This window comes from Mesorhizobium sp. M2D.F.Ca.ET.226.01.1.1, from assembly GCF_004022705.2.
Taxonomy (GTDB): Bacteria; Pseudomonadota; Alphaproteobacteria; order Rhizobiales; family Rhizobiaceae; genus Mesorhizobium.
This window is the reverse complement of record NZ_RZOY02000003.1, coordinates 1-448,079: the sequence shown is the minus strand read 5'-3', so window position 1 is coordinate 448,079 and position 448,079 is coordinate 1. Positions and strand designations below refer to the sequence as shown.

Annotated in this window: 429 protein-coding genes, 4 tRNA genes and 3 pseudogenes (1 of these 436 running past the window's edge); 196 read left to right on the top strand and 240 right to left on the bottom strand. The window is 63.8% G+C overall.

The genetic code is table 11. The features are described from left to right. The 7 genes in view from EN869_RS09575 to EN869_RS09545 are tightly spaced (at most 46 nt apart) and all read right to left on the bottom strand, a layout consistent with a single transcriptional unit that may run on beyond the window. Window positions 1–541, bottom strand: the 5' portion of a protein-coding gene (locus EN869_RS09575; protein WP_127225595.1) for a cytochrome c oxidase subunit 3. 65 nt of this gene lie to the left of the window's left edge; 541 of the gene's 606 nt are visible here — the first part of the coding sequence; it begins with the start codon at window positions 539–541; the stop codon falls past the left edge of the window. After that, window positions 538–2,514: a cytochrome c oxidase subunit I gene (gene ctaD, locus EN869_RS09570; RefSeq protein WP_127225596.1), complete on the bottom strand. Its 1,977-nt coding sequence runs from the start codon at window positions 2,512–2,514 to the stop codon at window positions 538–540. Before ctaD ends, EN869_RS09575 begins: the two co-directional genes overlap by 4 nt. Beyond that, window positions 2,511–3,524 (bottom strand): cytochrome c oxidase subunit II, encoded by a 1,014-nt coding sequence (gene coxB / locus EN869_RS09565; protein ID WP_167506999.1) that lies wholly within the window; start codon window positions 3,522–3,524, stop codon window positions 2,511–2,513. The genes ctaD and coxB overlap by 4 nt, the downstream gene beginning before the upstream one ends. Continuing rightward, window positions 3,521–4,054, bottom strand: coding sequence for a c-type cytochrome (locus EN869_RS09560; protein WP_127225597.1), 534 nt, complete (start codon window positions 4,052–4,054; stop codon window positions 3,521–3,523). The genes coxB and EN869_RS09560 overlap by 4 nt, the downstream gene beginning before the upstream one ends. Continuing rightward, complete coding sequence (locus tag EN869_RS09555; protein WP_245489417.1) at window positions 4,051–4,854, bottom strand: substrate-binding domain-containing protein; 804 nt, start codon at window positions 4,852–4,854, stop codon at window positions 4,051–4,053. Before EN869_RS09555 ends, EN869_RS09560 begins: the two co-directional genes overlap by 4 nt. A gap of 46 nt (window positions 4,855–4,900) precedes the next feature. Beyond that, complete coding sequence (locus tag EN869_RS09550; RefSeq protein WP_127225599.1) at window positions 4,901–6,775, bottom strand: methanol/ethanol family PQQ-dependent dehydrogenase; 1,875 nt, start codon at window positions 6,773–6,775, stop codon at window positions 4,901–4,903. Then, window positions 6,772–7,494: a heme-binding protein gene (locus tag EN869_RS09545; RefSeq protein WP_127225987.1), complete on the bottom strand. Its 723-nt coding sequence runs from the start codon at window positions 7,492–7,494 to the stop codon at window positions 6,772–6,774. The genes EN869_RS09550 and EN869_RS09545 overlap by 4 nt, the downstream gene beginning before the upstream one ends. Window positions 7,495–7,843: 349 nt before the next feature. Here EN869_RS09545 and EN869_RS09540 point away from each other — a divergent pair, with 349 nt between their 5' ends. Next, window positions 7,844–8,896, top strand: a complete 1,053-nt coding sequence (locus EN869_RS09540) for a hypothetical protein (RefSeq protein ID WP_127225600.1) — start codon at window positions 7,844–7,846, stop codon at window positions 8,894–8,896. A gap of 7 nt (window positions 8,897–8,903) precedes the next feature. Here the strand turns inward: EN869_RS09540 and EN869_RS09535 are convergent, their stop codons facing one another. Then, on the bottom strand, window positions 8,904–9,206 hold the full coding sequence (locus tag EN869_RS09535; protein ID WP_127225601.1) for a helix-turn-helix transcriptional regulator: 303 nt from the start codon (window positions 9,204–9,206) through the stop codon (window positions 8,904–8,906). A gap of 114 nt (window positions 9,207–9,320) precedes the next feature. Between EN869_RS09535 and EN869_RS34340 the strand changes: the two genes are divergently transcribed. Continuing rightward, window positions 9,321–9,470 carry a hypothetical protein gene (locus tag EN869_RS34340; protein WP_167498474.1) on the top strand — a complete coding sequence of 50 codons (150 nt, stop codon included), beginning with the start codon at window positions 9,321–9,323 and terminating at the stop codon, window positions 9,468–9,470. Between the two features lie 320 nt (window positions 9,471–9,790). Here EN869_RS34340 and EN869_RS09530 read toward each other — a convergent pair whose 3' ends face one another. After that, window positions 9,791–10,393 carry a dihydrofolate reductase family protein gene (locus tag EN869_RS09530; protein ID WP_127225602.1) on the bottom strand — a complete coding sequence of 201 codons (603 nt, stop codon included), beginning with the start codon at window positions 10,391–10,393 and terminating at the stop codon, window positions 9,791–9,793. 156 nt (window positions 10,394–10,549) lie between these two features. Then, complete coding sequence (locus EN869_RS09525) at window positions 10,550–11,713, bottom strand: MFS transporter (protein ID WP_167506998.1); 1,164 nt, start codon at window positions 11,711–11,713, stop codon at window positions 10,550–10,552. 461 nt (window positions 11,714–12,174) lie between these two features. On the opposite strand from EN869_RS09525, the gene EN869_RS09515 reads away from it, so the two are divergent. Together EN869_RS09515 and EN869_RS09510 are read left to right on the top strand one after the other, a co-directional pair. Next, window positions 12,175–13,206, top strand: coding sequence for a PLP-dependent aminotransferase family protein (locus EN869_RS09515; RefSeq protein ID WP_167506997.1), 1,032 nt, complete (start codon window positions 12,175–12,177; stop codon window positions 13,204–13,206). Between the two features lie 410 nt (window positions 13,207–13,616). Continuing rightward, complete coding sequence (locus tag EN869_RS09510; protein WP_127225606.1) at window positions 13,617–14,330, top strand: pentapeptide repeat-containing protein; 714 nt, start codon at window positions 13,617–13,619, stop codon at window positions 14,328–14,330. 701 nt (window positions 14,331–15,031) lie between these two features. Here EN869_RS09510 and EN869_RS09505 read toward each other — a convergent pair. Continuing rightward, window positions 15,032–15,121 (bottom strand) — tRNA-Ser (locus tag EN869_RS09505). Between the two features lie 456 nt (window positions 15,122–15,577). On the opposite strand from EN869_RS09505, the gene EN869_RS09500 reads away from it, so the two are divergent. The 4 genes from EN869_RS09500 (at window position 15,578) to EN869_RS09485 (ending at window position 18,394) form a co-directional block, all read left to right on the top strand. Continuing rightward, complete coding sequence (locus EN869_RS09500) at window positions 15,578–16,273, top strand: hypothetical protein (RefSeq protein ID WP_127225607.1); 696 nt, start codon at window positions 15,578–15,580, stop codon at window positions 16,271–16,273. Between the two features lie 84 nt (window positions 16,274–16,357). Next, window positions 16,358–16,684, top strand: a complete 327-nt coding sequence (locus EN869_RS09495) for a hypothetical protein (RefSeq protein WP_127225608.1) — start codon at window positions 16,358–16,360, stop codon at window positions 16,682–16,684. Between the two features lie 199 nt (window positions 16,685–16,883). Next, window positions 16,884–17,873, top strand: a complete 990-nt coding sequence (locus EN869_RS09490; protein WP_127225609.1) for a BMP family ABC transporter substrate-binding protein — start codon at window positions 16,884–16,886, stop codon at window positions 17,871–17,873. Between the two features lie 65 nt (window positions 17,874–17,938). Next, on the top strand, window positions 17,939–18,394 hold the full coding sequence (locus EN869_RS09485) for a GNAT family N-acetyltransferase (protein ID WP_127225610.1): 456 nt from the start codon (window positions 17,939–17,941) through the stop codon (window positions 18,392–18,394). Here the strand turns inward: EN869_RS09485 and EN869_RS09480 are convergent. Continuing rightward, window positions 18,389–18,802, bottom strand: coding sequence for a hypothetical protein (locus tag EN869_RS09480; RefSeq protein WP_127225611.1), 414 nt, complete (start codon window positions 18,800–18,802; stop codon window positions 18,389–18,391). The two genes, EN869_RS09485 and EN869_RS09480, sit on opposite strands and share 6 nt — an antisense overlap. A 21-nt stretch (window positions 18,803–18,823) precedes the next feature. After that, a complete protein-coding gene (locus EN869_RS09475; protein ID WP_112096518.1) occupies window positions 18,824–19,033 on the bottom strand; it encodes a SlyX family protein in 210 nt (69 codons plus the stop codon). Window positions 19,034–19,326: 293 nt separating this feature from the next. Between EN869_RS09475 and EN869_RS09470 the strand changes: the two genes are divergently transcribed. The 6 genes from EN869_RS09470 to deoA are packed head-to-tail and all read left to right on the top strand — an operon-like array spanning window position 19,327 to window position 25,537. After that, entirely contained in the window at window positions 19,327–20,859 is a 1,533-nt protein-coding gene (locus EN869_RS09470) for an ABC transporter ATP-binding protein (protein ID WP_127225612.1), read from the top strand. Next, window positions 20,856–21,995: an ABC transporter permease gene (locus tag EN869_RS09465; protein ID WP_127225613.1), complete on the top strand. Its 1,140-nt coding sequence runs from the start codon at window positions 20,856–20,858 to the stop codon at window positions 21,993–21,995. The genes EN869_RS09470 and EN869_RS09465 overlap by 4 nt, the downstream gene beginning before the upstream one ends. Window position 21,996: 1 nt before the next feature. After that, window positions 21,997–22,968 (top strand): ABC transporter permease, encoded by a 972-nt coding sequence (locus tag EN869_RS09460; RefSeq protein ID WP_127225614.1) that lies wholly within the window; start codon window positions 21,997–21,999, stop codon window positions 22,966–22,968. A 60-nt stretch (window positions 22,969–23,028) separates the two neighbouring features. Continuing rightward, complete coding sequence (cdd, locus tag EN869_RS09455) at window positions 23,029–23,421, top strand: cytidine deaminase (RefSeq protein WP_127225615.1); 393 nt, start codon at window positions 23,029–23,031, stop codon at window positions 23,419–23,421. Continuing rightward, a complete protein-coding gene (locus EN869_RS09450) occupies window positions 23,418–24,221 on the top strand; it encodes a purine-nucleoside phosphorylase (RefSeq protein WP_127225616.1) in 804 nt (267 codons plus the stop codon). The genes cdd and EN869_RS09450 overlap by 4 nt, the downstream gene beginning before the upstream one ends. After that, window positions 24,221–25,537: a thymidine phosphorylase gene (deoA, locus tag EN869_RS09445; protein WP_127225617.1), complete on the top strand. Its 1,317-nt coding sequence runs from the start codon at window positions 24,221–24,223 to the stop codon at window positions 25,535–25,537. The genes EN869_RS09450 and deoA overlap by 1 nt, the downstream gene beginning before the upstream one ends. A gap of 7 nt (window positions 25,538–25,544) precedes the next feature. Here deoA and EN869_RS09440 read toward each other — a convergent pair whose 3' ends face one another. The 3 genes from EN869_RS09440 to EN869_RS09430 form a co-directional block, all read right to left on the bottom strand. Continuing rightward, complete coding sequence (locus EN869_RS09440; protein ID WP_127225618.1) at window positions 25,545–26,111, bottom strand: TIGR02281 family clan AA aspartic protease; 567 nt, start codon at window positions 26,109–26,111, stop codon at window positions 25,545–25,547. 204 nt (window positions 26,112–26,315) lie between these two features. After that, window positions 26,316–26,945, bottom strand: coding sequence for a uracil phosphoribosyltransferase (gene upp, locus EN869_RS09435; RefSeq protein WP_112096510.1), 630 nt, complete (start codon window positions 26,943–26,945; stop codon window positions 26,316–26,318). A 161-nt stretch (window positions 26,946–27,106) separates the two neighbouring features. Further along, window positions 27,107–28,081: an adenosine deaminase gene (locus EN869_RS09430; protein ID WP_127225619.1), complete on the bottom strand. Its 975-nt coding sequence runs from the start codon at window positions 28,079–28,081 to the stop codon at window positions 27,107–27,109. Window positions 28,082–28,249: 168 nt separating this feature from the next. On the opposite strand from EN869_RS09430, the gene ubiE reads away from it, so the two are divergent. The 3 genes from ubiE to coaBC all read left to right on the top strand — a co-directional run bounded on the left by ubiE (window position 28,250) and on the right by coaBC (window position 32,204). Further along, a complete protein-coding gene (ubiE, locus tag EN869_RS09425) occupies window positions 28,250–29,026 on the top strand; it encodes a bifunctional demethylmenaquinone methyltransferase/2-methoxy-6-polyprenyl-1,4-benzoquinol methylase UbiE (protein WP_127225620.1) in 777 nt (258 codons plus the stop codon). Window positions 29,027–29,084: 58 nt separating this feature from the next. Beyond that, the gene (ubiB, locus tag EN869_RS09420; RefSeq protein WP_127225621.1) at window positions 29,085–30,659 is read left to right on the top strand and encodes a 2-polyprenylphenol 6-hydroxylase; all 1,575 of its coding nucleotides are present in this window, start codon (window positions 29,085–29,087) and stop codon (window positions 30,657–30,659) included. A 72-nt stretch (window positions 30,660–30,731) separates the two neighbouring features. After that, entirely contained in the window at window positions 30,732–32,204 is a 1,473-nt protein-coding gene (gene coaBC / locus EN869_RS09415) for a bifunctional phosphopantothenoylcysteine decarboxylase/phosphopantothenate--cysteine ligase CoaBC (RefSeq protein ID WP_210213835.1), read from the top strand. 8 nt (window positions 32,205–32,212) lie between these two features. Here the strand turns inward: coaBC and EN869_RS09410 are convergent, their stop codons facing one another. Both EN869_RS09410 and EN869_RS09405 read right to left on the bottom strand, forming a co-directional pair. Beyond that, the gene (locus EN869_RS09410; RefSeq protein WP_127225622.1) at window positions 32,213–32,578 is read right to left on the bottom strand and encodes a VOC family protein; all 366 of its coding nucleotides are present in this window, start codon (window positions 32,576–32,578) and stop codon (window positions 32,213–32,215) included. A 120-nt stretch (window positions 32,579–32,698) separates the two neighbouring features. Beyond that, a complete protein-coding gene (locus EN869_RS09405; protein ID WP_127225623.1) occupies window positions 32,699–34,024 on the bottom strand; it encodes an aspartate aminotransferase family protein in 1,326 nt (441 codons plus the stop codon). 95 nt (window positions 34,025–34,119) lie between these two features. Between EN869_RS09405 and EN869_RS09400 the strand changes: the two genes are divergently transcribed. Continuing rightward, window positions 34,120–34,977: a LysR family transcriptional regulator gene (locus tag EN869_RS09400; RefSeq protein ID WP_127225624.1), complete on the top strand. Its 858-nt coding sequence runs from the start codon at window positions 34,120–34,122 to the stop codon at window positions 34,975–34,977. On the opposite strand, the gene EN869_RS09395 is transcribed toward EN869_RS09400, so the two are convergent. From EN869_RS09395 to EN869_RS09355, 9 genes and pseudogenes are all read right to left on the bottom strand, one after another. Continuing rightward, entirely contained in the window at window positions 34,921–36,435 is a 1,515-nt protein-coding gene (locus EN869_RS09395; RefSeq protein WP_127225625.1) for an MFS transporter, read from the bottom strand. The two genes, EN869_RS09400 and EN869_RS09395, sit on opposite strands and share 57 nt — an antisense overlap. An 89-nt stretch (window positions 36,436–36,524) precedes the next feature. Then, window positions 36,525–37,007, bottom strand: a pseudogene (locus EN869_RS09390) (DUF992 domain-containing protein). Between the two features lie 88 nt (window positions 37,008–37,095). After that, window positions 37,096–37,572 carry a DUF992 domain-containing protein gene (locus EN869_RS09385; RefSeq protein WP_127225626.1) on the bottom strand — a complete coding sequence of 159 codons (477 nt, stop codon included), beginning with the start codon at window positions 37,570–37,572 and terminating at the stop codon, window positions 37,096–37,098. A gap of 169 nt (window positions 37,573–37,741) precedes the next feature. Then, the gene (locus EN869_RS09380; protein ID WP_127225627.1) at window positions 37,742–38,320 is read right to left on the bottom strand and encodes a DUF4274 domain-containing protein; all 579 of its coding nucleotides are present in this window, start codon (window positions 38,318–38,320) and stop codon (window positions 37,742–37,744) included. A 144-nt stretch (window positions 38,321–38,464) separates the two neighbouring features. Continuing rightward, window positions 38,465–39,316: a tetratricopeptide repeat protein gene (locus EN869_RS09375; protein WP_127225628.1), complete on the bottom strand. Its 852-nt coding sequence runs from the start codon at window positions 39,314–39,316 to the stop codon at window positions 38,465–38,467. A gap of 131 nt (window positions 39,317–39,447) precedes the next feature. After that, on the bottom strand, window positions 39,448–39,714 hold the full coding sequence (rpsU, locus tag EN869_RS09370) for a 30S ribosomal protein S21 (RefSeq protein WP_042639546.1): 267 nt from the start codon (window positions 39,712–39,714) through the stop codon (window positions 39,448–39,450). 171 nt (window positions 39,715–39,885) lie between these two features. After that, complete coding sequence (locus EN869_RS09365) at window positions 39,886–40,278, bottom strand: SET domain-containing protein-lysine N-methyltransferase (RefSeq protein WP_127225629.1); 393 nt, start codon at window positions 40,276–40,278, stop codon at window positions 39,886–39,888. Between the two features lie 107 nt (window positions 40,279–40,385). Further along, window positions 40,386–41,144 (bottom strand): SDR family oxidoreductase, encoded by a 759-nt coding sequence (locus EN869_RS09360; RefSeq protein ID WP_127225630.1) that lies wholly within the window; start codon window positions 41,142–41,144, stop codon window positions 40,386–40,388. 103 nt (window positions 41,145–41,247) lie between these two features. Then, entirely contained in the window at window positions 41,248–41,589 is a 342-nt protein-coding gene (locus EN869_RS09355) for a YrdB family protein (RefSeq protein ID WP_245489401.1), read from the bottom strand. A gap of 230 nt (window positions 41,590–41,819) precedes the next feature. Here EN869_RS09355 and EN869_RS09350 point away from each other — a divergent pair, with 230 nt between their 5' ends. The 5 genes from EN869_RS09350 to EN869_RS09330 all read left to right on the top strand — a co-directional run bounded on the left by EN869_RS09350 (window position 41,820) and on the right by EN869_RS09330 (window position 47,312). Then, complete coding sequence (locus EN869_RS09350; protein ID WP_127225631.1) at window positions 41,820–43,073, top strand: sarcosine oxidase subunit beta; 1,254 nt, start codon at window positions 41,820–41,822, stop codon at window positions 43,071–43,073. Between the two features lie 72 nt (window positions 43,074–43,145). After that, window positions 43,146–43,442 (top strand): sarcosine oxidase subunit delta, encoded by a 297-nt coding sequence (locus tag EN869_RS09345; RefSeq protein ID WP_127225632.1) that lies wholly within the window; start codon window positions 43,146–43,148, stop codon window positions 43,440–43,442. Then, window positions 43,439–46,432 carry a sarcosine oxidase subunit alpha gene (locus EN869_RS09340; RefSeq protein ID WP_127225633.1) on the top strand — a complete coding sequence of 998 codons (2,994 nt, stop codon included), beginning with the start codon at window positions 43,439–43,441 and terminating at the stop codon, window positions 46,430–46,432. The genes EN869_RS09345 and EN869_RS09340 overlap by 4 nt, the downstream gene beginning before the upstream one ends. Beyond that, window positions 46,425–47,009 (top strand): sarcosine oxidase subunit gamma, encoded by a 585-nt coding sequence (locus tag EN869_RS09335; protein WP_127225634.1) that lies wholly within the window; start codon window positions 46,425–46,427, stop codon window positions 47,007–47,009. The genes EN869_RS09340 and EN869_RS09335 overlap by 8 nt, the downstream gene beginning before the upstream one ends. 84 nt (window positions 47,010–47,093) lie before the next feature. Next, the gene (locus EN869_RS09330; protein ID WP_127225635.1) at window positions 47,094–47,312 is read left to right on the top strand and encodes a hypothetical protein; all 219 of its coding nucleotides are present in this window, start codon (window positions 47,094–47,096) and stop codon (window positions 47,310–47,312) included. Between the two features lie 87 nt (window positions 47,313–47,399). Here EN869_RS09330 and EN869_RS09325 read toward each other — a convergent pair whose 3' ends face one another. The 6 genes from EN869_RS09325 to EN869_RS09300 all read right to left on the bottom strand — a co-directional run bounded on the left by EN869_RS09325 (window position 47,400) and on the right by EN869_RS09300 (window position 51,748). Next, window positions 47,400–47,627 (bottom strand): DUF680 domain-containing protein, encoded by a 228-nt coding sequence (locus tag EN869_RS09325; protein ID WP_127225636.1) that lies wholly within the window; start codon window positions 47,625–47,627, stop codon window positions 47,400–47,402. A gap of 163 nt (window positions 47,628–47,790) precedes the next feature. Then, entirely contained in the window at window positions 47,791–48,435 is a 645-nt protein-coding gene (locus EN869_RS09320) for a TetR/AcrR family transcriptional regulator (protein WP_127225637.1), read from the bottom strand. A 117-nt stretch (window positions 48,436–48,552) separates the two neighbouring features. Next, the gene (locus EN869_RS09315) at window positions 48,553–49,329 is read right to left on the bottom strand and encodes an SDR family oxidoreductase (protein WP_127225638.1); all 777 of its coding nucleotides are present in this window, start codon (window positions 49,327–49,329) and stop codon (window positions 48,553–48,555) included. Window positions 49,330–49,331: 2 nt separating this feature from the next. Then, entirely contained in the window at window positions 49,332–50,369 is a 1,038-nt protein-coding gene (locus EN869_RS09310; protein ID WP_127225639.1) for a phosphotransferase, read from the bottom strand. Next, window positions 50,366–50,851 (bottom strand): MaoC family dehydratase, encoded by a 486-nt coding sequence (locus EN869_RS09305; RefSeq protein ID WP_281015764.1) that lies wholly within the window; start codon window positions 50,849–50,851, stop codon window positions 50,366–50,368. The genes EN869_RS09310 and EN869_RS09305 overlap by 4 nt, the downstream gene beginning before the upstream one ends. Window positions 50,852–50,932: 81 nt before the next feature. After that, window positions 50,933–51,748, bottom strand: coding sequence for an SDR family oxidoreductase (locus EN869_RS09300; RefSeq protein ID WP_127225641.1), 816 nt, complete (start codon window positions 51,746–51,748; stop codon window positions 50,933–50,935). Between the two features lie 120 nt (window positions 51,749–51,868). Here EN869_RS09300 and EN869_RS09295 point away from each other — a divergent pair, with 120 nt between their 5' ends. The 6 genes from EN869_RS09295 (at window position 51,869) to EN869_RS09270 (ending at window position 57,706) form a co-directional block, all read left to right on the top strand. Continuing rightward, window positions 51,869–53,110, top strand: coding sequence for an acyl-CoA dehydrogenase family protein (locus EN869_RS09295; RefSeq protein WP_127225642.1), 1,242 nt, complete (start codon window positions 51,869–51,871; stop codon window positions 53,108–53,110). Between the two features lie 5 nt (window positions 53,111–53,115). Further along, a complete protein-coding gene (locus tag EN869_RS09290; protein WP_127225643.1) occupies window positions 53,116–54,153 on the top strand; it encodes a zinc-binding dehydrogenase in 1,038 nt (345 codons plus the stop codon). Window positions 54,154–54,539: 386 nt separating this feature from the next. Continuing rightward, complete coding sequence (locus EN869_RS09285) at window positions 54,540–55,529, top strand: glycosyltransferase 87 family protein (protein WP_245489400.1); 990 nt, start codon at window positions 54,540–54,542, stop codon at window positions 55,527–55,529. Continuing rightward, entirely contained in the window at window positions 55,522–56,490 is a 969-nt protein-coding gene (locus tag EN869_RS09280; protein WP_127225645.1) for a glycosyltransferase family 2 protein, read from the top strand. The genes EN869_RS09285 and EN869_RS09280 overlap by 8 nt, the downstream gene beginning before the upstream one ends. After that, complete coding sequence (locus tag EN869_RS09275) at window positions 56,487–57,299, top strand: ChbG/HpnK family deacetylase (RefSeq protein WP_127225646.1); 813 nt, start codon at window positions 56,487–56,489, stop codon at window positions 57,297–57,299. The genes EN869_RS09280 and EN869_RS09275 overlap by 4 nt, the downstream gene beginning before the upstream one ends. Then, entirely contained in the window at window positions 57,296–57,706 is a 411-nt protein-coding gene (locus EN869_RS09270) for a GtrA family protein (RefSeq protein ID WP_127225647.1), read from the top strand. The genes EN869_RS09275 and EN869_RS09270 overlap by 4 nt, the downstream gene beginning before the upstream one ends. 196 nt (window positions 57,707–57,902) lie before the next feature. Here EN869_RS09270 and EN869_RS09265 read toward each other — a convergent pair whose 3' ends face one another. Then, window positions 57,903–58,727 (bottom strand): MurR/RpiR family transcriptional regulator, encoded by an 825-nt coding sequence (locus tag EN869_RS09265; protein ID WP_127225648.1) that lies wholly within the window; start codon window positions 58,725–58,727, stop codon window positions 57,903–57,905. Window positions 58,728–58,873: 146 nt separating this feature from the next. Between EN869_RS09265 and EN869_RS09260 the strand changes: the two genes are divergently transcribed. The 13 genes from EN869_RS09260 (at window position 58,874) to EN869_RS09200 (ending at window position 73,474) form a co-directional block, all read left to right on the top strand. After that, window positions 58,874–59,692, top strand: coding sequence for an N-formylglutamate amidohydrolase (locus EN869_RS09260; RefSeq protein ID WP_127225649.1), 819 nt, complete (start codon window positions 58,874–58,876; stop codon window positions 59,690–59,692). 21 nt (window positions 59,693–59,713) lie between these two features. Further along, window positions 59,714–61,255, top strand: coding sequence for an amino acid permease (locus tag EN869_RS09255; RefSeq protein ID WP_127225650.1), 1,542 nt, complete (start codon window positions 59,714–59,716; stop codon window positions 61,253–61,255). A gap of 82 nt (window positions 61,256–61,337) precedes the next feature. Beyond that, window positions 61,338–62,708 (top strand): glutamine synthetase family protein, encoded by a 1,371-nt coding sequence (locus EN869_RS09250; protein ID WP_127225651.1) that lies wholly within the window; start codon window positions 61,338–61,340, stop codon window positions 62,706–62,708. Window position 62,709: 1 nt separating this feature from the next. Beyond that, the gene (locus tag EN869_RS09245; protein ID WP_127225652.1) at window positions 62,710–63,072 is read left to right on the top strand and encodes a hypothetical protein; all 363 of its coding nucleotides are present in this window, start codon (window positions 62,710–62,712) and stop codon (window positions 63,070–63,072) included. 17 nt (window positions 63,073–63,089) lie between these two features. Beyond that, a complete protein-coding gene (locus EN869_RS09240; RefSeq protein WP_127225653.1) occupies window positions 63,090–64,475 on the top strand; it encodes an aldehyde dehydrogenase family protein in 1,386 nt (461 codons plus the stop codon). 18 nt (window positions 64,476–64,493) lie between these two features. Continuing rightward, window positions 64,494–65,666: an iron-containing alcohol dehydrogenase gene (locus EN869_RS09235; RefSeq protein ID WP_127225654.1), complete on the top strand. Its 1,173-nt coding sequence runs from the start codon at window positions 64,494–64,496 to the stop codon at window positions 65,664–65,666. A 244-nt stretch (window positions 65,667–65,910) separates the two neighbouring features. Beyond that, window positions 65,911–67,017 carry an ABC transporter substrate-binding protein gene (locus tag EN869_RS09230; RefSeq protein ID WP_127225655.1) on the top strand — a complete coding sequence of 369 codons (1,107 nt, stop codon included), beginning with the start codon at window positions 65,911–65,913 and terminating at the stop codon, window positions 67,015–67,017. A gap of 145 nt (window positions 67,018–67,162) precedes the next feature. Then, on the top strand, window positions 67,163–67,999 hold the full coding sequence (locus EN869_RS09225) for an ABC transporter permease subunit (protein ID WP_245489416.1): 837 nt from the start codon (window positions 67,163–67,165) through the stop codon (window positions 67,997–67,999). Continuing rightward, the gene (locus tag EN869_RS09220) at window positions 67,996–68,787 is read left to right on the top strand and encodes an ABC transporter permease subunit (RefSeq protein ID WP_127225657.1); all 792 of its coding nucleotides are present in this window, start codon (window positions 67,996–67,998) and stop codon (window positions 68,785–68,787) included. Before EN869_RS09225 ends, EN869_RS09220 begins: the two co-directional genes overlap by 4 nt. A 15-nt stretch (window positions 68,788–68,802) precedes the next feature. Further along, window positions 68,803–69,867, top strand: a complete 1,065-nt coding sequence (locus tag EN869_RS09215) for an ABC transporter ATP-binding protein (RefSeq protein ID WP_127225658.1) — start codon at window positions 68,803–68,805, stop codon at window positions 69,865–69,867. A gap of 181 nt (window positions 69,868–70,048) precedes the next feature. Next, the gene (locus EN869_RS09210; RefSeq protein WP_127225659.1) at window positions 70,049–71,602 is read left to right on the top strand and encodes a sodium:proton antiporter; all 1,554 of its coding nucleotides are present in this window, start codon (window positions 70,049–70,051) and stop codon (window positions 71,600–71,602) included. Between the two features lie 113 nt (window positions 71,603–71,715). Then, window positions 71,716–72,621 (top strand): endonuclease/exonuclease/phosphatase family protein, encoded by a 906-nt coding sequence (locus EN869_RS09205; protein WP_127225660.1) that lies wholly within the window; start codon window positions 71,716–71,718, stop codon window positions 72,619–72,621. A 7-nt stretch (window positions 72,622–72,628) separates the two neighbouring features. Continuing rightward, on the top strand, window positions 72,629–73,474 hold the full coding sequence (locus tag EN869_RS09200) for an EamA family transporter (RefSeq protein ID WP_127225661.1): 846 nt from the start codon (window positions 72,629–72,631) through the stop codon (window positions 73,472–73,474). 78 nt (window positions 73,475–73,552) lie between these two features. On the opposite strand, the gene EN869_RS09195 is transcribed toward EN869_RS09200, so the two are convergent. From EN869_RS09195 to EN869_RS09130, 14 genes are all read right to left on the bottom strand, one after another. Next, window positions 73,553–74,800 carry an MFS transporter gene (locus EN869_RS09195; RefSeq protein WP_127225662.1) on the bottom strand — a complete coding sequence of 416 codons (1,248 nt, stop codon included), beginning with the start codon at window positions 74,798–74,800 and terminating at the stop codon, window positions 73,553–73,555. 94 nt (window positions 74,801–74,894) lie between these two features. Beyond that, on the bottom strand, window positions 74,895–75,212 hold the full coding sequence (locus EN869_RS09190) for a Dabb family protein (protein WP_127225663.1): 318 nt from the start codon (window positions 75,210–75,212) through the stop codon (window positions 74,895–74,897). Window positions 75,213–75,222: 10 nt separating this feature from the next. Further along, window positions 75,223–76,851: a choline dehydrogenase gene (locus EN869_RS09185; protein WP_127225664.1), complete on the bottom strand. Its 1,629-nt coding sequence runs from the start codon at window positions 76,849–76,851 to the stop codon at window positions 75,223–75,225. A 6-nt stretch (window positions 76,852–76,857) separates the two neighbouring features. Beyond that, window positions 76,858–77,619, bottom strand: a complete 762-nt coding sequence (locus EN869_RS09180; RefSeq protein WP_127225665.1) for a 3-ketoacyl-ACP reductase — start codon at window positions 77,617–77,619, stop codon at window positions 76,858–76,860. Beyond that, a complete protein-coding gene (locus tag EN869_RS09175) occupies window positions 77,616–79,115 on the bottom strand; it encodes a GMC family oxidoreductase (RefSeq protein ID WP_127225666.1) in 1,500 nt (499 codons plus the stop codon). Before EN869_RS09175 ends, EN869_RS09180 begins: the two co-directional genes overlap by 4 nt. A 5-nt stretch (window positions 79,116–79,120) precedes the next feature. Then, window positions 79,121–80,236: an ABC transporter ATP-binding protein gene (locus EN869_RS09170; protein WP_127225667.1), complete on the bottom strand. Its 1,116-nt coding sequence runs from the start codon at window positions 80,234–80,236 to the stop codon at window positions 79,121–79,123. Window positions 80,237–80,257: 21 nt separating this feature from the next. Further along, window positions 80,258–81,202 carry a carbohydrate ABC transporter permease gene (locus tag EN869_RS09165; protein ID WP_127225668.1) on the bottom strand — a complete coding sequence of 315 codons (945 nt, stop codon included), beginning with the start codon at window positions 81,200–81,202 and terminating at the stop codon, window positions 80,258–80,260. Next, complete coding sequence (locus tag EN869_RS09160; protein ID WP_127225669.1) at window positions 81,199–82,158, bottom strand: sugar ABC transporter permease; 960 nt, start codon at window positions 82,156–82,158, stop codon at window positions 81,199–81,201. Before EN869_RS09160 ends, EN869_RS09165 begins: the two co-directional genes overlap by 4 nt. 129 nt (window positions 82,159–82,287) lie before the next feature. Continuing rightward, the gene (locus EN869_RS09155) at window positions 82,288–83,541 is read right to left on the bottom strand and encodes an ABC transporter substrate-binding protein (RefSeq protein WP_127225670.1); all 1,254 of its coding nucleotides are present in this window, start codon (window positions 83,539–83,541) and stop codon (window positions 82,288–82,290) included. A gap of 58 nt (window positions 83,542–83,599) precedes the next feature. Next, window positions 83,600–85,111: an aldehyde dehydrogenase family protein gene (locus tag EN869_RS09150; protein WP_127225671.1), complete on the bottom strand. Its 1,512-nt coding sequence runs from the start codon at window positions 85,109–85,111 to the stop codon at window positions 83,600–83,602. A gap of 10 nt (window positions 85,112–85,121) precedes the next feature. After that, window positions 85,122–85,898 carry an enoyl-CoA hydratase/isomerase family protein gene (locus EN869_RS09145; protein WP_127225672.1) on the bottom strand — a complete coding sequence of 259 codons (777 nt, stop codon included), beginning with the start codon at window positions 85,896–85,898 and terminating at the stop codon, window positions 85,122–85,124. Further along, the gene (locus tag EN869_RS09140; RefSeq protein ID WP_127225673.1) at window positions 85,891–87,492 is read right to left on the bottom strand and encodes an acyl CoA:acetate/3-ketoacid CoA transferase; all 1,602 of its coding nucleotides are present in this window, start codon (window positions 87,490–87,492) and stop codon (window positions 85,891–85,893) included. Before EN869_RS09140 ends, EN869_RS09145 begins: the two co-directional genes overlap by 8 nt. Beyond that, complete coding sequence (locus tag EN869_RS09135) at window positions 87,489–88,505, bottom strand: Gfo/Idh/MocA family oxidoreductase (RefSeq protein WP_127225674.1); 1,017 nt, start codon at window positions 88,503–88,505, stop codon at window positions 87,489–87,491. The genes EN869_RS09140 and EN869_RS09135 overlap by 4 nt, the downstream gene beginning before the upstream one ends. Next, the gene (locus EN869_RS09130; RefSeq protein ID WP_127225675.1) at window positions 88,502–89,545 is read right to left on the bottom strand and encodes a LacI family DNA-binding transcriptional regulator; all 1,044 of its coding nucleotides are present in this window, start codon (window positions 89,543–89,545) and stop codon (window positions 88,502–88,504) included. Before EN869_RS09130 ends, EN869_RS09135 begins: the two co-directional genes overlap by 4 nt. Before the next feature lie 244 nt (window positions 89,546–89,789). Here EN869_RS09130 and EN869_RS09125 point away from each other — a divergent pair, with 244 nt between their 5' ends. The 5 genes from EN869_RS09125 (at window position 89,790) to EN869_RS09105 (ending at window position 96,063) form a co-directional block, all read left to right on the top strand. Further along, on the top strand, window positions 89,790–90,944 hold the full coding sequence (locus tag EN869_RS09125; RefSeq protein WP_127225676.1) for a dihydrodipicolinate synthase family protein: 1,155 nt from the start codon (window positions 89,790–89,792) through the stop codon (window positions 90,942–90,944). Between the two features lie 75 nt (window positions 90,945–91,019). Continuing rightward, window positions 91,020–92,108, top strand: a complete 1,089-nt coding sequence (gmd, locus tag EN869_RS09120) for a GDP-mannose 4,6-dehydratase (RefSeq protein WP_127225677.1) — start codon at window positions 91,020–91,022, stop codon at window positions 92,106–92,108. 11 nt (window positions 92,109–92,119) lie between these two features. Beyond that, window positions 92,120–93,088 (top strand): GDP-L-fucose synthase, encoded by a 969-nt coding sequence (locus tag EN869_RS09115; protein ID WP_127225678.1) that lies wholly within the window; start codon window positions 92,120–92,122, stop codon window positions 93,086–93,088. Then, window positions 93,075–94,520, top strand: a complete 1,446-nt coding sequence (locus EN869_RS09110; RefSeq protein WP_245489399.1) for a hypothetical protein — start codon at window positions 93,075–93,077, stop codon at window positions 94,518–94,520. The genes EN869_RS09115 and EN869_RS09110 overlap by 14 nt, the downstream gene beginning before the upstream one ends. Before the next feature lie 121 nt (window positions 94,521–94,641). Beyond that, a complete protein-coding gene (locus tag EN869_RS09105; RefSeq protein WP_245489398.1) occupies window positions 94,642–96,063 on the top strand; it encodes a hypothetical protein in 1,422 nt (473 codons plus the stop codon). 4 nt (window positions 96,064–96,067) lie between these two features. On the opposite strand, the gene EN869_RS09100 is transcribed toward EN869_RS09105, so the two are convergent. After that, complete coding sequence (locus tag EN869_RS09100; RefSeq protein WP_245489397.1) at window positions 96,068–98,200, bottom strand: alginate lyase family protein; 2,133 nt, start codon at window positions 98,198–98,200, stop codon at window positions 96,068–96,070. Between the two features lie 501 nt (window positions 98,201–98,701). Between EN869_RS09100 and EN869_RS34335 the strand changes: the two genes are divergently transcribed. Next, the gene (locus tag EN869_RS34335; RefSeq protein WP_167506996.1) at window positions 98,702–98,995 is read left to right on the top strand and encodes a DUF1330 domain-containing protein; all 294 of its coding nucleotides are present in this window, start codon (window positions 98,702–98,704) and stop codon (window positions 98,993–98,995) included. 61 nt (window positions 98,996–99,056) lie between these two features. Here the strand turns inward: EN869_RS34335 and EN869_RS09090 are convergent. Together EN869_RS09090 and EN869_RS09085 are read right to left on the bottom strand one after the other, a co-directional pair. After that, window positions 99,057–99,131 (bottom strand) — tRNA-Val (locus EN869_RS09090). Window positions 99,132–99,361: 230 nt separating this feature from the next. After that, the gene (locus tag EN869_RS09085) at window positions 99,362–99,724 is read right to left on the bottom strand and encodes a response regulator (protein WP_006199474.1); all 363 of its coding nucleotides are present in this window, start codon (window positions 99,722–99,724) and stop codon (window positions 99,362–99,364) included. A 164-nt stretch (window positions 99,725–99,888) separates the two neighbouring features. On the opposite strand from EN869_RS09085, the gene EN869_RS09080 reads away from it, so the two are divergent. Together EN869_RS09080 and hisN are read left to right on the top strand one after the other, a co-directional pair. Next, window positions 99,889–100,830, top strand: a complete 942-nt coding sequence (locus EN869_RS09080) for an N-formylglutamate amidohydrolase (RefSeq protein ID WP_127225681.1) — start codon at window positions 99,889–99,891, stop codon at window positions 100,828–100,830. Between the two features lie 356 nt (window positions 100,831–101,186). Then, window positions 101,187–101,960: a histidinol-phosphatase gene (hisN, locus tag EN869_RS09075; RefSeq protein WP_127225682.1), complete on the top strand. Its 774-nt coding sequence runs from the start codon at window positions 101,187–101,189 to the stop codon at window positions 101,958–101,960. A gap of 81 nt (window positions 101,961–102,041) precedes the next feature. Here hisN and EN869_RS09070 read toward each other — a convergent pair whose 3' ends face one another. Then, entirely contained in the window at window positions 102,042–102,329 is a 288-nt protein-coding gene (locus tag EN869_RS09070) for a hypothetical protein (RefSeq protein WP_127225683.1), read from the bottom strand. Window positions 102,330–102,620: 291 nt separating this feature from the next. Beyond that, a complete protein-coding gene (locus EN869_RS09065; protein WP_127225684.1) occupies window positions 102,621–103,577 on the bottom strand; it encodes an alpha/beta hydrolase in 957 nt (318 codons plus the stop codon). Window positions 103,578–104,094: 517 nt separating this feature from the next. Here EN869_RS09065 and EN869_RS09060 point away from each other — a divergent pair. Next, a complete protein-coding gene (locus EN869_RS09060; RefSeq protein WP_095817091.1) occupies window positions 104,095–104,562 on the top strand; it encodes an Hsp20 family protein in 468 nt (155 codons plus the stop codon). Window positions 104,563–104,708: 146 nt separating this feature from the next. Here the strand turns inward: EN869_RS09060 and EN869_RS09055 are convergent, their stop codons facing one another. Further along, a complete protein-coding gene (locus tag EN869_RS09055; protein ID WP_127225685.1) occupies window positions 104,709–105,602 on the bottom strand; it encodes an MBL fold metallo-hydrolase in 894 nt (297 codons plus the stop codon). Between the two features lie 21 nt (window positions 105,603–105,623). Continuing rightward, window positions 105,624–106,673: a low specificity L-threonine aldolase gene (locus tag EN869_RS09050; protein WP_127225686.1), complete on the bottom strand. Its 1,050-nt coding sequence runs from the start codon at window positions 106,671–106,673 to the stop codon at window positions 105,624–105,626. A 490-nt stretch (window positions 106,674–107,163) separates the two neighbouring features. Between EN869_RS09050 and gltB the strand changes: the two genes are divergently transcribed. Together gltB and EN869_RS09040 are read left to right on the top strand one after the other, a co-directional pair. Continuing rightward, window positions 107,164–111,900, top strand: a complete 4,737-nt coding sequence (gltB, locus tag EN869_RS09045; RefSeq protein ID WP_127225687.1) for a glutamate synthase large subunit — start codon at window positions 107,164–107,166, stop codon at window positions 111,898–111,900. Between the two features lie 196 nt (window positions 111,901–112,096). Continuing rightward, complete coding sequence (locus tag EN869_RS09040) at window positions 112,097–113,551, top strand: glutamate synthase subunit beta (protein WP_127225688.1); 1,455 nt, start codon at window positions 112,097–112,099, stop codon at window positions 113,549–113,551. Window positions 113,552–113,608: 57 nt separating this feature from the next. Here EN869_RS09040 and EN869_RS09035 read toward each other — a convergent pair whose 3' ends face one another. Together EN869_RS09035 and EN869_RS09030 are read right to left on the bottom strand one after the other, a co-directional pair. Beyond that, window positions 113,609–114,826, bottom strand: coding sequence for a DUF459 domain-containing protein (locus EN869_RS09035; RefSeq protein WP_127225689.1), 1,218 nt, complete (start codon window positions 114,824–114,826; stop codon window positions 113,609–113,611). A gap of 104 nt (window positions 114,827–114,930) precedes the next feature. Beyond that, window positions 114,931–116,151 carry a lytic murein transglycosylase gene (locus EN869_RS09030; protein ID WP_127225690.1) on the bottom strand — a complete coding sequence of 407 codons (1,221 nt, stop codon included), beginning with the start codon at window positions 116,149–116,151 and terminating at the stop codon, window positions 114,931–114,933. A gap of 257 nt (window positions 116,152–116,408) precedes the next feature. On the opposite strand from EN869_RS09030, the gene galU reads away from it, so the two are divergent. Beyond that, the gene (galU, locus tag EN869_RS09025; protein WP_127225691.1) at window positions 116,409–117,314 is read left to right on the top strand and encodes a UTP--glucose-1-phosphate uridylyltransferase GalU; all 906 of its coding nucleotides are present in this window, start codon (window positions 116,409–116,411) and stop codon (window positions 117,312–117,314) included. A 162-nt stretch (window positions 117,315–117,476) separates the two neighbouring features. On the opposite strand, the gene EN869_RS09020 is transcribed toward galU, so the two are convergent. Then, complete coding sequence (locus EN869_RS09020) at window positions 117,477–119,285, bottom strand: outer membrane beta-barrel protein (protein ID WP_127225692.1); 1,809 nt, start codon at window positions 119,283–119,285, stop codon at window positions 117,477–117,479. Window positions 119,286–119,445: 160 nt separating this feature from the next. On the opposite strand from EN869_RS09020, the gene EN869_RS09015 reads away from it, so the two are divergent. Further along, window positions 119,446–120,447 carry a KpsF/GutQ family sugar-phosphate isomerase gene (locus EN869_RS09015; RefSeq protein ID WP_127225992.1) on the top strand — a complete coding sequence of 334 codons (1,002 nt, stop codon included), beginning with the start codon at window positions 119,446–119,448 and terminating at the stop codon, window positions 120,445–120,447. Between the two features lie 49 nt (window positions 120,448–120,496). Here EN869_RS09015 and EN869_RS09010 read toward each other — a convergent pair whose 3' ends face one another. From EN869_RS09010 to EN869_RS08960, 11 genes are all read right to left on the bottom strand, one after another. Continuing rightward, window positions 120,497–120,961, bottom strand: a complete 465-nt coding sequence (locus EN869_RS09010) for an NfeD family protein (RefSeq protein ID WP_127225693.1) — start codon at window positions 120,959–120,961, stop codon at window positions 120,497–120,499. Between the two features lie 26 nt (window positions 120,962–120,987). Beyond that, window positions 120,988–121,938, bottom strand: a complete 951-nt coding sequence (locus EN869_RS09005) for an SPFH domain-containing protein (RefSeq protein WP_127225694.1) — start codon at window positions 121,936–121,938, stop codon at window positions 120,988–120,990. A 135-nt stretch (window positions 121,939–122,073) separates the two neighbouring features. Then, window positions 122,074–123,138, bottom strand: a complete 1,065-nt coding sequence (hemH, locus tag EN869_RS09000) for a ferrochelatase (protein ID WP_127225695.1) — start codon at window positions 123,136–123,138, stop codon at window positions 122,074–122,076. Between the two features lie 144 nt (window positions 123,139–123,282). After that, window positions 123,283–125,355: a bifunctional UDP-sugar hydrolase/5'-nucleotidase gene (locus EN869_RS08995; protein WP_127225696.1), complete on the bottom strand. Its 2,073-nt coding sequence runs from the start codon at window positions 125,353–125,355 to the stop codon at window positions 123,283–123,285. Window positions 125,356–125,545: 190 nt separating this feature from the next. Continuing rightward, window positions 125,546–125,920: a hypothetical protein gene (locus EN869_RS08990; protein ID WP_127225697.1), complete on the bottom strand. Its 375-nt coding sequence runs from the start codon at window positions 125,918–125,920 to the stop codon at window positions 125,546–125,548. 86 nt (window positions 125,921–126,006) lie between these two features. Continuing rightward, complete coding sequence (locus EN869_RS08985) at window positions 126,007–127,452, bottom strand: homospermidine synthase (RefSeq protein ID WP_127225698.1); 1,446 nt, start codon at window positions 127,450–127,452, stop codon at window positions 126,007–126,009. A gap of 132 nt (window positions 127,453–127,584) precedes the next feature. Continuing rightward, a complete protein-coding gene (locus EN869_RS08980; RefSeq protein ID WP_127225699.1) occupies window positions 127,585–128,520 on the bottom strand; it encodes a DUF3445 domain-containing protein in 936 nt (311 codons plus the stop codon). Window positions 128,521–128,559: 39 nt separating this feature from the next. Continuing rightward, a complete protein-coding gene (locus EN869_RS08975) occupies window positions 128,560–129,222 on the bottom strand; it encodes an aminotransferase class IV family protein (RefSeq protein ID WP_127225700.1) in 663 nt (220 codons plus the stop codon). Continuing rightward, window positions 129,171–130,316, bottom strand: a complete 1,146-nt coding sequence (locus EN869_RS08970; RefSeq protein WP_127225701.1) for an aminodeoxychorismate synthase component I — start codon at window positions 130,314–130,316, stop codon at window positions 129,171–129,173. The genes EN869_RS08975 and EN869_RS08970 overlap by 52 nt, the downstream gene beginning before the upstream one ends. Window positions 130,317–130,473: 157 nt before the next feature. Beyond that, on the bottom strand, window positions 130,474–131,178 hold the full coding sequence (locus EN869_RS08965; RefSeq protein WP_127225702.1) for a proton-conducting membrane transporter: 705 nt from the start codon (window positions 131,176–131,178) through the stop codon (window positions 130,474–130,476). A 349-nt stretch (window positions 131,179–131,527) separates the two neighbouring features. Then, the gene (locus tag EN869_RS08960) at window positions 131,528–133,363 is read right to left on the bottom strand and encodes a M3 family oligoendopeptidase (RefSeq protein ID WP_167498476.1); all 1,836 of its coding nucleotides are present in this window, start codon (window positions 133,361–133,363) and stop codon (window positions 131,528–131,530) included. A gap of 159 nt (window positions 133,364–133,522) precedes the next feature. On the opposite strand from EN869_RS08960, the gene EN869_RS08955 reads away from it, so the two are divergent. From EN869_RS08955 to EN869_RS08945, 3 genes are all read left to right on the top strand, one after another. Next, entirely contained in the window at window positions 133,523–135,070 is a 1,548-nt protein-coding gene (locus EN869_RS08955) for a sigma-54 dependent transcriptional regulator (protein ID WP_127225703.1), read from the top strand. Window positions 135,071–135,449: 379 nt separating this feature from the next. Further along, the gene (locus EN869_RS08950; protein WP_127225704.1) at window positions 135,450–137,306 is read left to right on the top strand and encodes a DUF882 domain-containing protein; all 1,857 of its coding nucleotides are present in this window, start codon (window positions 135,450–135,452) and stop codon (window positions 137,304–137,306) included. Between the two features lie 86 nt (window positions 137,307–137,392). Further along, a tRNA-Gln gene (locus EN869_RS08945) sits at window positions 137,393–137,466 on the top strand. Window positions 137,467–137,484: 18 nt separating this feature from the next. On the opposite strand, the gene EN869_RS08940 is transcribed toward EN869_RS08945, so the two are convergent. Further along, window positions 137,485–138,378: an AraC family transcriptional regulator gene (locus tag EN869_RS08940; protein WP_127225705.1), complete on the bottom strand. Its 894-nt coding sequence runs from the start codon at window positions 138,376–138,378 to the stop codon at window positions 137,485–137,487. A 169-nt stretch (window positions 138,379–138,547) separates the two neighbouring features. Here EN869_RS08940 and EN869_RS08935 point away from each other — a divergent pair, with 169 nt between their 5' ends. Beyond that, a complete protein-coding gene (locus EN869_RS08935) occupies window positions 138,548–139,297 on the top strand; it encodes an SDR family NAD(P)-dependent oxidoreductase (RefSeq protein WP_127225706.1) in 750 nt (249 codons plus the stop codon). A gap of 9 nt (window positions 139,298–139,306) precedes the next feature. Here EN869_RS08935 and EN869_RS08930 read toward each other — a convergent pair whose 3' ends face one another. Then, window positions 139,307–139,945 (bottom strand): 2-dehydro-3-deoxy-phosphogluconate aldolase, encoded by a 639-nt coding sequence (locus EN869_RS08930; RefSeq protein ID WP_127225707.1) that lies wholly within the window; start codon window positions 139,943–139,945, stop codon window positions 139,307–139,309. A gap of 149 nt (window positions 139,946–140,094) precedes the next feature. Here EN869_RS08930 and EN869_RS08925 point away from each other — a divergent pair, with 149 nt between their 5' ends. The 3 genes from EN869_RS08925 (at window position 140,095) to EN869_RS08915 (ending at window position 142,880) form a co-directional block, all read left to right on the top strand. Then, on the top strand, window positions 140,095–141,027 hold the full coding sequence (locus tag EN869_RS08925; protein WP_167498477.1) for a rhodanese-related sulfurtransferase: 933 nt from the start codon (window positions 140,095–140,097) through the stop codon (window positions 141,025–141,027). 117 nt (window positions 141,028–141,144) lie between these two features. Beyond that, complete coding sequence (locus EN869_RS08920; RefSeq protein ID WP_127225708.1) at window positions 141,145–141,876, top strand: tellurite resistance TerB family protein; 732 nt, start codon at window positions 141,145–141,147, stop codon at window positions 141,874–141,876. A gap of 242 nt (window positions 141,877–142,118) precedes the next feature. After that, window positions 142,119–142,880, top strand: coding sequence for an SDR family oxidoreductase (locus tag EN869_RS08915; RefSeq protein ID WP_127225709.1), 762 nt, complete (start codon window positions 142,119–142,121; stop codon window positions 142,878–142,880). A gap of 12 nt (window positions 142,881–142,892) precedes the next feature. Here the strand turns inward: EN869_RS08915 and EN869_RS08910 are convergent, their stop codons facing one another. Then, window positions 142,893–144,077: a pyridoxal phosphate-dependent aminotransferase gene (locus tag EN869_RS08910; RefSeq protein WP_127225710.1), complete on the bottom strand. Its 1,185-nt coding sequence runs from the start codon at window positions 144,075–144,077 to the stop codon at window positions 142,893–142,895. 83 nt (window positions 144,078–144,160) lie between these two features. Between EN869_RS08910 and EN869_RS08905 the strand changes: the two genes are divergently transcribed. The 4 genes from EN869_RS08905 (at window position 144,161) to denD (ending at window position 147,139) form a co-directional block, all read left to right on the top strand. Next, complete coding sequence (locus EN869_RS08905; RefSeq protein ID WP_127225711.1) at window positions 144,161–144,847, top strand: GNAT family protein; 687 nt, start codon at window positions 144,161–144,163, stop codon at window positions 144,845–144,847. A gap of 67 nt (window positions 144,848–144,914) precedes the next feature. After that, window positions 144,915–145,904: a cation diffusion facilitator family transporter gene (locus EN869_RS08900; RefSeq protein WP_127225712.1), complete on the top strand. Its 990-nt coding sequence runs from the start codon at window positions 144,915–144,917 to the stop codon at window positions 145,902–145,904. Between the two features lie 51 nt (window positions 145,905–145,955). Further along, on the top strand, window positions 145,956–146,162 hold the full coding sequence (locus tag EN869_RS08895) for a hypothetical protein (RefSeq protein WP_127225713.1): 207 nt from the start codon (window positions 145,956–145,958) through the stop codon (window positions 146,160–146,162). A gap of 2 nt (window positions 146,163–146,164) precedes the next feature. Continuing rightward, a complete protein-coding gene (gene denD, locus EN869_RS08890) occupies window positions 146,165–147,139 on the top strand; it encodes a D-erythronate dehydrogenase (RefSeq protein WP_127225714.1) in 975 nt (324 codons plus the stop codon). A gap of 35 nt (window positions 147,140–147,174) precedes the next feature. Here denD and EN869_RS08885 read toward each other — a convergent pair whose 3' ends face one another. The 4 genes from EN869_RS08885 to EN869_RS08870 form a co-directional block, all read right to left on the bottom strand. Next, a complete protein-coding gene (locus EN869_RS08885) occupies window positions 147,175–148,380 on the bottom strand; it encodes a nickel/cobalt transporter (protein WP_245489396.1) in 1,206 nt (401 codons plus the stop codon). 103 nt (window positions 148,381–148,483) lie between these two features. Further along, window positions 148,484–149,152, bottom strand: a complete 669-nt coding sequence (locus EN869_RS08880; protein ID WP_127225716.1) for a DUF1007 family protein — start codon at window positions 149,150–149,152, stop codon at window positions 148,484–148,486. Window positions 149,153–149,332: 180 nt separating this feature from the next. Beyond that, window positions 149,333–150,232, bottom strand: coding sequence for a LysR family transcriptional regulator (locus tag EN869_RS08875; RefSeq protein WP_127225717.1), 900 nt, complete (start codon window positions 150,230–150,232; stop codon window positions 149,333–149,335). 2 nt (window positions 150,233–150,234) lie between these two features. Further along, window positions 150,235–151,431, bottom strand: coding sequence for an amidase (locus EN869_RS08870; RefSeq protein ID WP_127225718.1), 1,197 nt, complete (start codon window positions 151,429–151,431; stop codon window positions 150,235–150,237). Between the two features lie 539 nt (window positions 151,432–151,970). On the opposite strand from EN869_RS08870, the gene odc2 reads away from it, so the two are divergent. Together odc2 and EN869_RS08860 are read left to right on the top strand one after the other, a co-directional pair. After that, on the top strand, window positions 151,971–153,104 hold the full coding sequence (gene odc2, locus EN869_RS08865) for an ornithine/lysine decarboxylase (RefSeq protein WP_127225719.1): 1,134 nt from the start codon (window positions 151,971–151,973) through the stop codon (window positions 153,102–153,104). 93 nt (window positions 153,105–153,197) lie between these two features. Continuing rightward, window positions 153,198–153,908 (top strand): N-acetyltransferase, encoded by a 711-nt coding sequence (locus EN869_RS08860; RefSeq protein ID WP_127225720.1) that lies wholly within the window; start codon window positions 153,198–153,200, stop codon window positions 153,906–153,908. A 60-nt stretch (window positions 153,909–153,968) separates the two neighbouring features. Here the strand turns inward: EN869_RS08860 and EN869_RS08855 are convergent, their stop codons facing one another. From EN869_RS08855 to EN869_RS08840, 4 genes are all read right to left on the bottom strand, one after another. After that, window positions 153,969–154,253: an SCP2 sterol-binding domain-containing protein gene (locus tag EN869_RS08855; RefSeq protein ID WP_040997164.1), complete on the bottom strand. Its 285-nt coding sequence runs from the start codon at window positions 154,251–154,253 to the stop codon at window positions 153,969–153,971. 196 nt (window positions 154,254–154,449) lie between these two features. Next, a complete protein-coding gene (locus EN869_RS08850) occupies window positions 154,450–154,980 on the bottom strand; it encodes a hypothetical protein (RefSeq protein WP_127225721.1) in 531 nt (176 codons plus the stop codon). A 55-nt stretch (window positions 154,981–155,035) separates the two neighbouring features. Continuing rightward, on the bottom strand, window positions 155,036–155,452 hold the full coding sequence (locus EN869_RS08845; protein WP_127225722.1) for a hypothetical protein: 417 nt from the start codon (window positions 155,450–155,452) through the stop codon (window positions 155,036–155,038). An 8-nt stretch (window positions 155,453–155,460) separates the two neighbouring features. Continuing rightward, a complete protein-coding gene (locus EN869_RS08840; RefSeq protein ID WP_245489395.1) occupies window positions 155,461–156,030 on the bottom strand; it encodes a rod-binding protein in 570 nt (189 codons plus the stop codon). 347 nt (window positions 156,031–156,377) lie between these two features. On the opposite strand from EN869_RS08840, the gene EN869_RS08835 reads away from it, so the two are divergent. From EN869_RS08835 to EN869_RS08795, 9 genes are all read left to right on the top strand, one after another. Then, complete coding sequence (locus EN869_RS08835; RefSeq protein ID WP_127225723.1) at window positions 156,378–156,638, top strand: acylphosphatase; 261 nt, start codon at window positions 156,378–156,380, stop codon at window positions 156,636–156,638. A 162-nt stretch (window positions 156,639–156,800) separates the two neighbouring features. Continuing rightward, a complete protein-coding gene (locus EN869_RS08830) occupies window positions 156,801–157,451 on the top strand; it encodes a Rieske 2Fe-2S domain-containing protein (RefSeq protein ID WP_127225724.1) in 651 nt (216 codons plus the stop codon). Further along, window positions 157,448–158,293 (top strand): aromatic ring-hydroxylating dioxygenase subunit alpha, encoded by an 846-nt coding sequence (locus EN869_RS08825; RefSeq protein WP_127225725.1) that lies wholly within the window; start codon window positions 157,448–157,450, stop codon window positions 158,291–158,293. Before EN869_RS08830 ends, EN869_RS08825 begins: the two co-directional genes overlap by 4 nt. Continuing rightward, a complete protein-coding gene (locus EN869_RS08820) occupies window positions 158,290–158,949 on the top strand; it encodes a glutathione S-transferase family protein (RefSeq protein ID WP_127225726.1) in 660 nt (219 codons plus the stop codon). The genes EN869_RS08825 and EN869_RS08820 overlap by 4 nt, the downstream gene beginning before the upstream one ends. A 1-nt stretch (window position 158,950) precedes the next feature. Beyond that, on the top strand, window positions 158,951–160,330 hold the full coding sequence (locus EN869_RS08815) for an amidohydrolase (protein WP_127225727.1): 1,380 nt from the start codon (window positions 158,951–158,953) through the stop codon (window positions 160,328–160,330). Between the two features lie 33 nt (window positions 160,331–160,363). Further along, the gene (locus EN869_RS08810) at window positions 160,364–161,458 is read left to right on the top strand and encodes a BMP family ABC transporter substrate-binding protein (protein WP_189341230.1); all 1,095 of its coding nucleotides are present in this window, start codon (window positions 160,364–160,366) and stop codon (window positions 161,456–161,458) included. A gap of 2 nt (window positions 161,459–161,460) precedes the next feature. Continuing rightward, window positions 161,461–162,984, top strand: a complete 1,524-nt coding sequence (locus EN869_RS08805) for an ABC transporter ATP-binding protein (RefSeq protein WP_127225729.1) — start codon at window positions 161,461–161,463, stop codon at window positions 162,982–162,984. Then, window positions 162,981–164,081, top strand: coding sequence for an ABC transporter permease (locus tag EN869_RS08800; RefSeq protein WP_127225730.1), 1,101 nt, complete (start codon window positions 162,981–162,983; stop codon window positions 164,079–164,081). Before EN869_RS08805 ends, EN869_RS08800 begins: the two co-directional genes overlap by 4 nt. Further along, window positions 164,078–164,989 carry an ABC transporter permease gene (locus EN869_RS08795; RefSeq protein WP_127225731.1) on the top strand — a complete coding sequence of 304 codons (912 nt, stop codon included), beginning with the start codon at window positions 164,078–164,080 and terminating at the stop codon, window positions 164,987–164,989. The genes EN869_RS08800 and EN869_RS08795 overlap by 4 nt, the downstream gene beginning before the upstream one ends. 148 nt (window positions 164,990–165,137) lie before the next feature. On the opposite strand, the gene EN869_RS08790 is transcribed toward EN869_RS08795, so the two are convergent. The 3 genes from EN869_RS08790 to flhA are packed head-to-tail and all read right to left on the bottom strand — an operon-like array spanning window position 165,138 to window position 168,363. Next, window positions 165,138–165,521 carry a hypothetical protein gene (locus EN869_RS08790; RefSeq protein WP_127225732.1) on the bottom strand — a complete coding sequence of 128 codons (384 nt, stop codon included), beginning with the start codon at window positions 165,519–165,521 and terminating at the stop codon, window positions 165,138–165,140. Window positions 165,522–165,526: 5 nt separating this feature from the next. Next, window positions 165,527–166,279 carry a flagellar biosynthetic protein FliR gene (gene fliR, locus EN869_RS08785; protein WP_127225733.1) on the bottom strand — a complete coding sequence of 251 codons (753 nt, stop codon included), beginning with the start codon at window positions 166,277–166,279 and terminating at the stop codon, window positions 165,527–165,529. Then, window positions 166,276–168,363: a flagellar biosynthesis protein FlhA gene (gene flhA, locus EN869_RS08780; RefSeq protein ID WP_127225734.1), complete on the bottom strand. Its 2,088-nt coding sequence runs from the start codon at window positions 168,361–168,363 to the stop codon at window positions 166,276–166,278. Before flhA ends, fliR begins: the two co-directional genes overlap by 4 nt. 120 nt (window positions 168,364–168,483) lie before the next feature. On the opposite strand from flhA, the gene EN869_RS08775 reads away from it, so the two are divergent. From EN869_RS08775 to EN869_RS08765, 3 genes are all read left to right on the top strand, one after another. After that, a complete protein-coding gene (locus EN869_RS08775; protein ID WP_127225735.1) occupies window positions 168,484–168,783 on the top strand; it encodes a putative quinol monooxygenase in 300 nt (99 codons plus the stop codon). A 137-nt stretch (window positions 168,784–168,920) separates the two neighbouring features. Continuing rightward, window positions 168,921–170,702 (top strand): chloride channel protein, encoded by a 1,782-nt coding sequence (locus EN869_RS08770; protein WP_127225736.1) that lies wholly within the window; start codon window positions 168,921–168,923, stop codon window positions 170,700–170,702. A 50-nt stretch (window positions 170,703–170,752) separates the two neighbouring features. Then, a complete protein-coding gene (locus tag EN869_RS08765; protein WP_127225737.1) occupies window positions 170,753–172,138 on the top strand; it encodes an FAD-binding oxidoreductase in 1,386 nt (461 codons plus the stop codon). A 12-nt stretch (window positions 172,139–172,150) separates the two neighbouring features. Here the strand turns inward: EN869_RS08765 and EN869_RS08760 are convergent, their stop codons facing one another. The 31 genes from EN869_RS08760 to EN869_RS08610 all read right to left on the bottom strand — a co-directional run bounded on the left by EN869_RS08760 (window position 172,151) and on the right by EN869_RS08610 (window position 200,512). After that, the gene (locus tag EN869_RS08760; protein ID WP_127225738.1) at window positions 172,151–173,794 is read right to left on the bottom strand and encodes an MFS transporter; all 1,644 of its coding nucleotides are present in this window, start codon (window positions 173,792–173,794) and stop codon (window positions 172,151–172,153) included. Window positions 173,795–174,021: 227 nt separating this feature from the next. Next, entirely contained in the window at window positions 174,022–174,288 is a 267-nt protein-coding gene (fliQ, locus tag EN869_RS08755; protein WP_127225739.1) for a flagellar biosynthesis protein FliQ, read from the bottom strand. Between the two features lie 17 nt (window positions 174,289–174,305). Beyond that, on the bottom strand, window positions 174,306–174,713 hold the full coding sequence (gene flgD, locus EN869_RS08750) for a flagellar hook assembly protein FlgD (RefSeq protein ID WP_127225740.1): 408 nt from the start codon (window positions 174,711–174,713) through the stop codon (window positions 174,306–174,308). Window position 174,714: 1 nt separating this feature from the next. Beyond that, on the bottom strand, window positions 174,715–175,152 hold the full coding sequence (gene flbT / locus EN869_RS08745) for a flagellar biosynthesis repressor FlbT (protein WP_127225741.1): 438 nt from the start codon (window positions 175,150–175,152) through the stop codon (window positions 174,715–174,717). Continuing rightward, on the bottom strand, window positions 175,149–175,496 hold the full coding sequence (gene flaF / locus EN869_RS08740) for a flagellar biosynthesis regulator FlaF (protein WP_127225742.1): 348 nt from the start codon (window positions 175,494–175,496) through the stop codon (window positions 175,149–175,151). Before flaF ends, flbT begins: the two co-directional genes overlap by 4 nt. A 31-nt stretch (window positions 175,497–175,527) precedes the next feature. After that, the gene (locus EN869_RS08735) at window positions 175,528–176,577 is read right to left on the bottom strand and encodes a flagellar hook-associated family protein (RefSeq protein ID WP_127225743.1); all 1,050 of its coding nucleotides are present in this window, start codon (window positions 176,575–176,577) and stop codon (window positions 175,528–175,530) included. 3 nt (window positions 176,578–176,580) lie between these two features. Next, window positions 176,581–178,032, bottom strand: coding sequence for a flagellar hook-associated protein FlgK (gene flgK / locus EN869_RS08730; protein WP_127225744.1), 1,452 nt, complete (start codon window positions 178,030–178,032; stop codon window positions 176,581–176,583). A gap of 29 nt (window positions 178,033–178,061) precedes the next feature. Beyond that, on the bottom strand, window positions 178,062–179,318 hold the full coding sequence (locus EN869_RS08725; protein ID WP_127225745.1) for a flagellar hook protein FlgE: 1,257 nt from the start codon (window positions 179,316–179,318) through the stop codon (window positions 178,062–178,064). A 211-nt stretch (window positions 179,319–179,529) separates the two neighbouring features. Further along, a complete protein-coding gene (locus tag EN869_RS08720; protein WP_127225746.1) occupies window positions 179,530–180,198 on the bottom strand; it encodes a response regulator transcription factor in 669 nt (222 codons plus the stop codon). A gap of 220 nt (window positions 180,199–180,418) precedes the next feature. Continuing rightward, entirely contained in the window at window positions 180,419–181,009 is a 591-nt protein-coding gene (locus tag EN869_RS08715) for a lytic transglycosylase domain-containing protein (RefSeq protein WP_245489394.1), read from the bottom strand. After that, the gene (locus tag EN869_RS08710) at window positions 180,939–182,300 is read right to left on the bottom strand and encodes a flagellar hook-length control protein FliK (RefSeq protein WP_127225747.1); all 1,362 of its coding nucleotides are present in this window, start codon (window positions 182,298–182,300) and stop codon (window positions 180,939–180,941) included. The genes EN869_RS08715 and EN869_RS08710 overlap by 71 nt, the downstream gene beginning before the upstream one ends. Then, the gene (locus EN869_RS08705) at window positions 182,297–183,730 is read right to left on the bottom strand and encodes a chemotaxis protein MotC (protein ID WP_127225748.1); all 1,434 of its coding nucleotides are present in this window, start codon (window positions 183,728–183,730) and stop codon (window positions 182,297–182,299) included. The genes EN869_RS08710 and EN869_RS08705 overlap by 4 nt, the downstream gene beginning before the upstream one ends. Continuing rightward, on the bottom strand, window positions 183,727–185,148 hold the full coding sequence (locus EN869_RS08700; RefSeq protein ID WP_127225749.1) for a MotB family protein: 1,422 nt from the start codon (window positions 185,146–185,148) through the stop codon (window positions 183,727–183,729). The genes EN869_RS08705 and EN869_RS08700 overlap by 4 nt, the downstream gene beginning before the upstream one ends. Continuing rightward, entirely contained in the window at window positions 185,145–185,768 is a 624-nt protein-coding gene (locus EN869_RS08695) for a hypothetical protein (RefSeq protein WP_127225750.1), read from the bottom strand. The genes EN869_RS08700 and EN869_RS08695 overlap by 4 nt, the downstream gene beginning before the upstream one ends. Window positions 185,769–185,771: 3 nt before the next feature. Then, window positions 185,772–187,430 (bottom strand): flagellar basal-body MS-ring/collar protein FliF, encoded by a 1,659-nt coding sequence (fliF, locus tag EN869_RS08690; RefSeq protein WP_127225751.1) that lies wholly within the window; start codon window positions 187,428–187,430, stop codon window positions 185,772–185,774. A 174-nt stretch (window positions 187,431–187,604) separates the two neighbouring features. Further along, a complete protein-coding gene (locus tag EN869_RS08685) occupies window positions 187,605–188,675 on the bottom strand; it encodes a flagellin (RefSeq protein WP_127225752.1) in 1,071 nt (356 codons plus the stop codon). Window positions 188,676–188,934: 259 nt separating this feature from the next. Beyond that, window positions 188,935–189,930 carry a flagellin gene (locus EN869_RS08680; RefSeq protein ID WP_127225753.1) on the bottom strand — a complete coding sequence of 332 codons (996 nt, stop codon included), beginning with the start codon at window positions 189,928–189,930 and terminating at the stop codon, window positions 188,935–188,937. Between the two features lie 219 nt (window positions 189,931–190,149). Beyond that, window positions 190,150–190,881 carry a flagellar type III secretion system pore protein FliP gene (fliP, locus tag EN869_RS08675; protein ID WP_127225754.1) on the bottom strand — a complete coding sequence of 244 codons (732 nt, stop codon included), beginning with the start codon at window positions 190,879–190,881 and terminating at the stop codon, window positions 190,150–190,152. After that, complete coding sequence (locus EN869_RS08670) at window positions 190,878–191,372, bottom strand: flagellar basal body-associated FliL family protein (protein WP_127225755.1); 495 nt, start codon at window positions 191,370–191,372, stop codon at window positions 190,878–190,880. The genes fliP and EN869_RS08670 overlap by 4 nt, the downstream gene beginning before the upstream one ends. 18 nt (window positions 191,373–191,390) lie before the next feature. After that, a complete protein-coding gene (flgH, locus tag EN869_RS08665) occupies window positions 191,391–192,089 on the bottom strand; it encodes a flagellar basal body L-ring protein FlgH (RefSeq protein WP_127225756.1) in 699 nt (232 codons plus the stop codon). Further along, window positions 192,086–192,652 carry a MotE family protein gene (locus tag EN869_RS08660; protein ID WP_245489415.1) on the bottom strand — a complete coding sequence of 189 codons (567 nt, stop codon included), beginning with the start codon at window positions 192,650–192,652 and terminating at the stop codon, window positions 192,086–192,088. The genes flgH and EN869_RS08660 overlap by 4 nt, the downstream gene beginning before the upstream one ends. Window positions 192,653–192,702: 50 nt before the next feature. After that, the gene (locus tag EN869_RS08655; protein WP_245489414.1) at window positions 192,703–193,791 is read right to left on the bottom strand and encodes a flagellar basal body P-ring protein FlgI; all 1,089 of its coding nucleotides are present in this window, start codon (window positions 193,789–193,791) and stop codon (window positions 192,703–192,705) included. A gap of 149 nt (window positions 193,792–193,940) precedes the next feature. After that, window positions 193,941–194,465, bottom strand: coding sequence for a flagellar basal body P-ring formation chaperone FlgA (gene flgA, locus EN869_RS08650; RefSeq protein WP_127225759.1), 525 nt, complete (start codon window positions 194,463–194,465; stop codon window positions 193,941–193,943). 3 nt (window positions 194,466–194,468) lie between these two features. Beyond that, the gene (gene flgG / locus EN869_RS08645; RefSeq protein WP_127225760.1) at window positions 194,469–195,257 is read right to left on the bottom strand and encodes a flagellar basal-body rod protein FlgG; all 789 of its coding nucleotides are present in this window, start codon (window positions 195,255–195,257) and stop codon (window positions 194,469–194,471) included. A 9-nt stretch (window positions 195,258–195,266) separates the two neighbouring features. Then, complete coding sequence (locus EN869_RS08640; protein ID WP_127225761.1) at window positions 195,267–195,596, bottom strand: flagellar hook-basal body complex protein FliE; 330 nt, start codon at window positions 195,594–195,596, stop codon at window positions 195,267–195,269. After that, window positions 195,596–196,012 (bottom strand): flagellar basal body rod protein FlgC, encoded by a 417-nt coding sequence (gene flgC / locus EN869_RS08635; RefSeq protein WP_095817159.1) that lies wholly within the window; start codon window positions 196,010–196,012, stop codon window positions 195,596–195,598. Before flgC ends, EN869_RS08640 begins: the two co-directional genes overlap by 1 nt. A gap of 2 nt (window positions 196,013–196,014) precedes the next feature. Next, window positions 196,015–196,395 (bottom strand): flagellar basal body rod protein FlgB, encoded by a 381-nt coding sequence (flgB, locus tag EN869_RS08630; protein WP_127225762.1) that lies wholly within the window; start codon window positions 196,393–196,395, stop codon window positions 196,015–196,017. An 85-nt stretch (window positions 196,396–196,480) separates the two neighbouring features. Continuing rightward, on the bottom strand, window positions 196,481–197,269 hold the full coding sequence (locus tag EN869_RS08625) for a hypothetical protein (RefSeq protein WP_127225763.1): 789 nt from the start codon (window positions 197,267–197,269) through the stop codon (window positions 196,481–196,483). Beyond that, window positions 197,250–198,656, bottom strand: a complete 1,407-nt coding sequence (gene fliI, locus EN869_RS08620; RefSeq protein ID WP_127225764.1) for a flagellar protein export ATPase FliI — start codon at window positions 198,654–198,656, stop codon at window positions 197,250–197,252. Before fliI ends, EN869_RS08625 begins: the two co-directional genes overlap by 20 nt. A gap of 4 nt (window positions 198,657–198,660) precedes the next feature. Further along, a complete protein-coding gene (gene flgF / locus EN869_RS08615) occupies window positions 198,661–199,383 on the bottom strand; it encodes a flagellar basal-body rod protein FlgF (protein ID WP_127225765.1) in 723 nt (240 codons plus the stop codon). Window positions 199,384–199,390: 7 nt separating this feature from the next. Then, a complete protein-coding gene (locus tag EN869_RS08610) occupies window positions 199,391–200,512 on the bottom strand; it encodes a DUF1217 domain-containing protein (RefSeq protein ID WP_127225766.1) in 1,122 nt (373 codons plus the stop codon). Between the two features lie 147 nt (window positions 200,513–200,659). Between EN869_RS08610 and motA the strand changes: the two genes are divergently transcribed. From motA to EN869_RS08580, 6 genes are all read left to right on the top strand, one after another. Beyond that, window positions 200,660–201,535, top strand: coding sequence for a flagellar motor stator protein MotA (gene motA / locus EN869_RS08605; RefSeq protein WP_112096303.1), 876 nt, complete (start codon window positions 200,660–200,662; stop codon window positions 201,533–201,535). Between the two features lie 70 nt (window positions 201,536–201,605). Next, window positions 201,606–202,508, top strand: coding sequence for a FliM/FliN family flagellar motor switch protein (locus EN869_RS08600; protein WP_245489393.1), 903 nt, complete (start codon window positions 201,606–201,608; stop codon window positions 202,506–202,508). Between the two features lie 30 nt (window positions 202,509–202,538). Next, entirely contained in the window at window positions 202,539–202,919 is a 381-nt protein-coding gene (gene fliN / locus EN869_RS08595; RefSeq protein ID WP_127225768.1) for a flagellar motor switch protein FliN, read from the top strand. Window positions 202,920–202,962: 43 nt separating this feature from the next. Further along, window positions 202,963–203,988, top strand: a complete 1,026-nt coding sequence (locus EN869_RS08590) for a flagellar motor switch protein FliG (RefSeq protein ID WP_127225769.1) — start codon at window positions 202,963–202,965, stop codon at window positions 203,986–203,988. A gap of 24 nt (window positions 203,989–204,012) precedes the next feature. Beyond that, window positions 204,013–205,095, top strand: coding sequence for a flagellar biosynthesis protein FlhB (gene flhB, locus EN869_RS08585; RefSeq protein WP_127225770.1), 1,083 nt, complete (start codon window positions 204,013–204,015; stop codon window positions 205,093–205,095). Between the two features lie 17 nt (window positions 205,096–205,112). Then, window positions 205,113–205,550, top strand: coding sequence for a hypothetical protein (locus tag EN869_RS08580; RefSeq protein ID WP_127225771.1), 438 nt, complete (start codon window positions 205,113–205,115; stop codon window positions 205,548–205,550). A gap of 62 nt (window positions 205,551–205,612) precedes the next feature. On the opposite strand, the gene EN869_RS08575 is transcribed toward EN869_RS08580, so the two are convergent. The 4 genes from EN869_RS08575 to EN869_RS08560 all read right to left on the bottom strand — a co-directional run bounded on the left by EN869_RS08575 (window position 205,613) and on the right by EN869_RS08560 (window position 209,248). Beyond that, window positions 205,613–206,380 carry a helix-turn-helix transcriptional regulator gene (locus EN869_RS08575; RefSeq protein WP_127225772.1) on the bottom strand — a complete coding sequence of 256 codons (768 nt, stop codon included), beginning with the start codon at window positions 206,378–206,380 and terminating at the stop codon, window positions 205,613–205,615. After that, window positions 206,377–207,087 (bottom strand): helix-turn-helix transcriptional regulator, encoded by a 711-nt coding sequence (locus EN869_RS08570; RefSeq protein ID WP_127225773.1) that lies wholly within the window; start codon window positions 207,085–207,087, stop codon window positions 206,377–206,379. Before EN869_RS08570 ends, EN869_RS08575 begins: the two co-directional genes overlap by 4 nt. A 434-nt stretch (window positions 207,088–207,521) precedes the next feature. After that, window positions 207,522–208,553: a histone deacetylase family protein gene (locus tag EN869_RS08565; RefSeq protein ID WP_127225774.1), complete on the bottom strand. Its 1,032-nt coding sequence runs from the start codon at window positions 208,551–208,553 to the stop codon at window positions 207,522–207,524. A gap of 41 nt (window positions 208,554–208,594) precedes the next feature. Further along, window positions 208,595–209,248 carry a TetR/AcrR family transcriptional regulator gene (locus EN869_RS08560; protein WP_127225775.1) on the bottom strand — a complete coding sequence of 218 codons (654 nt, stop codon included), beginning with the start codon at window positions 209,246–209,248 and terminating at the stop codon, window positions 208,595–208,597. A 251-nt stretch (window positions 209,249–209,499) separates the two neighbouring features. Between EN869_RS08560 and EN869_RS08555 the strand changes: the two genes are divergently transcribed. The 8 genes from EN869_RS08555 (at window position 209,500) to EN869_RS08520 (ending at window position 220,079) form a co-directional block, all read left to right on the top strand. Further along, window positions 209,500–211,167: an amidohydrolase gene (locus EN869_RS08555; protein WP_127225776.1), complete on the top strand. Its 1,668-nt coding sequence runs from the start codon at window positions 209,500–209,502 to the stop codon at window positions 211,165–211,167. 141 nt (window positions 211,168–211,308) lie between these two features. Next, window positions 211,309–212,403 (top strand): ABC transporter ATP-binding protein, encoded by a 1,095-nt coding sequence (locus EN869_RS08550; RefSeq protein ID WP_127225777.1) that lies wholly within the window; start codon window positions 211,309–211,311, stop codon window positions 212,401–212,403. Further along, a complete protein-coding gene (locus EN869_RS08545) occupies window positions 212,403–213,323 on the top strand; it encodes an ABC transporter permease (protein ID WP_127225778.1) in 921 nt (306 codons plus the stop codon). The genes EN869_RS08550 and EN869_RS08545 overlap by 1 nt, the downstream gene beginning before the upstream one ends. Continuing rightward, on the top strand, window positions 213,316–214,113 hold the full coding sequence (locus EN869_RS08540; protein ID WP_127225779.1) for an ABC transporter permease: 798 nt from the start codon (window positions 213,316–213,318) through the stop codon (window positions 214,111–214,113). The genes EN869_RS08545 and EN869_RS08540 overlap by 8 nt, the downstream gene beginning before the upstream one ends. A gap of 21 nt (window positions 214,114–214,134) precedes the next feature. Further along, window positions 214,135–215,169: an extracellular solute-binding protein gene (locus EN869_RS08535; protein ID WP_127225780.1), complete on the top strand. Its 1,035-nt coding sequence runs from the start codon at window positions 214,135–214,137 to the stop codon at window positions 215,167–215,169. Window positions 215,170–215,237: 68 nt separating this feature from the next. Beyond that, on the top strand, window positions 215,238–216,434 hold the full coding sequence (locus EN869_RS08530) for a serine hydrolase (RefSeq protein WP_127225781.1): 1,197 nt from the start codon (window positions 215,238–215,240) through the stop codon (window positions 216,432–216,434). Between the two features lie 30 nt (window positions 216,435–216,464). After that, window positions 216,465–217,643, top strand: coding sequence for a serine hydrolase (locus tag EN869_RS08525; protein ID WP_127225782.1), 1,179 nt, complete (start codon window positions 216,465–216,467; stop codon window positions 217,641–217,643). 117 nt (window positions 217,644–217,760) lie between these two features. Continuing rightward, a complete protein-coding gene (locus tag EN869_RS08520; RefSeq protein WP_127225783.1) occupies window positions 217,761–220,079 on the top strand; it encodes a Tex family protein in 2,319 nt (772 codons plus the stop codon). Here EN869_RS08520 and EN869_RS08515 read toward each other — a convergent pair whose 3' ends face one another. After that, window positions 220,080–220,991 carry a LysR family transcriptional regulator gene (locus EN869_RS08515; protein ID WP_127225784.1) on the bottom strand — a complete coding sequence of 304 codons (912 nt, stop codon included), beginning with the start codon at window positions 220,989–220,991 and terminating at the stop codon, window positions 220,080–220,082. Between the two features lie 105 nt (window positions 220,992–221,096). On the opposite strand from EN869_RS08515, the gene EN869_RS08510 reads away from it, so the two are divergent. The 9 genes from EN869_RS08510 to EN869_RS08470 all read left to right on the top strand — a co-directional run bounded on the left by EN869_RS08510 (window position 221,097) and on the right by EN869_RS08470 (window position 234,893). After that, window positions 221,097–222,293, top strand: a complete 1,197-nt coding sequence (locus tag EN869_RS08510) for an acyl-CoA dehydrogenase (protein ID WP_127225785.1) — start codon at window positions 221,097–221,099, stop codon at window positions 222,291–222,293. A gap of 106 nt (window positions 222,294–222,399) precedes the next feature. Continuing rightward, a complete protein-coding gene (locus tag EN869_RS08505) occupies window positions 222,400–225,753 on the top strand; it encodes a transglutaminase family protein (RefSeq protein WP_127225786.1) in 3,354 nt (1,117 codons plus the stop codon). 6 nt (window positions 225,754–225,759) lie between these two features. Next, complete coding sequence (locus EN869_RS08500; RefSeq protein ID WP_127225787.1) at window positions 225,760–228,171, top strand: circularly permuted type 2 ATP-grasp protein; 2,412 nt, start codon at window positions 225,760–225,762, stop codon at window positions 228,169–228,171. Between the two features lies 1 nt (window position 228,172). Beyond that, window positions 228,173–229,057, top strand: coding sequence for a transglutaminase family protein (locus EN869_RS08495; RefSeq protein ID WP_127225788.1), 885 nt, complete (start codon window positions 228,173–228,175; stop codon window positions 229,055–229,057). A 67-nt stretch (window positions 229,058–229,124) separates the two neighbouring features. Further along, entirely contained in the window at window positions 229,125–229,994 is an 870-nt protein-coding gene (locus EN869_RS08490; RefSeq protein ID WP_127225789.1) for a glycosyltransferase family 2 protein, read from the top strand. A 206-nt stretch (window positions 229,995–230,200) separates the two neighbouring features. Next, the gene (locus tag EN869_RS08485) at window positions 230,201–231,292 is read left to right on the top strand and encodes a DNA topoisomerase IB (RefSeq protein WP_127225790.1); all 1,092 of its coding nucleotides are present in this window, start codon (window positions 230,201–230,203) and stop codon (window positions 231,290–231,292) included. A gap of 111 nt (window positions 231,293–231,403) precedes the next feature. Beyond that, window positions 231,404–231,778: a YciI family protein gene (locus EN869_RS08480; protein ID WP_127225791.1), complete on the top strand. Its 375-nt coding sequence runs from the start codon at window positions 231,404–231,406 to the stop codon at window positions 231,776–231,778. Further along, window positions 231,775–233,049, top strand: coding sequence for an RNA polymerase sigma factor (locus tag EN869_RS08475; RefSeq protein ID WP_127225792.1), 1,275 nt, complete (start codon window positions 231,775–231,777; stop codon window positions 233,047–233,049). Before EN869_RS08480 ends, EN869_RS08475 begins: the two co-directional genes overlap by 4 nt. Window positions 233,050–233,378: 329 nt before the next feature. Further along, window positions 233,379–234,893 carry an aldehyde dehydrogenase family protein gene (locus EN869_RS08470; RefSeq protein WP_127225793.1) on the top strand — a complete coding sequence of 505 codons (1,515 nt, stop codon included), beginning with the start codon at window positions 233,379–233,381 and terminating at the stop codon, window positions 234,891–234,893. 44 nt (window positions 234,894–234,937) lie between these two features. Here EN869_RS08470 and ugpC read toward each other — a convergent pair whose 3' ends face one another. From ugpC to EN869_RS08440, 6 genes are all read right to left on the bottom strand, one after another. Next, on the bottom strand, window positions 234,938–236,014 hold the full coding sequence (ugpC, locus tag EN869_RS08465; protein ID WP_127225794.1) for a sn-glycerol-3-phosphate ABC transporter ATP-binding protein UgpC: 1,077 nt from the start codon (window positions 236,012–236,014) through the stop codon (window positions 234,938–234,940). Continuing rightward, entirely contained in the window at window positions 236,001–236,939 is a 939-nt protein-coding gene (locus EN869_RS08460) for a PfkB family carbohydrate kinase (RefSeq protein WP_127225795.1), read from the bottom strand. Before EN869_RS08460 ends, ugpC begins: the two co-directional genes overlap by 14 nt. After that, window positions 236,939–237,955, bottom strand: a complete 1,017-nt coding sequence (locus tag EN869_RS08455; protein WP_127225997.1) for an SIS domain-containing protein — start codon at window positions 237,953–237,955, stop codon at window positions 236,939–236,941. The genes EN869_RS08460 and EN869_RS08455 overlap by 1 nt, the downstream gene beginning before the upstream one ends. A 2-nt stretch (window positions 237,956–237,957) precedes the next feature. Next, on the bottom strand, window positions 237,958–238,803 hold the full coding sequence (locus EN869_RS08450; RefSeq protein ID WP_127225796.1) for a carbohydrate ABC transporter permease: 846 nt from the start codon (window positions 238,801–238,803) through the stop codon (window positions 237,958–237,960). Further along, complete coding sequence (locus EN869_RS08445) at window positions 238,803–239,687, bottom strand: sugar ABC transporter permease (RefSeq protein ID WP_127225797.1); 885 nt, start codon at window positions 239,685–239,687, stop codon at window positions 238,803–238,805. The genes EN869_RS08450 and EN869_RS08445 overlap by 1 nt, the downstream gene beginning before the upstream one ends. 87 nt (window positions 239,688–239,774) lie before the next feature. Beyond that, window positions 239,775–241,013, bottom strand: coding sequence for an extracellular solute-binding protein (locus EN869_RS08440; RefSeq protein WP_127225798.1), 1,239 nt, complete (start codon window positions 241,011–241,013; stop codon window positions 239,775–239,777). Between the two features lie 222 nt (window positions 241,014–241,235). Between EN869_RS08440 and EN869_RS08435 the strand changes: the two genes are divergently transcribed. Beyond that, a complete protein-coding gene (locus EN869_RS08435; RefSeq protein WP_127225799.1) occupies window positions 241,236–242,438 on the top strand; it encodes an ROK family transcriptional regulator in 1,203 nt (400 codons plus the stop codon). A gap of 14 nt (window positions 242,439–242,452) precedes the next feature. Here EN869_RS08435 and EN869_RS08430 read toward each other — a convergent pair whose 3' ends face one another. Next, a complete protein-coding gene (locus EN869_RS08430) occupies window positions 242,453–243,304 on the bottom strand; it encodes a hypothetical protein (RefSeq protein ID WP_245489392.1) in 852 nt (283 codons plus the stop codon). 120 nt (window positions 243,305–243,424) lie between these two features. Beyond that, the gene (locus EN869_RS08425) at window positions 243,425–244,291 is read right to left on the bottom strand and encodes a hypothetical protein (RefSeq protein WP_127225801.1); all 867 of its coding nucleotides are present in this window, start codon (window positions 244,289–244,291) and stop codon (window positions 243,425–243,427) included. A gap of 493 nt (window positions 244,292–244,784) precedes the next feature. Here EN869_RS08425 and EN869_RS08420 point away from each other — a divergent pair, with 493 nt between their 5' ends. The 3 genes from EN869_RS08420 to EN869_RS08410 all read left to right on the top strand — a co-directional run bounded on the left by EN869_RS08420 (window position 244,785) and on the right by EN869_RS08410 (window position 247,274). Then, window positions 244,785–245,618 carry a GNAT family N-acetyltransferase gene (locus tag EN869_RS08420; protein WP_127225802.1) on the top strand — a complete coding sequence of 278 codons (834 nt, stop codon included), beginning with the start codon at window positions 244,785–244,787 and terminating at the stop codon, window positions 245,616–245,618. Window positions 245,619–245,725: 107 nt separating this feature from the next. Beyond that, window positions 245,726–246,496, top strand: coding sequence for an SDR family oxidoreductase (locus EN869_RS08415; protein ID WP_127225803.1), 771 nt, complete (start codon window positions 245,726–245,728; stop codon window positions 246,494–246,496). 22 nt (window positions 246,497–246,518) lie between these two features. Next, on the top strand, window positions 246,519–247,274 hold the full coding sequence (locus EN869_RS08410; RefSeq protein WP_245489391.1) for an SDR family NAD(P)-dependent oxidoreductase: 756 nt from the start codon (window positions 246,519–246,521) through the stop codon (window positions 247,272–247,274). Between the two features lie 75 nt (window positions 247,275–247,349). Here the strand turns inward: EN869_RS08410 and EN869_RS08405 are convergent, their stop codons facing one another. The 3 genes from EN869_RS08405 to EN869_RS08395 all read right to left on the bottom strand — a co-directional run bounded on the left by EN869_RS08405 (window position 247,350) and on the right by EN869_RS08395 (window position 250,469). Then, on the bottom strand, window positions 247,350–248,165 hold the full coding sequence (locus EN869_RS08405) for an oxidoreductase (protein ID WP_127225805.1): 816 nt from the start codon (window positions 248,163–248,165) through the stop codon (window positions 247,350–247,352). Window positions 248,166–248,233: 68 nt separating this feature from the next. Then, a complete protein-coding gene (gene fabF / locus EN869_RS08400; RefSeq protein ID WP_127225806.1) occupies window positions 248,234–249,517 on the bottom strand; it encodes a beta-ketoacyl-ACP synthase II in 1,284 nt (427 codons plus the stop codon). A gap of 349 nt (window positions 249,518–249,866) precedes the next feature. Next, window positions 249,867–250,469, bottom strand: a complete 603-nt coding sequence (locus EN869_RS08395; protein ID WP_127225998.1) for a TetR/AcrR family transcriptional regulator — start codon at window positions 250,467–250,469, stop codon at window positions 249,867–249,869. Window positions 250,470–250,555: 86 nt separating this feature from the next. Here EN869_RS08395 and EN869_RS35470 point away from each other — a divergent pair. Continuing rightward, window positions 250,556–250,895, top strand: a pseudogene (locus EN869_RS35470) (efflux RND transporter periplasmic adaptor subunit); the annotation flags it as partial. Between the two features lie 79 nt (window positions 250,896–250,974). Then, the gene (locus EN869_RS08385; protein WP_210213834.1) at window positions 250,975–252,375 is read left to right on the top strand and encodes an RsmB/NOP family class I SAM-dependent RNA methyltransferase; all 1,401 of its coding nucleotides are present in this window, start codon (window positions 250,975–250,977) and stop codon (window positions 252,373–252,375) included. Window positions 252,376–252,468: 93 nt separating this feature from the next. Here the strand turns inward: EN869_RS08385 and EN869_RS08380 are convergent, their stop codons facing one another. Both EN869_RS08380 and EN869_RS08375 read right to left on the bottom strand, forming a co-directional pair. Continuing rightward, window positions 252,469–252,969: a GFA family protein gene (locus EN869_RS08380; protein WP_127225807.1), complete on the bottom strand. Its 501-nt coding sequence runs from the start codon at window positions 252,967–252,969 to the stop codon at window positions 252,469–252,471. A gap of 703 nt (window positions 252,970–253,672) precedes the next feature. Continuing rightward, on the bottom strand, window positions 253,673–255,010 hold the full coding sequence (locus EN869_RS08375) for a YcaO-like family protein (RefSeq protein ID WP_127225808.1): 1,338 nt from the start codon (window positions 255,008–255,010) through the stop codon (window positions 253,673–253,675). A 63-nt stretch (window positions 255,011–255,073) separates the two neighbouring features. On the opposite strand from EN869_RS08375, the gene EN869_RS08370 reads away from it, so the two are divergent. After that, window positions 255,074–256,804, top strand: a complete 1,731-nt coding sequence (locus tag EN869_RS08370) for an adenylate/guanylate cyclase domain-containing protein (RefSeq protein ID WP_127225809.1) — start codon at window positions 255,074–255,076, stop codon at window positions 256,802–256,804. A 12-nt stretch (window positions 256,805–256,816) separates the two neighbouring features. Here the strand turns inward: EN869_RS08370 and EN869_RS08365 are convergent, their stop codons facing one another. After that, window positions 256,817–257,395: a hypothetical protein gene (locus EN869_RS08365; RefSeq protein ID WP_127225810.1), complete on the bottom strand. Its 579-nt coding sequence runs from the start codon at window positions 257,393–257,395 to the stop codon at window positions 256,817–256,819. Window positions 257,396–257,560: 165 nt separating this feature from the next. On the opposite strand from EN869_RS08365, the gene EN869_RS08360 reads away from it, so the two are divergent. Together EN869_RS08360 and EN869_RS08355 are read left to right on the top strand one after the other, a co-directional pair. After that, window positions 257,561–258,904 carry a S8 family serine peptidase gene (locus tag EN869_RS08360; protein ID WP_127225811.1) on the top strand — a complete coding sequence of 448 codons (1,344 nt, stop codon included), beginning with the start codon at window positions 257,561–257,563 and terminating at the stop codon, window positions 258,902–258,904. Then, a complete protein-coding gene (locus tag EN869_RS08355; protein ID WP_127225812.1) occupies window positions 258,895–260,013 on the top strand; it encodes a DUF1501 domain-containing protein in 1,119 nt (372 codons plus the stop codon). The genes EN869_RS08360 and EN869_RS08355 overlap by 10 nt, the downstream gene beginning before the upstream one ends. A gap of 384 nt (window positions 260,014–260,397) precedes the next feature. Here the strand turns inward: EN869_RS08355 and EN869_RS08350 are convergent, their stop codons facing one another. Continuing rightward, window positions 260,398–262,431, bottom strand: coding sequence for a YgiQ family radical SAM protein (locus EN869_RS08350; RefSeq protein ID WP_127225813.1), 2,034 nt, complete (start codon window positions 262,429–262,431; stop codon window positions 260,398–260,400). 67 nt (window positions 262,432–262,498) lie between these two features. After that, window positions 262,499–262,699: pseudogene (locus EN869_RS35030) on the bottom strand (efflux RND transporter permease subunit); the annotation flags it as partial. A gap of 81 nt (window positions 262,700–262,780) precedes the next feature. Between EN869_RS35030 and EN869_RS08340 the strand changes: the two are divergent. Together EN869_RS08340 and EN869_RS08335 are read left to right on the top strand one after the other, a co-directional pair. Next, complete coding sequence (locus tag EN869_RS08340; protein ID WP_127225814.1) at window positions 262,781–263,437, top strand: L,D-transpeptidase; 657 nt, start codon at window positions 262,781–262,783, stop codon at window positions 263,435–263,437. A 9-nt stretch (window positions 263,438–263,446) separates the two neighbouring features. Further along, window positions 263,447–263,959: an OmpA family protein gene (locus EN869_RS08335; RefSeq protein WP_127225815.1), complete on the top strand. Its 513-nt coding sequence runs from the start codon at window positions 263,447–263,449 to the stop codon at window positions 263,957–263,959. Window positions 263,960–264,184: 225 nt separating this feature from the next. Here EN869_RS08335 and EN869_RS08325 read toward each other — a convergent pair. Beyond that, window positions 264,185–264,261, bottom strand: a tRNA-Met gene (locus EN869_RS08325). Window positions 264,262–264,515: 254 nt separating this feature from the next. Between EN869_RS08325 and EN869_RS08320 the strand changes: the two genes are divergently transcribed. Next, complete coding sequence (locus EN869_RS08320) at window positions 264,516–265,481, top strand: Gfo/Idh/MocA family oxidoreductase (protein ID WP_127225816.1); 966 nt, start codon at window positions 264,516–264,518, stop codon at window positions 265,479–265,481. 74 nt (window positions 265,482–265,555) lie between these two features. On the opposite strand, the gene mnmA is transcribed toward EN869_RS08320, so the two are convergent. Beyond that, a complete protein-coding gene (gene mnmA, locus EN869_RS08315; protein WP_127225817.1) occupies window positions 265,556–266,746 on the bottom strand; it encodes a tRNA 2-thiouridine(34) synthase MnmA in 1,191 nt (396 codons plus the stop codon). A 254-nt stretch (window positions 266,747–267,000) separates the two neighbouring features. Between mnmA and EN869_RS08310 the strand changes: the two genes are divergently transcribed. Beyond that, window positions 267,001–267,276 carry a DUF1153 domain-containing protein gene (locus EN869_RS08310; RefSeq protein ID WP_006203587.1) on the top strand — a complete coding sequence of 92 codons (276 nt, stop codon included), beginning with the start codon at window positions 267,001–267,003 and terminating at the stop codon, window positions 267,274–267,276. A 69-nt stretch (window positions 267,277–267,345) separates the two neighbouring features. Here EN869_RS08310 and EN869_RS08305 read toward each other — a convergent pair whose 3' ends face one another. Then, the gene (locus EN869_RS08305) at window positions 267,346–268,272 is read right to left on the bottom strand and encodes an NADP-dependent oxidoreductase (RefSeq protein ID WP_127225818.1); all 927 of its coding nucleotides are present in this window, start codon (window positions 268,270–268,272) and stop codon (window positions 267,346–267,348) included. 91 nt (window positions 268,273–268,363) lie between these two features. Here EN869_RS08305 and EN869_RS08300 point away from each other — a divergent pair, with 91 nt between their 5' ends. Further along, window positions 268,364–268,765 carry a helix-turn-helix domain-containing protein gene (locus EN869_RS08300; protein WP_127225819.1) on the top strand — a complete coding sequence of 134 codons (402 nt, stop codon included), beginning with the start codon at window positions 268,364–268,366 and terminating at the stop codon, window positions 268,763–268,765. 85 nt (window positions 268,766–268,850) lie between these two features. Here the strand turns inward: EN869_RS08300 and EN869_RS08295 are convergent, their stop codons facing one another. Then, the gene (locus tag EN869_RS08295) at window positions 268,851–269,228 is read right to left on the bottom strand and encodes a flagellar export protein FliJ (protein WP_127225820.1); all 378 of its coding nucleotides are present in this window, start codon (window positions 269,226–269,228) and stop codon (window positions 268,851–268,853) included. Window positions 269,229–269,676: 448 nt separating this feature from the next. Here EN869_RS08295 and ctrA point away from each other — a divergent pair, with 448 nt between their 5' ends. After that, window positions 269,677–270,372 (top strand): cell cycle two-component system response regulator CtrA, encoded by a 696-nt coding sequence (gene ctrA / locus EN869_RS08290; protein ID WP_006203583.1) that lies wholly within the window; start codon window positions 269,677–269,679, stop codon window positions 270,370–270,372. A 70-nt stretch (window positions 270,373–270,442) separates the two neighbouring features. Here the strand turns inward: ctrA and EN869_RS08285 are convergent, their stop codons facing one another. Continuing rightward, window positions 270,443–270,811: a response regulator gene (locus EN869_RS08285; protein ID WP_127225821.1), complete on the bottom strand. Its 369-nt coding sequence runs from the start codon at window positions 270,809–270,811 to the stop codon at window positions 270,443–270,445. 222 nt (window positions 270,812–271,033) lie between these two features. Continuing rightward, window positions 271,034–271,663 carry a histidine phosphotransferase family protein gene (locus tag EN869_RS08280; protein WP_127225822.1) on the bottom strand — a complete coding sequence of 210 codons (630 nt, stop codon included), beginning with the start codon at window positions 271,661–271,663 and terminating at the stop codon, window positions 271,034–271,036. 383 nt (window positions 271,664–272,046) lie between these two features. On the opposite strand from EN869_RS08280, the gene EN869_RS08275 reads away from it, so the two are divergent. Both EN869_RS08275 and EN869_RS08270 read left to right on the top strand, forming a co-directional pair. Next, complete coding sequence (locus EN869_RS08275) at window positions 272,047–272,583, top strand: EipA family protein (protein WP_245442297.1); 537 nt, start codon at window positions 272,047–272,049, stop codon at window positions 272,581–272,583. Between the two features lie 139 nt (window positions 272,584–272,722). After that, window positions 272,723–273,865, top strand: coding sequence for a hypothetical protein (locus EN869_RS08270; protein WP_127225824.1), 1,143 nt, complete (start codon window positions 272,723–272,725; stop codon window positions 273,863–273,865). 48 nt (window positions 273,866–273,913) lie between these two features. Here EN869_RS08270 and EN869_RS08265 read toward each other — a convergent pair whose 3' ends face one another. The 6 genes from EN869_RS08265 to EN869_RS08240 all read right to left on the bottom strand — a co-directional run bounded on the left by EN869_RS08265 (window position 273,914) and on the right by EN869_RS08240 (window position 278,657). Then, window positions 273,914–274,711 (bottom strand): RNA methyltransferase, encoded by a 798-nt coding sequence (locus EN869_RS08265; protein ID WP_127225825.1) that lies wholly within the window; start codon window positions 274,709–274,711, stop codon window positions 273,914–273,916. 53 nt (window positions 274,712–274,764) lie between these two features. Beyond that, window positions 274,765–275,103 carry a metalloregulator ArsR/SmtB family transcription factor gene (locus EN869_RS08260; protein WP_127225826.1) on the bottom strand — a complete coding sequence of 113 codons (339 nt, stop codon included), beginning with the start codon at window positions 275,101–275,103 and terminating at the stop codon, window positions 274,765–274,767. 159 nt (window positions 275,104–275,262) lie between these two features. Continuing rightward, window positions 275,263–276,033 carry a HugZ family protein gene (locus tag EN869_RS08255; RefSeq protein WP_127225827.1) on the bottom strand — a complete coding sequence of 257 codons (771 nt, stop codon included), beginning with the start codon at window positions 276,031–276,033 and terminating at the stop codon, window positions 275,263–275,265. 36 nt (window positions 276,034–276,069) lie between these two features. After that, window positions 276,070–277,257, bottom strand: a complete 1,188-nt coding sequence (locus tag EN869_RS08250) for a CaiB/BaiF CoA-transferase family protein (protein ID WP_127225828.1) — start codon at window positions 277,255–277,257, stop codon at window positions 276,070–276,072. 5 nt (window positions 277,258–277,262) lie between these two features. Continuing rightward, window positions 277,263–278,024, bottom strand: a complete 762-nt coding sequence (locus tag EN869_RS08245) for a 3-hydroxyacyl-CoA dehydrogenase (protein WP_127225829.1) — start codon at window positions 278,022–278,024, stop codon at window positions 277,263–277,265. A gap of 27 nt (window positions 278,025–278,051) precedes the next feature. After that, on the bottom strand, window positions 278,052–278,657 hold the full coding sequence (locus EN869_RS08240; protein WP_127225830.1) for an N-acetyltransferase: 606 nt from the start codon (window positions 278,655–278,657) through the stop codon (window positions 278,052–278,054). Window positions 278,658–278,947: 290 nt separating this feature from the next. On the opposite strand from EN869_RS08240, the gene EN869_RS08235 reads away from it, so the two are divergent. Next, the gene (locus EN869_RS08235) at window positions 278,948–279,934 is read left to right on the top strand and encodes a glutathione S-transferase family protein (protein ID WP_127225831.1); all 987 of its coding nucleotides are present in this window, start codon (window positions 278,948–278,950) and stop codon (window positions 279,932–279,934) included. A gap of 108 nt (window positions 279,935–280,042) precedes the next feature. Here the strand turns inward: EN869_RS08235 and EN869_RS08230 are convergent, their stop codons facing one another. After that, entirely contained in the window at window positions 280,043–280,525 is a 483-nt protein-coding gene (locus EN869_RS08230) for an ABZJ_00895 family protein (protein WP_127225832.1), read from the bottom strand. 65 nt (window positions 280,526–280,590) lie between these two features. Next, window positions 280,591–281,094 carry an NUDIX domain-containing protein gene (locus EN869_RS08225; RefSeq protein ID WP_127225833.1) on the bottom strand — a complete coding sequence of 168 codons (504 nt, stop codon included), beginning with the start codon at window positions 281,092–281,094 and terminating at the stop codon, window positions 280,591–280,593. Between the two features lie 170 nt (window positions 281,095–281,264). Here EN869_RS08225 and EN869_RS08220 point away from each other — a divergent pair, with 170 nt between their 5' ends. Next, complete coding sequence (locus tag EN869_RS08220; protein WP_127225834.1) at window positions 281,265–282,197, top strand: metallophosphoesterase; 933 nt, start codon at window positions 281,265–281,267, stop codon at window positions 282,195–282,197. On the opposite strand, the gene EN869_RS08215 is transcribed toward EN869_RS08220, so the two are convergent. From EN869_RS08215 to leuA, 4 genes are all read right to left on the bottom strand, one after another. Next, window positions 282,187–282,807: a hypothetical protein gene (locus EN869_RS08215; RefSeq protein ID WP_127225835.1), complete on the bottom strand. Its 621-nt coding sequence runs from the start codon at window positions 282,805–282,807 to the stop codon at window positions 282,187–282,189. The two genes, EN869_RS08220 and EN869_RS08215, sit on opposite strands and share 11 nt — an antisense overlap. Before the next feature lie 73 nt (window positions 282,808–282,880). Continuing rightward, a complete protein-coding gene (locus tag EN869_RS08210) occupies window positions 282,881–283,684 on the bottom strand; it encodes an alpha/beta fold hydrolase (RefSeq protein ID WP_127225836.1) in 804 nt (267 codons plus the stop codon). Window positions 283,685–283,972: 288 nt separating this feature from the next. Then, window positions 283,973–285,754, bottom strand: coding sequence for a tetratricopeptide repeat protein (locus EN869_RS08205; protein WP_127225837.1), 1,782 nt, complete (start codon window positions 285,752–285,754; stop codon window positions 283,973–283,975). A 195-nt stretch (window positions 285,755–285,949) separates the two neighbouring features. After that, window positions 285,950–287,689: a 2-isopropylmalate synthase gene (gene leuA, locus EN869_RS08200; protein WP_127225838.1), complete on the bottom strand. Its 1,740-nt coding sequence runs from the start codon at window positions 287,687–287,689 to the stop codon at window positions 285,950–285,952. Between the two features lie 431 nt (window positions 287,690–288,120). Between leuA and EN869_RS08190 the strand changes: the two genes are divergently transcribed. The 3 genes from EN869_RS08190 to EN869_RS08180 are packed head-to-tail and all read left to right on the top strand — an operon-like array spanning window position 288,121 to window position 290,382. Next, window positions 288,121–289,287, top strand: a complete 1,167-nt coding sequence (locus EN869_RS08190) for an ATP-grasp domain-containing protein (protein WP_127225840.1) — start codon at window positions 288,121–288,123, stop codon at window positions 289,285–289,287. 4 nt (window positions 289,288–289,291) lie between these two features. After that, window positions 289,292–290,068, top strand: a complete 777-nt coding sequence (locus tag EN869_RS08185; protein ID WP_127225841.1) for an alpha/beta hydrolase-fold protein — start codon at window positions 289,292–289,294, stop codon at window positions 290,066–290,068. Then, complete coding sequence (locus tag EN869_RS08180; protein ID WP_127225842.1) at window positions 290,068–290,382, top strand: nuclear transport factor 2 family protein; 315 nt, start codon at window positions 290,068–290,070, stop codon at window positions 290,380–290,382. Before EN869_RS08185 ends, EN869_RS08180 begins: the two co-directional genes overlap by 1 nt. A gap of 66 nt (window positions 290,383–290,448) precedes the next feature. Here EN869_RS08180 and EN869_RS08175 read toward each other — a convergent pair whose 3' ends face one another. Continuing rightward, on the bottom strand, window positions 290,449–291,978 hold the full coding sequence (locus EN869_RS08175; protein ID WP_127225843.1) for an MFS transporter: 1,530 nt from the start codon (window positions 291,976–291,978) through the stop codon (window positions 290,449–290,451). Window positions 291,979–292,123: 145 nt separating this feature from the next. On the opposite strand from EN869_RS08175, the gene EN869_RS08170 reads away from it, so the two are divergent. Continuing rightward, on the top strand, window positions 292,124–293,011 hold the full coding sequence (locus EN869_RS08170; RefSeq protein ID WP_127225844.1) for a LysR family transcriptional regulator: 888 nt from the start codon (window positions 292,124–292,126) through the stop codon (window positions 293,009–293,011). Window positions 293,012–293,034: 23 nt separating this feature from the next. Here the strand turns inward: EN869_RS08170 and EN869_RS08165 are convergent, their stop codons facing one another. From EN869_RS08165 to EN869_RS08145, 5 genes are all read right to left on the bottom strand, one after another. Then, complete coding sequence (locus EN869_RS08165; RefSeq protein WP_127225845.1) at window positions 293,035–293,799, bottom strand: SDR family NAD(P)-dependent oxidoreductase; 765 nt, start codon at window positions 293,797–293,799, stop codon at window positions 293,035–293,037. 37 nt (window positions 293,800–293,836) lie between these two features. After that, the gene (locus tag EN869_RS08160) at window positions 293,837–294,940 is read right to left on the bottom strand and encodes an AbrB family transcriptional regulator (protein WP_127225846.1); all 1,104 of its coding nucleotides are present in this window, start codon (window positions 294,938–294,940) and stop codon (window positions 293,837–293,839) included. Between the two features lie 70 nt (window positions 294,941–295,010). Continuing rightward, complete coding sequence (locus tag EN869_RS08155) at window positions 295,011–295,322, bottom strand: putative quinol monooxygenase (protein ID WP_127225847.1); 312 nt, start codon at window positions 295,320–295,322, stop codon at window positions 295,011–295,013. Between the two features lie 51 nt (window positions 295,323–295,373). Continuing rightward, complete coding sequence (locus EN869_RS08150) at window positions 295,374–296,147, bottom strand: SDR family oxidoreductase (protein WP_127225848.1); 774 nt, start codon at window positions 296,145–296,147, stop codon at window positions 295,374–295,376. A gap of 82 nt (window positions 296,148–296,229) precedes the next feature. Further along, window positions 296,230–296,664 (bottom strand): DsrE family protein, encoded by a 435-nt coding sequence (locus EN869_RS08145; protein WP_127225849.1) that lies wholly within the window; start codon window positions 296,662–296,664, stop codon window positions 296,230–296,232. 98 nt (window positions 296,665–296,762) lie between these two features. On the opposite strand from EN869_RS08145, the gene EN869_RS08140 reads away from it, so the two are divergent. Then, window positions 296,763–297,863 (top strand): hypothetical protein, encoded by a 1,101-nt coding sequence (locus EN869_RS08140; protein ID WP_127225850.1) that lies wholly within the window; start codon window positions 296,763–296,765, stop codon window positions 297,861–297,863. A 36-nt stretch (window positions 297,864–297,899) separates the two neighbouring features. On the opposite strand, the gene EN869_RS08135 is transcribed toward EN869_RS08140, so the two are convergent. The 5 genes from EN869_RS08135 to EN869_RS08115 form a co-directional block, all read right to left on the bottom strand. Beyond that, window positions 297,900–298,829 carry a cation diffusion facilitator family transporter gene (locus EN869_RS08135; RefSeq protein WP_189341229.1) on the bottom strand — a complete coding sequence of 310 codons (930 nt, stop codon included), beginning with the start codon at window positions 298,827–298,829 and terminating at the stop codon, window positions 297,900–297,902. Window positions 298,830–298,860: 31 nt separating this feature from the next. Further along, the gene (locus tag EN869_RS08130) at window positions 298,861–301,050 is read right to left on the bottom strand and encodes an anthranilate synthase (protein ID WP_127225852.1); all 2,190 of its coding nucleotides are present in this window, start codon (window positions 301,048–301,050) and stop codon (window positions 298,861–298,863) included. A gap of 296 nt (window positions 301,051–301,346) precedes the next feature. Next, entirely contained in the window at window positions 301,347–302,519 is a 1,173-nt protein-coding gene (locus EN869_RS08125) for an MFS transporter (protein WP_127225853.1), read from the bottom strand. Between the two features lie 117 nt (window positions 302,520–302,636). Then, the gene (locus tag EN869_RS08120; protein ID WP_127225854.1) at window positions 302,637–304,013 is read right to left on the bottom strand and encodes an FAD-containing oxidoreductase; all 1,377 of its coding nucleotides are present in this window, start codon (window positions 304,011–304,013) and stop codon (window positions 302,637–302,639) included. After that, window positions 304,010–304,471 (bottom strand): DUF4126 domain-containing protein, encoded by a 462-nt coding sequence (locus EN869_RS08115; protein ID WP_127225855.1) that lies wholly within the window; start codon window positions 304,469–304,471, stop codon window positions 304,010–304,012. Before EN869_RS08115 ends, EN869_RS08120 begins: the two co-directional genes overlap by 4 nt. A 194-nt stretch (window positions 304,472–304,665) precedes the next feature. Between EN869_RS08115 and EN869_RS08110 the strand changes: the two genes are divergently transcribed. Continuing rightward, window positions 304,666–305,223: a sugar O-acetyltransferase gene (locus EN869_RS08110; RefSeq protein WP_127225856.1), complete on the top strand. Its 558-nt coding sequence runs from the start codon at window positions 304,666–304,668 to the stop codon at window positions 305,221–305,223. On the opposite strand, the gene EN869_RS08105 is transcribed toward EN869_RS08110, so the two are convergent. Beyond that, a complete protein-coding gene (locus EN869_RS08105) occupies window positions 305,210–306,187 on the bottom strand; it encodes a helix-turn-helix domain-containing protein (RefSeq protein ID WP_127225857.1) in 978 nt (325 codons plus the stop codon). The genes EN869_RS08110 and EN869_RS08105 overlap by 14 nt on opposite strands. Window positions 306,188–306,314: 127 nt before the next feature. Between EN869_RS08105 and EN869_RS08100 the strand changes: the two genes are divergently transcribed. Next, window positions 306,315–306,956, top strand: coding sequence for a cysteine hydrolase family protein (locus EN869_RS08100; protein WP_127225858.1), 642 nt, complete (start codon window positions 306,315–306,317; stop codon window positions 306,954–306,956). A 395-nt stretch (window positions 306,957–307,351) separates the two neighbouring features. Then, window positions 307,352–308,665: a hypothetical protein gene (locus tag EN869_RS08095; RefSeq protein WP_127225859.1), complete on the top strand. Its 1,314-nt coding sequence runs from the start codon at window positions 307,352–307,354 to the stop codon at window positions 308,663–308,665. A gap of 67 nt (window positions 308,666–308,732) precedes the next feature. Here the strand turns inward: EN869_RS08095 and EN869_RS08090 are convergent, their stop codons facing one another. The 8 genes from EN869_RS08090 to EN869_RS08055 form a co-directional block, all read right to left on the bottom strand. Then, window positions 308,733–310,412, bottom strand: a complete 1,680-nt coding sequence (locus EN869_RS08090) for a formate--tetrahydrofolate ligase (RefSeq protein ID WP_127225860.1) — start codon at window positions 310,410–310,412, stop codon at window positions 308,733–308,735. Window positions 310,413–310,730: 318 nt separating this feature from the next. Then, entirely contained in the window at window positions 310,731–311,855 is a 1,125-nt protein-coding gene (locus EN869_RS08085) for a DUF2333 family protein (protein ID WP_127225861.1), read from the bottom strand. 105 nt (window positions 311,856–311,960) lie between these two features. Next, on the bottom strand, window positions 311,961–313,259 hold the full coding sequence (locus EN869_RS08080; protein WP_127225862.1) for a DUF6638 family protein: 1,299 nt from the start codon (window positions 313,257–313,259) through the stop codon (window positions 311,961–311,963). Between the two features lie 225 nt (window positions 313,260–313,484). Beyond that, window positions 313,485–315,395 carry an AAA family ATPase gene (locus EN869_RS08075; RefSeq protein ID WP_127225863.1) on the bottom strand — a complete coding sequence of 637 codons (1,911 nt, stop codon included), beginning with the start codon at window positions 315,393–315,395 and terminating at the stop codon, window positions 313,485–313,487. A 24-nt stretch (window positions 315,396–315,419) separates the two neighbouring features. After that, complete coding sequence (locus tag EN869_RS08070; protein ID WP_127225864.1) at window positions 315,420–316,568, bottom strand: hypothetical protein; 1,149 nt, start codon at window positions 316,566–316,568, stop codon at window positions 315,420–315,422. Between the two features lie 136 nt (window positions 316,569–316,704). Next, the gene (locus tag EN869_RS08065) at window positions 316,705–317,793 is read right to left on the bottom strand and encodes a hypothetical protein (RefSeq protein ID WP_127225865.1); all 1,089 of its coding nucleotides are present in this window, start codon (window positions 317,791–317,793) and stop codon (window positions 316,705–316,707) included. Window positions 317,794–318,068: 275 nt separating this feature from the next. Next, window positions 318,069–318,458 (bottom strand): cytochrome c family protein, encoded by a 390-nt coding sequence (locus tag EN869_RS08060; protein ID WP_127225866.1) that lies wholly within the window; start codon window positions 318,456–318,458, stop codon window positions 318,069–318,071. Window positions 318,459–318,575: 117 nt separating this feature from the next. After that, complete coding sequence (locus EN869_RS08055) at window positions 318,576–319,433, bottom strand: LysR substrate-binding domain-containing protein (RefSeq protein WP_127225867.1); 858 nt, start codon at window positions 319,431–319,433, stop codon at window positions 318,576–318,578. 99 nt (window positions 319,434–319,532) lie between these two features. On the opposite strand from EN869_RS08055, the gene EN869_RS08050 reads away from it, so the two are divergent. Next, on the top strand, window positions 319,533–320,429 hold the full coding sequence (locus EN869_RS08050) for a DMT family transporter (RefSeq protein WP_127225868.1): 897 nt from the start codon (window positions 319,533–319,535) through the stop codon (window positions 320,427–320,429). Window positions 320,430–320,435: 6 nt separating this feature from the next. Here the strand turns inward: EN869_RS08050 and EN869_RS08045 are convergent, their stop codons facing one another. Beyond that, window positions 320,436–321,047 (bottom strand): thymidine kinase, encoded by a 612-nt coding sequence (locus EN869_RS08045; RefSeq protein ID WP_127225869.1) that lies wholly within the window; start codon window positions 321,045–321,047, stop codon window positions 320,436–320,438. Between the two features lie 248 nt (window positions 321,048–321,295). Between EN869_RS08045 and EN869_RS08040 the strand changes: the two genes are divergently transcribed. The 5 genes from EN869_RS08040 (at window position 321,296) to EN869_RS08020 (ending at window position 327,813) form a co-directional block, all read left to right on the top strand. Beyond that, window positions 321,296–322,231: a choline ABC transporter substrate-binding protein gene (locus EN869_RS08040; protein ID WP_127225870.1), complete on the top strand. Its 936-nt coding sequence runs from the start codon at window positions 321,296–321,298 to the stop codon at window positions 322,229–322,231. A gap of 201 nt (window positions 322,232–322,432) precedes the next feature. Next, the gene (gene choW, locus EN869_RS08035; protein ID WP_127225871.1) at window positions 322,433–323,287 is read left to right on the top strand and encodes a choline ABC transporter permease subunit; all 855 of its coding nucleotides are present in this window, start codon (window positions 322,433–322,435) and stop codon (window positions 323,285–323,287) included. Further along, a complete protein-coding gene (gene choV, locus EN869_RS08030) occupies window positions 323,284–324,465 on the top strand; it encodes a choline ABC transporter ATP-binding protein (protein ID WP_127225872.1) in 1,182 nt (393 codons plus the stop codon). Before choW ends, choV begins: the two co-directional genes overlap by 4 nt. Window positions 324,466–324,574: 109 nt before the next feature. After that, window positions 324,575–326,608 (top strand): autotransporter outer membrane beta-barrel domain-containing protein, encoded by a 2,034-nt coding sequence (locus EN869_RS08025; protein ID WP_127225873.1) that lies wholly within the window; start codon window positions 324,575–324,577, stop codon window positions 326,606–326,608. Between the two features lie 167 nt (window positions 326,609–326,775). Continuing rightward, window positions 326,776–327,813 (top strand): MBL fold metallo-hydrolase, encoded by a 1,038-nt coding sequence (locus EN869_RS08020; protein WP_127225874.1) that lies wholly within the window; start codon window positions 326,776–326,778, stop codon window positions 327,811–327,813. A gap of 14 nt (window positions 327,814–327,827) precedes the next feature. On the opposite strand, the gene EN869_RS08015 is transcribed toward EN869_RS08020, so the two are convergent. Then, window positions 327,828–329,900 carry a transcriptional regulator gene (locus EN869_RS08015; protein WP_245489390.1) on the bottom strand — a complete coding sequence of 691 codons (2,073 nt, stop codon included), beginning with the start codon at window positions 329,898–329,900 and terminating at the stop codon, window positions 327,828–327,830. 170 nt (window positions 329,901–330,070) lie between these two features. On the opposite strand from EN869_RS08015, the gene EN869_RS08010 reads away from it, so the two are divergent. Both EN869_RS08010 and EN869_RS08005 read left to right on the top strand, forming a co-directional pair. Continuing rightward, window positions 330,071–331,156 carry a PLP-dependent cysteine synthase family protein gene (locus tag EN869_RS08010; protein ID WP_127225875.1) on the top strand — a complete coding sequence of 362 codons (1,086 nt, stop codon included), beginning with the start codon at window positions 330,071–330,073 and terminating at the stop codon, window positions 331,154–331,156. Between the two features lie 83 nt (window positions 331,157–331,239). Then, the gene (locus EN869_RS08005) at window positions 331,240–332,718 is read left to right on the top strand and encodes a pyridoxal-dependent decarboxylase (RefSeq protein WP_127225876.1); all 1,479 of its coding nucleotides are present in this window, start codon (window positions 331,240–331,242) and stop codon (window positions 332,716–332,718) included. A gap of 20 nt (window positions 332,719–332,738) precedes the next feature. On the opposite strand, the gene EN869_RS08000 is transcribed toward EN869_RS08005, so the two are convergent. From EN869_RS08000 to EN869_RS07990, 3 genes are all read right to left on the bottom strand, one after another. Next, a complete protein-coding gene (locus EN869_RS08000; RefSeq protein ID WP_127225877.1) occupies window positions 332,739–333,113 on the bottom strand; it encodes a YciI family protein in 375 nt (124 codons plus the stop codon). A gap of 94 nt (window positions 333,114–333,207) precedes the next feature. Further along, the gene (locus EN869_RS07995) at window positions 333,208–334,617 is read right to left on the bottom strand and encodes an ATP-binding protein (RefSeq protein ID WP_127225878.1); all 1,410 of its coding nucleotides are present in this window, start codon (window positions 334,615–334,617) and stop codon (window positions 333,208–333,210) included. Next, window positions 334,614–335,330, bottom strand: a complete 717-nt coding sequence (locus EN869_RS07990; protein WP_112126752.1) for a response regulator transcription factor — start codon at window positions 335,328–335,330, stop codon at window positions 334,614–334,616. Before EN869_RS07990 ends, EN869_RS07995 begins: the two co-directional genes overlap by 4 nt. Before the next feature lie 237 nt (window positions 335,331–335,567). On the opposite strand from EN869_RS07990, the gene EN869_RS07985 reads away from it, so the two are divergent. From EN869_RS07985 to clpS, 4 genes are all read left to right on the top strand, one after another. Beyond that, entirely contained in the window at window positions 335,568–335,876 is a 309-nt protein-coding gene (locus EN869_RS07985; protein ID WP_127225879.1) for a hypothetical protein, read from the top strand. Window positions 335,877–335,914: 38 nt separating this feature from the next. After that, on the top strand, window positions 335,915–336,214 hold the full coding sequence (locus EN869_RS07980) for a hypothetical protein (RefSeq protein WP_127225880.1): 300 nt from the start codon (window positions 335,915–335,917) through the stop codon (window positions 336,212–336,214). A 152-nt stretch (window positions 336,215–336,366) separates the two neighbouring features. Beyond that, entirely contained in the window at window positions 336,367–336,693 is a 327-nt protein-coding gene (locus EN869_RS07975; protein ID WP_189341226.1) for a hypothetical protein, read from the top strand. A 128-nt stretch (window positions 336,694–336,821) separates the two neighbouring features. Then, window positions 336,822–337,127, top strand: coding sequence for an ATP-dependent Clp protease adapter ClpS (gene clpS / locus EN869_RS07970; protein WP_127225881.1), 306 nt, complete (start codon window positions 336,822–336,824; stop codon window positions 337,125–337,127). Between the two features lie 175 nt (window positions 337,128–337,302). On the opposite strand, the gene EN869_RS07965 is transcribed toward clpS, so the two are convergent. Genes EN869_RS07965 through EN869_RS07950 form a run of 4 tightly spaced genes read right to left on the bottom strand, consistent with a single transcriptional unit; the run spans window position 337,303 to window position 344,149 of the window. After that, window positions 337,303–339,390 (bottom strand): hypothetical protein, encoded by a 2,088-nt coding sequence (locus tag EN869_RS07965; RefSeq protein ID WP_127225882.1) that lies wholly within the window; start codon window positions 339,388–339,390, stop codon window positions 337,303–337,305. Window positions 339,391–339,393: 3 nt separating this feature from the next. Continuing rightward, window positions 339,394–342,213, bottom strand: coding sequence for a DUF4159 domain-containing protein (locus tag EN869_RS07960; RefSeq protein ID WP_127225883.1), 2,820 nt, complete (start codon window positions 342,211–342,213; stop codon window positions 339,394–339,396). Next, the gene (locus EN869_RS07955) at window positions 342,210–343,145 is read right to left on the bottom strand and encodes a DUF58 domain-containing protein (protein WP_127225884.1); all 936 of its coding nucleotides are present in this window, start codon (window positions 343,143–343,145) and stop codon (window positions 342,210–342,212) included. Before EN869_RS07955 ends, EN869_RS07960 begins: the two co-directional genes overlap by 4 nt. Continuing rightward, a complete protein-coding gene (locus tag EN869_RS07950) occupies window positions 343,145–344,149 on the bottom strand; it encodes a MoxR family ATPase (RefSeq protein ID WP_127225885.1) in 1,005 nt (334 codons plus the stop codon). The genes EN869_RS07955 and EN869_RS07950 overlap by 1 nt, the downstream gene beginning before the upstream one ends. Window positions 344,150–344,304: 155 nt before the next feature. On the opposite strand from EN869_RS07950, the gene EN869_RS07945 reads away from it, so the two are divergent. The 3 genes from EN869_RS07945 to EN869_RS07935 are packed head-to-tail and all read left to right on the top strand — an operon-like array spanning window position 344,305 to window position 346,846. Beyond that, on the top strand, window positions 344,305–344,949 hold the full coding sequence (locus tag EN869_RS07945) for a DUF1285 domain-containing protein (protein WP_127226001.1): 645 nt from the start codon (window positions 344,305–344,307) through the stop codon (window positions 344,947–344,949). Further along, a complete protein-coding gene (locus EN869_RS07940) occupies window positions 344,949–345,581 on the top strand; it encodes a CoA pyrophosphatase (protein WP_127225886.1) in 633 nt (210 codons plus the stop codon). The genes EN869_RS07945 and EN869_RS07940 overlap by 1 nt, the downstream gene beginning before the upstream one ends. Continuing rightward, window positions 345,578–346,846, top strand: coding sequence for a CCA tRNA nucleotidyltransferase (locus tag EN869_RS07935; protein WP_245489389.1), 1,269 nt, complete (start codon window positions 345,578–345,580; stop codon window positions 346,844–346,846). The genes EN869_RS07940 and EN869_RS07935 overlap by 4 nt, the downstream gene beginning before the upstream one ends. Window positions 346,847–346,870: 24 nt before the next feature. Here the strand turns inward: EN869_RS07935 and EN869_RS07930 are convergent, their stop codons facing one another. The 5 genes from EN869_RS07930 to hemF form a co-directional block, all read right to left on the bottom strand. Further along, the gene (locus EN869_RS07930; protein ID WP_127225888.1) at window positions 346,871–347,851 is read right to left on the bottom strand and encodes a S8 family serine peptidase; all 981 of its coding nucleotides are present in this window, start codon (window positions 347,849–347,851) and stop codon (window positions 346,871–346,873) included. Window positions 347,852–347,932: 81 nt separating this feature from the next. Continuing rightward, on the bottom strand, window positions 347,933–348,511 hold the full coding sequence (locus EN869_RS07925; RefSeq protein ID WP_127225889.1) for a hypothetical protein: 579 nt from the start codon (window positions 348,509–348,511) through the stop codon (window positions 347,933–347,935). 277 nt (window positions 348,512–348,788) lie between these two features. After that, complete coding sequence (locus EN869_RS07920) at window positions 348,789–348,974, bottom strand: DUF1059 domain-containing protein (RefSeq protein WP_095766497.1); 186 nt, start codon at window positions 348,972–348,974, stop codon at window positions 348,789–348,791. A gap of 236 nt (window positions 348,975–349,210) precedes the next feature. Next, window positions 349,211–349,471, bottom strand: a complete 261-nt coding sequence (locus EN869_RS07915; RefSeq protein ID WP_127225890.1) for a DUF1344 domain-containing protein — start codon at window positions 349,469–349,471, stop codon at window positions 349,211–349,213. A gap of 247 nt (window positions 349,472–349,718) precedes the next feature. Continuing rightward, a complete protein-coding gene (hemF, locus tag EN869_RS07910; RefSeq protein ID WP_127225891.1) occupies window positions 349,719–350,633 on the bottom strand; it encodes an oxygen-dependent coproporphyrinogen oxidase in 915 nt (304 codons plus the stop codon). A 121-nt stretch (window positions 350,634–350,754) separates the two neighbouring features. On the opposite strand from hemF, the gene EN869_RS07905 reads away from it, so the two are divergent. Next, the gene (locus EN869_RS07905; RefSeq protein WP_042639873.1) at window positions 350,755–351,012 is read left to right on the top strand and encodes a hypothetical protein; all 258 of its coding nucleotides are present in this window, start codon (window positions 350,755–350,757) and stop codon (window positions 351,010–351,012) included. A 3-nt stretch (window positions 351,013–351,015) separates the two neighbouring features. On the opposite strand, the gene soxR is transcribed toward EN869_RS07905, so the two are convergent. Continuing rightward, window positions 351,016–351,459 carry a redox-sensitive transcriptional activator SoxR gene (soxR, locus tag EN869_RS07900; RefSeq protein WP_127225892.1) on the bottom strand — a complete coding sequence of 148 codons (444 nt, stop codon included), beginning with the start codon at window positions 351,457–351,459 and terminating at the stop codon, window positions 351,016–351,018. 208 nt (window positions 351,460–351,667) lie between these two features. Next, window positions 351,668–352,126 (bottom strand): tRNA (cytidine(34)-2'-O)-methyltransferase, encoded by a 459-nt coding sequence (locus tag EN869_RS07895; protein WP_127225893.1) that lies wholly within the window; start codon window positions 352,124–352,126, stop codon window positions 351,668–351,670. Between the two features lie 446 nt (window positions 352,127–352,572). Here EN869_RS07895 and EN869_RS07890 point away from each other — a divergent pair, with 446 nt between their 5' ends. The 5 genes from EN869_RS07890 (at window position 352,573) to EN869_RS07870 (ending at window position 359,139) form a co-directional block, all read left to right on the top strand. Next, window positions 352,573–352,989 carry a hypothetical protein gene (locus EN869_RS07890; protein ID WP_245489388.1) on the top strand — a complete coding sequence of 139 codons (417 nt, stop codon included), beginning with the start codon at window positions 352,573–352,575 and terminating at the stop codon, window positions 352,987–352,989. A 27-nt stretch (window positions 352,990–353,016) separates the two neighbouring features. Next, on the top strand, window positions 353,017–354,891 hold the full coding sequence (locus tag EN869_RS07885) for an ABC transporter ATP-binding protein (RefSeq protein WP_127225895.1): 1,875 nt from the start codon (window positions 353,017–353,019) through the stop codon (window positions 354,889–354,891). 154 nt (window positions 354,892–355,045) lie between these two features. Further along, entirely contained in the window at window positions 355,046–356,938 is a 1,893-nt protein-coding gene (locus tag EN869_RS07880) for an ABC transporter ATP-binding protein (protein ID WP_127225896.1), read from the top strand. Continuing rightward, complete coding sequence (locus tag EN869_RS07875) at window positions 356,935–358,818, top strand: ABC transporter ATP-binding protein (RefSeq protein ID WP_127225897.1); 1,884 nt, start codon at window positions 356,935–356,937, stop codon at window positions 358,816–358,818. The genes EN869_RS07880 and EN869_RS07875 overlap by 4 nt, the downstream gene beginning before the upstream one ends. 9 nt (window positions 358,819–358,827) lie before the next feature. Beyond that, a complete protein-coding gene (locus EN869_RS07870; RefSeq protein ID WP_127225898.1) occupies window positions 358,828–359,139 on the top strand; it encodes a DUF6665 family protein in 312 nt (103 codons plus the stop codon). Between the two features lie 11 nt (window positions 359,140–359,150). On the opposite strand, the gene EN869_RS07865 is transcribed toward EN869_RS07870, so the two are convergent. Further along, window positions 359,151–359,495: a cupin domain-containing protein gene (locus EN869_RS07865; RefSeq protein ID WP_127225899.1), complete on the bottom strand. Its 345-nt coding sequence runs from the start codon at window positions 359,493–359,495 to the stop codon at window positions 359,151–359,153. A gap of 312 nt (window positions 359,496–359,807) precedes the next feature. Between EN869_RS07865 and petA the strand changes: the two genes are divergently transcribed. The 5 genes from petA to EN869_RS07840 all read left to right on the top strand — a co-directional run bounded on the left by petA (window position 359,808) and on the right by EN869_RS07840 (window position 364,147). After that, window positions 359,808–360,368: a ubiquinol-cytochrome c reductase iron-sulfur subunit gene (petA, locus tag EN869_RS07860; RefSeq protein WP_112126775.1), complete on the top strand. Its 561-nt coding sequence runs from the start codon at window positions 359,808–359,810 to the stop codon at window positions 360,366–360,368. Window positions 360,369–360,384: 16 nt separating this feature from the next. Further along, a complete protein-coding gene (locus EN869_RS07855) occupies window positions 360,385–361,686 on the top strand; it encodes a cytochrome b N-terminal domain-containing protein (protein ID WP_127225900.1) in 1,302 nt (433 codons plus the stop codon). Between the two features lie 27 nt (window positions 361,687–361,713). Next, a complete protein-coding gene (locus EN869_RS07850; protein ID WP_127225901.1) occupies window positions 361,714–362,571 on the top strand; it encodes a cytochrome c1 in 858 nt (285 codons plus the stop codon). A gap of 142 nt (window positions 362,572–362,713) precedes the next feature. Beyond that, window positions 362,714–363,409 carry a phosphatase PAP2 family protein gene (locus EN869_RS07845; RefSeq protein WP_127225902.1) on the top strand — a complete coding sequence of 232 codons (696 nt, stop codon included), beginning with the start codon at window positions 362,714–362,716 and terminating at the stop codon, window positions 363,407–363,409. A 192-nt stretch (window positions 363,410–363,601) separates the two neighbouring features. Further along, window positions 363,602–364,147, top strand: coding sequence for an adenine phosphoribosyltransferase (locus EN869_RS07840; protein ID WP_127225903.1), 546 nt, complete (start codon window positions 363,602–363,604; stop codon window positions 364,145–364,147). Between the two features lie 164 nt (window positions 364,148–364,311). Here EN869_RS07840 and EN869_RS07835 read toward each other — a convergent pair whose 3' ends face one another. Together EN869_RS07835 and EN869_RS07830 are read right to left on the bottom strand one after the other, a co-directional pair. Further along, window positions 364,312–364,782, bottom strand: a complete 471-nt coding sequence (locus tag EN869_RS07835) for a MaoC family dehydratase (RefSeq protein WP_127225904.1) — start codon at window positions 364,780–364,782, stop codon at window positions 364,312–364,314. Further along, window positions 364,779–365,240 carry a MaoC family dehydratase gene (locus EN869_RS07830; protein WP_127225905.1) on the bottom strand — a complete coding sequence of 154 codons (462 nt, stop codon included), beginning with the start codon at window positions 365,238–365,240 and terminating at the stop codon, window positions 364,779–364,781. Before EN869_RS07830 ends, EN869_RS07835 begins: the two co-directional genes overlap by 4 nt. Window positions 365,241–365,318: 78 nt before the next feature. On the opposite strand from EN869_RS07830, the gene EN869_RS07825 reads away from it, so the two are divergent. Then, complete coding sequence (locus tag EN869_RS07825; protein ID WP_127225906.1) at window positions 365,319–365,525, top strand: hypothetical protein; 207 nt, start codon at window positions 365,319–365,321, stop codon at window positions 365,523–365,525. Here the strand turns inward: EN869_RS07825 and corA are convergent. The 4 genes from corA to EN869_RS07805 form a co-directional block, all read right to left on the bottom strand. Then, on the bottom strand, window positions 365,522–366,496 hold the full coding sequence (gene corA / locus EN869_RS07820; protein WP_127225907.1) for a magnesium/cobalt transporter CorA: 975 nt from the start codon (window positions 366,494–366,496) through the stop codon (window positions 365,522–365,524). The genes EN869_RS07825 and corA overlap by 4 nt on opposite strands. A gap of 165 nt (window positions 366,497–366,661) precedes the next feature. Then, the gene (ychF, locus tag EN869_RS07815; RefSeq protein ID WP_127225908.1) at window positions 366,662–367,765 is read right to left on the bottom strand and encodes a redox-regulated ATPase YchF; all 1,104 of its coding nucleotides are present in this window, start codon (window positions 367,763–367,765) and stop codon (window positions 366,662–366,664) included. Window positions 367,766–367,857: 92 nt separating this feature from the next. Further along, complete coding sequence (pth, locus tag EN869_RS07810; protein ID WP_127225909.1) at window positions 367,858–368,577, bottom strand: aminoacyl-tRNA hydrolase; 720 nt, start codon at window positions 368,575–368,577, stop codon at window positions 367,858–367,860. A gap of 25 nt (window positions 368,578–368,602) precedes the next feature. Further along, a complete protein-coding gene (locus EN869_RS07805; RefSeq protein ID WP_127225910.1) occupies window positions 368,603–369,247 on the bottom strand; it encodes a 50S ribosomal protein L25/general stress protein Ctc in 645 nt (214 codons plus the stop codon). A 350-nt stretch (window positions 369,248–369,597) separates the two neighbouring features. Between EN869_RS07805 and EN869_RS07800 the strand changes: the two genes are divergently transcribed. Then, window positions 369,598–370,239, top strand: a complete 642-nt coding sequence (locus tag EN869_RS07800; protein WP_127225911.1) for a glutathione S-transferase family protein — start codon at window positions 369,598–369,600, stop codon at window positions 370,237–370,239. Window positions 370,240–370,297: 58 nt separating this feature from the next. On the opposite strand, the gene EN869_RS07795 is transcribed toward EN869_RS07800, so the two are convergent. Then, window positions 370,298–370,741, bottom strand: coding sequence for a MarR family transcriptional regulator (locus tag EN869_RS07795; RefSeq protein ID WP_127225912.1), 444 nt, complete (start codon window positions 370,739–370,741; stop codon window positions 370,298–370,300). A gap of 148 nt (window positions 370,742–370,889) precedes the next feature. On the opposite strand from EN869_RS07795, the gene EN869_RS07790 reads away from it, so the two are divergent. Further along, a complete protein-coding gene (locus EN869_RS07790) occupies window positions 370,890–371,747 on the top strand; it encodes an alpha/beta hydrolase (protein WP_127225913.1) in 858 nt (285 codons plus the stop codon). Window positions 371,748–371,829: 82 nt separating this feature from the next. Here the strand turns inward: EN869_RS07790 and EN869_RS07785 are convergent, their stop codons facing one another. Then, the gene (locus EN869_RS07785; protein WP_167506993.1) at window positions 371,830–373,059 is read right to left on the bottom strand and encodes an MFS transporter; all 1,230 of its coding nucleotides are present in this window, start codon (window positions 373,057–373,059) and stop codon (window positions 371,830–371,832) included. Between the two features lie 112 nt (window positions 373,060–373,171). Here EN869_RS07785 and EN869_RS07780 point away from each other — a divergent pair, with 112 nt between their 5' ends. Both EN869_RS07780 and EN869_RS07775 read left to right on the top strand, forming a co-directional pair. Next, on the top strand, window positions 373,172–374,041 hold the full coding sequence (locus EN869_RS07780; protein WP_127225914.1) for a helix-turn-helix transcriptional regulator: 870 nt from the start codon (window positions 373,172–373,174) through the stop codon (window positions 374,039–374,041). Between the two features lie 106 nt (window positions 374,042–374,147). Continuing rightward, entirely contained in the window at window positions 374,148–374,708 is a 561-nt protein-coding gene (locus tag EN869_RS07775; protein ID WP_127225915.1) for a dihydrofolate reductase family protein, read from the top strand. Here EN869_RS07775 and EN869_RS07770 read toward each other — a convergent pair. The 6 genes from EN869_RS07770 to lgt form a co-directional block, all read right to left on the bottom strand. Then, entirely contained in the window at window positions 374,705–375,640 is a 936-nt protein-coding gene (locus EN869_RS07770; RefSeq protein ID WP_127225916.1) for a ribose-phosphate pyrophosphokinase, read from the bottom strand. The two genes, EN869_RS07775 and EN869_RS07770, sit on opposite strands and share 4 nt — an antisense overlap. Before the next feature lie 174 nt (window positions 375,641–375,814). Beyond that, window positions 375,815–376,441, bottom strand: coding sequence for a hypothetical protein (locus tag EN869_RS07765; RefSeq protein ID WP_127225917.1), 627 nt, complete (start codon window positions 376,439–376,441; stop codon window positions 375,815–375,817). 55 nt (window positions 376,442–376,496) lie between these two features. Further along, the gene (locus tag EN869_RS07760) at window positions 376,497–377,648 is read right to left on the bottom strand and encodes a Xaa-Pro peptidase family protein (RefSeq protein WP_127225918.1); all 1,152 of its coding nucleotides are present in this window, start codon (window positions 377,646–377,648) and stop codon (window positions 376,497–376,499) included. Beyond that, complete coding sequence (gene pgeF, locus EN869_RS07755) at window positions 377,648–378,436, bottom strand: peptidoglycan editing factor PgeF (protein WP_127225919.1); 789 nt, start codon at window positions 378,434–378,436, stop codon at window positions 377,648–377,650. The genes EN869_RS07760 and pgeF overlap by 1 nt, the downstream gene beginning before the upstream one ends. Before the next feature lie 100 nt (window positions 378,437–378,536). Then, a complete protein-coding gene (locus tag EN869_RS07750; RefSeq protein WP_127225920.1) occupies window positions 378,537–379,604 on the bottom strand; it encodes a class I SAM-dependent methyltransferase in 1,068 nt (355 codons plus the stop codon). Further along, complete coding sequence (gene lgt, locus EN869_RS07745) at window positions 379,601–380,488, bottom strand: prolipoprotein diacylglyceryl transferase (RefSeq protein WP_127225921.1); 888 nt, start codon at window positions 380,486–380,488, stop codon at window positions 379,601–379,603. Before lgt ends, EN869_RS07750 begins: the two co-directional genes overlap by 4 nt. A 130-nt stretch (window positions 380,489–380,618) precedes the next feature. Here lgt and EN869_RS07740 point away from each other — a divergent pair, with 130 nt between their 5' ends. The 3 genes from EN869_RS07740 (at window position 380,619) to EN869_RS07730 (ending at window position 382,117) form a co-directional block, all read left to right on the top strand. After that, the gene (locus EN869_RS07740) at window positions 380,619–380,921 is read left to right on the top strand and encodes an accessory factor UbiK family protein (RefSeq protein ID WP_127225922.1); all 303 of its coding nucleotides are present in this window, start codon (window positions 380,619–380,621) and stop codon (window positions 380,919–380,921) included. A gap of 317 nt (window positions 380,922–381,238) precedes the next feature. Next, entirely contained in the window at window positions 381,239–381,739 is a 501-nt protein-coding gene (locus EN869_RS07735) for a YbjN domain-containing protein (RefSeq protein WP_127225923.1), read from the top strand. Window positions 381,740–381,757: 18 nt separating this feature from the next. Further along, window positions 381,758–382,117, top strand: a complete 360-nt coding sequence (locus EN869_RS07730) for a tRNA-binding protein (RefSeq protein WP_127225924.1) — start codon at window positions 381,758–381,760, stop codon at window positions 382,115–382,117. 143 nt (window positions 382,118–382,260) lie between these two features. Here EN869_RS07730 and EN869_RS07725 read toward each other — a convergent pair whose 3' ends face one another. Together EN869_RS07725 and EN869_RS07720 are read right to left on the bottom strand one after the other, a co-directional pair. Further along, complete coding sequence (locus EN869_RS07725; protein ID WP_127226003.1) at window positions 382,261–383,283, bottom strand: glycosyltransferase family 1 protein; 1,023 nt, start codon at window positions 383,281–383,283, stop codon at window positions 382,261–382,263. A 225-nt stretch (window positions 383,284–383,508) separates the two neighbouring features. Further along, window positions 383,509–384,924, bottom strand: coding sequence for an ATP-binding protein (locus EN869_RS07720; protein WP_127225925.1), 1,416 nt, complete (start codon window positions 384,922–384,924; stop codon window positions 383,509–383,511). Window positions 384,925–385,312: 388 nt separating this feature from the next. Here EN869_RS07720 and EN869_RS07715 point away from each other — a divergent pair, with 388 nt between their 5' ends. After that, on the top strand, window positions 385,313–386,815 hold the full coding sequence (locus EN869_RS07715; protein ID WP_127225926.1) for a winged helix-turn-helix domain-containing protein: 1,503 nt from the start codon (window positions 385,313–385,315) through the stop codon (window positions 386,813–386,815). Window positions 386,816–386,847: 32 nt separating this feature from the next. On the opposite strand, the gene EN869_RS07710 is transcribed toward EN869_RS07715, so the two are convergent. After that, the gene (locus EN869_RS07710) at window positions 386,848–387,567 is read right to left on the bottom strand and encodes a response regulator transcription factor (RefSeq protein ID WP_040989639.1); all 720 of its coding nucleotides are present in this window, start codon (window positions 387,565–387,567) and stop codon (window positions 386,848–386,850) included. Further along, entirely contained in the window at window positions 387,554–388,081 is a 528-nt protein-coding gene (locus EN869_RS07705; protein ID WP_027169932.1) for a MarR family transcriptional regulator, read from the bottom strand. Before EN869_RS07705 ends, EN869_RS07710 begins: the two co-directional genes overlap by 14 nt. 259 nt (window positions 388,082–388,340) lie before the next feature. On the opposite strand from EN869_RS07705, the gene EN869_RS07700 reads away from it, so the two are divergent. The 3 genes from EN869_RS07700 to EN869_RS07690 all read left to right on the top strand — a co-directional run bounded on the left by EN869_RS07700 (window position 388,341) and on the right by EN869_RS07690 (window position 390,494). Further along, window positions 388,341–389,234, top strand: coding sequence for a branched-chain amino acid aminotransferase (locus EN869_RS07700; RefSeq protein WP_127225927.1), 894 nt, complete (start codon window positions 388,341–388,343; stop codon window positions 389,232–389,234). Window positions 389,235–389,379: 145 nt separating this feature from the next. Next, window positions 389,380–389,688, top strand: coding sequence for a hypothetical protein (locus EN869_RS07695; RefSeq protein WP_095817307.1), 309 nt, complete (start codon window positions 389,380–389,382; stop codon window positions 389,686–389,688). A gap of 164 nt (window positions 389,689–389,852) precedes the next feature. After that, window positions 389,853–390,494, top strand: a complete 642-nt coding sequence (locus EN869_RS07690; protein WP_127225928.1) for an MBL fold metallo-hydrolase — start codon at window positions 389,853–389,855, stop codon at window positions 390,492–390,494. Between the two features lie 220 nt (window positions 390,495–390,714). Here the strand turns inward: EN869_RS07690 and EN869_RS07685 are convergent, their stop codons facing one another. The 3 genes from EN869_RS07685 to EN869_RS07675 all read right to left on the bottom strand — a co-directional run bounded on the left by EN869_RS07685 (window position 390,715) and on the right by EN869_RS07675 (window position 392,003). Continuing rightward, entirely contained in the window at window positions 390,715–391,125 is a 411-nt protein-coding gene (locus EN869_RS07685; RefSeq protein ID WP_127225929.1) for a BA14K family protein, read from the bottom strand. Window positions 391,126–391,341: 216 nt separating this feature from the next. After that, entirely contained in the window at window positions 391,342–391,554 is a 213-nt protein-coding gene (locus EN869_RS07680) for a cold-shock protein (RefSeq protein ID WP_006202521.1), read from the bottom strand. A gap of 236 nt (window positions 391,555–391,790) precedes the next feature. Continuing rightward, window positions 391,791–392,003, bottom strand: a complete 213-nt coding sequence (locus EN869_RS07675) for a cold-shock protein (protein WP_006202520.1) — start codon at window positions 392,001–392,003, stop codon at window positions 391,791–391,793. 532 nt (window positions 392,004–392,535) lie between these two features. On the opposite strand from EN869_RS07675, the gene EN869_RS07670 reads away from it, so the two are divergent. Beyond that, complete coding sequence (locus EN869_RS07670; protein WP_127225930.1) at window positions 392,536–394,170, top strand: sulfotransferase; 1,635 nt, start codon at window positions 392,536–392,538, stop codon at window positions 394,168–394,170. A gap of 282 nt (window positions 394,171–394,452) precedes the next feature. Here EN869_RS07670 and EN869_RS07665 read toward each other — a convergent pair whose 3' ends face one another. The 8 genes from EN869_RS07665 to EN869_RS07630 all read right to left on the bottom strand — a co-directional run bounded on the left by EN869_RS07665 (window position 394,453) and on the right by EN869_RS07630 (window position 403,142). Further along, window positions 394,453–394,806 carry a DUF1428 family protein gene (locus EN869_RS07665; protein WP_127225931.1) on the bottom strand — a complete coding sequence of 118 codons (354 nt, stop codon included), beginning with the start codon at window positions 394,804–394,806 and terminating at the stop codon, window positions 394,453–394,455. 103 nt (window positions 394,807–394,909) lie between these two features. Continuing rightward, entirely contained in the window at window positions 394,910–395,326 is a 417-nt protein-coding gene (locus EN869_RS07660) for a glyoxalase/bleomycin resistance/extradiol dioxygenase family protein (protein WP_127225932.1), read from the bottom strand. 172 nt (window positions 395,327–395,498) lie between these two features. Further along, window positions 395,499–395,681, bottom strand: coding sequence for a hypothetical protein (locus EN869_RS07655; RefSeq protein WP_095817313.1), 183 nt, complete (start codon window positions 395,679–395,681; stop codon window positions 395,499–395,501). Between the two features lie 90 nt (window positions 395,682–395,771). Further along, entirely contained in the window at window positions 395,772–396,161 is a 390-nt protein-coding gene (locus EN869_RS07650; protein ID WP_127225933.1) for a nuclear transport factor 2 family protein, read from the bottom strand. A 132-nt stretch (window positions 396,162–396,293) separates the two neighbouring features. Beyond that, window positions 396,294–397,820 (bottom strand): ABC-F family ATP-binding cassette domain-containing protein, encoded by a 1,527-nt coding sequence (locus EN869_RS07645; RefSeq protein WP_127225934.1) that lies wholly within the window; start codon window positions 397,818–397,820, stop codon window positions 396,294–396,296. A 285-nt stretch (window positions 397,821–398,105) separates the two neighbouring features. After that, a complete protein-coding gene (locus EN869_RS07640) occupies window positions 398,106–398,441 on the bottom strand; it encodes a hypothetical protein (RefSeq protein ID WP_127225935.1) in 336 nt (111 codons plus the stop codon). A gap of 43 nt (window positions 398,442–398,484) precedes the next feature. After that, a complete protein-coding gene (gene uvrB, locus EN869_RS07635) occupies window positions 398,485–401,580 on the bottom strand; it encodes an excinuclease ABC subunit UvrB (protein WP_127225936.1) in 3,096 nt (1,031 codons plus the stop codon). Window positions 401,581–401,885: 305 nt separating this feature from the next. Then, the gene (locus EN869_RS07630) at window positions 401,886–403,142 is read right to left on the bottom strand and encodes a hypothetical protein (protein ID WP_127225937.1); all 1,257 of its coding nucleotides are present in this window, start codon (window positions 403,140–403,142) and stop codon (window positions 401,886–401,888) included. Window positions 403,143–403,293: 151 nt separating this feature from the next. On the opposite strand from EN869_RS07630, the gene EN869_RS07625 reads away from it, so the two are divergent. Continuing rightward, window positions 403,294–404,337 carry a CapA family protein gene (locus EN869_RS07625; protein ID WP_127225938.1) on the top strand — a complete coding sequence of 348 codons (1,044 nt, stop codon included), beginning with the start codon at window positions 403,294–403,296 and terminating at the stop codon, window positions 404,335–404,337. Window positions 404,338–404,417: 80 nt separating this feature from the next. After that, window positions 404,418–405,389 (top strand): DUF3137 domain-containing protein, encoded by a 972-nt coding sequence (locus EN869_RS07620; protein WP_127225939.1) that lies wholly within the window; start codon window positions 404,418–404,420, stop codon window positions 405,387–405,389. Window positions 405,390–405,392: 3 nt separating this feature from the next. On the opposite strand, the gene EN869_RS07615 is transcribed toward EN869_RS07620, so the two are convergent. Together EN869_RS07615 and EN869_RS07610 are read right to left on the bottom strand one after the other, a co-directional pair. Continuing rightward, complete coding sequence (locus tag EN869_RS07615; RefSeq protein WP_245489387.1) at window positions 405,393–405,971, bottom strand: DUF2314 domain-containing protein; 579 nt, start codon at window positions 405,969–405,971, stop codon at window positions 405,393–405,395. A 102-nt stretch (window positions 405,972–406,073) separates the two neighbouring features. Then, window positions 406,074–406,589 (bottom strand): hypothetical protein, encoded by a 516-nt coding sequence (locus tag EN869_RS07610; RefSeq protein WP_127225940.1) that lies wholly within the window; start codon window positions 406,587–406,589, stop codon window positions 406,074–406,076. Between the two features lie 846 nt (window positions 406,590–407,435). Between EN869_RS07610 and EN869_RS07605 the strand changes: the two genes are divergently transcribed. Continuing rightward, a complete protein-coding gene (locus EN869_RS07605) occupies window positions 407,436–408,374 on the top strand; it encodes a diacylglycerol kinase family protein (RefSeq protein ID WP_127225941.1) in 939 nt (312 codons plus the stop codon). 73 nt (window positions 408,375–408,447) lie between these two features. On the opposite strand, the gene EN869_RS07600 is transcribed toward EN869_RS07605, so the two are convergent. The 4 genes from EN869_RS07600 to EN869_RS07585 all read right to left on the bottom strand — a co-directional run bounded on the left by EN869_RS07600 (window position 408,448) and on the right by EN869_RS07585 (window position 412,674). Then, a complete protein-coding gene (locus EN869_RS07600) occupies window positions 408,448–409,365 on the bottom strand; it encodes an NAD(P)-dependent oxidoreductase (protein WP_127225942.1) in 918 nt (305 codons plus the stop codon). After that, window positions 409,362–410,576 carry a mandelate racemase/muconate lactonizing enzyme family protein gene (locus tag EN869_RS07595; RefSeq protein ID WP_127225943.1) on the bottom strand — a complete coding sequence of 405 codons (1,215 nt, stop codon included), beginning with the start codon at window positions 410,574–410,576 and terminating at the stop codon, window positions 409,362–409,364. Before EN869_RS07595 ends, EN869_RS07600 begins: the two co-directional genes overlap by 4 nt. Further along, complete coding sequence (locus EN869_RS07590) at window positions 410,573–412,189, bottom strand: GMC family oxidoreductase N-terminal domain-containing protein (protein WP_127225944.1); 1,617 nt, start codon at window positions 412,187–412,189, stop codon at window positions 410,573–410,575. The genes EN869_RS07595 and EN869_RS07590 overlap by 4 nt, the downstream gene beginning before the upstream one ends. A 110-nt stretch (window positions 412,190–412,299) precedes the next feature. Then, window positions 412,300–412,674 (bottom strand): VOC family protein, encoded by a 375-nt coding sequence (locus tag EN869_RS07585; protein WP_127225945.1) that lies wholly within the window; start codon window positions 412,672–412,674, stop codon window positions 412,300–412,302. Window positions 412,675–412,815: 141 nt separating this feature from the next. Between EN869_RS07585 and EN869_RS07580 the strand changes: the two genes are divergently transcribed. Then, entirely contained in the window at window positions 412,816–413,211 is a 396-nt protein-coding gene (locus EN869_RS07580; protein WP_042646168.1) for an acyl-CoA thioesterase, read from the top strand. 488 nt (window positions 413,212–413,699) lie between these two features. Here the strand turns inward: EN869_RS07580 and EN869_RS07570 are convergent, their stop codons facing one another. Then, window positions 413,700–414,068, bottom strand: a complete 369-nt coding sequence (locus EN869_RS07570; protein WP_127225946.1) for a helix-turn-helix domain-containing protein — start codon at window positions 414,066–414,068, stop codon at window positions 413,700–413,702. A gap of 90 nt (window positions 414,069–414,158) precedes the next feature. Between EN869_RS07570 and EN869_RS07565 the strand changes: the two genes are divergently transcribed. The 9 genes from EN869_RS07565 (at window position 414,159) to EN869_RS07530 (ending at window position 419,774) form a co-directional block, all read left to right on the top strand. Next, complete coding sequence (locus EN869_RS07565; protein WP_127225947.1) at window positions 414,159–414,764, top strand: NADPH-dependent FMN reductase; 606 nt, start codon at window positions 414,159–414,161, stop codon at window positions 414,762–414,764. A 240-nt stretch (window positions 414,765–415,004) separates the two neighbouring features. Beyond that, window positions 415,005–415,370, top strand: a complete 366-nt coding sequence (locus tag EN869_RS07560) for an avidin/streptavidin family protein (protein WP_127225948.1) — start codon at window positions 415,005–415,007, stop codon at window positions 415,368–415,370. Window positions 415,371–415,502: 132 nt separating this feature from the next. Then, on the top strand, window positions 415,503–416,051 hold the full coding sequence (locus EN869_RS07555) for a helix-turn-helix domain-containing protein (RefSeq protein ID WP_127225949.1): 549 nt from the start codon (window positions 415,503–415,505) through the stop codon (window positions 416,049–416,051). Beyond that, on the top strand, window positions 416,048–417,142 hold the full coding sequence (locus tag EN869_RS07550; RefSeq protein ID WP_127225950.1) for an HlyD family secretion protein: 1,095 nt from the start codon (window positions 416,048–416,050) through the stop codon (window positions 417,140–417,142). Before EN869_RS07555 ends, EN869_RS07550 begins: the two co-directional genes overlap by 4 nt. Before the next feature lie 7 nt (window positions 417,143–417,149). Next, window positions 417,150–418,709, top strand: coding sequence for a DHA2 family efflux MFS transporter permease subunit (locus EN869_RS07545; RefSeq protein WP_127225951.1), 1,560 nt, complete (start codon window positions 417,150–417,152; stop codon window positions 418,707–418,709). An 11-nt stretch (window positions 418,710–418,720) separates the two neighbouring features. Further along, entirely contained in the window at window positions 418,721–418,843 is a 123-nt protein-coding gene (locus EN869_RS35465; protein WP_281015791.1) for a hypothetical protein, read from the top strand. Window positions 418,844–418,903: 60 nt separating this feature from the next. Beyond that, entirely contained in the window at window positions 418,904–419,164 is a 261-nt protein-coding gene (locus tag EN869_RS07540) for an autotransporter-associated beta strand repeat-containing protein (RefSeq protein WP_127225952.1), read from the top strand. Further along, window positions 419,101–419,367 (top strand): hypothetical protein, encoded by a 267-nt coding sequence (locus EN869_RS07535; RefSeq protein WP_167498485.1) that lies wholly within the window; start codon window positions 419,101–419,103, stop codon window positions 419,365–419,367. The genes EN869_RS07540 and EN869_RS07535 overlap by 64 nt, the downstream gene beginning before the upstream one ends. A gap of 221 nt (window positions 419,368–419,588) precedes the next feature. Continuing rightward, complete coding sequence (locus EN869_RS07530) at window positions 419,589–419,774, top strand: hypothetical protein (protein WP_127225954.1); 186 nt, start codon at window positions 419,589–419,591, stop codon at window positions 419,772–419,774. Between the two features lie 120 nt (window positions 419,775–419,894). Here the strand turns inward: EN869_RS07530 and EN869_RS07525 are convergent, their stop codons facing one another. Together EN869_RS07525 and EN869_RS07520 are read right to left on the bottom strand one after the other, a co-directional pair. Continuing rightward, on the bottom strand, window positions 419,895–421,190 hold the full coding sequence (locus EN869_RS07525; RefSeq protein WP_127225955.1) for a glucoamylase family protein: 1,296 nt from the start codon (window positions 421,188–421,190) through the stop codon (window positions 419,895–419,897). A gap of 116 nt (window positions 421,191–421,306) precedes the next feature. Continuing rightward, entirely contained in the window at window positions 421,307–422,617 is a 1,311-nt protein-coding gene (locus tag EN869_RS07520; RefSeq protein WP_127225956.1) for a hemolysin family protein, read from the bottom strand. Window positions 422,618–422,871: 254 nt separating this feature from the next. On the opposite strand from EN869_RS07520, the gene EN869_RS34330 reads away from it, so the two are divergent. Then, the gene (locus EN869_RS34330) at window positions 422,872–423,048 is read left to right on the top strand and encodes a hypothetical protein (protein WP_167498487.1); all 177 of its coding nucleotides are present in this window, start codon (window positions 422,872–422,874) and stop codon (window positions 423,046–423,048) included. 31 nt (window positions 423,049–423,079) lie between these two features. On the opposite strand, the gene EN869_RS07515 is transcribed toward EN869_RS34330, so the two are convergent. The 4 genes from EN869_RS07515 to EN869_RS07500 all read right to left on the bottom strand — a co-directional run bounded on the left by EN869_RS07515 (window position 423,080) and on the right by EN869_RS07500 (window position 426,431). Continuing rightward, window positions 423,080–423,787: an LssY C-terminal domain-containing protein gene (locus EN869_RS07515; RefSeq protein ID WP_127225957.1), complete on the bottom strand. Its 708-nt coding sequence runs from the start codon at window positions 423,785–423,787 to the stop codon at window positions 423,080–423,082. A gap of 125 nt (window positions 423,788–423,912) precedes the next feature. Beyond that, window positions 423,913–424,743 carry an extensin family protein gene (locus EN869_RS07510; protein WP_127225958.1) on the bottom strand — a complete coding sequence of 277 codons (831 nt, stop codon included), beginning with the start codon at window positions 424,741–424,743 and terminating at the stop codon, window positions 423,913–423,915. Between the two features lie 137 nt (window positions 424,744–424,880). Continuing rightward, window positions 424,881–425,972 (bottom strand): extensin family protein, encoded by a 1,092-nt coding sequence (locus EN869_RS07505; protein WP_245489386.1) that lies wholly within the window; start codon window positions 425,970–425,972, stop codon window positions 424,881–424,883. Between the two features lie 33 nt (window positions 425,973–426,005). Further along, window positions 426,006–426,431 (bottom strand): DUF3775 domain-containing protein, encoded by a 426-nt coding sequence (locus tag EN869_RS07500; protein ID WP_127225959.1) that lies wholly within the window; start codon window positions 426,429–426,431, stop codon window positions 426,006–426,008. Window positions 426,432–426,609: 178 nt separating this feature from the next. On the opposite strand from EN869_RS07500, the gene EN869_RS07495 reads away from it, so the two are divergent. Together EN869_RS07495 and greA are read left to right on the top strand one after the other, a co-directional pair. Further along, the gene (locus EN869_RS07495; protein ID WP_126081704.1) at window positions 426,610–427,143 is read left to right on the top strand and encodes a tetratricopeptide repeat protein; all 534 of its coding nucleotides are present in this window, start codon (window positions 426,610–426,612) and stop codon (window positions 427,141–427,143) included. Window positions 427,144–427,404: 261 nt separating this feature from the next. Then, complete coding sequence (greA, locus tag EN869_RS07490; protein ID WP_027168132.1) at window positions 427,405–427,878, top strand: transcription elongation factor GreA; 474 nt, start codon at window positions 427,405–427,407, stop codon at window positions 427,876–427,878. Between the two features lie 254 nt (window positions 427,879–428,132). Here the strand turns inward: greA and waaC are convergent, their stop codons facing one another. From waaC to rfaD, 3 genes are read right to left on the bottom strand one after another with little or no spacing between them, the layout of a single operon-like run. Continuing rightward, window positions 428,133–429,119 (bottom strand): lipopolysaccharide heptosyltransferase I, encoded by a 987-nt coding sequence (gene waaC / locus EN869_RS07485; RefSeq protein WP_127225960.1) that lies wholly within the window; start codon window positions 429,117–429,119, stop codon window positions 428,133–428,135. Next, window positions 429,116–430,123 (bottom strand): lipopolysaccharide heptosyltransferase II, encoded by a 1,008-nt coding sequence (gene waaF / locus EN869_RS07480; protein ID WP_127225961.1) that lies wholly within the window; start codon window positions 430,121–430,123, stop codon window positions 429,116–429,118. The genes waaC and waaF overlap by 4 nt, the downstream gene beginning before the upstream one ends. After that, complete coding sequence (rfaD, locus tag EN869_RS07475) at window positions 430,096–431,046, bottom strand: ADP-glyceromanno-heptose 6-epimerase (RefSeq protein WP_127225962.1); 951 nt, start codon at window positions 431,044–431,046, stop codon at window positions 430,096–430,098. The genes waaF and rfaD overlap by 28 nt, the downstream gene beginning before the upstream one ends. Window positions 431,047–431,339: 293 nt before the next feature. Here rfaD and EN869_RS07470 point away from each other — a divergent pair, with 293 nt between their 5' ends. The 5 genes from EN869_RS07470 (at window position 431,340) to EN869_RS07450 (ending at window position 435,200) form a co-directional block, all read left to right on the top strand. Further along, window positions 431,340–431,669, top strand: a complete 330-nt coding sequence (locus EN869_RS07470; protein ID WP_210213832.1) for a thioesterase family protein — start codon at window positions 431,340–431,342, stop codon at window positions 431,667–431,669. A 61-nt stretch (window positions 431,670–431,730) separates the two neighbouring features. Next, a complete protein-coding gene (locus EN869_RS07465; RefSeq protein WP_127225963.1) occupies window positions 431,731–432,363 on the top strand; it encodes a LysE family translocator in 633 nt (210 codons plus the stop codon). Window positions 432,364–432,513: 150 nt separating this feature from the next. Then, window positions 432,514–433,998: a D-glycero-beta-D-manno-heptose-7-phosphate kinase gene (rfaE1, locus tag EN869_RS07460; RefSeq protein WP_127225964.1), complete on the top strand. Its 1,485-nt coding sequence runs from the start codon at window positions 432,514–432,516 to the stop codon at window positions 433,996–433,998. Between the two features lie 7 nt (window positions 433,999–434,005). Next, a complete protein-coding gene (locus tag EN869_RS07455) occupies window positions 434,006–434,578 on the top strand; it encodes an SIS domain-containing protein (RefSeq protein ID WP_127225965.1) in 573 nt (190 codons plus the stop codon). Next, on the top strand, window positions 434,571–435,200 hold the full coding sequence (locus EN869_RS07450) for an HAD family hydrolase (protein ID WP_127225966.1): 630 nt from the start codon (window positions 434,571–434,573) through the stop codon (window positions 435,198–435,200). Before EN869_RS07455 ends, EN869_RS07450 begins: the two co-directional genes overlap by 8 nt. Window positions 435,201–435,265: 65 nt before the next feature. On the opposite strand, the gene EN869_RS07445 is transcribed toward EN869_RS07450, so the two are convergent. Next, entirely contained in the window at window positions 435,266–435,742 is a 477-nt protein-coding gene (locus EN869_RS07445) for an Lrp/AsnC family transcriptional regulator (protein WP_127225967.1), read from the bottom strand. A 250-nt stretch (window positions 435,743–435,992) separates the two neighbouring features. Between EN869_RS07445 and trxB the strand changes: the two genes are divergently transcribed. Both trxB and EN869_RS07435 read left to right on the top strand, forming a co-directional pair. After that, on the top strand, window positions 435,993–436,967 hold the full coding sequence (gene trxB / locus EN869_RS07440; RefSeq protein WP_127225968.1) for a thioredoxin-disulfide reductase: 975 nt from the start codon (window positions 435,993–435,995) through the stop codon (window positions 436,965–436,967). Window positions 436,968–437,039: 72 nt separating this feature from the next. Continuing rightward, a complete protein-coding gene (locus EN869_RS07435) occupies window positions 437,040–437,936 on the top strand; it encodes a LysR family transcriptional regulator (protein ID WP_127225969.1) in 897 nt (298 codons plus the stop codon). A 6-nt stretch (window positions 437,937–437,942) separates the two neighbouring features. On the opposite strand, the gene EN869_RS07430 is transcribed toward EN869_RS07435, so the two are convergent. The 3 genes from EN869_RS07430 to EN869_RS07420 form a co-directional block, all read right to left on the bottom strand. Further along, window positions 437,943–438,440 (bottom strand): isoprenylcysteine carboxylmethyltransferase family protein, encoded by a 498-nt coding sequence (locus tag EN869_RS07430; protein ID WP_127225970.1) that lies wholly within the window; start codon window positions 438,438–438,440, stop codon window positions 437,943–437,945. A gap of 892 nt (window positions 438,441–439,332) precedes the next feature. Beyond that, window positions 439,333–441,381: an elongation factor G gene (locus EN869_RS07425; protein WP_127225971.1), complete on the bottom strand. Its 2,049-nt coding sequence runs from the start codon at window positions 441,379–441,381 to the stop codon at window positions 439,333–439,335. A gap of 219 nt (window positions 441,382–441,600) precedes the next feature. Beyond that, on the bottom strand, window positions 441,601–443,130 hold the full coding sequence (locus tag EN869_RS07420) for an EAL domain-containing protein (RefSeq protein ID WP_127225972.1): 1,530 nt from the start codon (window positions 443,128–443,130) through the stop codon (window positions 441,601–441,603). 308 nt (window positions 443,131–443,438) lie between these two features. On the opposite strand from EN869_RS07420, the gene EN869_RS07415 reads away from it, so the two are divergent. Next, window positions 443,439–443,834 carry a cupin domain-containing protein gene (locus EN869_RS07415; RefSeq protein WP_127225973.1) on the top strand — a complete coding sequence of 132 codons (396 nt, stop codon included), beginning with the start codon at window positions 443,439–443,441 and terminating at the stop codon, window positions 443,832–443,834. A gap of 63 nt (window positions 443,835–443,897) precedes the next feature. Here EN869_RS07415 and EN869_RS07410 read toward each other — a convergent pair whose 3' ends face one another. Next, entirely contained in the window at window positions 443,898–445,100 is a 1,203-nt protein-coding gene (locus EN869_RS07410; protein WP_127225974.1) for a pyridoxal phosphate-dependent aminotransferase, read from the bottom strand. Between the two features lie 200 nt (window positions 445,101–445,300). Between EN869_RS07410 and EN869_RS07405 the strand changes: the two genes are divergently transcribed. The 3 genes from EN869_RS07405 (at window position 445,301) to EN869_RS07395 (ending at window position 447,785) form a co-directional block, all read left to right on the top strand. Beyond that, on the top strand, window positions 445,301–446,203 hold the full coding sequence (locus tag EN869_RS07405; protein ID WP_127225975.1) for an EAL domain-containing protein: 903 nt from the start codon (window positions 445,301–445,303) through the stop codon (window positions 446,201–446,203). Next, the gene (locus EN869_RS07400) at window positions 446,200–447,057 is read left to right on the top strand and encodes an EAL domain-containing protein (protein WP_127225976.1); all 858 of its coding nucleotides are present in this window, start codon (window positions 446,200–446,202) and stop codon (window positions 447,055–447,057) included. The genes EN869_RS07405 and EN869_RS07400 overlap by 4 nt, the downstream gene beginning before the upstream one ends. 116 nt (window positions 447,058–447,173) lie before the next feature. Beyond that, a complete protein-coding gene (locus EN869_RS07395) occupies window positions 447,174–447,785 on the top strand; it encodes a glutathione S-transferase family protein (RefSeq protein WP_127225977.1) in 612 nt (203 codons plus the stop codon). Window positions 447,786–448,079: the final 294 nt, after the last annotated feature.

Sequence of the window (448,079 nt, the reverse complement as noted above, 5' to 3'; positions counted from 1 at the left end):
CCCAGTAGAAGACATTGTCGCCGACGTCGCCGAAGCGACGGCCGCTATAGCCATGATGCGTGAACATCAACACCGTCAGGACAATCGTGTCGCCGACATCGGTGATCAGATGCGTGGTGTGGAGACCAAGCAGCACCCAGAGCATCGAGCCGTAGGCGTTCGTGTCCCAGTAGATGTTCAGTGCCGGAAACTCGAACCAGCGCACGACAAAAGGTGCGAGGCCGAGCAACGACATCACCACCATGCCGATCCGAACCGGCCCCATGGAGCATTGCTTGGCGTAGCGGTTGAGGATGTGGTTGGGCACCAGGCTGACGATGAGAAGCAGCGTCACGATCGTTCCCGGCCAATGATTGGGCGCCGGGGCGCTCAGGCGCCAGTCGGGCCACAAGGTCGCGAGATAGAGGTAGGCTCCGGCGGCCAGCGCGAAGCCCATGCCTTCCAGCGCCATGAAGCCGAGCGTGCCCCACCACGTCGGGCTGCGTGGGCCAAGTCCAAAGGTCGGGAGACCGGCAAGATCGATGGCAGGACGCTGGTTCATTCCTCGTCCTCCGGATCGCCCTTGGGCCAGAACCAGCCGACCAGGGTGACGGCGATCGGCGCGGCCCCCCAGACGATCGCCCAGGGCGTGAAGATCGAGTAGAGGAAGGTGGCGCCGACGGCGATCGCAGCCAACAGCGGCCAGATCGACGGCGTCGCCGATTTTTCGCGGATGTCGGGATAGGCTTCCGCCACGGTGGATACGAGCAATTCGCGAACGTCGACGCGAAGCCCGGTCGCGACGGGAAGCGCCCCGCGTTCGGCCCAGAGCGGCTCGACATTCGTCACGACCGGAATGCGAGCGAAATTGTAGCTGGGTGGTGGTGAGGACGTCGCCCATTCAAGCGTGCCGGCATCCCAGGGATTGTCGCCAGCGGTCGCGCCCCTTAGCGCGCCATGGACCAAGTTGAAGGCGAACAGCACGAAGCTCAGGAAGAAGAGCACCGCGCCGGCGCTTATGAAGAGATTGATGTTGCCCCAGCCGAGCTCGGCCGGATAGGTGTAGACCCTGCGCGGCATGCCCCACAGCCCGACGATATGCATCGGGAAGAAAGCCGTGTTGAAGCCGATCATCGCCAGCCAGAAATGCCAGCGTCCCAGGCGCTCGCTCATCATGCGTCCGGTGATTTTGGGGAACCAGAAATAGGCGGCCGCGAGCAGCGGAAAGACCGAGCCGCCGATCAGCACATAGTGGAAATGGGCGACGACGAAATAGGTGTCGTGCACCTGGAGGTCGAGCGGCACGGAGGCGAGCATGACGCCGGTGAGGCCGCCGATGACGAAGGTGAAGAAGAAGCCGAAGACGAACAGCAGCGGCGTGCGGATCACCGGTCTGCCGTCCCACAGAGTGGCCAGCCAGCAGAAGATCTGAACGCCGTTGGGGATGGCGATCAACATGCTGGACGCGGTGAAGAAGCTCGCGCCAAGCTTCGGCAGCCCGGTCGCGAACATGTGGTGGACCCAGAGGCCGAACGACAGGAAGCCGACCGCGATCAGCGACAGGACCAGCCCGAGATGGCCGAAGGCCGGGCGGCGGGCGAAAGCAGGAATGATCGCCGAGACCATGCCCGTCGCCGGCAGGAAGATGATGTAGACTTCGGGATGGCCGAAAAACCAGAACAGGTGCTGGAACAGAAGCGCGTCGCCGCCCTCGGCCGGGTTGAAGATATGCGTGCCGACGAGCCGGTCGAGGATCAGGAACGTCGAGGTGATCATCACCGCCGGCATCGCGAAGACGACGACGAAGGAAGTGACCAGGAGGGCCCAGACATAGAGCGGGATCTTGTCCAACGACATGCCTGGCGCGCGTTGCTTGAACACCGTCACGATGGTTGCGACGGCGACTGCCAACGAGGACACTTCGGTATAGGTGATCATCTGCGCCCAGACGTCGGCGCGCTTGCCTGGACCGTATTCCGGCCCGGACAGCGGCACATAGGCGAACCAGCCGACATCCGGCGCCATCGCAAGGGCGAAGGACACCCAGGCGAAGAGGCCGCCTGAGACATAGATCCAAAAGCTGAAGGCGTTGAGACGGGGGAAGGCGATGTTGCGGGTGCCGACCATCAACGGGACCAGATAGATGCCGGTCGCCTGTACGATGGGCACGGCGAACAGGAACATCATGGTGACGCCGTGCATCGTGAACAGCTGATTATAGAGATCCGGACCGACGAGCCCGCGCTGCGGGCCCGAGAGCTGGATGCGCATGACAACGGCGTTGAGCCCGCCCAGACACAGAAAAAGGAAAGCGGTGATCAGGTAACGGCGTGCGATGACCTTGTGATCGACGCTCGACAGCGCGCCGATGATGCCGGGAGGCGTCCGCCACGTCCGCGTAAGCCAGTGATGCAGGCTGGCGTCGTCCATGCCGGTGTCGCGCGGCCCGTCATGCTCGGGTGCTATATCGCCTTTTGCGGACGCTTCGCGCTCCGACGGCAGATCACGTTCGCTGGTGAGGTCCGCGCTGCTCATTTCAGCCCCTCGAGATAGGCGACGATGGCGTTGAGCTCGTCGCCGCTCAGATCGACCACCGGCATATGCGAGCCGGGCTTCACGCCCTGTGGGTCGGCGATCCAGGCAGCGAGATTGCCGCGGCTCATCGCCAATGTTCCGGCCGCAAGCGTCTGCCGACTGGCGACATGGGTGAGATCGGGCGCGACCGTTCCGCCCGCGGGCGTGCCGCCGATCTTGTGACACATCACGCAGGGGCGTTTCAGGAAGAGGTTCTCGCCGGCCTTGGCCTCGTCGCTCGTTGGAGCCGCGGCCGGCTGCAACTGGTCGTTCCACCAGGCGTCGAACTTTGCGCGCGGCTCGGCGATGATGAAGGTGCCCATATTCGCGTGCTGCGCACCGCAGAATTCGGCGCATTGGCCGCGGTAGACGCCGGGCTTGTCGGCCTTAATGTCGAGCACATTCATTCGGCCGGGAACGAGGTCGAGCTTGCCGGACAGGCTTGGAACCCAGAAGGAGTGGATAACGTCGGTCGAGGTGAGAAGAAGCCGCACAGGTTCGCCGGCGGGAATATGGATCTCGTTCGCCGTGGTCAGGATGCGGCTCGGCGTGGCATCCTCGTAGCGCACCTCCCACCACCATTGATGACCGGTGACGCGAATGGTCAGCGCGGCGTCCGAGCCGATCGCCGCAAGCGTCCTGTTGGCGAAGAAGCTGAGCAAGGTCAGCCCGACCAGGATCACGGCGGTCAGCCCGACGGCAATCATCACCGCGCGCAGCTTGCGATTGTCGGCGCCGGCGTCGAGCACGAGCGGGTCGATATGCAGCCGCGAGCGCATCGTCAGTGGCACGGCAAGGGCGATCATCACCAGCGCCCACACCACCGCGCACAGCCCGGTGAAAAACCAGATCAGCCATGCGAGTTCGCTCGCCGCCGGGCCTTTGGGGTCGAGCGCCGACTGCCAGCCTGCGCATCCCTGAAGCAACAGGGTGATTGCCGTAGCTAACGCAATCGATGCGAGGCGTTTCACGGCGACTTCCCCAGCGTGGCGGCATCCGGCATGCGGTTTTCGGATGGATGCACCATCATGTCGTCATTGCGCGACGGCGCGGCTGAGGAGGGCGCATTCCCGCTCAAGGAGCGAACGAAGGCCGCAAGCTCCCAGATCTGGTCGTCGGGGATCTTGTCGCGGAAGCTCGGCATGCCGTTCGGACGGCCGTCGCGGATCGTGGCATGGATGCTTTCCATCGAGCTGCCATAGATCCACTTCTCGTCCATCAGCGCAGGGCCCATGCCGCCGCCGCCATTGGCATGGCACCCCGAACAGTTGAACCAGCCGAACAGGCGCTTGCCTTCGCTCAGATGAAAGGCGTTGGCCTCGAAGCTCGCCGCTTTGTTGTCCGCGGGGGACGGCCGCTGCCCACCAGGTTCCAGCGTTGTCACCGGGATCGGCTGCTCGCCTGAGCCGAGCGCCGATTGCGGGCGCGTATCCCGCTCTTCGCGCTGGCAGGCAGCAAGGGCCAGTGATGCGGACAGGAGCAGCGCGACGACCGGCCTCATCGCACTGGGCTCCCGGAGGCATCGAGGCGCGGCACGCCATATTGAGCCAGCAAGGCGTCTATCTCGGCCTTGTGCCTGGCCAAGGCTGCGTTCACATCGCCACGCAGCGCGTCGTCCTCGCGGCGCACGCCCATTGAGATGTCGTAAATCATGGGCAGTTGCGGGCCGTCTACGCGCGGTGTGACCGGCGTGATGCGCAGCGGCACCTTCTGCTTCTGGGCGAAATAGCCGGCGAGCGGACCCCAGACCACTGCGAGATCGATCTCGCCGTTCGCCACCGCATCGACGATGCGCGCCGGCGGATTGGGAGCAGCGTAATCGCCGTAGACGGGATAGCCGATGAGATGCCCGACGATGCCGCGGCGGCCAAGCGCCCGGACAGGAGGCGAGTTGGCGCCGTCGTCGCCGATGAGCTGAACGCCGATGCGCAGGCCGCGCAGCCGCGGGTCGTTGAAGGAGGTCACGTCAGGGCCGTCCTGGCGCGTCACGAAGACATAGGAGGACCGGTAGTAGGGCGTGGTGGTGCGCAGCATTTCGAGATTGGCAGGCGTGCCGGGCACGAGATCGCAAAGCCCGGCCTTCAGTGTGTTGCGCACGAAGCCGCGGCGCTGCGCCCACCAGGTGTAAGTGAGCTTGGCGCCAAGATCGTCGGCGACGATCTCGGCGATCCTGTTCTCGAAGCCCTGACCGGCCGCGTTGGAAAAAGGTAAGTTGTTCGGGTCGGCGCAGACCCTGAGCTCACGAGGGCCAGCCGTCGCCGGCAGGATCAGCAAGGCGAGCGCGGCGATGCCGAGCGCCATGCGCGTGAGCAGCTTCTCGGCCACGCCGTGGATCAAGCCGAGCACATCAGGGCAGACGGAACACATAAAGCGTGCCTCCCGCCGTGGTCGTGTTCTTCAGGTCCTTCATGACATTGACGAACCCGAGCGCGGCCGTGGCATCGCGCGGGTCGAGGTCGCCCGACACGATGGCGCCTGCCCAGCCGCCGACGCCGGATAAGATGGCCACATATTGGTGGCCGTCCGGGCCGCGATAGGTGATGGGTTGGCCGATGATGCCGGACGAGGTCTTGAACTGCCAAAGCAGGTCGCCGGTCTTGGCGCTCACCGCCTTGAACCAGCCTTCCATCGTTCCGTAGAAGACCACATCGCCGGCGGTCACGACCGCGCCGCTCCACACGGGGAAATTCTCCTTGAGGCTCCAGGCGGGTTTTTCGGCGGCGATATCCCAAGCTGTGAAGGCGCCGCGATTGCCGCCTGGCCCGGGGATCATGCGGACGTTCATTCCGACATAGGGCGTGCCGGCGATGTAGTTCACCTCGACGCCCTCTTCGTCCATGCACAGATTGTTGTGCGGGATGTAGAGCAGGCCGGTCTTCGGCGAAAAGGCGGAAGGCTGCCAGTCCTTGAGGCCCGAGGCGGTCGGGCAGATGTCGCGGACAACCTTGCCGGTACCCGTCAGCTTGTCGGGGTTTTCTATCAGGCGGCCGGTCTTGAGGTCGACGCCCTTGCTGGAATTAACGGGGCCATAAGGTTTTGCGGACAGGACTTCGCCGGTCGTCCGGTCGAGGACGTAAAGATAGCCGTTGCGTTCCGGGCGGACGAGCACCTTGCGCGGCTTACCCTGCCAATTCATGTCGAGCAGGACCTGCTCGTTGATGCCGTCATAATCGTGAAGATCGTGCGGGGTCCACTGGTAGAACCATTTCGCCGCTCCGGTATCGGCATCTCGGGCAAAGATGCCTGACGTCCATTTGTTGTCGCCGGGCCGCAAGTCGGGATTCCAGGGACCGGGATTACCGGTGCCGTGGAAGATCAGGTTGAGATCCGGATCGTAGGAAATCCAACCCCACATGTTGCCGCCACCGATCTTCCAGGCTTCCGGCGGCCATGTCGTGACGCCGAGGTCCTTGCCCTTGTCCATGTCGTAATGCGGCTTGAAGTCGGGTCCGATCAGCACCTCCTTGTCGGGGCCGGTATTGTAAGCCGTCCACACGACATGACCGTCGCCGGCGTCGAGCGCCTTGACCCAGCCGCGCACGCCCATCTCGCCGCCGGAATTGCCGACCAGCACTTTGCCCTTCACCACCAGCGGCGCCATGGTGATGGTCTCGCCAATATTGATATTGGCGATATGGGCGTTCCAGATCGGCTGGCCGCTGTTCGCGTCGAGCGCGATGGTGTGGCCGTCGAGCGTGTTGAAGAAGACGCGCCCGTCCGCAAAGGCCGCGCCACGGGTGACCACGTCGCAGCAGGCCACCCCTTGCGCGGCCGGTTCGGGGTTGGGCTCGTATTTCCATTTCATCGGCGCGCCGGGCTTGGAGAGGTCGAGCGCGTAGACGATGTTGGGAAATGGCGTCACGATATACATTGTGTTGCCGATAACCAGCGGCGCCGCTTCCTGGCCCTTGTTCACCCCGGTCGAGAAAGTGAAGGCGACCTGCAGGTTCTTGACGTTGCCCTCGTTGATTTCGGCGAGCTCGCTATAGCGGGTCGAGGCGTAGTTCTTGGCCGGCATCGTCCATTGCCCGTCATCGGGCGGTGCGGCCGTGGCAGGCGGAGAGATCGCAGGTGCTGGCGGGGGCTGTGAAGCGGCCGTCAGCAAGGGCGCGCAGACCAGCAGCGTGGCAGTAAGAACGCCAAAATGTTTTCGAGATGCCGGCGCGCGGTCGGTACATACCGGGTCACCGCAGAATGCTGCAAGTTGCGTTGCTTGCTTCATTTCGGCGTCGAACCTCCGACGCCGGCACCGATTTCCGCCGCAATGTCGGCCTCGTGGCCGGCGCAAAGCGGATGACCCCAGCCGGAGGCGCTTTTTCCGCCGGGGTCGAGATCGTAGATGATGGCGTCCTTGCGATTGGGATTGACGCCCGCAGGAACCTTGTCGAAGCCGAGGGCTGCGCGAACGCGCCAGGCAATATTATGATCGGCGCAAGAGGAATCGCCGCTGACACCGAGGCCACCGACAATGGCCTTGCCGTCGTACAGAGCCAGGCCTCCGCCGAACACGACGAGGCCTCCGATCGGCTTGCCGACCAGCGGGTCACTGGCGCTCCCAAACGTTTTCGGGTCGCCTGCGTAAGCCGCTGCCCCGTTGACGGGGTTGGTGGCCTGCAGACCGAACAGCGGCCCTCCGGGCTGCACCCCGGCATAAAGATTGGCTGTCGAAAGCGCCATGTTCGTCAGGCTAAGCCCATTGGCCGTGTTCGCTTTCTCGGCCGCAATCAGCCGGCTGCCCGGCCACTGCGCGTCGACCGTCGGTCCACTGAAGGCAACCGCGCAAATGGTGCCGTCGCGCGCAACGATCGCTGCCCATTCATTGGTCTCGAAGCCGCCATTGGCGGGGCCGCCGCTTGGCTTGACATTGGCCTTCAAGGCCGAGAGCAGCTTGTCGTGATCGGTCGGGCAGGGCGCCTGGGCCCGAGCAGTGCCTTGCTGCATCGAGCCAAACGCCAAGACAAGGAGGCCCAGAGCTAGTGACAAAAACCGACGATGAGCCATGACCTGAAAACGTTTGTTGATGTTACCGAACTGACAATCGGCCGCTTTGTTCCCCGAACATGGGGAAGGTCTGCACTGACGAGGTTGACTGGCGGAGGCAACTGGACCGAGAGAGGAATCGGACAGAGCCGATCGCGGCTGTTTGATACGCACACCTGTTTGTAACCGTCGCCGGTTTGCGATGTTGCCGTCTCCGGGGCTGAGATGAGCGCTTTCCGCTTCCCTGCGAGTCCGATGCAGCGGAAGGTCAGGATTTCTGAACACAAGACCGATCTGGTCGTTACAGGAGATGCTCGTCGATATCCTGCAGTTCGTCGGTGGCATCCTTCTGGTCTGGTTCACGCTTCGCGACGTCTTTGACACAGTCGTTGTGCCCGGCGAGAGCCGGGCGTCCCTGCGTCTTGCAAGCCGGATGGTGTTCGCCGGTTTGTTCGGGCTGCGCCATACGCGCAGGCCCGGCGCCGCCATCCCGGCGGCGTTCGCGCCTTTCGTGCTGGTAGCGTCCTTCACCGGCTGGATGCTGCTTCTCATTTTCGGTTTCGGGCTGATGGTGGCTGCGCTGAGCGGTTCGTACCGGCCCGCGGTCCCGACTTTCTCACAGGCGGTATTCGTCGCGGGCAGCAGCCTGGTGACGGTCGGCCTCAGCGAAACGGACGCCACCGGTCCTGCCCGTTGGGTCAACATCGCGGCGGGATTCTGCGGCCTGTCGGTCATGACGATGGCCGTCACCTACCTGCTTCAGGTGCAGACCAGCATCGGCAGGCGTGACTCCGGTATCCTCAAGATCACCACTGCGTCAGGCGATCCCCCATCCGCGGTCGCGCTGCTGGAACGCTATGCTTCACTCGGTTGCAAGGATGAGCTGGAACAGGTGCTCGTAAAGGGCAGGGACTGGTGCGCCGAGGTGCTGCAGAGCCATGCAGCGCACCCGTTCCTGATCTATTTCCGATCTCTGGAAACGGTTGCGGGGTGGCCTGCCACACTCGCCGCGTTATTGGACCTTGCGGCCATCATTGAGGCGATCGATGAGCCGAAACTGCGCGGCAAGGCTATCCTGCTGCGTGAGGAAGGGACTCACCTTGCGGACCAGCTGAGCAAATTGCTGCGGCTCGACATCGACCACCCGGAACCCGATAGAGAGGTGCTGCAGCAGGTCCTGGAACGTGCGGCAAGGGCAGGCTACGGAACCCCAAAACCGCCCGGCTTGGAGCGACTGGCCTCGCTCAGGGGACGCTACAGCCCAACTGTCGAAGCCTTGTCGCGTCATCTGGGCAGTCCGCCTGCGCCGCTTCTGCCGAACGACCGCGGTTTGTCACGCGAACAACTGGCGCAGCTTCCTTGAACTGTGCTCACATTTCGCTGTTGCCGATTATCCCTGCTTCGCCCTCGGCGAGATTGGTGACGTGCGAGGTTCTCGATGCCTGCAATCGAACGACCGGCTTGCCGGAGGAGTCCTGTCCGAAAAACACGACGCCGGCGGCCTGAAATACCTGGCGCATCGCAAGCAGCCTTTCTGGCGAGGGAAGATGGCGCCCACGCTCGAATTCGCGAATGCTCGCTTCGCTCAAATCACATTTTGCCCCAAGCCGCACCCGCGGCCAGTTCAACAAGGCTCGGGCGGCCATTACCTGCTCTGGCGTTAGAGGAGCCATCAAACATCTCCACCGCTTCTTGATCCTGGCTCGAACTGAAAGTTCAAGAACATGTTCCATTGCCGGCAAAAGCGGGCGTCAAATACCCTCGGGCCGCTATCATTTGGAACAACGATGATCGTGCATCGTTCGGTGCCGATGAAACAGCTCCTTTCAGATTTCGCGGCAATGGCGCAGCCGGGTTATTGGATCGCCCTCGGGCTTCTCGTCATCCCTTATGGAGTGGGCGTGTTTTTCCTTGTGAGGGTTTGCCACTGTATGTGATTGCTTGGCCACAAAGTCAGTCTCTTTAGGTTCGCCAGACCATACGAGAGAATACGAAGGGAATGGGGCTGGTGAGCCAGCCGCTAACATATTGATTTCTTTATAAAGTGACGACTCTCAGCGACTACCACAGCCGTTGTTTGCCAATGGGTTTCTCTGAATCGCGGCTTTGTGCCTGATGTCGGTCATCCAATCGGCATTGCCGCTTCCCGAAAGCTGCCGTCGCGTGCGAGGGCGTTGAGACATAGCGCCGCTCCCGATAATGCCAGACACGCGGGTGGCGCTGCGAGCTGTGATGCAGACGCTTTCGGCCCCACGTTTCAGCGTGGTGGGGTAGGTGTTGCGCGGGCCCAGCGCTTCGATAGCCGCCCGGCCTGCTGGTCCTCATCCGGAACATAGGTCAGCAGGACGGAGCCGTTGCCGAACACCTTCTGCGCGTCGAGCTTGAGCTTGAGGCTTGCTGGATCAATTGCGTCGTAGAGGTGCTGCCCCTTCCCGACGATGACCGGGATGATCCAGACCTGGATCTCGTCGACGAGATGGTGTTCCAGGAGCGTTCGATCCAGCTTGCCGGTTCCGTACTTGATAAGATCCTTGCCCGGCTGCTGCTTGAGGCGGCGGATCTCCTCGACGACGTCGCCCTTGAGCAGCGTGGCGTTCCAGGTCGTCTCGCCCAGGGTCGTCGAGGCGACGTACTTCGGCATCGCATTGATGCGGTCGAGGTAGGCGTCGTCCCTCACCTGCGACCAGGTCGCCGCGAAAGTCTCGTAGGTGACGCGACCGAACAGGAATGCGTCGTAGCGGTCCAGCGCGGCGAGCGCGTGGCCGCGGCTCTCCGCGTCAAAGTACGACCCGGTCCAGGCCCATGGCGAGCCGACCACCCCGTCTAGCGACATCAGCGTAGTTTCGATCAGCTTTCTCATCTGGAATCCTCCTGTTCAATGAGTGGCTGGCAGTTCATGCGGCGTGACGCGATGCACCGAAGGACATCTTCGGCCCAGCGCTCCAGCGTGGTTGCGGTGGTGTTACGCGGACCCGGCGCCTCTATCGCCCAGCGCGCCATCAATAGCGTCTCACCATTAGGCGATCCTCCCATTCGGCTTCAGAGCGAACAGCATGACGAGCGCGAACAAGGCGGCGGTCGCGGCGAATGCGGCGCTAAAGCCCACCGACGTGGCAAGTGCGGCGACGGCCAGTCCGCCGATTCCCAGGCCTGCATCATAGGCCACGTTCCACAAGGCCCCCGCGCCATCCCGTTGCGAGGGAGCGGCCCGCGACAAGACGTCAGCAACGGTTGCGCTCTGCAGCACGCCGAAGGCCATCCCGCTCAGCAGCATCCCGGTAAGCATCGCGGCTTGGCTGGGGAGGGCCAGGCAGACCGCAGCAAGTGCGCAGCTCGCAAGGCCTGCACCCGTCGGAACCTTTGGCCCATGGCGATCGACGTGCCGGGCAGAGGCCCAGCGGGTGAAGGTGGCGCCAGCACCCTGGGCCAGCAGTCCAAGCATGATCGCGCCACTGCTCGCCTCGGGATGCGCCAGTGGAAGAATGGTGACGGCAGCGCCGACGAGGATTGCGCCGCAGGCCAAGGACGTCGCCGGGATGGCAACGAGGCGCCACGCCGGCATCCTGTTGTCGCCGTCATCATCACGGCTGATATCGACCGGAAGTATGGCGGTGGCCGCGAGTGCGATAACCGCCAGGCCGCTGCCTCCCAAGGCTGTCGCGGACGGACCTAGATGAGAGAGGACCCACGGGCCGAGCGGCACCGCAAGGATTGCCGGAACCGCAGAAGCGACTCCATAGAGGCTCATTGCCTCTGTCCGACGCGAGGGAGGTGCCAACTTGGCCGAGATGCCAGAGGCGGCGACCAGCAACACGCCGAGGGCGACACCGCGGACAAGACAATTGAGGAGAAGCAGTGCAAGCGATGAGGGGAATGCCAGCAGGCAAGCGGTCCCAAGCAGGCCAAGCGCCATCACCAGCGACATTTTGCGACCGAAGGCAGCGATGATCCGTGGCGCGGCAATTTCACCGCCGATGGTGGCCGCCATCAATGCACCCGTCGCATGCCCGGCAGCATCAGCCCCACCAAGGCTCGCCGCATGCGCCGCGATCGCCGACAGAAGCAGGTAGAAGCTGCTCATCGCTGAAAACATGACGCCAGCCATTCCAAGCGTCGCGGCCGTGAAGATCGGCTCTCCAGCGTCCCTGTCCGAATGGATGGTGACTGCGGTGACGGCCATGTCGCTTCTCCTTCGCGGGTGACGAGCTACCGTGTAGCGTGCTACTGGTACAAGGAACATGACCAGTTTGGTGATAGAATTATTGTCCAGTTTGACCGCCGACTTGGCGCTGGAAATCGACCGGCAGGGCAAAGAGAGCCTGGGACACCAAGTGCGCCGGGGGCTGCTCGCGCAAATTCGCGCCGGCAGTCTGCGTCCAGGGGTCGTGCTTCCTTCGACGCGCGCGCTTGCCGCCCAGCTGGGCATATCTCGGCCGCTTATCGTCGACGCTTACGCGCAGCTGGCCGCTGAAGGTTTCCTGATCGTCCGGCACGGTGCTCGGCCGATCGTCGCATCTGGGGCGGCGCGCGTCGCCCCCCCGCTCGAGGAGAAGCCTGAACAGCCGATCCGATACGATCTCCGCCCGGCGATAGGATGTTGGACTCTTCCCGCGCAAAGTTTGGGCCAGCGCCATACGCACTGTGCTCAATGCCATCCCAGCCAACGATCTTGGCTATGGGGATCTTCGCGGAAGCCCGAGGCTGCGATCAGCGCTCGCCGACTATCTTGGCCGGGTGCGGGGACTCGTCGCTGATCCATCTCACATTTTCATCACCAGTGGCTTCACAGAAGGACGGGCATTGGCCTGCCTTGTACTGCGAGCCGTCGGGCTTCGCAGGGTCGCCGTCGAGGATCCAGGTTACAGCGATTGGGTCGCCGTCGACAAAGCGGGGCTCCAGAGGGTGCCCATCCCAGTCGATGAGCATGGAATCGATGTCGATCAACTTATCGCAACGGGTGCGGAAGGCGCATTGATCACGCCCTCACATCAATTTCCGATCGGCGGCGTGCTCAGCGCAAGCCGCCGGCAGCGCCTCGTCAGATGGCTCGCGCAACATGATGGCTATGTGCTCGAGGACGACTATGATGCCGAGTTTCGGTACGACCAAGCGCCGGTCGGAGCGCTGCAGGGTCTTGCAGCGGATCGCGTCATATATGCCGGGACTGCAAGCAAGACGCTCGCTCCGGCACTCCGGATTGGCTGGCTCGTGGTGCCGCCGGAATTGGTGCGGCCTATGGACGCCGAGCTGCGCCGGTGGAAAGAGGGATCTCCCCGGATCGAACAGGATGCTTTGGCCCATCTCCTTCAAACGGGCGCGTACGATCGGCATTTGCGGAAAATGCGGCGGATCTACCGTGGCCGTCGGAAGCACCTTCTCGATTGTCTTGCGGCAGAGCTCCCGGAACTCGAAATCGAAGGCATGGCAGCAGGTCTTCACGTGACATTACGATTGCCCTTCGAACTTACCCGGGCCGACGAAACCCAAATCGTCTCTGGCCTGCGGGAACGGGGATTGGCGACCGAGGGGCTCGGCAGGTACTCACAGACGGCAGAGGGACCGCGTCGTTTGTTCGTTGGTTATGGACGTATCACTGATAGCGCTATTGCCTCCAGCGTGAGGCTCTTGGCCAAGGCCGTTCGGGCAGCGCAGCGACATGAAGTCGGCCCTTAGTTGGATGCGGATCACTGTCGCCGGCCGGGAAGAAATTCTCCGTCAGCGATTGCTCGTTCACGAGAGTGGTAATCCTGTGAAGCACGGCGCTAACGTCCACAATGCAGCGGGAACTTCGGCGCGGACTCCCCGCAATTTCATGGCTGCAATGGTGCGGGCTTTACACAGTAGTGAAGAAACCAGCTTACTTGGGGAGAAGGCAGCGGGTCGCCTTCAAGCTCGCCTGGGTGAGCTTGGTCCGACCACCGCTTTGGAGAGGTAGATGAGCGACGCCCAATAAAGTGTCGGCTGCAATTCCGAGCCGCAATTGTGCAGAAATGCGCCAAATGTGACGGCGCTCGTCACCGTGGCTCGAGTGTCAGCAGATGTGGTAAGGTTGATGGTCGGCGAGTAGGCGAGGTCCAGAAACAATGACTTTGAGACGAACCAGAGCTTACGTCACATCCGGCTTGGTTCTAGCGGTTTGCATTGCATTTGCTTGGCAGAACGCAACCGCCGCTCAAAATTGCGACGCAGCCGCGACGCCCGGCGTCAATTGGCAGGACTGTGACAAAAAGCTTCTCATCCTAAAAGGACAGGACCTGAGCGGGGCGAACCTGATCGGTGTTGATTTCACTTCGACCGACCTCAGGAACAGCAATCTCCTTGCGGCAAATTTTGAGAAGGCAACGCTTGTGCGTGCTTCCCTAGCCGACTCGATCGCCAAAGGCGCCCGGTTCGACAAAATCGAGGCCTACAGGACCGACTTCAGCCATATGGACGCGCAGGGCGCTGTGTTTACGAGCGCCGAAGTGCAGCGCTCGAATTTCCAGGACGCCAATCTGACCAATGTTGATTTCACAAAGGCGGAATTGGGACGAGCGCAGTTCCATGACGCCGATATCAGTGGCAGCCGCTTTTCGTTTGCCAATCTCGCGCGGGCGGACTTCCGAGGAGCGACATTTACCGAGGCGATAGACTTTGACGGCGCTTTTTTCTTTCTGACCCGTATCGAGGGCCTCGATCTTTCCAAATCGGCGGGTCTGTCCCAATGGCAGCTCAACATGGCATGCGGAGACGCCCGGACCGAGTTGCCTTCCGGCTTGACCCGGCCTGAAGATTGGCCGTGTCAATTCCAGGAATAGTTATCGGCAAGCGAACTGCGTAATGCGGCACCCGACAGGGTTCCGGGCCATCTGCTAGCGGAGCAAGGGACGGGTGAACGCGAAGCGGTGTCACATCTACGGACCAAGACGATGACGACATGCGTGACCCGGAGGCCTGTGTCGAAACCTTGCTGGAACGGGTTGCGCAAGCCCCGCAGGCGAGTGCGGTCAAGGTAAGCCCTTGTCGTCCGCTACATGGTCAAGGACGGTGTGAGCCGGGAGTAGCGCTGGTCGGCGCTTGCTCTGGCATTGATCGACATGTCCATTCTAGGCGCGTTCGAGCATAGTTTCCTTACCGATGCCGGATGGGACCATTCTCGCTCGAATTCGTGCGCTATCTGCGACTCGTCGCCGCCATTCTCCAGAGTCGCCACGCGCACTCGAGCATGGGTGCGCAAGGCCGCCTCGGATCGAGGAAAGCATCAGACAATGGGATAAAATAGATCGCGATCGCGACAGTCGGTTCGAATGACCTTACCGAAATCGCCCACATTAACTCCAAAGCAGCCAGACGGCTTCCGGCCCCAAACAGGACGCTGACCACCTCGACGTTCAGCAATGCCATGGCGGACTAGGCGGATTCTTGGCAGTTTGTTACGCGGATTAAGGTCGCTTCGATCTGGAAGCGCTTCAATGGATGATATAAGAGGCTGAAATCATTGATTTATTAGAAAATTTAATGGCGGAGAGAGCGGGATTCGAACCCGCGTTACGGTTTCCCGTAAACACACTTTCCAGGCGTGCGCCTTCAACCACTCGGCCACCTCTCCGTCCTTGACATCTCGCCGGCCGGTTTCGCCGCGCGGGTTGGGGAGATGCTCCCATGGGAAGTCCTTCACGGATATGTGGTGTGCCTTCAACCGGCAGGCAACCCTTCCCTGCACCGCTAGCCGTCTAGGCAAACAGGCGCGGGGCTCATCTAGTCGATCCGAAAGCGAATGCCAAGCCATATCGGCATCGTGGCGACTTTTGCCGCGGATGGCGCGAAGGCAGGGGTGGAAAGGGCGATGCGTTCGAATGATGTGCACAGGCCGCTCGCCGCTGCCGGCGATGCTTGACTTCGGCTCCGGCCGGCTGTCGACTGCGCTAAATCCTTGTTTTCATGCAATCCCGGTTGGAACGGTTGCGAGCTTTCCCTGGAATTGACGGTTCGGTTTTGCAATTCCCGACGGAAGGCGGCTCAGCACTTTCCTGGAGTTGCTTGGGCGAAGGGGCACCGTCCTGAGATGGCATCGATCGATCATCAGCCCGCGGGGCGGCCGGACAGCGGGCTTTCCTTCATCCCGGTAGGCTGGCTCGTCATCGTCATGGGCCTGTCGGCCTATGGCCTGATAGCGAATTGGCGGCTGGTCGGCGACTTCAGCCTGCCGGACAACGTATTCTTCCTCATCTATGGCGGCCTGGTCGGCGGCGTCCTCACCATTTTGTGGGGATTGTACCTGCTTGGCCTTGCCTTCAACCGCTCGGCCCGGTTCCCGCGCCACTACACGATCTGGCAGATCGCCGTCATCATCTGGCTCGTGGTGCGTCAGGCCTATGTGTTTTACGGCTTCGCCTTCTCGGCCGAGGCGCTGGGCTTCACCGTCGCCGAGATCGCCATCGGCCTGCTCTGCATCTACCTCCTGCGCGGCACCGGCGGCGCCGAGACGGTCTACGCCAATCCGGAGACCGAACGGCCGTCGGTCTTCGTCTCGATCCTTGCCGCGCTGCTCGGCATCATCATCGGCGGTGCGGTCGGCGCTTGCGCGGGATTCTTCGCCGGCTCGCTGATCGCGGACCTGACCCATATGAGCTGCTTCGAGGGCGCCTGCGGATTTTTCGCGGCCTTTGTCGGTCTGGGAGGCCTGATCGTCGGAGCCATTGCCGGCGGCCTTTTCGCCGTCTGGCGCGTCAACCGGCGCCGGCAGGCGCCGGCCCATTAATTTCATGGGATCGCGATTGCGCGGGACCTGTGCAGGCTCTATGTCGGTTGCGGGATAGACAGGAGCTTCCCGGGGAGAGCGTCCATGTTGCGTTTCATCTTTCGGCTGGCGGCCATGGTTGCGCTGTCGATTGCCGTGATCATGGCGGTGATCGACACGACACGCTCGGTGGCCGGTTCGTCGCTGGTGATGACGCCGCTCAACGCCAGCTGGCTGGCGGTCTCGCCCGATACCCGCGCGGCCTTCGAGACCTACGTGCGCGCCAAGGCAAGCCCGCTGGTCTGGGACGGCATCATCGCCTGGGTGCTTGCGCAACCCGGCTTCGCGGTGTTCGCGTTGCTTGCCTTCCTGCTCTACGCCATCGGCTACCGGCGCAAGCGCCGCGGCGCAGAATTCGCTCCAAGCCCCTGAAGCTTTTGTTCTGGCACAATTCCGGACGGAAAACCGCTTTTTCCAACAGGTCAAAATTCCACGTGAATTTTGTTTCGCGCCGTGCCAGATTGGCCGCGAGCGGGAGGGGCATACACTCCTGCCTGACGTCGCTTGCCTGCCGGAGAACCGGGCGGGCAGGCGGTGCAAACGGAAAAATAACCGACAGGGTGTGGATCACATGAAACGTATCGTTCTCGGCCTTCTGGCCGCAACCGCAATGGTTCTTCCGGCTTTCGCCGCGGATGTCCAGCCGGCCATCCTTTATGATCTGGGCGGCAAATTCGACAAGTCCTTCAACGAGGCCGCCTATCACGGCGCCGAGAAGTTCAAGACCGAGACCGGCGTCGCCTATGTCGAATTCGAAGTCTCCAACGCCTCGCAGCGCGAGCAGGCGCTGCGTCGTTTCGCCGAGGACGGCCGCAACCCGATCGTGATGGCCGGTTTTGCCTGGGAAGACGCCCTGAAAGCGGTCGCGAAAGACTATCCCGACCTGAACTTCGCCATCATCGACGACGCCGTCGACCTGCCCAATGTCCGTTCGCTGGTGTTCAAGGAGAATGAAGGCTCCTACCTCGTCGGCATCCTGGCGGCGATGGCGTCGAAGTCGAAGAAGGTCGGCTTCGTCGGCGGCATGGACATCCCGCTGATCCGCAAGTTCGAATGCGGCTATGTCGGCGGCGCCAAGTCGGCGGGTGCGACCGACGTCATCCAGAACATGACCGGCGACACGCCGGCGGCCTGGAACGACCCGGCCAAGGGCGGCGAGATCGCCAAGACGCAGATCGATCAGGGCGCCGACGTGGTCTACGCGGCGGCCGGCGGCACCGGCGTCGGCGTGCTGCAGGCTGCGGCCGATGCCGGCAAGCTCGGCGTTGGCGTCGATTCCAACCAGAACGGCCTGCAGCCCGGCAAGGTGCTGACCTCGATGCTGAAGCGCGTCGACGTTGCCGTCTACAACGCCTTCATGGATGGCAAGAACGCTACCTTCAAGGGCGGCGTCCAAAATCTCGGCCTCAAGGAAGGCGGCGTCGACTACGCCATGGACGACAACAACAAGGCGCTGGTGACCGACGAGATGAAAGCCGCGGTCGAAAAGGCCAAGGCCGACATCATCTCCGGCAAGGTCGAGGTGCACGACTATACCACTGACAACAAGTGCCCCTATTGATCGGCAGTTGAGTTAAGGTTTTGAACCGCCGGGCCAACGCCCGGCGGTTTCGTTTTGGAGATGCGATGCAACCGACAATCGAGGCCATGCGCGAAGGCGACGTCGAAGCGATCGCACGGCTTCGGCTCGAGGCCTTCTTTGAAGGCACGGGCCGGACACTCGACGAAGACATGGCCGGGCTGCGCGGGCTGATCGCCGGCGGCGGATTCGAGGCGGCCTTCGTTGCCCGCTATCTTGGCAAACCGGTCGGAAGTTGCCTGCTCGTGCGCGACGAGATCGATTCACCGCACGATCTGACGCCGTGGCTGGCCGGCCTCATCGTCGAGGAGGCCTATCGCCGCAGCGGCGTCGGCACGGCGCTGGTCAGGGCCGTCGAGGACCATGCCGCTTCGGCCGGTGTTGGCAAGCTCTATCTCTACACCTGGCAGGCGCGCGGCTTCTACGAAGCGCTCGGCTGGTCGGCGGCCGAGACCTTCGAACAGGACGGCGCCCCGATGCTGCTGATGTCGAGAAAACTATAGTGTGCCGGCGAGGTAGCCGAGCGCAAAAGCGGCAACCAGCGCAAGCGCAATCACAAACCCCAGCCTGCCGCCAAGGGCGTGCAGGCCAACGCCATAGGGCCTGCGTTGCAGTCGGTGGACGACGACTGGCGGCGGTTCCGACTCGGCCACCGCTAGGCCGGCAAGCCGGTTGTGCATCTGCGGCAATTCGGCAAGCCGTTGCGAGACCAGCTTCCAGCGGGCGTCCTGTCCTTCCTTGGACGAACCGTCGGGATCGAGGGCGCGCAAGCGCTCGGCGAGCTTGAGCACCGTGTCGCGAAAGGCCGGATCGATCTCGAGGTCGCGCTCGGCGCGGGCGCGCTCCCTGTCGTTCATCAGGCCGAAGACATAGTCGCCGGCTCGGGCGACGCGGTCGCTTTCACTGGACATGGCTCTCTTCCCCCATGCTCCTCACCAATGCGGCGGCTTAGTCACCGGCACATCTGGGGCGGTCTGCTCCTCCAATTCAAGGAACCGGTCGGTCAAGGCGGCTAGCTTGCGCTCCATGCGCTCAATCACCTTCCACTGTTCGGCGATCTGGCCGGACAGTTCCTCGATCGTCTTTTCCTGCTCGGCGGCGCGGATTTCCAGCGTCGTCAGCCGGTCGGCGGGTGTATTCATCCGAGGACTTGCTCCCAGCGCCACGGTGCGAATTGCAGCCTCGCCATATTAATGCATGTCGCCCAAAAGTGCGCAGCGGTTTTGGGACAACGACATGCATAAAACAACAACCTATGGCGCGTCGCATGAGACCGTTCAGATGCGACACGCTTGGGCGAATGTGAGGCCCCGGCCACGTTCGAAATTGACAAGCGTGCGGGGATTTGTCGAGAGTGAACGGCCGATTGGCATAAGCGGGGCATCATGCTAGGCATTTTGACCAAGCGATAAAAAAATTAGTGGGAACAGGCTGCATGGCGCAAGCCGCAATCGAGCTCATAGGCATCAACAAGAGCTTTGGCGCCGTGCGCGCCAACCGTGACATTAACCTCGAAGTCGCGCGTGGCACCATCCACGGCATTGTCGGCGAGAACGGCGCCGGCAAGTCGACGCTGATGTCGATCCTCTACGGCTTCTACCAGGCCGACAGCGGTGAAATCCGCGTCGGCGGCAAGCCGGTGGCGATCAACACTTCCAACGACGCCATCGCGCTCGGCATCGGCATGGTGCACCAGCATTTCATGCTGGTCGACAATTTCACGGTGCTGGAAAATGTCATCCTTGGCGCCGAAAACGATCCGCTGTTGAAAAGCAGCATCGCCAAGGCGCGGTCGGAGCTCGACCGGCTGGAGCGCGAATACGGCCTCGAGGTCGATCCCGACGCCGTGATCGAAGAGCTGCCGGTCGGCCTGCAGCAGCGCGTCGAGATCCTCAAGGCGCTCTATCGCGGCGCCGAGATCCTGATCCTCGACGAGCCGACGGGGGTTTTGACGCCGGCCGAGGCCGATCACCTTTTCCGTATCCTCAAGCAATTGAAGGACCAGGGAAAAACGATCGTGCTCATCACGCACAAGCTGCGTGAGATCATGGCCATCACCGACACGGTCTCGGTGATGCGCCAGGGCACGATGGTGGCCACCAGGGTGACGAAGCAAACCACGGTCGGCGAATTGGCCGAACTGATGGTCGGCCGTCGCGTGTTGCTCAGGGTCGAGAAGGGCCAGTCGGAAGCCGGCGCGATAAAACTTTCGGTCAAGAACCTGACGGTCAAGGATTCGCGCGGCGTCACCATGGTCGACAACGTCTCCTTCGATGTGCGCGGCGGCGAGATCGTTGGTATCGCCGGCGTAGCCGGCAACGGCCAGTCCGAGCTGCTGGAGGCGATCTCCGGCATCAGGCATGCGGTGTCCGGGGAGGTGATGCTCGACGGCAAGCCGATCGATCTCACCGGCAAGGCCGATCCCGGCGAATTGCGCGACCGCGGTCTCGCGCATGTGCCCGAGGACCGGCACCATGTCGGGCTGGTGCTCGCCTTCGAGGAGAACGAGAATTCGATCCTCGGCTATCACGACGATGAGCGCTATCTGAAGGGGCTGTTCCTCAACGTCGACGCCATCATGGCCGACGCGAAGGACAAGATCGAGAAATACGACATCCGCCCCGGCAATCCGCGGCTCAAGACAGCCAATTTCTCCGGCGGCAACCAGCAGAAGATCGTGCTGGCGCGGGAAATGGAGCAAGACCCCGGCGTGCTGATCGTCGGCCAGCCGACACGCGGCGTCGATGTCGGCGCCATCGAATTCATCCACAAGCGCCTGATCGCCATGCGCGACCAGGGCAAGGCCGTGCTGGTGGTGTCGGTCGAGCTCGACGAGATCCGCTCGCTCTCCGACCGCATCCTGGTGATGTTTGCCGGCCGTGTCGTCGGCGAGCGCGGGCCGGAGGCGACCGAAGGCGAGCTTGGCCTGCTGATGGCCGGTGTGGAACACCAGGAGGCCGCCGAATGAGCACGCCCTACGCAAAGTTGCCGGCCTGGGCCGATTATGGGTTGATTCCGTTGATCAACCTCTCCGTGGCCTTCATCGTCGCCGGCCTCGTCGTCGTGCTGGTGGGCGAGAACCCGTTTCGCGCCGCCGTCATCCTTGTCGAAGGCGCCTTCGGCAAGGGCACGGGCATTGCGTTCACGCTGTTCTACGCCACGACCTTCATCTTCACCGGCCTGTCGGTGGCGGTGGCTGCGCATTGCAGCCTGTTCAACATCGGCACCGAAGGGCAGGCTTATATAGGCGGCCTCGGCATTGCGCTGGTCTGCCTGAGCCTGGACAGCACGCTGCCCTGGTGGCTGCTGTTCCCGCTTGCCATTGTCGCCTCCGCCGCGTTCGGCGCGCTCTGGGGCTTCATTCCCGCCTATCTGCAGGCCAAGCGCGGCTCGCACATCGTCATCACCACCATCATGTTCAACTTCATCGCGGCCTCGACGATGGTTTATCTGCTGGTCGGTCTGCTGAAGCCCGCCGGCTCGCAGGCGCCGCAGACGCGCAATTTCGTCGGCGGCGCGGAACTGCCGAAGCTCAACTGGGTGATCGAGCTGTTCGGCGCCAAGATCCGCTCGGCGCCGCTCAACATCTGCTTTCTGCTGGCGCTGGTCATGGCCTTCCTGGTCTGGCTTTTGATTTGGCGCACCAAGCTCGGCTACGAGATGCGCACCTATGGCCACAGCCCGAAAGCGGCGCGCTATGCCGGCATCTCGGAAACGCGCATCGTGCTGACCGCCATGATGATCTCGGGCGCGCTGGCCGGCATGATGGCGCTCAACCCGGTGATGGGCGACCAGCACAATGTCGCGATCGATTTCGTTTCGGGCGCCGGCTATGTCGGCATCGCGGTTGCGCTGATGGGCCGGCTGCATCCGGTCGGCATCGTGCTCGCGGCGATCCTGTTCGGCATGCTCTACCAGGGCGGCGCCGAGCTTTCCTTCGAGATGCCGTCGATCACCCGCGACATGATCGTCATCATCCAGGGTCTGGTGATTCTGTTCGCCGGCGCGCTGGAGCACATGTTCCGGCCCTATATCCAGGCGATTTTCGCCTCGTTCAGCCCCAAATCGGTCGGCATGGAAGCGATCAAGGGAAAGGGCGCCTGAGATGGATATCTTCATCGCCATCGTCCAGATCCTTGATTCCACCATCCGCCTGTCGGTGCCGCTGCTGCTCGCTTGCCTTGCCGGTCTCTATTCGGAGCGCGCCGGCGTGTTCGACATCGGGCTGGAAGGCAAGATGCTGGTCGGCGCCTTTGCCGGCGCCTCGGCGGCCGCGGTCTTTCATTCGGCATTCATTGGCCTTGGCATGGCGATCCTCATGTCGGTCGCTTTTGCCATGGTGCACGGCTTCGCCTCGATCACGCATCGCGGCAACCAGATCGTTTCCGGCGTGGCGATCAATTTCATCGCCGCCGGCTCGACGATCATGCTCGGCCAGGCCTGGTTCCAGCAGGGCGGGCGCACGCCGGCGCTGCAGCCGGGCGAACGGTTCGAGGCGATCGTCTGGCCCGGCGCCGACGCGGTCAGAGATGTGCCGATCCTCGGCCCGATCTATTCCGAGCTGATCTCCGGCCATTCCATTCTGGTCTATATCGCCTTCCTGATGGTGCCGTTCACCTGGTGGGTGCTCTATCGCACCCGCTTCGGCCTCAGGATGCGCGCTGTCGGCGAAAATCCGGCCGCCGTCGATACCGCCGGCATCTCGGTCGCCTGGCTGCGCTATCGCGCGCTCATCTGCACCGGCATCCTTACAGGTATTGCCGGAGCCTATCTATCGATGGTGCAAAATGGCGGCTTCGTGAAGGATATGACCGCCGGCAAGGGCTATATCGCGCTGGCGGCGCTGATCTTCGCTAAATGGAGGCCGGTCAACGCCATGTTCGCCTGTCTGCTGTTCGGCTTCCTCGACGCGGCGTCCATTCGCCTGCAGGGCTCACCGCTGCCGGTCATCGGCAAGGTGCCCGCGCAATTCATGCAGGCGCTGCCCTATGTGCTGACCGTGATCCTGCTCGCCGGCTTCATCGGCAAGGCCATTCCGCCGCGTGCCGGCGGCGTGCCTTACGTGAAGGAACGCTGAGGCGGGATTTCGCCCGGCGCCGACCGGCATTTGAACAAGATCGTGGGAGAGAAGTACCGGATGTCGCATGATCTGTTCGAGGCGGCGAAGACGGCGATGGCCAAGGCCCATGCGCCTTATTCGAAATTCCCGGTGGGCGCGGCACTGCGCACCGAGGACGGGCGCGTCTTCACCGGCGCCAACGTCGAGGTGGCGTCTTATCCGGAAGGCTGGTGCGCCGAAACGACGGCGCTCGGACACTACGTCATGGGCGGCGGCGGCAGGATCGTGGAGATCGCTGTATTTGCCGAACGTATGGCCAAATGCTCGCCTTGCGGTGGCTGCCGGCAGCGGCTGGCGGAATTCTGCCGGCCGGACACCAAGCTTTATCTTTGCGACGACACCGGGGTGGCCGAGACCGTGACCATGGGCGACATGCTGCCTTTCGGCTTCAGAGGCGATATGTTGAAATGATGGAAGCACTGGATCATCTGGTCGAAAAGTTGGACGGGCTGGCGCCCACGGCGGCACTCGTGCTGGGATCGGGCCTCGGCGGGCTGGTCGATCAGGTCAAGGATGCCAGGCGCATCTCCTACGCCGAGCTGCCTGGCTTTCCGCGCAGCGGCGTTTCCGGCCATGCCGGCGAGGTGGTTGCCGGGCATTTCGCCGGCACGCCGGTGCTGATGCTGTCCGGCCGCGCGCATTATTACGAGCATGGCAACGCCGCCGCGATGCGTCCGGCACTTGAGGTGCTTGCCGGCATCGGCATCTCACATCTGATCCTGACCAACGCCGCCGGCTCGGTCGATCCCGAGATGGGTCCGGGTTCGGTGATGCTGATCAACGACCACATCAATTTCTCCGGCTCCAACCCGTTGATCGGCGAGCCGAGCGACCGCCGCTTCGTCGGCCTCACCGAGGCCTATGATGCCGGCCTGCGCGGCGCGATCGAAAAGGCGGCGAAGGCGACCGGCACGGCGCTGCATCAGGGCGTCTATATGTGGTTCTCCGGGCCATGCTTCGAGACGCCGGCCGAGATCCGCATGGCGCGCGTCATGGGCGCCAATGCGGTCGGCATGTCGACCGTGCCGGAAGTCATCCTCGCCCGCTTCCTCGGCCTCAAGGTCGCCGCCTGCTCGGTCATCACCAACCTGGCGGCGGGGATGACGGGAGCGGAGCTCTCGCACCAGGAAACCAAGGACATGGCGCCGATCGGCGGGGCGCGGCTGGCGACGATCCTGCGGCGCGTCTTCCAGGACGGTCTGCCCGACTGATGCTGCCGCAGGAGATCATCCGCCGCAAGCGCGACGGCCACAGGCTCTCGACCGACGAAATCGCGGGTTTCGTCAAAGGGCTGACGGCCGGCACCATCTCCGAGGGCCAGGTCGGCGCTTTCGCCATGGCCGTGTTCCTGAACGGCATGAGCCGCGAGGAAGCGGTGGCGCTGACGCTCGCGATGCGCGATTCCGGCGATGTGCTCGACTGGTCCGACCTGCCGGGGCCGGTCACCGACAAGCATTCGACGGGCGGTGTCGGCGACAATGTCTCGCTGATGCTGGCGCCGATCGTCGCCGCTTGCGGCGCCTATGTGCCGATGATCTCCGGCCGGGGCCTCGGCCACACCGGTGGCACGCTGGACAAGATGGATGCCATTCCGGGCTATGCGAGCCAGCCCGACGTGACGCTTTTCCGCAAGACGGTGCTCGAGACCGGCTGTGCCATCATCGGCCAGACCGCCGATCTTGCGCCCGCAGACCGCAGGCTCTACGCGATCCGCGACGTGACGGGCACGGTCGAATCGATACCGCTGATCACCGCTTCGATTCTGTCGAAGAAGCTTGCCGCGGGCTTGGGCTCGCTGGTGCTCGACGTCAAGGTCGGCAACGGCGCCTTCATGGAAAAGTCCCGCGACGCCGTCGCCCTGGCGAACAGCCTAGTCGAGGTCGCCAATGGCGCCGGCTTGAATGCGTCGGCGCTGGTGACGGGCATGAACGAGCCACTGGCCTCGGCCGCCGGCAACGCGGTCGAGGTGAAGAATGCCGCCGATTTCCTCACCGGCCGCTATCGCGACCGAAGGCTTGAGGATGTGACACTGGCGCTGGCCGCCGAGATGCTGCAGTCGGCGGGGCTGGTCTCGTCCAACCAGGACGGCATCAGGCGCGCCACTGAGGCGCTTGCCGGCGGCCGGGCTGCCGCCGTCTTCGGACGCATGGTGACGGCGCTAGGCGGACCGGCCGATTTCGTCGAGAACCCGGAAAAATATTTGCCGACGGCGCCGGTCGAACTGGCCGCGACGTCGGGACAGGACGGGTTCGTCACCGGCATTGCCACGCGCGAGATCGGGCTTGCCGTCGTCGCGCTGGGTGGCGGGCGTACCCACCCGGACGACAAGATCGATCATGCCGTCGGCTTGACTCGTCTGTTGCCGGTCGGCGCCGAGGCGCGCTCAGGCGAGCCGCTGGCGCTGGTGCATGCCCGCACCGACGCGGAGGCCGAAGCGGCTGCCGCCGCCGTGCGTGCCGCATATACGATCGGGGCTTCGAAGCCACCCGCCGAGAAGAGCGTGCTGAGGCGAATACTGCCTCGGTAAAAGCCGGTTACTGCACCAGCAGCAGCGCGCCGTCCTGGACCTGGTATTTCTGCAGGCGCTGCAGGAAGCTCATGCCGATCAGATTGGTCTGCAGCGCCCTGTCGTCGAGCACCATTGCCTGGACGTTGTCGACGGAGATCTTGCCGATCTGCAGATGGTCGAGCGATACCACGGCGGCCTTGATAGCGCCGTTGGCCGTGCTCACCTGACGATTGAAATCGGACGGGTTGAGCGAGATACCGATCCTGCGCGCCGTCGAGGTGTTGATGGCGACCAGCGTCGCGCCGGTGTCGATCATGCCGTCAACCTGGCGGCCGTTGAGCTTGAACTGCGACGTGAAGTGGCCGCGCGCATCGGCGTTGACAAGCACCTGACGGCCAAGCGGCAATGGCGCCGCCGGTTTGTCCGGGACCGAAGCGAGATTGACCTGCGGCTGCGCTTCCGGCGCTGCCGACTGCGAGGCGACTGTCGATTGCACCAGACCGTCCACCAGATGCGGGTTCGCCTGGTAAAGGATCGGGATCGAAGCCGAGGTTCCGGCAAAGATGCCAAGGATGAGAAGCTTGCGCAGCATGGATGCCCCTGGAGCGTGTCACCGTTTCAAGGAAACGTTGAACCGCTCTATCCCTTTGTTTTGGAGCAATTCCGAACGGAAAACCGCTTCACACTTTTTCTGGAATTGCTCCCGAAGGGCGCATCCTTAGATCGACATGGTGTTTTCCGCTTTAACGCGTGCCGGAAGCGTGCCGTTGCGTAAACGTTTGGTAAACGGATGCGCTCACTTTGTTCCGTACATGCGGTCGCCGGCGTCACCGAGGCCGGGCATGATATAGCCCTTGTCGTTGAGTTGGCGGTCGATCGAGGCGGTGAAGATCGGCACGTCCGGATGCGCCTTGGTAAAACGCTCGATGCCTTCCGGGGCGGCAAGCAGGCAGAGGAACCGGATGTTGGTGGCGCCGCGCCCCTTCAGCTTGTCGATCGCGGCGATCGCCGAATTGGCGGTCGCCAGCATCGGATCGACGACGATCACCAGCCGGTCGGCAAGATCGCTCGGCGCCTTGAAGAAATATTCGACCGCTTCCAGCGTGTCATGGTCGCGGTAGAGGCCGATATGGGCGACGCGCGCCGCCGGCACCAGGTCGAGCAGGCCTTCGAGCAGGCCGTTGCCGGCGCGCAGCACCGAGGCGAACACCAGCTTCTTGCCTTCCAGCGTCGGCGCCTCCATTTCCTCGATCGGCGTCTCGATCATGGTCGTTGTCAGTTCGAGGTTGCGGGTCACCTCATAGCCCAGAAGCAGCGAGATCTCGCGCAGCAGCCGCCGGAAGCCGGCCGTCGAGGTCTCCTTCTTGCGCATGATGGTCAGCTTGTGCTGGACAAGCGGGTGGTCGACGACGGTGACGCCCTGCATGATGTGCTCCGACTGGTTCGCAGTGGGTAGTGGTCAGTAGTGAGTAGTGAATAGTGAGCCGATTTGCGAGTCCTCGCCTCGGGGAAAGCTCCGGCCTTCAACCGCTCTATGGGCGCTCCGCCAAATCCACAACTACCGACTGCCGACTACTCCCTACTCACTCACCGCACTTTCGCGTCCAATCGCCCTAGCAGCACCGCCTTGGTCTTCCGGTCGACGAAAGCCGCCTCGATGGCCGTTCTCGTGATGGCGGTGAGCGCCTTGTCGTTCATGGCGAAATGCTCGGCGGCGATATCGTATTCGCGCTTCAGCGAGGTCCAGAAATAGGGCGGGTCGTCGGAGTTGAGCGTCACCTTGCAGCCGCCGGCGCGCAGCGCCGGAAATGGATGGTCGGCGAAGCTGTCGAACACTTTCAGCGCGATGTTGGAGCCCGGGCAGCATTCCAGCACTACGCCCTGGTCTGCGATGCGACGGACCAGGTCCGGGTTCTCGATGGCGCGCACGCCATGGCCGATGCGGGAGGGGCGAATATGATCGAGAGCCGCCTTGACGCTTTCCCAACCCATCAGCTCGCCGGCATGGATGGTGATGCCGAGGCCCGCCTCGCGCGCGATCTCGAAGGCGCGCACATAGTCCTCGAAGTCGCCGATGCGCTCGTCGCCGGCGACGCCGAAACCGGTCACCAGCGGATGGCCGCAGCGGGCCGCGAAGCGCGCGGCCTGCTCGATCGCCTCGACCCCGACATGGCGCACGCCGGTGACGATCATGCGACCCTCGATGCCGGTCTTGGCTTTGGCGCGGGCCATGCCTTCGCCCAACGCATCCGTATAGGCTTTCGGCGAGAGGCCGGCCTTTATCGCGTGGTCTGGCGAGGTGAAGACCTCGGAATAGATGGCGCCGTCGCGGGCCAGGCTGGTCAGGTAATGGTCGGCGAGGCGTGCGTAGTCCTCTTCGGTGCGGAACAGGTCGGAAGCGAAGTCGTAAGCGGCGAGAAACGAGGTGAAGTCGTGCCAGACGAAGGAGCCGTCCTGGATGTATGGCGAAGGGTCCTTGCCATATTTGCGGGCCTGGCTGATGACGAGCTCAGGGGCCGCCGCTCCTTCGATGTGGCAGTGCAATTCGGCCTTCAAAATCATGCGGTCATCCCGTCTGGTATGCTGTTCGCGCACAGATTCTGGCCGGAAAATCATGCGAGGCCTTTCCCGGCCGGGTTTTGAAAGCGCGGCCGAAAACCGCGCCTTGGACAATAGCGTCGGCACCATCGATCGGCTATGGTCCCGCCGGTTTTATGACGGATCAAAATAATGTCAGTTGAGAGAACCACGGCCGCGGGCGGCATGGAAACTTCCTACGGTTTCAGGAAGGTGGGGGAGGGCGAGAAGCAGCCTCTCGTCAACGACGTCTTCCATAAGGTGGCCAATCGATACGACCTCATGAACGATCTGATGTCAGCCGGGTTGCATCGCTTGTGGAAGGACGCGATGGTCGCCTGGCTGAACCCGCCGAAACGGCCGGGCTGGAGAGTGCTCGATGTCGCCGGCGGCACCGGCGATATCGCCTTCCGCATCGTCGAGGCCAGCCAGCGTCAGGCCCATGCCACGGTGCTCGACATCAATGGCTCAATGCTGGCCGTCGGCCGCGACCGCGCCGAGAGGCTGGGCCTTGCGGCAAACACCGACTTCGTCGAGGCCAATGCCGAAGAGCTGCCTTTCGGGGACGACAGCTTCGATGCCTACACGATCGCCTTCGGCATCCGCAACGTGCCACGCATCGAGGTCGCCCTTGCCGAAGCCTATCGTGTGCTGAAGCGTGGCGGGCGATTGCTCTGCCTCGAATTCTCCGAGGTCGAGATGCCGCTGCTCGACAAGGTCTATGAGGCGTGGTCGTTCAACGCCATTCCCAGGATCGGCAAGGCGGTCACCGGCGATAGCGAGCCCTATTCCTATCTCGTCGAATCCATCCGCAAATTTCCCAATCAGCAGAATTTCGCGGCCATGATCACCCGCGCCGGCTTCGGCCGTGTCACTTTCCGCAACTATTCAGGCGGCATCGCAGCCCTTCATTCCGGCTGGAAGCTTTGAGGCAGGATCCTTTGAAGCAGGCCCCTTTGACCAAGGCCCTCTTGAATCAGGATGGGCAATGAGCAGCCTCGCCGCCGCCTTCAGGCTCACAAGGGCCGGCTGGGTGCTGGTTCGTGAGGGCGTCGTCGCGGCGTTGCCGGGCGAGGAACTCTCCGGCATGCCGAAATTCGGCTGGCGCGTGGCGCGGCTTTTTACCCGCCGCCGGGCGCTCAGCTATCAGCGCGGCGACAGGTTGGCGCGCGCGGTGGTGCGGCTTGGCCCCTCCTACGTGAAACTCGGCCAGTTCCTGGCAACTAGGCCCGATGTCGTCGGCAACGACATGGCGCTGGACCTCGCGCTGTTGCAGGACAAGATGCACACCTTCCCGAAGGCTGAGGCGATCCATGCGATCGAAGCCTCGCTCGGGCGCAGAATAGACGATCTCTATGCCTCCTTCGGCGAACCGGTGGCTGCCGCCTCGATCGCGCAGGTGCACAGCGCGGAAGTGGCGCGCGAGGGGGCCACTTCGCGCGTGGCGGTGAAGGTCATCCGACCCGGCGTGCGGCAGCGCTTCTTCCACGATCTCGAAAGCTATTTCCTCGCCGCCCATCTGCAGGAGAGGTACATCCCATCGTCGCGCCGCCTGCGCCCGGTCGAGGTGACCCAGACGCTGGCGCAGACCACCAGGGTCGAGATGGATCTGCGGCTCGAGGCGGCGGCGCTTTCGGAACTCGGCGAGAACACCAAGGACGATCCGGGTTTTCGCGTGCCCGCGGTCGACTGGGAGCGGACCGGCCGCGACGTGCTCACCATGGAGTGGATCGACGGCGTCAAGATGAACGACATCGCCGGCCTTGCCGCCGCCGGTCACGACCTCAAGGCGATCGCCGCCAATCTCATCCAGTCGTTCCTGCGGCACACGCTGCGCGATGGCTTCTTCCATGCCGACATGCATCCGGGCAACCTGTTCGTCGAGGCGAACGGCACCATCGTCGCCGTCGATCTCGGCATCGCCGGACGGCTCGGCAAGAAGGAGCGGCGTTTCCTGGCCGAGATTCTCTACGGCTTCATCGTGCGCGACTATCAGCGCGTCGCCGAGGTGCATTTCGAGGCGGGCTACGTGCCGCGCCAGCACAATGTCTCGGCCTTCGCGCAGGCCATCCGCGCCATCGGCGAGCCTATCCACGGCCAGTCGGCCGATACGATTTCGATGGCCAAGCTTCTGACCCTGCTGTTCGAGGTCACCGAACTGTTCGACATGGCGACGCGGCCGGAGCTGATCCTGCTGCAGAAGACCATGGTGGTGGTGGAAGGCGTCGCGCGCACGCTCGATCCAGCCTTCAACATGTGGAAGACTTCGGAGCCCGTGGTGGGCGACTGGATCGCCGGCAATCTCGGTCCGCGCGGGCTGCTCACCGATGCGCGCGACGGCGCCAAGGCATTGTTGACGCTGGCAAGGCAGGCGCCGGACCTGGCAGCCCGCACCGACCGGCTGTCGCGCGAGATCGACCTGATGGCGGAAAACGGCCTGCGCTTCGACGAAGCGACGGCGCGCGCCATCGGCAAGGCCGAAGCCCGCCACACCCGCTCCGGCCGCGTGGCGCTGTGGGTGATCGCGCTGACGTTGGTCTATATTGCGTGGAAGTTGCTCTGACCGCCAGACAGCTTGCCGTCATTTGATTGCATTGCTATCATTGCATGCGCTATCTGGGGCGAGTGCAATCACATGGCCAGCATCACGATCCGCAATCTCGATGGCGAGGTCAAGGACCTGCTGCGGCAGCTCGCGGCCGAAAATGGCTGCTCGATGGAGGAGCAGGCGCGGGCGATGATCCGCGCCGCGGTCGAAGGCCGGGCGGGGCAGGCCGACCGCATCGGCCAGATCGAGGAGAAGCTGCGCGCGCTGGCAGGCTCGCACGAGCAGGCGTTGCCGGCTGCCGCGATTGCCGGCAAGCCGGGCCCGCGAGGCTCGATGTCGGGCAAGCGCATCCTGCTCATCATCAGCGGCGGCATCGCCGCCTACAAATCGCTCGAGCTCATCCGCCGGCTGCGCGAACGCGCCGCGTCGGTGCGGGTGGTCATGACATCGGCCGCGCAGGAATTTGTCACCACGCTGTCGGTCGGCGCGCTTTCGGCCGATCATGTCTTCACCCAATTATTCGACCGCAATGACGAGCACGATGTCGGCCATATAAGGCTGTCGCGCGAGGCTGATCTGCTGGTGGTGGCGCCCACCACGGCCGACCTGATGGCGAAGCTTGCCAACGGCCATGCCAATGACCTTGCCTCGACGGTGCTGCTGGCCACCGACAAGAAGGTGCTGATGGCGCCGGCGATGAACCCGAAAATGTGGGCGCATCCAGCGACGCGGCGCAACCGCGCCATCCTGCAGAAGGACGGCATCGCCTTTGTCGGTCCCGGCAAGGGCGAGATGGCCGAAAGCAACGAAGCGGGCGAGGGCCGCATGGCCGAGCCGCTCGACATCGTCGCGGCGATCGAGGCGATGCTCGACGAGAAGCTCAAGCCGCTTGCCGGCCGCAGGATCATCGTCACCTCGGGACCGACGCACGAGCCGATCGATCCGGTGCGCTACATCGCCAACCGCTCGTCCGGCAAGCAGGGCCATGCCATCGCGGCCGCACTGGCAAAGCTCGGCGCCGATGTGCGGCTCGTCTCCGGTCCGGTCACCATCGCCGATCCGGCAGGTGTCGCGACCACGCATGTCGAAACCGCGGCTCAGATGAAGCAGGCGGTGGAGAGCCTGTTGCCGGCGGATGCGGCCGTCTTTGTCGCGGCGGTCGCCGACTGGCGCACGGCGAGCGCCGCCGGCGAAAAGATCAAGAAGGTGGCGGGCGAGGGGCCGCCTTCGCTGCAAATGGTCGAGAACCCGGACATCCTTGCGGGTGTCGGCCATCATGCGCAGCGACCGAGCCTCGTGATCGGCTTCGCCGCCGAGACCCAGGACCTCATCGCCAATGCCGAGGCCAAGCTCAAGAAAAAGGGCGCCGACTTCATCGTCGCCAACGACGTCTCGCATGAAAGCGGCATCGGCCCGTCCGGCGTGATGGGCGGGGACCGCAACAAGGTGCGCATCGTCTCCAGGACCGGCGTCGAGGAATGGCCCGAAATGGGCAAGGACGAGGTGGCGGCGCGGCTTGCCGCGCTCATCGCCGAGCGGCTGCTGGCCATCGTCGTTTAGAACGGGGCTTAGCCTTCCTCGAAGAGTTCGATGCAATTGCCGGAAGGGTCCTGGATCACGAGCTGCGAACCGCCAGGGCCGGTCCTCAAGGGCACTCGTATCTTGCAGCCGGCAGCTTCGATCCCGGGCAAGCGCGATTTCAGATCCTCGGTGATCAGGACAATTCGGTTCCAGCCCCCGGCCGAAGGCGTCTCCCCCTCGGCGGTCGGTTGCGCGGCCGACGAGCGAGGGCCGGCAAGCCACAATGTCAGCGATCCGTGCCTGACGATGGCCATTGCGGGTCCGTATTGCGCTATGAGTTCGAACTCCAGGACATCCTTGTAGAAGGCAATCGCTTCCTGAACATCATGGACGAAGTACCGTACGGCGGACATCGGCTATCCTTGCTGTGGGTTTTCCACACAGTAGCCAATCCGCGGGCGAGCGGCAGCATCTAGTTGTTAGAAGCGACATGGATTCGGCTCGCCTGGATGCCGACGCCATCCCCAATAGCCTCATTCGGCGGCGATACCTGGACGGTTCGTGCTCACGGTGGCTTCGATCGCCTCAGCAATGATCTTCAGCCCGAGGTCCAAGTCCTCTTCGGAAATCGTCAGCGGCGGCGCGATGCGGAAGACGCCGCCCATGCCGGGGAGCTTGACGATGTTCATGCTCAGCCCGCGCCGAAATGCTTCCGCGGCAATGGCGGCGCCAAGCTGGTGATCGGGAACCCTGCCGTCCTTGACGATCTCGACGCCGAGCAGGAGGCCACGACCGCGCACGTCGCCGACGCAGTCGTAGCGCTGCTTGAGCCGTGAGAGGCCATCGAACAATCGCGCGCCGAGATGGCGGGCGCGCTCGACCAGCTTTTCCTCCGCCACCACGTCGAGCACGGCCAGGCCGACGGCCGCCGGCAACGGGTCGGAGACATGGGTGGTGTAGAACAGGAAGCCTTTCGCGTGCGCTTCTTCCTCGATCTCAGCCGTCGTCATGACGGCCGACAGCGGAAGGCCGGCGCCGATCGTCTTGGAAAGCGTAAGGATGTCCGGGGTGACGCCGTCACGCTGGAAGGCGAACATATGCCCGGTGCGGCCGATGCCGGTCTGCGCTTCGTCGAGGATCAAAAGCATGCCGCGTTCGCGGCATTTCTTTTGCAGCGACGCCAGATAGCCCTGCGGCAATTCCAATATGCCGCCGCTCGACAGGATCGGTTCGGCGACGAAGGCGGCCAGGCTGCCCGTCGACTGGCTGTCGACCAGATCGAACGCATCGTCGAGCTCGGTCTGCCAATCCAGCGAACCGTCGGCATGCTTGAAACGCGGTCGAAAACTGTTCGGCGCCGGGATGGCGAGCGAGCCGACGGCGGCCGGTCCATACCCCTTGCGGCCGGCGCTGTAGGTCGCGGAGGCCGCGACACCAGTCATGCCGTGCCAGCTCTTCGAAAAAGCGACGATCTCGTGCTTGCCGGTGACCAGCTTGGCCATCCGGATCGCGGCTTCGTTCGATTCCGCGCCCGTCGACAACAGCAGCACCCGGTCGAGTCCCGGCGCCAGCGCCGCAAGGCGCTCGGCAAGCTCGACGACGGGACGGGACAGCATGCCGCTGAACAAATGCGCGACTTGCCCGACCTGGCGGCTTACGGTCGAGACGATCCGGGGATGGGAATGCCCAAGCAGCGCGCTCATCTGGCCGGAGGTGAAATCGAGGATCGCCCGGTCGTCGGCGTCGTAGACGAACGATCCCGCCGCGCGCTCGATGATCGCCGGCTCGAAGCTGCCGCCATAGCGGATCAGATGCTTTCGCGCCGCACTCCAGAAACCCTGGTCCAGATTCTTCGACATCGTCCAACTCCATCGAGGCGTCGGGCAACACATAGCGGCTGGCACGGGTGCAGTAAAATTGATAGTAGTCGGATCCGGATATCAATGGATTTGATATGCAGGCTCCGCTCGATCTCAAGCTCTTGTCGACATTCGTGCGTGCCGCGCATTCGGGCACGCTGAGTGCCGTGGCGGTGCAGGTCGGGCGCACGCAATCCGCCGTGACCATGCAGATCCAGCGCCTGGAGGAAGCGCTTGGCCAGGGCCTGTTTCATCGCAGTGGCAGCGGCGTGCGGCTGACCGGCAGCGGCGAGCGATTTCTGGTCTATGCCGAGCGCATCCTCAAGATCCACGACGAGGCGATCTCGGCCTTTTCCGACAAGGGCCTGCACGGCTCGATCATCTTCGGCAGTCCCGAGGATTATCTGAGCGCGTTCTTCCCGGCGCTCTTGAAGAGTTTCGGCACCATGTATCCCGACGTCGAGATCAAGGTGGTTTCGGCGCCGACAGTCGAATTGCGCACGCTTCTTAACGCACGCCAGATCGACTTGGCGCTCGTTTCCACGCCCGATCAAGGCGATGCACCGGATGTGGTGCGCAGGGAAGCCCTGGTCTGGGTAGGCAGCAGACCCGCGCTGGAGTTTTACGATTTCGGCGACACCGTGCCGCTGGCATTGGCTGCGTCGAACGCCATCGATCATAAGGGTGCCTGCGAGGCCATGGCCCGCGCCGGGCTGCGCTACAAGATAGCCTATGCCAGCAACAGCCTGGCGGGGCTCATCGCCGTCGCGCGCTCGGGTCTGGCGATCAGCGTGATGGCGGAGGAGGCCGTGCCGCCCGATCTCCATATCCTCGGCGCCCCGCTTCCCGCGCTGCCCGGCCTCGGCATCCTGGTCGTCTTCGCCGAGGCGGAACGATTACCGGCGGTCGAGGCGTTTGCCGATCACATCCGGAAGGTTCTCCCCTCGCTTTGAGCCGGCGCCAGCCGCTGGCCTGCTATCCGGCCGCCAGTCCGGCTGGCTCGCCGTCGAAAATATCCGCAGAGCCGCCAGGCAGCCGAAAATGCCAAGCGGGATGAAGGCCAGGAACAGCCAGCCGGCGACGGTCGCGGCGGATTCGCGGCTCGGCCCTTCCGAGAAGCCGCTGGCATTGGCGATGATGCCGGCGACCGCCGCGCCTACGGCATAGCCGATGCGCTGCATGGTCGGCACGGCGGCCGAGGCGATGGTCTGCTCGTCCGGCGCTGCCGACGCGACGATGATGCGGGTCAGGAACGGCCAGGCGACGCCGAAACCGCCGCCCTGCAAAAGGGCGCAGAACAGGATCAGCGGGATCGAGCCGGCTGGGATCGTATAGGCGAAGCCGGCAATGCCGCAGGCAATCATCAGCGCGCCGACAAGGACGATCGACCGCTCGCGCTCCAGCGGAGCATTGGCGACGAGGATCGACAGGATCGACCATGAGATCGACTCGGCGGCGATGATGTAGCCGCTGGTCAGCAGCGGAATGTCATGCAGCGTGGTGAGAAGCAGCGGCCCGTATATGCCGAAGGAACAGGTCGCCACCGAAAAGACGGCGACCATCGCCATGCCGGTGCCGACCGGAAACCGCCACGAAAACAGATTTGACGGGAACAGCCGCGACCGGGGTTTCAGCGCGTCGATCCGGACAAACAGCGCCAGACCGACCAGGCCAAGCGCAAGCAGGATCGACGAGCGCAGCAGGGCGATGTCGACGCCGGCGCTCGCAATCAAGACCACGCTGACGGCAAGGCAGGCGAGCGCGCCATAGGGGAAAGGCGGCGCGGCGCCGCTTGAGGCCGGCGGACGCGACGCGCCGGCGGTGTTGAGAACGGCGAGGCTGGCAATTGCCACCGCGATGCCGCCCAGCGCGAAGACGCCGACCGCCCAGCGCCAGGACAGAAGCTCGACCATGATGGCGCCGATCATCGGGCCGCTGAAGGCGGCGATGCCCCAGATCGCCGACATCACGCCGAATAGCTGCGGCCAGATGTTGCGCGGGAACAGGCGCTCGACGGAGACAAAGGCGAGTGACACCAGCGCGCCGCCGCCAAGGCCTTCGATCAGCCGCCCGGCGAGGAACTGGGTCATCGAGGGTGCAACGGCGCTCACGAGCGCGCCGGCCGCGTAAAGCAGGGCGGCCACCGTCATGTTGCTGCGCAGGCTGACATAGCTGACGAGCCGTCCGGCCGCGGCGCCCGCTGTGATGGCGCCAAGCTCATAGATCGCCAGCGACCAGCCCACCAGTTGCACGCCGTCCAGTTCGCCGACCATCGCCGGCATCACCGTCGCCACCATGGTCTCGTTGGTGGCGTAAAGCAGGATGCCGAGATTGATGAAGCAGAAGCGCGCCAGATCGCCGCTTGCCCACAGCGCCCGCCAGTCGACCTTGTTTTCTGATTTCGCCCTCAAATCAACTCTCCCGATTTGTATCGGGTACGGTCTCTAGGACCTCAACCGCGGTTGAGCTCAAGCGGTATTTTTTCGCCTGTCGCGGGCAGTCAGTTCGCGGTGCTGCGCAGCTGGAATTGGCTGACGCCGATGGCGATGTTGAGGCCGGTCTGAGTCTGGACGCTGAGCGGCTGCAGGGTGAAGGCGTTGCCGGTGCCGCCGACCAGGAGGTTGGCGCCGGCGCCGACCGCGGCGGTCACTTCGGCGCTGGCGCCGACATAGTCTCCGGCAAGCGCCCCCGGGGCATAGATGTTGTTCATGGGCGTCAGCACCAGCCAGCGCATCACGCTCTAGGTGGTGGTGCCGATGTCGAGGCCGTATTTGTTGACGGCGCCGAAATAGGCTTCCGGCGCGAAGGTCTTGTCGGCCGGTGTGAAGGTGCAGCTCAGATCCTTGCTGGAGCCGAAGAAGAAGCCGGTGCCGCCGCCGATGGCGCAATCCAAGACGCCGAGCTCGACGCCGCCGGTCTCCGCTCGAGCCTGTCCGACTAGTGCAACGATCGCGATCGCGGCTGCGGCGATGATCCTCGACATACGTCCCCCCAAAACATGCGGCCCGGAACGGCTACAATGTCCTGTTCCGGGCCGCGCGTATAGGCGGATGTCGTCAGCGGCCGAGCGCTTATTTGTAGGAGTGGACGAGGTCCAGCGAGGCCACAGCGACGGCCAGATTGACGCCGGTCTGCGCCTGGACGCTGAGCGGCTCCAGCATGAAGGCGCCGTCCAGGCCGCCGACCAGGAGATTGGCGCCGCCACCGGTCACGACGGAGGCCTCGGCGTTGACGCCGTAATAGCTGCCGGCGAGGTCGCCCGCCTCATGATGGCGCGTGGCGCCGAGCACTGCCCAGACGAGCTGGCCCTGATGCGTCTGGCCGAGATCGACGCCGAGCTTGGAGATCATGCCGGTGTACTGCTCGGCCGGACCGTGATGATAGGGACGGAAGGTGCAAGCGACGCCCTTGTTCGAGGTGATGACATAGCCGACGCCGCCATCGATAGTGCAATCGAGCGTGCCGAGCCGCAGCGTGCCGGCGCTGACCGGGGAAGCGAGGACCGTGGCGGCAAGCGCGGCAGCGGCACAGGCAAGGGATTTGATCATTGGAAAGGTCCTTTCGCGAAAATTTTGCCCCGGCTTAAACGAGCGAGGTGCGCCGAGCGTTCCGCCGAAAACTTGGCGCGAACATGGCAAAGGTTAACGCGTTGTCATCAGCGGTTAACAAGGCGTGATAATTGCGCAACGGTGCCGGGATGCGAAGGCTCAACAAGGCTTAATGAAGCCAGAGACGCCCGAATGCGGACCGGATTCTGTCGAGCGGGCCTCGGCTTTCCGGAGGCTCCTGATCCGGCAGCTCGATCAGCAGCGTGCCATGGAATTCCTTGGGATAGCGCTCGTAGAAGCCGATATCGTTGACGATCCGCCGGCCGCGAAGCGAGCGCTTCATATCCGGATGCGGCTCCAACGGCGGGTGGGCCAGTTGCCCTGCCTTTTCGACCAGCTCGTCGAAATCCTGCAGTGTGAAATCGTCCACGTCGTAAGCGATCTTCGAACGGACATAGCTTCTGGCGTTGATACGCTGCGCGATGAGCTTCAGCATATCCCAGACAGGGTCCCGGTTGGCGTCCGATCCCCCGTTCTCCAGGGCCATCAGAAGGTACCAGGCCGGCTGCCCCAGCCAGAACATCGTCAAGGCCGTAGCCTTGTCACATTGCGGCTGGCGCGCGATCCAGAACAGCGGGTCGATATCCCAATCCCAGTTGAAGTCGAGCACGGCCCGGTGCCAATCGTCGGGAGAGGCTTTTTCCAGCCAGGCGATCTGCCGCTGGATGCTGTGCTCGTTCTCATCCATCGGGTGCCGGTCCGGTGTTCGCGGATGACCGGCGCTCGCCGGCTTCACCCGCTACCTTGACACGCAATGATTGCGATTTGCCTGCGCCCGGCGCGGCAATTGGAACGATATCGAGGGCCGGCGCGATGAGACGCCGGCTCGCAATCAGCTGGCGTTGGCCCCGGTGCGCGACAGGCCGTCCTTGGCCGGCTGGTAGTTCGGGTCGAGGTGGACCGCCTCGCGATAGGACTTGGCAGCCCTTACCTTGTCGCCGCGCTTTTCGTAGATCAGCGCCTGGTTGGCCCATGCCTCGGCATTCTTGCCGTCGAGCTTGATGGCCATGTTGAAGTCGGAGAAGGCGTTGTCCTCGTCGCCCATCGCCAGATAGGAGAGGCCGCGGCCGTTGTAGGGCTCGGCGGCGTCCGGCGCCAGCGAGATCGCTGTCGAGAAATCCTCGATGGCGAATTTGTGCTGGCCCTGGCTCTGATAGATCAGGCCGCGATTGTGGTAGGCGCGCGCGTCGGTGGTGTCGAGCTGGATCGCCTTCTGAAAATCGTTGAAGGCGTCCTGGGTGCGGCCCGCCTTACGGTAGAGATTGCCGCGACCGATATAGGCGGCGTCGTAATTGGCGTTGATCTGGATCGAGCGGTTGTAGTCGGCGAGGGCTGCTTCCTGGTTGCCGAGGAAGCGCTGGATCAGCGCGCGGTTCGAATAGGCCTGGTAGAAATTCGGATTGAGCTGAATGGCCTGGTTGAAGTCCTTCAGCGCCGCCTGGTACTGGCCGCCGCGGCCATAGGCCGAGCCGCGCACATTGTAGCCTTCCGGATCCTGCGGATTGCGCTGGATGACCGCCGAAAGCGAGGAAATGTTCTCGCTCGAGCCTTGCGCCTTGTCGATGTTGTTGAACTCGCCGGTGGGCGTCGTCTGGCATGCTGCAAGCGTCAGACCCGAAACAAGGGCTGCCGTCAGGGCGAAGCCGCGAAAAGCGGTTCTGCGCTCCACGGTAATAGCGTTCATCTTTGTCCTCACTGCCGCGCCGCCGTCAGTCCGTTCCCTCTCCGAACCGGCTCGAATCTGTAAACAAAAAGGTGGCGGCGATTCCGCATCGCGCCACCTCGGTATCCTTCGAAAAGGACGAAAAATAGGCGTTATGAGCGCGGCGAACGCGGCGCGCCGCCAGCACCGGCCGGAGCCGGACGCGGGGTCATCGGCAGCAGGCCTTCGCGCTGGGCGCGCTTGCGGGCCAGCTTGCGGGCGCGACGCACGGCTTCCGCCTTCTCGCGGGCACGCTTCTCCGACGGCTTCTCGTAGTGACCGCGCATCTTCATTTCGCGGAAAATACCTTCGCGCTGCATTTTCTTCTTCAGCGCGCGAAGCGCCTGATCAACGTTGTTGTCGCGGACGAGTACCTGCACGGGCAATCCTGTCTTCGGGTTTGAAATCGTTAGGCAATCGGCCATAGCCGAGATGCCTCCGCGGCGAGTTGCACCGCGAATTGTGGCGGCTGATAGCAGAATCAGGCTGTCCTGTCCACCGCTGATTGTGCGAACGCGATCAAAAACCGGAACACCGCGCCTGGTTGCGACTCAGCCTTCCGCCGCCACCGGATGGAGGTGCGCGAAATCTTGGAAGAATTCGCCGTAGTCGCAGGTGATTTCCTCGCCGGCTGCGATGTCGCGGATGGCGGTGGCGCCGCCATATTGCGAGAAATCCGTGTTCGGCCGCTCGGCATGGTTCATGAAGCGGCCATTGTCGACCTCATAGACGATGAAGCCGGGCTTATCCGGGCTCGGATAGGCATAGCGGTCGAGCAATTCCCTCAAATGCGGGGGCGCGGCCTCATATTTGTCCTGCGGAATCAGCCGGTCGAAATCGGGATCGAGCCGCCAGATCGAGGCGCCTTTTCGGATCGGCTCGGCGGCGAAGACGCCGACGCCCTCGATGGCGCTCTGGGCAACATAGGTTCTGATCAGCAGCATCGTTCCGGTCCGTTTTCGGCCCGAAAGCAAATCGCGAAATTCAACCGGAATGCAAGGCCATATCGTGAGATTTCAACGGCGAGCATATTTGCAGCCCGCCGAATGCGTCAGGTCCGGTTGATGGAGACGCCGCCATCGGCAAACAGCGCCGTACCGGTGGTGAAGCTCGAGGCGTCCGAGGCGAGGTAGAGCGCGGAGCCGGCGATCTCCTCCGGCTGCGCCATCCGCTTCAAGGCATGGATACCTTCGACGAAAGCGCGCGCCTCGGGCGTGGTGGTCGTGGCGCCGGGCGTATCGGTGCCGCCGGGCAGCAGCGCGTTGACGCGCAGACCCTTCGGACCGTATTCGGCGGCCAGCACCTGCGTCAGCCCGATCAGTCCGGCCTTGGCCGCGGCATAGGCCGCCATGCCCGGCATGCCGGCGGTGTAACCGACGAAGCTCGAGGTGAAGATCAGCGAGCCGCCGCCGCGCTCCAGCATGGCCGGTATCTGATGCTTCGCGGCGAGATAGGCGCTGGTCAGATTGGTGTCCATCGTCTCGTGCCAGGTCGCCGGCGCCATGTCGGGCACGGGCTCCATCACACCGACGGCGCCGGCATTGTTGAAGGCGATGTCGAGGCCGCCGAAACGAACAATAGCGAGCTCGACCAGCGCCTTGGCATAGGCCTCGTCCCGGACATCGCCGGCAAGTGCGGCCGCCGTGCCGCCCGCCGCTTCGATCTCGTCGACGAGGGCGTCGAGCTCGAGCTTGCGGCGCGCCGCGACGACGAGATTCGCGCCCTGCTCGGCGAAGAGCTTCGCCGTGGCGCGGCCGATGCCGGAACTGGCGCCGGTGACGATGGCAACCTTGTTTGTCAGGGTGAACATGTCTCTGCATCCTTCCTTTTCTGCCGAGCTGGCCGGCGGTTGGATGCTTGGTCGCAAATGGCACAGGCCGGAGCCACCCGAAACCGGCAAAGGCGCTGTGGCCCTACTGCCGCAACAGCCAACCCAGCCGGTCCAGCGAGAAGGCGTAGCTGAGGGCGATCAGCAGAGCCATGGCAATGCCGGCGGCCGCGTGACCGGCCAGATAGATTCCAGCGGCGCCGCCGAACAGTATGACGAGTTCCAACACCAGCCGCGCCGCGCCCGGCACAGGAACCGGTGCGCGGCCCGACCGGCTTGGGTCGTCAGGAACCGCGAAGGTTCCCCAAAGCGCAGCTGCAATAAGCGGCAAGGCCAATGAGAGAAGCCAGCGCCACCACCCTTCGGACAGGCTCCAGCCGGCCATGCCAAGCCCGAGCAGCGCCGCAAGTTCCAGCAGAAAGCGCAAGGTCAGATTCCACCAAGCGTTACCCATATCCATCCTCCAGGTCTCGGGACAGCCGGTATGGCTGATTGCCGCCGCGGCTACCAGCCCGGATGTCATCCTTTCGGCATGGCGCAAAGCGGCAAGCGCCGTCGCAAACAGCGCAAGGATGACATCGCGGTTTCGCTAGTGATACACCTCGCGTGACGGGAGAGGCCCGGACCATATCCGCGATTTTTGGCGCGAGGCTTAACGTGAAGAAATACTCGGTATTCGCCATTGCCCGCGAGGCGATGCGCGGCCACAAGGGCTGGGAAGAGCAATGGACCTCGCCTGAGCCGAAAAAGGAATATGACGTCATCATCGTCGGCGCCGGCGGGCACGGTCTGGCGACGGCCTATTATCTGGCGACCGAGCACGGCATCACTAACATCGCGGTGCTGGAAAAAGGCTGGCTCGGCGGCGGCAACACCGGCCGCAACACCACCATCATCCGCTCCAACTATCTCTATGACGAAAGCGCCGGCATCTATGACCATGCGCTGAAGCTGTGGGACGGGCTCAGCCAGGAGCTCAACTACAACGTCATGTATTCGGCGCGCGGCGTCATGATGCTGGCGCACAACGTCCATGACGTGCGGGTCTTCAAGCGCCATATCCATGCCAATCGGCTCAACGGCATCGACAATGAATGGCTGACGCCGGAACAGGCGAAGGAATTCTGTCCGCCGCTCAACATCTCCAAGGAAGCGCGCTATCCGGTGATGGGCGCGGCGTTGCAGCGGCGCGGCGGCACGGCGCGCCACGACGCGGTCGCCTGGGGCTATGCGCGCGGCGCCTCGGCGCGCGGCGTGCACATCATCCAGAATTGCGAGGTCACCGGCATCAAGCGCGCGGCCAATGGCGCGGTCAGCGGCGTCGAGACGACGCGCGGCTTCATCGGCGCCAAGAAGATCGGCGTGGTCGCGGCCGGCCATTCGTCGGTCATCATGAACATGGCCGGCGTGCGCATGCCACTCGAAAGCTATCCGCTGCAGGCGCTGGTGTCGGAGCCGATCAAGCCGGTGGTGCCCTGCGTGGTGATGTCGAACACCGTGCACGCCTATATTTCGCAGTCCGACAAGGGCGAGTTGGTCATCGGTGCCGGCACCGACCAGTACGTCTCCTATTCGCAGACCGGCGGCCTGCACATTCTTCAGCACACGCTCGACGCCATCTGCGAGATGTTCCCGATCTTCACCCGCATGAAGATGCTGCGCTCCTGGGGCGGCATCGTCGACGTGACCCCCGACCGCTCGCCGATCCTGGCGAAGACGCCGGTGCAAGGCCTCTACGTCAATTGCGGCTGGGGCACGGGCGGCTTCAAGGCAACGCCCGGGTCGGGCAATGTCTTCGCGCACACGATCGCGAAGGACGACCCGCACCCGATCAACGCGCCCTTCACGCTCGAGCGCTTCCGTACGGGACGTCTGATCGACGAGGCCGCCGCGGCTGCGGTGGCCCACTGATGATCACTCAGCCGCATTGCGATCAACCGGCCGGCGTGCGCGTCGGTCATGGCAAGTTTTAGGATCACCCAGATGCTTCTCATCCGCTGCCCCTATTGCGAGGAAGAGCGCCCTGAACTCGAGTTCCGCAATGCCGGCGAGGCGCATATCGCGCGGCCGACGAACATTGCCGCCGAGAGCGACGACGATTTCGAGAAATTCTTCTTCATCCGCGCGAATCCGAAGGGCGTCATCTATGAGCGCTGGCGGCACATCCATGGCTGCGCGCGCTTCTTCAACGCGGTGCGCGACACCGTCACCGACAAGTTCATCATGACCTACAAGGCCGGCGAGCCGAAGCCCGCGAAACTGCCTGGAGCCGCGAAATGACCGCCGCATTCCGTATCTCCGGCGCCGGTCGCCTCAGCCAGGCCAGGACGGCCTCCTTCAGCTTCGACGACAAGTCCTACACGGGCATCGAGGGCGATACGCTCGCCTCGGCGCTGCTCGCCAACGGCGTGCATCTGGTCGGCCGCTCGTTCAAGTATCACCGGCCGCGCGGCTTCCTGTCGGCCGGCGCGGAGGAACCGAACGCGCTGGTGCAGATCGTGCGCGACGATGCGCGCAAGACGCCGAATGTGCGGGCGACCGTGCAGGAGCTTTATGACGGGCTGACCGCCAATTCGCAGAACTGCTGGCCGTCGCTCGCCTTCGACATCGGCGCGGTCAACGACCTTGCATCGCCGATGTTCTCGGCCGGCTTCTACTACAAGACCTTTATGTGGCCGAAGTCGGCCTGGAAGAATCTCTACGAACCGAAGATCCGCGCTGCCGCCGGTCTCGGCGTCTCGCCCGAGAAGCCGGACCCGGACCATTATGCCGCGCGCTATGCGCATTGCGAGGTGCTGGTGCTGGGTGGCGGCGCCGCCGGCATTGCCGCAGCGCTTGCCGCCGCCGAAACGGGCGTGCGGGTGATCCTCGCCGACGAGCAGGCCGAATTCGGCGGCAGCCTGCGCTTCGAGAGCGGCGCCAGGATCGATGGCCAGGGCGGCTTTGCGTGGGCTCAAGGTGCGGTCGCGAAGCTCAAGGCGATGGACAATGTGCGCGTGCTGTCGCGCACCACCGCTTTTGGTTACTACGCGCAGAATTTCGTCGGACTGGTCGAACGGGTCAGCGACCATCTCAAGAGCCCGGGCCGTGAATTGGCGCGCGAGCGTCTGTGGCAGGTCCGCGCCAATCGCGTCGTGATCGCGACCGGCGCCATCGAGCGGCATATGGTGTTCGCCAACAACGACCGTCCGGGCGTGATGCTGGCTTCGGCGGCGCGCACCTATCTCAACCACTATGGCGTCGCGGTCGGCAGGAATGTCGGCGTCTATACGGCGAATGACTCCGCTTATGCCGCGGCAATCGACCTCAAGAAGGCCGGCGTCAACATCGCGGCCGTCGTCGACCTGCGCGACAACCCGGCCGGACCGGTGATCGACGAGGCGAGGGCGCTCGGCATTGAGATCAATTTCGGCCGCGCCGTGATCAGCGCCGGCGGCAAGCTGCGCGTCTCCTCGATGACCGTGCAGCCGAAGAATGGCGGCGGTGAGCGCACCGTTCCGGTCGACGCCATCTTGATGTCGGCCGGCTGGACGCCATCGGTGCATCTGTTCTCGCAGTCGCGCGGCAAGGTTGCCTTCAACGACGAGACCAAGCGCTTCGTGCCCGGCACCTATGCGCAGGACTGCGTGTCGGTCGGCGGCTGCAACGGCACCGACGGGCTGGACGCAACGGTCGACGAGGCCTATGCGGCCGGCGCCAAGGCGGCGAAGGAAGCCGGCGGCAAGGCCGGGAAGAGCGCCAAGCCGAAGGTCGATGCCGGCGAGAGCTGCTCGCGCGGCATGCTGGGCGCGGCGCCCGGCGCCGGGCCCGGCACCACGGTCAAGGCTTTCGTCGATTTCCAGAACGACGTCACCGCCAAGGACATCCGCCAGGCGGTGCATGAAGGCATGCGCTCGATCGAGCACGTCAAGCGCTTCACCACCAACGGCATGGCGACCGACCAGGGCAAGACGTCGAACATGCACGGCCTGGCGATCGCCGCCGAGGAACTCGGCAAGCCGATCCCGCAAGTCGGCCTCACCACCTTTCGCGCACCCTACACGCCGGTGACCTTCGGTTCGATTGTCGGTCACGCGCGCGGCGCGCTGTTCGACCCGACCCGGCGCACGGCGACGCATGGCTGGGCCGCTTCGCAAGGTGCGGTGTTCGAGGATGTCGGCCACTGGAAACGCGCCTGGTATTTCCCCAAGGCGGGCGAGGACATGCATGCCGCCGTCAATCGCGAATGCGTGGCTGTGCGCAAGGTGGGCGGCCTGTTCGACGCCTCGACGCTCGGCAAAATCGAGGTGGTCGGGCCGGACGCAGCAAAGTTCATGGAGCTGCTCTACACCAATCCGTGGGAGAAGCTGGAAACCGGCCGCTGCCGCTATGGCATCATGCTGCGCGAGGACGGCTTCATCTATGACGACGGCGTCGTCGGCAGGCTTGCGCCGGACCGCTTCCATGTGACGACGACGACAGGCGGCGCGCCGCGCGTCATGAACCACATGGAGGATTACCTCCAGACCGAGTTCCCGCACTTGAATGTCTGGCTGACCTCGATCACCGAGCAATGGGCGGTGATCGCGGTGCAGGGGCCGAAGTCGCGCGACATTATCGCGCCGCTGGTCGAAGGCATCGACATGTCGGACGAGGCGATGCCGCATATGTCGGTGCGCGAGGGCAAGATCTGCGGCGTGCCGACAAGGCTGTTCCGCATGTCCTTCACCGGCGAGCGCGGTTTCGAGGTCAATGTGCCTGCCGATTACGGCGAGGCGGTGTGGGAAGCGCTGTGGGCCGAGGGCCAGAAGCATGGTGCTGTCGCCTACGGCACCGAAACGATGCACGTGCTGCGCGCCGAGAAGGGCTACATCATCGTCGGCCAGGACACGGACGGCACGGTGACGCCGAACGATGCCGGGCTCGACTGGGCGGTGGGCAAGAAGAAGACCGACTTCGTCGGCATTCGCGGCCTGACCCGATCGGACCTGGTGGCCAAGGGCCGCAAGCAGCTCGTCGGCCTGAAGACCAAGGACCCGAAGGTTGTGCTGGAAGAAGGCGCGCAGATCGTTGCCGATCCGAAACAGCCTATTCCGATGAAGATGATCGGCCACGTCACCTCCAGCTACTGGTCGGAGAATTGCGGTCGTTCGATCGCTCTGGCGCTGGTTGCCGGCGGCCGCGACCGCATGGGGCAGACGCTCTATGTGCCGATGCCGAACGGCACGATCGAGGTGGAAGTCACCGGCATGGTGTTCGTCGACGAGAAGGGAGAACGCCTCAATGGCTAAGGCTGCCGCCAAGACAAAAGCCGCTGCTGCATCCGCTTCCGTCGAACGGCGGCCGGCACTTGCGGGCCGCACGCTGTCGGCGCCGGGCGTGAAAGTGGAGATGCTGCCGCCGGCCGAGCGCATTTCGCTGCGCGCGCCGCAGGCTTCGCTCGCGGCGCTCTCCAAGGCGCTCGGCGTGACGCTGCCGGTCAAGCCGAAGAGCTCGGCGACGAAGGATGGACGCACGGCGCTGTGGCTCGGCCCGGACGAATGGATGATCATCGACGAGGCAGGCAACGATCCGCTCGCCGACTGCGCCAAGATTTCGGCGCTGCATTCGGCGGTCGGCATCTCGCACCGCAATGTCGGGATTTCAGTTGCCGGACCAGCGGCCGCGGTGACGGTCAATTCGGGCTGTCCGCAGGACCTGTCGCTCGACGCCTTCCCGGTCGGTGCTGCCTCGCGCACCATTCTCGGTAAATCCGAGATCGTGCTGTTGCGCACTGCTGCGGATGCGTTCCGTGTGGAGTGCTGGCGCTCCTTCTCGGACTATGTCTTTACTCTGCTGTCGGAAGCGGCAAGCGACGCGGCGAACTGATCTTCACGCTACGCTGTCGGATAGCCGCGCAACCGGAACCATCGCCGGCCCTGTCCGTTTTCGCAGCTTGCGAGGGAGATGCCGATGCCATCCAAACCAGCGCCGAAGTCGCCCAAGAAGACAGTGGCTGTCCGCTCGCTGGAGCAGGAACGGCATCGCGAGATCGAGGAAGAGGAACTCGAGGAAGGTCTCGAGGATACGTTTCCGGCCAGCGACCCGGTGTCGATCACGAGCAGCGCCATCCCTGGCTCGCCCGCCAAGCCGGCTAAGGCCGTACCAGGAACGAAACCGCGCAAGAAATAAGTCTAGGCAGATCGCTCGGGCAACAGGCAAAACGAAAAAGGGCGGCCAAGTGCCGCCCGTTTTCGTTTGAAATCTTACCAGTAGCGCTTACAGGCCGGGCACGAACCACGGGTTGACGTCGATGCCAAGCTTCGGGCTCTTCGGCTGGGTCTTGGCGGTGTCAGCCTTTTCGACCGAACCGGTCGCGTTGCAATCAAGCTTCACATTGGCCTGGATGCAGGCAGCAGGCGCATGCTTGGCCGGCTGGGCGGCGCCAGCAAAGGCGGCACCCGAGAAAGCCAGCACGGCGGCGAGGGTGAGGATGGTCTTCTTCATTTTCCGTCTCCAGCATTTCCGTACATGTACGGCATGACGTACAGATACGGATGACGGGGGCGGAATTCAAGAGGGACTCTGTACGCGTACGTAAAATTTTTTCGAAAATGGGAATTGGCTGCGACGGATCAAGCGACCGGGACTTCGATCACGTCAGAAGTGATCAGCAGTCGACCGGTGTTTCGGTGAGCGGGGGAATGTCCTGCCCCGACAGCGAAGCCACCATGAAATTGCACATGCGCTTCACATAGGCCTCGGGGTCACCGAAAGGATAAAACGGAAAGGTGATCAGCAGTGAGATCGTGCCATGGCCGACGGTCCACAGCATGGTGGCGATCGCGCGCGGGTCGCCCTTGAGCTTGCCGGCGGCCACGCAGGCCTCCACCCGCTTGATCAGCACCTTCATGGCCGGGTTGCCCTCTTCCATGTCCTCGTAGCTGCGGCCTTCCGGCAGCTTGGTCTTCTCGGTCATGAAAACGGTGCGGTATTCGTTGGGGTTGCCGAGGCCGAAGGCGGCGTACTCGGTCATCACCGCCTTGAGCGCCTCGACCGGATCGTCGGCGGGATGTTCCTCGATGCGCCGCGCCAGCGTCTCGAACGCATCCTCGGCGAGCGCGAAGAGGATGTCCTGCTTGTCGGCGAAATAGGAATAGACCGACATCGGCGCATAGCCGACGCGTTTGGCCAGCTTGCGGATCGTCAGGCCTTCATAGCCCTCTTCCTGAACCAGCTTGTGGGCCGCCGCGACGAGTTCCGAGCGAAGCTCTGCCTTCTGTTTTTCGCGGCGTTTCTGAACGCTCAGCGTCAATGCTTGCCTGCCTATGTGATTGGTTGCCTCACAAAATTATATACGCTGTACGGAAACGGACAAGAGAGCGAACTGGTTCCGCTGCGTCCGCTCTTAACGCTTCGTTTCGCGGGATGCTTAGATGGCGCCAATGCCGCCGTCGAGCGCCAGCGTGTGGCCGGTCATGAAGGAATTGGCCGGGTCGGCGAGGAACAGGATGCCGGTCGTGATCTCGTCGACCTCACCGACACGCTTCATCGGCACGCCGCGGGTGAGCTCAGCAAGCGCTTCGGCTTCGGGCGTTCCACTGAAGCGGACGAAGCCGTCGACCATCGCGGTTTTCGTATGCGCGGGGCAGACCGCATTGATGCGAATGCCCTTGCTGGCATATTCCACCGCCGCCGAGCGCGTTAGCCCGACAACGCCGTGCTTGGCGGCAGCGTAAACCGACAGCTTGGGCGCGCCGGAGAGGCCGGCGACCGACGCGATGTTGACGATGACCCCGCCCTTGCCACTGTCCTTGAACTGGCGCTCCAACTGCGGGATCTGGTGCTTCATGGCGTAGAAGACGCCGAGAAGATCGATCTCGACCACGCGGCGCGCTTCCTCGGACGTCACCTGCGGCAGGCGCACGAAGCTGTGCACGATGCCGGCATTGTTGACGGCGATGTCGAGCCGACCGAATTTCTCGACGGCCAGTTTCACGAGATCCTCCGACAGCCTTTCGTCGGCGATGTTGCCCGCAAGGCACGCTGTCTCGGCGTCGAGCGTCGCCGCAAAACCGCCGAGCGCCGGCTCGTCGAGATCGGAAAGCACCAGCCGCGCACCTTCGGCGGCGAAGGCTCTTGCCGCACCACTGCCGAGACCGCCGGTCGCACCGGTGATCAGCACGGTCGCGCTCTCGAAACGGCCCATCCTCAGCGCTCCTTATCGACCAGCTCCACCGCGAGCTCGGCGAGCAGTTTCACCGCCTGGCCGTAGGTCTTGGCTTTCTCCGGGTTGGAGGCATTGCCGTCCAGCGCGCGGCGATAGACGCCTTGGCAGATCGCCGCCAGTCGAAAGAAGGAGAAGGCCAGGAAGAAGGTCCAGTCGCCGATCGCCTCGATGCCGCGCCGGCGGCAGTAGGCGGCGACATAGGCCTCCTCGGAAGGCAGGCCCGCCGCCGCGCGGTCGATGCCGCCGAGGCCGCGAAAGCCCGAGGCATGCGGCAGCCGCCATTGCATGCATTGATAGGCGAGGTCGGCAAAGGGATGGCCAAGCGTCGACAGTTCCCAGTCGAGCACGGCGATGACCTTGGGCTGTTCCTTGGCGAACATCATGTTGTCCAGCCGGTAGTCGCCATGGACGAGCGAGACGCGGCCATCATCGGCCGGCATATGCGTCTCAAGCCAGGCGATCAGCCGATCCATATCGGCGATGGTTTCGGTTTCGGAGGCGCGATACTGGCTGGTCCAGCGGGCGAACTGGCGCTCGAAATAGCTGCCCGGCCTGCCGAAATCGCCAAGGCCCACGGCCTCTACATCAACACCGTGCAAGGCGGCGAGCGTGGCGTTCATAGCGTCATAGACCGCGACGCGCCCGTCATTGCCGGAAACGTCAGGCAGCGACGGGTCCCAGAAGATGCGGCCGTCGAGATATTCCATGACATAGAACATGCGGCCGATCGGCGAATCCTCGCCTGACAGATGCAGCATGCGCGGCACCGGCACCGTCGTCCCGGAAAGCGCCTGCATCACCCGAAACTCGCGATCGACCTGATGCGCGGATTTCAGCAATTGTCCCGGCGGCTTGGCGCGCAATACGTAGCGGCCGCTCGCAGCGGTCAGGAGGTAGGTCGGATTGGACTGCCCGGATTTGAATTTCTCGATCGCTGAAAGCCCGGCAAAACCCGGGACATGCGCTTCGAGATAAGGCGCAAGCGCCGCCAGGTCTAAAGTATTAGCGTCGCCGCTCATGCGGTCTCGGGCTGGCGCTCGAGCAAGGTGAGCGTCAGCCAGCGCGCAGTCAGCGCCGGCTTTTTCGAACCCTCGATTTCGATGGTCACGTCATGCGCCGTCTGCACCCAGCCGGACGGCCTCACCTTCACATCCGCCAGCACGAAGCGGGTGCGGATGCGTGCGCCGGTCTTTACCGGCGCCAGAAAGCGCAGCGTATCGAAGCCGTGATTGACGCCCATCTTGGTGTTTTCGAGTGGCGGCATGGTCTCGAAGGTCATTGCCGACAAAAGCGACAGCGACAGGAAGCCATGCGCGATGGTGCCGCCGAACGGCGTTTCGCGCTCGGCGCGCTCCGGATCGCAATGGATAAACTGGTGGTCGTCGGTGGCATCGGCGAACTGGTCGATCATGCGCTGCGTCACCGTGCGCCAGGGCGACACGCCGACCTCCTTGCCGACGCTTGCCAGAAGCGTATCGAGACTGATCGGTTCCACGCTGATGTCCTCCGCGCCCCCGCCCGGATTGATTGACCGGGCGTCTTATTCCTTGAACCCCGCCCGGATTCCTTGAAACCGGGCGTCTTATTCCTTGAACAATGTCATTCCGTGCTGCACCGACTGGCCGCCGTCGATGGGCAGGATGGCGCCGGTGACATAGCTGCCGGCACGGCTGCACAAATAAAGCGTTGCGCCGGCAATGTCATCCGCCACGCCGATGCGGCCGAGCGGAACATGGTTACCAACATGTTTCGCCCGCTCCTCGGTCGCGGTGGCAAAGGCCGTCATCCGGCTCTGGAAGGGACCGGGGGCGAAAGCGTTGACGGTGATGCGGCGGGCGGCGAACTCGCTCGCCAGCGTGCGCGTCAGATGGTGCACCGCGGCCTTCGAGGCGGTGTAGGAGTAGGCGTCGTCGGCCAGCGGCTGGGTGCCCATCACCGAGCCGAGATTGATCACGCGGGCCGGGTCCTCGTCGCTGGCGGCGGCATCGAGCAGCGGCAACAGCTCCCGGGTCAGGTGGAAGACGGCGGTTACGTTGACGCCGAATACCTTCGCCCAGGCGTGGTAAGGGAACTCCTGCAGCGGCGCGCCCCAGGAAATGCCGGCATTGTTCACCAGGATGTGCAGGCGCTCGGTGCGCGCCTTGACCTCGGCAACGAGGGCGGCGATGCCCGCTTCGCTGGACACGTCGCCGGCAAAGCCTTCGGCCTGGCCTGAGCCGCCGAGCGCGTTCAATTCGTTGGCGACTTTCATGCAATCCTCGCCCTTGCGCGAGGCGATCATCACCCGGGCACCGGCGCGCACCAGCCCGGTCGCCACCATGCGGCCGATTCCGGTCGCCGCACCGGTCACCAGTGCGGTCTTGCCGGTGACCGAGAACAGCTTGTCCAGATAGCTCATCGCATTCCTCCGCATCCTGCCCGGCCGGGGACTCGCCCAAGAACTCGCGTTGACAAGGCTAGCCGAAGTACGGTCATCCTTGCCACGGGTAAAGATTTATCTTCGGAAAGGCCGGAAGCGATGGCGGATATGAATCTCGGCATGACCGAGCGGCTGAAGCTGATCCACCAGCGTGTGGCAGCGATGGTACGCGACGAGATCGCGCCGCAGGGCGAAGAGTTTCTCGCCGAAGTCGGCAAGGACGGCGACCGCTGGGCCTATACGGCCAGGCAGACGGAGATCCTGGAAGGCTTGAAGAGGGCGGCGCGGGAGCGCGGCCTGTGGAACTTCTGGCTGACCGATTCCAAACGCGGCTACGGCCTCTCCACCGTCGAATACGCCTATCTGGCGGAGGAGATGGGCAAGGCGCATCTCGGCGCCGAAACCTTCAACTGCTCGGCGCCCGACACCGGCAATATGGAGGTGCTGGAGCGTTACGGCTCGCAGGCGCAGAAGCGGGATTGGCTGGAACCGCTGCTCGAGGGGAAAATCCGTTCGGCCTATCTCATGACCGAGCCTGACGTGGCGTCCTCGGACGCGACGAATATTTCGATGCGCTGCGAGCGGCAGGGCGGCGATTATGTGCTCAACGGTGAGAAATGGTGGGCTTCCGGAGCCGGCGATCCGCGCTGCGCCATCTACATCGTCATGGTCAGGACCGGGTCGGACGAGGAGCCGCAGCACCGCCGGCATTCGATGATCCTGGTGCCTTCCGACAGCAAGGGTATCACCAGGCTGCGGCCGATGCAGGTCTATGGCGACGACGACGCCCCGCACGGCCATATGCATCTGAGGTTCGACAATGTACGGGTGCCGGCGGCGGACCTGATCCTCGGCGAGGGGAGGGGGTTCGAGATCGCGCAGGGGCGGCTCGGGCCTGGCCGCATCCATCACTGCATGCGCGCCATCGGCCAGGCCGAAATGGCGCTGGAGATGCTGTGCCAGCGCTCGGTGCGGCGCGAGGCCTTCGGCCAGTCGCTGGCCAAGCTCGGCGCCAATTTCGACATCATCGCCGAATGCCGCATGGAGATCGAGATGGCGCGGCTCTTGTGCCTCAAGGCGGCTTGGATGATCGACCAGGGCGATGCCCGCGCCGCCGCGCCCTGGATCAGCCAGATCAAGGTCGTGGCGCCCCGCGTCGCGCTCAAGGTCACGGACGAAGCGGTGCAGATGTTCGGCGCGCAAGGCATCAGCCAGGACACGCCGCTCGCCCGATCCTGGACGCATCTGCGGACGCTCAGGCTGGCCGACGGGCCGGACGCCGTGCACCGGCGGCAGGTGGCGCGCGCGGAACTGAAGAAATACACGCAGGAAAAGGTCTGACAGCCATGACGCTTCCATCGCAAATGCAAGGCCTGCTGCTTGTCGGCGACGGCTACACAAGGACGCCTTCGGCGGCCGCGCTGGAGGCGATGGAGCCTTATCTCCAGCCCGGCAGCATCGCGGTGCCGGCGCCCGGTCCGACACAGGCGCTGATCAAGGTCAGCCTCGCCTCGATCAATCCGTCCGACATCGCCTTCATCAAGGGCCAGTACGGCCAGCCGCGGGTCAAGGGCCGGCCGGCCGGCTTCGAGGGCGTCGGCACTGTTGTCGCCACCGGCGACGACGCCTATGCGAGGAGCCTTGCGGGAAAGCGTGTTGCCTTCGCCACCGGGGTGACAAATTGGGGCGCCTGGGCCGACTATGCCGTTGCCGAGGCCGCGTCCTGCATCCCGCTCATCGACACGGTGCGCGACGAGGACGGCGCCGCAATGATCGTCAATCCGCTGACCGCCTTGGCCATGTTCGACATCGTCAAGCAGGAGGGCGAAAAGGCCTTCATCATGACCGCCGGCGCCAGCCAGCTCTGCAAGCTGATCATCGGGCTGGCGAAGGAGGAAGGTTTTCGGCCGATCGTCACCGTGCGCCGCGATGAGCAGATCCCGCTTTTGAAGGACCTCGGCGCCGCCCATGCGCTCAACGAGAAGGCGACGGATTTCGAGGCAGCGCTGCGCGAGGCGATGAAGGCCGAGCAGCCGCGCGTCTTCCTCGACGCGGTCACCGGTCCGCTGGCTTCGGCAATCTTCAACGCCATGCCGAAGCGCGCGCGCTGGATCGTCTATGGCCGGCTCGACGCCGAGCCGACGGTGATCCGCGAGCCCGGCCAGCTGATCTTCCAGCACAAACGCGTCGAAGGTTTCTGGCTGGCCGAATGGATGCGGCAGTTCCGCGATAGGCTGGGTCCGGCGGTGCTGGAGGCGCAGAAGCGCTTTTCCGACGGACGCTGGTCGACCGACGTCACGGCGGTCGTGCCTCTGGACGAGGCGATGGCGCGGCTGCCGGCCGAGCTCGCCAAGCCCAACGGAAAGGTGTTCATCAGGCCGTAAGCAACCGACGCCGATCGGAGCAATGCCTTTGGACAAAAAACCGTGATCGGCGAGAGGGCGGCGGAAAAATGCCGCGTTCCGCCGTCCTTTGCCCGCGCCGGCAACAGTCACGCTTGGATGTTCTATTTCAATTCGTTGTGATATCTCGCCGGCGCTGAAGGGCTTGGCGGCGATGGGAAAGCCGTCCCGGTCGGAACGCGGGGTGTGCTATGACGGTAACCAAGCCGGTTTTCGACCGTTTGGGGTTTTGGCTGTGGGTCGGATCGTTTCTGGTCGTGCTTGGGCTTGCGTTATGGTCCCCCAATGCGCGTTCGGTGGTCCATATCTACAGGCATGGCAGTGAAGCTTTCCTTGACCGCCAACCGCTGTACCACGTCGAAGTCGCGATGGGATATTTGTACGCTCCCGCCTTCGCCGTCCTCTATGTTCCCCTGCTGAAGCTCGGGCCGTATCTGGGCAATATTTTGTGGCACATACTGGGCTTTTCGGTGCTGACCTTCGCGGCGATGCGTCAGGTGCGCAAGCTCGGCTGCCAGGAGCAGACATGGCTGCTGTCCTTCGGCCTTTTCCTTGCCTTGCCGGTGGCGCTGGCAGCGCTTCGCAACGGCCAGGCAACGATCCTGCTCGCAGGGGCGTGCTGGTTGCTGACGCTGTCGGCACTGGAGGGGCGGCGGGCCGAAACCTTCTTCTGGGCCACGCTTGCGGTCATCGCCAAGCCGACCGCGATCATCATGCTGCTGCTGGCCGGAGCGCTGCGTCCCAGGCTGATACCGGTGCTGGCGCTGGCGGTTCTTTTCGCTTTAGCTATCCCCTACGGCTTTGCGTCTCCCGACTACGTCAACGCGCAATACCATGATTTCTTCCGGATGCTGACTTCCATGACTGTCGATCCAACCGGCCCCTTCATCCCGGCCGATTTCACGGCGCCTTTCACGCGGTTTGGGACGCCGCTTCCCGAAACGGTGATGACGATCGTGCGCGTCGTCGCTGGCCTGCTCACGCTCTGGCTGGTGCTCCAGTTCGACCGCAGGCTGGACCCGGACATTGGCGGCCTCGCCATCTTCCTTATCGCGGCGTTCTATATGTGCGTCTTCAATCCGCGGGTCGAGCAGAACACCTATGCCATGGTGGCGGTGCCCGCCGGCTTGTCCATCGCCCTGCTGTGGCAGGCGAAGGGAGCCGGGACCATGCGCTGGTTTTTGGCAACGCTTCTCTTCGTCACTGGGCTAACCAGCGTCGATCCGCGGCTGCACGATCTTTTCCACCTGTGGTTCCGGCCGATCAGCATCAGCATCATTGCCGGCGTGCTCATCGGCTGGTTCGGGACGCAAGGCAGGCAGAAAATGCCGGCCGCCGGAGTCGTCGCGCATGGCTAAGATGCTCGACGTCATCGCGCCGTTCTTCAACGAGGCCGAATCCGCGATTGCCTTCGTCGGTTTGCTCGACAAGCTCGAAGCGGCAGTGGCGGAGCGTTTCGGCATGACGGTCCGCAAGATCCTCGTCGATGACGGCAGCCGCGACGGCAGCGCCGAGATATTCGCAGCGGCATTGTCGGGCTCCTGGGAGATCGTCCGGCTCAGCCGCAATTTCGGCAAGGAAGCGGCGGTGCTCGCCGGTCTCGATCATTCCCGCGGCGACGTCGTGCTGATCATGGATTCCGATCTCCAGCATTCCATGGACATCAGCCTGAAGATGATCGGCGAACTGGTCGGGAATCCGGAGATCGATGTCGTCTACGCGCAGAACGACCGGCGCGAGGGGAGCTGGCGGCGGAGCCAACTGGCGCGGCTCTTCTACAAGCTGATCAACAGTAGCCAGCGCTTCGATATTCCGGAGAATGCCGGGGATTTCCGCGTCATGCGCGGCGCCGTGGCGCGTGCGCTGACCAGCGTGCGCGACAAGCGTCGCTTCAACAAGGGCCTGTTCGCCTGGGCCGGCTTCCGCCAGAAGGCGGTGCTCTACTCGCCGGAAAACCGCGCCAGCGGCACGTCGAAATGGAGCAGGTTCAACCTGATCGCCTTCTCGCTCGAAGGGTTCACCTCGTTTTCCGTGATCCCGCTGCGCGTCATCAGCCTCATTGGATTGCTGGCGGCGTTTGCGGGTGTCGCCTACGGTGTGAAGGTGCTGTTCGAGGTGCTGTTCTACGGCATCGCCGTGCCCGGCTATCCCAGCCTCATGGTCGCCGTCGTGCTTTTGGGCGGGCTCAATCTGGCGCTGCTCGGCCTGATCGGCGAATATGTCTGGGTCACGCTCAGCGAAAGCAAGGACCGGCCCGTCTACATCGTGCGCGACGTCCTCCACGGCAATGCCGTCGAGCAAGCTGCCCCCGGCAAATGACCCGGTCGATCCGCCTGATCGCCGACGATTACGGGCTGGCGCCGGGCGTATCGAGCGCGATCCTGGAACTCATCGAGCGTGGGCGCCTGACCGGAACCGGATGCATGACCGGTTTTCCCGAATGGGAAGAGGCGGCGGCGCGCATGAGACCCTTTCGCGGACGAGGCGCCGTCGGGCTGCATCTGACCCTCACCGATCAGATCGCTGCGACCGGCCCGTCCAGCCTGGCGCCGGAAGGCAAGCTGCCGGGGCTCGCTTCGCTTGCGCTGCCGGTGCGGCGCGGGCGTATCGACGAACGGGACGTTCACGCCGAGCTCGACGGGCAATATGGCCGCTTCGTCGAGGCGCTGGGCGGCCCGCCCGATTACATCGACGGGCACCAGCATGTGCATTTTCTTCCCGTGGTCCGAAACTGGCTGCTCGCGCGTTTTGGACAAAGCGCGCGCAAGCCGGCGCTGCGAGGCGCCCCCAGTCTCGCCGCCCTGGACGCCAAGATCGCGGCCGTCGCCACTCTGGCCGCCGGCTTCAACAGATCGATGCAACGGGCCGGTTTCAGCGTCATGACGCCGCTTTCCGGAATCTATGACTGGCGGCAGCCGGAGAAATTCGCCTCCACGCTGCGCGCCGCCGTCGATAGCTTGCCCGAACAAGGCGTGTTCATGTGCCATCCGGGCCATGTCGATGAGATTTTGCGCTCGCGCGACCCGATGCAAGGTGTGCGTGAGGTCGAATTTGGCTTCCTAATCTCAGACGATTTCGGCATCAGCCTCGACCGCGCCGGAGCCCGCGTCATGGACGGCGGCGTATGAGCAGTGCCGGCCAGCCGCAGCGTTCGACCGGCGACAAGATCGTCCGCTTCGCCCTGGTCGGGCTGGTCAACACCGGCATCGATCTCACGGCATTCTTCCTGCTGCTCAAGCTCGCGGCGCCGGCCTTGGCCGCCAATGTCGGCGCGTGGTTGGCCGCAGTGCTCTTCTCCTTCGTGGCGAACCGGTTCTGGTCGTTCGAGCGAGACCCGGGCATCCGGCTGCACCATTCCTTCCTGCGCTTCGTCTCGCTGGGAGCGTTGATTTCGCTCGGCGTTTCCAGTCTGTCGATTGCCGTCCTGGCAGGGGCCGTCGGCGTGTGGCCGGCAAAGATCATCGGCGTCGTGATCGCGGCGGTGCTGAACTTCCTGGCGGCACGCTGGTCGATCGAAGGCAAGCTGTTGGGGTGAGTCCAGGGATTTCGCTGCCCGGCCGGCTGGATGTAGGGACCTGATCCATGATCCGCTCATGCCGGACGCGGCAGCGCGACGATGGCGCAGGCGGGCCCCTGTCGGCCAGCCCGATGATGTCGAGATATCGGGAACATGAAGCTGGACTGCCGTCTCGGCCCCAATCCCTGCTGTATTTTCGCGAAGGCCGAAGATCTTATCGCAAGCTTTCGAGGTCCCGGATTCGCTTGGCGCCGGCGGCTTCCAATTGCCTTGTCACGGCGCCGATCAGGGTTTCGGCGACGACGAAGAGCGCGGCGGACGAATCCCAGGCCGATGGCACGGCGGTGCGGCCGGCAATCACATGGCGGGCAAAGCGGGCGATCGGCGACAGCCACTGGTCGGTGAACAGAATGATCTGCACGCCGCGCTGATGCGCCTTCTCGGCAAAGCGGACGAGGCTCTCCTGGTAGCGGCGGATGTCGAAGATCACCAGCACGTCGCGCTTGCCCATATCGATCAGCCGGTCGCGCCAGATGCTCTCTTGGCCGGCAAGGTGGTAGACCTCGGGCTGGATGATGGCGAGGTGAGCGGCCATGTAGCGCGCCAGCGGATCGGTGAAGCGGCCGCCGATCAGGAACGTCTTGCCGCGCCGCTCGGCCAGCCGCGCGGCGATGTCGGCGAGCTGCTTGTCGCTGAGATGCCGGAACGTCTCGCGCAAATTGTCGAGCGTCGCCTCCAGCATCGGCGAGACGGCGCCGCCGGCCGAGCTCGGGTCGAGGGTGCGCGAAGCGGGCGACTGCAATTGCGCCGCCAGTTCGTCCTGCAGCGCCGACTGGAATTCGGGGTAGTTCTGGAAGCCGAGCCTGGCGACGAAGCGCAGGATCGTTGGCGAGGACACGCCGGCCGCGGCTGAGAATTCGGCGACGGTCTTCAGCCCGGTCAAAGGATAGTTGGCGATCAGCGTCTGGGCGGCGCGGCGTTCGCCGGCCGGCATGGTGCCGATGCGGTCGGAGATCAGTTCGGCAATGCTGGAAATCATGGTTTTCCCCCGCCTGTTGACCTGTCGCCGCCGTTTTCCCGAATTCGCGTTTGACAAAGCCGTTTAAACTGTATGAAATCATTCACCGGGACGCAATGAGGCAAAATACGTAACATAAGATACAGCGCTCCCAAGGGGACGGCAGTATGGAGAAAGCACGGCCCGCCAGCCTTGCACCGTCGGAGACCGTAAGGGTGACCAACCCTGGCGGCTCGAGTCCCTTCGTCTTCACCTGCGACCACGCCTCGAACTTCCTGCCCGCCGAATTCGGCACGCTCGGCCTGCCGGCCGAAGACCTTTCCCGCCACATCGCCTGGGATCCGGGCGCGCTTCCCGTCGCCAGCTGCATGGCCGAGGCGTTGGATGCTCCCTTGGTCGAAACTCGCGTCTCGCGCCTCGTCATCGACTGCAACCGGCCGCTCGACGCGCCGGACCTGGTGCCGCCGGTCAGCGAGACGACAGTCATTCCTGGCAATGCCGGTCTTTCCGAGAAACAGCGCGCCGCCCGGGTCGAGCTGTGCTGGCGTCCTTTCCACAACACGATTGCCAATCTCATCGACGAGCGGCTGGCGCGCGGACAGGAAACGCGGCTGGTCTCGGTTCACTCCTTCACGCCGGTTTACAAGGGCAAAAGCCGGCCCTGGCATATCGGCATCATCCATGACGAGGATCGCCGGCTGGCGGCGCCGCTGATATCGGCGCTGCAGCGGCTTGCCGGCGTCACCGTCGGCGTCAACGAACCCTATTCGCCGGCCGACCGCGTTTATTTCACGCTGGAACGGCACGCGCGCTCGCGCGACCTGCCCTGCGCGATGATCGAGATCCGCAACGACGAAATCGCCGGCGAGACCGGGCAGCGGAAATGGGCGGATCTGCTCACCGGCATATTTTCGAATCTGGAGCCCGAGGAGGCCAGGGGCTCCCGACAACGCGCAATGGGAAAGTCAGTACAGTCGGCCAGCTAAGAAATCAAAAGGGGACTTCAAATGGCAGCACCTGATCACACAGACAAATCTGAGGACGTAAAAATCCTTCATAGCATGGGCTATGCCCAGGAATTGGCTCGCCGCATGAGCGGCTTCTCCAACTTCGCCATTTCCTTCTCGATCATTTGCATTCTGGCCGGCGGTATCACGTCATTCCCGCTGGCCATGGGCACCGGCAGCGGCTTCGAGGCGACCATCGGCTGGATCATCGGCGGTCTCTTCGCGCTGGTGGTCGCGGCTTCGCTCGGCCAGATCGGCTCGGCCTATCCCACCGCCGGCGGCCTCTACCATTGGTCCTCGATCCTTGGCGGGCGCGGCTGGGGCTGGGCGACGGCCTGGATCAATCTGCTCGGCCTGATCTTCGTCGTCGCCTCGGTCAATGTCGGCGTCTACCTGCTGTTCCAGGGACTGGTCGCGGGACCGATCTTCGGTTGGGACACATCGACGTGGGGCTTCTGGCAGCAGACGACGGCGGTCGTCATCATCACTGTCACCCAGGGCCTGTTCAACCATCTCGGCATCAAGACGACGACGATGCTGACCGACTTCTCGGGCTACCTCATCCTCGTTGTCGCGGTCGTATTGACGCTGACCTTCCTGATCTGGGGCGCGCATGGCTTCGATCTTTCGCGGCTGACGACCTTCGTCAACACGACCGGTGACCTCGGCGGTGGCTATGTTCCGACGGCCCGCACGGCGTTCGTGGCGTTCCTGATCGGCCTTCTGTATCCGCTCTATACGATCACCGGCTTTGACGCCTCGGCGCACACCGCCGAGGAAACGCACAACGCCCGCGTTGCTGTGCCCAGAGGCATGATCCACGCGGTCTTCTGGTCGCTCGTTTTCGGCTTCGTCATGGCGGTGTCCTTCGTGCTGGCGAGCCCCGATCTGGTGGCAACCGCCAAGGACGGCGGCAATGCCTGGTTCAACCTGTTCAACAACCTGCCGGCGCCGACCTGGCTGAAGTATCTGCTCGGCATCTGCATTGTGCTGTCGAACTATCTGTGCGCGCTGGCCGGACTGACGTCGACCTCGCGCATGATCTTCGCCTTCTCGCGTGACGGTGGCCTGCCGGGATCGTCCTTGTGGAAGCAGGTTTCGCCGACCTGGCGCACGCCGGTGCCCGCCATCTGGCTCGGCGTCGTGCTGTCGATCGCCGCCACGCTCTATTCGCCGGCTTTCGCGGCGCTGGCGGCAGGCTGCGCTCTCTTCCTCTACGTCTCCTACGCCATGCCGGTGGCGGCAGGCCTGCTTGCGGAAGGCAAGACCTGGACCGAGTTCGGCCCGTTCCGTCTCGGCGTCTGGTCGAAGCCTTTCGCCATCATCACCGTGCTCGGCGTTCTTGTGCTGATGTATGCCGGCATCCAGCCGCCCTTCGACATCCTCATCAACTACGCCATCGGACTGATCATCCTGCTGGTTGTCCTTTGGTTCGGTATCGAATCGCGCCGCTTCAAGGGTCCGCCGATCGGTGCCGACATTGCCCGTCGCGCCGCGGAGATCGCGGCCGCGGAAAAAGCCGTCGGCCAAACCGCGAACTAACGACAAGCAATAAGATCCCGGCCGGCGCGAGCCGGCCGGGAGTCTGTTCGACAATCAATTTCAAGCTTAAGGGTGCTAGGGAATGGCCGGGAATTTCTCGTTCGATCAGTTGAAGAAGGCGGTCTCGAATGGCGAGATCGACACGGTGCTGGCCTGCATCGTCGACATGCAGGGCCGGCTCTCGGGAAAACGCTTCCTGGCTCAGTATTTCGTCGATTCCGCGCATGGCGAGACGCATGGCTGCAACTATCTCTTGGCCTGCGACATCGATATGGAGCCGGTGCCCGGCTACAAGGCGGCGAGCTGGTCGAAGGGCTATGGCGACTTCGTCATGAAGCCGGACCTGTCGACGCTGCGCCGCGTTCCGTGGCTGGAGAAGACGGCGCTGGTCATCTGCGACGTGCTCGATCATCACACGCATGAGGATCTTGGACACTCACCCCGCGCGATCCTGAAGAAGCAGGTCAAGCGCCTGCAGGAGCGTGGCTATATCGGCTATTTCGCCTCCGAGCTCGAATTCTACCTGTTCAACGAGACCTACGATTCCGCGCGCAAGAAGCATTGGCAGGGGCTCGATAGCGCTTCGCCTTATATCGGCGACTACCAGATCGGCATCACTTCCAAGGAAGAAGGCGTCATGCGCCGGCTTCGCAACGAGATGGAAGCCGCCGGCATCCCGATCGAGAATTCCAAGGGCGAATGGGGCCCGGGCCAGGAAGAGATCAATGTGCGCTACGCCGAGGCGCTCGACATGGCCGACCGCCACGTCATCCTGAAGAACGGCGCCAAGGAGATCGCCGATTCCGAAGGCAAGGCCATCTCCTTCATGGCCAAGTACAATTACGGGTTCGCCGGCAATTCCAGCCACATCCACAATTCGCTGTGGAGCGCCGACGGCAAGACACCGCTGTTCTTCGACAAGAAGGCTGACTGGACGCTGTCCACGCTTGGCCAGCAGTGGGCGGCCGGGCAGCTCAAATACGCCAAGGAGTTCACCTGGTTCCTGGCGCCCTACATCAATTCCTACAAGCGCTTCCAGGCCGGCACCTTCGCGCCGACCAAGATCATGTGGAGCGAGGACAACCGTACCGCCGGCTTTCGGCTTTGCGGCGAGGGCACCAAAGGCATCCGCATGGAATGCCGTATCGGCGGCGCCGACCTCAATCCCTATCTCGCCTTCGCGGCGCTGATCGCGTCCGGCCTCGCCGGCATCGACGAGAAGCTGGAACTGCAGAAGCCATTCGTCGGCGACGCCTACCAGGCCTCGCGCCTGCCGGAGATCCCGAAGACGCTGCGCGACGCGACCGAGACGCTGGCCAAGTCGAAGATGCTGAAGCAGGCCTTCGGCGACGACGTCATCGAGCACTATGTGCACACCGCCCGCTGGGAGCAGTTCGAATACGACCGCCGCATCACGGATTGGGAGCTGCACCGGGGTTTTGAACGATACTAGGATGGATTGGAGCAAGCGCCATCGCCGCTACGATATGTCGGCAGCAGAATGGGTTACGCTTGTTCCAAATGAACTGGATATCGATGCCGTCGGTCTGTGCCAGGTTATTCCCGTCGGGCGGCACGAATTCGGTCTTGACGGCGAGGACCTTGAGACTTTCACCCGGAAGGCGCTGAAGGGGCTCCTAGCAAAGGGAGCGATCCCGATAACCGGACGGGGCCAAAGCTGGGTCGCAGAGCACAAGTACGGAACAGGGCCGGAAGAGATAATCGAGACTGTCGTGAAGATTTGGCTGTCGAAGGATATGCGCGATCCGGACGTCGGAGACGTCTGGTTCGGCACGACAGCTGTCTTGGAAGAGTGAACTTCAGGAGTGTGTAATTGGAAACGGTCAAACTGAAATCCCCCATCGATGGCTCGATCTATGCCGAGCGTCCGGTCGCAACCGACCAGGCGATCAACGCTGCTGTCGAGCGCGCCAGGGCGGCGCAGGAGAAATGGGCCGAGACCCCGGTCGTCGAGCGCGGCAAATACATGCTGGCGATGCTCGAGGCGCTGGTCGCCATGACCGACGAGATCGTGCCGGAGATCGCCTGGCAGATGGGGCGGCCGGTGCGCTATGGCGGCGAGTTCGGCGGCGTCAAGGAACGCACCAACTACATGGTCGAGATCGCCGAAGCGGCGCTCAAGCCGGTCATGGCCTCCAATCCGAAGGACGGTTTTCGGCGCTACGTGAAAAAGGTGCCGCTCGGCGTCGTGCTGGTGATCGCGCCGTGGAACTATCCCTATCTCACCGCCGTCAACACCATCGTGCCGGCGCTGATGGTGGGCAGCGCCGTCATCCTCAAGCATGCCGCGCAGACGCTGCTGGTCGGCGAGCGCTTCCAGCAGGCCTTCGACAAGGCCGGCCTGCCCAAGGGCCTGTTCCAGAACCTGGTCATGAACCATGCCCAGACCGAGAAGCTGCTCGGCTCGGGCAAGATCGATCATGTCAACTTCACCGGATCGGTCGGCGGCGGCCGCGCCATCGAGAAGGCAGCCGCCGGCACCTTCATGACGCTCGGCCTTGAACTCGGCGGCAAGGACCCGGCCTATGTGCTCCCCGACGCCAAGATGGATCATGCGGTCGCCAATCTGGTCGACGGCGCTTTCTTCAATTCCGGCCAGTGCTGCTGCGGCATCGAGCGCGTCTATGTGCATGAGAAGGTCTATGACGAGTTCGTCGAGGGCTTCATCGCCGAGACCAGGAACTATGTCGTCGGCAATCCGCTGGAGCAGGCGACCACCATGGGGCCGATGGCGCAGGCGCGCTTCGCCGACCTTATCCGCGAGCAGAAGGCCGAGGCGCTGCGCAAGGGCGCGACCGCACACATCAACATGAAGGTCGAGAACGACAAGCCGGGCTCGCCCTATCTGGCGCCGGAAGTGCTGACCAATGTCGATCACCAGATGAGCGTCATGCGCGAGGAAAGTTTCGGCCCGATCGTCGGCATCATGAGGGTGCGCAATGACGAGGAGGCGATCGCGCTGATGAATGACAGCCCCTATGGGCTAACCGCCTCGATCTGGACCCGCGACACCGAGCGGGCGATCACCATCGGCGACCGCGTCGAGACCGGCACGGTGTTCATGAACCGCTGCGACTATCTCGATCCGGCGCTGGTCTGGACCGGCGTCAAGGACACCGGCAAGGGCGCGGCGCTCTCGGCCATCGGCTACGACAATCTGACCCGGCCGAAATCCTATCACCTGCGCGAAACGATCTGACCTTTCGAAAGACAGAAAATGTCCAAGCTGATCTCCAAATGGAACTACCCCACCACCGTCCGCTTCGGCGCCGGACGCATCAAGGAATTGCCTGATGTGCTCAATGCGACGGGCATCAAGCGGCCGCTCTTCGTCACCGATCCGGGCCTGGCCAAGCTGCCGGTCGTCGCATCGACGCTGAAGATCCTCGACGATGCTAAGATCCCGTATGGCGTCTTCTCGGAGGTGAGGCCGAACCCGGTCGAGTCCAATCTCACCGCCGGCATCGCGGTGTTCAAGAAGGGCAAGCATGACGGCGTCATCGCCTTCGGCGGCGGCTCCGCGCTCGACCTCGGCAAGCTCATCGCCTTTCAGGCAGGACAGACCCGGCCTGTATGGGATTTCGAGGATGTGGGAGACTGGTGGACCCGGGCCAATTCGGACGTGATTGCGCCGATCATCGCGGTGCCGACCACGGCGGGCACGGGGTCCGAGGTCGGCCGCGCCGGCGTCATCACCAATGAGGAGACCCACACCAAGAAGGTCATCTTCCATCCGAAGCTTCTGCCGGCAATCGTCATTGCCGATCCGGAGCTGTCGATCGGCATGCCGCCCTTCATCACCGCCGGCACCGGCATGGACGCGCTTGCGCACTGCCTGGAGGCCTATTGCGCGCCGGGCTATCATCCGATGGCCGACGGCATCGCGGTGGAAGGCATCAGGCTGGTGTTCGAGAACCTGCCGAAGGCCTTCGCCAACGGCTTGGACCTCGTCGCACGCGCCCATATGATGAGCGCGGCGGCCATGGGCGCCACCGCTTTCCAGAAGGGGTTGGGGGCCATCCATTCGCTGTCGCACCCGATCGGCGCGCTCTACGACACCCATCACGGCATGACCAATGCGGTGTTCATGCCCTATGTGCTCGCCTTCAACCGCGAGGCGATCGAGGACCGCATCGCCCGGCTCGCCGCCTATTGCGGCATCAAGGGCGGCTTCGACGGCTTCGCCAAGGCGATCATCAAGCTGCGCAAGGAGCTCAAGGTGCCGCATGCGCTGCCCGGCCTGATCAAGGGCCTCGACATGGACAAGAAGCGCAAGGGGCTGATCGCCGACATGGCGGTGGTCGACCCGACAGCCGGCGGAAACCCGGTGAAGCTCACCAAGAAAGCGGCGCTGACGCTGCTCGAAAATGCGATCGCCGGTTCCGTCTGAGAGCCGGCTTTCAATGCCGAGGGTTGAATGAAGATGCGTTCCAGAGGGGAAGGGAGAGGGCAAAAGACAAGGTGACTAACCATTAGCCGGAAAATTAAGTGCGGGCTAATTGCTACAGTCCGTTAAAAAGAGTTAACTTTTTGTGCCGCGGGGCTCGGGTTTCAAAAAGCCTTCATCTGGCTGTCACACGAAAACGATACCCGCATCGCAGGCGCCCTGCGCGCCAGTTCAACGGAGAGAACACATGTTCAAGTTCACGGGGAAAGTGCTTTCCCTCTCGGCCGCGGCGCTCTTCGCGTCGACGGTGATTTCGTCCGCCGCTTCGATGGACGATCTCGTCAAGGCCGCGAAGGCAGAAGGCCAGCTCACTGTCATCGCGCTTCCGCATGACTGGTGCGGCTACGGGGCAGTGATCGACGCTTTCAAGGCTAAATATCCGGAAATCAAGATTAACGAACTCAACCCGGACGCCGGCTCGGGCGACGAGGTCGAGGCGATCAAGGCCAACAAGGACAACAAGGGCCCGCAGGCGCCTGACGTCATCGACGTCGGCCTGTCCTTCGGTCCGACCGCCAAGAAAGACGGCCTGATCCAAGCTTACAAGGTATCGACCTGGGATTCGATCCCCGACAGCGCCAAGGATGCTGACGGTGCCTGGACGGGCGACTACTACGGCGTGCTTTCCTTCGAGGTGAACAAGGACCTGGTCAAGCAATCGCCTACCGACTGGGCTGACCTGCAGAAGCCGGAATTCGCCAACACGGTCGCGCTCGCCGGTGATCCGCGCGCTTCGAACCAGGCGATCCAGGGCGTCTATGCCGCCGGCCTTTCGACGGGCGCGGCCGCTGGCGAAGCCGCCGGAACCGCCGGCCTCGACTTCTTCAAGAAGCTCAACGCCGCTGGCAATTTCGTCCCGGTCGTCGGCAAGTCCGCGACGCTGGCCCAGGGCCAGACGCCGATCCTGATCACCTGGGACTACAACGCCCTTGCCGGCCGCGACACGCTGAAGGGCAACCCGCCCGTCGACGTCATCGTGCCGAAGACGGGCGTCGTCGCCGGCGTCTACGTGCAGGCGATCAGCGCCTTCGCGCCGCATCCGAATGCCGCCAAGCTGTGGCTGGAATACCTTTATTCCGACGAAGGCCAGATCGGCTGGCTGAAGGGCTATTGCCACCCGATCCGCTTCAACGATCTCGCCAAGAACGGCAAGATCCCGGCGGACGTGCTGGCCAAGCTGCCCCCAGCGGAGTCCTATGCGGCGGCCGTGTTCCCGTCGCTCGACGAGCAGGCCAAGGCCAAGGAAGCCATCAGCAAGAACTGGGACGCCACTGTCGGCGCCAACGTCAAGTAAGGCTTGAAATCGACCGGGCGGCCTGTTGGCCGCCCGGCTTTCTCTCGAAGACGGTACCGGGCGCATGACCGATCTCTCGCTTTCAAATCAGTCGATTGCCACCAAATCCGCGCCGCCATCCGAGGCGACCGCATTTCGCTTTCCGATGCAATGGGTCGGCGTCGCGCCCTTCTTCGTCTTCGTCCTGATGTTCCTGATTATGCCCACGCTCTATCTCGTGCTGGGCGCGTTCCAGAGGGGCGATGGGTCATTTACGCTCGACAATATCCTGCAACTGGTGAGCGATCCCTCCATCAGCAATTCCTATTGGGTGTCGATCAAGATCAGCTTCTGGTCGGCCATCATCGGCGCGTTTGCCGGGCTGGCGATAGCGATCGCTATTGTGCGCGGCGGGTTGCCAAGCTGGGTCCGTTCCGCGACGCTGACCTTCTCGGGCGTCGCGTCCAATTTTGCCGGCTTGCCGCTTGCCTTCGCCTTCATCGCGACGCTGGGCCGTGTCGGCATCGTGACCGTGCTGCTACGCGACATATTCAATCTGAACATCTATGCGATGGGTTTCAATTTCCTAACCACCTGGGGCCTCATCGTGGTCTATCTGTTCTTCCAGATCCCGCTGATGATCGTGATCATCGTGCCGGCGATAGACGGCTTGAAGAAGGAATGGAACGAGGCCGCGGCCACGCTCGGCGCCACGCAGTGGCAATTCTGGCGGATGGTGGTGATACCGGTTCTGTTCCCGAGTTTCCTCGGCACCGTCATCCTGTTGTTCGCCAACGCTTTCGGCGCCATCGCGACGGCCTATGCGTTCTCCGGCCCGCAGCTCAACATCGTTCCCATCAAGCTCTACTCGCAGATCAACGGCGACGTGCTGCACAATCAGCAACTCGGCTATGCGATTGCCTTCGGCATGATTGTCATCACCGGGCTGGCGAATGTCTTCTACATCTGGTTCCGGACCCGTTCCGAGAGGTGGCTGAAATGAAGTCGGGCAAATTCTGGGCCTGGGTCGTCTTCGCTATCGGCACGGCCTATTTCTTCATTCCGCTGCTGGCGACATTCGAGTTTTCGATGCGCATGCGGCGCGGCGTCCATTCCTTCGACGCCTATCAGATCGTGCTCGGCGACCCGCGCTTCCAGGCGACCTTCATGTATTCGGTTATCGCCGCGATCTTCACGATCATCCTGGGTGTGCTGATCGTGGTGCCGGCGGCCTACTGGATCCGGCTGCGCCTGCCTCAAATCAGGCCGATCGTCGAGTTCATCACGTTGCTGCCACTGGTCATTCCGGCCATCGTCATCGTGTTCGGCTACATCAGAATGTACGGCTCGAACTCGCCGCTGCCATTCCTGTCCAGCGATCTGGGCGCCAGCGCCCTGCTTGTGATCGGTTACGCGACGCTGGCGCTGCCCTATATGTACCGCGCCGTCGATACGGGCCTGCGCACCATCGATGTCAGGACGCTGACCGAAGCGGCGCAGATCCTCGGCGCCGGCTGGACCACGATCATAACCCGCGTTATTCTGCCCAATGTCCTGATCGCGGTGCTGTCGGGCGCCTTCCTGACCTTCGCGATCGTCATCGGCGAATTCACGATGGCGAGCCTGCTGAACCGCCCGGCATTCGGGCCCTATCTGCAGAATATCGGCGCCAACCGAGCCTATGAGCCGGCGGCACTTGCCATCATCGCCTTCGCCATAACCTGGGGCTGCATGTCGCTGATCCAGATCCTGTCCCGTTTCGCGCCGAAATCGGCGAACCGACCGAATTGACCTGAGAGAAAAGCCATGGCCGAGCCATTCCTGTCCATCCAGCATGTGCGAAAGTCCTACGGCACCAACACCGTGGTGCAGGATTTCAGCCTCGACGTCGAACCCGGCGAATTCGTCTCCTTCCTCGGCCCGTCCGGCTGCGGCAAGACGACGGTGCTGCGCATGGTCGCCGGCTTCGAGGAGCCGTCAGCCGGCAAGATCGTCGTCGGCGGCAAGGACATCACCCGATTGAAGCCCAACCAGCGCAATGTCGGCATGGTGTTCCAGGCCTATGCGCTGTTCCCGAACCTGACGGTGGCGCAGAATATCGCCTTCGGTCTCAAGGTCGCCGGCATGCCCAAGGCGGATTCCGACAGGCGGGTCGCCGAGATGCTCGACATCATCAAGCTGCCGCAGATGGCCGACCGCTATCCCTACCAGCTTTCCGGCGGCCAGCAGCAGCGCATCGCGCTCGCGCGCGCCATCGCGCCGAAACCGAAGCTCCTTTTGCTCGACGAGCCGCTGTCGGCGCTCGACGCCAAGGTGCGCGTGTCGCTGCGCGAGGAAATCCGCTCGATCCAGAAGAAGCTCGACATCACCACCATCTTCGTCACGCATGACCAGGAAGAGGCGCTGTCGATCTCCGACCGCATCGCGGTGATGTATGGCGGCAAGGCCGAGCAGGTCGGCACGCCGTTCGAGATCTACAACCGGCCGGCGACCAAGTTCGTCGCCAATTTCGTTGGCACGCTCAACGTGCTCGAAGGCACGGTGACCGATGCCGGCGCTGGCAGGGTGCGCGTGAACAGCCAGGAGGTTGCGCTGAAGGGCAAGCTCAATGGCTCGAAGTCGGGCGATACGCTGTCGCTGGCGCTGCGCCCCGAGGCCATCTCGCTGGCGCGCCAGCCCGGCCACGACACCAGCCTGTCGGGCGAGATCGCCGAGGTGCATTTCCTCGGCTCGGTCATCCGCGTGCGTGTCGGCATCGGCGGCAACACTGTGTCGCTCGACACCTTCAACAATTCGACGACGCCGCCGCCGGTCGTCGGCGACAAGGCGGATATCTCGTTTTCGTCGGGCGATATGCTGGTTCTGCACTAGGCTATACCGATATTCAGGTGAGGCCGGCCTGCAATCTCGGCACAGCCTCACCAACTGGACTGAAGCTCATCAGGCCAACGCAATGCGCGCATAGCCGGGCAATATCGACGCGCTGGATAAATCAACAGCATCCTTGTCTCAGGGTACTGCCAAGCGCCGTGCTTCGCCGCTACGATAAGCCATGGCCCTGTTCGAACTGACCCTTGTCCTGCTTCTGATCGCCGTCGCGCTGACGGCGCTGTCGCGGCGGTTGGAGATACCCTATCCATCGCTGCTGGCGCTTGCTGGTGTCGGCATCGCCTTCGTGCCGGGGGCGCCGACGATCGAGATCGACCCGGAACTGGCGCTTGCGCTGTTCATCGCTCCGGTGCTCCTCGATGCCGCCTTCGACACCTCGCTGCGCGATCTCCAGCGCTACCGGCTGTCGCTGATCCTGCTGGCGCTCGGCGCTGTCGTCTTCACGGCGGTGGTGGTTGCTTTTGTCGGCTGGACGATGGGCGGCCTGCCGATCGCGGCGGCAATCGCGCTCGGCGCCATCGTCGCGCCGCCGGATGCGGTTGCGGCAAGCGCGGTGCTTAACCAGTTCAAGGTGCCGCACCGCATCACCGCCATCTTGCAGGGCGAGAGCCTGCTCAACGACGCCACGGCGCTGCTGATCTACCGGATCTCGGTCGCGGCCGCTATCGGTTCGCTCGTTTGGCGAGAGGCGGTTCCGGTCATCTTGCTGGCGACGATCGGCAGCGTTTTCGCCGGCTATGTGTTCGGGCGCTTGTCGCTGATCACCTTCTCGCGCATCGAGGATGCGGCAAGCAGCACAGTGGTGCAGTTCGCCGGAACTTTCGCCGTCTGGATCATCGCCGACAAGCTCGGCCTTTCGGCCATCATCACCATCGTCGTCTATGCCATCACCCTCGCGCGCGGTGGACCACGCCGGATGTCGCCCAGACGTCGGGTCAGCACCTACTCGGTCTGGGAGTCGGCGGTTTTCGTGCTCAACGTGCTGGCTTTCGTGCTGATGGGCCTGCAGGCGCGGTCGATCATCGGCCGGCTTTCCGGAGACGGGCAAGGCGAGGCCTTTCTCTTCGCCGCGACGGTACTTGCCGTGGTCATCGTGGCGCGCCTCGTCTGGGTGGCCGGTTACGTGGCGGTCATCCGCTGGTTCGCTCGCGTCGACATCGGCGACCAACCGCTGGACGCGCCGACGTTTCGCGGCGCCGTGCTGGTCGGTTGGTGCGGTATGCGCGGGCTGGTGACGCTGGTCGCCGCCGTCGCCTTGCCTGTCGGCTTCCCTGGCCGCGATCCGATCGTGCTTGCTGCTTTCGCCGTCGTGCTCGGCACGCTGGTGTTGCAGGGCATGACGCTGAAGCCGCTTTTGCGCCGGCTCAACTTTCCGCGCGATACGACCGTCGACCGTGAGGTGGCGCTGGCGCGCGTCGCCGTCATGGAGGCCGCGCTCGACGTGCTCAGCCGCAAGACATCGGCCGCGGCAGCTGTGGTGCGCGAGCAATACGAGGCGCAACGGCGGATCGCCGAGGATCCGGAGCACGCCCAAGCCGCGACCGAATACGACCGGCTTCGCCTCTACGCCATCAAGCGGCAGCGCGACACGCTCGAGGAGTTGCGCAGCAACGGTACGATCGGCGACGAGGCCTATCATCGGCTGGAAGAAGAGATCGACTGGGCGGAACTGGCAGCCGCGCCAGCCGGGACATTCCAGCCGCTGACGACCTATTAGAGGGTGCTGGGTCCGTCGGTTTCCATTGTGGACTATTCCACTTGCCCCCGCGGTCCATTGCAACGCAGCGGGCTGGGCGCTACTGCGGTCATCAGAAGTGAGCCGGTTAATCAATGAAGCTGATCAGCTACAACATCCAGTATGGCTACGGCAGCGACGGGCGCTACGATCTCGCCCGCGCCGCCAGGCTGGTGGACGGCGCCGACATCATCGCGCTGCAGGAAGTCGAGCGGCATTGGCTGCGCAGCAATGAAGACGACCAGCCCGAGAAACTGTCCAGCCTGCTGCCCGACTATTACTGGGCCTACGGCCCGGCCTTCGACATGGACGCCAGCGAGACGCGCGACGGCCGCGTCGTCAACCGCCGGCGCCAGTTCGGCACGATGGTGCTGTCGAAGCTGCCGATCGTCTGGTCACGCCTGCACACGCTGCCGCTGCGGCGGACGGTGAGGCCACTCAACACCCGCAACGCGGCGCTGGAATGCATGATCCGCACGCCGGCGGGACCGGTGCGGGTGCTTTCGCTGCATCTTGCCCATATCGCGGCCGAGGAGCGGCTGGAGCAGATCGACTATCTGCTTGCCGAGCATCGCCATGCGCCGTCCGACGGCGGCCCCTGGAGCGGCGCCGACGATGAGCCGCAGCGCAACTGGTCGAACGGCCAGCCGGAACCGGAAAACCCGCTGGCGGCGATTTGGCTGGGCGATTTCAACATGGAGCCGGGTTGTGCCGAGTACCGGCGCATCGTCGGGAGCACGCCGTACCATCGGGGCGCTGCCTATAGCGACGGTTTCGTCGATGCCGCGGCCGTCGCCGCCGAGCCCGTGGCCGACTTCCACACGCACGAAAAGATCATCGACGGCAGGCTCGCCAAGCGCCGGCTCGACCATTGTTTCGTCGGCGGCATGCTGGCCGATCGCGTGCGCTCGGTCGGCGCCGATATCGGCGAAGTGGCCTCCGACCATTTCCCGCTCAGGATCGACATCGACCTGGAAACGCCGGGTCTTTCTGGCGGATGAACCGGGCATGACGATTTTCGTCTTCCTCGCCGTGCTTGCCGCGGCCGCCATGCATGCGATCTGGAACGCGTTGGTCAAGGTGCATCTCGATCGCTTCCTGTCGATCACGCTGATGACGCTCGGCATGGGATTTGCGGCTCTCGTGGTGCTGCCCTTCGTCGAAGTGCCGAAGGCCGAGGTCTGGCCATTCATCCTCGCCTCGGTTTTCTTCCACATGGGCTACCGGACATTCCTGATCGGCGCCTACAAGGCCGGCGATTTCGCCCAGACCTATCCGCTGGCGCGCGGCACCGCGCCGCTGCTTTCGGCGCTTGGCGGCATGGTCGTGGTCGGCGAGGTTCCTGCACCGCTCGCCATCCTCGGCATCGTGCTTTTGTCGGCGGGCACGCTGGTGATGTCGTTTCGCGGCGGCGTCCATCTCGAACGCTTCAATCTGCGGGCGGTCGGTTTCGCGCTCGGCACCTCGATCTTCATCGCCAGCTACACGCTCTCCGACGGCAGCGGCGCGCGGCTGGCGGCAACCGCGCAAAGCTATGCGGCCTGGCTGTTCGTCTGCGATGCGGCCGGGGCGCTGGTGCTTTGCCTTGCCTTTCGCGGACCGCAATCGCTGCCCGTGCTGGCGCGCGACTGGAAGGCCGGGGTGTTCACCGGCGTGCTCAGCGGCGCGGCCTACTGGATCGTGATGTGGGCAATGACCAAGGCGCCAATCGCCTCGGTCGCGTCGCTGCGCGAGACCTCGATCCTTTTCGCCATGATGATCTCGGTCTTCGCGCTGGGCGAGAAGATGACGGGCTGGCGCGGTGCTGCCGCGCTCAGCATTGTCGCCGGCGTCGTCGCACTCAGGCTCGGATAGAGCGGTCTGCCGTTTCACGGAAACGGCAAACCGCTCTATGTCTTTTTTGTCTTGGCGCAATTCCGGACGGAAAACCGCTCACACTTTTTCTGGAATTGCGCCGACTTCGCGATCCAACACGGTCATCACCTGGCCGCGCTTCTCCGGGCTGAAGCGGATGGCGACGATGATGCAGACGGCGACCACGCCGGCAAAGAGCGCCAGCGCGTAGCCATAGCTGCTGCCGGGCGCCTCGGCGATGCCGGCTTGGTAAGGCCCGCCATAGGAAGCGGCCAGATTGCCGGCCTGGTAGATGAAGCCGGGCAGCGTCGCGCGCACGGCGCCAGGCGAGAGCTCGTTGAGATGTACCGGGATGACGCCCCAGGCGCCCTGCACGGCGACCTGCATGACGAAGGCGCCAGCCGCCAGCATGAAGGGAGTGGTCGAAAAGGCCCAAAGCGGGAGCGCCGGCAGTGCGATCAGGCAGGCCAGCGTGATTGCGTTGATGCGGCCGATCTTCTCCGATAAGGCACCGAAGGCCAGGCCGCCGACGATGGCGCCGATATTGGCGACGATGGTGATCCAGCTCACCGTATGCGGGTCGAAACCGTGCTGCTTCTTCAGGAAGGTCGGATAGAGGTCCTGCGTGCCATGGCTGAAGAAGTTGAAGAACATCATCAGCACCACGGCATAGAGCGCGATGCCCCAGTGCTTCTGCAGCGTTTCGAGCAGTCCCGGCTTCACGTGCTGGCGGGCCTCGACGAAAGCGGGCGATTCCGGCACGTGCGAGCGGATGAAAAGCACGATCAGCGCCGGTGCGAAGCTAAGCAAGAACATTGCGCGCCAGCCGACAGTGAAGTCGCCGATCTTCTGGCCGTAGAGCAGTCCGTAGACGACGGCGGCGAGCAGATAGCCGGCCGGATAGCCGCATTGGAGGATGCCGGAGACCGTGCCGCGGGCGCTTGGGGGAATGGATTCCATGGCAAGCGAGCTGCCAAGGCCCCATTCGCCGCCCATGGCAATGCCGAACAGCGCACGCAGCGCCAGGAAGATACCGAGATTGGGCGAGAAGGCAGCCAAGGCACCGATCACCGAATAGCTGACGATGTTCAGCATCAGGATCGGCTTGCGGCCGTATTTGTCGGCAAGCATGCCGAAGAAGAACGCGCCGATGAAGCGCGTGGCCAAGGTCAAGAACAGTGCCTTGGAGACCGCCGGGACATCAGTCTGGAATTCAGCGGCAATATCGGTGAGCAGGAAGGTTAGAAGAAAGAAATCGAAGGCGTCGAGCGTCCAGCCCAGAAAGGATGCGACTACGGTTTTCTTCTGCTCGCTGGTGAGGTTCAAGGCGGTGCTCCTTTTGCATTCCCCAAAAGGAGCGATATGTTCCGCTGCGGGCAAAAGAGAACGGGGCAGCTGCCGGTTTTAAGCCGGCGGGCGGTCACATTTGCGTCACCTCCAGATCGATGACCATCAGCCCGTCGGTGCCGCCCTTGAGCGCAGCGACCAGACGGGCACCGGCGCGCTGATGCGCCTCGTGCACGAGATAGGCGTCGTGGGCGGCGGCATCGCGGAAATCGATGGTGAAGCCGTGGCCGAAGTCGCGCGCGAACGGCTCCGGGCTGACATTGGCGCTGAACTCCACCTTGCCCATGCCGTCGATGACGGCGCGCAGCGCTTCGAGATCGGCATGGATGGCCGCGTGCTCGGTTTCAGGAACGTCGTCGCGAAAGCGGACGAAGACGCAATGCCGAATCATCTTTGATGCCTCATGCCGCCTGGTTGCCCTTGAACACCGCCGGCGGCAGTGGCTCGCGGCCGAGGATGAGGTCGGCCCCTTTTTCACCGACCATGATGGTCGGCGCGTTGGTGTTGGAGGAGGGCACGCGCGGCATCACCGAGGCGTCGCAGACGCGCAAACCCTCGATGCCGCGCAGCTTGAGATCGGGCGTCACCACCGCCATCGCGTCATGACCCATGCGGCAGGTGCCGACAGGGTGGTGATCGGTCTTGGAGGTGCGGCAAGCATAGTCGATGAGGTCGTCGTCGCTTTGCAGGCTCGGGCCGGGCAGCACTTCGCGCAGCACATAAGGTTGCAGCGCCTTCTGGCGCATGATCTCGCGCGCCAGCCTGAGTCCCTTGATCGACATGTCGCGATCATAGGGGTCGGACCAATAGTTCGGATCGATCAGCGGATGGTCGGCCGGGTCGGCGCTCTTCAGCCGCACCGTGCCACGCGAACGCGGACGCAGGAAGGCCGAATTCAGCGTAACGCCCGGGTTCTTCAGCTTCTCGACGCCGGCCTCGATGCCGGAGCCGAGGCCGAGATGGAACTGGATGTCGGGCGAGGCGGCGGTCGGGTCGGCGTACCAGAAGCCGCCGGTCTCGAAGAGGCTTGAGGCGACGGGTCCATTCTTGAACAGCAGATATTGCAGCCCGGCCCACATGGTGCGGTGCAGCTTGGCGTAGTTGTCGTAGGTATAGTCGCCGGTGCATTCGGCGATGACGAACAGATCGAGATGGTCCTGCATGTTGGAGCCGACGCCGGGCAGGTCATGGACAGGCGTGACGCCGAGCGATTTCAGATGATCGGCCGGACCAATACCCGATTGCATCAAGAGCTTGGGCGAGCCGATGGCGCCGGAGGAGACGATGACTTCGCGTTCAGCGCGCAGGATCGTCTTTTCGCCGCCCGGTTTGTCGACCACCTCGACGCCGATGGCGCGGCCTTTCTCGACGACGACGCGGGTGACCAGCACATCTGTCCTGACCGTCAGGTTCTTGCGGTCGCGTATCGGCTTCAGATAGGCGACCGACGCGGATGAGCGTCGTGCGTTCTTTTGGGTCAGCTGGTAATAGCCGACGCCCTCCTGGTTCGCACCATTGAAATCCGCGTTGAAGGGGATGCCCATTTCCTGGCCGGCGCGGAAATAGGCCTCGCAGATCGGCAGCGGCGAGATCGGGTTGGAGACGCCCAGCGGACCCTGGTCGCCATGGAAATCGTTGGCGAAGCGCTGGTTGTTCTCGGCGCGCTTGAAATAGGGCAGCACGTCGCGATAGCCCCAGCCGGCCAGGCCCTCTTCCTTTTCCCACGCGTCGTAGTCGCGGGCGTTGCCGCGCGTGTAGATCTGCGCATTGATCGACGAGCCGCCGCCAACGACCTTGGCCTGCGTGTACCAGAAGACGCGGTCCTTCATGTGTTTCTGCGGCACGGTCGACCAGCCCCAGGAGGCGATGCCCTTGGTCATCTTGGCGAAGCCCGCCGGCATGTGGATCAGCGGATGCCAGTCCTTGCCGCCGGCTTCGAGCAGCAGGACGGAATTGCCCGGATCCTCGCTCAGCCGGTTGGCGAGAACGCAGCCGGCCGGACCGGCGCCAACAATGATGTAGTCAGCCATTGTTCCTCACAAGCGTGGCACCGAGAGCGCGCCGTCGACATCGATGACCGATCCGGTCGAAAAGCCGAATTTGCCGGAGGCCAGCACTGCAACGACGGCGCTGATGTCGCCGGCCTCGCCCCAGCGTTTGGCCGGCACCAGGCCGCCATCGATCAGCGCGTTGTATTTGGCGGAAACGCTCGCGGTCATATCGGTGCGGATGATGCCCGGACGCACCTCGAACACGCCGATGTTTTCGGCCGCCAGCCGCAGCGCCAGGTTCTTCACCCACATTGAAAGGCCGGCCTTGGAGATGCAGTAGTCGGCGCGCTCCGGCGAGGCCATCGCGGCGCTGACGGAGGTGATGGTGATGATCGACCTGGCCGACCCCGCGGGCGTTGCCAGCATGGCCTTGGCGACGGCCTGGCTGAGAAACACCGTGCCGCGCAAATTGGTATCCAGCGCGCGGTCGAAATTCTCGGGCTTCAGCTCCAGCAGGTCGCCGCGCACGACGGCGCCGATGCCGGCATTGTTGACCAGGCAATCGATGCGGCCGAAGGCGCGCATGGTTGTTTCGACCAATTTCGAATGGCATGTAAGATCGGCGATATCGCAAGCGGCATAGGCAAACTTCGCGCCGCGCCCGGTGATCTTTTCAGCTAGTCCGTCGGCGGGCTTCCCGGCCAGATCGGCGACGAGGATGTCGAAGCCGGCATCGGCCAGCGCCTCGGCGCAGGCGAGCCCTATGCCGCGCGCGCCGCCGGTGACGATGGCTGCCGGGCGGGTCATGCGGCAAGCTCCGTCTTGCGAAGGTAGTCAGCAACCCGCAGCGCCTGCGCTGCGATCGACAGCGCCGGGTTGACCGCGGCGGACGTGGGCAGGAAGCCGCCATCGACAACAAACAGGTTCCGGTGGTCGTAGGCGCGGCAGAAGGGATCGAGCGGCGAGGTGGCGGGATCGTTGCCCATCTTCACGGTGCCGCATTGATGCGAGGGCGTGCGCTTGTCGAAAGGGCGCGAGAGCACAATCGGATAGCCGCAGGCGCGCAGGTTCTCGCGCATCACCTTGGTGAGGCTTTCGAGCGACTGCATGTTGGAGCGGCGCCACTGCATGACGATCTCCTTGCCGTCGACCATGATGCGGCTTTCGGGATCTGGCAGGTCCTCGCACATCAGGTACCAGTCGACCGCGTGGCCGGCCATGAAGTCGAGCACCAATTTCGGCATCGTCTTCACATTGGCCTTGAGCATGTTGCCGTCGATCTTGCCGAGCAGTTGCACATTGCCCAGCGGCTTGCCGCCCTTGCCGTCCGACAGATAGTAGTCGTTGAGCATCAGCGTTTTCTGGTAGACGCTATCGTTGCGGCGGCGCGGATCGATCGCCAGCATGGCGCTCGAATTGTGGTTCATGAAATTGCGCCCGACCTGGTCGGAGCTGTTGGCGAGGCCCTTGCCTTTCGCGGAAGGCGAACGCAGCAGGATCGCGGCCGAGTTGATCGCGCCGGCCGACAGGATGACAAGCTTCGGCGACAGCGTCTTTTGCGCGCCATCTTGCGTGTAGTGGATGGCAGTGATCGATCTGCCGTCCGGAGCGGTTTCCAGCCAATCGACATGGGCGCCGGTTTCGAGGCGGATATCCGGGTCCTTCAGCGCTTCGGTCAACGGGCCGGTCTGCGCGTCTATCTTGCCCTGGCCTGTGTTGGGGAAGGCGTCCCAGCCGGTCTTGCCTTCCTTCAGCCAGGTCTCGATGTCTACGCCAAGCGGCAGCGAGGCAGGGTGCAGGCCGAGGCCCTTCAGTTGGGCGCGGGCGCGCGCGATCGGCGGCTCGTCGGGCACCGGCTTGAAAGCGTAAGGAAGCGAATGGAACGGCTCGGTCGGATCTTCGCCGAGCGTGCCGCGCACTCGAAACAGCTGCTCGGCCTTCGAATACCAAGGTTCGAATTCGTCATAGGAAAATGGCCAGGCCGGCGATACGCCGCCGAAATGTTCGAGCTCGGAGAAATCTTCCTTGCGGTAGCGGATCAGCACCGCGCCGAAGAATTTCGAATTGCCGCCGACATAGTAGTAATTGCCTGGATTGAAGGCCACGCCACCGGCCTCGCGCCACATCTCCTTCGGCCGATAATGCTCGTCGAGGAAGATCGAGCGCGTCGAGCGCGCATGCGGCGTCGCCGGCAGCGGTTCGCCGCGCTCCAGGATAAGGATCGAGGCGCCGCTGCCGGCCAAGCCGGAGGCGATCGTGGCGCCGCCGATGCCGGAGCCGATGATGACGATATCCGGGTTCATGGCCGCTAGAGAATGCGCTTTTCGGTCGCCGGATCGAAGAACACCGCCTTGCTCAGGTTGAAGGCCAGAGGCGTGCTGGTGCCGGGCTGGATCCTGGCATCCGCCCTCAGCCGTGCCACCACGCCCTTGCCGCCGAGATTGGTGACGGCGAAGGTGTCCGAGCCCGCCGGCTCAACCACTTCGATGTGGCAGTCGGCGGTAGCGATCTCGGATCCGTTACGCTCGGCACCTTCCGGATCGGTCAGCGCTTCGGGGCGAACGCCGAAGATGACCTGCTTGTCCTTGAAGGCCGACAGACCAGCTGGCGCGCCGGGCATCGGCAGCACGATCGGCTGGCGCGCCTCGCGGTCGAGCACGACAGAGAGTCCACTGCCATTGGCGTCGATCTTGGCTGGGATCAGGTTCATTGCCGGGGAGCCCATGAAGTCGGCAACGAAGATGTTGGTCGGGTTGTTGTAGATCTCAGCCGGGGTGCCGAATTGCTGCACCTCGCCGTCGCGCATGACGGCGATCTTGGTCGCCAGGGTCATAGCCTCGATCTGGTCATGGGTGACATAGACGATCGTCGTGCCGGTGGTCGCATGCAGGCGCTTGATCTCGATGCGCATGTCGACGCGCAGCTTGGCGTCGAGATTGGAAAGCGGCTCGTCGAACAGGAAGAGCTTCGGGTCGCGCACCAGCGCCCGGCCCATGGCGACGCGCTGGCGCTGGCCGCCGGAAAGCTGGCTTGGCTTGCGCTGCAGGAGATGGCCGATCTGCAGGATCTTCGCCACTTTGTCGATCGCCGCTTGGCGTTCGGCCGCCGGCACGCCGCGCATCTCCATGCCGAAGGCGATGTTTCCCGCCACCGTCATGTTCGGGTAGAGCGCGTAGCTCTGGAACACCATGGCGATGTCGCGCTTCGAAGGATGCAGGTCGTTGATGGCCCGGCCCTCGACGCGGATCTGGCCCTCGGTGATGTTTTCCAGACCGGCAATGGTGTTGAGCAACGTGGACTTGCCGCAGCCGGACGGACCGACCAGCACCAGAAAGCCGCCCTTTTCGAGCTCGACATTGATGCCCTTCAGGATCTCGACATTCCCGAAGCGCTTCTTCAGCCCATCAATTTCCAGAAAAGCCATGGTCGTTCCTTCCGAATGGGATCAGCCCTTGACCGCGCCAGCCATCAGCCCGCGCACGAAATAGCGGCCGGCGACGACATAGACGATCAGGGTGGGGAGCGCGGCGATCATCGCCGCCGCCATGTTGACATTGTATTCGACGACGCCGGTCGAAGTGTTGACGACATTGTTCAGCGCCACCGTCATCGGCATCACGTCGCCGGAGCCGGCATAGGCGGAAGCGAACAGGAAGTCGTTCCAGATGTTGGTGAACTGGTAGATCACCGTCACAACGATGATCGGCAGCGAATTGGGCAGCATGATGCGCCGAAATATCTGAAAGAAGGAGGCGCCGTCGACTTGTGCCGCCTTGATCAACTCGGTCGGGAAAGCTTCGTAATAGTTGCGGAAGAACAGCGTGGTGAAGCCAAGGCCGTAGACCACGTGGACGAAGACGAGATTGACGGTCGAATTGCCAAGGCCAAAATTGAAGCCGGTGGCGTTCTGCAAGGTGACGCCGAAGCGTCCGAGGCTGCCGAGAATGGTCGCCATCGGCAACAGCACCGACTGGAACGGGATGAAACAAGCAAACAGCATCATCGCGAAGACCAGCGTGTGGCCGCGGAAGCGCCATTTGGTCAGCACGTAGCCATTCAGCGCGCCAAGCAGCGTCGAGATCAGCACCGCCGGCACCACCATCTTGATGGAGTTCCAGAAATAGCCCTTCATGCCGACGCAGGTCAGGCCCGAGCAAACTTCGCTCCACGCCTTTACCCATGGTGCGAAAGTCGGCGCATGCGGCAGCGACAGCATGTTGCCGTTCTGGATCTCGTCCATGGTCTTGAACGAGGTGACCAGCATGACGAATAGCGGCATCAGGTAGAAGATCGCGAACAGGGCCAGCAGCCCATAGATGATGACGCGGTTTATCGTTCTGGCGTGCATGCCGCTCGAAGCCTGGCGGGCGGGTGAAGTGATGGCGCTCATCGCGACTTCTCCCTGAGCTCGGAATAGAGATACGGAACAATGATGGCCGTGATGGTCATCAGCATGATCACCGCGCTCGCCGAGCCGACCGCCATCTCGTTGCGCTTGAAGGTGAACTCATACATGAAGTTTGAAGGCAGCCAGGCCGAGCCGCCGGGGCCGCCGCTGGTCAGCGCCACCACCAGGTCATAGGACTTGATGGCCAGATGCGCGAGCACGATGAAGGCCGACAGAAACACGGGCCGCAGCAGCGGAATGACGATGCGGCGGTAGAGCTGGAAGGTGGTGGCGCCGTCGATCTGCGCCGCCTTCATGATCTCGCCGTCGATGCCGCGCAACCCGGCCAGGAACATCGCCATGATGAAGCCCGAAGCCTGCCACACGCCGGCGATCACCACCGTGTAGATGACGAAATCCTTGTTCTTGATCCAGTCGAAGTGGAAGCTCGTCCAGCCCCACTGATGCAGCGTCTGCTCGAGGCCGAGGCCGGGGTCGAGGAACCATTTCCAGGCAACGCCGGTGACGATGAAGGAGAGCGCCATCGGGTAGAGATAGATCGGCCGCAGCACGCCTTCGCCGCGGATCTTCTGGTCGAGCAGGATGGCCAGGAACAGGCCGAGCGCCAGGCAGATCAGGATGTAGAGGAAGCCGAAGATGCCCATGTTGGTGATCGAGGTGTACCAGCTCGATGGCGGGTCGCTCTCGAAGGTCCAGCGCCACAGCCGCTGATAGGCGCGGGCGCCGGTAATGTCATAGGACGGGAACGTCTTTGAATTGGTGAAGGACAGGTAGATCGTCCAGAGGATGAATCCGTAGACGAAGACGATCGTCGCCGCGAAGCTCGGCGCCAGAACGATCTTCGGCAACAGGTCCTGCAGGCGTGACCGGACCGACGCACCGGGATGGGCATCATGCTCCGGGGTCAGCTTGATCTGGGTTTCGGCAACTGTGCTCATCGGCTCATCCAGTACCGGTTAGCGGGAATTGGCCGGCGCGCGCTGCACACCAGGAAGCAATCCCGGATATTGTCTCGACAGGAGACCTCCCCCGCCGAAGCGGGGGAAGTCAATCTATGCCAAAACGCCTTACTTGGCGTCGTCGATCGCCTTAACCAGCTCGGTCACGGCTTCGTCGGAGGACTTGATCTGACCATGGACGAACTTCGACACGACGTCCTTGTAGGCATTGGCGACGGCCGGCGGGGCGCCATAGCCCTGAGCCAGCGAGCCGAACAGCGTGCCGCCTTCATTGGCCTTCTTCAGGTCGGCGATGCCTTTCTTGCCGCAAGCATCGAAGTCGGTGTCCGGCACGTCGGTGCGGGCCGGGACAGAGCCCTTCACCACGTTGAAGGCCGACTGGAAGCTCTTCGACAGGGTCGCGGTGGCCAGCGCCACCTGGGCGGCCTTGCGGTCTTCCGGAACGTTGAACATGCCGAACATGTCGGAGTTGTAGACCACTGAGCCGTCGGTGCCCGGGAAACGGTAGCAGAGGAAGTCGGTGCCCGGGGTCTTGTTGGCGGCATGGAACTCACCCTTGGCCCAGTCGCCCATAACCTGAACCAGCGCGTCGCCCTTGATGACCATGGCGGTGGCGAGGTTCCAGTCGCGGCCCGAGAAGTTCGGGTCGACATAGGTGACGAGCTTGGCGAGGTTGTCGAACGACTTCTTCATCGTATCGGACTTCAGCGAGGCCTCATCGAGGTCGTTCATCGCCTTCTTGTAGAATTCCGGTCCGCCAGTCGACAGCACGACGGAGTCGAACATCGTGGCTTCCTGCCAGTTCTGGCCGCCCAGAGCGAGCGGGATGACGCCGGCAGCCTTGGCCTTGTCGAGCAGGGCGATGAAGTCGTCGAAGGTCTTCGGCTCGGTGCCGCCGATCTTGTCCATCACCGCCTTGTTGATCCACAGCCAGTTGACGGAGTGGACGTTGACCGGAGCGGCAACCCACTTGCCGTCATAGACCGAGAACTTCTGCAGGGCCGCCGGAACCGACTTGTCCCAGCCTTCCTTCTTGGCGGTCTCGGTCAGGTCGCCCATGACGCCGGCGGCTGCGTAGTCGAGCACGGTGTAGCCGAGCATCTGCGAGGCGGTCGGATAGTTGCCGGCCGCGACCATGGCCTTCAGCGCGGTCATGGCGGCGTCGCCGCCGCCGCCGGCCACCGGCACGTCCTTCCAGGCATAGCCTTCCTTGGCCAGATCCTGCTTCAGCACGTTCAGAGCAGCAGCTTCGCCGCCCGACGTCCACCAATGCAGCATCTGCACTTCCTTGACATCCGCGGCGTGCGCCGAGAACGCAAAGCTCGTCGCAAGAGCCGTTCCGATAAGCAGTTTGCGCAACATGTACTACCTCCCTTGTTGCATTCACTTAACCGGCGGGTGTCCGCCGGCGTCTCCCAACTCAGCCGACCCACCAACCGGTGCGCTGGCCGCGATGAAACTGGATAGTCTTTTCTTCGGTATAGTCCTCGACAGCGCGTTTGCCGAGTTCGCGTCCCAGACCGGACTGCTTGTAGCCCCCGAAAGGCAGCTCGGGGTAACCTTCCATGAACGTGTTCACCCAAACCGTCCCCGAACGCACACCACGCGCCACCGACATGCAGGTGTCGATGCTGGCGCTCCACACCCCTGCAGACAGACCATAGGGCGTGTTGTTGGCAATGTGCAATGCCCTCTCAATCGTCTCAAAAGTGAGCACGGACAGCACCGGGCCGAATACTTCCTCACGCGCGATCGCCATATCCTCGCTAACGTTGCGGATGATGGTCGGATCGAGATATTGGCCGGCATTGGAGACAAGCCGGGCGCCGCCGGCAAAAACGTTGCCGCCGTCGGTTTGCGCCGCCGCAACATAGCCGGCTACCTTTGCCGTATGGTCGGCCGAGATCATGGCGCCGACCTTGGTGCGGTCGTCGAGCGGATCGCCGACGCGGACCTTGTCGGCCAGCGACTTGACCGCGCCCAGGAAATCGTCGGCGATCGCCTCGTGCACGATCAGGCGGCTGCCGGCATTGCAGCATTCGCCGGCGTTGAAGAAGCCGCCGAACACAGCGGCATCAGCCGCAGCCTCGAGGTCAGCATCGGGAAAGACGATCTGGCCATTCTTGCCGCCGAGTTCCATCGACACCTTCTTCAGCGAAGCGGAAGCGGCGGCCATGGTCATCTTGCCGACGCGGGTCGAGCCGGTGAAGGAAACCATCTCGACCAGCGGATGGCTGACCATCGGCGCGCCGACATCGGCGCCGAAGCCGGCAAGGACGTTGACGACACCGGCCGGCAGCCCGGCTTCGAGCAGGATGTCGCCGAGCACGAAGGTCGAGGCCGACGTCATCTCGCTCGGCTTGACCACCGCCGTGCAGCCGGCGGCGAGAGCGAAAGGCAGTTTCTGGCTGACGATCAGGAAGGGGAAGTTCCACGGCGTGATGATCGACACGACGCCGACCGGCTCGCGCAGCACCACGCCCAGCATATCGTCGCCAAGATTGGCGTAGCTCTCGCCATGCAGCGTGCGGGCCAGCGAAGCGGCGTAGCGCCAGATGTCTATCGCGCCGCCGATCTCGCCGCGCGCCTGGGCGATCGGCTTGCCGGACTCCAGCGCATCGAGGCGGGCGATCTCTTCCAGCCGAGTCTCGATCAGGTCAGCGGTCTTCAGCAGAACCGCGGCGCGTTCCGACGCCTTCATGCGCGGCCATGGGCCGATTTCGAAAGCTCTGTGAGCGGCCTGGACCGCGGCCTCTACTTCACCCGCATTCGCCTGCGCGTAGCGGGACACCACAAAACCATGGCCGGGGCTGGCGCGCTCGATGCTGCGGCCGTCGCGGGCGTCGACATGCTTGCCGTCGATCAGCAGCTTGTAGGCCTTCGGCGCCTGAGAGGCCTCGGCCGGCATGGCAATGTTGAGCGGTGCGTTCATCGTTTCTTCTCTAGGATCTCGAAAAGGCCGGCTTCTGCTTGGCCTTGAAGGCGCCGACACCGGTTTTCAGGTCGGCGGTGAGCGCGATGAAGCCGCTGGCCAGCGCCTCGGTCGCGGCGGCGTCTTCCTCGCCTTCGGCAACGCCGATCATCAGCTTGGCGGCCTCGGTTGCCAGCGGCCCGCGCTCGGCGATCTTTTCGGCCCAGCTTCTGGCTTCGTCGAAAGCCTTGCCGGTTTCGACGACACGATCGACGACGCCGTGCGCGAGCGCATCGGCCGCCAGGAAAATCTCGCCACCAATCGCCATCCGGCGCACGATCTGTGCACTGAAGCGGCGCACGGCGCGCTGTGTGCCCGACCATCCGGGAACGACGCCGATCGAGGTTTCGGGGAAGCCGAGCTTCACCTGCGTCTCGGCGACGCGGAAATCGCAGGCCGCTGCCAGTTCAAGTCCGCCGCCCAGCGCATGGCCGGAGAGCACCGCGATGGTCGGCTGCCGGAGCCGCCCCAGCCGGTCGAAGACACGGTGGCCGTAGCGCACCCATTGCACCTGAAAATCGGCGGCACTCATCGCACCCCAGGCCTCGACGTCGCCGCCCGCGCAAAAACCCTTGCCTTCGCCACGGACGAGCACGACGCGCACGCCCTCGGCCAGTTCGGCTTCGTCAAGCGCTGCTGCCAGCGCGCGCAGCATCGGGATATCAAGCGCGTTGAATTTCTCTGGACGGCGCAGCGTGACGATGCCGACAGCGCCGTCCCTTTCGAAGGTGACGAGGCGTTCAGCCATGCGCGCCTCCAAGCGAGGCGCCGCCATTGAGCGACAGACCGATCGGCCGGTCCTGATAGAGCGCAACAGGCGTCACCTTGAGGTCATTGGCGACGGCGAGCGGGATCTCGGCCTGCGTCAGCACATCGCGTTCGAGGTCGATGCCGGGCGCCAGTTCCGTCACCATAAGCCCGTCCGGCGTCAGCTTCATCACGCAGCGTTCGGTGACATAGGTGATGTCCTGCCCCTGCGCGACGGCGCGTTTTCCCGAGAAGGAGATATGCTCGACCTCCTCGACCACCTTCTTGACCTTGCCTTCCTGGTCGATGCGGATAGCGCCGTCGGCGAGCGAGAGCTTGGCGCCGGCATTGAAGAAGCCGGAGAAGACGATCTTCTTCGCCCGCGAGGTGATGTCGACGAAGCCGCCGGCGCCGGCAGTGACGTGTGGCCTTGCAGAAAGCTTCGAGACATTGACCGAGCCGTGGCGGTCGATTTGCAGGAACGAGAGCAGCGAGGCGTCGAAGCCGCCGGCCTGGAAATAGATGAACTGGTGCGGCGAGGGCATGATCGCCTCGGCGTTGGAGGCGCAGCCGAATTTGAAGTCGAGCAGCGGCACGCCGCCGACGGCGCCCTGTTCGATCACCCAGGTGACCTTGCCGTGCTGGCCTTCCTCTAAGAGGATGCGCGGCACATTGGCCGAGATGCCGAAGCCGATGTTGACGGCCATGCCGTCACGCAACTCCATGGCGACGCGGCGGGCGATCACCTTCTGGATGTTCATCTCGGGCGTGCGGAAGGTCGACAGCGGCCGGAAGATCTCGCCCGAGATCGCCGGGTCGTAAGGCGTCTGCGTCGTCTGCAACTGATCAGGCGCCACCACGATATGGTCGACCAGCACGCCGGGAACGCGCACGTCATGCGGCTTCAGCGTGCCGTTCTCGACGACGCGCTTGACCTGCGCGATGACGATGCCGCCATTGTTGCGGGCAGCCAATGCCTGCTCCAGGCCGCCCAGATAGGCGCCCTCATGCTCATAGGTCAGGTTGCCGCGTTCGTCGGCGGAAGTGGCGCGGATGATCGAGATGTGGGGCACGATGGCGCGAAAATAGAGCCATTCCTCGCCGTCGAACTGCTGCACCGAAACGATCGGCTCGCTGGCCGCCGCATTCATGGCGCAGCCCTGATGACGCGGATCGGCGAAGGTGTCGAGGCCGACCTTGGTCAGCACGCCCGGACGCTTGGCGGCGGCCTCGCGGTGCATGTCGAACAGGATGCCCGACGGCACGTTGTAGGCGGCGACCGAATTGTCGCCAATCATCTTCCAGATCTGTGGCGGTTCGGACGAGGAGGGACCGGACGGGTAGGAGCCGCACAGCGTGCGCTTCAACAGGCCGGGCTTGGCGAGATGGTCGATGCCCTTTATGCCATACATGTCGCCGGCGGCGATCGGGTGCAGCGTGGTGATATTCTTCGGATGGCCTTCCGCATCGAAGCGCTCGCCGATCGCGGCAAGCACGGCGTCCGGGCAGCCGAGGCCGCTCGACGACGACACCGAGACGACCATGCCGTCCTTGATCAGGCTGGCGGCGTAAGCCGCCGAGACGAGCTTGCTCACGCGAGGCTCCCAAGTTGCGGGTCGATAGCGACGGCCTTGCCGGTCTTCGCGGATTGAAGTGCTGCTTCGGCCGAGGCCAGCGACCAGATGCCGTCGTCGCCGGTGGCGGCAGGCTGGCCTTCGCCGCGGATCGCGGCATGGAACTGGCGCAGCGAACGCGTGTAGAGGTCCTCGCGGTCGAAGTTCAATTCTTCCTCGCCATCGGCTGTGCGCAGCAGCACCGAGCCGATCGGCTTCTGCGTCATCACATTGGTGGCGATGAGCGAGCCTTCCGATCCGTGCAGCTCAAAACCGGTGCCGGCGAATTTCGTCGTGAAGCCCTCATGCGACTGGGCAATCACGCCGGACTTGAAGCGCCAGAGGCACATGGCGCCGTCTTCCAGCCCGCTGCCGGCCATGCCGGCGGATTGCGTGAAAGCGGAGATCTCTACCGGGTCGTCGCCGAGCACGAAGCGCAGCGTGTCGGCGTCGTGCACGGTGATGTCGAGCACCACACCGCCGCCGGCTTCTGGCTTGGTGATGCGCCAGCCTTGCAGGTTTTCCGGCAGGAAGACCGAGTGGAAGACGCGCGCGGCGATCGGCTTGCCGATACGGCCGCTGGCAATCGCCTCGCGCATGGCGCGATGCGTGCCGGCATTGCGCAGGTGATGATTGGTGCCGAAGACGATTCCGGCCGCTTTAGCGGCGGTGACCATCTTGAGCGCATTGGCGCTGGTCAGCGCCAGCGGCTTCTCGCACAGCACATGCTTGCCGGCCTTGATGGCGGCCAGACCCTGTTCAAGATGCAATTCGTTGGTGGTCGAGATGTAGACTGCGTCGATGTCCTCGCTGAGCAGCGCATCGAGGGTCGAGACAGCGACAGATATGTTATTTTCACGGGCGTAAGCCTCGGCGCGCTCGGCGCTCGAGCTCATCACGGCGGCGACCTCGCCATCGGCCTGCGCGCGGATGGCATTGATCATGAATTGCTTGGCGATCGTGCTGGCGCCGATCAGTCCCCATCGCACGCTCATGCCGCGTCTCCCACTTGGCTGTTGCGGTCCGGACCGCTGCTTTCCCGCACGACCAGGCTGACGGCGCCGATATGGTCCTCGGCGCGCGTGGTGCGCGACTGGATCATCTTCAGCATGACGTGAGCGGCGCGCTCGCCGAGGCCCGCCGTGTCGACGGCGACGCTGGTCAGCGCCGGGCTGTAGTGCTCAGCCTCGGCGACATCGTCGAAGCCGACGACAGCAAAGTCCGTTCCAGCTTCCAGGCCGCGCTTGCGCAATGCAAGCATGACGCCGAAGGCGACCGCGTCGTTGAAGCAAAGGGCCGCTGTCGGCGGTTCGGAAATGGCCAGCGCCGTCTCCAGGCAGGCCATGCCGCCCTTACGGCTGGTCTCGCCCTCGACGATCGTCCGGTTGGCAAAAGGGATGGCGAACGCCTCGCAGGCTTCGAGGAAACCGCCCAGGCGCTCCTGATAGACGACGAGGTCGGACGAGCCGCCGAAGAAGGCAAGGCGGCGATGGCCCTTGCGGATCAGATGCTCGGTGGCAAGACAGGCGCCGCGATGGTTGTCGGGCGCGATTGCCGGTATGCGGCTCTCGGGCAGCCTGCGCATGGCGAACACCACGGGCACGCCCGCCGCTTCGATACGTCGGAAAGCGCCAGGCGTCGTGCCGCGCGCTGGCGAGACGATCAGGCCGGCGACGCCCTGCTCCATCATCGATTTCAGCACTTCTTCCTGGCGCACCGGATTCTCCGCCGTGTTGGCGATGAAGGGCACGACGCCCGCCGCCTGGAAGACGCGCTCCATGCCGACGGCAAGCTCGGCGAAGAAGGGATTGGTGAGATCGTTGATCACCATCCCGATGACGTTGGAATGGGCCTTGCGGAGATTGGCGGCGCCGCGGTTGTAGACATAGCCGACATCCTCGATTGCCTTGCGCACCTTGACCGCGGTTTCAGGCCGGATCAGCCCGCTGCCTTGCAGCACGAGCGACACCGTCGACTTGGACACGCCGGCCTCGCGGGCGATGTCCAGGATCGTCGCCTTGGCCCGGCTGGCCATCGTCGTCCCGTCCTCCACGGTTTTTTGAACGAATTTATTGGAACGTTCTAATCACTGTCCGAAATCAGAGTCAATCGTGATTCTGATGAGAAGCCAAAAATTGTTAGGAGCGGTTCAAATCTTTCGACGGCGCAAGGGGTTCCGCATCGCGCTGCAGCTGCCGGCCGGCTCGGATCTCTTGAATCATAAAGGTTCTTGATTTATTGGAACGTTCCAGTTATAGGAGCCGCAACGGGAGAGTTCGATGGACATCATCTTGCCTGCGGAAAACGGCGACCGGATCAGGTACCGGCTCGTCGGCAGACCGGTTGCGCCGAGTGAAGGCGCGTGTTTTTCGCGCATCGCCTATGCCGCGGCCCACGTCGTCGCCGATCCGATCGCGATGACCAATCCGTGGTCGCGGCCAGCGGTCGACTGGGACAAGACTATGGCGTTTCGCCATCATCTGTGGCGGCTCGGCTTCCGCATCGCCGAAGCCATGGATACCTCGCAGCGCGGCATGGGCTTCGACTGGGCGAGCGCCAGGGAACTGATCCGCCGCTCGATCGCCAAGGCCAGGACAGTGCCGGGCGCCGACCTTGCTTCAGGGGCGGGAACCGATCATCTGGCGCCGGCGGCAGCAAAAACGCTTGACGACGTCATCAGCGCCTATGAGGAGCAGTTCGGCTTCATCGAAGGCGAGGGCGGCAAGGCGATCATGATGGCGAGCCGCGCGCTGGCGGCGGTGGCCAAGGGGCCGGACGATTATTTTCGCGTCTATGACCGGATGCTCTCCCAGGCATCGGGCAAGGTGATCCTGCACTGGCTGGGCGACATGTTCGATCCGGCGCTCAAGGGCTATTGGGGCAGCAACGATTTCGACGCGGCGCTCGACACGGTCGTCGCCATCATTGAGCGGCATGCGGACAAGGTCGAGGGCATAAAAATATCGCTGCTCGACGCCGGCAAGGAAGTGCTTCTGCGCGACCGGTTGCCAGAAGGCGTCGTGATGTTCACCGGCGATGATTTCAACTATCCGGAGCTGATCGCCGGCGACGGCAAAAGACACTCACACGCGCTGCTCGGCATCTTCGACGCCATCGCGCCGGTGGCCAACGCCGCGCTGGCGAAGCTGGCCGAAGGCGATCGTGCCGGCTATGACGCGCTGATGGCGCCGACCGTGCCGCTGTCGCGAAAAATCTTCGAGGCGCCGACCGAATACTACAAGGCCGGCATCGTCTTCATGGCCTGGCTGAACGGGCATCAGGACCATTTCACCATGGTGGGCGGCATGCAATCAGCGCGCGGCATATGCCACTACGCCGACATCTTTCGCCTTGCCGATCAGGCCGGATTGCTGGCCAACCCTGACCTTGCCGTCTCCAGGATGAAGACCCTGCTGGCGACAGCAGGCCTCTGAGTCGTCCCCCGGGGATTTGCCTTCCGTCGACAAATCGTATTCGTTTGCCGAAAATAGGCGCGGACGAACAAGGCAATGACTGACAAAGTGGCTGGGGCAGGCAAAGTCGCCCTTATCACCGGCGTGACCGGACAGGACGGGGCCTATCTGGCTGAGCTGTTGCTCGGAAAGGGCTATGTCGTCCACGGCGTCAAACGCCGGTCGTCTTCCTTCAACACCGAGCGTGTCGACGACATGTATGTCGATCCGCATGAGAGCGGCGCGCGCTTCTTTCTGCATTATGGCGATCTCACAGATGCGACCAATCTGATCCGCCTCGTGCAGGAGACGAGGCCGAGCGAGATCTACAATCTCGGCGCCCAAAGCCATGTCCAGGTGAGTTTCGAAACCCCTGAATACACCGCCAATGCCGATGCCTTGGGCACGCTGAGGCTGCTCGAGGCAATCCGCATCCTCGGCCTCGACAAATCGGTGCGCTTCTATCAGGCCTCGACCTCGGAGCTTTATGGCCAGGCGGCGGAAACCCCACAGAACGAGAATACGCCTTTCCGGCCGCGCTCGCCCTATGCGGCGGCCAAGCTTTATGCCTACTGGATCACGGTCAATTATCGCCAAGCCTATGGCCTGTTCGCGTCAAACGGCATCCTGTTCAACCATGAAAGCCCGACGCGCGGCGAAACCTTCGTCACCCGCAAGATCACGCGCGCCGCGGCCTCGATCCACAATGGGCTGCAGGACACGCTCTATCTCGGCAATCTCGATGCCCAGCGCGATTGGGGCCATGCGCGTGACTATGTCGAGGGCATGTGGCGCATCCTCCAACATGGTGAGCCGGACGATTTCGTGCTCGCGACCGGCGAGACCCATTCGGTGCGCGAGTTCGTCGAGCTGGCCTTCGCTGAAACCGGACGAACCATCCGCTGGCAAGGCGGGGGCGTCGATGAAGTCGGCATCGATGAAGCTTCGGGCACGGTGCTGGTGCGGGTCGATCCGCGCTATTTCCGGCCAACCGAGGTTGACACGCTGATTGGCGACGCCACCAAGGCAAGGAACGTTCTGGGCTGGTCGGCCACGGTCACCTTCAGGGACCTGGTGGCGGAGATGGTTCGGACCGACCTGACGCGTGCCGCAGGCGGCGCATGGCGCAGCGGTCGCTCCATTTAGGGATTCGCGCCATGGGCAACAATTTCGATCTCAAGGGAAAGCGTATTTTCGTCGCCGGCCATCGCGGCATGGTCGGCTCGGCGCTGGTACGCCGTCTGGCGGGCGAGGATTGCGAGATCCTGACCGTCGCGCGGAGCGAGCTCGACCTTCTCGACCAGGCCGGCGTGCGCCGCTGGATGGAGGACCGGCGGCCCGATGCGGTGATCATGGCGGCCGCCAAGGTCGGCGGCATTCTTGCCAATGACAGCTTCCCGGTGGATTTTCTTTACGAAAATCTCGTCGTGCAGACCAACGTCATCGAGGCCGCTTTCCGCAGCGAGGTGCAGAAACTTCTGTTCCTCGGCTCATCCTGCATCTATCCGAAACTTGCGCCGCAGCCGATCCCGGAAGACGCGCTGCTCACCGGCCCGCTCGAACCGACCAACGAATGGTATGCCGTCGCCAAGATCGCCGGGTTGAAACTCTGCCAGGCCTACCGGCGGCAATATGGCGTCAATTTCATCTCGGCCATGCCGACCAACCTTTACGGTCCGGGCGACAATTTCGACCTCGACAGCAGCCATGTCGTGCCGGCGCTGATGCGGAAGGCGCATGAGGCCAGGCGTGCCGGCCAAAAAACCCTGCCGGTATGGGGTTCGGGTCGGCCGATGCGTGAGTTCCTGCATGTCGACGACGCCGCAGACGCCTTTGTCTGGCTTTTGAAGAATTATTCCGGCGACAGCCACGTCAATGTCGGCAGCGGCGAGGACGTCACGATCGCCGAGCTTGCGCGGACCATAGTCTCGGTCGTCGGCCTGAGCGCCGAGATCACCTTCGATCCGACGAAGCCGGACGGCATGGCGCGAAAGCTGCTGGATGTGTCGCGGCTGTTCGCGACCGGCTGGCGTCCGAAATACGCGCTGCGCGATGGATTGCAGCAGACCTATGCGTGGTTTCTCGAACATGTCGAAAAGGGCGACATCCGTCTTGGCGCCGACTGATCCCGCTTCGACGCTGATCGCCGCCACCAGGATCGACGGGCTGGGCGGCCGCCTTCTGGCGATGGTAAACGCCAAGGCGCTTGCCGACACCTTTGGTTACCGCTTCGGCTTCACCTGGGCCCGAAGGGGCGCGGGCGAAAAAAAGTTCCACAGCGTCGAGGCCGCCGACAGGATTTTTTCACCTGATTTCATTGAAAGGCATTGGCTTGGCGGAAAGATCAAGACGTCCAGCTTCGGCATTCTCGACGAGGCCGCTCTCGCCGGGCGCAGCCTGGGCGAGGTCGCCAAGGAGAGGAAACTGCGCGGCTGGATCTGCGACGATTTCCGCATCCTGACGCATTATCGCGGCGAACCCACGCAACTCGTCGGCCAGTCAGCAACGTTGCGCAGCTTCAATTATTCAACAGCAGTCAAGGAAGCGATCGACAGCGCCAATGAAAGCCGTTTTCCGGGTCCAACGGCGGCGCTTCACCTGCGCAGCGGCGACATCGTGCATGGCAAATATCGTACGAATCTTGTCTTTGCCGGGAAGGTCATTCCCGCGACCCTTGCCAAGGCGATCGTCTCGGAGCTTTCGCGATTGGGCATGGCGACGCTGCTGATCGGGCAGCATCGCGCGACGCTCGACTATCTGAAGGCCGAGACCGGGGCGATGCTGACCAGCGATTTCGGCGCCGACGCGTTCGCGGACGAGACCCTGAAAGCGTTCTTCGAGATGACGCTGATGGCGCGCTGCCGGCAGATCTACGCGGGACGCAGCATCTACGCCGAGATAGCGTCGCTGATGGGGGATGTGCCCCTCATGTACCCGACCACGCTCCACGACGCGCCGCGAGCAGCCGCGATCATTCTCAACGAATTGAAGAACCACGAGGCGGACTACGATCCGCGCGAAGCCGCCTTCGGCTACCAGTCCGCGTTCCTGGCCATCGAGCAGACCGCTGCCCCCGGCCAGGCGCGCGAGATCCTGGAGAAGGCGCGCGCCCTCGATCCGGACAATGATGCCTATCCGCTGAAGATGGCGTCGGCCTATTTTCGCGAGCGCGACTACGCTTCGGGCGAGGCCATGTTGAAGTCCGTGGTGACGCGGCAATTTCAGGCGCGCCGCAAAATACCGGTGACGATCATGCGGCTGCTTGGAGAGATGATGTCGGACAGATATCCATATGCCGCGGATTTCGCGTTCTTCCATGCCGCCGGCGAAGCAGGCTATCCCTATGCCGCGGCATGTTCGGCCTGGATACTCCAACAAACGGCGACGGATCGGGAAAGGGCGCTGGCGATGGCGCAGCGGACGGTCAATGCCGCTCCGGCGGACCCGATCCTGCGGAAGGTCAGGCAACGCATCCTGCAAGGCAGGAAGCCCCAGTCCGGCCTGGTCGCCAAGGCAAGATGGCGGATCGCCTGGCTGCGTGGACTTGGCGCGAGGTAGTCAGGTCCGCCGCCACAGATACAGAATGGCGAGATCGCGCACCCCAATGAAATTCCAATATCGCGGCGGGCGCGGTATCCAGCCATCGGCAATATGTGCCCGGCATGCAAGGTTGAGACGCTTGAGTGATTTCTCCACGAAGATCTTCGCGGCGACCAGGGAGGATGGCCTCGGAGGGCGTCTGGTCGCGATCGTCAACGCAAAATGCCTCGCCGACAATTTGGGATGCCGTTTCGGCTTCACTTGGAACGGACAATCCGTCGCGGACATGCAATTCCACGCGGTCGACCGGGTCGACAATGTGTTTTCCGCCGGCTTCATCGAGAAGCACTGGCTGGGAGAGGAGATAGACGCGGCCCGGTTCTCCACCCTTGAGGGCACCTGTTTCACCCGCAGGAGCCTCGAGGCAGAAGCCGCCCAATCCGATCTGCAAGGCTGGATCTGCAATGATTTTCAGATCCTGAAATCGCTCCGGCATGGCTGGTTCAAGGCCAGGATGCCGGCCAGCAAGCGGGCCAGATGGAGACATGAGGCGTTCGCCGCGCTCGGCTTTTCCGCGCCCGTGGCGGCCGCCATCGCCGCCGCCAAAAAGCGGTGGGCCTCGCGCCCGATGGCGGCGCTCCATCTGCGCAGCGGCGACATTGTCTATGGCCCCTATCGTTCAAGGCTGGAATTCGGCGAAAAGGCCATTCCCGCGCCGCTGGCCAGGGCGATCGTGTCGAAGCTTGCATCGAAGGGCCTTGCGACCCTGCTTGTCGGCCAGGACCGGGCGATGCTCGCCTATCTGAAATCGGAGACAGGCGCTTTCCTCACCGAGGATTTCGGAGCGAATGAATTCGCCGACGGGACGCTCAGAGCATTTTTCGAGATGGCGCTGATGGCGCAGTGTCGGCAAATCTACGCGGGGAGCAGCGTGTTCGCGACCATCGCCTCGGTGATGGGCGGCGCTCCGGTCCTGAGACCCAAGGCGCTGTTCAATCGACACCGGGCGGCGGGCATGATCCTCGAGGAATTAAAAGCCCGGCAATCCGACTACCATCCGCTGGAGGCGGCGTTTGGCTACCAATGGGCCTTCTATCTGCTGGAAGACGCGATCAGCCCGGCTGAGGCCAGGGAAATCCTGGAAAAGGCCCTGGCGCTCGATCCGCACAACGGTGCCTATGCGCTGAAGATAGCGGCGAGCCATTTTCGCGACAAGAATTATTCGTCGGGCGAGGCGATCCTGAGGCGGTTCATGACCAAGGAGTTCGACGCTTCCGGCGAAGTCCCGACCGAGATCATGAAGCTGCTGACCAGCCGTTCATGGCGCGACTTTGTCATGGCGAACGACTTCGATCTCTATATTGCCGCGGGCAGGGCCTCCCACGCCTATGCAGCCGCATGCGCTGCGCATATCCTTCACGCGGCTCTGGGCAGAACGGAGGCCGCGCTGGCGATGGCCGCCCTGTCATTGCAGGCGGAGCCTGCCAACAGGCTCTTTCAGGAGAATGAGCTGGTGATCCGGTCGGCCATAACGGCAAGGCGCGGTCCGGGAGCAAAATGAGTAATCAAGCCCGCCGCCAGATCCAGAATGGCGGGATCGCGCAGTCCGGATGGAAGACCAGCTTCGCGGCTCCTGGTTGCGAGCCTGCAGGCGCGGCTTGGTCGGGATGATGCCGCGCCAGATCATCCAGCAAGGGCTGGATGCGCTCCCCATCGAATGTTTCGCCGCGGATCGTGGCAAGCGTATCGGAATGTGCCGCTGCCCAGCGCAGGGCCGCGACCAGCCCCTGTCCGTCCTTCGCCCGGTACGCCCAGAGATCGTCGCCGACCGAGGACAGGACTCGCGCCAGCGCCGTCCAGCCCTGCAAGGCAGATAGGGCGTAGTGCCTCGGGCGGGGGCGCGACAGTTCCTCAGGCAAGCGGCCGTCGGCGGCGATCTGGTCCGCTATCCGTTCGCGGGCATAGAGCCCCGCTTTCGCAAGCGCCGCGCCGTCACCCAGGAACGCCGCGATGGCCGCCCGCTGCAGGTCGAAGAAAACGCCGTGGTTGTTCAGCCGGTAGAATTCGAAAATCGCGGCCGGCGCGGTATCCAGCCATTCGCAATATGACCGGAGCCAAGCCCTGAAGGCCTGGCTGTCGCGCGCGTCCAACGCACCGCTTCGCTCGACCAACCTGACGGCATCGAGAAAGAAGTAGAGGTCCGCAAGGTCGAGGATGCCGTATCCTGGACCTTCATTGTTGTCGTGGCCCCATCGCACCTGCGCATAGCGCATATTCGGGTTCATGCTGGTCGCTGGGTCCACGAACCAGGTCCGGACGAGCCCGGCGGCATGACTTGCGTAACGCGGCTCGCCGAGCACGGTCGCCGCCAGGGCAAGCACGGTGGTGTCGTCCAGAACCCGTTGCAGGCGTGTCCGGTCGTAGGCTTCGCTGCCCGCCGAATACAATGCGGTGCCGGGGGCATGTTCGCCGTCGCGCCGGATGAAGGGGAGGCCATCGGGCTTGCGCGGATCGGGCCACCAATAGGGGGCCGGCTGGAAATAGTCGTGCGGGTCGCCGCTCGGGGCACGGCCGCTCTTGTCCATGACGCTGAACGGACCGCGCAGAAGCGCCTGCTCAGCATGGGCGCGCAGCTCCTTTTGGATCTGCAGGTCTTGCCCCTGGCGCGCGGCGGCAAGCCTGTCCTCGTCATAATAGACCAGGCGAGCGGGATCGAGCTTTCGGGCGATCGCGCTCGCATCGCAACGGTCGAGCATGCCGATGATCGCCTCGTCGCGCTGGCCCAGCCGGGCGCGGAAACCGGCACGGCCGATTTCCAGATCCGCACGCCCTGAATCCAAACGGGCAACCCAGCCTGCGTTCTGGAAAAGCCCGGCATCCTCCGCAAGGCGAGCGCGTGGGAAATCCCATGCGTCGTCGCGGAACCGGTCCCATGGTCCCGGGACGCCGAGCCGCCACAGCATTTCGATCTTCGGCCGTCGCCCATAGCCGTATGTTTCGTCGAAGAGCTCGGCCGTATCACTGCGAAAAATGATCTGCGGCTCTTCGTTCGCCTGCGGCGTGAATCCCCCGTCGAGGAGCAGCGCGTTGTCGACGATGCGCGCCATCGGCACGACGACATAGCGAAAATAAGGGTTTTGCCCGGTCGCCGTCCGGATTTGCTGGAAGGCCGGCGCTGTCAGATAGCAATTGCCGTCCCAGGGCATCAGCCACCTGGCACGCGCGCGGGCAATCTCCAGCGCCGCGTTGCGCGCACCGTTGTTGTTCATCACATAGAGGTTCTTGAAGCGCCGCACATGCGTTTCATAACGCGACGCATTCTCTCCACCCGGCCGGTTGCCGGCGTTGGCAAACCTGGATTCGTTTGCTGCCAACGCTTCTGTGTTCCAGGGAATTTGCCGATAGGCTTCGAGCTCGAACGGGATTACTTGAAAGCTTTGACCGCGGCTTTGCAACAGGTCGACGATGCGCGCTTGCTCGTTGGGGTCGACGATACGGTTGACGATCCAGAATTTCTCGCAGTCCGGGAAGGCCGGTTCGTTGTCCAGGATGAACCGGACATTGTCGTATGACTGACCCTTTCTGTGGCGCGGTTCCAGATCGTTGCCGATGATGCGGACGAGCATGAAGCTGTCCTTCACCGGCTCGGATTGCGACGCCTCATAGGCCTTGCGAGCTGCCTCGATGCGCTGTCGCATCAGGAGATTGCGAGCGGCCTTGTTTTTCGCCTGTTCGCGTATCCGGGCCAGGGTGGCAAGCGGCGCGCAGACGTATCGGCCCGCCCGCCGGAGCTCACGATAGACGCGCAACCAGACCGGGCGCTTTTTGCGGCCAGCACTCATGGGCCGAGACTGGCGGTTGGCGGTCCGCTTGCTATGGCCGGCTGACCGAAGAGCTGGGTCTTTGTCGGAATTAGAACGATCCCCCGAATCTGGCCTTGCGTAGCCTTATATTAGGACCGCCCACGTTTCCATTCATCGACGCGCCGCGAATTGGGCTAAGCGGGAATGCAAATGGATCCGAGGCAGGCGAATAACAGCGGCTTGCGTCCTGGCTGCGCCTTGGAATGGCCGAAGACGTCGACATTGCCTGACTCTATCTCGCCTGGACATGAGCAAGTTTGCCACAGGCCATTTGTTGCACATCAGCGGCGGCGCGTTCATGGTGCAGGGCCGCAATCATCAAGGGAGCGCTTCAGCGTGAAGGGATACTGGCTCATCGTCGGAACCGAGATTTCGGACCAGGAGGCACAGGCCGAATACGGCCGGCTCTGGAAGCCGATCGGCGAAAAATACCGGGCACGAACCAACACGACGAAACAGCCGCCTCTGCTGATCGAGGCGCGCGACGCCAAGCGCATGGTCCTGGTGGAATTCCCGTCGCTTGAGATCGCCAAGGCCTGCTACGCCGACCCCGCCTATGAGGAAGCCATGCGCTTCGCGCTCAAGGCGTCGAATCGCGTGCTCGTGATGTTCGAGGGGGATCTCGGGTAACTGCCGTAGGCAGCGCTGCGGAGAATACTGTTGCCAGACGGGGACTGACTTATTGGTTGGATGGTGGGCGTGACAAGGATTGAACTTGTGACCCCTGCAATGTCAATGCAGTGCTCTCCCGCTGAGCTACACGCCCATCCGACGCCGCGCATACACCACTTTTGATCCGGCACGTCAATAGCGGGAATGTGGAAAGACGGCTTCCGTTTGTCGCATCGGCGAAGTGCCTGCCGATGCAAGGCCCGATACGGGCCGGAGGCGCTTAAAGCGCGTCGCGATCTTGCAGATTCGCTCCATGCGCTTTAGCTTTTTGATTTTGCGCATGTCTTCGTCCCGAAACCGGTTACCACTTTCGGGAGACATGCTTTAGGCCGCCTGCAGCATCTTCTCGACCTCGTTGACGAGATCGCGCAGGTGGAAGGGCTTCGACAGCACCTTAGCGTCCTTGGGCGCCTTGGAATCAGGGTTGAGCGCGACCGCGGCAAAGCCGGTGATGAACATCACCTTGAGGTCCGGGTCGATCTCGGTGGCGCGGCGGGCAAGCTCGATGCCGTCCATCTCCGGCATGACGATGTCGGTCAGGAGCAGCGAGAAAGGCTCCTCGCGCAGTCGCTCATAGGCGCTGGCGCCATTGTCGAAATCGCTCACCTGGTAGCCGGCGCGTTCCAGCGCCTTGACGAGGAAGCGGCGCATATCGTCATCGTCTTCCGCCAGCAGAATGCGTGCCATCATGTCCCGTCCGAATCACCCGCCCCAAGCCTGCCGCCGGGCAAGGCCGTTAACCATCCTGTATATGAGGATGCGTCGGTAAACATCAAGTGAATGAAGGGCATCCCACATCCGCTTCGAGGCACGGTTTCGCCGCCTGAAATGCTGGACATGCCGGACGCAAGGTGGCAATTTCAATTCATGATGCAGTGCTGTTTCCTGGTTCGTGCAAATTGAAAACGGCAGCCGAGGATTTTTCGGTCGTTCCACCCTTCGAAATCCGATCGGGCGCCGAACAGCGCGTTCCTTTCCTCTTCAATTCACCGCATAGCGGCCGGCACTATCCGGAGCGTTTCCTGGCCATGGCGCGGCTCGACCGCAACGCCATCCGCCGGTCGGAGGATTGCTATGTCGAGGAGCTTTTCGGCGGCGCTGTGCCGCTCGGCGCGCCGCTGCTGGCGGCCAACTTTCCGCGCGCCTATCTCGACGTCAACCGCGAGCCCTGGGAACTCGATCCGCGCATGTTCGCCGAGCCGGTGCCGTCCTTCTGCAACATCCGCTCGGCGCGCGTCGCCGGCGGGCTGGGCACGGTGCCGAAACTGGTCGGCGAAGGGCTCGACATCTATCCCGGGCGCTTGCCGCTCTCCGAGGCCGTCGGGCGCATCGAAGCGGTGTACAAGCCTTATCACGAGACGCTGAAGCGGCTGCTCACCAGAACGCATGCCAGGTTCGGCTATGCCGTGCTGATCGACTGCCACTCGATGCCGGCCTCGATCCGGGTCGGCGACAATGGCGTGCGGCCCGACTTCATCATCGGCGACCGCTTCGGCATCTCGGCCTCGCCGGCGCTCACCGAAATGGCGATCAGCCTGCTTGTCGGCATGGGCTATACGGTGGCGCACAACAAGCCTTATGCCGGCGGATTCATCACCGAGCACTATGGCAGGCCTGCGCGGCATCTGCATGCGCTGCAGATCGAGGTCAATCGCGGGCTTTACATGGACGAGCGGACGTTCCGGAAATCGGCTGGTTTCGACGCTTTGGCCAACGACTTGACCCGCTTCGCGGCCGACCTGATGTCGATGCCCGACCATCATTTCGTCGATTTGCCGCTTGCGGCCGAATGACGGCGCGGTCGGCGCGCCGAGTTGTTTATACGCAATTCCGGACGGAAAACCGCTTCACACTTTTCCTGGGAATTGCTCGAAAAAAAGACCGCATCGTTTTCACGACACGGTCGAAGTCTAGGGAGGAAACGCCCAAGGAGGGCATGGACAGGAAAACCTGTCCGATGACAAAATTATTGTGCGCCGCACAAATGTCAATCGACATCGGGGTTTTTTAATTCAATATGATGTGGAAACTCCGCTTCGGCGGTTCGAATGTGACATTCAGGCAACAGAAAACGGGCATCTGACGGGTTCTCAGCGCGCCTGTTCTGCAAGAAGCAGCGGCCGACAAGGGCCGCAATGGGGAGAGCGACTTGGACATCAGCATCGATTTCATGCGGCGCATCGCGCATGCGGCCGCCGCGGAGACCTTGCCGCGCTTCCGCAGCCAGGGCGCGGTCACCAACAAGGAGGCGGGGAGCTTCGATCCGGTAACGGAGGCCGATCGCGAAGCCGAACGCGTGATCCGGGCGCTGATTTCCGCCGAATTTCCAGAGCACGGCATCCTCGGCGAAGAGCATGGCAGCGAGAACATCAGCAGCCGGCATGTCTGGGTGATCGATCCGATCGATGGCACCCGCGCCTTCATTTCCGGCATCCCGGTCTGGGGAACGCTGGTCGGGCTGACCGTCGATGGCGAGGCGGTCGCCGGCATGATGTCGCAGCCTTTCACCGGCGAGCTGTTTTATGCCAACGCGTCCGGGTCGCATTTTGAAGGACCCGGCGGTCCGCGCAGGCTCGCCACCCGCAAGACGACCGACCTCGCGCGGGCGACGCTCTTCACGACCACACCCGCCTTGTTCAAGGGTGATGCGCGCAAGCGCTACGACCAGTTCGAGACGAAGGTCCAGCTCGCCCGCTATGGCACCGACTGCTATGCCTTCGCCATGCTGGCGGCAGGCAGCATCGACATCGTCGCCGATCCCGGCCTGAAACCCTACGACATCGTCGCGCTGATCCCGATCATCGAGAAGGCCGGCGGCGTCATCACCACCTTCGAAGGCGGGTCGGCCGAGAAGGGCGGCGACATATTGGCGGCCGCGACGCCGGAACTGCACGCGGCGGCGATGGCGGCATTGCGCGGCTGAGCATCCGGTGGCCCAGGTGCCTGCTCCAATGCCAGTGAGCGGAAACCGCTGCGCAGTTCCTGAACGCCGCAGCGGTCACGGTCAAGCGCGCTCGAAGCGCAGTCCCCACAGGATGAGCGCGAAAGCGATGAGGCCGGTCGGCGCGGACGAATAGGCCACGCCCTTGATCACCGCCTCCTGAAAGGCGCTTCCATGGAAGGCACCGGCCGCCAGCGGCATCGTCTCGTTGCCGGCGCCCCAGAGGCCGGCCATCACATAGGCGGCCAGGATAGCCAAGGCCGAATAGATCAGGAACCAGAACGCGATCCTCGACATCGCGACGCCGAGATCGAGCCTGGGCCATAAAAGGCCCAAGGCAAGCAGCAGCACGCTTTCCAGGCCGCCTAGCGTATGGGCCGACAGTCCGAGCCGGGCGCGGCGAGGTATGGGATCGCAAATCCTTCAAAAGACGTTAGCAGCAGTAGGACGATGCCGATCTGCAGCAGGCGGCGGCCTTGACGTGATAGAGGGTTTGAGATGTCCACGTCCGCTCCCTCGGCCTGTGTCGATTGGTGCGCGACTTCTGGACAGGCTACCTAGTGCTCGACGTTCGAGCGGAAAGAGGCTGGCGGCGACGACGGTCGGTCGAGTGACCGGCGCCCCGTCCCGCTGGTAAGCCGATCAGGGAGCGTCGCCGGTGCCGGGAATGAAGGCGTCGAAGGCGGCGAGAAGCTGCTCGCGATAGATGTCCCTCTCCTGCAGCAACTCGTGCTCGGCCCCGTCGATCATCAGCAGCGAGCCGACGCGCAGTTTCCTGGCATAGGCTTCCACGGCCCTGGTCGAGACCACCCGGTCGGCTCCGGCGGCGACGATCAGCATCGGCACCTGGACCCTTGCCATGAAATCCGGATCGCTGACGGCCTCCGCGGCCGCGGCGGCGGCCTTCAGCCAGCGGATGGTCGGGCCGCCGAGCGCGAGCTGCGGCCAGGCCTCGTATATCCCGACATTGCGCCTGTAGCGCTCCGGGTCCGAGGTCACCTTGTTCACCTCGAAAGGCGGTGGCGATTTCGGCCGTGGGCCGAGCGCGGCATAGAGCCGGCCGAGGCCCAGCGCGCAGAAGACAGCGCAGACGCGCCGCACCGTGCTTATCGAAACCGGCAGATCGGGCACGGCGAGGAAAGGCGTCAGCAGCACCATGCGCCGCACGCGGTTGACCATCGACGGTGAGGCAAGCAGCGCGATCACGGCCCCGGTCGAGTGGGCGAGGATGTAATAGGGACCCCGGCAGTCGGGCAGTACGATCTCCTCGAAGAACTGCTCGAGGTCGCGCGTATAGTCGCGGAAGCTGCGGACATAGCCGCGCTGGGGGTTTTTCAAGAGGCGGCTGGAATCGCCCTGGCCGCGCCAGTCGAGGATGGCGACGCCGAAGCCGCGATCGGCGAGGTTACGGATGGTCTCGAAATATTTCTCGATACATTCGTTGCGCCCGGTCAGCAGAACTACGGTGCCCTGCAGCGGACGGGTAACGGCGGCAAACACGCCGTAGCGGATCTTCTTGCGGTCACGCGTGGTGAAGAAGCCACCCGTCGCATTCTGCGGCGCGGGATTGTCCTCGGTGTGATGGAAAATATCCGTCATTCAGCGCGTCGTTGGTTGTTCCGTGCCCGGACAGGCTAGGGGTCGCCATCGTGATAGACGGGCAGGCAGCAAAAGCAAAGGTGTTGCGGGGATTTACGCGGGGGCCACAAAGGTAAGGCCGGAAGTGCCTGCGGCGCACTTCCGGCCTTTGTCGATCCGGGAGGAAGGGACGATGCACCCGGTTCGGCCTCGTCGCGGCGGGGAAAAGTGGCGCCGCTTGTCTCTTTGTCTTGGAGCAATTCCGGACGGAAACCGCGTCACGCTTTTCCTGGAATTGCTCGAACTTGACCAAAGCCTAGCGCCAAGCGGCTGAACGGATGCCGAAGCGGCGGTTCATCCACCGTTCATGAACGTGGCCGCATTGCGGCCGCCGAAAACACCTTGAAATGCGTTTTTGAGCTTCCCAAATGAGGGTTGCGGCCGCCGATTGTCGGGGTCGCTGGCCTATCCGGATCGCCTTTCGAGGGTTTCGCAGCGGGCCATACGCAAACCATGTTGCTCAACAGGAGAACACATCATGCGTCACGTTGATTTTTCCCCGCTTTATCGTTCGACCGTCGGTTTCGACCGGCTTTTCACCATGCTCGATACGCTCGGCCAGCCCGAGACCGCCCAGACCTATCCGCCCTACAACATCGAGCGCACCGGCGAGAACGCCTATCGCATCTCGATGGCCGTTGCCGGCTTCTCGGAAGACGAGATTTCGATCGAAGCCCACCGCAACGTGCTGACCGTCAAGGGCGAGCGCAAGGAAGAGGGTAATGGCGAGGGTTCCGAGCTGCTCTATCGCGGCATTGCCTCGCGCGCCTTCGAGCGCCGCTTCCAGCTTGCCGACCACGTCGAAGTGGAAGGCGCCACGCTGAAGAACGGCCTGCTCTTCGTCGACCTCAAGCGCAACATTCCCGAGGAGCTGAAGCCGCGCAAGATCGCGATCACCCAGTCCTCGGACAAGGCGAAGCAGATCGAAGCCAAGGCCGCTGCGTAATTCGCGGGGTCATCACAGACAACGTCTCACTCCCGAGACGGAAGCGGCGCCGAGAGGCGCCGCTTTTTATTGTGCCATCGGCAAGAGGGCTTTCCGCCTTTTTAAAGCTGGCAGCGGCGGGTGATGATTGCTCAGCTGCAACGCACCTATTGGCCATTTGCCGCGATCACCGCCTCGACATTCTGCCGGTGAACGGCTTCGTATGGCACGAAGTACTCGGTCGCCGTCGTGGCAAATATGTCGGCGCCGAAGGTCCTCAGATCCTGTTTGGCCAGGTCGGTGTCGTGCCGGCAGGCAAGCAACTTTCGGACATAAGCCTCGGTCGCCGCGATGAGGCTTCTGTCGTAGCCGCCGGCTTCGATTGCTTCCAACGAACCGTGGTTGGGCAGGATCCGCTCGAACTGCCAATCGGACATGCGCTCGAGGTCGAGCAAGTGCGCCGCCAGGCGTTCCGGTTCTGAAACATAAGTGATGGAGTCTTCCAGCGTGTCGCCGGCCAAAAGCAGGCCGGCGTCAGGCATCAGCAGCACGGTGCCGTCATGGCTGTGGATTTCGACCTGACGCAGTTCGACCGGGATCGCTCCGACCGTCAGGCGGAGGCTGTCCTCGAACGTCCTGTTGGGCAGCACCAGCGGCTTGATCGGCGGATTGCCGCCCTCGATCTCGGCCCGGCCGCGTTCGAGCGCCGAGGCGGTGAGGGTATTGGCGATGATCTCGCAATCCTGGAATACCTCATTGCCGGCAATATGGTCGTCATGCCAGTGGCTGAGCACGACGCGGATAGAGGTCACGCCCATCTCTTCGAGCGTTCGCCGGATGATGCGGGCATGAGCCAAGGATATATGCGTGTCGTAGACGAGCGCCTGCGCTCCGTCGACGATCGCGTAGGTGCAGACGCCGAGCGTATAGGCGCCGTCGTCGAGCCAATTCGGCTCGTCCGACCAGATGCGCACGCCCTCGACGCGACCATCATAGAAGCCCAGCACGTTAGGCGCCGGGCGAATCAGCCGCATCGTCGAGCCGAGAGGTGGTCTGGTCATCCGGTTGCCTTCGACCGTCGTTCAGCCAAGCAACTGACCAAGACGGTCGATCTCCTGCGTCGTGGTCGCGAAGCTGGCGACGAAGCGGTAGATCGCTTCATTGTCGCCGAAATGGCCATCAAAACCCTGCGGCACGCCCCATTCATAGAATTTGGCTCCAGCCGCCTGCAGCTTCTCGGCAGTCTCGCGGTTGAGGATCGCGAACACCTCATTGGCCTGCGGCAGCCAGGCGAGCCTGCCGGCCGGCGCGTCCTCGATCGTCTCGGCCAGATGCGCGGCCATCTGATTGGCGTGCCCGGCCATCCGCAGCCACAGATCGTCGGTGAAATAGGCTTCGAACTGAGCCGAGATGAAGCGGGCCTTGGAGAAGGTCTGTCCGGCGCGCTGGCGCAGCAGGCGCAATTCCTTGCCGAAGTCCGGATTGAGGATCACAACCGCGTCGGCCATCCAGCAGCCGTTCTTGGTGGCGCCGAAGGAGATGAGGTCGACGCCGCTCTTCCAGGTCATTTCGGCCGGGCTGACGCCGGTTGCCGCGATCGCATTGGCGAAGCGCGCGCCGTCCATGTGCAGCGGCAGCTTGTGGCGGCGGCTGACCTCGGCGATCGCCTTGACGTCGTCGACGCTATACACCGTGCCGACCTCCGTCGCCTGGGTGACGGTGACCGCCATCGGCTGACCGGCGGGAGCCAGATCCCGGGAGTAACGCTTGATGGTGCGGTCGAGCGCCTCCGGGTTCATGCGTCCCAGCGGGCCCGGCACCGGCGCCGTGCGTGCGCCGCCGGTATAGGAACCCATCGCGCCGAACTCGTCGACATTCATATGCGCCTCGGAATGGCAAAGCGCGATGCCGCCGATACGGTTCAGCCCCGCCATCGAAAGCGCGTTGGCCGCCGTGCCGGTCGCGACGAAGAAGACTTGGACCTCGCGGTCGAAGATCTCGTTGAAGCGGCGATAGACGGCGCGGTCCAGATCGCCGTCGCCATAGGCGGTGGCCGTGCCTGCGGCATGGCGCGAGAGGTTGGCCGAAATATCGGGATGTACGCCCGCCCAGTTGTCGGATGCAAAGAACATCGAGAGGTCCATGTCGTGATTGGCAAAAGCGGCGGGACTTGACCGCTTCGGCTGGCGAAGCGCAAGGGCCAATCCTTGGCAAAGCAGTAAAGCCAGCCGAGCTGCCTGAAAAGCTTGGACTGAAGGTTGCGTTTCCTGCGGCTGTCACGAAATTTTGTGTCGCGACGCCGGCAAGTTTTTTGTGAATCGGTCTTGTGCGGGTGCCAGATTTCTGCCATAAAAAATTTAGGACAGTAGTGCTGTCTTATTTTGTCGCACAAAACAGGCTGGACTGGCGTATCATCGATGCCATTCCGGCCATTGTCGCGAGCGGCGGGTAGACGGCCCGGCTCTGGCCTGTACGATACCGGATGCGAACCGGGCGTATAGCCGTATGGTTCGATGGATTTCGCGAGACGTGCAGCAGGATGAAGGGGAAGCATAGCGCTTCCCAAGGCAAACCAGCGCCCTGAGACAGTCAGGGCCAAGGTGGAGAACGGAGGATAGGACGATGACGGAACTGACGCCATCTGCGATCGACGGCCAGGCCGCGCAGACGAAAGCGGCAGCCGTTAAAAATACCGTCCTGACCAAAGAGCTGCGAACTGCCAACGGCATGGCGGCGCAGGGCCTCTACGATCCGCGCAACGAGCATGACGCCTGCGGCGTCGGCTTCATCGCCAACATGAAGGGCGTGAAGTCACACCGGATCGTCGAGGACGGTCTGGCGATGCTGGAAAACCTCACCCATCGCGGTGCGGTCGGCGCCGACCCGCTGGTCGGCGACGGCGCCGGCGTGCTGGCGCAGATCCCTGACGGCTTCTACCGCGAGGAAATGGCGGCCAAGGGCGTCGAACTGCCGCCGGCCGGCCAATACGGCGTCGGCCACTGGTTCATGCCGCAGGACGCCGCGCTGCGCGCCCATATCGAAGAGATCATCGCCGAATCGGCGCAGTCGGAAGGGCTGCCGCTCCTCGGCTTCCGCGACGTGCCGGTCGACAATTCGTCGCTGTCGAAGGCGCCCGATATCGTCGCGTCGGAGCCGTTCCACCGGCAGGTGTTCATCGGCCGCACGGCCGACATTCCCGACGACGAGGAATATGAGGCGCGGCTCTATCTGCTGCGCAAGGTGATCTCGGGCCGCATCTATGCCGAGAACGACAACAAGGATATCGGCGCCTATTGCGTGTCGCTGTCGGCGCGCACCATCGTCTACAAGGGCATGTTCCTGGCCTACCAGGTCGGCGCCTATTACAAGGACCTCAAGGATCCGCGCTTCGAAACGGCGCTGATCCTGGTCCACCAGCGCTTCTCGACCAACACCTTCCCGTCGTGGAAGCTGGCGCATCCCTACCGCATGGTCGCGCATAATGGCGAGATCAACACGGTGCGCGGCAACAACAACTGGATGGCGGCGCGCCAGGCCTCAGTCGATTCCGAGCTGTTCGGCAACAACATCTCGAAGCTCTGGCCGATCTCTTATGAGGGTCAGTCGGACACGGCGTGTTTCGACAATGCGCTCGAGTTCCTGTTCCAGGGCGGCTATTCGCTCACCCACGCCATGATGATGCTGATCCCGGAAGCCTGGGCCGGCAACAAGCTCATGGATGCCGACCGCAAGGCTTTCTATGAATACCATGCGGCGCTGATGGAACCGTGGGACGGCCCGGCGGCGGTGGTCTTCACCGACGGCCGCCAGATCGGTGCCACGCTCGACCGCAACGGCTTGCGTCCGGCGCGCTACATCGTGACCGATGACGACCGGGTCATCATGGCTTCGGAAGCCGGCGCGCTGCCGGTGCCGGAGGAAAAGATCGTGCAGAAGTGGCGGCTGCAGCCCGGCCGCATGCTGCTGATCGACCTCGCCAAGGGCCGCATCGTCTCCGACGAGGAAATCAAGTCGGAGATCGCGACCAGGCACCCCTACAAGACCTGGCTCGCCAACACGCAGCTCATCCTGGAAGATTTGAAGCCGGTCGAGCCGCGCGCGCTGCGCAAGGATGTCAGTCTGCTCGATCGCCAGCAATCCTTCGGCTACACGCAGGAAGACACCAAGCTTCTGATGGCGCCGATGGCCACCACCGGCCAGGAAGCGGTCGGCTCGATGGGCACCGACACACCGATCTCGGCGATGTCGGACAAGTCGAAGCTGCTCTACACCTATTTCAAGCAGAACTTCGCCCAGGTCACCAACCCGCCGATCGACCCGATCCGTGAGGAGCTGGTGATGAGCCTGGTGTCGTTCATCGGGCCGCGGCCGAACATCTTCGACCTCGTCGGCACGTCGCGCCGCAAGCGGCTCGAAGTGCGCCAGCCGATCCTGACCAATGGCGATCTCGAGAAGATCCGCTCCATCGGCCACACCGAGGACCGTTTCGACACCAAGACGATCGATATCACCTACGGCTCGAACGAGGGCGCCGCCGGCATGCAGGGCGCCATCGACCGGCTCTGCGAGCGCGCCGAGGCGGCGGTCGCCGGCGGCTACAACATCATCATCCTATCGGACCGACAGGTCGGGCCTGACCGCATCGCCATTCCAGCCCTTCTGGCCACGGCGGCGGTGCACCACCACCTGATCCGCAAGGGGCTGCGCACGTCGGTCGGCCTCGTCGTCGAATCCGGCGAGCCGCGCGAGGTGCATCATTTCTGCTGCCTCGCCGGCTATGGGGCCGAGGCGATCAACCCGTATCTTGCCTTCGATACGCTGCTCGACATGCACAAGCGCGGCGAACTGCCGGCTGAGGTCGACGAATATGAGGTCGTCTCGCGCTACATCAAGTCGATCGGCAAGGGCATCCTCAAGGTGATGTCCAAGATGGGCATCTCGACTTACCAGTCCTATTGCGGCGCGCAGATTTTCGACGCCATCGGGCTGAAGTCGGAGTTCGTCGAGAAGTATTTCACCGGCACGGCGACGCTGATCGAAGGCGTCGGCCTGGACGAGATTGCCACCGAGACGCTCAGCCGTCACTCGGACGCCTTCGGCAGCGATCCGGTGCTGCGCAACAGCCTCGAGGTCGGCGGCGAATATATGTACCGCATGCGCGGCGAGGCGCATATGTGGTCGCCCGATGCGGTCGCCAGCCTGCAGCACGCCGTGCGGCAGGGCTCGTGGGACACATTCAAGGATTATTCGGCGCAGATCGACAGCGCGACCGCGCGGGCGCAAACCATCCGCGGCCTGTTCAAGATCAAGCTGGCCGAAGAAACCGGCCGCAAGAAGGTCGCGCTCGAGGACGTCATGCCGGCGGCCGAGATCGTCAAGCGCTTCTCGACCGGGGCCATGTCCTTCGGCTCGATCTCCAGGGAAGCGCACACGACGCTAGCGCGCGCCATGAACCAGATCGGCGGCAAGTCGAACACCGGCGAGGGCGGCGAAGAGGCCGACCGCTATCTGCCGCTGCCCGGCGGCGGCAAGAACCCGGAGCGTTCGGCGATCAAGCAGGTCGCTTCGGGACGGTTCGGCGTCACGGCGGAGTATCTGGTCAATTCCGACGTCATGCAGATCAAGGTCGCGCAGGGCGCCAAGCCCGGCGAGGGTGGACAGCTGCCCGGACACAAGGTCGATGCAACCATCGCCAAGGTCCGGCATTCGACGCCCGGCGTCGGCCTGATCTCGCCGCCGCCGCATCACGACATCTATTCGATCGAGGATCTGGCGCAGCTGATCTACGATCTGAAGAACGTCAACCCGGCGGCCGACGTCTCGGTCAAGCTGGTGTCGGAAGTCGGCGTCGGCACGGTCGCGGCGGGAGTCGCCAAGGCGCGCGCCGACCACATCACCATCTCCGGCTATGACGGCGGCACCGGCGCTTCGCCGCTGACCTCGCTCAAGCATGCCGGCAGCCCGTGGGAAATGGGCCTTGCCGAAACGCATCAGACGCTGGTGCTCAACGGCCTGCGCTCCCGCGTGGCATTGCAGGTCGACGGCGGGTTGCGCACCGGGCGCGACGTCATCATCGGCGCGCTGCTCGGCGCCGACGAGTTCGGCTTCTCGACCGCGCCGCTAATCGCGGCCGGCTGCATCATGATGCGCAAGTGCCATCTCAACACCTGTCCGGTCGGCGTGGCGACGCAGGATCCGGTGCTGCGCAAGCGTTTCAAGGGCACGCCCGAGCACGTCATCAACTTCTTCTTCTACGTGGCGGAAGAGGTGCGGGCGCTGCTCGCCGAAATGGGCTACACCCATATCGACCAGATCATCGGCGACACCGATCTTCTGGAGAAGCGTGACGTCATCCAGCACTGGAAGGCGCGCGGGCTCGACTTCTCCAAGATGTTCTTCAAACCGGAAGCGCCGCACGAGGCGCTGCATTGGACCGAGCGGCAGAAGCACCCGATCGACGACGTGCTCGACCGCAAGCTGATCGAACTGGCGAAGCCGGCGCTCGACGCCAGGCAGCCCGTCACCATCGAGCTGCCGATCCGCAATGTCGACCGCTCCGCCGGCGCGATGCTGTCGGGCGAAGTCGCCAAGCGCTTCAAGCACAAGGGGCTGCGCGAGGATACGATCCAGGTGAAGCTCACCGGCACGGCAGGCCAGTCCTTCGGCGCGTTTCTCGCGCGGGGCGTTTCGTTCGAGCTGGTCGGCGCCGGCAACGACTATGTCGGCAAGGGCCTATCGGGCGGCCGCATCGTCATCCGCCCGCCGGAAGAAGCCAAGATCGTGGCTGCCGACTCGATCATCGTCGGCAACACGGTGCTTTACGGCGCGACCGAAGGCGAGGCCTATTTCGCCGGTGTCGCCGGCGAGCGCTTCGCGGTGCGCAATTCGGGCGTGGCCGCTGTCGTCGAAGGCGTCGGCGACCATGGCTGCGAATACATGACCGGCGGCATCGTCGTCGTGCTCGGCAAGACCGGGCGCAACTTCGCGGCCGGCATGTCGGGCGGCGTCGCCTATGTGCTGGACGAGAAGGGCGATTTCGCAGAGCGCTGCAACATGGCGATGGTCGAGCTCGAGCCGGTTCCGGAAGAGGACGACCTGATGGAGAAACTGCTCCATCATGGCGGCGATCTCGACCATAAGGGCCGCGTCGACGTGTCCGGCGACATGACCAGCCATGACGAGGAACGGCTCTACCAGCTGATCTCGAACCACGTGCATTTCACCGGTTCGGTGCGCGGCCGCGAGATCCTCGACGACTGGCAGAATTTCCGGCCGAAATTCCGCAAGATCATGCCGGTGGAATACCGCCGCGCCTTGATCGAGATGGAACGCATGCGCATGAGCGTGGCGGCGGAATAAGCGTTGGGCAGGCCGGAGAGATGACTTTCCGGCCGGCATCCTCACCAACAATCCTGACCCCGAGAGCATGACCCCGAAAAGTGGGAACCGGTTTTCGGCGAAGGTCATGCTCCAGCAAGGTGCGGTTGCCATGGCGGCCTTATGGGGTTAACGGGTGCGCGACAAAAGCGTGCCTTCGGACAGCAGGGACTGGACTATGGGCAAGGTAACAGGCTTTCTCGAGATCGACCGGCAGGTGCACAAGTACCAGCCGGCCTCCGACCGCATCCGGCATTTCCGCGAATTCACGCTGCCGATGTCGGACAAGGAGGTCGAAAAACAGGCCGCGCGCTGCATGGATTGCGGCATTCCGTTCTGCCACGGGCCGACCGGCTGCCCAATCCACAACCAGATCCCGGACTGGAACGACCTCGTCTACAATGGCGACTGGGGCAGCGCGATCCGCAACCTGCATTCGACCAACAATTTCCCGGAGTTCACCGGCCGCATCTGCCCGGCGCCCTGCGAGGAAGCCTGCACGCTGAACCTCGAGGACATACCGGTCGCCATCAAGACGGTCGAGCAGGCGATCGCCGACAAGGCCTATGAGACCGGCCATATCCGGCCTTATCCGCCGGAGAAGAAGACCGGCAAGCGGGTCGCCGTCATCGGTTCAGGCCCGGCCGGCATGTCGGCGGCGCAGCAGCTCGGCCGCGCCGGCCACGACGTGCATGTCTATGAGCGCGAGAGCCGCCCGGGCGGGCTGATGCGCTACGGCATTCCGGACTTCAAGATCGAGAAGCACTATATCGACCGGCGCATCGAGCAGATGCAGGGCGAGGGCGTCACTTTCCATTGCGGCGTCAATGTCGGCGTCGACATGAAGGTGGCCGATCTCATCGAGGAATTCGACGCCGTGCTCTATTGCGGCGGCTCCGAAACGCCGCGGCCGGCCGGCATCCCGGGCAGTGACCTCAGCGGCGTCTATGACGCCATGCCCTATCTGGTGCAGCAGAACCGTCGCGTCGGCGGCGAACCGATCCAGTCGGTGGCCTGGCCCTCGCACCCGATCATCGCCGGTGGCCAGCATGTCGTCGTGGTCGGCGGCGGCGACACCGCGTCCGACTGCATCGGCACCGCGTTTCGCCAGGGCGCGGTGCGCGTGACGCAGCTCGACATCCGCCCGCAGCCGCCCGAGAAGGAAGACAAGCTCGCGGTATGGCCCTACTGGGCGACCAAGATGCGTACGTCCTCCTCGCAAGCCGAGGGCGCCGAGCGCGAATTCCAGGTGGCGACGCTCGAATTCATCGGTGAGGATGGCCAGCTGACCGGCGTGCGCTGCTGCGAGGTCGACGACAAGCGCAAGCCGATCGCCGGCACCGAGTTCGTCATCCGCGCCGACTTAGCCTTCATCGCCATCGGCTTTGCCGGACCGGCGAGCGACAGCCTGATGAAGGAGCTCGACGGCAAGATCAAGGTCGCCACCGACATCCGCCGCTCGAACAATGTCGCGGCGAACGACCGCGACTACCGGACCAGCGTCGACAAGCTCTATGCCGCGGGCGACGTGCGCCGCGGGCAGTCGCTGGTGGTATGGGCGATCCGCGAGGGCCGCCAGGCGGCCCGCTCGATCGACGAGGCGTTGATGGGATCGACGGTGCTGCCGCGCTGAGACCGTTTGGAAATTCCACACCTGCGGCTCGCCGCAGGTGTTCTCGTTGCGACCAACCTACTGATTGACGCCCGTGGCGGTACCCGGCTGAGCGGCGGCGGTCGCCGGTGGCTTCGGCGGCCAGGTGAAATCGTCGGCGCGGCCGGGTGATGCCGCCGGCGCCTTGCCTTGGACGATCAGTTTTTCGCCGGGTAGATTCGGATCGGCCCTGGTCGGCTGGGTTGCGCCAAGCAGTTCCGTGCCGCCGTCGAGCGACGGGTCGCCGAGCAGCATCGGCGCGGTGCGGTCGACGATGACGGGCGCTGCGGACGGCTTCGACGCCTCGACCGGCTCGCCCGTCGGCGCCGACAGGGTGGTGATGCTGCCGGGCGCCGCCAGTCCGAGGATCTTGGCCAGCGGCTTTTCGGTATAGAAGGCAAGCTTGCGCTTGCCGGCCTTGGTGACGTTGATGCCGTCGTCGGAGCGCAGGCGCACCGGCTGGCCGTTGATGTCGGGGCCGGAGGTGACGAAAGCGCCGCTCTCGTCGACGAAACCGTCCCAGACATCGACGAACTCGCCGCCGTGGCTTTGCGCGACCGAGTGATAGATGTCGTTGAAGGCAAGCATGTCGGAGTTCATCTTCGACACACGGAAAGCCGGCATGCCGACCCACAGGAACGGCACTTTGCTGTCCTCAAGGGCCTTGCCCAGCGCCTCGGTGCGGCGCTCATATTCCTTGGTCCAGTTCTCCGAGCGCGGCTGCTCGCGCACGTCGCCGACCTTCATCTGCTGCCGATCGTTGGAGCCCAGCATGACGATCACGGCGGCCGGCTTCTCGGTCTCGATCAGCGACTTGATCTCGACCGGCCAGTTGTAGACGTCGTCGCGCACGAAGCCGGACGAACCGTTGGCGCGCGCGACGATCCTGACCGCGGGATTGTCGGCAAAAGCGGTGTCCAGGCCTTCGGCGAGCCCGCCCGCCAGGAAATCGCCGACCACCAGCACGACGCGGGCGTCGTTCGTCTTCTCGACAACCGGCGTTTCCGGCTCCGCCGGCGGACGCGGTTTGGCTTTCTTCTTCGGTTTCGGCCTCGGGTTCTCGACTTCGAAGGGCGGCTCGATGCGTTCGCTGCGGCGCGGGAACAGAAGGTCGCGCAGCGACCAGCCATGGCTCTGTTCCTGCGCGAATGCGGGAGTGTGGAAGGCTCCGGCGGCGGTGACGGCAAGCACGGCAAGGGCGAGAATCAGGATCGGCGCCCGGCGAATGCCCTGCCTGATACGCGCGACCGAAACCAAACACCTCTCCATCCCTTGGCGCATGGCTCAAGGCCACGCACAGGTGTGAAGCCGCTCCAGCATCCGTGCCGTCTGTTATAGGATGCCCGGCGCTTCCGCTGGCTCTACTGCTTGCGGAGCCATTTGAGCACTTCCATGCTCGGATAGCCATCCTGGGTCAAGCCGACCTTGGCCTGATAGGCCATGATGGCGGCTTTCGAGCCATCGCCGATCTTGCCGTCGAACTTGCCCTCATAATAGCCGTGCTCGGAAAGCCGCTTCTGCAACTCCTGCCGCTCTTCGAAGCTAAGCTTGGTGAAAGGCCGCTGCCAGTCCTGCACCAGGCCGGAGCCGCCGGCGATCTCATCGGCCAGAAGGCCGACGGCCAAAGCGTATTTGTCGGCGTTGTTGTAGGCCTTGATGACCGAGAAGTTCCTGATCATCAGGAAGGCCGGGCCGCCCCTGCCGTCGGGCACCTTCAGCGTCGCCTTGTCGGTCAGGTTCTTGAACGGCTTGCCGCTGGCCCTGACGACGCCGAGCGCCTGCCACTGGGCGATCGTCTTGGCTCCGCCAGGAAGTTTGCCGGCCGGGATGGTGACCTCATAGCCCCAGGTCTTGCCGGCCTGCCAGCCGTTTTTCTTGAGCAGGTTGGCGGAGGTCGCCAGCGCGTCGGGGATAGAATTCCAGATGTCGCGCTTGCCGTTGCCGTCCATGTCGACCGCATAACGCTGATAGCTGGTCGGGATGAACTGCGTCTGGCCCATCGCGCCGGCCCAGGAACCCATCAGATGGCTCTCGTCGATGTCGCCGGTCTGCAGGATCTTCAAGGCCGCGATCAACTGGGTGCGGGCGTATTTCGAACGTTTCGGATCGCCATAGGCAAGCGTCGCCAGTGAACGGACGACGTTGCGCATGATGTCGTCGCGCTTGAGCGTCTCGCCATAGTTCGATTCCATCGACCAGATGGCCAGAAGGATGTTGCGGTCGACACCGAACCGCGCCTCGATTCGATCGAGCCACGGCTTCCACTTCTTCGCCATCGCCTGGCCGTTGGCCACCGACTGGTCATGCACGCGATTGTCGAAATAATCCCAGGCGGGCGCGGTGAATTCCGGCTGCGTTTGGGCCTTTTCAAGAACGACCGGGTCGGGCTCGATGCCTCTCATAGCCTGATCGTAGACAGCGCCCGAAACGCCGCCCGCGACGGCGGTGGCGCGGAAGCCCGCAACCCACTGGCGAAAGCCGGCATCGGCGAAAGCGGGTCCGGCGGGCATCAGCAAGGCCAGCGTGAGGCCGGCAGCCGTTGCGAGGGCCGTCAGGCGCCTGGCCGTGTTTCGAACCGACATCATTTCCTCCTTCGTCAAATCAGGAAGGATCATTCAACGCCGAACCGGGTTAGTATTTAGTTTACCATAGGTGCCGCGGGGAACGAAAAGAGGTGTCGCCGCTTTTAGCTCTCACATTCAATTCGCCGGTTTCGTAGTCCAACATTCCGGCACGAAAATGATTCCGGCGTGAAAATGAATCCGCCGGGAAAATGTCCGGGGGGATTGCGGAGCACATCGCCGAGCGGATAATTGGCCGAAAACGCAGGGGTGTCAGCATGAAGCGCGTTCGCAAGGCAGTTTTTCCGGTCGCCGGCCTCGGCACGCGGTTTCTTCCGGCCACCAAGGCCATTCCGAAGGAAATGCTGACCGTCGTCGACCGGCCGGTCATCCAATATGTGGTCGATGAGGCGCGCGAGGCCGGCATCGAGCATTTCATCTTCGTGACCGGGCGCAACAAGGCGGTCATCGAGGACCATTTCGACGTCCAGTTCGAGCTCTATGACACGCTCGCCCAGCGCGGCAAGGACGACCAGCTCGCCCGACTGCAGCGGCTGCAGCCGGCGCCGGGACAGACGAGCTTCACACGCCAGCAGGTGCCGATGGGTCTCGGCCACGCCGTCTGGTGCGCCCGCGAGCTGGTCGGCGACGAACCCTTCGCGCTGCTTTTGCCGGACATGATCATGCAGTCGGAAAAGAGCTGCATGAAGGACATGGTCGAACTCTATGCCGAGACCGGCAACAACATCATCGCCGTGCAGGAATGCGACCCGGCCGAAGCGCATAAATACGGCATCGTCGGCCGCGGCGAGGACACCCATCACGGCTTCCGCATCACGAGCATGGTGGAAAAGCCGAAGCAGGGCACGGCGCCCTCGAACCTCTTCATCAACGGCCGCTATATCCTGCAGCCGGAAATCTTCGGCATCTTGGAAAGCCAGGAACGCGGCGCCGGCAACGAGATCCAGCTGACCGACGCGATGCTGAAGCTGGAGAAGCAGCAGCCTTTCTACGGCTATCATTACAAAGGACGCACCTTCGACTGCGGCTCGCCGGAAGGGTTCGTCGAGGCCAATGTCGCCTTCGCGCTGTGGCGCAGTGACATGAATGGAAGCATGGCCGGCGTCATCCGCACGCTGCTGGACGAGGTGCGGCCGGCGGAGCGCCGCGGCGCCGCGTTCTAGCCTATGCCGATATTCAGGTGAGGCCGGTCTGCGAACGGCAGGTTCCTGCGCTTCCGGTGCTCACGTACTTTGAGTACGCTCCGCTCCGGTTCTCGGAACCTACCGTTCTCGTCTCGGCCTGACCTGAATCTCGGCATAGGCCTGGGCCATTGCCACTAATCATCACCGCTGAACCTTCAGCCCAAGATAGACGCTGTTGGCGGTGTAGTCGCGGCCGGGCAGGTTGCTGGTCAGCTTCTCCGTCCTGACCCTTGTGGTAAGGCCGGCATAGCGGTTCAGCCACCATGTCAGGCCGGCTTCGGCGCTGAGGATCATGTCGTGGCCGTCGGAGCCGGTGTAATCGCGCCAATCGAGGCCAAGCGCGGTATTCGCCGTCAGATTGGCGCGGATCTGCCGCTCGCCGGTCAGTCGGCCGGAGTAAAGGATGTCGCCGCTCTGACCCGCCGTCGTCGTGGTTTCGACATTGGTCTTTCCGGTGAGCCCGATGGTGGTGCCGCGCTCGGGCGACCATTTGAGATCCGCATTGATGCTCGGGCCCGCCACGGCCGGAAGGCGGCTGTCGTCAATGGCCTCGCGCAACCAGCCGGCGGAAAACTCGCCGGACAGCTTCTCGCCCATGTCGAGCTCGAGGCCGGCGCGTGCGCCAAGCCTGGTCGAGGATCGCTCGAAGCCATCGGTGTCGACGCGCAAGTCATAGATGCGCCGCCCGGCCTCGACCTCTGTGAAAGGCGTCAGCGCCGGCGATATCTGATAGCCGGTGCGCAAGGTCGCCGTGTAGAGCGTGGAGTCGCGATCCTTCTGCGACACGGTCGTGCCGTTGGAGAGCTCGGCGTCCCCGTAGAAATCATGCGAGACAGCGCCGGTCAGCGCGTAACGCATCTTGCCGACAGTCTTTTCGAGACCGAGGCTGCCGTCCACGGTCTGGCGCAACGGCTGCGAGGTGACGCCAGCGATCGCGTCCGGCGAAGAGGCCGATTCGGGCGCCGCCTCGTAGCCTAGCTTGGCGATTGCGCGCAGTTCGTTGTCGAGATCGACATTGAGCTGGCCTTCGATGCGGCCCTGCGCGTCGTTGATCTTTTGGCCCGAAACAGTGTTGCGGAACTGGCCGTAACCGGTGATCAAGGCCGAATTCTCGCGCCAGTCGGAAGTCGCGGTGAAACGCAGCGCCGTCTCGGACAGGACGGCGGATTTGCCGGTGCTGCTGGCATCGGCATTGGACGTCGCGGTGAAACCCTGCTCGAGCGTCGGGCGGAACAGAAAGGTGCCGATCCTGACACCGGGGGCGGCGAACAGATCGTCCTCGGGCTTGACCTTTTGCCCATCGATCGAACCGGTGCGCTCCTGGCCCGGGTCGAGCTTCTGCCTGTCGACGCTATCGATGGTGACGGCGCGGCGATTGGTATCCGTCTCATCGGTGGCGGTGTCGTCGTTCCGATTGCCGGTGGCGGCGGTCGCGGCCGTGGTCGTGCTGTCCGTCGCCGCGCCCGGCTTCTTCTTGGCCTTTTTCTTGTCGGCGGTCTTGGTGCCGGCCTTGGTGTCCTGAGTGCCAGCCTTGGCGTCCTGAGCGCGCCGCTTCGCCGTCGAAGGCCGGCGCGACTTTGCCGGCGCCGTCGTGTCGGCCGGGGAGGCGTCGGTCGCCTGCGGCTGGTCGAAGATGCTGTCGGCTGTGGCCGCCTGGTCGTCATCCGGAACGGCGCCGGGGCTTGCCGGCTGGTACGTCGTCGGTGCCGTGTCCTGGGCGGCCACGGCCGCGGGCGCATTCTGGCCCTGCGATCCTTGCGCCCGCAACTGCCTCGCCTTGCGCTGCTGGTCGGCGAGGATCGCCGATTCGGAAACCTCGCCGCGCAGCTCGGTTTCCTGGGAAAATGCCGGCGCCGGGCGCAGCATTGCAATGGCGCTCGCCGTCAACAGCAGTGCTGCAACGGCGATGCCCCTTCGACCTATTTTCGTTTCAGGCTGGCCCCCGGACATCGTCACCACTGCTTGCGCGGCGCGGTTGCGCCATACTTACCGAACCGTAAATGCGGATGGTTAACGGAGGGTTGAGACAGACTGCCCGTGCTGCCCGCAAACGAGCGCAACCGGCAATTCCGTTGGACAGGCGGGCGACATGGCGCTAATGGCTTCTGCCATGCATGCGGGGTCCCCAGAAAGAAGGCAGCCGGACAGGCAGGCTGCGATCGAATCGGCGCTGAGAACGGTAGCGACGGAGCAGGCCGGTGTCGCGGCGCTTGGCGCTGCGCTCGCGGACGGGCTGGCCGAGCCGTTCGCCCGTGCCATCGACCTGATTTCCCATATCGAAGGCCGCGTCATCGTCACCGGCGTCGGCAAGAGCGGCCATATCGGCTCCAAGATTGCCGCGACGCTTGCCTCGACCGGAACGCCCGCCTTCTTCGTCCATTCGGCGGAGGCCAATCACGGCGATCTCGGCATGATCGCCAAGGACGACGCCATCATCGCCATGTCGTGGTCGGGCGAGACCAAGGAACTGATGGGTATCGTCGCCTATTCGAGGCGGTTCTCGATCCCGCTGATCGCCATCACTTCCGGGGAGAACTCTGCACTGGCGCGAGCGGCGGACGTTGTCTTGCTGCTGCCGATCGTGCCGGAAGCCTGTCCACACGGGCTGGCACCGACGACGTCGACGCTTCTGCAACTGGTCATGGGGGATGCGCTGGCGATCGCCCTGCTCGAGGCGCGCGGTTTCACGCCCGATCACTTCCGGACTCTGCACCCGGGTGGGCAGCTCGGCGCCAATCTGACACTGGTCTCGGAGATCATGCGGATTGGCGACCAGATTCCGCTGGCCCTGCTCGGCACCAAGATGCCGGAAGCGGTGATGACGCTGTCGCAGAAGAAAGTCGGTTGCGTCTGCATCGTCGATGCCGGCGGCAAACTGGTCGGGATCGTCACCGATGGCGACGTCGCGCGCAATCTGCACCGCAACCTGGCCGACGTCACCGTCGACGAGGTCATGACCCGCACGCCCAAGACGATCGATCCGCAGACGCTCGCGGGCACCGCGATCGCCATGCTCAACGAGCACAATATCGGCGCGCTGGTCGTGATCAAAAACAAAATGCCGGTGGGCGTGGTTCACTTCCACGATCTGCTGCGTATCGGTGCAGCTTAACGCCGAGGATTTTAGGCTGAACCGGCCTGAAACCCCAATCTTTCTCGCCTTAAATTGCCTCGACCGTCAACTCAAGATCGGTATCCGCGGCTCCCGTCACGCGCACCTGCGCGCCGACCGGCAGGTCGGGACCGGAGACGCGCCAGAGCGTATCGCCCAGCCGGATGCGGCCGCGGCCGTTCTTGATCGGCTCGGCCAATGTCGCCGTGCGGCCGACCATCTGCGCGCCGCGGCGGTTGAGCAGCGGCTGGTCGACGCTGCCCTGTCGGCCAACGGCGATCTGCCTGCCGACATAGGCCGAGACCACGGCGAGCACGAGGAAGGCAAGGACCTGGACCTGCCAGGTCCAGAAGGCGGCGTCCCAGATCGTCAGCGACATCGCGCCGATGATGAGGGCCGCGATGCCGATCCACAGCATGAACACGCCGGGCGCCACGACTTCCATCACCAGGAGCACGATGCCGAGAACCATCCAGTTCCACGGGCCGAGTTCCGAAACGATGCGGTCGATCATTGATGGTCTCCCACAGAGTTAGATGATCAGCTGTCGGTCTGCCGCACGACCGGCGGCCGCGAGCCTTGCCGCGGCGTGCCGGAAGAGCCGTCGCCCTTGAAAACTTCGCGGGCTATCTCGCCGATGCCGCCGAGCGTGCCGATCAGCGACGAAGCCTCCAGCGGCATCAGCACCACCTTGCTGTTGGTGGCCGATCCAATCCTGGTCAGCGCCTCGGTGTATTTCTGGGCGATAAAGTAGTTGAGCGCCTGAACGTCGCCCTTGGCGATTGCCTCCGACACCACCTGTGTGGCCTTGGCTTCGGCTTCGGCAGAACGCTCGCGTGCCTCGGCGTCGCGGAAGGCGGCTTCCCTACGGCCCTCGGCCTCGAGGATCTGCGATTGCTTCAAGCCCTCGGCGGCGAGGATCTGGGCGCGCTTGTTGCGCTCGGCGGTCATCTGACGGCCCATCGACTCGATCAGGTTGGCAGGCGGGTTGATGTCCTTGATCTCGACGCGGGTGATCTTGATGCCCCAGGGATGCGCCGCCTCATCGACGACACGCAGCAGGCGCTCGTTGATGGCGTCGCGGTTGGACAGCAGTTCGTCGAGGTCCATCGAACCCATGACGGTACGGATGTTGGTCATGGTCAGGTTCAAGATGGCGTTCTGCAGGCCGGAAACCTGGTAGGCGGCCTGCGCCGCATTGAGAATCTGGAAGAAGGCGATGCCGTCGACGCCGACGATGGCGTTGTCGCGGGTGATGATCTCCTGCGTGGGGACATCCAGCACCTGCTCCATCATGTTCATCTTGGCGCCGATGCGCTCGAAGATGGGGTTGATGATGTTGAGGCCGGGGGTCAGCGTCTTGGTGTACCGCCCGAAGCGTTCCACCGTGTAATTATAGCCTTGCGGCACCGTCTTGATGCCTTTGAAAAGAAGAATGATGACAAGGAAAACAAGGACAATGATTGCAATATCGAAACCGCTAAAGCCCATTTCGTATCTCCCTCAATAGGCACCGACTTCACGGAATCACTTAAGTGTGTTTCCGCAACGTTACAATCAGGTGATCGCTAATATTGGTTAGCAGCGGGTTTTGCGCACCGCTTTCAGGCCCGACAGTGAAGCCGGTCACACCCAGCCGGAAAGCTCGCGCCGCACCAGCGCCTCGACCACGGCCATGCCCTCGGCGCTGTCGTTGAGGCAGGGGATATGGGCGAAATTCCTGCCGCCGGCGTGATGGAAGGTCTCGGCCGCCTCGCGGCCGATCTCGTCCAGCGTCTCGATGCAGTCGACGGAAAAGCCGGGATTGACGATGGCGATCGATTTCACGCCGTCCTTGGCCAGCTTCTCGACGGTGACGTCGGTATAGGGCTGCAGCCATTCCTGCGCGCCGAAACGCGACTGGAAAGTGGTGATGAGCTTGTTCTCGCCCCAGCCGAGCCTCGCCCGTAGCAGCCGCGTCGTTTCAAGGCAGTGCGACCGATAGGGATCGCCCTTGTCGGAATAGGGTTTGGGGATGCCGTGATAGGAGGTGATCACCACTTCCGGCTCGAAATCAAGTGTGGCCAGGTGCTTCTCGATCGAACGTGCCAGCGCCTCGATATAGACCGGTTCGTCATAATAGGGCGGCACGCTGCGGATCGCCGGCGCATGCCTGATCTTCATCAGCGCGCGGAACAACTGGTCGTTGGCGGTCGCCGTCGTCGTCGCCGAATATTGCGGATAGAGCGGAAAGGTCAGGATGCGCTCGCAGCCCTGCCCGACCAGTCTTTGAGCGACGCTTGCCGTCGAGGGATTGCCGTAGCGCATTGCCCAGTCGACCACCACGTCGGGCAGGTCGGTGAGCGCGGCTGCCAGCTTCTGACTTTGAGCGCGGGTGAATGTGCGCAGCGGCGACTCGTTCTTCTCCCGGTTCCAGATCCTGGCATAGTTGGCGCCGGATTTTTTAGGACGGGTGGTCAGCACAAGCCCGTAAAGGATCGGATACCAGATCGCCTTGTTGAGCTCGATGACGCGCGGGTCGGAGAGGAATTCCCTGAGATACCGCCACATCGGCTTGAAGTCGGTGCCGTCGGGCGTACCGAGATTGACCAGCATGATGCCGATCCTGCCCGGTTTGACAGGCGCGGCTTTGGCGGACAGCGGACCGACAGCCTCGGCGGCTTTGGCATCGGTGGGGCTGGCAAGCGTCATGAACGGTCTCCGGTAGCGCCGCGAAACTAGCGATGCCCTGCCGGTTTTCAATGCTGCGTCTGGCCGCACCTTATCGCGTTCGGGCCTGGAAAAGGAACACCCGCCCGGTCGCCCGGGCGGCTGTGATGTAGTTCCGGCGGGAAGTTACTTCGCAGCCGGCGGAATGGTCAGCGTCGCCCCGAGCGGCAGGCGACGCGGCTTATAGTCCTTATTGGCCTCGGAGATGAGTTTCCACTTGGTGGCGTCGCCATAGGCTTTCTTGGCCAGGTCCCAATAGGTATCGCCAGCGGCGACGGTGTGGCTGGTCTCGGCGGGCTTGGCTTCCGCCGGCTTGGCCGGCTCGGCGGTCGGGGCAGGGGCCGGCGTTGCCGGGGCGGCCTCGGCTGGCTTTGCCGGTTCCGCGGCGGGCGCCGCGGGCGCGGTCTCGGCCGGAACGGCTGGTGGCGTACCGGCAATGTCGCTCGAGCCGGAAGGCAGCGCCGGCATCGCGGATTCACCGGTCGCGGGCGCCGCCTCGGCCGGCTTTGCCGGTTGCGCCGCGGGTGCCGGCGCCGTCGCGGCAGGCGCCGGTTCCGCAGGCTTGGCGGGTTCCGCTGCCGCCGTCGTTGCCGCAATCTCGGTGATGCGGCCGTCGAGCTTCGGCGTGTAGGGCCGATGCGTGCCGAGATAATCGGCTACCACCTGCTCGAGGCCTGGGCCGTAGTCATAGGCGTCCGTCGCTTTCTCGGCGAAGACCTTGTAGCCGTCGCCGCCCTGGCGGACGTAGTTGTTGGTGGCGACGAGATACTGCTTGTCCGGTTTGATCGGCGCCCAGGCGCCGTTCTCCATCACCTCGACCGATTTGACGCGGCCGGTATTGGGCGCGACCGATTTATCGAAGGAGTATTTCAGGCCGGCAATCTGCGGGAAACGGCCGGCGCCGTCCTCGATCTGGCTGAGACCGCTTTCGAGGCCCGCGACCAGGTCCTTGCCCGAGATCTTGAAAGTCGCCAGCGTGTTCTGGAACGGCAGTACGGTTAGCACCTCGCCCATGGTCACCGTGCCCTGGTCGATCGAGGCGCGCAGGCCGCCGCCGTTCGAGATGGCGATCTCGACGCCCTGGCCCTTGGTGCGGTCGAGGATGGCGTCGGAGACGAGATTGCCCATCTCGCATTCGCGCGCCCGGCAATTCTCGCGGCTGCCGTCGATCGCCTTGGTGGTCTCGGCCACCTCCTCGTTTTTCAGCGCCTCGATCGGCGCGCCAAGTTCCTTGATGCGGGCAACCACGGCGGGATCGGGCGTGATCGACTTGTCGAGATGGATCGGGGCGCCGCTGGCTTCCTTGACGACGCCGTTGTCGTCGAACACGACCTTGAACTCGCCGAGATATTTCGAATAGGACGCGGCCTGCACCACCGGCACCTTGGAGCCGTCGGGGTTGTCGACCATCGTCGGGTACGGCCCCTCGGCTTTCGGATCGGTGTTCGACAGAAGCGTATGGCTGTGGCCGCCGACCACCACGTCGATGCCCGGGATTTTCGCGATAACGTCCCGCTCGCGCCTGTAGCCGATATGGGTGACCGCGATGATCTTGTTGATGCCCTGCGCCTTGAGCTTTTCGACCTCCGCCGTGATCGACTTGACGTCGTCGGCGATGGCGATGTTCGGACCGGGCGAGGCGAGCTCGGGCGTGTCGTTGGTGACGGCGCCGATGATGCCGATCTTCTGGCCGCCGACCTCGACGACGATCGACGGCTTGAGCTTGCCGGCGGCCCCGGACTTGTCGTTGGGCATGACATTGGCGCTGACGATCGGGAACTTCGCCTTGTCGAGGTACGGCACAAGCGCGGTCTCGCCGTCGTCGAATTCATGATTGCCGAGCGTCACCGCGTCGGGCTTGATCTGGTTGAGGAACTCCTCTTCCACGGCGCCCTTGTAGGTGGTGTAGAACAGCGAGCCCTGGAAGCTGTCGCCGGCATTGAGCAAGAGCACGTTCTGCCCTTCGAGCTTCTTGCGCTCTTGCGCGATCGCGGTGATCAGCCGGCCGGCGCCGCCGATGCATTCGCCCTTGGTCTCCTCTTCGGCCGAACAGGTGGACTCGTATTTGTTGTTGCCTTCGATGCGGCTGTGCCAATCGTTGAAATGCAGGATGTTCAGCGTGTAGTCGGCAAAAGATACGCCGGCCGACAGGCCAAGCGTCGAGGCGGACAGGGCTAGGATGGCGGCAATCTTCTTCATCTTCGTCTCCCGGATAAGCTGACTTCAAGGTGCTTAAAGCGCGCGCTTGACTGGAAAATAACAGTCAGCTCCGGGTCATGTTCACATCGGGTTCCGGCCGATGCAAGCACAAATCAGGGAGATGTTTGCCGGCATAGAAAAAGGACGGCGGCTTGCGCCGCTGTCCTTATCGGATGGATGTCTGCGAGCCTCAGGCCCGACGCGTCAGCACGAAATTCTGGCCGCTGGCGCTGGTGCAGTTGAGCTGGCTGATTGAGACCATCAGGCAGTTGAAGCTGACCGGCGTCTGGCGGATCAGCGAGGTGCCGTGGATCTCGACCGAGGTCGGTCCGGTCATGGTGTAGCTGCCTTCCGACAGCTTCTGGCCTGTGTCGGTGGCGACCGTGGTGAAGTTGCCGGCCGCGAAGGTCGACAGGCCCGTGCCCTTGGCGTCGATCCAGTTGCCCTCGACGCCCTTCGGCGCGGCAGAGGCCGGTGGTTCCGAAGGCCCGGTGGTGGTGCAGGCGGCCGCAGCCAGCAGGCTTGCCGCGGCGCCCGCCGAAAGCAGTTTGCGCGCAATGGTCATTTTTGAAAATCCTCTCCTCAGTCCGCTCCCTTCAATCGCCCGATTTCCGGGCGATTGCAAGGCGGTGAGGGTTGTCAACCTGCCTGCTATCGCACCAGAATGTTGCGGAACTGCCACGGATCATCCTTGTCCAGATCCTCCGGGAAGAGACCCGGCCGGTTATCGAGTGGCGTCCAATCGGTGTAGTAGCCTCTGACCGGCCCGAGATAGGGCGACTGGACTTCGAGGCAGCGCCGGTAGTTCATCTCGTCGGCTTCGACGATGCCGGCTGTCGGATTCTCCAGCGCCCAGACCATGCCGGCAAGCACCGCCGACGTGACCTGCAGGCCGGTGGCGTTCTGATAGGGGGCGAGCTTGCGCGCCTCGGACAGCGACAGCTGCGAGCCATACCAGTAGGCGTTCTTGTCGTGGCCGTAGAGCAGCACGCCGAGCTCGTCGATGCCGTCGACCAGCTCGTTCTCGTCGAGCACGTGGTGGACCGGCTGCGGCTTGCCGGCGGCGCCGAACATCTCGTCCAGCGACAGCAAGGCGTCGTTGCAGGGATGGTAGGCGTAGTGGCAGGTCGGGCGATATTGGACCTTGCCCTTCTTCGAGCGCACGGTGAAGAAGTCGGCGATCGAGATCGACTCGTTATGGGTCACCAGCAGGCCGTATTGCGCGCCCGGCGTCGGGCACCAACTGCGCACGCGCGTGTTGGCGCCGGGCTGCTCGAGATAGATCGCCGCCTTGGAGCCGTGCTTGTGCTTCTTGCCGTTTTTCGGCATCCAGTTTTCATGCGTGCCCCAGCCGAGCTCGGCCGGCTGCAGGCCTTCCGAGATGAAGCCCTCGACCGACCAGGTGTTCCAGAACACGTCCATCGGCTTCGGCTTCTTGGTGCGCTGGGTGTCGCGCTCGGCGATATGGATGCCCTTGACCCCGGCCTTCTTCATCAATTTGGCCCAGCCCTCGCGGTCTTCCTGCGTGGGCTCCGAAAACTCGAGACCGAGATCGGTGGCAAGGTTGACCAACGCCTTTTTGACGAACCACGAGACCATGCCCGGGTTCGCGCCGCAAGTGGAGATCGCCGTCGGGCCGCCCGGCTTGTCATGCTTTTCCTTGATCATCGCCTCGCGCAGCGCGTAGTTGGAGCGGCTGGCATTGTCGGCCGTGGCGTCGAAATAGAAGCCGAGCCACGGCTCGACGACGGTATCGATGTAGAGCACGCCGAGCTTGCGGCACAATTTCATCAGATCGACCGAGCCGGTGTCGACCGACAGGTTGACGCAAAAGCCCTGGCCGCTGCCGTTGGTCAGAAGCGGCGTGAGCAGCTTCTTGTAGTTCTTCTCGGTCACCGCTTCCTGGACGAAAGCGATGCCGCGCTCGTCGAGCAGCTTGCGGTCGGTGTCGAGCGGGTCGATGACAGTCATGCGGGACTTGTCGAACTTGAAATGGCGCTCGATCAGCGGCAGCGTTCCCCGCCCGATCGACCCGAAGCCGATCATCACGACAGGACCGGTGATTTCACCGTAAACGGGCCAGTTTTCATTCGCCATTTTTTCGCACACTCCTTCAAACACGCGCAAAACCGGGCGCCTTTCGCCCGACGGCCAAGCGCTACACCACAGATCATTGTCATAAACCAGCGAAAATCGCCAACCGCAGATCAAGCCGGCTTGGTGGCGTGGTTAAGCCGATCCGGCCATGCCGCCGAGGAATTCGACCAGCCGGTCGCGGTCGGCGGTCAGGCCCTTGTAGTCGAGCTGTTGCTGGTCAAGGGCCAGGAGCTGCTGCGCGAACGAGGCCGCCAGCGCTGCCCGGTCCGGATGCGCATCAAGCGCTTTGAGCGGATCGAGGTGGATGCGGATGGTGAAGAGGATGTCGCGCGACACAGGTAGCTTGCGCAGCGTCTGGCGTTCGACGCGGATGAACGCATGGGCGTTGACGTCGCCGTCGGGGAAGCGGCTCGGGCGGTTCGTGGCGCGGTCGACACGCTCGATGTTGGAGAGCGGATGATAGAGCCTGTCATCCGCCTGGATCGACCAGTTGAAGCGCTCGACTGCCTGGCCCTGCAGCCCGTCGAACATGCGATTGATGAGCTCGGCCGGTCGCGTGCCGGGTCCGAAGCCGGGCACGGGTTCGTGGATGTGTTGCAGCGGCTTGCCGAATTTTTCCTGCAGCGACCAGGACGAGGGAAAGCACAGCGAGCCGGCGGCAAGCCGCCAGCCGCGCTCGTCGCGGCGCATCAGGATCAGGTCTTCCTGCACGAGCAGCGAGGCCCTTGCGAGCGGTGCCTCGCGCAGGGCAGGGGGCAGCCTGTCGGTTGTGTTTCCAAGGCCGGCGACCTCGACGTCAGAGCCTGCACCGCGATGGGTGTGCGGATGGTTCGCCGCAAGATGCGCAACGAGCAGGTCCAGCACCTCGCGCTGAGCGTCGCGGGTGCCGCCTTCCTCGACGAAGACCTTTTCCGGCATTTCCGCATAGAGCCGTTCCTTCTCGGCCAGATGTGGCAGGAGAAATTCATCGACCTCGATCCAGCGGTCGAATTCGAGCGGCTTCAGCCCGATGGTGAAGAGTTTCGAGGACCCGTCATAGGGCGTGTGGGTCGGCTGGCGAACGGTCATGCCTGTTTGGGTGTTATCCAGGTTCAGTCTCCAGCCCGGTCAGCCAAGCCGCGCCGGGATCAGTCCGCGCAGCGAGTTGCCGACGAAGATCGCCTTCGCCGCCTTCAGATCGTCGAAGCTGTAGATCGCTTCCACGGCGCGGCCTTCGTCCAGAAGCGCGCCGCGCAATATTCCAGGCAGCAGGCCGCAGTCGAGGCGGGGCGTGGCGAGCGGGCCTTCGCCGAAATCGGCAAAGAGGTTGGTGATCGTGCCCTCGCAGAGCTCGCCGCGCTCGTTGGCCAAAAGTACTTCGTCGGCGCGGGTCGCGAGATATTCCGCGCGCGCATGCTGGTAAGTCTCGCGACGGCTTGTCTTATGGCGCAGCAGCATGTTGCCTGAATCGAGGCGGATGCGCGCCAGCTGAAGCCGCCAGATCTTGTCCGCGGGCAGCGGTTCGTAGGCTTGAGCGGCGGCTGTCGCCTCGCCATTGCGCTGCAGGGCAAGGCGCACGCGCAAGGCAGTCCCGTGTCCGCTGACGGTGCCGGAAAGCACTTCGCCGATCCACGCGGGATCGCAGGCAAAGCCCAGTTCGGCGGCGGACGCATAAAGCCTGGCAAGGTGCCGCTCGAAGCGCAGGAAGCCGGAGCCCGGCTCCCAGCGCATGGTCTCGATCAGCTCGAAGCCGGCACCGTTCCCGTCGCGAAGCGCGCTTTCAGCAGACACTCCTTATACTCCTCCTCGGCGGTGGAATCGAAGACGACGCCGCCGCCGACATTGTAGACGGCCTCGCCATTGGCAAAGAGCGAGATGGTGCGGATCGCCACTGAAAAGCGCATCCTGCCGCCCGGCGCGATCCAGCCGATGGCGCCGCAATAGACGTCGCGCGGTGCGTCCTCCAGCTCACGCAGAATTTCCATGGCGCGGATTTTCGGCGCGCCGGTGATCGAGCCGCAGGGAAACAGCGCGGCGAAGACCTGGCGGATGCCGATGTCGGGCAGGAGCTTCGCCCGCACGCGGCTCACCATCTGGTGCACGGTCGGATAGGACTCGACGCGGAACAGTTCCGGCACGTCCAGCGTGCCAACCTCGCTGATCAGCGAGATGTCGTTGCGCAACAGGTCGACGATCATCCGGTTCTCAGCCTGGTTCTTCTCGTCGTTGCGCAGGAAAGCCTTCAGCCGCGCGTCCTCGGCCTTGGTCGCGCCGCGCGGCGCGGTGCCCTTCATCGGGTGCGTTTCGATCATGCCCTCGGCATCGATCTCGAAGAACAATTCGGGCGAGCGCGACAGGACGATCGGATCGCCGAGTGAGACCAGCGCGCCATATTTCACCGGCTGGCGTCCGGTCAGCGCGTCGAAGGCGGCGAGCGGATCGCCAGACCATTGCGCCTGGACCGGGAATGTGAGGTTGCCCTGATAGCAATCGCCCTTGCGGATGTGATCGTGAAGGCGCGCGAAACGGCCGGCATAGTCCTCGGCCGACCATGTCGCCCTGGCATCGAAGATCGGACCGTTGCTGGCAAGCCCTGCATTTTGCGGCACCGCCTCTTCGAGCGGCTCGTCGAAGACCCCAAGACAAACCAGCGGCGCGCGGCGGCCTTCGGGCAGCAGCGGCACCAGCTTAGGCTCGAGCAGGTAGCCGGCCTCGTAGGAGAAATAACCGGCCAGCCATTTGCCGGCGTCGGAGGCGACCTGAGCTCGCTCGAGCGCCGGCAGGAACTCCTCCGCAGTGCGCGCGAGAATGATCTCGTGCGGGCGGTCGAACACCAGCTGACGCGCGCTCTCGTCGTTGCGGAAAATGGCTGCGGGCAGGGACATGAGCCTTGAAAGCGGACAATTCAGTCGATCGCTCTATATGGGGGGCCGGCGAGGTGCAATCGAGAGAGCGGCGTCGGGCGGCGCAAAGGCGGTCGTGGCCCAAAAACAAAGATGGCGCCCGTGGGGACGCCGCCTTGCCGCCAACCAGCTTGGTTGCTCAGGTGTTGCTTGCGGTTCCAGCCGTCGGAAACTGCCTGGCAAACTCCGCTTCGTCACCTGCAGCCAGCAATTTTGCCTGCTCGATCCATTTCTCGCGCGCGATGCGGCCGTCGAAATTGAGCACCTCTTCGATGCGCTTGACGTCGGCATCGGTCCAGGCGGCGATCTGCGCGTAGGTGGTGACGCCCTGGGCCTTGAGCAGCTTTTCATTGACCGGACCGATGCCGATGAGGCGGCGCAGATTGTCGGCCCTGCCTGTCGCTGCCTTCGGCGCCGCAGCCTTCTTTGCCGCAGGGGCTGCCGCCTTCTTGGGCGCGGCGGCCCTGGCCGCCGGCTTCGCCGCAGCCGCGGTCTTTGCTGGCGCCGGCTTCTTTGCAGCGGCCGGCTTCGCGGGCGCCGCCTTTGTCGCAGCTGCCGGGGTCGACATCAGCGCCGCCGGCGCCGGCGTGGCGGCCTTGTCGGCGCCAGCTTTGGCGGTCGGCGTGTTGCGTAGCCGGCTTTCGAGATCGGCGCGGGCGCGGCCGCAGGCATCGAGCTCGGCCTTCAACTGATCGGTACCGGCGCGCAGCCTGTCGCGCTCGCTTCGCGTGCGGTCGAGGTCGCCACGCAGACTGTCGAGCTCGCCGCGCAGGCGGCCCCAGATGAACCAGCCAACCAGGATACCCACAACGAACGCCAGGAGCATGTAGAAGAAAGTGCTCATTTCACTCTCCAGTCCGATCTGTCGGCCGAGGCCCGGAAAGGCGAGCTTGCCGAGGATCGTCAAGGTTCCGTGGTCGGAACCGCCGGCTTCAATCGAGCCATCGGCGTTCGGTCTTGTCCGGACCGACGGCCATCATCGCATCCGCCGTGGCGCCGCGACCGGCCATCTCTGGCCTGCGCGATGCGTCCGGCTGAGCTTGGGGCCGGACGCTATCATATGGCTTGTCGAAAGCTAGTTGGAAAATGCGCCGGAGAGTTATTCAAGAACCGCTATTTAGGGCAAGAATAGAGCCTTGCTAATATGCATTCCGGCTAAATTATTGAGGCCGATGCTCGCGCTGTTACTGCCGTCACTTGTCGAGCGCCTCCAACTCGTCGATCAGCGAGCCGATCACGCCGAGGCCGATCTGCCAGAAAGCGGGATCGGTGGCATCGAGGCCGAAGGGCGCCAGTAGCTCGGAGTGGTGCTTCGTGCCACCGGCTCGCAGCATCTCGAAATACTTCTCCTGGAAGCCGCGCTCGGCATTCTGATAGACGGCGTAGAGCGAGTTCACCAGGCAGTCGCCGAAGGCATAGGCATAGACGTAGAAGGGCGAGTGGATGAAGTGCGGGATGTAGGTCCAGAAGACCTCGTAGCCCTCGCGCAGCCTGATCGCCGGCCCCAGGCTCTCGGCCTGCACCTCCAGCCAGAATTCGCCGAGCCTGTCAGAGGTCAACTCGCCATTCCTGCGCTCGGCATGCACCTTGCGCTCGAACTCGTAGAAGGCGATCTGGCGCACGACCGTGTTGATCATGTCCTCGACCTTCTGGGCGAGCATGGCCCTGCGCTCGCGTTTGTCGCCGGTCTGCTCCAGCAGCGAGCGGAAGGTCAGCATCTCGCCGAAGACTGATGCTGTCTCGGCCAAAGTCAGCGGCGTCGAGGCCATCAGCGCGCCCTGGCCGGCGGCCAGCACCTGGTGCACGCCATGGCCGAGCTCATGCGCCAGCGTCATCACATCGCGCGGCTTGCCCATATAGTTGAGCAGCACGTAAGGATGCGCCGAAGGCACGGTCGGATGGGCGAAGGCGCCGGGCGATTTCCCCGGCCGCACCGGCGCATCGATCCATCTGCGATCGAAAAAGCCGCGCGCGATTTCGGCCATGTCCGGCGAGAAGCGCTGATAGGCGGAGAGCACCGTGTCCCTGGCGTCGTCCCAAGGGATCACCGCCTGCGGCGTCTCCGGCAGCGGCGCGTTGCGGTCCCAGTGGTTCATCACCTCCAGGCCGAGCCAGCGCGCCTTCATCGCGTAGTAGCGGTGGGACAGCCGCGGATAGGCCTCGCGCACGGCCGCGGCCAGCGCGTCGACCACGCCGCGCTCGACGCGGTTGGCGAGGTGGCGCGAGTCGGCGATATCCTGGAAGCCACGCCAGCGGTCGGAGATTTCCTTGTCCTTGGCGAGCGTGTTGGTGATGAGCGTGAAGGTGCGCAGGTTCTTGCGGAAGGTCGAAGCCAGCGCCTCGGAGGCCCGGCGGCGCACTTCGCCATCCGAATCCTGTAACCGGTTAAGCGCCGGCTCCAGCGTCAGCTCCTCGCCGTCGATGTCGAAGCGCAGGTCGGTCATCGTCTCGTCGAACAGGCGGTTCCAGGCGCCGCGCCCGGTTACCGACTTTTCGTGGAATAGCTGCTCGACCCGGTCCTCCAACTGATACGGCTTGTCCTTCCTGAGGTCGAGCACCCAAGGCCGGTAGTGGCCGAAGGCCTTGTCGGCGGCAATCGCGCTCTCGATCGCCGCGTCGTCGATCAGGTTGAGCTCGAGCGCGAAGAACAGAAGATGGGCGCTCGCATCCGTCATCTTTTCCTGGACGTCGCCATAGAGCTTGGCGCGCTGCGGATCGGCGGTGTTGCCGGCATAGACGAGGCCGGCATAGGAGACGATGCGGCCGATCAGTTCCTCGAGCGCCTCATAGGCTTGCAGCGCTTCGCCAAGCCGGCCGGCGGCGCCGCGCCCGGCTTCCGCGGCCAGCGTGCCCTTCCAGCGGGTTTCGAAGGCGACAGCGTCGCTGGCGGCCTTGGCGATGTCGCGCTTCAACTCCGGCGCTTCCATGCCGGAATAGAGGTCGGCGAGATTCCACTCCGGCAGGTCGCCAAGCTCCGCCGCGCCCTGTCCGGACGACGCCGCAAGCCGCTGACCAAACATCATGCGCATCAACGATACCTTTTTTGAACCAAGGGGCCAGAATCAAAGGGAAAGGAAAAGCCGGTCAAATCCTAAGGAATTCGTTCACCGGGTTTTTTGAAACCTTATTTAGAACCCTGTGCCAAGATGATCCATGGGGATTTTCTCGGGCGGACAACTCAAACAGTCATGACAGGTTCCATACTCATAGTCGATGACGATCCGGTGCAGCGCCGGCTGGTCGAGGCCGCGTTGACAAAGTTCGGCCACACAGCGATCGTCACCGACAGCGGCAATGCCGGCCTCGAGGTGCTCGACGGACCGAATGCCCGCGAGGTCTCGGTCGTCATTCTCGATCTTGTCATGCCGGGCCTCGACGGGATCGGCGTGCTGAAGGCGATGCGCGAGCGCGCCATCAACGTCCCCGTCATCGTGCAGACGGCTCAAGGCGGCATCGAGACCGTCGTCTCGGCGATGCGGCACGGCGCCTTCGACTTCGTCGTCAAGCCGGCCTCGCCCGACAGGCTGCAGACCGCGATCTCCAACGCGCTCAAGGTCGAGGCCGTCGAGGACGAGATGAAGCGCGCGTCACGGCGGCGCGGCGGCGGTCATCTCACCTTCAAGGACATGATCGCGCGCAGCCCGGCAATGGACCGGGTCATACGCCTCGGCCAGAAAGCGGCCGTCTCCAACATCCCGATCCTGATCGAGGGCGAGTCAGGCGTCGGCAAGGAATTGGTGGCGCGCGCCATCCAGGGCGGCGGCGACCGGCGCTCAAAACCCTTCGTCACCGTCAATTGCGGCGCCATTCCCGACAATCTGGTCGAATCGATCCTGTTCGGTCATGAGAAGGGCTCGTTTACCGGCGCCACCGAGAAGCATACCGGCAAATTCGTCGAGGCGAATTCCGGCACGTTGTTCCTCGACGAGATCGGCGACCTGCCGCTCGATGTTCAGGTCAAGCTGCTGCGCGCGGTCCAGGAGGGCGAGGTCGATCCGGTCGGCGGCCGCTCGACCATGAAGGTCGATATAAGGCTGATCTCGGCCACGCATCGGAACCTTCTGCAGCAGGTCAAGGACGGCAAGTTCCGCGAGGACCTGTTCTACCGGCTGAACGTCTATCCAATCTTCGTACCGCCGCTGCGCGACCGCCGCGACGACATTCCCTACCTGGTCCGGCATTTCATGGAAAAGGTCGCCCCGGCTGATCCGCGCCGCCGCCTTGCCGGCATATCGCCGTCAGCGCTTGCCATGCTGCAGGCTTATGACTGGCCGGGCAACATCCGGCAGCTCGAAAATGCGGTGTTCAGGGCCTCGGTACTGGCCGAGGGCGATGTTCTGACCGAAGAGGAATTCCCGCAAATCCGGGCGCAGGTGGAAGGAACGGTCAATCTCGAAGCCGGACCGGCATCCGCTACCGCCGAGACGATTGCGGATGTGTTTCCGCAGGCGGACGAGACCGTTGCTCATGCAACAGGGCCCGCCTCATCCGAAGGTGAGGCGCCAGCCACGTTGCAGCCGCGTTTCGGCACGCTTCGGGCGCTCGATGAGCGCGGCAATGTGCGGGCGCTGGCCGACGTCGAGCTCGAGATGATCAAGCTCGCGATCGATCATTACAACGGTCAGATGAGCGAGGTCGCCCGCCGATTGGGCATAGGCCGCTCGACGCTCTACCGCAAGTTGAAGGAATATGGCATTGATCCTGAAGCGGGTCGAGTTGACCGGCTCGCCTCCTGATTGGCAAGGCTCGAACCAGCCTGCCCGCGTAAAATCCGAGTCAAAATGTCGCTTTTGAACTGAAAATCCAAGGTTTTCAGCGGTTAGGGTTGCGGCGGATCACGCATTAACGCTAACGGTAACAGATCGTGTTCTGGCCGGGGCCGGATTCTTGATCTAAACCAGCGGTTTACCACGAAATGCTGTGCATCATTTTTGACGGGATATCGCCACGGTGTTACCGCATTTCGGCTTCAATAAACGATGATTAACCATTAGGATCGATATTCGGATGTGAAAGCGACACATCCGTTTGGTCAAGTCCGGGGACAAACGGCAGCCTGCAAGGCCATTTGATTTGAACAAAGTCGAACGACACAAAAACGGGCGGCATTTTCACATGAGCGTCTGGCCGAGGTGGCTGACGTTTGTGATTTTGGCCGTCGGCTTTCTGTCCGCGGCGATGTCAGGCGCCAGGGCGGAAGTTCGCACGCTCAAGCTCTATCACCTGCACACGCATGAAAAGGCCGAGATCGTCTATAAGCGCAATGGTCGCTACGATCCGGAAGGCCTGCGCAAGATCAATATCATCCTGCGCGACTGGCGCCGCAACGAGCCGACGAAGATGGACCCGCGGCTCCTCGACCTCGTCTGGGAAGCTTATCGCGAAGCCGGCGCGACCGATTACATCCAGGTCGTCTGCGGTTACCGCTCGCCGTCGACCAACGCGATGCTGCGTTCGCGCAGCCGCGGTGTCGCCGAGAAAAGCCAGCACATGCTTGGCAAGGCGATGGACTTCTACATCCCCGGCGTGCCGCTGAAGAAGCTGCGCAACATCGGCCTCAAGATGCAGGGCGGCGGCGTCGGCTATTATCCCACCTCCGGCTCGCCCTTCGTCCACATGGACGTCGGCAATGTGCGCCACTGGCCGGGCATCAGCCGTCAGGAACTGGTCAGCCTGTTCCCCAATGGCAAGACGCTGCATGTGCCGAGCGACGGCCGCCCGCTGCCTGGCTATGAGCAGGCTCTGGCCGCTTATCAGGCGCGCAAGGGGGCCGGCACGCCCAATATCGAGCTCGCCAGTGCCGGCGGCTCGACCAAGCGGTCCGGCGGCCTGTTTGCCTGGTTCCGTGGCGGCGGGGCCGACGAGGCCGACGACGACGCCGATGAAAGCGCTCCGGCGCCGCAGCAGAAGGCCGTGACGCAGGTCCAGGTCGCCAGCGCCGCCACGGCCCGCAACAGCAACCTTCCAGGCATCGCGATCGTTTCGCCGAAGGATGCCAAGCGCGCCAACGTCCCGCAGGTCGCGGATGACAGCGCCGACGATTCGGAGCCGCAGCAGGATACGCCCGAGACGATCATCGCCGCGCTGCCGCCCAAGGAAGTCCCACTGCCCGATTTCGCGCCGCGGCCGAAGGTCGATGTCGGCAAGCAGGCGCCGCAGAACGTGCCGTTCGCCATGGCCGATGCCTCGGCGACGACGGAGCAGGCGGTTTCGACGGCGCAGGCACCCGTGCCGGACAAGGTGCCCTTCGGCACAGCCAGCGCGACGGACGCCGCGAACGCCGATCCGGCGCAGGTGGCGGTCAACAATATTCCGCTGCCGACTTGGCGTCCCGACCGCTCGACGCCGGCCGAACTGGCGTCGAAGGATAAGAACGTGCTTCTGGCGCTGGCCGAAACCGCTTCGCAGGACAAGAGCGCGACGGACGCGTTCTCCGTGCTGCCGACCGCCCGGCCACAGCCCGGCAAGCAGGACGAGGTCAAGGCCGTTCTCGAACAAGCCAATGCAACCGTCGAGGCCGGCGGCGCCGGCGCCGAATACCAGCTTGCGTCGTTGACGCAACCGGAACCGCGCTCGGCTTTCAACGACCCGGCGGGCGTCGATGCGGCCTCGCCGCGGCAGGCCATCGCCGCGCTTCCGGCAGGCGCCGATCCGGCACAGGCGATCGGCGGCGGCGTGAAGACGACGCCCAAGGAGTCCAGGGCATCCGCCCACGATCTGAAACCGGGACCGAAGGCCATGGTGGTGGCGACGCCGCCGCAGGCCGCGCGCTGGGCACTGGGCAGCGGCGTCAACATCGCTTCGGTCTCCGACCCGACGACAGCGCCGCGCTATGCCTATAACATCGTGCATACGCCGCCGAGCGAGGTGTATACAGCGGGCTTCCAAACGGATGGCGAGATGCAAGATGCCAGCCGCTTCAGCGGCAACGCGGTCAAGTTCCTGTCGGTCGCCCGTTTCCAGACGAAATAGCGATCCTGCCTGAGACCAAAGCCGCGTTGGACGACGATGCGGCTTTTTATTTTTCGTTCGCGAAGGCCTATTTGACCGGTCGGTTTTCCCGCTTCGTCTAATGGTAGGACAGCGCCCTTTGAAGGCGTGAATCGTGGTTCGAATCCATGAGCGGGAACCAAGGACGGCGCAAGCCGTTTCAGTCGACTTCCAGCGCAGCCGCTTCGCCCCTGGCGAGCAGCCGTGCGGCATCACGCGCGGGCGGCAAGCCGAACTGGCGCGCATATTCCCGACTGAACTGGGAGGCGCTTTCATAGCCGACGCTGAAGGCGACCTGTGCGGCGTTGCCGGGCTGCGCGATCAGCAGATGGCGCGCCTCCAAGAGGCGAAGTTGCTTCTGATACTGGATCGGGCTCATCGCCGTCGCCGCCTTGAAGTGGCGATGAAAGGCGGCGTTGCTCATATGCGAGAGTTCGGCCAGTCGCGACACATTGATCGGCTCGTTGTAATGCGCGCGAATCCACGCGGTGGCGCGGCGGATCTGCGACAGACGGCCGTCGGCGCGCGCCAGCTGACGCAGCTTTTCGCCTTGCGGGCCCTGCAACAGGCGGAACGCGATCTCGCGTTCGAGCAGGGGCGCGAGAACCGGAATGTCGGCCGGCCGGTCGAGCAGCCGCAGCATCCGGCGCCAGGCATCGAGCAACTCGTCATCGACGTGGCTGGTCACGAAGCTGTCGCCATCGAATGCCGGTCCGTGATCGATAAGCAGGCCGGCGATCAGCTCGGTATCGATCGAGAAGGCGACGGCCATGTAAGGCTGCGCGACGCTCGCCTCGATCAGCTGGCTGGTGGCGGGTGTCTCGACAGCATAGACGAAATAGCTGCCGGCGCCGTAGGCAAGCGTGCGGTCGCCGATCAGAACCGTTTTGGTTCCCTGCAGCACGAACAGCGTGGTCGGCTGGCAAAGCTCGGGCAGCGGCGGTGTCGGAACCTCGCTGCGGCCGATCGTAACGCGCGCAATGGCCGTCTTCGTGCGCCGTCCGCGCGCATGGCGGCCGGCGATGGCGATCAATTCCTGAAGCGCTTCGTTCATCGTTTCAGCATTGCCGATCCATCGCGGCCAAGCAACCAAGCGAGGCGCTGACGCGCACCTGGGTGATGCGAGGACGCGCACCTGAGAGGATTAGGCAAGAGGCTGAGAGCTTTTGGCGCGCGACGCAAGGCCGTTGACGTCATCTCTAGGTCTCGAAGGAGACATGGACATGACGACGAGAAAGAACGCGCTGGTGACCGGCGCCAACAAGGGCATCGGCCGTGAGACCGCCCGGCGACTGGCGAAACTGGATTACAAGGTATGGCTGGGTGCTCGCGACGCAGAGCGTGGCGAGACCGCGGCTCATGAGTTGCGCGGCGAAGGGCTGGACATCGAGTGGCTCGCGCTCGACGTCGCCAGCGACGACAGCGTGGCGGCCGCGGCCAAGGTCCTGACGGCGCGTGTGTCCGGTCTCGATGCACTGGTCAACAATGCCGGCGTCGCCCTCGGCTATGTCGACGCGCTCGACGCGGACGGCCGCTACCAACGGTCGCCAAGCCAGGAGGACATCGCGGATATGAAGGCCACCTATGACGTCAACGTGTTCGGGCCGGTGCGGGTTACCCAGGCGTTCCTGCCGCTGCTCGTGGCAACGCCCTCTGCCTGCATCGTCATGGTGAGCAGCTATCTCGGATCGCTGGCGCGGGCGTCCGGCAACAGCCAGTCGCCCAATGTCATGGGCTATGGCAGCTCGAAGACCGCGCTCAATGCCATTACGCTCGCGTTCGCGCGGGAACTCGCGCCGCGCGGCATCATGATCAACGCAGCCGCTCCCGGCTACACCGCGACGGATCTCAACGCGCACAGAGGCGGCCGCACGGTGCAGCAGGCGGCCGAGATCATCGTGCGGCTGGCGACGCTGGAGCCAGGCGGGCCGACGGGCGGCTATTTCGATGAGAACGGCGCGCTGCCCTGGTGAAAGCGCTGGCTACTTTTTGAGCTGGCTCGCTTCGCGCGCCAGCGCTTCGATCTCGTTCCAATTGCCGGCCTTGATGAGATCGTCGGGCGCAACCCAGGAGCCGCCGACGCAGATAACGTTGGGCAGGCTCAGATAGTCGGCGGCATTTTTGGCTGTGATGCCGCCGGTCGGGCAGAATTTCACGTCGGCAAGCGGCGAGGCGAAAGCTTTCAGCGAAGCGATGCCGCCAGACTGCTCGGCCGGGAAGAATTTCAGGAAGCGCAGGCCGGCCTCGCGCGCGGCCATGATCTCGCCGGGCGTGATGGCGCCGGGCAGCAGCGGCACGGGGCTGTCCTTGGCCGCGTCGAGAAGCTGGCTGGTGATGCCAGGGCTGACGATGAACTTCGCGCCGGCGCTTGCCGCTTCGTCGAACTGCCTGGCGTCGAGAATGGTGCCGGCGCCGACAATTGCCTCCTCGACCTCGGCGGCGACGCGGCGGATCGCTTCCAGTGCGTCGGCCGTGCGCAGCGTGATCTCGATGGCCCGCAAACCGCCACCCGACAAAGCGCGGGCAAGCGGTACGGCGTCCGCGACATTGGCGATCTTGAGCACCGGGATAACCGGCTGACCATTGAGAAGCGACAGAAGCTTTTCGGTCTTGCTGGTCATGTGCTGGTCTCCATTTCTTTGCTTTAAACCGATTAGCAGAAGGGTTCGCTCAAGTCCACGAAGCCCGGCGTGTCGCGATGCCGCGCTGCGGATGATGCACCGCCTGAACTTCCTTTGCCTTGAAACCGCTTTGACCACGGTCTAGTGGCATGGCCATGACGACAAAGGAAATTCAGCCCATCCGCGTCGCGGCGCTCTACAAATTCGCGCGGCTCGACGACTACGAGGCCTTGCGCATGCCGCTCGCCGCCTTCTGCTGCCGGCGCGGCATCAAGGGCACGCTGCTTCTCGCGCATGAAGGCATCAACGGCACCGTCGCCGGCAGCGAGGAGGCGATCGCCGGGCTGATGGATCATCTCCAGGCCATCGAAGGCCTTGCCGGACTGGAAGTCAAATACAGCAGCGCCACAGAGATGCCATTCCACCGCATGAAGGTGCGGTTGAAGCGCGAGATCGTCACCATGGGTGTCGAGGATATCGATCCGGCAACCAGCGCCGGCACCTATGTCGCGCCGGCCGACTGGAACGCGCTGATCTCGGATGCCGGCACCGTCGTCATCGACACGCGCAACGCCTATGAAGTCTCGCTCGGCACCTTCAAGGGCGCGGTCGATCCCAAGACCACCAGCTTCCGCGAGTTCCCGGCCTGGGTGGAAGAGCACCGTGAAGAGCTCGAAGGCCGCAAGGTGGCGATGTTCTGCACCGGCGGCATTCGCTGCGAGAAGGCCACGGCCTATGTGAAGTTGCTCGGCCTGAAAGACGTTTTCCATCTCAAGGGCGGCATCCTGAAATATCTGGAGGACGTGCCGGCCGAGGAGAGCCTGTGGCAAGGCGAATGTTTTGTGTTCGACGAGCGCGTATCCGTCTCGCATGGGCTAGCGGAGGGTGAAGCGGAGCTCTGCCGCGCCTGCCGGCATCCGCTGACCGTCGAGGACCGGCTGTCGCCGAAATTCACCGCCGGCGTCTCATGTCCGCATTGTCTTGAAACGCGCTCCGACGAGGATCGAGAGCGCTACGCCGAACGCCATCGCCAAGTGGAACTGGCGCAAGCGCGGGGCGGCAAGCGCCATGTCGGCAGCTAGAGCGGCCTGCGACCGAATAGCCGCGTCGTCATTGTAATGTCGGAGCGCGGGGCCTACGTCTTGCCGGTCCGAAACCCTGCCCGGGCGTATTCGGCCGGGCCAATTCTGGAGGCATTGATGCTCGATCCCAAGAAGCTGCTCGACGACCTTCTCGGCTCGCAAATCCCTGGGACCGGCTCGACCGTGCGCGACAAGGCGGGGCAGGCGGTGCAGATGGCGAAGGACAATCCGCTTGCCGCCGGCGCGCTTGCCGCCGTGCTGCTTGGCACCGGCACCGGCCGGCAGGTGACGGGCGCGGCCATCAAGCTCGGCGGCCTGGCGGCGATCGGCGGCCTCGCTTACAAGGCCTACCAGAATTACAAGGCCGGCAACGCGCCGGCGCAGGCGCCCGCGTCCGGCGAGCCTGAACTGCTCCCGCCGCCGGCCGATACTGCTTTCGATCCCGCGCAGGCGCCGCAGGGCGAGGCCGAGTTCACGCTGACGCTGGTCCGGGCGATGATCTCTGCGGCGAAGGCCGACGGCCATGTCGACGACGAAGAGCGCAAGAAGATCGCCGACAAGCTCAAGCTCGCCGGTATCGGTGCGGAAGCGGAAAAATTCCTGCTTGCCGAGCTCGATAGACCGCTCGATCTCGACACGCTGGTCGCCGACGCCAAGACGGACGCGCAGAAGCTCGAGCTCTACACCGCCTCGCGTCTGACCATCGATCCCGACACGCGTGCCGAGCGCGGCTATCTCGACCTGCTGGCCGGCCGGCTCGGCTTGCCGGACGCCTTGGTCGATCATGTCGAGGCGACGGTTTCAGCGGCGAAGGTGCCGGCCGGGAGCGCGCCCGGTTCGCCGTGGTGAATAGGCATTGGTAAACGCCATCCGGCGACGCCTTGCCGGTCGTTAGTCTCTCGTTAACCCAGCAAGCGCATCATTCTAATCAGTCGGACCGGCTTTTCCTCCTCCCAAGCGCGGTTCAGATCGGGGCGGTCGCCAATGACCGCCCTTTTTGTTGGCCCCTTTCTTTATCGCCAACAGCGGCTTGCCTTGATCCCTGGCATTTGCGATGCCACGTCTTTCCGAGCATGACCGGGAGGACGACGATGACCGCCATAGCTGAGAAGACCGCCATCGTTACTGGAGCCGGCACCGGCATCGGCAAGAGCGTCGCCACGGCGCTGCTCCAGGCAGGCTGGAACACGGTGTTCTGCGGTCGCCGCAAGACAGTGCTGGAAGAGGCGATCGCCGAGGCGGGAAAGACGCAGGCCAAGGCATTGGCCATCGCCTGCGACATCAGCAAGCCTGCCGAGGTCGACGACATGTTCGAGACCGTGCTCGCGGCGTTCGGACGAGTCGACCTGCTCTTCAACAATGCCGGCATGGGTTACAAGTCGACGCTGATCGACGAGATCCCGGTCGAAGTCTGGAACGATGTCGTCGGCGTCAACCTCACCGGCTCGTTCCTGTGCGCCCGCGCGGCCTTCGGCGCCATGCGCCGGCAAAAGCCGATGGGCGGCCGCATCATCAACAACGGCTCGGTGTCGGCCTATGCGCCGCGGCCGGGCTCCGTGCCCTATACAGCGACCAAGCATGCGATCACCGGACTGACCAAGACGCTGGCGCTCGACGGCCGCCCTTATGACATCGCCTGCGGCCAGATCGACATCGGCAACGCGCTGACCGAGATGGCGCAGCCGATGACGGTGGGCGTGCCGCAGGCGAATGGCTCGATCGCCGCCGAAGCGGTGATGGATGTGCAGCGCGTCGCCGACGCGGTGCTGCATATGGCCAGCCTGCCGCTCGATGCCAACGTGCTGTTCATGACGGTGATGGCGACGAAGATGCCGTTCGTCGGGCGCGGATAAGCGCCTGACGGGTCACTTGGTCAAGAACGCCTCGATGCGTTCCAGCGCGCGCAGGATGTTTTCCTCGGAATTGGCGTAGGAGAGCCGGATATAGCCTTCGCCGAGCACGCCGAAATCGGGGCCGCCGATGAGCGCGACGCCGGCATCCTCCAACAGCGCGGAGGCAAGCTTCTTTGCCTTCCAGCCGGTCTTCGACACGTTGGGGAAGGCGTAGAAGGCGCCCTTCGGCGTGATGCAGGAGATGCCGGGGAGCGCGTTCAGCCCTTCGACCACGATCTTGCGGCGGTTGTCGAAGGCACGCATCATCTTCTCGACATCGTCCTGCGGGCCATCGATCGCGGCGATCCCGGCAAACTGGCTGGGCGCGTTGACGCAGGACCAGCAATTCACCGCCAGCTTGCGCACCTTGTCATAGAGATGGGCGCCCTTGTCGCCGTTTGGCCAGATCGACCAGCCCATGCGCCAGCCGGTCATGGCCCAGGTCTTCGACCAGCCATTGAGCACGATCAGACGGTCGCGGATCTCGGGAAAGTTCAGCAGCGAGCAGTGCGTCTCGCCGTCATAGGTCATGACGTCGTAGATCTCGTCGGACATGATGGCGACCTGCGGGTGCTTCTCCAGTCCATTGACCAGCTTCTCGATTTCGGCGCGCGGCGTGACGCCACCGGTCGGATTGGCGGGCGAGTTGAGGATCAGCAGCCTGGTCTTCGGCGTGATCAGCGCCAGCGTCTCGTCGGCCGAGAAGGCAAAGCCGTTCTCCTCGCGCATCGGCACCGGCACCGGCGTGGCGCCGGTGAACTCGATCATTGAGCGATAGATCGGAAAGCCGGGATCGGGATAGAGGATCTCCGTGCCTGCCTCGCCGAACATCAGGATCGCGCAGAACATGGTCGGCTTGCCGCCGGGCAGGATCATCACATTCTCGGGCGAGACCTCGACGCCGGTGGTGGTGAGCGTGCGGCGCACGACAGCTTCGCGGGTGGCCAAGAGGCCGTTTGCCGGCGTGTAGCCATGGTGTCCGTCGCGCAGCGCCTTGATCGCCGCCTCGACGATGTGCTGCGGCGTCTTGAAGTCGGGCTGGCCGATGCCGAGGTTGACGATATCGCGGCCCTGATGGGCAAGCGCGGTGGCCCTGGCCAGCACCGCAAAGGCATTTTCCTCGCCGAGACGGTCGAAGGCCGCGATCGTGTGGAGCATTTTTCCCGTCCCTGTGGTTCTTTCTGTGAGCGAGCGTTTTTGTGACCGTCCGCTGGGAAAAGTCAACGGATTGGAGTTGGCCGGTGTCGGAAGATCTGAAGAATTGGCAGCCGCGCCCGCGGCCGGAACGCAAGGCGATCGAGGGACGCACCGTCAGGCTCGAGCCGTTGAGCGCGGCAAAGCATGGCGATGGGCTCTACGAAGCATCGTCGGTTTCCGATGTCGGCGGACGTTTCGCCTGGCTGCCCGATTATCCGCCGGAAACCCGCGCCGCTTTCCAACCCTGGCTCGACAAGGCGGAAGCCAGCGAGGATCCGTTGTTCTTCACCGTCATCGACAAGGCGAGCGGCAAGATCGCCGGTCGCCAGACGCTGATGCGCATCGACGCCAATAACGGCGTCGGCGAAATCGGCAACATCTATTGGGGTCCGCTGATCTCGCGCAAGCCGGCGGCGACCGAGGCGCAGTTTCTGTTTGCGAAATATCTCTTCGACGATCTCGGCTACCGCCGCTACGAGTGGAAATGCAACAACCGCAACGAACCCTCGAAACGCGCCGCCGAGCGCTTCGGCTTCAAGTTCGAAGGCATCTTCCGCCAGCACCTTGTGGTCAAGGGTGAAAACCGCGACACGGCGTGGTATTCGATCATCGACAAGGAGTGGCCGGCCTTGCGCAAAGCCTATGAGGCTTGGCTCGATCCGGCGAATTTCGATAGCGAAGGCGGCCAGAAACGGCGGCTTGAGGAATTTCGCGCCGAGTTTGGCGCGTAGACCATGATTCCGAAAAGTGGGAACCGGTTTTCGGATAAGATCACGGTCAGCAAATAGGAGTTTGGCGATGGCGCACGCTTCGCATGATCACGGCTCGGCCGGTCATAGCCATGGTGCCGGCCATGTGCATGGCTCGACCGACAAGAAGCGGGTGCTGATCGCGACCTGCCTGACCGCGGGCTTCATGGTCGCTGAGGCGCTGGGCGGCTGGCTGACCGGTTCGCTGGCGCTGGTCGCCGATGCCGGCCACATGCTGGCCGATGCGATCGCGCTCGGCCTTGCCTGGTATGCCTTCCACCTGACAGGGCGTCCCGCCACCGGCCGCCTCACCTATGGCTTCGCCCGGGTGAAGACGCTGGTCGCCTACACCAACGGCATCGCCATCTTCGTCATCGCGCTGTGGATCGTCTACGAAGCCTGGGGACGGCTGATGGCGCCCGCGCCCGTGCTGGGCGGACCAATGCTGGTGGTGGCGGTGGCAGGCCTGCTGGTCAACATCGCTTCCTTCTTCGTGCTGCATGGCGGCGATCGCGAGAGCCTCAACATGCGCGGCGCCATCCTGCATGTGCTAGGCGACCTGCTGGGCTCCGCCGCGGCGATCGTCGCCGCCGTCATCATCATCGCCACGGGCTGGACGCCGATCGATCCGATCCTGTCGGTGCTGGTGTCGTTGCTCATCCTGTCGACGGCATGGTCGCTGATGCGCGAGGCCGCGCACGTGCTGCTCGAAGGCGTCCCGGCAAGCCTCGACCGCGACCTGATCGCCAAGGACCTGGCAGGCTCGGTCAAGGGTGTGCGCGAGGTGCACCACATGCATGTCTGGTCGCTCGACGGCACCTCCAACATGGCGACGTTGCATGCCTGCCTGAACGACGGCGTGGATGCGTTTGTGGCGGTAAGTGCCATCAAGAAACGGCTTGCCGCCAAGCACGGCATCGATCATGCCACGGTCGAGCCCGAGTTCGGCCAGTGCGCCGACAGCCATGACGAGCACGACCACCGTCACGATCACGGCCATGCGCATGGCGCGCCTGCCGACCGCCGGCACTATCATTGACCGCGCCGTGATGACCACGCTGAGCAGCCTCGGAGCGAGGAACGATTGCTGATGGATCGTGACACTCGCAAAGCGGCGATCGCCGCGGCCGTGATACTGCTCGTGTTCGGTCTCGCCGCCTATTTCCTGCCGGCCGTCATGCTGGCGGTGGGCAAGGTCTCGACGGTCCTGGCGGCCATCGTCGCCGTGATCTTCGTGCTCGGGCTGTTCGTCGTCCTGTGGCTGCGCGGACGCAGCCAACGCAAGAAAGGTCTCTGAAGATGAGGATACTGATCACGGGCGCGGCCGGCATGGTCGGCCGCAAGCTTATCGCGCGGCTGGCCAGGGATGGTGCCTTGCGCGGGCGCAAGATAACGGCGCTCGACCTGCACGACATCGTGCCGCCGCAGGCGCCGGCGCTCGCCGGTGTCGATGTCGCGATCCACACCGGCGATCTTGCCGCGCCCGGCGCCATGGCGGCCCTCGTGGCTCCGCGCCCGGACGTGATCTTCCATCTCGCCGGCATCGTGTCGGGGGAGGCGGAGGCCAATTTCGATCTCGGCTACCGGGTCAATCTCGACGGCACGCGTGCCTTGTTCGATGCGGTGCGGCTGGGGGCATTTTCGCCGCGCCTGGTCTTCACCTCGTCGATCGCCGTGTTCGGCGCGCCGTTTCCCGACGTCATCCCGGACGAGTTCCATCCGACGCCGCTCACCTCCTACGGCACGCAGAAGCAGATGAGCGAAGCGCTGCTTGCCGACTATACGCGGCGCGGCTTCTTCGACGGCATCGGTATCCGGCTGCCGACGATCTGCGTTCGCCCCGGCAAGCCGAACAAGGCGGCGTCCAGCTTCTTCTCCGGCATCATCCGCGAGCCGCTCGCCGGGCAGGAGGCGGTCCTGCCGGTGCCGCGCTCGGTTCTGCACACCCATGCCAGCCCGCGCTCGGCGGTGGGCTTCCTAATCCATGCGGCCGAGATCGACGGCGATAAGGTCGGACCACGCCGCAACCTCACCATGCCTGGCGTCGCCGTCACCGTCGGCGAGCAGATCGAGGCGCTGGAGCGCATCGCCGGCGCTCAGGTCGCGAAGCGGATCCGCGAGCAGCCTGACGAGACGATCTGGGCGATCGTCAAAGGCTGGCCGACGCGTTTCGAGGCGAGGCGGGCGAGGGAGCTAGGCTTCAAAGCTGAAAGCAGCTTCGACGAGATCATCCGCGCGCATATCGAGGATGAGCTCGATGGGAAGATAGCGTAACGGCCATCCAGCGTCTGGGAGGCGAAAATCGGCGTTCAGGCGCCGCCCGACAGGCTGGCCGATAACAGCAGCAGGCCGACCAGGAAGATGAAGGCGGCGCCGCCGATCTCGACGATGGAATGGATGCGGTTGCCGATGCGGCCGTCGCCGGCGAAATAGACCGCCCAGTTCTTGGCCAGCACCGCGATCGTCGCCAGCGCCGACACGGTGATCGCGGTGCCGATCGACATCGCCAGCACCGACAGCAGTCCGCCCACCCACAGCCCATTGAGCAGCGCGAAGCTCAGCACGATCAGCGCGCCGGAGCAGGGGCGGATGCCGACGGCGGCGACCGCCGACCAGGCTGTGCGCCAGTCGAACCGATCGCCCGACAGCATCGCCGGGTCCGGTGCGTGCGAATGACCGCAGGTCTCGCAGACTTCGCCCGGGCCATGGTCGTGGTGGTCGTGCGCGGCGTGATGGTGGTGCTCATGCGCGCCATGATCATGGGCGTGGGCATGCGAATGGTCATGATGATCATGATCGTCATGCATGTGCAGGGCATGCGCGGCATGCGCATGCGCGTGGAAATGGCCCGCATGGGAATGCGCGTGGGCGTGCGCGTGCCCGGCATGGGAATGCCCGCCATGCGAATGGCCGGCATGGGCGGCCGACAGGCTGTAGGCGGGGGTTTTGCCCAACAGGCGCAGGATCGACGGACCGAGCTTGCGCCACAACAGCCAGGCGCCGAACAGCGTTACCAGCACGTAGCTCGAGATTTCCAGGAACCAGGCGGCGTCGGTCATCGAGATCGCGGTGCCGCGCAGCACGAAATAGGCAAGCATCATGACCACCACCGCCGTCAGGCCCTGCAGCAGCGCTGAGACGAAGGAGAGCATGATGCCTCGCTTCAGCGCGAACTCGTTGGCGACCATGTAGGACGAGATCACCGCCTTGCCGTGGCCGGGACCGGCGGCATGGAAGATGCCATAGGCGAAGGACAGGCCGATCAGCAGCCAGAGCTTGCTGCCGTCCTGGCGCATCGCCTTCATGGCGGCCGCCAGCGAATGGTAGAACTCCTGCTGCCTGAGATTGATCCACATCAGGACATGCGCGAACGGACCCGTGGTGGTCGGCGCCATGCCGTCATTGGTGCCGATGCCGAGCGAGCTTTGCGCATGCGCGACGGCGGGCAGGTGGGTGATCACCAGGGTGGCGGCCAGCAGGCCGAGCGCCAAGCGGATATTCGTGGGATGCCCCACCAATATCCGCCTGGATTCCGTTGTCTGTCGCAGGCTCCGCTCGCAAAACCGTGGGACACTTTTGCGGAACCTGCTTGCGCGCAGCGATGGTTTCATCACCAAATCATCCTTCCGGCGGGCAGTTCAACTCGAGCTTGGTGGCGAATATCTTGCTCATGTCGGTGCCTGTCGGATCGTTGAAGAACGCCTCCGTCAGGGTCTTCTGATTTTCCTTGATCGCCTCGTCCGGATCGGGACGGATGACCTTCTTGGTGCAGGTCGAGGGCAGGCCTTCGACGGTAAGGTTGGCGTCGTCGGTGAAGTCGATGGCGGTGTAGAAGGTCGGATCGTAGACGCCGATATCGATCTTGCCGGCAAGCTTGATCGGCGTCTTGGGCTGCGACTCGAACAGGATGATCAGCTGGTCGTTGTCGAAGTTCGCCATCAGGTGCGGCGGTGGCACCATGGGCGCGTCCTTGCCGTCCTGGGTGACGAGCTGGAAGTAGTTGAACTCGGCCAGCGAGGAATGGACGGTGTCGGCCACTTCCTTGAGCTCTTTGTCGTCAAGTTTCAGATCGGAGTTCTTGTCGAACTCCATCATCACTGTACTCGAAAACAGGTCGTCAAAGCGCCAAACGTGGCGCAACGCCGTCACACTTTGGTGATCCTGGCTGAGGATGACGTCGAGTCGGGCCTCGGCGAAGACATGCGGGTGCACTTCGGCCTGCTCGACCGAGGCTAATGTGGCCGCAAGGGCCGAAGCCAGCATGGTTGCTTGCCGTTTCAGATGCATTCCGTGCCGCGATTCCATTGACTTTGTTTTACGCAATTCCGGACGGAAAACCGCTACACACTTTTCCTGGAATTGCTCTAGGGAGCGAACCCGAGGGTTGACATAAAGCGGGCGAAATTGGGACGCCCGCTTCAGCTTCGTCTTTACGCCCGCCGCTGCGGACGTTCGGCCGACAAGTCATCAAGCGGTGTCGCGCGTCCTGAACCACTGCACCAGGAAGTCGACGAAGACGCGCACCTTGGCCGGCAGATAGCGTCGGTGCGGATAGACGGCGAAGATGCCGGTGCCCGACAGGAGGCGATCGTCGAGCGCTGTGACCAGCTTGCCGGACGCGACGTCGGGAGCGGCGATGAAATCGGGCAGCATGGCAAAGCCGAGGCCCGAGAGCGCGGCGGCCCTTGCCACGATCGGGCTGTTGACCTCGATTGGGCCTGACACGGCGACGCTCATGGATTCCTCGCCCTCGCCCTTGAAGCGCCAGTTGGCCAGCGAGCGGCCATTGGTGTCGACGATGCAGGGCATGTTGGCGAGGTCCTGCGGCCGCGTCGGCGCGCCATGCTTGGCGATCAGATCCGGCGAGGCGCAGAGCCTGACCGAGAACGGCGCCAGCCGCCTGGCGATGAGCGAAGAGTTCTCCAGTCGCGAGATGCGCACGGCAAGATCGAACCCTTCCTCGACCAGGTCGACGAAGCGGTCGTCGAGATGGATGTCGAGCACGATGTCGGGGTGCTGCCTGGTGAAGTCGATCAGCGACTGGCCGATCGGCGCGTCGGCGAAGGTGCGGGCGGCCGACAGCTTGATCCTGCCGCGAACGTCGCCGGAAGACTGGCGCACCGTCTCGGCGAGGCTGTCGACTTCGCGCACGATTTCCGAGGCCCGCTGATAATAGGTATGGCCGGCTTCGGTGAGCGAGAACTGGCGCGTGGTGCGGTTCAAAAGCAGCGCGCCGAGCTCGTCTTCCAGCTCGCGCACGTATTTCGACAGCAGCGCCTTGGAACGGCCGATCTTGCGACCCGCGGCCGAAAAGCCTTCCGCCTCGACCACGTCGATGAAGGCGCGCATGCGGGTCAATGTGTCCATCGTCAGACCTTTCGTGCCGCGTCGAGAATCTTGCGGCCGAGCCGTATCAGGGCAACGTCGCTGCCGGAAGGCCCCAGCAGCGACAGGCCGAAGGGTGCGCCGTCGACGGAGCCGATCGGCAAGGTGATCTGCGGAAAGCCCGAGAGGCCGGAGAGGCATAAGAGATGCAGCGCCCTTTCGCGATAGGCCTGGAACTGTTCGGGCGTGCTGGCGGCGAGCGGGGCGGCGCCGGGAACGGTGGGCAGGACTAGGAAGCTGTCATTGCCGAGCAACGCGCCCAGCTCGTCCCGGAACGCCAGTCGGCGCGCGGCTTCGGTGGCGGCGGTTCTGGCATCGACGGTGCGGCCGAAACCGAAACGTTCCTCGACGCCGGGGCTTAGGCGGCCGCCGGCCGAGATCCAGGCGCCATGCTCGCGCCAGGCCTCGAAGGCCTGCAAGCGGCGAAAGCACCAGTAGAGCTCGTCAGGGAATGAGGCGAAGGCGTATTCGGTCTCCACCGGCTGGCCTATGACCGAAGCGGCCAGCGCCTTCATGCGCGCATATTGCTCGGCTTCCGCCGGGCCCATGACGAAGGCATCCAGCCAGCGGATCGACAGCGGCCGGGTGAGCGGGTGCTGGTGCGGATCGCGGCCGAGCAAAAGCTTGCCGACCGCCTCATAGGTCTCGATGTCGTCGGCGAACCAGCCGAAAGTGTCGAAGCTCGAGGCGAGCTTCATGGCGCCTTCGAGCGGGATGCGGCCATGCGTGGTGCGCAATCCGATCAGGCCGCAGAAGCTTGCCGGCGCGCGGATCGAACCGCCGGTGTCGGAGCCGGTGGCGATGTTCGCCAGCCCGCCGGCAACCGCGGCCGCCGAGCCGGAGGAGGAGCCGCCGGTGACGCGCTTGGGCGCGGCGGGATTGACCGGGTACGGGAAATGCGCGTTCTGGCCGAACAGCGAGAAGGCCAGCTCGTCGGTCTGGGTCTTGCCGACGAATCGCGCGCCGGCATCGAGGATCGTTTGTACCGCTGCCGCGGTGCGCGAGGCGGCATGCGCTTCCTCGAATTTTTGCGGGTTGCCGCAGCCGGTGCGGTAGCCGGCAACGTCGTAGATGTCCTTGACGGCCAGACGCAGGCCGGCGAGCGGGCCCAATTCCGCATTCGCCACAGGCATTTGGCGCAGATCGAGGAAGGCGTTAAGCGGTCCTTGAGTTCCTGGCATCGTTCGATATCCGGATACGGTCGGACAAACATTGTTCGATGCCAGAAAATTTACAACTGCGCTTACGATTTTTATTGATTGTGAAACCCTTCGCTCCTATATCGCGCTTGCCCAAAGTCGCACGTGCCTGTGGGTGTCCGCCGATCCTCGAATGGTGAGGGCAATCGGTAAGGTAACTGGAGCCAACCACTCCAGTCGGTCAGTGGCCAACCACAAGATCGAGGACACCTTGAAGCAACGACGGTGCGGGCCTTTCTGGTTCTCTTCCGGTTGTCCAAAGACCGGGGTTACTAAAGAGGCACACCTTCATTGCCGGCAGTGCGGACGGGTCTCCCATCCAAGCCAAGGCAGACAAAGCGAACCGAGGCCGGGCAAGGCCAAGGTTCACCGCCGCGAGACGGCATTTCATGGTTCCGGGGTCTCCACCGGCTGGTTCCATGGATTTTCCGTCCCGCCTTTGTCCACCGCGTGTTCGCGAGGCTGAGCGCCCGCGTCTCGCAGCCTTATTGCGCGCCGCAAGGCGTTATGGAGAGACCCCGATGGCCACCCAGCGCATCCTTGACTTCCTCGCCACCCGACGTCCGAACGGCCCCTGCCTCGTCCTCGACCTCGATGTCGTGCGCGACAATTTCCGTGCCTTCGAGAAGGCGTTGCCCGATTCCAAGATCTACTATGCGGTGAAAGCAAACCCGGCGCCGGAAATCCTGCGCCTGCTTGCTGCGATGGGCTCGTCCTTCGACACCGCATCGGTTGCCGAGGTTGAGATGGCGATGGATGCCGGCGCGCCGGCCGACCGCATTTCCTTCGGCAACACCATCAAGAAGGAGCGTGACATCGCACGCGCCTATCAGCTCGGCATCCGCCTGTTCGCCGTGGATTGCGTCGAGGAGGTCGAGAAGATCGCCCGCGTCGCCCCCGGCTCGCGTGTGTTCTGCCGCGTGCTCACCGACGGCGAGGGCGCCGAGTGGCCGCTGTCGCGCAAGTTCGGCTGCGTGCCGGCGATGGCCGTCGACGTGCTGCGCCATGCCAAGAGCCTCGGCCTCGACGCCTATGGAGTGTCGTTCCATGTCGGCTCGCAGCAAACCGATCTGACGGCCTGGGACCGCGCGCTCGGCGACGCCAAGAAGGTGTTCGCGACGCTGGCCGACGAAGGCATCGTCTTGAAGATGGTCAACATGGGCGGCGGTTTCCCGACCCGTTACCTGAAGGACGTGCCGGTGGCGCAGGCCTATGGCCAGGCGATCTTCTCGGCGCTGCGCAAGCATTTCGGCAACGCGCTGCCCGAGACGATCATCGAGCCGGGCCGCGGCATGGTCGGCAATGCGGGCGTCATCAAGTCGGAAGTCGTGCTTATCTCGAAGAAGGCCGACAACGACAATGTGCGCTGGGTGTTCCTCGACATCGGCAAGTTCGGCGGCCTCGCAGAGACCATGGACGAGGCGATCCGCTATCCGATCGTCACGCGCCATGACGGCTCGGAGACCGCGCCTTGCGTGCTTGCCGGCCCGACCTGCGATTCGGCCGACGTGATGTATGAGAAGACGCCTTATCCGCTGCCTTTGTCGCTGACCATCGGCGACGAGGTGCTGATCGAAGGCACCGGAGCCTACACGACCACCTATTCGGCGGTCGCGTTCAACGGCTTCGAGCCTCTCCGATCCTACGTGATCTGAGCAGTTCGCAAGAAACCGCTCAGATCAACCCGGGCGGGTCATCCGCCCGGGCTCGCTTGTGGAACAGATCTCCGCTCGTGAAGGATCGCGGATATGGAATACCTGATCAAATCGGCCAATGCGGCCACCCAAATTGCCCCCTCGTCCGGACCGTCGGCTGAGCTTTTCTCCGCGGGGGAGAATGGCTCGACGGCAGTGCTTGCGCCCTCCCTTGCCCTCCGGGCACAGGCTGGCTCGCGCAGCGCGCCGGACGAGGGGGCCGCCCAGGCGCCGGCCTTCGTCATCGTTGGCGAAGCCGTCGACGATGTCATTGCGCGCGAAATCCTGCTCGACCGGGCCATGGGACCGAACCGCAGGAAGAAGTCGTCCGAGAAGCTGCGGCGCGGCCGCCGGCCGTCGGAAGGCCTGGCCTTCGTCGCCCGCGATCCGTCGGGCGCAGTCGTCGGCACGGTGCGGCTTTGGGATGTCAGGCTGGGCGAGGGCGGTCCGGCGCTCCTGCTCGGCCCGCTCGCGGTCGAGCCGGGGTTGAAGAGCGGCGGCATCGGTTCGGCGCTGATGCGACACGCGGTCGCCGAAGCCGCGCGGCTCGGTCACGGCGCAGTGCTGCTCGTCGGCGATGCCCCCTATTACGGCCGGTTCGGCTTCTCGGCCGACCTCACCGGAACGCTTGCCATGCCTGGCCCCTATGAGCGGCACCGGCTTCTGGCGCTGGAGCTGAAGGACGGCGCGCTGGATGGCGCCAAGGGCACGATCAAGGCCGCCGGCCGCAAGATCAAGGGACAGGCCCAGGGCTTCGTCGCCTGACGCCCACTATTCGACAAAAAACAACGTCGCCCGATGGGCGGCGTTGTTTTTTGCGAACGATCAGCCGAGCAGCTGGCTGAGCGCCATGGCGACGGTCATGTCGCCTTCGACCTTGAGCTTGCCGGCCATGAAGGCCATGGTCGGGTTGAGGTCGCCGGCAATCAGCGAGTCCAGATCGTCAAGCGAGAGCTTGACGGTGCAGTCGGTCGGCGCATCAGTGGTCGAGACGGTCGCGCCGTCGATGACGATGACGCCGTCGCTGCCGGTATCGAACTTGACCGAATGCTCGAAACCGGCGCTTGCCACGCGCGACCTGATCTTGTCGGCAATCTCCTGAACGCCCATGGCAGTTCTCCTCACTGGTTGCGTTGACGCGCACCGGCTCGCGGCCGCTGGGCGACGCGCCACGCCTGCGCGTGGTCGCATGTCACCGGCGCATATAGCTTCGAGTTGACGTTAACGTCAACGCGATCACCATGCGTCAAGTCGCATCACAGGTAGGCAGGCTCAGGCACATCCATGCCGAATCTTGGTCGGGCAATCAATGCTCCGGCGCGGCCTTGAACGCCTTGGTCATCGCCGCCGCGGTTTCGCCGGCGCCTCTGCGGCGGCGGAGCGCGTTGTCGCGGATATCGTCCTTGGAGAGGAAATTGACCTGGTCGATCAGCACGTCGTGCACCAGCTCGACGCCGATGCGGGTGTTGATGGTGTCGCGGATCGACTTGCGGAAGGCGTCGAGATCGATCGATTCCTTCTTGGTGAAATCGATCTGGGGATTGGAATAGAGGTAGGAATAGACCTGGTCGGTCATCAGCGCCTGCGCGGGCACCGACAGTTTCTTAATCTCCGCCGGCTCCACCGTGTAGACGAGCTTGGTGAGGAAATAGCCATCGATCCTGCCGTCGCGCAGCAGCGGCACCGAGATCATATCGGTCTTGACGTAGTCGAGCCCGCCCAGCATCGGCTTCGGCGGTTCGGCCGCGCCGCGCTGGCTTGCCGCCTGGAAGGAATAGAAGACCGCGCCGAGCGTCACGGTGCAGATCCACAGCGCGGCGGCGATGAATTTTATCATGTTCTATTTGCTGCGAGCATGATCTTGTCCGAAAACCGGCCTCCACTTTTCGGGATCATGCTCGAGCCATTCCGAACTCGCCGGCCGAATAGGTGCCGTCGGTATCGGCGCGCTGGATGGCGTTTCTCAGAAGCGTGGCGACCTCGTTGACGGCGTTGAGATGGGCCAGGATCGCCGCCTCGTTCTTCGCCAGTTTCTGGCGCAGCCTCAGCAGGCCCTCGCGATGCTGCTCGAGGAATTCGATCTCGTTGGCGCCCTTGAGCGCCCGGTTCAGCTCGTAGAGATAGCGGCTCTTGCGCGCGTTCGACGACTTGAGGTCATAAGCCGTCCCGCTGCGGATGCCGGCGGTCTCCTCCTCCACGACTTCCTCGATGCGGCCGATGATGGCGGCGAGGTTGCCGGGTCGTGCGGCGGGCGCTTCCCCTGCGCTGGTCCGTGCGGGAAGGTTGGAAAGGTCCGTTTCGTCGGCCATGTAGGTCCCTAGATCTTGATGTCCGTTTTTATGGTGGTTTCGTCGCCGGTCATCGACCGTGCGGCCTTGCGCTCAAGCTCCTCGAGCATCGAGGTCGAAAGCCTGGTCTGCTGGTCGATCTCGGTTTTCTGCGGCCCGCCGGCAACTGGGCCGACCGGCACCTTGTGCTCGCCGTCGAGATAGTGGTCGGCCAGCATCGATCTGGCGATGCCGATGCCGCCATGCGCGGCCATGACATCAGCCACCTTCTCGGCGAGCTGCGATTTCCACATGTCGCCGGCAAGGCCCTTGCCGTAGACGCCCTCGGTGTCCTTGGGCATCATGTTCTGGATGAAGGTCGTCAGCACCATCGCCTCGAAGCGCTGGAACTTCTTCGCCGGATTGGCGGCTTCCGCCTTGTCGGCCGTGGCGCGAGAAAGCACGGAGCCGGCATCGACCGTGGCGGACGGATCGACCGAGAAGGCACCGGGCGCACCACCCGCGCGCCTGAGGAGCGCCGCGCGCGCGGCCTCGACATCGGCCGGCTCCGCTGCGCGGGCAACGTCCATGACGATGTCGCTGGGTGGGGAAATGGCCAAGAACGTCCGCCCTTTGCAGATATTGTTAGTTGCACAATGACTGAAGAAGCTTGTGGCAGGCTTGCGGAAAAAGGGAGGCGAAATGCGGATGTATGGATCGGTTATCTGCTTCGCACCACGGGTGGCGTTCCCCAATCAGATGTTTCTGATGTCGCCCTTAAGGCCGGTAGCGGATGGTCTTATTCGGATACGAGAGGACAAAAAGCTGTCATTCCGCTGCGATCCCGCCATCGCGAAACGACTCCGGGAACGGTCGCTGTAGCGCCCCAAGAGCTCGCTCGCAAAGGTGCTTCAGCGATTGCGCAAAATGTAGATAGATATATGTCTGTTTCGTTGCCGAGGCTTCTATGAGCGAGCAAAATCGCCATTCCTGGCGGGAGCGCATGACGATCCTCGGCGATGTCGAGGCGGCATCCTTCCTTCCGTGGATCGAGCGTCATGCCGCCAAGCTCGGGCTCGCGCAGGCAATATGCTTTGCCGGTCCCGACCGCATTGAACTCGACATTGCCGGTCCGGCCGAGCTCATCGACATGATGGAGATGGGATGCTCTCTTGGACCAATCGATGTCTGGGTCGAGGCCATCCGCCGGGCGCCGATCGAGATCTAGGTTTTCCAGTCGCTGGTCTTGCCTACCCTAGGGTGCCATGCACCTTTTTTGGGCATTATTGCCAGTGAGGAAATGTTGTGCAAACGTGACCGGGTCTTTTAGCATGTCCTTGACCGCTAAGCCGTGCTCGGGAACATGCTGGTGTCGTTTGAAAGTTGATGTATGCCGCCCTACCCGACCGGCTCTTGGATGCCTGTTGCCCTCTCCGCGGACTTGCCTGCGGGAACCGTGATGCCAGCTCCATCCCCAGCCGGGCCGATTGCCCTTTGGCGAAGCCGCTCCGGCCGTGTGGCGGCCTTTGCCGACAGATGCCCTCATCGCGGCATGCGCCTCTCCCACGGCTTCGTGCGCGGTGAGACCCTGTCCTGCATCTATCACGGCTGGAGCTATGCCCAGGTGGGAAACTGCCTACGCATTCCGGCCCATCCGGCACTGACGCCGCCGGACACGATTCGTGTCGCGACACAGCCCGTCGAGGATGGCGGCGGCATCATCTGGATTCCGGTTGGCGAACCAGCCGCCGGGCCGCCACGGTTCGACGGAGTTACTCCCCTGCGCTCAATGGTGGTGGAGGCCGACATCGCCGCGCTGGAGTCGGCCGCCGGGACGAAGGCCGGCGAAGGCCTGCTCGACTATACGCATGATGGCCGGAACGTGCGGCTGCTGCTTGCTCCCGAAGGGAAAGCGCGGACGCTGATGCATGTTCTGGTGGACGAGGACAGCAATCCGAGCGAGCGTATCGCCGCGTCGAGGGCCGCCGAGGCGCTGCGGCGGGCGGCCGAGCATGTTGCGGCCAGCGGGACCGCCCGATGACCCGCAACGCGATGATCGACGAATGGTATCCGGTCGGCCTTGCCAGCCAGCTCGATGCGCATGGACGCAAGACCGCCCTCATGGGCGAGCCGATCGAGGTGAGGCTCGGCGAGGACGGGAACGCCAAGGTCACCGGCGGCAACGGACGTGTTCTGCCGGCCTGTATCCGCTATGGCCATGTCTGGGCGTCGCTCGGCGATCCGCAAAAGCCGCTGTTTGCGATCCCCGAGGCCGACCAGCCCGGCCGCCGGCTCGTCGATGTCGGGGTGGTGCGCGTGCGCTGCTCACCGCTGCGCGCGGTGGAGAACTTCCTGGACATCGCGCATTTTCCGTTCGTCCATACCGACATATTGGGAGCCGAGCCGCATACGGAGGTGCAGAACTACAAGGTCGAGATCCGCGAGGACGAAGACGAGGTATGGGCAACCCAGGTGCAGTTCTACCAGCCGCAGGCCGCCAAGTCGGCGGAAGGCGGCATCACCACGCAATACATGTATCGCGTGCCCGCGCCGACCTGCTCGATCCTCTACAAAACCTGCCCGCCGCGCCCGGGTGAATGGGACGTCATCACCCTTTTCGTGCAGCCGCTTGCCGAAGACCTGTGCGACGTCTGGCCATGGATGGCGCTGTTCGACGACGAAACGCCGATGACCGACCTGATCCATTTCCAGCAGACGATCTTCGTCCAGGACCGGTCGATCCTTGAAAACCAGATCCCGGGGCTGCTGCCACTCGATCCCGGCATGGAGATTCCCACGCGGGCCGACCTGACCTCGGTTGCCTACAGGCGCTGGCTGAAACGCCACGGCTACACCTACGGCGCGCAGCTGGTGGCGCAATGAAGCTCTACGACTACGTCCTGTCACCGAGCTGCTACAAGGTGCGCCTGATGGCGGCGCTGACCGGTGTGGCGCTCGACATCCGCCCCGTCGACTTCCATCCCGGCGGTGAGCATCGCGGCCCCGAACTCCTGGCGCTCAACCCGGCGGGCTCGATCCCGATCCTGGAGGATGGCGACCTCGTCCTGACTGAATCCTCGGCCATGCTGGTCTACCTCGCCGCGAAGGCGGCGCCGCAATGGCTTTGCAACGATGCGGCCAGACCGGCGGCGACCGTCCAGCAATGGCTTTCCTTCTCGCATCGGCTGACCGCCAGCCTGGGAGCGGCGCGCCTGCACGAGATGCTGCTGCGTCCGGGCAATATCGATGCGCTTCGCGCGCAGGGCACGGCGGCCCTGCGGGAACTGGAAGCCGGCCTCGTCGAACAGCGCATCCGCGGCCAGCGCTTCCTTGCGTCGGACCGGCCGACGGTCGCCGATATCGCCTGCTTTCCCTATGTCGCCTTGGCGCCGGACGGCGGCGTTTTGCTCGATCCCTATCCCGCGATCCGGCTGTGGTCGCGGGCGATCCGCGCCATCGACGGCTTCATCGAGATGCCCGGCATCCACCGGCTGCACGAGCTCAAACCCGAGCCCGTCCCTGAAGGCGGCGAAGCCTGACATGCCAGGTTATCTGTTGAAGAGCTGCGCTACGGTCATCGTCGACGATGGCGACGGTCCGCGCGTCCGTCGCAATGTCGATATCTTGACCGACGGCCCGGCGATACGGGCCATCGGCGAAGGCCTCGACAAGGGGGAACTGCCTGGCGGCACCGTCGCGCAGGACGCCGCCGGCTGGTTTGTCTATCCCGGCCTCGTCAACACCCATCATCACTTCTTTCAATGCTTCGTGCGCAACCGCGCCGAACTGGACTGGACGAAGCTGTCGGTCATCGAATGGCTCGACCGCATCTACCCCATTTTCTCGCGGCTGACCGAAGAATGCTTCTACCACGCGTCGATCACGGCGATGGCGGAGTTGATAAAGCACGGCTGCACGACGGCTTTCGACCATCAATACTGTTTTCCGCGTCACGCCGGCAAACGGCTGATCGACCGGCAGTTCGAAGCGGCCGAACTACTCGGCATGCGCTTCCATGCCGGACGGGGCGGCAACACGCTGCCGAAATCGGAAGGCTCGACTATCCCCGACGCCATGCTGGAAACGACGGACGAGTTCGTCGCCGACTGCGCCCGGCTGATCGATGTCTACCATGATGCCGGTCGCTTCGGCATGCGCCAGGTCGTCGTCGCGCCCTGCCAGCCGGTCAACTGCTATCGCGACACCTTCGTGGAATCGGTGGCGTTGGCGCGCGACCGCAACGTGCGCATGCACACCCATGTCGGCGAGGGCGAGAGCCCTGTCATGCAGGCCCGTCACGGCCTGCGCACGGTCGACTATTGCGCCGAGATCGGCTTCTGCGGGCCGGATGCCTTCTATGCCCATTGCTGGGAGCTCACCCACGACGAGCTGCGCAAGATGGCGGCGAGCGGCACCGGCGTCTCGCATTGCCCTGAGCCGGTCTATCTCGTCGGCGCCGAGATCACCGACATACCGGCGATGTCGGCCCTCGGGCTCAGTGTCGGACTGGGCTGCGACGGCGCCGCCTCGAACGACAATTCCAACCTAATGCACTGCATCCATTCCGCCTACATGCTGCAATGTCTGGCGGCGTCGACGCGCGACCATCCGGTGCCGCCGCCGGCCGATTTTCTCGGCTATGCGACGACGGGGGGTGCGGCGCTGCTCGGGCGCGGCGACATCGGCAGGCTGGCGCCCGGCATGGCCGCCGACCTCTTCGCCATCGACACCCGGCGCATGGACTATGTCGGCACGCGGCATGATCCGCTGAGCCTGCTGACCAAGGTGGGCATCGGCGCGCCGACCGACATGACCATGATCAACGGCCGGGTCGTTTGGGCCAAGGGAGAATTCCCGGGGCTCGACGAGGCCAGGATGTTCGCGCAAGCCGAGGCGGCGCTCGCGACCGTGCAATTCTAGCAACCAAAACCAAAAGCAAGGGGAACCGACATGCTGATAAATCTTACCCGCAGAACATTGATGAAGGGCGCCGCCGCTTCCGGCCTCGTTGCCGCGGTGGGCAGCCGCGCGCTTGCCGCCGGCGAGCCGCTGGGCATCGCGCTGGTGGTCCCGTCGCCGGTCGGCGATGTCGGCTGGGGTCGCGCGCTCGCCGACGGGCTCGAGCCGGTCAAGGCAGCCTATGGCGACAAGGTGAAGGTCACCATCATCGAGAACATACAGGAGGGACCCGACGCCGACCGCATCATGAACAAGGCGGTCGCCGACGGGAACAAGTTCCTCATCGCCGGCTCCTTCGGATACCAGAACGGCGCCCTGCAGATCGCTCGGCGCAATCCCGACGTCACCGTGCTACATGCTTCCGGTTTCCAGGTGGCGCCGAACTTCTCGCCCTTCGCGGCCCAATATTCGCAGGGCACCTACCTGATGGGCATGGCCGCAGCCGCGCTTTCGAAGACCGGCAAGCTCGGTTCCGTCTCCGCCTTCGCCATTCCCGAGCTGATCACGTCAATCAACGCCTTCACCTTGGGCGCGCAGGCGGTTAAGCCCGATGTCGAGGTTTCGGTCGTATGGGTCAATTCCTGGTTCGACCCGGCCAAGGAGCAGGAGGCCGCCAAGGCGCTGCTGGCGCAGAAGTGCGACGTCATTTTCTCCAACGCGCAGGATACGCCGTCCGTCATTTCGGCCTGCGAGGAGGCCGGCGTCCCCGCCTTCAACCTCAACTCGTCGATGAAGAAATACGCGCCCAAGACCTATCTCGGCTGCGTGGCGACCGACTGGTCGCCCTTCTTCAAGGCCTCGGTCGACGCCCACCTCGCCGGCACCTTCAAGGGCGGCAACGCTTTCCTGGGCGTCGGCGACAAGGTTGTCGAGGTCGTTGACTGGAACCCGGGCATTCCGGCCGACATGATGGCCAAGATCAAGGCGGTTGAAGCCAAGATCGCCGACGGCAGCTTCTCGCCCTTTACCGGTCCGATCGCCAAGGCCGACGGCAGCGAGGGCGTCCCCGCCGGCAAGACGATGGCGGAGGCCGAGATCGTCGCCATGGACTGGCACGTCAAGGGTGTCACCACGCCGCTACCCAAGTAACCATGACCGCCCCGCTTCTGTCGCTGCGCGGCATCTCTAAGAGCTACGGCCAGATCCGTGCCAATCGAGACATCGATCTGGACGTGGCTCCGCGCTCGATCCATGCGATCCTCGGAGAGAACGGGGCGGGCAAGTCGACACTAATGAAGCTGATCTACGGCGTCGAGCAGCCCGACGCGGGATCGGTGAGCTGGAAAGGAGAACCCCTGGCCCTCGCGTCCCCGGCGGATGCGAGGCGCAAGGGGATCGGCATGGTGTTCCAGCATTTCTCCTTGTTCGAGACGCTGACGGTCGTCGAGAACATCCGGCTGGTCGTGCCCGGTGCCAAATCGGATCTTGCGCAAGGCATCCGCAAGCTCGGCCGCGACTTCGGCCTGGAGGTCGATCCGCTCGCCCATGTGCACGCGCTTTCGGTCGGCGAGCGGCAGCGGGTGGAAATCATCCGCTGCCTGATGACCCGACCGGAGCTCCTGATCCTTGACGAGCCGACTTCCGTCCTGCCGCCGCAATCGGTGGACAAGCTGTTCGAGACGTTGCGGCGGCTGCGCGACGGCGGCGTCTCAATCCTGTTCATCTCGCACAAGCTCGAGGAGATCCGCGCGGTCTGCGACCGTGCGACCATCCTGCGCAGCGGGCGCATCACCGGCCACGTGGATCCGCGCGATTACGACGCGCACGACCTCGCCCGCATGATGATCGGCCGCGACATGCCGCAGCCCATGCCGGCGGTTGCCCATTCCGGCGGAGAGAAGCGCCTTGAAATCGTTGGCCTCGACCATCGGCCCGACGATCCCTTTGCCGTGACGCTTTCCGACGTCAGCCTGACGGTCCGGGCAGGCGAGATCCTCGGTATCGCCGGCATATCGGGCAACGGCCAGAGCGAACTCGCGGCGCTGATCTCGGGCGAGACAGTGCTGCCGCGGGAAAAGTCCGAGCGTATCTTCATGATGGGCAAAGACGTCGGCGTGCTCGATGCGGCCGCTCGCCGCCGGCTGGGTTTCGCCTTCGTTCCCGAGGAGCGGCTGGGCCGCGGCGCGGTGCCGGAAATGTCGCTCGTCCTCAATAGCCTGCTGACCGCCCACCCTTCCGGCCTCCTGAAACGCGGCCTGGTCGACACGCCCCGAGCGAAAGCTTTCACCGAAGCATGCATCCGGCAGTATGACGTACGCACGCCGGGCTCCGAAACGGAGGCTGGGGCGCTTTCGGGCGGCAATCTGCAAAAGTTCATCGTCGGCCGCGAGATCATGCTGTCGCCGAAATTGCTGTTCGTGGCGCAGCCCACCTGGGGCGTGGACATCGGCGCAGCGGCCGCCATCCGCCGGCGCCTCGTCGCCCTGCGCAACGAAGGCATGGGCATTCTCGTCATCTCGGAGGAACTGGAGGAACTGTTCGAGCTCTGCGATTCCATCCAGGTCATCCATCAGGGCCGGCTCAGTCCGCCGCTGGTGACGCGCGACACCAGGCCCGAGGAGATCGGCCGCTATATGATCGGTGCGCATACGACCGCCGAAAAGGTTCCCGCATGAGCGCTCTGCCCCTGCGGTTCCTTCCCGTTCTGGTTCGCCGCGAACATGCCTCGCTTGCAATCAAGCTGCTCGCCCCGCCCGTGGCGGTGGGTCTTGCGACACTGCTCAATTTCGGGCTCTACCTTCTGATGGGTCGCGATCCGGCAGCCGTTTTCCACGCGATGCTGCTCGAACCTTTCCTGTCCTGGGCTTCGTTCTCGGAAGTCCTGCTGAAGATGGGGCCGCTGCTGCTCATCGCGCAGGGGCTTGCGATCGGCTTTCGCGCCAAGGTTTTCAACATCGGCGCCGAGGGCCAATTCATCCTCGGCGCAATCTTCGCGTCGGCCATTCCCATCTGGCTCCCGCAGGCGACGGGGCAGTGGATATGGCCCTCCATGCTCCTCCTCGGTGCGCTGGGCGGCTCGCTTTGGGCTTCGCTCACGGCGTTCTGGCGCGTGCGGCTCAACGCGAACGAGATTCTCGTATCGCTGATGCTGGCGCTCGTGGCCGCGCAACTGCTCAACTACCTGCTACTCGGCCCCTGGAAGGACCCCGCCGGCTTCAACTTTCCGCAGTCGGTCATGTTCCAGTACGACGCGATGGTGCCGATCCTGATCCCCGGCACCCGCGTCAACGTCTCGCTGCTTATCGCCAGCGCGCTGTCCCTCGCGGCCTGGCTGTTCATGCAGAGGAGTTTCGCCGGCTACAAGCTGCAGGTCGGCGGCCTGGCGCCGCGCGCGGCCGCATACGCCGGCTTCAACGAAGGCCGCGCAATCTGGATTTCCTTCCTGATCGGAGGCTTCGCGGCCGGCCTCGCCGGGGCGGCCGAGGTGGCCGGGCCGCTCGGCCAGTTGCAGCGCTCCATCTCGACCGGCTACGGCTATGCGGCCATCATCGTCGCTTATCTCGGTGGCCTTCATCCGATAGGCATCGTTTTTTCCGCGCTGCTCATGGCGGCCCTCTATATCGGCGGCGACAACGCCATGGTGTCGGCAAATCTGCCGGTCGCCGCGGTCCGCGTCTTCCAGGGCAGCCTGCTGCTCGCCTATCTCGTCGCCATCGCCTTCGTCCGCTACCGGCTCGAATGGCGCCATGCCGCCCAAGGAAGCGCTCCATGAATGCCCTCGAGTTCATCGTCGCCGGAATGCTGGCGGCGGCCACGCCGTTCCTTTTGGCGGCGCTCGGCGAGATGGTGGCCGAGCGGGCCGGCGTCCTCAATCTCGGCGTGGAAGGGCTGATGGCCTTGGGGGCGGTCATCGCCTTCATCATCGTCTATCACGGCGGCGGCCACCTCCTGGGTTTCCTCGCCGCGGGCCTAGCCAGCGCGGCTCTTTCCCTTGTCTTTGCCGTCATCGCGCTGGGGTTCCGCGCGAACCAGGTCGCGGCGGGTCTCGCCATAGGCATACTCGGCCAGGGCCTGTCGGCGCTGTTCGGCAAGAGCTATGAGAGCCTCACGGTCAAAGGCCTTCCGAAGCTTTCATTGCCCTGGCTCTCAGATATCCCGGTCATCGGCGGCCTGTTCGCCCAGGACGTCGTCGTGTGGCTCTCGCTGGCTGCGACCGTCGCCATCTGGGCAATATTCGCCTACACCAAGACCGGCCTTGTCGTTCGCGCCGTCGGCGAGAATCCCAAGGCGGCCCATGCGCTCGGCTATCCGGTGATCGCCGTGCGCTTCGCCGCTGTCGCCTTCGGCGGCGTGTTGGCGGGTTTCGCCGGCGCCTACGCGGCCGTGGTCTACACGCCGCTCTGGGCCGATGGCATGATTGCCGGGCGCGGCTGGATCGCGATCGCGCTCGTCGTCTTCGGCACCTGGCTCACCAGCCGTATCTTTCTCGGCGCCTGCCTCTTCGGCGCCGTCTCCCTGGCAAGCCTGGCGGCCCAGGCGACCGGACTGGACGTCTCTTCGCAACTTCTATCGAGCCTGCCCTATATCGTGACAATCGTCGTGCTGGGCATCATTTCTTCGAACCGGCGTCTGCTTAAGCTCAACGGCGTGGCTTCGCTCGGAGAGCCTTTCGAACAATAGTATCGCTCGCCGCCCAAGCGCGTTGGCCAACGTCAGCGGCAATCCATGGCGGCTTCAGGTAAGGAGGATTTCGAGTTCAGCGTCCGAGATGCTGCGCAAAGCAGAGGTCGTGATGTCGTCCGTGAGTCGCCTTCGGGTTGTTACTGAGCTACTCCTCGGCCCGTTTCTGCGTGATCAGGTCGAGCCGCTCGCGGTCGGAGCGTTCGCGTTCGTCGCGGCGGCGCACATCCTTGTAGGCGCGCTCGACCATGTTGGTCCGCGCAGTGGCGGTGGCGATCAGCGAGACTTCCTGGCGGGCATTTTCGAGGTTCTGTCGCTGCAGGCCGAGCGCATCGGTGATGCGCTTGTGGTAGAGCGCGGGAAAGAGGCCGGCGAGCGATTTGTCGTCGTCGAAATGCTCGATCAGTTCCTTGGCCTCGGCTTCCGCCTTGACGGCGGCGGCGAGGAAGCCGGCATGACGGGTCTCGTGCAGCGCCTTCAGTTGCTCCTGCACCTTGACCAGCTTCTTCAGGCGGTCCGTTCGCGTGGTCATGGCGCCTATCTCGCCAGCGTGAGGTCGACGAAGCCGTCGACGAACAGCGACAGCAAGGTGCCGACGGCGAAATAGAAGATGATCATGCCGCCGGCGATGACGAAGGGCAGTGAGATGAAATAGACCGGGATCTGCGGTGTCAGCTTGTTGACGAACCCGATCGTCAGATTGACCAGGATGGCATAGGCGACGAATGGGCTGCCGAGGCGAATGACCAGGAAGAAGGCATCCGACACCGTGTCGGTGACGTCGACGAGCGCTGCCTGCGGATTGAAGAACACGTTGACCGGCGCGACCTGGTAGGAGGCGACGAGCGCCTTGACGATCTCGTGGTCGAAGTCAAAGACAAAGAGCAGAAGCAGCGCCGAGAACGAGATGATGGCAGCAAGTGCGGCCTGCGGCTCCGGCTCCTCGATCGCCGGCCCGCCAGAGCCGCCATAGCCGATCAGCGTGGCGATGGCCGAGCCCATGAAACGCAGCGCTTCCATATAGAGCCTGGTCATGGCGCCGATCAGGCCGCCGACCAGCAGCTCGGAGACGATCATCGGCGCCAGGATCTGCGGGCGCGGATCGACGAATGGGTAGATGCGGTCCCACAGGAAGGCGAGCAGGCCGCCGGTCGCGGCGATCGACACGAACAGGCGGACCTGCAGCGGCACGCGGGCGCTCGACAGGCCGGGCATCAGCATGAAGCAGGCGCCGATGCGGCAGAAGGCGAGGAAGGCGGCGATGACGACGCCTTGCGAGAGCGCGTTCACGAGATCGTTCCGAGCACCTTGATCTCGACGCCCTTGGCGATCTCGACGTGGCTGAGCACCGGCAAAGTCGTGAACAGCCGCTCGATGATCATGCGCACATAGGGGCGCGCGTCCGGCGCGGTGACGAGCACGAAGCGCTCGCCGGCCTCGAGATGCTTGCGGATCGCCTTGGTGGCGTCCTGGCCGAATTCCTCGAGCTGGCGCGGGTCGATGTCGAACTCGCGCACCTCGCCCTTGGCGTCGCGCTTGAGGCTCTGGTGGAAGGCGAGGTCCCAGCGGTTACCGAGACGCAGCACCTTGAGCGTGCCGCCTTCCGACAGATCGCCGCAAATCTGCTGCGCCATGCGGATGCGCACATGCTCGACGATCTGCTCGGTGCGGCGCACATGCGGCGCGATCTCGGCGATGGCCTCGATGATCAGATGCAAATTGCGGATCGACACGCGCTCGGCGAGCAACAGCTTCAGCACCGCCTGCAGCCCGGGATAGGAGATATGCGAGGTGCAGATCTCGTCGGCGAGCTTGCGGTATTCAGGGTCGAGCCGCTCCAGCAGCGCCTTCATGTCCTTGTAGGACAGAAGCTGCGGCAGGTTGTTGCGGATCACCTCGGACAGGTGGGTGAGCAGCACCGACATGTTGTCGGCGAAGGTGAAGTTCTCGCGCTTCAGGTCCTCGGCGAAGGTTTCGAGCACCGAATAGGCGCGCATGCCGAAGGCCGGCTCGCGGATCTCCTCGCCGGGGATTTCGGGCACGCCGCGCGTGCCGAGCAGCACCATGATCTCGCCGACGCGCATCTGGTATTCGGCGACCACCGTGCCGTGCACCTTGATCTGGTAGCTCTTCGGCGGAATGGCGAAGTCGTCGGCGACGCGCACTTCCGGCACCACGAAGCCGTATTGCTGGGCGAATTTCTTGCGCATCTTCGACATGCGGAAGACCAGTTCCTGATGCGCCACCATCAGCCTGGTCGACAACTGCTTGCCGATCAGAAGCTCGATCTCGGCGGTGACCAGCGAGGCTTTGACCGAGTTCTTCTCCTCCTCGACCTTGTTCGCCTTCTCCTGCGTCTTCAGGGCTTCGGCGGCGGCAAGCGCGCGGCTTTGGCGCAGCGGGATGATGTAGCCGAGGCTGGCCATGCCGCCGGCGAGCGCGAAGAAAGGGAACAGCGGCAGGCCGGGCATCAGGCCGAGGACGACCAGCAGCGAGGCGGCGACATAAAGCGCGCGTGGATGCGCGCCGAGCTGGCCGAACACCGCCTGGTTGGCCGAGCCGCGCGTGCCGCCCTTGGAGACGAGCATGCCGGCGGCGAGCGAGACGATGAGCGCCGGGATCTGGGTGACGAGGCCGTCGCCGACCGACAGCTTGATGAAGACGTCGGCCGCCTGGCCAAGGCCCATGCCGTGGCGCAGGTAGCCGATGGCGATGCCGCCGACGATGTTGATGGCGGTGATGATCAGGCCGGCGATGGCGTCGCCGCGCACGAATTTCGAGGCGCCGTCCATCGAGCCGAAGAAGGAGGATTCCTCCTCCAGTTCGCGGCGGCGCAGCTGCGCCGTTTTCTCGTCGATCATGCCGGCGGAGAGGTCGGCATCGATCGACATCTGCTTGCCGGGGATGGCATCGAGGGTGAAGCGCGCGCCGACTTCGGCGATACGGGTGGCGCCCTTGGTGATGACGATGAAGTTCACCACGATCAGGATCATGAAGACGATGAGGCCGATGACGAAGTCGCTCGACATTACCAGCTTCGAAAAGCCTGAGATGACATAGCCGGCGGCATGCGTGCCCTCATTGCCATGCGACAGGATCATGCGCGTCGTGGCGATGTTGAGCGACAGCCTCAGCATCGTGGCGATCAGCAGGACCGTCGGGAAAGACGAGAAATCGAGCGGCCGCTGGATCCACAGGGCTACCATCAGGATCAGCACTGAAAGCGCGATCGAGAAGGCAAGGCCGATATCGATGAGGAAGGCGGGGATCGGCAGGAACAGCACCGCCAGGATGACGACGATGCCGAGCGCGAAGAACACGTCGCGGCCGTTCTTCGCCACCAGGCCGGACGGGAGTGTTTCGCTGATCGCCATGTCGTCCCCAAATCAAGACCCGCCACGCACAGGGCAGGCCCTTGACCGTAACCCGCCAAGCTTGCGCGAAGGTGGGAGAGCGGCTACGCCGCCTCGACCCGTCGAACGGAAGGAAATCGCATGCTGCTGATCATCGGCACGGTCCGGCTGCCACCCCACAGGCTTGAGCAGGCAAAGCCGGCGATGCAGCGAATGATTCTGGCCAGCCGCGCCGAGCCCGGCTGCCTTCACTATTCCTACGCGCAGGATGTGCTGGATGCCGGGCTCATCCATGTTTCGGAGGCCTGGAGCGACCGCGCCGCACTCGAGGCGCATTTCAAGTCCGCGCATATTGCGCAATGGCGCGCGAGCTGGGCGGAACTCGGCATCGGCGAGCGCAGGCTCACGCTATACGAGACGGACGGCGGCGTGCCGACTTGATCGTCCGAGGCACGCAGACTATTTCGCGCACCGACAAAATGGCGCCACATGCGGTCGGCATTGCGATTGCCACGCAAAGCCGCCGCGCGTATCAGGCACGGCAGTTCCTATCTTTCGCATACCGGCGAGCCGCTCCGTTGCCTGCCAGAAACGACCCAAAGGTCTATGCCCGCCGGCTTCGCGCGGTGCTGATCAGCTCGATCCCCCTGCTGGAGGCGCGCGGTATTGTGATCGTGCTGATGGCCGGCATGGTCGGCGTCATCGCGGGCGCGCTGGTCACCGGCATGAGTGCGCTGGTGCAAGGCATGCACTATCTGCTGTTCGACGTGCAGCCGGGCGGCCGGCTTTCGGCGATGTTCTCGCTCGCCGATCCGGTGCAGGCGATGTTCCCGGCCATCGGCGGTCTTCTGATCGGCCTTTCTGTGATCTGGCTCAGACGATTCAAATTCCGCACTCCGGTCGACCCGATCGAAGCCAACGCGCTCTATGGCGGGCGCATGTCGCTCACCGACACTTTCATCATCGTGGCGCAGACGATGATTTCCAGCGGTTTCGGCGCCTCGGTCGGCTTGGAAGCCGGCTATACGCAGATCGGTTCCGGCATCGCTTCCCGACTTGCGCGTGCCTTCCGGCTGCGCCGCAACGACGTCCGCATCCTGGTCGGCTGCGGCGCGGCCGGCGCCATCGCGGCCGCCTTCGACGCGCCGCTGACCGGCGCCTTCTACGGGTTCGAGCTGATCATCGGCATCTACTCCGTCGCCAATGTGGCGCCGGTGATGGCGGCGGCGATCTCAGCCTCGCTGACGGCGGAAGTGTTCGGCGGCGTGCCGTTTCCGCTGGAGCTCTCAGGTCTGCCGAATCTGACGGCCAGCGAATATGTACCGTTCCTGCTGCTGGGGCTGCTTGGCGGGGCAGCCTCGATCGCGATCATGCATCTGGTGAGCATTGTCGAGCGGCTTTTCGTGCGGCTGTCGATCGACGCCTCGGTCAGGCCCTTCATCGGCGGCATCTTCGTCGGCCTGCTCGGGCTGGTCACGCCGCAGGTGCTTTCCAGCGGCCACGGCGCGCTTCATCGCGAGTTCGCCATGAATTACGCACTTCCGGTGGTGGCGAGCGTCTTCGTGATGAAGCTGGCGGCTTCCGCCATCTCGCTCGGTTCCGGCTTCCGCGGCGGCCTGTTTTTCGCCTCGCTGTTCCTGGGCGCATTGCTCGGGAAGGTCTTTGCCGGCGTCATGGCTATCACCGCGCCCTCGGCCGGCATCGATCCGGCGGTCGCCGCCGTCGTCGGCATGACCTCGCTTGCCGTCGGCGTCGTCGGCGGTCCACTGACCATGACGTTCCTGGCGCTGGAATCCACCCACGACCTGACGCTGACCGGCGTGGTGCTGGCGGCTTCGATCATGTCGGCGATCCTGGTGCGCGAGACCTTCGGCTACTCCTTCTCGACCTGGCGCTTCCACCTGCGCGGCGAGACGATCCGCAGCGCCCATGACGTCGGCTGGATGCGCAGCCTCACCGTCGGCTCGATGATGCGCAAGGACGTCCGCACCATTCCCGCCTCGACCACGCTCGCCGAATTTCGCAAGGAGATCCCGCTCGGCTCGGCGCAGCGTGTTATCGCCGTCGAGCAGGCCGACCAATATGTCGGCATGCTGCTGGTGCCGGAACTGCACAGCGATCTTTCCGAGGGCACCACGCCGGTCAGCGTGCTCGCCCGGTTCAAGGACGCGGTGCTGGTGCCCTCGATGAACGTCCAGACCGCCGCAGAGACGTTCCAGCGCACCGGGGCCGAAGAACTGGCCGTGGTCGAGGACTTTGATGAGCGCATCGTTCTCGGCCTGCTTACCGAAAGTCATCTGATGCGCCGCTACGCGGAAGAGCTCGACAAGGCGCGGCGCGACCTCTCGGGCGAAGGTTGACCCCGATCGACAGCCCGGCCAATAAGACGATCACTCCCGGAAGCCATCCCATGCAAGTCAAGCGCAACGGCGATATCTCGTTCTGGTATGCGGATCTGGGCGCAATGCCCGCGCCGCGCCCGCCCTTGCCCGGCGACATCGAGGCGGATGTCGCGATCGTCGGCGCCGGCTATACCGGACTGTGGACCGCCTATTACCTGAAGAAGGCCAAGCCCTCGCTGCGCATCGTGCTCATCGAACGCGAGTTCGCCGGCTTCGGCGCCTCGGGGCGCAATGGCGGCTGGCTGTCGGGCGGGTTCGGCTGGTCGCGCGAGAAATATCTGAAGAATTCGACGCGCCAAGGCGTCACCGCCATGCAGAAGGCAATGGCCGGCTGCGTCGACGAGGTGATCCGGGTGGCGACGCAAGAAGGCATCGATGCCGACATCCGCCGCGTCGACAATCTGACGGTCGCCACCAATCCGGCGCAGCTGGAACGCGTGCGCGAGGAATGCGAGACGATCCGCTCCTGGGATGCCGACCCCGACCGCATCGAGCTGCTCGACCGGGCAGCGACACGAGCCCGTATCAACGTCAAGGATGTCCTGGGCGGCTTCGTCATCCACGGCCAGGCGCGTGTGCAGCCGGCCAAGCTGGTGCAGGGGCTGGCTGCGGCGGTCGACCGTCTCGGTGTTTCGATCTACGAGAAGACGACGGTGACTGCGATTGCCAAGGGCGTCGTCACCACGGATCGCGGCACGGTGCGTGCCGAAACCATCATCCGCGCGACGGAAGGATTCACCGCCGGCATTCCCGGAGAGGAGCGCACCTGGCTAGCGCTCAACAGTGCGCAGATCGTCACCGAACCGCTGCCGAAAGAGCTTTGGCGCAAGATTGGCTGGGAAGGGCATGAGCTGCTCGGCAATGCCGCGCATGCCTATTGCTATGCCCAGCGCACCCGCGAGGGTCGCATCACCATGGGCGGGCGCGGCGTGCCTTATCGCTATGGCTCGTGCACCGACATCAACGGGCAGACACAGCAGGCGACGATCGACCAGCTGCACACGATCCTGACCACGCTTTTGCCGCAGACGACCGGGTGCCGCATCGATCATGCCTGGTGCGGCGTGCTCGGCGTGCCGCGCGACTGGTGCACGACCGTCGGCCTCGATCCCGCGACGCGCATCGGTTGGGCCGGCGGCTATGTCGGGCTCGGCGTGTCGAGCTCCAACCTGTCGGGGCGCACGCTGACCGATCTCGTGCTCGGCCAGGATACCGAACTGACGCGGCTGCCCTGGGTCAATCGCAAGGTGCGGCCGTGGGAGCCGGAGCCGTTCCGCTGGCTGGGCGTCCATTCGATGTACCAGCTCTACCGCATTGCCGACAACCGCGAGGCCGCGGGACTCGCGCACACCTCGAAGCTTGCCGCCCTGGCCGACAGCATCACGGGCCACTGATCGGCCAGAAGATCAGTGATCGATCGGGCCTTTCGGCGAGACAAGCGTCGTGCCCGCGGTGGTCGGACGCTCGATCATGCGGCGCACGCGCGGCGGGTTCTCGCCGCTGTGCAGCGCGCGGATACGCTCGCCGACCACGGCGTCGGCATGGGTGGCGCGCCGGTTGTGGCGGATATACTCGACCCAGGTCGGCGTGTGGTAGTGCTCGATCCAGATGTCGGGATTTTCGAGATCGCGCGCGAGCGTCCAGTTGCGCGCGCCGTCACGGCGGCGGATGCGGCCGCGCTCGGCCATGGTCGCCAGGAACTCCGGCACGTCCTGCTCGCGGATGATGTACTCGATCATGATGGCGATCGGGCCACTGCGCGGCTTGAGGTCGAGCGAAAGCATCGGTTCTTTGAAGCGGTTCAGCGGATCGAGGTTGAGCACCGTCTGCTTCGGCAATGGCAGGACAAAGCCGATCGCCGCGCCGGCAAGCATGGTGATCGCCGCCGCGATCAGCGCAATCTCGGCGCCGTGGGCATCGGCGACGACGCCCCAGATCCAGCTGCCCAGCGCGATGCCGCCGAAGGTCGCCGTCTGGTAGATCGACAGCACGCGGCCGACCACCCAGCGCGGCGTCGACATCTGCACCGTGACGTTGAAATGCGACAGCGCGATCACCCAGCAGGCGCCGCCGATGAGCAAGCCCGCCGATGTCTGCCAGGCATTGTGGCTGACGGCGGCGTTGAAGGCGCAGAGCGCGAAGCCGGCAAAGGCCATGCGCACCATCACCTCGCTGGATAGCAGCTGCCGCAGCCTGACGCTGATCAGCGCGCCGCCGACCGCGCCGATGCCGAAGGCGCCGAGCATGATGCCATAGGTCAGCGCGTCGCCCTTGACGACGTCGCGCGCCACCAGCGGCAGCAGCGCCAGCACCGCGCCGGCGCTGAAGCCGAAGGCCGAGCCTCGCACCAGCACTTTCGCGATGTTGGGCGACATGGCGACATAGCGCAGGCCGGCCCCCATCGCCGCGCCCAGCGACTCGCGCGGCAGGGTCTGCTCGGGCAGGGTCGGCCTCCACCGGAACAAGACGACGATCAGGCCGATATAACTGATGGCGTTGGCGGCGAAGGCAGCGGCAGCACCCGCGACGGCGACGATGATGCCGCCGATCGCCGGGCCGACGCTGCGGGTGATGTTGAAGCCCAGCGAGTTGAGCGCGACCGCCGCAGGCACCTTGGCGCGCGGCACCATGTCGCCGACCGAGGCCTGCCATGACGGGCTGTTCAGCGCCGTGCCGCTGTCGATCAAGAAGGTGAAGGCAAGCAGTGTCCACGGCGTCATCCAGCCGAGCCAGGTGAACAAGGTCAGCAGCGCCGAGACGACCAGCATGAAGGTCTGCGCCACCAGCATCACCTTGCGGCGGTTGAAGCTGTCGGCGATGGCGCCGGCAACGAGCGCGAACAGCATGATCGGCAAGGTGGTCGAGGCCTGGACCAGCGCCACCTGATAGGACGAGGTGGCGATGGTGGTCATCATCCAGGCGGCGCCGACGCCCTGGATCAGGCCGCCGAAATTCGACACCAGGCTGGCCGCCCAGACGGCGCGGAAGATGCCGTGCCGGAACGGCGCCAGCGCGGAGACGCGTTCGCTTTCCGGCTCGTCGTCGATCATGGTTGCGCCTTCGTCCGCCGTATATGCGCGCCGCGCCTGGAACGGCCGGCGACTCGCCAAAGAGTGCGACCCAACAACAGGACGGCAAAGGCGAAAATGCGTCGGCGAAGCTTTAAACCAAGCATCTAGCCGGTCTGGACCAACTTTTCGCTGTTGCGTGCCTTCGACCTCGGCCGGGCCTGTCGTCTCGCTGCTCCCGCGAAGCCCGAGCGCATGGTGATCAGGCGTCAGAAACCGTGTTCGATGCGTTCGAAGATGACGTTGGTGAAGGCCGAGATCTGGCTGCCGATGAACGGGCCGGTCAGCGCCACCACAAGCAAGATGGCGACGATCTTCGGCACGAAGGTCAGCGTGATTTCCTGGATCTGGGTCAGCGCCTGGATGAGCGCGATGCCGATACCGACCACCATCGCCACAAGCACCACGGGAGCTGAAGCGGTGAGAACCGTCCACACCGCGTACTGGACGATATCGAGGGCGTCGGCCTCGTTCATGGACTGTCCCTGTGCGGCTAGGCGGCCGGCTTGATCGAGACGCCTGCGCCGACCGGGACCTTGGTGCCGTCCTGCAGCACGGCGATCAACCCGTTGCTGGAGAGCGTCACCGAAGCCACCGTGCCGGTGGTCTTGCCGTCGGCCGAGGTTATCGAGCGGCCGATCAGCGCGTCGGCCTGCGACAATGCCGAGGACTGCATGATCTGATCGAGCTTGGTGTTGGTCTGCACCGACTGCTCGACCTGGGAGAAGGTGGCGAGCTGCGCGACATACTGCGTCGAATCCATCGGCTTCGTCGGATCCTGGTTTTTCATCTCGGCGATCAAGAGCTTCAGGAACGACTGGTAATCCACCGCCGTCTTCGAGGTCTGCTGGCTGGCCTGGTTGGCGCCAACCGGTATCGTTGTCGTCATGTCGACGGGCATCTTATTCTCCTACAGCCAATGCGCGCGGTGCTTCAGGAATCTCGTCACCGCCCTCGAGTGCCTTGCGTTCGAGCGGATAGAGCGCGCGGATCGCCTTCAGCGCCTCGTAGATCTCGTCCTCGCCGACCATGCGGTCGATCTGCTTCAGGCCCTTGCAGATGTCCTGGTTGTCGAAGCTTGCGATCAGCATCGGCAGCGAGCGGCGGAACATGTCGCGCGCTTCCGCGGCGCCCAACGGATTGATCAGCATGATCTGGACGATGAAATAAAGCTGCCTGAGCGGCGTCGAGGCCTGGTCGGCCTGGAGGACATGGCTTTCGAGCAGGAACTGCACGTCGTTCATCAGCTCGATGGTGACCTTTCGGTCGACGCGGATGACGGCGCCGTTGATGTAGATCTTCTCGTTGGGCTTCAGCGAGATTTTCAACGTGTTGGTCATTGGATGCCGTCTCGGATGATCTGGGAAACCTCGATCAATCCTTCGAAATTGTTGGTGCGGCCCTGGCGGATGTCTTCGGTCTCGCGCAACAGCCACAGGCCGATGGAGATCAGGTTGGCGCGCAGCTCCCTGGGGAGCGCGTTGTCGCTGGAGCCGAGATCCTCGACGAATGTGGTCCAGATGCGGTTGGTGAAGTGCAGCGCCTCGACCGCCTCCATCGAGTCGGTGCCGACCGCGGCCGCCGCCGCCAGCATGTCGATCGAGCGGGTCAGCAGCTGCCGCTCCCGGTCCTTGGCGTCGGCGACGGAGTCGGTCTGGATGTCTGCGTAGGAGAATTGATACATCGTCGGCGCTCTGGCGTTCCGGTGTGAGAGTTCAGGTCAGATAGTTCAGCAGGCTGAGCTGCTGTAGACGCGCAGTCAAGGCAAAGGACGTCTCGATATGCTGCGTCAGGTCGGCGACGCGGGTCGCTGCTTCCGCGGGATCGACGCCTTCGAGATCGACGATATGCTTCTCGAAGAGGTCGACCTGGGTCTTCATGCGGTCGCTGGCATCGGACACGCGCTGCTCCGCGATACCCGTTTCCGCCCGTGCCTGGGTAATGCCGCCTATGGCTTCGCCGACCAGCGCCTGCGCGCGGCTGACGACCGCGTTCTGCGCGGCCTCGCTGATGCTGCCGGTCATCAGGCTGCTGACCATGGCGGCCGCCATGGCGAGCTTGCGGATGCCCACCTCGTTGGCGCTGACCGAGGTCTGGGTGGTTTCGTTGAGCGAAATGCGGCTGGTGATCTGCTCGTCGGTGGCGCTCGACCAGTTGGCCTGCCAGCCGGAGCCCAGGAATTGCGGCTCGACCTGCGTGGTGATGAAATTGTCCATCTGCGCGGCGGTGATGTTGGCTGCCGCCGGGGCCGTCTGGGAAAAGCCGAAATAGCTGGTAAAGGCGGCATCGAACGCAGCCTTGGCCGGCGAGCCGGCAGCATTGAAATCGTCGATCGGCTTGACGTCTGTGTTGGTGCCGGCAAACAGATATTCGCCGTTGACGCTGGTGTTGAGGATGCCGGTCATCTGCTGCAGCGCCGAGGCGCCGGCGGTTTGCAGGATGCTGGTCGAGGAGTCGCCCGACACGCCGCTGGTCAGCGCGGACAGGAAGCTCTGCGCGGTGTTGGCGATCTGGCCGAGCGAATCCTGGGTCGATTTCAGGCGCGCGGTGACGAGCGCGTTGGAATCGACAATGCCGTTCAGCCGGTCGAGATCGCGCTGGAAGGTGACTGCCTGGGTCGTGCGGCTGCCAAGCGCCAGGCCGACATCGGCGACTGTGCCGGTCTGTGACTCCTTCGTCGCCTTGACGAGATCGGCCTGCATCTTCGCCTGCTGATAACGCAGCGCGTTGGAAATGGCAGCTGAGGAAACGCCGGTCGCTCTCATGAATTATCCCACCGCGGCCAACAGGGAGTCCAGCATGTCGCCGACCGTCTTCATCATATGCGCCGATGCCTGATAGGTGTGCTCGAGGTCGAGGAGCAGGGACATCTCCTGATCGACATTGACGCCGGTGTCGTTCGACAGCGCCTCGGCGGTGCGTGCCGCCAGCGCCTGCTTGTTGTCGGCATTGGTCGAGGCCTGCTGGCGTACGCCTTCGAACCAGCCGTTGGCATTGGCCGCGTAGTCGGAGACGCCGGAGCTGACGGTGATGCCGGCTGAGCTGTCGAAGGCCATCGGCTGATCAAGCTTGTTGCCGTAGCTGATCAAAAGGTCCGCATAGGATGCGCCGCCGGTGTTGACGACATAGGCCGCGCCATTGGCGCCGCCGTCGCGCAACAGCGCGGGATTGCCGCCGGCGCTCGGATCGAAGGCGGCGTTGATGCTGATCGAGCCGGCGAGGCCGTTGACCAGGGTGCCGGCGGCCGGAATTGCCGGCGCACCGGACCACGTGAACAGGCCGGTCGCATTGGGCTGCGACGGCGCGGTCTCGGCAAATGCCGTGACAAGGCCGCGCGCGATTTCGTCGAGCTGGCTCTGCATGGTCGAGGCGACGCCGTCGCGCAGCTTCAACAGGCCCGCCAGCTTGCCATCGGCGGTGGTGTTGTCGGTGGTGCCCGCCGAAACCGGCACGTTGTCGATGTAGATCGTGTTGCCGGGCGTGCCGGCCGAATAGCCGGACGAAGGCGTGAAGGTCACCGAACGCGGCACGGTCTCGAACAGCGTCGTGCCGTCCTTGGTGGTGATGACCATGTCGTTGTCGCCGCGCGTGAAGGTCGAGATCGGGACATATTCCGAAATCTTCTTCAAAAGCGCGTCGCGCTGGTCGAGCGCATCGGACACGTCGGTGCCGGAACGGGTGCCCGAGATGACGGCCTTGTTGGCGTCCTGGAACTGGCTGAGCAACGAGTTGAGGTCGTCGACGGCAGTGGCGATCTGGCTGTCCGCCTGAGTGCGGAAATCCTGGATCGCCTTGGTGCCGCTGTTCAGCGAATTCACCACCTGCTTGGCGGCGTCGACGACACTGGTGCCGAGGTTCTGGTTCGACGGTGTGGTGGCGTAGAGCTGCAGGGCCTTCTGCAAATTGGCGATGGCCGTCGAGGGAGACGACGCGTTGTCGACCCCGTTGACCGAGAGATCGAGCTGATCCATGCCGTCATAAAGCGTGCTTTGGCCGCTCGACGTCGACAGAGCCGAAAGGTTCTGGCGGAACAGTAGCTCATTCGCGGTGCGCTGGATCTCCACCATTCTGGCGCCGGGCGCCGTGCTGGTTACCACGGCGATGCGGCGGGTATAGTCGGGGTTCGACGCATCGGCCACATTGCGCGATACGACGCTGGTTTGCTTGGACGTGGCCAGAAGCGCCGACTGGGCAATGCTTAGTGCGGAGGAAAGCGACATGCAGATCTTTCACGGGCGGCGCCCGTCGGTTATCTCTTCAGGTTGACGAGGACGTCCATCAGGTCCGAGCCGGTCTGGAAGACCTTGGAATTGGCGGTGTAGCTGCGCTGCGCCGCAATCATGTTGGTCAGTTCCTCGGCGATATCGACGTTGGAATTTTCAAGCGCTCCGGAGACGATGGAGCCGAGCTTGCCCTCATTGGCGAAGCCGATATGGACCGCGCCGGAATCGGTGCTCTCCACATAGATGTTGCCGGGCATGGCGGTGAGGTTGTCGGGGCTCTGAACGTCGGCGAGCGGGATCTTATAGAGCGCCTTGGTCGAGCCGTCGGCGAACTGCGCGTAGATGACGCCGTCCTGGCCGATCTGGACCTTCTGGATGGAGCTCGGCGCGTTGCCGTTGACCTTGGCGTCGGCGACGGTAAAGCCGGTGCCGAGCTGGGTCAGCTTGGACAGATCGAGGTTGAGGGTCTGGCCTCCCGGAACGGTGAAGGAAACGCCCGTGGTCGCGCCGGTGAGCTTGCCGGTGGTGGTGTCGAAGGTGAGGTTGGCCGTACCCAGCGCGCCGCCAGTATAGGGGAAGGAGGTGCCCGGCGTCGCCTTCGACTGGTCGAAGACCGCGACCTCCCAAGTGCCCGCGCCGGTGTTGGTGAAGTAGACGTCGAGCAGTTTCTTATTGCCGAGATTGTCGTAGGCGACCAGCGAGGTTTTCGACGTGTACTGCGCCGAAGCGCTGTTGGTGGAGGGCAGGCTGCCGGCCGCGACCGGAGTGGCGCCGGCCGGCAGGTTACCGCTGAAGGTGCCATCCGTGCTCGGCGTCGCCGTCATTGCCTGGTCGGAGATCTGCACCGGCACCAGGCCCTCGAAGCCGTTGGCGGTCGCGGCCGGATCGCCGTTGGCGTAGTCGTATGCCATCAGCTGGTAGCCCGCGGCATTGACCAGCCGGCCTTGCGCGTCCGGAACGAAGGAACCGGCGCGGGTGAGGTAGGGCGTGCCGCCGGCATCCTGCACGACGAAGAAGCCGTCGCCGTTGACGGCGAGGTCGGACACCGAGGTGGTGTAGGTCATGACGCCCTGCGTGCTGACGGCGGAGCGGATCGTCGTCGTCACGCCGCCGGAATTGTAGGCGCCTCCGGTGCCGGGCATGATCAGCGACGAGAACTCGGCCGAGGAGCGCTTGTAGCCGGTGGTGTCGGAGTTGGCGATATTGTCGGCCACCGTGGACAAGCGGTTGGCCTGCGCGTTCATACCGGAAACGCCGGTCCGCATCATTCCGTAGAGGCTCATCGATGGATCTCCGCAGTGCCTGGGTAGGAGGCCATGAAACTATGCCTCGTGTCTTGCGCGAGGCTGGCGCGGGACGAGCCTTGGGCGTGATGGCGTTTCGTTGAATCGCCATCACGCCCAAACTCTTTGTTGGAGCATGATCTTTGTCCGAAAAACGGTTCCCGCTTTTTGCTTTCGCGGACCTTTTCGGGATCATGCTCTAGGGCGGCCATCAAAACACCAGCCTGTAGCCGAGAAACCGTTTGGAATCGATCGGATCGCGGCCGAGTTTCTCGCGCAGCTTCTTGCGCAGCTTCGAGATGTGGCTCTCCACCACGTTCTCTTCGACCTCCTCGTCGAAGATGCCGTAGATGGCGTTGAAGACCTGCGTCTTGGTCACGCGCCGGCCGCGGTTGCTGGCCAGGTATTCCAGGATGCGCCGCTCGCGCCGCGGCAGCGGCAGCGGCTCGCCGTCGATCTCTGGATCGCGGCCGTCCATGAAGATACGCATCGAGCCGACTTCGGTGTAGGCGGCCTCTTCGGAGCCGCGTCGGCGGATGGCAGTGATACGGGCGAGGATCTCGCGGATATGGACAGGCTTGCGCACGACGTCATCGACACCGCTTTCGAACAGCCGCAGCGTATGTTCGAGCGAATGGTGTTCGCTGAGCGCGATCACCGGCGCGCCAGTGCGGTCGCGGATCTGGCGCGGCGATATCGCGCCATCACGGCAGTCGCCGATGAGAAAGGCTCTGACGGATCTGAGATCGGTGTCGGCGGCGGAACTCACCCACTCGTCGAATTCACCCGGCGCAAAGCCGGCCGTGGCCACGCCCTCGCGATCGAAAAGTGAAGAGTAGCCCTCTGTTACGAGCTCTCGCTCATCAACGATTACGATCATCGATCCGCCCCCGAATCAGCTCATCTGGCCCGTGCGGAAAGGGGTACCCGGCCCGGCGTATCCTGGAAAACCATCATTTCTTGTAGCTATTTTCTTGGGAGTTTTTTTGGGAGCCGTAATAAAAGCGGTTGTGCAGGTGTATTTGCCCCCACTCTTGGCGGACGAATATTGGCGCCGGCGCATAGGCTGACGAAGGCCGATCGGCGCCGAGGATAAGCAACTACTGATTGCAGAAGGCGCTGGCATTCGGCGTCCATTTGCCGAAGCCGGTGGCGACCATGTTGGCGATGACGCGGCAGACATAGACCTTCTGCGCCGGGTCGTTGTCCGGGCCGGCATGGTAGCGGGCGACAGCCATCGACCAGGTCATATGCCGGGCGTGCAGGCTGGCCAGGAAGCGCGCGGCGTAGTCGACATTCTGGTGCGGGTCGAGCATGTCGTCGACGCTGCGGAAATGATCACCGTGATAGTGGTGGTTGATCTGCATGCAGCCGAGGTCGATCAATGTCTTGCCCTCGCGTCGCGCGTTCTCGAACGTGGCGAGCGCTTCGCCGCGGCTGCGTGGAAAGATGGCTTTTCCTTCTATATTCATGGCGTTAGGCTGAAGGCTGCCCTTCTTTCCGGTCTCGGTCAGGCCGACCGCGTAGAGGATGCCCGCCGGCACGCCGTAGCGATCGGCGGCGCGCAGGATCTCCGGCTCGCAGGGATTGGCGGCGGCGTCGGCGGCGCCGGCAGCGAAACTAGATATACATATCGTCGCCAGCGCGCTCGCGAACAGGCGAAGCAGCGCGGCTGAATTCCTGTGCGCCATTGCCGTCGTTCCTTCCGGGTTGCCGGTCGCCGCCCGCGCCGCTGCCGCCCGAGCTCCCAGGCTGGAACGAGGGCTGATCGCGACCCGTCGACATCGGCATTGCGCTGGTTGCGTCGGCGCGGCTGGCCGCATGCGCTGCTATCGAGGGTTGCAGGATGGTGACCTTGTCGACATCGAAGCCGAGGCTTCGCATGGACTTGACGATGGCATCGCTGTCGGTGGTGAGACGGCGATATGCCTCGTGCGTCTCGGGCTTCATCTCAATCGAAAGTTGCTCGCCCGAGAGCCGCAGGCTGGCGGTGACCGATCCGAGCTCCGAAGGGTGGAGCTCGATCTTGAGCACATGTGTCGGAACGGCAACAGAGTTGGTCGTCTGGGAGCCTGCCGAGGCGCTTGCAAAGGCCTGCTGAACGCCATTGTCGGAGGCAAGCGCTTCAACCAGCGCCGTTGCCGTCTGGCCGATCGGATTTTGCGCCGGAGCCGGGAAGCTCTGCTGACTGACGACGTCCATGCGCTCGGCGGAAGCAGACGGCTTGGTCGCAGCCTGCTGCGCGGCCGACTGGGACTGTTGCGAGGCCTTGGAGGCGGAAGCCGGCCGCCAGCCTTGCGGCGGCACCGAACTGCCGGCCTGCGGCTCATCGCCTTGCACCGGCAACGCATTGGCATCGCGGCGGCCCGTGATATCGAGGGCCGCTTCCGCCTTCACCGGCTTCTGGCCAAAGTCGGATCCGGACTCTTCCGTCGCCGTCGAACAGGCAGACCGCGACAGCGGCTCGACGGAATTGCCGACGGTCGCGCGCTTGCCCATGCGCAGTTGCAGTTCCAGCGCTTCGTGCTCGCCAGCACCTTCTCCACCGTCAGGACTCTTCCCGCCTGCGCCCGACGATTGCGCGAAATGCTTCATGTCGCTCAGCGCCATCTGCAACGGCAGGCGGTCCTGCAGCGGTGTGGAATCGTTGACTTGCGCCGCGGCATCTTTGTCGGTCGTTGGCTTCGCCTCGTCGGCCCGGGCGGCGGCGGTCCTTGTGGACTTTCCCGCAGCTTTCTGCGAGCCGGTTTTCCCTTGGGGATCCTGGTCCGGCTCCTGCTTGCCGCTGTTGGGCGTTGAGCGCTTTGCCAGATGCGCGTCCGGCAATATGGTCGCGTGCTTGTCCTGTGGCCGATCGGGCTTTTCCGTCCGGTGCAGCATCTCGCCGAAATTCTGATCCTTGTCCTTGCCGCCGGCGGCGTGCTGCCGGGGCTGGGACTGGGTCGAAGCAAAGCCCGGCAGGGTCTGGTTGACGCTGGTCATTTTGGGGCTGCTCCGAGTAGCTGGTCGATCTGGTCTAGCTGGCGGCGCGTGCTCGTCACCGCCGCATCGATAGGGTCTTGCGCATCGGGCGTCGCCGCCGGCGCAGATGCCTGCACCACCGGCACGGCGCCAGCTGATACAGGAGCGGGCGCCGGCGTTTCAGCCGCTGTTTGCGCTGGCTGCGGGGCAGGGGGCGGCGAAGCTGAGGGTGGCGAGTCCTTGGCCTGGTCGCTCGCCGCGAGCGGCGGATCGCTGGTAGCGACCGCTGGCTGATCGGGCATCGCTCCTTCCACCGGAGGCAAGTCCGCATTAGCCGGATCGGTGGGGGATTTCGTGTCGTCACGTTTTGCGGTGATTGTCGCCGCGGCTTCGGCCTTGGCGGTCGCTTTCACCGGCGCCACCACTTCACCGGCGACAGCCTGTGCCGCATCAAGCAGATCGCGGTCGCTTTGCGAAAGCTTGGCGCGATCGATCTTGCCGAGCTTGGCCCGCACCTCGTCGACATTGGCCGACGTCATGGTGGAAAGGCTCGAATAGAGCTGGGTGCGCGGGTCGCTCTGGTTGCCGTTGCCGTTGCGGCCCAGCTCCGCCTTGGCCGAGGCGAAAGCCGAGAGTTCCGTCATCCCGTCGATCGCGGCGCGACGCGCGATGCGTAGATAGATCACCTTTTCGCGCTCGGGATCCATCATCGATGTGATGTCGGCGATCTTGTCCTGGCTGATCGCCATATGCAGCGTCATGATGCCGGAAACGAAGGCGTCGGCGAACTGGCTGGCGTAAGGCGAATAGAGATAGGACGCGACATACTGGGTCGAAGCCAGCGCGAAACGGGCGGCGTCGCCTTGCGCGGCCGCGATGCCGACGGAGCGGCGAAGCGCTGCCTCCTCGACCAAGGTGCCGGGGCTGAGCAGGCGCGCCTCATCCAGCAGGGTGAGCGCCTGCACAGGATCGTCGCTTGCAAGCAGCGAGCCCTTGACCAACGCCAGGAAGGCGCCGATGTCGGCGGGCACGCTCATCGGATCGATCGGCTTCAGCGTTTCGATCGCCTCGGCCGGCCGGCCGTTGAGATAGGCGACTACGCCCTTGGCGATGGCGAGGCCTTGCGGATCGGTGATCGCGCGGGAAGCCGCCGCCGCGACCGTCACCGGATTGCCGCCGCTCATGCCATAGACGAGCAAGGCGCGGAAATTCTTCGGCTCCTTGAAATCCTCGGCATTCGCATCGCGCAAGCGGGCGTCGATCATTTCGAGAAGCTTTGCTTGCATCGGCAGCGCGGCATGGTCGCCCCCGGCTATGCGGTCCTGGATCAGCTGCAGCGAGCGCACCAGCTGATAGGGCTGCAGCGCATCCTGCGCGAAGGCCGGCGATGTCGGCCCCGCGGCAAGCAATAGCAGCGCAATAGTGCCGCCGATGACGGTTCTGCCCTTCATCCGCCGGCCGTCATCAGGATTTCGATGCGGCGGTTCGCGGCCGCCATCGGATCGGAGGCGATCTTGGGCTGACGGTCGGCGAAGCCCGCGACCTCGGTGATGCGGCGTTCGTCGACGCCGCCGCGCACAAGCATGTAATAGGCCGAATGGGCGCGTGCGGTGGATAGCCGCCAATTGTCATAAGTGTCGCCGCGGAACGGCCGTGCGTCGGTGTGCCCGCTGATGGTGATCGTGCCCTTCTTCTCGTTGATGATGTGGCCGATCTTTTCCATCGCCAGCACCAGCTCGCGGCGTGGCATGGCCGAGCCGATCTCGAACATGCCGAAATCGAGCTGATCGGTGATCGAGATGACGACGCCCTTGTCGGTGGCCTCGACCGAGACGCCGTCGGCAAGCTTTTCGCCCGGCAGGAATGCCTTGGCGAGTTCCTTCTTGATGTCCGCGGCCTCCTGAAGGGCGGCTTTGCTTGGCGCCTTGTTTTCCTTGTCGACGGTTTGCTCCTGCTCGGTCTTTTCCGCCTTCGCCGCCGCTTCGGCCTTGGCGTCGCCGGCCGCGGCCTCGCGCTTGTCGGCTTCGGCTTTTCCGCCCTGCGCCTTGTCGGTCTTGTTGCCTTCACTCGACGGCTTCTCGGCCTCGCCCTGCGCGGCCTTCTGACCGCCCTTCGCATCGGTCTTTTCCGGGGTTGCCAGCGGCTCGAGTGGTGCCGCCGTGAGCGGGGGTGCGGCCGGAACGGCCTTCACCTTCGGCACCGCAACGGTTGCGACCTTCTCGCCGGGCTTGGCCGGGTCACCCTCGATCTTGGCGCGTTCGGCGGTGGCCTCGGCGCCGGGCGCCGCCACCTGCTGCGACCAGAAATCCGGCGCGAACGGATCGCGATAGGATTCGCCGCCTGAGGCACCGGTCGCCGGACCGGACGTCTGGGCGCCGCCTTCGCCCTTGGCGCTGACGTTCTGCAGCACGCCGGTATCGGCGGCGATCTCGGCCAGCACCGCGTAAGGATCGGCGAACAGCTTTTCATCCGAGAGCTGGGTGTCCTGCGCCCCTTGCTTGGTCTGCCGGCGTTCGGAGGAACCGGCGCCGCCCTTGCCGTCATCGCCTGCCTTGGTCGCGCCTTGCTGCGGGTTGTCCGCGGTCAGCCCGACCTTGCTCGGGCCGTCGCCGAGATCTTCCAGGCCCTTGCGGCTGGAATTGCGGTCGATCAGCTCGACCGGATTGAAGTAGCTGGCGACGGCTGCCTTGGTCTGCTCGTTGGCGGCGTTGATCAGCCACATGACGAGGAAGAAACACATCATCGCGGTCATGAAATCGGCGAAGGCGATCTTCCACACGCCGCCATGATGGCCATCCTCATGACCGTCGTGATTGCGCTTGACGATGATGATCTCGTGCCGGGGTTCGGCATGGTCGACGGCGCTCATGACAGGACTTCCGACAAGGATGCCGACCACTCGGCGATACGCGTCTCGAACACCGTTTCGTCAATGGTGACGGTCAGGTCGAAGCCCGGCGCCTCGGTGAAGTCGAGATTGGCGGCGCGGGGTCCGAGCGCCGCCTGCAGCGGCTCGAATAGCGAGAGTGGTCCCCGCACACCGATGCGCACCGCCTCGCTGTCGGCGACCGCAGCGCCGATGACGCGCGAAAGCGCCTGCAGCGAACGTTGCTGCAGGTCGTCGCTGAGCAGGCCGCCGACGATGCGCGCGACGGTCGCGCCGGCAAGCTCGGCGACGCGCCGCTCCATGGCGTCGATCCTCGTGGCGACAGCCGCGCCGAGATCGCCGCCGAAGCTTTCAAGAAATGCCTTGGCAGCATCGTCATTGGCCTGGCGCTCGGCGTCGAGCACCGACTGATGGGCGAGCGCAAGGCGTGCCTCGAGCGCCGCCTCCGCATCGGCCACCGCCTCGGCAATCAGCACGCCGATATCGGCCTGCGGCGCCGGCGCGGCCGGGATATGCTCGGCGTCGCGGGCTGTCGGCGCCTGGTTGGGACGCGGCGTCCGCGAACCAAAATCGGGCAGGAGATCGAAGAGTGCCGAGGCCATGGCCTAACCCACGGCTTCCGGGGCCGCGGCCCATTTGCGCAGGATCTGCGCGGTGCGCTCCTCGTTGAGGTCGACCATGCGGGCAAGCCGCTCCTGGGGCGCCGGACGGATTTTCTGGCGCAGATCGTCGAGCGGTGTCGCGCCGGCGCGCGCGCCGGGGAGCGCACCGGCCGGGGTCTCGGCGGTGATCGCGGCGACCGGCGCATCGGGCGTCGGCAGCGAGCGCTGCACGTCGTCGAAGCTCGGGCCGGCAATGGCCGCGGGTTTTGCCGATGCCGTCAGCGCGGTGGCCATCGGCTTCAGGCCGAAGAAGGCCACCAGGAAAACGACAACGATGAAGGCGCCGGCATTGATCAGCGTGCCGGTATAGGTACCGATCGAGGCAAGGATGCCCGGCTGATCGATCGGCTCGCCGTCGAGGCCGTTGATGAACTCGACGGCCGACACGTCGATGATATCGCCGCGCTTGTCGTCGAAGCCGGTCGCCGAGGCCACCATCTTCTGGATATCGGCGACGCGCTTGGCGATCTGGTCCGGCGTGGCGTCCTTGCCAAGGATGGTCTTCAGCCGATCCTGGTTGACGACGACCGCGATCGACATCTTGTTGACCGTGTAGCCGTTGGAGACGGTAGCGATCTTCTTGGAGTTGATCTCGTAGTTGGTGATCTCTTCCTTGCGATCGTTCTGCGAGGAGGATTGCGGTCCCTCGGTGCTGGTGGTCTGCGTCTCGGGCAGGTTCTGCTCGACGCTAGTCGGGGTCGAGGCCTGCTTCTGGTTGCTGGCCTCATTGGTCTTGACCGACTGCACCGAACGCTCGACGCGCGAGTTCGGATCGAAGATCGTTTCCTCGGTCTGGCGGCTGTCCGTGTTGACGTCGGCCTTGACGCTGGCGCGGAAATTGTCGGGACCGAGATAAGGGGTCAACGCCCGGCGGATGTTGTCGCCGATCTGCGCCTCGACCGTCTGCTCGACGCCCAGCGTGCGCGCCGCGCTCGTGTTGGACGGGTCGTCGCCGGCGGCCAGGAGGTTGCCGTTGGAATCGAGCACGGTGACCTTGTCGGCGGAGAGGCCGGGAACGGCCGCGGCGACCAGGTGGCGGATCGACATGGCGCTCTTCTCGGCATCGTTTCCGGCATAGCGGATGACCACCGAGGCGGAAGGCTCCTGTTCGTCGCGGCGGAAATTGGCGCGCTCGGACATGACGATGTGAACGCGCGCCGCCTTGACGCCGGAAATCGACTGGATGGTGCGCGCGATCTCGCCTTCCAGAGCGCGCACGCGGGTGATCTGCTGCATGAAGGAGGTCAGGCCCAGCGAGCCGACATTGTCGAACAGCTCGTAGCCGGCGTTGGCGCTAGTCGGCAGGCCCTTCTCGGCAAGCAGCATGCGCGCCTGCGCGGTGGTGCCGGCCGGCACCAGCACCGAGGTGCCATCGGAGCCGACATCGAAGCCGATGCCGGCATCGGCCAGCACCAGGCCGATCTGATTCACGTCGGAGCGCTCGAGCCCGACATAGAGCGTCTCATAGGCCGGTCGGTTGAGATAGACGGAGGCGATGCCGATGACGGCCATGACCAGGGCCGTGATGCCGCCCATGAGCGCCAGACGCCTCACGCCGAAGCTTTTGAAATTCGCGATGATGCTCTGGATCTGTTCCGGCACGATTCAACGGCTCCCAGCACGACTGTCGGCCGGAAGACTAGACCGCGAAGCTTGTGCGAGGATGATAGGCTTGCCGCTGAAGAGCGAGCGAAGCGTCGATCCGGCGTCTTCCCGAGCAACGAAAAAGGCCGCGCTTTAAGGCGCGGCCTTCGCTGATGGGAATAATCTTGCGGCTTAGCCGTTCTTGAACAGCTGCAGGATCGACTGCGATGAGCTGTTGGCGATCGACAGCGACTGGATCCCGAGCTGCTGCTGTACTTGGAGCGCCTGCAGGCGGGTCGATTCCTTGTTCATGTCGGCGTCGACGAGTTGGCCGACGCCGCGGTCGATGGAGTCCATCAGGCTCTGGGTGAAGGTCTTCTGCAGGTCGATCGAACTCTTGGCGGCGCCGAGCACGGTGGCGGCGTCGGTAAGCTGACTCATGACGTTGTCGATCTTGGTCACCATCTGCGTGATGATGTCGTCGGTCACGCCCGCCGCCGTGATGTCGAGATTGAAGGCGGAGACGTTGTCGATCTTGACCGGCGTGCCCGACACGGCCGCCTGGCCGGCGGTGTTGGCGGCGATGTCGGTGGCGCCGCCAGCGATCGCGGCCGCGTAGGCCGTGTCATATGCCGACTGGTCCGCGGCGGTGGAATATACCGAGGTCTGACGGTCGAGAATGCCCTGGTTCTTGACGGCGGTGGCGAGGCCGGAATCGAACAGCTTGGTGCTTTCGACGTCGATGTCGATGGTGCCGAGCGAGATGGCGCCGGACGAAGAACGGTTGAACGAGGAGACGATCTTGGCGTTCGGCTGAACGCCGTCATTGGCGACAGCGACTTGCGTGGACGTGACCGAAAGATAATTCGAACCGGAGAAGGTGGCGGCGTCGGCGAAGGATTTCATCTGCGCCTGCAGTGAGGTGATTTCGGTCTGCGTCTTTGCCTTGTTGGCCCCCGACTGGCCGACAGCGGACAAAAGCTTGGTCTTGATCTGGCCGATGGTCGAGAGGACGTTGTTCATGCCGGTATAGGCGGTGTCGACCTTTGAGGCGCCGAGGCCGAGCGCGTCCTGAACCGTCGACAGCGCCGAGTTGTCGGAGCGCATCGTGGTGGCGATCGACCAATAGGCGGCGTTGTCGGAGGCTTCGGAGACCCGGTAGCCGGTCGAGATTCGGGCCTGCGTCTGCTCGAGCGATTTGTTGGTGGCGTTGAGACTTTGAAGTGCAGTCAACGCCGCAGCGTTCGTCATGATGCTCGCCAAGAAACTCGCTCCTTCTCAAAAGCCGGCATGCCACGCAGGCCGGGTTCAGCGCCTGCCCATCGATCGCGATCGTGCCGGTCGGGCCGATTCGACAACCTAAGTGATTGGTTAACCATACCTAGCCCGATATGGTTAATGGCCTGTTAAAAGTAGACTTTTGAGAAGTTAAGAAGCGAGGGTTGCGCGAGCCTTGAGCAAACGCAAATCGGGCCGCGCTTTTGGCGCGGCCCGATGCTTTGGCGTGGTCAGTATAGAGCGATCAGCCGCGGAAGAGCGACAGGATCGACTGCGACGCGCCGTTGGCGATCGACAGCGCCTGGACGCCGAGCTGCTGCTGCACCTGCAGGGCCTGGAGGCGGGTAGATTCCTTGTTCATGTCGGCATCGACGAGCTGGCCGACGCCGCGGTCGATGGAGTCCATCAGGCTCGAGGTGAAGGTCTTCTGCAGGTCGATCGAGCTCTTGGCGGCGCCGAGCTTGGTCGCGGCGGTCGTCATGTCCTTCAGCGCGGCGTCGACGACCTTCATCATGTCCGCAATCTGGGTATCGCTGGCCGCGGTGGTGCCGGAGAAGATCTTCAGGGTGGCGACCGAATAGGTGTCGCCCGCCGCCGCTGCCGCACCCAAGGTCGGGTTTTGCGCCGTAGCGGTGACGGCGCCGGTCGCACCGACGCGGTCGGCGTCGAGGATACCCTTCGACACGCCCGCCGCGGTGCCAGCCTCATACAGCTTGATGCTGTCCACCTTGACGTCGATCGTCGAGATGGAAACCGAACCGGTGGCGTCGCGGTTGAAGGCCGAAACGATCTTGACGTCGGCCGCAGCCGTGGCGGTGGCGCCGCTGTTGACCGACAGCATGTTGGTGCCGGAGAAGGTGGCGCCATCGGCATAGGCCTTCAGCTGGTCCTGAAGAGCCTTGATTTCGACCTGGGTCTTTTCCTTCGAAGCATCGGTCTGGCCGTAGGACGCGGTCAGCTTCTGCTGGATCTGGTTGATGGTCTTGATCGCGCTGTCCATGCCGGTATAGGCGGTGTCGACCTTCGAGGCGCCGAGGCCGAGCGCGTCCGAAACGGTGGACATGGCCTGGTTGTCGGAACGCATCGTGGTGGCGATCGACCAGTAAGCGGCGTTGTCGGAAGCCTGCGACACGCGGTAGCCCGTCGAGATGCGGGACTGGGTGGTGTCAAGGGCTTTCTGGGTGGCGTTCAAGCTTTGCAGAGCGGTCAACGCCGAGGCGTTGGTCATGATACTGGCCATGGTACTCGTACCCTATTTTTACACGGATTTTTTTGACATACCGGCATGTCCGGTATGACGGTGCGGCATCATGCCAATGATCTGTGGAACCCGATCACCCGCCATCTGCGAGGAATATGCGGGCAAGTCCCTACCAAAGACCTAAGTCGGAGGGTTAATCGAAAATATATTGCGGAGATCTGTGCGATCGGCCGTTTGATCAACGCCTCTGACGTTAGGTCAAGTAAAGGACCGCACCAGGCTGCCGACCAGCAGGTTCCAGCCGTCGATCAGCACGAAAAACAGGATCTTGAACGGCAGCGATACCACCGTCGGCGGCAGCATCATCATGCCCATCGCCATGGTGACGGTGGCGACGATGAGGTCGATGACGAGGAACGGCAGGACGATGAGGAAGCCGATCTCGAAGCCGCGCCGGATTTCCGAGATCATGAAGGCCGGCACCAGGATGCGCAGGTCGACGCTCTCGCGCGACACGGTCTGGCCGCGCTCGCGGGCGAGGTCGGCGAAGAGGTCGAAATCCTTGTCGCGCACATTGTGCAGCATGAAGTCGCGGAACGGACCGGAAATCTTCTCGAACGCCTCGGCCTGGGTGATCTTGTTGTCCATCAACGGCTTCACGCCGGTGTTCCAGGCCTGGTCGAAGGTCGGCGCCATGACATAGAAGGTCATGAAGAGCGACAGCGAGATCAGGATCAGGTTTGCCGGCGTCGACTGCAGGCCGATACCGGCGCGCAGGATCGAGAAGGCGATGACGAAGCGGGTGAAGCTCGTCACCATGATGAGTAGGCCCGGCGCCACCGAAAGCACGGTGAGCAGGCCGAACATCTGGATCAGATAGCCGACGGTCGTGCCGTCGGCCTTGCCGATGCCGCCGAGATCGAGCTGCTGAGCCGCGGCGACGGAAGTGGTCACGACGATCAGCGCCGTGGCTATGAGGAACTTTCTCATTCGAGCAGCATCGTCCTGACGAGAACCTGTTTGACATGGCCGCCGCTGCGCAACGCCGCACGCTCATCGAGATCGGCCTTGAGATGCTGGTAGCCGCTGGCGCCTTCGATCTGATGCAGCTTGATCGTGCGCACGAACGCGAGCAGATCCTGGTGGATCTGCTCGGTCACTTCCGGCGGCTGCGGGGCATCGTAAAGCACCGATGTCTCCAGTCGGATCCAGACGTCGGACGGCGAGGCGAGATTGGTGGTGATCGGCGCCAGTTGCACCAGCGTCGGCCCGGCGGCCGGCTTGCCGGCCTCGCCAGGCTTCTCCGCCGCGCCGGCGTTTGCCGGCGCCGCGGGCACCGGTGCCGGCGTTTCGCCCTGCTTGAGATAGCCGCCGGAGACCCAACCCATGCCGATGGCCGCGCCCGTCATGACCAGAAGCATGGCGAGCTGGATCACCAGGGAAGGTCCCTTCTTGGGCTGGACCTGCTCGACATTGGCCATGACGGCGTTCTCCCGGCCCTAGAAAGGAAGAACCTGGTCGAGCACCTGCTGGCCATAGGCCGGCTGCTGGACCTCGCTCACGCGGCCGCGACCGCCATAAGAGATGCGCGCCTCGGCGATGCGCTCGTAGGGAATGGTGTTTTCCGCGCCGATGTCGGACGGACGCACCATGCCGGCGATGGTAAGGACCCGAAGCTCGTAGTTGACGCGGACCTCCTGCGAGCCCCTGATCAGCAGATTGCCGTTGGGCAGCACCTCGGTGACGACGGCGGCGACGTTGAGCTCGATGTCTTCCGAACGCTTGATCTCGCCGTCGGCGTTGGTTTCGGTGCTGGAACTCAGGCCGGCGTCGCCCTTGCCGCTGGTGCTCTTGCCGTCCCATCCGAGCGTGACGTCATAGCCGAGCTTGCGCGCGGCGGTGCGGCTGCGGTCGTTCTGGTTCTTGAAATTGGCCCTGTCGTTCAGCTTGATGTTCACGGTCAGGATGTCACCGGCGCGCAGCGCGCGCGGATCGGTGAAGAGCCGGCTCTGGCGATCGTCCCACAGCGAGAATTTCCTCGGCCGCGACGCCGGCGGCTCGGGATAGCTGTAAGGACCGGAGGCACCGATACCCGAACCGACGGGTGACATAGCAGGCTCCCGGCCGATCTCCTTGAAATTGGTGCCGCAGCCGGATATCCCCACAACCGCGACGAGGACAAAGAACTTCAACTTCATGACGGATCAACCCTTCGCGCCGCGCTGGCCATGATGCCGGTGAGCGTCGCCGCCGCCTTCTGGTCCATTTCGTTCAAGATGACGCCGGCCTTGCGCGAATCGAGCTTCATCAGGATGGCCGCCGCGAGCTCGGCATTGACCATCGCCAGCCTTTCGGCGGCGGCGTCCGGCTTCATGCCGGCATAGATCTTGACGACGCCGTCCTCGGCGCGTGCCAGGAATACTTCGCGGCGCTTCAGCCACTCTTCATATTCGGCCTTTTTTGCCTCCAGCGCTTTCATGCGCTGGTCGATGCCGGCCTGCAGCTGCTTCAATTCCGCGGCCTGAAGGGCGTAACGGCGGTCGCGCGCGGCGTCGGCGATGTTGGAGCAGAAGCGCTGGACCTCGCTTTCGTCAGGGGTTTTCCCGCCGGCTGCGAGCGCGGCCGGCGCGGCCGGTTCCCCCTCGCGCGTGACCTCGGCCGCCTGGACCGGCGCCTGTCCGCCGGGCAGCACCTGCCGGACTTCCTCCGCGCCGACGGAAGCGCTGCCAAGAAGCGTGGCCACCGCCACGGCGGCGATCATCGTGAGGGGGCGGTGTGTCTTCGAGGAGAGGGGCTCGATCATCGGCGTGCCTATTGGAGAACCAGGTCGGCCTGCAGGGCGCCGGCCGATTTGATGCCTTGCAGGATGGCGATGATGCCGTCGGGCTTCACGCCGAGCCGATTAAGGCCGGACACAAGCGTTTCGAGATCGGGACCGTCGAGCACGGCAACGCGCGCTTCGGGCCGGCTCGCTTCAATGGCGGTGAACGGCTCGATCGCGGTTCGGCCCCTGGAGAAGGGCTCGGGCTGGACCACTTTCGGCGCTTCGGTGATGCGTACGGTGAGCGTGCCGTGGCTGATCGCCACGCGCGAGATCCTGACATTGTTGCCGATCACGATGGTTCCGGTGCGTTCGTCGATGACGACGCGGGCAGGGGCGTCCGACTCGACGACCAGATTTTCGATCTCGGCATAGAAGCGCGCGGCCGAGACATTCTTCGGCCGCCTGATCTGCACTGTGCGGGCTTCGCGCTCGGCGGCGACCCGCATGCCGAAACGCTGCGATGTGTAGTCGTTGATGGCGTCGGCGATGCGGATGGCGGTCGAGAAATCGGGGTTGCGCAATTGCAGCGTCAATACGCCCTGGTCGTCGAACTCGGCCGGCACCGCGCGCTCGACGATGGCGCCGTTCGGCACGCGGCCCGCGGTCGGCACACCCTGCGTGAGTTCCTCGGCCTGACCCTTGGCGGTGAAGCCGCCGACGATCACCGAACCCTGGCCCACCGCGTAGATCTCGCCGTCGGCTGCCTTCAGCGGCGTCATCACCAGCATGCCGCCGGCAAGCGAGGTGGCGTCGCCCATCGAGGAGACGTCGATGTCGATGCGGCTGCCCGACTGGACGAAGGGCGGCATATTGGCGGTGACGATAACGGCCGCCACGTTCTTGGCGCGCGCGCTGCCGCCTTCGGTGGCGATGCCGAGGTTCTCCAGCATGGCGCGGATCGACTGTTCGGTGAAGGGCGAGTTGCGCAGGCTGTCGCCGGTGCCGGCAAGGCCGATGACCAGGCCGTAGCCGACGAGCTGGTTGTCGCGCGCGCTCTGCAGCTGGGCGATGTCCTTGATGCGCGCGGCGACCTGTCCGGGCGGCAGCGTGCTTGGCCCGGTCGAGACCCGGAACATGCGCTGGGTGGTGGCGGGATCGTATTCGGGATCGTCGTAGACGCCGCCATTTTGCTGCGCCAGATCGCGCTTGGCCTTGGGCGTCAGGCCGTCCGCCAATGCCGGCTGAAGGCAGATGGCGGTGCTCAGCAGGAAGGCAAAGGCGCGCATCACGAAGCGCCGACCTTGATGGTGCCGTCGGCCATCACCGTGCCGGAGATGATCTTGCCGCTGTCGACGTTGCGGATCTTGATCTGGTCGCCGGCAGCCCCCGGCTCCAGCGTGACGCCGGCCGCCGAAATGGTCAGCGCGCCGGCGGTGAAATAGACCTGCACGGAAGCGCCCTGTTCGACCAGCCAGGCGTCGCGGATGGCGGCGACCGGGATGTAGCGGCCAGGCAGGAGCGTGCGTTTGGCAACCTTGCCCTGAAGCTCCTCGGCGCGCGTCGCCATGCCGTCCGGCTTGTGCTTGCCGGGGATGAGCGTCACCTGCTTGAGCGAGGCGGGCTCGATTGTCTCGCCGGGATAGATGACCCGGTTGGGGATCAGCACGGCCTCGCCGACAGCCTGGCTGGCGGCGATCTGGTTTGCCGACTGTCCGGTCGTTTCCTGCGCGAAAGCCGGCATGCCTGCGGCCACCAGAAGGGTGGCCAGCGCGGCGCGACGCAGTGCGGAGGAGATCGGCTCGGCCATCATCCGTTACCTGATGTTCTTGGAGACCACCGAGGCCATGTCGTCGGCGGCCTGGATGACCTTGGAGTTCATTTCGTAGGCGCGCTGCGCCGAGATCAGCTCGGTGATTTCCTTGACCGGATCGACGTTGGAGGATTCGAGGTAGCCCTGCTGGATCGTGGCGAAGCCGGGATCGCCGGGTACGCCGACATTGGCCGGACCCGAGGCGGCGGTTTCCTGGAAGAGGTTGTCGCCGAGCGGCGCCAAGCCCGCCTCGTTGGCGAAGTTGGCGATCTGAAGCTGGCCGAGCAGCTGGAGATTGGTCTGGCCCTGGAGACGGGCAAAGACCTGGCCGGTTTTGTTGACGATCACCTCGACGGCGTCGGTCGGCACGGTGATGGCCGGGATGACGTTGGCGCCGTCAACCGTCACGAGCTGCCCGGTGGCATTGGTGTTGAAGGCGCCGGCGCGGCTGTAGAGCGTGCCGCCGTCGGCGCCCTCGATCTGGAACCAGCCCCGGCCGGTCAACGCCAGGTCGAAGCTGTTGCCGGTGCTGGCCAGCTCACCCTGCGTGTGGACGTTGCGCACCGCCGTCGTCTTGACGCCAAGGCCGATCGAGACGCCTTCCGGCACCAGCGACGTGTTGGAGCGATTGGGCACGCCCTGCGTGCGGTCGACCTGGTAGAGCAGGTCGGAGAACTCGGCCCGCGCCCGCTTGTAGCCGGTGGTATTGATGTTGGCGATGTTGTTGGCGATGACTTCCAGATTGGTCTGCTGGGCATTCATGCCGGTGGCGGCGATGGCAAGTGCTTTCATGACGCGGTCCTAGATACTCATGCGACTGATTTCGAGGTAGGCCGAGACGACCTTGTCGCGGATGGCGATGGTGGTCTGCAGCGCCTGCTGGGCGCTCAGCACCGCATCGACAACCTGGCGCGTATCGGCGTCGCCCTTGAGCGCCTGTATCGACATCTGCTCGGCGCCCTGCAGCGTGTTGACGGTTTTCGTCGCGGCCTGGCTGAGGACTTCGGCGAAGCTGCTGCCCACGCTTTCGCTGGCCTGCGTGCCGACGCCGCCCTGCAGCAGGTTCGGTGAGGCCGACTCCGCGCCGTCAACCGCCGTCTTGAATTGTATTGCCCCGATACCGCCGATCATTACTGGTTCCTCATCAGGTCGATGGTCATGGAAATCAGATCGCGAGCCTGCTTGATGACCTGCAGGTTGGCTTCATACGAGCGGTTCGCCTCGCTCATGTCGGCCATTTCGACCAACGTGTTGACGTTGGGCATCTTGACGTACCCTTTGGCGTCGGCGGCTTCGTTGCCGGGCTGGAATTCGATCGGGAAGTCCGAAGGATCGCGATTGATGGCGCTCACTTCCACCAGCGAGCCGCCGGTCGCGCGGTCGACCTCGGACTGGAAGGTGATCGTCTTGCGACGATAGGGATCGGCGCCGGGGGTGCTGCCTGTCGACTGCGCGTTGGCGAGGTTTTCCGAGACCACGCGCAGGCGCTCCGACTGGGCGCCAAGGCCGGATGCCGCGACTTTGAGGGCTGCAGTGAGGGCATCCATGGTCAGCTCTTCACCACCATCGTCATCATCGAATGGAAGGCCTTGACGATCGCCGTGTTGAGCTCGAAGGAGCGGCGGACCTCGCCGGCTTTCATCAGCTCCTGCTCGAGCACCACCGTGTTCTTAGACGGCATGATCGCGCCGTTGGGATCCTCCGGCTTGACGTTGAAGCCGGCATTGGCCGTTTCGGCGCCAAGATGGCCCGCCTGCGTGGCGGCAAGCGTCACCGCGGTCCGGTCGAGGACCTTTTCGAACGGCTCGACATCATTGGCCGTGTAGCCGGGCGTGTTGGCATTGGCGATGTTGGAGGCGATCGCCGACTGGCGCACGGCCAGCCATTGCGACTGGCGTGTGGCGAGATCGAAAAGGTTTACGGGTTCCATGGGAATCTCCCGGGCAAGTACGCACAGACTAGGCGGCCAGTCTTGCGCGGACCTTGCGCGGGAGGGCGGTTGCCCCGGGGCGCGGCTACTTCGAGAGCGGGATCACCTTGTCGGTGCTGGTGACGATCACCCACTTGCCGCCGAGCTGCTCGATCGAGGCGACGCGGCTGGAATCGGGGAGCACCGAGCCGCGCTGGACGAGCCACAGGCCAGTGTCGTCCTCGATCATGGCGCGGCCGTTGGCGACATGCACCATCTTGAATTCCGAAGCGGCGGCGGGGAAGGGCTGGTCACCGGGCGGCGGCGCAGGATCGTCCTGCACTGTTCCGGTGGCGAAAAGGTCGATATCTGGACTGGGAACCTCCTTGGCCGTCAGCGGCTCGCTGCGTTCGGCCACGACGCCACCGCCCTCGCGTCCGGAATTGCTGCCGCTGCCGCCGAACTTGATCGCCTGGACGCCGAACTGCTCCTGGTTGAAGAATATGTACCAGGGAAACAACGCGCAGATTAGGCCGAGCGTGATGCCGAGCGCGGCGATGACGAAATCGCTGCGGCGGTCGGCGCTTCTGTCGATCAGGCGCGGGAACTGGGCTTTCGGCGGCTGCGGCCACTCGGTGCGTGGAAAAAGCCCGTCGAGCAGAGAATCGCGGCTGGCCTGCGCGACATCGGCGGTCCCGGCGGTGGATGCCCTCGGCAGACCCGGCTTGTCGGCCCGGCTCAAAAGAGCTGTCGCCTTCTGAGCCTTGGCGCGCGCTGCTTCGTCCTTGGCGATTCTTGCTTTGTCGGCCTCGGCCCTCTCCGCCGCCTCGGCTTCCGCAAGCATATCGCGCAACATGCGCTCGGTGTATTGGAGCTCAGTCTCCTTGATCGCCATTCAGCTTCCCCTTGAGATGGCGGGCGAGGTCGGCGAACGGATCGGCCGATGCGCGGTCCCTCGGCGATTGCGTCAGCGCCTCATAGATCAGCGGCACCTGGCGCACCGCGTTGTCGAGCTCGGCATCGGCGCCGCTTTGGTAAGCACCCAGAAGACGGATGTCGCGCGTATCCTCGAAGCGCGCGATCATCGATTTCAGCCTTGTCACCAGCACGCGCTGTTCCGGGCTCCAGGCCTTGTCGGCAAGGCGCGAGATGGATGATAGCGGATTGACCGGCGGATAGCGGCCCTGCTCGGCAAGCGCGCGGTCGAGCACGACATGGCCGTCGAGGATGCCGCGCACCGAATCGGCAACCGGATCGTTGTGGTCGTCGCCGTCGACCAGCACTGAGATGATGGCGGTGATCGACCCCTTGCCTTCGGCGCCGGGACCGGCGCGTTCGAGCAGCTTCGGCAGGTCGGTGAAGACGGAGGCCGGATAGCCGCGCGCCACCGGCGGCTCGCCCGTTCCGGTCGCCACCTCGCGCAGCGCATGCGCAAAGCGGGTGATGGAATCCAGCACAAGGAGCACGCGATGGCCCTGGTCGCGGAAATGCTCGGCCACGCACATGGCGGTGTCGGGCGCGCGGCGGCGCATCATGGCGCTTTCGTCGCTGGTGGCGACGACCGCCACGGTCTTGGCCATGCTGTCGGCGCCGATCGTGTCCTCGAGAAATTCGCGCACTTCGCGGCCACGCTCGCCGATCAGCGCCACGACCACGGTATCGAAGGCCTCGGCGCCGGCCAGCATTGCAAGCAGCGTCGACTTGCCGACGCCGGAACCGGCGAAGATGCCGAGCCGCTGGCCGAAGCAGAGCGGGGTGAAGATGTCTATCACCCTGACGCCGGTAAGGAAGCCGGTGTCGACCCGCTGACGCGACAGGGCGCTCGGCGTCGCGCCATGCGCGGCATCGGCCGCATTCGGCCTGACCAGTGGCGGGCCGCCGTCGATGGCGCGGGTCAAGGCATCGATGGCGCGCCCGCGCCAGGAGACATGCGGCGTGACCGTGAGCGGGCCGCGGCGGAAGACGGCGTCGCCGATGCCGGCATCGGCGCTGCGTTCGAAGGGCGCGACCACCACCTCTTCGCTGCCGATCTTGACGATCTCGCCACGCCGCGCGCCGGCCCTGCCGCGCTGTTCCACGATGTCGCCGAGCCTCGCAATTCCGGACAGACCGCGGACCTTGTAATGCGTCGGCGATATTTCGGCGATGCGGCCGCCGCGCGCAAGCAATGTCTGCGGATCGTCGAACCGCCGCCAGACGCGTTCGAGGGCGGCCAGCCTGTCCGTTCTTCCGGTATCCGCCGGGCTCTCGGAAGCGCGCAACAGGGACGAGCCGGTCGTCATGCCGTCACTTCGAGCCGAGCGTCTTGATGGCGTCGTCGGTGGAGGAATCGGTCTGCCGCATCAGCGCCGCCGTGTTCTCGAAAGCGCGCTGAACCTGGATCAGCCGGGTCATTTCCAGCACCGGGTTGACGTTCGATTCTTCCAGAAATCCCTGCGCGATGCCGACATCCGAGCGATCGGTGACAGGCTCGGGGGTGCGCGCCGGAACGATGCCCGAATTGCCGTAGCGGACGAAATTGTCGCCGGGGTCGAAATTGTAGAGACCGATGGCCCCGACCAGTTGGTCGTTCTGCCTCAGCGAGCCGTCCGCGCCTGCCTTGGGCGGGCCGTTGCGCGGATCGAGCTGGATCGGCGCGCCGCCGCCGTCCAGCACCGGATAGCCTTCGATCGACATCAGTTCGCCGTTCTCGTTCATGGAGAAACGGCCGTCACGCGTCATCACGGTGCCGGCGGGCGTATCGATGGCGAACCAGGCGTCGCCCTGCACCGCGAAGTCGAACGGGTTGCCGGTTTCGGTCAGCGCGCCATGCGCGCCGGAAAGATAGGTCTTGCCGGAAGAGGCGAAGGAGACCGACTTCGGCCCGGTGCCGGAGACGACGTCCTCGAATTTCACGCCGGTGGCGCGGAAGCCGATGGTCGAGGCGTTGGCGACATTGTCGGCGATGGTGTCGAGACGGCGCTCGAGCGCGATCTGTGAGGAAAGGGCGACGTAAAGGCTGTCCTGCATGATCGTCTCAGAACTTCAACTGCTGCATGGCCATCATCAGGTCGGTGGAGATGCCGATGGTGGTCGGCTGCGCAAAGAGCACGCTGACCGATGTCACGGCCGTCGAGGTCGGGTGGGCGATCTCGTACATGCTGGTGAACCGGGTCAGGAACTTGCCGAGCTTTTCGGGATCGGTGAAGTCCTTGATGTCGAGCTTCTGCCCGAACAGCTGCGCCTGTTTGTCGATGTCGGCGGTGGCAAAGGAATCCGGCAGGCCGAGCGCGGTGCGCACCACGCTGGCTAAAGCGGTGTCGGCCAGCACGTCGTACCAGTTGGTGATGTCGGGCGCCTTGCGCTGGAAATAGAGCGCCAGCCGCACGCCTTCATTCGTCTTGCCGGCATCTTCCTCGAGCGTCTGGCGCATGTACATGTCGACGGTCGGCTGCTGCGCCTGAACATAGGTGGTGGCGTTTTCGCCGTACTGCTCGAAGTTGAGGGCCGAGGCCAGCCCGGCATAGGCCTTGTTGGTCTGCTTGTTGGCGACGCTGTCGGGATCGCGCACGCCGCCTTGCAGGACCGACTTGATCAGGTCCTTGTCCTCGGTCGCCGAATCCAGGCCGTACGCCGCCAGCGCATAAGTGTAGAGCCGGTCGTTCGACATCAGATCGTCGACCGATTTCACCTTGGTGATGTTGGCGAGATAGTAGGTCGTCTCGCCCTTCACATAGTCCGAATTCGGGTCGAGGCCGGCGATCTGGGCCTGGATGGCGTAGTTCTTCGTCACCAGCTGCTGCGCCGGGTTGTAGACGGTCGCATCGGCGCCGTCCGCCGCGAAATTGAAAGCTTTGACGAACTGGGCATAGCGCTTGTCGGTCAGCTTGTTGGCGAAGCTGTCGGGATCGGAAACGCCTTCTTTCAGCGCCTTGACCATGAAGGCCTTGGCGTAGTCCATGTTCTCCAGCCCGTAGGCCTTCATGGCATATTTGAACAGGCGGTCATTGTTGACGAAATCGTCGATCGATTTCACCTTGGTGATGTTGGCCAGATAATATTGGGTGTCGCGATCGACCGTCGGCTGTTGCTCGATGCGGGTGATCGACTTGCTGATGTCTTTGGCAATCAACTGATAGCTGGTGTAGGTATTGAGCAAGGACACGCCTCCGGCCGAAGCTATCCCCGGACAATAACGTCACTTCCTTGCGCGAAGCTGAATCGCGTCGGCAGCCTTCGATTCAAGCCTCACACAAGGCACGGGGACTATCCCTGATCCACGATGTGACATGCGGAAGGACCTGTCGTGGGCATTCTGATCGGACTTGTGGTGACGCTCGGCTGCGTTCTCGGCGGCTTCATGGCCATGGGCGGCCATCTGCATGTGCTGCTGCAGCCATGGGAAGCGGTGGTCATCTGCGGCGCGGCGCTCGGCACCTTCCTCGTCGCCAACCCGATGAAGACGGTCAAGGACACCGGCAAGGGCATTCTCGAAGCCTTCAAGCAGGCGGTGCCGAAGGAACGCGATTACCTCGAGACGCTGGGCGTGCTGCATAGCCTGATGCGCGAGCTGCGCTCCAAGTCGCGCAGCGAGGTCGAGGCGCATATAGACAATCCGGAAGAGTCCGCCATCTTCCAGGCTTTCCCGACCGTGCTGAAGAACCACGACCTGACGAATTTCATCTGCGACTATTGCCGCATCATCATCATCGGCAACGCCCGCTCGCACGAGATCGAAGCGCTGATGGACGAAGAGATCCAGACGATCCGCACCGACAAGCTGAAGGCCTATCACGCAATGGTCGCGGTCGGCGACGGCCTGCCGGCACTGGGCATCGTGGCCGCCGTGCTCGGCGTGGTGAAGGCGATGGGCGCGCTGGACCAGTCGCCGGAAATCCTCGGCGGCCTGATCGGCGCGGCGCTCGTCGGAACCTTCCTCGGCATCTTCCTGTCCTACGCGGTGGTCGGTCCGGTCGCCACCAAGATCAAGACGGTGCGCGAAAAGAAGAATCGCCTCTACATCATCGTCAAGCAGACGCTGCTTGCGTATATGAACGGCGCCCTGCCGCAGGTGGCGATCGAGTTCGGCCGCAAGACCATCTCCTCCTATGAGCGTCCGACGATCGATGCCGTCGAGCAGAGCACCATGAACGCCGGCGCCGCCGAGAAGAAGGCGGCCTGAGCATGCTCGATCCCAGACAGGACCGCTTGCCGTCATGACAAGTCCGGGCAGTCCGTCAGAAACGCGGGCCTTGATCATCGAACGTCTCGTCGGCGACAGCGGCGAGGCGGCGCAGGTGATCGGCGTCGGCCGCGGCATGGCCGAACGGGCGCTGCCGCTCTTGCAGAAAGCGCTGGCCGGCGAGCTCGGCGCGCCGGTGACGGTCGACCTGCAAGCGGTAGAGGTCGGCCGCGTTCCAGAGGCGCGCTCGCGCGCCGGCGATGCCTTTGCGCTGACTATCGTTTCCTCACCTTCTTCGGCCGACGCCATGACGCTCGTGATGGATGCGCAAGCGGTCGCGGTCATGGTGAGCGCATTGTTCGGCGGCGATCCCGATCAGCCGGTCGCGCCGATCGAGCGCGACCTGTCGCAGATCGAAGCCGATGTCGCGACGACCGTGTTCCAGGAGGTCGCGACGGCGCTCAACGGATCCGGCAAACGCTCGCTCGACCTGCGCCTGCCGGTGCCGAAGGCGATGGCCGGCAACGAGGCAAGGCGGCGCGTGCTGCGCGACGGCGCAGCCGTGCGCATCGTCTTTGGCCTTTCCACGCCGTCCGACAGCGGCATGCTCACGGTGATGATCCCGCAGCGCCTGCTGCTCACCTCGCGCGACGGCGAAGCCGCCCCGGGCAAGGATGGCGAGGCCACGGAGTTCGACTGGCGAGCCCGCTTCTCCGAAGAGGTGATGCGCTCCACCGTCCGGCTCGAGGCAACGATGCCGCTTGCCAGGCTGACGCTCGGCGATCTCGCCGCGTTCGCGCCCGGCCAGGTGATCGAATTCGAGGAGAACGCGCAGCTCAACGCCAAGCTCAGCGCTCGCGACAAGACCCTGTTTGTCTGCGAATTCGGGAAGCTTGGGCAGAACTACACCGTCCGTGTCAGCCATTCGCATGATGCCGGGCAAGATTTCATCGACGGATTGATGCCGGGCTGACGCCAGGCTCGGGATTTATGGAGACGACAGATGGCAAAAACCAAGGTGGAAGCCGAACCCGACCAGCCCGACGAACAGCTCGACCGCGCCATCGAGGAACTGCGCGGCGTGCTGCGGGAAGAGGAAGCGCGCCCGGATGCCGCCCTGCGGTCGGGCGCCAATTCCTCCATCATCATGACCATTCCGGTCGACGTGCAGATCATCCTCGGCAGCACCGAGATGCCGGTGTCGGAGTTGATGGCGCTGCAGAAGGGTTCAACGGTTGCCCTCAATCGCCGCATCGGCGAGCCCGTTGACGTTGTGGTCAACGGCCGCAAGATCGCGCGCGGCGAGATCACGGTGCTGGAAAACGATCCGACGCGCTTCGGCATCAGGCTCACCGAAATCATCGCGGCGACGAAAAGCGCCTGAAAATGCTCGACGGGCGGACCAATAGGCAGCGAGGGCAATACGCATGACGACGGCATTGGCGCTGACACGTCCGCAAAAGGCGGCAGCCATACTGGTGGCAATGGGCAAGCCCGCGGCCAGCAGACTGCTCAAATTTTTCAAGCAGGATGAGCTGAAGGCGCTGATCGAGGGAGCGCGTCTGCTACGCACCATTCCGCAGGCTGACCTGGAGCGCATCGTCGCCGAATTCGAAGCCGAGTTCACCGAGGGCGCGGGCCTGCTCGATTCGGCCGATCGCATGGATACGATCCTCAACGAGTCGCTGTCGCCCGAGGAGATGAGCGCCATCATGGGCGAGAAGAAGTTCGAGCCGGTCGCGGAAGGACCCGCGCCGATCTGGCCGGACCTCGAAAAGCTCGAGCCGGCGCGGCTCGGCACCTTCCTGGCAGGCGAACATCCGCAGACCTCGGCGATGGTGCTTTCAAAGCTCGCGCCGCAGACGGCCGCCAATGTGCTGCTCGCCATCGAAAAGCCTATGCGCAGCCAGATCATCAAGCGCATGGTGACGATGGCCAACGTCCCGGACGCCGCATCACGTATCGTCGAGAACCAATTGCGCGTCAGCGTGCTGTCGCAGAAGGCAAGCAGGGACACCTCGGCCGGCCAGGAACGCGTCGCCAGCATGCTCAATGAGATGGCGAAGCCGGAACTGGACGACCTCATGCAGGACCTGGAGCAGGCCGGCACGCCCGATCTCGCCGGCGTCAAGTCGCGGCTATTCGCCTTCGACGACCTGCCGCTGCTGCCGCAGAAAGCCCGGGTTCTGCTGTTCGACGGGCTGTCGACCGAGATCGTCACACTGGCGTTGCGCGGCGCCTCGCCGGAACTGGCCGAATCCGCGCTGTCGGCGATCGGCGCGCGCTCGCGCCGCATGATCGAATCCGAACTCGGACAAGGATCGGAAGGCATTGCGCTCGCCGATATCATGGCGGCGCGCAAGCGCATATCGGTCGCCGCGATCCGGCTGTCGCGCGAAGGAGCTTTCGAGCTGCCTTCGATGCAGACCGCCACCGCTGCCGAAGCCGCTTGACGATAGCGACACGGTCAGTACGCAATGGCTGAAGCGGTCGACAAGGATTCCAAAACCGAGGAAGCCACAGAAAAGAAGATCCGCGACACGATCGAGCAGGGCAAGCTGCCCCATTCGCGTGAGACCGCGATCTTTGCGTCCTTCCTCGCCATACTGGTTTTCGCCGTCTTCTACGCCAAGGACGCGATCGTCGATCTCGGCATGTTCCTGTCGACATTCCTGGAAAAGCCGGAAGCCTGGCCGATGAACACCGAGACCGACGTCATCTCGCTCTACAGGCGGGTGATGACCGAAATCGGCCGCGCCGTCGTCAGCCTGCTGGTGCTGATGACGGTCGCCGGCATCGGCGCTTCGGTTTTCCAGAACCTCCCGCAAATCGTCGGCGAGCGGATCAGGCCACAATTGTCGCGCATCTCCATCGCCAAGGGCTGGAGCCGGATGTTCGGTGTGCAGGGATGGGTCGAATTCCTGAAATCGCTGGCCAAGCTCGGCTTCGCCATCGCGGTGCTGAGCTTCACGCTGTCGGAAGATCACCGCAAGCTGCTCGCCGGCATGATCACCAACCCGATGTCCTTCGGCATGGTCATCCGCGGTATCTTCGTCGACATCCTGGTGGCGATCGTGTTCGTCATGGGCCTGATCGCGGTGGTCGACATCGTCTGGTCGCGTTTCCACTGGCGGCGCGACCTGCGCATGACCAAGCAGGAAGTCAAGGACGAGTTGAAGCAGTCGGAAGGCGATCCGATCGTCAAGTCGCGGCTGCGCTCGCTGGCGCGCGACCGGGCGCGCAAACGCATGATGACGGCGGTGCCGCGCGCGACGCTGGTGATCGCCAACCCGACACACTATTCGATCGCGCTGAAATATGTGCGCGAGGAGGACTCCGCTCCGATCGTGCTGGCCAAGGGGCAGGACCTGGTGGCGCTCAAGATCCGCGAGATCGCCAGGGAGAACAACATCCCGATCTTCGAGGACGTGGCGCTCGCGCGCTCCATGTACAAGCAAGTTTCGGTTGATAGCGTGATCCCGTCGCAATTCTATCAGGCGGTCGCCGAGTTGGTGCGGATCGTCTACTCGAAGAAGGCCTCACGCAAAGCAACCCAATGAACGGACGCCGCTAATCCATGGACCGGCAACCACATGCCAACTCCCGCGAGCTGATCGTCGCCAGCGCCATCGAGCCCGTGGTGGGCGAGTTGAGGCTGATCGACGTTGCCGATTATATCGCCTTCATACGGCTCGAGCATTTCGCCTGCCTGTCGGACCTGGTGGATTCGGCCGCCGAACTTTACTTCCGGCCGGGCACATTGCGGCTCGGCCATGGCGGCGAAGCTCATGTCGACTGGAGCGGCAGCCCGCGCATCGTGCTCGATCTGGAGCTGCGGCCGCGCGGCGTGACGGTCTATTTCCAGCTGACGCTGACCGAGCGCGGGCCGTCCGTGGTGGTCAATTACGTGTCGTTCGAGAAGCCCGGCGAGACGCCCGAACACAACACTGCCTTGCTTGGGGATGCGATCGACGAGGCTCGTATCCGGAAGACCGAGCCGCTCGCCTTCCCGTGATAATCTGATTGCAGTCGCCTAGGCTCGCGGCGGCGCCTCACAGCGCCGCCGGCTTGATGCGGCTATTCGATCAGGCCGAGCCGCAACGCCTTGGCGACCGCCTGGTTGCGGTTGACGGCGTTGAGCTTCTGCGTCGACTGGGTGAGATACTGGTTGGCTGTGTGCACCGAGAGCTTGAGCAGCTTGGCGATCTCTTCGCTGGTGTTGCCGTTCGCGGTCAGCTTCAGGCATTCGAGCTCGCGCTTGGACATCGAACGCGTCCGGCCGGCGTCGCCGGGGCGGATGCGGGCGACCGCGGCAAACAGCGCGAAGGAGCGGGCGTGGATCTCGCAGAGCGTCTCGTCCGACAAGGCTATTTCCGAGCCCAGGAAAACGACCAGCCCGCATTGCCCGCGATCGGCATGCACCGGAAAGGCGATGCCGTTGGTGCCGGGCGCCAGCGGTGAGGCTTCCTCGGCCCAGGCGAGCGACTGGAAGACCTGCCGCGATCCGGCGATGCCGTCGACCCACCAGCGCGGCGCCGTCGAGATGCGGCTGTGGCGCACCACGTCCTCGCCATTGGCGCCGGAGATGAATTTGGTCGCGACCGCCGTGCCGGGGTAGTCGGAATCGAAACACGCCACCAGGCGCGCGCGCTCGGGCGACGGGCTGACGAAATAGAGGCCGAAGGCCGAGGCGTTGATATCGACGGCGATCCAGCGGCAGCGGCGCACCGCGTCCGGGATTGTCACCGCATGATGCGTCTCCGAGCCGAGCGAGAAGGCGCCGAACGGATTGCGTTGATCGTTGAAAAGGGCGGCCGCCGCCTCTCTGACCTCTGCGCGCCTCAAATGATGCCGCTCCTGATCGCCGTCGCGATCGCCATCGCGCGGTTCGAGGCCGCGAACTTCTGGATGGCGTGCGTGATGTAGCTGTTGACGGTGTTCGACGAGACGCCGAGGATGACGGCCACCTCATCCGTGGTCTTGCCTTCCGAAACCCAGAACAGGCATTCGCGCTCGCGGTCCGACAGCGGATCCTGCATGGACGCGGCCGCGATCAGCTGCGGAATGCTGGAAAGCGCGTAGCAGCATTTGAGCTGCGCCTTCATCAGGGCGGTCAGATCGATCTTGTCCGCCTCGGCCGCCGAGAACAGCACGAACAGGCGCTGCCGGCCGACATTGAGCCTCAGCGAATAGATTTCAGCATGGCCCAGCACGTCGAGCAGGCGGGCCTCCTCGCCGGTCAGCAATGCGCCGGCCTCGGGTGCGTGCGCCGCCACCAATGGCTTGGGGCGCACCCCCGGCGCCACGGTCAAGGGACCCAGCGCGAGGTTGGCGATCAGCCTCTTACCGATCAGCTCTATGGCGTCGAAGATCCAGTTCGAGGAAACGATGCGCGCATCGTTGCGGTCCTGGTCATGCACGATGGCGACGAGCATGTAGCTGTCGGCGCCGATATCGGCGGCAAGCTGCATGAAGAAACTGGTGAGATCGCCGCGGGACGTCAGGCGCGGGCCTGAAGCATCGGGTTGGAGAAGCGCGGCGGGACTGCTCATTTTAATTCTTGGATTCTTGCCGGAATCGATCCTTGCGCCCGGTGCTGGCGAAGCCAGCGGCCGGACCCCGAAACGCGTCACGTTTACGAAGACACACCCACGGGCGCGAACGGCGCCCAACCGCGCCGAATCCCTCTAGGGAACGCGAAACCGTCCGCGTCTGGTGCCGGCCTGGCGCCGGAACTTGAGACTTTGGGTGGTCGCCGCGCCCCCCGTGGACCGGCTGATTCGGGTCTAATCTACCCGCAGATGAATCCGACATCAAACGCGATTTGACAAAATCGAATCTGATGGACTCGCTTTGCGACTCAGCGGCCGATCTACGCGTTGCCAGGCGGGGATTTGACAGTCGAACCGAGCCGATGGTTTCCCGGCGTGGCTGCAAGAAAATTCGCCCTCGGCTGTAGCCGAGGGCGCCTTCGATCCGGTACGGCTTAGCGGTCCTCGAAGCCGGTCAGAACGCCAACGGCGTTGATGCCGATCTCTTCCACGGCATAGCCGCCTTCCATGACGAACAGCGTCGGCAGGCCGAGCCTGGCGATGCGCTGGCCGATCTTGGGGTAGTCCTCGCTCTTCAGCTTGAACTGGCTGATCGGATCCTTCTCGAAAGTGTCGACGCCGAGCGAGACGATGACCACGTCGGGAGCGTAGGCCGCGAGCTTGGCGCAGGCGTCTTCCAGCGAGGCGCTCCAGCCGTCCCAGCTGGTGCCGAAGGGCATCGGGTAGTTGATGTTGAAGCCTTCGCCGTCGCCCTCGCCACGCTCGTCGGCGTGGCCGAGGAAGAAGGGATACTCGACCATCGGATCGCCATGCAGGTTGAGCACCTGGACGTCGCCGCGGCGATAGAAGATCTCCTGCGTGCCGTTGCCGTGGTGGTAGTCGACATCGAGGATCGACACGCGTTTGGCGCCCTGGTCGCGGAACCATTGCGCGACGACTGCGGCGTTGTTGATGAAGCAGTAGCCGCCCATGAAGGCTGCGCCCGCGTGGTGGCCGGGCGGGCGGCAGAGCGCGAAGGCCGTCCTCTCTCCGCCTTTGACCAGGGCTGCGGCGGTCAGCGCGACGTCGTAGGACGATTTGATCGCCGCCCATGTGCCTTCGACGAACGTGGCGCCGGCATCGAAGGAATAGTAACCGAGCAGGGCGTCGACGCGCTTCGGCGGCACGTCGCCGCGCAGGCCGCGCGTCGGCCAGGTGAAGCCCATAGCCGAGCCCTTGAAACCCGCAGCGACCCATTCCGGCCACACCCTCGGCAGGAAATCGATATAGTGGGCCTCATGCACGCGCTTGGCGGCGGCGAGGTCGTGCTCGACCGGCCCGATGATCGGCCCGAGCTTCTCGCTCTCCACCCGCGCCCTGATGAATTCGGCCCGCGACGGTTTCTCGAAGCCCGGCACGATAGCCGACGTGACCAGTTCCATCTGGCCTGAATGGCCGGCGTGGAGCGGCGAATAGACAGTTTTCATAGAATTCCCCTGGAGGTGCGAAATCGGTTGGAGGTGCGAAATCAGTCGAGGTTGAGATAGGGGGTCACGAGAGCCAGCCACATGGCTTCCACATCGTCCTCGATGAGGTCGTATGTCTTGCGATCCCGCTTCAGTCCGACAAGCCTGCAGGCGTGCCCGACCTCCATCATCACCAGGCCCAGCCGCTTGGCGGTCTTTTCCGCAAGGGCCGGGTTCACATGCTGCAACCAGGCCGCGTAGAGGGCGATGATGTCCTTGTCGTATTCGTCCTGGATCGGCCTCAGGTCGGCGTTGCCGGAGATCGCCTCGATCACCGGCATCAGGGTCGCGTTGTCGAGATAGATCCGGGACGTGTCGACAAAGAGCTTGCGCACTTCGCGGCGAAACTCTTCGCGGTTGGTGGGTGGGGCGACTTTGATGCGCTTGGCGATCACCTCGGGAAAGGACGACAGCCAGCGCCTGCCGAGTTCGAGAAGGATGGCTTCCTTGTTGGGAAAATATTGGTAGACCGAACCGACTGATAGGCCCGCGCGCTGCGCGATGGCGAGCGTCGTCGGGGTCTTGGTTCCTTGCTCGCGGGTCAGGATCAGCGCTGCGTCGAGAATCCTGTCGACCACCTTGCTCGACCGTTGCTGCCGCGGCTGCTTGCGCGGTTCGAGCGCTATTTTGGTCTTGCGGTCGAGACTGCGCTTCACTGCTCGTTGCCCCCGTTCCCCGCCCGGCCTCACCATCGGCGCGCGGTGCAGTCCACTATACATTCCAAATTCCGGCTGTTGACAAACGCGAATAAACAGTCGCATTCTTTATCCACGCTGTCTTCAACGATAACAAGGGGAATTTCGAAGACGGCGCATCGGCATCGACTTTGTCCCATGGCATCGCCCCGGTGGAGCGGCTGCTCATTGGATGTGGCGTTGTCGGTCCCTCAGCAAAATGTGGAGTCGCGATGCCGGTTGCGGGTGGTGGTGCGGATCTGATGGTCGTCAACGGCCGCGTTCTGACCATGGACGATGACAATCCCACCGCTGAGGCTGTTGCCGTCAAGGACGGCGTCATCATCGCCATTGGCAACCGCGCTTCCATCGAAGAGCTCAAAGGACCGGCGACGAAAGTTGTCGACGCCCAGGGCGGCTCGGTGCTGCCGGGCTTCATCGAGGCGCATATGCACCTTTTCGGCGGCGCGGCCGAGCTCGACAATCTGCATCTGGCGGGCGTGCACGGCTTCGACGCGTTGCGCGACGCGATCCAGGATTTCGCCGCGAAACGGCCGGACGCCAGGCTTCTGATCGGTGCCGGCGTCGACTACGCCATCCTGCCTGAGCCGGTGACGCGCCACGATCTCGACCGCATCATTCCCGACCGGCCCTTCGCCATGTCGGCGTCCGACCATCACACGATGTGGGCGAACACCAAGGCGTTGGAAGAGGCCGGCCTGCTGCATGGCAGGCAGGTCGGGCAGGGCAACGAAGTCGTCATGGGCGCCGACGGGCTTGCCGCCGGCGAACTGCGCGAGGGCGAGGCGTTCGGGCCGGTCCTCGATCATTACGGAGCGAACCGGACGCGGCTTGGCCTCGAAGGCGCCGAGCCGGATCCCTATCCTTCCGTGAAGGAGCTGGCAGCCGATCGCGACCTGATGCATCGCGGCCTTGAATGGTGCGCCAAGCACGGCATCACCTCGATCCAGAACATGGACGGCAATCTCTACCAGCTCGAGCTGCTGGCCGGGCTGGAAAAGGAAGGGCGGCTACTTTGCCGTACCAAAATCCCGTTCCACTTCAAGAATTTCATGACGCTGGACATGCTGGAAAAAGCCTCGCGCATGGCCGCGAGCTACAAGTCCGAGTGGCTGTCGTCCGGCATGGTCAAGGTCTTCTATGACGGCGTGCTGGACTCCTGGACGGCGGTGATGGTCGACGACTATGCCGACCGTCCGGGCTGGCGCGGCGAGCCGCTGTTTTCGCCTGAGCATTTCGCCGAGGTGGCGGTCGAGGCCGACAGGCGCGACCTGCAGATCGCCGTGCATTCGATCGGCGACGGCGCCGTGCGCGCGGTGCTCGACGGCTATCAGGCGGCCGCGAAGAGGAATGGCAGGCGCGACAGCCGGCACCGGATCGAGCATATCGAGGTGACCACGGCCTCCGACGTGCCGCGCTTCGCCGAGCTCGGCGTCCTCGCCTCGATGCAGCCGGCGCACCCCCCGGGCGCGCTGAATTTCCCGATGGAGCCGACGATCTCACGCATCGGCCGTGACAAGTGGCCGCTAAGCTATGCCTGGCGCACGCTGAAAAATGCCGGCGCGCGCGTGGTGTTCGCGTCCGACTGGCCGGTCTCGCCAGTCGATCCGATCCTGTCCATCCAGGCGGCGGTCATGCGCAAACCTTGGGCAGAAGGGATGCCGGACCAGAGCTTCTCCCTGCATGAAGCAATAGAGGGCTACACGGTCGAGGGCGCCTATGCGGAGTTCATGGAAGACCGCAAGGGTCGTCTGAAAACCGGCTACCTCGGCGATATCGTCGTTTTGTCGGCTGATATCGAGGCGACGGCGCCGGAAGCGCTGCACACCTTGCATCCGGTGACCACCATTTGCGGGGGGAAGATCACCTACCAAGCCTAACGATGGCATAGGAATTGCTTAATTGAAGTCGACACTCACAACCGGTCACTGCTCGGCAGTTGCCAAGCCGCCCGGCTTATGGTGACAATCAAAACAGGAACACACCTGCCGACAAGAGCAGGCTCTCTCAATGGGGTAATCGTGCCGGAACAACCGGGTAAGAACGCGATCGAAGTTCGCGGTGTTCGCAAGGTCTTTGGAACCGGTGAAAACCAGGTAGCCGCCCTCGACACGGTATCGGTGTCGATCCGCGAAAATGAGTTTTTCACACTGCTCGGGCCGTCTGGCTGCGGAAAGACGACGCTGCTGAGATTGATTGCCGGCTTCGATTTCCCGACCGCCGGCGAAATCCTGCTGCACGGCCAGGATATCGCGCCGCTGCCACCCTTCAAGCGCCCGGTCAACACCGTCTTCCAGAGCTACGCGCTGTTCCCGCATATGACGGTGGCGCAGAATATAGGCTTCGGGCTGGAGATGCTCGGCAAGCCGAAAGCCGAGATCGAGGCGCGCGTCGCGCAGATGCTGAAGCTGGTCAAGATGGAGGCGCTTAAGGCGCGCCGCACCAGCCAGATTTCCGGCGGCCAGCAGCAGCGCGTCGCGCTGGCCCGCGCGCTGGCGCCGCAGCCGAAGGTGCTCCTGCTCGACGAACCTTTGTCGGCGCTGGACTACAAGCTGCGCAAGGAAATGCAGATCGAGTTGAAGCGGCTGCAGCACGAGACCGGCATCACCTTCATCTTCGTCACCCACGACCAGGAAGAAGCGCTGACCATGTCCGACCGTATCGCAGTGATGTCGGCCGGCAAGATCCTGCAGGTCGGCACGCCCAGGGACATCTACGACAAGCCGGCAGAGCGCTTCGTCGCCGACTTCATCGGCGAGACGAACTTCCTCACCGCGGCCGTCGCCGACATGGGCAACGGCAAGGCGCGAGCGACGCTCAAATCCGGCGCCGTCATCGAGGCAACCGTAGCCGACGGCTTCCAGCCTAAAGACAGCGCCACCGTGGTGGTCAGGCCGGAACACGCCAAGCTGGTCAAGGGCAAGGGCGATCTGTCGGGCTCCGTCACGAACGTCGTCTATTTCGGCACCGACACGCATATCCATGTGCAGTTGGACAGCGGCGAGGCGTTCACCGTCCGCCAGCAGAACACCCGCACGGCCGGCTGTGGCTTCGAGGTCGGCGACGCGGTCGGCATCTCGATCGGCAACGACGCAGCGCAAGTGCTGAGGGACTGATGGCCACCGCGGAACAGGTCGCGAAGGAAGCGGAGCAAAGCGACGTGCGCGCGCGTTGGCTGTTGTCGGCGCCAGCGCTGCTGATCATCCTCGTGGCGGCGACGGGGCCGTTGCTGATCGTGCTCGTCTATTCGTTCCTGACGCCCGGTCCTTACGGCGATGTGAAATGGCAGTTTTCGCCAGAGGCCTGGGTTTCGGTGTTCATGGAACGCGACATCTTCGACGACACCCTCTCGCTGGCGGCCGCCCACATCACCATCTTCTGGCGCTCCATCAAGCTTGCAGTGGTGACGACGATCGCCACTTTGGCGCTTGGATTTCCCACGGCCTATTTCATGGCTACACGCAGCGAGAAAACGCGCGACATCTGGCTTTTCCTGATCACCATACCCTTCTGGACCAACCTGCTCATCCGCACCTTCGCGGTGCTGCAGATCATCCGCAATGAGGGCATCATCAACACCCTCCTGATCAAGGCGGGTATCGTCTCGGCCCCGGTCCAGATCCTGTTCACCGATACCGCGATCCTGGTTGGCATGGCCTATGTCTACCTGCCGCTGATGGTGCTGCCCATCTATGCCAGCATGGAAAAGCTCGACTTCCGGCTGGTCGAGGCGGGCTACGATCTTTACGCCAATCGTTTCCAGGTACTGCGGCGCATCATCTTTCCGCTGGTCAAGCCTGGCGTGATCGCGGGATCCATTCTCGTCTTCATCCCGGCGATCGGCGCCTATGTCACGCCAGTCGTGCTGGGCGGCGGCAAGAACATGATGCTTTCAAACCTGATCGAGCTGCAGTTCGGGCAGGGCCGCAACTGGCCGCTTGGCTCGGCGCTGTCGATTGCCGTCATGATCATCGTCATGGTGGCGCTGCTCGCCTACGTTCGAAACGCCGGACGGACCGAGGTGCGCCATGGCTAAATTCTCCATCAAGCACCAGCCCGGCTTCACAGCCATCGCCACGACCTGTTTCGTGGTTCTCTACATGCCGATCGTGGTGCTGGTCGTCTATGCGTTCAACGCCGCGACATCCACCTCCGAATGGGGCGGCTTCTCGCTGAAATGGTTTCAGTCGGCGTGGCAGAACACGCAGGTCATCGATGCCACCTTGCTGTCCTTCCAGATCGGCTCCGTCGCGGCCGTGCTTGCAACCATTGCCGCGACGATGGCTGCGCTGGCGACGACGCGGACGGCCCCGTATCGTGGCCTGACCTTCAAATATGCGGCGATCAACCAGCCTCTGATGGTGCCGGAGATCGTTACCGGCGTGGCGCTGCTGATCTTCTTCTCGCGCGTCAAGATATTCACCGGCTACTCGGGCCTCGGCTATCTCATCGCGGCGCATACGGCATTCTGCATTCCCTTCGCCTATCTGCCCATCCGGGCCAGGCTGGAAAACATGGACCTGACGCTGGAACGCGCCGCGGCAGATCTCTATGCGACGCCCTGGCAGACCTTTCGCCGCGTCACGCTGCCGCTGCTGTGGCCCGGCATTCTGGCAGGGCTGATGCTGGCTTTCGTCATCTCGCTCGACGACGTCGTCATCACCGAATTCGTCAAGTCCGGCGGCCAGGACACGCTGCCCACCTACATGCTCGGCCAGATTCGCCGAGGAATAACGCCCGAGATCAACGCGATATCGACCGCTTTCCTGCTGCTTTCGGTCGCGATCGTCACGTTGTTTTTCTTCGTCAGCAGGAAACAAGACTGAACAGACAATGGGAGTCAAAGCATGAACTGGAAGACAGCAGCGACCGCCATGGCGCTGACATTGCTCGCTTCGACAAGCGTCGTTCGCGCTGACGGTGTCCTGAACATCTACAATTGGGGCAACTACACCAGTCCGGACGTGATCAAGAAGTTCGAGCAGAAATACAACGTCAAGGTGACCATCACCGACTACGATTCCAACGACACTGCGCTGGCCAAGGTCCGCCAGGGCGGGACCGGGTTCGATATAGCGGTGCCGTCGCAGACCTTTGTTCCAATCTGGATCAAAGAGGGTCTCCTGCTCGAGACCGATCCCGGCAAGATGGAGAACTTCAAGAACGTCGCGCCGGAATGGGCCAATCCCGAATTCGACCCGGGCCGCAAATATTCGGTGCCGTGGGCCTGGGGCACCATCGGCGTGGTCGTGAACACCGACGCCTATAAGGGGCCGGCCGATTCCTGGGGCATCATCTTCAACACTCCTGACGAGTTGAAGGGCAAGGTCAACGTCGTTCCAGAAATGAACGATGTCATTTTCGCGGCCATCAAATATCTCGGCGGCCAGCAATGCACCGACGACAAAGCGATTTTGAAGAAGGTGCGTGACACGCTCGTTGCCGCCAAGCCGAACTGGATCGCCATGGAATACAACACCATCGAAAAAATGGGCGCCGGCGACTTCAAGGCCACCAGCGACTGGAACGGCTCGGCGCTGCGCCAGCGGCTGGCCAACCCGGCCATCCATTACAATTATCCGAAGGAAGGCTTCGGCCTGTGGAGCGACAATGTGGTTGTCCTTAAGGAAGCCAAGAACGTCGAGAACGCCAAGCTGTTCCAGAACTTCATCATGGATCCGGAAAACGCTGCCGGTCTTTCGGCCTTCCACCGCTACGCCAATGCCATCACCGGCTCGGAGAAATACATGCCGGCCGACATGAAGGACGCTCCGGAAGTGGTCATTCCGGCCGACGCCAAGCCGCGTGGCGAATTCCAGCGGATGTGTGCTCCCGAAGTCCAGGATATCTACACCAAAATCTGGACCGAACTGCAGAAGTAGCCACTTGCTTGAACGGACCCGTCGGCACGCGCCGACGGGTCCGTTTTCATGTTGTCAGGTAGTTGGTCATGGATTCCTATCGCAACTCCGATCCGCGGCCGCCGATCATGCAGGGCTCGCCGCCCAGGCTGGTGCCGCCGAAGCTCGACTGGGACAGGCCGCCATGGAACCGCTGGGCCTTCCAGCACATCCGCGAATTCCTGCCGACGGTCGAGGTGTGGCGCGGCAGCGGCCATCGCCGTCGCCTGGAGCGGGCGGAGGTGGACCTCGACGAATTGCCGGTGGTCGACAGCAACGGAGCGCCGACGACGCTCGCCGGTCTGCTCGACGAAACCTATGCCGACGGCTTCCTGGTGCTGAAGGACGGCAAGGTCGCCTATGAGCGCTATTTCAACGGCATGGACGAGCGCACGCTGCACCTGTCGCAGTCGATGGCGAAGTCGGTCACCGGGTCGGTGTGCGGTATCCTCGTCGGGCGCGGTTTGATCGATCCGGCAAAGCTCGTCACCGACTATCTTCCGGAACTCGGTGAGACCGGCTGGGCCGGCGCCACCGTGCAGCATGTGCTCGACATGACGACGGGCGTGCGCTTTTCCGAGGAATACACCGATCGCTATTCCGAGATCGGCCAGGTCGACGTCGCAACAGGCTGGAAGCCGATCCCACCGGGCAGCGATCCGGACTTTGCGTGGCCCTCGCATATGTTCGAGCTGATCCTGCGGCTGAAGGACCAGGTGCGTCCGCATGGCGAGGCGTTCGAGTACCGCTCGATCGAGACCGACGTGCTCGCCTTCATCATGGAGCGGGTGAGCGCCAAGCGCCTGGCGCAGCTCGTCTCGGAAGAGCTCTGGCAAAAGCTCGGCGCGGATGAAAGCGCCTGCTTCACCGTCGACAGCGCCGGCTATGCGCTGGCCGAAGGCGGCTTCAATGCGACGCTGCGCGATTACGGCCGCTTTGGCCAGCTCATCCTCGCCGATGGCGGCGGCGTGATCCCGGCCGAGTGGATCGAGTCGACGCGCAGTGGCAAGCATGGGCCGAATTTCAATCCAAGCCTACCGGAGGGCAGCTATCGCAACCAGTTCTGGATCGAGGACCCACGCTCGCGCTCGCTGATGTGCCGCGGCGTGTTCGGGCAGTTGATCCATATCGACTGGGAGCACGGGATGGTCGTGGTCAAGCTTTCGACTTATCCGGATTTCACCAACAAAGCCTATTCGGTGGCGACGCTCAAGGCCGTGCACGCCATCGCCGCGGCTCTCGCCTGAAAATCCAAGACAAAGACCCGGGAGAAAATCGTGACCGGCAAGACCGCGTTCGAGACCAGATATGGCTTTGCCCGCAAGGATGTGCGGCTCGACAACTGGCGGCTGAGGCCGTTCAGCCAATGGTCGTTCCAGAATGTCGGCGAGCTGGTGCCAAGCGCGCATGTCGCCGCTGCGCCCGGCGGCGAGGAGCAGGCGAAATCGCTCGGTGCACTGCTCTCGGAGAAGATCTCGCTCGCCGCCGGCAGTGAAACCGTCGAAAGCTTCTTGAAGCGCTCCGATACGGACGGGCTGACGATCCTGAAGGGCGGCAAACTGGTGGGCGACTGGTCGGCGGCCAACATGGCGTTCGGCCAGCGCCATATCGTCTTCTCGATCAGCAAGTCGGTGACGGCGATTCTTGCCGGCATATTGGAAGGCGAGGGGCTGTTCGACCCAAACGCGCCGGTTACAAAATACATCCCTGAGGCCAAGGACTCGGCCTATGGCGATGCCAGCGTGCGCCACGTGCTCGACATGACGGTCAGCCTCGATTTCGAGGAAGCTTATCTCGATCCGGAAAGCGCCTTTGCCCGGTACCGCCGCGCGACGCTGTGGAACCCCGGCGGCGGCTCGGAGAGCCTCACGGCATTCCTGATGACGATCCAGCGGCTCGCTGGGCCGCACGGACAGACCTATCGCTACCGCTCGCCCAATTCGGACGTGCTCGGCATCCTGGTCGAGCGGGCGTCGGGCATGCGTGTGACCGAGTTGCTCCGCGAAAAGCTGTGGTTGCCGCTGGGCGCCGCAAGCGAGATGTCGGTGACGGTCGACATGGAAGGCACGGCGCGTACCGCCGGCGGCATGTCGATGACGCCGCGCGACCTTGCCCGCATCGGCGAGATGATGCGGCAGGGCGGCACGGCGAATGGCCGCCGCATCGTGCCGGAAGCCTGGGTGCGCGACACGGTCGCCACCGGCGGCAGCCATGAGGCCTGGCAGCGCGGCACGATGGTGTTGCTGTTCCCGAAAGGGCGCTACCGCAACAAATGGTACCAGACCGGCCATGACAGCGGCGCCTTCGGCGGTATCGGCATCCATGGCCAGTGGCTTTACGTCAATCCGAAGACGGAAGTGGTCATCGCCAAGATGTCGTCGCAGCCGGAGCCGGTGGACGACAAGCTCGACGTGGACATCGTGGCATTCCTCGAGGCGCTGAGCCAAATGGTTTGAACCCGAGATAGGCTCCAAGGGCTGTTTTCTGTGGACCTTCGGCGCATGATGAAACCGTTGCGGTTGGCGTAGCGGTCCTCCCAGCCTATGGTCGCCGCTCTTTCGACAGGGATCGGCATGGCATCGGACATCAAGCGCATCGCAGCAATCATCGCGGCCGAGATCGGTTCGCGGCCGGAGCAGGCGGCGGCGGCAATCGGGCTGCTGGATGAAGGCGCCACGGTGCCGTTCGTGGCGCGTTACCGCAAGGAAGTCACCGGCGGGCTCGACGACACGCAACTGCGCGACCTTTCCGAGCGGCTTGCCTATCTGCGTGAGCTCGACGCGCGCCGCGAGACGATCGTCGGCTCCATCCGCGAGCAGGGCAAGCTGACCGAGGAACTGGAGGCCAAGATCGCGGCGGCAAGCACCAAGGCGGAGCTGGAAGACATCTATCTACCCTATAAGCCGAAGCGACGCACCAAGGCCGAGATCGCCAGGGAGCGCGGGCTCGGACCTCTGGCCGAGGCAATCCTCGCCGATCGCTCGAAAGTGCCGGCCGAACTGGCGCTCGCCTATGTCACGGAAGAGGTGGCCGATGCCAAGGCGGCGCTCGAAGGCGCGCGCGACATCCTGTCGGAGCAGTTCGCCGAGAATGCCGATCTGGTCGGCAAGCTGCGCGCCTATATGAAGGAACGCGCCTTCCTGCGTGCGAAAGTCGTCGACGGCAAGCAGGAAGCGGGCGCGAAATTTTCCGACTATTTCGACCATGTCGAACGCTGGGCGGGCGTGCCCAGCCACCGCGCTCTGGCGATGCTGCGCGGCCGCAACGAAGAAGTGCTGTCGCTCGACATCGAGGTCGATGCCGAAGATCAATCGCCGGTGAAACCAGTCGAGCGCATGATCGCCAACGCCTATGCCATCGGCGGCAGCCTGCCGGGTGACAAATGGCTGATGGAGGTCGCCGGCTGGACCTGGCGGATAAAACTGTCGCTGCATCTGACGCTTGACCTGATGCGCGATTTGCGCGAGCGGGCCGAGGAAGAAGCGATCCACGTCTTTGCCCGCAACCTGAAGGATCTGCTGCTTGCGGCCCCTGCCGGCTCGCGGCCGACCATGGGGCTCGACCCCGGCATACGTACCGGCGTCAAGGTGGCGGTGGTCGACGGCACCGGCAAGCTGGTGGCGACCACGACGGTCTATCCCTTCCCGCCGAAGAACGATCTGCGCGGCACGCAGGCCGAACTCGCAGCGCTTGTCCGCCAGCATAAGGTGGAGCTGATCTCGATCGGCAACGGCACGGGCAGCCGCGAGACCGAAAAGCTGGTTACCGACATGCTGTCGGACCTGCCGGCCGGTGCCGGACCGAAGCCGCTCAAGGTGATCGTCAGTGAAGCCGGCGCCTCGGTCTATTCCGCGTCGGCCACGGCAGCGGCGGAGTTTCCGGGCCTGGATGTTTCGCTGCGCGGCGCGGTTTCGATCGCCAGGCGTCTTCAGGACCCATTGGCCGAACTGGTCAAGATCGAGCCGAAATCGATCGGCGTCGGGCAGTATCAGCACGATGTCGACCAGTACCGGCTCGGCCGTACGCTCGAAGCGGTGGTCGAGGATGCGGTGAACGCCGTTGGCGTCGACCTCAACACGGCCTCGGCGCCGCTTTTGGCGCGCGTATCGGGACTTGGGCCGTCGCTCGCCGAAGCGATCGTCGCGCATCGCGATGCGGCTGGGCCGTTTGCCAGCCGCAAGGACCTGCTCAAGGTGGCGCGGCTCGGGCCGCGCGCCTTCGAGCAAAGCGCGGGTTTTCTGCGCATTCCGAATGGCGCGGAGCCGCTCGATGCGTCCTCGGTGCATCCGGAAGCCTATGGTGTGGCGAAGAAGATCGTTGCCGCTTGCGGCCGTGACGTGCGCGCTTTGATGGGTGACAGCGCTGCGCTCAAGGCGCTCGATCCGCGCGTCTTCGTCGACGAGCGTTTCGGCCTGCCGACGGTGCGCGACATCATCGCCGAGCTGGAAAAGCCCGGACGCGACCCGCGCCCCGGTTTCAAGACCGCGACTTTTGCTGAGGGCGTCGACGACATCAAGGATCTGAAACCCGGCATGCTGCTCGAAGGCACCGTCACCAATGTCGCCGCCTTCGGCGCCTTCGTCGATATCGGCGTGCACCAGGACGGGCTGGTGCATGTCTCGCAGCTTGCCGACCGCTTCATCAAGGATGCGCATGAAGTGGTGAAGGCCGGCGATGTAGTGAAGGTGCGCGTCGTCGATGTCGACATCAAGCGCAAGCGCATCGGCTTGTCGATGCGAAAAGATGGTGGCGAGGGCGCGCCTCGCGGCGGTCAGCGCGATCACGGCGGCGGCAAGCCCGCGCCGCGTTCGCCGGCGCCGCAGCGCCAGCCGGAAAAGCCTTCGCAGGGCGCGTTCGGCGCGGCTTTGGCCGAGGCGATGAAGCGCAAGTAGCTACCACGCCAGCACTGCCGGCTCCCTGGCGATCTGGCCCAGCAGCCAGTCGCGAAAAGTCGCGACCGGCGGATGGCCGCGCTTATCGTGGGGCACGACCAGGTAATAGGCGCTGCGGCTTTGCATCGGCTTGCCGGGCGCCGGCACCAGCTGGCCGCGCTGCAATTCGCCGGCAATCAGGATTTCGGGCAGCAGCGCCACGCCGAGGCCCGCCATGCAGGCCTGGGCGACCGTGCCGAACTGCTCGAACTGCATGCCGGGCCCGGTCGGCGCCTCGAGCCCCTGCTCTTCGAACCACTCGCTCCAGGCGCCGGGGCGGGTCGCCATATGCAGCAGCGGCAGGCGGCTGATGTCCGCCGGCGTAGCGATGTCGCGGGTGGCGAGGAATTCGGGCGAAACCACCGGCATCACGGTTTCGCGCATCAAAAGCGTGCTCTCGGCGTCCGGCCAGTCAGGCATGCCGTGATGGATGGCGGCGTCCAGCCGCTCACGGCCAAAGTCGAACCGTCCGACGCGGGTGGCGAAGTTGATGGTGATGTCCGGGTGCCGGGCGACGAAATCCGGGATCAACGGCATCAGCCAGCGCGTGCCGAAGGTCGGCAGGATGGCAAGGTTGAGGACGCCGCCATGCCGGTTGCTCATCAATCCAAGTGCTGCGTCGCGCAACTGGCCAAGCGCCGAGCGCACCGCTTCGGCATAGATCTCGCCGGCGGCTGACAGTCGAACATTGCGGCTGTCGCGTTCGAACAGCCGGCGGCCGAACTGTTCTTCCAACAGGTTGATCTGGCGACTGACGGCGCCCTGGGTCAAATCGAGTTCGCGCGCGGCGGCGGTGAAGGAACCGAGACGTGCAACCGCCTCGAAGGCGGCAAGGGCGGCCGTGTTGGGCAGGAGGCGGCGTTGGAGAGTCATGATCCATTACTAATACTCATTGATCCCTGCTGCAATTTCGTTTGATTTTTCCCCGGCGCAGGCGGATAAGCCGGGCACATCAAAAAATACTGGGAGCCCGAGGCCATGGCCGCCGACAAGAATGCGTTCGTCTGGAATGACCCCTTCCTGATCGAGGACCAGTTGTCCGAGGACGAGCGCATGGTGCGCGACGGCGCAGCCGCCTTCGCCGCCGACAAGCTGGCGCCGCGCATCGAGGAAGCCTATGCCGACGAGAAGACCGATCCGTCTATCTTCCGCGAGATGGGCGAGGCGGGTCTGCTCGGCATTACCATTCCGGAAGAATATGGCGGTCTCGGCGCCAATTACGTCACCTACGGGCTGGTCGCGCGGGAAGTCGAGCGCATCGATTCCGGCTATCGCTCGATGATGAGCGTGCAGTCGTCGCTGGTGATGTATCCGATCCATGCCTATGGCTCGGACGCGCAGCGCAAGAAATACCTGCCGAAGCTGGCGTCCGGCGAATGGATCGGCTGCTTCGGCCTCACCGAGCCGGATGCCGGCTCCGACCCGGGCGGCATGAAGACGCGCGCCGAGAAGACCGCGAACGGCTACAGGCTCTCCGGCTCCAAGATGTGGATTTCCAACGCACCGATCGCCGACGTTTTCGTCGTCTGGGCGAAGTTGAAGGGCGAGAACGGCAAGGACGAGATCCGCGGCTTCGTGCTGGAAAAGGGCATGAAGGGGCTTTCGGCGCCGAAGATCGGCGGCAAGCTGTCGCTGCGCGCGTCGATCACCGGCGAAGTGGTGATGGAGGGTGTCGAGGTCGGCGAGGAGGCGCTGCTGCCCAACGCCAGGGGCCTCGGCGGTCCGTTCGGCTGCCTCAATCGGGCGCGCTACGGCATTTCCTGGGGCGCCATGGGTGCGGCCGAGGATTGCTGGCAGCGGGCGCGGCAATATGGCCTCGATCGCAAACAGTTCGGCAAGCCGCTGGCCGGCACGCAGTTGTTCCAGAAGAAGCTCGCCGACATGCAGACCGAGATCGCGCTCGGCCTGCAGGGCTCATTGCGGGTCGGGCGGTTGATGGACGAAGGCAAGATGGCGCCGGAGATGATCTCGATCGTCAAGCGCAACAATTGCGGCAAGGCGCTCGACATCGCCCGCCAGGCCCGGGACATGCATGGCGGCAACGGCATCCAGATCGGCTACCACGTTATGCGCCACGCGCAGAACCTGGAGACGGTGAACACCTATGAGGGCACGCATGACGTGCATGCGCTGATCCTCGGACGGGCGCAGACTGGCATCCAGGCGTTTTTCTAAGCCGGCAACGCTGCTTAAATTAGTTGCAGCGCAACATCTCTGCTTGGAAAACGGCCAGCATCTATGTCAGGGTTCGGCGGATTGAAACGCCGAACTCCGGGGTACCATGGCAATTCTGGCAGCCGTCCATCACCTGACCCATTACAAATACGACCGGCCGGTGGTGCTTGGTCCCCAGGTGATCAGGCTGCAGCCGGCACCGCATTCGCGCACCAAGGTGCTCAGCCATTCGCTGAAGGTCGAGCCGAAGAACCACTTCGTCAATCTACAGCAAGACCCTTACGGCAACTTCCTCGCCCGCTTCGTCTTCCCGGAGCCGGTGACGGAATTGAAGATCGAGGTCGACCTCGTCGCCGACATGACCGTCTACAACCCATTCGATTTCTTCGTCGAGGAAAGCGCCGAAACCTTCCCGTTCGATTATCCCGAGGAGATCAGGGAAGACCTCGCCATCTACCGCACGCCGGAACCGGCCGGGCCTCTTCTGTCGAAATTCCTCGAAAGCATCGACCGCAGCCCGACGAACACCGTCAATTTCCTGGTCGACCTCAATGCGCGGCTGCAACGCGAGATCGCTTACATCGTGCGCATGGAAACCGGCGTCTATTCGCCGGAAGAGACGCTCGCCGCGGCGAAGGGCTCGTGCCGGGATTCGAGCTGGCTGTTGGTGCAGATCCTCAGGAATCTCGGCATCGCCGCGCGTTTCGTCTCCGGTTATCTGATCCAGCTGAAGCCGGATCTGGTTTCGCTCGACGGACCGCCTGGAACCTCGGTCGATTTCACCGACCTGCATGCGTGGTGCGAGGTCTATATTCCCGGCGCCGGCTGGATCGGTTTCGACCCGACCTCCGGCCTGCTCACCGGCGAAAGCCATGTGCCGCTCGCCGCGACGCCGCACTTCCGCAATGCGGCGCCGATCTCCGGCATGGCGAGCTTCGCCAATGTCGATTTCGGCTTCGACATGCGCGTTGACCGGATCGCCGAGCATCCGCGCATCACCAAGCCCTTTTCCGACGAGAGCTGGGAAGCGCTCGATGCGCTGGGCAACAAGGTTGATGCGGCGCTTGTGGACGGAGATGTTCGCCTCACCATGGGCGGCGAGCCGACCTTCGTGTCGATCGACGATTTCGAATCCGCCGAGTGGAACACAGCGGCCGTCGGCCCGACCAAGCGCGACAAGGCGGACCAACTGATCCGCCGGCTGCGCGAACGCTTCGCGCCGGGCGGTTTCCTGCATTACGGCCAGGGCAAATGGTATCCGGGCGAGAGCCTGCCGCGCTGGACCTTCTCGCTCTACTGGCGCACCGATGGCGAGCCGGTCTGGCGCGATCCGTCGCTGATCGCGCGAGAGACGGGCAAGGCGGCCATCGGACCGGAGCAGGCCGAGAGCCTGCTCAAGGCGATCGCGGGCGAGTTGGGCATCGACAAGGAAATGGTCAGCGAAGCCTATGAAGATCCGGGCGAATGGCTGCTCAAGGAAGGCAAGCTGCCGGACAATGTCGATCCTTCCAATTCCAAGCTGGAAGACCCGGAAGAGCGCAGCCGCATGGCGCGCGTCTTCGAGCGCGGGCTGACCAAGCCGTCCGGCTATGTGCTGCCGGTGCAGCGCTGGAACAGCCAGGCCACAGGGCAGCGCTGGCGCTCGGAGAAATGGAAGACGCGGCGCGGGAGGTTGTTCCTGGTGCCCGGCGATTCCCCGGTCGGCTATCGCCTGCCGCTCGGCGCGCTGCCCTACGTGCCGCCGGCGCAATTCCCTTACATCGTGCCGGTAGACCCCTCCGTGCCGCGTGGCCCGCTGCCGACGCGCGCCGAAATCCTGCCTGGCACGGCTGAGTCCGGCGGTGCCGATGAGATGGCGCGGCGCCAGACGGAGGCCTCCTTTACGGCGGCCGCCGCCCAGCAGGACCGCGTCGAGCAGCAACTGACCGAGATCGGGGGGGCAGTGCGGACCGCGCTCACCGTCGAGCCGCGTGACGGCCGGCTGTGCGTGTTCATGCCGCCGGTCGAGGCGCTTGAGGATTATCTCGAACTGGTGGCGGCGGCGGAGAACGCCGCCAAGGCGATCGGCCTGCCGGTGCATATCGAGGGCTACGCTCCGCCGCACGACCCGCGCCTCAACGTCATTCGCGTGGCGCCGGATCCGGGCGTCATCGAGGTGAACATCCACCCGGCCGCCAGCTGGCAGGAATGCGTCGCCACCACCACGGCGATCTACGAGGAAGCCAGGCAGTCGCGGCTGGGCACCGACAAATTCATGATCGACGGCCGCCACACCGGCACCGGCGGCGGCAACCACGTGGTGGTCGGCGGCGCGACGCCGAATGACAGCCCGTTCCTGCGCCGGCCCGACCTGTTGAAGAGCCTGGTGCTGCAATGGCAGCGGCATCCGTCGCTGTCCTACCTGTTTTCCGGCCTGTTCATCGGTCCGACCAGCCAGGCGCCGCGCTTCGACGAGGCGCGGCACGATTCACTTTATGAGCTGGAGATCGCGCTGGCGCAGGTGCCGCATCCGGGCAAGGGCGCGGCACCCTTGCCGTGGCTGGTCGACCGGTTGTTCCGCAATCTCCTGACCGACGTGACCGGCAACACGCACCGTTCGGAAATCTGCATCGACAAATTGTTCTCTCCGGATGGGCCAACCGGCAGGCTGGGGCTGGTCGAGTTCCGCGGCTTCGAAATGCCGCCCAATGCGCGTATGAGCCTCGCGCAACAATTGCTGGTGCGCGCCATCATCGCCCGCACCTGGAAGAATCCGCTCGATGGCCGCTTCGTGCGCTGGGGTACCTCACTGCATGACCGTTTCATGCTGCCGCACTATGTCTGGGCGGATTTCCTCGACGTACTGGACGACTTGAAGCTCAACGGCTTCGACTTCCGCCCCGAATGGTTCGCCGCCCAGCTCGAATTCCGCTTCCCGTTCTGCGGCGAGGTTCAGCATGCCGGCGTCAAGCTGGAGCTCAGGCAGGCGCTGGAGCCCTGGCATGTGATGGGGGAGCAGGGCGCCATCGGCGGTACTGTCCGGTTCGTCGATTCCTCGGTCGAGCGGCTGCAGGTGCGGACCGAGGGCCTCAATCCGGAGCGCCACGCCATCGTCTGCAACGGCCGCATCGTGCCGATGAAGATCACCGACAACCGCGAGGTCGCGGTGGCCGGGGTGCGCTTCAAGGCCTGGCAGCCGGCCTCCGGCCTGCATCCGGCCCTGCCGGTCAACACGCCGCTGGTCTTCGACATCTATGACCGCTGGTCGGGTCGCTCGGTCGGCGGCTGCGTCTACCATGTCGCGCATCCGGGGGGCCGCAACTACGACACCTTCCCGGTCAACGGCAACGAGGCGGAGGCGCGTCGCCTCGCCCGCTTCGAGCCGCGCGGCCATACGCCGGGCGGCTATGTGCTGCGTGACGAAGAAGTCTCTGAAGAGTTCCCGATGACCCTTGACCTCAGGCGGCCGGCGAGACTCTGATCGACAATGGCCAAGGGGAATCAGAAACGGGCAGGCGGCAGGCCGCGGGCGCAGAGCCTGCTGGAACGCTACCGGCCGATCGAAGGCGTCGTGGACGAAATGGTCGACGCGTCGGGCAGCCCGCGTCCGGCCTGGCGCTCCTTCATCGATGCGCTCGACGGATTAGGAGCGGAGCGGCTTGGCCAGCGTTTTGCCCGCGCCGACCAGTATCTGCGCGATGCCGGCGTCTATTATCGCGTCTACGAACAGGCTGGCGCCAACGAGCGCGAATGGCCGCTGGCGCATGTCCCGCTGCTCATCGACGAGAAGGAATGGACCGAGATCAGCGCCGGGCTGGTGCAGCGCGCCGATCTGTTCGAGGCGATCCTTGCCGATATCTATGGACCGAACCGGCTGATCGAGAAGGGCATCCTGCCGGCCGGGCTGATCGCGGCGAGCCCCGAATATCTGCGCCCGGTCGCCGGCGTCCGGCCCGCCAATGGTCATTTTCTGCACATGATCGCCTTCGAGCTCGGCCGTGGCCCGGACGGTGGTTGGTGGGTGCTGGGCGATCGCACCCAGGCGCCGTCGGGCGCAGGCTTTGCGCTTGAGAACCGCGTCGCCACCACGCGCGCGCTGTCCGACATCTATGGCGAGATGCATGTGCATCGCCTTGCCGGCTTCTTCCGCCGCTTCCGCGATGCGCTGAACGGCATGGCAAAGGAGTCAGGCGGCCGCGTCGCCATCCTGACGCCGGGACCGCTCAACGAGACCTATTACGAGCACGCTTATATCGCCCGCTATCTTGGCATCATGCTGCTGGAGGGCGAGGATCTGACGGTCTCCGGCGGCAGGCTGATGGTGCGCACGGTTTCGGGCCTGGTGCCGATCGGCGTGTTGTGGCGGCGGCTCGATGCCGCCTTTGCCGATCCGCTGGAGTTGAGGCCCGAATCGCAGATCGGCACGCCGGGGCTGGTCGAGGCGATCCGGCGCGGCACGGTGTCGGCGGTCAATGCGCTTGGCTCAGGGCTGATGGAAACGCGGGCGCTGCTGTCATTCCTGCCGAGGATCGCGCGGGAACTGCAAGGCGATGGTCTCAAGCTGCCGAGCATCGCCACCTGGTGGTGCGGGCAGGAGGCCGAGCGCGCCCATGTGCTGGCCAACATAGACCACATGGTCGTCGGCCCGGCGCTGTCGACCAGGCTTGCCTTCGAGGATGACGGCGCGACCCGGCTCGGATCGTCCCTCTCGGCTGGCGAGCGGGCCGAGCTCGTCGCGCGGATCGAGGCGGACGGCGCCGGTTTCGTCGGCCAGGAGGCGGTGACGCTGTCGACCACCCCTGTGTTCGTCGACGGCCGGCTGGAGCCGCGACCCGCCAGCCTGCGCGTCTATCTGGCGCGCACGCCGGAAGGCTGGGCGGTAATGCCCGGCGGTTTCGCCCGTGTCGGCTTCTCGCTCGACCCGACGGCGATCGCCATGCAGCGCGGTGGCCAGGCGGCGGATGTCTGGGTGGTCAGCGACCGGCCGGTCGAGCGCGAGACGCTGCTGCCGCAGGAGCATGAGGGTTTCACCCGCACCATGCCGGGCAGCCTGCCCAGCCGCGCGGCCGAGAACCTGACGTGGCTCGGGCGCTATATAGAGCGTTCGGAAGACACGGTGCGCGTGCTGCGCGCCTATCACGTACGGCTTGCCGAGACGTCCGATCCGGATATGCCGCTGCTTGCCGATATCAGGGACTACCTGGAGCCGTTCGGCATCGAGGTGGACCAAGCCATTCCGCTGGGATTGATCGGCACCTTGGATAGCGCCGTCTACAGCGCCGGCCAGATACGCGACCGCTTTTCGCCCGACGGCTGGCTGGCGCTCAAGGATCTTTCGAAGACCGTTCACAAGTTCGGGCAGACGGTCGCGCCCGGAGATGATGCGACACGGGCGATGACTGTCCTTTTGCGCAAACTCGCCGGCTTCTCCGGCCTGCTGCACGAGAACATGTATCGCTTCACCGGCTGGCGGTTCCTGGAGATCGGCCGCAGGCTGGAACGTGGCATCCAGATCGCGGGCACGCTCAGCCGGCTGACCAGGAAGGGGGCGCCGGAAGGCGCGCTCGACATGATGCTGGAAATCGGCGACAGCGTCATGACCCACCGCCGGCAATATCCGGTGCAGGCCGGGCGCCGCACGGTCATCGACCTGCTGGCGCTCGACCCGCTCAATCCGCGTTCGGTCCTGTTCCAGCTCGAGCGGCTGAAAACCGAGATCGGCATGCTGCCCTCGATCGGTGGCGAGGGGCATATGTCGCCCGCTGCCAAGGAAATCCTGCAGCTCAACACTGCAATCGCAGTGAGGGAACCATCGGACATGACGGCGGATGTGCTGGATGATCTCGCGACCGAGATCGGCAATCTCTACAACAGCCTCGCCAAAGCCTATTTTGGTTAGCATGCTGTACGATATCAGGCTTCACCTCAGCTACGACTATGACGCCGCGGCCGGTGGTAGCCGGCATCAGGTGCGGGTGCTGCCGCCGACGATTGCGGGCGTGCAGCGCGTCGTGGTCGCCTCGCTGTCTTTCGTGCCAAACCCGTCTGAGCGCACGGATTTTTCCGATTTCTTCGGCAACAACGTCACCGCGATCGCCTTCCGCGATGTCCATGACGGCCTCGATATCAAGATGAGCGCGCGTGTGTCGGTGTCGCGTCCGGAACCCGGGCTTGACGTTTCGCCAGATTTGCAGCGGCTCAAAGAGGAACTCGGCTCGGTCCGCTCCCTGTCGCCGTCCGCGCCGCATCATTTCCTCGCTGCCAGCGATCATGTCGGCATCGATGCCGCGATCACCGCCTATGCGCGGGAAAGCCTGGCCGGCTCGACGGTGGCCACGGCCGTTAATCTCTGCAACCGCATCCATCGCGATTTCACCTATGACGGCAAGGCGACGACCGTGCAGACGCGGGCGAGCGACGCCTTCGCGCTGAAGCGCGGCGTCTGCCAGGATTTTTCCCATATCATGATCGCCGGCCTGCGTGGGCTGGGCATTCCGGCGGGCTATGTCAGCGGCTTCCTGCGCACCATTCCGCCGAAGGGCAAGCCGAGGCTCGAAGGCGCGGACGCCATGCATGCCTGGGTGAAGGCCTGGTGCGGGCGCGATGCCGGCTGGCAGGAATTCGACCCGACAAACGGCATGCGGGCGAGCAACGACCATATCACCGTCGGCTATGGCCGCGACTATTCCGACGTGGCGCCGATCGTCGGCGTGCTGAAGACCACCGGCGGCCAGGTCGGCGAGCAGGCGGTCGACGTCATTCCGGTCGCCATGGAAAAAGTGTGACGGCAATCCCGATCGCCGGATAGATGCTTCTCAAGCACGGGCGCGACCGATATCGTGAGCATAGGGATTGGCGTCGGAAAAAGCGGTTATCGGCGAGGTGCTTCTAGTCGACGATTCATCGTCCGACGACACCGCTGCCGTCGCCGTGGAAGCGGCGTTGCGGCTTGCCTTGCCGCTGCGCGTGATCAAGTCGAACTGCCGCGACGCCGGCGGCTCCAGGAATCTGGCGCTGGAGCAAGCCCGCTTTCCCTGGATCTACATGATCGACGCCGACGACCTTCATCTGGAAGGCGGCTTGCGTATGTTGCTGGCGACCGCCACCAAGGCGCAACCCGGGGCCGACATGGCTGTCGGCGCTTACCGCCGCAGGGTCGATGGCGGGGAGCGGTCGACCAAGCTGCCGGGCGGCTACACGGCAAGCGGACCGGCCAATGCGTGCGCCTATATCGAAGGACGGATACGGTCGATCGCGGTCGGCAGCGCGTTGGTGTCGAGGCGGCTCATAGGCGAGACAAGATTTGCGACCGGTCTTGCCTATGACGAGGACACCCTGTTCTGGGCGCGCGTGATGGCCAGGGCTTCGCTTGCGATCGTGACCCAACCCATATTCATCTATTTTGTGTCGGCGGAGCGCTCCGACGATCGTTTCATGGTCAGATCCGCCGCGCGCTTTCTGGAATGGCGCTTGGCGCTGCGCCGGCTCGGGTCCTGCGGCATCGCGGAGCGGTCGCTCAAGATCAGGGAAGGCCTCGTCGCCTTGAAGATCGCGCGCGTTCATTACGCGCGCGGCGATTTCGACAAGGCGGCAAGATTCCTTACGGTGGCCGAGGCCGCGCCACGGGCGGCCGCGGACGTCTGGCGTTGCATACGCTATCGATTGAAGATCTCGCTACGGCGTCGGTTCTCGGCGCCGGCCGCCCAACCGCAACGCGCCTGATGGCCGAGAGGCCGGACCTCGCCGTCGCCTGGTTTCCCGACGACATCGGCTTTAGGCTCTGGGACAGCGGTAGGAGGCTACTTTCCCGCCCATGCCGACGACGGGCTCTGGATGGCGGATTTATCGCTCGACCACCAGGGCTGACGCCCTTCTGGAACAAGTCACCGGCGCGCGCCTTTATCTACGGATCATTTCGCGGAGCCGGCATGTTACAGCATTCACAAGCGTCATCGGACCGTTCGGCGCGGGCCGAGGAAACCCGGAGGAACGGCGCTCGCAGCTCGGCCGACAGCACGTCGCTCAACTATGTCAGCGATGCCGATCCCGGCATCCGCAGATTGCGGAAAGGCGCGGGATTCGCCTATCTGGGACCCGACGGCAAAGCCGTCGACGAAGCGACGTTTGCGCGCATCAGGGCGATTGTCATTCCGCCGGCCTGGACGGATGTGTGGATCTCGCCCGATCCGGACGGCCATATCCAGGCAACCGGCAGGGACCAGCGCGGCCGCAAGCAGTACCGTTACCATCCGCAATGGACCGAAGAGCGCGACGGCGTCAAATATTCCAGCCTCGTCGCCTTCGCGGAAAGCCTGCCCGCGGTCAGGCGGCAGATCGATGCCGACCTGCGCCGGCACGGGCTGCCGCTGGAGCGCGTCGTCGCCTCGGTGGTCTGGCTGCTCGACAACACCATGATCCGCATCGGCAACGCTGCCTACGCAAAGGACAACAAGAGTTTCGGGCTGACCACGCTGCGCGACCGTCATGTCGAGATCACCGGCTCCAGCCTGCGCTTCGCCTTCAAGGGCAAGTCGGGCAAGGAATGGAAGCTGAAGCTGGCCGATCGGCGCATCGCCAAGATCGTGCGCGGCGCCCAGGATCTGCCCGGGCAGAAACTGTTCCAATATCTGGACGAGGATGGCGCCCGGCAGCCGGTGCGTTCGGAGGACGTCAACCGCTACATTCGCCAGGCTTCGGGGGCGGAATTCAGCTCCAAGCATTTTCGCACCTGGGGCGGCACCATCCATGCGGCGTCGCTGTTAGCGCGGACCGAGCTACCGGACAGCAAGACGCAGCAAAAGCGGGTGATCAACGGCATCGTCGACAAGGTCGCCGAGCGGCTGGGCAATACACGTGCCGTCTGCCGCAAATGCTACATCCACCCGCTGGTGTTCGAGGCTTGGAGCGAAGGGCGCCTGCTTGACGAAATGGCTGAGGCCAACAAGCGTAAACGCCTGATATCCGGCCTCGATGAGGAAGAAACGCTGGTGCTCAGATGGCTGCAGGCGCATGGCGCCTGACGGTCGGGTCGGAGAGACAGCCAAGTCCGTGATCGGCAGCTAAATTTTTTTATCGACCTCGTGTCGGGAAGGGTCCTAGTGTCGCGTCCTTTGATACGGAAAGGACCTGCCATGCTCTACGCCATCCTCTGCTACGCCTCCGAAGACGTTGTTTGCTCGTGGAGCAAGGAACAGGATGACGAGGTCATGGCGAAGCTCCTCAATGTCCAGGACAAATACGCCAAGGCCGGCCGGCTCGGCCCGGTGGCGCGCCTTCTGCCGACGACTGCCGCGACGACCCTGAGAAAGGTCAAGGGCGAAGCGGTCGTGCTCGACGGCCCGTTCGCCGAGACCAAGGAGCAGTTCCTAGGCTTCTACACGCTCGAATGCCGCCACCTCGACGAGGCCGTTGAATTCGCCCGCGAGCTTTCCGAGGTCAATCCGAGCGGCGGCTCCTATGAGATCCGGCCGGTCTCGGTCTTCAATCCGACAAAGGTCGCGGTATGACGGACCTTGCCTGGATAAGCACGGCGATCAGCAACGCCCGTCCGCAGGCGATGGGCGCGCTGCTGCGCTACTTCCGCGACCTCGACGCCGCGGAAGAGGCTTTCCAGGACGCATGCCTGAGGGCACTCAAGAACTGGCCGAAGAACGGGCCGCCGCGCGATCCGGCGGCTTGGCTGATCTTCGTCGGCCGCAACAGCGGCATCGATGCCGTGCGCAAGCGCGCCAAGCAGGCGGCGATGCCGGAAGAGGACCAGATCTCCGATCTGGAAGACGCCGAGAGCGACATGGCCGAGCGGCTCGACGGCGAGCATTACCGCGACGATATCCTGCGGCTCCTGTTCATCTGCTGCCATCCGGATCTGCCGGCAACACAGCAGATCGCGGTGGCGCTGCGCATCGTTTCCGGCCTCACCGTCAAGCAGATCGCGCGGGCTTTCCTGGTCGGCGAAAGCGCCATGGAGCAGCGCATCACCCGCGCCAAGGCACGCATCGCCGATGCCGGCGTGCCGTTCGAGACGCCGGGTGCCGTCGAGCGCTCGGAGCGGCTCGCCGCTGTCGCCGCGATGGTCTATCTGATCTTCAACGAAGGCTATTCGAGCAATGGCGGCGAGGCGCCGGCCCGGGCGCCGCTTTGCGAGGAAGCGATCCGCCTTGCGCGCCTGCTGCTCAGGCTGTTCCAGGCCGAGCCGGAGATCATGGGGTTGACCGCACTGCTTCTGCTGCAGCATGCACGCGCGCCGGCGCGTTTCGACGAGAATGGCGAGATCGTCCTGCTCGAGGACCAGGACCGTTCGCTGTGGAGCCGCAAGATGATCGACGAAGGCCTCGCACTGGTCGACAAGGCGCTGCGCCACCGCAAGCCCGGCCCTTACCAGGTGCAGGCGGCAATTGCCGCGCTGCATGCGCGGGCGGCTGTCGCCGAGGACACCGACTGGACCGAGATCGACCTGCTTTACGGCCTGTTGGAGCAGATGCAGCCGTCGCCGGTGGTGACGCTGAACCGCGCAGTCGCGGTGAGCAAGGTGCGCGGCCCAGAAGCCGCACTCGCAATGATCGAGCCGCTGGAAGAGCGGCTTTCGGGCTATTTCCACTTCTTCGGGCTGAGGGGCGGGCTCTTGATGCAGCTTGGCCGCAACGAGGAGGCGCGTGTCGCCTTCGACCGCGCGATCGCACTGGCTAACACCGCGGCGGAAGCGGCGCATATCCGCATGCATATCGACCGGCTGATCAAGGAGAGCGCCGAGAAGTCCTCTTTCCAGAAGGCTCGGTGAGGCGTGTTGAGATTCAGGTGAGGCTGGCCTGCAAATGGCGGCTTCCTGCGCCTTCCGGTGCTCACGTACTTTAAGTACGCTCCGCTCCGGTTCTCGGAATCCACCATCTTCGACTCAGCCTGACCTGAATTTCAACACGGCTTGGCCTTAGCTTGCGCATCTGGCCCAATTTCGCGACCCGGCCTTGGACCATGCCGGGGTGGCGGTTTTTCCCTGAAACGAGTAATGCCACGCCATCAAAGTGCCCAGGCGTGCCCGACGGCACGCCAAAGAGATGGCGCATGGCTCCATTCCCACCCTGTGAGAGGCGGGACCTGAAAGGGATAAAAATGACATTAGCGAAGGAAACGGCTTCACTTCTTGAGAAACTCGGCGTCGCCAAGGAGGCGCTTTCCGGCGGCGACCTCGTCGTGCGCAGCCCGGTGACGGGCGAAGAGATCGCGGCGCTCAAGTCGATCTCGGCCGCCGACGCGGGCAAGGCCATCGATGCCGCGCACAAGGCCTTCCAGGCCTGGCGCCTGGTGCCGGGCCCGAAGCGCGGTGAACTGGTGCGGCTGTTAGGCGAAGAACTGCGCGCGCATAAGGATGAGCTCGGCCGGCTGGTGTCGATCGAGGTCGGCAAGATCCCGTCCGAGGGTCTGGGCGAAGTCCAGGAAATGATCGACATCTGCGATTTCGCGGTCGGCCTCTCCCGGCAATTGTATGGTCTCACCATCGCAACCGAGCGTCCCGGACACCGCATGATGGAGACCTGGCATCCGCTCGGCGTCGTCGGTGTCATCTCGGCCTTCAACTTCCCGGTCGCGGTTTGGTCGTGGAACGCGGCGCTCGCTTTCGTTTGCGGCGATACGGTGGTGTGGAAGCCGTCGGAAAAGACGCCACTGACGGCGCTTGCCTGCGAGGCGATCTTCAAGCGCGCCGCAAAGCGCTTCGGCGCTGATGCGCCGGACGGCCTGCTGCAGGTGCTGATCGGCGACCGTGTCGCCGGCGAGGTGCTCGTCGACCATCCGAAGGTGCCGCTGGTCTCGGCCACCGGCTCGACCCGCATGGGCCGCGAGGTCGGTCCCAGGCTTGCCAAGCGCTTTGCCCGCGCGGTGCTTGAGCTCGGCGGCAACAATGCCGGCATCGTGACGCCCACCGCCGATCTCGACATGGCGCTGCGCGCCATCGCCTTCGGCGCCATGGGCACCGCCGGCCAGCGCTGCACGACGCTGAGGCGCCTGTTCGTGCATGACAGCGTCTATGACGCGCTGCTGCCGCGGCTGAAGAAGGCCTATCAGACCGTTTCGGTCGGCAATCCGCTGGAAGGCAAGGCGCTGGTCGGTCCGCTGATCGACAAGGCCGCCTTCGACGGTATGCAGAAGGCGCTGAAGGAAGCCGAGGCGCATGGCGGCAAGGTGACCGGCGGCACGCGCGTCGAGAACGGCCATCCGGATGCCTACTATGTGCATCCGGCGCTGGTCGAGATGCCCAAGCAGGTTTCACCGGTGACGGAAGAAACCTTCGCGCCGATCCTCTATGTGATGAAATATTCCGATTTCGACGAGGCGCTCGAACTGCACAACGCGGTCGGCGCCGGCCTGTCGTCGTCGATCTTCACCCGCGACTTGCAGGAATCGGAACGCTTCCTCGGTGTCGACGGCTCGGATTGCGGTATCGCTAACGTCAATATCGGCACTTCGGGCGCCGAGATCGGCGGGGCGTTCGGTGGCGAGAAGGAGACGGGCGGCGGCCGCGAGAGCGGCTCGGACGCCTGGAAGGCCTATATGCGCCGGGCCACCAACACGGTGAACTTCTCCAAGGCGCTGCCGCTCGCGCAAGGCGTGTCGTTCGACATCGACTGAGGACAGGCGCAGGCGCCGCGACCGTGGCGCCTGATACCGCTCCATCAGAAAGCCTTGCCGGTCACGGGATCGAACAGACGAAGCGCGTCCGCGTCGAAGACGAAAGCGCATGGCTGCCCCTTCGCGATCCGGGCTTGCGGTGGCAGGGTCGCCGTCAGCTTTTGCGCGCCGATCCGGGCAGTCGTGACTTGTTCCGGTCCCGTCAATTCGACGACGTCGATCTCGACGGGCAGCGACAAGTCGGCGTCGCTGCCCGGCCCAAGGCGGAGCACTTCGGGCCTGATCCCGGCCGCGACCGAAGCACCGTCGCGGACGACGTTGGCGTAGCGGTCCGGCAGGGCCAGCCGCGCGTCCGTGCCGGCGATGGCGAGCTTGCCGTCCTCGACGGTGGCGTCCAGCATGTTCATCGCCGGGGCGCCAACGAAGCCGGCGACATAGAGCGTCGCCGGGTGGTTGTAGATTTCTTGCGGTGTGCCGAGTTGCTCGATGCGGCCGTCGCGCATGACGGCGATGCGGGTCGCCAGCGTCATCGCCTCGATCTGGTCGTGGGTGACGTAGACGACCGTGGTGCGCAGCATCTCATGCAGGCGCTTCAATTCGGTGCGCATTTCCAGGCGCAGCTTGGCGTCGAGATTGGAGAGCGGCTCGTCGAATAGGAAGACCTGCGGCTTGCGCACCAGCGCCCGGCCGATGGCGACGCGCTGGCGCTGGCCGCCGGACAGCTGGCCGGGCTTTCGGTCGAGCAGGTTCTCGATCTGCAGGAGCTTCGCCGCTTCGCGCACCGCCTTGTCGCGCTCGGCGGCGGCAACCTTGCGCATCTCCAGGCCAAAGCCGATGTTGCGGCTGACGGTGAGGTTCGGATAGAGCGCGTAGGACTGGAAGACCATGGCGATGTCGCGGTTCTTCGGATGCACGCCCAGCACCGACCGGCCGCCGATCAGAACGTCGCCGCTGGTCGCCTCGGCGAGACCCGCGATAATGTTCAGCAAGGTGGACTTGCCGCAGCCGGACGAGCCGAGCAGCACCAGGAACTCGCCGTTCTCGAGCGCGATGTCGATGCCTTTCAGCGTCTCCACGCTGCCGTAAGTCTTGCGGACATCGCGGATTTCAAGCGCGCTCATGGTCGGCATCCTCGAATTGGATCGGCCCGCCATAGTCGCGGGGCAAGGTTGAGATGGCGCGCGACGCCACCTTGATGGCGGCGGCCAGACAGTTCTTCAGCGGCCGGCCCTGAGCCAGCGCGGCCAGAAAGGCGGCGTTGAAGACGTCGCCGGCGCCGATCGTATCGACGACTGTGACGCTGGGCGCCGGCACTTCAATGAGTTCGCCGCCGGCGCCGATGGCGATCGCGCCGCCCGGTCCCCGCTTGACGACGACCGTCGCCCCTGCCTTCATGCCGCCGCGGATCCTGCGCGCCGCTTCCGCCGGGTTTGCCAGGCCGGCCAATGTCGTCGTCTCGACCTCGTTGAACAGGGCCAGCTCGCAGTGCGACAGCCAACCACGCGCCGCCGCGCAGTTCGTCTCGGTCCAGCCTTCGATCGGCCAGCCGGTGTCGAGCGCGACGGATATCCGATGCGCTTCGGCCCAGTCGAAAAACGCGCCGTAGTCGCGGGTGAGGTCGTCGGTGAGAAAGGAACCGCTGAGCAGCGCATAGCCGCCGGCAAGCCGGTCACCGTCGAGCACCGAAAGCACGTCGTCCAGGCTGAAGCGGGGCAAGTGGCCGCGCGTGGTGAAGAAGGTGCGCTCGCCATCGGGATGGGTCATGCCGACCGACAGTGTCGTGCCTTCGGGACGAACCGGCCATTTCTGCGCGCGGTGCCCGAACGCCTCGCGCAGCCAACGGCCGAACTGGTCGTCGCCGAGATTGGCGGCAATCTCGAAGTCGATGCCCAACGCCCGCCAGGCCAGCGCCGTGTTGCCGGCCTGGCCGCCGACGCGCAGGTCGTCGTGGTCGACGACGGTCTCGGTGCCCGCCTTCGGCCAGGGCGCGACCGGGCCGACGATCAGGTCGACATTGACGTTGCCGATCACCGCAAGCGGCCGCATCATTCGCTCCGCGTGATCTTGGTGGTGCGCACCGGCGTTCCGGCATTCTCGACGCGGCTGTCGGCGAAGGCGATCATCAGGCGCTGCGCCACCGGCAACATGGCAAAGACCGCTGCCAGCCCGGAGGCAGGCTTGAACCTCAATGTAACGGCGCCCGCAACCGGCGGCATGCCCGAGGCGTCGAAGACGATCAGCGGCGCGCCGGCTTCGACGACGGACAGGGCCATCGCGGTGACGAGATCGGCGGTCGCGTCCTTGCCGCGAAAGAGGACGACGCCGATCTTCGGCCCGAGCATCTCCATCGGCCCATGGCGCAGCTGCCCGCCTTCGAGAGAAAAACAAGGCAGGCGCGACAGTTCGGTGAGGCCGAGCGCCAACGCTTCGGCGACGCCTTGCAGGCTGCGACCCGACGTGACCACGGTCGCCACATTGCCGAGAGCTGCAAGCGCCGGATCGATCTCAACCGTTTCCGGAGTCTTGAGCGCGGCCAGCGCCGCTGCGGGATCGTCGCCAAGCGCGGCCAGGATGGCGAGATGCAGGGCGAAGGTCACGGTCAGGCTGCGGGTCGCGGCAAAGGCGAGCTCGGTGCCGCCGGCGCCGACGAGGCAGGGCACCGTGCGCCCGAGGAAAGAGCCGGCCTCCAGCGTCAGGCCGAAGGTCCCCGTGCGATCGCCAGTCTCGGCGAACCAGCGCAACACCTCAGCACTTTCGCCGGACTGCGAAGTTACAATCACGGTCTTGCCGGCCAGCGGCAGCTTCTGTCCAAGCTGTTCCGACAGCGGCAGCGCGATGGCATCGATGCCGTGCGCGCGATAGAGCGGCTCGACGGCGCGGGCGACGGCATGCGAGGCACCCATGCCGAGCAGGACGAGCCGGCCGTTGCGCCTGATCGAGGCGGCGACCCTGGCTGCCACCTCCTGATTGCTGGCGAACGAGGCAAGCGCATCCTCATGCTGGCGCGACATCTCGCGGTCGATCGCGATGAGGCCTGCCGGGCGTTTCTTCTCTTCAGTCATCATTATCCTTTCACGCCGCCGCTGGTGAGGCCCGAGATCAGCGCGCGTTGCATGACGAGGCCGATCAGCACCGGCGGCAAGGCCGCGAGCACACCGGCGGTGGCGATCAGTCCGTAGTCGGAGACGCGGCCGCCGGCGAGATCGGCGATCGCGACCGTCAGCGTCTTTGCCCGCTGGTCCGAGGTGAAAAGCAGGGCGTAGAAGAACTCGTCCCAGGCCAGCAGCACGGCAAACAGCGCCGATGTCGCCACCACGGGCGCGGCCAGCGGCAAGGTGATGATGCGCCAGGTCTGCAACAGGCCGGCCCCATCGATCATCGCCGCGGCCTCGATCTCGCGTGGGATGGAATCGAATCCCGATTTCATCAGCCAGGTGGTGAAGGGCGCGAGGATCGTCAGATAGATCAGCGCCAGACCAAAGACGTTGTTGAGCAGGCCGAGATTGGACAGGCCCATATAGAGCGGCACAGAGAGCGCCACGGGCGGCAGCATGTAGGTAGCGATCACCATCGACAACGACCAGCCGACCGAAGGCGTGCGCGAGACCGCCCAGCCCGCCGGCACGGCAAGCAGGATCGCGGCAAGCGTCGCCATGCCGGCGACCTCCAGGCTGTTGCGCAGCGATGATGTGAAGGCGGCGCCGGCGCTGTTCTCGGCCCTAGACAGAAGCTGCGCGTAACGGGAGAAGTCGGCCGCTTGCGGCCACCAGCGCAGCGGCTTGGCGGCAAGATCGGCGGCGGGCGATATGCTCATGACGAAAAGCCAGGCAAGCGGTGCCAGGATGACGGCGGCAAGCAGGATGGCACAGAGATAGACGAAGGCGGTGAAGACCGGGTTCTTGCGTTCCATCAGGCGGCGCTCCCCGCGGTCTTCCTCACCAGCGTCGCATAGGCAACGGCGAGCACGGTGACGAGCAAAGTGACGATCAGCGCCAGCGAGGCGCCCGAGCCGGCACGCTGAAAGGAAAAGGCCTCCTGGTAAACCAGGATCGACAGCGAGCGTGTGCTGTTGGCCGGACCGCCGCGGGTCATTACCCAGATGATGTCGAAGACCTTGAAGGCCTCGATGGTGCGCAGCACCAGCGCCACCATCAGCGGGCCAGCGAGATAGGGCAGGATGACGAAGCGAAAGCGGTTGAAGGGGCCGGCGCCGTCGACCAGTGCCGCAGCGGTGATGTCTCGCGGCACCGTCTGCAGGGCAGCAAGCGCGATCAGCGCAACCAGGGGGAAATTCTTCCAGCAGTCGGCGACGATCAGCGCCGCAAGTGCCGTTCCGGGTTCGCCCAGCCAGGAGCGGTAGTCGTCGATGAGATGGAGCTGCGTCAGCGCCGCGTTCAGCGCGCCATATTCGGGATTGTAGATCAGCCGCCACAGCGTCGCGTTCACGACGGTGGGCAGCGCCCAGGGCAGGATCATCAGCCCGCGCAGTATCGCGCGGCCGCGGAATTCCTGGTTGAGCAGCAGCGCCGCCAGCACGCCGATCACCATCTCGGCGGCGACCGAGACGACCGCGAACCAGGTGGTGGTGATAAGCGTGCGGCTGAAGTTCGAGCTGGTCAGCATGTTCGTGTAGTTGTCGAAGCCGACGTAATTGCCCGCCGTGCCGACCAGCTGGGCGTCGGTGAAGGAAAGCCTGACGGTGTCGACCAATGGCCAGCCGATGACGGCGACCATGATCACCAGAAGCGGCAGCATCAAAAGCCACGCGCGCGTCGTCATCCAGGTGCCTGACATCCCGAGGCGCCTCTCTTCCTTCATCCGGTCAGAAACAGCACGGGCGGCACTCTTCCGATGAGGCCGCCCGCGTCGAGGAACGTCAGATCAGAGGCCGCTGTTCTGCGCGGCCGTCTTCAGCGCGTCTTCCGGCGTCGTCCGGCCGAGCAGCGATTCCTGGATGGCCTGCTGCAGGGCGGTCGAGAGTTGCTGGTATTTCGGCGTGGTCGGGCGCGGATACATTGCGGCGAGGCCGAGCTTGGCGGTGGCGATCAGCTCCTCCTGGCCCTTGGTGACGGCCGGGTCGTCGTAAGACGAGGCCCATATCGGCAGCGAGAGCTTGGCATATTGGTTCTGCGTCGCCTGCGAGGTCATGAACTCGATGTACTTCCAGGCCTCGTCCGGATGCTTCGAGACGGCGGTGACGCCGAGGCCCATCGAGCCGTTGACGGCGGAGACCTCGCTGGTGCCGGCAACGCCCGGCGCCGGCACGACACCGACCTTGCCGGCGACCTTCGAATCCTTCGGATCGTTGGCCATGTTGTACATATAGGTCCAGTTGAGCGCGAAGGCGGCGTCGCCGTTCTCGAACACCTTGCGGACGTCCTCTTCGAGGAATTCCTTGGAGTTCGGATTGGTGAGGCCGGACTTGTAGCTGTCGACCATGTATTTCAGCGCCGATGCGCCGCCGCCATTCTGGAAGTCTGGCTTGCCGTCCTTGAGGAAGTCGCCGCCATAGGCGCTGACCAGCGTGGTGTAGTCGCAGATCACGGCTTCGGCCTGCGCCCAGCTCCAGGCGATCGGCGTCTTCAGCAAGCCCTTGTCCTGGATGATCTTGGCCTGTTCGCCAAGCTCTTCCCAGGTCTTCGGCGGCGCCTTGATGCCTGCCTTTTCCAGGATCTCCTTGTTGTAGAACAGATATTTGGTGTCGAGGATCCACGGCATGCCGTAGTATTTGCCGTCATACTGGACGGTGGTCCAGGCGCCCGGCAGCACGCCCTTCTTCATGTCATCGGTGATCTTCGACGAGACGTCGACCAGCACTTTGTTGGTCGCATATTCGGCCGGCCAGATGACGTCGAACAGCACCACGTCGTAGCCGCCGCCCGACCCTTGAGCGAGCACGGTCTTGTCGTGCAAGCCTTCATAGGGAACGAATTCGAGGTTCACCTTGATGTCCGGATTGGCCTTGGTGAAGGCCTCGGTCATGGCGCGCACATCCGCCTCGCTATAGGCGGCCTGCGCCATGAAGAGCGCGTTCAATGTGGTCTCGGCGAAAGCCTGCGGGACGAACAGTCCGCCAACGAACACCGCGCCCAGAAGTGTCTTACCAATCGTTTTCAGCATTTGTCTTTCTCCCATTTTCGACAGCTGCGAGCAGGCGGCAGAGGCTGTACCGCTTCCTCGAATGTGTACCGCGCGTGACCGGATCTGCCGGAACGGTGGGGCGGCGACGGCTTTGAGCCATGCCGTCTTTTTCTCGAAACCGTCCGAACGTCACCATTAAGTCAATTCGCTTGACTTAATTAGTCGATCAATCCTTTAATGGAGTCAAGAGGGGAAACGACGGTGCACGACATCAACCCTATCCGTGCCAAAAGCGGCACCAACCAGGAGGGTACCAGCGCGCATAACCGCCGCGTCATGATCGAGGCGCTGCGGCTCAACGGCGCGCTGTCGCGCGCCGACCTGGCGCGCGCGACGCAGCTGACCAAGCAGGCGGTTTCCAACATCATCGACGATCTCGAGCGGGACGGCCTGGTCGTGGCGCTGGATGCAGTGCGCAAGGGCAGGGGCCAGCCTTTCACGCCCTATCGGCTGGTGCCGGAAGGCGCCTTCGCCATCGGGCTGCAGATCGACCGGCATTTGGCACGGGTGGTGGTGGTCGATCTGGTCGGCAACGTCATGGCACGCGCCGAGGCCAACCTGCCGCTCGATGAACCGTCTCCCGGCGTCCAGACCATCCTCGGTCTCGTCGCGGATGTCAGGCGCGAACTGGCCGGCATTTCCGCGCAGTCCGAACGGCGGCTGGTCGGCCTTGGCGTCGCCATGCCGGGGCCGTTCGGTCTGAAGGAATCCGACGACAAATGGATGATGCCCGCCTGGCAGCAATTCCCGCTGCTCGAGACGCTTGCCGCCGGCACCGGACTGAATGTCGGGCTGCAGAACGACGCCGCCGCCTGCGCCACGGCGGAGCGCATCGTCGGCGCCGCGCATGGCGTCGATCACGCGGTCTGCCTTTATATCGGCTACGGCATCGCCGCCGGGCTGATCCTGAACGGCGAGCTTTACAATGGCGGCAACGGCAATGCCGGCGAGATCGGCAGGGCGCTGCTGTCGCCGGCCGGCCCCGGCTCGACGCCGTTGGAGCACCGCGCCTCGCTCGCCTCGCTCTACCAGCATCTCGGCCTCGACCCCGCCGAGAGGGGGCTTTACGAGAAGCTCGGCGCGCTGGCGCTTGCGCAAGACCCGAGGGTCTTGGGCTGGGTCGAAAGAGCTGCGTCCGATCTGCGCTGGAGCGTGCATCTAATCGAGACGATCTTCGATCCGCAGACCGTCATCCTCACCAGCAGCGCGCCCGAGGCGTTGGCCAGGCTTCTGCTTCAGGCCATGCATCCGCTGCTGCCGTCGATCGCTGACCGCCCCGTGAGGCGCCTGCCGCGGCTGCAGCTTGGCAGCACCGATCCCTGGGCGATCGCCGTGGGCGCAGCGGCCGAGCCGATCAGCCGGGCCTTCGATCCGCGCTTTTCCGCCATCCTGAAGGCCGGATAGTAAAGCGGATACGTTCAGCTGACCGTCATGCTGGCGGCGAAGGCCGCGTCGATGATGGCAAGCTTGACCGCCTGCGCGGTGACGTATTCGCCGTAGAATTCCTTCGAGATCCACATGACGGAATGACCGCGCTGCCCGAGCCAGCCGACGCTGCCGAGCGCCTCGGCGTCGCGCAGTTTGCGCGCAAGGTGGGTGCGCGACAGTTTCAGCCATTTGGCGAAGTCGCCGATCGACAGCACGCCGGTCGGGATGCGCTCCTGACCGGCATTCAGGGGGTCGACGCCGGCGATCAGCCAGTCCATGACGACGCCGCCATTGTTGAGCCAGGTGAACAGAGAAAAGGTTTGTTGCGGCTCACGCACCGGCACGGAGGAAATCAGGCCGTCCGCGATCAACGGCTGCAACTTGGCCAGCATCTGCGGCTTTGCCTGGAATGTTTCCAACCGGTTCGCGCCGTCAAGAGCATCAAGCGTGCTGAGATGCATGTGAATCCAGCCGATCAACGGCTCCAAGGTCATGGCGGGCAGGTGCAGGGGACGAATGCGGCCGTCCTCGCCGGCCGGCCCGGCCTCGATGAAATTATAGTGCTGCATTTCCTTGATGAAGGCATGGGCGGTGTTTCGGCTGGCCACCGCGTGCTGGACGGTGACGTCGACAAAACGCGCCGCCGTCAGTTCCTTCCGGTAGTCGCTGGGATCCCTGCGAAAATACAAGGCAAGACCGATATGGGCCATCAGCCAGCGTTGCTGGGTGGCAAAGACCGAGGATGCCCGCGGATTTCCCTCATAGGCGTGCTGCATCGCCATGGCTTGCGCGCGCACACAAGCATGCAGTGCCGGGTGACCGGCAATGTCCTCGTAAGTCAAAGCACCCTCCCAGCTTCCACCCAAAGATGCTGTAGTCTCGCAAGTTGCGGATAGCAGTTTTGGCCGGCGCCCGCCACCGTGGGGCGGGTTTTGCGCGGAGGCCGCGCCGGGTTCTTATGGTCAGCGGCCTTGCGGTGCTGAGATGCAGGCTGCGAAAGCCGCGTCGACGATAGCCAGCTTGGCTGCCTGGACGGCCATGTATTCGTCGAAGAACTGCCGTGAGACCCACATCACGGAATGGCCGCGCTGGCCGACCCAGCCGATGCTGCCGAGTGCCTCGGCATCCTGGAGCTTCCGCGCCAGGTGGGTGCGCGAGAGCTTCAGCCAGTGCGCGAATTCACTCACTGAGATGACGCCGGTCGGTATCCTGTCGAGATGGATGTCGTCGGGATCGATGCCGGACATCAGCCAGTCCATGACGATGCCGCCGTTATTTAGCCAGATAAACAATGAAAAAGTCTGCCCAGGTTCACGCACGCCGTCGCTGGCCAGCAATCCGTCGGCAATGAGGGGCTGCAGGGCGGGCAGCATCTCGGGTCGCTCGAGGAAGGTTTCAAGCCGGTTTCCGCCATCAATATGGTCGAGCGTTCTCAGATGCGCATAGATCCAGCTGGTGAAGGTCTGGACGGTACCCTCCGTGACCCGCAAGGGATGGGCGCGGCCATCACCGCTGGCCGAAATATATTCGGCGATGTTGTAGTGCAGCATCTCCTTGACGAAGGCTTCGGCGGTATTGCGGCTGGCCACGGAATGGCGTCGCACGACCTCGATGAAACGCGCCATCGTCATTTCGGTGCGGCGATCGTTGGGATCGCGCCGGAAATGCAGAGCCAGGCCGACATGAGCGAGCAGCCAGCGCTGCTGGGTGGCGAAGACGGCGGCCAGCCGCGGGGTCGTTTCGTAGACATGGATGAGCGCGCGCGACTGTTCCTGCACACTGCGAAGCGCTGCCGGATGACGGACGATCTCTGCGGCACTCAGCGGCATTTCCTGCGGTACTCCATGCGATTCCACGCAACGACAAATGAAGATTCCCAATCTTCGCTGGTTGTGTCCAGTTGCCTATTGGAACAACGAACGATCATGCCAGGTGAGGTGCTGCGTTCCTAGCTAACTCTCTGCACCGGTTCGCAAAACCCGTCCCAATAATAATCGGTCCGCAACCTTGCGCTGAATTGCCGAGCGGGCACAGGGTTCGCGCCATCGGGGCTGCGGGGAGCGCTTTCCCGGAAAAGAAGAAACAAGGACAGGGTCTGGCGCCCGATGCGCGCATCGGCGGTGGCAACGCTTTGCGCCCGGATTTCCGTCCCGGATAAAGAGTGACTGCGTGAGCCATATGGGCGGGCGTCGGCCGAACAGGCCGGCGCCGGTCAATAGGGCGCGGAAGCTCTTCCGTAGGACTTTGCGTTCTGCAGGCGGCGGCCTATCCTGACGGCTTGAGGTTTCTTGCCAAGGCAATGCCAGCAGCCCGAATGAGACGATGCCAAGAACGATCCGGACACTGACGGCCAGTGAGGTCGAAACGCTTGTCGACTGGGCGGCGGAGGAGGGGTGGAATCCAGGGCTCGGTGATGCAGCCGCTTTGCGGATGGCCGATCCGGAAGGGTTCATCGGCGCCTTTGTCGGCGGCGAGATGGTGGCCGGCATTTCAGCCGTCGCCTATGGCCCGGATTTCGGCTTCATCGGCCTCTATATCTGCCGGCCCGACCGGCGCGGCCAAGGCCATGGCAAAGCGGTCTGGGACGCCGGCATGGCGCGCCTCGGCAACCGCATCGTCGGTCTCGATGGCGTGGCCGAGCAGCGGGCCAACTACCAGCGCATGGGTTTCCAGCCTGCCTATGAGACCGTTCGGCACAGCGGCCGCCCTGCCGGATTGCCTGGCGGCGGCGACATACGGCCGGTGACGGCCCCCGACATGGCCGGGCTATTCGCTTACGACAGCCAGTGCTTTCCGGTGCCGCGGGAAACCTTCCTTCACGAGTGGCTGCGGCAGCCAAGGATCGCGCTGCTCCTGGGAGGATCAACCGGCTTTGCCGGCTACGGCGTGGCGCGCCGGTGCAGGGAAGGTTTCAAGGTCGGGCCGCTGTTCGCAAACGGGACGGAGTCGGCCTTGGCATTGTTGGCGAGCCTGTCGGACAGGACCGGCGATGAGGCACTCCATATCGACGTGCCAGCCGGCCAGGTTGCGTTCACCGCCATGCTCCAGGCCGCCGGCATGGTTCCAGGTTTTGCGACGACACGCATGTACAAGGGCGGCAGGCCCGGCAACACCCTGTCGATGGTCTTCGGCATCACGACGCTCGAGCTGGGGTGAACGCGGCGACCGACGCGCTGAGATCATTGTTTTGCCTGGCTGGTCCATGCGACATGGCCCAATGACGTGGTTGCCTTTGCCTAACTGCGTTTCGTGGAGGTTGTCGAATGGCTGGCAGGACGGTTCTGATTGCCGGCGGCGCCGGGGGCATGGGTCTGGCGACCGGGCTGCGCTTCGCCGCTGACGGCGAGCTGATCGCGCTTGCCGATCTTCCCGGTCCCAAGCTCGACGCCGCCGTGGCGACGATTGCCGCGACCGGGGCGGACGCAATCGGTCTGCCGCTCGACATCCGCTCCGTCGCCGCCTGCCGCGACGTGGTGGGCAAGGCCAGGGACTGGGGCGGCACGATCGACATCCTCGTCAATGCCGCCGGAGTCTGGCTCGAAGGGCCGGCTAACGAGGTCGCGGAAGACCAGTGGGACCTCGTGCTGGACGTCAATCTCAAGGGCGCGTTCTTCCTGATCTCGGCGGCCATCCCGCATCTCGCGGCGGCGCAAGGCGTGATCGTCAACATCGCCTCAGATGCAGGCATCGTCGGCAACAACGGGGCATCCGTCTATTGCGCTTCGAAGGGCGGGCTGGTGCTTCTGACCAAGGCGCTCGCCCTGGAACTCGCCCCGCAAGGCATCAGGGTCAACGCGGTGTGTCCCGGCGATACGGCAACGCCGATGATCGAATACCAGGCCAGGACCTATGGCGGAGACGATCCCGACGGCTACAAGCGCCGGCTCCTGGGGCACTATCCGCAAGGGGAAAAAGCAAGGTTCATCCAGGTGGAGGAGATTGCTTCCTTCATCCACTATCTTTGCCAGCCGGGCGCGGCGCCGATCACCGGGGCCGCGCTTTCGATCGATTTCGGCGTCAGCGCCGGCTACTGAGCGCCGTGGAGTGGAGATGATCGTGTTTGGCAAATCGCGCAAGGCGCTGGTGACCGGCGCGGGCGCCGGCGATGGCATCGGCATCGCGACGGCGCGGGCGCTGGGCGAGGCCGGCCTTTCGGTCGTCATCACCGCTTCGTCCGCACGGGTCGAGCAACGGGCAGAGGAACTGCGGGCGGAAGGGCTCGATGTTCGCGCCCTGGTGGCCGACCTGACGCTTTCGGGCGATGTCGAGCGGCTGCGTTTCGACGCCGGCGAAATCGACATCCTGGTCAACAATGCCGGGATGGGGACCGTCGCGCAGCCGGCGTTGCAGCGGCGATTTGTCGATCTCAGCGAAAGCGACTGGGACCGCGGCATCGATGTCAGCCTGAAGACCGCATTCTTGAGCACGCGCGGATTTCTGGCCGGTATGGTGCGGCGCGGCCATGGCCGCGTCGTCAACATGGCCTCGGTGACCGGGCCTTACGTGTCCAACGAAGGCGAGGCCGCCTATTCCGCGGCCAAGGCCGGCATGGTCGGGCTGACGCATGCGCTTGCCCTGGAGGTCGGCCGCAGCGGCGTCACCGTCAACGCCGTCGCTCCGGGCTGGATCGCGACCGGCGCCTCAACGGCGGAGGAACTCGCCGCCGCCCGCAACACGCCGCTCGGCCGCGCCGGCAGTCCTGCGGAAGTCGCGGCCGCCGTGTTGTTCCTGGCATCCGACGGGGCGAGCTACGTCAACGGCGCCATCCTCGTTGTGGATGGCGGCAACATCCTGCAGGAACGCAAGGGATGAGCGCGAGCGCGAAAGCCAGAAATGTCGGGAATGGTAGCGGGGTGGATGTCCTTTCGTGGGCAAACCAATGCCGTCTCAGATGGGCAGCCCGAGCTGCTTTCGCAGGCTGTTGTCGAACGCGGATGCGGGGACGAAACGGCGCAGGAAGCTGACCTGGCGCGCCATTTTTCCCGCCGCATAGCGCCTCTTCGGAGTGGGATCAGTCGCGGCCGCCAAAACGGTGCTGGCCACCACTTCGGGCGTGTCGCCTTTTTCCATAGCCGTTCGCACGGCTATAGTCATGCTGGCGCGCGCGGCGTCATAGATATCGAGCAACTGGTCGGGCCTGGCGAGATTGTCTTCGAACGAGGTCCGGGTATAGGCCGGCTCGACCAAAGCGACGCGAATTCCGAACGGCCGCAGTTCGTGGTCTAGCGATTCGGAATAACCTTCAATGGCATGTTTGGTCGACGAGTAAAGCGCGAAAAAAGGAGCTGGGATGAAGCCCTGCACCGAGCTCAAGTTGACGATTCTGCCGTTTCCTTGCCGCCGCATTGTCGGCAGCACAGCGTTGATCATCCGTATGACGCCGAAGACGTTCACGTCGAACAGAGCCTGGGCCTGCGCGGTCGAGGATTCCTCCGCGCCGCCAAGCAGGCCCATGCCGGCATTGTTGACAAGCAGGTCGATGCGCCCCGCCTGGGCCAGCACTTCGTCGACCAGCTTCGCCACCGACGCGTCGTCGGTCACGTCGCAGGTCAGCATCGTAATCCCGTCGGATTTTTTGGAGACCGCGCGACGGCTGGTTCCGAACACGCGAAAGCCCGCGTTCTGCAAGGCCTTGGCCGTCACGTGCCCGATGCCGGAGGATGCCCCTGTGACGATTGCGACGCCAGGATTGATTTTGTTCATAGCGATCACTTTCTTTGATTGGATTGGATTGGAGAAACAGGAAGGCCGAAAGGATCAGCCGGAGCGACTCAGCCGTTCGCGCTCTGTCCGTCCCAGCGCCGGAACAGCGCGCTGGCATTCACCCCGCCGAAGCCGAAACCGTTGGCGATCGCGTAGTCCATCTCCATCGCCCGGGGCTTGTTTGCCACGAAGTCTATTCCGTCGCCTGCCGGATCAGGGGTGGTCAAATTGAGGGTGGGCGGTGCGACCTGATCCCTGAGCGCCAGGATCGTGAAGATCGCGCCAAGCCCGCCGGCAGCGCCGAGCAAATGTCCGGTCGCCGACTTCGTTCCGCTCACGGCTATCCGGAAATCGTGCCCGAACACGCTCTTGATCGCTTCGATCTCACCAAGGTCGCCCACCGGCGTGGAGGTTGCATGGGCATTGAGATGACGGACCTCGGGCAGCGAAATCCCGGCCTGAGCGATTGCAATCTCCATGGCTCGGCGCGCGCCATCGCCGTCCTCGGGGCCGGAAGTGACGTGGTGTGCATCCGCAGTCGTTCCGTAGCCGACGACCTCGGCGAGCGGTGTGGCGCCGCGCGCAAGCGCATGGCTCAATTCCTCGATGACCAGGATGCCGGCGCCTTCGCCCATCACGAAGCCGTCGCGCGACATGTCGAACGGACGGGAGGCCTGATCGGGACGGTGGTTGAAGGAGGTCGAAAGCGAGCGTGCAGCAGCAAAGCCGCCCAGACTGACTACGTTCATGCAAGCTTCAGTGCCGCCGCACACGGCGATATCGGCTTCATCGGCGCGGATGATCCGAGCTGCATCGCCGATTGCCTGAATGCCGGCGGCGCATGCCGTTACCGGTGCGCCGATCTGGCCTTTGAAGCCGTAGCGGATCGAGATGTGGCCAGCCGCGAGGTTCACCAGGAAAGACGGTACCGTGAACGGCGAAAGACGCCGAACGCCGCGCTGGTCGACCGTCCGCACTGCCTCGGTGATGGCCGGAAAACCTCCGACACCTGAAGCGATGATCGTCGCGGTGCGAACCCGATCGCTCTCCGAACCCGGCTTCCATCTCGCCTGGGCCAGCGCCTCTTCCGCCGCGGCTAAAGCGAAGAGAATGAAGCGGTCAATTCTGCGCTGGTCCTTCGGAGCCACGAAGGCATTGGCATCGAGGCCGGCTTCGGGATCTTCTTCCAGAGTCGGAACCACGCCGCCGATCTTCGAAGGCAAATCTCCAACAACCTCGTCGGCGAGCCTCCGGATGCCCGAGCGGCCGGCCAGGAGGCGCGACCAGGACGTTTCGACATTGGCGGCAAGGGGGGTGACCGCGCCCATGCCCGTAACAACAATCCGCCGCATCTATTCTCCTTTCGATTCCAGCACTCTTCCGATGCCAACCGGCGCGGCTCGGGGCTGGCGCGGCTCCGGCAGCCAGCCGAGCTGGATGACCGTTTCGCCGCTCGGCGTGCAAACGACCGAAAAGCTCGCAATCGAAAATGTGAGCTTCACGGCTGCCTCGCCCTTGCACGCAACTCCGAGAGTTGCGCTTCGAGGCCTCTGACTCGCCTTTCGAGGAGATCCAGTTCGGTGGTGTCGATCGCCTCCTCAAACCGGCGCAATTCTTCCAGCCAGTGGCGCCAAGACGCCCGAGAAAATAGCCGCCGAAAATTCGGTCGGATCCGTCGTCCCTTAGTTGTAGAAGCCATTGTCATTGGGCCGATCCCCGTTGGCGACCAGCGGCCAGCCCCGCCTGTATGCTCTCGGCTGCTGCGTGCAGAAACTGCTTCGACAGTTGCTTGTCGTTGACGGTCCGCGAAAGGAGGACCGCACCGACCATCGTCGAGAGAATGGCCATGGCCTTTTCACCGGGATCCTCGCCGTGGGCATCGCCAACCCACCCATCGAGCAGCCCAAGGTATTCCCTGATCCCGGCTTCGAATGACGCTTTCACGTCGCTGCCGTGCCTGGCGGCATCCGAGCCCAGCGCCACGACCGGGCAGCCGTCCATCCTTTCTTCGCGATGTCCGGCGGTGAGGTAAAACTCGATTACTGCACCAAGCGGGTCCTTGGGATTTTTCGCGGCCGCGTCCGACCATCGACGAGATGCGTGCTCCAGCGCCCGCCTGGACGCCAATGCCTCCAAGTCCTCCTTTGACGCGAATTGCTTGTAAAAGGCGCCTTGGGTCAGGCCAGCGCCCTTCATCAGATCCTTAAGGCCGATGCCGTCAAAGCCGTGCTCCCGGAAAAGGCGGCTTGCTACGTCGATCACCGTCTCGCGGTTTTGGGCAGCCTGAGTGCGACTCACCCGCATCATCGATCTCCATTTTTAGATTTCATTCGTAATCTATAATAGATATAGAGTTCGGACGCAATCTATTTTAGCGTGAGGCGATGGGCATGAAAAAGAGACCCGCAATTGTGTTGGGCAGCATCCTGATCGCAGGGTCAGGGGGCGCTGGGATTCGTGGCACTTTCCGATCGGACGCAGGCAGCCGCCGTTACCGATCCGAGGCAGGAACCTCCGATCGTCAGACTGGTGACGGGAGAGCAAGCCACCGGCTCGGCGCGCAGCTTTACTGGCATCGTAGGGGCGAGAGTGCAGAGCAACCTCGGTTTTCGCGTGCCCGGCAAGATTGTCGAGCGCCTCGTGGATGCCGGTGATCAGATCAAGGCGGGCCAGCCGCTCATCGACGAGACCGATCTGCAACTTGCGTTCACGGCAAAGCGCTATGCTGTCGTCAACGACGCTGTCCTCGTCGTGGATGGCGGCAACATCCTGCAGCAACGCAAGGGATGAGCGCGGGAACGCGCGAACAATGGTCAAAGGCAGCATTATCGCCTATATCGGCGTTTTCGAGCCTGATCATCGTTCCGTGACCCCTGCCGCCCGCCTGCAAGCCACAATCGAACTTATGCATGAAGTCGATAGCATCGCGCGTCCCGCGGATGCTGTCGTCTCAGCCTGGTTTCGGGTCCGGCGCTATATCCACGACAAGGACCGTGGACAGGTTTTAGAGTTGCTCTATGCGCTTCTGCGCCACCATGCACGGCTTGGCTGGTGGCTGGCCAGGCATGGGCGCGAGGGTATGCCCCGCAACCGGCTGCTCGCATGGCTTATGCTGAAGGAAGGCAAGACGGCCGATCAGATCAAACGCTTGTTCAACGGTGCCAAATTCGCCCCTGCTACTCTGAAGGATCAGGAACACGCGCTGCTGGTCAAATTGCAGGGATGCACGATCGACCATCCCGGCATGCCGGAAGACGTGCGCCTTGAATGCCCGTCATGGGCGGCCGATCCGCTGCGGCGCCGTTTCAGGGAGGCGTTCGGGCAGGAGATGGCCGCGCTTCTGACGCCGGCGCCGCTCGACCTGCGCGTCAATCCGATCAGGTCGACGCGCGAGGCCATGCTTGGCGCACTGAAGGATCTTGGCTTGCGGGCGGAGGCGTCAGCGATGGCTCCTTATGGCATTCGCGTGCATGAGCGCCCCTCGCTGGTCAGCCTGCCGATGCTCAGAACCGGTGAGGTCGAGATTCAGGATGAGGGCTCGCAGCTTGTCGCCATGCTGGTCGATGCCCGACCGGGCGAGCGCGTTGTCGATTTCTGCGCCGGAGCCGGCGGCAAGACATTGGCCATCGCCGCGCAGATGAACAACAAGGGCTATGTCGTCGCCTGCGACGTCATGGAAGGCCGTTTGAAGCGCGGCGCCGAGCGCTTCCGGCAGGCAGGATTGCACAATATCGAGACGCGGCTTCTGGCCAGCGAAACGGATCGGTGGATCAAGCGCCACAAGGGCGGTTTCGATCGCGTGCTGGTGGACGCGCCATGCAGCGGCACCGGCACCTGGCGACGCAACCCCGATGCACGCTGGCGCGCGCAGGAGGAACAGGGCCTGGATAAGCTCGTGTCGCTGCAAGGGCGGATTTTGGCGAGCGCGGCGCGTCTGGTGAAGCCCGGCGGAAGGCTGGTCTACGCCACATGCTCCATGCTTCCCGCGGAGAATGAGGACCAGGTGGCCGCATTCCTTGCGGCGCATCCCGCTTTTCGCGCCATGCCGCTGCGCGAGGCCGCGCCGCAGCTGACGAATTCAGCCCATCCCGACTATCTGTCGCTGACGCCAGCACGTCACGATACCGACGGCTTCTTTGCCGCCATCATGCAGCGAGAAGCCGCGCTCCTAGGCGGGGCCGCCCATAGCCATTCGCGATCCATTTCTTGAATGACCCGAATGGGCCGGAAGCTGACGGGGCCGTTGCGAGGCACGAATTAGCGGCAATGGACAGCGCCGCACCGGCAACCGCCGGAATAGGACTCAGCTATCACGCCTCCTCACCACCCATGAGGCGGTATCGTGATCAGGGTGCTGGTTGTTGCTCTTCTTGATCGCCGCGGCCCAGTCGGCTCCGTTGCTTTCGGTCGCACCGGTATTTTCTATGCCCGTGATCGTATCGAACCATGCCACCATGTTCTCGGTGCAGGTATTGGCAAGCGGCGGGAAGGCGTGCGGATCGTCAAGCGAACCAATCATCAGGTTGGTGCGACCGTTTTCGAGGTGGTGGAAGAACAATGGCGTGCCGCAATTGGCGCAGAAGCCGCGCTCGACAAGCTCCGAGCTCTTCCAGATGCTCGGCTTGCCGCGTGTCCAGGTGAGCGCCTCATCGGGCGCGGCGACGAGCGCGGCGAATATGTTGCCCGAGGCTTTCTGGCACATGCGGCAATGGCAGAGATGCGCGTTGGCGAGTATAGCGCTTGCGTGGTAGCGCACGGCGCCGCACTGGCAGCCGCCGCTTACCTCCATCTCGATGCGTTTCATTTTTTCTCCTCCTTCAAGAGGCGGGTTTGGGCTCAATGTCTTTTAGGTATTCGTCTTTAATAGTCCAGCCTCGCAAGAGCGGATCTAATTCTGGTGTTAGTGGTTTGTCGGCCCAAAGGAATGGGCCCGGTCACGCCTTCCCGACCGTCTGCCAACAATTGCTTCAACCGCCGGTTAAGCTGTGGCCGAAGCTCGCTGAGACTGTTCAGTGGGTCCGCAGCCGCGAAGTTCCGGCGCGGGCGCTGGCGATGTCCGCTTTTGGAGGTTGCTGGACGTGGCTTTGACGTCCAACATAAGGCGCAAAGCAGCCATTCCGTAGAAGGTGAAGGCGGCCGCCCAGCAGCGGATCAGCCTCTTGAGTTAATTTCGGCGAACCGCCTCGTAGCACATAGGCGAATAACGATCATGTCAGTCGCCGAGGGTCGACGTTTTCTATAGTAAATCAATATGTTAGCGGGTGGTTCGCCGACCCATTTCCCTCGTATTCTCTCGTATGGTCTGGCGAACTGAGGGACCAAGAGGAGGACTAGTCTTTCCTCCACACGGTTTCTCTTCATCCCACAAAAGGGTCGATGAACCCGTGACGAACACGACAGCTTTGGGGCCGACAGCCGAATGGCCGCTTTAAGGAATCTGAAGCGGTAGAGTATGCCCTCCGGTGTTCGATCCCAAATTGAACTTTGCAGCAGCTTTTGGCTTCGCGCTAAAACGGGAAAGGGTCTCGGCATATTGAGCTCGCAGGCCCGGGGTCAAGCGTGGCCGGAACAGAATAGAGCCTGCCCGGACCAAACCTTGGTTTGGTCGAACGCAACCCCGGAGCGAACATACGGACAAGGGACCGCTGCTCATCCTGCATCAGGATGACGGCGAGTATTTCCAGGCCTCGTTCGCGGCAGAGTTTGACGCATGAGGCGTAGTCGAGTGTCGCTTCATCTGCGCAGGCAGGGCCGCTATTCCCACCCTGCAAATATGGATACAGCCCAAGATCCGTCTCTTGATGCCAGCGATAAAGTTGCCGCGCCCCGGGCGTAAAGCGGGCCGTTCCCTGTTGCTGCGCCTGTCGGGAGAGCAGAGCAAGGTTCGCTTCGCATTGAGCAAGCTCTCCAAGCGCCCTTGTGGCAGCCGCCGACCACGATGCGCCTGCCGCAAACCCCATCGCCGGACCCCGGCCGGAATTATCGCTGGAGATTGCCGCAACTATCGGCACCGCCAAATCCAACGTAAGTCGCAGAAGGCGCAATTCGCGACCTTGGCGCCGAAGCCAATCCTCGTATGAAGATATAGTATTGCTTGCCATCGACTTCGGATCGATTCGAGGCAGGACAAGCCGATTGTACCACCAGATGGAGGTCCCATCTCGCTCGATCAGCTCGAGAAGGGCGCTCATCGCAGCGTCCTCAGGGTTGATGCCCAGCGCAAGTCCGTTCGAGTCGGCAGCCGGCAAAGATGATTGCTTGCCACCGGGATCATAGCCGAGAAAACACAGCCCCGCGGGCACCCAGGCTTGCTCCGTACTGAGCCTGTCATCACTCAGGATCCAGTCTTCGGGCGCGGATCTGTCCCAGCGGGCCGGAACCATATTGCGGGGCTGTCGGTTCGCGGCGTCTCGGCGGTCATATTGCTCTTCGCTGAAAAGAAGGATGCCGGGCGGCTCGACGACCCGACCATGAATCGCATCGGCACGCGACCGCAGAATTCGCCCCTCGGGAATGATCTGGGCGAAGTAGGTTTCGTCCGCCTCATAAAGGCAGCCTTGCAGCGCCTGCTCGACTGTCGTGCCCCAACCGGACGCGAAGTAAGTGCTCTCATCGCCATCCTTGGCGGCGCGAACGCGGCCTGCTGCCACAGTGAGAGGACAGCCGAGCAATGGGTCCGAGATCACCACCGGGCCATAGAGAAGACTAGACCCCACGCAGACCTCGAATGTGTGCGCATCTTTCGCATTGCGAGCGCTTCTGAGCGGATTTCGCTCTGGCGCACGGTCGCACGCCCGAAGCTCTTCATGCCGCAGTTTACACGCTGCCGTGCGCGATAGCATCATGCAAATGTGCTAAAGTAGGTTCGTACGTTCGACCCGAGGTATGGATTGACCCCAAAGCCTAGATTGATCGCAAGCAACGGCACCCTGAAGCGACGGCTGACTGCGATCGTGGTCGCGGACGTGGTCGGCTATTCGCAACAAATGGCGGAAGACGAGGAAGGCACGTTTACCCGCGTCCGAGCGCTGATGCACGACGAGCTCCCAGGCTACGTTCATCGGCATGACGGCCGCGTCGTAAAGAACACTGGCGACGGTATCGTGGCGGAGTTCCTCAGCGCGGTCGAAGCGGTGCGGTGCGGGGTGGCTATTCAGGCCTATCTCGCAAGCCCCGAGCGGTCGCCCGGTCTGTCACTTCGGATGGGCATAAATTTCGGCGACATTATCGTCGACGGCGACGGAGATGTGTTCGGCGACGGTGTGAACGTGGCTGCACGGCTTGAACAGATCGCGGCTCCTGGAGGCATTTGCCTTTCGGCAAAAGTGCATGAGGAGGTCCGCTCAGGGCTGCAATTGCCCTTCGAATATTGCGGTGACTTTCTGCTCAAGAACATTCCCCGACCTGTGGCCGTCTACTCGCTTATTCACCGACCCGACGGCGCCTTTGCGAGGATCGGCGCCGAGACTTCGAGCTCGAACACGCCGTCGATCCTAGTCCGCCCATTTGTCAGCACCGGTGGCGTGGAGCCGTACTTCAGCGAAGGGTTCACTGAAGACGTCATCACCGAGCTGACGCGGTTCACGCAGCTCTCCGTCGCGTCATATCACACCTCGATGCGGCTCAAGGATGTGGAGCTGCCGAAGCTGGTCTCGGACATCGGACTCGATTTCGAGCTTGCGGGGCGAATCCGCAGGATGGGGAGGCGTATCCGCCTGTCGTGCGAACTGGTCGATGCCACGTCCGGCGGTGATGTTTGGGCAGAGCATTATGACAGCGACGATCAGGACATATTCGATGTGCAGGACGAACTGGTCCGCAAGATCGTGGGCACAGTTATCGGCCGCCTCAAGGCGGCGGGTGCGGAGAAGGCACGGCGCAAGCCGCCGGCCAACCTTGCTGCCTATGAGTGCGTGCTGCGCGGCAACGCCCTGCCGCTAGGCGACCTCGCGTGCGAAGCGGAAGCCAGGCAATGGTATCAGCGCGCCATCGACCTCGATCCGACCTATGGGCGCGCCTATGCCAAGCTGGCTCACTACAAGCAGTTGGAATGGTTTCGCGACATGGGATCTTCCGACGCCCTGCTCGACGAGGCGCATGAAATTGCCAAGAAGGCGGTGGCGCTCTCCGCCAACGATCCGGTCTGCCTCAACATTCTCGGCTGGGTGCTGCTGCACCTGCGAGACTTCGACGTCGCCGCGCAACTCTACGCACGGGCCCTCTACCTCAATCCGAACGATCCCGAGCAGGTTTCCTATCTCGGCACCCTCTACACATTTTGCGGCGAACCGGATCGCGCCATGCAATGGTTCGAGCGGGCGCAGGTGCTCGATCCGCTGTATGAACCATCCTGGTATTGGCCGTTTCGCGGCATCGTCCACTTCATTGCGGGCCGGCCCGAGCCGGCATTGGTCGCTTTGAGCCGTTCGTCGACCATGCCGACATGGGTTACGGCCTACATGGCCGCTTCGTGCTCGGCGCTTGGCCGGGACAGCGATGCAAAATCGTACGCGGCTCGCGTGTTGGCGGGTACGCCCGGCTTTTCCTGCAGTCGATTCGTGGCCAAGGAGCCCTATCGCCTGGAGGAGGATCGGGCCGCGCTGTTCAAGGGGCTGCTCGCCGCAGGGCTGCCGAACTGATCTTGAAGTTTACTATCGGCAGCCGAAAAGGACCGCGGACGCAAGCTCTTCATGATAGTGCCGACCCTGTGCGTTTTTGTGGTACGCCCCGAGGTAATCTATCAGGTCCTCTCGCGTGACAACGCCTTCCGGCAGGGCCGGCAGGACCACAGTCAGCTCCGTTGGCGCATCGCACGCCAGTTTCACTTTCGCGTCGACGATCTGCTCCAGCACGATAGTAAGTTCGTTGCGAAAAGTTGGGTTGTTCAGGTCCTTTACTTTTGACACTACGCCATTCAGCAAACTTTTTCCTGTGTAGGCGATATCGACACCGCCAAGATCAACAATACGCAAAGTTTTTCCTGTAGTGCCTGTGATCTGCCCTACCATCACACTTCGAAGGCTGCCGCTTTTATCCCCAGTGCGCACAGCTATGACATCGTTGAGCGTGAATGCGTTCGGTATGTCGACGGTTATAAGTAAAGGGCTTGTCGAGACTACCGCTGATACGGTCGCCGTGAATGCGGGCGGCAAAGCCTTCAGCCAGGCTCCCACGAGCGTCGCGCCAATCTCCTGAGCCTGTCGGCCCTGCTTGAGTTTCACCTTGGGCACAACCGTTGCTCCCCGCGCTTTGAGGCGTGCGACAACAACCTAGGCTGCTTTTTCTTTGGCTGCAAGAAGAGCCCTCGAGCGGTTCGCCTCCAAAGCTTTGCCGTGGACAGAAAGAGCTATTGGGAGCATGCTGCCAGTCAGTCGACCAGCAGACGGTAGGGATCCATGAGGTTCGCCTGGCTTGTGACTTTTCTCGCCATTTCCGCGTCCACAATCGTGCACGCGGACGAAGACCCCGGCGGGCCGCAAGTAACGCAACACACATTCATCGCGCCACTTGCGGACAAGGACAGATTTGCATCGGTTATCACCAGCCTGAACAAAATCAATCCGTCGGGGGACGCCCTGCAAGCTGTCGACATGCCGGATCTGGGGTTTAGCCTGGTCACTGGAAGCTTTACCGACGAGGAAGCGAACAAGCTTCTGTCGGAAGGGTATCAGGAACCGGACTCACTTGAAGTAAGCCTGTTCGCGGATGGCGGTTGCGAAGCACGCAGTCGGCTAGAGCCTGTGACGGGTGACAAGCTCGTGCCGCCGAGCGTTTGCAGAGTCATCGGGTCGCCCAGTCCTGCGACCGGCGGGCCTGCGGTCTGGATCATCGATAGCGGCGTCGACGACGACGTCGTCACAAAAGGGCTTCTCAATATTTCGGAACGGATCAACTGTATGGTTACCCCATGCAGCACGACCACCGGCGCGCCAGACACTCAAGGTCACGGCACGATGGTCGCAGGCATCATTGGCGGAATGCGCGTGCAAGGTACAACAAGCGGTCAATTCCTTGGCATCGTTGGGGTCAGCCCAGGGGTGCCACTCAAGATTGTCAAGGCATTTGAAGGCGAGAAGTCGAAGATCGTCGGACCGCCGCTTGTCGCCCTACAATATGTTAGTGATCATGCGTCCGCCGGCCAAATCCTGAACATCAGCTGGGGCACGCAGTTCATGGAGACCGCGAAGACGGGTGGCCAATTGGACCTGCTTGGTCAGATGGACAAGCTGCTGTTTGAGATCGCAAACAAGCAGGTCCGCATCGTGATTGCGGCGGGCAATGCGCGGGAAGGTGACGAGGCGTCGTGGGTAGAGTCCTTTTTCCCGGCCAATGCGTCGGAATATTTTTCTCCAAACCCGACGCAAGGCTTCATCCAAAGTGTCTCGGCATCCGACAGCACTTATATCCCAACCGGCACCGGCACTGGCGTGTGCAGCACCGTTTCAAACGGGTGGTGTGATGTGCTTTGGAATGGCGGCGCTTTTGGCGCGGCCATGTCCGAGCCCGGCGTTGGCGTCCAGGTGCTTTGGCGGAGTACAAACAATCACAAGCTAAGACAGAATATCTGTTCGGGGACGTCTCTTGCCGCTCCAGTCCTGGCGGGGCTGTTGGCTCGGACCACTGCGAATTTGCCGGAGGTCCCGATCAAAAAGGGCGTGATCCCAAATGCCGATCAGCTTGGATTTTCGACGGCCGGAACGCCGGACGTCGCTGATCCGGACTATCCGAAATGCAATTGACGCGCCGCACGGCCCTCCAGGGTTTGGGTCTTACCTCGCTGTTTGCGACCAGCGCAGGCTTTGCTTCGGCAGTTTTTGCCGGCGACAGCCACCCGCGGCTGCTGGTCGTCCACCTTCGAGGCGGACTTGATGCGCTGGCCGCGCTGCCGCCCCATGGTGATCCGGATTTCCGGCGGGGACGAGGCAGGGCGAGAGAACTTGGCACCTCCGACGACGCATTCGGTGTGAAGCTTGATCCGCTGTTCGCACTTCATCCGGCGCTGGAACCTCTTGCTCGGTTCTATTCGGCTGGCGAATTGCTGATCCTGCCCGCGACGGGCATCCCGGATATCGGGAGATCGCATGACGCCGCGCAGAGGGTCCTGTTCGACGGCGATGTCGACGGCGGCGATTTTGGCTGGCCGGGAAGAGCCGCTTCGGTGCTGTCGCAGGGAAGGCAACCAATGTGGCGTGCTGCGCCGGCCGGCCTGCCAAATGACGCGCTATTCGATCTTGTGTTGGGCAATCCGGGACTTGACCTCGCCCGCCTTTGGCTCGGCGAGGCGTCCGGTTCAGCCGGAGACGCGGTGCAGACATTGCTTGCGCGGCGACATGCGCTGAGTGCTGCAAGCTTTGTCGCAGCGGCGACCTCCGCGGGGCAGGCGCTGTCCGGGCCGGACGGCCCGCGCGTGGCCCTGCTGCAGTTGGACGGTATCGATACCCACGTTGCTCAGGGAGAGCGTCTTTCGGCGACCCTTGGGACATTGGCGCGCGGTGTCGTCGCGTTCTCGGAAGCGGCGGCCGGAATCTGGCGTCAAACCGTTGTGCTCGGCATTACGGAATTCGGGCGCTCTGCCCACTTCAACGACCAAGGCGGCACCGACCATGGCAGTGCCAGCGTAGCGTTCTTGATGGGTGGTGCGATAGCCGGAGGGCGGATCGCGGGTCGCTGGCCCGGATTGGCGGCAGATCAGCTCCACGAGGGGACCGACTTGGCAGTCACCACCGATGCCCGCTCGATCGTCAACGCGGTGTTGAAAGACCATCTTGGACTGTCAAGCCAGGCAATGGCGATGGTCGCTCCCAACGCATCGGGCCTTCAAGCAATCAAAGGATTGTTTCTGATTTGATACATCCTTTGCGACAATCACGACGCCGCCAACACCCTCCATCAGGGGCGCGAGACGTCGGGTGCGGCGCCCGAAAGGAGTTTCAGAAGTTTTCCGTCACACATCCGTAGGCGACAAGACCGGGCTGTTCGAGGCGACACTCGAACGGTCGGCAGCTCAGGCGTCAGCGACGCTTGACGACGATTGACGCCCCCCGTCCCGCCCGAAGAGCCACATCCCCGCTCTTCAAACGGCGGCCCTTGCGCAACAACCACATAACGTGTGTACGACCGAGATAGGCGCCAAGCTACCGGCGAAATCGGATCTGCTTGTGGCTCGGATCGCCACCCGGCAGATCAGCTATGCTGACAGAGCGTTGCAGAGAGGTCACCGGCCCTTAGCGGCTCATTTCTTTGGGAAGGTTACGCCCTTGGTGGTGAATCGCTGCCCTCTGCCGATGGGTCGCACGGGGCGCTTCGTGGCGGCAGCCTTGCCGGTTCCTGGCGGCTGGTAGGCGGGCACGAGCTGGTCGGGCCGAGGGCCGATAAGGTCGGCGCGGCCCATCTCCTTCAACGCATCGCGCAGCAGCGGCCAATTGTCGGGGTCATGATAGCGCAGGAAGGCCTTGTGCAGCCGGCGCTGCCGCCCGCCGCGAACGGTCTCGACCTTGTCGGTCGCGCCGCGCCGCACGCCTTTCAGCGTGTTGACGCCGGTATGGTACATGGCCGTCGCCGTGGCCATGGGCGAAGGCAGGAAGGTCTGCACCTGGTCGGCGCGGTAGCGGTTCTTCTTCAACCAGAGCGCCAAATGCAGCATGTCCTCGTCGGTCGTGCCGGGATGGGCGGCGATGAAATACGGAATGAGATAGTATTTCTTGCCGGCTTCCCTGGCGGCGGCGTCGAACATCTCCTTGAAGCGGTCATAGGTGCCGATGCCGGGCTTCATCATCTTGTCGAGCGGCCCGCGCTCGGTGTGCTCGGGCGCGATCTTGAGATAGCCGCCGACGTGATGGGTCACCAGTTCCTTGACATATTCGGGGCTTTTGACGGCCAGGTCGTAACGCACGCCAGAGGCGACCATGACCTTCTTGACGCCCTTGACCTCGCGGACCTTGCGATAGAGCCGGATCAGGTCGTCATGCGAGGTGTTCAGGTTGGGGCAGATATCGGGAAACACGCACGACGGCAGGCGGCAGGCCGCCTCGATCTTGGGGTCCTTGCAGGCCATCCGATACATATTGGCGGTCGGCCCGCCGATATCGGAGATCACGCCGGTAAAGCCCGGGGTCTTGTCGCGGATCTTCTCGATCTCGCGCAGGATCGAGCCCTCGGAGCGGTTTTGAATGATGCGGCCTTCATGCTCGGTGATCGAGCAGAAGGTGCAGCCGCCGAAGCAGCCGCGCATCACCGTCACCGAGAACTTGATCATGTCCCAGGCGGGGATCTTGGCATCGCCATAGGACGGGTGCGGGGCGCGAGCGTAAGGCAGGTCGTAGACGGCGTCCATCTCGTCGGAGGTCAGCGGGATGGGCGGCGGATTGAGCCACAGGTCGCGGTCGCCATGGCGCTGGACGAGCGGGCGTGCGTTGCCGGGATTGGCCTCGCGATGCAGCACGCGCGAGGCGCGGGCATAGGCATCGCGATCGGCCTCGACCTGCTCGAACGACGGCAGCCGGATCACGGTGTCGCCGGGCTTGCGGCTGGCGCCCTCGTCGGCGGAATCGAGATCGTCGGCGTGCAGTTCCGTGAAATGCTCGGGCACGCGGCGGAACAGGGCGACGCCCCTGATGGTATCGAGCTGGCGTGGCGTGTCGCCGGCCGCAAGGCGGTTTGCCACCTCGACGACGGCGCGCTCGGCATTGCCGTAGATCAAAAGATCGGCCTTGGCGTCGGCCAGGATCGATCGGCGCACCTTGTCGGACCAGTAGTCGTAGTGGGCGATGCGGCGCAGCGAGGCTTCGATGCCGCCCAGCACCACCGGCACGTCCTTGTAGGCCTCGCGGCAGCGCTGCGTGTACACGATCGTGCAGCGGTCCGGCCGCTTGCCGCCTTCGCCGCCGGCCGTATAGGCGTCGTCGTGGCGGAGCTTCCGGTCCGACGTATAGCGGTTGACCATGGAATCGAGGTTGCCGCCGGTCACGCCAAAGAACAGCCTCGGCCTGCCCAGCGCCTTGAACGGCTCCGCCGAGTGCCAGTCGGGCTGCGAGATGATGCCGACCCGAAAACCCTGGGATTCGAGCAGGCGGCCGATGATCGCCATGCCGAAGCTCGGATGGTCGACATAGGCGTCGCCTGTGACAAGCACGATATCGCATTCATCCCAGCCCAGCGCCGTCATCTCGGCGCGGCTCATCGGCAGGAACGGTGCAGCCCGTCCGGCATGAGGCTGGCGAACGGACAGCGGAATTATGTTTTTCTGGGCGCTGGCTAGGGTTTCCATTGGCGACGTATAGGCCGCCGCCAGCGCGAATTCAATTAACCTCGCTTTGGGCCTAGAAATGCATTGGGACGATGGGGCGCGCCCGCTTATGGCATGCGTCGAGCAGGGCCTCAAAACTCGAAAGGCCCGCGCGCCGCAGCAGGATCGGGTATTCCACCAAGAGGAGAGGTCCTAGTTACCGCCCCCATCAGCACAGGCAGGCCAATTACCACGGGCATGGAGAAGCTGGTGCCGTCACCACTAGAGGCAGCAGTGCTCCACCAAGTGCGGTTGACCGCAGCATTTTCCACTTTGAGGCGAAATAATTCTAAACTATGTTTCGCTAGGCTTAAGGCATGGGGGATTGCCGATGGTTCTATCACGCAGGGGTGTCGTGATCGGCGGCCTGGCGCTGGTTGCGGTCGGTGCAACCGGCAATGTTCAAGCCGCGGCGGCAAAATCCTTTTTCGCCGGCACCGCCATCGACAACAATTTCGTCTATCGAAAGACCAACTTCGCCAAGATAGACAAGAGATGGCATCGCCAGATCGTCAAGTATTTCAGCAGCGAGCCGGTCGGCACCGTCGTGGTCGATACCCGCCACCACTTCCTCTACCTCATCATGGAAAACAAGACCGCCATCCGCTACGGCGTCGGCGTCGGCAAGGAAGGCTTCAAATGGTACGGCCGTGCGACGATCGAGCGCCGCGCGCTGTGGCCGCAATGGGTCCCACCCCCCGAAATGCGTAAGCGCAGGCCGGAACTACCGGACATGATCGCAGGCGGTGCGTCGAACAATCCGCTCGGGCCGCGTGCGCTCTATCTGTACCGCGACGGCACCGATATCGGCTACCGCCTGCATGGCACGCTGGAGCCATGGAGTATCGGCACCGACGCTTCCAGCGGCTGCATCCGCATGTTCCCGGAAGACATAATCGACCTTTACCAGCGGTGCCCGATCGGCACCGCGGTGGAGGTCCTGCCGCACATCGCCGACCAGGCCCCCTCTTCCACCTCTGTCGAATGATGGCGCCTCATGAACCGCAGGATTGAAAACACGCGCTGGGTGCTCGCCGCCGGCCTGCTGGTGCTGGCCGCATCCTGCTCGACCAGCAGCACGCTGGCCCCTCCCACGCCCGACGTCACCAACGCCCAGATTGCCGCCTTTCAGAACGTACAGCCGGGCAGTGAGGAGGATTTTATCCTCAATGTCGGCCGCCGCACCTATTTCACGCAAGGTTCGGCCGCGCTCGATTCTGTCGCCAAGACCACCCTCGACACCCAGATCGCCTGGTTAGCAAAGTATCCGCGCTGGATGCTCAAGCTGCAAGGTTTCGCCGACGATCCCGGCGCAAACGAAACGGCGCTGTCGCAGAAGCGCGCCGATGCGGTGATGGACTACCTTGCCGCCGGCGGCATAGACCGTAATCGCATGTGGGCCAAGGGTTACGGCAAGGACAGGCTCGTCCGCGACTGTCCCGACACTGCCTGCAGGTCACAGAATCGCCGCGTCGTGTCTAATTTGCGCGATGAGAGGGACGAGCCGTAGAGGAGGACTTGTCTCAGGAGATCGAGCGGCTGGTCAACGCCATGGCCAAGGGCCATGGCATTGACCAGCCGTACCAGGACCGCAATCAACAACGCTGAACGAAGAGCGCAAGACGGTGTTTCGAGATCCTCGAGAATCGCGAGTTGAAGTCGAAATCGTTGGTCGGCTGATGGCACTCTTGGGCGACAGCGCCTTCCTCCACGGCGTCAAAGGAGTAGGGGAAGGTGGTAGCGGGAGAGGGACTTGAACCCCCGACCCCAGGATTATGATTCCCGTGCTCTAACCAACTGAGCTACCCCGCCAGGGCGGCAAATGGCTCGAAAAAACCGTCCCCGAGTGGACGGATGTCTCAAGGCGTTCGCCAAGGTCGCGCGGATATAAGGTTGGGAGGGTGAGCCTGTCAAGCATGGATGAGGCCGACATGCCGGCATAATCCAGCCCGTATATTCTCGTCCCAGAAAAGCTTTGCCGGACAGACACTCAGGGCATGTCACGGGGTTGAGTTCGGCGGGGCACGTCGCTATGTCTCGGCCATGAAATTCTAGAGTTTGAGCGAATGAAGCCGCGCATCGCCGTCCTCGGTTGCGGATACTGGGGCAGCAACCACATCCGCACCCTCAAGGCGCTTGGCGCGCTGCATGCCGTTTCCGACGCCAACCGCGCCCGCGCCGAAGGTTTCGCCAGCGAGCAGGATTGCCTGGCGATCGAACCGGACAGACTGTTCGAGCGCAACGACATCGACGCCATCGTCATGGCGCTGCCGCCGCAGTTTCATGCCGACACGGCGGTGCGGGCGGTCGAAAGCGGCAAGGACGTGCTGGTGGAAAAGCCGATCGCGCTGACAGTCGCCGACGCCGAGCGCGCGGTGAAGGCGGCTAAGGGCAAGGCCCGCGTGTTCATGGTCGGCCATGTGTTGCGCTTCCACCCGGCTTTCGAGACGCTGAAGGCGCTGATCGACAATGGCGAGCTGGGCGAGGTGCGCTACATTCACTCGCATCGGCTCGGTCTTGGCAAGTTCCATACCGAAAACGATGCGTTGTGGGACCTTGCGCCGCACGACCTGTCGATGATCCTGGCCATCACCGGCACCGAGCCGATCGAGGTGAGAGGCGAGGGAGCGGCGCTGCTCGACAATCTCAGCGACTTCGCGCATCTGCATATGCGTTTCCCGAACGGCCTGCGCAGCCATCTCTTCGCCTCGCGCCTCAATCCCTATCGCGAGCGGCGCCTGACGGTCGTCGGCACCAAGGCGATGGCGGTGTTCGACGACGTCGAGCCATGGGAGCGCAAGCTTGCCGTCTACCGGCACGCGGTCTGGCAGGACAGCGGCCAGTGGGCCTTCACCGCCAACGAGCCTTCCTACGTGGCCGTCGGCGAGGGCATGCCGCTGACGCGCGAGCTTGCCCATTTCATGCAGTGCATCGAGACGCGCGCCGAGCCGCGCACCGACGGCGAGGAAGCGATCAGGGTGCTGCGCATCCTGACCGCCGGCACGGTGATCCATACCGGCTCGTCGGTCTGAGCCCACACCGAAGCAGTCGCAATCTCTCTGAAAAGTTGGGCAGCTGAAAGTCGGCTGACCGATAGGCCGCGATCCTATTCAGCCGGAATCTGCGCCGGCCTGGCCGCGAGCCTGGACAGCATCGCCTCGGCCTCGGCGCCGCGCTCGGAACGCTCGATGAAACCGCCGCCGAACACCCGCGCCTCGTTGCCATCGTCGGAATAGAGCACGCAGGCCTGTCCGGGCGCGATGCCGGATTCGCCGTCGGCCAGCTCGACCGACGTCACGCCGTTGCGGTGATGCAGTACGGCCGGGCGCGGTGGCCTGGTCGAGCGGACCTTGGCGAAGAGCTCGATCCCGCCGGCCGGAACGTCGGACAGCGCGCCGTCGCCCAGCCAGTTCATGTTGCGCAGGTAGATCTTGTGCGTCTCCAGCGCCTCGCGCGGACCGACGATGACGCGCGCGCGGTCGGCGTCGAGATGGACGACATAGAGCGGCTCGCCGGAGGCGATGCCGATGCCGCGACGCTGGCCGATCGTGTAGCGCAGGATGCCTTCGTGGCGGCCGAGCACGCGGCCGTCGATATGGACGATGTCGCCGGGATTGGCTGCCGCCGGCTTCAGCTTGGCGATGATGTCGGAATATTTGCCCTGCGGCACGAAGCAGATGTCCTGGCTGTCCTGCTTGGCGGCGACGGTCAGCCCCATTTCCTCGGCAATGGCACGAACCTGCGGCTTCGACAGGCCGCCAAGCGGGAAGCGCAGGTAATCGATCTGCGCCTGCGTGGTGGCGAACAGGAAATAGCTCTGGTCGCGGTCGGCATCGACGGGCCGGTAGAGCGCGCGATGCACGCCATTGGCGCGCGAACGGATATAATGGCCGGTGGCCAAAGCGTCGGCGCCGAGATCCTGGGCGGTCGCGAGCAGATCGGCGAACTTCACCGTCTGATTGCAGGAAACGCAGGGGATCGGCGTCTCGCCGGCAACATAACTCTCGGCAAAGGGATCGATGACCGCCTTGCGGAAGCGCTCCTCGTAGTCGAGCACGTAATGCGGGATACCGAGTGTCTCCGAGACGCGGCGGGCGTCGTCGATGTCCTGGCCGGCGCAGCACGAACCGGCGCGATGGGTGGCCGCGCCGTGATCGTAAAGCTGCAGCGTCACGCCGACGACGTCATAGCCTTCGCGCTTCAGAATGCCGGCGACCACCGACGAATCGACACCGCCCGACATCGCGACGACGACGCGGGTTTCTTCGGGGCGGCGAGGGAGATCGAGGCTGTTCATGGTGCTTTCACTGTGCGGCGCTCAATGCCAATGGCCGGAATATAGGTCAAGCGCCACGTGTGCGCCAGCTTGCGGCCCAGGACGAGTTTACCGGCAAAATCGGGCCTGGAGAGCCAGTGTTTCAAATTCTAAACGATATCCTAACCGGGCGTTCACGATCCTTACCTAGTGATTAGGGTTCGCTTAGGCAATTTTTAAAGCTGTGGCGGTACTGTGGCGGGGATTGGGTCTTTGAGTTTTTAGTAGAGAGTACGATGACCGATCTGGTTAGACCTAGAGTCAAGTATGTTATTGGGCCCGACGGCAGCCCTCTTACGATCGCCGATCTGCCCCCGACCAACACGCGGCGCTGGGTTATCCGGCGCAAGGCGGAAGTGGTCGCAGCCGTGCGTGGCGGCCTGCTCAGCCTTGAAGAAGCCTGCCAGCGCTACAAGCTCACCACCGAAGAATTCCTCTCCTGGCAGGCATCGATCGACGAATACGGCCTTGCCGGGCTGCGCACCACGCGGATCCAGCAATACCGGCACTAGGCTATCAGCCGGAAACGAACAAAGGGCGCGGGACACCGCGCCCTTTCGCCTTTTTGAAGCGCCCCCCGGTCAGACCGTCAGCACGACCTTGCCGATCGGTCGGGTCGCAAGGAAGGCATGGGCGGCCTCCGCCTGGTCGAGCGGGAAAGCCTTGGCCACGTGCGGCACCAGCTTGTCGGCATCGACCAGCCTGGCGAGTTCGACGAGGCCTTCGCGATCCGGCACCACGGACATGCGCTCAACGCGGATGTTTCGCTCTTTTGCCTTCGTCCTGGTGGCGTCGCGAACGTCGAGCAGCGACACCAGAACGCCGCCGTCACGCACCACTTTCAGCGACCCGTCGGCATGGTCGCCGCCCATCCCGTCGAGCACCAGATCGACGTTGCGAACCTGTTCGGTGAAATCGCCTTTGGTGTAGTCAATGACCTCATCGGCGCCGATCGAGCGGACGAAATCCGTTTTGTCCGGGCTCGCGGTGGCGATGACATGGGCGCCGCGCGCCTTGGCGATCTGCACCGCCAGATGGCCGACGCCACCGGCGCCGGCATGAATCAGCGCGCGTTGCCCAGCCTGCAGGCCGCCATGGCGGACGAGGCCTTGCCAGGCCGTCAGCCCAGCCAGAGGCAGCGCCGCGGCCTGCGCATGGTCGATGGCGGCAGGCTTGGCGGCAATCTCGTCCACCGGCGCCGTTGCAAGCTCGGCATAGGCGCCGGCCTGTTTGGGGAAGTGGGGCATGCCGAACACGTCGTCGCCGACTTTGAACTCGGTCACGCCGGCGCCGAGCGCCGCGACGGTCCCTGAAATGTCCCAGCCCAGTATGAATGGCGGCTCGCCGAGCAACGGGTAGAAACCGCCGCGCACGACGCCATCGACCGGGTTGATACCCGCCGCCTTGACGCGGACGAGCACTTCACCGGGCTTGGGCGATGGATCGGGCTGTTCGGCGACGAAAAGGACGTCGGGTCCGCCGACAGCATTCTGGATAACGGCACGCATGGAAGCCTCCTGCTCGATTGGTAATGCCGCTATCATTTGGATAGTGATATTCTGTTGTCTAGTATGTACCTTTTCTATATATAGGCACCTCATGGATAGTGACGACAGCTCCCCACTCGGCTACGACGCGTTCCGGCGCACCTGCCCGTCGCATACCGTGCTCGAGATGCTGGCCAGCAAATGGGTTTATCTTACCGTCTGCGCATTGCGGCGCGGCCGGCTGCGCAACGGCGAGCTGGCGCGCAAGATGGAAGGCATCACGCCCAAAATGCTGACGCAGACACTGCGTGTGCTGGAGCGTGACGGTCTCGTGCGGCGTGAGGTGTTTCCCGTCATTCCGCCGCGCGTGGAGTATGAGCTCACCGAGCTTGGCCAGAACCTGGCGGGGCTGCTCAGCCAGATCCGATCCTGGGCGGAAGAGCATGCACCGGAAATCAAGGATGCCCGGGCGCGGGCATCGGTGGATCACGGCGAGGTGGCTGCCGCGTCCTGAAGCCGTAGGAGAGGCTGATTCGACCGGGCGCCGGTTCCTACGATGCCGGCATAATCCCCGCAATGACTGCGAATTATGCCGGCGATCAGCCGATCATGGCGCTGCGGCCGCTCGTGTCGGCGTCGCGGATCTTGGTGTCGCGCGATTCCAGCATCTCCGCCTTGGAAAGCTCCGCTTCAGCTTCGCCGAGTAATGATTCGGCGGTGCTTCGCTGCTGGGCGAGGTCGCTTTGTGAATTCCTGAGGTTGTCGCGGCGCAGACGAGCCGCCTTGGCGAAGGTCGGATAGGCGAAATGGTTGATGTCGGTGATGCCGGCTTTTTTCTCTTCGGCGATGATCTGCGCTTCCAGCTCGACGGCCATGCGCTCGAACTCGGCGATCATCATGTCCAGCTGCAAGAGCTGCCGCCGCTTCTCATTCACCTGAAACTGCTTCAGCCGAACGAGGTTTTCACGTGACTTCATGACTCGATACTCCGCAAACGCACACCTGCATACCGCCCAGTCCGCCTGGAACGACCCAAGCGCCGCCCGTTTCCCCCGGCATTCCCTGGGCTATGGGAAACAAAGCCCTAAAGATTTTTGCCGGCGGTAACCATTCGTTTACGGGCATTGTTAATCATACGGGCGAGGACTTAAGGCCGGGTAAAAATTCCGGCTCTCGGCGGAAGCCCGGGCCTGCGAGTCTCTGGAGTCACTTAGGCTGACTTATTAACGTGGTGCATTAGCGGTTTGGGTCTGTGATTCATTATTAGATTCAAGTGGGTGTAGAAAGGGGTTAAAAAATCTGGTATCGTGGACGACACGAAATTAGGATTTGTTAACCAGTCGGTGGCACCTTCTGTTCAGGCAATCACTGCTCCGGGTCCCGGACGGGTCGTGACACGATCCGGCAGCAGAAAAGGGGAATGAAATGCGTGTTCTGCTGATTGAAGATGACAGTGCAACCGCACAGAGCATCGAGCTGATGCTGAAATCGGAAAGCTTCAATGTCTACACGACCGATCTCGGCGAAGAAGGCGTCGACCTCGGCAAGCTCTACGATTACGACATCATCCTTCTGGATCTCAATCTTCCCGACATGTCGGGATACGAAGTCCTGCGCACGCTGCGCCTCTCCAAGGTCAAGACGCCGATCCTGATCCTCTCCGGCATGGCTGGCATCGAGGACAAGGTGCGCGGCCTCGGCTTCGGCGCCGACGATTATATGACCAAGCCTTTCCACAAGGACGAGTTGGTAGCGCGTATCCACGCCATCGTGCGCCGTTCCAAGGGCCATGCCCAGTCGGTCATCACCACCGGCGACCTGGTGGTCAATCTCGACGCCAAGACGGTCGAGGTCGGCGGCCAGCGCGTGCACCTGACCGGCAAGGAATACCAGATGCTGGAGCTGCTCTCGCTGCGCAAGGGCACGACGCTGACCAAGGAAATGTTCCTCAACCATCTCTATGGCGGCATGGACGAACCGGAACTGAAGATCATTGACGTCTTCATCTGCAAGCTGCGCAAGAAGCTCGACGCGGCGTCCGGCGGCCAGAACTACATCGAGACGGTGTGGGGCCGCGGCTATGTGCTGCGCGAACCGGAAGATATCCGCGTCAGCGCCTGAGCGTTTCAGGCGATCTCAAACAAAAAACCCGGCTCAGGCCGGGTTTTTTGTTTGAGACGGCTTCGGCGAATCAGGCGGCTATCTTGAGGACCCGGAAGCTTTCGAGCAATTGCGCCCGGTTGAAGGGCTTCAGCAGATAGCCTTGGGCCCCGGCGCGCTTGGCACGCATGATCGCCCCGACATCGACCTCCACCAGCGAGACCAGGATCTGCGGCTTGATGGGGCTTTCCATGGCGCGGATACGGCGAATGAGGTCCACCGCCTGGACATCGGTGAGGCCGCCGTCGATGACGATGACATCCGGCATGTCGCCGGCGCACATCTCGGTGGCCTCAAGCCCGCTCGAGGCCTCCATGACAATCATGTTGGAGCCGCCAAGAATGCGTTTTGCGACCTTCCTGATGACGCTCGAATCGTCGACGAAAAGGCAGCGCTTCATGTCCGGATCCTCTTTGCCATCTGCCGAACCGGCAGCCTCCGGGTAACCGTGAGCACCATAGCCCAATCTGGTAAAGAAGCAGAAAAGCCGTTAGGTAAAGTTTTTCCAAACAGGCATGCCGCGCGGTTTTCGCCCGCGGCGCCGTTACATTGATCGCGGCCGGCATTGCTCGATATGCACTGCCAACGCAAATATTAGCAATAAAAGATACTTTCAGTTTTCTTAGGCAGCCGTCAGCACGATCTCTTCGGGCGTCGCATGGATCGAGATCGTCATGTTGGCCTCACGCGCCAGGAGCAGCGTGTAGTAAGGCTGCACCGAATGGGCGTCGATCGGCTCCTCCGGCTTGTGGCCGGAATGCAGTTCGAGGAATTTCGGCGGCACGCGCAGCATGGGGCCGCTTGCCGAGAGCGAAAAACGCGGCTCGGCTTCGAGATTTTCCAGCGTGATCACCAGCTTGCCGCCGCGCGGTATGGCGGCATGGGCCACGAGAATGAGGTTGAGCAGCAGCTTGACCTTGTTCTTGGGCAGAAGCGCGCGCGGGCCGTTCCATACCAGTTCCGGCTTTTCGTTCTTCAGGAAGGCGATAGCCACGGCCTCGGCATCGCCGGTGTCGATCATCATGCCGGCGGAGCCTGCGGCGCCGAAGGCAATGCGGGCGAACTGCAGCCGCGCCGAGGCATTCTTAGCGCTTTGGCGAATGAGCTTCATGGCGTCTTCGTCGGCGCCGCCTTCATCGAGCAGTTCCAGGCCGTTGTTGATCGCGCCGACCGGCGAGATGATGTCGTGGCAGACACGGCTGCAAAGCAGCGCCGCGAGATCCGGCGCGGAAAGGGTGAAAAGCTCGGCCATCGGTGAAATCCCTGCTTAAGTCACATGTTCATGGCCGAGCGACCGTTTTCGCGCCTGCCCACACGAATCACGCTCATTTCCAACGCTTTCTGAATACACAGCGCCCGAGCGCGCATCAACAAATCCACAATTGTCGATGGCGAAAATGGTGTGTTCGCACGGGGAAACCGGCCGCCGCAGGGGAAACGCAGCCTTCGAACCGCCATCTTCGTGTGAGAGTTTAATGGTTGAAAAAGGATTACGGCATAGTTTGCCCGTGATAGCCATCCTGAACGGCCGGCAAGAGCCGCAGGGATGCGAGGCGTCGGCGAAAGTGCTCCCTGACGGAGATTGGAAGCATGTTTTCCCGATACTATGACCGGACATTCGTCCGTGTCTTCACCATGACCATAGCACTTCTGGGGGCTTTGATCCTTTCGACCTCGGCGTCGCGGGCCCAACAGTACACCGCTCAGGAAATCATCGATTCCGGTCATAAATTCTTCGGCGAGACGTCGGGCGGCCTCGCCACCGTCGTCGAGAAGATCTTTGCCTCCTACGGCCTGCCAAACGGCTACCTGCTGGGCGAGGAGGGCTCCGGCGCCCTGATCGGCGGCCTCACCTATGGCGAGGGGACGCTCTACACCAAGAATGCCGGCGACCATAAAGTGTTCTGGCAAGGTCCGTCGCTGGGCTGGGATTTCGGCGGCGAAGGATCGCGCGTGATGATGCTGGTCTATAATCTCGACGACATCAGCAGCCTCTATAACCGCTTCGGCGGCGTTGCCGGCTCTGCCTATGTCATTGCCGGCGTCGGCTTCAACGTCCTGCAGAGCAACCGGGTGCTGCTCGTGCCAATCCGCACCGGCGTCGGCGCCCGCCTTGGCGTCAATCTCGGCTATCTGAAGCTCACCGAAAGGCCGACCTGGAACCCGTTCTGATCGGGTTCTGCCCGCCACAATCGCTCGGACAGTGTCGATCGCGCCGCGGCATGCCCTTGCCGCGGCGTTGAATTTCCGCCATGCCAAGGTGGCACAATCCAGCGATTGCCGCTCCATTCCATAAAGTGGATAGCACGCCTTGGTCCAGTCGGTTCTGTTTTTCGTACTCGGTTTCCTCTGCGCCGTTTTCCTGGTGTCGCTTGTCGCGCCGGCGGTGTGGCGGCGGGCCGTCGTGCTCACCCGCCGGCGCCTTGAGGCCTCGCTGCCGCTGACACAGGCCGAAATCCAGGCTGACAAGGACCGGGTGCGGGCGGAGTACGCCATGACGACGCGCCGGCTGGAGATAACCGTCAAGAATCTGCAAGAGAAGGTTGCCGAGCAACTCGTCGAGATCGGCCGCGGGCGCGAGGCCCTGAAGGGGCTGGCGGTCGAGACGAGGGACAAGAACCAGGCACTCTCCGATCTGCAGGCGAAAAATGCGGAGCTCAGGCAGCGCGAGGAGGATCTGCACCGCCTCTCGGAAAAGCTCGCGCAGACGGAGCGGGCGTTGGAGAAGCGCGCGCTGGAGCTGCAAAAGCTCGAGCAGATGTATGACGATGCCAGCTTCTCGTCCTCAAACCGCCAGATCGAGCTGGTTGCCCGCGAATCGGAGCTGGAAAAACTCGCCAGCGACATCGCGATGCTGAAAGGCCAGCGCAAGGAGGCGGACAGGCGAAACCAGGAAATCGCCTCGGAAAGCAAAGCTGCGCGCGAAGCGCTGAAGGCCGAGAAGAAGAAAACGGCCGAACTCGACAAGAAGGTCGAGCGGCTGCTGGCGACGCTTGCCGACCGCGAGGAACAGCTCGACCGGCGCGAGAAGGATCTCGCCCGGATGCGCGAACGGTCGAAGGAGACTACGGCTGCCAACGGCATCGCTCGGCTGGCCGCCGGCGCCGATGCGCAAAGCGACGATGTCGACAAGGCAATCGCCAAGCTCGAGGGCGATCGGGAGCGGTTGGAGGCGAGGCTGGCGGCGTTGGCACGCGAAAACAAGCGGCTGAAGACCGATCTTGCCGCCTCGGCGACGGCAATGCCCGAAGCGGCGGGCGATTCACGCCCAAGCGCGGGTCTACGCGAGCAAATGAACGAGTTGGCGGCCGAGGTTGTCAACCTGACGATGAAACTCGACGGGCCGGATTCGCCCATTGCCAAGGCCTTGGCGAGTGACGGGCCACAAGGGGGGCGTGGCATCAGCCTTGCCGACCGCGTGAGGGCTTTGCAGAAGGCCGACTCGTCCAACTGAGGAAGACGGTTGCGATATCGGGCCTCCCGGGATCGCTCGTCGGGCTACCTACCGGTCGGAAAAATGATGCAGGGCAATGGCTGACGCGGCGGCAACGTTCAGGCTGTCGAAACCTTCCGCCATGTTGATCCTCACCGTGTGCAGCCGCGCAAGCAGGTCTTGTGGCAGGCCTTCGCCTTCAGTGCCGAGATAGAGCGCCAGACGCTGTGAACGCTCCGCCTCGCGGATATCGGTGGTGCCGCGCGGCGAGAGCGCGAACTGGCTGAAGCCAAGCCGGTCGAGCGTCGCGGTGAAGGTTCCTGTGTCGGCGAAGGACGCGAAGGGAACTTTCAGCGCCGCGCCGACCGAAACGCGGATCGCCTTGCGGTAGAGCGGATCGCAGCAGGTCCGGTCGAGCAGCACCGCGTTCGCGCCGAAGGCCGCGGCGTTGCGGAAGATCGCACCCATATTGTCGTGATTGGAGATGCCGACCAGGACGACGGCCAAGGCGCGCCGAGGCAAGCTTTCCACCAGAATTTCAGCGGGCGCCGGATCGCCACGGAGGCCGATCGCGAGGATGCCGCGATGCAGGTGGAAGCCGGCGATCTTGTCCATGACCTCGCCGCCGGCGACATAGACCGGGAAATCGGCAGGCGCCTTGCGCAGGATCGGCTGCAGGCCAGCCAGCCGGTTTTCGAGGATAAGAGCCGATTCGGCGGCGAAGCGCCCCGTCGACAGCAGAAGGTCCAGCACCACCTTGCCCTCTGCGACGAAGCGGCCGTGGCGGCCGACGAGGTCACGCTCGCGGATGTCGAGATAGGCGGCGACGCGCGGGTCCTGGGGATCGTCTATAGGGATAAGGTTCATGCGTGCCTCACCGAAGGTTTGTCAGCGAGGTAATGAGCGACAGGAGCCGCGGGTCAAGCCCCGGCGCGGCGCAACCGATAGGCCATCTGGGAAAGGTCGCCGTCGCCGAAAATACCTTCCAGCATGCGCAGCAATTCGCGCACCGCCTCGGACCGGCAGGAATAATAGATCATCTGGCGGTCGCGCCGGGTCTCGACGAGATCGAGGGCCCGCAGCTTGGCGAGATGCTGCGACAGCGCGGACTGGCTGAGCTGCACCTTTTCGGCGATGGCGCCGACCGACATTTCGTTCTCGATGAGATGGGCCACGATCAACAGGCGCTTTTCGTTCCCCATGAGAGTGAGAAACGCGGCTGCCGATTCCGCATTGGCGATTAATTTATTCGAGATCATAGATCCCCCAAGGGTCCTGGCTCATCCTGGCGCCAGGGGGCAATGGCGCTTGAATCCACAAATGTTCAGATGTCGATTGGCGCTGCTGAATCAGCGTCACTACAAAGGTAGATCATTTCGTCTAAATCTCAAGCGTTGCTTTCATCAGCGCGCAATCAACTATCGCTCTTGCTCTGCCACGCGCGCCGTCCTGGCCATCTCGACCAGCACCGGGCGCAACTCGCCCGCGCTCCGCAGAGGCTGCGGAAAGAAGACCCTGCAGGTGGCGTCCGAAGCGGCGAGATCCATGCCATCGGCATCGAAGCCGATGGCGATCCAGCCGTCACCCTCGGCGTGGCCGAAATGGCGGGCATAAAGGGCAAGCGCGTCGCGATGGTCTCCATTCATGTGGTCAAGCGCTGCCTGCTCGCTGCCGGCCAGTTCCTCGACGAGGGCACCGCCGGTGATGAGATCGTCGCGGTCGAGAAGATAGGCCTTGCCGAAGCCGCCATTCAGGCTGGCCGACCCGGGCTCAAGCCGGAAAAACGAGAAGTCACCGAGCCCGGCATAGAGCTTCGCCTTCGGATTGCGGTTGAGGTAGCGCCGTTCGGCGCGGATCTGGTCGGCCGACCCCCGCTCCAGTCGCACGGCCCGGCATGCCAGGCTGATGCGCGGATGCGCCAGCGGATCGCCCTTGCCGGGCTCGCCAAGCAGCAGCGAGCAGCGCGGATCGGCAAGCAATGCGCCGGTGTGCGCGGACAGCATCGAGATCAGGATCAGCGGTGTGCTGTCGATATCCGTGGCGACGCCAACCCTGCTTGCGAGCGGCGCGCCCGTGCCAGGCTCGATCACCGCGAGCGCGCCGAAACGCGCAGCGCGGATCAGGGTTTTCGCCAGTCTGATCGCCTCGGCGTCGGTCTCGCGAATGACGTCCTTTTTCGGTTCGGCCACAAGCTTACCTTTGATAAGTTGATTTCTATTCTCCGCTTATCGGCCGAGTATACCCGCTTTTGCAAGGGCTGCGATTTCCTCATCGCTCAAGCCGAAACGGGTCAAGATGCCGGCGGGGTCGCGATTGGCGCTCGCTGGTATTGCGGCAAGCGTTTGCGGGCTTTGCGAGAAACGCGGCGCAGGTGCCGGGCGCTCGAGCCGGCCGGCCTGCACAAAGCTTTGCCTGGCGCGATTGTGCGGGTGGTGCCTGGCTTCGACCAGCGACAGCACGGGTGCCACGCAGGCATCGGTCGCGGCGAAAAACTCGGCCCATTCGTCGCGCGTTTTCTCTATGACCCGGCCGGCAATGGCGGCGCGCATCGCGGGCCATAGCGGCGTGTCGTACTGGCCGCCGACAAAGCGCTCGTCGAGCGGCAGCAGCCTGGCGAATTCGGCGAAGAAGCGCGGTTCCAGGCAGCCGACGGCAATGTGCCTTGCGTCCGCCGTCTCATAGGTGTCGTAAAATGGCGCACCGGAATCGAGCAGGTTCTCGCCGCGCCTGTCGCTCCACAGACCCGCCGCCATATAGGCGTGGATCGGCGCCGCCAGCATCGAGGCGCCTTCGATCATCGAGGCGTCGACCACCTGGCCTTTTCCGCTACGCGAGCGCTGGAAAAGGGCGGCGAGCACGCCAGCGATCAGCATCATGGCGCCGCCGCCTTGATCGGCGACGAGGTTGAGCGGTGGCACCGGCGCTGCGTCCCGTCTTCCGATCGCATGCAACAGACCCGCATAGGCGAGATAGGTGATGTCGTGTCCGGCTCGCCCGGACAGCGGTCCGTCTTGGCCGAAGCCGGTCAGGCGGCCATAGATCAGCGCCGGATTGCGCTCCAGCAGGATGTCGGGCCCGAGGCCGAGCCGCTCCATCACGCCGGGGCGGAAGCCCTCGACAAGCAAGTCGGCGCCCGCTGTAAGGCGCATCAACAGTTCCACGCCGGCCGGACGCTTCAGGTCGAGCTTGAGGATGGAACGGCCGTGGCGGTCGAGATCGTAGGCTTCCGGCAGGCTTAGAAGCGGCTGGCCGGCATCGGCGCGTTCGATGCGCAACACCTCGGCGCCCATCTCGGACAACATCAGGGCGGCAAGTGGCACCGGGCCGAGCCCGGCGATCTCGATGACTTTCACGCCGGCGAGCGGGCCGGTCGTTTCGGTGGAAGCACCGGCGCCTGTCGGCGAGCCAGTCATCCGGCTTATTTCGGCGCCATGCGGATGGCGCCGTCGAGCCGGATGGTCTCGCCGTTCAGCATCTGGTTCTCGACGATGTGCAGCGCAAGGGCCGCATATTCCGACGGCTCGCCGAGCCGGGGCGGGAAGGGCACGGAAGCGCCGAGCGAATCCTGCACCTCCTGCGGCATGCCGGCCATCATCGGCGTCTTGAAGATGCCGGGCGCGATGGTGCAGACGCGAATGCCGGAGCGCGCCAGATCGCGCGCCACAGGCAGTGTCATGCCGACGACGCCGCCCTTGGAGGCCGAATAGGCAGCCTGGCCGATCTGGCCGTCATAGGCGGCGACGGAGGCGGTGTTGACGATGACGCCGCGCTCGCCGCCGGCGAGCGGGTCGAGCTTCGCTGCCCGGTCGGCGACGAGGCGGATCATGTTGAAGGTGCCGATCAGGTTGATCTCGATCACCTTGCGGTACTGGTCGAGCGGATGCGGCCCGTCCTTGCCGATCGTCTTCACGCCGATGGCTATGCCGGCGCAATTGACCAGGATGCGCGGCTGCCCAAGCTTTTCAGCCACTTCGGCGATCGCGGCCGTGGCGCTGTCGCCACTGGAGACATCGCATTGGACGGCGATGCCGCCGATATCGGCCGCGACTTTGGCGGCGCGCTCGATGCCGATATCGAGGATTGCGACACGCGCGCCCTTGCTCGCCAAGGCGCGCGCCGTCGCTTCACCCAGGCCTGATCCGCCGCCGGTGACGATCGCGATCTGGCCGTTCGGGTTCATGCAAGCCTCCCAGGGTTTTGGACTATGCTACGAAGCCCGCAAGGGAGGCGCAACCGCAATAGCCGGATCGATCGATGGCGACGCGCTGGCGGTCGTGCGCGCCAGGGCCGGGGCAAATTCGGCAACCCTGGCCATGTTGGCGTGACAGACATCGCCGGCAAAGCGGGCGACGGCGCCGGGCTTGATTTCTTGATGCAGCAGCCGGTCGAGATCGACAGGGCGAGGCATGGTTATCTGCCCGCGTGGAAAGCGCTTGAAGCCGAGCGGTCCGTAATAGGGCTCGTCGCCAACCAGAATGACGGCGGGCGCGCCGGCCTTCCTGGCCGCCTCCAGCGCGATCGCGACCAGCTTGCGGCCGATGCCGAGATTCTTGAAGGCGGGGCGCACCGCAAGCGGGCCGAGCATCATGGCGCGTCCGGCACCCGCCGCCACGCGCGTCATGCGCACGGAAGCGATCACCGTGCCGTCCTTGACGGCGACGAAGGACATTGAGCGGTCATGCCCGCCCGCCTCGCGGATCTTGTAGGCGGCTAGCACGAAACGGCCGGGGCCGAAGGCCTCGTCGTTGATGGCTTCGATTTCAGCATCATGCGCCGGGGTTTCCGGCAGGTATTTCACGTCGGCAAGGCTCATGGTCTTTGCGTTCCGGTATGCGAGGAAGGTTGCTGCAAAGCGGCAGCGTTCGCCAGTCAGCGCTTCTTAAGCGCGGGCGCCCTTTCGTCGTCGGTCGAACCGGATCGAGGCAAAGTCGAACATGGGCGCCTCCGCTAGCACCAATTTTGTTTCGCTGCAATTGGCGCTTTTTGTCTTTCTTTGTGTCATTTGACGAACTGGTCCGTCATTTGACGAACTGTTCAGTGCCGAAGGGCTTCGCCAACCCGGCTATCGGCCTAGATTATTGCGAACCGCAGGGAGATTTCCGCATGGGATTGCTGATCGAAGGCAAATGGCAGGACCGCCCGTTCGACACCGACAGCGGCGGACGGTTCATACGAAGAGAGTCGCAATGGCGCGACTGGATCACGCGTGACGGCAAGCCGGCGCAAGGCGGCAGGCGTGGCTTCAAAGCGGAGTCGGGCCGCTACCATCTCTATGTCTCGCTCGCCTGCCCGTGGGCGCACCGCACGCTGATCTTCCGGGCACTGAAGAGGCTGGAAGGCTTCATCTCGGTATCCGTGGTGCACCACTTCATGGGCGAGAACGGCTGGACCTTCAAAGCCGAGGACGGCGCAACCGGCGACACGCTCTACGGCCTCGATTTCCTGCACCAGATCTACACCAAGGCCGATCCGGCCTATTCAGGCCGCGTGACGGTGCCTGTGCTGTGGGACAAGCAGGAACAGACGATCGTCAACAACGAGTCCTCCGAGATCATCCGGATGCTCAACTCTGCTTTCGACGAATGGGGCGATGCGGGTCTCGACTTCTATCCGCCGGCGCTGCGCGCGGAGATCGACAGGATCAATGCGCTGGTCTATCCGTCGATCAACAATGGCGTCTACCGCGCTGGCTTCGCCACCACGCAGAAAGCCTATGAGGAAGCATTCGGTGAATTGTTCTCGACGCTTAATACGATCGAGGAGCGGCTGTCGCGGCAACGCTATTTGACCGGCGAACACATCACCGAGGCGGACTGGCGGCTGTTCACGACGCTGGTGCGTTTCGATCCGGTCTATGTCGGCCATTTCAAATGCAATCTGCGCCGTATCGCCGATTATCCGAACCTGTCGAACTATCTGCGCGACCTCTACCAGGTCCCGGGTGTTTCAGGCACGGTCAACCTGCATCACATCAAGGCGCATTATTACGGCAGCCACAGGTCGATCAATCCGACGGGAATTGTTCCGGTAGGGCCGGAGCTCGATTATGCCGCGCCGCATGATCGCGGGCGGTTTAGGAAGGCGGCGTGACCTGACCTAGGAGCAATTACTGAAAAAGTGTGAGCGGTTTTCCGCCCGGAGTTGCGTCGAAACAAAGAGATAGAGCGGTACTCTGCTTCCGTGAAACGGAGAACCGCTCTAGCGGAACGCCTCGGTGTCGGTGCGGGCTCGCCTGGCAAGTTCGGCCTTCAGCAGAGTTCTCCCAAATCGGCTCGAGTACCAGGCGGCGTTCAAGCCAAAGGTCAGCAGCAAAGCGAACAGAACGCTTCCAAGCCAGACGGCCAGGGGAACGTTGCTCAGGTCGTGCTGCTTCGCTTCCCCTGCGATGGCCAGCCAACCCAGCGGCGCCGAAATAAAAAAGGCTGCCAGGGTGGAGAGCAGAACTATCGTCCAATATTCCCCGCGATTGAACAAGCGGCCATTTCTTCTGACGAATTTATATAACGCAACGTTGGCGGATCCGAAACTTATGGCGAATCCAGCAGCCTTGCCGAATTCCTTTGAAAGCGTCGGGATAACGACCACCAGAATACCAAGCGCGATCGTCAACGCCACCATCGTCAAACTATAGTACCCAACATAAGGCCAGAGGTTTACGGAAGGCTCATTGCTGTTGCTCACTGTATCCCCCAACTCCCAAATCACGTGAAATAGAGCATAGAGTCTCTGCCAAGGACAAAGCAAGCCTACCAATATGCCGATGCAGCCGGGCTCCCAAAAATCTCGGCTATCCGTCTCCTTGTCGCCGGGGTCGTGTCCTCCGGCAAACGATCGAGCGGGAAGAAGCCGGCCTCGGCGATCTCATGGTCCGGCAGTTTCGGCGCCGTTTGGCTGAAGGCCTCGATCAGGTAAAGGCCGACATGGTCGCGGTTGCTGGAGCGGCGGTTGAAATGCATTGATTTCAACACGGGTGGGGCCGTCAGGGTGATATTGCCTTCCTCGGCCAGCTCGCGCGCCAGCGCTTCTTCGAGCGTCTCGCCGGGCTCGACGCCCCCGCCGGGCAACTGCCAGCCCGGAACGTAGGTATGGCGGATCAGGAAGACGGCGTTGGAGGCACGGTCATAAACCAGGCCACGCACGCCGAGCGTCATCGGGCGGCGCAGCAGAAAGTAAAAATGGAAGAGCCTGGCCCGCAGCCCCGGCCAGCCGGTCTGGCGGAACGCCTCCTCCGGATCGGCGCGCCGGTTCATGCAACGATCCGCAAGCAGATGTTCGTGGGTTGTCCCACGAACATCTGCTTGGCCTTTCTCGTTTTTCGCAGGTTCTGGCCGCAAAACCGTGGGACACTTTTGCGGAACCTGCTTGGGAGAACAGCAAACGGTGAGTGGAAAGCCTCGACGGCGTCGCTTAAGAAGGGGCCATGTTCAGGCTCGCGCATATTTCCGATGCTCATCTGGGACCGCTGCCCGATGTAACCTATCGCGACCTCGCGTCCAAGCGCGTGCTGGGCTACGTCAACTGGCAACGCAACCGCCGCCGCCATATGCATGACGCGGTGATCGACAGCCTCGTGGCCGACATCAAGGCCAGCGCGCCCGATCATCTCGCCATCACCGGCGATCTCGTCAACCTGGCGCTCGACGGCGAGATCGAGATGGCGAAGCACTGGCTTGAGACGCTCGGGTCGCCGCAGGACGTTTCGGTGGTTCCCGGTAATCATGACGCCTATGTGCCGGGCGCCTTCGACAAGGTCTGCCGGGCGTGGGCTCCCTGGATGACCGGCGACGGCGTCAACAGCCCGGTCGACCGCAATTCCTTTCCGTATCTGCGCGTGCGCGGCAATGTAGCGCTGATCGGGGTCACCACGGCGCGCGCCACCGCGCCCTTCATGGCCAACGGCTTCTTCATGGAGGGGCAGGCTGGGCGGTTAGGCAAGATCCTCGACGATACGGCGAGACAAGGGCTGTTCCGGGCCATCATGATACACCACCCGCCTGTGCGCGGCGCCGTCCCGCAGCATAAGCGCCTGTTCGGCATCGCCCGTTTCCACAAGGTCATTCGCCGGCACGGCGCCGAACTCGTCCTGCACGGCCATTCGCATTTGCCGTCGCTGTTCACCATCGGGCCAAAGGCGGCCAAGGTGCCGGTGGTCGGGGTCGCCGCCGCCGGCCAGGCGCCGGGTGGCAAGCACCCCGCAGCGCAGTACAACATATTCGAAATCGACGGCGAAAAGGGCAGCTGGCGCCTGCGCCTGATCCGCCGCGGCCTGACCGGGCCGGCGATACCGCCTTCGGATCTGCAAACCGTGGACCTCGACGTTCCGGCAGATGGGCGTCAGCTCGTCAGAAGCTGATCTTCATCTGCATGATGCGGTCCCAGAACAAGGCCAGCGAAACCGCCAGGCCGACAATGGCGCCGGCGGCGATCAGGCCGAGACCGGCGAAGAAGGTCGTCCAGCCGCCGTTGTGGCGGGTCTCGGATTGAATGGGTGGCTCCGCTTCCTGGACCTCGGCACGATGCAGGCCGGGAAAGGCGCTCTCGATGCCGCCTTCCATCATGCGCTGCCGCTCGACGACGCGTTCCGCCACGTAGCGCGTCACCGCATCGGCGACGGCTTTCATCTCGATCGACTCGGCCAGCACCACACGGCCGACGCGCGTATCCTTGAGAAAGCGGTAGGTGCGGCGGTCGCGCCCCATGGCGACGTGGCTAACCGCATCGATCCAAAGCCGCGGCTGCAGGCCCGACGAGACGGCGAAGTCGAAGTTGTCGATGTCGGCCGGGACATCGGCAAAGACCGGGCCAAGCTCGCTCGCCAGCAGCTCGAGCCGCATGCGGTGCGCCTCGCGCATGTCGACGACGACGTCATCGCGGTCGGCGAAGGCATTCTTGATGTCGCGTATGGCATCGGAAAGCTTTCGCGACGGCTCGACCGGGGTGATTTTGTCGCCTGCATCCTTCATGGCGGCTGTCTCGCTGTTGGTTAACAGCGGGTTAACACAATCGCCGGCAAAATGCACTGGATGATGGCGCTGGTCAGCTTGCCGCGGCGCCGAACACCGGCCGTTGCCGCCTGGTGCGGCGGCGTGTGTTGCGGCGCACGATCTCGGCAACCAGGTCCGGAGCTTCCTCGACCAGCATGTGACCCGCGTCGAGGACATGGTGCAGATGGAAATGCGACGGCAGAGCCTCGCTCTGATCGACAGGCAGCAGCGGGTCCTCCGCTCCCCAAACAACCATCACCGGCATATCGAGCGTATCCAGTTGCGCGCCGGGGATGACCCCTTGCCGGTCATCCCTGGTCATCCCGGCTGCCATGTCGATCAGGGCCTGCAATTGGTCGGGCCGTTTGCGCATTCGGTAGAGCGCGTCCACCACATGCTCCGGCGGCACGCTCCGTGTGCCCGACATGGCGGCAAGGCAGGCGCGAATCTCTTTCCTGCCGGCCGCGGCCGCGTAGCGACGCAGCAGGGGTGCGTTGATTTCAGGACCGAAGCCGCCGGGCGCCAGCAAAGTCAGCGAGGCAACCCTGCCGGGATCGGCAAGCGCCATCAGGGTCGCGACGGCACCGCCCATGGAATGGCCAACGAGGTGGACCTTGTCCGGCCGGCGGGCGGCAAGGTCCGCAAGGATTGTTCGGGCAGCTTGCTTGGCGCCGCCTATGCCTTCGCATTCCAGCGAATGGCCGTGTCCGGGGAGGTCGTAGGCCAGCACTCTCATGACTGGCGCAAGCGATGCGGCCACATCGTGCCAGATCGCCTGGCAGGAACCGAAGCCGTGCAAAAGCACGACCGTTTTCGAGCCTGCGCCGCATTCGACAGCATGGGGGGATGAAAGCATGAAAACGAGGGTAGCGAGGCAAGAGGGGGCAACAATTGCGAATTGTGGCTGGATTGCTCCCCAGCCAGATCGATGGCCAGTAAAATTTTCGCGACTGTTTGATCCTCTGCCGCCCTTGCCCGGAAGAGGGCGGCGACAAAGCCCAGCATCGAGCGAAACCCATCCAACCGTCTTAACCGCTTGTTTGTACGCGGTTAAGACGATGGCGACCGCAAGTGGTTGGCAGAGCTGCCGGAATTGCCGGTGCAATAGTCGAAAGGCAAACAGCTATGCTTGCGGCAGCTCACGTCAGCTCGGATTGCCTATTCCAGCTTCGCGCAAAGATTGTACCAGTCGTTCAGTGAGATCGGCAGGATATTTGCGGTCGACGAATGTCGCGCGCGGATCGGCGGCGAATTTCGGGAATTCGGCAGTCAGTTCGTTGGCAAGCTCTGTCGCCAGCTTGTCGCGGCCCGAGATCCTTGCGCCGATCAGACGCGCGGCCAGATAGTGCGACTTGGATGCCGTCGTGCGCAAAGATTCGCTGGCGATCGCGGCCTTTTTCAAGTCGCCCCGCATGAAAGCTCCGACGAACAGGCCATAATCCCACCAGGTCGGGTGACCACTGAAGGTTTCGACCGCGTGGTTCAGGATCGGCGTTCCCTCGTCATACTTGCCGGCGAAGATCAGGCCGTAACCATAGGCGGCGGCCATGCCGAGATCGTAGGGGTTGAGTTCGTAGGCCTTGCGCGTCAAGCGGATCGCTTCGTCCGCATTGCCGAGACGCGAGTTGAGGTAGCCGAGGGCGCGATGCGCGTGCGGGCTCATCGGCCCCATCTGGACGGCGCGATGCGCAAGCGCCATCGCCTTTTCCAGCGTCGCTTCCGGCGGATAGGGGTAGTGGACGGTGACGGCCTCCCCATGAAGCGCGGCCAGCTCCGCATAGACGAGCGACGATTTGGTGCCTTCGGCGGCCAGCTTCTCCAGGCAGCGGTACGCAGCCTCGTGCGTCTGGGCGTTCATGTCGAGGTAATAGTGGTCGTCGAGCACCAGGCACCCGATCTGGCTGGTCCGGATGTCGCTCTGGTCAATGTAGCTGTAGATCGCGCCGGAGGCGGGGACGGTCGAGGTGAGCACGCTGGCGATGTTGCTTTCGACCACACCCGGCGCGCTTTCGGCCGATGTCAGGTTGCGCGACAGGAGAACCCGCCCGGTCGCGACGCTCTGCAGTTCCACCGTGACGTCACCGGCGGCAGGCCCGGGAACGACATCGAAGACGAAACTGATCGGATCGGCAGAATGGCCGCGCCTCGAATCCGCATCGCGCCCGATGAAGTCGATGGTGTCGAAACCGGCGAGGCCGGCACGCAGCGACGATGCGACACGAGCCGCTTCGGGGCCTTCGGCCTTCACGACGATGTAGATCAGCGGCAGGGAGTCGAATGCGGGCTGGGTCGGGGTGCCGCCGGCGCTCGCCGTCTCGGCCGTCGAGGCCGTATCGCTGCCGTCGATGAAGGCATTGCTTTGGCGCACGATGAGCACGCCAAGCATGACAATGACCAGAACCATGGCGGCCCAGAAGAACCGCAACTGCCGCGTCAGCGACTGGGCCGGCGCCATGGACGGCACGGGTTCGCCCGGCGCGTGGTGGTCTGGATGTTCGGTTGCGGCCGGGGCGGCTTCCGCCATCGCGTCGGGCCGCTGCGCAACGGTGCCGGACGCGGGCTTGGCGTCGCTAGGCAGCCGGATCGCATTCAACTCGTAGGACGGGACATAACCGCCGCGCGGAATTGCAATGCGCACCGGCTCGGCTATGCCTTCATTGGCAAAATACTGATCGAGAAGCTCGCGCAGGCGACCGGCCTGCACCCTGACCACGGCGTCGGTGGAGGCATCGAAGTCGCCGTCCTTGCCGAAGACGTCCATGGCGATGGAAACGCCTTTCAGCCTGTCGGCCTCGCCAGCCTGCTCGCGTTCGACAAGATAACGTAAAAGCCTGCGTGCACGCTCGGATCGTCCGAACGTTTCGCTTGCGAGCAGTCGCTCCAATGTCTCGCGCACTGCGGGGGCGGCAGGCGGGGCAGGCTCCAAGTGTCGATCCTTCCGAACGGCACAGGTTAGGACGCGATCATATATAGCGCCCGCGTCGGCGCACAAGGATGCTTCTGTTATGCGATCGCGTAAGCCACCGGAAATTCCCCCGCCGGTTAACGAACGACGGGGAAATTGTGTCTGTTTGCAACAGGGCGCGCCTTGCGGACACGCCGTGTTCGAGAGGCCGAGCGCTTAGCCGGCCTTGCGGCCGAGGATGCGGTTGGCGGCCGAGACGACGGCCTCCAGCGAGGCGGCAACGATGTTGGTGTTGATGCCGGCGCCGAACAGCTTGCCGCCCGGATACTCCATCTCGACATAGGAGATCGCCGAGGCGTTGGAGCCGCGCTGCAAGGAATGCTCGGAATAGTCGAGCACCGACATGTCGACGCCGACATGGCGCGAGAGCGCATCGACAAAGCCGTCGATAGGGCCGGTGCCCGAGCCGGTGATCGTCACTTCCTTGCCATTGTCTAGGATATCCGCCTCGACCATGCGCCGGCCCTTCACCTCGGTGTCGGGATAGGTGCGGTGGTCGAGGAACTTCAGCCGCGCGCCGGGCTGGTCGACATAGGTTTCGAGGAAGCGATCGTGAATGCGCTTGGCCGGCACTTCCTTGCCTTCCGCGTCGGTGATCGCCTGGATCGCCTGGCTGAACTCGATCTGCAGGTTGCGAGGCAGATTGAGGCCGTAATCGGCCTGCAGCACATAGGCGATGCCGCCCTTGCCCGACTGCGAATTGATGCGGATGATCGCCTCGTAGGTGCGGCCGACATCGGCCGGGTCGATCGGCAGATAAGGCACCTCCCAGATCGGCGTGTTGGCCTTCTTCAGCGCCTTCATGCCCTTGTTGATGGCATCCTGGTGCGAGCCGGAGAACGCCGTGTAGACCAACTCGCCGACATAAGGGTGGCGCTCCGGGATCTTCAGCTGGTTCGAATACTCATAGACATCCTTCATGCGGTTGATGTCGGAGCAATCGAGTTCCGGATCGACGCCTTGGGTGTACATGTTGAGCGCCAGCGTGACGATGTCGACATTGCCGGTGCGCTCGCCATTGCCGAACAGCGTGCCCTCGACGCGATCGGCGCCGGCCATCAGGCCCAGCTCGGTGGTGGCGATGCCGGTGCCGCGGTCGTTGTGCGGGTGCAGCGAAATGATCAGGTTCTCACGGTTTTCGAGGTTGCGGCACATCCATTCGATGCGGTCGGCATAGATGTTGGGGGTCGACATCTCGACCGTCGAAGGCAGATTGACGATCAGCTTGTTGTCGGCCGTCGGTTTCACGATCTCGGTGACGGCGTTGCAGATCTCCAGCGCGACGTCGAGCTCGGTGCCGGTGAAGCTTTCCGGCGAGTATTCGAAGCGGTAGCCGCCGCCGGCCTTAGCCGCCATGTCGGTGATCATCTTGGCGGCGTCGGTGGCGATGCGCTTGATGCCGGCGACGTCCTTTTCGAAGACGACGCGGCGCTGCAGCTCGCTGGTCGAGTTGTAGAAATGCACGATCGGGCGGTGCGCGCCCTTCAGCGCCTCGAAGGTCCGCGTGATCAGCTCGGGGCGGCATTGCACCAGCACCTGGAGCGATACATCACGCGGCACGCCGCCTTCCTCGATGCACCAGCGCGCGAAATCGAAGTCGGTCTGAGAAGCCGAGGGGAAGCCGATCTCGATCTCCTTGAAGCCCATGTCGAGCAACAGCGCGAACATGCGCGCCTTGCGCTCGTGGCCCATCGGGTCGATCAGCGCCTGGTTGCCGTCGCGCAGGTCGACCGAGCACCAGATCGGCGCCTTGTCGATCACCTTATTCGGCCAGGTGCGGTCGGTCAGGCCGACGGTCGGGTAGGACTGGTATTTGCGGGCTGCATCCGGCATGTGGCCGGCCGCGCGCTTGCCGGCTTCAGCCTCGCCGGCGCGGATTTCTTCTCGTGCGTTCATCGTCATTTCTCCCGGCGGCTCGCATCCCCGCCTTGGGCGGATGGGTGGCGAGCGTCGCCTCTACCAGAATTTCGTTCGCTTGATATGACTTTGCCAAGGAGCATGCGCCTGAGGCGGCGGGTATCGACCGCCGGGCGCTCCTTCAGCGAACCCGGCGATCGCCGATAAGGCCGAGAAGAAGCAGGGTCGAAGCGAGCGCGCGCGCGGTCTCGCCGGCAAAGCCGGTGCGAGCGGAAGCGACGGAGCGAACGCGCGTGGTCATGGCGGTTCTCTTACAGGAGCGGCCCGGCCGAGGCAAGCGCCGCGGATAGCTGACCACGATCCGCCTCATTCCAGCCTAACGCGGATGGACTTCCCCGCGTCTCGCAAATGCGCCAGACTTGGTTTTGAAGGCTTGGCTACAGATGAGAGACGCCGGGGAGGGGTCATCCATGAATTTCGTGTTCTTCTCACCGCATTTTCCAGCCAATGGCGCCGATTTCTGCGACCGGCTGAGGAAGGCGGGCGCCACCGTGCTTGGCATCGGCGATGCGCCTTACGAGAGTTTGAACAGCAAGCTGAAGCTGGCGCTTTCGGAATATTATCGCATCGACGACATGGAAGATTACGACGCCGTGTTCAGGGCGATGGGCCACTTCATCCACAAATGGGGCCGGATCGACCGCTTCGAGTCGCTCAACGAGCACTGGCTGGAGCTCGAAGCCAACATCCGCACCGACTTCAACATCTACGGCACCAAGCTCGACTTCGTGAAGAATCTGAAGCGCAAGAGCCGCATGCGCGCCTTCTTCCGCAAGAGCGGCGTCGAGACCATTCCGCAGCGCAAATGCTCCGACCGCGCCGGCGCCATGACCTTCATCCGCCGCGTCGGCTATCCGGTGGTGGTCAAGCCGGATTCAGGGTCGGGCGCCTCCAACACCTTCAAGATCTCCAACGCCAGGGAGCTCGACCAGTTCTTCAGGGACAAGCCCGAAGGCGTGACCTTCGTCATGGAGCAGTTCATCGAGGGGCTGGTGGTGACCTTCGACGGCCTGGTCAACCGCGAGGGCGAGGTCGTGCTGGCGGCCAGCCACCGCTACGACCAGAGTATCATGGATGCGGTCAACAAGGACCGCCATATGAGCTACACCTGCTTCCCCGAGATCACGCCGGCGGTGGAAGAGGCGGGCCGGAAGATCCTCAAAGCGTTCGACGTGCGCGAGCGCTTCTTCCACATCGAGTTGTTCGAAACCAAGGACAATCGCATCATCGCGCTCGAGGTCAACATGCGCCCGCCCGGCGCCTGGATGACCGACGCCATCAATTACACATTCGACATCGACGTCTATGCCGCGTGGGCCGACATGGTGGTCAAGGACGCCGCCGGCGGCCCTTACAAGGGCAAATATTTCACCGCCTATGCCAGCCGCAAACGCCATATCGACTATTTGCACAGCCATGCGGACGTGCTAGCCGCGCACGGCGACAAGATCGTCCATCACCAGGCCATCGAAGAGGTCTTCAGCCGCGCCATGGGCAATTACGCCTACCAGATGCGTTCGAAGGATCAGAAGGCGCTGCGCCAGGCGGTCGACTATATTCACGCGGAAAAGGCCTGAGCCGATGGACGTCTCCTATCACAAGGGCCATGCCCGCAATCTCGGTCGCGACATGGAATACAAGCGCTACGGCCATGCCGGGCGCCCGGTGGTGGTGTTCCCGACCTCGCAGGGGCGCTTCTACCAGTTCGAGGATTCGGGTGGGGTCGCAGCACTCGCCGAGTTCATCGACACCGGTCGCATCCAGTTGTTCACGCTCGACGGCATCGATTCGGAATCCTTCTTCAACAAGCATGCCGATGCGGCGCATCGCATCGCCCGCCACGAGGCCTATTTCCGCTATGTGCGCGAGGAGGCGCTGCCGGAATTGCAGGCGGTCGCCGCGAAGTCCAATGGCGGGCGCAATCTCAAGCCGCTGTTCAGCGGCTGCTCGATGGGCGGCTACCATTCGTCGAATTTCGTGTTCCGCTTCCCGGAACTGGCGAGCGGCGTGATCTCGCTTTCCGGCGTCTATTCGGCCCGCGACTTCTTTGGCCGTGCGCTGGAAGGCAACATCTATTTCAACTCGCCGCTCGACTATTTGCCGGGCATCGTCGACCAGAAGCTGCTCGGGCGGCTCAGGGCGCTCAGGCTGATCTTCTGCTGCGGTCAGGGCGCCTGGGAAGAGCGCATGCTTGTCGAGACGCGCGAGCTGGAACAGGTGCTGCGCGACAAGTCCATTCCCGCCTGGGTCGACTATTGGGGCGGCGATGTCAGCCATGACTGGCCGTGGTGGCACAAGCAACTGGTCTATTTCTTCGGCCGGTGGCTGGATGACGACCTGATGCACAGGCCGGATTGATGACCACGCCCGATCCGATCCGCCGCTTTGTCGCGGCCACCAATGCAGGCGATACCGCGGCCTTTCTCGACACATTCACGGACGATGCATTTCTCAGCGACTGGGGCCGCGATTTCCACCGCCGCGACGGGGTCGCGCGGTGGAACCAGTCGGACAATATCGGCGCGCAATCCAATCTTCGGATCGTCCGCATCGCACAGCGCGACGGCGTCTACCACGCCCGCGTCGCTGTGACAGGCAATGCCTTCAACGGCGAAGGCGACATGGCCTTCACGCTGGACGGCGAGCAGATCGCAAGCCTGGTCATCAGCTGAAAACGGACAGGCCGCGGGGCGCTCGCCGGAGAAGGCCGGAAGAGCGCGCCCGGCCTTGGCTAAAGGCTAGCCTTCCTGACCTGCCGGAAGAGGTGCGGCGTCTCGTTCAGGCGACGATCCGCGACGCAGGCCGAGGAAGACGACGATGGCGGTCAGCAACGTGATGGTCGCCAGCACAACGAGCAGCCGGTCGAAGGCCGTCTCGTAGGCTTGGATGAGGGCACTGGCGTCGGCCAAGGGCAGATGCTGCGCCGTTCCGCCGACATTGCCGGTCACCAGCAATTGCGCTGCCGACGACGCCTCGGCGGGCGGAGCCAACCCTTGATCGCCGAGCTGCAGAGCGGCGAAACCCGACAGGACCGCCATGACGATTGCCAGCGCCACACCCTCGCAAGCGACACGGGTGGTGTTGAAGATGCCGACCGCCATGCCGGCACGCTCCTTCGGCACGACGCTGACGGCCAGTCCGTCCATCAGCCCCCAGGGCAAAGCGATGCCGACGCCGATCAGGACAAGCGGCGACACCAGCGCGCTGTCCACGGCGGGAACACGGCTCAGCCAGACAAGGCCGGCGGCCGCGACAAGCAGGCCAACGCCGCAGATCGTGGCCGGCGCGATCCAGCGCGCCAGCTGCCCGGCAAGCAGCGGCAGTATCAGCAGCGGTCCGGAGAGGCAGATCATCAATTGCCCCGCCTTGATCTCGCTCATCCCTTCGATGCCGATGAAGCGGATCGGCAGGAGCACGAGCAGGACGACAAAGGCATAGGCGGGCGCAGCAGCCAGGAACTGGACGCCGACGAAACGCGGGAAGCGAAACAGCGTCAGGTCCAGCATCGGCCGGCGCACCCGCCGCTCGACAATGACGAACGCGCCAAAGCAGATGGCAGCCATGCCAAGCAGCGCGATGACGAGAGGGTCGGCCCAGCCGTTCTGCGGCGCCAGCAGCACGCCACAGGTCAACGCGGCAAGCGCGAGGGTGAAGGTGCCGGCCCCGGCCCAGTCGAGCCCGGTTGCATCCGGGTCGCGCGATTCGGAGACGGCGCGCAGGACCGCCGCGGCAACCGCGAGCAGCGCCACCAGCAGAAAGATCGCTCGCCAGCCGAACGCGTCGATGAGAAGGCCCGAGGCAATGGGCCCGAAGGCAAGCCCGATGCCGAAGCTGGTGCCGAGAAAGCTGAAGGCGCGCAGCCGCGATTGCCCTTCGAATTCCTGGGCAAGGGCGGAGGCGCCGCCGGCGAAGGCTGCGGCACCGCCGATACCTTGCAGGGCCCTGAAGATGTCGAACCAGACGATGCCGGATGCAAGTGTGGCGCCCAGCGCGGCAAGGACATAGGTGGCAAGGCCAATGAGGAAGATCCGCTTGCGGCCATGATTGTCGGCCAGCGCTCCGGCCGCCATCAGGCTGGCGCCGAAGGTCAGCATGAAGGCATTCGTCACCCAATTGAGCTCAATCGGGCTGCCGCCGAGATCGGCGGCTATGCGCGAGAGCGCCACGGCGGGACCGGTGAAGCTCAACGGCATCGTCATGGCGGCAAGGCAGACCGCCAGCAGCACGAGCCATTTGCCGGCCGGGCCGGTTCTGGTCATCAAAGTCATGGATTTTCCTATCTGAGCTGGTTTGCCGGCTTGCCGCGCACTGGCGGCGCCGATCGCAACGACAAGATAGGGCCGCGACATTTCCGGCAAAATGGTATTAAATCTCCGAACATACCGGAACGAAACGCTCGAATGGATTCAAGCGATGGATCGTCTCAACGGCCTTCTGGCTTTCGCCCGCACCGCCGAGTTCGGCAGTTTCGTCAGCGCGGGGCGGGCGCTCGGCATTTCGGCTTCAGCCGTCGGCAAGAGCGTCGCCCGGCTCGAGCAGGAGCTCGGCGTGCGGCTCCTGCAGCGCAGCACGCGGCGTATCGGCCTGACCGAAGAGGGCAAGCTGTTCAACGAGCGGGTGCGCCGCATCCTTGACGACATCGACGATGCCGAAGCGATGCTGTCGCGGACACGCGAGACGCCGCACGGGCGGCTGCGCATCTCGACGCCGATCGTCACCTATCATCTGCTGTTGCCGGTGCTGTCGGAATTCATGGCGCAATACCCGGAAATCGAGCTCGATATCGATTTCAACGATCGCATCGTCGACGTCATCGATGAAGGTATCGACGTCGCGATCCGCAGCGGCGAGCTACCCGATTCACGGTTGGTGTCGCGGCCGGTCGCGCCTTTTCGCATGATCCTGTGCGCGGCCGCCTCCTACCTCGACCGCCATGGCACGCCCGGCACGCCGGCGAATCTTTCGGCGCATTTCGGCATTCATTTCCGTTTTCTCAACAGCGGCAGGCTGCTCAACTGGCCGTTCATCACCGGGAGCGCCATGCCGCAGATCCGTTCTATGCTGACCTGCAACAACATGGAGGCATTGAAGGGCGCGACGCTTGCCGGGCTCGGCATCGCCTGCATGCCCGATTTCCTGGTGCGGGAGGCCCTGCACGACGGACGGCTGCGCACCGTGCTGGACGACCATATCGACGGCCGCGGCCAGTTCCGCATGCTGTGGCCGTCCAATCGCCACCTCTCGCCGAAGGTCCGCGTCTTCGTCGATTTCCTCCCAGAGCGGCTTGCAGGCGGGCGATAGATTCCGCAGCGAGCTGCCTGCGATCAATAGGTCGTGCGCCCGCCGGAGAGATCGAACGTCGCGCCGGTGGTGAAGGAGTTCTCGTCCGACAGCATGAAGGCAATCATCGCGGCCGCCTCTTCGACCTCGACGAAACGGCCGCGCGGCACCTTGCCGAGCATATAGGCGACCTGCGCCTCGTTGAGCTGTTCGAGAATGCGGGTGCGGGCGGGCGAGGGCGTCAGCGCATTGACGGCGATGTCGTACCCGGCGACTTCCTTGCCGAGCGATTTGGTCAGCGCCAGCACGCCGGCCTTGGCGGCGGAATAGGCGGCGGCATTCGGGTTGCCTTCCTTGCCGGCCACCGAGGAGATGTTGACGATGCGGCCGTAATTGCGCGCGACCATGCCTGGCACCAGGCGCTTGCAGCAGTAGAAGACGCCGTTGAGGTCGATATCGATGATCTGCCGCCAGGCAGCGGGGTCGTAGTCCACAACGGTTGCCGCCGGCCCGGCAATGCCTGCATTGTTGACGAGGAGATCGACGGGGCCGAGCGTCCGCTCGGTCTCGGAAGCCGCGCGATCGACGGCCTCGATTTGCGACTGGTCGCAGAGGATGGCTTCAATACGACCGAGCGAAGCGAGCGCGGCGACAGCCTTGGTCATCGCGGCCTGATCGATGTCCCAGATGGCGACGACGGCGCCGGACGACAGCAGGCGCCTGGCAACCGCAAGGCCGATGCCTTGCGCGCCGCCCGTCACCACGGCGACGCGGCCGGACAGATCGACGGCATTCGGACGGCGGCTCATGGGCATTTTCCTCGCTCCCGCCTTGCAATAGCGCGGATCAGGCCCTGACGTTTCGCGCCACCAGCCTGGCTACGCTTGGCCCAATGAGCAGCACGACCAGGAAGCGCGCCGACTGCAAAGCCATGACGAAGGAGATGTCGACGTTGCGCGCCGCGGCGGCGATGATGGCGACACTGTCCATGCCGCCGGGGCTGGTCGCCAGATAGGCGGTCAGCGGGTCGATGCCGAGCAGGCGGCTGATGACGAAGGCCATACCGCCGCAAAAGGCGATCAGCGCGACGATCGAGCCGATGATCTGCGGCAGGGCGCGCGCCGCGTGGCGCAGGATCGGCCGGGTGAAGTTCAGGCCGATCGACCAGCCGACCATGGCGTAGCTGATCGCCAGCAGCCAGGGCGGCAGTTGCATCGGCACGCCGAGGCCGAGATGGATCACCGCGCCGAAAATGAAGCTGCCGAGGAAGAAAGGCGAGGGCAGCCTGACCAGCTTTCCGGTCAGACCGCCGACGACCGCGATGCAAATCGTGGCGGCAAAGGCAAAAGGATCGATCGGCGGAAACCAGATGATCGGCGGCACCACGACGCCGGACGTGTCGACCCACATCTTGGCGACCAGCGCTGCCGTCATCGAAACGAAGATGACGCGCAGATATTGCATGAAGGCGACGAGACGCTGATCGGCGCCGAAGGCGCCGGCCATCAGCACCATGGCGGTGGCGGCCCCCGGCGAGGAGCCCCAGACGGCCGTGGTGCCGGGCAGGATGCGCCAGCGGCTGATCAGCCAGCCGAGCAGGCTGGAGGCGGCGACGGTCGCCACCACCACGGCGAGGAAAAGCGGCCATTCGGCATAGAAAACCGGGAAGATGTCGGCCGAGATCGAGCTGGCGACGAGACAACCGACGATCGCCTGGGCCGAGCCGAACAGCGGGCGCGGCACACGTACCGTGGCGCCGTTGGTGCCGGCCAGAATCGCGGCAAGCATCGGGCCGATCAGCAGCGCCGCAGGCAGGGCGGCGAGCTCCAGCGCGCCAGCGAAGAGCAGGGAAAACACAAGCAGCACCAGCCATTGCCGCGGCTGGCGCAGACGGGCCATGCGCTCAACGGACGCTTGGTCCTGGGATGGTTGCTCCAGCGAGGAATCCATCTTTTGGTCTTAGACCGGGAGCGGGAAAATGCGAACCCGCTCCGCGTAAAATCCGCGCCCCGGGAAGAGATCAGCCAATCTTTTCCGGCGTGGGCAGGCCGAAGCCGCCGACGGGATGGGTCTCGATCTGGAATTCGAAACCAGCCATGAAGGGACGCGCCTTTGCTATCGCGGCCTGGACTTCCGGCAGTTGCAGCGAGGCCTTGTGGCTTGCCTGGTCGGTCCACACTTCGGTGACCCAGATGGCGTCGGCGTCGGCCGGATCGGTGGCGATGATGTAGCTCAGGCAGCCGGGGAGCGCGGCAGTGCTTTCGCGCAGCACGTCCATGACCGCATCGCGCTGGCCGCGCGCCGCCCGCATCTTGCCGATCAGTCCGTACATGCCTTGATCTCCCTCCGGGTTGCACGCTGCACCAAGTATGCAACCGCCGGCTCACGGCATCAACTGGCCGCCGTTCACCTCGATCACCTGGCCGATGATGTAACCGCTCAACTGATCGGACGACAGGAAAAGATAGGCGCCGACGCAATCCTCGGCCGTTCCGGCGCGCCCCTGCGGAATGGTCGCGACCATGGCCTTGATCTGCTCGGCGCTCGAATAGCGTTCGTGGAAGGGCGTCAGGATCGTGCCCGGCGCGACCGCGTTGACGCGGATACCGAAGCCGATCAGTTCCTTCGCCATGCCGCGCGTCACGTTGGAGACGAAGGCCTTGGACGAGCCATAGAGGCCGGCGCCGCCGCCGGCGCCATTACGGGCGGCGATCGATGTGGTGTTGATGATGAAGCCGCCCTGGCGCTTCAGCCACGGTATCGCCTTGCGCGAGGCGGTCAGCACCGAGCGGGCGTTGAGGTTCATGACCGCGTCGTAATGCGCTTCGTCCTGATCGGCATAGGCGACGCGGCCGAGCATGCCGCCGGCATTGTTGACCAGGCCGTCGAGCCGGCCGAAGTGCTGGGCACTGTCCTCGACGACGCGTTCCACATCGGCGGCGACGGAAAAATCGCCCTGGACTAGAAACACCTCGCCACCATTGTCGCGGATGGATTCGGCCACGGTTTCGGCGGGTGCGCGGCTGGCATTGTAGTGCAGCGCGACGCGGCATTTCTGCGCCGCGTAGGCACGGGCAAGTGCTGCACCGATGCCGGTCGAGGCGCCGGTGACCAGCACTGTCTTGCCGGCAAGATCGGGGATGGCAAGTGTCGTCATGTCGGCTGGCCTCCGGGTTACCGTCTTTCGTAGTCCACTGCCGGCCTTCCGTTCAAGTGTTGGCGTTCAAGTGCGGGCGCGTTCAGGGCCTTAGATAGACATAGCCCTGCCGCTGCAGTTCGGCGAGTTTCACGACGCCGCCCTTCTCGGCGAGCTGGAAGCCCGGCAGCAGGTCGGTCAGCGTAATCTCCATGCCGTGCAGGGTGTTGCCACAGGCCTGCGGGACGAGCCCCTGCTGGACAAGGCCGGCAAAGCGGCTGGAGACAGCGCCGGAAACGCCCTTGGATTTGAAGGCGGCGAGAGCCGGACCGTGCACCACGAGCACAATATCGACACTGCCACCGGTGCCTTCATAGTGGTTCTTGATGTTGCCGAGCACGAAGTTGACCTTATCCGCGTCGCTGAGGTGATAGGCCACTTTCAGCTTCTCCTCAGTCGCCGCCGCGTTTGCCCGGCTCAGGCCGAACAGGCTTGCGGCGCCGGCAAGACCGGCGCGAAAAATGTCACGGCGCAGCATAGTGTCCTCCTTGCCTTGCCGCCTCGCATGATTTTGCATGGTCCGGGCGGCGCTCCTGGACTAGCATACCCCAGTCCGGTCGGCGGGAGGAGGATCACATGACATCGAGGACCATGGTAGCGAGGACCATGGCTGGCGCGCTGCTTTGCGCTGCCCTTGCCGCTTTCGCCGGTGAGACGCGCGCCGACAACACTCTCAGCCTTAAGGAACTGAGCCCCAACGGCGCCGATGCCTGCTTTGGCCGTATCTATGACGCCGCTCATCTCAAGGCACACCCACACCAGAAGGTGGCGCGTATTTTCTTCTTCTATGGCCACGATCCGGTCAGCCGGCCGAATGAGGAACCCGCGGCCAACCAGAATACGTCCTATACCGGCTTTCTCACCACCACGGTGCGCGATGCCAAGAAGCCGGAATGGGCGGGCAGTTGGTGCAACAAGAACGACCCGAGCGATCCGTCGAGCGGCATTCGCTGCGGCATGGATTGCGACCGGACGCTTGCCTCGCTGAAGGTCGACGACAAAGGCAAGCTGCTTCTGTCCGGTCTCTCTCCCGACATCTATCTCGACCCCGATGCCGCCGAACAGATGAACAAAGCGGAGTACAACAGGCAGGCGCTGGGCAGCGAGGACGATAATTTCAAGCTCGATCCGATGCCGGCAGAGAGCTGCAAGGCTGAGTTCGCGCGCATCGACCCGATCGACCCGGCCCTGGGCGACCCGCTGCGCGTGCGGCTGAAGCCCGACCAGCCCTTCTGTTTCGGGCGTGACTATGACGATGCGCATCTGAAGTCGCATCCCAACCAGCTGACGCGATCGATCCGCGTCTTCCGCGGACCGGTCGAGCTCGCTTCCTTCGCGGCAGGGGGGGATACCGCGAACTGGCCCGACGGGGCGGACATCGCCGTTTCGGTGACGACCGGGCAAAAGGGCGCCAAGGTCACGCAGACCTATTCCTGTCAGGGCGAGGCTGACCAGTGGCGCTGCTCGGCCAGCTCGAAGATGAGCGACTTTTCCTGCGACATCTCGCAGAAGGAGATTTTCCTGAAGCGCGGCGCCAATGGCACGATGATGGTGGCCAACCCCAACAATGCGGTCGCGGTCGTCGATCTGTGCTCGAAGGCGGCGCATGGCAAGACCAAGTCGGACGACAAGGTCTATCGGCTGCAGCCGATGCCGCAGTGGGCATGTGCTCCGTAAGGTCCGACCTAAATCTCGACAGACCTTCGCGCTCTGCTAAGCGAAAGGTACTGCGGTCGTGCCTTTCGGCAGCTTTGCCTCGTCGTCCGGCTCGACATGGATGGTGACGCGCACCGAGGGGATTTCGGCTTTCAGCGCGTCCTCGATGCGGTCGCAGATGACATGGCTGGCGCCGACCGACATGTCGGCGTCGACGACGAGGTGGAACTCGATGAAGGTGGCACGGCCGGCAATGCGCGTCTTGAGATCATGCACCTCCAGCGCGCCCTTCGAGTTGGCCGAGATGATATCGCGGATCTGCATGTTTTCCTGACTGTCGACGGCGCGGTCCATCAGCCCGCTCATCGACGAGCCGATGACGTGCCAGCCCTGCCACAGGATGTTGAGCGCGACGATCACGGCGAGCGCCGGATCGAGGATCTGCCAGCCGGTGAGAATTGCGCCGACAAGGCCGCCGAACACGCCTACTGACGTCACCACGTCAGTCATGATGTGCTGGCCATCGGCGGTCAGGGCCGGCGATTTCGCGTTGCGGCCGGTGCGGATCAGCGCCCAGGCCCAAATGGCATTCATGACGGTCGCCACGCCGTTGACGGCAAGGCCCTTCCAGGGCTGCTCGAGCGGGGCCGGATGCTGCCAGGACTGCCAGACCTCGTTGAGGATCAGGAGGGCCGCGACGACGATCAGCACGCCCTCAAGAACGGCGGAGAAGTATTCGGCCTTGTGATGGCCGAAGGGATGGTCCTGGTCGGCGGGCTTGTAGCTGACCTGAATCGCCCAGAAGGCGGCGGCCGAGGCGATGACGTTGACGATCGATTCCGCCGCGTCCGAATAGAGCGCGACCGAACCGGTGATGTACCAGGCGACGACCTTGAGGACGAACACGACGCCGGCAACGACGATCGACCAGAACGCAAGGCTGGCGACCTTTTGCCTGGCCGCCGCCTTTGCTTCCGCCGTCGTCATCGTCATTGCCGCATTCATCCCGACGTGCCGCCTAGGCGGCCTTTTCCTTGGCCTTGCGCGGCAGATGGGCGACGATGTTTTCGATGATGCGCATGCCGGCATTGTGACCGAGCGTCATGATCGATTCCGGATGGAACTGCACCGCGGCGATCGGCTCCTTGCGGTGCTCGAAGGCCATGATGATGCCGTCCTCGGTCTCGGCGGTGACCACGAAACCGTCGGGCAGCCGCACCGGATCCGCGAAGATCGAGTGATAACGGCCGACGGTCACTTCCTTGGGCAGCCCCGAGAAGATGATGCCGGGCTTGGAGACACGGATGCGCGACGGCTTGCCGTGCATCGGGATATGCAGTTGCCTGAGCTCGCCGCCATAGGCTTCGGCCAGGGCCTGCAGGCCGAGGCAGACGCCGAAGATCGGCAGGTCGCGGGCGCGCGCCCTTTTGATTGTGGCCGCGCAGTCGAAATCCTTCGGCGTGCCCGGGCCGGGCGACAGCACGACGAGGTCGGGCTTCAGACGCTCGAAGACCTCCTCCGGCACCGGGGTGCGCACGGTGGAGACGTTGGCGCCGGTCTGGCGGAAATAATTGGCCAGCGTGTGAACGAAGGAGTCCTCGTGGTCGACGAGCAGGATGTTGACGCCGTCGCCGACGCGCGCAGTGGTGCGCTCGGTTCCGGTGGCGTTGCCGGTCTTGGCGTCGCGGATGGCGGAGAGCATGGCGGATGCCTTCAGTTCGGTTTCGGCTTCTTCTTCCTCGGGCACGCTGTCGAAGAGCAATGTGGCGCCGGCGCGCACCTCGGCAATGCCGTCCTTGATGCGGATGGTGCGCAAGGTCAGCCCGGTGTTCATGTCGCCGTTGAAATTGACCATGCCGATCGCGCCGCCGTACCAGGCGCGCGGGCTCTTCTCGTTCTGCTCGATGAAGCGCATGGCCCACAGTTTCGGCGCGCCGGTGACGGTGACGGCCCAGGCGTGGGAGAGAAACGCGTCGAAAGCGTCCATGCCTTCGCGCAGCCGCCCCTCGATATGGTCGACGGTGTGGATCAGGCGCGAATACATCTCGATCTGGCGGCGGCCGATGACGCGCACCGAGCCCGGCTCGCAGACGCGCGACTTGTCGTTGCGGTCGACATCCGAGCACATGGTGAGCTCGGACTCATCCTTCTTGGAGTTGAGCAGCTTCAGGATCTGCTCGGAGTCGGAAATGGCGTCGTCGCCGCGCTTGATCGTGCCCGAGATCGGGCAGGTCTCGACGCGCCGGCCGTTGACGCGCACGAACATTTCCGGCGAAGCGCCGATCAGATATTCGTTCTCGCCGAGATTGATGAAGAAGGAATAGGGCGAGGGGTTGATCGATTTCAGCTTGCGCGAAATGTCGGAAGGCTGGGTCTCGCAGCGCTCGTAGAACATCTGTCCAGGCACGACCTCGAACAGGTCGCCGCGCTTGAAGCTCTCCATGGCCCGGCGCACCAGGTTGGCATATTCGCCCGGCTCATGGTCGCCGCGCGGCGGGATGCGATCGGCGGTCTTGAACGGCTCGGCATGGGCTTCGCGTGCTAGGCCTTCGGTCGAAAACCCGTCGCCGGAATAGTCGTAACGGTCGGTCCAGGCCTTGGTCGAGTAATGGTCGACGACCAGGATCTCGTCGGGCAGGAACAGCACGAGGTCGCGCTGGCTCGGCTTGCGCTCGAGCTTGTAGTCGACCGGGTCGAACTGGAAGGCGAGGTCGTAGCCGAAGGCGCCGTAAAGGCCGAGATTGGCGTCCTCGGCGGTCTTGAACAAAGCCGTGATGGCGCGCAGCACGGTGAAGACTGACGGAACGCGGCTGCGCTCCTCCTCGGTGAAGACGCGGCCGGGCTTCGCGATATCGAGGCGTATGAGTGTTTTGGACGCCTCGGCGATGGTGACATCACCAAGAGCGGCCAATGCCTTGCCGATCACCGGCAGCAAGACTTCGCCGCGCATGTTCAGCGCTTCGATGCGCATGGCACGACCTCGCGCGGAGATAACCAGCGGCGGATCGATGATGGCCGTGTCCCAACGCGTGTAGCGGCCCGGATATTCGTAGTTGGAGGAGAAGACCGCGCCGCGGCGCGAATTCAGGCCGTCGACATAGGCATCGATCGCGCCTTCATAGGGCCTGTCGTGCCGTTCGCGGGTGATCGTCACTCCGCCGGCAGTGACGAAGCGCTCGGCCCCGTTGTCCAGAACTTTAGTCGTCATTGCCGTCTCCATCAGCGTTTTGGGCAACGGACCCGGGAATGGCTCTAAAAAACAAATGGCCGCCCGGACATTCCGCTGCGGCCACCCTCTACTTTCACGCGCACACGCACGAACCGGCCGCTGTCAGCGAGCCCACCACCAAATGGTCTTGTTCGAGCGCATGTTCATGGTGACTCCCATAGCGGCGAATGGAGGCCTGCGCAACTGGATTTCATCCGGATGGTGAAGGCAATACGCCTTCAATCTTCAAGAGTGCCGGACCTTGCATCGTCTAGCTACGGCGAAGACGCCGAGCCTTATTCAGCCGGCTGTGTCTGCGGGATTGCGCGGCGCTCCAGCGCCTGCGACAGCACCGCGACTGTGACGGCCAAAAGCGCCAGCGCCGCGCCGACCAGCGGCAGCTTGGCGTAGGACACGCCCCAGGAGATGGCGAGGCCGCCGATCCAGGCGCCGCTGGCGTTGCCGACATTGAAGGCGCCCTGGTTGAGCGTGGCGGCAAGGTTCGGGCCTTCTGCGGCCGCTTCGACGACACGAATCTGCAGTGGCGGCACGACGATGAAGATCAGCATGCCCCACAGGAAGACGATGCCGACGGCGACCGTGGCAATCGCGCCGAGCTTGGCAAAGACCACGAACAATACGGCCATGCCAAGCAGCGTGCCGATCACCGTCGGCATCAGCTTCCAGTCCGCCAGCCTGCCGCCGATGATGTTGCCGATGGTCATGCCGGCGCCGAAGAGCAGCAGGACCCAGGTGACGGTCGCCGTCGACAGGCCGGAGACGTCGGTCAGATACGGTTTGATGTAGGTGAAAACAGCGAACAGGCTGGCGGAGGCGAGCGAAGCGATCAGCATCGCTAGCCAGACCTGCAGCCTGCCAAGCACGCGCAACTCGCCGCGCAGGCCGCCACCGCTCGGTTCAGCGACATCCGCGGGCACCAGCCAGGCGATGGCAGCGACCGAGATAAGGCCGATGCCGACCACGGCCAAGAAGGTGGCCCGCCAGCCGAAAGCCTCGCCGAGCGCCGTGCCAGCGGGAACGCCGAGGATGTTGGAAAGCGTCAGCCCGGCAAACATCAGCGCCATGGCGCTGGCGCGTTTGTTGCGCGGGACCAGGCTGGCCGCAACGACCGAGCCGATGCCGAAGAAAGCCCCGTGCCCAAGAGCGGTGAAGACACGCGCGGCCATCAGCGTCCAGTAATCAGGCGCGATGGCGCAGAACAGGTTGCCGACGACGAATGAAGCCGTGAGCCCGACCAACACCGGCTTGCGGGGCAATTGCGCAGTGGCCATGGCAACGATCGGCGCGCCGAAGACGACGCCCAGCGCGTAGCCGGTGACCAGTAGGCCGGCCGACGGGATCGAGACGCCAAGATCGGCCGCCACCTCCGGCAGCAGGCCCATGATCACAAATTCGGTGGTACCGATGCAGCAGGATGCAATGGCAAGCGCTAGGATCGGCAGCGGCATGGGATGTCCGGACTGAATCGGTTCAAAATCGAGACTGACTTTCGACCTGCCCTGCGCACAAGCGCCATTGTTGCAACGCAGCAATGCAGAAAGACGAGAGCGGCGTGGGCGAGGCAGCTAGTCCAGCGGCTTCAGTTCCTGGGCGATCGTCGGCAGCAGCTCCGAGACGTTGGGGTGGATGTGCATGGCGCGCGCCAGCGTCGAGATCGGCGCCTTGGCATACATGAGGTCGAGCACGCAATGGATCGCCTCGTCGCCTCCGGGGCCGAGCACGGCGCAGCCGAGGATCTCGCCGGTGTCGGCGTCGGCGAGGATCTTCATGAAACCGTGCGTCTCGCCCTTTTCGACGGCACGGCCGACGCGGGTCATCGGCCGCTGGCCGACGAGCGCGCGGCGGCCGGATTTCCTGACCGCCGCCTCGGTCATGCCGCAGCGTCCCAGCGGCGGATCGATATAGAGCGCATAGGCCTCGATGCGGTCGCTGACCTTGCGCGGATCATTGTCGAGCAGGTTGGCGGCGACGATCTCGAAATCGTTGTAGGAGGTGTGGGTGAACGCGCCCTTGCCGTTGCAGTCGCCCATCGCCCAGATCCCGGGCACGTTGGTGCGCAGCTGGTCGTCGACGACGATGAAGCCGCGCTGGTCGACCGCGACGCCGGCCTTGTCGAGACCGAGATCGTCGGTGTTGGGCACGCGGCCGAGCGCCAAAAGCACATGCGAGCCGACCGCCGGCGGCTTGCCGGCGGAGAAGGTGACGGCGATCCCGTTGCCTTCCCTCGCGAACGCGATGTCGTCGGCGCCGACATGGACCGCGATGCCTTCGTTTTCGAGGATGGACTGGATGGCCGCGGAAGTGTCCTCGTCCTCGCGCCCGGTCAGCCGCGGCGCCTTCTCGATCACCGTGACCTCGGAGCCGAAGCGACGGAACATCTGCGCGAATTCGAGCGAGATGTAACTGCCGCCGACGACGATCAGGTGGCCGGGCAGCACATCGAGGTCCATCATCGAGGAGTTGGTGAGATAGGGGATATCGTGGACCCCGGGCAGGTCGGGCACGGAGGCACGGCCGCCGGTGTTGAGGAATATTTTTGGCGCTGTGAGCAGATCCTCGCCGACGCGCACGGTGTTGGGGGATTCGAAGCGTGCATGGCCGCGGTAGAGCGTGCATTTCTCCATGCCCGCGATCCAGGTCTCGAGTCCTGTGCGGGAAGCGCCCGACACCTTGTCCTTACGCGCCTTGATCGCCTTGTAGTCGACGCCGACGGCACCGGTTACCGTGACGCCATAGTCGGCGGCGCGGCGGGCAAGGTGGGCGGCGTAGGCGCTCGCCACCATCGTCTTGGTCGGGATGCAGCCTGTGTTGACGCAGGTGCCACCGATGAGCTTGCGCTCGATCAGCGCCACGCTCATGCCGGCCGCATTCAGCCGGCCGGCGAGCGGGGTACCGGCCTGTCCGGCGCCAATGACGATAGCGTCGAAGGCTTTCGCGCTCATGCGACGGCAGCCACGATCAGCAGCCCGCCGATGATTGCGATGGCGTCCTCGATGAACGCGGCGGGCGGATCCTTGCCGAAGGCCGCGGCCAGCCGGCCGCGCGCTTCGGCGCCGCCCAGCGTGCCGATCACCGCGCCGATCGCACCGGCGATGAGCCCGCCGATGGTGGCGCCGCCGGTCGCGCCGATCACCGCGCCGGTGAAGGCGCCCATGACGATACGCGCGCCGAACTGCTGCGGCACCTTGCGGCTCGGCGTCGACGGCAGCTGGTCGGTGACGAGCTCGACGATGGCCAGGATGGTGAAGATGCCAACGGCGATCCAGTGACCCATGAAGCTCGCCCAGGTCCCGGCGACCGGCAGCCAGCCGAGATAGGAACCCCAGGCGACAGCGGCGGGCGCTGTCATGGCGCGCAGGCCGGCAACGACACCTATCAGCAGTGCAAGCAGATAAAGCATGATCGACCCCCTCAAACGCGGAACCTCGCTCGGTTCCGGCAAGGGCAGGCTAGCATAGGCCGGGCGTTTGGCCACGGCCTTTTGAGTCGAAAGAGAGGAAGCATGATGTTGCCCGAAAACCGCTCCACACTTTTCGGCATCATGCTCTGGGGATGGATTATGCTTTGGCAGCAGACAGAACTGGAGGCGTCGCCATGACGAAAAGCGAACGAGAGAAATTGGCGGCTGGCGAATGGTACACCTGCATCGACGACGAACTGGAGGCGCTCCGCTTTGCCGCCCGCGATGCGGTGTTCGAGCACAACAGCCTGCCGCCCCGGCAGCGCGGCAATATCGCTCCGGCCCTGCGGGCGCTGCTTGGCGGCGCGGGCGAGGGAGCCCGCATCGAGGCGCCGTTCCATTGCGCCTATGGCTTCAACCTGTTCCTCGGCGACGGCGCCTTCCTCAATGCCGGCTGCACCGTTCTCGACACCGCGCCGGTCCGCATCGGCAACAGGACGCTGCTCGGGCCCAATGTGCAGATCTACTGCGCCGAGCATCATCGCGAAGCCACTGGACGGCTGGCCGGACTGGAGGTCGCGAAACCGGTGACGATCGGCGACAATGCCTGGATCGGCGGCAGCGCGGTTATCCTCCCCGGCATTACGATCGGCGATGGCGCTATCGTCGGCGCAGGCGCAGTGGTGACACGCGATGTTGCGGCCAACACGACCGTCGTGGGCAACCCGGCGCGGGTGGTCACGCCGCGGTGAGCACGCCGGCTGTCTTGGAGAACTCCCGCCGATACTGCATTGGCGACGTTCTCAGCCGCGCCGAAAAGTGCTGGCGGAGCGAGGTTGCGCTGCCGAAGCCGGCTTCGAAGGCCACCATATCTATCGACTTGTCCGTCTGCTCCAGCAGCCTTTGCGCCAGCGCGACACGCTGGTCGGCAAGCCAGTCGCCGAAACTGGTGCCGATCGACTTCTGGAAGCGGCGTGTGAAGGTGCGGCGGGTAAGGCCGGCCATGTCGGCGATGCTGTCGAGACTATGCGCTTCGCCCAGCGTCGCGCGCACCTGGTCGAGCGCGTGGGTGAAACGATCCGCATTTGGCGTCGGCGCAACCGGGCGCTCGATGAACTGCGCCTGGCCGCCCTGCCGGTGCGGTGACAGCACGACATGGCGGGCCAGCCGAAGGGCGGCCTCCGCCCCGTAGCGGGCACGCACGATGTGCAGGCAGCAGTCGAGCCCGGCGGCGACGCCGGCGGAGGTAATGATATCGCCGTCGTCGACATAGAGGACATCCGCGTCGATCGCGAGGTCTGGATGCAGCGCCTGCAACTGGTCCGTATAGGCCCAGTGGGTCGTCACCCTTCGTCCGGCGAGCAGGCCGGCGCCGGCGATGGCGAAGGTGCCGAGGCACAGGCCCACGATCAGCGCGCCGCGCCGATGGGCGCGCTGGAGTGCGTCCTTGAACGGCGCGGCCAGAGGCGCATCGAGATCCTTCCAGCTCGGAATGATGACGATGTCGGCCTCGTCGAGCGCGGCAAGCTCATGCGGCACGACGATGCTCAAACCGGCATCGGTATGAATGGGTCCTTCCTCCATCGCGCAAACGCGGAAATCGAAGCGCGGCAGGCCAAGTTTGGTGCGGTCGGCGCCGAACACCAGGCAAGGCACGGAGAGGTGGAAGGGGCTGATGCCGTCGAAGGCGACGGCGGCGATGATCGGATTCTTCATGGCTGACATCGTTTGGGTTGAATGGCGAATGTCCCAATTATTTCGAACGATGTCAATCGGGCCACTTTCTCCACCCGAAGCATGCGCCTAGCTTTGCCCCATCAACCCGGTCGAAAGGAAAACCGCCATGCCAGCACCAACCACCCAGCCGCGCCGCGCGCTTGTCGTCGTCGACGTCCAGAACGATTACAATGGCGGCAATCTCGCCATCCAGCATCCGCCCTTCGCCGAGACCGTCGTCAATGTAGCGCGCGCCATGGATGCCGCCGCGGCGGCCGGCATCAAGGTCGTCGTCATCAAGCAGATGGCGCCCGAGACCTCGCCGATCTTCGCCAAAGGGAGTCACGGCGGCGAATTGCATCCAGAGATCGCCAGGCGCGGCCGCGACCATTACGTCGAAAAGACGCTTCCTTCCGCCTTCACCGGCACAGATCTCGAGGCCTGGCTGCGCGCCAACGCCATCGATACGATTGTGGTCGCCGGCTACATGACCCACAATTGCGATCTGTCGACCATCATCCATGCGGTCCATATGGGCTTTGCCGTCGAGTTCCTTTCCGATGCCAGCGGCTCGGTGCCATATGCCAACAACGCCGGCTATGCCTCGGCGGAGGATATCCATCGGGTGGTGAGCATCATCTTGCAGTCGCGTTTCGCGGCGGTGCTGAAGACCGCCGATTGGATCGATTGCCTGAAGACCGGCGCCCTGCCGGAACGCGACACGATCTATGCCTCGAACCAGCGTGCGCTTGCCCGCAACGCCGCCTGAACCTCACGGCTCCGGGCCAGAGCAAGGCGCCGTAGGGATGCGGCTCCTTTTGCTTTGAACTTAACCATAATCCAAGAAGACGTGATCCATTTCACAGAAATCGGTCCTATTCTTCCCAAGAGTCACGCTGCTTTGAGGTAAGCGCGGTTGGCTGGGGGCTGAAGTGAAAGCGCGCGTCGCAAGAACCGTCCTCGTTCTGGCTCTCGCTGCCAGCGCTGCGCTATTGCCTTGGCCCGCCTTCGCACAAGTTCCGCCGCACGCGCCGGGAACGATCTGCTTCACGCAGTTCTTCTGGTGCTGGGCGCAGCCGCCCGGGCCTCCCGGTTATCCCTGTGGGTGCCCGTCGCAATACGGCTTCGTGCCGGGTTACCTCGGCTAGTCGTCGGAGGGCTGAGATGACGGCATCCCACGATCCTCTTGTCTCCGGTCTGCTGGCGGATGCGAAATTGGTCGCCGGCTATGGCCGCTACGGCGTGTTCAAGGACAGCGCGCTGTTCGCGGCGATCGGCGATGCGGAAAAGCTGACCGATGTGACGGCAAGCCAGCCCGAGGTGGTGAAACTGCAGTCGGTGCTCAACGACTGTTCCACCACCGTGCCGTTCTCAACCCTGGCTGCCTTGCGCACGGGCTGGTCGCCGGGTGATATGTCGCGCCGGACCGCGCTTGCGACCTATTTCCTCGTGGCGCTGTCGGTGACGATGATGATCATCATCGGCAAGCTGACCTACGTCTACAACAGAGGGGTGTCGATCAGCGCCGAACTTCAGGAGATCGACAACAACGATTTCAGCGCCCGGTTCGGACAATCGATCCGGCAGGTCTGGGCGACCAAGAAACAGCTGAGCTCGGCCACGGTGCGGCCGACGTCGACGACCGACCTGACGCTGCTCAAAGACGCTTACTACAATTCCGTCGACAATTTGCATTCTCTCGATCAGCGCTTTTCGTCGCTGCTGGTGCGGGCGCAAGGGTTCATGACACAGGAGGCGCCGTTTCCGATCTGGGGCATGCAATGGGCCTATTGCAAGCTCTCCGCCTCCGCCGCCAAGGCCGGCGCGCCGCTCGATTTCTCCAACCCGAGGCAGATGGCGATAAACCAATTCTGCAACCAGCAGGTCGCGCTGGCGCAGCAGCAAAGCGGGACCGAGAGCAGCCAGCCGCTCAAACAGTCGGATTTCGACTGCAAGAGCGGCGACAAGGGCCAACCCAAGACCGAGGTCGTCAGCGCCACCGGCACGGCGGGCGAGGTCGAGGACGTGAACGCGGATTTCGAGGAGGCGACGCGCAACCTGCAATGCGAAGGCGTCATCACGATCACGCCGAACTCAATCTCGACGCTGACATTGCAGGCCAAGACGCTGGGCGAGGTGCTGAGCCCCTATGCGCTGTGGATCCTGCCGGCGCTCTACGGCGCGCTTGGCGGCATCATGTTCCACATGCGCATGATCCTCAATCCCCTGTTGCCCAATCCTCCGTTGGCGAGGCTTATCCACCGCATCGCGCTCGGCGCGCTGGCCGGCATGATCCTGGCCTGGTTCATGGCGCCGGGCACCAAGCTCGGCGGCGAGGTCACCGGCATAGGCTTCAGCCTGTTCACCTTCGCTTTCCTGTTCGGCTTCAGCCTGGACATCTTCTTCACCATCCTCGACCAGTTCGTCTCGATGTCGGTCGCCGGCATCAAGAAGTTCGGCACCTCGACGGTGGCTTGAGCGATACACGCAAACAAAAAGGGCGCCGCATCGCTGCGGCGCCCGCTGTCGTTCAAGTCGACGGGTCTTAGAACAGGCCTTCGATCTGACCCTGCTCGTTCAGGAAGATCTTCTCCGACGACGGCTTGCTCGGCAGGCCGGGCATGGTCATGACCTCGCCGCAGATGATGACGACGAAACCGGCGCCGGCCGAAAGCCTGACCTCGCGCACCGGCACGGTGTGGCCGGTCGGCGCGCCGCGCAGGTTCGGATCGGTCGAGAAGGAATACTGCGTCTTGGCCATGCAGACCGGCAGGTTGCCGTAGCCGGCCTGTTCCCAGGCGTGCAGCTGGTCGCGCACCGACTTGTCGGCGATCGCCTCGTCACCGCGATAGATGCGCTTGACGATGGTGTTGACCTTCTCGAACAGCGGCATCTCGTCGGGATAGAGCGGCGAGAACTGCGAGGCGCCGGATTCGGCGATCTCCACCACCTTCTTCGCAAGGTCCTCGATGCCGGCCGAGCCCTGCGCCCAGTGCTTGCACAGGATCGCCTCGGCGCCCTGCGCCTTGACGAAATCCTTCATCGCCTGGATTTCGGCATCGGTGTCTGTGGTGAAGTGGTTGATCGCCACCACGGCCGGCACGCCGAACTGCTTCACGTTCTCGATGTGGCGGCCGAGGTTGAGGCAGCCCTTCTTGACCGCCTCGATGTTTTCCTTGCCGAGGTCTTCCTTCTTGATGCCGCCATTCATCTTCATGGCGCGCACGGTGGCGACGATGACGGCCGCCGACGGCTTCAAGCCGGCCTTGCGGCACTTGATGTCGAAGAATTTTTCGGCACCGAGATCGGCGCCGAAGCCGGCTTCGGTCACCACATAGTCGGCTAGCTTCAGCGCCGTCGTGGTGGCGACGACCGAGTTGCAGCCATGCGCGATGTTAGCGAACGGGCCGCCATGGACGAAGGCCGGATTGTTCTCAAGCGTCTGCACGAGGTTCGGCTGCATGGCGTCCTTGAGCAGGACCGCCATGGCGCCGTCGGCCTTGAGGTCGCGGGCAAAGACCGGCGTCTTGTCGCGGCGATAGGCAACGATGATGTCGCCGAGCCGCTTTTCCAGATCCTTGAGGTCAGTGGCGAGGCATAGGATCGCCATGACTTCCGAGGCGACGGTGATGTCGAAGCCGGCTTCACGCGGATAGCCGTTGGCGACGCCGCCGAGCGAGCAGATGATCTCGCGCAGCGCCCGGTCGTTCATGTCCATGACGCGGCGCCAGGCCACGCGGCGGGTGTCGATGCCGAGCTCGTTGCCCCAGTAGATGTGGTTGTCAATCAGCGCCGAAAGCAGGTTGTGCGCCGTCGTGATGGCATGGAAGTCGCCGGTGAAGTGGAGGTTCATGTCCTCCATCGGCACCACCTGCGCGTAACCGCCGCCTGCGGCACCGCCCTTGACGCCGAAATTCGGGCCAAGCGAGGCTTCGCGGATGCAGACGATCGCCTTCTTGCCGATACGGTTCAGGCCGTCGCCGAGGCCGACAGTGGTGGTCGTCTTGCCTTCGCCGGCCGGCGTCGGGTTGATGGCGGTGACCAGGATCAGCTTGCCGTCCTTGTTGCCCTTCACCGACCTGATGAACTCTGCCGAGACTTTCGCCTTGTCATGGCCATAGGGGAGCAGATGCTCGGTCGGGATGCCGATCTTGGCGCCGATCTCCTGGATCTGTTTCTTCTTCGCGGCGCGGGCGATCTCGATGTCGGACTTCACTTCGGCCATGACGGCTTTCCTCTGGATTGGGCGTTGGAAGGGACGGTTTTGATCAGTGGTGCATGTTCGAACGCCGTATGGGCGCAGGGGCATTTTCTAACCCTGTCGCTGCCCAGGCGTCAACTTTCATGCAACTATGTTTCCTGTAAAGAAAGAAGATTGCTGTTCCCGGTTCGGCCGCTTCGGGTCTTCGCCGCCCGGTCGCTTGCGGCATATAGAAGCCAGAGCGGAAGCCCCTCCGCCGTCTCAAAACAGCCGCCCAATGCGCGAAAAGCGACAGGAGCGAAGGCGCAAATCCGCCATCGCTCCGGCTGACGGACGCCAGCCCTATTGCGTCAGCACGTTGCTGATCTCGACCATGTTGGAGCGTACCCTGAGAATATAGAAGCCCATGGTCGTCAGATGCGTCGGCAAAAGCCAGCCATCCTCGCGGCCGTTGGCGATGATGAAAGGCTGGATGCGCAGCGCCGAGACGAATTGCGCGTCCATCGTGTCCCACAGGCTCTGCAGGTGCTTTTCCTTGATCACGTCCTCGAAGTCGGCCTGGGCGCCTTTCATCAGGCCGTAATAGGCGTAGAGCTGGCCATAGGCGAACCAGAAGCGATCATCGGCCCGGAAGTCGAACCAGCCGTCATTGTGGTTTTCGGCGCGCTCCTTGAGGATCGCCGAGGTGGAGCCGATATCGCTAGCGATGCGGTCGATATACTGCTTCAGATTGTCGGCGCGCGCGTCGAAGGTCGCCTGGCATGTGGCGAGCCGGGCGTTGAAGGAGCGCAGCTTGCGCACCGCATCGCGATAGTAGCTCGGCGTCGGCGTCTTGGGGCCGAACGGGTTTAGGCCGAAATACCAGGTGTATTCGTCGAACTGCAGATTGCCGCGCGCGTCCTGCAGGTCGGCATCGATCTGCGAGGTGGTGCGCACGCGGCCGAGATTGTCGGCAAGCTCGGTCGCGGTGCGTCGCACCGCCTGGTTGATGCCGCGCTGGAAGGACGCCTTGTTGTCCATCCACGGCGTGTTGTCCCAGTCGATGCTGAACAGACCGAGCTTGTAGAGGATCATCGACGAGATCCAGGCATTCTGGTTGACGTTGAAGTCCGTCAGGTCTGCCGCCACCTGGGCGATCGCCGAGTTGCCGCAGGTCTTGGCCGTATCGGTGCCGGCGCCCGCCGAAACCTGTTCGCCGGCCGACACGTTGCGCTTCTCGAACGTGTATTTGTCGGGATAGTTCGGGTCGAAATTGTTCCACCACTGCGTGGCGTAGAAGAAATTGGCGTAGAGGCCGATCAGCACGACGATGGCGAGCCCGACCACCGCTTTCAGGATCCAGCCGCGCTGCCCGTACCAGCGGCCGACCCACATGAACGGCCACAGGATGACGCCGATGACGAAGCCGATGCCGCGGCCGATCCATTGGAATATCCGGGTGAAGAAGTTCACGATCGGGTCGAGCATGGCTGTGGCACCCCCTTAGAGCATTTCACCGTTTCAAGGGAAACGGCGATCTGCCCTAACCCTTTGTTTTGGCGCAATTCCGGGCGGAAAACCGCCCAGACTTTTCTAGTCAGTCAAGCCGTAGAGGCGCGCGCGGAACGCCGCCTTGTCCTTCAAATATGTGGTTTTCAGAACGTCCACAACATGGCTTCGCCAGGCGTCGCTGAAGCCGTCATAGTCCCTGTAGAAGCCCGGCTTGTTGAAGACGTAACGCGAAACGAAATCCTGCGGCACGAAATCCGAGATCAGCTGGTTGGTCAGCCAGGCATCGGGATGGTCTGGCTTGGCGCGCACGACCAGGAAGCGCTGGCGCGGCGGCACGTCCTCGATCTTGAGATGGCCGAACTGGGCGATCTCGCGCTTGGCGGCGTTGAGGAAGGGGAAGTTGCCGTCGCCGGCGATCAGGTCGGCATGGCCGTGGATCCAGGTCTGCAGCCAGACCTTGTCGACGTCGGTGAGAATGCGGTTGGGCTCGGCGTAGCGGATCAGCGCGCGCACGACCATTTCGGCGCGATGTTCGAGATAGCCGGAAGCCTCGATCCATGAGGCGCGCGGCAAGTCGAGGCGACCGGTGGCGGCAAGGAAGCGGAACACCTTGTCGGCGTCGTTGATCGACAGATAGCTCACCTGCCAGGGCCGCGAGCGGCGGAAGCCGGGGGCGGCCGGGTCGCAGATCACGGTCGTCGTGTTGGGGTCGACGAACACATAGAGCCCGCCGAAATGGCTGGTCCAGTAAGCGTTATGGCGGAAGATCACCTGGTCGGGCACCAGCGCGTTCTCGCGGATATCGCCGCAGACCTTGGCGAGATCGACCATGCGCTGGAGCATGGCGTTGTCGCGCCAGGCGTCGGGCTCCTGCCTGAGCCGGTCGACCAGCTTGCCGAGCTCAGCAGCCTTGCCGAGCACATCCTCGGCCGACAGCACCTTGAACTCGACCTGGTTGATCGACAGCAGGTCCTCGATGTCGTTGACCTTGGGAACGGAGTCCTCGATCTCACCGTAGATGACGTCCTTGATGGTCAGCGCGTCGATGGCGCGCTGGTTCTTCGACATGAACTCGAACATCAGCTGCGAGGTGTTGGAGAAGGCGGTGTGGACCACCGGCAGGTCGATCTGCGACGGCGTCAGGATGATGAAGCGGCGGTTGACCTCGTTGGGATCGAGATAGTCGAAGTCGCCGCACTCCTCGGCGATTTCGGGCGAGAAGCCGGTGCGGTCGATCTGGAAGCTCGCAAGCTTGGTGGGTTCGAGACCGAACGCGGCAAGAGCCTTGTTGTAGCGCTGGATGAGATGCGGCTCGTCGACGGTCAGCAGGCGCCCGTAGATCAGGTCGTTGTCGCGCAGAAGGTCGGGTTTCTTCTTCACCTGTCCTTCTCCCCGTTTACGGGGAGAAGGTGCCCGAAGGGCGGATGAGGGGCAGCGCCGCCTTTCCTTCTGCCCTTGTGGGAGAAGGTGGCCGCGAAGCGGCCGGATGAGGGGTGCTCCAGGGAACGCCAACGTCTCACTCCGCTGGAACACCCCTCATCCGTCTCGGCGCTATCGCGCCGATCCACCTTCTCCCACAAGGGGAGAAGGGGGCGTAGGCGCGCTTCACGCATTCCATGCCCCCTTCTTCTTCAACTCCTCCATCTCGCGCGCCGCGCGTTCGCGCAGTCTTGCATCGCGCAGCAGCTTCTCCACCGCGGCGTCGTCGGATTTGTCGGAATAGCGGAATTCGGAATCGGCGTAGCGGTTGATCTCCTGCATGACCATGTCCATCGAGAACGGCCCGCGCAGTTCCTCGATCATCGCCTTCTTGTCGTCGTAGCTCTTGTGCATGAAGGTCTCCGGCTTCTCGAACCAGTCGTCGGGCAGCTCGATGTCCATGGCGCGCATCTTGATGGCGTCGGTGACGTTCTTGATGGCGCGGCCGGTGAAGCGCGGCTCGGCGTCCTTGATCATGTGCAGATAGGTGCCGATGTCGGCCATGGTCTTGGGCGCGCCGTTTTCCTTCATGTAGCGCTCATAGACCTTCATCAGCCCGTCTTCCTGCGGCTTCTCGTGCTCTTCATAGGCCTCGGCCACGGCACGCTGGATCTCCTGCGCGGCATAGAGCTCGTGCTTGCCCAGAGGGATCTTGTGGTTCTTGCCGGCAAGCAGCACGAAGATGTCGATATAGTCGTCACGGGTCTGCGGACCGTCGACCAGCCACCGTGCGCCGGCGCGCTGGCGCAGCGCGTCGTCGACGTTTTCGGGATAGTTGGAGAACATGCCGAAGGAGCAGTTGCCGCGCACCACCGTGGCGGCACCCGCAAAGGCATCCATCAAAACGCCGGTGATTTCCTGCTGGCCGGCCGATGCGCGGTCGTCGGAGCGGCGCGCCGCCACCTGGTCGATGTCGTCGACGGTGCCGAAGCCGATGGTTCGCGGATTGAGCACGTTGTTGATGAACTGGCGGCAGTTCTGGCCGGACTTGCCCTGGTAGGACGAGATCTGGTCGACGCCGAAATTCTCATAGGCGAAAGGATAGCCGGCGACCTGGCAGTAGCCGTTGACGAGGCCAGCGATCATCTGGATCAGCGTCGTCTTGCCGGTGCCCGGTGCGCCGTCGCCGATAAAGGTGAAGAGGAAGCCGCCGAGCTCGACGAACGGGTTCAACTCCCGCTCGAAGTCATAGGCCATCAGCATCTTGGCGAGCCTGACCGACTGGAACTTGGCGATGTGGTTGCCGACGACCTCTTCCGGTTTCTTGAAGGTCATCACCAGCGGCTTGGAGCGCTTGCCGGGCGCGACGTCGAAACCGTCGAGCGTGAAATCGTCGACATCGATGCGGATATGCGCGTTCTCGAACGGCCCTATGCCGTCGAAGCGGCCTTTTCGCGTGAGCAGCCCGTCGATGGCGACGCGGGCGAAGGCGCGCGCCCGTGTCATCAGGTCGGTATCATCCTTCGAACCGGCAATCGCCTTGTCGAGGCCGGCGACAATCGATTTCACCGCGTCCTGCGGTGTGTCGAACAGGAAGTCGGGCTCGGGAATGTCGTTCGGCGCCTCGCCGTCGCTGTCGATCAGCTGGAAGAGATAGGAGGCAAAGCTGAAAGCGGAGATGTAGGCCGAGGCCGACAGAAGCTTCTTGAAGGTCGACGCTTCGTCGCCTTCGAGCGGCGCGCGGGCGTTCCTGGCCTGCAGGCTTTCAAGGTCGGAACCCTCGGCGAAGACATCCGATATGGCTAACGCGATCGCCAGGCCGCGGCGAGCGCGGTAGAGCAGCGTGTGCTGCGGGATGCTCATCAACTGGTCGTCCGGATGGATCGCCGCGACCGTCTTTGTGAGCTCGACCTCGCGCGTGCGGCGCACCGAGCCGACCGACACGGTCGAGACGAAGCGGCGGTTGGTGCCGGCGAGCGCGGTGCCGGACTCGCGCGACGGATCCTCCAGCACGACGATGCGGGTGATGAAGCTCTGCGCAATGGCGCGATGCTTTTCGATTGCGGCTTCCGAGATCGTGGTCAGGCCGGTGTCCATGAAGGATGCTCCGCGGTTTGACAGTCAGACATCGCTGATGACCTGTCCGTTGGACAGGATGTGGACCTTGTAGCCGGAAAAGATCTTCTGCGCCTCGCCCGCGGCGTAGAGCGCCTGGTAGGCCTCATGCGGGATCAGCGCATGGTTCTCGTAGCTCGAGACGCCCTGGCGGGCGGCCTCGAGATCGTCGGTGTTGATGAAAAATTCCTGCGTCGTCTTCTCGCTGGAGAACAGGCCCTTGCGGCCGGGCTTCTCGCTCTTGGAAAAGACCTCCTGGATGGTCCAGGTGAGCAGCCAGGCATTTTGCGCCTTGCGCACCTTGGCCAGCACCTCGGCCACGGTCGAATTGTTGTCGGTGATGCCGGCCGAGTAGAAAGGCCCCAGCACGACGCGCCGCAGCTGCTTGGGGTGCAACGGTTCGAAATCCTTGTCGAGGTTGACCGCGATCGTCGCCGGCGAGAGCGTGTAGGCCGAATTCTTTTCGGTGAAGTCGTCGAAGCGGTGCGCAAGCTCCGGATTGAGCAGGCCGTCGACGGGGAGGGGAATGTCGACGCGCTCGTTCAGCTTGCCGGTGCTGTCGTCGACAAGCTGGCGCACCATGCTTTCGGAGGAATCCTCGACCGTCACCATGTAGATCAGCGGCAGGTTGGCGCTGCCGTCGAACGTGGCCCAATGGACGAGGTAATAGGGCCGCATGGTCTTGGGATTGACCGAGACGTTCGCCGTCTGCGCCAGCGTGAAGGGGCCGAAGGTCGCCTCGCTCTTGACGTCCTCCAGATAGAGCCGCTCGGCCATCGATCTCTGCAGCGCCTCGGGAAATTCCTTGTGGCGCAGGATGAAGTCGGCCATCTCCTCGCGCAGCTCGCCGGCCAGCGGGATGTTGACCAGCCTGGCATCGGCCTGCTGGCGGTCGTTTTCCAGCTCGAGCAGGTTCTGGAAAACGGGATAGCCGCTGTCGGCGCGCGAGATGCGGAAGGTGTCCATGAAGCCCAGCCGGTTGCGCCAGCAGGCAAAGGACTTGTCCAGTCGCGCGATATATTCCGCGACGATCTTGGCGACGATGCCGTGCCGGTAAAGCGGCGAGCGGTCGTCGCGCATGAACACTTCCAGCCCGCTCAGCGCCGCCGTGATGGCCGAGAAATAGCGTGCCGCAGCGTCGTTTTCAGGTGTCATTGGGCTGCCGTGGAAATGAAGTCAGCGCCGCCGCCCAAGCAGATATTCGTGGGATGCCCCACGAATATCTGATTGGATTCCTTTGTTTTTCGCAGGTTCTGACCGCAAAACCGTGGGACACTTTTGCGGAACCTGCTTAGGACTGCACGTAGTTTGCCGAGTTGTGCTTCTTCATCACCTCGTCGAAACGACGCGCGAAGGCGTCGTCGGCAAGCTTCTTGCGGCGCTGAATGTCGGCTGAAGCCACCATGTTCTTCTCATGCATCTCCAAGAGGTCGCCGATGTGCTTCTGCGAGGCGGCGCCGATGCCGGCCATCGTCTCCTCGGCCGTGTTGTCGACCTGGCTGCCCAGCGTGTTGATCTTGTGGGCGACGTCCTGCTGGGCGGCGGTCTTCAGCGAATCTTCCAGCGCCTTGTAGAGGACGATGCGCTGCTCGGTGTCGATGGTCAGCTTGTTGATCAGCGTCGACTGCGCGGCGATCTGGTTGTTGAGCGAATCGACGAAGGTCTGGAACATCGAGGTGTAGCGCTCCAACGTCTGGCTTTCGGCCAGCAACTCCTGCTCCTTGGCCTGCTTTTCATTGTATTCGGTCGCCATTTTCGAGCGCTCGCCTTCAAGCTCGGTGCGCTCTTTCTGCGTCGTCGAGGCGGCGATCTTGTTCTCGATGTCGAGCAGCAGAGGGTTTAGCTCTTCGATTCGCTTTTGCACCGCCTCGAGGTTGGTCATGGTCACCTTGCGGCGCTCGATCACCTGCGACAGGCTGGTCTCGGACGTCTTGTAGCGCTGGTCGAGGACCTGTTTTTGCGCCTTCAGGATGCCGACGATGGTGTCCGACTTCGCCAAGAGCTCCTGCAGATTGCCGGCTAAAGACATGTTGCGGACGCGATCTGTGCGCATGCGCTGCTTGCGCTGCGCCGAAAACACGCCGACGAAGTTTTCCCAGCCGGTATAGTTCTTCATGCTTTCGAATTCGGCGCCAAAGACGTTGGTGGCGTCTTCAAGTCCGATGATCAGGTCGGCGATGTTGCCTTCCATGACCTTCTGCTGCTTGAGCACGTCCTCGATGCGGGCATTCTCGATGTCGAAATTGGCGTCGCCGATCTTCTTGTCGGCCTGAGCAAGCGTGTCGAGCACCGTGCCGGACTGCTCGATCTTGGTACGCATGTCCTGCACAACCTGCTTGGTCTTGGCAATTTCGGCATCGAAATTCTGCAATGTCGCCATTGGGGCCTCCCGCTTCGGCATCCGTTTTCCGTGTCGTGGCGGCGAATATATGTGGGGCTTCAAGGGATTGAAAGAAGGAAGACAAGGCGAGGCGTCAAAACAAAAGAATTGGTCAGCTCCTTGAAAGACAAGGCAAGCATGCGTAAGGCGCCCAGTAACGCGCACTGGGGTTAAACAGCTCTAGCTGATATGCCTTAAGCGTTTTTTTTGCGAATACCGACTAAACATCGCCGGCAGATATCTTGTGGCGGCAATACCGGTTTCTCCGGCGCCGTTCAGGGTTTTGGGTCGGCCTTGAGATAGGCAATCACGTTGGCGATGTCGTCGTCGCTGGTCAGGCCGGTAAAGGCCATTCTGTTGCCGGGTACCTTCTGCCTGGGCGCCTTTAGATATTCGGCGAGGTTGGCTTCGTCCCAGACCAGGCCCGCGGCGCCGGCATCCTTCATGGCTTGTGAATAGTGATCGGCAAAGCTTTCCGCCGAGCCGGCTTTGCGGCCGACGACACCCATCAGATGCGGGCCGACCTTGTCGCGATCCGTCGCTGCCTCGTGGCAGGCGATGCAACGGTTGAAGACCCTCTTGCCCAGTGCCGCATCGCCGCCGGCATGCGCGGCAAGGCCGCCGGCAAGCAGGAAAAGCGCGGCGGACGAAATGGCTCGAAGCATGACGGGTCTCCGCTGGTTCTGGCTGACGACGGGAAAGTAGGGCGCAGGCCTTAACAAAAGACATTGGCGTGACGCGATGATCGCGCAGGGTTCGGCCTCTCGCCCAGATATCCGCGGTCAGGCCTGTTGGGCCAGGTCCCGGCGCAGGAAGTCGTTCAGCCGTTCAACCGCCGGCGTTGTCGACAGCGGGTTGCGCAGGATGCCGATCTCGAGGTCCGGCAGGGCCGGAAGCCCCTCATTGATGCCGATGACGCGCAGCGACGGAGGCACGCTTCGCTGCGCCAAGCCGGCGACCGCGAGCCCGGCCTGCACCACAGCGACCAGACCGAGTAGCGAGGCGCTGGAGTAGGTGCAGCGATAGGACCGGTCGGCATTGCCGAGTGCCTCAAGGACATTCATCCGCGCCGCGCAGCCCGGTTCAAACAGAGCAACGGGCAAGGGATCGGCCTGCCAGGCGACGTGGTTGGGCGAGGCGACCCAGACGAAGCGCTCCAGCCGGACCACGTCGAGCGGCTGCTCAGGCAGACGGGTGACGATCGCCAGATCCAGCCTGCCTTCCGCCAGGGTTTTCACCAGGGCGGTCGATTGCTCGCAGACCAGCTCGACGGTCACCAGCGGGTGATCCTCGGCAAAGCGCGACAGCACGGGCGGCAGCAGGAAGGCCGCGTAGTCGTCCGGCACGCCAAGGCGGACGCTGCCTGTTTCCATCGGCCGGGTGACGCTGGCCCACGCTTCGTCCGACAGCTTCAGCAGCCGGCGCGCATAAATGAGGAAGTCCTCGCCGATCGCATTGGGCGTAACCGTTCTCGGCCCGCGCACCAGAAGCTGGTTGCCCACCATGTCCTCCAGCCTTTGCATCTGCATGCTGACCGCCGACTGGCTGCGACCAACACGAGGTGCGGCATTGGACAGGCTGCCGGTTTCGACGACGGCGACGAAGGTTTTCAAGAGGTTGAGGTCGAGCGGAGCGGCCATAGCGCTATCAGTATATCGAATAGATCCTTACAAATCTATTCGCTTGCTTGAAATCGCTGCGGATGGCCAGATGGATGGCGACCGCTGGAGAGCCGTGCGATGAGGGCCATATCAATCGATCGTTTCCCTGCCGCGAGCCTCGCGCTGGCAATGGTGATCGCCGGCACGGTCGGCGCTTTCGTGACGGAGTCGGGACAGCATCCCGTCACGGTCGTCTTCTGGCGATGCGTGTTCGGCTCGCTGTTCCTGGCCGCATGGTGCCTGCTGCGTGGCTACCTGCCGGACAGGACGCTGGCAGTATCCCGGCTCGCTCTCGCGGCACTCGCCGGCGTTAGCATGGTGGCGAGCTGGACGGCCTTCTTCGCGGGCTTCGCCATGACATCGATCGCCACGACGACAATCGTCTACCACGTTCAGCCGTTCTTCGTGGTGCTGCTTGGCGTCACCTTCCTCAAGGAACGCATCTCGCTCGACCAGATGCTGTGGATGCTCGGCGCTTTTCTCGGAGTTGTGCTCGCCAGTGGCCTGGTTGTCACGCATGGCCATGTCGATGCGGGCTGGGCGCTGGGCATCGCGCTGACCCTCGGCGCCGCCCTGCTTTATGCGGTGGCTACCATGCTCGCCAAGGGGCTCGGACAACAGCGCGCAGAGGTCACGGTGCTGTGCCAGACGCTCGTCGGCGTCGTCTTGCTCGCCCCGTTCGCCGATATCGGCCATCCCATCCCGCTGGCATCATGGGGCTCGCTAGCGGGGATCGGCGTCCTGCATACAGGCATCGCCTATGTGCTGATGAATTCCGCCTTTCCACGCCTGACGACGCCGGTGATCGGCATCGTCACCTTCATCTATCCGGTCGTGGCCATCATCATCGATTGGGCCTTATACGCGCATCCGCTCCGGCCCACGCAGGCCGCCGGCATGGCGCTGATTGCGCTGGCTACACTCGGCGTGCGGCTTGGCTGGCGGTTTCCCATACGGCGTATCTCCGCCGCCTGAAGCTGCTCATGCCCTGACGAAGCCGATGAAGTCGTCGGGCGCGGCCCTTCCCATCTCTTCTTCCCAATGGCGGCGGCACAGCGAAACATAGACGTCCTTGCCGATCGCCACCTGCTCGCCCTGCTTGGCCACCTTGCCGTCGGGTCCGAGCCGCACCACCATTGTCGCCTTGCGGCCGCAGCGGCAGATGGTGCGCACCTCGCGCAGGTCGTCGGCGATGGCCAGCAGCGCTCGCGAGCCGGAGAACAGATTGCCCTGGAAATCGGTGCGCAGGCCGTAGCACATGACGGGAATGCCCAGGCGATCGGCGATGCGGGCGAGCTGCCAGACCTGCTCCTCCTCGAGGAACTGCGCCTCGTCGACGAAGATGCAATGGACCGGGGCATGCTGGTGGTGCTCGGCGACCCTGGCATAGAGATCGTCGCCGTCGCGGAACATCTCGGCCTCGGATTCGAGGCCGATGCGCGAGGAGATCAAGCCATTGTCGCCCTTGCGATAGTGGCCCGCGACGAACAGCATCGTCGACATGCCGCGTTCGCGATAGTTGTAGGACGCCTGCAGAAGCATGGTCGTCTTGCCGGCGTTCATCGTCGCGTAGTGGAAGTAAAGCTTGGCCATAGGTGCTTTTAAGCTGAGTTGGCGCGGCGCAGGGAGGGGCTGCCCGCTCCGTCCACCAAAAACTCCGTGCCGTGGCAAAATTCGATGTCGTTCAAAAACCCGTCATGTCGCTTACTGGCTAGTGCGCGCCGTTCATCGTGACGTTGAACCGCTTGAAACAACTTCAAAATGGTGTTTGGCTGACGAAACAAGGCGGGCGCAAGAACCGTGACTTCGCATCGCCTAAGAATTGCAATGGGAGAAAGTTCATGTCGCGTATGAAATCTATCGTCGCGGGCCTCGGCCTGGCGGCGCTTCTGACTACGACGGCGGCTTATGCCGGCGATCCGGCAAGCTGCAAGGCGGTTCGCCTGTCCGATGTCGGCTGGACCGACATCCAGGCCACGACGGGCCTGGCATCGGTGCTGCTCACCGCGCTCGGCTACGAGCCGCAGACGATCCAGCTTTCGGTGCCGGTCACCATGGCCTCGCTGAAGAACAAGGACCTCGACGTCTTCCTCGGCAACTGGATGCCGTCAATGACCAACGACATCAAGGACTACACGGCCGACGGGTCGGTCGAGACGATCAGCACCAACCTGACCGGCGCCGGCTATGGCATCGTGGTGCCGACCTATGTCGCGGACGCCGGCGTCAAGACGCTGACCGATCTCGGCAAGTTCAAGGACAAGTTCAACGGCAAGATCTACGGCATCGAGGCGGGCAATGACGGCAACCGCATCATCCTCGATATGATCAAGAACCCGAAGGACAATCTCGCCGGGTTCGAACTGGTAGAGTCGTCGGAAGCCGGCATGCTGACGCAGGCCGAGCAGTCGATGAAGAACAATGAATGGATCGCCTTCCTCGGCTGGACGCCGCATCCGGTGATGGGCGCTATGAAGATCACCTATCTCGATGGCATGGGCGACAGCGGCTTCGGCGCCGCCACCGTCTACACCAATGTGCGCAAGGGTTACACCACCGAATGCCCGAACGCCGGCAAGTTCATCGCCAACTTGAAGTTCAATCTCGACATGGAAGGCGAGATGATGGACGCGATCCTGAAGGGCGGCGATGCCCAGACGGTGGCGAAAGACTGGCTGAAGAAGCATCCTGACGCCGTTGCGCCGTGGATTGCCGGCGTCACCACCTTCGATGGCGGCGACGCGGCGGCTGCCGTCAAGACCGCGCTTGGGAGCTGAGCCGGCTTTGAGTCCGGAATGATCATCCGGAAGAGGGCAGCCAGTAGAAAAGGCTGCCCTTTTTCTTAAAGCGCGTTGCGCTTTAAGTCTCTGTTTTTACGCATGTCATTTTCCCAAACCCGCTGCACACTTTTGGGTGACATGCGTTATCCTGTGAGAAGGTGACCGCACGGCAAGTGCGGCGCAGCCGAGAGGGGAAAGATGGATCCGATTTCGAAATTCCTGACCGACTACAAAATCCCCATCGGGCCATGGGGCAAAGCCTTCTTCGGTTTTCTGACCGACAATTTCGACACGATTTTCCGGGCCTTTTCAAACGGGCTGAATTTCATACTCGACGGGGCGGTGAATGTTCTGTTGATGGTGCCGCCGGTGCTTCTGGCGCTGGTCATTGCGATCGTCGCCTGGCTGCTGCAGCGTTCGCGGCCGCTTGCCATCGGCGTCTTCGTCGGCCTGATCTTCATCATCAACCAGAACCTGTGGAAGCAGACGGTGCAGACGCTGGTGCTTGTGGTTGCCGCCGCCGCCATGGCGATGGCGATCGGCGTGCCGCTCGGCATCTGGGCCGCGCACAAGCCGAAGGTCTACCGCTTCATGCTGCCGGTGCTCGACCTGATGCAGACGCTGCCGACCTTCGTCTACCTGATCCCGGTGCTCACGCTGTTCGGTCTCGGCAACGCGCCTGGCCTCATCGTCACCATCATCTTCGTCATCCCGACCGCCGTGCGACTCACCCATCTCGGCGTGGTTTCGGTGCCCAAGGCGATCATCGAAGCGGGCGAGGCGTTCGGCGCCACCAAGCGCCAGCTTCTGTGGAAGGTGGAGCTGCCATCGGCGCTGCCTACCATCATGGCGGGTCTGACGCAATCGATCATGCTGTCGCTGTCGATGGTGGTGTTCGCCGCCCTGATCGGCGCCGGCGGCCTCGGCACGGAAATCAACCGCGCGCTCGGCTCGCGCCGCATCGATCTCGGCCTTGAGGCGGGCCTGGCGATCGTCGTGCTCGCCATCGTGCTCGACCGCATGACCCGCATCGGCGTTGGAGGCAAGAAATGACCGTCGCGGTTGATTTCAAGAACGTAGACATCGTCTTCGGCGCCGATCAGGCCGGTTCGCTGGCGTTGATCGACAAGGGCGCCACCCGCGCCGAGATCCTCGAAAAGACCGGCAACGTGCTTGGCTGCGCCGGCGCCAGCCTGACCGTGCATGAAGGCGAGATCTCGGTGTTGATGGGCCTGTCCGGCTCCGGCAAGTCGACGCTGCTTCGGGCCGTCAACCGCCTGAACGTGGTGTCGCGCGGCCAGGTGCTGGTCAAGGATGGCGACCGCACCGTCGATGTCGTCACCTGCGACGAGGCGACCTTGCGGCGGCTGCGGCAGAAGCAGGTGGCCATGGTATTCCAGCAGTTCGGCCTGCTGCCCTGGCGCACGGTCGAGGAAAATGTCGGCTTCGGCCTCGAGCTTGCCGGCGTGCCGGATGCGGAACGCAAGGCACGCGTGCAAAAGCAACTGCAGCTCGTTCATCTCGATCAGTGGTCGAAGAAATACGCGCATGAGCTTTCGGGCGGCATGCAGCAGCGCGTCGGTCTGGCCCGCGCCTTCGCCACCGAAGCGCCGATCCTGTTGATGGACGAGCCGTTCTCGGCGCTCGACCCGCTGATCCGCACCAAGCTGCAGGACGAACTCCTGCAGCTCCAGACGGAGCTCAAGAAGACCATCATCTTCGTCAGCCACGACCTCGAGGAAGCGCTGAAGATCGGCAGCCACATCACCATCATGGAAGGCGGCCGGATCGTGCAGACCGGGGCGCCGGAGGACATCGTTCTCAGACCCGCCAATGACTATGTCCGCGACTTCATCGCCAATGTGAACCCGCTGTCGGTCCTGACGGCATGGAACGTGATGCGGGACCGTCGCGACCTGGAACAGGGCGACGACGGCTGGGTGTGGCTCGACCGGCGCAAGACGACGCGCTTCAAGATCGATGCCCATGGCCTCGTGGCCGCGGCCGAGCGCGACGGCAAGCCGGCGGTGTGGGTCTCCTGCGCCGACGTCGAGAGGCAGCCGGAGGAGGGATCCCAGGTGTTCTGGGCCAATCCCGGCACGCCGTTGAAGACGGTGATGCTCGCCATGCACCGCTCGCAGACGGCGCCGGTGGCACTGTTCGACGAAGGCTCGCGCTTCGTCGGTTCGATCGGCATCCGGGATGTGCTGAGCGCGGTGCTGAGGCGATAGGCTTTTTCGCCGGCGCCCAGGTTCCGACCTGGGCTCGCCCGCGGCTTGTTTTTCGCTTCCGCCGAGCGCAGACTCCGCTTGTGGCGCGTGCCCATGCGCCAAGGGGGTGATGCCGACGTCGCGCGCAAGGGTTCCTGGCGCGGTAGCGCTGTCGATTTTCGTCGCGGTCCCGCTCGGAAGCGGCGCGGCGTTTTCCCAAAGCTTTGTCATCGGCAATGGCATCACCGCCGGCCAGCAGACGATGACCGCGACCGGCGACACCGGTGTCGTTGGCCAAACGGGCGTGATCGCAACATCGGGTGCCGGCGTTGATGCCGTGCGGATGCTTGGCGCGGACCAGGGGCTTACAAACGACGGGCTGATCGAAACATTGGGCGGTGCCGCCGCCAATGTGCATTCGCAAGGCGCGGACGCGACCATCCTCAACAACGGCGCCATTCTGGCCATTGGCGATGCCTCGATCGGTGTCCTGTCCGAGGGCAACAATGCGCACATCGTCAACAACGGCTCGATCGAAGCGCTGGGCGTCGCCACATACGGCATCATCAGCGATGCCGCAGGCGGCCACGTGGACAATCATGGCTTTATCGGTGTTTCCGGCACGGCGGCGGCGGGCATAATCGGCGATGGGCCCGGCCTGACGATCGACAACAGCGGCGCGATCGAGGCCGACGGGATCGCCGCCGGCGGGATCATCTGGCAGAGCAACGACCTGCGGCTCGACAATTCCGGGTCGATAACGGTGTCAGGGCTGGCTTCCGTCGGCATAGGCGCCAGCGGCAACGACATCGCGATTGCCAACAGCGGCACGGTCAACGTGTTCGGGACAGGCTCGACCGGCCTCGGCACGCTGTTCGGCAACGCTACGATCACCAATTCCGGCTCGGTCATCGTTGAGGGTGTAGGTGGCGTGGGCATTGCCGCCCAGGGCAGCAACTCCGTCGTGACCAATTCCGGCCGCGTCTTCAGCGACCAGAGCGTCGCGATCTATTTCGGCGCGCCCGATGCGACGCTCAATCTCTTGGGCGGGACGGCCATTCAGGGGCCGATCGTCTTTTCGGGCGGCGGCAACACCGTCACCTTCGGCCCCGCCCTGAACGCCGTCATGAGTTTCTCAGGAAGTGGGCTGCCGCAAACCATCCTGACCGGCGGGAGGCCATTCGTCACGAGCGGCGACAGCGTAGCGGTGGTCGACATCACCGGATTTGCGAGCGCCGCGCCGCTCATCGGAGACTTGGTCGAAGGCGTAGCCGGCACCGCCGAAGCGCGCATGGCCGCTCCAGGCAATGACTTGCTTGCGCCGCATAATGGTCGCGACGCCTGGATCTCCACGTTTGGCGGGATACGCTCCCAGGGCAGTTCCGGCGCATCGGCCGGGTTCAGCGAGGCGCTGGGCGGTGTCGTCGCCGGCGCCGAGAGGCGATCGGGCGACGGCTTCCTGGGCGGCTTACTGCTGGGCGGGGCCGCCGGATCGACCGAGGTCGACGACGATGCGCAGGAGATCGTCCATAGCGGTGTGTTTGCGGGCGGCTATCTCGGCTATGACGCGGGCGCGCATTTTGCCGAGGCGACATTCGTTGCCGGCGTTCTCCAGGAACGCAGCCGCCGACGTATCGCGAACAACCAGGTGCTCGATGGCATCGAGACCGCGCGGGCCGATTTCAACGGCGTCTTCCTCAGCCCATCGGTCACGCTCGGCATGCGGCTGCCGGTCGCGGCCGGTACGCTGATACCCAGTGTCCGGCTGCGTTACGCGGGGCTCTTCATCGACGACTACGCGGAGACCGGTTCGGACGGCAGCCTTGCGGTCTCGCGGCGTGACATCAACTTCTTCGAGGCGCGCGGCCAGCTCGCGCTGGCCTTGGCGCCGGTCAGCACGCGGGGCCAGACCTGGCAGACCACGCTGCGAGCCGGGATCGACGCGATCGCGCAAGGCAGCGACGACGTGTCCGCGATGCTGCTTGGTGAGAACATCTCCTTTGCCGCTGGAGGCAAAAAAATCGTCGTACGCGGCTTTGCTGGGGCGGATGTCGCGGCGGAGGTGGGCGCCGGCATGACGCTCAATGCCGGTTTCGAGGCTGGCTATGGAAGCGACAAGGCCTTCACCGTCCGAGGTCAGGCTCGCCTCAGCAAGGCTTTTTAGAAAGCCGCTCGACGAACTCGGCGTCATGGTCGCAGGGAAGGGTGGGTCTACCGGCGAATATATTTTTCGAAATCCATTCCGATTCCGACCATCGGTGCAGTAGGATATTGCTACGACCGCGCGAGTGACGCGCCGGCGATGCGAAAACGCAGCGGAGTAGTGAAAGAATGATCTTCCGCCAGCTCTTCGATTCCGTTTCTGGCACCTATTCCTATCTGCTTGCCAGCCGCAAGGGCGGCGAGGCGCTGATCATCGATCCGGTGCTGGAGAAGGTCGATCGCTATCTGCAACTGGTCAACGAGCTAGACCTCAGGCTGGTCAAGGCGGTGGACACGCATCTGCATGCCGACCACATCACCGGTCTCGGCGCGCTGCGCGACAAGACGCATTGCGTCACCGTGATGGGCGAGCAGACCAAGGCCGACGTGGTGTCGATGCGACTTGCCGACGGCGACAAGCTCGCCATCGAGGGGCTGGCGCTCGACGTCATCTATACGCCCGGCCACACCGACGATTCCTACAGTTTCATCCTGCCGGACCGGGTCTTTACCGGCGATACGCTGCTCATTCGCGGCACCGGCCGCACCGACTTCCAGAACGGCGATCCACGCCAGCAGTATGAGTCGATCTTTGGCCGTCTGCTCAAGCTGCCCGATGAGACGCTGATCTTCCCGGCGCATGACTATAAGGGCGAGACCGTCTCGACGATCGGCGAGGAAAAGGCCTTCAACCCGCGCCTGCAGGTGAAATCGGTCGACGAGTATGTCGAGATCATGAACAACCTGAAGCTTTCCAACCCGAAGATGATGGACGTGGCCGTGCCCGCCAACATACGGGTCGGGCTGCATCAGGACGATATCGCCAGCCGCGGCTGGGCGGTGAGCGCCGAGCAGGCGTTGGCTTTGGTCGGGCGACCCGACGTGGCGCTGATCGACCTGCGCGAGCAGTCCGAGCGCGAGCGTCACGGCGTCATCCCCGGGGCGATCCATCTGCCCTATGCGCGGCTGCAGGAAAACATCGCCGCTGGCGGCATGCTGCACGAACTCGCGAAATCGACGAGCAAGCAGCTGTTGTTCTATTGCGCCTTCGGCGAGCGTTCGGCGATGGCCGTGCAGGCGGCGCAGGATGTCGGCATTACCAGCGCCCGCCATATCCAGGGCGGGATCGACGCTTGGCGGAAGGCCAGCGGCCCGCTGATGCATTAGCCAGAACGTCGAATTCAGTTCAATCCGATCAGCTTCGAGCCGTTGCGGAACAGAGCCTCCCCGTCCCGGTCGAAGCGGAAGGTGGCGATGAAATCGTCGGCACGATAATTCGGCAAGGTGTTGCGGATCGCGGCGGCGAAGGTGCGCGCCTCGTCCTGCCGGCCGGCCAGCGCCAGGCAATGCGCGGCGATCGCCAGGATGATGACATGGGCGTTTGGCCGTGCCGCGGCCTTCAGCGCCCATTCGGCGGCCGCTTCGAATTCACCCAGCCTTGCATGCGCCATGGCGCGCGCCCCCATCATGCCGAACAGCAGCGGATCGAAGGGGCTGAGATGACGCGAATGGTCGGACGAGCCGATCGCCGATTGCGGATCGCCCGATTGCGAATGGACGAAGGACAGCGCGTAGTGGCCGAGCGCGAAGTTGGGGCTGAGGTCGACGGCAGTGGCCAATTCCAGCAACGAGCCGTCCTGCTCGCCGCGCAGCCACAAGGCGCGCCCCATGGCCCAATGGGCGGCGGGGTTGCGATCGTCGACCAGCAGGCTCTGGCCGGCGCTTTCGAAGGCAAGCGCGGTCTCGCGCTCGCGATCGCCCCAGCGCTGGAAAGCGTTCTGCCAGTGGGTGAAGGACATGCCGGCATAGGCGCGCGCGAAAGTGGGATCGAGCTTCAGCGCCTCGCCGAAGAAATGCTGCGCCAGTTCGTTTTCCTGGCGGGTGAAGCGATACATGTGCCAAAGGCCGCGGTGGTAGGCCTCCCAGGCATTGAGCGAGTTGGGCGCCTTCAACAACGCGCGATTGCGCTCCACCGTCGCGATCTCGGCGGCGATGGAAGAGACGATGCTGTTGCCGATATCCTCGATGACGACGAAGATGTCGTCGGGCTTGTGCTCGAAGGTCTCGGCCCAGACGATCCGTGCCGTGCGTACCTCGACAAGCTCGACCGAAACGGCGACCCGGCCAGGAAGGCTGCGCACCGAGCCCGTCGCGACATAGTCGACATTCAGCCTGCGTCCGGCATCGTCCGGCGCGATGTTCTTCTCGGCGAGCGCGAAGACCGAGCCGCGGGCGATGACGAAGAAATCACGAAGCTTGGCAAGCCGCGTGATGATGTCATGCGTGAGGCCATCGGCGACGCCGCCACGGAAGCTGCCGGCGCCGGCACTCTCGGCAAACGGCATCACAGCGAGTGAAGCCCGGCGTGTCGCCGCGGATTCGGGCTCGATCGCGGCGACTGGCGATTCCGGGAACGGGAAAGCCGGCCCGGATCGGGCGCATGGCGTTGCAGCGACGTGTCGGGCTCTTATCTCCTGCCACGCCTCACGCAACGGCGTGAAATCCAGCTCTTCGGAGTGGAACAGCTCCGCCGCGGTGGCAAGATGCTCCTCACCCGCACCGATCTGCCCGCGCCGCGCGAGGTTTTCCAGCAGCGCCACATGTGCACGGCCGTCGAAGGGCGCAAGCTCCAGCCATTTGTCGATATAGGTGCCGCCCTCATCGGCTCCCTGCGGAACGAGGCCGATGATGTGCTCCAGAACCGCGACATGGCATGCGCTGAAACGCCGGCGCTGCGCCGTCAGCCAGCTGCCGAAATGCGGGCTTCGATCAAGCTCCAGCCCGTCGAGAAAATCTCCGGCGAACAGTTGCGCAAGCGCTTGCAGACGGCCGAGGCCGAGCGTCTCGATCCCTTCCGCCACGGCGGTAGCGGCTTCGACGGCATCGACGCTCGCATCGCCAAGACGAAGCGTCACGGTGTCGCCTTCCGTCTCAATCCGATGAAGGCCCGGTTCGTCGAGCGCGGCGCGCAGTTTGCTGAGACACCAGCGCAGCTCGCCGCGCGGATCGTTGGGCACGTCCCAGAGCAGCTCGCAGAGCCTGCTGCGGCTGACGGGGTGGGGCGCCAGCGCCAGATAGGCGAGCAGCGCTCGCAATTTGCGCGACGAGGGCAGTGCGACCGGAACATCGTCACGGATAATCGCCAGCGTTCCGAGCAACCGGATCGACAGGCCGGCGGCATCGCCTTTCAGGGCCGGCCGAACGGATTCCACGTCCGTTTCCACGCTCGCTCCCACGCTGACGAGTTGGTCCATGTTCTATCACCAAACACGACAGGGCGCATCCGGTGGCGAATTCTCGCACCGGACGCGGCCTTTGCCGAGTTGCCGGCAAGTCAGATGTTACTAACGCGGCAAGGTGTCGAAACCACGCCGCCCAAGCCGCCGGTCTGTAACCGGCGCGTGAGATATCGAGGAGAAAGCCCATGTTGCAGCAATTCAAAATCAGAACCACAGCCGGTCGCGGCAGGCTGTTCGACAGCATTCTCGACACGGTCGGCGACACGCCGGTCATCCGCATCAACAATCTCGGTCCGGGTCATGCGACGATCTATGTCAAGGCCGAGTTCTTCAACCCGGCGGCCTCGGTGAAGGACCGGCTGGCGCTCAACATCATCGAGGAAGGCGAGCGCAGTGGCAAGTTGAAGCCCGGCCAGACCGTGGTTGAGGCGACAAGCGGCAACACCGGCATCGGCCTTGCCATGGTCTGCGCGCAGAAGGGCTATCCGCTGGTGGTGACGATGGCCGACAGTTTTTCCGTCGAGCGCCGCAAGCTGATGCGCATGCTGGGCGCCAAGGTGGTGCTGACGCCGCGCGCCCAGAAGGGGTTCGGTATGTACAAGAAGGCGGTCGAGCTTGCCGAGGCCAATGGCTGGTTCTTGGCGCGCCAGTTCGAGACCGAGGCCAATGCCGCCATCCATGAGGCGACCACGGGCCGCGAGATCGTCAATGATTTCGCCGGATCGCGGCTCGACTATCTGGTGACCGGCTACGGCACGGGCGGCACGATCGCCGGCGTCGGCCGGGTGCTGCGCCGGGAACGGCCGAATGTCCGCATCGTGCTTGCGGAGCCTGCCAACGCGCAGCTTATCGGCAGCGGCAAGCGCCAAGAGCGCGGCGAGGGCGGCGCGCCGGCCTCCAGCCATCCTGCCTTCGAGCCGCATCCGATCCAGGGCTGGACGCCGGATTTCATCCCCAACGTGCTGCAGGAAGCGATCGACAAGCGCTACTATGACGAGGTCGTGCCGATCCCCGGTCCGGAAGGCATCAAATGGGCGAAGGCCTTGGCGCAGCAGGAAGGCATCTTCACCGGCATCTCCGGCGGCGCCACCTTCGCCGTGGCGCGCCAGATCGCGGGCACCGCGCCGGCCGGCTCGGTGATCCTGTGCATGCTGCCCGACACCGGTGAGCGCTACATGTCGACGCCGCTGTTTGACGGCATCGAGGCCGAGATGGACGCCGAGGAAACCGCGCTGTCGCGCTCGACGCCGAGCTGTCAGTTCGAAGCCTGAGACAGATGCCGCGATGCCGCCGCTCGACCCGGCGGCGTCGCCACTTTTGCCCATGATCGCCGACATGCCGCCGGGAGATAAGAATGGACACCTTTCGGGAATCGGTGAGCGCGGACGAAACGCTCGATCCGCCGGATTGGGCGGATATGGGAACGCTGTCGCACCGGATCGTTGACGATGCCATCGCCTATCTCAAGGATGTCCGCCAGCGTCCGGCATGGCGCGAGATGCCGGCCGAGGTACGCGCGTTCTTCGATGCGCCGATGCCGCGCTCACCGGCGCCGGTGAGCGCCGTCTATGACGATGTCGCCAGCAACGTCATGGCCTATCCGATGGGCAACATCCATCCTCGCTTCTGGGCCTGGTATATGGGCTCAAGCAATTTCACCGGCGCTCTCGGCGATTTCCTGGCGGCGATCCAGGGCTCCAATCTCGGCGGCGGCAACCACGCCGCCGGGCTGATGGATAGCCAGGTGGTCAATTGGTTGAAGGAGATGGTGGGCTTTCCGGCGACGGCGAGCGGCACGCTGGTCAGCGGCGGCTCGATGGCCAACATCATCGGGCTGACGGTGGCGCGCAACGTCAAGGCTGGCGTCGACGTGCGTGAGCGTGGCGTCGGCGCCATGCCGAAGCCGCTGCGGTACTACGCCTCGGACCAGGTCCATTCCTGCCACCGCAAGGCCATGGAGGCGCTCGGACTCGGCAACCGGGCGCTGCGGCGGATCCCGACCGATGCAGGCTTGCGCATCGATATCGCGGCGCTCAAGGCGGCAATCGCCGAGGATCGCAAGGCGGGCTTCAGGCCGGCGTGTATCATCGGCACCGCCGGCACCGTCAACACCGGCGCAATCGACGATCTTCAGGCGCTGGCGACCGTCGCGGCCGAGGAAGACCTCTGGTTCCATGTCGATGGCTGCATCGGGGCGCTGATCGCGATCGCGCCTGAGAACAGGTCGCTCGTTGCCGGCATCGAGCAGGCGCATTCGATCGCGCTCGATCCGCACAAATGGCTGCATGCGCCGTTCGAGGCCGGCTGCGCTCTGGTGCGGGACGCATCCGCGCACCGCAATACATTTGCCGTCACGCCGGAATATCTGGAATCGGCGCCGCGCGGCCTTGCCTCAGGAGAATGGCTGTTCGATTACGGGCTGCAAACGTCGCGCGGCTTCCGCGCGCTCAAAATCTGGATGGCGCTGAAGCAGCACGGCGTTGAAAAGTTCGGCCGGCTGATCGACCAGAACATCGCCCAGGCCCATTACCTTACCGGCCTGATCGAGGCGGAGCCAGCCCTGGAGCTGATGGCGCCGACAACCGTCAACATCGTCTGCTTTCGCTATCTCGTAGACGGAGCATCCGACGACCGGCTGAAGGCACTCAATATCGAGATCATGCTGCGGTTGCAGGAAGAAGGGGTCGCGGTCCTGTCCGACACGACCGTGCATGGCCGGCATTGCCTGAGGGTGGCGATCGCCAACCACCGCACGCGCCACGACGATCTTGATCTTCTGGTGCGTGGGATGCTGCGGCTGGGAGAGGATATTGGGGCTGCGACACCGGTCTGAAGCGCGCCCGGGAGCTTGTCTCAGCTCGCCGCGATTGGCGCACCCGGCAGATAAAGCATGATCGGCCGGATCTCGTAGACAGCACTGGGATTGACGCGCTTGAGGTCTCGCGCGGCGGCGATCGCTTCGTCCTGGTTCGCGCAGTCGAGAACGTAGAGGCCGAGCAACTGCTCCTTGGTCTCCGCGAAGGGACCGTCGATCACCATGCCGTCGCCCGGGCCGCGCAGCGTCACGGCGTCCGCTGTCGCGCCGAGCCTGGCCGCCGGGCCGAGCTTGCCTTCGCGGGTCAGCCTGTCGTTGACATCGAGCAGGTCCTTCATCAGCGCCGCATCCTCGTCGGGCGTCCAGGACTGGACAGTGTCTTCGACGTGGTAGGCCAGGATGGCGTAAAACATGGGTGCGGGTTCCTCGTGCAGAAACGGGCCGCACTATCACAAGGAAGAGGTTATCGATCCAGTGCCGGCGTGGAACCGGCAACCGCCTGCTGACTCAAGCTGCCACCGGCAGCCGCAGCTCCGTCAGCAGGCCGCCGCCAGGGTGATTGGAAAGATTGACCTCGCCGCCGGCGCCGCGGGCGATGTTGCGGGCGATGGTCAAGCCGAGGCCGAGGCCGCCGGTCGTGCGGTTGCGCGATTCCTCCAGCCGCACGAAGGAGCCGAACACCGCGTCCAGTTTCGCCTGCGGGATGCCGGGTCCTTCGTCGCGGATCGAAAGCGTGATCGTGTCGCCCGATCGCCGCACGCCGAGATGCGCTTTCTTGCCGTAGGTCACCGCGTTCTGGACGAGATTGGTGATGCAGCGGCGCAGCGCCACCGGGCGCGCGATGCAGATCAGGCCGCGCGAAGGGGCCGCGTCCTCGTCGAAGGATGCGCCCTCGAAGGAGTCCGCGACCGATTCGACCAGCGACCAGAAATCGATGCGCTCGGCCTTTTCCTCCGTTACCTCGAATTTGGCGAAGTCGATGACAGAGCTGGCGATGCTTTCGATGTCGGCTAGGTCGTGCGCAAGCGCCTCGCGCGTCGGCGACCTGCGCAACAATTCGAGGCGCAGGCGCATGCGCGTCAGTGGCGTGCGCAGATCATGCGCGAGCGCCGCGGCCAGATGCTCGCGGTCCTCGACATAATCGCGCAGCCGCATCTGCATGGCGTTGATCACCTTCGCGGCGGCGCGGATTTCGCGGCTGCCGGTTTCGGCGATCGGCGGGCTCTTCAAGTCGTTGCCGATGCGCTTCACCGCCGTTTCCATCATCCGGTAGGGTGCGGTCAGGCGGTGCAGCGACCAGATCGACATCACGACGACCAGCCCGGCGATCAGCGAATAGAGCGGCAGGCTGTCGAGGCTGAGGATCGGCCCCGGAGGCGTGATCGGCTCGGTGAAATTCAGCCACTGTCCATCGGAAAAGCGCAACGATGCCGTGAGCTTGTCGCTCTGGGCGAAATCCGCGCCCAGCACCAGCAGGTCGCGCTCGACCTGGCCGACATCCTTGTTCACCGCTTGGCCGTCCGGGACGTCGGACTCCTGCGTGGCCGGATCGCGCCGCACGCGCGCGTCTGTAATGCCGAATTTCGACAGGCGGCCGACCAGTATGTCCTCCAACTCGGCCAATTCGTCGTCGCCGGCGATCGAAGAGGTTACGGCGGGCGTGTCGGAAACCGTCAGCGCATACGTCGAGTTGAACAGGCCGGACGCGGTCGCCTTGCGCTCCTCGGGCGTGGCGTCATGCATCAGCTGCACCAGCGAGTAGGCGCGGTCGTTCAGCCTGTAGAGATCGACGATACCGTTGGCGGTGGCGCGATCGCGCGCGACGATGTAGAGCGTCGCGACCTGGCTGATCATGAGGCCGGCAATGACGATGAGCAGCACCCAGACAGGCAGGGTCTGCGGCAGGAAGCGTCTCATTCGGACGTGGTCTCGGGCAGGAACTGATAGCCGCCGCTGCGCACGGTCAGAATGAGTTTCGGCATCTTCGGGTCGTCTTCCATCTTGCGACGGAGCCGGCTCACCAGGATGTCGACACTGCGGTCGAAGCTGTAGCCCGTGTCACCGCCGGACAGCTCGATCAGCTGCTCGCGGGTCAGCACGCGCTGCGCGCTCTTGACGAATGTCTGCAGCAGGTTGAACTCCGCCATGGTCAGCTCCACCCGGACGTCGTCGGGCGCCGTCAGGCGGCGTCGCGCGCAGTCCATGGTCCAGCCGGCAAAGCGGTAGACCTGCTTGGCGGCCGGACGACGCGGCTCGGCGCTGCCATTGCGGCGCAGCACGGCGCGGATGCGGGCCAGAAGCTCGCGCGGATCGAATGGCTTGGGCACGTAGTCGTCGGCGCCCATTTCGAGGCCTACCACGCGGTCGGTCGTTTCGGTGACCGCGGTCAGCATTATGATCGGCGTGGTGTAGTTGGCGCGGATCTCGCGGCAAAGCTCGAGCCCGCTTTTGCCGGGCAGCATCACGTCGAGAACGATCAGATCAACCGGCGTGCGGCGCAGGACCGCTTCCATTTCAACGCCGTCGCCGGCCACCGTGGTGTGCAGGCCGCGCTTCTGGAAGAACTCCTGCAGCAAGTCGCGTATGCCCTTGTCGTCGTCGACGATCAGTATGTGTGCGTCGGATTTCACTGGAACCCTGTCATCTGTTGGCCAAGCAATCCCTTCGCCGACCACCCACACGATAGAATTCGGGCCACATCTTGGCCAGTGGCCGCTATCGGCGTGGCGGCTGGCTTCCCCAGAAACAATCCAGAAACAAAATTCTACAGTCTGGAAAAACTGGTGAAAAATTTAAAGGCCATAACCGGTGCCGTGGCGGTCAAGTGATGGCTGCGACGCGAGTCTCCGGAGTAACGGACGAGATCAATGCAGAGGTTCTGGATCAGCGTGACGGGTGCTTTGCTCAGCATATCGCTCATCACGGCAGCGTCCGGCGCCTCGACCACCGCAAAGGTCGCGCCACCGCTCACCCGAACCGAGCGCTGCACCAATCTGAGCCGTCAAGTTGACGAAGCCCTCGAAACCCATGCCGCGGCAACGCAGGTCACCGCGGCGAAGGCACTTCAAAGAAAGGGAGACCGGTTCTGCGCCAACAAGAAACAGGCGCAGGGCATCCGGATGCTCGCAAACGCTTTGAAGCTGCTTGGAGTGACACCGGTCGACCCAGATCAGTGACGCCCGACTCCCGACCCGCACAAAAAAGGAAGCAAGCCATGAAAAAGTCTCTCCTCTCCGCCCTCGGCCTCGGTGTTGCCCTGGCCTTCTCGATGCCGGCTCTCGGCAACGCCGCCGCCACCACGACCGCTGCTCCGGCCGCAGCCACCACGACGACCACAACCGCTCCGGCGGCCGACGCGACCGCCAAGCCTGCGCCGAAGAAGGTAGCGACGAAGAAGGTCTGCAAGCCGACCAAGAAGCACAAGTGCCCGGCTCCGAAGAAGGCGCCGGCCGCCAAGCCCGCCGCTATGAAGCCGGCTGCTGATGCGAAGCCGGCTGCCAAGAAGAAGCCCTGATCCAGATATCGGCACCAGTTTGACGAAGGCCGCTCCAGCCGATTTCGGCCGGGGCGGCTTCTTGGCGGCAGGAGCCCGAAACCGGCAGGTTTCAGCCGCACCGGGTTCAATCCTTAACCCGATCGCAATGCCGGTGCTGTAGGACAATCCGCATGAAGAAGCGGTTTTCGTCCCTGATGCGTTCGCTGACCCTCGGCGGTCTGATCGCCACCGCGGTGGCGCGCGCTTTGATCATCTTCACCGCCAGCCCCGTGCCGGATCCCGCCAGCGGCAGGACCGAGCCAGAGCTTTTCGCTCCGCTGATCTCCTCCAGCTTCGACTACATCACGCCGGCACGATCCTGGCTCCTGATCGCGCTCACGGGCGCGACCGTCATAAGCTTTGTCGCCTGGATGCTCGTCGCACTCCTGGAGCGCGGATCGGGGGTTGACGACGGCGGCTCCGGCAGCTCTCGCGCAGCCGGGCGCCAGGGCCGTTGACCGGCAGCCAGCGCTTCCCCACATAGAGTTCATCGCCCTGGCCTTGTCGCCGTTGCGCCGTCAAATGGACGAGCGCGTTCCCGCGTGACAAAGTGATGTGACACCCAGTTCATCGCTGGTGGATTCCGATGCCCGAAACAGTCATCAAACCCCGCGTCAAGACGCAGCCGAAGACAGAGCGGCCGAAGCTCTACAAGGTCATCCTGGTCAATGACGATTTCACGCCGCGCGAGTTCGTGGTGACCGTGCTCAAGGGCGAATTCAAGCTCAGCGAGGATCAGGCGCACCGCGTCATGATCACCGCGCACACGCGGGGTGTGTGCGTGGTCGCGGTGTTCACCAAGGATGTCGCGGAAACCAAGGCGACGCGGGCGACCGACGCCGGCAAGGCCAAGGGCTATCCGCTGCTGTTCACCGTCGAACCGGAAGAGTAGGGGCGGAGCGCTTTCCTTCTCCCCTTGTGGGAGAAGGTGGATCGGCGCGCAGCGCCGAGACGGATGAGGGGTGTTCCTGCTTGGCGCCAAGCTACCCCTCACCCGGATTGCCCGCCGATTTGTGAAGGACAAATCGGGGCAATCCGACCTCTCCCACAAGGGGAGAAGTAAGAACTTACCGCCCTTCGCGATACCACATCGAGCCGATAGCCAGGAGCAGCAGGCCGAGGCCGAGGAAGCCGCCGAACAGCGGCACGCGCGACACCGCCTTGAGCGCGCTGTCGTCGGTTGTGCGCAGGCCGATCCAGTCTTCGCCGGAAGCGGCGGCCGAGGAGCGGACCGGCACGATCGACGGCAAGGTGACACCGCCGGCGAGATTGCCGAGCGTAGATGCGGGAGCAAGCCGCCGCACGCTGCCGCCGGTCGCCTCGGCAGGCGCCTTCAGCCTGTCCTCGGTGGAGACCACATCCGAGAATTCCGGCGCATTGATCGGGCCGACATGGGCAAGCGCGGTCAAGTCGCCATTGCCGATCTGGTAGAGGCCGATCTCGCTGGTCTGCAGGCTGCCGGTGAAAATGCCGGGCTCGGATTTTTCGAGCTTCACCGTCACCGCCTTGCCGGAAGGCGTGATCACTTGGGCGAGGCCCGGATCGTCACTCATCGCCTGGCGGCGGATCTCGAGCATCATGCCGCGGCCGTCGGCGGTCAGCCGTTCCTCTTCCAGTTCCGGCTCCTTCATCAGCCAGTGAGCGATGCGGCGATAAAGCTGGACATGCGGTCCGCCACCCTCGAAGCCGCGCGCCCACAGCCAGCCCTGATCGGAGAGCAGCATGCCGACACGGCCTTCACCCTTGCGGTCGAGCAGGAGCAGCGGCCGATCGTCGGCCCCCTTCATCACCACTTCGCCTTCCGGATTCTTGACGCCTATGGTGCGGAACCAGCGGCTCCAATGCGGCGGCTCGCTCGCCGAGCCGTCGAGCCCGCGCGTCACCGGATGGCGCTGGCCGAGATCCGTCAGGCGCGGATAGAAGGCCTTGTCCACGACTTCGCCGGTCGGCATGGCCGGCAGCGCGGCGTTCAGCGGCGTGCGGGCAATGGAGTTTTCGCCGGCATATTCAGGGCCGGCGGCAATCAGCAGCGCGCCGCCCTTTTCGACATATTCGGAGATGTAGTCGTAATAGAGGATCGGCAGCACGTCGCGGTGCTGGTAGCGGTCGAAGATGATCAGGTCGAAATCCTTGATCTTCTCGACGAACAGCTCGCGCGTTGGGAAGGCGATGAGCGACAATTCATTGATCGGCGTGCCGTCCTGCTTTTCCGGCGGACGCAGAATGGTGAAGTGGACGAGGTCGACCGACGCGTCCGACTTCAAAAGATTGCGCCAGGTGCGCTCACCGGCATGCGGCTCGCCGGAAACCAAGAGCACGCGCAGGTTCTCGCGGATGCCGTCGACTAGCGCGATCGCCCGGTTGTTGGCGTCGGTCAGCTCGCCCGGTTCGCGGTCGATGCCGAGCTGGACGATGTTGCGGCCGGCATTGGGAATGGTGACCGAGAGCTTCATCGGCTGGCCGACGGTCGCGTGCTCGACCGAGACCTGCTCGCCATTGACCGAGACCCGCACGTCGACCGGAGCGCCATCGCCTTGCGTCGAAATGACGCGATAGGTCATGTCGAGCGGCTTGCCGACAAGGCCGAAGCGCGGCGCGTTCTCGAAGCGGATGCGGCGATCCTTCTCATGCTCCTTGCCGGTGATCAGCGCATGCAGCGGCGCGTTGAACTCCGGCGCGCCGGCGGGCGCGTCATGCACCTCGCCGTCGGTGATCATGATGGCGCCGCCGATGCGCGACGGCGGCACGTCGCGGAAGGCGCCTTCCAGCGCGCTGAACAGCTTGGTCTCGGTGCGTTCGTCGGCGGCCTCCGACTTGCCAGCCTCGACGACACGGACATCGAACTGCCTGAAGCGGGCGAGCCGTTGCTGCATTCCGGCGAGCGCCTCGTCGGTCTGCTTGGCGCGGTCGCCAATGTCCTGGCTCTGGCTGCGGTCGACGATAAGCGCAACGACGCTCTTCAGCGCCTCGCGCTCCTCGGCGAGGAACACCGGGTTGAGCAGCGCCGCGGCAAGCGCGAGCAGCGCGATGAAACGCAGCGCCGAGCCGCGCTGGCGGAACCAAAGGCCGACCAGCGCCAGCAACAGCAACGGCACGAAGAGCAGGCCGAAGAGCGGCCAGGAGACGAGCGGTTCGAAGGAGATCGACCAGTTCATGAGCTACTGCCCCAGCCGTTCGAGCAGCACGGGCACGTGCACCTGGTCGGATTTGTAGTTGCCGGTCAGCATGTACATCATGATGTTGACGCCGGCGCGCAGCGCGTAGACGCGCTGCATCGGGTCGGGAGGCACGGTCGGCAGCATCGGATCGCCGCTCTCGTCGACCGCCCAGGCGCCGGCGAAGTCATTGGCGGTGATCATGATTGGCGAAACGCCGTCGCCGGTGCGCACCGGGCGGTTCTCGGTGTTGCTGGCCTCCAGCGAAGCCTCGACCCAGAGCGGGCTGCCGTTGAAGCGGCCGGGGAACTCCGGAAGGATGAAGAAGGATTTGGTCAGCACATGATCCGAAGGCACCGGTTCCAGCGGCGGCACGTTGAGATTGGCGAGGATGTCGCGCAGCCGCTCGGTTGCCGGGCTCGCCGAGCCGGCGCCGATGCCGTTGGAGAACTGGTCGCGCGTGTCGAACAGAACCGTGCCGCCCTGCTGCATATAGGCGTCGATGCGGGCGATCGCCGCCTGGCTGGGCATGGGCGCCGTCGCATCGATCGGCCAGTAGATCAGCGGAAAGAAGGACAGCTCGTCCTTGGCGATGTCGACGCCGGCCGGCGGGCCGGGCTCTAGCGCGGTCTTCTCGATCAGGAAACGGGTGAGGCCTTCGAGGCCGGCGCGGCTGATGGAATCGACGCCGGGTTCGCCGGTGATCACATAGGCGATGCGGGTCTTGGAAATGTCCTCGATCGCCTGGGCGTCGCCGGGCTTCGAATCGTCGGCGCGCGCAAGATCGGCATGGCCAAAGAGGCCGCCCAACACGACCAGAATGGCCATAGTGGTCGCCGCGGCCACGCGGCGCGGCCGGCGCGCCAGCAGGCCGCCCATCCAGAACACCGCCAAGGTGTCGAGCACCATCAACAGCAGCGCCATGGCGACCAACGGCCCTTTGAGGTTCTCCGATTCATCGAAGGCATAGGGGATGGCCGTCACCGGCAGCGAGACCTGCGGGCGCGTCAGCGGCGCGAATGTGCTCGACGCGTTGAGAAGATTGTGCGCGAAAACACCGGTCTCGGAGCCGTAGAGGCCGGGCGGGTTTTCCAGCGTCACCGGCAGCGGGCCGGCGCCAGGCACCAGCGGCCTGGCATCGGGCGAGGGCGGCGTCAGCATGCCATCGGCGCCGATCATGCGGTAGGGTGCCAGTGACGCGGCGGTGGCTTCGGCATTGGCGATCGCGGCGCCCTGGTTGCGCGACAGCTGCACGACGCGCCGCAGCATCTCGACGAAGGTGCCGGAGATCGGCAGGTTCGACCAGGTCGCCTCCGGTGTGACATGGAACAGCACCAGCGTGCCCTTGTCCTTTTTCATGCCCGTCACCAGCGGCGTGCCGTCGGCAAGCGTGGCCCAGGTGCGCTCGACGATATCGGGCGTCGGCTCGGCCAGGACCTGCCGGCTCACCATCACCTCGGAGGGCGGGGAAAGATCGGCGAAAGGACCATTCTTCGGGAATTCGGTGACCGCCTGCGGCGTCGTCCACGACAGCGCGCCGCCGAGCGCGCGCTCGCCGCTGCGCAGCCGGACCGGTAAAAGGTCATCGTCATTGCCGGCCGCGGCAAGCCGCGGACCGGCAAAACGCACCAGCGTGCCGCCCTTGTCGACCCAGTCGACCAGCCGCTGCTTGACCTGTTCGGGAATGGTGCCGACATCGGCCATGATGATCATCGCCGGCTTCTGGTCGAGAAGCTGCGGAATGGCGTCAGCGAGATCGGCGCTCGATGGCTCGACCAGGTCGGCAAAAGGCTGCAGGGCGCGGCGGATATAATAGAGCGGCGACAGAAGCGGCTGTGCCTGGTCGGCCTCGGCCTGCGACAAAAGCCCGACACGGCGGCGCTTCGAGCTTTCGTCCAGCACGCGCACGGCGCCGGCCTGATGCTCGCCGTCGAGCGCGATCGAGGCAAAATCGTTGCGCAACTCGAACGGCACCGTCATCGTCGCCGTAGCGGAGGCCTCGCCGGGCGCGAAGGTCAGCGTCGCATCGGCGATGCGGCGGCCCTTGTCGTCGAAGGCGCCGGCGGTGACCTGCGCCGGCGCCGGATCGCCCGGCGCGCGGATGGCGGTCAGGGCGAAGCCGTCGACCTGGTTGTCGGCGCCGATCAGCCCGGTCAGCGACGTCCGGTCGGACGTGGCCCAGACCAGCCGCGCCGCGTTCTTTTCGAGCAGCATCTTGAACGCGGCGTCGTCGCCTTTGGCGGCGAGCCCATCGGCCAGCACGGCAACACTGGCGCCGGGCAGGCGCTCCAGCGCGGCGGCGACGCGAGCGTAGACGGCTGGACGGTCCGTGGGGACGGGCCGCGGCTTGGCGGCGCGCAGATGGTCGAGCGCGGCCGAGGCGTCGAAAGGGCCGATCTCGGCGTTTGGCTTCTCGGCGGTGAAGGCGATGACCACCGGCACGCCGTTCGAGCCGGCATCGCCGATCAGCCGCTCGGCCGTGGCGACGCGCTTGCCCCAGTCGGCGGCAGTTGCCCAGCCATTGTCGATGACCAGCGCCAGGGCAGCACCTTCCGCCGGCAGTTTTTCGCGCGGATTGAAGACCGGCTCGGCCAGTGCCATCACCACAAGTGCAGCCATCAGCAGCCGGAGCAGCGTCAGCCACCAGGGGCTCTGCTGCGGGGTCTCTTCGCGCCTCAGGACCCGGGCGAGGATTCTCAGCGGCGGAAAAACCTCCGTCTGCGGCTTGGGCGGGGTGAGCCTGAGCAGCCACCAGATCACCGGCAACGCCAGGAGGCCCCACAGCACCATGGGCGCCCCGAAGGAAAGCGGCAGCCAGCTCATGCGACCGCCTTTCCGGCTCGATTGGCAATTGACGCCGCGTGCCCGCCTTCCACGGTCATCGCCATATGGACACGCACCAGCGCTTCGGAAGCGAGGCGATCGGTGTGGTTGACGGTGTAGCTCCAGCCGAGACGCTTGCACCAGGCGGCCAGTTCTTCGCGGCGGGCCCTGTAGAGCAGGCGATATTCCTCGGCCAGCATCTCGGCGCGGCCGGCGGTCAGCTTGTCGCCGGTCTCGGGGTCCGTGAACTCGGTGCGGCCGGCATAGGGGAAGGTCTCCTCGGCCGGGTCGGCGACCTCGATCAGATGCGCGCGCACGCCGTGGCGGGCGAGCACGTCGAGCCAGGCCATCGTCTCCTCGACTGGATCGAGGAAATCGCTGACGAGCACGATGTCGCAGAAGCGGCGAATGGCCGACAGATCGGGCTTGGCCCGTAGCGCGCCCGCATGGCTGAGCTGAGCGGCGATGCGTTCGGCGCCGTTGCGGGCGGTGAACGGGTCGGTCAGGCCCGGCCAGGCGATCCGCTCGCCGCTGCGCGACAGGAGCTCGGCGAGGGCCAGCGCCAGCACCAGCGCGCGCGATTCCTTGGAAACGCCGGCGCCGGCGGATTTGTAGAGCATGGAAGGCGAGGGGTCAGCCCAGAGCCAGACGGTGTGCGCGGCTTCCCATTCGCGGTCGCGCACATAGGTGTGGTCGTCCCTGGCCGAGCGGCGCCAGTCGATGCGCGAGGAATCGCCTTCGACATAGGGCCGGAACTGCCAAAAATTTTCGCCGATGCCGCGCTTGCGGCGCCCATGCCAGCCGGCGATCACCGTATTGACGATACGGCGCGCCTCGACCAGCAGATCAGGGACCAGTGAGGCCCGCAACCGGCCACGGGCGAGCGCGTCGCGCGTCGCAACCGGTGCCTGGACCTCGCCTATTCGACCCATCAGATGCCTTTTGCCAGTTTCGCCACCACGTCGCGCACCGAGGTGCCTTCGGCGCGGGCGGCGAAAGTCAGCGCCATGCGATGCTGCAGCACCGGTTCGGCCAAGGCACGAACGTCGTCGACCGAAGGGGCCAACCTGCCATCATATAGGGCACGCGCACGGGCGCACAGGGTCAGCGCCTGGCTGGCACGAGGCCCCGGTCCCCAGGCGACATGCTTGTCGGTCTCGGCATTGCCTTGGCCCGGCCGGGCCGAGCGCACCAGCTTGAGGATCGCCTCGACGACGCTTTCGGGCACCGGCATGCGGCGGATCAGCGTCTGGATTTCCCTCAGCCTGGCCGGCTGCAGCACGTTGTCGGCCTTGGCCTCGTCGACGCCGGTCGTTTCGAGCAGGATGCGGCGCTCCGCCTCGATTTCCGGATAGAGGATGTCGACCTGCATCAGGAAGCGGTCGAGCTGGGCCTCGGGGAGCGGATAGGTGCCTTCCTGTTCCAACGGGTTCTGCGTCGCCAGCACATGGAAGGGTGAGGGCAGGTCGTGGCGGGCGCCGGCGATGGTAACGTGATATTCCTGCATCGCCTGCAGCAGCGCCGATTGCGTGCGCGGCGAGGCGCGGTTGATCTCGTCCGCCATCAGCAATTGCGTGAAGATCGGCCCGGAAATGAAGCGGAAGGAGCGCTTGCCGAACTCGTCCTGCTCCATCACCTCGGAGCCGAGAATGTCCGACGGCATCAGGTCGGGCGTGAACTGGACGCGGCGCGAATCGAGGCCGAGCACGATGCCGAGCGTTTCGACCAGCTTGGTCTTGGCAAGGCCAGGCACGCCGACCAGCAGCGCATGGCCGCCGGCAAGCAGCGCCACCAGAGTGCGCTCCACGACAGCCTCCTGGCCGAAAATCACCCGGCCGACCGCGTCGCGGACCCTGGAGATGTCGGCCAGCGCCTTTTCGGCTTCCTCGATCATCGCCTTTTCGCTGATCGGGCTTTCCTTGATCATCACGCTCATGCCGTTTCGATCCTTGTGGTTGGAAATACCGGCCTGCACTCTCAATGTCGCAGAATGCCGCGATTCGGCCTCACCTGGCGCCTGTATTCAAACTTAAATCACAGACTTGGGCGGACAAGGCTGACAATCGGGACAACAGTGACTATTTCGTGACCATGGCCGAACGCAGCGAACTTCGTGAACAAAGCCTGAGCGAACAGAGCCTGACCGGCGCGACCGAGGCGCGCGGGCTGGAGGCGCTGATCTCGCGCGCCGCGCGGGCCGGCAAGGGGCAAGCGCCGGTCGAGCGCTGGAATCCGGAATTCTGCGGCGACCTCGATATGGAGATCAAGGCAGACGGCACCTGGTTCTATCTTGGCACGCCGATCGGCCGCATGCCGCTGGTGCAGCTGTTTTCGAGCGTGCTGCGCAAAGATGCGGACGGCAAGACCTATCTGGTGACGCCGGTCGAGCGGGTCGGCATCCGTGTGGCCGATGCGCCTTTCATCGCCGTCGAAATGAATGTGTCCGGGAGCGGCGATGACCAGCTCGTCACCTTCCGCACCAATGTCGGCGATGTCGTTGCCGCCGGGCCTGGCCATCCGCTGCGCTTTGTTGATGAGGACGAAACCGGCGGCCTGAAACCCTATGTGCTGGTGCGTGGACGACTGGAGGCGCTGGTGGCGCGGCCGGTCATGTATGAGCTGGTCGAGCATGGCGAGGAAATCGATATCCACGGCAGGACGATGTTCGCCGTCCGCTCGGGCGGCGAGGTCTATCCGATCATGGCGGCCGAGAAACTCAGGCGACTGAGCGCGTGATGGACCAGGTGACGCCGACGCCGTTCTCGATTGCTGATTTTCGCGCTCGTGTCGCGGCGCAGGCGGCGATCGTCCCCGGCGACGATTTTGGCGACCATCGCTTCAATCCCGGCCATCCGAGGCTCGAACACGTGAAGCCGCTGCGCGACGCCGCGGTGCTGATCCCCGTGATCGACCGTGCCGAGGGCGCCATGGTGCTCTTCACCAAGCGCGCCGAGAGGCTGCGCAGCCATTCCGGCCAGGTGGCTTTTCCGGGCGGCACCATCGATCCGACCGATCCTGGCCCGGAAGGCACGGCGCTGCGCGAGACCTTCGAGGAGATCGGTCTCGATCGCGGCCATATCGAAATCATTGGGCGTATGCCGGACTACGTGTCGGGCAGCGGCTACCGCATCGTGCCGGTGCTTGCCGTGGTGCGGCCGGGTTTTTCGCTGACACTCAATACCGACGAGGTCGACGCGGCCTTCGAGGTGCCGCTCAGCTTCCTGATGGACCCCGTCAACCACAAGCGCGACAGCCGTTTCTGGAACGACCTCGAATGGTTCTTCTACGATATGCCCTATGGCGACCAGCGCATCTGGGGCGTTACCGCCGGCATCGTCCGCACCCTTTACGAGAGACTTTACGCTTGAGCGCCGACATCACTTTATCGGGCAAGGCCGGCTGGCTGGAGGACGAGCAATTGCAGCGGCTTCTGGCCGTGCTGAAGCAAGGCGGCGAGGAGGCGCGCGTCGCCGGCGGCGCTGTGCGAAACACGTTGCTCGACCAACCCGTGGCCGACATCGACATCGCCGCGACGACCTTGCCCGAAGAGACGATCCGCCGCGCCGAGGCGGCCGGCTTCAAGACGGCGCCGACCGGCATCGAACATGGCACCATCACCGTGGTGGCAGGCGGCAAGCCTTATGAGGTAACGACGCTGCGCGCCGATATCGAGACCGACGGCCGGCGGGCAAAGGTGATTTTCGGCCGCGACTGGAAAGCCGACGCCGAGCGGCGCGACTTCACCATCAACGCGCTCTACGCTGAAGCCGATGGCACCGTCGTGGACCTCGTCGGTGGCGTCGCCGATATCGCGGCGCGGCGTCTGCGTTTCATCGGCGACGCGGAAGCGCGCATCCGCGAGGACTATCTGCGCATATTGCGCTTTTTCCGCTTCTTTGCCTGGTATGGCGAGGGACGGCCGGACGCGGAAGGGTTGAAGGCCTGCGCGAGGCTGAAAGACGGGCTCGCCCAGCTTTCGGCCGAACGCGTCTGGTCCGAATTGAAGAAGCTCTTGTCGGCGCCGGATCCCTCGCGCGCGCTGCTGTGGATGCGCCAGTCCGGCGTGCTCACCGCCGTGCTGCCGGAAAGCGAGAAATGGGGCATCGATGCCATTCACGGCCTGGTCCGGACCGGGAAGGATCTCGGCTGGGTCGTCGATCCGATGCTGAGGCTGGAGGCGATCGTCCCGCCCGACGCGGTGCGTATGAAGACGCTTGGCGAACGGCTGCGATTTTCCAACGACGAAGCCGATCGCCTGCGGCATTGGGCGCTGACCGGCGCCCCGGAACCCAAGACAACCGAGACTGAACTCGCCAAAAAACTCTATTACGGCGATCGCGATGGCTATCTCGACAGCATCCGGCTGGCGCTCGCCGCCGCTCGGACGCGCGCTGTCGAGGACAATCAGGCGATGATGGAGGCAGGCGGTTTTTCGCGCCTGCTCAATTTCGCGCTGAAATGGGAAAAGCCGGTGTTTCCGATCAAGGGCGCCGACCTGACCGAACTTGGCGCGTCGCCGGGGCCGAAGCTCGGCGCCACGCTGAAGAACCTCGAGAAGGAGTGGGTCGGGTCGGGCTTCACCCTGGAACGCGGCGCGCTGATGCAGCGCGCCACGCAAGCCCTGGAAATTTAGTCCAGTGGGAGTAGACGTCGGCTGTCAATGGATCGCCACGGGAGCCAGCGCCCGCGAAAGACTTGCCTCGCCCTTGCCGTAGACGGCCGGGTTGTAGTTGACCAGCGTGTCGGTGCGAGCCGTGTTGAGCAGGTCGTTGGTGATTTGAACCGGCGTGGCGCTGGTGAACTTGCTGCCGATGATCGCGGCATAGCCGGAGATAATCGGCGCGGCGAAAGACGTGCCGTAGAGGCCGGTCTTGTCGCCTTCGACGCCGACCACAAGGAAGTGGCTCTGCACCAGCGCGTTCGATCCGGCATAGTCCGAGTACCAGGCGAGCTGGGCCTTGTTGGTCGTCGTGCCATTGCTCGACAGCGCGCCGACGAAGATCGCCGTCGGCTTGCCGATCAGGGCGAGATCCAGATAGTCCTGCTGGCCGCCGGTGACGCCGCCGACGGCGACGGCGTCGTTGCCGGCCGCCTTCGAGACGACGGCCGAGCCTCTGGTCGCATAATAGATGATCGAAGCCTCTTCCGGGGCCCAGCCGATCTGGTTCACGCTGTAACCCGCGGTGGTGTACATGCCATAGCTGAGATTGAGCACGTTGCGGCCGCTAGCCAGCGGGACATAGGTGCCGGTCGAGAAATCCTTCGAGCGGATGGTCGCCGATGGGGCGATCATGCTCGCCTCCTCGCGCGTCCATTCACCGTGCCGCTGCGTCTGCACGCCCAGGCCGAAATTGCCGGAGAAGCGCGACGTGCTGCTGAAGTCGTCGACCATGGTGATGGTGACGCCCTGGCCTTTGTAACCGGCGGCCCATGCGGCGCCGACATCGGGACTCATCCAGCTCTGCACGGCCTGCGTCGTCCGCGTTACCGGGATCGTTGCGCTCACGCATATGGACCCGCCGCCATGACAGAGGGCGGCCATTTCGTCTGGGCTGAGAGCCTCCTGCGCCGATGCGATCGTTGCCGAAAGCATGGCCAGGGCGGCAGCCAGGCCGAACTTCAAGGAATTAACCGACATGTTCATTCTCCAGTCAGACAGGAAGCAGGACGGACGATCGCGAATTTCGAGACGAGGTGATTTCATGTGCGGCTCCCGCGATCAGAAGGTTAGACGATAGTTCAGCCACAGACGCATGGTCTCCGGCTTGGCGTTGACGAGATATTTCAGCGTTTCCTCAGGCGCCATCTCGCCCGCGGCGAGCCGGCAGTTGACGCTGTAGGTGCCCAGGTCGCCATAGTCGGCCTGGCAGGGTTTTTCGGTGAGATTGCCGCCGATGGTCGAGGTGACCGAAAGCGACAGCGTGCTGTTCGGGTTGGGATGGATCTGGGTGAGAAAGCCGAGCTTGAGGCTCGGCTCGATACGGTATTTCTCGGCTTGCTCGCCGGTGCCAAATCCCCAGAGAATGCCGGTGTCGGGCGTGATCTGGGTGAGTAAGTCGACATGCATGTCGACCCAGCTTGCGTGATACCAACGGCTGAAGGAGACCCAGCTTCCGCTCTGCAATTCATAGCCGCCATTGCCGAGATCCCTGGCCTTGTCGCTGAGCGGAGAGCCCTGATGGATATCGACCAGCGAGGTCGTCCATTCCTGGGCCATTGCTGTGGACGCAAAGAGGAAGGCGCACGACAGGAGCGCCGCCGCGCAGAAACCTGCTCCGATGTTGGACCGCTCGCGCATGCGCGAAGCACCTCGCCCCACCATTCCGGACAGCGCCTTGATGGCGAAGGGCTCCTCGGGCAGCCGCCTCTGGCCGGATCATATGCGGCAGAGTCGCACGCGGACCGTTACCGGGAAGTTATCCAAGCTGATACGAATATAAGAATTTGCTTGAATTATGCGGAAAAAATGCCTCAGCCGGCGATCCAAGGACCGCCCGCGGAGAGGGCATGTGCCGGAACCAACGTTTAGCTCTTGCCTGCCGGCTCGCGTGGTCCGAATTCGGCGATGTAGCCGCTCAGGCGGCGTCGCGGACCTTCTGGATGCGCGAGCGGATCGCCTCGATCATCGTCTCGCGGATGACGGTTTCGCCATGCGTCTCGCGCATATGCTCGACGGCGCGACGCATGACCTCCGCTTCCTCCTCGGCGCGCGTGTGCCAGTCACAGCCGGGAACCAGCGATCCGCATTGAAATTCCTTCATGGGTTTTTCCTTTCCTCGCTGTGGAGCCGCCCAGCCCGGCCGCTCCAGCTGTTTTATTTGTCCCGCCGGAAACCACTGTGTTTTCACGGGAATTGTTCGGATGGATAACAATAACACACGCCGCCGTTTTCGGTTGCATTGAAGATCACCCAGGGGCGGCAAAGGCACGAGACCGAAAGGCGGAGCACTGGTGCCCCGCCTTTCGTGCTGCCTGAGCCTTCCAGCCGGGGTGGCCGTTACTTCATGATCTTGACGGCCTCGGCGATTTTTTTCTTGCCGCTCATGTCCCAGGACACGCGAACCTTCTCGCCGGCCTGAATGCCGGGATCCTTGAAGGCCTTGGACAGGGTGAAAGTCGACCCATCGTCGAGAACCAGGCTCATGGCCGTTCCGTCAAAACTCTTCACAGTGCCGGTGGTGTGCTTGACCGCCGCGAACGCGGCGCCACCGGAGGCGAGAAAGGCGGCCGCTGCCGCCGTCACGATAAGCTTGCGCATGGCATGCTCTCCTGGAAATGCGGGCGCCCGTTTTGATCAGGCACCCCTCTCGATCAGGGCCGTCAAGTCGCGTCGAGTCACGGCTCGCAGCGATAGCGAACCGCCCGCGCTTCCCGACCCGACGATCTTAAATAGCTCAATCTTTTCAAAAGGATATTAGACGAAAAAGAAATCCGGCCCGCCACATTGCCGGCCAAGATTCGACGAATGGGACGGCAATGCGGCCATCGCCGCGATCACCCGATCGTTACGGCCATTTGACCTCAGGGGGCAGGCTGGACAGGATCGAGGCGACATTGCCGCCGGTCTTCAGGCCGAAGATGGTGCCGCGATCGTGAAGCAAGTTGAATTCGACGTAGCGGCCGCGCCGGACCAGCTGTTCGTCGCGCTCGCCGTCGGTCCAGTTCTGGTTGAAGTTGCCCCGAACCAGATGGGCATAGACGACCAGGAAGGAGCGGCCGACATCCTGGACGAAATTGAGATCGGCATCCCAGCCGCCCTTGTCCTCGTCCGAATGCAGCCAGTCGAAGAAGATACCGCCGATGCCGCGCGGTTCATTGCGGTGCGGCAGGAAGAAATACTCGTCGCACCAGGCCTTGAATCTCGGATAGTCGGCGACGGCGGCGTTCTTCTCGCAGGCGAACTGCATGGCGCGATGGAAGGCGATCGTGTCGGGATCGTCCTGGGTGCGGCGACGGTCGAGCACCGGCGTCAGATCGGCGCCGCCGCCGAACCACTGGCGCGTGGTGATGACCATGCGCGTATTCATATGCACAGCCGGCACGTTGGGGTTCCAGGGATGCGCAATCAGCGAGATGCCGCTTGCCCAGAAGCGCGGGTCTTCCTCGGCGCCGGGAATCTGTTTCCTGAATTCGGGCGTGAATTCGCCATGGACGGTCGAGGTGTGCACGCCGACCTTTTCGAAGACGCGGCCGCGCATCATCGACATGGTGCCGCCGCCACCGCGGCCTTCGTCGCGCTCCCAGGGAGTCTTTTCGAAATGGCCGGGCGACCAAGACGCTTGCGGGCCGGTGAGTTCCTGCTCAATCTGCTCGAAGCTGGCGCAAATACGCTCGCGCAGCGCTTCGAACCAGAGCCGGGCCTTCATCTTCTTCTGTTCGATGTCGGCCGGCAGTCCCACCGGAAGGTCAGGTCGTTCCAAATCCGTCTCCAGTCACAGGCCCGCTTGCCTGACAAATGACTCGTTTTTTCCGTCCGCGATCCCTAATCTCTTAAGGACAAGGGTCAAGTCCTGTCTGATCCAGGTGCAAAGGAGTTCCTTCGTGCGAACCCCGGCAAGACCGCCGCTGGATGGCTTGAAGAAGAGGCTGGAGCGCTCGCGCGCCGAGCGCGCGAACCTGCCGCGCGACGGTTTCCTGCGCGAGACCTTTGTGCTGCCGAGGCCCGCTGCCCGCCTCAAGGCCAAGGAGTGGTTCGAGCGTTTCCCCAAGCAGGCCTACTGGACCGAGATCGAAAGCTGGTTCGAACGTCCGGGCGATGTGATCGAGTTCACCATGCGGCGGCTGCCGGCGGCGGATTGAGCATCAACTCACCACCAACCGCCTCGCCCCCGTTCCTTGTCTGCCCAACCGATCTTCCTTGTTCCTCAGCGGGCATTTGTCGATCGACATGCAGCCGCAGCCGATGCAGTCGGTCAGGCCATCGCGCAATTTCTTCATCTGGGCGATCTTGTGATCGAGCTCGTCGCGCCAGGCTGTCGACAGCAGGTTCCAGTCCTCGCGCGTCGGCGTGCGTTCTTCAGGCAGGGACTGGAACGCCTGCGCGATGTCGGCAAGCGAGATGCCGACCTCCTGGGCGACGCGGATGATCGCCACGCGCCTGAGCACATCGCGGCCGTAGCGCCGCTGATTGCCGGACGTACGGTGGCTGCGGATCAGCCCGCGCGCCTCGTAGAAATGCAGCGCCGATACGGCAACGCCGCTGCGCATGGCGACTTGGCCGACCGTCAATTCCCTTACCGGAGCCATTCTCAAATTCCTGCTTGACCTCAAGTTAAGTTGAGCTTGTAGCCAGGAAACATCGATAGGGCAATTGCAGGAGAAGGCGATGTGCGCCTGGGCAGGAATGACGGCGGAAGGGACGGCGGTTCGGGATGGCGCGGAAGCGCAAAAGCTGGCTCGTTGTTTCGACGCAATTCCGGACGGAAGACCGTTTCACACTTTGCCTGGAATTGCTTTAGCCGATCTGGCGGAGCGCTTCGCCCGCGACCATGGCGACCGACAGCGCTACGTTGATGCTGCGCGCTCCAGGCCGCATCGGAATGGTCAGCCGCGCGTCCGCCGCTTGATGGATTTCTTCCGTCACGCCGGCGGATTCGCGGCCGAACAGAAGAATGTCGCCAGCGGCGAAAGCAAAGCCGGTATAGGCAGTCGTGGCCTTGGTGGTGAGCAGCACCAGGCGTCGCGCACGCGCCTTTCGCCAGTCCTCGAAGGCGTGCCAGTCGGCATGTCGGGAAAGCGCCGCCATTTCGAGGTAGTCCATGCCGGCCCGTTTCAGCGCGCGGTCGGAGAGCGGGAAACCAGCCGGCTCGACGATATCGACACCGATGTCGAGGCAGGCGGCGAAGCGCAGGATTGTCCCGGTGTTGCCGGCGATATCCGGCTGGTAGAGCGCGATACGGAGACGATCGTTCATTTTCGCGTCCTGCTAATAAGTGGCAGATCGGCCACAGGCATCTCCGGCTTTCGGCGATTTCTGCACTGGCGGGTGGCCATTTTCTGCGAAGTCGAGTATATGCCGACCATCGTCAACCCGAACCGAATGGAGGGGAATACATGATGACCATGCACATCCAGCGCCTCTCCTGGGCTCTCGTATGCCCAATGGCGGTTTCGGTACGACGATTCTTCTGACACTTTAAGTCCTCATCGCACCGATTCCCGCCGAACCCAGTTTTCGGCCTTCGAAGGAATCTTGCGATGTTTTTCAAACTGCCAAAGGGGCGCCGTGCCTCAGCCGAACGTGTCGAGAGCGACGCTTGCCGTCCGGTCCCGGACGATTCGATCCGTGCCCTCGGTCGGATGCCGGTGATCGAGGCCATGTCACCCTTTTTAACGCATTTGCATATGGAGGACGGACCAATGTTCGATCCCTACAGGATACCGGGGTCAAGAACCCTGCATGAGCGCAAGGCGGCGACCTGGGCGCTGCTGATCGGCGAGACCTATTCGTCGGCGGTACATGCCGAGGAACGGCGCCGGCCGCATCGCGGCATGCTGCCGGATGTCGATTTCTCGCGCGCGGTGCCCGACCACAGCCGGCCGACGCTGGTACGCCGGATCATCCGCTTGATCCGGCCGGGCGACAGGACCCGCGCAGAATCCGGCGTTTCGTCTGGAAATTCGGGGCCGTCAAGATCGTCGAACGAGCCTGTCGGCGAAATGCCGGCGAAACACTATATTGCGAGCAGCAAGGCCGGCGATGCGGATGATTCCGTATCGCCGGCTCGCAATGCCGCGCGGCCGCAAAGCCTAGCCCATCAATCCCGCGCCGCGTGAGCGCGCATAGCATCGTGAGTGCCTGGAATGTTCCGCTGGTTTGAACAGAGGCTCGATCCGTTTCCCGCCGAGGAGCCGGTCGAGCCGCCGAAGACGCTGATCGCCTTCTGCGTTCACTACACGCGCGGCGCCTGGCCTTACATCCTCATCGACGCTGTCCTGGTGGCGGCGATCGCGGTCGCCGAAGTGTGGATGTTCGGTTTCATGGGCCGCATCGTCGACTGGCTGTCGGCGCAGAACCGGGAAACCTTCCTGCAGACGGAGAGCTGGAAACTGGCCGGCATGGCCTTCATCGTTCTGTTCGCGCTGCCGGGCATGGTCTGGCTGCGTTCGCTGGTCAACCAACAGACGACGATGGGCAACTATCCGATGCGGATTCGCTGGCAGGTGCATCGCTACCTGCTCAAGCAGTCGATGGCGTTCTACCAGGACGAGTTCGCCGGCCGCATCGCCACCAAGCTGATGCAGACGGCACTCGCCGTGCGCGACTGCGTCATGAAGGTCATAGACGTTCTCAACTACGTCATCGTCTACTTCCTCGGCATGCTGCTCATCGTCGGCTCGGCGGACTTGCGCTTGGCCGCACCCTTGGGCGTGTGGCTGGTCGGCTATATCGCGCTGCTGCGTTTTTTCATTCCCCGATTGGGCAAGGTCGGCGAGGAGCAGGCTAATGCGCGCTCGACCATGACGGGTCGCGTCGTCGACAGCTACGCCAACATCCAGACCGTGAAACTGTTCAGCCATGCGCGCCGCGAGGCGGCCTTCGCCAGGGAAGGCATGGCGGGCTTTCTCGATACGGTCTACCGCTCCATGCGGCTGGTGACGGTGCTCTATGGCCTGCTCTACATCCTGAATTCGCTGCTTCTGTTCTCCGTGACGGCGATCTCGCTGTGGCTGTGGCTCGGCGATGCGGTGACGATCGGCGCCGTCGCCGTGGTCATCGGCTTGGTGCTGCGCATGTGGGGCATGTCGCAGTGGATCATGTGGGAAATGTCGGGCCTGTTCGAGAATATCGGCACGGTGCAGGACGGCATCCAGTCGATCTCGCTGCCGCGCCTGGTCGAGGACCGGCCGGGCGCCAGGGATATTGCCGTCAGCCAGGGCGAGATCCGCTTCGAGGACATACGCTTCCACTACGGCAGGCAGAAGGGCGTCATCGAGAACCTGTCGCTGAGGATCAAGCCCGGCGAGAAGGTCGGCATTGTCGGCCGTTCCGGCGCCGGCAAGTCGACGCTGGTCAATCTTTTGCTGCGCTTCTACGACCTGGAAAGCGGCAGGATCCTCGTCGACGGGCAGGAGATCGCGGCGGTGACGCAGGATTCGTTGCGTGCCCAGATCGGCATGGTGACGCAGGATACCTCGCTGTTGCACCGCTCTGTGAAGGAGAACATCCTCTACGGCCGGCCCGACGCGACTGAAGAGATGCTGGTCGAGGCAGCGCGGCGGGCCGAGGCGCTCGATTTCATCGGCGGGCTTTCGGACCACAACGGCCGTAAGGGTTTCGACGCCTATGTCGGCGACCGCGGCGTCAAACTGTCCGGCGGTCAGCGGCAGCGCATCGCGATCGCCCGCGTCATGCTGAAGGACGCGCCGATCCTGATCCTCGACGAGGCAACCTCGGCGCTCGATTCGGAGGCCGAGGCGGCGATCCAGGAAAACCTCTACAAGCTGATGCAGGGCAAGACCGTCATCGCCATCGCGCACCGCCTGTCGACCATCGCGGCGATGGACAGGCTCGTCGTCATGGACAAGGGCCGCATCATCGAGGAAGGGTCGCATGAGGAACTCGTCGCCAGGGGCGGGCTATATGCCCAGCTCTGGCAGCGCCAGTCCGGCGGTTTCCTGCTCGATGACGGGCCGGCCGAGTCCGACGCCAAGGCGACCGAGATGGCGGCGGAGTAACGCGATCGCGATTGTCATCTAGGTTTACCGCGATTGCCGGGAATCGGTCCCGGGCGTAACCACGGCATGGCCAGAGGCCCTGCCTCGACCTGCTCAGTGGCCTGCCGGCGACCAGATCGGGTTCCGGCGGGTTTGTGGCCTCCACGAGAGAAAAATGTTGGACCGCATCTTCACCTGGTTCGAAAGCCGTTATTCGCCGGTGGCGCTGGCCGACGACCGGCAGCCGCCCATGGGGCTTTGGCGGTTCTACTGGTATTTCATAAGGCAGTTTCGAGCCGCCTACCGGCTGCGCATGATCATCGTTGCCGTGGCCGCGATCGTCGACGCGATGCTGCCGATTTTCGTCGGCCTGATCGTGGGCCTGCTCTCCAGCACCAAGCCCGGCGACTTCTTCGCGGCGCATGGGCCGCTGCTCGCTCTGATGGCCTTGGTCGTGCTGCTGCGTCCGCTGTCGATGGTCGTTGATGCGCTGATCCGCAACCACGCCATCGCGCCCAATCTCATCGACCTCATCCGCTGGCAAAGCCACTGGCATGTCGTGCGCCAGGACTGGTCGTTCTTCCAGAACGACTTTGCCGGCCGCATCGGAACCAAGGTCATGCAGAGCGGCGATTCGGTGGAGATGAGCGTCAACCTCACCGTCGATGCCGTCTGGTATGCGCTGGTCTTCGTCGCCGTCGCCATCGTGGTGCTGGCGCGGCTCGACCCGCTCCTCTTGGCTGTCGTGGCCGTGTGGCTGGTGTTCTATTGCCTGATCTTCTGGTCCGCGATGCCCAGGATCACACAACGCTCGTCCCAATTGTCGGAGCGGTGGTCGCAGGTGAGCGGCCGCATGGTCGACAGCTACAACAATATTTTGACGCTCAAGACATTCTCGACCGGCGAGCATGAAGACAAATATGTCTCGCAGGCGGTGGTCGAGCACGCCGACACATTCTACCAGCTGATGCGTGTTTTCACGCTGATGTGGTCGGCTTTGTTCATCCTCAACGCGGCGCTGCTCATCGCCGTGAGCTGGCTGGCGCTCGCCGGCTGGAATGCCGGCGCCATGACTACGGCGGCCGTGGCGACGGCCATACCGTTCGCGCTGCAGATCGCCAACATCTCCGGCAGGATCCTCGATGTCGGCGCCAACGTCTTCCGGCAGATCGGCGTCGCCAGCAACTCGATGACGACGATCGCGCGGCCGATCGTCATGCAGGACCAGCCGGACGCGCCGGCCCTTGTCGTGACCGCCGGCGGCATCGAGTTCGACCGAGTGAACTTCAACTACTGGCGCAAGGACGGCAAAGGCGGCGTCATCGACAATCTGTCGCTGAAAATCGCGCCAGGCGAGCGGGTCGGCCTGATCGGGCGTTCGGGGGCCGGCAAGTCGACGCTGGTCAATCTGGTGCTGCGGCTGTTCGACGTCCAGGACGGCAAGGTGCTGATCGACGGACAGGATATCCGCAATGTCTCGCAGGAGAGCGTTCGCGCGGCGATCGGCTTCGTCAACCAGGATACGTCGCTCTTGCATCGGTCCGTTCGCGAGAACCTTAAATATGGACGCCAGTCGGCCAGCGACGAGGCGATGGTCAGCGCCGCGAAGGCCGCCCAGATCGACGACGTGATCGCGGGGCTCACCGATCCGCATGGACAGAGAGGCTATGAGGCGCTTGTCGGCGAGCGCGGCGTGAAGCTGTCCGGCGGCCAGCGGCAACGCATCGCCATTGCCCGCGTTATGCTGAAGGACGCGCCGATCCTCATTCTCGACGAGGCGACGTCCGCGCTCGATTCAGAGGTGGAGGCCGCCATCCAGGAGAACCTCTACAAGCTCATGCAGGGCAAGACCGTCATCGCCATCGCGCACCGGCTGTCGACCATCGCGGCGATGGACCGGCTCGTCGTCATGGACAAGGGCCGCATCGTCGAGGACGGGTCGCATGAGGCGCTGATCGCCAGGGGCGGGCTCTACGCCCAGCTCTGGCGGCGCCAGTCGGGTGGGTTCCTGCTCGAGGAAAAGCCGGTCGCCGACGCTCTGCCGACGAAAGGTGAAGCCGCCGAATGATGCAGGCCATCTATCGTTGGTTCGAGCACTGGGTCTACCCGTTCCGCGAGCCCGCCAATCTGCGGCCGCCCGCCAGCGTCGGCGGCTTCCTCTGGCACTATGTCGGACAGGCGAAGCTCGCCTTCTTCGCCATGCTGATCATCGGCGGCATCGCCCCGCTGGTCGAAGCCGGCCTTTTCTATTTCGTCGGAAGGCTGGTCGATATCCTCGATCAGTTGCCAGGCGAGCGCAACTGGCACATGCTTTGGACAACGGCCGGGCCTGAGCTCATGTTCATGGGCGCGGTGGTCCTCGTCATCCGCACCGCCGTCGTCGGCCTTTCGGCGCTGGTCGACGAACAGACGATCACACCGGGTTTCTACAATCTGGTGCGCTGGCAGGCGCACCGGCATGTCTCGCGCCAGTCCTACGCCTTCTTCCAGAACGATTTCGCCGGCCGCATCGCGACAAAAGTCTGGCAGGCGGGGCAGGCGACGGGCGACCTGATGGAGAGCTTCATCGAGGTGGTCTGGTTCATGATCGTCTATACTGTCACCACGCTGGCGCTGGTCGCCAGCCTCGATCTCAGGCTGGCGGCGCTGGTGGTGCTGTGGATCGCCGCCTTCGGCTGGCTGGCTAAGCTCTATTTGCCGGCGATCCGCAGGCATGCCGAGGCGACCGCCGAGGCCGGCTCGATGATCAACGGCCGCATTGTCGATTCCTATTCCAACGTGCAGACGCTGAAGCTGTTCGCCGCCGACGGCGACGACCGCTACATCCGCAACGGCTTCGACATCTATCTCGACGCGCTGCGGCCGTTCACGCGGCGGCTGACCGGCGTGCGCATGTCGCTGACGGCGCTTTCCGGTGCGATGATCACGGTGATCGCCGCCTTCGCCATCTATCTCTGGGTCCAAGGCTCGATCACGGTCGGGGCCGTCGCCTTCACCTTGTCGCTGGTGCTGAGGCTCAACATGCTGTTGGGACGGCTGATGATGCAGCTCAACGGCATCCTGCGAAATCTTGGCGTGCTGGAGAATTCGAAGGCGCTGATCTCGCAGCCGCTCGACCTGACCGATGCGCCGGACGCCAAGGAACTGGTCGTTACCGGCGGCCGCATCGACGTCAGCAACGTCACCTTCCATTACGGCAAGGGCGGGGGCGTGCTCGATGGCATCGACCTCGTCGTGCGCCCCGGCGAGAAGGTAGGTCTGGTCGGGCCGTCCGGCGCGGGCAAGACGACTTTGACCAATCTGATCCTGCGCCTTTACGATCTCGAAGGCGGCCAGATCCTTATCGACGCCCAGGATATCGCCCATGTGACGCAGAACTCGCTGCGCGGCAATATCGGCGTGGTCAGCCAGGATACGGCGCTGTTCCACCGCTCGCTGCGCGACAACATCAAACTCGGCATGCCGGATGCGACCGACGCGAAAGTGATCGCCGCGGCGAAGAAGGCCGAGGCGCATGACTTCATCCTGGGACTGCGCGATACCAGAGGCCGCGCCGGCTACGAGGCCTATGTCGGCGAGCGCGGCGTGAAACTCTCCGGCGGCCAGCGGCAGCGCGTGGCGATCGCACGCGTCTTCCTCAAGGATGCGCCGATCCTCATCCTCGACGAGGCGACCTCAGCGCTCGATTCGGACATCGAGGCGGCGATCCAGGAAAACCTGACCCGGCTGATGGAGAACAAGACCGTGATCGCCATCGCGCACCGGCTCTCCACCATCGCGGCACTCGACCGGCTGGTGGTGCTCGACGGCGGGCGCGTCGTCGAGCAGGGCACGCATGACGAGCTGGTGGCGCTCGACGGGCTCTATGCGCGGCTCTGGAAACGGCAGTCCGGCGGCTTCCTATTCAACGAGGAAAGCGCGCTGGCAGAGACGCGGCCGGCGGAGTAGAACGGCGTCATGTCGGTACGCATGCCTACCAATTTCGGACGCTCAGGCGCGCAGGAAAGCGCGCTCGACCTGCTCGGCCACGAAATCCTTGCCGAGAAGGCGGCTGCGCTCGGCCGCGCCGGGGAGCGCGTCGAACAAACGCTACGCAAATTGCGCGAGGGCGGTGAGGGCCCGCATCGCGCTCGGCTGCTGAAGGAAGCGGCGGCAGCCGTCCACGCCTATTTCATCCAGCGCGAGCTTTGTGGCTTGCGCAGGCACGATGCGGTTATCCGGGAATACGATATCCCGAGAGCCGTGCTGGTCAGGCTCGGGGCGAGCTAGGATCGAAAGGGCTACTCCAGCCACTCGGTGATGAAGTGGCCGTTCTCGTGGATGTCGGTGCTTTCGAGCGGACCGGGGCCGAGATTGGTGAATTTGTGCGGCGTGCCGGGCGGCACGATCAGGATCTGGCCGGCGGTGGCCTCAATTTCCTGGTCGCCGATCGTGAACAGGCCGGTGCCGGAACGGATGACGAAGATCTCCGCATAGGGGTGTTTATGCAGTCGCGGGCCGCCGCCGACCGTCGGCTGATAGTTGAAGATCAGGCAGGAATTGGAGCCGAACCGGCCGCACTCCAGTTCGCCTTTCCAGTGGTCGGCGGCCTCGGCCCAGCTATCGCGTTCAATGAGATGCGCCATGGCGGCAGAATAGACCGGGCCAAGAGCCGATGTCGAGGCGAACGCGGACCCGATTTTGCCCGTGATTCCGCGGTGTTCCGCCCTGCCAAGCGGCCCGGCGAGGACACGCCGGCGGGCACCGCCGCGCATCCCCGCGACAATCTGCCCTTGTGGCCTCACCCCGCTGGACAAAAACGGGCCGCACGCATAAACCGAAAATCCAAATGCCGGAGGAATTCGCTAGCCTGTTCGCCATGCGCTGTCGGGCAGGTGCGATTGAGCGGGGACAAGGCTCGGCCTCCGGTTAGGAAGAGGCGAAAGGATCAGGCACCCGTGAGCGCAACCGACATCCACGATCCCAACCGTCGCGATTTTCTCTATGTAGCCACCGGCATGGCCGCCGTCGTCGGCGCGGGAGCTGTCGCGTGGCCGTTCATCGACCAGATGCGTCCTGACGCCTCGACATTGGCTCTCGCTTCGGTCGAGGTCGACGTCTCCTCGCTGCAGCCCGGTTCTTCGCTGATCGTCAAGTGGCGCGGCAAGCCGGTCGTGGTGCGCAACCGCACCGAAAAGGAAATGAAGGACGGCGAAGCCGTCAACCTAGCCGATCTCAAGGATCCGATCGCGCGCAACGCCAACCTGCCGGCCGATGCGCCGGCGACCGACGCCAACCGCACCACGCCCGGCAAGGAAGCCTGGATGGTGATGGTGCAGGTCTGCACCCATCTCGGCTGCATTCCGCTCGGCCAGGAAGGCGATTTCGGTGGCTGGTTCTGCCCGTGCCATGGCTCGCAATACGACACTGCCGGCCGCATCCGCAAAGGTCCGGCGCCGGAGAATATGGCGATCCCGGTATTCAAGTTCATTTCCGATACCAAGATCCTTATCGGTTGAGGCAGGGGATATTTCGATGAGCGAGGGACACTCGACCTATACGCCCAAGACCGGTATCGAGCGCTGGTTCGACGCCCGCATGCCGCTGCCGCGGCTGATCTATGACAGCTTCGTCGCCTATCCGGTGCCGCGCAACCTCAACTACATGTGGACGTTCGGCGGCATCCTGTCGATCATGCTGGTCTCGCAGATCCTGACCGGCATCGTGCTGGCGATGCACTATACGTCCGACACCAATCTCGCCTTCGATTCGGTTGAGAAGATCATGCGCGACGTCAACTCCGGCTGGCTGCTGCGCTACCTGCACGCCAACGGCGCCTCGTTCTTCTTCATCGCCGTCTACATCCACATCTTCCGCGGCCTGTTCTACGGCTCCTACAAGGCGCCGCGCGAGTTGCTGTGGATCCTCGGATGCATCATCTATCTCCTGATGATGGCCACCGGCTTCATGGGTTATGTGCTGCCCTGGGGTCAGATGAGCTTCTGGGGCGCCACCGTCATCACCGGCTTCTTCAGCGCCATCCCGCTGGTCGGCAACTGGATCCAGCAGCTGCTGCTCGGCGGCTTCGCCGTCGACGATCCGACGCTGAACCGCTTCTTCGCGCTGCATTACCTGTTGCCGTTCATGATCGCCGGCGTCGTCGTGCTGCACATCTGGGCGCTGCATGTCGTGGGCCAGTCGAACCCGACCGGCATCGAGGTCAAGTCGAAGACCGACACCGTCGCTTTCACGCCCTATGCGACCATCAAGGACGCGTTCGGCATGATCGTGTTCCTGTTCGTCTTCGCCTATTTCGTCTTCTACCTGCCGAACTATCTCGGCCATGCCGACAACTATATCGTCGCCAACCCGCTGAAGACGCCGGCCCACATCGTTCCGGAATGGTACTTCCTGCCGTTCTACGCGATCCTGCGCGCCATCACCTTCAACATCGGCCCGATCAATTCCAAACTCGGCGGCGTGCTGTGCATGTTCGGCGCCATCGCCATGCTGTTCCTGGTGCCGTGGCTCGACACCTCGAAGGTGCGCTCGGCGGTCTACCGCCCATGGTACAAGCTGTTCTTCTGGCTGTTCGTGGCCGACGCCATTCTGCTTGGCTGGCTGGGCTCGCAGCCGGCGGAAGGTGCTTACGTGTTCATGGCGCAGATGGCGACGCTGTTCTACTTCGCCTTCTTCCTGATCGTCATGCCGGTCCTCGGCCTGATCGAGACGCCGCGCAGGCTGCCAAATTCGATCACCGAGGCGGTGCTGGAGAAGAACAAGGGCGGCAGCGGACATCCGGCCGGCGCCACGGCAGCACCACAGACCAAGGGCTGAGCGGTAGAGAATCTAAGGGGATTTGGCATGAAGAAGATTCTCACCTCGCTGGCGCTGATCGGTCTTGTGGCCACCGGCACCGCGGCGATAGCCGCCGAAGAAGCGCACAATGCAGCCGCGCCGACGCATTTCCCGATCAACGAGCCGAAGGAAATGAGCTGGAGCTTCACCGGCCCGTTCGGCACCTATGACAAGGGTCAGCTGCAGCGCGGCCTGAAGGTCTACAAGGAAGTCTGCTCAGCCTGCCATTCGATGAACCTTGTGGCTTTCCGCACACTGTCGGATCTCGGCTATTCGGAGGCCCAGATCAAGTCGCTGGCGGCGAGCTACACGATCCATGACGGCCCCAACGATGCTGGCGACATGTTCGATCGTCCCGGCAAGCCGTCGGACCATTTCCCCGCGCCGTTCGCGAACGAACAGGCGGCAGCTGCCGCCAATGGCGGCGCCGCTCCGCCGGACATGTCGCTGCTTGCCAAGGCGCGCGGCGTCGAGCGCGGCTTCCCGCAGTTCGTCATCGACATCTTCACCCAGTATGACGCGGGCGGCCCTGACTACATCCATTCGCTGCTGACCGGCTACGACCAGACGCCGCCCGCCGGCATGGTCATCCCGGAAGGCACGCACTACAACCCGTACTTCATGTCGGGCGTGTCGCTGAAGATGCCGAAGCCGCTCTCCGACGGGCAGGTGACCTATGACGACGGTTCGCCGCAGACGGTCGACCAGTATGCCCGCGACGTGGCGAGCTTCCTGGCATGGGCTGCCGAACCGCATATGGAAGACCGCAAGAAGACTGGCTTCCGCGTGCTGTTCTTCCTGCTTGTGTTCGGCGCGCTGGTTTACATGACCAAGCGCAGGGTGTGGGCCGACGTGGCGCACTGAGGCCCTCCATCGACCGCAAGAAATCCCAAGGGCGCCGCAAGGCGCCCTTTTTGCATTCCAGCGCGCGCGATCCGGGAACCATGTCACATGGCCGTCATCGCGCGCGGCGATCCTGCGTTGCCCTCATCAAAGGATCGCACCCATGAAAAGATACGTATCGCTCGCGGCCGGATTCCTGCTGCTCATCACCGGATACGCCGCCCATGCCGACGAGGCTCAGCCTTTTGTCACCAACAAGGATATCGACCTGACGATGATCCTGCCGCCGCCACCGGCGAACGACTCAGCCCAGACGAAGGCGGAGCTTGGCGAAGTGCTGACGCTGCAGGTAACGCGTACCCCCGAGATGGAAAAGCGCGCAATCGCCGATGCCGAGGAAGATGTCTGGCGCTTCGCAGATGTCATGGGGCCGAAGTTCAACAAGGAAACGCTGCCGAAGTTCAGCGCCTTCTTCGATCGCGTGGTGGCCACGGAAGGCGCCGTCGTCGACCCGGCCAAGGATGTCTGGAAGCGCCCACGGCCGCACCAGCTCAGCGATCTGGTCAAGCCGGTTGTGAAGCTGTCGAAATCAGGTTCCTGGCCGTCGGGCCATGCGACGGTCGGCACCATGATGGGCATCATCCTCGCCGACATGGTTCCGGAAAAGCGCGCCGAGATCATGGCGCGCGCCGCCGAATATGCCCATAACCGCGTGGTGGGAGGCATCCACTATCCGTCCGACATCGAGATGGGCAAGATTTCCGGCAGCGTGATCGCCGCGGTCCTGCTCAACCGTCCCGATTTCAAGGCCGAGTTCGAAGTGGCGCGATCGGAACTGCGCTCGGACCTCGGCATGTAGTTGCGGGTATCGGCTTGCTTTTTGAAGGGCGCCTTCGTGGGCGCCCTTTGCTTATGGTCAAGGCTGTTCAGCGCCGATCCTTTGCCGGATGTGCTTGTCTCTGGCGCGACATCGCGGTAGCCCTTGTCGGTCGCGTCGGGCAGCAATGGCCGACGCCGCCAAATCCGACAGCCGGACACGCGGAAAGCCTCGATGAAATCCTCGCTCGAAGACACGCTGCTTGCGGCCATCCGCACCATTCCGGATTACCCCAAGCCCGGCATCCTGTTTCGCGACATCACCACGCTGCTCGGCGACGCGCGCGCCTTCCGCCGCGCCATCGACGAGCTGGTGCATCCCTATGCCGGGCTGAAGATCGACAAGATCGCCGGCATCGAGGCGCGCGGATTCATCCTGGGTGGCGCCGTGGCGCACCAGCTTTCGGCTGGCTTCGTGCCGATCCGAAAGAAAGGCAAGCTGCCCTATGAGACCGTGCGGGTGGCCTACAGCCTCGAATATGGGCTGGACGAGATGGAGATGCACAAGGACGGCGTCGCGCCGGGCGAGAAGGTGATCGTGGTCGACGACCTGATCGCCACCGGCGGCACGGCGGAAGCGGCGGTGAAGCTGCTCAGGCAGATCGGCGCCGACATCGTCGCCGCCTGCTTCGTCATCGACCTGCCGGACCTCGGCGGCCGCAAGAAGCTCGAAGCGCTCGGCGTGCCGGTCAGGACGCTGATCGGGTATGAGGGGCATTGAGCGGGGCTTCCCCTTCTCCCCTTGTGGGAGAAGGTGTCGCCGAAGGCGACGGATGAGGGGTGCTCCAGGGAACGCCAGCGTCTCACTCCGCTGGAACACCCCTCATCCGTCTCGCCGCTTCGCGGCGATCCACCTTCTCCCACAAGGGGAGAAGGGGAAGGACGCTACCCCACCTTCACCAGCACGGCGCTGTCGAATTCGATGACCTTGTCGCCGGTGGAGTCAAAACCTTCGGAGCGCAGCGTGAGCAGGTTCCAGCCGGGGCGTCCGGTAAGCGGCCGGTGCGCCTGCGCGGTGCGCGTGAAGGTCACCGTCTCGCCGGCGTAGACCGGCTTCAGCCATTTCAGGTTGCGGAAGCCAGGCGAGGGGCCGAATTCGGGCTGCGGGCCGGGGCCTGTCCAGCGCACGCCCTCGGTTTCCATGCGCTTTTCGAGATTGTATTTCATCCAGGTGGCGGCGGTGTGCCAGCCCGAGGCGCAGAGCCCACCGAGCACGCTCTTCTTCGCCGCCTCTTCGTCGACATGGAAGACCTGCGGATCGTACTTTCGGGCGAAGGCCTTGATCTCTTCCGGCTCGAACTTGTGCGAGCCGAGCGTGACGGTTTCGCCGATCAGGAAGTATTCGTCGAGCGTCATGCCACGGCCTCGCGAGTGAGGAACATGCCGGTGTTCTCGAGCTCGAAGACAGATTCGCCGCGCTGATTGAAAAGCTCGCTGCGCATCGTAACGAGGCCAAGCTGCGGTCTCGATTTCGACTGACGCTTGGCCAGGATGGTGAGCTTGCCGGTGAGACGGTCGCCGGCCAGAACCGGCTTCTTCCATTTCACATGCTCGATGCCTGGCGAGCCCTGCGAGGTCGAGTCCAGCAGGAAGGCGTCGCACAGCATGCGCATGAACATCGCGCAGGTGTGCCAGCCCGAAGCCGAAAGCCCGCCTAGGATGCTCGCCTTGCCGGCTTCCTCGTCGAGATGCATCGGCTGCGGGTCGAACTCCTCGGCGAATTCGATGATTTCGGCAGCACTGACGTCCTTGCTGCCGAGGTCGAGCGAGGCGCCCTCGACGAAATCCTCATAGGCCCAGGTTTTTCCGGTCATGTCGGTAATCCGGTTAATCCTTAGATCGTGGTGGCGTTTCGTCGAATCGCCGCCACGATCTAACTTGTTTGTTGGCGCATGATCTTCTCCGAAAACCGGTTCCCACTTTTCGGGATCGTGCTGCAAGATCGGGCAACCCGGATGCAGGCCGGCAGCGAATTGGTCAAGTCCTTTCTGGTAAGCCAGCTGTCGCTCAATCCGGTAGCGCCGCAAACTGCACCGTATTTTTTGTTTTCCGCAATTCCGGACGGAAAACCGCTGCGCACTTTTCCTGGAATTGCTTAAAGCCAACCGCGTCGGCGGAAATACCAGAAAGGCAGGATGGCCGAGACCACCATCAGGGCGATGGCGAAGGGATAGCCGAACTCCCATTTCAGCTCGGGGATGATGTCGAAATTCATGCCGTAGATCGAGGCGACCAGCGTCGGCGGCAGGAAGATGACGGCGGCGACCGAGAAGATCTTGATGATGGCGTTCTGCTCGATCGAGATCATGCCGAGCGTGGCATCGAGCAGGAAGGAGATTTTCTGCGACAGGAAGGTGGCGTGGTCGGCAAGCGACAGCACATCGCGCGACAAGGTCTTGATGCGGGCGCGCACATCCTTGCTCATCTTGGTCTGGGCCGCGACATGGGCGAGAAAGCCGGCGAGACGCTGCAACGAGATCAGGCTGTCGCGGACCGAGGAAGCGATATCCTCCTTGCGGCCGATGCCTTTCAGAAGTTCCTGGAAATCGCGGTTGCGTTTCGAGGCCTTGGTCGAACGCGCCTCGAAGATGTCGCGCGAGATCGCCTCAACATCGCGGCCGGCGCGCTCGAGGATGTCGGCGAGCCGGTCGACGATCGCTTCGAGAAGACCGATCAAGATGGTGTCGCCGCTGGTGCAGCCCGTCGCCACCTTTTCGGCGCGCAGCGGGAAGGTCTTGAAGGCCTTGGGTTCGTGGTAACGGATGGTGATCAGACGGTTGCCGGCAAGCGCGAAGGTCACCGGCGACATTAGCGGGTCGTCGGCTTCGGTCTGCGCCGGCAGCACGGCGGTCATGAAGTAGCCGCCGTCCTCGATGTAGAGGCGGCTCGAAATCTCGATCTCCTCCATCTCCTCGCGGGTCGGGATCGCTATGCCCAGCCAGCTCTCGATGCGCGCCTCTTCCTCCTTGGTCGGGTTGAAGAGGTCGGCCCAGACGACCCTGTCGCCATCCGCCGCGAGATCGTCGGTGAGGCGCAGGCGATCATTGTCCACGACGAAGGTTTTTATCATCGCCGGCTCTCCCTTGGTGGACAGGGTCTCGTTCGATTGTGCCGTTGCGGGTGCCGTAGGGTAGTGCCTTCGGCGAGCATCAGCCGATTAACCCTGCGATATCACAAGGTCAAGCCAGGCAGCGGAGCCAGCCGGAAGGCACCTTACAGGTCGACGGCGGCGCCGTCAGGTGTTGAACTTGAACAGCATGATGTCGCCGTCCTGGACGACATATTCCTTGCCTTCGTCGCGCGCCTTGCCGGCTTCCTTAGCCGCCACTTCGCCGCCCAGCGTGACGAAGTCGTTGTAGGAGATGGTCTGGGCGCGGATGAAGCCGCGTTCGAAGTCGGTATGGATGACGCCGGCCGCCTGCGGCGCCTTATCGCCCTTGTGGATCGTCCAGGCGCGCGTTTCCTTCGGCCCGACCGTGAAATAGGTGATCAGATGCAAGAGTTCGTAGCCGGCTCGGATCACCTTGTTGAGGCCCGGCTCTTCGAGGCCGATCGAAGCCAGGAACTCCATTTCCTCCTCGTCGGACAGTTGAGCGACTTCCGCCTCGATCGCCGCCGAAATGACCACCGTGCCGGCGCCCTGCGCGGCCGCCATCTTCTCCACCGCCCTGGTGTGCTCGTTGCCGGTGGCGGCGTCCGCCTCGGCGACGTTGCAGACATAGAGAACGGGATGCGAGGTGAGCAGGTTCAGCCCCTGCAGGATACGGAGATCCTCAGGCGAAATCCCGTTGAGCAGGACGCGTGTCGGCTTGCCGGCCTGCAAAAGCTCGAGCGCGGCCTCCATCATCGGCAGGACGGCCATGGCGTCCTTGTCCTTGCCGGCGGCGCGCTTGCGGATCTGCGTGATGCGGCGCTCGAGGCTTTCGAGGTCGGCAAGCATCAGCTCGGTCTCGACCGTCTCGGCGTCGGCGACGGGATCGATACGGCCCTCGACATGAGTGATGTCGTCATCCTCGAAGCAGCGCAGCACATGCACGATGGCGTCGACCTCGCGGATGTTGGCGAGGAACTGGTTGCCGAGGCCTTCGCCCTTGGAGGCGCCACGCACCAGGCCGGCGATGTCGACGAAGGAGATGCGGGTCGGGATGATCTCCTTCGACTTGCCGATCGCCGCGATCTTCTGCAGGCGCGGATCCGGCACCGCCACCTCGCCGGTGTTAGGCTCGATGGTGCAGAAGGGATAGTTGGCGGCCTGCGCGGCGGCCGTCCTGGTCAGCGCGTTGAACAGCGTCGACTTGCCGACGTTGGGCAAGCCAACGATGCCACATTTGAAACCCATGTTCGTCCAATCCTGTCGGAATTCGATTTTGGTGAGGGCTATGGGCGATAGGGGTGACGAACGTCAAGCCCCGCGCGAGGTTGGTTCGGCGCTCACTCCTTGCCGAACAGCTTCTTCAGCATCGCGGCCATCGGGCCGCTTTCGGGAATTTTTGCCGCTGGCTGCTGCGGGCGCGCCTGGCGGATATGGCTTTGCTTCGGCGGCTTGGGCGGCGGGCGGTCGTCATCGCCGGTCGGCACAAGCTTGTCGCGCAGGGTGAGCGTGACGTGGTTCATGAACGAGCTGTCGTCGCCCTTGGCGAGCAGCGCGGCGTCGTCGGCGATTGCGTCCAGCAGGACATCCAGCCATTCGCGGTCGGCCTTGGCGAAGTCGCCGAGCACATGGCCGTGCACCATCTCCTTGACGCCGGGATGGCCGATGCCGATGCGCACCCGGCGATAGGCGTTGCCGACATGCTGGTCGAGCGAGCGGATGCCGTTATGGCCGCCGGAGCCGCCGCCCACCTTGACCCTGAGCTTACCCGCGGCAAGGTCGATCTCGTCATAGAAAACGGTGAGCGCGGCCGGTTCGAGCTTGTAGAAGCGCAGCGCCTCGCCGACCGACTGACCGGACAGGTTCATGAAGGTCTGCGGCTTGATCAGCAGGATTTTTTCGCCGCCAAGCGTGCCTTCTGAAATCAGGCCCTGGAATTTTCGCGACCAGGGCGAAAAGGAATGGCGGCGGGCAATTGCGTCCGCCGCCATGAAGCCGACATTGTGCCGGTTGTTCTCGTATTTCGCGCCCGGATTGCCGAGGCCTGCAAAGACAAGCATCGCCGCCTCCGGACGCTAGAAAAAATTACTTCTCTTCGGCCGCCGGGGCCGCAGGTTCGGCCGCAGCCACCTCGGTGGTCGCTTCCGGCTCCGGCTTCATCGCCGACGAGCCGGCAATGGTCGCGATGGTGAAGTCGCGATCGGAGATGACCGGCTTGACGCCGGCCGGCAGCTTGACCGCCGAGATGTGGATCGAGTCGCCGATGTCGGTGCCGGCGAGATCGACGGTGATAAATTCCGGGATCGCGTTGGCCGGGCAGTGGAACTCGACTTCGTGGCGAACGATGTTGAGCACGCCGCCGCGCTTGATGCCGGGCGACTTGTCTTCATTGATGAAGTGGACGGGCACGTCGACATTGACCTCGGTGTCCTTGCCGATGCGCAGGAAGTCGACATGGACAGGGAAATCCTTGACCGGGTCGAGCTGGAAATCCTTCGGCAGGACCTGGATCTTCTTGCCGTCGACATCGATCGTGGCGACCGTGGTGAGGAACCCGCCGCCATGGATCTTGTAGAAGAGGTCCTTGTAGTTCAGCGCAATCGCCAGGGGAGGCTGCTTGTCGCCGTAGATAACTGCAGGCACTTTACCGTCGCGGCGAACTGCACGGGCGGACCCCTTACCGACCTGTTCGCGCGCTTCGGCCTTGAGCTCGTAAGTATCGTGGCTCATGGCATTTCCTTTCGCGTGTTATGGAGCGCTTGCGGCAGGCACGAGGCCAACCGTAAACGTCGAAAGCCGTCGCGGCCTTGCACGATCTGTCCGATGCGATTGGTGATCCAAATGCGTCTGGGGATCATGCGAGGCCTAGCCGGCCTTCCTCCGCGTTGCCTCCAAGGGTGTCTACGCGGGTGGCGGCTCTATAGCGGAAGGCGGACGACGGCGCAAGCGGTTGGGCCGGAAGGCTTGCAGGTGGTTTCCACCGCCGAAAGCATAATGCGAAGATCCCATTCGTGACAAATGTAGGATCGGGCGGCTTTCGGTCGTCCTGCGGCATACAACCAACGCCTGTGGGGACCAAAATGAAACTTCTGTTCAGCCGCAATCCCAATCCTCGCCTCGCTGTCGCGACCGCGCGCTATCTCAAGGCGGAGATCGCCTTTGAATTCGCATCGCCGATGGCACCGGGGCAGGCCGAGCGCTACCGCGCGCTCAACCCCAATCTGACCTTGCCGATATTGGTCGGCGCGGGATGGAGCCTGTGGGAGACGGACGCCATCGCCTGCCGGCTTTCGCGCGAGGAGCGTTCGGATTTCTGGCGCGGTGGGGACGATGAGCCGGACATGATCCGCTGGATCAGCTGGGGCAAGGAACGCTTCGCCTTCGCTTGCGACATGGTGCATTTCGAGCGCGGCACCAAGCAGCGCTATGGGCTGGGTCCCATCGATCAGGCGCTGGTGGAGGAGGGGCTGAGGCAGTTCCACAAGGCTGCGGCGGTCCTCGAGCCCGAGCTTTCCGGACGGGAATGGCTGGTCGGCAATTCCATCTCCTATGCGGATTTCCGCATGGCGACATTCCTGCCTTTTAACGATGCCGCTCGCTTGCCGCTCGATGATTATCCGTCGATCTGCCGTTGGTACGGCCGGCTGGAAGCGATCGACGCCTGGCGCGACCCGTTCCAGGGGCTCGAGGCGCCGCCGCCGCCGGTTAAGGCGGAGGCGTAACCCGCACGGCTTTGCGCAATTCCGGACGGAAACGGCTAGGCTTTTTCCCGGAATTACCCTAGGCGGCGTCGACCGCCTGGTCGTTGTTCAGCGCATCGCGCAATTTCTGGATTTGCCGGTTCAGGGCATCGAGCTCGGCCAGCTTCATGCCTGAGCGCTCGATCAGCGTCTCGTTCAGGCAATTGCACCGGACGAGCAGGGCTCGTCCGCTAGGGGTCAGGTCGACCTGCACCTGGCGCTCGTCGGTCTGGCTGCGCTGGCGGGTGACGAGGCCGGCCTGTTCCATTCGCTTCACCAGCGGAGTGATGGTGCTCGATTCCAGGGCGAGCCGATGCGCGATGCTGCCCACCGACATGCCGTCCGCCTCACCCAGTGCGTTGAGCACAAGATATTGCGGATAGGTGATGCCCATTTCGTCCAGCATCGGTTTGTAGGTACGATTGATTGTCATGCTGGTGGCGTAAAGCGTGAAACAGAGCTGATTGTCCAACGGAAGAGGCACGGCACGATCCTTTTGCCGACTGAGCACCGATTATGTACCACGAAAAATGTTATCGTGATACATATTTCTGTAGACAAGCCAGCTCGACGGCGGTACGCATATCGTTATCGTGATATTATTTATTGCGAAAATTACAAAGGAGATGGAGATGACTGAAGCTTCGCAGACCAAGATCGGCAGTGGCACGATCACCACCAAGGACGGCACGCAGATCTTCTACAAGGACTGGGGCACTGGTCAGCCGATCGTCTTCCACCATGGCTGGCCGCTGAGCAGCGACGACTGGGATGCCCAGATGCTGTTTTTCCTGTCGAAGGGCTACCGTGTCATCGCGCATGACCGCCGCGGCCACGGCCGTTCGACCCAGACTGACATCGGCAACGAGATGGATACCTATGCCGCCGACGTGGCAGCGCTCGTCGCGCATCTCGATCTTAAGAACGCAATCCATGTCGGCCATTCGACGGGTGGCGGCGAAGTGGCGCGCTACGTCGCGCAGTATGGCGGCGGCGGTCGCGTCGCCAAGGCTGTACTGATCGGCGCCGTGCCGCCGATCATGCTCAAGACCGACGCCAATCCGGGCGGCCTGCCGCTCGAAGTGTTCGACGGTTTTCGCTCCGCTCAAGCCGCCAACCGCGCCCAGTTTTTCCGCGACGTGCCGGCAGGGCCGTTCTACGGCTTCAACCGTCCGGGCGCGGTGGTTTCGCAAGGCGTTGTCGACAATTGGTGGCGCCAGGGCATGATGGGCGGCACCAAGGCGCATTACGATTGCATCAAGGCGTTCTCGGAAACCGACTTCACCGAGGACCTGAAGAAGATCGACGTGCCGGTGCTGGTCATGCATGGCGACGACGACCAGATCGTGCCGATCGCCGACTCCGCTCTGCTTTCGATCAAGCTACTTAAGAAGGGCGAGCTCAAGGTCTATAAGGGCTTCCCGCACGGCATGGCGACGACCCATGCGGACGTCATCAACGCGGACCTGCTGGCCTTCTTCAAGGCTTAAGCATTCTTGCCGCTGAAATGAAGAAAGCACCCGCGTGGCGGCGGGTGCTTTGACTGTTTGAAACGGACGCGGGGTCGAGCGCTCAAACCTTCCTGGCTTCCTTCATGTTCGGCAAAAACACCGTCAGCAGGCCGAGGAAGGGCAAGTAGGAACAGACCTGGAAGACGAAATCGATGCCCTTCATGTCGGCGATGACGCCGAGCAGGGCGGCGGCGATACCGCCCATGCCGAAGGCGAAGCCGAAGAAGATGCCGGCGATCGTGCCGACGCGGCCCGGCACCAGCTCCTGCGCGAACACCACGATGTTGGAGAAGGCCGACGACAGGATCAGGCCGATCATTACGGTGAGCACCATCGTCCATTCCAGATTGGCGTAGGGCAGCGCCAGCGTGAAGGGCAGGACGCCGACGATCGAGAACCAGATCATCGCCTTCTGTCCGTACCGGTCGCCGAACGGGCCACCAAGCAGGATGCCGAGCGCCGATGCGCCGAGGAACAAGAACAGCATGACCTGGCTGGTCTGAACCGAAACGCCGAACTTATGGATGGCATAGAAGGTGTAGTAGCTGGAGAGCGAGGCGATATAGGCGTTCTTGGTCAGCACCAGCAGCGTCAGCACGGCGAGCGCGCCCATCACCTTCTTGCGCGGAAAGGGCGACACATGGGCAACTTGCTTGCGGGTGGCCTGCGAGGCACGCATGCGGCTGTACCAGCCGCCGACCTGCCACAGCACGAAGATGCCGATCAGCGAGCCGATAGCGAACCAGGATATGCTGGTCTGGCCGAAGGGCACGACGATGAAGGCGGCGAGCAGCGGTCCCATCGACTGGCCGAAATTGCCGCCGACCTGGAACAGCGACTGCGCAAGACCGAAGCGGCCGCCCGAGGCGAAGCGGGCGATGCGCGAGGATTCCGGATGGAAGATCGCCGAGCCGATGCCGATCAGCGAGGCGCCGACCAGGAGCAGCACATAGTGGCCGGCGTAAGCCAGCACGATCAGGCCGACCAGCGACGAAGCCATGCCCCAAGGCAAGGAATAAGGCATGGGCCGCTTGTCGGTGACCATGCCGATCACCGGCTGCAGCAGCGAGGCCGTGACCTGGAAGGTGAAGGTCAGAAGGCCGATCTGCCAGAAATCGAGACCGTAGTTCTCTTTGAGGAGCGGATAGATCGCCGGCAGCAGCGACTGCATGATGTCGTTGATTGCGTGGCAGAAGCTCACCGAAAGGATGACGGCAAACACCGTCGCTTGCGCCGAGATGTTGCTTACCGGCGCCGGTGCGGCGACGGATGTGGCGGTCGTATCAGTCAAGGCAATTGCTCCGTAGGCTACTCGCGGCGAACCGCAGCCGGCCTTATAGGCCTGTTGCCAAGCGACTTCTTTCGTGGTTTGGTCCAATAGTTTCGCAAGTGGGCCACATCGGATGCCGCACGGCCGGGAAATCTTCAAAGGCGATGCCGCCGAGCTTGGCCGGCTGCATCAAAGCCGCTGGCAATGGCTTGAGGAGGCCGTCGGGCCGGCGGTGGCGCTACCGACGGAATATCCGGACGGCTATCACGTGCCGCAACACCGCCACAGCCGCAGCCAGCTTTTGCATGCCCTGGTGGGTGTGGTGCTGGTGACGACAAAGCACGGGCGCTGGATGGTGCCGCCCGACCATGCGATGTGGATACCGGCCGGCATCGAGCATTCGGTCGAGATGCTGGGCGACGTCTCGATGCGCTCGGTCTATGTCATGCCGAATGCCATTGCGGGCCTGCCGGAGGGCTTGCGCGTCGTCGGCATCACCGAGCTGATGCACAGCCTGATCGTTGAATCGGAGAAACTGCCGCAAGGAGGCGAGCTCGAAGGGCGGGCAGCGCTCGTCATGGGACTTCTGCTGCATGAGGTCCCGAACCTGCCGGAGCGGCCGCTCGGCCTGCCTTTCCCATCCGATCCGAAACTTGCGGCGCTTTGCCGGCGCTTCGTGGCGGCGCCTTCGCCGCATGCGACGATCGACGAATGGGCGGACGCCGCCGGAATGAGTCGGCGCTCCTTCACCCGCGCGTTCCATCGCCAGACCGGGCTGTCGCTGTCGACCTGGCGCCAGCAGGCATGCCTGTTTGCAGCGCTGCCGAGGCTCGCCGACGGCGAGCCGATCACCAGGGTGGCGCTCGATCTCGGCTATGACAGCGTGCCGGCCTTCATCACCATGTTCAAGCGCATGCTCGGCGCTTCGCCGCGCGGTTATATGCGCGGCGCGCGCGATGCCGGCGACAGCCCGCGGCGCACCGGCGGTCCGATCGCGGCGTGAGACAGGCGCCGCCGCAAGCCTCGATCCTCGCTCGTACGGCAAATACTGATTGCAATATGCAATCGGTTATGGTCTTTTCGCTGGGAGCGAAATCGGAGAAAGCCTCGTGGCAACGATCGTCTATGCCATGCTGACCTCGCTGGATGGCTACATCGCCGGGCCGAGCGGAGACATCGATCTGCCGGTTCCCGAAGAGGAACTGCACCAGCATTTCAACGACGAGATGCGGCGGACGTCGATCGCGCTCTGCGGGCGCCGAATGTATGAGATCATGCGCTTCTGGGATAGCCCGGAGCGGGAGATTGCCGCCGAGGAGGTCGAGCGGGATTTTGCCCGCGCCTGGCGGGAAACGCCGAAGATCGTGTTTTCGACCACGCTTAGAGAGGCCGGGCCGAATGCCCGCCTGATGAAGGGCGATGTCGAGGCTGTGGCAAAGTCGCTCAAGGCGGAAACGAATGGCGAGATTTCCGTCTCCGGCGCCGAGCTTGCCGGGCATCTGGCGCGCGCGGGGATGATCGACGAATACCGGCTTTATGTGCATCCGGTCGTGCTGGGCGGCGGCAAGCCGTATTTCCAGTCCGGCCTGTCGCTGGCGTTGAAGCCGCTCGGAACGCAGCGCCTGGCGCAAGGCGTCACGCTGCTGCGCTATGCGCCTGCCGGGAGTTAGTCGAACAGGCTCGAAACCGATTCTTCCGTCGCGGTGCGCGAGATCGCTTCGCCCATCAGGTCGGCGATTGAAATGACGCGGATGTTCGGCGCGTCGAGTACGGCCTGGCTCGGCTGGATGGAATCGGTGATCACCAGCTCCTGCAGCTTCGAGCCGGCAATGCGCGTCACCGCGCCGCCCGACAGCACGCCATGGGTGATGTAGGCGGTGACGCTGGTGGCGCCGTTGGCGAGCAGCGCGTCGGCCGCGTTGCACAGCGTGCCGCCGGAATCGACGATGTCGTCGATCAACAGGCAGTCCTTGCCGGCGACCGCGCCGATGATGTTCATGACTTCCGATTCGCCCGGGCGCTCGCGGCGCTTGTCGACGATGGCGAGCTGCGCGTCGAAGCGCTTGGCGAGCGCGCGTGCCCGCACCACGCCGCCGATGTCGGGCGACACGACGACGACATTGCCGAGCTGCTTGTACTTGGCCTTCACGTCGCGCGCCATCACCGGCACCGAGAACAGATTGTCGGTCGGGATGTCGAAGAACCCCTGGATCTGGCCGGCATGGAGGTCGAGCGTCAGCACGCGGTCGGCGCCGGCCCGGGTGATCATGTTGGCGACCAGCTTGGCCGAGATCGGCGTGCGCCCCGACGCGCGACGGTCCTGCCTGGCATAGCCGAAATAGGGGATGACCGCCGTGATGCGCCGCGCCGAGGAGCGCATGAAAGCGTCCATCATGATGAGCAGTTCCATCAGATGGTCGTTGGTCGGATAAGAGGTCGACTGCAGGATGAAGACATCCTCGCCGCGCACGTTTTCCTGGATCTCGACGAAGATTTCCTGATCGGCGAAGCGCCTGACGCTGGCCTTCCCTAGCGGGACGTTGAGATAGCGAGCGACCGCTTCGGCCAGCACCCGGTTGGAATTGCCCGCGAAAAGCTTCATGCACCGTTCCTGGTGAAGGATGGAGAGGCCCGAGAGACTCTCATGAGCCTTTTATGCGGGCTTTTAGCGGCCCGCGCCGGTATTGCAAGCCTCGTTGTGGGGAATCCTCCCGGCGATCGCAACAAACACGGAAAACATCGCAAGCCGGCAACAGTTCGGCCGGCACCGGTCCGGTCAGCCGGCGCCGCCGGTGCCCAGCCATGCGGCGAACTGGTCGATCGTCTGGTCGGCAATGGCCTGCATGGTTGCGGGCGCCACTGTGGGCCACCCCTCGCCGCTACCGACAGAAGGCGCCTTCTGCTGGCCGTTGATGCGATGCAGGCGGTTTCCGGAGGGATCGTAAATGTCCCAGACATAGATGACGGTCGTGTCCTTACCTTCGGACATCGTCGAAAAATAGCCCTTCAGCACATGCGTCGCCGTCTGGTCCGTGCTGCCGACAAGCGTCAGGCCGCGCTGCTTGGCACGGGTCTGGAGCTCCGCCGTCAGCGGCGCCGCCGCGTCCACCGATGCGCCGACGATCGGCGCCACCTGCAGCCGCGTCTTCGCGAGGGCCGCGGTTTGTGCCGGCGTCCTGGGTGTCGCCGGTGCCACCGCAGTGGAAGGAGCGGTCGAAGGGGCTGGCGCGGTCGTGGTCGGAGACGTCGCCGCCGATGACGTGCTTTGTGTCGGGGGCAAGGGCTGGGCCGAGCTTGCGGGCGGGGTGATGGCCGAAGGTTCCAGCACGTCCTTGGCATTGGTGCAGGCGGCAAGCGCCAGCGCGACAAGCAATGACACGGTCGTCATCCGCGATCGTCTCATTTGCCTGAAGACTCCCTAGTGGCGAACGCCCCCGCGTGAACCAACCATTATGGATTCACTGTACGATCAAGTCGAGATCATGGCGCGACAGCGGCTTCGGTGCCGATTCCGTGGTGAGGTAGGTGCGGCCGAGCGTCATCGCGGTCTCGGTCTCGGAGTCCATGATGATCATATGCGCGAACAGCGTCATATTGGGCGCGATCGGTTCCGGATTGCCCTGGTAGAACATCGGCATGTCCATCCAGGACGGCGTGAAGCGGGCGCCGACCGAATAGCCGCAGGCATTCAGCCGGTGCTTGGTCAGATTGTGCGCCTCTAGCGTGCGGGCATGCGCGTCGAAGACATCGCCGAAAGTGTTGCCCGGTGTCATCGCCTTTTCGACCGCGAGCAGGGCGGCGCGGGAAGCGTCGAACAGCTCTTGGTGGCGCTTCGACACCTTGCCGGTCAAAATCGTTCGCATCATCGGGGCATGATAGTGGTGAAAGACGCCCGCCCATTCGAGCGTCAGCTGGTCGTTCTTGGTCAGCTTGCGGCGGCCCGCCTTGTAGCGGCAGAGCAGGGCATCGGCGCCGGAGCCGATGATATATTCGTTGGCGGGATAGTCGCCGCCGCCGGCAAAGACCGCGCCCTGCATCGCGGCGAGGATGAGCCCTTCATCGCCGCCCTGCTTGATCAGCGGCAAGGCGGCATCCAGCGCATCGTCGGACAGATTGGCCGCCTTTTCCGCCTTGGCAATCTCGGCCGGGCTCTTGAACAGTCGCAGCCGGCCGACGATGCCTGATGCATCGGCGATCTGGCCGAAGGTCTGCAACTGCTCGTCGACGCGGCGGCCATTGTAGGCGGTCAGGCCATGGGTGTCGTATTCGACGCCGATGCGGGCGCCGAGCAGATCAAGGTCGTTGAGCAGGTTGCGCAGGTCGATCGCCGGATTGGCGCCCTGCCGGTCGGTCCATAGCAGGATGTTTTCTATGGTCGAGGTATGGCGTGCTTGCCTCAAATCGGCCGAACGGGTGAGCAGCACCATCGAGCCGTCGGCTTTCACCACCAGGCACTGGAAGAAGCAGAAGCCGAACGTGTCGTAGCCGGTCAGCCAGTACATGCTCTCCTGCGCGAACAGCAGCACGGCGTCGAGCTTCTTGTCGGCCATCTCGATCAGCAGCCGGTCGCGCCGCGCGTCGAATTCCGAACGTTCGAAATGCAGCGCCATTACTCTTTCTCCAGAACGATTGCCGAAACCTGGCGCCCGTAATCCGCTTCCTTGCGGTGGGTGGTGCGCCGGTAGGAAAAGAAAAGGTCTTCTTCCGCGTAAGTGCAGCGGCCAAGGCCCTCGGCACTCACGCCGGCCTTGCGCAGCCGGTCGATCGTATATTGGTTGAGGTCGAACATCGAGTGGCCGGTGGTCTTTGACGGACTGAAATACCGGTGATTGCCGGCATCGGTCTCGACGAAGCGGGTGACGAATTCCGGTCCAACCTCGTAATTGTCGGGGCCGATGGAAGGGCCGAGTACGGCCACGATGCGCTCGCGGCGGGCGCCAAGGCCTTCCATCGCGGTGACGGTGTTTTCGAGCACGCCGGTGAACGCGCCCTTCCAGCCGGCATGGGCGGCGCCGATGACGCGCGCCTCGGCATCGGCGAAGAGCACCGGGCCGCAATCGGCGGTGGAGGCGCCGATGGCGATGCCTGGACGGTCGGTGACGATCGCATCGGCCTTCGGGCGCGGCCCCGCGAAGGGTTCCCTGGCGACGACGACATCGGGTGAGTGGACCTGGTGCGCGGTCAACAGGTGATCGGCCGGCACGCCCATCCAGGCGGCAACGCGCCGCCTGTTCTCGGCGACCAGCGTTTGATCGTCGCTGGAGCCTGTGCCGATGTTGAGCCCCCGATAGATGCCGTCGGAGACGCCGCCGATGCGGGTGAAATAGCCGTGGCGTATGCCTTGCGCCTTTTCAAGCAGCGGCGAGCGAACTGGATCGGGTCTGGTCTGATTCAGCATGGTTGGGTTTGTCGTCCGTGCAGGGCGGGTTCGTCAAGGCGAAGTTCGGGCGACAAGCATGACCAAGGGCAGGACCAGGAGGCGGGACCGCCCGCCAATCTCAGGGGGCTCGCGCCACCGGCATGATCTTCATCACCTTGAACAACTCGCCCATCGCGTCGGGACCGGCAAGGCGTTCCACCGCGTCCGAAATGGCCTGACGTGTCCCGGCATCCGCGTCGGCTCCGAGCGTGCCGGCGCGCTCGAGCAGGCCCATGCCGAGCAGGAACTCGCCCTGGGTCGACAATTGCACGTCGAGACCGTGAGCGCGCGCCATGTCGGCAAGAGGGGCGAAATCGACATGGGCGGTGAGATCGGCTTCACCCGGATTGGCCAGCACATCTTCGCGCTGATGCCGGCGCAGCGCCTGGAAGGTGTCGCCGATGCCCGGTTGCAGGTGGCCGTAGTCGATGAAGAGGCCGGCGCCGCCCTGGTCGGCAATGCGTGCGGCGATCGCCGACATCAGCGCCGAACGGGCGGGCGCCACTTCGGCGATGGCGCCCTGCGGTGCGTTGGCCGCGGCCGCCGGCAGCAGTGCCGGGTCGACAGACCCCGCACCGGCGAAGAAATGCAGTTCGTCTGCGCCATCGAGACCGACCACGCGCTCGCGCCAGCCCGAGCCGACGTAGACGAACTGCCGGATCGGCACCGCGTCGAACAATTCGTTGCCGACGATGAAGAGCGGCTGCGGCGGCAGCGTGTCGATGGTCTGGTGCCAGCCAAGCGCCGCGTTCTGCCCGGCAAGCGTCTGTTCCTGGATCTTGGCCAGGCGCGGGCTGGTCTCGATCATGGCAAAGGATGCGCCCGCGAGGAGCACGGGGTCGAGCCGCGACCAGGTGCGCAGCATATCCTTCATCAGCGTGCCGCGGCCTGGTCCGATCTCGGCAAAGGTCGCAGGTAGAGGCCGGCCGGTGCCCTGCCAGGCCTGGTAGAGCCAGACCGCGACAAGCTCGCCGAACATCTGGCTGATCTCCGGCGCGGTGATGAAGTCGCCGGCGGCGCCGAAGGGCTCGCGCGTCGTGTAGTAGCCCTTGTCAGGATCGAATAGGCAAAGCGCCATATATTCGCTGACCGGGATCGGGCCAGTCGCGCCGATCAGGCCGATGATGCGCTGCTTCAGCCGGGTCATGCCGGCTGCGGCTGCGTCAGCGGCTTGGCCGTGACCATGGCCCAGATGCCGGCCAGCACCATCGGCGTGGACAGGATCATGCCCATGGTCAGCCAGCCGGTGCCAAGCAGATAGCCGAGCTGGTGGTCGGGTTCGCGGAAGAACTCGACGAAGATGCGCGACAGGCCGTAGCCACAGATGAAGGCGCCGCCGACGAAACGCGGCGTCTTCAGCTTGAGCCGCGAATGGGTGAGGAAGCGCAGCACCAGGAACAGCACGAGGCCTTCGAGCAGTGCCTCGTAAAGCTGGCTCGGATGGCGAGGGTCGAGCCCGGCCGGACATTGCCCCAGCGCTTGCTGGAGACGATCGTTGCAGAAGACGACGCCCCAAGGCATGTCGGTCGGCCTGCCCCACAGCTCGGCATTGATGAAGTTGCAGACGCGCACCAGCCCAAGGCCGACCGGCACGCCGGCCGACACCACATCGAACAATGTCCAGGTGTGGATGCCACGCTTGAGCGAAAACAGCGTCATGGCGAAGATGACGCCGAGCAGGCCGCCATGGAACGACATGCCGCCCTGCCAGACGGCAAAAATGTCGAGCGGATGCGCGATGTATCGCGACAGGTCATAGAACAGCACGTAGCCGGTGCGCCCGCCGAGCACCACGCCGATCGCCGCCCAGACGATGAAGTCGTCGAGGTCCTCGGGCTTCATCGGCAGATGGCCGTCCGGCCAGAGGCGCGGATTGGTGACGAGGCGCTTGGCATACCACCAGGCAAAGAGGATGCCGACGATATAACCGACGCCGTACCAGTGCACCGCCAGCGGGCCGATTTTGACGATGACCGGATCGATGTTAGGGAAAGTCAGGGAGGCCAGCGGCAGCAGGAAATATTCGCTCAACAGGGTCTCCAGGGCGCGGTCATGTTCGGGCGCGGACCATGCGGCAGGGTTTTGGCGCGGTCAAGGCAAGGCTTCGCTTGCATTCCGCCCCACTCGCCACTACGTCAAATCGACAAAGCGAGGATTTGCCATGTCGACCGGACCGAACCGCATTCTCGACGAATTCGCCAAGCTGATGACCGATGCAGCGGGTGCCGCGCAGGGCGTGCGGCGCGAGGTGGAGACGGCGTTCCGGGCGCAGGCCGAGCGCATGTTGAACTCCATGGACATCGTGCAGCGCGAAGAGTTCGAGGCCGTGCGCGAGATGGCGGTGAAGGCGCGGGAAGACAATGTGCAGTTGGCGGCGCGCGTCGAGGCGCTCGAGACCAGGCTCGCCGAATTGACCGGGCAGGCCGCACCTGCGGGTGCCGCGAAGCCCCGCGCGAAAAAATAATCGTTAAACTTTTCCACATAGCGCGATCCGAAAAATCGCTTTGCCGTGAATCGCTTACCGGCATTGCATGAATCTTTGTGACAGCGACCTTTCCACATGCGGATGCCGCGGTGCGAAAAATTGGGCTGTTCACGCGACTCCCGATCAATAGACTGAATTTGTTGCATGATTCGAAGCAGGGTCATGCGCCGGGCGGTGGGGTCCGGTCTGGGGTCTTTGCGTTTGAGAAGTTCCTGGCCGTCCGAGTTCTAGACAAGATTGTTCGTCGTGTGTGCCCCGCGGAGCGTGTGGCGCTCCCCTGAACACAGGAAGCATCCATGGAACTTCTCGAACTCGAATTCTCCCGCGAAATCCACCCGGTGGATGTCATCGAGCAGGTGGCCCACAACAATGACTGGTCCTTCGAACGCGCCGGCGACGATGAAATTTCCATTTCGGTCGCGGGCAGCTGGACCGATTATCACGTCTCCTTTTCCTGGATGGAAGATTTCGAGGCGCTGCATCTGGCCTGCGCCTTCGACATCAAAGTACCGGACACGCGCGCGCTGGAAGTGATGCGGCTGTTGTCGCTGATCAATGAGCAGATGCTGTTCGGGCATTTCGATCTCTGGGAGCAGGAAGGCGCGATCATGTTCAGGCAGTCGCTGCTGCTTGCCGGGGGGGTCGAGCCGTCGAGCCAGCAGGTCGAGGTGCTTCTATCGTCGGCTCTCGAAGCCTGCGAATGCTACTTCCAGGCCTTCCAGTTTGTCGTCTGGTCGGGTACATCGGCCAAGGACGCGCTGTCCAGCGTGCTCTTCGAGACCCACGGAAACGCCTGAACCAAGCCAACATTGCCGATGAGTTCCAGCAGCGAGCGCAAGCCCGAGATCAGCTTTGCCGATTTCGACCGTGTCGACATCCGTGCCGGCACGATCGTCGAGGCCGAGCCGTTTCCGGAGGCGCGCAAGCCGGCGATCAAGCTGAAGATCGATTTCGGCCCGACGATCGGAGTGAAGAAGTCGTCTGCGCAGATCACCAAATACTACGCGCCGGAAACGCTTATCGGCCGCCAGGTTTTCGCGGTCGTCAATTTCGCGCCGCGCCAGATCGGTCCGTTCATGTCGGAAGTGCTGACGCTCGGCTTTCCGGATGAAGAGGGCGCCGTGGTGCTCGGCGCCATAGAGCGCAAGGTCCCGGATGGCGGGCGCTTATTCTAGCATGCGTCGATATTCAGGTGAGGCCAGCGTGCGAATGGCGGTCTCCTGCGCTTTTTCAAGTACGCTCCGCGCCGGTTCTCGGAGCCCACCATTCTCAGCTCGGCCTGACCTGAATCTCGGCGCATCCTAATCGCCACGTTGTATCAGGCTGCCAGTTTACGCGTTCTTCCCAGGGCTTCGTCGACCACATCGAGGAACATCTCGGCGCAGGCCTTCCAGCTGTAGCGCATGGCGCGCTGGCGCGCTTCGGCGCGATCGACCTGAAGCGCCTTCATCGCCGCTTCGCCCAGATCGTTCGATACTGCCCCGCCGACACCGTCGCCGACAATGTCGATCGGCCCGGTCACCGGATAGGCGGCGACGGGCGTCCCGCTGGCCAGCGCCTCGATGATCACGTTGCCGAACGTGTCGGTGCGGCTCGGGAAGACGAAGACGTCGGCCGACGCATAGATTTCGGCCAGCTCGTCGTTCGGACGATGGCCGAGGAAATGCGCCTTGGGATAGCGCGCCTTGAGCCTTGCCAGTTCCGGTCCTTCGCCGACGAGGATCTTGCTGCCTGGCAAATCGAGGTCGAGGAAGGCGGTCAGGTTCTTTTCGATCGCGACGCGGCCGACGCACAGGAAGACCGGGCGCTCGAATTCGGTTTCCTTGCGCTTGTCGGGCCGGAAATGGTCGGTGTCGACGCCGCGCGTCCAAGGCCTCAGCTTGTTGAAGCCGCGCGCCGCAAGATCGTCCGCCAGCGATTGCGTGGCGACCAGCGTGCCCTGTCCGGAATTGTGGAAGTCGCGCAGCCAGTTATAGGCCCAGCTCTCCGGCACCGGCAGGCGGGCGCTGAGATATTCGGGAAAGCGCGTGTGGTAGCTGGTGGTGAAGGGCCGGCCGGCCCGGCGGCAGTAGCGGCGCGCCATGATGCCGAGCGGACCCTCGGTGACGATGTGGATGTGGTCGGCCTTGGCGGCCTCGATCCGGCGGGCGACACGGCCCGGCGTCGTCAGCGCCAGCCGGATGTCGGGATAGGTCGGCATCGGCAAGGTGCGAAAGAGGTTCGGCGTCAGGAAATCGAGATCGACATCGAAGGGTTTTAGCGCCTCGGTCAGGCGTTCCAGCGTGTGCACCACGCCGTTGACCTGCGGCCGCCAGGCGTCAGTGACCATCAGGATGCGCATGGCAATCCTAATACGCATGACGGCCCCTTGCCGGAATAGTTCCTGAGCGCGCCGGCGCGGTGCCGGAACGGCAGCCAGGCGGCAGCCCGCGCCTCGCTCCAGCGCAACCGGGCAGGCGCGGGATCGAAGCGGGGCGGCAGGGCCGAATCAACAAGGGTCGCGCGCTTCATGGGCGCTCTTGACCATGATTTCATGACGGGCGGATGAAGCTTGTCTTGCCTGGGCTTACGCCGGAACCTTGATCACCGCGCGCAAGCCGCCGAGCGGGCTATCCTCGAGGCTAATGTCGCCGCCGTGGCTGCGGGCGATGTCGCGGGCAATCGACAGGCCGAGCCCCGTGCCGCTGGCATCGAGGTTGCGCGCCTCGTCGAGCCGCAGGAAGGGCTTGAACACCTCTTCACGCTTGTCGGCAGCGATGCCTGGGCCATTATCGTCGATGGTGACGGTAAGCGAGCCGCGGCCGTGATTGGCATCGACCTCGACGGTCTTGGCGTAACGAAAAGCATTGCCGATGACATTCGAGAGCAAACGGGCGAAGGCGCGCGGCCGCACATGCACGGTCGGATCGCCGGTCAGCGTCGTCGTCAGCTTACACTTGCGCAGTTGCGCTTCCTCACCAAGCTTCTGGAAATAGGTCTCGAGGTCGAAGCGGCCGGTGTCCTCCGCGGCCTCGCCGCGGGCAAAGGAGAGATAGCCTTCCAGCATCGACTGCATGTCGTCGATGTCTTGGTTGAGCGCGGCCTTGGTCTCCGACTTGCCGCCGGCCAAGGCCAGTTGCAGCTTGAAGCGGGTGAGGATGGTTCGAAGATCATGGCTGACGCCGGTCAGCATGGCGGTGCGCTGCTCGATCTGGCGCTCGATACGCTCACGCATCTGGATGAAAGCGAAGCCGGCGCGGCGCACTTCCTCGGCGCCGCGCGGACGGAAATCGCGCGGCATCGGCCGGCCCTTGCCGAAGCTTTCGGCGGCCTCGGCGAGCGTCAGGATCGGCCTGATCTGGTTGCGCAGGAAGGGGATGGCGATCATCAGAAGCACCAGCGAGGTGCCGACCATCCAGATCAGGAAGATGTGGGTGTTGGAGGCATAGGCCTGGCTGCGCCGCACGAAGACGCGCAGCACCTTGCCTTCCAGCTGGACGCGCACCTCGACGACGTTGGAGTTGCCGACCGTGTCGATCCAGAATGGACGGTTGATCTGTTTTGTGATCTCCGAAGACAACGCTTCGTCGAGGATCGAGAAGAAGGGTTTCGGGCCGGGCGGCGGAAGTGGATCGGGTGGCAGCAGGTCCACCTTCAACTGCATGCGGTCCTGGGCGATGCGGATGATGTTGGCGTAATCGGCATCGTGCGGGTAAGTCTCCATCATGTCGATGACGGCTGCGATGTCCGCGATCGTCGCCTGCGACAGGCGCTGGGTCACCGTCTGCCAGTGGCGCTCCATGAAGACGAAGGCGACCACCGACTGCAAAAGGATCATCGGCGCGATCACGATGATCAGCGAGCGGGCGTAGAGCCGCTTCGGCATATAGAGCGCGACCAGGCGCCAGAACCGGTTCCAGGCGCGCGGCATCGCCCTCAGCGTCCGCATTGCGAGATCGCCGAGGCCGCCGCCGTTGGGCTTTTCCAGTTGCGTAGTCGCCATTCGCCCTTCCGCTCGTCGATGGCCTGTTCAGCAAAGGGCCTTCGACGATAATCTACTAGACGCTGAGCCGTTCTGGAATGGCCGTGACAGTTCAGACAGTTAGGACGTCAAACAGCCCATTGTTCGACATTGATAACAAAGGGCTTTTCCCAAAATTGTCAAACCATCAGGTCTGGTTCGGTATCGCCAGAACGGGGCAGGCTAGATTCGAAATAGGCCATTTTCAGGAACACACAAGCGAGGCCAGCCGAGATCGAGGCAACTGGGCCACCGTTGCATTGCTGAGAGTGCAAACAGTTAGGCTGCCGGTGCGCACGCTCGAGAGAGATTGCCCAGGGAATTTGCGCAGTCCCTGTTCCGACAACTTGCGAACGTCTAATATGCCCAAATGCAGGGGTCGCGCATCGCCTTCGGTCCGTTCGTACTCGATCCAGACATTGGGACCCTTCTCAAAGGCCAGGTTCCGATTACTATTGGGCATCGTGGACTTACGCTGCTTGCCGCACTTACCGCACGGCCAGGTGAGATCGTGACCAAGGCCGAGTTGATGGACGCGGCTTGGCCGGATACCGCCATTGAGGAAGGCAACCTTACCGTCCAAATCGCGACACTGAGAAAGGCACTGGGCCAGACTGACAACGGCGGTGAGTGGATCGCCACGGTGCCTCGCGTCGGCTACCGCTTCACCGGGACTGTCGAACCGGCCGCGAGCGCATCCTCCAGACCGATACCGCCATCCGGCAAGCCGTCGATTGCGGTGCTGCCCTTTGTCAACTTGGGCGGCGATCGGGATCAGCAATATCTCGGCGACGGGATAACAGAGGACATCATTACAGAGCTGGCCAGGTTCCGCTCCCTGCTCGTTATCGCGCGCAATTCATCATTTCAGTTTCGCCATCCTACATTGGACGTTGCGGAAGCACATCGCAAACTCGGAGTTCGCTACCTCGTCGAAGGCAGCATACGAAAGCTCGGCGATCGCATTCGCATAACCACGCAATTGATCGACGCCGCCACCGGCACTCACCTGTGGGCTCAACGGTACGACCGAGCCCTCAACGATATCTTCGCATTGCAGGACGAGGTTGCGGCTCTGATCGCCTCGATGGTCGAAGGCCAAGCGGAGGCCGATTCGGCGAGCCGCAGCAGACGCAAGCGTCCGGCCGATTGGGACGCATACGACTACTACCTGCAGGGGCGCGCGCACTTTTACCGATATGAGCTGGATAAGTCCGAGCCCCTCTTCGCGCGGTGTGTCGAGCTCGATTCGACATTCGCTCAAGGCCATGCCTTCCTCGCACAGGCCCTCGTGGGCAGATTTTGGTACGACAACGATCCGCTGACGCTACAGAAGGCCTTGGATTCAGCACATACGGCGCTCGCGCTCGACAGGAGCGATGGTGTCTGTCACCAGAGTATGGGGCTGGTCCTTACCCACATGCGACAGCACGGCGATGCGGGATTGCATTTCGAGCAAGCGCGCTCGCTGAACCCGCTGGACGTGAACATAGCAGGGGACTACGCAAGCTGGCTCAACTACGGCGGACGGGCCGAGACGGCGCTCAACGTGCTCGAAACTGCGCTCCTGCGCGACCCGTTACCACCGATTTGGTTCTGGGAGGTGAAGGGTAGCTCCCTTTTCCTGCTCGGGAGGTACTCGGAAGCCGTCGGCTCGTATCAGAAGGCCGGCGACCATTTCTTCATCCATGCCTTCCTCGCAGCATCGTACGCACATTTGGGCGAGACGGAGAAGGCGCGCGCCGAGGTCCAGGAAGCATTCACGAGAAAGCACGACCTGACTGTCCGGCTGATTTCAGGTCTCCCCTTCGCCGACCAAACCGCCCTCGAACTTTTCGCGTCAGGCTTCGCAAAAGCGGGTTTTCCCGTGTGAAGCGAAAGCTGCGTTCCAGATTCAACGGGCGGCTATTCTACACTGAGCCGATACCCAATACCGCGCACCGTCTGCAGCCACACCGGATTGGACGGATCGCGCTCGATCTTGCGGCGCAGCCGGTTGATCTGCACGTCGATGGTGCGCTCGCCGACATCCGATTCATCGCCCACCAGCTCATGGCGCGGTATGGTCTCGCCAGCCCGCGCGGCAAAGATCGCCAGAATCTCCTGCTCGCGGTCGGTCAGCTTAAGCGCCTCGCCGCCCCGCTTCAATTCGCGCTTGGCGATCTGGAACGTGTAGGGGCCGAACACCAGCTGTTCCACCTTCGGTGTCGCGGCCGGGCCGCCACGGCGCAAGATGTTGTTGATGCGGAGGATCAGCTCGCGCGGATCGAATGGTTTCGGCAGGTAATCGTCGGCGCCGGCTTCCAGCCCGGTGATGCGGCTGTCGGTCTCGGATAGCGCCGTCAGCATCAGGATCGGCACGTTCTTCTCCGCCCGCAGCGCCTTGGTGAGGTCGACGCCGGTTTCGCCCGGCATCATGACGTCGAGCACCAAAAGGTCGAAATCGAGCCCGGCGAGCTTGCGCCTTGCTTCGCCGGAATTGCCGGCGACAGTGACGCGAAAGCCGTTCTCGGACAGGTACTGCTTGAGCAGGTTGCGGATACGCGTGTCGTCATCGACAACCAGAAGATGCGGCGCGTCATCGTCGGGCGCGGCCGGATGATCAACCTTCTCAATGGTCTCCATGGTTCTTCCCCGATGTTTGCGCAGGCACAATGTCGATCTGCGCTCTTAGTTCCGGATTGACCATCGCTTCCAGGAATCGCTCGATCGTGGCGCGTTCGGTGGTTCCGGAATCCTCCAATGCCGCACGGATGCGGCGCGACTGTGGCCGCGCCAGCGCAAGGGCCAGGGCGCGGCCCTTGGCGGTCGGGTAGAGTTCGCGCTGCCGGCGGTCGCGCGGACCCTGCACCTGGACAATATGATCGGTATCGATCAGCTGCTTCAAGACCCGCGCTAGGCTCTGCTTGGTGATCTTCAGCACATCGAGCAGCTCGGCGACGGTCAGGCCCGGCCTGCGGTTGACGAAGTGCAGCACACGATGATGGGCGCGGCCGAAGCCGTAATCGGCAAGGATCTGGTCCGGATCGGAGGTGAAATCGCGATAGGCGAAGAAAAACAGTTCGATGATGGCGAAGTCGATGCCGTCCTCATCGGTGATGGCCGTCCTGATCGGTTTTCCGGCTGCGGGGCTCGTCATCATTTCTCCATGCGAGGCGGGAATTATGTCAGTACTATTGACGTAATTTCCGGGCAATGATAATTTTTGACAAGCTTTTCGGCGGATTGCGAACGAAAAGGCAAGAGGAAGCCGTTTTTCCGGAACTTCCTGAGTTTGCCACGAATTGAATATCCGCCTACGCTTCCAAGCACTGGCCAGCGTTTCGGATCCTGTGACGGGGGCCGGCACCAAGGCTATAAAACACAACGATTTGCGGGCCCGCCCGCGGGAGGTTTCCATGGCATCCGTTCCCTTCGATCAACTGGAAGGCTTCATCTGGATGAACGGCGAGTTCGTCAAATGGGCCGACGCCAAGGTCCATGTGCTGACCCATGGCCTGCACTATGCCAGCGCCGTCTTCGAGGGCGAGCGCGCCTATGGCGGTCAGATCTTCAAGCTGACCGAGCACAATGAGCGCCTGCATGAATCGGCGCGCCTGCTCGGTTTCAAGATTCCCTATACGGTCGCAGAGATCGACGAGGCCTGCCGCACGCTTTTGAAGAAGCAGGGTTTCCAGGACGCCTATGTGCGCCCGATCGCCTGGCGCGGCAGCGAGCAGATGGGCGTTTCGGCGCAGAACAACCGCATCAACTGCGCCATCGCCATCTGGCAGTGGCCGAGCTATTTCGACCCCGCGCAGAAGCTCAAGGGCATTCGCCTCGATGTCGCCGAATGGCGCCGGCCCGATCCGCGAACCGCGCCATCCAAGTCGAAGGCCGCCGGCCTCTACATGATTTGCACGCTGTCCAAGCATGCCGCCGAGGCCAAGGGCTACGCCGACGCTATGATGCTCGACTGGCGCGGCCAGGTCGCGGAAGCCACGGGCGCCAACATCTTCTTCGTCAAGGACGGCAAGATCCACACGCCGACGCCCGACTGCTTCCTTGACGGCATCACCCGCCGCACCGTGATCGGCCTTGCGAAGGACCGCGGTTTCGAGGTGATCGAGCGCGCCATCATGCCGGAGGAACTCGAAGGTTTCGAGCAGTGCTTCCTCACCGGCACGGCCGCCGAGGTCACGCCGGTCTCGGAGATCGGGCCATACCGATTCGAGATTGGCGAGATCACCAAGACGTTGATGAACGACTATTCTGCTGCAGTGCAACCAAAGCATGCGATCGCCGCAGAATAGCGATAGTCACAGCTTTTTTGTGCAATAGGGGCGGTTTTGCAGCCGCCCTTTTTATTTAAGCTTTTGTGCATTTGACTTTCGAACAATTCGGCGTCTCATGTGGCGTCGGCCCGAGGAGGCTGGCGGCTATGGAGGGACTAGTTACATGGACAGCAACACGATTATTCAGATCGTTGTACAAGTAATTGCCGGCGTCATCGGTGGCCAGGCGGTTGGCGCGGCGCTGAAGCAGGCGGCGATGGGCCAGCTTACCAAAATCCTCAGCGGCGCGATCGGCGGCGTCGGCGGTGCGGCCATCCTTGGCAGTCTGCTGGGTGGTGGTGGAGTCGACGCAGCGGCAGCGGCGGGCGGCATCGGCAGCGCGCTCGACCTGAAGAACCTTCTCGGCGGCGTCGGCGGCGGGGCCATCCTGACCGGCATCATCGGCGCGGTCATGAACGCGATGAAGAAGTAAGGCCTCTCGCTTCTGGTTTTCCGATGGGCGGCTTCGGCCGCCCATTTTCGTTTCCTGGATATTTGCGCTGGCCGGCAGTGGACGGCGTTTGCCCGCCTGTCTACATCAGGGCGATAACCGGAGCGGTTCAGACTTTTCCTGGAATTGCTCGAGAAAGGAAAGCCATGGGTCAGCTCAACGCCGGTATCGTGCCGGTCACGCCCTTCCAGCAGAATTGCACCATCCTGTTCGACATGGACGACAAAACCGGCGTCGTCGTCGATCCCGGCGGCGATGTCGACCAGGTGCTCAAGGCGCTGAAGGACAATGCGATCAAAGCCGGCGCGATCTGGATCACGCATGGCCATATCGACCATGCCGGCGGCGCGATGGAGCTGAAGGAGGCGCTCGGCATCGACATCATCGGCCCGCACGAGGCCGACAAGCCGCTGCTTGCCAATCTCGAGAACCAGGCCAAGCGTTTCGGCCTCACCGATCCAGTGCGCAATTGCGTGCCGGACCGCTTCCTTACCGAAGGCGAGACGGTGTCCTTCGGCAATCACGTGTTCGAAGTGCTGCATTGCCCGGGGCATGCGCCGGGCCATGTCGTCTACTACAACCGCGCGGCCAAGTTCGCGCATGTCGGTGACGTGCTGTTTCGCGGCTCGGTCGGGCGCACGGACCTGCCCGGCGGCGATCACGCCGCGCTGATCGCTTCTATCAAGAAGAAGCTGCTGCCGCTTGGCGACGATATCGGCTTCATCTGCGGCCATGGCCCAGGTAGCCGCTTCGGCGACGAGCGGCGGAGCAATCCGTTCTTGACCTAGGTTATGCTGATATTCAGGTGATGACGGCCTGCGAGCGGCAGTTTCCTGCGCTTCCGGTGCTCACGTACCTAAAAGTACGCTCCGCTCCGGTTCTCGGAACCTACCGCTCTCGACTCGGCCTGATCTGAATCAGCACAACCTGCCCAGTGGCGAGTGGCCAGGCCAGAAACAAAAAGCGCCGCTTGAGGCGGCGCTTTGCTTAGGGCAGGGAACCTAAATATTAATTGGCGACGCAGAAATGCTGGTCGCCGTCGCTGCCCGTGAAGGTGCCGGTCCGCGAATTGAAGGTGCGATAGCGATCCGAGCAATATTCGTACCAGGCCCGGGTCCACGGCTCGGCATAGCGGTCGGCATAGACGACGCGCGGCTGCACATAGTAGCGGCGCACCGGCTGGTCGACATAGTAGTCGTCCCCATAAGCCGGTTCGTAATAGCGCGGCCCGGGGTTGCTGAGCGCGCTGCCGATCAGGGCGCCGGCCGCGAGGCCGACAACGCCGGCGGCGAGGGCGTCGCCGCCATGATGGTGATGATGGTGCCAGCGCCAGTCATCGGCATTGGCCGCCGAGAAGGTGGCCAAAGTGGTCGCGGCGATGCCCGCGGTCAGGACGGCGGTCTTGAGAAAACGGTTCATTTTCGGTCTCCTTCGCGCCGGCCCGCGCATTTTTCAGGGGATGCGAGCCGGCTTTAGCAAAAGTTAATAGAAGACCGTGGCTGAACGGAGGCTGAACGGAAATCAGCGCAATCGATTTTTTCGAGGCCGGCTGTTTTTCGAAAGTCCGGGCACAACCCATTCCGGGCGGGAGCGGTCCCGCCTGAAAAGCCTCCGTCGGATCCGTCCTGAGCCGGCTTAGCCGATCGACAGATTGACGGCCTTCGGACCCTTGCCGCGCTTGTCCGGCTCGGTGTCGAATGTCACTTTCTGCCCATCCTCAAGACCGGGAAGGCCCGACGCCTGCACAGCCGAAATGTGGACGAAGACATCCTTCGCGCCATCGTCGGGCGTGATGAAGCCGAAGCCCTTGGCATGGTTGAAGAATTTGACGGTGCCGGTCTGCGGCATGGGAAACTCCTTTGATCCCATAAAGTCAAGTCTCGGGCCGGCAAATTGCCCGAGAGGAAATTTGTCCTTTATTTTAGCGCTATCGGCAAGAGAAAGTTTTCGCCTGCCGATCCAAGGATTTGCGCGCGAAAAAGGCGCGACGGTTCGGTCGCGCCTTCGCAATTTCGAGCCTGTCCAAAAGCCCGTTTATGATCCTGCCGCATCGTTGCATCCGCAAGGACAGGCGGCTGCGCCGATCAGGCGGCGCGCAGGTTGACCGCCTTCGGGCCTTTGCCCATGCGGTCCGGCTCGACGTCGAAGGTGACCTTCTGGCCGTCGACCAGCGTACGCAGGCCAGATGCCTCGATCGCGGAAATGTGGACGAACACGTCCTTGGCGCCGCCATCCGGCGTGATGAAGCCGAAGCCTTTGGTGGCGTTGAAGAACTTTACGGTACCGGTCTGGGCCATTGGGGAAACTCCTTCACCCGTGTCAGTCTTGTGGTTTGCCCGCTGCCTCGCGCCTTGGGCAAATCCCGGTGGTTGCTTCGGCAGTCATGCATTCGCGCATGGTCAAACCCCCCGCCGAAAAACGGGGCTGTCAGAGATTCACACTTATCGGGGAAAGGTCGTCCAAAACGTTCCGCTCTCCGGGTCGCAAATGCCCGAACGGGGAAATTTATTACACGGAAACGTGATGGTTGCAAGACGACGGTCGCGGGCGGCCCGCGGCGCGTCCAACGCAGGCGCCTCGATAGACCTCGTGCCGGCACGGGTCATCGGCCAGAGAAGGGCCAAGCATGGGCCAGAGTGAGGCTGCCGATCGACGGTTGCGGGTCTGGACACCGCAACGCGCGTGGTGTTGCTTAGCCTTGAATCTCCAGCCCGCATGGCTTAGGTCCGGCGGACCAACAAACACGGCAGGTTTCCCATTAACAGAGATCAAAGAAGAGCGGCAAACGCGAGTGGCAAGCCAGGAACGGCCAGCCCGCTCGATCCCTATGTGCAGCGCGCGCTGCAGCTGCACCAGGCCGGACGCCGTCAGGAAGCCGAGGCGCTCTATCGGCAGGTCCTGGGGCAGCAGCCGAACCATGCCGCCGCGTTGCATTTCCTCGGATTGCTGCTGCACCAGACGGGTCGCAGCGAGGAGGGGCTCGATCTCATCGAGCAGTCGGTGACGCTGCAGCCTAGGAATGCCGACTTCCTCAACAATATGGGCACGGTCATGCGCGACCTCGGTCGTGTCGCCGCCGCGGTCGATTTCTTCCGCGGCGCGGTGGACATCCGGCCGGACCAGCTGGCGGCGCGCGACAATCTCGGTTCGTCGCTGAAGCAGCTCGGGCAGTTCGACGCCGCCGAGGACATCTATCGCGGCACGATCGGCCGCAACCCGTTCCATGTCCGCGCCCGCATCGGGCTTGCGGAAACGCTGCAGGAAGCCGGGCGGCTGGATGAAGCGATCGCGCTGTTCCGCGAGTCCTTGTCGATCCGGCCGAAGGATGCCGAGCTGCTCTATAGCCTGGGCGTGGCCATGATGGAGAAGGGCAAGCTCGGCGAGGCTGCCGATCTTGCCCGGCAGGCAGTGGCGGTTGTTCCCGGCATGGCCAAGGCCTGGCTGCTTTTGACCCAGGTCAAGCGCCAGACCGAGCGCGACAAGGAGCTTGCCGGCATGGAAGCCGAGCATGCCAAGGCGCCGCTGGGCAGCCTGGCGCGCATGCAGCTTTCCTTCGGTCTCGGCAAGGTCAATGACGACCTCAAGGACTATGGCCGCGCGTTCGACTATTTCGCCGAGGGCAACGCCATCCGCCGCCAGGGAATCGACTACGATCCGGTCCGCACGCGCGACGAGTTCGAGGCGATGAAGGCGGTCTTCGACAAGCCCTTCTTCGGCAAGCACCCGACGAGCGATATTTCCGACGATACCCCGATCTTCGTCGTCGGCATGCCGCGCTCCGGCACCACGCTGGTCGAGCAGATCATCGCCAGCCATCCGCAAGTCTATGGCGCAGGCGAGTTGAGCATCCTGAAGACTGCGGTCGGCAAGCAGTTTCCGATGAGCATGCCGGGTGGATTCCCGAGCGGGATCCTCGATATGCCGGACAAGGCGTTCGCCGAAGCCGGGCAGGCCTATCTCGACACCCTGCATGACCGCTATCCGGGCTTCCGCCATGTCACCGACAAGATGCCGGGCAACTTCATGCTGGTCGGCTTCCTGCACATGATGCTGCCGAAAGCCAGGATCGTGCATTGCGCTCGCGATGCGGCGGCCACCTGCCTGTCGATCTTCAAGGTGCATTTCCGCGGCGACAGCCACCGTTACGGCTACGATCTCGGCGAGCTCGCCGATTTCCATAACCTCTACACCGACATCATGGCGCATTGGCACAAGGTGCTGCCGGGCGTCGTGCACGACGTGCGCTATGAGGATTTCGTCGCCGACCAGGAAGGGCAGACACGGGCGCTGATGGCCCATCTCGGCCTGCCCTGGGACGACAAGGTGCTGTCGTTCCACGAGACGGACCGGCCGGTCCGCACGGCATCGGCGGCGCAGGTGCGCCAGCCGATGTATCATGGTTCGGTCGATCTGTGGAAGCGCTATGGGGACAGGCTGAAGCCGTTGCTGGACAAGCTGGCCTAACACGCCGTTCGCCGATTGGTCGAAGCGCCCGAACTTCGTCATCCACGGGCGAAGCGGACGCGCAGACCCGAGGATCCATTTCGTGACTTCGCGCGAAGGGCAAAGGCGGCGCAAGAACAGAGATAGTTCTGCACCGCTGCAACGCTCATAGGTAGCGGAATGGATCCTCGGGTCTGCGCCGCGTCGCTTTCCCCCTTGCTCCGCCCTTGGATGACGACCTGACGGGCGTATCGGCCAATCGCAAGGGATTGCGGCCAACCAAGCTGGCGTTCCGTCAGTTCCTCAAAGCTCGATAAATGGCTGGAATCCGCCGAAGATCATGCGCTTGCCGTCGAACGGCATGGCAGACCAGTCCATCTTGAGACGCTCATCGGCCATCACCTTGGCCATGACGGCGTCGCGGCTCTGTCTGGACTGGTAAACGACCCAGGCGAAGATGACGATCTCGTCGTCCTTGGCCTGCACGGCGCGCGGAAACGATGTCAGCTCACCAAAGGGCACGTCGTCGCCGACGCATTCGACATAGGAGAGCGCGCGGTGCTCCATCCATATCGGGCCTGCGGTGTTGGCCAGCTTCTTGTAGTCATCGAGATTTGCCTTCGGCACGGCAATCACGAAACCATCGACATAGGACATGACTCAACTCCGTTGCTGAAAACGAGCTCCGGGTCGGCGGGGGAACGACCCGGAGCGGGGTGAGCGCGTCATCCATCTAGGCGACGCCTGCTCGCTAGGAAATTCAGTTCACCGGCGCGTTCATCGCCCAGGCGATGCCGAAGGGATCCTTCACCTGGCCCCAGCGGTCGCCCCAGAACATCACCTGCAGCGGGGTGACGATCTCGCAGCCGGCATCGACCGCGCGCTGCCACCAGGCATCGATGTCGTCGCTGCCGAGATGGAGCTGCAGAGTATAGCCTTGGGCCGCCTGATGCGGGTGGCCGTGTTCCGGATAGGCGTCGCCCAGCATCAGCGTCGAGCCGTTGACGTAGAGATGGATGTGCATCGTGCGGCCCTTGTCGTCCGGCGGATAGGCGAACACTTCCTCCGCGCCAAAAGCCTTCTTGTAGAATTCGGCGGCCTTGATGGCGCCGTCGACCTGAAGGTAGGGCGTCAATCCGCCGAGAACCTTGGCGCGGGGCGGGGTCTGATCGTTCATATTCGTGTTCCTCTTCACGGGGTTTGACCTAGCTTGCGGCCCAAGGACGGACGAACCGGCGGCGATCCTACACGCCTCCAGAAATTCTTTTTAGGCGCCTTGCCTTGCAGCCGCTTAGGCGCCTTGCCTTGCAGCCGCGCGGCCGCAAGACAATCGCGTTGAAAGCATCATTTTATATGACCTTCGCCGAGAAGGTGGTGTCGCGGCGGCTTTCGCGCGTTTCGAATATCTCCGGAAAGCCGATGTCCTTGCGCAGCTCCGCAGGCAGCGAGAGCAGGATGCGCTCGCTGCGGTGACGAGCGCGCGCCTCGGCATAGCGGTTGGCGAGGCGGCCGATGGACGACAGTACCGACATGATTGTTCTCCCTGGTTGATGCCGGCATCATCGTGTCGGCATCCCAAGGACGAGGCGGCAATCGACGATCCGACAGATCGCCTGATTTTTTTAGAACACCGATGCAGCCAGAGCGGTGTCGTAATATTCCACCATCTCGACGATCTGGCCGTCGCGAACCGTCCAGAAATTGGCGGTGCGCATGACGAACTCCTGACCGGTGGCGCGGCGTGTCATGTGGATTTCGACCTTCGCGGCGACCTTGTCGCCGCCATCGACGATGTCGACCGGGACGAAGTGCCGATATTCGAAGTCGTCGTCGAGCGCCAGCAGCCTGGAGAGGAATTCCTGCTTGCCATGTGCGGTGCCGGCGTGACGGGATTGCCGGGGATCGGCGATCCAGCGGAACACGACATCCTCGGAACACCGCGACAGCGCCCCCTCGATGTCGCGGTCCGCATAGGCCTTGTAGAGATTGCTGACGATTTCCACTGCACGCATGGCCCATTCCCTCCATGGCTAAACAGCTCAGCATGCTCCTTTTTTAGCAGATCGAAAAGTAATGTCGGGCCGAGAACACTATTTGCCGGGCCGGCGTTACTTCAAATGCCGGCCCGGCGGATGGAGCGTCTCTCAGCTGGGCGTTTCGGCCACTTCGCGGAAGAACGCCTCCGGGTCATCGACCTCGGTCAGCCGCCGCTTCTCGATCAGCCAGAAGCGGTTGCCGACCGCGCGGATGAAGGAGCGGTCGTGCGAGGCGAGTAGGCAGCTCGCCTCATGCTTCAGCAGTTCCTCCTCCAGCGCTTCCTGGCCGTCGATGTCGAGATGGTTGGTCGGTTCGTCGAGCAGATAGAAATTGGGATGGACGAGCCTGAGCACCAGCATCATCAGCCTCGACTTCTGCCCGCCGGACAGAAGGCCGATCTTCCGCTCCTGCATCTCGATCGCGACACCGGCACCGGCCAGCAGCGAGCGGGCGCGCTGCTCGCCGACCTCAAAGCGGCGCGAGATCATCGCCAGCGGCGTGTCGCTGCCATCGATACCCGACAGCGCCTGATCGCTGTAGCCGGGCACGGTCGACGGCGTCACCTTGATGTTCGCGGCAGAGCCTGGTTCGGCGATGGCGTTGCGGATCATGGCGATGAAGCGCGTCTTGCCGACGCCATTGCGGCCAAGCAGCACGATGCGATCGTCCTGGCAGATATGGCGCTTACCGGTCTTGAACAGCAGCGCGCCGTCGGGCGTTTCGACTGTGGCGTCCTCCAGCGTAATCAGCACCTTGGCGTGGGTGCCGCGGTTTGCGAGCCTGATCGCGCCGGCCGAGCGCTCGCGATGCGCCGCGACGGCGGCATCTTCCAGCTTCTCCGCCCGCTCCTTGAGCTGCTTGGTTTTCACCGTCAAAAGGTCACTGCCGGAATTGATGCCGATGTTGTTGAGCTTGGCGGCCTGCTTTCGCAGCTGCTGAGCAATCTTCATGTCGCGCTCGAACTTGCGCGCCATGGAGGCATCGAGTTCGTCGAGCGCCTGCCTGGCGCGCGAGTAGGGCAATGCGAACACCGGCGATTGTTCAGGGCGCAGGAACAGCGTGCGATTGGTGACAGCGTCGAGGAAGGCGCGATCGTGGCTGGCGACGATCACCGGCACCTCGCGCGGCAGCGCGTTGAGCCAGCTTTCCAACTGGCCGATCTTGGCCAGGTCGAGATGATTGGTCGGCTCGTCGAGCAGGAGTACGTCCGGATCGGTGACCCAGACGCGGGCGACCAGCGCCAGCCGCTGCCAGCCGCCGCTCAAGCCGCGCATCGGCCGGCTGCGCATGTCTTCCGGCACGTCGAGCGAATCCAGCACCACGTCGATGCGCCAGACCTCGCTGTCGCGCTGCTCGGCCGGCAAGGCATCAGCGACGACGTCATGGAAGCTGCGATCGAGCAGAGCGTCGGGAACGGATTGCGCGACATGGCCGACGAGCAGGCCGCGCGAGCGGGTGATGTCGCCCGCGGTGGGTTCGAACGCACCCGCCAGACATTTGAGAAGTGTGGATTTGCCCCGGCCATTGGCCGCGACGATGCCGAGCCGGTCGCCGGCGGCGATGGTAAGGTCGAGGTTGGAGAAGAGCGGCGCACTCATGATGACGCCGAGGGATTTGAGGCTGATCAAGGCCATGTCGATTTCTCTGGTCTTGCCGGAAAGTCCGGCTGATGCACTTTGACGGCGCGCCGGCAGGCCATCAGGCCAGGCTCAGCGGCACCACGAAGGGGCAGACCAAAAATCGAGACGGGAAAAACCCGGACCGTCCGGTCAGCCCTGCAAGCAAGCTCGCAGGGCGCAAATCGGGCCACGCTGACGATGGTGATCGATAAACACGCAGCCCTCCTTTCCAGATGTTCGAGTTGGGAGATTGGGTACACCGGGGGAGGGGCCCGTGGCAAGGGGGCGGCAGGCTGCAGGTCAAACGGACCTCAAATGGCCACCGCTCACTTCGTACTCTTTGTTCAAGTCCAATAGGAAATGCCCGAACACCGCCACTTTGCCGAGATCGACGACGATGACCAAAAGCATGTTGAAGCGACCGGTGCCGATCAAAACCTGATCGAACCGGCTTAACGCGTCCCGATAAACATAGTGGACGTCGTTCAAATAGGGCAGACGGATTTCATCCAAGTCCAGCGCCTCGACATATGGCCAAATGTCGACAGCTGCCTCCGCGGTGGAAGTAACGTCCTGGATAGGCTCTGCGAAACAGGCTTTGAATTCGTCTTCCTGAAGTCTGCGAACAACGACCATCTGGCCAGTCTAGATGCCGTTCGAATATATCTGCAACAGCGTGTTACTGCCCCGGCCGTCCGGTCTTGCCCGGTCGACGCTTTTGGCGGCGTTCGTTGGCCGGGTCCTCGTAGGAACCGATGCCCGAATGTTGGCGAACGATTGGTTTGTCGTCGCGCCCTTCCGGCGTGGGAGAAACCGGCTTTGGCTTCGCCGGCACTTTTCCTTCGACGGGTTTTTCCGTCCGACGCACCGTCATCTCGTCGAGCGAGTTTTTCCTGAACAACGGCTTGGTGCGATCGCCGGGAATGCCGAAATCGGAGCCATGCGCTTCCTGTGCCGTCTGCTTCTTGAACAGCGAGCGTGACACCGCGCCTGCCGGTGTCGCCATGTCTGTGCCGGGACCCACGTCATCGATCGACGGCTTGGCGAAGAGCGGCTTCTTCACCGGCACCGCGCCGTCGGCGCCCATCTCGTCGAGATGCGGCTTACGGAAGAGGTTGGGCCGGGCAGCCCTGGCCGCCTCTTCGGCGGCGCGGGCTTCGTCGAGCCTGCGGAAGCGCTCCTGCTCCTCGGCCGTCCGATGCCTGGCCACGCCCTTGTTGTGCTTGCCCTTTTCGCGGCCTGACGCCGGACTTTGGTTTTCCACCTCCCGTGCCAGCGGGTCGTCGGAGATGGCAAGCTCCATCTCGCGCAGCCGCTTGATCTCGTCGCGGATGCGGGCCGCCTTCTCGAAGTCGAGATCGGCGGCTGCGTCGCGCATCTGCTTGTCGAGCGCCTCGAGATGGGTTTTCAGATTGTTGCCGATCATGGCGCCGGCGTCGTCGGTGAACTGCGAGATGTCGGCGCGCACGTGGTCCTTCTCGTAGACGGAATCGAGAATGTCGGCGATGCGCGACTTGACCGATTCCGGCGTGATGCCGTTGGCGGCGTTCCACTCCATCTGCTTCTCGCGACGGCGGTTGGTCTCCGCCATCGCCCGCTCCATCGATCCGGTGATCTGGTCGGCATAGAGGATGACCTTGCCGTCGACGTTGCGGGCGGCGCGGCCGATGGTCTGGATCAGCGAGGTTTCGGAACGCAGGAAGCCTTCCTTGTCGGCGTCGAGAATGGCGACGAAGCCGCATTCGGGGATGTCGAGGCCCTCGCGCAGTAGGTTGATGCCGACCAGCACGTCGAAGGCGCCGAGGCGCAAGTCGCGCAGGATCTCGATGCGCTCCAGCGTGTCGATGTCGGAGTGCATGTAGCGGACGCGGATGCCGTTCTCATGCAGATATTCGGTGAGATCCTCGGCCATGCGCTTGGTGAGAACCGTGACCAGCGTGCGGTAGCCGGCCCGGGTCGTATCGCGGATCTCGCCGACGACGTCGTCGACCTGGCTCTTGGCCGGGCGCACCTCGACCGGCGGATCGATCAGCCCGGTCGGGCGGATGACCTGCTCGGCAAACACGCCGCCGGACTGCTCCAGCTCCCAGGCGCCTGGCGTCGCCGAAACCGCAACGGAGAGCGGGCGCATGGCATCCCATTCCTCGAAGCGCAGCGGCCGGTTGTCCATGCAGGAGGGCAGGCGGAAGCCGTACTCCGCCAGCGTCGCCTTGCGGCGGAAGTCGCCGCGATACATGCCGCCGATCTGCGGCACGGTGACATGGCTCTCGTCGATGAAAATCAGCGCATTGTCCGGCACATATTCGAACAAGGTCGGCGGCGGCTCGCCCGGCTGACGTCCGGTGAGATAGCGCGAATAGTTCTCGATGCCGGCGCAGGAACCGGTCGCCTCCAGCATCTCCAGGTCGAAGAGGGTGCGCTGCTCCAGGCGCTGCGCCTCGAGCAGACGGCCAGCCTTTTCAAGCTCTTGCAGGCGATGCTTGAGCTCTTCCTTGATCGACTTGATGGCTTGATTCAAGGTCGGGCGCGGCGTCACATAGTGCGAGTTGGCGTAGATCTTGACGCTCTTCAGCTCGCCGGTCTTCTGGCCGGTGAGCGGGTCGAATTCGGTGATCGCCTCGATCTCGTCTCCGAACATCGAGATGCGCCACGCCCGGTCTTCCAGGTGGGCCGGAAAGATCTCGATCGTATCCCCGCGCACCCGGAACGAGCCGCGCACGAAGTTGACGTCCTGGCGTTTGTATTGCTGGGCGACGAGGTCGGCGAGCAGCGAGCGCTGGTCGAGCCGGTCGCCGACCTGCATCTGGAAGGTCATCGCCGTATAGGTCTCGACCGAACCGATACCGTAGATGCAGGAGACCGAGGCGACGATGATGACGTCGTCGCGCTCGAGCAGCGAGCGCGTCGCCGAGTGGCGCATGCGGTCGATCTGCTCGTTGATCGAGGATTCCTTCTCGATATAGGTGTCGGTCCGGGGGACGTAGGCTTCCGGCTGGTAATAGTCATAGTAGGAGACGAAATACTCGACTGCGTTCTCGGGGAAGAATTTTTTGAACTCGGCGTAGAGCTGCGCGGCCAGCGTCTTGTTGGGCGCCAGGATCAAGGCGGGGCGCTGCGTCTCCTCGATCACCTTGGCCATGGTAAAGGTCTTGCCCGAGCCGGTGACGCCGAGCAGCACCTGGGTCCGGTCGTTCCGCTCGACGCCTTCGACGAGGTCCTTGATCGCGGTCGGCTGGTCGCCGGCGGGCTCGAAATCCGACACCATCTTGATGGCGATGCCGCCTTCCGACTTTTCCGGACGGGCCGGACGGTGCGGCGTCCAGAGCTGGCCGTCCTTGTGCAGCGGGTTGCCGGATTCGATCAGCGCCGATAGCGCCGCGACGGTCGCGGTGACGCCGCTCGACGAAACCTGCTCGGCATCCTCCAAGCTGATGTCGAGGCCGGCGACCGGGTTGAGGCCGGCGGCCGCGCGCTCCTTCGCCGACGCCGCGCCGCCCATCGAGGTGCCTCGCGCGGTGCGTCCGGGTGCCGACGAGCGTTCGGGGATCTTCTTCGGGGCTTTCGCCTTCGGCCGCTTTTCCGCCTCGCGCTCGATCTGTCCGGCCCAATCCGAGATCGAGCCGGTCAGCGGCGCGCCGGTGAAGTCAGCCTGCGGCGCTTCGGCGAAGCCGCCGGGATTCAGCGGCTCGGCGGCATCGAGGAAGTCGGTCAGCGGGCTGCGCCGCTTCGGCGCGCCGTCTTGCGAAGGCGTCTTCTTGTCAGGATGTCTGGCCATGGGGCGAATATGGGTGGACTCGGCCGAAATGGAAAGGGGCGAGTGAATAGGCGCTGCGCGAGCGCGGACGCTGCTGACAGAAGGCTGTCAGGAGAGGCGTCATGATCCGGTGGGAGAGGCTAACGCCGACCAGGTTCCTCGCCCCGCCAGAGGCGGGGAGAGGTGTCCGCGGAGCGGACGGAGAGGGGGGATTTGCAAGGCGGAAGCCCTTCTCTTCGAGGCACTTTCGCCGCCCGAATCGGTGCTCCCGTGTCGGCTTCGCCGAGCCACCTCTCCCCCATTTCATGGAGCGAGGAACCCAGGACTCAATTGAACCATAGCGCGAACGTGAAAAAGCCGGCGCCGCCGAACTCGCGCCGGATCTGGCCGAAATCGTCGCTGGTGAGGATCCTGCCGCTTTCGAGATAAGGCGCGATGCCGGGGCCGGTGATCGACAGGACGAGGTCGAAGGGTTTCGGCTCATCGAAGAAACGTTTCATGTTGATGCCCTTGCCGGTGATGCGGAAATGCGGCAGCAGCACGCGGCCTTCGAGAAGGTCCTCGGCCATGGTCAGTGTGGCGAGCCAGGCGGTCACCTGCTCCTGGCCGACCTCCAGGCCGGTGAGGGGATTGGAGCCTTTCTGCTGCGGGCCCGGCAGCCACTCGCGGTCATTGTCGGTCTCGGCCAGGATCGCTTTCCAGTCCTCGCGCGACAGCCGGATCATCTCCAGCAGATGGCGGCGCGCGGCCTGCCTGCGCTCCGGCTCGACCACCGGCCAGTTGACGAGATGCACCAGCGAGACGAAGTCGGCGAAGCGCCATTCCGAGGTGAAGATGTTGCCGCTCATGCCGCCATCCGGCGGCACCAGCGCATCCTGCAAGGGCAGCTTGGCGCGCGGGAACAGCATGTGGAAGGAGCCGTCGAACATGGCCCTGAAATCATGCGCCAGCCAGAAATCGGCCTGCGCCATCAAGAACTCGGCATAGCCTTGCAGCCAAAAACCGTCGGCGCGGTCGAAGCGGAAGGTCAGCGAAGGCGCGGTGTTGCTGGTGTCGATGCTGCCGTGGGCGAGCGAGGCCATGATCGCGGCGATGCTCTCGTCGGGCGCTATATTGCCATCCTCGTTGAGATCGATGCCGACGCGGGTAAGGTCGATCACCATGCCGATCTCGGCATCGTTCGGCACGGAATCCAGCGTTGCGGCGGATTTTTCCAGCCGGTCGCGGAAGGCGACGAGGATGGCACGGAACTCATCGTAGGTCAGCGGTTGCGGGTTGGGGTTGTCCGGCACAGGCAACTGCATCAGTGGCAGCATGAAGGATTTCGGGCTTTCGAAACCGTGGCGATGCAGACCGCCGGCCAGCAGCTCCAGGGCGGTGAAGAATTCGCCGGCGCCGGCGGCATAGGCCGATGCCGGGTCCTTGGCTGCTGCCGTCTCCAGCGTCGACAGCGCCGCGTTGCGTTCGCTCACGCTCCTGGCCTCGAACATTGTCTTGGCTGCTTCCGGCATCTCCGCCCAGGCGAAGGACGCAGGCAGAAATGCAAACAAGGCTGCTACAAGGATCGCTCTACGCATCGTCATCGCCCTCCACTGCGTCATGTCGCGAGCATACACATATTTGGCTCAAGGCGTCCCTCCCAGTCCGTGCCGACCGGCGAGCGCACTTTCGCAACGGCGCCCGGCTTCAACCGGCCGGGCAGACGGTCTACAGAGGGCGAAACTGGACGTGCCCGTGTCGAATTATCCGCTTTCCTACAAGCTGTCCTGGCTGCCGCGCCTGCTGAGACCGTCGCTTAGTGGCGACCGAAGCGCTTTTGAGGCGCCGGCGGCGACGTTGATCGATCCGCCGCCGATGCGGACGGTGCGGCTGGCGTTCGTCGGCGACATTTCGGCGGTCGCCAACCGCGATGCACCGGAGTGTGATCCGGCGATCGCCGCGCTGCTCTCCTCCGCCGACCTCGTGGTCGGCAATTGCGAAAGCCCGATCGTTGAACGTCCGCGCGCGCTGGTTGGCACTTGGCTCGGCACACACCATGCGATGAGCGAGCGCTTTCTCGCGGACGCGCTTGCTGCCGCCGGCATCGCGCGCGACAGGCTCGTGCTGTCCTTGGCCAACAACCATGTGCTCGATCAGGGGATCGTCGGTTTCGAGGAGACGGTCGCGGCGCTCGACCGGCTTGGAATTCGCACCATCGGCACGGTTGCCGGCGGACCTGTCCGGCGCCATGCCGCCGGATCGCTGACGATCGGTTTTGCTGCCTTCACGTTCTGGCGCAACACCGCCGCCGCGCCCTTTGAGGAACGCATCTCCATGTGTGCCGCCGATTGGCCGCGCGAGGCTGCTTCCGATATCGACCTCACCTGCGCGGTGCCGCATTGGGATTGGGAGTTTCGGCATTTTCCGAGGCCGGCGACGCTGGCGGTGGCGAGGCGGCTGGCGGATACGGGCGCCGGGCTGATCGTCGGGCATCACGCCCATGTCGTGCAGCCCGTCGAACGGGTCGGCGACAGCCTCGTCGCCTATGGGCTCGGCGATTTCCTCGGCACGGCCTTGGCCAGGCTGCCATGGCCGGCGCGCATCGGCTCGATATTCGTTGTCGACCTCAGCGCCGATCCCGCCACGCGCGGCGCCATCGCCGCCTACAGGATGCATTTCTTCATGCGGCTGCGAGCGGGCAGTCATGAGCGGCTGGCGGCGGCGGAGGCGCTCGACGGCGTGCTCAAGCAGCGGTTTGCGGCCCGGCTGGAGGCGATTTTCCCGATTTCAGGGAACTAGCCGCCGATTGCCGCCGGTGCAGGCGACTTTCGCGCGAAAGCCGTTATCATAGCCCATCTCAGCGGCGGCCGGGGGTGGCCATGGAAGCAGCGGATTTCATGCCGAGCGCAGCGGTCATCGCGGGCATCAGGCGCGGCATCGAGGACTATGAGGCAAAACGGGCGTCAGCCCAGCGACAGGTGCGCTGGCGGGTGCCCGTGTTCGTCGGCCTTGCCGTCGTCTTCGTCGCGCTCGTGGCCTGGCTGTTCAACGCCGCCGCGGATCCCCACGAACAATGGCTCTCGACGCCGCATGTCTTTCTCTATCTGGGCGGCATGGTCGCCGCGATGCTGGTCTATTTCCGGGCGCTGTGGCCGGCGACGCAGCTGCAGCAATCTTTCCGCGACACGCTGCTGCCGATGATCTTCGGCTTCGTGCGCGACGTGCGCTACCAGCACGGCGTGCGGCCGAACTCCTTCGACAGGATGCCGCGCGAAACGGTCGGCGCCTTCAGCCGGCAGAGCTTCGACGACATCATTTCGGGACGCTATGAGGATTTTCCGTTCGAGCTTTACGAGGCGAAGCTCTGGGAAGGCTCGGGCAAGAGCGAGACGGTTGCCTTCAAGGGCGTCATCGTCGCCTTCGAGACCATCGAGCCGTTCCCGGGAACGCTGGTTGCGGCGCGCAAGGCCGGTAAGGTGACGCACTTCTTTCGCGGCATGTTCGCCTCGAAGATGCAGGAGCTGTCATCCGGCGTCGAAGACTTGGATGCCACCTATGAATTCCGCACCGACAATGTCGAGGCGGCGCAGCCGCTGGTCACCGGCCGGACGGCGCAGGCACTGGCCTGGCTGCGTGAGACATGGCCCTACGACCAGGCGCGGGTAGCGCTCAGCGGCAGCGACGGCTTTCTGTTGATGCCGCGGTCGAAGAACTTCTTCGAGCTGCCGGATATTACGCAGCCGATCGACTACAACATGCATGTCGCGCCGATGATCACCGATCTCGGCGCCATGCTGGCGACGGCGGCGCTGGTGCGCAAGATCGGGGCGAGAGACGAAGCGGCTGAATAATGCTCAACAATCGAAGCCATATGCGGCGCGCACGTGGTCGGCCTCTTCCTTAGACATCTTCTTGAACATCACGCAGACGGTGAAGCTGCCGACCTGATGGCCGTCCCTGGTGTAACCCCAATCGGAAATATCGTCCCGGGTGAATTCGATGTTCTGGCCGAGGACCACGTTGTGGACGAGTTCCGGCTCGTTGGCCAATATGCCGACGAAGCCCGTGGCGGTCCGCTTGAACGGGATGACCCAGAAGTGCTCCCTCGCGTCTCCGTCGATGATCATCACCTTCAGCTTGTACTTGTCGGTTCCCGGCGGCGGAGCGTCGGACAAAGCCAGGAATTCGTCCAGGCTGGACCGCGCCTTAGCGATCGCGGCGGCCATCTCGGCGTCATCGGAGGCGATCATCACCGTCTTGTCGTCGCCTTGCGCCCGTGCCTGCAACGGGATGAATGCCAGAAACAGGCACAATGCGATGCGAATGGCAAAGATCATGAAGCCCCCCAAGGCGATTGATTTCCTGCCCATTATCCTCCCGCAATGCGTCGGCTTGTCAATCGCAGCCGCAGCTCGCGCCGCCGCCAGTGCCAAGGGGTCAGGCTGATCGGTCCGCGCCGACCGTTCGACGATGCCACAGAACAGCCGCTGATCGACAAATCCTGGGCGACCCTGAAAATCAAACCTTAGATTGGCTTACAGACCGGTCAGGCCGGCCAGCCAGCTTGCCGAGCGCTTTGCCGCGTCCACCGTCGCGCCGGCGGCGCGACTGAGGTCGGTCTTGACCACGGCATAGCCGGCCTTGCTGCGGTAAAGCATGGCGCGGCCGCCATCGACCGATCCATCGAAGGCGACGGGCTTCGCGGCCTCTGTCTCGCTGGCGGTCACCGTTGCGCCCACCGGAACGCTCGGGCGATGGTCGAGCTCGGGCGGCAGCGGGGCGATGGTTTCGACGACGCGGTTGGTGGGCTTCAGATCGGGCTTCGAAGCTTTCGCCGCCAGCTCGGAAGAAGAAGCCGAGCCTTTGACGCGGCAGATGCCGGAAACCAGCGGATAGTTGAAATTGCGCTGGTGCAGCATCTGGCTCTTCATCGCCGCTTCGCAGTCGGCGATCGTCGCCCATTTGGCCGGCGTCTCGCCGATATATTCGCAGAGCTTCGCGTCGCAGTCGCAGCCGACGATGGTCATGGCGACAAGGGCGGTCTTGATCACGGTCTTGTCCCTTCGAAAATCGCTACCCGTTCCGCACTTGCATCAATCAATGCCGAACAAGGCGGGATTTGGCCGCGATTGTGAAATGTGGATGACGGGACGTTTCCGAAGGTTGCTTAGGCGGCGACTGTGACCGAAATGCCTCAGGCAGGCCTGGCCGTCCCAAAAAGACAGTCGGCGCTGGGATTTCTCCCAGCGCCTCCCTGTCAGATCAGGAACCAGTCAAGGCAGCAACTTCCGTAAAGTCGTCGCGCCAGGCCAGCCTTGATTTTGACGGTCCTGCCAGTCGCCACCCGAAGGCAGCGCCCGTTCCAGACCACGCCGATCTCCACCCTTGCGGGCTTCGCCCAGCGTGCCATCGAAGGTTTTTCCCGGCCTTCATGGCAGCATCGGTCCGCCGTCGGCGTTGGCACGCTTTCCGCGGCACCCGTAGGTCTCGGCATCCTTCCCTCCAGCAGGCGAACCTGCTTTCGTTCCGGGCCGTACGGGCCTCAGGAAATCCGCCTTGCGCTTTTGCCTTTCGGCTGGGGCGTTCGGTAGCCGCCTGAGATGGGTTGAATGTACGCCGGGTAAGCGGTTCAGGGAATGTCGGCGGCCCTGTGGATAGCGGGATTATCGGGGACCACTGGCAAAAGCCCCGGAATTCGACTGCCGAACCGCTTAGACAGCCTGCCCCGCCTTTTTTGGCGACCTTTGGATGCCGGAGCCTTGCCCCGCCGCCCGGTCCGCGTTTCAATGTCGGCAAAAGAGTTTGGGCCGGCAAAGAAGTTTGGGCTGGCAAAGACGTTGGGCGCCAGCGGGACTTCGCCGCGCATTTTTGCGCGACTTGCCTCGGGGGAGGTCAGCTTGAAGGTCGGGGTGGTTCTCAATCCGATAGCCGGCGGCGGCAAGCTCAAGCGGCGCTGGACGGAGGTGGCGGCGTCACTCAACAGGCATTTCGGCGACTTCGACCTGCGCGAGACGCAAACCAGCGGCGACGCGGAGCGGCTGGCGATCGACCTCGCCGCCGGCGGATGCGATCTGGTGATTGCGGCGGGCGGCGACGGCACCGCCAGCGAGGTGGCGGACGGGTTGCTGCAGGCGCAGCATGAGACCGGCCAGGAAAGTGCGCTTGGACTTCTGCCCTGCGGCACCGGCATCGACTTCGCACGCGGGCTCAATTTGCCGCGCGGCATAGACGCCACGCTGAAGCGGATCGCCGATACCGAGAGCCGGAAGATCGATGCCGGCCGGATCTGCTACATTGACGACCACGGCGCGCTGGCCAGCCGCCATTTCATCAACGTCGCCGGCATCGGTCTGTCCGGCGCGACGGATCGCGCCGTCAATGCCGACAAGCGCAAGGGCAGGATCTCGGCCAAGGCGCTGTTCTTTTGGCGCACGGTGCTGGAGTTCATCCGCTACCGTTTCCAGGACGTCAGGATCACCATCGACGATGGCGAGCCGATCGAGGCGCGCATGGCGCTGGTGGCGGTCGCCAACGGAAAATTCTTCGGCGGCGGCATGATGATCGCGCCGGACGCCGAGCTCGCCGACGGCCAGTTCGACATCGTCATCCTGCGCGCCGCCGGCAAGCTCGGCCTGATAAGGGACATTCGCCTGCTCTATGGCGGCCGGCACCGCGACCATCCGGCGATCACCATCCTGCGCGGCCGCAAGGTGCTGGTCGAGCCGTTGGGTGATGTCGAGAAGAACAGCGCGCTGGTCGACATAGACGGCGAATCGCCGGGACGGATTCCGGCGACTTTCGAGATCCTGCCCGGCGCGCTGACCTTGAGAGGTTGAATCAACTGGCTGAGGGCTTGATTCAGCTGGTAAGGCCAGCTGGTTGAAATAGCTGGCTAAAATTTTTGCCGGATTACAATTCGAGCTTGGCCGGGAAGCCTGGCGCGCGAAGCTCCGTGCCGACCGCATCCTCGAGCAGCTTGACGATCTGCGTCGACCAGGCGTCGCCGCCATAGGCGCGCTTGCCTTCCTCGAAGATCGCGTTGACGCGTGACGCCAGATCGAGCGGCGCGCCGAAATCCCGGCCCATGGCGAGCGCGAAGCCAAGGTCCTTCAGCGCCAGGTCCATGGTGAAGCCGATGTCGTAGGAGCCGTTGAGCACGAGCTGGCTTTCGGTCTCGTGGACAAAGCTGTTGCCGGATGAGGCGACGATGGCGTGGTAGGCCTGAGCAAGGTCAAGCCCGCCTTGCTTCGCCAGCATCAGCGCTTCGCCGGCGGCGACCAGATGGATGAAGGCCAGCATGTTGGTGATGACCTTGATCACCGCCGCCGAGCCGATCGGGCCCATCAGGAAGGATTTTGCGCACATCGCTTCGATCGCTGGGCGATGGCGTTCATAGAGCGCGGCGTCACCGCCGACGAGAGCGGTGATCTTGCCTGCCGCTGCCAGATGCACGCCGCCGGTGACCGGGCATTCGAGCGTCTCGATGCCCTTGGCCGAAGCAAGCGCGGCGAGCCGTACAATCTCGTCGCGGCCATTGGTCGACATCTCGATCCAGGTGCCTCCCGCGGGTAGGCCCTGGAGCAGTCCGTCCGGGCCGGCGAGCACCGCTTCGCAGACCTTTGGCGAGGGCAGGCAGGTGATCGCATTGCCGGCACGAGCGGCGGCCTCCGCCGGGCTGCCCGCCGCAATGGCACCTAGCGCGACGAGGCGCTCCACCGCCGCCGGGTCGCGGTCGAAGACGGTGACGACAAAGCCGTTGCGCAGCAGGCTGGCGGCAAGGTTGCCGCCGAGATGGCCGAGGCCGATGAAGGCGTAAGCGAGGGTCACGGCATCAACGGCGTCTGCATCATCTGCAGATGCAGGTCCTTGCCGCTATAGGGATGCGCGTCGCAGACTTCCTCGTTGAGCTCGACCCCGAGGCCAGGCTCCTTCGACGGAATGACGTTGCCGTCCTGCCATTCGATCTTCTTCTTGAGCAGCGTGGCGTGAAAACCATCCCACTGCTTCAGCGATTCCAGGATGAGGAAGTTGGGCAACGTGACGGCCAGCTGGATGTTGGCGGCTCCAACGATCGGGCCGCAATAGCAATGCGGCGCGACCTGGATGTGGTAGGCCTCGGCCATGGCGGCAATCTTCTTGGTCTCAAGAATGCCGCCGGAGCGGCCGAGGTCCGGCTGCAGGATGGTCGCGGCGCGGTTCTCGATGACGCGGGCGAACTCGAATTTCGTCGTCAGCCGTTCGCCGGTGGCGATCGGGATCGAGGTGCCGCGAGCAACCTGCGCCATGACTTCCGGCATGTCCGGGGGCACCGGCTCCTCGAACCACAGCGGATCGTATGGCTCGATGGCGCGGGCGAGGCGCAGCGCGCCGGAGGCGGTGAACTGGCCGTGCGTGCCGAACAGGATATCGGCGCGGCTGCCGACCGCCTCGCGGATCGCCTTGATCATGCTGACGGAAACGTCGATGTCGAGCAGCCGCGGCTGGTGGCCGTCAAAGGCCGTGTAAGGCCCGGCCGGATCGAGCTTGACGGCATTGAAACCCTGCTCGACATATTCGAGCGCGCAGGCGGCCGCCATCTCGGGATCGTTGTAGACGTTCCTGCCGCTCGGCGCGTCCTCGGAATGGACGCTGCCGGTGTGCGGGTAGAGATAGGTGTAGGAGCGTAGCGTCTCGTGCACCTGGCCACCGAGCAGCTTGTAGACCGGCTTGTCCGCCTCCTTGCCGATGATGTCCCAGCAGGCCATTTCCAGCGCCGAGAAGCAGCCCATGCCGGACACGTCGGGGCGCTGGGTGAAGCCGGAGGAATAGGCGCGTCGGAAGAGGTTCTCGATGTCGTGCGGATCGCGGCCGACGAGATAGCGCTCAGCCATGTCCTCGATCATCCTGGCGGTGACATGCGCCGAAAACGTTGCGTTGTAGGCCTCGCCATAGCCGACCACACCGCCGTCGGTGGTGAGCTTGACGAAGATGAAATACTTGCCGCCGATGCCGGGCGGCGGGTTGCCAACAACCCAGGTCTTTACGTCGGTGATTTTCATTTGTGATCCTCCAGAACCAGGTCGGCGCCTTTCCATCCGGTCAGGATCGAGGCGGCGTTGGTGTTGCCCGTGATGTTGTCGGGGAAAATCGAAGCGTCGATGACGCGTAAGGCTTCCAGCCCATGCACCTTCAGCCGCGGATCGACGACGGCGCGCGCGGCGTCCGGTCCCATGCGGCAGGTCGAGACCGGGTGGTAGACGGTGCCCGAGCGTTTCCTGAAATCCTGGATGAGGTCGGCGTCCGACTGGATCGACGGTCCGGGTAGCACCTCTTCCTCGATGATCTCGGCCATGGCCGGCATCGCGGCGATCTTACGCACGAACTTCACCGCCGCCAGCATCTCGTCCACATCGGCGTTGGTCGAATAGGCATTCGGGGTGATCCGAGGATAGTCCCGCGCGCTTTTCGAGCGGATCATGATCTCGCCGCGGCTCGACGGGCGACAGTTGGACAGGCCGATCGAGAAACCGGGCCAGGGGTCGGGCGTCAGGATCGGGCGCTCGCCGCTCTTTGGAATGACGGTCGAGAAGGCCTGGAAATAGAGCTGCATGTTCGGCCGCGTCATTGACGGGTCGGTGCGGAAGAAGCCGCCGGCATTGTTCATCGACAGCGACAGCGGACCGGAACGCAGCAGGATGTATTGCATGCCGACCAGCAGCTTGCCCCACCAGGGCCGCAGGATCTGGTTCAGCGTCGGCAGCTTGCCCTTGAAGGTGTAGTTGATGCCGACATGGTCCTGCAGATTGGCCCCGACATTGTCGTTGGCGTGGACAACCGGGATGCCGAGATCGCCAAGCAGCGCAGCGGGGCCGACACCGGACAGCTGCAGCAGCTGCGGTGAGTTGATCGAGCCGCCCGAGAGGATCACCTCGCGGCCGGCGCGCGCCGTCTTGGTCTCGCCGTTCTGTTCATATTCGACGCCGACGGCGCGCTTGCCGTCGAACAGGATCTTCGTCGCCAGCGCGTTGGTCTCGACGCGCACGTTAGCGCGTTTCATCGCCGGCCGCAGGAAGGCGCGGGCGGCCGACATGCGGCGGCCGTTCTTGGTCGTGATCTGGTAGATGCCAACGCCCTCCTGGGAGGCACCGTTGAAGTCCGGGTTGAACGGCAGACCGGCCTGTTCGGCGGCCGCCAGATAGCGCTTGGTCAGCGGATGCACGGCGCGCGAACAATCGGTGACGTGCAGCGGTCCGCCGACGCCGCGCCATTGATCGGCGCCGGCCGCATTGTCTTCCATCGCCTTGAAGGAGGGCAGGAGGTCGTCGTAGCTCCAGCCCGGATTGCCGGCGGCGGCCCAGGCATCGAAATCCTCGCGCGCGCCGCGGATGAAGACCATGGCGTTGATCGAGCTCGATCCGCCGAGCAGCTTGCCGCGCGGCCAGTGATCGGCATTGTTGCCGAAGCCGGGATCCGGCTCGGCCTTGTAGTTCCAGTTGACGGCCGGGTCGAAAAATGTCTTGCCGTAGCCGAGCGGCATCTGGACGTAGAAGCGCCGATCGGTCCCGCCGGCCTCCAGTACCAGCACTGAGAAACGGCCCGAAGCCGACAGTCTGTCGGCAACGACCGAGCCGGCCGAGCCGGAGCCGACGATGATGAAATCATAAGTCTGCATGGTGGGCGGGCGCGCTCCGAAATTCGCGGCCTAGCCTAGACATTGCCGGTTCACGTCGTCGCCGGACCTTCCGGCATGGCTTGTGAAAAAAGCGACCGGTGCCTTTGTGCTCAACCGGCGGTACTGTCGCTTTTGCGAAAGGCGCGGCTCGAAATCGATATCGGCTTGTCACTGGGATCGCGGGTATTGGCGAAGACATAGCCGTCGGCCCTGTGCAGGGCGCCGAACTCCAGTCCTTCCTTTGCGCTGCTTGCGGCAAAGGCTTCGACGTCCTCGACATCGAAGACCAACTTGACGGTCGATTGTCCTGTTTTCTGTCCCTTGGCCGCCAGGTGGAGCATGAGGCTTGCACCTCCGGCTTGATTGGTCAGTTCGACGATCCTGTCGCCCTGTTCGCGATGCGCTTGGAAGCCAAAATGCCTTTCGTAAAAGGCCACGGCCGCTTCGACGTTTCTAACGTAAAGGACGATGCGATTGAGCGACAAAGCCAATTCCTCCCCCCGCAGGCCGTTCTGTCGACACAGCCTAGGAGCGAAAGCACCGACTGTCATCGGTGCGCACGCGTTGACGGGTGGAGGGAGCGACGCTACGGGGATGAGACGATCGCTTCAGGGGAGGATTCCGGCATGGTGCATTACGCGGATGGAAAACCGCTTGGCGATCTCACCTTGAGGACGCTCGCAATGCCCTCCGACGCCAATGCGGCCGGCGACATCTTTGGCGGCTGGGTTATGGCGCAGATGGACCTTGCCTGCGGCATCCGCGCCGCCGAGCGCGCCAAGGGGCGCGTGGTCACCGCCGCGGTCAAGGAGATGTCCTTCGCCAAGCCGATGAAGATCGGCGACACGCTCTGCATCTACACCCATGTCGAGCGTGTCGGCCGCACCTCGATGGTGCTTAAGGTCGAGGCCTGGGCGCAACGCTATCTTTCCGACCTGATGGAGAAGGTCACCCATGCCGATTTCGTCATGGTGGCGCTCGACGGCGAGGGCAAGCCAAAGCCGGTTCCGGCCGAGAGCTGACGGGTCCGCGATTCTCACAGTCCTGGGTTTTGTAACAACGCCAGCGCGGCAGATGCGCTCCGCGACATCCAATGGTTGCCTTCGCGCTCCACCTTGGGGGCGCGGGGGAAAGACAATGCGTCAACACATGCTGAACGGCTGGCTGGTGGCAGCCCTTATTGCACTGGTCTCCTGCTTGGCACAACAGCCTATATTGAGGTCAGGAAAGACCTTCCGCGCGTCGCGTGCACGAGGGGTCTGAAGGCTGTGGACAGGAGGCCGGTGCAGTTGGAAAGCTGCTCGATGACGTGCTGCAGCCGCGCCATTCCAAGCGCCTGATCGGTGGTCGGCTAAAGGCAGTCATCCCTATCGAGACGCATGTACGCAGACACCTGCGAAGCTGGCTGCGGAGCCGCAGCAAATCCGGTCAAAGCCGGAAGGCACAACAGGCCCGGCGCCGAGCCCCACGGTTCATCCAATGGTTCAGAAACCTTTGAACTACAAGGGTTTCAGGCTTGCTGGCTGTCGAATTTGGCGCGTGCTTCGCGGACCCGATTTGTATTCTTGCGCGCCCATTCGCCGAGCGCGCCGACCGGCACGAGCAGCTCGTGGCCGAGCTCGGTCAGCTCGTAATCGACGCGTGGCGGGATGGTCGGAAACACCTTGCGCGTGACGAAGCCGTCGCGTTCCAGACCGCGCAAGGTGGTAGTCAGCATCTTCTGCGAAATGCCGCCGACGGCGGCGCGCAATTCATTGAACCGCATCGCTCCGCCGCCGAGCTTGCCGACGACGAGCACGGTCCATTTGTCGCCGACCCGTTGCAGGATTTCCGACACGGCTCGGCAGTCCTCGGTGTTGTGCGGGTGCCTCAGTAACAAAAACGTGCCTCCTTGCGCGCCGGTTTGTCAGTATCACATATAGCGCCGGTATCCAAACGATACCAGTAATTCCCGCAAGGAGAGCCCCTTATGTCCAAGCCCAAAATCGCCATTGTCGTCGGTTCGACGCGCGCCGCCCGCTTCGCCGACGTCCCGACGCAGTGGATTGCCAAGATCGCCAAGTCGCACGCCGACATCGATGTCGAGATCGTCGATCTGCGCGATTGGCCGCTGCCCTTCTTCGACGAGGTCGCATCCTCCGCCTGGGCGCCGTCGCAGAACGAAGTGGCGCAGCGCTGGCAGAGGAAGGTTGCCGAGTTCGACGGCTTCATCTTCACCGCCGCCGAATACAATCACGCCCCGACGGGTGTCTTGAAGAACGCCATCGATTACGCCGCCAATGAATGGAACAAGAAGCCGGCCAGTTTCATCGGTTATGGCTCGGTCGGCGGCTCGCGTGCGATCGAGCACCTTCGCCTGATCGCTGTCGAACTGCAGATGGCGCCGGTCAAGTCGGCCGTGCATATCGCCTGGGGTGACTACCTTGCCGTACGCCAGGGCGAAAAGAAGCTCGAAGACCTCGAGCACCTGAACCAGTCGGCCACCGCACTCGTCAACGACGTCGCCTGGTGGGCCAAGGTGCTGAAGGCGGCGCGTGCCGCCGACGCGATCGCCAGCGAAGCCCAGGCTGCCTAAGCGGTCAGTCGAGTTTGTCCTCCCAGTAAAAAGGGGCGGCGCTGGCGCCGCCCCTTTTTCAATCTGCGAAAACCGAAGCTACCCATCTCGCTTGGACAGCAGCCTGATCCCTTTGAGCCACCGCACTGTCCTGCGTTCGGCCCGACCACGTCTGACGGTCACTTGATCGCTCGGAACGGTGCGTTAGATGCAGGTCCGAATCCGCCGAAAGACGAAGACAGACAGTCGTGGAGGAGCGGAATGGCTTGGCTTGGCAGATGGAGCAATCAGTACGGGTCCGTCCTCGACATCACTGGCGAGGACGGCGGCCGGATTGAAGGCACGTTTCGCACAGCGCTCGAAGACAGCAGCTTCTATGGACAGACCGTGCCGATACTCGGCATCGCGCATGGCGACGTCATTGGAGTAACGGCCGCCGGCGAGGGTACGGCCGGCCCGGCCGCGGTGAGCTACACCGGAATATTGCGGGACGGCAAACTGCAGACGATGTGGCTGACGGTGGCGGGCAGCACCATCACCGGCAAGGAGGGCGAGACCGCTTCCCGCAAGCAGGTAGGAACCTGGCGCGCCTTCGGCACCAGCCTCGACACCTTCGTCCGAGAATAGCCAAACAGCCAGCAGGTACGAGACCGCTCACGACTTCGTGTCGAGCGATTCCAAATCTGCGCCGCAGAGTGACTTGCATTATGCAATTAACTTGGCTATCTGTCACTTGCATATTGAAAGTGAGCCACGAGAATGGTTGCCAGGACGAGCTTCGAAACGCGCCCGTGTCCCATCGCGCGCAGCCTCGACGAGGTTGGTGAGTGGTGGAGCATCCTGTTGCTGCGCGACGCCTTCCAGGGTCTCACGCGCTTCGACCAGTTTCAGAAAAGCCTGGACATCGCGCCCAACATCCTGACGCGGCGGTTGAACAGCCTGGTCGAGCGCGGTTTGTTCGACAAGCGCGCCTACTGCGAACGGCCGCTTCGCCATGAATATGTGCTGACTGCCAAGGCCCGCGATTTCCGGCCGGTGCTGCTTACGCTGCTTGCCTGGGGCAACAGGCATCTGGCGCCCGAAGGTCCGAGCCTGGTCGTGGTGGACAGCGCGGACGGGCGCTGGGCCGAGCCGGTCCTGGTCGACCGGGAGACCGGCAGGGAGCTGGACGGTGGCGGCTTCGCCATAGCGACGGCCCCGATGGCCACAGACCGAATGCGGCAGCGCTATCGTTTCAGCACCGAAGGTTCGGGCCTTCCGCTGGTCGAGAATAGCCGTGGCGGCCGGGAAGAGGCGCGAAGGAGATGAACAAGGCTCTTTCCCCGGCCGAATTGGAGACCACGGTCGTTGATCTTCCGAAACCAGCCAGGAAGCGGCGCAAGCCGCTGCTGCTCGGCGCAGCGCTGATCGCGATCGCCGGCGCCGGTTGGTATGGCTTCGAGTGGTGGCAGGCCAACCGCTTCCTGGTGACGACGGATGACGCCTATGTCGGCGGCAATGTCACGCCACTGGCGCCGCGCGTCGCCGGACATATCGACCAAGTGTTCGTAGAGGACAACCAGCATGTCACCGCTGGCCAGCCCGTCATCCGCATCGACGACAGGCCGTTCAAGGCCGCGCTGGAACGTGCACAGGCGTCGGTGCAGCAGAAGCAGTCGGCGCTCGATAATCTGCGCGCTCGGGTGCCGCTGCAGAATTCGCTAATCGAGCAGGCCAGGGCCGATCTCGAGGCCAAAAGCGCCGCTGCTCTCTTCACCGCACAGGATGCCAAGCGCTACGCGGTGCTTGCCAGCGCCAGGACGGGTTCAGAGCAGGATGCCCAAAAGAGTGCCGCCGCCGATGGCCAGGCGCAGGCATCCGTCACCGCCGCGCGGGCAGCGCTCGCTGCTTCTAAACAACAGCTCGACGTCCTCAACACCCAGATCTCGGAAGCGACGGCGGAAGTCGCGGCCGCCAAGGCGGATCTCGATACGGCGGATCTCGACCTCGGCTTCACGGAAATCCGCTCGCCGATCGACGGCATCGTCGGCAACAGGCTGGCGCAGGTCGGCACCTATGTTTCGCCGGGCAGCTACCTTTTGACCATCGTTCCTGCGTCGGGCCTGTGGGTCGACGCCAACTTCAAGGAAGACCAGCTGCGCGCCATGGCCGACGGCCAGGCCGCGACGGTCTATGCCGATGTCGCCCCCGACCGGCCGCTCAAGGGCCACGTCACCAGCCTCGGGCCGGCCACCGGAGCGATCTTCAGCGTTATCCCGCCGCAGAATGCGACCGGCAATTTCACCAAGATCGTGCAGCGGGTGCCGGTTAGGATCACAATCGACGCCGACCAGGCGGGCAAGGTCGCGCTGCGGCCCGGCCTGTCGACGGTGGTCACGGTCGATACCGGATCGCACTGAGGGCGCCATGTCAGCGCCGGCCGCCCCGCAAACCTTCCTCGCCAGCATCCTGCCGTTCATGGTGATGTGCGTGGGGATGTTCATTGCGCTGCTCGATATCCAGATCGTCGCCTCCTCGCTGCAGGACATCGGCGGCGGCCTGTCGGCCGCGCAGGATCAGATCGGCTGGGTGCAGACCTCCTATCTGGTGGCGGAGATCATCGTCATCCCGCTGTCGGGCTGGCTCACCCGCGTCTTCTCGACCAGATGGCTGTTCACCATCTCGGCGGCCGGCTTCACCCTGGCCAGCATGCTTTGCGGCTTTGCCTGGAACATCGAAAGCATGATCGTGTTCCGGGCGCTGCAGGGGCTGCTCGGCGCATCGATGATCCCGACGGTGTTCACCTCGTCCTTCCATTATTTCCAGGGCTCGAGGCGCGTCTATGCCGCCGCCGTCGTCGGCAGCATCGCCTCGATCGCGCCGACGCTCGGGCCTGTCATCGGCGGCTGGATCACGGACACGTTGAACTGGCACTGGCTGTTCTACGTCAATGTCATCCCCGGGGTGGTCATCACCGTCCTCGTTGCGCTTCTGGTGAAGATCGACAAGGGCGATCTGTCGTTGCTGAAGGGCGCGGACTATATCGGCATGGCGCTGATGGCGGTCAGCCTCGGCACGGCGGAATATGTGCTGGAGGAGGGCTCGCGCTCGAACTGGTTCGATGACGCGACGATCCGCAACGGCGCCGTCGTCGCCGTGGTCACGCTGGTTCTGTTCGTTACCCGCAGCCTGACCTATGCGCAGCCGGTGGTCGACTTCCGCGCCTTCGGCAACCGCAATTTCGCGATCGGCTGTTTTCTCTCCTTCATCACCGGCATCGGCATCTTCGCCACGATCTATCTGACGCCGCTGTTCCTCGGCTATGTGCGGGGCTACAACGCGTTCGAGACGGGGTTGGCGGTGTTCTCCACCGGCGTCGCCTCGATGGTCGGGGTTCCGGTCTACATCTTCCTTGCCAAGCGCTTCGACACGCGCTGGCTGATGATGTTCGGCCTGGCGTCCTTCGGCGCCTCGATGTGGAGTTTCAGCGCCATCACCAGCCAGTGGGGCTCGGCCGAGCTTCTCCTGCCGCAGATCTTTCGCGGCTTTCCGCAGGTCTTCGCCGTCGCGCCCAGCGTCAATCTCGGGCTGGGCAGCCTGCCGCCGGAACGGCTGAAATATGCCAGCGGCCTGTTCAACACCATGCGCAATCTCGGCGGCGCGGTCGGCATCGCAATCTGCGGCGCGATCCTCAACAACCGCACCAACTTTCATTTCCTGGCGATCGCTTCGCATCTGACGCCGCAGAACGAGGCGGCCATGCGCCTGGTCGACAAGGTTGCGCAGCGCTACGGACAATTGCCCGGCGCCATCGACGACGGCCATGCCGCCGCGCTGAAGCAGCTCTGGCAGCTCGCCTATCGTGAAGCCTCGACCATGGCCTATGCCGATGCGTTCCTGGTCATCATGGCGGCTTTCGTCATCGCTACGGCGCTGGTTCCGTTCCTGCGCAACGTGACGCCGAAGGCGCCGCCTAACGCGCATTGAGCGGAACCGAAGTGACAGCGAGCGACGGCAGCATCTACCACTTCACGCTGAAGCCGACCGAGCCGCCGAAGGAATGGCTGTTGCCGAAATCCTTCAGGCTCGAGCGTGCCAGCAGCTCGCCATGGACGGCGTAGCGGTCGTCGGCTCAGCTCAGCGAACCGCCGAATCCGAGGCCGCCCCAAAGCTGCTGCGGCTTGCTGTTCAGCCTGGTGCCCGACAACGGCACCGTGGCCTTCGACCGCTCCGACAGCTACACCTTTGCCGGCGCCATTTCCGGCAGCGGCGCGGTCAGCCAGATCGGCAGCGGCACGACCATATTGACCGGCGACAGCACCTATAGCGGCGGCACGACGATCTCGGCCGCGCCGGCAACATCCTTGATAATGCAGCTTTGGTCTTCGACCAGCCGGCCGATGCCAGCTTCTCCGCCGTCATCTCCGGCACCGGCACGCTGACCAAGAGAGGCGTGGGCAACCTCAACCTCACAAGCGTAAGTGCGATGGGCGGCGCAACCACGATCGAGGCCGGCAAGCTTTCGGTCAACGGCTCCCTCGCCAACTCCGCCGTCATGGTGATACAGGATTTGCGGGCCGGACCACGCCCCCGCAACTTGGGCAGGGTAGCATTTGGTAAGCCGGGCTTTGGCGTGGAACATTAACAAATGATGGGTTCCTTGGCCCGGCCTGCGTCGCCGGCATCGGCCATGACTGCCTGGCAATGCAAGTGCCACGTTGACCGATTCCATCAGCCCCGACATCTGAACAGATGATGGCGCACGCTTTGGCGCGGGCTATCTTTCGAACGTTGAGGGATCAGGCACGCGGCGTGTGAGGTGGAATTGTGCAGTCTCTTGCAGCGACCAGAGGTTCGAAATGGGTCTTGCCGGGCGACGAGGAGCGGCAGGCGAGGTTGGAGAAGATGGCCGGGCTCAGGCGACTCCGGTCCTACGGCTCGTGGCTGTCGCTCGATCCGCACGCCCAATTTCACGACATGATCGATTGTGCGGCGTTGCTTGACGTCAGCGATGTCACGGGCGTCCGGTCCGATGCCGGCAGACTGGTTTAAGTGCACGACCGTCTGGCAGGGCAGGAGCAATCACCCCACCGATGCGGCCTTAGCGGTCGGCCACGTCAAGCACCCGGCCTGGGCGCAGCGGCGTAATGCACTCGTCGCGCCGGCTCGCTCCTACAGCCAGCCGCCTGAAAACCCGGCCCGCCGCAGGCCGGTGGTGATGGCCGGCACCTGGCGCAGCAGCCGCCACAGGAAATCCGACCGGTAATTCTCGATCATCAGCGCGATTGGCCCCTGGTTGATGCCGACATGGTCCGGCGACACCCAACCACAGGGCCGGCCGCCAGCGTCGGCGATCGTCGGATTGAAGCTTGCGGTGAAGCCGTAGGGGTTGCCGTCATGCAGGTCGATCTCGTGGAAGTAGCGCAGCGCCGGCAGCACGATCTCCGGCGCAAAGGGCAATGACGCGATCACCGCCCATGGCGATAGCGTGCCGTCATCGGGACCGAAAGGGGCGCCGCGCGCCAGGTAGGTGAAGAAGCGGCGCCCGCCGGCCCGGCTCGGCTGCAGCCCCGGGCCGTCGCTGGCCGTGATGCCCCAGCAGTTCTCGCCATAACCGGTGAAGCCCTTGGGATTGCGGATGGCATAGTCGCGCTGGAGATAGGTCGCCTGCCGGCTGTTCTCGAAATAGTCGCTGCCGACATTGCGCATGAAAGCATCGCGAATGCCGCGAAAATCGATCCAGATATGCGAGAACTGATGGATGAAGAGCGGACCGGCATAGACCATTTCGCGGCCATAGATCTTCTTCCATTTGTAGCTCGACAGCCAGGCGGCGTAGCTTTCGGGCGGCAGCGGAAAAGTCGGCGAACCCAGGCCCAGCATGTACAGGATCAGTGCCTCGTCATAGCCTTCCCAGCGATAGCGCAGGAAGCCTTTTTCGGGCCGCCAGCCATGGGTGACGGTGGCGCCGCCATTTTGCGCCCAGCGCCAGTCGGCGCGGCGGTAGAGCGCATCGGCAAGCCGGCGGATTTCCGCCTCGAATTCGTCGTCGACGTCAAAATAGGCGCCGGCCGTCAGCACCCCGGCAAGCAGAAGCGCGGTATCGATCGTGGACAGTTCGCAATTCCAGACGCGGCGTCCGGTCCGCATGTCGAGGAAATGATAATAGAAGCCCTTGTAGCCGGTGGCGTCGGGCTCCGGCCCATGCGGTGCGTTCCAGAAGAAGCGCAGCGTGGCGAGCGTCCGCTCAACCGCGGCGGCGCGCGTCATGAAACCGCGCTCTACCCCGACAGGATAGGACGACAAAGCGAGGCCGACTGCGGCTATGCTGGCGGGCGATGTGGCGGTGTTTCGGTCGGCGACCAGGCCGTTGACCGGGTTGGCCTCATTCAGGAAATAGTCGAAGGACAGACGCTGGATGTCGGAGAGAAGCTCGTCGTTCAGGGCGTGTTCGCTCGATGCATCCATGGTTGCCGATATAGACGCTTTTGCAGCGCTTCAAAGCTATCTAACCGGTCAATCATAAGTGAGGAAAACGAAGCTTGACGACGGCGTCAACCACCGCCAATTGAACTTTCGGCCACTCAGCGCACCAGCGGGCGATGGCCCTCCGGCAGGCGGGTGGCGATCAGCTTGTCGATGCGGCGGCCGTCGAGGTCGACCACTTCGAAGCGCCAGCCTTGCGCGTCGACGCACTCGCCGGTCGTCGGCAGATGATGCAGATGCGACAGCACATAGCCGGCGACGGTTTCGTAGTCCCGGTTCTCGGGCAGATCGATGCCCAGCACCTCGGCCATCTCGTCGGCCTGCATGTAGCCGGCGAGCAGCCAGGAGCCGTCCTCGCGCTTGACGGCGTTTTCTTCCTCGCCCGCCTCGAGGTCGGAGCGGAAAACGCCGGTGATGGCTTCGAGAATGTCGGCCGGTGTGACGATGCCTTCAAAATGGCCGTATTCGTCATGGACCAGAGCCATGGGAACGTCCGATTCCCTGAGCTTCTGCAGGACGTCGAGCGCATCGGCCTGGTCATGGACGATGGGGGCGGCGCGCACATGCTGGCGCGGATCCAATACCCTGCCGGCAAGAAGGGCGGCGAGCACATCGCGCGTCTGGATGACGCCGACCATGGCGTCGACATTGCCGTCACCGACAGGCAGGCGCGAGTGCTGGGTATCCATCAAAAGCTTTTTGACGGCGGTCTCGTCGGATTGCAGGTTCAGCCAGTCGACCTCGGTGCGCGGCGTCATGACGGCGCGCACGGCGCGGTCGCCGAGCCGCATGACGCCGGCAATCATGCGGCGCTCGTCGGATTCGATGGTGCCGTGATGCTCGGCCTCGGCGACCAGCATCTTGATCTCCTCGTCGGTGACCTTCTCTTCAGCCTCGCCGGCCTGGCCGAGAAGCCACAGAACGGCGCGGCCGGAGAGATCGAGCAGGAAGACGAGCGGCGCCGAGGCGGTGGCGAGGATGGTCATTGCGGGCGCGGCGCGGACCGCGACGCGCTCAGGATCGCGCAGCGCGATCTGCTTCGGCACCAACTCGCCGACGATCAGCGAGGCATAGGTGATGATGGCAACGACGATGCCGACGCCGACAGGGTCGGCGATGTTTTCACGGACGCCGGTCGTGGCCAGATATTGCGCCAGCCGCTCTCCAAGCGTCGCGCCCGAGAAGGCACCCGATAGAACGCCCACGAGCGTGATGCCGATTTGCACCGAGGACAGGAATTTGCCGGGGTTCGAGCCCAGCGCCAGCGCCCGGCCGGCGCCCCTGACGTTGCGGTCGATCATCGCCTTCAGCCGGGCCGGCCGCGACGAGACGATGGCAAGCTCCGACATTGCCAGAAGGCCGTTCACCAGGATGAGGACGGCAACGACAGCGATTTCAACATAAAGCATGGGCGGTCAATAGCATTGCTGCAGCGCATTCGAAAATAGCCCGCCGGTATTTTTGGAACATGACAATCCAGAGCGCGATGGATGGGTAGAGAAAGGACGGCCCGGGCAGGGTTGATCGGCCTGGCGGTTGGTTCGCAAGCGGGGCGGAGCTCGACCGCGCGAAGTCCCCGATGGCGGCTCATTAAAAATCAAGAGGATAGAGTGGAACCAATATCAAATGATATGGTTAGAGCTGCTTATCGGGGATTTGCCCTTTGGCGGTCGAACCAAAACACGGCCTTGTCCAGAAGCTTCTGGAGGAGACCGGCATCACCGAGGCGCAGGCGCTGGAGTTGATCTCGCTTCTGGGCTCGAATTGGTCGTCGCTGATCCGCGAGGCGAAAGCCATAAGGGACAGCCTGAAGCCACGGGGAGGGCCGCCGACCGCGTAACGGCAGCGTCGTCAGCGCTGCGGACCGACCGTCACTGCAACGTCTTCAACACGCCGATCACGGCCATGCCGTCGGTGAAATAAGGATCGCCACCGCCGTTGCGTCCCGTCCTGGTGGCGCCGATCCCCGGTATCTGGCTGGTCGATGCCAGCAAACCGGCGGCCTGCAGGTCGCCGATCAGGAAGTTGCGCTCCGCGTCGATGTCGGGGCCGATATGGTGGGTGATGGCGCCGGTATCATGGCTAAGGCCGACGCCGCGATCGAAGCTCGCCGCGCCCAGCCAGAGCGGCCGGCCGTCGTCGCCGACCGTGTCGGTCAGCCAGAAGCGGACATGGTGGCGCCGGTCCGCGCTGTCGCCGACCGGTTTCTCGAAGGCCAGGTCCTGGGCGCGGCCTTCGAACAGCAGGCGGCTCACCGGGGCGTCCGGGTAGGGGCGGGAAAACAACACGCTTTCGCCGATGTCGATCGCTGTCCTCAGCGTCACCGCATCGGCCGTGTCCCAGCCGGCGACGGCGAAAGCATGCACGACTTCCTTTTCGGTGCCGACAAGGCCGACATTGATCGGGTCGCCGGGAATGCCCTGCGGCGTATGCGTCACCATCTCGAAGGGCTTCGTGCGGAAGCCGCGCTCCCGCCATGTCCAGAATTCCGGCGCCGCGATATAGGCGAGCGCTAGATAGGAGACGCAAACAGTCGCCAGCCAGATCGCCGCACGCCGCCTCAGGCTTCGCTTACCCACAACCAGCCGCTCCCAAATCCATGCGGGACCATTTTATGTGGTGTTGGCCGTTTTGAGGTAGAGCTTGGTAAGGCCGACGCGTCGTGGATAATCACTAAGCGAGTTTGCCCTGCGATCGTCTCAAGTCAGCGGCAGGCGCGGTAGCCGCTTTTGCGGTTCTTGATGTCGAAATGGAAGTGGTTGCGGTGGTCGTAATTGTAGCCCGGGCCGAGCACCGTGGTGAAATACTCGCAGCCGTCGGCGCGCACATTGTTGAGGAAGCCGCGGGTGCGGAAGGCGAACAGGCCGGGCTTGCGCACGTCGATGTCGTCGCCATTGTTGAGCTCGATGCTCATGACGTCGAGTGCGTTGCCCTTGCCATGCTCGGACAAGACGCCTTCGCCGGCGATGTTGCGGCAGGAGTAGCTCGAGCCCTGGTGGATCGCCTTGACGCCGGAGAAATAACGCCAGCGGGCGGCGGGCTGCAGTTCGTTCTTGGTCCAGGCGGCAAAGGTGGCGGCCATGTTGCAGGTCAGCGTTGCGGCGGGCTTCATGGCGACGCTGCCGATCGCCGAGACTTTTACAGGGAAATCGATGCCGCATTGTCCCTCATGGATCGGTTGGACATCCTGATAGACGACGCCCATCCGCTTCAGCTCGTTGCGGCAGTCGATCTCGCTGGCCGGCATCTGCTCCAGAGGCGACATCGGCTCGTCCATGCGCGGATAGGCGGCCTGGGTCATGTAGGGGTTGGACGGAACGAGCCGCTGCATGCCGGAATATTGCGGCGTGTCGGGCTGCGGCACGGCTGCTGTCTGGCTACCGACATCGACGGCCGGCTGCAGCGCAAAGACATCACCGGTCGTGCAGGCCGATATCGTCGCCATGGCAATGCCCGCGGCCAGCCCTGCGATCGTGACGCGCGCACGCTTGTTCCATCGCGCCGCCAACCGCGTAGCGCCAAGTCTTCGAGCCATCGAAAGGCGTCCTTGTCCCCGAATGGCACAAGTTTAGTTGGCAAGAGTAAAGGAAAGATCAGCGCCGGCATTCATGTCTGGGGCGGAATTGCGGCGCTGTTCTTGCCGGTACGCGGCCGAAACTTCTGAGATTGTGCCTACTGGCAGAAGGTGCCCCCGTGCCGGCGCGGCTCCAGATCGAGGTGGAAATGGAGCGCGTGGTCGGGGTCGGCGCCTGGCCCAAGCACCGTCTTGAAAGGCCCGCAGGCGGCCTTGCGCACCGCGTCGAGGAATTTTCCGTCCTTTTCCGGCGGCGCCGGGCCAATCTCGATCCTCGTGCCGTCCGACAAGGTGAAGCTGGCGATGTCGAGCGCATTGCCGAAGGCGTGTTCCGACAGTTTGCGGGTGCCGTTGCGCGGGCGGCAGACAAAGGCCGAGGCCTGGTTGACTGACTTCAAATCGGCGCCGAACTCGGCCTTCGCCATAGGCTGGACGACATCGGCCATGAAGCGGGCGGTTGCCTCGGCCATCTGGCAGTTGAGCTCGGTGCCTGAACTGATGCCGATGGATTTGCCGAGTGTTTTTATGACGATAGGGTAGGGGATCGCGCAGCCGATCTCGGGATCGTGCTCGGCCTTGTGTTCCTCGAATTCGACGCCGAGCGCCTTCAGCCGCTCGCGGCATGCAGTTTCTTCCGCCGGCATCGTGTCTGCCGGCATGGCGGCGGAACGCGGATCGGGAAGCATCTTTTCCTCCTCCGCTGGCTGGGCAGGTTTTTCCGGCGGTTGCGGCGCGGTTTCAGGCGGCTCCGGCTCCAGTTCGGCGGGCTTCTGTGGCGGCGTCGGCACGACATCCGGCGTCTGTGGTTCCGATTCCGTCTGCGGCTTGGATTCAGCGCGCTTCGAACGTGGCGGACGGGCATCCCATTTCGGGTGGGACTTCTCCTGGTTGAGGAAGTCGTCATTGCTGTTCGCGCGCGGTTTGCCTTGCCCGGATTTGTCGGCGCCGTTCTCCATGTCCTCAGGACGCGATCCGGGGACCAGTCTCGGTCCAAGCGTTTCCGCTGCTGGAGCGGCACTCTGGCTTGTCGGTGGCAGATGTCCCTTATGCCGATGATGATGCTTGGCCATGGCCGGCGTAGCCAGCAGGGCCGCGGCCGCCAAAGGCAGCGCCAGCCTGCAAAGTCGTGAAAAGCTCAGCGTTGCCATCGCCCCGAAACGGCGGTCGCGCTGCGAGGTTGCCTGCTTCACCCGCCTTGCCGATCACAATCGGTTACCGGCGCGTTACGCGCCGATGGCTTCAAGGCCTTCCTCCAGCCAATCGGCAAGCATCGGCAGGCCGAGCAGATACTTGGCCGCGCGCTTCCTGGGCCGTTCCCTGGCAGCCGCCACCGCATCCGCCCATTCCGACGCGTCATAGTCGCCGCGCCCGACCCAGGCGAGCGCGATCAGCTCGGCTGCTTCGTCGATGTTGAGATCGTTGATCAGCTCGCGGAATTCTTCCTCGGTGAGATCTTCCGAAGCTTCCTCGACGAGGCCGTCATGGTGATGAATGGCATGAACGTCGCCGTCGAACTCGACCTCGTGCTCGGCCCCGTCGTCATAGTCCTCGTTGACGGCGGCGCTCAGCGCCTTGGCCTTGAGAACGAACAGGCGCACCGTGTCCGGGTCGATGGAAAGCTCCCATTCTTTCTCGAGGCGCTGCTGCACGGTCCTTCTCCACGTGATGCGCTTGGCGCCGATGATAGCGGATTTGCAGCGCGCGTCACACCTGCAGGTAAATGCTTCTTTCCGGCCGCTGAAAATAGTTCGGCATCCGCCCGCATTTCGGGATGAAACCGCATCGAGGCGGCGTTAGTGTGCCATTGTCACGCTTACGGAGGCTTCGATGCGCAGACGATTGCTTGTTCAGGTCATGGCCATTGCGGCGCTGCCGCTGTTCGTGGCACCAGCTTTTGCCGCGGGTGAAGGTGGCGGTAGCGGCCAAACCACTACCCAATGCAAGAAGGGCGAGGTCTGGGACAAGAAGAAGAACAAATGCGTAAAGCCGCAATATGGCATGCTGGATGACGACAGCATCTACGAGGCGGGCCATGATCTGGCGATGGCAGGGCGTTATGACGAGGCGATCTCCGTGCTGACGCTCGCCGCCAACAAGCAGGATCCGCGCATCCTCAACTATCTCGGTTACTCGCATCGCCATTCGGGCCGCGTCACCGTCGGCCTTGGCTATTACGAGGAAGCGCTGCGCATCGACCCGAACTACACGCTGGTGCGCGAATATCTCGGCGAGGCGCATCTGCAGATCGGCGACCTCGCCGGCGCTCAGGAACAGCTCAAGGAAATCGAAAAGCGGACCGGCACGGGCTCGCGCGAATACGGCATGCTGTCCGAGCAGATCGATCATTTCCTGAGGAGCTGATAGAGCTCCGACACTGTTCAACCGGCTGCGAGCCATCGCAGCCGGTTTTTTGTTGTCCGCCGCCGGCCAAGGGCTCGCGAAAGCGGTGATCAATTTGCCGAACTTCATTTTTGGGCGTGAAAATCGCGCAAAGATCGCTATATTCAGGCAAATTGTGGTGAAACGGTTCCGTTAGCCCGAGGCTGCCGGACCGTTTTCTTTTTGTACCATTGACAAGGCTGCTCCCGAAAAACGGGGGTGGCGGCAGGAAAGGTCAGGCATATGATCAAGGTCCCGATGACAGGCGAGGGGTTCGCGTCATTGAAGGAAGAACTTCGCTGGCGTCAGCAGGAGGAGCGTCCTCGTATCATCGAGGCGATCTCCGAAGCGCGCTCGCATGGCGACCTGTCGGAAAATGCCGAATATCACGCGGCCAAGGAATCGCAGAGCCACAATGAAGGCCGCATCAACGAGCTCGAGGACCTGATCGCGCGCGCCGAGGTCATCGACGTCTCCAAGCTTTCCGGCGACAAGGTGAAGTTCGGCGCGACCGTCGTGCTCGTTGACGAGGACACCGAGGAAAAGAAGACCTACCAGATCGTCGGCGACCAGGAGGCGGACGTGAAGTCCGGCCGCATCTCGATCTCCTCGCCGATCGCGCGTGCGCTGATCGGCAAGGAAGTCGGCGACGCCATCGAGGTCAATGCCCCGGGCGGCGCCCGCGGGTATGAGATCGTCCAGGTGCAGTTTATCTAAAGGTATTGAAAGCCATGGCTTCAGCCTTGGCTTCAATTTCCAAACGCCGGCGCTGCCCCTCATCTGGTTGCCGCCATCTTCTCTCCGTAAACGGGGAGAAGGACGCTCTCATTGATGATTTCGCTAATCGCCAACGGTGGGGGAAGGGCGCCAAAGGCGCAGCATCTCCCTTCTTCCAATCCCTATACGGGGAGAAGGCGCCGGCAGGTGGATGAGGGACGGCGCCAGCCTTTCCATTTGAATTGATTGAATAATCAGCGTTCGGCGGCTAGCTTGTCGAGTGCCTGGCGTTCGAGCAGCCGTTCCGCCTCCGTCACGACCTCAGCCGGCGTTACCCTGCCGCCCGCAGGCGCAAGTAGGGTCGATGCAAACGGCCCGCGCGGGCCGGTGAGGCCAGGTTCTGTCGCCAGGAAGACGGCAACCGTCGGCAGGCCGAACGCGCTGGCGAGATGGGTGAGGCCGGTGTCGGCGCCGATGACGAGCGCCGAACGGCCGAGGATCGCGGCGATATCCGCAAGCGGCGATTTCGCAACCAGCACCGTCCTTGGCACGGCTTCGGCAATGGCTTCCGCCACTTTCCTTTCCGGCTCATTCGACCAGGTGACGACCGGCGTGAAGTGCCGGTCGGCCAGTTCGCGCGCGGTCTCGATCCAGCTCTCGATCGGCCATTTCTTGTCTTCGCGGCTGGTGCCATGCAGCAGGAAGGCTGTTTTGCCTTCAACGCCAGCCAGGCCGCCCGCCGGCGGCACGATGCCGGACCCGAGCACAGACAGGTCGGGCTGGTAGCCAAGCGCCAGGCCGAACAGCCGCCTGGTGCGCTCGATGGCATGCAGGTCGCGCGGCACGGCGTATTTGCGCCGATAAAACAGCGTCGCCGAGGGCTCGCGGGCGCTTGGCCGATCGAAGCCGGCGATCGGCGCGCCGGCCTGGATAGCGACCAGCGCCGACTTCAACAAGCCTTGCGCGTCGACGACGAGATCGTAGCGGGAGGCGCGAAGCGCTTTGCGCAGCCCCGCCATCTCTCGCCATGTGCCGCTGTCGAAAAGCGCCTTGCGCCAGCGCCGAACCGCCACCTTGTGGATCGCTCCGATCGCCGGATGCAGCGCCACGATCCCGCCAAACGGCTCCTCCACGCACCAGTCGAAGCTGATATCGGGGCGATTGCGGATCGCGTCCTCGACGGCGGGAAACGTATGAATGACATCGCCCATCGACGACGTCTTGACGATCAGCACCTTCATGCGGCGGCCGGAACCTTGAGCAGCCGATCAGCCGCGGCGGAGACGCGCGCGACATCGAGCGTCATCAGGCAGTTGAGATGCCCGAGCGGACAGACCTTCTTGTGGCAGGGCGAGCAGGACAGATGCAGCCAGACCAGTTCGGAGCGCTCGCTGAGCGGCGGCGTGTTCTCCGGCGAGGTCGAACCATAGACGGCCACGATCGGCGTGCCGACGGCGGCAGCGACATGCATCAGCCCGCTGTCGTTCGACACCGCGAGCTTCGCCGCGGCGATCAGGTCGATGGCATCTTCCAGCCGCGTCTTGCCGGCAAGGTCGATGGCGCCCGGCGCGAGCGCGGCGATCTCGCCGGTCACGTCGGCGTCGTTCTTCGAGCCGAGGAGCGCAACGCTGAAGCCCTTTGCCATCATGTCTCGGGCAAGCCCGGCATAGTGATCGCTCGGCCAGCGCTTTGCCGGGCCGAATTCGGCGCCGGGCATGAGCGCCACGAATTTCTTGCCTGTCAGCCCGAACCGCGCCAGCAAATCGGCCTGGTTAGCCTTGTCGACGATAAGCTTCGGCGCGCGAAACGTGCCGCCGCGCGCGAGTCCGAAATAGGCGCGCGCCGTGCGCCGCTTCAGCGCTTCGGGCAGCGGCACGACGTCGGTCAGCAGGCCGTAGCGCATCTCGCGCAGATTGCCGACACGATGCGGGATGCGGGCAAAGAACGGGATCAGCGCCGATTTCCAGCTTCCCGGCAGCACATAGGCCATGTCGTAGCGGCCGCGCAGCAGGCGGCCGAAACGCCTGCGGCTGCGGAATTCGAGCGCCCCCGGCATCAGCGGAAAGTCGATCTGACTGCGTATCTCGGGCATGCGTTTGACCAAAGGTGCGGCCCAGGCCGGCGCCAGCACATCGATCGCCGCATGCGGATGTTGTTCCTTCAGCGCCGCAAACAGGCACTGCGCCATGACCATGTCGCCCACCCAGCGTGGGCCGATCACGAGGATCGTTGGGCCTTGAGCCATTCGACATAGTCCCTGACGCCGGTTTCGACGGTGCGGAATTGGCCATTGTAGCCGGCCGCGCGCAAGCGGGACATATCAGCCTGCGTGAAACTCTGGTAGCTCCCCTTGAGATGATCGGGGAAGGGGATGAATTCAATCTCCCCCTTGCCCAGCGTGTCGATCACCGTCTCGGCGATGGCGCGGAACGGCTGGGCGCGACCGGTGCCGCAGTTGAAGATGCCGCTCAAGCCGCGTTTCCACAGCCACAGATTGACTTCCGCCACGTCGCCAACATGGATGAAATCGCGGCTCTGCTCGCCGGGACCGAAGTCGCCATAGGCGCCGAAGAGTTTCGGGTTTTCGCCGCGCTCGACCTGGTTGAACAAATGGAAGGCGACCGAGGCCATGGCGCCCTTATGCGCCTCGCGCGGCCCGTAGACGTTGAAGTAACGCAGTCCGACGACCTGCGAATAATCGGTGTCGAAGACGTTGCGGCGGACGTAATCGTCGAACAGCTTCTTCGAATAGGCATAGACGTTGAGCGGACGCTCGAAGTCGGGCTCCTCGCGAAACTCGCTGCCGCCGCCATAGACCGAAGCCGACGAGGCATAGAGGAAGGGCAGGCGCAGCTTCAGGCAGGCATGCAGGAGCCGCTTCGAATAGGCGTAGTTCACCTCCATCATGAACTTGCCGTTCCACTCAGTGGTGGTCGAGCAGGCACCCTGATGGAACACTGCCTCGAGCCGGCCGAGCGAGCCGCCCTCGATCCGTGCGAGAAAATCGTCCTTGTCGAGATAGTCGGCGATCCTGAGATCAGCCAGGTTGGCGATCTTGTGGCCATCGGTCAGATCGTCGACGACGACGATGTCATCATGGCCCTCGGCGTTGAGCGCGGCGACAATATTGGAGCCGATCATGCCGGCGCCGCCCGTGACGATGATCATTCTTTCTTCAGCCTTGCTCCGTTGCCGATTCCGGCCCTTATAGGGGAGGTGGGCTGGACTGTCGATAAAGCTCGCCGGCCGCGGCTACGACGAATGTAGGGATAGATCGGCGGAAGGGCTTTCGGGATAAGCTGCCTGCGAGCACCGCGGCGAGGGGCCGGGGTGCCGGTCCTTGCCCGTGGTGCAACCATGACGTCCGATTTAAAGCCTGGCCTTCGCCATCTTCAAACCTTGCGTGTGGACGACACCCTGACGGTGCCCGCCATGACTCCAGCCTTCGCGGGTTTGGCGACATGCCGCCGGTTTTCGCCACCGCCTTCATGGTCGGCTTCATCGAATGGGCGTGCATCGAGGCATTGCGTCCATTCCTTGGCAGCCACGAGAGAACGGTCGGCACCCATGTCGACGTCAGCCATGTCGCCGCCACGCCCGTCGGCATGACTGTCACCGCCGATGTCGAGCTCGTCGCCGTGGAGGGGCGAAAGCTGCGCTTCAAGGTGTCGTGCAAGGACGAAGGCGGACTGATCGGGGAAGGGTTCCACGAGCGCGCGGTGATCGACCATGACAAGTTCATGGCGCGCGTCCTGGCCAAATCAGGCCAGACCGGTTCCTCGCCACAGTGAGGCCGCAAAGCTTCCGCTTCAGTCAGCCTCCGCCGTATCTGGCGTAGCGTGAGGGACCAAGATGCCGTCGATGGAACTGCTCATCGCGTTTTTCGCCACCACGGCGATCTTCGCTTACATCCCCGGCCCCGCCATGCTTTACGCCGCCGCCCAGACCATGGCGCGGGGTCGCTGGTCGGGGCTGACGGCTGCTCTCGGCATCCATCTCGGCGGCTATGTGCATGTCTTCGCGGCCGCCGCAGGCCTGTCCGTCCTGTTCCATGCGGTGCCGCCGCTCTATCTGGCGGTCAAGCTCGGCGGCGCGCTTTATCTGATCTGGCTCGGCGTCTCCATGTTCCGCAAACGGGCGGACGGCGATACGGCTCTGCCCGCCATCGAGCGGAAATCGGCCCGGCGCGCCTTTTTCGAAAGCATCACCGTCGAGGTGCTCAATCCGAAGACGGCGATCTTCTTCATGGCGTTCCTGCCGCAATTCATCGATGTCTCGGCGGCGTTCCCGGTCTGGCTGCAGTTCGTCGTCTTGGGAACCATCGTCAATCTGATGTTTTCCTCCGCCGATATTGTTTGCGTATTCCTCGCTGGCGTGATGATTGCGCGGCTGCGGCGCTCAGGACGCGCGCAGCGGCTGATGCAGCGCGCGGGCGGCGCCGTGCTGGTCGGCCTAGGCGTCCATGTCGTCCTGCAGAGAAACTGATTGCCAAGCCGACTCCGGCTGGGGCCGCCGGGCGTGCCGTTGCGCTTGCCCAAATTGCGGTATATCGGCATCGCTTTAAGCAGCCTGCGCCACAATTCCGGCGCTGAAACCTAATCAAGTCCGGCCTTCTTCAGGCATGTGTCGAGCGAGATGATCAATCACAATCCGCCTTCTCCGGAACCTTTGCATCGCACCATCGCCCGGTTCGGCGACGTCACCGTGCTGGTCGTGGGCGATTTCATTTTGGACCGCTTCGTCAGCGGCGTGATCGAGCGCATATCGCCGGAAGCTCCGATCCCCGTGCTGCATGGCAAGGGCGAGACGTTGAACATGGGGGGCGCCGGCAATGTCGTCTCCAACATCGTTTCGCTGGGCGCGGCCGCGATCCCCGTGTCGGTGATCGGCGCCGACCAGGCTGGCAACAATCTGATGCGGATGCTCAGCGAGATCGGCGTCGACACCGACGGCCTTCTGCAGCGCCAGGACCGCATGACCTCGTCGAAAAGCCGCTTCAGCGCGCTCAACCAGCAGGTGCTGCGCTTCGACGAGGAAGAGATCAAGCCGCTCGCCTCCGCCGAGCGGGCGAAGCTGATCGACCATTTCCAGGCGACGCTTGGCCGCGCCGACATCGTCATCCTCTCCGACTACGGCAAAGGCATCCTGCTCGACGGCGTCGCCGGCGAGCTGATCGCGATCTGCCGCGATGCCGGCAAGCCGGTGCTGGTCGACCCGAAGGGGCGCGACTACGCGCGGTATGCCGGCGCCACGGCAGTGACGCCAAACCGCAAGGAGCTCGGCGAGGCGGTCGGGCGCAAGGTGTTCGGCGACGACGAGATCGTGGCGGCGGCGCGCGACCTGATCGCCGCGCATGATTTCGAGTTCATCGTCGCCACGCGCAGCGAGAAGGGCATGAGCGTGGTTTCGGCCGAGGATGCCCGCCACATCTCCACCCAGGCGCGCGAGGTGTTCGACGTTTCGGGCGCGGGCGACACGGTCATCGCGAGTTTTGCGCTTTCGCTCGCCGCCGGCGCCGACCGGGTGCATGCAGCCGTCATCGCCAATGCGGCCGGCGGCGTCGTGGTGGGAAAACGCGGCACCGCGCGCCTCAACGTCGAGGAACTGTCCGGCGCGCTGTTCCGCTCGCATGGGCCTGTTGCGCACACGGATGCCATTCTGGACGCCAATGCCGCCGCCCGGATGGTCGCGGCCTGGAAGGAAGAGGGGCTGACGGTCGGCTTCACCAATGGCTGCTTCGATATCCTGCATGCCGGCCATGTCAGCCTGCTGCATGCCGCGCGCAGCCAGTGCGACCGGCTGGTGCTCGGCCTCAACAGCGACGACTCGGTGCGCCGGCTGAAAGGGCCGGGGCGTCCGGTCAACAACCAGCACGACCGCGCCTGCGTGCTGGCGGCACTGGCCTCGGTCGACGCCGTCGTCGTCTTCGAGGAAGACACGCCGCTGAAGCTGATCGAGGCGCTGCTGCCGGACATTCTGGTCAAGGGCGCGGATTACACGATCGAGACCGTGGTCGGCGCCGATGTGGTGCAGAAGGCGGGCGGGCGCGTGGTGCTGGTCGATCTCGTCGCCGGCAAGAGCACGACGAACACGATCGGCAAGCTGCGTGCCGCAAACTGAGGGTCTGATGTCCGATTTGAACGACTACCTAGTCCGCTCCGCGGCGGCGATCTCGGCGATGGTCGAGCGCGATCTCACCGGCGAGATGGAGCGCGCGGTGAGCATCGTCGTGACCGCGCTTTCGCAAGGCAAGGCGCTGCTGATCTGCGGCAATGGCGGCTCGGCCAGCGATGCCATCCATATCGCCGGCGAGCTGGTCGGCCGCTTCCTCAAGGAACGCAAGGCCTACAACGTCATCGCGCTGCCGGCCAATGCCGCGGTGCTGACCGCCTGGGGCAATGACTACGGCTTCGACACCGTGTTCTCGCGCCAGGTCGAGGCGCATGGTTCGGAAGGCGCGGTGCTTCTGGCGATCTCGACCAGCGGCAATTCGCCGAGCATCCTTGCCGCCGCCGAGCAGGCGCGGGCGATGGGCATGACGGTGATCAGCCTGACCGGTGAGACCGGCGGCAAGCTCAAGCCGCTGACCGACATCCTGCTTAACGTGCCGTCGACCTCGACGCCGATCATCCAGCAGGGGCATCTGTGCCTCTACCACCATCTGTGCGAGGCGGTCGAAGCGCGTCTCAGCAATGGTTGAGAGCGCGGGCTTGCCGCTTGCGGAGCCCGGCCTTTGGGTCGAGCGGACCAGCGCCACGGCCTTTCCGGTTGGCCGTCCGGCGCTTTTCCTCGACCGTGACGGCACGATCAATGTCGATACCGACTATCCGAGCGATCCGGCGGAGATCGCGCTCAGGCCGCAGATGCTGCCGGTGATCGAGACGGCCAACCAGGTGGGCGCTCCGGTCGTCATCGTCACCAACCAGTCCGGCATCGCGCGCGGCTATTTTGGCTGGGACGCCTTCGCGGCCGTCAACCGGGGGGTGCTCGACCTGCTTGCCAGAAGCAATGCCGTCGTCGACATGGTGCTTGCCTGCGGCTATCACGAGAAAGGCACGGGCGCGCTGGCGGTTGCCGACCACCCAATGCGCAAGCCCAATCCGGGCATGTTGCTGGAAGCGGGCCGTCGGCTCAGCCTCGACCTGGAGCGATCGCTGATCGTCGGCGACAAGCTGGCCGACATGGAAGCCGGTCAGCGCGCCGGCCTCGAGCGCGGCTGGCTTGTCGACGGTGAAGGCTCAACGATGGACGGGCTTTCGGTGTTGCCGTTGCGCAACGCAACGGACCTTGGTGGACTGCTCACTGCGATACGGTCGCTTTGATCGCAGGTTGATTCAAATTCTTAACTAAACCCGTTGTTTCTGCAGGGGTTCCGAAAGGCGGCACATTAAGTCGGGAAGGCTACCAACCCCTCATCCTTGACCCGGCGGATGGTCAGCGCGGTGCGCACGGTGTCCACGTTGGGCGCCGAGGCCAGCTGTTCTATGACAAAGGTCTGGAAGGTGCCGAGGTCGCTCGCCACGCAATGCAGCAGGAAATCGGATTCGCCCGACACCATCCAGGCGTCGCGCACGATCGGCCAGCCGCGCGTGCGCTCGGCGAAGGTCTTGAGCTCGGCATCGGCCTGGTGATGCAGGCCGATTAGGCAGAAGGCGACGACATCCATGCCGAGCGCCGGCGCGTTCAAGAGCGCACGGTAACCACGGATGATGCCGGCCTCTTCCAGCCGCCTGACGCGGCGCAGGCAAGGCGGCGCCGAGATGCCGACACGGCTCGACAATTCGACATTGGTCATGCGTCCGTCGCTCTGAAGCTCGCGCAGGATCTTCCAGTCGATGGCGTCGAGGTCGGCTTTGAGCGGCATGGCTGTCTCAGCTCTTGCGCAAGAATCTTTCGCAATTTTGTAATTAAACGACTTTTGTGTCCGCGCCAGCCCTCTGCGAGGCGATTTTTCAGGCGTAAGATTTCAAGCGTAACAAAAGTCGCGATTTCGCGAATACCCTGTTGATGGCAGCTTTCCGGGGACGACGGCCCGTTCGTCTTGCTGCCATGGTTGGCAACCCTTACATTAACCGCGACAAACCACGGCCTTTGAGCCGCAGGGGACTTTTTTCATGAACACCAAGCACGCACCCGTTCTCATCATCGGTTCCGGCCCGGCCGGCTATACGGCGGCGGTCTATGCCGCCCGCGCCATGCTGAAGCCGATGCTGGTCGCCGGCCTGCAGCAGGGCGGCCAGCTGATGATCACCACCGATGTCGAGAACTATCCAGGCTTCGCCGATCCGATCCAGGGCCCCTGGCTGATGGAGCAGATGCTGAAGCAGGCCGAGCATGTCGGCACCGACATCATCAACGACATCATCACCGAGGTCGACCTCAATGTGCGGCCGTTCCGCGCCACCGGCGATTCCGGCACCGTCTACACGGCGGACGCGCTGATCATCGCCACCGGCGCCCAGGCCAAGTGGCTGGGCATTCCGTCGGAGCAGACCTTCATGGGTTTCGGGGTGTCGGCCTGTGCCACCTGCGACGGCTTCTTCTATCGCGGCAAGGACGTCGCGGTGGTCGGCGGGGGCAATTCCGCGGTCGAGGAAGCGCTCTATCTGTCGAACCTCGCCAAGAGCGTCACCGTCATCCATCGGCGCAGCGATTTCCGCGCCGAGCGCATCCTGCGCGAGCGGCTGCTCAAGAAGGACAATGTCCGCATCATCTGGGACACGGTCGTCGACGAGATCACCGGACGTCCGGGCAAGGCCCCGCTGCCGCCGTCGGTGGAAGGCCTGACGCTGCGCAATGTCGTGACCGGCCAGGAATCGAAGCTGCCCGTTGACGGCGTGTTCGTGGCGATTGGCCACGCGCCGGCGGTCGAGCTCTTTGCAGGCAAGCTGAAGCAAAAGCCGAACGGCTATCTGTGGACCGCGCCCGATTCGACCCGCACCGACGTGCCCGGCGTGTTCGCCGCGGGCGACGTCACCGACGATGTCTACCGCCAGGCGGTGACGGCGGCGGGGCTTGGTTGCATGGCGGCGCTCGAAGCGGAAAAATATCTGGCGGGCATTGAGGTTCACCGCGAAGCCGCGGAATGATAAATCGGCTGAAAAAAGCCGTTTAAAAGCCTGATTTTTCATTCAGACGCCAAAGGCAACGCGAGGGGAATCATGGCGCTGGACTGGGACAAGCTACGCGTATTTCACGCAGCGGCGGAGGCTGGGTCGTTCACCCATGCCGCCGAGACGCTGCATCTGTCGCAATCGGCAATCTCGCGGCAGGTCAGCGCGCTGGAACATGACGTCGGCGTAGCGCTGTTCCACCGTCACGCGCGCGGCCTGGTGCTGACCGAGCAGGGCGAGATGCTGTTCCGCACGGCGCATGACGTGCTGATGAAGCTCGAGACGATCAAAACGCGGCTGACCGAGACCAAGGACCGGCCGTCGGGCGTGCTCAGGGTAACGACCACGGTGGGCCTGGGCGCCGGCTGGCTGACCGAACGCGTGCAGGAATTCATCGAGCTCTATCCCGAGATCAGTCTGCAGCTGATCCTCGCCAATGAGGAGCTCGACCTCACCATGCGCCAGGCCGATTGCGCCATTCGGCTGCGCCAGCCGCAGCAGCCGGACCTTATTCAGCGCCGCCTGTTCACGGTGCATTTCCATCTCTATGCGGCGCCGTCCTATATCGCCAAATTCGGCAAGCCGGGCTCGATCGCTGAGCTCAGGAACCACCGCATCGTCACCTTCGGCGTGCCGGTGCCTTCGCATCTGTCGGAGCTGAACTGGCTTGAGACGGTCGGCGATTTCGAGGGCGCGCAGCGGGTGCCGACGCTGCAGATCAACGACATCCTGTCGATCAAGCGGGCGGTGCAGGGCGGCGCCGGCATCGCCATGCTGCCCGACTATGTGATCAACAAGGACTCGAACCTGGTGCAGCTGCTGCCGGAGACCGAGGTGCCGTCCTTCGACACCTATTTCGCCTATCCCGACGCGATGAAGAACCAGGCGAAGCTGCACGTTTTTCGCGACTTTGTCATCGCGAAGGCGAGGAGTTGGTCTTACTGAACAGCATCATCCGCGCCATGGCGTCAGCCGCGGCAGCCAGCCGGGAACGGCGCGGCGGTAGGTTTCGTATTCCGCGCCGTAGCGGCTGGCGAGGGTCGGCTCTTCGTAGAGCTTGACGAAGGAGATCATCGCCGCCGCGGCGATGAGGCCGTAGACCAGGACCGCCCAGCTCGAAAAGATGAGAGCCTGGCCGAGGATGATCGTCAGCACAGCGACATACATTGGGTTGCGCACATGGCGGTAGATGCCGCCGACAACCAGCTTCTCGGTCGGTGCCACGGGAGCGGGCGTGCCGAGGCCCTCCAGCGCAAAACGGGCGAAGGCATGAAGCAGGATGGCGGCCGCTCCGACCACAAGAATCGAGCCTACGGGCACGAAGCCCGGCACAGCCGAAAGCGGTTTGCGATAATGGTCGGTCAGCAGCCAGGGCACCAGCCCGGCGACAACGCCCGGTGCTGCGACAAGGAACAGCGCGCTGCCGGCGATTGCTGAAAAAGTCCGCATCATCGGTCTCCTGCCGTGAAAATAAACTCGGCCTGCCGAAATCGGCATCATTTTGCCAACTTGCTTATTTCCGAGCAAAATCGGCTCGATTTTGCATTTTAGCAGTCGCTTTTGGCGCGGAAATGCCCGGAACCCGGCGATTTTGTCTGGTCCTATGGGCACCGGGAATAGGTTGGACCACAGCCTGCGTCTTTTTGCATGCGTGTGTTGCAAAATAGATGCTTGTTTCTTGGGCATGATGAGCACATATATAGTGTCATCTCCAGGGCGCGTTCTCCTCCCATTAGCGCCCTCGAGTGTTCCCCTCTGGAGGTTAGCCCTAATCGGCACTTCCAATCAAACTCAGCCGGATCTTTATTGATCCGGCTTTTTTGTTGCCTGCGTGCCTTCGAGCCGGGGAACAAAACGACTGAATCCACCACGTAACAGTGACATGTAACATCGGGTAACATGTCACGGACGCAGTCTATCGATTAAGTAGATGATAGGACGCGGTTGGTCGGTTCGGGAGATGGGGGCATCACTCGGATGACCGGGCTCAGGCAAGCGCCGCGTCCGAACCATTTTTTCCGGATGCGGCGGACCTGCCGTTGCCTCCCAGGAAAACGGTCCGCAATAGGAACGGCGTCCGGATCATCCGGACGCCGTTTTCATATCTTCAACAGCAAGGTCGGTCAGGCACGCCGACCTGTAGTGCGGTTCACCGTTTCACGGAAACGGCGAACCGCACTGTCTCCTTGTTTTTACGCAATTCCAGACGGAAAACCGCTCACACTTTTCCTGGAATTGCTTTAAAGCGCGTTGCGCCGAACCGACTTCAGGCGACGCGCTTTAAGCCTTTGTTTTGATGCATGTTGTCCCAGAACCGCTGCACACTTCTGGGCGACATGCATTAGGCAGCCTTGCCGTTGGCGTTCATCGCCTCATCGGCGAGGCGGCCGGTGAGCTCGGCCATGTGGTCGAAGGTGGCCTTGTAGCTGGCGACGCCGGCCGTGGCCGAGCGCAGCTCGATGATCAGGTCACCGATTTCCGCCTGCGGCATGGTCGCCTCGACGACGTCCCAGCCCGGCCAGTCGGGCCTTGCGTCATAGCCGAGGATCTGACCGCGGCGCTGCGGGATCAGCGCGATGATCTTCGAGGTGGCGTCGGAGGGCGTGACGATCTCGACCTTCATCACAGGCTCCAGCAGGACCGGCGAACAGGCGGCCATGCCTTCCTTCATCGCCAGCTTCGCCGCCATCTGGAAGGCCATGTCGGAGGAGTCCACCGCGTGGTAGGAGCCGTCCGACAGGTTGACGGCGACATCGACGACCGGGAAGCCGAGCGGACCCGTCTTCAGATAGTCGCGGATGCCCGTCTCGACCGACTGGATATAGGTCTTCGGAACCACGCCGCCGGTGATGGTGTCGGAGAACTGGAAGCCCGAGCCGCGCGGCAGAGGCTTGATCTCGATCACCACGTCGCCGAACTGGCCGTGGCCGCCGGACTGCTTCTTATGGCGGCCGCGCTGCTGCGCCGATTTTCGGATCGTCTCCCGGTAGGGCACTGCCGGGGTATGGCCCTCGATCGGGATCTGGTTCTTGCCCTCGAGGCGTTCGCGCACCACGCGCAGATGCATTTCACCGTGACCCGACAGGACGGTTTCGGCGGAGTCCTGATTGTGACGCAGGCTGAGCGATGGGTCTTCCTCGGCCAGCCGCTGAATGGCCGCCGACATCTTGACCTCGTCCTTGCGCTCCTTGGGGCGAAGCGCGAAAGCAAAGACGGGCTGCGGCGGCTCGAGCGCGACCAGGGGCCGGATGCCGCCCTTGGCCGAGCTCAGCGTCTGTCCGGTCTTGACGTTGTCGAGCTTGCCGAGCGCGACCGTGTCGCCCGCCTTGGCGGAAGTCAGCTTCGACTGGTCCTTGCCGAGCATCCTGTAGATGCCGGAGACCTTCGCGGTATCGCCGTTGGAAAGGTAAAGCTCGGCGGCGTCGGCCAGTTGGCCGGAAAGCACGCGCGACACCGAAAGCTTGCCGCCATGCGCGGTGTGGATGGTCTTCATCACCTGCACCACCGTCTGGCCGTCCGGCGCGCCGAGGCGCTTCCTCGTCGCCTCGACATCCGGAGCATCATGGCGGATGGCTTTCAACAGGCGCAGCACGCCATTGCCCTTCTCGGCGGTTCCGATCAGCACCGGCGTCACCGCGCCGGCGCGCAGGTCGGCCGACAGATCGTCGAAAATCGCATCCTTCGGCGGCTCGATCTCCTCAAGCAACTGCTCCATCAGGTGGTCGTCATGGTCGGCGAGCGTTTCCAGCATCGAGAAACGCGCTTCCAGTTCGCGCGCCTTGTCGTCGCCCGGAATTTCGGCCACTTCGCTCTCGGCGTATTCGCGGTAGATGTAGGCGCGTTCCAAGGCCAGATCGATCGAGCCGATGACGATGCCGTCCTTGCGCACCGGAATCTGGCGCAGCAGCAGCGGCACGGAACTTGCCGGCTGCAGCATCTTCAGGGTCTCGCGCACGCCCGCAACCGCCTTGTCGACCTTGTTGAGGAACAGGATGCGGGGAATGGCGAGATCGTCGAGCTTGCGCATGATCAGCTGCAGCGCCGGAATCTTCTTCTCGTCGGCCTCGGCGACGACGACCGCGAGGTCGCAAGCGGCAAGCACAGGTTCGGCCTCGAAGGCGAATTCGATGGAGCCGGGGCAATCGACGAAGGTCAGCTGCTCGCCCATGAAATCGGTGGTGGCGAAGGTCGCCTCGACGCTCATGGCGTGGGCGCGGGCCTCGGGCGAATGATCGGAAACGGTGTTGCCCGATGAAACGGGGTTCTGGCGGGGAATGGCGCCCGTGCGGGCGAGTATTGCTTCGAGAAGTGTCGTCTTACCGCTTGCAAAGGGACCGACTATGGCGATGCATTTCGGTCCCGTGCGTCGTCCTCCGGCGCGAGTACCCATGGCTGACCTCCACTCAGGCGTTTCCCAAGAGAGCGATCAGCAAAAGTGGAAACCGGTTTTTGCGTCCGATCGCACCCTGTGCAGAGCGGCGGCCGGCCTGTTCGGCCGTCGCGGGCGGGGTTTTCACCTCTTCCCAAAACCATCGTCACACGGGTTTGCCGGGAGGGCAAGAAAAATAGGATGTTCGCCGGCTTGGGTTTGTCAGGCCGGTATTTTTCGTCAGGCTGTCAGGGCGAGGGGCTCGTCGGCGGCGGCACACAACGCGCTCGCCTTGTCGCGGGGAGCCGGCTTGCCGAAGAAATAGCCCTGGAAGCGGCTGCAGCCGGCGGTCCTGGCAAGGGTAAACTCCTCCGCGGTTTCCACACCCTCGGCGACGATGGCGATGTCCTGGATGCGGGCGATCTGGGCAAGTGCGGAAACGAAGATCTGCGCCACCTGGTCATGGGCGAGGCTGCGGATATAGGAGCGGTCGATCTTGACGCAGTCGATGGGCAGCGACTTCAGATAGTTGAAGCCGCAATGTCCGGTGCCGAAGTCGTCGAGCGCGATGTGGAAGCCGAGGCCGCGCAGTGCCTCCAGGCGCCGCAGCACCTCGGGCGTCGCGGCCGTCGCCGCCGTCTCGGTGATCTCGATGATGAACTGCGAGGCCGATCTGCCGGTCTCGCGCAAGACCCGGTCGCACATCGTCACGATCTCGTCGCGCTTGAGCTGCTCGCCGGAGACGTTGATCGAGATGCGCCGTCCGGGGAAATGCCCGATATCGGCACAGGCGCGCTTGAAGACCCACTCGCCGACCATGTCGATCAGCGTCGAGCGCTCGGCGATCGGGATGAATTCCGCTGGGGATATCAGGCTGCGCACGGGATGACGCCAGCGGATCAATCCTTCCAGCGCGTCGACCGAGCCGTCGGGATCGACGATCGGCTGGTAATGCAGTTCCAACTCGCCAAGATAGATCGCGGCGCGCAGCTCGCGCTCGACCAGCCGGCGATAGCGTTTGTCCGACAGCATCTCCTCGTCGAAAACGGTGACGCGGCCGCGGCCGCCTGCCTTGCTTTCGTAGAGCGCGAGGTCGGCCAGCAGCATCAATTCGGTGCCGTTCGAAGCATGCAGCGGCGCAAGCGCGATGCCCACCGAGATCGACAGCGGAATGATCTTGCCTTCATGCCGCTTGCCGGCCCGCATCGCATCCAGCAGCCGGCGCACGTCCTTGTTGAGGAGGGCGGCGTCGCCGTGCGGAACCATGACACCGAATTCGTCGCCGCCGAGCCGGCCGATGACGCCGTCTTCGAAGATGCGCTGCGCTTCCGCGACCAGATACGCCAGCGCCAGATCGCCGAACTGATGTCCGAACGTATCGTTGAGCTGCTTGAAGTGATCGAGGTCGATCAGAAGCAGGCTCGCCTCGCGACAGTTGCGCAAGCCGCCCAGGCGGTCGCGCAGGGCTTCGATGAAATAGCGCCGGGTCATGGCGCCGGTCATGGCATCGACGGTGAGAAAGCGGTGCTTCTCGGCCTCGGCGTCCTCCGCCGATTGCAGGCGCTGGACGACGCTGGAGCGCATGTACATCAACACCAGAAGCGCCATTAAGGTCGATGTCGCTGATATGGCCAGTGCGCCGGCGCGGGAGGCGTTCTCCGTCAGCGCGACGGTGGCGAGCCCGGTGGCGGCGATGCTCATTACGAGCAAGGCCTGGATGCCGCGATAGATGCGGCCGCTATGATCCTTGATTGTCGCCAAGATACTCATGTCCGCGCCCCCAGAGCACGCGGCATGGCTAGGACCTCAGCCGTTAAAAAACACTGAGCGCCGCCTCTGCTTCAGCCTGTTCTTTCGCCACGGAATGGCGGCATCGTTTTTATGGTTAAAAAGTAACGATTTATGACAATATTCAGACAGGCTGATGTAGCGATTCGCGTAACGCTCGACCATGAGAATGAGGCTGTCATTCGGAGACGACTTCAGGCCGGTTGCAACGACTTCTCTATAGGATGAAACTGCTTGCCGAGATGCCGCGCGCGGCCCTTTGTTCGACCAACAATTTAGAGGATCAAACGATGAAGATCATTGCGTGCGGCAGTGTGCCGACGATCATCGCGCCGGAGACATATTTTACCGGCCGGGTGCTGCAGACGCCGATCATCGAGAAAGAAGCGCCGGCGCGGCTCAGAGCGACACTGGTCAGTTTCGAGCCCGGCGCTCGCACGCATTGGCACACGCATCCGCTTGGGCAGACACTCTATGTCACCGCCGGCGCAGGCCTTGCCCAGACCTGGGGCGGGCCGATCCAAACGATCAGGGCAGGGGATGTCATTTCCTTCGCGCCGGGCGAGAAACACTGGCATGGCGCCGGATCGAAAACCGCCATGACCCATATCGCCATGCAGGAGGCGCTGGACGGCGTCCATGCCGACTGGCTGGAGCAGGTGTCCGACGAGCAATATGGCGGTTGAGACAGGCTCCCGACAAAAAACCCGGCCTCAAGCCGGGTTTCTCGTTTGGCGGCCTTGCGACGATCAGGTCAGCGACGCGGTGAAGCGCTGGATGCGCGTGCAGGCTTCCTCCAGCAAGGCGTCCGACGTGGCGTAGGAGATGCGGAAGTTCGGGCCGAGGCCAAAGGCCGAGCCGAACACCACCGCGACACCCTCTGCCTCCAGCAGTTCCGAGCAGAAGGCCTCGTCATTGTCGATCACTTTGCCCGTTTTGGTCTTCTTGCCGATCAGCTCAGCGCAGGACGGGTAGACGTAGAAGGCGCCTTCGGGCGAGGGGCAGGAGATGCCCCGCGCTTGGTTGAGCATCGAGACGACGAGGTCGCGCCTCCCTTGAAAGATAGACTTGTTCCTGGCGATGAAATCCTGCGGGCCGTTGAGCGCCTCGACGGAAGCCCATTGCGCGATGGTGCAGGCGCCGGAGGTCTGCTGGCCCTGGATCATGTCCATCGCCTTGATCAGCGGCACCGGACCGGCGGCATAGCCGATGCGCCAGCCGGTCATGGCATAGGCTTTCGACACGCCGTTCATGGTCAGCGTGCGCTCGTAGAGGCTCGGCTCGACCTCGGCGATGGTCTTGAAGACGAAGTCGCCATAGGTCAGGTGCTCGTACATGTCGTCGGTCAGCGTCCAGACATGCGGATGCTTAAGCAGCACGTCCGCCAGCGCCCGAAGCTCGGCCTCCGTGTAGGCGGCGCCCGATGGGTTCGACGGCGAGTTCATCAACAGCCATTTCGTCTTCGGCGTGATCGCCTTTTCCAGCACCTCCGGCGTCAGCTTGAAGCCGTTATCGATCGAGGTGTCGGCGAAGACAGACGTGCCGCCGCAGATCGCCACCATTTCGGGATAGCTCACCCAGTAGGGACGCGGGATGATGACCTCGTCGCCGGGGTTCAGCGTCGCCATGAAGGCGTTGAACAGGATCTGCTTGCCGCCCGTGCCGACGATGGTCTGCTCCGGCCGGTAGTCGAGATTGTTCTCGCGCTTGAATTTTTTCGCGATCGCCTCGCGCAGCGGCACGATGCCGGACACTGGCGGGTACTTGGTCTCGCCGCGGCGGATGGCTTCGATCGCCGCGTTCTTGATGTTGTCGGGCGTATCGAAGTCCGGCTCGCCGGCGCCAAGGCCGATCACGTCACGGCCGGCATTTTTCAGCTCGCGCGCTTTCTGCGTCACCGCGATGGTCGCGGAAGGCTTAACGCGGGAAAGGGCGTCGGCAAGAAAGGCCATGACAAAATGTCTCCTAGGAAGCGGCCAGGAGCAGCCGCGGCGCCTCTCATGTCGCATCATCGCGCCGAGCGCAAGCATTGTGCGATGAGCCAGAGGTCAAGGAGCCGTGAGCGGCAACACTAAATTCATCAACGGCCGGTAAACCCTTGGCTGGCAGGATGGCTGATTGAATTCCGCTGGTTTCGCGGAGCGAGGGACCTTTGTCGCGCAGCATCGGGCTTGCCCATATCATCCGTCGTGATGACGGCACCTCCACCGGTGTCTGGGGCATCTATACGCTGCAGAGCGCGTTCCAGCCGATCTTCGCCTTCAAGGATGGCAAGCTATCGCTCGCCGCGTTCGAGGGGCTGATCCGGCCGTTCCGTGATGGCGAGCCGCAGTCGCCGGGAGCATTTTTCGGTACCTGCCCGGCAGGCGACCGGCTGCATATCGAGGCGCTGACGCGCACGCTGCATCTGCTCAACGCCGGCGCCTGCCTGCCGGAAGAGGCGTCCATCTTCGTCAATTTCGACCCGTCGGTCTTCACCGATCGCAGCATCGCCGACAAGGCGCTGCGCGACATGCGGCTGGTGCTGCACGAAGCCGGCATCGATCCGCGCCGCATCGTGTGCGAGGTCACCGAGCAGAAGTCAGCTTCGCAGGAAACGCTCTACGGTTTTGTCGAGGCGTTGAGGGCCAATGGCTTCCGCATCGCGGTGGACGACTACGGCGCCGATGAGTCGGACATCAACCGGATCAAGGAACTCAAGCCCGACATCGTCAAATTCGACGCGCATTGGATCACCCATCTGATGGAGTCCGGGCCGGGCTTCGCTTTGCTGACGGCGATGGTGCACAGCTTCGAGAACCAGGGCATCCGCACCGTCTTCGAAGGCATCGAGGAAGGCTGGCAGCTGGAGCTTGCCGAGCGGTCCGGCGCCTCCATGGTGCAAGGCTATGTGCTTGCCCGGCCCGAACCGGCCCCCACCAGCTTTCGCGTTTTCGGCAAGGTCGTTCCGCAAGCTGCGACCGAAGCAAGCAAGGCGCCGGCCACTGCCATCCCCGCGGCCCCGGCGCCGCAGGCGCGGCCGGCCAGGGTGTTCGGGCGCAAGGTCGCGCCATGAGCGGCAAGCCCGAGAGGCGGCGCGACGTCGCCAAGGCGATCTTCGCCGACGAGATCGGTCTCCAGTTCGGCATCTATGGCGAGTTTCGGCTGTGGAGCGCCTACCAGCCGATCTTCGCGCCGCAGGGCAGGGCGCTCAGGGCGGTCGCCGTCGAGGGGCTGATCGAACCGCGCCGCATTGCCCAGCCGGTGGCTCCCTCGACCTTCTTCGACGGCATTCCAGCGTCCGACCGGCTGTTTATCGAGACGATGTGCCGGATACTGCATCTCGGCAATTATCGCAACATCGGCGTCGAGGGGCTGACGCTGTTCTTCAACTACAACCCGATGATCAACGATCATCTCGGGCGGGCGCTGGCCGAGATCCGACTGATGACAAGGCATCTCGGCGATTTTGAACTGGAGCCCAGCCTGCTGGTCTGCGAGATCACCGAACAGGCGGCGGACGACCACGTTCTCACCAGCCTGGTGCGCGAAATGCGGCGCGACGGTATCCGCATCGCCATCGATGATTTCGGCACAGGACATTCGACCGAGGCGCGCATCAATCTCTTGGCGCCCGACATCGTCAAGATCGACGGCGCCTGGTTCGGCGAGCTCTGCCGGCATGCCGCCGCCGAACGCTTCTTCCGGCCATTGGTGGCGATGCTGCACGAGCGCGGCGCCAAAGTTCTGGTCGAGGGCATCGAGCATGCCCAGCATTTGCGCGTCGCGCTGGAGGGCGGCGTCGACCTGCTGCAGGGTTTTTATCTTGCCCGGCCGGCGCTTGCCGGCACGATCTTCAAGGAAGAACCGCTTTCCATCGACGCTCTGCTCGGTGCCGACAACGTGGTGCCCCTGCATCAGCGCCGCTGATGCCTGACCCGAAAGAAGACGCATCAACGCCGCTGATGGGTCTTCGCAAAAACAAATCACTGGATGAGACCCGCCCAGCCGCGTTAGAGCCTCCCTGATCAGCGAGGTGCGATGGCATGATCCTTTACGACATGGCGGATAGCGGCAATTGCTACAAGCCGCGGCTGTTGATGGCCAAGCTCGGCATTGTCTTCACCCGGGTCGAAGTGAGCTCGCACACCGGCGAGACGCGCAGGCCTGACTACGTCGCCAAGAATCCGAACGCGATGGTGCCGATGCTCGAGCTCGATGATGGCAGGCGCATCGCCGAGAGCAACGCCATCCTGCTGTACCTCGCCGAAGGCACGCGCTTTCTGCCGGCCGACAAATACGAGCGGGCGCTGGCTTACCAATGGCTGTTCTTCGAGCAATACAGCCATGAGCCCTATATCGCGGTGCGCAAGGCGCTGCTCACATTCCCAGAACGGGCCAAGGACGCAACGCCGGAACGATTGGCGCAGACGCTGGAGCGCGGGAACAAGGCGCTCGGCGTGATGAACAAGCATCTGGAGAAGAACAGATTTTTCGCCGGTGGCGCCTATAGCGTCGCCGATATCGCGCTGTACGCCTACACCCACACCGCCGAGATGGGCGGATTCCAGCTCGACGCCTATCCGGCCGTGGTGGACTGGCTTAAGCGGGTCGAGGTGGATGAAGGGCACGTGCCGATCGAGTGGGTGGCTAACTGACGTAGGCGAAAGTCCGGGTGACAGCTTCCTTCTCCCTGTTCACCGGGAGACGATGGCGGCAGCCAGATGAGGGGCGGCGCCAGCCTTACTAAGTCAACCAAAGTGACAGTTCTGAAGCGTTGGCGCGGCCCCTCATCGCCCTGCCGGGCACTTCTCCCCGTGAATGGCAGGGCTATCGCATATGGGTTAGGGCCTGGATGAGATAGTCGTCATTCCAGGCGCATTTCTTGATGCGGTGGCTGATTGGAACTTTGTCAGCATCTGCGGCCTGAAGGATGTTTCTGGCGATGCGGG

What these genes read in the sequence shown, in the direction of transcription:
- ctaD (WP_127225596.1), bottom strand. Translation starts at nt 2,514, where the DNA reads ATGAGCAGCGCGGACCTCACCAGCGAACGTGATCTGCCGTCGGAGCGC.
- EN869_RS09560 (WP_127225597.1), bottom strand. Translation starts at nt 4,054, where the DNA reads ATGAGGCCGGTCGTCGCGCTGCTCCTGTCCGCATCACTGGCCCTTGCT.
- EN869_RS09555 (WP_245489417.1), bottom strand. Translation starts at nt 4,854, where the DNA reads ATGGCGCTCGGCATCGCCGCGCTCGCCTTGCTGATCCTGCCGGCGACG.
- EN869_RS09550 (WP_127225599.1), bottom strand. Translation starts at nt 6,775, where the DNA reads ATGAAGCAAGCAACGCAACTTGCAGCATTCTGCGGTGACCCGGTATGT.
- EN869_RS09545 (WP_127225987.1), bottom strand. Translation starts at nt 7,494, where the DNA reads ATGCAGCAAGGCACTGCTCGGGCCCAGGCGCCCTGCCCGACCGATCAC.
- EN869_RS09540 (WP_127225600.1), top strand. Translation starts at nt 7,844, where the DNA reads ATGCTCGTCGATATCCTGCAGTTCGTCGGTGGCATCCTTCTGGTCTGG.
- EN869_RS09535 (WP_127225601.1), bottom strand. Translation starts at nt 9,206, where the DNA reads ATGGCTCCTCTAACGCCAGAGCAGGTAATGGCCGCCCGAGCCTTGTTG.
- EN869_RS34340 (WP_167498474.1), top strand. Translation starts at nt 9,321, where the DNA reads ATGATCGTGCATCGTTCGGTGCCGATGAAACAGCTCCTTTCAGATTTC.
- EN869_RS09530 (WP_127225602.1), bottom strand. Translation starts at nt 10,393, where the DNA reads ATGAGAAAGCTGATCGAAACTACGCTGATGTCGCTAGACGGGGTGGTC.
- EN869_RS09525 (WP_167506998.1), bottom strand. Translation starts at nt 11,713, where the DNA reads ATGGCCGTCACCGCAGTCACCATCCATTCGGACAGGGACGCTGGAGAG.
- EN869_RS09510 (WP_127225606.1), top strand. Translation starts at nt 13,617, where the DNA reads ATGACTTTGAGACGAACCAGAGCTTACGTCACATCCGGCTTGGTTCTA.
- EN869_RS09500 (WP_127225607.1), top strand. Translation starts at nt 15,578, where the DNA reads ATGGCATCGATCGATCATCAGCCCGCGGGGCGGCCGGACAGCGGGCTT.
- EN869_RS09495 (WP_127225608.1), top strand. Translation starts at nt 16,358, where the DNA reads ATGTTGCGTTTCATCTTTCGGCTGGCGGCCATGGTTGCGCTGTCGATT.
- EN869_RS09490 (WP_127225609.1), top strand. Translation starts at nt 16,884, where the DNA reads ATGAAACGTATCGTTCTCGGCCTTCTGGCCGCAACCGCAATGGTTCTT.
- EN869_RS09485 (WP_127225610.1), top strand. Translation starts at nt 17,939, where the DNA reads ATGCAACCGACAATCGAGGCCATGCGCGAAGGCGACGTCGAAGCGATC.
- EN869_RS09480 (WP_127225611.1), bottom strand. Translation starts at nt 18,802, where the DNA reads ATGTCCAGTGAAAGCGACCGCGTCGCCCGAGCCGGCGACTATGTCTTC.
- EN869_RS09475 (WP_112096518.1), bottom strand. Translation starts at nt 19,033, where the DNA reads ATGAATACACCCGCCGACCGGCTGACGACGCTGGAAATCCGCGCCGCC.
- EN869_RS09470 (WP_127225612.1), top strand. Translation starts at nt 19,327, where the DNA reads ATGGCGCAAGCCGCAATCGAGCTCATAGGCATCAACAAGAGCTTTGGC.
- EN869_RS09465 (WP_127225613.1), top strand. Translation starts at nt 20,856, where the DNA reads ATGAGCACGCCCTACGCAAAGTTGCCGGCCTGGGCCGATTATGGGTTG.
- EN869_RS09460 (WP_127225614.1), top strand. Translation starts at nt 21,997, where the DNA reads ATGGATATCTTCATCGCCATCGTCCAGATCCTTGATTCCACCATCCGC.
- cdd (WP_127225615.1), top strand. Translation starts at nt 23,029, where the DNA reads ATGTCGCATGATCTGTTCGAGGCGGCGAAGACGGCGATGGCCAAGGCC.
- EN869_RS09450 (WP_127225616.1), top strand. Translation starts at nt 23,418, where the DNA reads ATGATGGAAGCACTGGATCATCTGGTCGAAAAGTTGGACGGGCTGGCG.
- deoA (WP_127225617.1), top strand. Translation starts at nt 24,221, where the DNA reads ATGCTGCCGCAGGAGATCATCCGCCGCAAGCGCGACGGCCACAGGCTC.
- EN869_RS09440 (WP_127225618.1), bottom strand. Translation starts at nt 26,111, where the DNA reads ATGCTGCGCAAGCTTCTCATCCTTGGCATCTTTGCCGGAACCTCGGCT.
- upp (WP_112096510.1), bottom strand. Translation starts at nt 26,945, where the DNA reads ATGCAGGGCGTCACCGTCGTCGACCACCCGCTTGTCCAGCACAAGCTG.
- EN869_RS09430 (WP_127225619.1), bottom strand. Translation starts at nt 28,081, where the DNA reads ATGATTTTGAAGGCCGAATTGCACTGCCACATCGAAGGAGCGGCGGCC.
- ubiE (WP_127225620.1), top strand. Translation starts at nt 28,250, where the DNA reads ATGTCAGTTGAGAGAACCACGGCCGCGGGCGGCATGGAAACTTCCTAC.
- ubiB (WP_127225621.1), top strand. Translation starts at nt 29,085, where the DNA reads ATGAGCAGCCTCGCCGCCGCCTTCAGGCTCACAAGGGCCGGCTGGGTG.
- coaBC (WP_210213835.1), top strand. Translation starts at nt 30,732, where the DNA reads ATGGCCAGCATCACGATCCGCAATCTCGATGGCGAGGTCAAGGACCTG.
- EN869_RS09410 (WP_127225622.1), bottom strand. Translation starts at nt 32,578, where the DNA reads ATGTCCGCCGTACGGTACTTCGTCCATGATGTTCAGGAAGCGATTGCC.
- EN869_RS09405 (WP_127225623.1), bottom strand. Translation starts at nt 34,024, where the DNA reads ATGTCGAAGAATCTGGACCAGGGTTTCTGGAGTGCGGCGCGAAAGCAT.
- EN869_RS09400 (WP_127225624.1), top strand. Translation starts at nt 34,120, where the DNA reads ATGCAGGCTCCGCTCGATCTCAAGCTCTTGTCGACATTCGTGCGTGCC.
- EN869_RS09385 (WP_127225626.1), bottom strand. Translation starts at nt 37,572, where the DNA reads ATGATCAAATCCCTTGCCTGTGCCGCTGCCGCGCTTGCCGCCACGGTC.
- EN869_RS09380 (WP_127225627.1), bottom strand. Translation starts at nt 38,320, where the DNA reads ATGGATGAGAACGAGCACAGCATCCAGCGGCAGATCGCCTGGCTGGAA.
- EN869_RS09375 (WP_127225628.1), bottom strand. Translation starts at nt 39,316, where the DNA reads ATGAACGCTATTACCGTGGAGCGCAGAACCGCTTTTCGCGGCTTCGCC.
- EN869_RS09365 (WP_127225629.1), bottom strand. Translation starts at nt 40,278, where the DNA reads ATGCTGCTGATCAGAACCTATGTTGCCCAGAGCGCCATCGAGGGCGTC.
- EN869_RS09360 (WP_127225630.1), bottom strand. Translation starts at nt 41,144, where the DNA reads ATGTTCACCCTGACAAACAAGGTTGCCATCGTCACCGGCGCCAGTTCC.
- EN869_RS09345 (WP_127225632.1), top strand. Translation starts at nt 43,146, where the DNA reads ATGCTTCTCATCCGCTGCCCCTATTGCGAGGAAGAGCGCCCTGAACTC.
- EN869_RS09340 (WP_127225633.1), top strand. Translation starts at nt 43,439, where the DNA reads ATGACCGCCGCATTCCGTATCTCCGGCGCCGGTCGCCTCAGCCAGGCC.
- EN869_RS09335 (WP_127225634.1), top strand. Translation starts at nt 46,425, where the DNA reads ATGGCTAAGGCTGCCGCCAAGACAAAAGCCGCTGCTGCATCCGCTTCC.
- EN869_RS09330 (WP_127225635.1), top strand. Translation starts at nt 47,094, where the DNA reads ATGCCATCCAAACCAGCGCCGAAGTCGCCCAAGAAGACAGTGGCTGTC.
- EN869_RS09325 (WP_127225636.1), bottom strand. Translation starts at nt 47,627, where the DNA reads ATGAAGAAGACCATCCTCACCCTCGCCGCCGTGCTGGCTTTCTCGGGT.
- EN869_RS09315 (WP_127225638.1), bottom strand. Translation starts at nt 49,329, where the DNA reads ATGGGCCGTTTCGAGAGCGCGACCGTGCTGATCACCGGTGCGACCGGC.
- EN869_RS09310 (WP_127225639.1), bottom strand. Translation starts at nt 50,369, where the DNA reads ATGAGCGGCGACGCTAATACTTTAGACCTGGCGGCGCTTGCGCCTTAT.
- EN869_RS09300 (WP_127225641.1), bottom strand. Translation starts at nt 51,748, where the DNA reads ATGAGCTATCTGGACAAGCTGTTCTCGGTCACCGGCAAGACCGCACTG.
- EN869_RS09295 (WP_127225642.1), top strand. Translation starts at nt 51,869, where the DNA reads ATGGCGGATATGAATCTCGGCATGACCGAGCGGCTGAAGCTGATCCAC.
- EN869_RS09290 (WP_127225643.1), top strand. Translation starts at nt 53,116, where the DNA reads ATGACGCTTCCATCGCAAATGCAAGGCCTGCTGCTTGTCGGCGACGGC.
- EN869_RS09285 (WP_245489400.1), top strand. Translation starts at nt 54,540, where the DNA reads ATGGGATATTTGTACGCTCCCGCCTTCGCCGTCCTCTATGTTCCCCTG.
- EN869_RS09280 (WP_127225645.1), top strand. Translation starts at nt 55,522, where the DNA reads ATGGCTAAGATGCTCGACGTCATCGCGCCGTTCTTCAACGAGGCCGAA.
- EN869_RS09275 (WP_127225646.1), top strand. Translation starts at nt 56,487, where the DNA reads ATGACCCGGTCGATCCGCCTGATCGCCGACGATTACGGGCTGGCGCCG.
- EN869_RS09270 (WP_127225647.1), top strand. Translation starts at nt 57,296, where the DNA reads ATGAGCAGTGCCGGCCAGCCGCAGCGTTCGACCGGCGACAAGATCGTC.
- EN869_RS09265 (WP_127225648.1), bottom strand. Translation starts at nt 58,727, where the DNA reads ATGATTTCCAGCATTGCCGAACTGATCTCCGACCGCATCGGCACCATG.
- EN869_RS09260 (WP_127225649.1), top strand. Translation starts at nt 58,874, where the DNA reads ATGGAGAAAGCACGGCCCGCCAGCCTTGCACCGTCGGAGACCGTAAGG.
- EN869_RS09255 (WP_127225650.1), top strand. Translation starts at nt 59,714, where the DNA reads ATGGCAGCACCTGATCACACAGACAAATCTGAGGACGTAAAAATCCTT.
- EN869_RS09250 (WP_127225651.1), top strand. Translation starts at nt 61,338, where the DNA reads ATGGCCGGGAATTTCTCGTTCGATCAGTTGAAGAAGGCGGTCTCGAAT.
- EN869_RS09245 (WP_127225652.1), top strand. Translation starts at nt 62,710, where the DNA reads ATGGATTGGAGCAAGCGCCATCGCCGCTACGATATGTCGGCAGCAGAA.
- EN869_RS09235 (WP_127225654.1), top strand. Translation starts at nt 64,494, where the DNA reads ATGTCCAAGCTGATCTCCAAATGGAACTACCCCACCACCGTCCGCTTC.
- EN869_RS09230 (WP_127225655.1), top strand. Translation starts at nt 65,911, where the DNA reads ATGTTCAAGTTCACGGGGAAAGTGCTTTCCCTCTCGGCCGCGGCGCTC.
- EN869_RS09225 (WP_245489416.1), top strand. Translation starts at nt 67,163, where the DNA reads ATGCAATGGGTCGGCGTCGCGCCCTTCTTCGTCTTCGTCCTGATGTTC.
- EN869_RS09220 (WP_127225657.1), top strand. Translation starts at nt 67,996, where the DNA reads ATGAAGTCGGGCAAATTCTGGGCCTGGGTCGTCTTCGCTATCGGCACG.
- EN869_RS09215 (WP_127225658.1), top strand. Translation starts at nt 68,803, where the DNA reads ATGGCCGAGCCATTCCTGTCCATCCAGCATGTGCGAAAGTCCTACGGC.
- EN869_RS09210 (WP_127225659.1), top strand. Translation starts at nt 70,049, where the DNA reads ATGGCCCTGTTCGAACTGACCCTTGTCCTGCTTCTGATCGCCGTCGCG.
- EN869_RS09205 (WP_127225660.1), top strand. Translation starts at nt 71,716, where the DNA reads ATGAAGCTGATCAGCTACAACATCCAGTATGGCTACGGCAGCGACGGG.
- EN869_RS09200 (WP_127225661.1), top strand. Translation starts at nt 72,629, where the DNA reads ATGACGATTTTCGTCTTCCTCGCCGTGCTTGCCGCGGCCGCCATGCAT.
- EN869_RS09190 (WP_127225663.1), bottom strand. Translation starts at nt 75,212, where the DNA reads ATGATTCGGCATTGCGTCTTCGTCCGCTTTCGCGACGACGTTCCTGAA.
- EN869_RS09185 (WP_127225664.1), bottom strand. Translation starts at nt 76,851, where the DNA reads ATGGCTGACTACATCATTGTTGGCGCCGGTCCGGCCGGCTGCGTTCTC.
- EN869_RS09180 (WP_127225665.1), bottom strand. Translation starts at nt 77,619, where the DNA reads ATGACCCGCCCGGCAGCCATCGTCACCGGCGGCGCGCGCGGCATAGGG.
- EN869_RS09175 (WP_127225666.1), bottom strand. Translation starts at nt 79,115, where the DNA reads ATGAACCCGGATATCGTCATCATCGGCTCCGGCATCGGCGGCGCCACG.
- EN869_RS09170 (WP_127225667.1), bottom strand. Translation starts at nt 80,236, where the DNA reads ATGGCTTTTCTGGAAATTGATGGGCTGAAGAAGCGCTTCGGGAATGTC.
- EN869_RS09165 (WP_127225668.1), bottom strand. Translation starts at nt 81,202, where the DNA reads ATGAGCGCCATCACTTCACCCGCCCGCCAGGCTTCGAGCGGCATGCAC.
- EN869_RS09160 (WP_127225669.1), bottom strand. Translation starts at nt 82,158, where the DNA reads ATGAGCACAGTTGCCGAAACCCAGATCAAGCTGACCCCGGAGCATGAT.
- EN869_RS09155 (WP_127225670.1), bottom strand. Translation starts at nt 83,541, where the DNA reads ATGTTGCGCAAACTGCTTATCGGAACGGCTCTTGCGACGAGCTTTGCG.
- EN869_RS09150 (WP_127225671.1), bottom strand. Translation starts at nt 85,111, where the DNA reads ATGAACGCACCGCTCAACATTGCCATGCCGGCCGAGGCCTCTCAGGCG.
- EN869_RS09145 (WP_127225672.1), bottom strand. Translation starts at nt 85,898, where the DNA reads ATGGCTGAACGCCTCGTCACCTTCGAAAGGGACGGCGCTGTCGGCATC.
- EN869_RS09135 (WP_127225674.1), bottom strand. Translation starts at nt 88,505, where the DNA reads ATGAGCGTGCGATGGGGACTGATCGGCGCCAGCACGATCGCCAAGCAA.
- EN869_RS09130 (WP_127225675.1), bottom strand. Translation starts at nt 89,545, where the DNA reads ATGGCCAGCCGGGCCAAGGCGACGATCCTGGACATCGCCCGCGAGGCC.
- EN869_RS09125 (WP_127225676.1), top strand. Translation starts at nt 89,790, where the DNA reads ATGGACATCATCTTGCCTGCGGAAAACGGCGACCGGATCAGGTACCGG.
- gmd (WP_127225677.1), top strand. Translation starts at nt 91,020, where the DNA reads ATGACTGACAAAGTGGCTGGGGCAGGCAAAGTCGCCCTTATCACCGGC.
- EN869_RS09115 (WP_127225678.1), top strand. Translation starts at nt 92,120, where the DNA reads ATGGGCAACAATTTCGATCTCAAGGGAAAGCGTATTTTCGTCGCCGGC.
- EN869_RS09100 (WP_245489397.1), bottom strand. Translation starts at nt 98,200, where the DNA reads ATGCGACAGCGCATCGAGGCAGCTCGCAAGGCCTATGAGGCGTCGCAA.
- EN869_RS09085 (WP_006199474.1), bottom strand. Translation starts at nt 99,724, where the DNA reads ATGGCACGCATTCTGCTGGCGGAAGACGATGACGATATGCGCCGCTTC.
- EN869_RS09065 (WP_127225684.1), bottom strand. Translation starts at nt 103,577, where the DNA reads ATGACGGATATTTTCCATCACACCGAGGACAATCCCGCGCCGCAGAAT.
- EN869_RS09060 (WP_095817091.1), top strand. Translation starts at nt 104,095, where the DNA reads ATGCGTCACGTTGATTTTTCCCCGCTTTATCGTTCGACCGTCGGTTTC.
- EN869_RS09055 (WP_127225685.1), bottom strand. Translation starts at nt 105,602, where the DNA reads ATGACCAGACCACCTCTCGGCTCGACGATGCGGCTGATTCGCCCGGCG.
- EN869_RS09050 (WP_127225686.1), bottom strand. Translation starts at nt 106,673, where the DNA reads ATGTTCTTTGCATCCGACAACTGGGCGGGCGTACATCCCGATATTTCG.
- gltB (WP_127225687.1), top strand. Translation starts at nt 107,164, where the DNA reads ATGACGGAACTGACGCCATCTGCGATCGACGGCCAGGCCGCGCAGACG.
- EN869_RS09040 (WP_127225688.1), top strand. Translation starts at nt 112,097, where the DNA reads ATGGGCAAGGTAACAGGCTTTCTCGAGATCGACCGGCAGGTGCACAAG.
- EN869_RS09030 (WP_127225690.1), bottom strand. Translation starts at nt 116,151, where the DNA reads ATGTCGGTTCGAAACACGGCCAGGCGCCTGACGGCCCTCGCAACGGCT.
- galU (WP_127225691.1), top strand. Translation starts at nt 116,409, where the DNA reads ATGAAGCGCGTTCGCAAGGCAGTTTTTCCGGTCGCCGGCCTCGGCACG.
- EN869_RS09020 (WP_127225692.1), bottom strand. Translation starts at nt 119,285, where the DNA reads ATGTCCGGGGGCCAGCCTGAAACGAAAATAGGTCGAAGGGGCATCGCC.
- EN869_RS09015 (WP_127225992.1), top strand. Translation starts at nt 119,446, where the DNA reads ATGCATGCGGGGTCCCCAGAAAGAAGGCAGCCGGACAGGCAGGCTGCG.
- EN869_RS09010 (WP_127225693.1), bottom strand. Translation starts at nt 120,961, where the DNA reads ATGATCGACCGCATCGTTTCGGAACTCGGCCCGTGGAACTGGATGGTT.
- EN869_RS09005 (WP_127225694.1), bottom strand. Translation starts at nt 121,938, where the DNA reads ATGGGCTTTAGCGGTTTCGATATTGCAATCATTGTCCTTGTTTTCCTT.
- hemH (WP_127225695.1), bottom strand. Translation starts at nt 123,138, where the DNA reads ATGACGCTTGCCAGCCCCACCGATGCCAAAGCCGCCGAGGCTGTCGGT.
- EN869_RS08995 (WP_127225696.1), bottom strand. Translation starts at nt 125,355, where the DNA reads ATGAAGAAGATTGCCGCCATCCTAGCCCTGTCCGCCTCGACGCTTGGC.
- EN869_RS08990 (WP_127225697.1), bottom strand. Translation starts at nt 125,920, where the DNA reads ATGACCATTGCGCGCAAACTGCTTTCGGCGGGCGCCGCGGCAAGCCTG.
- EN869_RS08985 (WP_127225698.1), bottom strand. Translation starts at nt 127,452, where the DNA reads ATGGCGAATGAAAACTGGCCCGTTTACGGTGAAATCACCGGTCCTGTC.
- EN869_RS08980 (WP_127225699.1), bottom strand. Translation starts at nt 128,520, where the DNA reads ATGACCGTTCGCCAGCCGACCCACACGCCCTATGACGGGTCCTCGAAA.
- EN869_RS08970 (WP_127225701.1), bottom strand. Translation starts at nt 130,316, where the DNA reads ATGTCCCTGCCCGCAGCCATTTTCCGCAACGACGAGAGCGCGCGTCAG.
- EN869_RS08965 (WP_127225702.1), bottom strand. Translation starts at nt 131,178, where the DNA reads ATGAGCACTTTCTTCTACATGCTCCTGGCGTTCGTTGTGGGTATCCTG.
- EN869_RS08960 (WP_167498476.1), bottom strand. Translation starts at nt 133,363, where the DNA reads ATGCGCATGATGTTTGGTCAGCGGCTTGCGGCGTCGTCCGGACAGGGC.
- EN869_RS08955 (WP_127225703.1), top strand. Translation starts at nt 133,523, where the DNA reads ATGACAGGTTCCATACTCATAGTCGATGACGATCCGGTGCAGCGCCGG.
- EN869_RS08950 (WP_127225704.1), top strand. Translation starts at nt 135,450, where the DNA reads ATGAGCGTCTGGCCGAGGTGGCTGACGTTTGTGATTTTGGCCGTCGGC.
- EN869_RS08940 (WP_127225705.1), bottom strand. Translation starts at nt 138,378, where the DNA reads ATGAACGAAGCGCTTCAGGAATTGATCGCCATCGCCGGCCGCCATGCG.
- EN869_RS08935 (WP_127225706.1), top strand. Translation starts at nt 138,548, where the DNA reads ATGACGACGAGAAAGAACGCGCTGGTGACCGGCGCCAACAAGGGCATC.
- EN869_RS08930 (WP_127225707.1), bottom strand. Translation starts at nt 139,945, where the DNA reads ATGACCAGCAAGACCGAAAAGCTTCTGTCGCTTCTCAATGGTCAGCCG.
- EN869_RS08925 (WP_167498477.1), top strand. Translation starts at nt 140,095, where the DNA reads ATGGCCATGACGACAAAGGAAATTCAGCCCATCCGCGTCGCGGCGCTC.
- EN869_RS08920 (WP_127225708.1), top strand. Translation starts at nt 141,145, where the DNA reads ATGCTCGATCCCAAGAAGCTGCTCGACGACCTTCTCGGCTCGCAAATC.
- EN869_RS08915 (WP_127225709.1), top strand. Translation starts at nt 142,119, where the DNA reads ATGACCGCCATAGCTGAGAAGACCGCCATCGTTACTGGAGCCGGCACC.
- EN869_RS08910 (WP_127225710.1), bottom strand. Translation starts at nt 144,077, where the DNA reads ATGCTCCACACGATCGCGGCCTTCGACCGTCTCGGCGAGGAAAATGCC.
- EN869_RS08900 (WP_127225712.1), top strand. Translation starts at nt 144,915, where the DNA reads ATGGCGCACGCTTCGCATGATCACGGCTCGGCCGGTCATAGCCATGGT.
- EN869_RS08895 (WP_127225713.1), top strand. Translation starts at nt 145,956, where the DNA reads ATGGATCGTGACACTCGCAAAGCGGCGATCGCCGCGGCCGTGATACTG.
- denD (WP_127225714.1), top strand. Translation starts at nt 146,165, where the DNA reads ATGAGGATACTGATCACGGGCGCGGCCGGCATGGTCGGCCGCAAGCTT.
- EN869_RS08880 (WP_127225716.1), bottom strand. Translation starts at nt 149,152, where the DNA reads ATGCATCTGAAACGGCAAGCAACCATGCTGGCTTCGGCCCTTGCGGCC.
- EN869_RS08875 (WP_127225717.1), bottom strand. Translation starts at nt 150,232, where the DNA reads ATGGACACATTGACCCGCATGCGCGCCTTCATCGACGTGGTCGAGGCG.
- EN869_RS08870 (WP_127225718.1), bottom strand. Translation starts at nt 151,431, where the DNA reads ATGCCAGGAACTCAAGGACCGCTTAACGCCTTCCTCGATCTGCGCCAA.
- odc2 (WP_127225719.1), top strand. Translation starts at nt 151,971, where the DNA reads ATGGCCACCCAGCGCATCCTTGACTTCCTCGCCACCCGACGTCCGAAC.
- EN869_RS08860 (WP_127225720.1), top strand. Translation starts at nt 153,198, where the DNA reads ATGGAATACCTGATCAAATCGGCCAATGCGGCCACCCAAATTGCCCCC.
- EN869_RS08855 (WP_040997164.1), bottom strand. Translation starts at nt 154,253, where the DNA reads ATGGGCGTTCAGGAGATTGCCGACAAGATCAGGTCGCGCGTGGCAAGC.
- EN869_RS08850 (WP_127225721.1), bottom strand. Translation starts at nt 154,980, where the DNA reads ATGATAAAATTCATCGCCGCCGCGCTGTGGATCTGCACCGTGACGCTC.
- EN869_RS08845 (WP_127225722.1), bottom strand. Translation starts at nt 155,452, where the DNA reads ATGGCCGACGAAACGGACCTTTCCAACCTTCCCGCACGGACCAGCGCA.
- EN869_RS08835 (WP_127225723.1), top strand. Translation starts at nt 156,378, where the DNA reads ATGAGCGAGCAAAATCGCCATTCCTGGCGGGAGCGCATGACGATCCTC.
- EN869_RS08830 (WP_127225724.1), top strand. Translation starts at nt 156,801, where the DNA reads ATGCCGCCCTACCCGACCGGCTCTTGGATGCCTGTTGCCCTCTCCGCG.
- EN869_RS08825 (WP_127225725.1), top strand. Translation starts at nt 157,448, where the DNA reads ATGACCCGCAACGCGATGATCGACGAATGGTATCCGGTCGGCCTTGCC.
- EN869_RS08820 (WP_127225726.1), top strand. Translation starts at nt 158,290, where the DNA reads ATGAAGCTCTACGACTACGTCCTGTCACCGAGCTGCTACAAGGTGCGC.
- EN869_RS08815 (WP_127225727.1), top strand. Translation starts at nt 158,951, where the DNA reads ATGCCAGGTTATCTGTTGAAGAGCTGCGCTACGGTCATCGTCGACGAT.
- EN869_RS08805 (WP_127225729.1), top strand. Translation starts at nt 161,461, where the DNA reads ATGACCGCCCCGCTTCTGTCGCTGCGCGGCATCTCTAAGAGCTACGGC.
- EN869_RS08800 (WP_127225730.1), top strand. Translation starts at nt 162,981, where the DNA reads ATGAGCGCTCTGCCCCTGCGGTTCCTTCCCGTTCTGGTTCGCCGCGAA.
- EN869_RS08795 (WP_127225731.1), top strand. Translation starts at nt 164,078, where the DNA reads ATGAATGCCCTCGAGTTCATCGTCGCCGGAATGCTGGCGGCGGCCACG.
- EN869_RS08790 (WP_127225732.1), bottom strand. Translation starts at nt 165,521, where the DNA reads ATGACCACGCGAACGGACCGCCTGAAGAAGCTGGTCAAGGTGCAGGAG.
- flhA (WP_127225734.1), bottom strand. Translation starts at nt 168,363, where the DNA reads ATGGCGATCAGCGAAACACTCCCGTCCGGCCTGGTGGCGAAGAACGGC.
- EN869_RS08775 (WP_127225735.1), top strand. Translation starts at nt 168,484, where the DNA reads ATGCTGCTGATCATCGGCACGGTCCGGCTGCCACCCCACAGGCTTGAG.
- EN869_RS08765 (WP_127225737.1), top strand. Translation starts at nt 170,753, where the DNA reads ATGCAAGTCAAGCGCAACGGCGATATCTCGTTCTGGTATGCGGATCTG.
- EN869_RS08760 (WP_127225738.1), bottom strand. Translation starts at nt 173,794, where the DNA reads ATGATCGACGACGAGCCGGAAAGCGAACGCGTCTCCGCGCTGGCGCCG.
- fliQ (WP_127225739.1), bottom strand. Translation starts at nt 174,288, where the DNA reads ATGAACGAGGCCGACGCCCTCGATATCGTCCAGTACGCGGTGTGGACG.
- flgD (WP_127225740.1), bottom strand. Translation starts at nt 174,713, where the DNA reads ATGCCCGTCGACATGACGACAACGATACCGGTTGGCGCCAACCAGGCC.
- flbT (WP_127225741.1), bottom strand. Translation starts at nt 175,152, where the DNA reads ATGACCAACACGTTGAAAATCTCGCTGAAGCCCAACGAGAAGATCTAC.
- flaF (WP_127225742.1), bottom strand. Translation starts at nt 175,496, where the DNA reads ATGTATCAATTCTCCTACGCAGACATCCAGACCGACTCCGTCGCCGAC.
- EN869_RS08735 (WP_127225743.1), bottom strand. Translation starts at nt 176,577, where the DNA reads ATGAGAGCGACCGGCGTTTCCTCAGCTGCCATTTCCAACGCGCTGCGT.
- flgK (WP_127225744.1), bottom strand. Translation starts at nt 178,032, where the DNA reads ATGTCGCTTTCCTCCGCACTAAGCATTGCCCAGTCGGCGCTTCTGGCC.
- EN869_RS08725 (WP_127225745.1), bottom strand. Translation starts at nt 179,318, where the DNA reads ATGAGCCTCTACGGAATGATGCGGACCGGCGTTTCCGGTATGAACGCG.
- EN869_RS08720 (WP_127225746.1), bottom strand. Translation starts at nt 180,198, where the DNA reads ATGATCGTAATCGTTGATGAGCGAGAGCTCGTAACAGAGGGCTACTCT.
- EN869_RS08715 (WP_245489394.1), bottom strand. Translation starts at nt 181,009, where the DNA reads ATGGCGCACAGGAATTCAGCCGCGCTGCTTCGCCTGTTCGCGAGCGCG.
- EN869_RS08710 (WP_127225747.1), bottom strand. Translation starts at nt 182,300, where the DNA reads ATGACCAGCGTCAACCAGACCCTGCCGGGCTTTGCTTCGACCCAGTCC.
- EN869_RS08705 (WP_127225748.1), bottom strand. Translation starts at nt 183,730, where the DNA reads ATGAAGGGCAGAACCGTCATCGGCGGCACTATTGCGCTGCTATTGCTT.
- EN869_RS08700 (WP_127225749.1), bottom strand. Translation starts at nt 185,148, where the DNA reads ATGAGCGCCGTCGACCATGCCGAACCCCGGCACGAGATCATCATCGTC.
- EN869_RS08695 (WP_127225750.1), bottom strand. Translation starts at nt 185,768, where the DNA reads ATGGCCTCGGCACTCTTCGATCTCCTGCCCGATTTTGGTTCGCGGACG.
- EN869_RS08680 (WP_127225753.1), bottom strand. Translation starts at nt 189,930, where the DNA reads ATGGCCAGTATCATGACCAACGCCTCGGCGTTGACCGCTCTGCAAAGC.
- fliP (WP_127225754.1), bottom strand. Translation starts at nt 190,881, where the DNA reads ATGAGAAAGTTCCTCATAGCCACGGCGCTGATCGTCGTGACCACTTCC.
- EN869_RS08670 (WP_127225755.1), bottom strand. Translation starts at nt 191,372, where the DNA reads ATGGCCAATGTCGAGCAGGTCCAGCCCAAGAAGGGACCTTCCCTGGTG.
- flgH (WP_127225756.1), bottom strand. Translation starts at nt 192,089, where the DNA reads ATGAAGTTGAAGTTCTTTGTCCTCGTCGCGGTTGTGGGGATATCCGGC.
- EN869_RS08660 (WP_245489415.1), bottom strand. Translation starts at nt 192,652, where the DNA reads ATGATCGCCGCCGTGGCGGTGGCCACGCTTCTTGGCAGCGCTTCCGTC.
- EN869_RS08655 (WP_245489414.1), bottom strand. Translation starts at nt 193,791, where the DNA reads ATGTTCCGGGTCTCGACCGGGCCAAGCACGCTGCCGCCCGGACAGGTC.
- flgA (WP_127225759.1), bottom strand. Translation starts at nt 194,465, where the DNA reads ATGATGGCCGAGCCGATCTCCTCCGCACTGCGTCGCGCCGCGCTGGCC.
- flgG (WP_127225760.1), bottom strand. Translation starts at nt 195,257, where the DNA reads ATGAAAGCACTTGCCATCGCCGCCACCGGCATGAATGCCCAGCAGACC.
- EN869_RS08640 (WP_127225761.1), bottom strand. Translation starts at nt 195,596, where the DNA reads ATGATCGGCGGTATCGGGGCAATACAATTCAAGACGGCGGTTGACGGC.
- flgC (WP_095817159.1), bottom strand. Translation starts at nt 196,012, where the DNA reads ATGGATGCCCTCACTGCAGCCCTCAAAGTCGCGGCATCCGGCCTTGGC.
- flgB (WP_127225762.1), bottom strand. Translation starts at nt 196,395, where the DNA reads ATGGAACCCGTAAACCTTTTCGATCTCGCCACACGCCAGTCGCAATGG.
- EN869_RS08625 (WP_127225763.1), bottom strand. Translation starts at nt 197,269, where the DNA reads ATGGCGATCAAGGAGACTGAGCTCCAATACACCGAGCGCATGTTGCGC.
- fliI (WP_127225764.1), bottom strand. Translation starts at nt 198,656, where the DNA reads ATGACGACCGGCTCGTCCCTGTTGCGCGCTTCCGAGAGCCCGGCGGAT.
- flgF (WP_127225765.1), bottom strand. Translation starts at nt 199,383, where the DNA reads ATGCAGGACAGCCTTTACGTCGCCCTTTCCTCACAGATCGCGCTCGAG.
- fliN (WP_127225768.1), top strand. Translation starts at nt 202,539, where the DNA reads ATGGCAAAAACCAAGGTGGAAGCCGAACCCGACCAGCCCGACGAACAG.
- EN869_RS08590 (WP_127225769.1), top strand. Translation starts at nt 202,963, where the DNA reads ATGACGACGGCATTGGCGCTGACACGTCCGCAAAAGGCGGCAGCCATA.
- flhB (WP_127225770.1), top strand. Translation starts at nt 204,013, where the DNA reads ATGGCTGAAGCGGTCGACAAGGATTCCAAAACCGAGGAAGCCACAGAA.
- EN869_RS08580 (WP_127225771.1), top strand. Translation starts at nt 205,113, where the DNA reads ATGGACCGGCAACCACATGCCAACTCCCGCGAGCTGATCGTCGCCAGC.
- EN869_RS08570 (WP_127225773.1), bottom strand. Translation starts at nt 207,087, where the DNA reads ATGAGCAGTCCCGCCGCGCTTCTCCAACCCGATGCTTCAGGCCCGCGC.
- EN869_RS08565 (WP_127225774.1), bottom strand. Translation starts at nt 208,553, where the DNA reads ATGAAAACTGTCTATTCGCCGCTCCACGCCGGCCATTCAGGCCAGATG.
- EN869_RS08555 (WP_127225776.1), top strand. Translation starts at nt 209,500, where the DNA reads ATGCCGGTTGCGGGTGGTGGTGCGGATCTGATGGTCGTCAACGGCCGC.
- EN869_RS08545 (WP_127225778.1), top strand. Translation starts at nt 212,403, where the DNA reads ATGGCCACCGCGGAACAGGTCGCGAAGGAAGCGGAGCAAAGCGACGTG.
- EN869_RS08540 (WP_127225779.1), top strand. Translation starts at nt 213,316, where the DNA reads ATGGCTAAATTCTCCATCAAGCACCAGCCCGGCTTCACAGCCATCGCC.
- EN869_RS08535 (WP_127225780.1), top strand. Translation starts at nt 214,135, where the DNA reads ATGAACTGGAAGACAGCAGCGACCGCCATGGCGCTGACATTGCTCGCT.
- EN869_RS08530 (WP_127225781.1), top strand. Translation starts at nt 215,238, where the DNA reads ATGGATTCCTATCGCAACTCCGATCCGCGGCCGCCGATCATGCAGGGC.
- EN869_RS08520 (WP_127225783.1), top strand. Translation starts at nt 217,761, where the DNA reads ATGGCATCGGACATCAAGCGCATCGCAGCAATCATCGCGGCCGAGATC.
- EN869_RS08515 (WP_127225784.1), bottom strand. Translation starts at nt 220,991, where the DNA reads ATGACTCTCCAACGCCGCCTCCTGCCCAACACGGCCGCCCTTGCCGCC.
- EN869_RS08510 (WP_127225785.1), top strand. Translation starts at nt 221,097, where the DNA reads ATGGCCGCCGACAAGAATGCGTTCGTCTGGAATGACCCCTTCCTGATC.
- EN869_RS08505 (WP_127225786.1), top strand. Translation starts at nt 222,400, where the DNA reads ATGGCAATTCTGGCAGCCGTCCATCACCTGACCCATTACAAATACGAC.
- EN869_RS08500 (WP_127225787.1), top strand. Translation starts at nt 225,760, where the DNA reads ATGGCCAAGGGGAATCAGAAACGGGCAGGCGGCAGGCCGCGGGCGCAG.
- EN869_RS08495 (WP_127225788.1), top strand. Translation starts at nt 228,173, where the DNA reads ATGCTGTACGATATCAGGCTTCACCTCAGCTACGACTATGACGCCGCG.
- EN869_RS08485 (WP_127225790.1), top strand. Translation starts at nt 230,201, where the DNA reads ATGTTACAGCATTCACAAGCGTCATCGGACCGTTCGGCGCGGGCCGAG.
- EN869_RS08480 (WP_127225791.1), top strand. Translation starts at nt 231,404, where the DNA reads ATGCTCTACGCCATCCTCTGCTACGCCTCCGAAGACGTTGTTTGCTCG.
- EN869_RS08475 (WP_127225792.1), top strand. Translation starts at nt 231,775, where the DNA reads ATGACGGACCTTGCCTGGATAAGCACGGCGATCAGCAACGCCCGTCCG.
- EN869_RS08470 (WP_127225793.1), top strand. Translation starts at nt 233,379, where the DNA reads ATGACATTAGCGAAGGAAACGGCTTCACTTCTTGAGAAACTCGGCGTC.
- ugpC (WP_127225794.1), bottom strand. Translation starts at nt 236,014, where the DNA reads ATGAGCGCGCTTGAAATCCGCGATGTCCGCAAGACTTACGGCAGCGTG.
- EN869_RS08460 (WP_127225795.1), bottom strand. Translation starts at nt 236,939, where the DNA reads ATGCGGCCGCTTGCGGTGATCGGCAACGTCAATGTCGACCTGATCGTC.
- EN869_RS08455 (WP_127225997.1), bottom strand. Translation starts at nt 237,955, where the DNA reads ATGACTGAAGAGAAGAAACGCCCGGCAGGCCTCATCGCGATCGACCGC.
- EN869_RS08450 (WP_127225796.1), bottom strand. Translation starts at nt 238,803, where the DNA reads ATGGAACGCAAGAACCCGGTCTTCACCGCCTTCGTCTATCTCTGTGCC.
- EN869_RS08445 (WP_127225797.1), bottom strand. Translation starts at nt 239,687, where the DNA reads ATGTCAGGCACCTGGATGACGACGCGCGCGTGGCTTTTGATGCTGCCG.
- EN869_RS08440 (WP_127225798.1), bottom strand. Translation starts at nt 241,013, where the DNA reads ATGCTGAAAACGATTGGTAAGACACTTCTGGGCGCGGTGTTCGTTGGC.
- EN869_RS08425 (WP_127225801.1), bottom strand. Translation starts at nt 244,291, where the DNA reads ATGCCGCTGAGTGCCGCAGAGATCGTCCGTCATCCGGCAGCGCTTCGC.
- EN869_RS08420 (WP_127225802.1), top strand. Translation starts at nt 244,785, where the DNA reads ATGCCAAGAACGATCCGGACACTGACGGCCAGTGAGGTCGAAACGCTT.
- EN869_RS08415 (WP_127225803.1), top strand. Translation starts at nt 245,726, where the DNA reads ATGGCTGGCAGGACGGTTCTGATTGCCGGCGGCGCCGGGGGCATGGGT.
- EN869_RS08405 (WP_127225805.1), bottom strand. Translation starts at nt 248,165, where the DNA reads ATGAACAAAATCAATCCTGGCGTCGCAATCGTCACAGGGGCATCCTCC.
- fabF (WP_127225806.1), bottom strand. Translation starts at nt 249,517, where the DNA reads ATGCGGCGGATTGTTGTTACGGGCATGGGCGCGGTCACCCCCCTTGCC.
- EN869_RS08395 (WP_127225998.1), bottom strand. Translation starts at nt 250,469, where the DNA reads ATGCGGGTGAGTCGCACTCAGGCTGCCCAAAACCGCGAGACGGTGATC.
- EN869_RS08385 (WP_210213834.1), top strand. Translation starts at nt 250,975, where the DNA reads ATGGTCAAAGGCAGCATTATCGCCTATATCGGCGTTTTCGAGCCTGAT.
- EN869_RS08380 (WP_127225807.1), bottom strand. Translation starts at nt 252,969, where the DNA reads ATGAAACGCATCGAGATGGAGGTAAGCGGCGGCTGCCAGTGCGGCGCC.
- EN869_RS08375 (WP_127225808.1), bottom strand. Translation starts at nt 255,010, where the DNA reads ATGATGCTATCGCGCACGGCAGCGTGTAAACTGCGGCATGAAGAGCTT.
- EN869_RS08360 (WP_127225811.1), top strand. Translation starts at nt 257,561, where the DNA reads ATGAGGTTCGCCTGGCTTGTGACTTTTCTCGCCATTTCCGCGTCCACA.
- EN869_RS08355 (WP_127225812.1), top strand. Translation starts at nt 258,895, where the DNA reads ATGCAATTGACGCGCCGCACGGCCCTCCAGGGTTTGGGTCTTACCTCG.
- EN869_RS08350 (WP_127225813.1), bottom strand. Translation starts at nt 262,431, where the DNA reads ATGGAAACCCTAGCCAGCGCCCAGAAAAACATAATTCCGCTGTCCGTT.
- EN869_RS08340 (WP_127225814.1), top strand. Translation starts at nt 262,781, where the DNA reads ATGGTTCTATCACGCAGGGGTGTCGTGATCGGCGGCCTGGCGCTGGTT.
- EN869_RS08335 (WP_127225815.1), top strand. Translation starts at nt 263,447, where the DNA reads ATGAACCGCAGGATTGAAAACACGCGCTGGGTGCTCGCCGCCGGCCTG.
- EN869_RS08320 (WP_127225816.1), top strand. Translation starts at nt 264,516, where the DNA reads ATGAAGCCGCGCATCGCCGTCCTCGGTTGCGGATACTGGGGCAGCAAC.
- mnmA (WP_127225817.1), bottom strand. Translation starts at nt 266,746, where the DNA reads ATGAACAGCCTCGATCTCCCTCGCCGCCCCGAAGAAACCCGCGTCGTC.
- EN869_RS08310 (WP_006203587.1), top strand. Translation starts at nt 267,001, where the DNA reads ATGACCGATCTGGTTAGACCTAGAGTCAAGTATGTTATTGGGCCCGAC.
- EN869_RS08305 (WP_127225818.1), bottom strand. Translation starts at nt 268,272, where the DNA reads ATGCGTGCCGTTATCCAGAATGCTGTCGGCGGACCCGACGTCCTTTTC.
- EN869_RS08300 (WP_127225819.1), top strand. Translation starts at nt 268,364, where the DNA reads ATGGATAGTGACGACAGCTCCCCACTCGGCTACGACGCGTTCCGGCGC.
- EN869_RS08295 (WP_127225820.1), bottom strand. Translation starts at nt 269,228, where the DNA reads ATGAAGTCACGTGAAAACCTCGTTCGGCTGAAGCAGTTTCAGGTGAAT.
- ctrA (WP_006203583.1), top strand. Translation starts at nt 269,677, where the DNA reads ATGCGTGTTCTGCTGATTGAAGATGACAGTGCAACCGCACAGAGCATC.
- EN869_RS08285 (WP_127225821.1), bottom strand. Translation starts at nt 270,811, where the DNA reads ATGAAGCGCTGCCTTTTCGTCGACGATTCGAGCGTCATCAGGAAGGTC.
- EN869_RS08280 (WP_127225822.1), bottom strand. Translation starts at nt 271,663, where the DNA reads ATGGCCGAGCTTTTCACCCTTTCCGCGCCGGATCTCGCGGCGCTGCTT.
- EN869_RS08275 (WP_245442297.1), top strand. Translation starts at nt 272,047, where the DNA reads ATGACCATAGCACTTCTGGGGGCTTTGATCCTTTCGACCTCGGCGTCG.
- EN869_RS08265 (WP_127225825.1), bottom strand. Translation starts at nt 274,711, where the DNA reads ATGAACCTTATCCCTATAGACGATCCCCAGGACCCGCGCGTCGCCGCC.
- EN869_RS08260 (WP_127225826.1), bottom strand. Translation starts at nt 275,103, where the DNA reads ATGATCTCGAATAAATTAATCGCCAATGCGGAATCGGCAGCCGCGTTT.
- EN869_RS08250 (WP_127225828.1), bottom strand. Translation starts at nt 277,257, where the DNA reads ATGACTGGCTCGCCGACAGGCGCCGGTGCTTCCACCGAAACGACCGGC.
- EN869_RS08245 (WP_127225829.1), bottom strand. Translation starts at nt 278,024, where the DNA reads ATGAACCCGAACGGCCAGATCGCGATCGTCACCGGCGGCGGATCAGGC.
- EN869_RS08240 (WP_127225830.1), bottom strand. Translation starts at nt 278,657, where the DNA reads ATGAGCCTTGCCGACGTGAAATACCTGCCGGAAACCCCGGCGCATGAT.
- EN869_RS08235 (WP_127225831.1), top strand. Translation starts at nt 278,948, where the DNA reads ATGGGATTGCTGATCGAAGGCAAATGGCAGGACCGCCCGTTCGACACC.
- EN869_RS08225 (WP_127225833.1), bottom strand. Translation starts at nt 281,094, where the DNA reads ATGAACCGGCGCGCCGATCCGGAGGAGGCGTTCCGCCAGACCGGCTGG.
- EN869_RS08220 (WP_127225834.1), top strand. Translation starts at nt 281,265, where the DNA reads ATGTTCAGGCTCGCGCATATTTCCGATGCTCATCTGGGACCGCTGCCC.
- EN869_RS08215 (WP_127225835.1), bottom strand. Translation starts at nt 282,807, where the DNA reads ATGAAGGATGCAGGCGACAAAATCACCCCGGTCGAGCCGTCGCGAAAG.
- EN869_RS08210 (WP_127225836.1), bottom strand. Translation starts at nt 283,684, where the DNA reads ATGCTTTCATCCCCCCATGCTGTCGAATGCGGCGCAGGCTCGAAAACG.
- leuA (WP_127225838.1), bottom strand. Translation starts at nt 287,689, where the DNA reads ATGAACGCACGAGAAGAAATCCGCGCCGGCGAGGCTGAAGCCGGCAAG.
- EN869_RS08190 (WP_127225840.1), top strand. Translation starts at nt 288,121, where the DNA reads ATGAATTTCGTGTTCTTCTCACCGCATTTTCCAGCCAATGGCGCCGAT.
- EN869_RS08185 (WP_127225841.1), top strand. Translation starts at nt 289,292, where the DNA reads ATGGACGTCTCCTATCACAAGGGCCATGCCCGCAATCTCGGTCGCGAC.
- EN869_RS08180 (WP_127225842.1), top strand. Translation starts at nt 290,068, where the DNA reads ATGACCACGCCCGATCCGATCCGCCGCTTTGTCGCGGCCACCAATGCA.
- EN869_RS08175 (WP_127225843.1), bottom strand. Translation starts at nt 291,978, where the DNA reads ATGACTTTGATGACCAGAACCGGCCCGGCCGGCAAATGGCTCGTGCTG.
- EN869_RS08170 (WP_127225844.1), top strand. Translation starts at nt 292,124, where the DNA reads ATGGATCGTCTCAACGGCCTTCTGGCTTTCGCCCGCACCGCCGAGTTC.
- EN869_RS08165 (WP_127225845.1), bottom strand. Translation starts at nt 293,799, where the DNA reads ATGAGCCGCCGTCCGAATGCCGTCGATCTGTCCGGCCGCGTCGCCGTG.
- EN869_RS08160 (WP_127225846.1), bottom strand. Translation starts at nt 294,940, where the DNA reads ATGGATTCCTCGCTGGAGCAACCATCCCAGGACCAAGCGTCCGTTGAG.
- EN869_RS08155 (WP_127225847.1), bottom strand. Translation starts at nt 295,322, where the DNA reads ATGTACGGACTGATCGGCAAGATGCGGGCGGCGCGCGGCCAGCGCGAT.
- EN869_RS08150 (WP_127225848.1), bottom strand. Translation starts at nt 296,147, where the DNA reads ATGACGACACTTGCCATCCCCGATCTTGCCGGCAAGACAGTGCTGGTC.
- EN869_RS08145 (WP_127225849.1), bottom strand. Translation starts at nt 296,664, where the DNA reads ATGCTGCGCCGTGACATTTTTCGCGCCGGTCTTGCCGGCGCCGCAAGC.
- EN869_RS08140 (WP_127225850.1), top strand. Translation starts at nt 296,763, where the DNA reads ATGACATCGAGGACCATGGTAGCGAGGACCATGGCTGGCGCGCTGCTT.
- EN869_RS08135 (WP_189341229.1), bottom strand. Translation starts at nt 298,829, where the DNA reads ATGACGACGGCGGAAGCAAAGGCGGCGGCCAGGCAAAAGGTCGCCAGC.
- EN869_RS08130 (WP_127225852.1), bottom strand. Translation starts at nt 301,050, where the DNA reads ATGACGACTAAAGTTCTGGACAACGGGGCCGAGCGCTTCGTCACTGCC.
- EN869_RS08125 (WP_127225853.1), bottom strand. Translation starts at nt 302,519, where the DNA reads ATGCCGCTGCCGATCCTAGCGCTTGCCATTGCATCCTGCTGCATCGGT.
- EN869_RS08120 (WP_127225854.1), bottom strand. Translation starts at nt 304,013, where the DNA reads ATGAGCGCGAAAGCCTTCGACGCTATCGTCATTGGCGCCGGACAGGCC.
- EN869_RS08115 (WP_127225855.1), bottom strand. Translation starts at nt 304,471, where the DNA reads ATGCTTTATCTGCTTGCACTGCTGATAGGTGTCGTTGCCGGCCTGCGC.
- EN869_RS08110 (WP_127225856.1), top strand. Translation starts at nt 304,666, where the DNA reads ATGACGAAAAGCGAACGAGAGAAATTGGCGGCTGGCGAATGGTACACC.
- EN869_RS08105 (WP_127225857.1), bottom strand. Translation starts at nt 306,187, where the DNA reads ATGAAGAATCCGATCATCGCCGCCGTCGCCTTCGACGGCATCAGCCCC.
- EN869_RS08100 (WP_127225858.1), top strand. Translation starts at nt 306,315, where the DNA reads ATGCCAGCACCAACCACCCAGCCGCGCCGCGCGCTTGTCGTCGTCGAC.
- EN869_RS08095 (WP_127225859.1), top strand. Translation starts at nt 307,352, where the DNA reads ATGACGGCATCCCACGATCCTCTTGTCTCCGGTCTGCTGGCGGATGCG.
- EN869_RS08090 (WP_127225860.1), bottom strand. Translation starts at nt 310,412, where the DNA reads ATGGCCGAAGTGAAGTCCGACATCGAGATCGCCCGCGCCGCGAAGAAG.
- EN869_RS08085 (WP_127225861.1), bottom strand. Translation starts at nt 311,855, where the DNA reads ATGCTCGACCCGATCGTGAACTTCTTCACCCGGATATTCCAATGGATC.
- EN869_RS08075 (WP_127225863.1), bottom strand. Translation starts at nt 315,395, where the DNA reads ATGGACACCGGCCTGACCACGATCTCGGAAGCCGCAATCGAAAAGCAT.
- EN869_RS08070 (WP_127225864.1), bottom strand. Translation starts at nt 316,568, where the DNA reads ATGACACCTGAAAACGACGCTGCGGCACGCTATTTCTCGGCCATCACG.
- EN869_RS08065 (WP_127225865.1), bottom strand. Translation starts at nt 317,793, where the DNA reads ATGGCGACATTGCAGAATTTCGATGCCGAAATTGCCAAGACCAAGCAG.
- EN869_RS08060 (WP_127225866.1), bottom strand. Translation starts at nt 318,458, where the DNA reads ATGCTTCGAGCCATTTCGTCCGCCGCGCTTTTCCTGCTTGCCGGCGGC.
- EN869_RS08055 (WP_127225867.1), bottom strand. Translation starts at nt 319,433, where the DNA reads ATGGCCGCTCCGCTCGACCTCAACCTCTTGAAAACCTTCGTCGCCGTC.
- EN869_RS08050 (WP_127225868.1), top strand. Translation starts at nt 319,533, where the DNA reads ATGAGGGCCATATCAATCGATCGTTTCCCTGCCGCGAGCCTCGCGCTG.
- EN869_RS08045 (WP_127225869.1), bottom strand. Translation starts at nt 321,047, where the DNA reads ATGGCCAAGCTTTACTTCCACTACGCGACGATGAACGCCGGCAAGACG.
- EN869_RS08040 (WP_127225870.1), top strand. Translation starts at nt 321,296, where the DNA reads ATGTCGCGTATGAAATCTATCGTCGCGGGCCTCGGCCTGGCGGCGCTT.
- choW (WP_127225871.1), top strand. Translation starts at nt 322,433, where the DNA reads ATGGATCCGATTTCGAAATTCCTGACCGACTACAAAATCCCCATCGGG.
- choV (WP_127225872.1), top strand. Translation starts at nt 323,284, where the DNA reads ATGACCGTCGCGGTTGATTTCAAGAACGTAGACATCGTCTTCGGCGCC.
- EN869_RS08025 (WP_127225873.1), top strand. Translation starts at nt 324,575, where the DNA reads ATGCCGACGTCGCGCGCAAGGGTTCCTGGCGCGGTAGCGCTGTCGATT.
- EN869_RS08020 (WP_127225874.1), top strand. Translation starts at nt 326,776, where the DNA reads ATGATCTTCCGCCAGCTCTTCGATTCCGTTTCTGGCACCTATTCCTAT.
- EN869_RS08015 (WP_245489390.1), bottom strand. Translation starts at nt 329,900, where the DNA reads ATGGACCAACTCGTCAGCGTGGGAGCGAGCGTGGAAACGGACGTGGAA.
- EN869_RS08010 (WP_127225875.1), top strand. Translation starts at nt 330,071, where the DNA reads ATGTTGCAGCAATTCAAAATCAGAACCACAGCCGGTCGCGGCAGGCTG.
- EN869_RS08005 (WP_127225876.1), top strand. Translation starts at nt 331,240, where the DNA reads ATGGACACCTTTCGGGAATCGGTGAGCGCGGACGAAACGCTCGATCCG.
- EN869_RS08000 (WP_127225877.1), bottom strand. Translation starts at nt 333,113, where the DNA reads ATGTTTTACGCCATCCTGGCCTACCACGTCGAAGACACTGTCCAGTCC.
- EN869_RS07995 (WP_127225878.1), bottom strand. Translation starts at nt 334,617, where the DNA reads ATGAGACGCTTCCTGCCGCAGACCCTGCCTGTCTGGGTGCTGCTCATC.
- EN869_RS07985 (WP_127225879.1), top strand. Translation starts at nt 335,568, where the DNA reads ATGCAGAGGTTCTGGATCAGCGTGACGGGTGCTTTGCTCAGCATATCG.
- EN869_RS07980 (WP_127225880.1), top strand. Translation starts at nt 335,915, where the DNA reads ATGAAAAAGTCTCTCCTCTCCGCCCTCGGCCTCGGTGTTGCCCTGGCC.
- EN869_RS07975 (WP_189341226.1), top strand. Translation starts at nt 336,367, where the DNA reads ATGAAGAAGCGGTTTTCGTCCCTGATGCGTTCGCTGACCCTCGGCGGT.
- clpS (WP_127225881.1), top strand. Translation starts at nt 336,822, where the DNA reads ATGCCCGAAACAGTCATCAAACCCCGCGTCAAGACGCAGCCGAAGACA.
- EN869_RS07965 (WP_127225882.1), bottom strand. Translation starts at nt 339,390, where the DNA reads ATGAACTGGTCGATCTCCTTCGAACCGCTCGTCTCCTGGCCGCTCTTC.
- EN869_RS07960 (WP_127225883.1), bottom strand. Translation starts at nt 342,213, where the DNA reads ATGAGCTGGCTGCCGCTTTCCTTCGGGGCGCCCATGGTGCTGTGGGGC.
- EN869_RS07955 (WP_127225884.1), bottom strand. Translation starts at nt 343,145, where the DNA reads ATGGGTCGAATAGGCGAGGTCCAGGCACCGGTTGCGACGCGCGACGCG.
- EN869_RS07950 (WP_127225885.1), bottom strand. Translation starts at nt 344,149, where the DNA reads ATGAGCGTGATGATCAAGGAAAGCCCGATCAGCGAAAAGGCGATGATC.
- EN869_RS07945 (WP_127226001.1), top strand. Translation starts at nt 344,305, where the DNA reads ATGGCCGAACGCAGCGAACTTCGTGAACAAAGCCTGAGCGAACAGAGC.
- EN869_RS07940 (WP_127225886.1), top strand. Translation starts at nt 344,949, where the DNA reads ATGGACCAGGTGACGCCGACGCCGTTCTCGATTGCTGATTTTCGCGCT.
- EN869_RS07930 (WP_127225888.1), bottom strand. Translation starts at nt 347,851, where the DNA reads ATGTCGGTTAATTCCTTGAAGTTCGGCCTGGCTGCCGCCCTGGCCATG.
- EN869_RS07925 (WP_127225889.1), bottom strand. Translation starts at nt 348,511, where the DNA reads ATGCGCGAGCGGTCCAACATCGGAGCAGGTTTCTGCGCGGCGGCGCTC.
- EN869_RS07920 (WP_095766497.1), bottom strand. Translation starts at nt 348,974, where the DNA reads ATGAAGGAATTTCAATGCGGATCGCTGGTTCCCGGCTGTGACTGGCAC.
- EN869_RS07915 (WP_127225890.1), bottom strand. Translation starts at nt 349,471, where the DNA reads ATGCGCAAGCTTATCGTGACGGCGGCAGCGGCCGCCTTTCTCGCCTCC.
- soxR (WP_127225892.1), bottom strand. Translation starts at nt 351,459, where the DNA reads ATGGCTCCGGTAAGGGAATTGACGGTCGGCCAAGTCGCCATGCGCAGC.
- EN869_RS07895 (WP_127225893.1), bottom strand. Translation starts at nt 352,126, where the DNA reads ATGAACGATCGTCTCCGTATCGCGCTCTACCAGCCGGATATCGCCGGC.
- EN869_RS07890 (WP_245489388.1), top strand. Translation starts at nt 352,573, where the DNA reads ATGTTCGATCCCTACAGGATACCGGGGTCAAGAACCCTGCATGAGCGC.
- EN869_RS07885 (WP_127225895.1), top strand. Translation starts at nt 353,017, where the DNA reads ATGTTCCGCTGGTTTGAACAGAGGCTCGATCCGTTTCCCGCCGAGGAG.
- EN869_RS07880 (WP_127225896.1), top strand. Translation starts at nt 355,046, where the DNA reads ATGTTGGACCGCATCTTCACCTGGTTCGAAAGCCGTTATTCGCCGGTG.
- EN869_RS07875 (WP_127225897.1), top strand. Translation starts at nt 356,935, where the DNA reads ATGATGCAGGCCATCTATCGTTGGTTCGAGCACTGGGTCTACCCGTTC.
- EN869_RS07870 (WP_127225898.1), top strand. Translation starts at nt 358,828, where the DNA reads ATGTCGGTACGCATGCCTACCAATTTCGGACGCTCAGGCGCGCAGGAA.
- EN869_RS07865 (WP_127225899.1), bottom strand. Translation starts at nt 359,495, where the DNA reads ATGGCGCATCTCATTGAACGCGATAGCTGGGCCGAGGCCGCCGACCAC.
- EN869_RS07855 (WP_127225900.1), top strand. Translation starts at nt 360,385, where the DNA reads ATGAGCGAGGGACACTCGACCTATACGCCCAAGACCGGTATCGAGCGC.
- EN869_RS07850 (WP_127225901.1), top strand. Translation starts at nt 361,714, where the DNA reads ATGAAGAAGATTCTCACCTCGCTGGCGCTGATCGGTCTTGTGGCCACC.
- EN869_RS07845 (WP_127225902.1), top strand. Translation starts at nt 362,714, where the DNA reads ATGAAAAGATACGTATCGCTCGCGGCCGGATTCCTGCTGCTCATCACC.
- EN869_RS07840 (WP_127225903.1), top strand. Translation starts at nt 363,602, where the DNA reads ATGAAATCCTCGCTCGAAGACACGCTGCTTGCGGCCATCCGCACCATT.
- EN869_RS07835 (WP_127225904.1), bottom strand. Translation starts at nt 364,782, where the DNA reads ATGACGCTCGACGAATACTTCCTGATCGGCGAAACCGTCACGCTCGGC.
- EN869_RS07830 (WP_127225905.1), bottom strand. Translation starts at nt 365,240, where the DNA reads ATGACCGGAAAAACCTGGGCCTATGAGGATTTCGTCGAGGGCGCCTCG.
- EN869_RS07825 (WP_127225906.1), top strand. Translation starts at nt 365,319, where the DNA reads ATGATCTTCTCCGAAAACCGGTTCCCACTTTTCGGGATCGTGCTGCAA.
- corA (WP_127225907.1), bottom strand. Translation starts at nt 366,496, where the DNA reads ATGATAAAAACCTTCGTCGTGGACAATGATCGCCTGCGCCTCACCGAC.
- ychF (WP_127225908.1), bottom strand. Translation starts at nt 367,765, where the DNA reads ATGGGTTTCAAATGTGGCATCGTTGGCTTGCCCAACGTCGGCAAGTCG.
- pth (WP_127225909.1), bottom strand. Translation starts at nt 368,577, where the DNA reads ATGCTTGTCTTTGCAGGCCTCGGCAATCCGGGCGCGAAATACGAGAAC.
- EN869_RS07805 (WP_127225910.1), bottom strand. Translation starts at nt 369,247, where the DNA reads ATGAGCCACGATACTTACGAGCTCAAGGCCGAAGCGCGCGAACAGGTC.
- EN869_RS07800 (WP_127225911.1), top strand. Translation starts at nt 369,598, where the DNA reads ATGAAACTTCTGTTCAGCCGCAATCCCAATCCTCGCCTCGCTGTCGCG.
- EN869_RS07790 (WP_127225913.1), top strand. Translation starts at nt 370,890, where the DNA reads ATGACTGAAGCTTCGCAGACCAAGATCGGCAGTGGCACGATCACCACC.
- EN869_RS07780 (WP_127225914.1), top strand. Translation starts at nt 373,172, where the DNA reads ATGCCGCACGGCCGGGAAATCTTCAAAGGCGATGCCGCCGAGCTTGGC.
- EN869_RS07770 (WP_127225916.1), bottom strand. Translation starts at nt 375,640, where the DNA reads ATGAAGCTTTTCGCGGGCAATTCCAACCGGGTGCTGGCCGAAGCGGTC.
- EN869_RS07765 (WP_127225917.1), bottom strand. Translation starts at nt 376,441, where the DNA reads ATGAGACGATCGCGGATGACGACCGTGTCATTGCTTGTCGCGCTGGCG.
- EN869_RS07760 (WP_127225918.1), bottom strand. Translation starts at nt 377,648, where the DNA reads ATGGCGCTGCATTTCGAACGTTCGGAATTCGACGCGCGGCGCGACCGG.
- pgeF (WP_127225919.1), bottom strand. Translation starts at nt 378,436, where the DNA reads ATGCTGAATCAGACCAGACCCGATCCAGTTCGCTCGCCGCTGCTTGAA.
- EN869_RS07750 (WP_127225920.1), bottom strand. Translation starts at nt 379,604, where the DNA reads ATGACCCGGCTGAAGCAGCGCATCATCGGCCTGATCGGCGCGACTGGC.
- EN869_RS07740 (WP_127225922.1), top strand. Translation starts at nt 380,619, where the DNA reads ATGTCGACCGGACCGAACCGCATTCTCGACGAATTCGCCAAGCTGATG.
- EN869_RS07735 (WP_127225923.1), top strand. Translation starts at nt 381,239, where the DNA reads ATGGAACTTCTCGAACTCGAATTCTCCCGCGAAATCCACCCGGTGGAT.
- EN869_RS07730 (WP_127225924.1), top strand. Translation starts at nt 381,758, where the DNA reads ATGAGTTCCAGCAGCGAGCGCAAGCCCGAGATCAGCTTTGCCGATTTC.
- EN869_RS07725 (WP_127226003.1), bottom strand. Translation starts at nt 383,283, where the DNA reads ATGCGCATCCTGATGGTCACTGACGCCTGGCGGCCGCAGGTCAACGGC.
- EN869_RS07720 (WP_127225925.1), bottom strand. Translation starts at nt 384,924, where the DNA reads ATGGCGACTACGCAACTGGAAAAGCCCAACGGCGGCGGCCTCGGCGAT.
- EN869_RS07715 (WP_127225926.1), top strand. Translation starts at nt 385,313, where the DNA reads ATGCAGGGGTCGCGCATCGCCTTCGGTCCGTTCGTACTCGATCCAGAC.
- EN869_RS07710 (WP_040989639.1), bottom strand. Translation starts at nt 387,567, where the DNA reads ATGGAGACCATTGAGAAGGTTGATCATCCGGCCGCGCCCGACGATGAC.
- EN869_RS07705 (WP_027169932.1), bottom strand. Translation starts at nt 388,081, where the DNA reads ATGACGAGCCCCGCAGCCGGAAAACCGATCAGGACGGCCATCACCGAT.
- EN869_RS07700 (WP_127225927.1), top strand. Translation starts at nt 388,341, where the DNA reads ATGGCATCCGTTCCCTTCGATCAACTGGAAGGCTTCATCTGGATGAAC.
- EN869_RS07695 (WP_095817307.1), top strand. Translation starts at nt 389,380, where the DNA reads ATGGACAGCAACACGATTATTCAGATCGTTGTACAAGTAATTGCCGGC.
- EN869_RS07690 (WP_127225928.1), top strand. Translation starts at nt 389,853, where the DNA reads ATGGGTCAGCTCAACGCCGGTATCGTGCCGGTCACGCCCTTCCAGCAG.
- EN869_RS07685 (WP_127225929.1), bottom strand. Translation starts at nt 391,125, where the DNA reads ATGAACCGTTTTCTCAAGACCGCCGTCCTGACCGCGGGCATCGCCGCG.
- EN869_RS07680 (WP_006202521.1), bottom strand. Translation starts at nt 391,554, where the DNA reads ATGCCGCAGACCGGCACCGTCAAATTCTTCAACCATGCCAAGGGCTTC.
- EN869_RS07675 (WP_006202520.1), bottom strand. Translation starts at nt 392,003, where the DNA reads ATGGCCCAGACCGGTACCGTAAAGTTCTTCAACGCCACCAAAGGCTTC.
- EN869_RS07665 (WP_127225931.1), bottom strand. Translation starts at nt 394,806, where the DNA reads ATGTCCTATGTCGATGGTTTCGTGATTGCCGTGCCGAAGGCAAATCTC.
- EN869_RS07660 (WP_127225932.1), bottom strand. Translation starts at nt 395,326, where the DNA reads ATGAACGATCAGACCCCGCCCCGCGCCAAGGTTCTCGGCGGATTGACG.
- EN869_RS07655 (WP_095817313.1), bottom strand. Translation starts at nt 395,681, where the DNA reads ATGTCGGTACTGTCGTCCATCGGCCGCCTCGCCAACCGCTATGCCGAG.
- EN869_RS07650 (WP_127225933.1), bottom strand. Translation starts at nt 396,161, where the DNA reads ATGCGTGCAGTGGAAATCGTCAGCAATCTCTACAAGGCCTATGCGGAC.
- EN869_RS07645 (WP_127225934.1), bottom strand. Translation starts at nt 397,820, where the DNA reads ATGGCCTTGATCAGCCTCAAATCCCTCGGCGTCATCATGAGTGCGCCG.
- EN869_RS07640 (WP_127225935.1), bottom strand. Translation starts at nt 398,441, where the DNA reads ATGGTCGTTGTTCGCAGACTTCAGGAAGACGAATTCAAAGCCTGTTTC.
- uvrB (WP_127225936.1), bottom strand. Translation starts at nt 401,580, where the DNA reads ATGGCCAGACATCCTGACAAGAAGACGCCTTCGCAAGACGGCGCGCCG.
- EN869_RS07630 (WP_127225937.1), bottom strand. Translation starts at nt 403,142, where the DNA reads ATGACGATGCGTAGAGCGATCCTTGTAGCAGCCTTGTTTGCATTTCTG.
- EN869_RS07620 (WP_127225939.1), top strand. Translation starts at nt 404,418, where the DNA reads ATGGAAGCAGCGGATTTCATGCCGAGCGCAGCGGTCATCGCGGGCATC.
- EN869_RS07595 (WP_127225943.1), bottom strand. Translation starts at nt 410,576, where the DNA reads ATGAAAATCACCGACGTAAAGACCTGGGTTGTTGGCAACCCGCCGCCC.
- EN869_RS07590 (WP_127225944.1), bottom strand. Translation starts at nt 412,189, where the DNA reads ATGCAGACTTATGATTTCATCATCGTCGGCTCCGGCTCGGCCGGCTCG.
- EN869_RS07580 (WP_042646168.1), top strand. Translation starts at nt 412,816, where the DNA reads ATGGTGCATTACGCGGATGGAAAACCGCTTGGCGATCTCACCTTGAGG.
- EN869_RS07565 (WP_127225947.1), top strand. Translation starts at nt 414,159, where the DNA reads ATGTCCAAGCCCAAAATCGCCATTGTCGTCGGTTCGACGCGCGCCGCC.
- EN869_RS07560 (WP_127225948.1), top strand. Translation starts at nt 415,005, where the DNA reads ATGGCTTGGCTTGGCAGATGGAGCAATCAGTACGGGTCCGTCCTCGAC.
- EN869_RS07555 (WP_127225949.1), top strand. Translation starts at nt 415,503, where the DNA reads ATGGTTGCCAGGACGAGCTTCGAAACGCGCCCGTGTCCCATCGCGCGC.
- EN869_RS07550 (WP_127225950.1), top strand. Translation starts at nt 416,048, where the DNA reads ATGAACAAGGCTCTTTCCCCGGCCGAATTGGAGACCACGGTCGTTGAT.
- EN869_RS07545 (WP_127225951.1), top strand. Translation starts at nt 417,150, where the DNA reads ATGTCAGCGCCGGCCGCCCCGCAAACCTTCCTCGCCAGCATCCTGCCG.
- EN869_RS07525 (WP_127225955.1), bottom strand. Translation starts at nt 421,190, where the DNA reads ATGGATGCATCGAGCGAACACGCCCTGAACGACGAGCTTCTCTCCGAC.
- EN869_RS07520 (WP_127225956.1), bottom strand. Translation starts at nt 422,617, where the DNA reads ATGCTTTATGTTGAAATCGCTGTCGTTGCCGTCCTCATCCTGGTGAAC.
- EN869_RS07510 (WP_127225958.1), bottom strand. Translation starts at nt 424,743, where the DNA reads ATGGCTCGAAGACTTGGCGCTACGCGGTTGGCGGCGCGATGGAACAAG.
- EN869_RS07495 (WP_126081704.1), top strand. Translation starts at nt 426,610, where the DNA reads ATGCGCAGACGATTGCTTGTTCAGGTCATGGCCATTGCGGCGCTGCCG.
- greA (WP_027168132.1), top strand. Translation starts at nt 427,405, where the DNA reads ATGATCAAGGTCCCGATGACAGGCGAGGGGTTCGCGTCATTGAAGGAA.
- waaC (WP_127225960.1), bottom strand. Translation starts at nt 429,119, where the DNA reads ATGAAGGTGCTGATCGTCAAGACGTCGTCGATGGGCGATGTCATTCAT.
- waaF (WP_127225961.1), bottom strand. Translation starts at nt 430,123, where the DNA reads ATGGCTCAAGGCCCAACGATCCTCGTGATCGGCCCACGCTGGGTGGGC.
- rfaD (WP_127225962.1), bottom strand. Translation starts at nt 431,046, where the DNA reads ATGATCATCGTCACGGGCGGCGCCGGCATGATCGGCTCCAATATTGTC.
- EN869_RS07470 (WP_210213832.1), top strand. Translation starts at nt 431,340, where the DNA reads ATGCCGCCGGTTTTCGCCACCGCCTTCATGGTCGGCTTCATCGAATGG.
- EN869_RS07465 (WP_127225963.1), top strand. Translation starts at nt 431,731, where the DNA reads ATGCCGTCGATGGAACTGCTCATCGCGTTTTTCGCCACCACGGCGATC.
- rfaE1 (WP_127225964.1), top strand. Translation starts at nt 432,514, where the DNA reads ATGATCAATCACAATCCGCCTTCTCCGGAACCTTTGCATCGCACCATC.
- EN869_RS07455 (WP_127225965.1), top strand. Translation starts at nt 434,006, where the DNA reads ATGTCCGATTTGAACGACTACCTAGTCCGCTCCGCGGCGGCGATCTCG.
- EN869_RS07450 (WP_127225966.1), top strand. Translation starts at nt 434,571, where the DNA reads ATGGTTGAGAGCGCGGGCTTGCCGCTTGCGGAGCCCGGCCTTTGGGTC.
- EN869_RS07445 (WP_127225967.1), bottom strand. Translation starts at nt 435,742, where the DNA reads ATGCCGCTCAAAGCCGACCTCGACGCCATCGACTGGAAGATCCTGCGC.
- trxB (WP_127225968.1), top strand. Translation starts at nt 435,993, where the DNA reads ATGAACACCAAGCACGCACCCGTTCTCATCATCGGTTCCGGCCCGGCC.
- EN869_RS07435 (WP_127225969.1), top strand. Translation starts at nt 437,040, where the DNA reads ATGGCGCTGGACTGGGACAAGCTACGCGTATTTCACGCAGCGGCGGAG.
- EN869_RS07430 (WP_127225970.1), bottom strand. Translation starts at nt 438,440, where the DNA reads ATGCGGACTTTTTCAGCAATCGCCGGCAGCGCGCTGTTCCTTGTCGCA.
- EN869_RS07425 (WP_127225971.1), bottom strand. Translation starts at nt 441,381, where the DNA reads ATGGGTACTCGCGCCGGAGGACGACGCACGGGACCGAAATGCATCGCC.
- EN869_RS07420 (WP_127225972.1), bottom strand. Translation starts at nt 443,130, where the DNA reads ATGAGTATCTTGGCGACAATCAAGGATCATAGCGGCCGCATCTATCGC.
- EN869_RS07415 (WP_127225973.1), top strand. Translation starts at nt 443,439, where the DNA reads ATGAAGATCATTGCGTGCGGCAGTGTGCCGACGATCATCGCGCCGGAG.
- EN869_RS07410 (WP_127225974.1), bottom strand. Translation starts at nt 445,100, where the DNA reads ATGGCCTTTCTTGCCGACGCCCTTTCCCGCGTTAAGCCTTCCGCGACC.
- EN869_RS07400 (WP_127225976.1), top strand. Translation starts at nt 446,200, where the DNA reads ATGAGCGGCAAGCCCGAGAGGCGGCGCGACGTCGCCAAGGCGATCTTC.
- EN869_RS07395 (WP_127225977.1), top strand. Translation starts at nt 447,174, where the DNA reads ATGATCCTTTACGACATGGCGGATAGCGGCAATTGCTACAAGCCGCGG.